The organism is Candidatus Poriferisocius sp., from assembly GCF_965208355.1.
In the GTDB taxonomy this organism is placed as follows: Bacteria; Actinomycetota; Acidimicrobiia; order Acidimicrobiales; family Bin134; genus Poriferisocius.
Genome location: NZ_CBDBOM010000003.1, coordinates 57,672 through 516,397, shown reverse-complemented (window position 1 = coordinate 516,397; position 458,726 = coordinate 57,672). Strand labels below are relative to the sequence as shown.

General features: G+C 65.0%; 428 protein-coding genes, 8 tRNA genes and 2 pseudogenes (2 of these 438 cut by a window edge). 245 read left to right on the top strand and 193 right to left on the bottom strand.

The window, feature by feature from the left end; all coding sequences use genetic code 11:
* From ACOGXH_RS03645 to ACOGXH_RS03570, 16 genes are all read right to left on the bottom strand, one after another.
* Positions 1-356, bottom strand: the 5' portion of a protein-coding gene (locus ACOGXH_RS03645; protein ID WP_419927759.1) for a cyclase family protein. It extends 685 nt beyond the left edge of the window; only the first 356 of its 1,041 coding nucleotides appear in the window; it begins with the start codon at positions 354-356; its stop codon lies off the left edge, out of view.
* A 53-nt stretch (positions 357-409) separates the two neighbouring features.
* On the bottom strand, positions 410-1,231 hold the full coding sequence (locus ACOGXH_RS03640) for a TauD/TfdA dioxygenase family protein (protein ID WP_419927758.1): 822 nt from the start codon (positions 1,229-1,231) through the stop codon (positions 410-412).
* A 10-nt stretch (positions 1,232-1,241) separates the two neighbouring features.
* Positions 1,242-1,913: a GOLPH3/VPS74 family protein gene (locus ACOGXH_RS03635; RefSeq protein ID WP_419927757.1), complete on the bottom strand. Its 672-nt coding sequence runs from the start codon at positions 1,911-1,913 to the stop codon at positions 1,242-1,244.
* A gap of 4 nt (positions 1,914-1,917) precedes the next feature.
* Positions 1,918-2,832, bottom strand: coding sequence for an LLM class F420-dependent oxidoreductase (locus ACOGXH_RS03630; protein WP_419927756.1), 915 nt, complete (start codon positions 2,830-2,832; stop codon positions 1,918-1,920).
* Between the two features lie 114 nt (positions 2,833-2,946).
* A complete protein-coding gene (locus tag ACOGXH_RS03625; RefSeq protein WP_419927755.1) occupies positions 2,947-4,134 on the bottom strand; it encodes an ABC transporter substrate-binding protein in 1,188 nt (395 codons plus the stop codon).
* Positions 4,135-4,226: 92 nt separating this feature from the next.
* Complete coding sequence (locus tag ACOGXH_RS03620; RefSeq protein ID WP_419927754.1) at positions 4,227-5,006, bottom strand: ABC transporter permease; 780 nt, start codon at positions 5,004-5,006, stop codon at positions 4,227-4,229.
* Entirely contained in the window at positions 5,003-5,770 is a 768-nt protein-coding gene (locus tag ACOGXH_RS03615) for an ABC transporter ATP-binding protein (protein WP_419927753.1), read from the bottom strand. Before ACOGXH_RS03615 ends, ACOGXH_RS03620 begins: the two co-directional genes overlap by 4 nt.
* Positions 5,767-6,798: an ABC transporter permease gene (locus ACOGXH_RS03610; RefSeq protein ID WP_419927752.1), complete on the bottom strand. Its 1,032-nt coding sequence runs from the start codon at positions 6,796-6,798 to the stop codon at positions 5,767-5,769. The genes ACOGXH_RS03615 and ACOGXH_RS03610 overlap by 4 nt, the downstream gene beginning before the upstream one ends.
* A gap of 12 nt (positions 6,799-6,810) precedes the next feature.
* Positions 6,811-7,812 (bottom strand): TIGR03842 family LLM class F420-dependent oxidoreductase, encoded by a 1,002-nt coding sequence (locus ACOGXH_RS03605; protein ID WP_419927751.1) that lies wholly within the window; start codon positions 7,810-7,812, stop codon positions 6,811-6,813.
* A 45-nt stretch (positions 7,813-7,857) separates the two neighbouring features.
* The gene (locus tag ACOGXH_RS03600; protein ID WP_419927750.1) at positions 7,858-9,345 is read right to left on the bottom strand and encodes a CoA-acylating methylmalonate-semialdehyde dehydrogenase; all 1,488 of its coding nucleotides are present in this window, start codon (positions 9,343-9,345) and stop codon (positions 7,858-7,860) included.
* Positions 9,346-9,367: 22 nt separating this feature from the next.
* Entirely contained in the window at positions 9,368-10,777 is a 1,410-nt protein-coding gene (gene hydA / locus ACOGXH_RS03595) for a dihydropyrimidinase (protein WP_419927749.1), read from the bottom strand.
* A 44-nt stretch (positions 10,778-10,821) separates the two neighbouring features.
* Positions 10,822-12,120, bottom strand: a complete 1,299-nt coding sequence (locus tag ACOGXH_RS03590; protein WP_419927748.1) for an aspartate aminotransferase family protein — start codon at positions 12,118-12,120, stop codon at positions 10,822-10,824.
* Between the two features lie 10 nt (positions 12,121-12,130).
* Positions 12,131-12,973: a nitrilase-related carbon-nitrogen hydrolase gene (locus tag ACOGXH_RS03585; RefSeq protein ID WP_419927747.1), complete on the bottom strand. Its 843-nt coding sequence runs from the start codon at positions 12,971-12,973 to the stop codon at positions 12,131-12,133.
* A 328-nt stretch (positions 12,974-13,301) separates the two neighbouring features.
* On the bottom strand, positions 13,302-14,573 hold the full coding sequence (locus ACOGXH_RS03580) for an aromatic ring-hydroxylating oxygenase subunit alpha (RefSeq protein WP_419927746.1): 1,272 nt from the start codon (positions 14,571-14,573) through the stop codon (positions 13,302-13,304).
* A gap of 13 nt (positions 14,574-14,586) precedes the next feature.
* A complete protein-coding gene (locus ACOGXH_RS03575; protein ID WP_419927745.1) occupies positions 14,587-16,332 on the bottom strand; it encodes an N-acyl-D-amino-acid deacylase family protein in 1,746 nt (581 codons plus the stop codon).
* Between the two features lie 44 nt (positions 16,333-16,376).
* Complete coding sequence (locus tag ACOGXH_RS03570) at positions 16,377-18,110, bottom strand: N-acyl-D-amino-acid deacylase family protein (RefSeq protein WP_419927744.1); 1,734 nt, start codon at positions 18,108-18,110, stop codon at positions 16,377-16,379.
* A gap of 204 nt (positions 18,111-18,314) precedes the next feature.
* On the opposite strand from ACOGXH_RS03570, the gene ACOGXH_RS03565 reads away from it, so the two are divergent.
* The 4 genes from ACOGXH_RS03565 to ACOGXH_RS03550 are packed head-to-tail and all read left to right on the top strand — an operon-like array spanning position 18,315 to position 21,574.
* Positions 18,315-18,551: an arsenate reductase family protein gene (locus ACOGXH_RS03565; RefSeq protein WP_419927743.1), complete on the top strand. Its 237-nt coding sequence runs from the start codon at positions 18,315-18,317 to the stop codon at positions 18,549-18,551.
* A 43-nt stretch (positions 18,552-18,594) separates the two neighbouring features.
* Positions 18,595-19,458 carry an RDD family protein gene (locus tag ACOGXH_RS03560; RefSeq protein WP_419927742.1) on the top strand — a complete coding sequence of 288 codons (864 nt, stop codon included), beginning with the start codon at positions 18,595-18,597 and terminating at the stop codon, positions 19,456-19,458.
* Positions 19,448-20,518 carry an ABC transporter ATP-binding protein gene (locus ACOGXH_RS03555; protein ID WP_419927741.1) on the top strand — a complete coding sequence of 357 codons (1,071 nt, stop codon included), beginning with the start codon at positions 19,448-19,450 and terminating at the stop codon, positions 20,516-20,518. Before ACOGXH_RS03560 ends, ACOGXH_RS03555 begins: the two co-directional genes overlap by 11 nt.
* Positions 20,519-20,551: 33 nt before the next feature.
* Complete coding sequence (locus tag ACOGXH_RS03550) at positions 20,552-21,574, top strand: ABC transporter ATP-binding protein (RefSeq protein WP_419927740.1); 1,023 nt, start codon at positions 20,552-20,554, stop codon at positions 21,572-21,574.
* A gap of 15 nt (positions 21,575-21,589) precedes the next feature.
* On the opposite strand, the gene ACOGXH_RS03545 is transcribed toward ACOGXH_RS03550, so the two are convergent.
* Positions 21,590-22,021: a GNAT family N-acetyltransferase gene (locus tag ACOGXH_RS03545; protein ID WP_419927739.1), complete on the bottom strand. Its 432-nt coding sequence runs from the start codon at positions 22,019-22,021 to the stop codon at positions 21,590-21,592.
* 57 nt (positions 22,022-22,078) lie between these two features.
* Between ACOGXH_RS03545 and ACOGXH_RS03540 the strand changes: the two genes are divergently transcribed.
* Positions 22,079-22,969: a PAC2 family protein gene (locus ACOGXH_RS03540; RefSeq protein WP_419927738.1), complete on the top strand. Its 891-nt coding sequence runs from the start codon at positions 22,079-22,081 to the stop codon at positions 22,967-22,969.
* 35 nt (positions 22,970-23,004) lie between these two features.
* On the opposite strand, the gene ACOGXH_RS03535 is transcribed toward ACOGXH_RS03540, so the two are convergent.
* The 6 genes from ACOGXH_RS03535 to ACOGXH_RS03510 form a co-directional block, all read right to left on the bottom strand.
* Complete coding sequence (locus tag ACOGXH_RS03535) at positions 23,005-23,700, bottom strand: NUDIX hydrolase N-terminal domain-containing protein (protein WP_419927737.1); 696 nt, start codon at positions 23,698-23,700, stop codon at positions 23,005-23,007.
* Between the two features lie 70 nt (positions 23,701-23,770).
* A complete protein-coding gene (locus ACOGXH_RS03530) occupies positions 23,771-26,107 on the bottom strand; it encodes a [protein-PII] uridylyltransferase (RefSeq protein WP_419927736.1) in 2,337 nt (778 codons plus the stop codon).
* Positions 26,108-26,186: 79 nt separating this feature from the next.
* Complete coding sequence (locus ACOGXH_RS03525) at positions 26,187-26,918, bottom strand: ABC transporter ATP-binding protein (RefSeq protein ID WP_419927735.1); 732 nt, start codon at positions 26,916-26,918, stop codon at positions 26,187-26,189.
* A 46-nt stretch (positions 26,919-26,964) separates the two neighbouring features.
* Entirely contained in the window at positions 26,965-27,837 is an 873-nt protein-coding gene (locus ACOGXH_RS03520; RefSeq protein ID WP_419927734.1) for an ABC transporter ATP-binding protein, read from the bottom strand.
* A complete protein-coding gene (locus tag ACOGXH_RS03515) occupies positions 27,827-28,834 on the bottom strand; it encodes a branched-chain amino acid ABC transporter permease (protein WP_419927733.1) in 1,008 nt (335 codons plus the stop codon). Before ACOGXH_RS03515 ends, ACOGXH_RS03520 begins: the two co-directional genes overlap by 11 nt.
* Positions 28,835-28,870: 36 nt before the next feature.
* Entirely contained in the window at positions 28,871-30,154 is a 1,284-nt protein-coding gene (locus tag ACOGXH_RS03510) for an ABC transporter permease subunit (RefSeq protein ID WP_419927732.1), read from the bottom strand.
* Positions 30,155-30,251: 97 nt separating this feature from the next.
* On the opposite strand from ACOGXH_RS03510, the gene larE reads away from it, so the two are divergent.
* The 3 genes from larE (at position 30,252) to ACOGXH_RS03495 (ending at position 32,909) form a co-directional block, all read left to right on the top strand.
* On the top strand, positions 30,252-31,064 hold the full coding sequence (gene larE, locus ACOGXH_RS03505; protein ID WP_419927731.1) for an ATP-dependent sacrificial sulfur transferase LarE: 813 nt from the start codon (positions 30,252-30,254) through the stop codon (positions 31,062-31,064).
* Between the two features lie 94 nt (positions 31,065-31,158).
* Positions 31,159-31,629, top strand: a complete 471-nt coding sequence (locus ACOGXH_RS03500) for a hypothetical protein (RefSeq protein ID WP_419927730.1) — start codon at positions 31,159-31,161, stop codon at positions 31,627-31,629.
* An 83-nt stretch (positions 31,630-31,712) separates the two neighbouring features.
* Positions 31,713-32,909, top strand: coding sequence for an ammonium transporter (locus tag ACOGXH_RS03495; RefSeq protein ID WP_419927729.1), 1,197 nt, complete (start codon positions 31,713-31,715; stop codon positions 32,907-32,909).
* Positions 32,910-32,954: 45 nt separating this feature from the next.
* Here ACOGXH_RS03495 and ACOGXH_RS03490 read toward each other — a convergent pair whose 3' ends face one another.
* The 9 genes from ACOGXH_RS03490 to ACOGXH_RS03450 form a co-directional block, all read right to left on the bottom strand.
* Positions 32,955-34,181, bottom strand: coding sequence for an ABC transporter substrate-binding protein (locus tag ACOGXH_RS03490; RefSeq protein WP_419927728.1), 1,227 nt, complete (start codon positions 34,179-34,181; stop codon positions 32,955-32,957).
* Between the two features lie 42 nt (positions 34,182-34,223).
* A complete protein-coding gene (locus tag ACOGXH_RS03485) occupies positions 34,224-34,922 on the bottom strand; it encodes a chlorite dismutase family protein (protein ID WP_419927727.1) in 699 nt (232 codons plus the stop codon).
* A gap of 15 nt (positions 34,923-34,937) precedes the next feature.
* Entirely contained in the window at positions 34,938-36,218 is a 1,281-nt protein-coding gene (locus ACOGXH_RS03480) for an ABC transporter substrate-binding protein (protein ID WP_419927726.1), read from the bottom strand.
* Positions 36,219-36,225: 7 nt separating this feature from the next.
* Positions 36,226-36,525: a DUF1330 domain-containing protein gene (locus ACOGXH_RS03475; protein ID WP_419927725.1), complete on the bottom strand. Its 300-nt coding sequence runs from the start codon at positions 36,523-36,525 to the stop codon at positions 36,226-36,228.
* Positions 36,526-36,558: 33 nt separating this feature from the next.
* Positions 36,559-38,196 (bottom strand): thiolase C-terminal domain-containing protein, encoded by a 1,638-nt coding sequence (locus ACOGXH_RS03470; RefSeq protein ID WP_419927724.1) that lies wholly within the window; start codon positions 38,194-38,196, stop codon positions 36,559-36,561.
* An 11-nt stretch (positions 38,197-38,207) separates the two neighbouring features.
* Positions 38,208-39,002: a formate dehydrogenase accessory sulfurtransferase FdhD gene (fdhD, locus tag ACOGXH_RS03465; protein WP_419927723.1), complete on the bottom strand. Its 795-nt coding sequence runs from the start codon at positions 39,000-39,002 to the stop codon at positions 38,208-38,210.
* Complete coding sequence (locus ACOGXH_RS03460) at positions 38,999-39,469, bottom strand: FABP family protein (RefSeq protein WP_419927722.1); 471 nt, start codon at positions 39,467-39,469, stop codon at positions 38,999-39,001. Before ACOGXH_RS03460 ends, fdhD begins: the two co-directional genes overlap by 4 nt.
* A 35-nt stretch (positions 39,470-39,504) precedes the next feature.
* Positions 39,505-41,130: a chaperonin GroEL gene (gene groL / locus ACOGXH_RS03455; RefSeq protein ID WP_419927721.1), complete on the bottom strand. Its 1,626-nt coding sequence runs from the start codon at positions 41,128-41,130 to the stop codon at positions 39,505-39,507.
* Between the two features lie 147 nt (positions 41,131-41,277).
* Positions 41,278-41,553, bottom strand: a complete 276-nt coding sequence (locus tag ACOGXH_RS03450; RefSeq protein ID WP_419927720.1) for a ubiquitin-like small modifier protein 1 — start codon at positions 41,551-41,553, stop codon at positions 41,278-41,280.
* A 99-nt stretch (positions 41,554-41,652) separates the two neighbouring features.
* Between ACOGXH_RS03450 and ACOGXH_RS03445 the strand changes: the two genes are divergently transcribed.
* Positions 41,653-42,549 carry a glucosyl-3-phosphoglycerate synthase gene (locus ACOGXH_RS03445; protein WP_419927719.1) on the top strand — a complete coding sequence of 299 codons (897 nt, stop codon included), beginning with the start codon at positions 41,653-41,655 and terminating at the stop codon, positions 42,547-42,549.
* A gap of 49 nt (positions 42,550-42,598) precedes the next feature.
* Here ACOGXH_RS03445 and ACOGXH_RS03440 read toward each other — a convergent pair whose 3' ends face one another.
* From ACOGXH_RS03440 to ACOGXH_RS03430, 3 genes are read right to left on the bottom strand one after another with little or no spacing between them, the layout of a single operon-like run.
* The gene (locus ACOGXH_RS03440) at positions 42,599-43,585 is read right to left on the bottom strand and encodes a glycerate kinase (protein WP_419927718.1); all 987 of its coding nucleotides are present in this window, start codon (positions 43,583-43,585) and stop codon (positions 42,599-42,601) included.
* Positions 43,586-43,614: 29 nt separating this feature from the next.
* Positions 43,615-44,265 (bottom strand): LytR C-terminal domain-containing protein, encoded by a 651-nt coding sequence (locus tag ACOGXH_RS03435; protein WP_419927717.1) that lies wholly within the window; start codon positions 44,263-44,265, stop codon positions 43,615-43,617.
* A gap of 21 nt (positions 44,266-44,286) precedes the next feature.
* Positions 44,287-44,547 carry a DUF3263 domain-containing protein gene (locus ACOGXH_RS03430; RefSeq protein ID WP_419927716.1) on the bottom strand — a complete coding sequence of 87 codons (261 nt, stop codon included), beginning with the start codon at positions 44,545-44,547 and terminating at the stop codon, positions 44,287-44,289.
* 107 nt (positions 44,548-44,654) lie between these two features.
* Here ACOGXH_RS03430 and ACOGXH_RS03425 point away from each other — a divergent pair.
* A tRNA-Thr gene (locus ACOGXH_RS03425) sits at positions 44,655-44,727 on the top strand.
* A 64-nt stretch (positions 44,728-44,791) separates the two neighbouring features.
* Positions 44,792-45,931, top strand: coding sequence for a carboxylate-amine ligase (locus ACOGXH_RS03420; RefSeq protein WP_419927715.1), 1,140 nt, complete (start codon positions 44,792-44,794; stop codon positions 45,929-45,931).
* A gap of 11 nt (positions 45,932-45,942) precedes the next feature.
* On the opposite strand, the gene rlmB is transcribed toward ACOGXH_RS03420, so the two are convergent.
* The 4 genes from rlmB to ACOGXH_RS03400 are packed head-to-tail and all read right to left on the bottom strand — an operon-like array spanning position 45,943 to position 48,576.
* Positions 45,943-46,806 carry a 23S rRNA (guanosine(2251)-2'-O)-methyltransferase RlmB gene (rlmB, locus tag ACOGXH_RS03415; RefSeq protein ID WP_419927714.1) on the bottom strand — a complete coding sequence of 288 codons (864 nt, stop codon included), beginning with the start codon at positions 46,804-46,806 and terminating at the stop codon, positions 45,943-45,945.
* Positions 46,803-47,273: a 2-C-methyl-D-erythritol 2,4-cyclodiphosphate synthase gene (gene ispF, locus ACOGXH_RS03410; protein ID WP_419930314.1), complete on the bottom strand. Its 471-nt coding sequence runs from the start codon at positions 47,271-47,273 to the stop codon at positions 46,803-46,805. Before ispF ends, rlmB begins: the two co-directional genes overlap by 4 nt.
* 8 nt (positions 47,274-47,281) lie before the next feature.
* Positions 47,282-47,920, bottom strand: a complete 639-nt coding sequence (gene ispD, locus ACOGXH_RS03405) for a 2-C-methyl-D-erythritol 4-phosphate cytidylyltransferase (protein WP_419927713.1) — start codon at positions 47,918-47,920, stop codon at positions 47,282-47,284.
* Positions 47,921-47,925: 5 nt separating this feature from the next.
* Positions 47,926-48,576 carry a dienelactone hydrolase family protein gene (locus ACOGXH_RS03400; protein ID WP_419927712.1) on the bottom strand — a complete coding sequence of 217 codons (651 nt, stop codon included), beginning with the start codon at positions 48,574-48,576 and terminating at the stop codon, positions 47,926-47,928.
* A gap of 59 nt (positions 48,577-48,635) precedes the next feature.
* On the opposite strand from ACOGXH_RS03400, the gene hemB reads away from it, so the two are divergent.
* On the top strand, positions 48,636-49,622 hold the full coding sequence (gene hemB / locus ACOGXH_RS03395; RefSeq protein ID WP_419927711.1) for a porphobilinogen synthase: 987 nt from the start codon (positions 48,636-48,638) through the stop codon (positions 49,620-49,622).
* A 16-nt stretch (positions 49,623-49,638) separates the two neighbouring features.
* On the opposite strand, the gene ACOGXH_RS03390 is transcribed toward hemB, so the two are convergent.
* The 4 genes from ACOGXH_RS03390 to ACOGXH_RS03375 all read right to left on the bottom strand — a co-directional run bounded on the left by ACOGXH_RS03390 (position 49,639) and on the right by ACOGXH_RS03375 (position 57,227).
* Positions 49,639-51,075, bottom strand: a complete 1,437-nt coding sequence (locus ACOGXH_RS03390) for an HAD family hydrolase (protein ID WP_419927710.1) — start codon at positions 51,073-51,075, stop codon at positions 49,639-49,641.
* Between the two features lie 67 nt (positions 51,076-51,142).
* Positions 51,143-53,656: an ATP-dependent Clp protease ATP-binding subunit gene (locus tag ACOGXH_RS03385; protein WP_419930313.1), complete on the bottom strand. Its 2,514-nt coding sequence runs from the start codon at positions 53,654-53,656 to the stop codon at positions 51,143-51,145.
* Positions 53,657-53,746: 90 nt separating this feature from the next.
* On the bottom strand, positions 53,747-55,960 hold the full coding sequence (locus ACOGXH_RS03380; RefSeq protein WP_419927709.1) for a S8 family peptidase: 2,214 nt from the start codon (positions 55,958-55,960) through the stop codon (positions 53,747-53,749).
* Between the two features lie 298 nt (positions 55,961-56,258).
* Positions 56,259-57,227, bottom strand: coding sequence for an AAA family ATPase (locus tag ACOGXH_RS03375; RefSeq protein ID WP_419927708.1), 969 nt, complete (start codon positions 57,225-57,227; stop codon positions 56,259-56,261).
* Positions 57,228-57,348: 121 nt separating this feature from the next.
* Here ACOGXH_RS03375 and ACOGXH_RS03370 point away from each other — a divergent pair, with 121 nt between their 5' ends.
* A complete protein-coding gene (locus ACOGXH_RS03370) occupies positions 57,349-58,344 on the top strand; it encodes a polyprenyl synthetase family protein (protein ID WP_419927707.1) in 996 nt (331 codons plus the stop codon).
* 14 nt (positions 58,345-58,358) lie between these two features.
* Here ACOGXH_RS03370 and lysS read toward each other — a convergent pair whose 3' ends face one another.
* From lysS to folE, 9 genes are all read right to left on the bottom strand, one after another.
* On the bottom strand, positions 58,359-59,855 hold the full coding sequence (lysS, locus tag ACOGXH_RS03365; protein ID WP_419930312.1) for a lysine--tRNA ligase: 1,497 nt from the start codon (positions 59,853-59,855) through the stop codon (positions 58,359-58,361).
* A complete protein-coding gene (locus tag ACOGXH_RS03360) occupies positions 59,795-60,589 on the bottom strand; it encodes a type III pantothenate kinase (RefSeq protein WP_419927706.1) in 795 nt (264 codons plus the stop codon). The genes lysS and ACOGXH_RS03360 overlap by 61 nt, the downstream gene beginning before the upstream one ends.
* A gap of 12 nt (positions 60,590-60,601) precedes the next feature.
* A complete protein-coding gene (nadC, locus tag ACOGXH_RS03355; RefSeq protein WP_419927705.1) occupies positions 60,602-61,471 on the bottom strand; it encodes a carboxylating nicotinate-nucleotide diphosphorylase in 870 nt (289 codons plus the stop codon).
* Positions 61,458-62,330 carry a pantoate--beta-alanine ligase gene (gene panC / locus ACOGXH_RS03350; RefSeq protein ID WP_419927704.1) on the bottom strand — a complete coding sequence of 291 codons (873 nt, stop codon included), beginning with the start codon at positions 62,328-62,330 and terminating at the stop codon, positions 61,458-61,460. Before panC ends, nadC begins: the two co-directional genes overlap by 14 nt.
* Positions 62,327-62,809 carry a 2-amino-4-hydroxy-6-hydroxymethyldihydropteridine diphosphokinase gene (folK, locus tag ACOGXH_RS03345; RefSeq protein WP_419927703.1) on the bottom strand — a complete coding sequence of 161 codons (483 nt, stop codon included), beginning with the start codon at positions 62,807-62,809 and terminating at the stop codon, positions 62,327-62,329. Before folK ends, panC begins: the two co-directional genes overlap by 4 nt.
* A 57-nt stretch (positions 62,810-62,866) precedes the next feature.
* On the bottom strand, positions 62,867-63,235 hold the full coding sequence (gene folB / locus ACOGXH_RS03340; RefSeq protein ID WP_419927702.1) for a dihydroneopterin aldolase: 369 nt from the start codon (positions 63,233-63,235) through the stop codon (positions 62,867-62,869).
* Positions 63,236-63,268: 33 nt separating this feature from the next.
* Positions 63,269-63,844 carry a hypothetical protein gene (locus ACOGXH_RS03335; protein ID WP_419927701.1) on the bottom strand — a complete coding sequence of 192 codons (576 nt, stop codon included), beginning with the start codon at positions 63,842-63,844 and terminating at the stop codon, positions 63,269-63,271.
* Entirely contained in the window at positions 63,841-64,638 is a 798-nt protein-coding gene (folP, locus tag ACOGXH_RS03330) for a dihydropteroate synthase (RefSeq protein WP_419927700.1), read from the bottom strand. The genes ACOGXH_RS03335 and folP overlap by 4 nt, the downstream gene beginning before the upstream one ends.
* A gap of 72 nt (positions 64,639-64,710) precedes the next feature.
* A complete protein-coding gene (gene folE / locus ACOGXH_RS03325) occupies positions 64,711-65,295 on the bottom strand; it encodes a GTP cyclohydrolase I FolE (RefSeq protein ID WP_419927699.1) in 585 nt (194 codons plus the stop codon).
* A 101-nt stretch (positions 65,296-65,396) separates the two neighbouring features.
* Between folE and ACOGXH_RS03320 the strand changes: the two genes are divergently transcribed.
* Both ACOGXH_RS03320 and ACOGXH_RS03315 read left to right on the top strand, forming a co-directional pair.
* The gene (locus ACOGXH_RS03320) at positions 65,397-67,832 is read left to right on the top strand and encodes a CaiB/BaiF CoA transferase family protein (RefSeq protein WP_419927698.1); all 2,436 of its coding nucleotides are present in this window, start codon (positions 65,397-65,399) and stop codon (positions 67,830-67,832) included.
* A 65-nt stretch (positions 67,833-67,897) separates the two neighbouring features.
* On the top strand, positions 67,898-71,395 hold the full coding sequence (locus ACOGXH_RS03315) for an indolepyruvate ferredoxin oxidoreductase family protein (RefSeq protein WP_419927697.1): 3,498 nt from the start codon (positions 67,898-67,900) through the stop codon (positions 71,393-71,395).
* Positions 71,396-71,408: 13 nt separating this feature from the next.
* Here ACOGXH_RS03315 and ACOGXH_RS03310 read toward each other — a convergent pair whose 3' ends face one another.
* The 14 genes from ACOGXH_RS03310 to ACOGXH_RS03245 all read right to left on the bottom strand — a co-directional run bounded on the left by ACOGXH_RS03310 (position 71,409) and on the right by ACOGXH_RS03245 (position 97,335).
* Positions 71,409-72,470 carry an ABC transporter permease gene (locus ACOGXH_RS03310; protein WP_419927696.1) on the bottom strand — a complete coding sequence of 354 codons (1,062 nt, stop codon included), beginning with the start codon at positions 72,468-72,470 and terminating at the stop codon, positions 71,409-71,411.
* Positions 72,463-73,581 carry an ABC transporter permease gene (locus ACOGXH_RS03305; RefSeq protein ID WP_419927695.1) on the bottom strand — a complete coding sequence of 373 codons (1,119 nt, stop codon included), beginning with the start codon at positions 73,579-73,581 and terminating at the stop codon, positions 72,463-72,465. The genes ACOGXH_RS03310 and ACOGXH_RS03305 overlap by 8 nt, the downstream gene beginning before the upstream one ends.
* 61 nt (positions 73,582-73,642) lie before the next feature.
* A complete protein-coding gene (locus tag ACOGXH_RS03300) occupies positions 73,643-75,490 on the bottom strand; it encodes an ABC transporter substrate-binding protein (protein WP_419927694.1) in 1,848 nt (615 codons plus the stop codon).
* Between the two features lie 113 nt (positions 75,491-75,603).
* Positions 75,604-76,509 carry an alpha/beta fold hydrolase gene (locus ACOGXH_RS03295; RefSeq protein WP_419927693.1) on the bottom strand — a complete coding sequence of 302 codons (906 nt, stop codon included), beginning with the start codon at positions 76,507-76,509 and terminating at the stop codon, positions 75,604-75,606.
* On the bottom strand, positions 76,506-77,216 hold the full coding sequence (locus ACOGXH_RS03290) for a 4'-phosphopantetheinyl transferase family protein (RefSeq protein WP_419927692.1): 711 nt from the start codon (positions 77,214-77,216) through the stop codon (positions 76,506-76,508). Before ACOGXH_RS03290 ends, ACOGXH_RS03295 begins: the two co-directional genes overlap by 4 nt.
* Entirely contained in the window at positions 77,213-77,455 is a 243-nt protein-coding gene (locus ACOGXH_RS03285; RefSeq protein WP_419927691.1) for a phosphopantetheine-binding protein, read from the bottom strand. The genes ACOGXH_RS03290 and ACOGXH_RS03285 overlap by 4 nt, the downstream gene beginning before the upstream one ends.
* A gap of 85 nt (positions 77,456-77,540) precedes the next feature.
* Positions 77,541-87,149, bottom strand: coding sequence for an SDR family NAD(P)-dependent oxidoreductase (locus tag ACOGXH_RS03280; RefSeq protein ID WP_419927690.1), 9,609 nt, complete (start codon positions 87,147-87,149; stop codon positions 77,541-77,543).
* Positions 87,150-87,159: 10 nt separating this feature from the next.
* On the bottom strand, positions 87,160-88,896 hold the full coding sequence (locus ACOGXH_RS03275) for a uracil-xanthine permease family protein (protein ID WP_419927689.1): 1,737 nt from the start codon (positions 88,894-88,896) through the stop codon (positions 87,160-87,162).
* Between the two features lie 7 nt (positions 88,897-88,903).
* Complete coding sequence (locus ACOGXH_RS03270) at positions 88,904-90,670, bottom strand: uracil-xanthine permease family protein (RefSeq protein WP_419927688.1); 1,767 nt, start codon at positions 90,668-90,670, stop codon at positions 88,904-88,906.
* A gap of 85 nt (positions 90,671-90,755) precedes the next feature.
* Positions 90,756-91,823 (bottom strand): ABC transporter permease, encoded by a 1,068-nt coding sequence (locus tag ACOGXH_RS03265; RefSeq protein WP_419927687.1) that lies wholly within the window; start codon positions 91,821-91,823, stop codon positions 90,756-90,758.
* Positions 91,816-92,769, bottom strand: coding sequence for an ABC transporter permease (locus tag ACOGXH_RS03260; RefSeq protein ID WP_419927686.1), 954 nt, complete (start codon positions 92,767-92,769; stop codon positions 91,816-91,818). The genes ACOGXH_RS03265 and ACOGXH_RS03260 overlap by 8 nt, the downstream gene beginning before the upstream one ends.
* 110 nt (positions 92,770-92,879) lie before the next feature.
* Positions 92,880-94,673, bottom strand: coding sequence for an ABC transporter substrate-binding protein (locus tag ACOGXH_RS03255; RefSeq protein ID WP_419927685.1), 1,794 nt, complete (start codon positions 94,671-94,673; stop codon positions 92,880-92,882).
* Between the two features lie 149 nt (positions 94,674-94,822).
* Complete coding sequence (locus tag ACOGXH_RS03250) at positions 94,823-96,697, bottom strand: ABC transporter substrate-binding protein (protein WP_419927684.1); 1,875 nt, start codon at positions 96,695-96,697, stop codon at positions 94,823-94,825.
* Positions 96,698-96,774: 77 nt separating this feature from the next.
* The gene (locus ACOGXH_RS03245; protein WP_419927683.1) at positions 96,775-97,335 is read right to left on the bottom strand and encodes a hypothetical protein; all 561 of its coding nucleotides are present in this window, start codon (positions 97,333-97,335) and stop codon (positions 96,775-96,777) included.
* A 23-nt stretch (positions 97,336-97,358) separates the two neighbouring features.
* Between ACOGXH_RS03245 and ACOGXH_RS03240 the strand changes: the two genes are divergently transcribed.
* Genes ACOGXH_RS03240 through ACOGXH_RS03225 form a run of 4 tightly spaced genes read left to right on the top strand, consistent with a single transcriptional unit; the run spans position 97,359 to position 102,451 of the window.
* The gene (locus tag ACOGXH_RS03240) at positions 97,359-98,561 is read left to right on the top strand and encodes a CaiB/BaiF CoA transferase family protein (RefSeq protein ID WP_419927682.1); all 1,203 of its coding nucleotides are present in this window, start codon (positions 97,359-97,361) and stop codon (positions 98,559-98,561) included.
* Between the two features lie 33 nt (positions 98,562-98,594).
* Positions 98,595-99,440 (top strand): SDR family NAD(P)-dependent oxidoreductase, encoded by an 846-nt coding sequence (locus ACOGXH_RS03235; RefSeq protein ID WP_419927681.1) that lies wholly within the window; start codon positions 98,595-98,597, stop codon positions 99,438-99,440.
* Positions 99,433-101,421: a molybdopterin-containing oxidoreductase family protein gene (locus ACOGXH_RS03230; protein ID WP_419927680.1), complete on the top strand. Its 1,989-nt coding sequence runs from the start codon at positions 99,433-99,435 to the stop codon at positions 101,419-101,421. The genes ACOGXH_RS03235 and ACOGXH_RS03230 overlap by 8 nt, the downstream gene beginning before the upstream one ends.
* A 7-nt stretch (positions 101,422-101,428) precedes the next feature.
* Entirely contained in the window at positions 101,429-102,451 is a 1,023-nt protein-coding gene (locus tag ACOGXH_RS03225; protein WP_419927679.1) for an acyl-CoA dehydrogenase family protein, read from the top strand.
* Here ACOGXH_RS03225 and ACOGXH_RS03220 read toward each other — a convergent pair.
* Genes ACOGXH_RS03220 through ACOGXH_RS03200 form a run of 5 tightly spaced genes read right to left on the bottom strand, consistent with a single transcriptional unit; the run spans position 102,448 to position 108,535 of the window.
* Positions 102,448-103,647 (bottom strand): MFS transporter, encoded by a 1,200-nt coding sequence (locus tag ACOGXH_RS03220; protein WP_419927678.1) that lies wholly within the window; start codon positions 103,645-103,647, stop codon positions 102,448-102,450. The genes ACOGXH_RS03225 and ACOGXH_RS03220 overlap by 4 nt on opposite strands.
* 34 nt (positions 103,648-103,681) lie before the next feature.
* Positions 103,682-104,638: an ABC transporter permease gene (locus ACOGXH_RS03215; RefSeq protein ID WP_419927677.1), complete on the bottom strand. Its 957-nt coding sequence runs from the start codon at positions 104,636-104,638 to the stop codon at positions 103,682-103,684.
* Positions 104,638-105,765 carry an ABC transporter permease gene (locus tag ACOGXH_RS03210; RefSeq protein WP_419927676.1) on the bottom strand — a complete coding sequence of 376 codons (1,128 nt, stop codon included), beginning with the start codon at positions 105,763-105,765 and terminating at the stop codon, positions 104,638-104,640. The genes ACOGXH_RS03215 and ACOGXH_RS03210 overlap by 1 nt, the downstream gene beginning before the upstream one ends.
* On the bottom strand, positions 105,762-107,282 hold the full coding sequence (locus ACOGXH_RS03205) for an ABC transporter ATP-binding protein (protein WP_419927675.1): 1,521 nt from the start codon (positions 107,280-107,282) through the stop codon (positions 105,762-105,764). Before ACOGXH_RS03205 ends, ACOGXH_RS03210 begins: the two co-directional genes overlap by 4 nt.
* Positions 107,283-107,311: 29 nt before the next feature.
* Positions 107,312-108,535: a BMP family ABC transporter substrate-binding protein gene (locus ACOGXH_RS03200; protein ID WP_419927674.1), complete on the bottom strand. Its 1,224-nt coding sequence runs from the start codon at positions 108,533-108,535 to the stop codon at positions 107,312-107,314.
* 117 nt (positions 108,536-108,652) lie between these two features.
* Here ACOGXH_RS03200 and ACOGXH_RS03195 point away from each other — a divergent pair, with 117 nt between their 5' ends.
* Genes ACOGXH_RS03195 through ACOGXH_RS03185 form a run of 3 tightly spaced genes read left to right on the top strand, consistent with a single transcriptional unit; the run spans position 108,653 to position 112,744 of the window.
* The gene (locus ACOGXH_RS03195) at positions 108,653-110,146 is read left to right on the top strand and encodes a pyridoxal-phosphate dependent enzyme (protein WP_419927673.1); all 1,494 of its coding nucleotides are present in this window, start codon (positions 108,653-108,655) and stop codon (positions 110,144-110,146) included.
* Positions 110,147-110,201: 55 nt separating this feature from the next.
* Positions 110,202-111,449 carry a PLP-dependent lyase/thiolase gene (locus ACOGXH_RS03190; protein WP_419927672.1) on the top strand — a complete coding sequence of 416 codons (1,248 nt, stop codon included), beginning with the start codon at positions 110,202-110,204 and terminating at the stop codon, positions 111,447-111,449.
* Positions 111,446-112,744: an 8-oxoguanine deaminase gene (locus ACOGXH_RS03185; RefSeq protein ID WP_419927671.1), complete on the top strand. Its 1,299-nt coding sequence runs from the start codon at positions 111,446-111,448 to the stop codon at positions 112,742-112,744. Before ACOGXH_RS03190 ends, ACOGXH_RS03185 begins: the two co-directional genes overlap by 4 nt.
* Positions 112,745-112,754: 10 nt before the next feature.
* On the opposite strand, the gene ACOGXH_RS03180 is transcribed toward ACOGXH_RS03185, so the two are convergent.
* The 6 genes from ACOGXH_RS03180 to ACOGXH_RS03155 form a co-directional block, all read right to left on the bottom strand.
* A complete protein-coding gene (locus ACOGXH_RS03180) occupies positions 112,755-114,215 on the bottom strand; it encodes an acyl-CoA carboxylase subunit beta (protein ID WP_419927670.1) in 1,461 nt (486 codons plus the stop codon).
* 70 nt (positions 114,216-114,285) lie between these two features.
* Entirely contained in the window at positions 114,286-115,287 is a 1,002-nt protein-coding gene (locus ACOGXH_RS03175) for an LLM class flavin-dependent oxidoreductase (protein ID WP_419927669.1), read from the bottom strand.
* Positions 115,284-116,336, bottom strand: coding sequence for an amidohydrolase family protein (locus ACOGXH_RS03170; protein WP_419927668.1), 1,053 nt, complete (start codon positions 116,334-116,336; stop codon positions 115,284-115,286). Before ACOGXH_RS03170 ends, ACOGXH_RS03175 begins: the two co-directional genes overlap by 4 nt.
* A gap of 42 nt (positions 116,337-116,378) precedes the next feature.
* Positions 116,379-118,934, bottom strand: a complete 2,556-nt coding sequence (locus ACOGXH_RS03165; RefSeq protein ID WP_419927667.1) for a molybdopterin cofactor-binding domain-containing protein — start codon at positions 118,932-118,934, stop codon at positions 116,379-116,381.
* Between the two features lie 2 nt (positions 118,935-118,936).
* Entirely contained in the window at positions 118,937-120,007 is a 1,071-nt protein-coding gene (locus ACOGXH_RS03160) for an N-carbamoyl-D-amino-acid hydrolase (RefSeq protein ID WP_419927666.1), read from the bottom strand.
* Positions 120,004-121,290: a Zn-dependent hydrolase gene (locus ACOGXH_RS03155; RefSeq protein ID WP_419927665.1), complete on the bottom strand. Its 1,287-nt coding sequence runs from the start codon at positions 121,288-121,290 to the stop codon at positions 120,004-120,006. Before ACOGXH_RS03155 ends, ACOGXH_RS03160 begins: the two co-directional genes overlap by 4 nt.
* A 146-nt stretch (positions 121,291-121,436) precedes the next feature.
* Here ACOGXH_RS03155 and ACOGXH_RS03150 point away from each other — a divergent pair, with 146 nt between their 5' ends.
* The 3 genes from ACOGXH_RS03150 to pucD are packed head-to-tail and all read left to right on the top strand — an operon-like array spanning position 121,437 to position 125,051.
* Complete coding sequence (locus ACOGXH_RS03150; protein WP_419927664.1) at positions 121,437-122,303, top strand: FAD binding domain-containing protein; 867 nt, start codon at positions 121,437-121,439, stop codon at positions 122,301-122,303.
* Positions 122,296-122,778, top strand: a complete 483-nt coding sequence (locus ACOGXH_RS03145) for a (2Fe-2S)-binding protein (RefSeq protein ID WP_419927663.1) — start codon at positions 122,296-122,298, stop codon at positions 122,776-122,778. Before ACOGXH_RS03150 ends, ACOGXH_RS03145 begins: the two co-directional genes overlap by 8 nt.
* The gene (gene pucD / locus ACOGXH_RS03140) at positions 122,775-125,051 is read left to right on the top strand and encodes a xanthine dehydrogenase subunit D (protein WP_419927662.1); all 2,277 of its coding nucleotides are present in this window, start codon (positions 122,775-122,777) and stop codon (positions 125,049-125,051) included. Before ACOGXH_RS03145 ends, pucD begins: the two co-directional genes overlap by 4 nt.
* A 145-nt stretch (positions 125,052-125,196) precedes the next feature.
* Here pucD and ACOGXH_RS03135 read toward each other — a convergent pair whose 3' ends face one another.
* Positions 125,197-125,964, bottom strand: coding sequence for an abortive infection family protein (locus ACOGXH_RS03135; protein ID WP_419927661.1), 768 nt, complete (start codon positions 125,962-125,964; stop codon positions 125,197-125,199).
* 466 nt (positions 125,965-126,430) lie between these two features.
* On the opposite strand from ACOGXH_RS03135, the gene ACOGXH_RS03130 reads away from it, so the two are divergent.
* The 5 genes from ACOGXH_RS03130 (at position 126,431) to ACOGXH_RS03110 (ending at position 136,099) form a co-directional block, all read left to right on the top strand.
* Positions 126,431-127,057, top strand: a complete 627-nt coding sequence (locus tag ACOGXH_RS03130) for a hypothetical protein (RefSeq protein ID WP_419927660.1) — start codon at positions 126,431-126,433, stop codon at positions 127,055-127,057.
* A 21-nt stretch (positions 127,058-127,078) separates the two neighbouring features.
* A complete protein-coding gene (locus ACOGXH_RS03125) occupies positions 127,079-128,086 on the top strand; it encodes a ComEC/Rec2 family competence protein (RefSeq protein ID WP_419927659.1) in 1,008 nt (335 codons plus the stop codon).
* 343 nt (positions 128,087-128,429) lie between these two features.
* Complete coding sequence (locus ACOGXH_RS03120) at positions 128,430-131,981, top strand: PT domain-containing protein (RefSeq protein WP_419927658.1); 3,552 nt, start codon at positions 128,430-128,432, stop codon at positions 131,979-131,981.
* Between the two features lie 37 nt (positions 131,982-132,018).
* The gene (locus ACOGXH_RS03115) at positions 132,019-132,777 is read left to right on the top strand and encodes a hypothetical protein (RefSeq protein ID WP_419927657.1); all 759 of its coding nucleotides are present in this window, start codon (positions 132,019-132,021) and stop codon (positions 132,775-132,777) included.
* Positions 132,764-136,099, top strand: a complete 3,336-nt coding sequence (locus ACOGXH_RS03110) for a helicase-related protein (RefSeq protein WP_419927656.1) — start codon at positions 132,764-132,766, stop codon at positions 136,097-136,099. Before ACOGXH_RS03115 ends, ACOGXH_RS03110 begins: the two co-directional genes overlap by 14 nt.
* On the opposite strand, the gene ACOGXH_RS03105 is transcribed toward ACOGXH_RS03110, so the two are convergent.
* The 4 genes from ACOGXH_RS03105 to ACOGXH_RS03090 all read right to left on the bottom strand — a co-directional run bounded on the left by ACOGXH_RS03105 (position 136,092) and on the right by ACOGXH_RS03090 (position 142,180).
* Positions 136,092-137,903: a GmrSD restriction endonuclease domain-containing protein gene (locus ACOGXH_RS03105; protein WP_419927655.1), complete on the bottom strand. Its 1,812-nt coding sequence runs from the start codon at positions 137,901-137,903 to the stop codon at positions 136,092-136,094. The two genes, ACOGXH_RS03110 and ACOGXH_RS03105, sit on opposite strands and share 8 nt — an antisense overlap.
* Positions 137,904-138,063: 160 nt before the next feature.
* Positions 138,064-138,561 (bottom strand): hypothetical protein, encoded by a 498-nt coding sequence (locus ACOGXH_RS03100; protein ID WP_419927654.1) that lies wholly within the window; start codon positions 138,559-138,561, stop codon positions 138,064-138,066.
* A 370-nt stretch (positions 138,562-138,931) separates the two neighbouring features.
* Positions 138,932-140,587: a DEAD/DEAH box helicase gene (locus ACOGXH_RS03095; RefSeq protein WP_419927653.1), complete on the bottom strand. Its 1,656-nt coding sequence runs from the start codon at positions 140,585-140,587 to the stop codon at positions 138,932-138,934.
* 963 nt (positions 140,588-141,550) lie between these two features.
* Positions 141,551-142,180, bottom strand: a complete 630-nt coding sequence (locus tag ACOGXH_RS03090) for a hypothetical protein (protein ID WP_419927652.1) — start codon at positions 142,178-142,180, stop codon at positions 141,551-141,553.
* Positions 142,181-142,428: 248 nt separating this feature from the next.
* On the opposite strand from ACOGXH_RS03090, the gene ACOGXH_RS03085 reads away from it, so the two are divergent.
* Positions 142,429-143,169 carry an LEM-3-like GIY-YIG domain-containing protein gene (locus ACOGXH_RS03085; RefSeq protein WP_419927651.1) on the top strand — a complete coding sequence of 247 codons (741 nt, stop codon included), beginning with the start codon at positions 142,429-142,431 and terminating at the stop codon, positions 143,167-143,169.
* An 11-nt stretch (positions 143,170-143,180) separates the two neighbouring features.
* Here ACOGXH_RS03085 and ACOGXH_RS03080 read toward each other — a convergent pair whose 3' ends face one another.
* Positions 143,181-143,471 carry a HigA family addiction module antitoxin gene (locus tag ACOGXH_RS03080; RefSeq protein WP_419927650.1) on the bottom strand — a complete coding sequence of 97 codons (291 nt, stop codon included), beginning with the start codon at positions 143,469-143,471 and terminating at the stop codon, positions 143,181-143,183.
* 275 nt (positions 143,472-143,746) lie between these two features.
* Here ACOGXH_RS03080 and ACOGXH_RS03075 point away from each other — a divergent pair, with 275 nt between their 5' ends.
* The 3 genes from ACOGXH_RS03075 to ACOGXH_RS03065 all read left to right on the top strand — a co-directional run bounded on the left by ACOGXH_RS03075 (position 143,747) and on the right by ACOGXH_RS03065 (position 145,176).
* A complete protein-coding gene (locus ACOGXH_RS03075) occupies positions 143,747-144,544 on the top strand; it encodes an LLM class flavin-dependent oxidoreductase (RefSeq protein WP_419927649.1) in 798 nt (265 codons plus the stop codon).
* Positions 144,545-144,609: 65 nt separating this feature from the next.
* Positions 144,610-144,909 carry a DUF2442 domain-containing protein gene (locus tag ACOGXH_RS03070; RefSeq protein WP_419927648.1) on the top strand — a complete coding sequence of 100 codons (300 nt, stop codon included), beginning with the start codon at positions 144,610-144,612 and terminating at the stop codon, positions 144,907-144,909.
* Between the two features lie 6 nt (positions 144,910-144,915).
* Entirely contained in the window at positions 144,916-145,176 is a 261-nt protein-coding gene (locus tag ACOGXH_RS03065; RefSeq protein WP_419927647.1) for a DUF4160 domain-containing protein, read from the top strand.
* A gap of 19 nt (positions 145,177-145,195) precedes the next feature.
* On the opposite strand, the gene ACOGXH_RS03060 is transcribed toward ACOGXH_RS03065, so the two are convergent.
* Both ACOGXH_RS03060 and ACOGXH_RS03055 read right to left on the bottom strand, forming a co-directional pair.
* The gene (locus ACOGXH_RS03060; RefSeq protein ID WP_419927646.1) at positions 145,196-145,417 is read right to left on the bottom strand and encodes a type II toxin-antitoxin system HicB family antitoxin; all 222 of its coding nucleotides are present in this window, start codon (positions 145,415-145,417) and stop codon (positions 145,196-145,198) included.
* A gap of 78 nt (positions 145,418-145,495) precedes the next feature.
* Complete coding sequence (locus ACOGXH_RS03055; RefSeq protein WP_419927645.1) at positions 145,496-146,077, bottom strand: type IV toxin-antitoxin system AbiEi family antitoxin domain-containing protein; 582 nt, start codon at positions 146,075-146,077, stop codon at positions 145,496-145,498.
* A gap of 181 nt (positions 146,078-146,258) precedes the next feature.
* Between ACOGXH_RS03055 and ACOGXH_RS03050 the strand changes: the two genes are divergently transcribed.
* The 4 genes from ACOGXH_RS03050 (at position 146,259) to ACOGXH_RS03035 (ending at position 148,828) form a co-directional block, all read left to right on the top strand.
* Positions 146,259-146,756, top strand: a complete 498-nt coding sequence (locus ACOGXH_RS03050) for a Panacea domain-containing protein (RefSeq protein ID WP_419927644.1) — start codon at positions 146,259-146,261, stop codon at positions 146,754-146,756.
* Positions 146,757-146,848: 92 nt separating this feature from the next.
* On the top strand, positions 146,849-147,481 hold the full coding sequence (locus ACOGXH_RS03045; RefSeq protein WP_419927643.1) for an alpha-ketoglutarate-dependent dioxygenase AlkB: 633 nt from the start codon (positions 146,849-146,851) through the stop codon (positions 147,479-147,481).
* A 584-nt stretch (positions 147,482-148,065) separates the two neighbouring features.
* Complete coding sequence (locus ACOGXH_RS03040) at positions 148,066-148,593, top strand: AAA family ATPase (protein ID WP_419927642.1); 528 nt, start codon at positions 148,066-148,068, stop codon at positions 148,591-148,593.
* Positions 148,586-148,828: a hypothetical protein gene (locus ACOGXH_RS03035; RefSeq protein ID WP_419927641.1), complete on the top strand. Its 243-nt coding sequence runs from the start codon at positions 148,586-148,588 to the stop codon at positions 148,826-148,828. Before ACOGXH_RS03040 ends, ACOGXH_RS03035 begins: the two co-directional genes overlap by 8 nt.
* Before the next feature lie 146 nt (positions 148,829-148,974).
* Here the strand turns inward: ACOGXH_RS03035 and ACOGXH_RS03030 are convergent, their stop codons facing one another.
* From ACOGXH_RS03030 to ACOGXH_RS03015, 4 genes are all read right to left on the bottom strand, one after another.
* Entirely contained in the window at positions 148,975-149,403 is a 429-nt protein-coding gene (locus ACOGXH_RS03030; protein ID WP_419927640.1) for a type II toxin-antitoxin system VapC family toxin, read from the bottom strand.
* Complete coding sequence (locus ACOGXH_RS03025) at positions 149,400-149,714, bottom strand: type II toxin-antitoxin system prevent-host-death family antitoxin (protein WP_419927639.1); 315 nt, start codon at positions 149,712-149,714, stop codon at positions 149,400-149,402. The genes ACOGXH_RS03030 and ACOGXH_RS03025 overlap by 4 nt, the downstream gene beginning before the upstream one ends.
* A gap of 66 nt (positions 149,715-149,780) precedes the next feature.
* On the bottom strand, positions 149,781-151,112 hold the full coding sequence (locus tag ACOGXH_RS03020; protein ID WP_419927638.1) for an MFS transporter: 1,332 nt from the start codon (positions 151,110-151,112) through the stop codon (positions 149,781-149,783).
* A gap of 63 nt (positions 151,113-151,175) precedes the next feature.
* Positions 151,176-152,114: an alpha/beta hydrolase gene (locus ACOGXH_RS03015; protein ID WP_419927637.1), complete on the bottom strand. Its 939-nt coding sequence runs from the start codon at positions 152,112-152,114 to the stop codon at positions 151,176-151,178.
* Between the two features lie 92 nt (positions 152,115-152,206).
* Here ACOGXH_RS03015 and ACOGXH_RS03010 point away from each other — a divergent pair, with 92 nt between their 5' ends.
* Entirely contained in the window at positions 152,207-153,319 is a 1,113-nt protein-coding gene (locus ACOGXH_RS03010; RefSeq protein WP_419927636.1) for an LLM class flavin-dependent oxidoreductase, read from the top strand.
* Between the two features lie 60 nt (positions 153,320-153,379).
* Positions 153,380-154,354 carry an LLM class flavin-dependent oxidoreductase gene (locus ACOGXH_RS03005; protein ID WP_419927635.1) on the top strand — a complete coding sequence of 325 codons (975 nt, stop codon included), beginning with the start codon at positions 153,380-153,382 and terminating at the stop codon, positions 154,352-154,354.
* Here ACOGXH_RS03005 and pip read toward each other — a convergent pair.
* Positions 154,351-155,295, bottom strand: coding sequence for a prolyl aminopeptidase (gene pip, locus ACOGXH_RS03000; protein WP_419927634.1), 945 nt, complete (start codon positions 155,293-155,295; stop codon positions 154,351-154,353). The genes ACOGXH_RS03005 and pip overlap by 4 nt on opposite strands.
* Positions 155,296-155,394: 99 nt before the next feature.
* Positions 155,395-155,646: a ribbon-helix-helix protein, CopG family gene (locus tag ACOGXH_RS02995; RefSeq protein ID WP_419927633.1), complete on the bottom strand. Its 252-nt coding sequence runs from the start codon at positions 155,644-155,646 to the stop codon at positions 155,395-155,397.
* A 222-nt stretch (positions 155,647-155,868) separates the two neighbouring features.
* Here ACOGXH_RS02995 and ACOGXH_RS02990 point away from each other — a divergent pair, with 222 nt between their 5' ends.
* Positions 155,869-156,216 (top strand): hypothetical protein, encoded by a 348-nt coding sequence (locus ACOGXH_RS02990; protein ID WP_419927632.1) that lies wholly within the window; start codon positions 155,869-155,871, stop codon positions 156,214-156,216.
* The gene (locus ACOGXH_RS02985; protein WP_419927631.1) at positions 156,213-156,560 is read left to right on the top strand and encodes a DUF5615 family PIN-like protein; all 348 of its coding nucleotides are present in this window, start codon (positions 156,213-156,215) and stop codon (positions 156,558-156,560) included. The genes ACOGXH_RS02990 and ACOGXH_RS02985 overlap by 4 nt, the downstream gene beginning before the upstream one ends.
* A 9-nt stretch (positions 156,561-156,569) precedes the next feature.
* Here the strand turns inward: ACOGXH_RS02985 and ACOGXH_RS02980 are convergent, their stop codons facing one another.
* Positions 156,570-157,835, bottom strand: coding sequence for a sulfotransferase family protein (locus ACOGXH_RS02980; RefSeq protein ID WP_419927630.1), 1,266 nt, complete (start codon positions 157,833-157,835; stop codon positions 156,570-156,572).
* Between the two features lie 22 nt (positions 157,836-157,857).
* On the opposite strand from ACOGXH_RS02980, the gene ACOGXH_RS02975 reads away from it, so the two are divergent.
* Positions 157,858-158,721, top strand: coding sequence for a PaaI family thioesterase (locus ACOGXH_RS02975; RefSeq protein WP_419927629.1), 864 nt, complete (start codon positions 157,858-157,860; stop codon positions 158,719-158,721).
* Between the two features lie 4 nt (positions 158,722-158,725).
* On the opposite strand, the gene ACOGXH_RS02970 is transcribed toward ACOGXH_RS02975, so the two are convergent.
* The gene (locus ACOGXH_RS02970; RefSeq protein WP_419927628.1) at positions 158,726-159,811 is read right to left on the bottom strand and encodes an acyl-CoA dehydrogenase family protein; all 1,086 of its coding nucleotides are present in this window, start codon (positions 159,809-159,811) and stop codon (positions 158,726-158,728) included.
* Positions 159,812-159,885: 74 nt separating this feature from the next.
* Here ACOGXH_RS02970 and ACOGXH_RS02965 point away from each other — a divergent pair, with 74 nt between their 5' ends.
* Positions 159,886-160,923, top strand: coding sequence for a glutaminyl-peptide cyclotransferase (locus ACOGXH_RS02965; RefSeq protein WP_419927627.1), 1,038 nt, complete (start codon positions 159,886-159,888; stop codon positions 160,921-160,923).
* Complete coding sequence (locus ACOGXH_RS02960; RefSeq protein ID WP_419927626.1) at positions 160,916-161,629, top strand: DUF429 domain-containing protein; 714 nt, start codon at positions 160,916-160,918, stop codon at positions 161,627-161,629. The genes ACOGXH_RS02965 and ACOGXH_RS02960 overlap by 8 nt, the downstream gene beginning before the upstream one ends.
* A 17-nt stretch (positions 161,630-161,646) precedes the next feature.
* On the opposite strand, the gene ACOGXH_RS02955 is transcribed toward ACOGXH_RS02960, so the two are convergent.
* Positions 161,647-162,669, bottom strand: coding sequence for a hypothetical protein (locus ACOGXH_RS02955; protein ID WP_419927625.1), 1,023 nt, complete (start codon positions 162,667-162,669; stop codon positions 161,647-161,649).
* A gap of 133 nt (positions 162,670-162,802) precedes the next feature.
* Between ACOGXH_RS02955 and ACOGXH_RS02950 the strand changes: the two genes are divergently transcribed.
* The 5 genes from ACOGXH_RS02950 to ACOGXH_RS02930 all read left to right on the top strand — a co-directional run bounded on the left by ACOGXH_RS02950 (position 162,803) and on the right by ACOGXH_RS02930 (position 166,939).
* The gene (locus tag ACOGXH_RS02950; RefSeq protein WP_419927624.1) at positions 162,803-163,282 is read left to right on the top strand and encodes a CarD family transcriptional regulator; all 480 of its coding nucleotides are present in this window, start codon (positions 162,803-162,805) and stop codon (positions 163,280-163,282) included.
* A gap of 65 nt (positions 163,283-163,347) precedes the next feature.
* A tRNA-Pro gene (locus tag ACOGXH_RS02945) sits at positions 163,348-163,422 on the top strand.
* 49 nt (positions 163,423-163,471) lie between these two features.
* A complete protein-coding gene (locus tag ACOGXH_RS02940; RefSeq protein ID WP_419927623.1) occupies positions 163,472-164,929 on the top strand; it encodes a circularly permuted type 2 ATP-grasp protein in 1,458 nt (485 codons plus the stop codon).
* 40 nt (positions 164,930-164,969) lie between these two features.
* A complete protein-coding gene (locus ACOGXH_RS02935; RefSeq protein ID WP_419927622.1) occupies positions 164,970-165,989 on the top strand; it encodes an alpha-E domain-containing protein in 1,020 nt (339 codons plus the stop codon).
* Entirely contained in the window at positions 165,986-166,939 is a 954-nt protein-coding gene (locus tag ACOGXH_RS02930; protein ID WP_419927621.1) for a transglutaminase family protein, read from the top strand. Before ACOGXH_RS02935 ends, ACOGXH_RS02930 begins: the two co-directional genes overlap by 4 nt.
* Positions 166,940-166,952: 13 nt before the next feature.
* On the opposite strand, the gene ACOGXH_RS02925 is transcribed toward ACOGXH_RS02930, so the two are convergent.
* The 5 genes from ACOGXH_RS02925 to ACOGXH_RS02905 all read right to left on the bottom strand — a co-directional run bounded on the left by ACOGXH_RS02925 (position 166,953) and on the right by ACOGXH_RS02905 (position 173,555).
* Complete coding sequence (locus tag ACOGXH_RS02925; RefSeq protein WP_419927620.1) at positions 166,953-167,828, bottom strand: ABC transporter permease; 876 nt, start codon at positions 167,826-167,828, stop codon at positions 166,953-166,955.
* Complete coding sequence (locus tag ACOGXH_RS02920) at positions 167,825-168,769, bottom strand: ABC transporter permease (RefSeq protein WP_419927619.1); 945 nt, start codon at positions 168,767-168,769, stop codon at positions 167,825-167,827. Before ACOGXH_RS02920 ends, ACOGXH_RS02925 begins: the two co-directional genes overlap by 4 nt.
* A gap of 53 nt (positions 168,770-168,822) precedes the next feature.
* The gene (locus ACOGXH_RS02915) at positions 168,823-170,637 is read right to left on the bottom strand and encodes an ABC transporter substrate-binding protein (RefSeq protein WP_419927618.1); all 1,815 of its coding nucleotides are present in this window, start codon (positions 170,635-170,637) and stop codon (positions 168,823-168,825) included.
* A gap of 71 nt (positions 170,638-170,708) precedes the next feature.
* Positions 170,709-172,538: an ABC transporter substrate-binding protein gene (locus tag ACOGXH_RS02910; RefSeq protein ID WP_419927617.1), complete on the bottom strand. Its 1,830-nt coding sequence runs from the start codon at positions 172,536-172,538 to the stop codon at positions 170,709-170,711.
* A gap of 24 nt (positions 172,539-172,562) precedes the next feature.
* Positions 172,563-173,555, bottom strand: a complete 993-nt coding sequence (locus tag ACOGXH_RS02905) for a hypothetical protein (protein ID WP_419927616.1) — start codon at positions 173,553-173,555, stop codon at positions 172,563-172,565.
* A 91-nt stretch (positions 173,556-173,646) separates the two neighbouring features.
* On the opposite strand from ACOGXH_RS02905, the gene ACOGXH_RS02900 reads away from it, so the two are divergent.
* Entirely contained in the window at positions 173,647-174,186 is a 540-nt protein-coding gene (locus ACOGXH_RS02900) for a UGSC family (seleno)protein (protein ID WP_419927615.1), read from the top strand.
* A 40-nt stretch (positions 174,187-174,226) separates the two neighbouring features.
* Complete coding sequence (locus ACOGXH_RS02895) at positions 174,227-175,273, top strand: hypothetical protein (protein WP_419927614.1); 1,047 nt, start codon at positions 174,227-174,229, stop codon at positions 175,271-175,273.
* A 34-nt stretch (positions 175,274-175,307) separates the two neighbouring features.
* Here the strand turns inward: ACOGXH_RS02895 and ACOGXH_RS02890 are convergent, their stop codons facing one another.
* Positions 175,308-175,580, bottom strand: coding sequence for a hypothetical protein (locus ACOGXH_RS02890; protein WP_419927613.1), 273 nt, complete (start codon positions 175,578-175,580; stop codon positions 175,308-175,310).
* 88 nt (positions 175,581-175,668) lie between these two features.
* Positions 175,669-176,484, bottom strand: a complete 816-nt coding sequence (locus tag ACOGXH_RS02885; protein WP_419927612.1) for an LLM class F420-dependent oxidoreductase — start codon at positions 176,482-176,484, stop codon at positions 175,669-175,671.
* Between the two features lie 27 nt (positions 176,485-176,511).
* Here ACOGXH_RS02885 and ACOGXH_RS02880 point away from each other — a divergent pair, with 27 nt between their 5' ends.
* From ACOGXH_RS02880 to ACOGXH_RS02865, 4 genes are all read left to right on the top strand, one after another.
* A complete protein-coding gene (locus ACOGXH_RS02880) occupies positions 176,512-177,288 on the top strand; it encodes a class I SAM-dependent methyltransferase (RefSeq protein WP_419927611.1) in 777 nt (258 codons plus the stop codon).
* A 38-nt stretch (positions 177,289-177,326) separates the two neighbouring features.
* A tRNA-Glu gene (locus ACOGXH_RS02875) sits at positions 177,327-177,402 on the top strand.
* A gap of 37 nt (positions 177,403-177,439) precedes the next feature.
* Positions 177,440-177,661, top strand: a complete 222-nt coding sequence (locus tag ACOGXH_RS02870) for a hypothetical protein (protein WP_419927610.1) — start codon at positions 177,440-177,442, stop codon at positions 177,659-177,661.
* Entirely contained in the window at positions 177,648-177,962 is a 315-nt protein-coding gene (locus ACOGXH_RS02865; protein WP_419927609.1) for a type II toxin-antitoxin system PemK/MazF family toxin, read from the top strand. Before ACOGXH_RS02870 ends, ACOGXH_RS02865 begins: the two co-directional genes overlap by 14 nt.
* A 10-nt stretch (positions 177,963-177,972) precedes the next feature.
* On the opposite strand, the gene ACOGXH_RS02860 is transcribed toward ACOGXH_RS02865, so the two are convergent.
* On the bottom strand, positions 177,973-179,208 hold the full coding sequence (locus tag ACOGXH_RS02860; RefSeq protein WP_419927608.1) for a multidrug effflux MFS transporter: 1,236 nt from the start codon (positions 179,206-179,208) through the stop codon (positions 177,973-177,975).
* A 116-nt stretch (positions 179,209-179,324) separates the two neighbouring features.
* Between ACOGXH_RS02860 and ACOGXH_RS02855 the strand changes: the two genes are divergently transcribed.
* Both ACOGXH_RS02855 and ACOGXH_RS02850 read left to right on the top strand, forming a co-directional pair.
* Complete coding sequence (locus ACOGXH_RS02855) at positions 179,325-180,089, top strand: SDR family NAD(P)-dependent oxidoreductase (protein WP_419927607.1); 765 nt, start codon at positions 179,325-179,327, stop codon at positions 180,087-180,089.
* 59 nt (positions 180,090-180,148) lie between these two features.
* Entirely contained in the window at positions 180,149-180,922 is a 774-nt protein-coding gene (locus tag ACOGXH_RS02850; RefSeq protein ID WP_419927606.1) for an SDR family NAD(P)-dependent oxidoreductase, read from the top strand.
* Between the two features lie 16 nt (positions 180,923-180,938).
* Here ACOGXH_RS02850 and ACOGXH_RS02845 read toward each other — a convergent pair.
* The 4 genes and pseudogenes from ACOGXH_RS02845 to ACOGXH_RS02830 all read right to left on the bottom strand — a co-directional run bounded on the left by ACOGXH_RS02845 (position 180,939) and on the right by ACOGXH_RS02830 (position 184,887).
* Positions 180,939-182,000, bottom strand: a pseudogene (locus ACOGXH_RS02845) (class I SAM-dependent methyltransferase).
* A 53-nt stretch (positions 182,001-182,053) separates the two neighbouring features.
* The gene (locus ACOGXH_RS02840) at positions 182,054-182,923 is read right to left on the bottom strand and encodes an SDR family NAD(P)-dependent oxidoreductase (protein WP_419927605.1); all 870 of its coding nucleotides are present in this window, start codon (positions 182,921-182,923) and stop codon (positions 182,054-182,056) included.
* Positions 182,920-183,645, bottom strand: coding sequence for a VIT1/CCC1 transporter family protein (locus tag ACOGXH_RS02835; RefSeq protein WP_419927604.1), 726 nt, complete (start codon positions 183,643-183,645; stop codon positions 182,920-182,922). Before ACOGXH_RS02835 ends, ACOGXH_RS02840 begins: the two co-directional genes overlap by 4 nt.
* A gap of 54 nt (positions 183,646-183,699) precedes the next feature.
* Positions 183,700-184,887 (bottom strand): CoA transferase, encoded by a 1,188-nt coding sequence (locus tag ACOGXH_RS02830; RefSeq protein ID WP_419927603.1) that lies wholly within the window; start codon positions 184,885-184,887, stop codon positions 183,700-183,702.
* 65 nt (positions 184,888-184,952) lie between these two features.
* Here ACOGXH_RS02830 and ACOGXH_RS02825 point away from each other — a divergent pair, with 65 nt between their 5' ends.
* Genes ACOGXH_RS02825 through ACOGXH_RS02815 form a run of 3 tightly spaced genes read left to right on the top strand, consistent with a single transcriptional unit; the run spans position 184,953 to position 187,836 of the window.
* The gene (locus ACOGXH_RS02825; protein WP_419927602.1) at positions 184,953-185,258 is read left to right on the top strand and encodes a hypothetical protein; all 306 of its coding nucleotides are present in this window, start codon (positions 184,953-184,955) and stop codon (positions 185,256-185,258) included.
* A gap of 45 nt (positions 185,259-185,303) precedes the next feature.
* Positions 185,304-186,815: a class I adenylate-forming enzyme family protein gene (locus ACOGXH_RS02820; RefSeq protein WP_419927601.1), complete on the top strand. Its 1,512-nt coding sequence runs from the start codon at positions 185,304-185,306 to the stop codon at positions 186,813-186,815.
* Positions 186,781-187,836 (top strand): enoyl-CoA hydratase/isomerase family protein, encoded by a 1,056-nt coding sequence (locus tag ACOGXH_RS02815; RefSeq protein WP_419927600.1) that lies wholly within the window; start codon positions 186,781-186,783, stop codon positions 187,834-187,836. The genes ACOGXH_RS02820 and ACOGXH_RS02815 overlap by 35 nt, the downstream gene beginning before the upstream one ends.
* Here the strand turns inward: ACOGXH_RS02815 and ACOGXH_RS02810 are convergent.
* From ACOGXH_RS02810 to ACOGXH_RS02795, 4 genes are all read right to left on the bottom strand, one after another.
* The gene (locus ACOGXH_RS02810; RefSeq protein ID WP_419927599.1) at positions 187,833-188,570 is read right to left on the bottom strand and encodes an SDR family NAD(P)-dependent oxidoreductase; all 738 of its coding nucleotides are present in this window, start codon (positions 188,568-188,570) and stop codon (positions 187,833-187,835) included. The genes ACOGXH_RS02815 and ACOGXH_RS02810 overlap by 4 nt on opposite strands.
* A 7-nt stretch (positions 188,571-188,577) precedes the next feature.
* Positions 188,578-189,735 carry an acetyl-CoA C-acetyltransferase gene (locus ACOGXH_RS02805; RefSeq protein ID WP_419927598.1) on the bottom strand — a complete coding sequence of 386 codons (1,158 nt, stop codon included), beginning with the start codon at positions 189,733-189,735 and terminating at the stop codon, positions 188,578-188,580.
* Between the two features lie 27 nt (positions 189,736-189,762).
* Entirely contained in the window at positions 189,763-190,953 is a 1,191-nt protein-coding gene (locus ACOGXH_RS02800) for an acyl-CoA dehydrogenase family protein (protein ID WP_419927597.1), read from the bottom strand.
* Between the two features lie 89 nt (positions 190,954-191,042).
* Positions 191,043-192,848 carry a molybdopterin-dependent oxidoreductase gene (locus tag ACOGXH_RS02795; RefSeq protein ID WP_419927596.1) on the bottom strand — a complete coding sequence of 602 codons (1,806 nt, stop codon included), beginning with the start codon at positions 192,846-192,848 and terminating at the stop codon, positions 191,043-191,045.
* 111 nt (positions 192,849-192,959) lie between these two features.
* On the opposite strand from ACOGXH_RS02795, the gene ACOGXH_RS02790 reads away from it, so the two are divergent.
* The 3 genes from ACOGXH_RS02790 to ACOGXH_RS02780 all read left to right on the top strand — a co-directional run bounded on the left by ACOGXH_RS02790 (position 192,960) and on the right by ACOGXH_RS02780 (position 195,796).
* Complete coding sequence (locus tag ACOGXH_RS02790; protein WP_419927595.1) at positions 192,960-193,889, top strand: MBL fold metallo-hydrolase; 930 nt, start codon at positions 192,960-192,962, stop codon at positions 193,887-193,889.
* A gap of 18 nt (positions 193,890-193,907) precedes the next feature.
* The gene (gene rsgA / locus ACOGXH_RS02785) at positions 193,908-194,876 is read left to right on the top strand and encodes a ribosome small subunit-dependent GTPase A (RefSeq protein WP_419927594.1); all 969 of its coding nucleotides are present in this window, start codon (positions 193,908-193,910) and stop codon (positions 194,874-194,876) included.
* Positions 194,877-194,965: 89 nt separating this feature from the next.
* Positions 194,966-195,796, top strand: a complete 831-nt coding sequence (locus ACOGXH_RS02780) for an SDR family NAD(P)-dependent oxidoreductase (RefSeq protein ID WP_419927593.1) — start codon at positions 194,966-194,968, stop codon at positions 195,794-195,796.
* A gap of 11 nt (positions 195,797-195,807) precedes the next feature.
* On the opposite strand, the gene ACOGXH_RS02775 is transcribed toward ACOGXH_RS02780, so the two are convergent.
* From ACOGXH_RS02775 to ACOGXH_RS02735, 9 genes are all read right to left on the bottom strand, one after another.
* Entirely contained in the window at positions 195,808-196,917 is a 1,110-nt protein-coding gene (locus tag ACOGXH_RS02775) for a hypothetical protein (RefSeq protein ID WP_419927592.1), read from the bottom strand.
* 2 nt (positions 196,918-196,919) lie between these two features.
* Positions 196,920-197,288: a hypothetical protein gene (locus ACOGXH_RS02770; RefSeq protein WP_419927591.1), complete on the bottom strand. Its 369-nt coding sequence runs from the start codon at positions 197,286-197,288 to the stop codon at positions 196,920-196,922.
* A complete protein-coding gene (locus ACOGXH_RS02765) occupies positions 197,285-198,289 on the bottom strand; it encodes a phosphotransferase family protein (RefSeq protein WP_419927590.1) in 1,005 nt (334 codons plus the stop codon). The genes ACOGXH_RS02770 and ACOGXH_RS02765 overlap by 4 nt, the downstream gene beginning before the upstream one ends.
* Before the next feature lie 31 nt (positions 198,290-198,320).
* A tRNA-Ala gene (locus ACOGXH_RS02760) sits at positions 198,321-198,394 on the bottom strand.
* Positions 198,395-198,471: 77 nt separating this feature from the next.
* Positions 198,472-198,855: a hypothetical protein gene (locus tag ACOGXH_RS02755; protein ID WP_419927589.1), complete on the bottom strand. Its 384-nt coding sequence runs from the start codon at positions 198,853-198,855 to the stop codon at positions 198,472-198,474.
* A gap of 351 nt (positions 198,856-199,206) precedes the next feature.
* Positions 199,207-199,710 carry a cyclic pyranopterin monophosphate synthase MoaC gene (moaC, locus tag ACOGXH_RS02750; RefSeq protein ID WP_419927588.1) on the bottom strand — a complete coding sequence of 168 codons (504 nt, stop codon included), beginning with the start codon at positions 199,708-199,710 and terminating at the stop codon, positions 199,207-199,209.
* Positions 199,711-199,745: 35 nt separating this feature from the next.
* On the bottom strand, positions 199,746-200,729 hold the full coding sequence (gene moaA, locus ACOGXH_RS02745) for a GTP 3',8-cyclase MoaA (protein WP_419927587.1): 984 nt from the start codon (positions 200,727-200,729) through the stop codon (positions 199,746-199,748).
* Between the two features lie 70 nt (positions 200,730-200,799).
* Positions 200,800-202,005: a gephyrin-like molybdotransferase Glp gene (glp, locus tag ACOGXH_RS02740; RefSeq protein ID WP_419927586.1), complete on the bottom strand. Its 1,206-nt coding sequence runs from the start codon at positions 202,003-202,005 to the stop codon at positions 200,800-200,802.
* On the bottom strand, positions 202,005-202,583 hold the full coding sequence (locus tag ACOGXH_RS02735) for a glycerol-3-phosphate acyltransferase (protein ID WP_419927585.1): 579 nt from the start codon (positions 202,581-202,583) through the stop codon (positions 202,005-202,007). Before ACOGXH_RS02735 ends, glp begins: the two co-directional genes overlap by 1 nt.
* Positions 202,584-202,658: 75 nt before the next feature.
* On the opposite strand from ACOGXH_RS02735, the gene ACOGXH_RS02730 reads away from it, so the two are divergent.
* From ACOGXH_RS02730 to ACOGXH_RS02720, 3 genes are all read left to right on the top strand, one after another.
* Positions 202,659-203,042: an FmdB family zinc ribbon protein gene (locus ACOGXH_RS02730; protein ID WP_419927584.1), complete on the top strand. Its 384-nt coding sequence runs from the start codon at positions 202,659-202,661 to the stop codon at positions 203,040-203,042.
* A gap of 5 nt (positions 203,043-203,047) precedes the next feature.
* Positions 203,048-203,848, top strand: coding sequence for an S-methyl-5'-thioadenosine phosphorylase (locus tag ACOGXH_RS02725; protein ID WP_419927583.1), 801 nt, complete (start codon positions 203,048-203,050; stop codon positions 203,846-203,848).
* A 76-nt stretch (positions 203,849-203,924) separates the two neighbouring features.
* A complete protein-coding gene (locus tag ACOGXH_RS02720) occupies positions 203,925-204,566 on the top strand; it encodes an SAF domain-containing protein (RefSeq protein ID WP_419927582.1) in 642 nt (213 codons plus the stop codon).
* A 630-nt stretch (positions 204,567-205,196) separates the two neighbouring features.
* Here ACOGXH_RS02720 and ACOGXH_RS02715 read toward each other — a convergent pair.
* From ACOGXH_RS02715 to ACOGXH_RS02690, 6 genes are all read right to left on the bottom strand, one after another.
* On the bottom strand, positions 205,197-205,649 hold the full coding sequence (locus ACOGXH_RS02715; protein WP_419927581.1) for a hypothetical protein: 453 nt from the start codon (positions 205,647-205,649) through the stop codon (positions 205,197-205,199).
* A gap of 26 nt (positions 205,650-205,675) precedes the next feature.
* Positions 205,676-208,513 carry a hypothetical protein gene (locus tag ACOGXH_RS02710; protein WP_419927580.1) on the bottom strand — a complete coding sequence of 946 codons (2,838 nt, stop codon included), beginning with the start codon at positions 208,511-208,513 and terminating at the stop codon, positions 205,676-205,678.
* Positions 208,514-208,744: 231 nt separating this feature from the next.
* Entirely contained in the window at positions 208,745-209,581 is an 837-nt protein-coding gene (locus tag ACOGXH_RS02705; protein ID WP_419927579.1) for an undecaprenyl-diphosphate phosphatase, read from the bottom strand.
* A 24-nt stretch (positions 209,582-209,605) separates the two neighbouring features.
* Positions 209,606-210,952, bottom strand: a complete 1,347-nt coding sequence (locus ACOGXH_RS02700) for a TldD/PmbA family protein (RefSeq protein ID WP_419927578.1) — start codon at positions 210,950-210,952, stop codon at positions 209,606-209,608.
* Positions 210,953-210,992: 40 nt separating this feature from the next.
* Positions 210,993-212,384 carry a TldD/PmbA family protein gene (locus ACOGXH_RS02695; protein WP_419927577.1) on the bottom strand — a complete coding sequence of 464 codons (1,392 nt, stop codon included), beginning with the start codon at positions 212,382-212,384 and terminating at the stop codon, positions 210,993-210,995.
* Between the two features lie 111 nt (positions 212,385-212,495).
* Positions 212,496-214,130, bottom strand: a complete 1,635-nt coding sequence (locus tag ACOGXH_RS02690) for an acetolactate synthase (RefSeq protein WP_419927576.1) — start codon at positions 214,128-214,130, stop codon at positions 212,496-212,498.
* Between the two features lie 122 nt (positions 214,131-214,252).
* On the opposite strand from ACOGXH_RS02690, the gene ACOGXH_RS02685 reads away from it, so the two are divergent.
* From ACOGXH_RS02685 to dxs, 3 genes are read left to right on the top strand one after another with little or no spacing between them, the layout of a single operon-like run.
* The gene (locus ACOGXH_RS02685; protein ID WP_419927575.1) at positions 214,253-215,248 is read left to right on the top strand and encodes a lysylphosphatidylglycerol synthase transmembrane domain-containing protein; all 996 of its coding nucleotides are present in this window, start codon (positions 214,253-214,255) and stop codon (positions 215,246-215,248) included.
* 21 nt (positions 215,249-215,269) lie between these two features.
* On the top strand, positions 215,270-216,052 hold the full coding sequence (locus tag ACOGXH_RS02680) for a phosphatase PAP2 family protein (protein WP_419927574.1): 783 nt from the start codon (positions 215,270-215,272) through the stop codon (positions 216,050-216,052).
* A 29-nt stretch (positions 216,053-216,081) separates the two neighbouring features.
* On the top strand, positions 216,082-217,935 hold the full coding sequence (gene dxs / locus ACOGXH_RS02675; protein ID WP_419927573.1) for a 1-deoxy-D-xylulose-5-phosphate synthase: 1,854 nt from the start codon (positions 216,082-216,084) through the stop codon (positions 217,933-217,935).
* On the opposite strand, the gene ACOGXH_RS02670 is transcribed toward dxs, so the two are convergent.
* The 4 genes from ACOGXH_RS02670 to ACOGXH_RS02655 all read right to left on the bottom strand — a co-directional run bounded on the left by ACOGXH_RS02670 (position 217,932) and on the right by ACOGXH_RS02655 (position 222,140).
* Complete coding sequence (locus ACOGXH_RS02670; protein WP_419927572.1) at positions 217,932-219,629, bottom strand: N-acyl-D-amino-acid deacylase family protein; 1,698 nt, start codon at positions 219,627-219,629, stop codon at positions 217,932-217,934. The two genes, dxs and ACOGXH_RS02670, sit on opposite strands and share 4 nt — an antisense overlap.
* 65 nt (positions 219,630-219,694) lie before the next feature.
* Entirely contained in the window at positions 219,695-220,318 is a 624-nt protein-coding gene (locus ACOGXH_RS02665) for a NifU family protein (RefSeq protein WP_419927571.1), read from the bottom strand.
* Between the two features lie 65 nt (positions 220,319-220,383).
* A complete protein-coding gene (locus ACOGXH_RS02660) occupies positions 220,384-221,202 on the bottom strand; it encodes an ABC transporter permease (RefSeq protein ID WP_419927570.1) in 819 nt (272 codons plus the stop codon).
* Positions 221,199-222,140, bottom strand: coding sequence for an ATP-binding cassette domain-containing protein (locus ACOGXH_RS02655; protein ID WP_419927569.1), 942 nt, complete (start codon positions 222,138-222,140; stop codon positions 221,199-221,201). Before ACOGXH_RS02655 ends, ACOGXH_RS02660 begins: the two co-directional genes overlap by 4 nt.
* Before the next feature lie 44 nt (positions 222,141-222,184).
* Here ACOGXH_RS02655 and ACOGXH_RS02650 point away from each other — a divergent pair, with 44 nt between their 5' ends.
* Positions 222,185-222,901 carry a crotonase/enoyl-CoA hydratase family protein gene (locus tag ACOGXH_RS02650; RefSeq protein WP_419927568.1) on the top strand — a complete coding sequence of 239 codons (717 nt, stop codon included), beginning with the start codon at positions 222,185-222,187 and terminating at the stop codon, positions 222,899-222,901.
* 34 nt (positions 222,902-222,935) lie between these two features.
* Positions 222,936-223,733: a maleylpyruvate isomerase family mycothiol-dependent enzyme gene (locus tag ACOGXH_RS02645; protein WP_419927567.1), complete on the top strand. Its 798-nt coding sequence runs from the start codon at positions 222,936-222,938 to the stop codon at positions 223,731-223,733.
* A gap of 50 nt (positions 223,734-223,783) precedes the next feature.
* On the opposite strand, the gene ACOGXH_RS02640 is transcribed toward ACOGXH_RS02645, so the two are convergent.
* The 3 genes from ACOGXH_RS02640 to ACOGXH_RS02630 are packed head-to-tail and all read right to left on the bottom strand — an operon-like array spanning position 223,784 to position 228,472.
* Entirely contained in the window at positions 223,784-225,655 is a 1,872-nt protein-coding gene (locus tag ACOGXH_RS02640) for a flippase activity-associated protein Agl23 (protein WP_419927566.1), read from the bottom strand.
* A gap of 3 nt (positions 225,656-225,658) precedes the next feature.
* Positions 225,659-227,581 (bottom strand): hypothetical protein, encoded by a 1,923-nt coding sequence (locus ACOGXH_RS02635; RefSeq protein ID WP_419927565.1) that lies wholly within the window; start codon positions 227,579-227,581, stop codon positions 225,659-225,661.
* A gap of 12 nt (positions 227,582-227,593) precedes the next feature.
* A complete protein-coding gene (locus ACOGXH_RS02630; RefSeq protein ID WP_419927564.1) occupies positions 227,594-228,472 on the bottom strand; it encodes a transglycosylase family protein in 879 nt (292 codons plus the stop codon).
* A gap of 118 nt (positions 228,473-228,590) precedes the next feature.
* On the opposite strand from ACOGXH_RS02630, the gene ACOGXH_RS02625 reads away from it, so the two are divergent.
* The gene (locus tag ACOGXH_RS02625) at positions 228,591-229,571 is read left to right on the top strand and encodes a ferrochelatase (RefSeq protein ID WP_419927563.1); all 981 of its coding nucleotides are present in this window, start codon (positions 228,591-228,593) and stop codon (positions 229,569-229,571) included.
* Between the two features lie 45 nt (positions 229,572-229,616).
* Here the strand turns inward: ACOGXH_RS02625 and ACOGXH_RS02620 are convergent, their stop codons facing one another.
* Together ACOGXH_RS02620 and ACOGXH_RS02615 are read right to left on the bottom strand one after the other, a co-directional pair.
* Positions 229,617-230,300 carry a TIGR00266 family protein gene (locus tag ACOGXH_RS02620; protein ID WP_419927562.1) on the bottom strand — a complete coding sequence of 228 codons (684 nt, stop codon included), beginning with the start codon at positions 230,298-230,300 and terminating at the stop codon, positions 229,617-229,619.
* A gap of 64 nt (positions 230,301-230,364) precedes the next feature.
* A complete protein-coding gene (locus tag ACOGXH_RS02615) occupies positions 230,365-231,933 on the bottom strand; it encodes a long-chain-fatty-acid--CoA ligase (protein WP_419927561.1) in 1,569 nt (522 codons plus the stop codon).
* Positions 231,934-231,987: 54 nt separating this feature from the next.
* Between ACOGXH_RS02615 and ACOGXH_RS02610 the strand changes: the two genes are divergently transcribed.
* From ACOGXH_RS02610 to ACOGXH_RS02585, 6 genes are all read left to right on the top strand, one after another.
* Entirely contained in the window at positions 231,988-232,476 is a 489-nt protein-coding gene (locus ACOGXH_RS02610; protein WP_419927560.1) for a nuclear transport factor 2 family protein, read from the top strand.
* Complete coding sequence (locus tag ACOGXH_RS02605) at positions 232,469-233,401, top strand: SDR family NAD(P)-dependent oxidoreductase (RefSeq protein ID WP_419927559.1); 933 nt, start codon at positions 232,469-232,471, stop codon at positions 233,399-233,401. Before ACOGXH_RS02610 ends, ACOGXH_RS02605 begins: the two co-directional genes overlap by 8 nt.
* Positions 233,398-234,150, top strand: coding sequence for a glycosyltransferase family 2 protein (locus tag ACOGXH_RS02600; RefSeq protein ID WP_419927558.1), 753 nt, complete (start codon positions 233,398-233,400; stop codon positions 234,148-234,150). The genes ACOGXH_RS02605 and ACOGXH_RS02600 overlap by 4 nt, the downstream gene beginning before the upstream one ends.
* A 134-nt stretch (positions 234,151-234,284) precedes the next feature.
* On the top strand, positions 234,285-236,672 hold the full coding sequence (locus ACOGXH_RS02595; protein ID WP_419927557.1) for a DNA gyrase/topoisomerase IV subunit A: 2,388 nt from the start codon (positions 234,285-234,287) through the stop codon (positions 236,670-236,672).
* On the top strand, positions 236,669-238,759 hold the full coding sequence (locus ACOGXH_RS02590; protein WP_419927556.1) for a DNA gyrase/topoisomerase IV subunit B: 2,091 nt from the start codon (positions 236,669-236,671) through the stop codon (positions 238,757-238,759). The genes ACOGXH_RS02595 and ACOGXH_RS02590 overlap by 4 nt, the downstream gene beginning before the upstream one ends.
* Before the next feature lie 29 nt (positions 238,760-238,788).
* Positions 238,789-239,700, top strand: coding sequence for a RecB family exonuclease (locus tag ACOGXH_RS02585; RefSeq protein ID WP_419927555.1), 912 nt, complete (start codon positions 238,789-238,791; stop codon positions 239,698-239,700).
* On the opposite strand, the gene ACOGXH_RS02580 is transcribed toward ACOGXH_RS02585, so the two are convergent.
* Positions 239,697-240,911: a phosphotransferase family protein gene (locus tag ACOGXH_RS02580; protein ID WP_419927554.1), complete on the bottom strand. Its 1,215-nt coding sequence runs from the start codon at positions 240,909-240,911 to the stop codon at positions 239,697-239,699. The genes ACOGXH_RS02585 and ACOGXH_RS02580 overlap by 4 nt on opposite strands.
* 60 nt (positions 240,912-240,971) lie before the next feature.
* On the opposite strand from ACOGXH_RS02580, the gene ACOGXH_RS02575 reads away from it, so the two are divergent.
* From ACOGXH_RS02575 to ACOGXH_RS02520, 12 genes are all read left to right on the top strand, one after another.
* Positions 240,972-241,577 carry a class I SAM-dependent methyltransferase gene (locus ACOGXH_RS02575; protein WP_419927553.1) on the top strand — a complete coding sequence of 202 codons (606 nt, stop codon included), beginning with the start codon at positions 240,972-240,974 and terminating at the stop codon, positions 241,575-241,577.
* Between the two features lie 70 nt (positions 241,578-241,647).
* Positions 241,648-244,839 (top strand): PD-(D/E)XK nuclease family protein, encoded by a 3,192-nt coding sequence (locus tag ACOGXH_RS02570; RefSeq protein ID WP_419927552.1) that lies wholly within the window; start codon positions 241,648-241,650, stop codon positions 244,837-244,839.
* Between the two features lie 2 nt (positions 244,840-244,841).
* A complete protein-coding gene (locus ACOGXH_RS02565) occupies positions 244,842-248,153 on the top strand; it encodes a UvrD-helicase domain-containing protein (RefSeq protein WP_419927551.1) in 3,312 nt (1,103 codons plus the stop codon).
* 13 nt (positions 248,154-248,166) lie between these two features.
* Positions 248,167-248,970 carry a nucleotidyltransferase family protein gene (locus ACOGXH_RS02560; RefSeq protein ID WP_419927550.1) on the top strand — a complete coding sequence of 268 codons (804 nt, stop codon included), beginning with the start codon at positions 248,167-248,169 and terminating at the stop codon, positions 248,968-248,970.
* A 3-nt stretch (positions 248,971-248,973) separates the two neighbouring features.
* Complete coding sequence (mutM, locus tag ACOGXH_RS02555; RefSeq protein ID WP_419927549.1) at positions 248,974-249,774, top strand: bifunctional DNA-formamidopyrimidine glycosylase/DNA-(apurinic or apyrimidinic site) lyase; 801 nt, start codon at positions 248,974-248,976, stop codon at positions 249,772-249,774.
* A gap of 25 nt (positions 249,775-249,799) precedes the next feature.
* On the top strand, positions 249,800-251,209 hold the full coding sequence (locus tag ACOGXH_RS02550) for an OB-fold domain-containing protein (RefSeq protein ID WP_419927548.1): 1,410 nt from the start codon (positions 249,800-249,802) through the stop codon (positions 251,207-251,209).
* Positions 251,210-251,218: 9 nt separating this feature from the next.
* Positions 251,219-252,397, top strand: coding sequence for a lipid-transfer protein (locus ACOGXH_RS02545; RefSeq protein WP_419927547.1), 1,179 nt, complete (start codon positions 251,219-251,221; stop codon positions 252,395-252,397).
* A gap of 133 nt (positions 252,398-252,530) precedes the next feature.
* Positions 252,531-252,860 (top strand): STAS domain-containing protein, encoded by a 330-nt coding sequence (locus tag ACOGXH_RS02540; protein WP_419927546.1) that lies wholly within the window; start codon positions 252,531-252,533, stop codon positions 252,858-252,860.
* Positions 252,861-252,864: 4 nt separating this feature from the next.
* Positions 252,865-254,016 (top strand): PP2C family protein-serine/threonine phosphatase, encoded by a 1,152-nt coding sequence (locus tag ACOGXH_RS02535; protein ID WP_419927545.1) that lies wholly within the window; start codon positions 252,865-252,867, stop codon positions 254,014-254,016.
* Positions 254,017-254,061: 45 nt separating this feature from the next.
* A complete protein-coding gene (locus tag ACOGXH_RS02530; RefSeq protein ID WP_419927544.1) occupies positions 254,062-254,493 on the top strand; it encodes an ATP-binding protein in 432 nt (143 codons plus the stop codon).
* Positions 254,490-255,779: an ABC transporter substrate-binding protein gene (locus ACOGXH_RS02525; protein WP_419927543.1), complete on the top strand. Its 1,290-nt coding sequence runs from the start codon at positions 254,490-254,492 to the stop codon at positions 255,777-255,779. Before ACOGXH_RS02530 ends, ACOGXH_RS02525 begins: the two co-directional genes overlap by 4 nt.
* Positions 255,776-258,058, top strand: coding sequence for a sensor histidine kinase (locus ACOGXH_RS02520; protein WP_419927542.1), 2,283 nt, complete (start codon positions 255,776-255,778; stop codon positions 258,056-258,058). Before ACOGXH_RS02525 ends, ACOGXH_RS02520 begins: the two co-directional genes overlap by 4 nt.
* Before the next feature lie 10 nt (positions 258,059-258,068).
* On the opposite strand, the gene ACOGXH_RS02515 is transcribed toward ACOGXH_RS02520, so the two are convergent.
* Both ACOGXH_RS02515 and ACOGXH_RS02510 read right to left on the bottom strand, forming a co-directional pair.
* Positions 258,069-258,632: a hypothetical protein gene (locus ACOGXH_RS02515; protein ID WP_419927541.1), complete on the bottom strand. Its 564-nt coding sequence runs from the start codon at positions 258,630-258,632 to the stop codon at positions 258,069-258,071.
* Positions 258,629-259,126, bottom strand: a complete 498-nt coding sequence (locus ACOGXH_RS02510; RefSeq protein ID WP_419927540.1) for a nuclear transport factor 2 family protein — start codon at positions 259,124-259,126, stop codon at positions 258,629-258,631. The genes ACOGXH_RS02515 and ACOGXH_RS02510 overlap by 4 nt, the downstream gene beginning before the upstream one ends.
* Positions 259,127-259,178: 52 nt before the next feature.
* Between ACOGXH_RS02510 and selD the strand changes: the two genes are divergently transcribed.
* Positions 259,179-260,240, top strand: a complete 1,062-nt coding sequence (gene selD, locus ACOGXH_RS02505; protein WP_419927539.1) for a selenide, water dikinase SelD — start codon at positions 259,179-259,181, stop codon at positions 260,238-260,240.
* 3 nt (positions 260,241-260,243) lie between these two features.
* Here selD and ACOGXH_RS02500 read toward each other — a convergent pair whose 3' ends face one another.
* Positions 260,244-260,906, bottom strand: a complete 663-nt coding sequence (locus ACOGXH_RS02500) for a histidine phosphatase family protein (protein WP_419927538.1) — start codon at positions 260,904-260,906, stop codon at positions 260,244-260,246.
* A gap of 104 nt (positions 260,907-261,010) precedes the next feature.
* Here ACOGXH_RS02500 and ACOGXH_RS02495 point away from each other — a divergent pair, with 104 nt between their 5' ends.
* Genes ACOGXH_RS02495 through ACOGXH_RS02485 form a run of 3 tightly spaced genes read left to right on the top strand, consistent with a single transcriptional unit; the run spans position 261,011 to position 263,752 of the window.
* The gene (locus tag ACOGXH_RS02495; RefSeq protein WP_419927537.1) at positions 261,011-261,637 is read left to right on the top strand and encodes a glycerol-3-phosphate acyltransferase; all 627 of its coding nucleotides are present in this window, start codon (positions 261,011-261,013) and stop codon (positions 261,635-261,637) included.
* Positions 261,638-261,674: 37 nt separating this feature from the next.
* Positions 261,675-262,934: an MFS transporter gene (locus ACOGXH_RS02490; protein ID WP_419927536.1), complete on the top strand. Its 1,260-nt coding sequence runs from the start codon at positions 261,675-261,677 to the stop codon at positions 262,932-262,934.
* On the top strand, positions 262,931-263,752 hold the full coding sequence (locus tag ACOGXH_RS02485; protein WP_419927535.1) for a DegV family protein: 822 nt from the start codon (positions 262,931-262,933) through the stop codon (positions 263,750-263,752). The genes ACOGXH_RS02490 and ACOGXH_RS02485 overlap by 4 nt, the downstream gene beginning before the upstream one ends.
* 12 nt (positions 263,753-263,764) lie before the next feature.
* Here ACOGXH_RS02485 and map read toward each other — a convergent pair whose 3' ends face one another.
* Genes map through ACOGXH_RS02470 form a run of 3 tightly spaced genes read right to left on the bottom strand, consistent with a single transcriptional unit; the run spans position 263,765 to position 266,020 of the window.
* Entirely contained in the window at positions 263,765-264,706 is a 942-nt protein-coding gene (gene map / locus ACOGXH_RS02480; RefSeq protein ID WP_419927534.1) for a type I methionyl aminopeptidase, read from the bottom strand.
* Between the two features lie 35 nt (positions 264,707-264,741).
* Positions 264,742-265,200: a MaoC family dehydratase gene (locus tag ACOGXH_RS02475; RefSeq protein WP_419927533.1), complete on the bottom strand. Its 459-nt coding sequence runs from the start codon at positions 265,198-265,200 to the stop codon at positions 264,742-264,744.
* Between the two features lie 10 nt (positions 265,201-265,210).
* Positions 265,211-266,020 carry an enoyl-CoA hydratase gene (locus ACOGXH_RS02470; RefSeq protein ID WP_419927532.1) on the bottom strand — a complete coding sequence of 270 codons (810 nt, stop codon included), beginning with the start codon at positions 266,018-266,020 and terminating at the stop codon, positions 265,211-265,213.
* A 5-nt stretch (positions 266,021-266,025) separates the two neighbouring features.
* Between ACOGXH_RS02470 and ACOGXH_RS02465 the strand changes: the two genes are divergently transcribed.
* Complete coding sequence (locus ACOGXH_RS02465) at positions 266,026-266,928, top strand: cation diffusion facilitator family transporter (RefSeq protein ID WP_419927531.1); 903 nt, start codon at positions 266,026-266,028, stop codon at positions 266,926-266,928.
* On the opposite strand, the gene ACOGXH_RS02460 is transcribed toward ACOGXH_RS02465, so the two are convergent.
* Positions 266,925-267,347: a Zn-ribbon domain-containing OB-fold protein gene (locus tag ACOGXH_RS02460; RefSeq protein WP_419927530.1), complete on the bottom strand. Its 423-nt coding sequence runs from the start codon at positions 267,345-267,347 to the stop codon at positions 266,925-266,927. The two genes, ACOGXH_RS02465 and ACOGXH_RS02460, sit on opposite strands and share 4 nt — an antisense overlap.
* On the bottom strand, positions 267,344-268,510 hold the full coding sequence (locus ACOGXH_RS02455; protein ID WP_419927529.1) for a thiolase family protein: 1,167 nt from the start codon (positions 268,508-268,510) through the stop codon (positions 267,344-267,346). Before ACOGXH_RS02455 ends, ACOGXH_RS02460 begins: the two co-directional genes overlap by 4 nt.
* 109 nt (positions 268,511-268,619) lie before the next feature.
* Here ACOGXH_RS02455 and ACOGXH_RS02450 point away from each other — a divergent pair, with 109 nt between their 5' ends.
* The 3 genes from ACOGXH_RS02450 to ACOGXH_RS02440 all read left to right on the top strand — a co-directional run bounded on the left by ACOGXH_RS02450 (position 268,620) and on the right by ACOGXH_RS02440 (position 272,418).
* Positions 268,620-269,936 carry a CaiB/BaiF CoA transferase family protein gene (locus ACOGXH_RS02450; protein ID WP_419927528.1) on the top strand — a complete coding sequence of 439 codons (1,317 nt, stop codon included), beginning with the start codon at positions 268,620-268,622 and terminating at the stop codon, positions 269,934-269,936.
* Between the two features lie 178 nt (positions 269,937-270,114).
* Positions 270,115-271,104 (top strand): MDR family oxidoreductase, encoded by a 990-nt coding sequence (locus tag ACOGXH_RS02445; protein ID WP_419927527.1) that lies wholly within the window; start codon positions 270,115-270,117, stop codon positions 271,102-271,104.
* 24 nt (positions 271,105-271,128) lie between these two features.
* Positions 271,129-272,418, top strand: coding sequence for an amidohydrolase family protein (locus tag ACOGXH_RS02440; RefSeq protein WP_419927526.1), 1,290 nt, complete (start codon positions 271,129-271,131; stop codon positions 272,416-272,418).
* 4 nt (positions 272,419-272,422) lie between these two features.
* Here ACOGXH_RS02440 and ACOGXH_RS02435 read toward each other — a convergent pair whose 3' ends face one another.
* On the bottom strand, positions 272,423-273,376 hold the full coding sequence (locus tag ACOGXH_RS02435; protein ID WP_419927525.1) for a TIGR03564 family F420-dependent LLM class oxidoreductase: 954 nt from the start codon (positions 273,374-273,376) through the stop codon (positions 272,423-272,425).
* 105 nt (positions 273,377-273,481) lie between these two features.
* Between ACOGXH_RS02435 and ACOGXH_RS02430 the strand changes: the two genes are divergently transcribed.
* The gene (locus tag ACOGXH_RS02430) at positions 273,482-274,126 is read left to right on the top strand and encodes a carboxymuconolactone decarboxylase family protein (protein WP_419927524.1); all 645 of its coding nucleotides are present in this window, start codon (positions 273,482-273,484) and stop codon (positions 274,124-274,126) included.
* Between the two features lie 93 nt (positions 274,127-274,219).
* Complete coding sequence (locus ACOGXH_RS02425; RefSeq protein ID WP_419930311.1) at positions 274,220-275,653, top strand: class I adenylate-forming enzyme family protein; 1,434 nt, start codon at positions 274,220-274,222, stop codon at positions 275,651-275,653.
* Here the strand turns inward: ACOGXH_RS02425 and ACOGXH_RS02420 are convergent.
* On the bottom strand, positions 275,650-277,233 hold the full coding sequence (locus ACOGXH_RS02420; protein WP_419927523.1) for a FadD3 family acyl-CoA ligase: 1,584 nt from the start codon (positions 277,231-277,233) through the stop codon (positions 275,650-275,652). The genes ACOGXH_RS02425 and ACOGXH_RS02420 overlap by 4 nt on opposite strands.
* An 18-nt stretch (positions 277,234-277,251) precedes the next feature.
* Positions 277,252-278,718, bottom strand: a complete 1,467-nt coding sequence (locus ACOGXH_RS02415; RefSeq protein WP_419927522.1) for an aldehyde dehydrogenase family protein — start codon at positions 278,716-278,718, stop codon at positions 277,252-277,254.
* A 109-nt stretch (positions 278,719-278,827) separates the two neighbouring features.
* Between ACOGXH_RS02415 and ACOGXH_RS02410 the strand changes: the two genes are divergently transcribed.
* Positions 278,828-280,378 (top strand): acyl-CoA synthetase, encoded by a 1,551-nt coding sequence (locus ACOGXH_RS02410; protein ID WP_419930310.1) that lies wholly within the window; start codon positions 278,828-278,830, stop codon positions 280,376-280,378.
* On the opposite strand, the gene ACOGXH_RS02405 is transcribed toward ACOGXH_RS02410, so the two are convergent.
* The gene (locus tag ACOGXH_RS02405; protein ID WP_419927521.1) at positions 280,375-281,190 is read right to left on the bottom strand and encodes a TauD/TfdA dioxygenase family protein; all 816 of its coding nucleotides are present in this window, start codon (positions 281,188-281,190) and stop codon (positions 280,375-280,377) included. The two genes, ACOGXH_RS02410 and ACOGXH_RS02405, sit on opposite strands and share 4 nt — an antisense overlap.
* Before the next feature lie 98 nt (positions 281,191-281,288).
* Here ACOGXH_RS02405 and ACOGXH_RS02400 point away from each other — a divergent pair, with 98 nt between their 5' ends.
* From ACOGXH_RS02400 to ACOGXH_RS02385, 4 genes are all read left to right on the top strand, one after another.
* Complete coding sequence (locus ACOGXH_RS02400) at positions 281,289-282,164, top strand: SDR family NAD(P)-dependent oxidoreductase (RefSeq protein WP_419927520.1); 876 nt, start codon at positions 281,289-281,291, stop codon at positions 282,162-282,164.
* A 2-nt stretch (positions 282,165-282,166) separates the two neighbouring features.
* The gene (locus ACOGXH_RS02395; protein ID WP_419927519.1) at positions 282,167-282,919 is read left to right on the top strand and encodes an SDR family oxidoreductase; all 753 of its coding nucleotides are present in this window, start codon (positions 282,167-282,169) and stop codon (positions 282,917-282,919) included.
* 8 nt (positions 282,920-282,927) lie between these two features.
* On the top strand, positions 282,928-285,231 hold the full coding sequence (locus ACOGXH_RS02390; RefSeq protein WP_419927518.1) for an arylsulfatase: 2,304 nt from the start codon (positions 282,928-282,930) through the stop codon (positions 285,229-285,231).
* Positions 285,232-285,294: 63 nt separating this feature from the next.
* Positions 285,295-286,200, top strand: coding sequence for an SDR family NAD(P)-dependent oxidoreductase (locus ACOGXH_RS02385; protein WP_419927517.1), 906 nt, complete (start codon positions 285,295-285,297; stop codon positions 286,198-286,200).
* Positions 286,201-286,207: 7 nt separating this feature from the next.
* On the opposite strand, the gene ACOGXH_RS02380 is transcribed toward ACOGXH_RS02385, so the two are convergent.
* The 5 genes from ACOGXH_RS02380 to ACOGXH_RS02360 are packed head-to-tail and all read right to left on the bottom strand — an operon-like array spanning position 286,208 to position 292,450.
* Positions 286,208-287,452: a sulfite oxidase gene (locus ACOGXH_RS02380; RefSeq protein WP_419927516.1), complete on the bottom strand. Its 1,245-nt coding sequence runs from the start codon at positions 287,450-287,452 to the stop codon at positions 286,208-286,210.
* A gap of 20 nt (positions 287,453-287,472) precedes the next feature.
* A complete protein-coding gene (locus ACOGXH_RS02375; RefSeq protein ID WP_419927515.1) occupies positions 287,473-288,957 on the bottom strand; it encodes a hypothetical protein in 1,485 nt (494 codons plus the stop codon).
* Positions 288,958-288,979: 22 nt separating this feature from the next.
* The gene (locus ACOGXH_RS02370) at positions 288,980-290,476 is read right to left on the bottom strand and encodes a hypothetical protein (protein WP_419927514.1); all 1,497 of its coding nucleotides are present in this window, start codon (positions 290,474-290,476) and stop codon (positions 288,980-288,982) included.
* 19 nt (positions 290,477-290,495) lie between these two features.
* A complete protein-coding gene (locus tag ACOGXH_RS02365) occupies positions 290,496-291,560 on the bottom strand; it encodes an amidohydrolase family protein (protein WP_419927513.1) in 1,065 nt (354 codons plus the stop codon).
* Between the two features lie 20 nt (positions 291,561-291,580).
* Positions 291,581-292,450, bottom strand: a complete 870-nt coding sequence (locus tag ACOGXH_RS02360) for a MaoC/PaaZ C-terminal domain-containing protein (protein WP_419927512.1) — start codon at positions 292,448-292,450, stop codon at positions 291,581-291,583.
* Between the two features lie 66 nt (positions 292,451-292,516).
* On the opposite strand from ACOGXH_RS02360, the gene ACOGXH_RS02355 reads away from it, so the two are divergent.
* Genes ACOGXH_RS02355 through ACOGXH_RS02340 form a run of 4 tightly spaced genes read left to right on the top strand, consistent with a single transcriptional unit; the run spans position 292,517 to position 298,038 of the window.
* Positions 292,517-293,299: an enoyl-CoA hydratase/isomerase family protein gene (locus tag ACOGXH_RS02355; protein ID WP_419927511.1), complete on the top strand. Its 783-nt coding sequence runs from the start codon at positions 292,517-292,519 to the stop codon at positions 293,297-293,299.
* 14 nt (positions 293,300-293,313) lie between these two features.
* A complete protein-coding gene (locus ACOGXH_RS02350; RefSeq protein WP_419927510.1) occupies positions 293,314-294,195 on the top strand; it encodes an SDR family oxidoreductase in 882 nt (293 codons plus the stop codon).
* A 37-nt stretch (positions 294,196-294,232) separates the two neighbouring features.
* Entirely contained in the window at positions 294,233-295,975 is a 1,743-nt protein-coding gene (locus ACOGXH_RS02345) for a hydantoinase B/oxoprolinase family protein (RefSeq protein ID WP_419927509.1), read from the top strand.
* Positions 295,972-298,038, top strand: coding sequence for a hydantoinase/oxoprolinase family protein (locus ACOGXH_RS02340; RefSeq protein WP_419927508.1), 2,067 nt, complete (start codon positions 295,972-295,974; stop codon positions 298,036-298,038). Before ACOGXH_RS02345 ends, ACOGXH_RS02340 begins: the two co-directional genes overlap by 4 nt.
* Before the next feature lie 3 nt (positions 298,039-298,041).
* Here ACOGXH_RS02340 and ACOGXH_RS02335 read toward each other — a convergent pair whose 3' ends face one another.
* Both ACOGXH_RS02335 and ACOGXH_RS02330 read right to left on the bottom strand, forming a co-directional pair.
* A complete protein-coding gene (locus tag ACOGXH_RS02335) occupies positions 298,042-299,283 on the bottom strand; it encodes a cytochrome P450 (RefSeq protein WP_419927507.1) in 1,242 nt (413 codons plus the stop codon).
* A complete protein-coding gene (locus ACOGXH_RS02330; RefSeq protein ID WP_419927506.1) occupies positions 299,280-301,559 on the bottom strand; it encodes a xanthine dehydrogenase family protein molybdopterin-binding subunit in 2,280 nt (759 codons plus the stop codon). The genes ACOGXH_RS02335 and ACOGXH_RS02330 overlap by 4 nt, the downstream gene beginning before the upstream one ends.
* A 57-nt stretch (positions 301,560-301,616) precedes the next feature.
* Between ACOGXH_RS02330 and ACOGXH_RS02325 the strand changes: the two genes are divergently transcribed.
* Positions 301,617-302,231 (top strand): cysteine hydrolase, encoded by a 615-nt coding sequence (locus ACOGXH_RS02325; protein WP_419927505.1) that lies wholly within the window; start codon positions 301,617-301,619, stop codon positions 302,229-302,231.
* A gap of 1 nt (position 302,232) precedes the next feature.
* On the opposite strand, the gene ACOGXH_RS02320 is transcribed toward ACOGXH_RS02325, so the two are convergent.
* The 3 genes from ACOGXH_RS02320 to ACOGXH_RS02310 all read right to left on the bottom strand — a co-directional run bounded on the left by ACOGXH_RS02320 (position 302,233) and on the right by ACOGXH_RS02310 (position 304,803).
* On the bottom strand, positions 302,233-302,517 hold the full coding sequence (locus ACOGXH_RS02320; RefSeq protein ID WP_419927504.1) for a c-type cytochrome: 285 nt from the start codon (positions 302,515-302,517) through the stop codon (positions 302,233-302,235).
* A gap of 101 nt (positions 302,518-302,618) precedes the next feature.
* On the bottom strand, positions 302,619-303,833 hold the full coding sequence (locus tag ACOGXH_RS02315) for a cytochrome P450 (protein ID WP_419927503.1): 1,215 nt from the start codon (positions 303,831-303,833) through the stop codon (positions 302,619-302,621).
* A gap of 28 nt (positions 303,834-303,861) precedes the next feature.
* Positions 303,862-304,803 (bottom strand): NAD-dependent epimerase/dehydratase family protein, encoded by a 942-nt coding sequence (locus tag ACOGXH_RS02310; protein WP_419927502.1) that lies wholly within the window; start codon positions 304,801-304,803, stop codon positions 303,862-303,864.
* 77 nt (positions 304,804-304,880) lie between these two features.
* Between ACOGXH_RS02310 and ACOGXH_RS02305 the strand changes: the two genes are divergently transcribed.
* The 4 genes from ACOGXH_RS02305 to ACOGXH_RS02290 are packed head-to-tail and all read left to right on the top strand — an operon-like array spanning position 304,881 to position 308,154.
* A complete protein-coding gene (locus tag ACOGXH_RS02305) occupies positions 304,881-305,768 on the top strand; it encodes a TauD/TfdA dioxygenase family protein (RefSeq protein WP_419927501.1) in 888 nt (295 codons plus the stop codon).
* A 45-nt stretch (positions 305,769-305,813) separates the two neighbouring features.
* Positions 305,814-306,911: a zinc-binding dehydrogenase gene (locus tag ACOGXH_RS02300; RefSeq protein WP_419927500.1), complete on the top strand. Its 1,098-nt coding sequence runs from the start codon at positions 305,814-305,816 to the stop codon at positions 306,909-306,911.
* A 24-nt stretch (positions 306,912-306,935) separates the two neighbouring features.
* On the top strand, positions 306,936-307,712 hold the full coding sequence (locus tag ACOGXH_RS02295) for an enoyl-CoA hydratase/isomerase family protein (RefSeq protein ID WP_419927499.1): 777 nt from the start codon (positions 306,936-306,938) through the stop codon (positions 307,710-307,712).
* Positions 307,713-307,716: 4 nt separating this feature from the next.
* A complete protein-coding gene (locus tag ACOGXH_RS02290; RefSeq protein ID WP_419927498.1) occupies positions 307,717-308,154 on the top strand; it encodes an SH3 domain-containing protein in 438 nt (145 codons plus the stop codon).
* An 8-nt stretch (positions 308,155-308,162) separates the two neighbouring features.
* Here ACOGXH_RS02290 and ACOGXH_RS02285 read toward each other — a convergent pair whose 3' ends face one another.
* Entirely contained in the window at positions 308,163-309,353 is a 1,191-nt protein-coding gene (locus ACOGXH_RS02285) for an LLM class flavin-dependent oxidoreductase (protein WP_419927497.1), read from the bottom strand.
* A gap of 67 nt (positions 309,354-309,420) precedes the next feature.
* Here ACOGXH_RS02285 and ACOGXH_RS02280 point away from each other — a divergent pair, with 67 nt between their 5' ends.
* Complete coding sequence (locus ACOGXH_RS02280) at positions 309,421-310,956, top strand: acetyl-CoA acetyltransferase (protein ID WP_419927496.1); 1,536 nt, start codon at positions 309,421-309,423, stop codon at positions 310,954-310,956.
* Between the two features lie 27 nt (positions 310,957-310,983).
* Here the strand turns inward: ACOGXH_RS02280 and msrA are convergent, their stop codons facing one another.
* Positions 310,984-311,637 carry a peptide-methionine (S)-S-oxide reductase MsrA gene (gene msrA, locus ACOGXH_RS02275; protein WP_419927495.1) on the bottom strand — a complete coding sequence of 218 codons (654 nt, stop codon included), beginning with the start codon at positions 311,635-311,637 and terminating at the stop codon, positions 310,984-310,986.
* Between the two features lie 204 nt (positions 311,638-311,841).
* On the opposite strand from msrA, the gene ACOGXH_RS02270 reads away from it, so the two are divergent.
* From ACOGXH_RS02270 to ACOGXH_RS02255, 4 genes are all read left to right on the top strand, one after another.
* Positions 311,842-314,439: a PPC domain-containing protein gene (locus ACOGXH_RS02270; RefSeq protein ID WP_419927494.1), complete on the top strand. Its 2,598-nt coding sequence runs from the start codon at positions 311,842-311,844 to the stop codon at positions 314,437-314,439.
* Complete coding sequence (locus ACOGXH_RS02265) at positions 314,436-316,772, top strand: xanthine dehydrogenase family protein molybdopterin-binding subunit (RefSeq protein ID WP_419927493.1); 2,337 nt, start codon at positions 314,436-314,438, stop codon at positions 316,770-316,772. Before ACOGXH_RS02270 ends, ACOGXH_RS02265 begins: the two co-directional genes overlap by 4 nt.
* Positions 316,773-316,871: 99 nt before the next feature.
* Positions 316,872-318,908, top strand: a complete 2,037-nt coding sequence (fusA, locus tag ACOGXH_RS02260) for an elongation factor G (RefSeq protein WP_419927492.1) — start codon at positions 316,872-316,874, stop codon at positions 318,906-318,908.
* Positions 318,909-318,925: 17 nt separating this feature from the next.
* Complete coding sequence (locus tag ACOGXH_RS02255; RefSeq protein WP_419927491.1) at positions 318,926-319,177, top strand: hypothetical protein; 252 nt, start codon at positions 318,926-318,928, stop codon at positions 319,175-319,177.
* A gap of 3 nt (positions 319,178-319,180) precedes the next feature.
* Here ACOGXH_RS02255 and ACOGXH_RS02250 read toward each other — a convergent pair whose 3' ends face one another.
* Positions 319,181-320,158 carry an NAD(P)-binding domain-containing protein gene (locus tag ACOGXH_RS02250; protein ID WP_419927490.1) on the bottom strand — a complete coding sequence of 326 codons (978 nt, stop codon included), beginning with the start codon at positions 320,156-320,158 and terminating at the stop codon, positions 319,181-319,183.
* A 77-nt stretch (positions 320,159-320,235) separates the two neighbouring features.
* On the opposite strand from ACOGXH_RS02250, the gene ACOGXH_RS02245 reads away from it, so the two are divergent.
* Entirely contained in the window at positions 320,236-321,483 is a 1,248-nt protein-coding gene (locus ACOGXH_RS02245) for a cytochrome P450 (protein WP_419927489.1), read from the top strand.
* Between the two features lie 36 nt (positions 321,484-321,519).
* Positions 321,520-322,290, top strand: coding sequence for an SDR family NAD(P)-dependent oxidoreductase (locus ACOGXH_RS02240; protein ID WP_419927488.1), 771 nt, complete (start codon positions 321,520-321,522; stop codon positions 322,288-322,290).
* 3 nt (positions 322,291-322,293) lie between these two features.
* Here the strand turns inward: ACOGXH_RS02240 and ACOGXH_RS02235 are convergent, their stop codons facing one another.
* Together ACOGXH_RS02235 and ACOGXH_RS02230 are read right to left on the bottom strand one after the other, a co-directional pair.
* Positions 322,294-323,115 (bottom strand): TauD/TfdA dioxygenase family protein, encoded by an 822-nt coding sequence (locus ACOGXH_RS02235; RefSeq protein WP_419927487.1) that lies wholly within the window; start codon positions 323,113-323,115, stop codon positions 322,294-322,296.
* A gap of 7 nt (positions 323,116-323,122) precedes the next feature.
* A complete protein-coding gene (locus ACOGXH_RS02230; RefSeq protein WP_419927486.1) occupies positions 323,123-323,617 on the bottom strand; it encodes a MarR family winged helix-turn-helix transcriptional regulator in 495 nt (164 codons plus the stop codon).
* Positions 323,618-323,710: 93 nt separating this feature from the next.
* On the opposite strand from ACOGXH_RS02230, the gene ACOGXH_RS02225 reads away from it, so the two are divergent.
* From ACOGXH_RS02225 to ACOGXH_RS02215, 3 genes are all read left to right on the top strand, one after another.
* Positions 323,711-324,010, top strand: coding sequence for a putative quinol monooxygenase (locus tag ACOGXH_RS02225; RefSeq protein ID WP_419927485.1), 300 nt, complete (start codon positions 323,711-323,713; stop codon positions 324,008-324,010).
* Positions 324,011-324,081: 71 nt separating this feature from the next.
* On the top strand, positions 324,082-324,381 hold the full coding sequence (locus ACOGXH_RS02220; protein WP_419927484.1) for a putative quinol monooxygenase: 300 nt from the start codon (positions 324,082-324,084) through the stop codon (positions 324,379-324,381).
* Positions 324,382-324,437: 56 nt separating this feature from the next.
* Positions 324,438-325,427, top strand: a complete 990-nt coding sequence (locus ACOGXH_RS02215) for a hypothetical protein (protein WP_419927483.1) — start codon at positions 324,438-324,440, stop codon at positions 325,425-325,427.
* Positions 325,428-325,433: 6 nt separating this feature from the next.
* Here ACOGXH_RS02215 and ACOGXH_RS02210 read toward each other — a convergent pair whose 3' ends face one another.
* The gene (locus ACOGXH_RS02210; protein WP_419927482.1) at positions 325,434-326,216 is read right to left on the bottom strand and encodes an enoyl-CoA hydratase/isomerase family protein; all 783 of its coding nucleotides are present in this window, start codon (positions 326,214-326,216) and stop codon (positions 325,434-325,436) included.
* An 87-nt stretch (positions 326,217-326,303) separates the two neighbouring features.
* Here ACOGXH_RS02210 and ACOGXH_RS02205 point away from each other — a divergent pair, with 87 nt between their 5' ends.
* The gene (locus ACOGXH_RS02205; RefSeq protein WP_419927481.1) at positions 326,304-327,797 is read left to right on the top strand and encodes a class I adenylate-forming enzyme family protein; all 1,494 of its coding nucleotides are present in this window, start codon (positions 326,304-326,306) and stop codon (positions 327,795-327,797) included.
* Here ACOGXH_RS02205 and ACOGXH_RS02200 read toward each other — a convergent pair.
* Positions 327,794-328,990, bottom strand: coding sequence for an acyl-CoA dehydrogenase family protein (locus tag ACOGXH_RS02200; protein WP_419927480.1), 1,197 nt, complete (start codon positions 328,988-328,990; stop codon positions 327,794-327,796). The two genes, ACOGXH_RS02205 and ACOGXH_RS02200, sit on opposite strands and share 4 nt — an antisense overlap.
* Positions 328,991-329,237: 247 nt before the next feature.
* On the opposite strand from ACOGXH_RS02200, the gene ACOGXH_RS02195 reads away from it, so the two are divergent.
* The 3 genes from ACOGXH_RS02195 (at position 329,238) to ACOGXH_RS02185 (ending at position 331,774) form a co-directional block, all read left to right on the top strand.
* Positions 329,238-329,852, top strand: a complete 615-nt coding sequence (locus ACOGXH_RS02195) for a hypothetical protein (RefSeq protein WP_419927479.1) — start codon at positions 329,238-329,240, stop codon at positions 329,850-329,852.
* 134 nt (positions 329,853-329,986) lie between these two features.
* On the top strand, positions 329,987-330,925 hold the full coding sequence (locus ACOGXH_RS02190; RefSeq protein WP_419927478.1) for a TIGR03619 family F420-dependent LLM class oxidoreductase: 939 nt from the start codon (positions 329,987-329,989) through the stop codon (positions 330,923-330,925).
* 162 nt (positions 330,926-331,087) lie between these two features.
* Positions 331,088-331,774: a hypothetical protein gene (locus ACOGXH_RS02185; RefSeq protein WP_419927477.1), complete on the top strand. Its 687-nt coding sequence runs from the start codon at positions 331,088-331,090 to the stop codon at positions 331,772-331,774.
* Between the two features lie 131 nt (positions 331,775-331,905).
* Here the strand turns inward: ACOGXH_RS02185 and ACOGXH_RS02180 are convergent, their stop codons facing one another.
* A complete protein-coding gene (locus tag ACOGXH_RS02180; RefSeq protein WP_419927476.1) occupies positions 331,906-333,096 on the bottom strand; it encodes an MFS transporter in 1,191 nt (396 codons plus the stop codon).
* 45 nt (positions 333,097-333,141) lie between these two features.
* On the opposite strand from ACOGXH_RS02180, the gene ACOGXH_RS02175 reads away from it, so the two are divergent.
* Together ACOGXH_RS02175 and ACOGXH_RS02170 are read left to right on the top strand one after the other, a co-directional pair.
* Positions 333,142-333,570 (top strand): SRPBCC family protein, encoded by a 429-nt coding sequence (locus ACOGXH_RS02175; RefSeq protein ID WP_419927475.1) that lies wholly within the window; start codon positions 333,142-333,144, stop codon positions 333,568-333,570.
* A complete protein-coding gene (locus tag ACOGXH_RS02170) occupies positions 333,567-333,929 on the top strand; it encodes a hypothetical protein (protein WP_419927474.1) in 363 nt (120 codons plus the stop codon). The genes ACOGXH_RS02175 and ACOGXH_RS02170 overlap by 4 nt, the downstream gene beginning before the upstream one ends.
* A gap of 7 nt (positions 333,930-333,936) precedes the next feature.
* Here ACOGXH_RS02170 and menC read toward each other — a convergent pair whose 3' ends face one another.
* The 5 genes from menC to ACOGXH_RS02145 are packed head-to-tail and all read right to left on the bottom strand — an operon-like array spanning position 333,937 to position 338,843.
* Entirely contained in the window at positions 333,937-334,914 is a 978-nt protein-coding gene (menC, locus tag ACOGXH_RS02165; RefSeq protein WP_419927473.1) for an o-succinylbenzoate synthase, read from the bottom strand.
* Entirely contained in the window at positions 334,899-335,651 is a 753-nt protein-coding gene (gene menH / locus ACOGXH_RS02160; protein ID WP_419927472.1) for a 2-succinyl-6-hydroxy-2,4-cyclohexadiene-1-carboxylate synthase, read from the bottom strand. The genes menC and menH overlap by 16 nt, the downstream gene beginning before the upstream one ends.
* Complete coding sequence (gene menD / locus ACOGXH_RS02155) at positions 335,648-337,309, bottom strand: 2-succinyl-5-enolpyruvyl-6-hydroxy-3-cyclohexene-1-carboxylic-acid synthase (protein ID WP_419927471.1); 1,662 nt, start codon at positions 337,307-337,309, stop codon at positions 335,648-335,650. Before menD ends, menH begins: the two co-directional genes overlap by 4 nt.
* Positions 337,306-338,430: an isochorismate synthase gene (locus tag ACOGXH_RS02150; protein ID WP_419927470.1), complete on the bottom strand. Its 1,125-nt coding sequence runs from the start codon at positions 338,428-338,430 to the stop codon at positions 337,306-337,308. The genes menD and ACOGXH_RS02150 overlap by 4 nt, the downstream gene beginning before the upstream one ends.
* Entirely contained in the window at positions 338,427-338,843 is a 417-nt protein-coding gene (locus ACOGXH_RS02145; RefSeq protein WP_419927469.1) for a hypothetical protein, read from the bottom strand. The genes ACOGXH_RS02150 and ACOGXH_RS02145 overlap by 4 nt, the downstream gene beginning before the upstream one ends.
* Positions 338,844-338,940: 97 nt before the next feature.
* Between ACOGXH_RS02145 and ACOGXH_RS02140 the strand changes: the two genes are divergently transcribed.
* Genes ACOGXH_RS02140 through ACOGXH_RS02130 form a run of 3 tightly spaced genes read left to right on the top strand, consistent with a single transcriptional unit; the run spans position 338,941 to position 340,276 of the window.
* Entirely contained in the window at positions 338,941-339,159 is a 219-nt protein-coding gene (locus ACOGXH_RS02140) for a CopG family transcriptional regulator (RefSeq protein ID WP_419927468.1), read from the top strand.
* Positions 339,156-339,551 (top strand): type II toxin-antitoxin system VapC family toxin, encoded by a 396-nt coding sequence (locus tag ACOGXH_RS02135; protein ID WP_419927467.1) that lies wholly within the window; start codon positions 339,156-339,158, stop codon positions 339,549-339,551. Before ACOGXH_RS02140 ends, ACOGXH_RS02135 begins: the two co-directional genes overlap by 4 nt.
* Before the next feature lie 35 nt (positions 339,552-339,586).
* Positions 339,587-340,276: a DUF2461 domain-containing protein gene (locus ACOGXH_RS02130; RefSeq protein ID WP_419927466.1), complete on the top strand. Its 690-nt coding sequence runs from the start codon at positions 339,587-339,589 to the stop codon at positions 340,274-340,276.
* A 21-nt stretch (positions 340,277-340,297) separates the two neighbouring features.
* Here the strand turns inward: ACOGXH_RS02130 and ACOGXH_RS02125 are convergent, their stop codons facing one another.
* Positions 340,298-341,431: an LLM class flavin-dependent oxidoreductase gene (locus ACOGXH_RS02125; protein WP_419927465.1), complete on the bottom strand. Its 1,134-nt coding sequence runs from the start codon at positions 341,429-341,431 to the stop codon at positions 340,298-340,300.
* A gap of 28 nt (positions 341,432-341,459) precedes the next feature.
* Positions 341,460-342,341 (bottom strand): formylglycine-generating enzyme family protein, encoded by an 882-nt coding sequence (locus ACOGXH_RS02120; protein ID WP_419927464.1) that lies wholly within the window; start codon positions 342,339-342,341, stop codon positions 341,460-341,462.
* A 79-nt stretch (positions 342,342-342,420) separates the two neighbouring features.
* Here ACOGXH_RS02120 and ACOGXH_RS02115 point away from each other — a divergent pair, with 79 nt between their 5' ends.
* Together ACOGXH_RS02115 and ACOGXH_RS02110 are read left to right on the top strand one after the other, a co-directional pair.
* Positions 342,421-343,152, top strand: a complete 732-nt coding sequence (locus tag ACOGXH_RS02115) for a hypothetical protein (RefSeq protein ID WP_419927463.1) — start codon at positions 342,421-342,423, stop codon at positions 343,150-343,152.
* Positions 343,128-344,138, top strand: coding sequence for a DUF445 domain-containing protein (locus tag ACOGXH_RS02110; RefSeq protein WP_419927462.1), 1,011 nt, complete (start codon positions 343,128-343,130; stop codon positions 344,136-344,138). Before ACOGXH_RS02115 ends, ACOGXH_RS02110 begins: the two co-directional genes overlap by 25 nt.
* A 3-nt stretch (positions 344,139-344,141) precedes the next feature.
* Here the strand turns inward: ACOGXH_RS02110 and ACOGXH_RS02105 are convergent, their stop codons facing one another.
* Positions 344,142-345,671 carry an AMP-binding protein gene (locus tag ACOGXH_RS02105; protein ID WP_419927461.1) on the bottom strand — a complete coding sequence of 510 codons (1,530 nt, stop codon included), beginning with the start codon at positions 345,669-345,671 and terminating at the stop codon, positions 344,142-344,144.
* A gap of 131 nt (positions 345,672-345,802) precedes the next feature.
* Between ACOGXH_RS02105 and ACOGXH_RS02100 the strand changes: the two genes are divergently transcribed.
* From ACOGXH_RS02100 to ACOGXH_RS02070, 7 genes are all read left to right on the top strand, one after another.
* The gene (locus ACOGXH_RS02100) at positions 345,803-346,945 is read left to right on the top strand and encodes a substrate-binding domain-containing protein (RefSeq protein ID WP_419927460.1); all 1,143 of its coding nucleotides are present in this window, start codon (positions 345,803-345,805) and stop codon (positions 346,943-346,945) included.
* A 47-nt stretch (positions 346,946-346,992) separates the two neighbouring features.
* Positions 346,993-348,105, top strand: coding sequence for an ABC transporter substrate-binding protein (locus ACOGXH_RS02095; RefSeq protein WP_419927459.1), 1,113 nt, complete (start codon positions 346,993-346,995; stop codon positions 348,103-348,105).
* Between the two features lie 83 nt (positions 348,106-348,188).
* Positions 348,189-348,971 carry a nucleoside phosphorylase gene (locus tag ACOGXH_RS02090; RefSeq protein WP_419927458.1) on the top strand — a complete coding sequence of 261 codons (783 nt, stop codon included), beginning with the start codon at positions 348,189-348,191 and terminating at the stop codon, positions 348,969-348,971.
* On the top strand, positions 348,968-349,777 hold the full coding sequence (locus tag ACOGXH_RS02085) for an ABC transporter ATP-binding protein (protein ID WP_419927457.1): 810 nt from the start codon (positions 348,968-348,970) through the stop codon (positions 349,775-349,777). The genes ACOGXH_RS02090 and ACOGXH_RS02085 overlap by 4 nt, the downstream gene beginning before the upstream one ends.
* Entirely contained in the window at positions 349,774-350,568 is a 795-nt protein-coding gene (locus ACOGXH_RS02080) for an ABC transporter permease (RefSeq protein ID WP_419927456.1), read from the top strand. The genes ACOGXH_RS02085 and ACOGXH_RS02080 overlap by 4 nt, the downstream gene beginning before the upstream one ends.
* Before the next feature lie 26 nt (positions 350,569-350,594).
* Entirely contained in the window at positions 350,595-351,509 is a 915-nt protein-coding gene (locus ACOGXH_RS02075) for a TIGR03619 family F420-dependent LLM class oxidoreductase (RefSeq protein ID WP_419927455.1), read from the top strand.
* 37 nt (positions 351,510-351,546) lie between these two features.
* The gene (locus tag ACOGXH_RS02070) at positions 351,547-352,572 is read left to right on the top strand and encodes a GNAT family N-acetyltransferase (protein WP_419927454.1); all 1,026 of its coding nucleotides are present in this window, start codon (positions 351,547-351,549) and stop codon (positions 352,570-352,572) included.
* A gap of 33 nt (positions 352,573-352,605) precedes the next feature.
* On the opposite strand, the gene ACOGXH_RS02065 is transcribed toward ACOGXH_RS02070, so the two are convergent.
* Positions 352,606-353,820, bottom strand: a complete 1,215-nt coding sequence (locus ACOGXH_RS02065) for a glycerophosphodiester phosphodiesterase family protein (protein WP_419927453.1) — start codon at positions 353,818-353,820, stop codon at positions 352,606-352,608.
* A gap of 89 nt (positions 353,821-353,909) precedes the next feature.
* Complete coding sequence (locus ACOGXH_RS02060; RefSeq protein ID WP_419927452.1) at positions 353,910-354,554, bottom strand: histidine phosphatase family protein; 645 nt, start codon at positions 354,552-354,554, stop codon at positions 353,910-353,912.
* Between the two features lie 22 nt (positions 354,555-354,576).
* Here ACOGXH_RS02060 and ACOGXH_RS02055 point away from each other — a divergent pair, with 22 nt between their 5' ends.
* Positions 354,577-354,942, top strand: a complete 366-nt coding sequence (locus tag ACOGXH_RS02055; RefSeq protein ID WP_419927451.1) for a carboxymuconolactone decarboxylase family protein — start codon at positions 354,577-354,579, stop codon at positions 354,940-354,942.
* A 22-nt stretch (positions 354,943-354,964) separates the two neighbouring features.
* Here the strand turns inward: ACOGXH_RS02055 and ACOGXH_RS02050 are convergent, their stop codons facing one another.
* The 3 genes from ACOGXH_RS02050 to ACOGXH_RS02040 form a co-directional block, all read right to left on the bottom strand.
* Positions 354,965-356,341 (bottom strand): N-acetylmuramoyl-L-alanine amidase family protein, encoded by a 1,377-nt coding sequence (locus ACOGXH_RS02050; RefSeq protein ID WP_419927450.1) that lies wholly within the window; start codon positions 356,339-356,341, stop codon positions 354,965-354,967.
* Between the two features lie 88 nt (positions 356,342-356,429).
* Positions 356,430-358,907, bottom strand: coding sequence for an ATP-dependent Clp protease ATP-binding subunit (locus tag ACOGXH_RS02045; protein ID WP_419927449.1), 2,478 nt, complete (start codon positions 358,905-358,907; stop codon positions 356,430-356,432).
* A gap of 73 nt (positions 358,908-358,980) precedes the next feature.
* A complete protein-coding gene (locus ACOGXH_RS02040) occupies positions 358,981-360,327 on the bottom strand; it encodes an MFS transporter (protein ID WP_419927448.1) in 1,347 nt (448 codons plus the stop codon).
* Between the two features lie 85 nt (positions 360,328-360,412).
* Here ACOGXH_RS02040 and ACOGXH_RS02035 point away from each other — a divergent pair, with 85 nt between their 5' ends.
* The 4 genes from ACOGXH_RS02035 (at position 360,413) to ACOGXH_RS02020 (ending at position 364,896) form a co-directional block, all read left to right on the top strand.
* Positions 360,413-361,330 (top strand): 3-keto-5-aminohexanoate cleavage protein, encoded by a 918-nt coding sequence (locus ACOGXH_RS02035; RefSeq protein ID WP_419927447.1) that lies wholly within the window; start codon positions 360,413-360,415, stop codon positions 361,328-361,330.
* A gap of 65 nt (positions 361,331-361,395) precedes the next feature.
* A complete protein-coding gene (locus ACOGXH_RS02030; protein WP_419927446.1) occupies positions 361,396-362,532 on the top strand; it encodes an acyl-CoA dehydrogenase family protein in 1,137 nt (378 codons plus the stop codon).
* Positions 362,533-362,547: 15 nt separating this feature from the next.
* Positions 362,548-363,717 (top strand): amidohydrolase family protein, encoded by a 1,170-nt coding sequence (locus ACOGXH_RS02025; protein WP_419927445.1) that lies wholly within the window; start codon positions 362,548-362,550, stop codon positions 363,715-363,717.
* A gap of 33 nt (positions 363,718-363,750) precedes the next feature.
* Positions 363,751-364,896 (top strand): mechanosensitive ion channel family protein, encoded by a 1,146-nt coding sequence (locus tag ACOGXH_RS02020; RefSeq protein WP_419927444.1) that lies wholly within the window; start codon positions 363,751-363,753, stop codon positions 364,894-364,896.
* Here ACOGXH_RS02020 and ACOGXH_RS02015 read toward each other — a convergent pair.
* The gene (locus tag ACOGXH_RS02015; protein WP_419927443.1) at positions 364,789-366,267 is read right to left on the bottom strand and encodes an acetyl-CoA acetyltransferase; all 1,479 of its coding nucleotides are present in this window, start codon (positions 366,265-366,267) and stop codon (positions 364,789-364,791) included. The genes ACOGXH_RS02020 and ACOGXH_RS02015 overlap by 108 nt on opposite strands.
* Positions 366,268-366,317: 50 nt before the next feature.
* Between ACOGXH_RS02015 and ACOGXH_RS02010 the strand changes: the two genes are divergently transcribed.
* Genes ACOGXH_RS02010 through ACOGXH_RS02000 form a run of 3 tightly spaced genes read left to right on the top strand, consistent with a single transcriptional unit; the run spans position 366,318 to position 367,469 of the window.
* The gene (locus tag ACOGXH_RS02010) at positions 366,318-366,779 is read left to right on the top strand and encodes a nuclear transport factor 2 family protein (protein WP_419927442.1); all 462 of its coding nucleotides are present in this window, start codon (positions 366,318-366,320) and stop codon (positions 366,777-366,779) included.
* A gap of 55 nt (positions 366,780-366,834) precedes the next feature.
* Entirely contained in the window at positions 366,835-367,068 is a 234-nt protein-coding gene (locus ACOGXH_RS02005; protein WP_419927441.1) for a type II toxin-antitoxin system VapB family antitoxin, read from the top strand.
* A complete protein-coding gene (locus ACOGXH_RS02000) occupies positions 367,065-367,469 on the top strand; it encodes a PIN domain nuclease (RefSeq protein ID WP_419927440.1) in 405 nt (134 codons plus the stop codon). The genes ACOGXH_RS02005 and ACOGXH_RS02000 overlap by 4 nt, the downstream gene beginning before the upstream one ends.
* Here ACOGXH_RS02000 and ACOGXH_RS01995 read toward each other — a convergent pair.
* Entirely contained in the window at positions 367,466-369,166 is a 1,701-nt protein-coding gene (locus tag ACOGXH_RS01995; RefSeq protein WP_419927439.1) for an N-acyl-D-amino-acid deacylase family protein, read from the bottom strand. The genes ACOGXH_RS02000 and ACOGXH_RS01995 overlap by 4 nt on opposite strands.
* Before the next feature lie 75 nt (positions 369,167-369,241).
* Between ACOGXH_RS01995 and ACOGXH_RS01990 the strand changes: the two genes are divergently transcribed.
* The 3 genes from ACOGXH_RS01990 to ACOGXH_RS01980 all read left to right on the top strand — a co-directional run bounded on the left by ACOGXH_RS01990 (position 369,242) and on the right by ACOGXH_RS01980 (position 371,545).
* The gene (locus ACOGXH_RS01990) at positions 369,242-369,763 is read left to right on the top strand and encodes a nuclear transport factor 2 family protein (RefSeq protein ID WP_419927438.1); all 522 of its coding nucleotides are present in this window, start codon (positions 369,242-369,244) and stop codon (positions 369,761-369,763) included.
* Positions 369,764-369,830: 67 nt separating this feature from the next.
* Positions 369,831-370,469 (top strand): PadR family transcriptional regulator, encoded by a 639-nt coding sequence (locus ACOGXH_RS01985; RefSeq protein WP_419927437.1) that lies wholly within the window; start codon positions 369,831-369,833, stop codon positions 370,467-370,469.
* Positions 370,466-371,545 (top strand): inositol-3-phosphate synthase, encoded by a 1,080-nt coding sequence (locus tag ACOGXH_RS01980; RefSeq protein WP_419927436.1) that lies wholly within the window; start codon positions 370,466-370,468, stop codon positions 371,543-371,545. The genes ACOGXH_RS01985 and ACOGXH_RS01980 overlap by 4 nt, the downstream gene beginning before the upstream one ends.
* Here ACOGXH_RS01980 and ACOGXH_RS01975 read toward each other — a convergent pair.
* Both ACOGXH_RS01975 and ACOGXH_RS01970 read right to left on the bottom strand, forming a co-directional pair.
* Positions 371,538-372,776, bottom strand: coding sequence for a CCA tRNA nucleotidyltransferase (locus ACOGXH_RS01975; protein ID WP_419927435.1), 1,239 nt, complete (start codon positions 372,774-372,776; stop codon positions 371,538-371,540). The genes ACOGXH_RS01980 and ACOGXH_RS01975 overlap by 8 nt on opposite strands.
* Positions 372,773-373,771 (bottom strand): histone deacetylase, encoded by a 999-nt coding sequence (locus ACOGXH_RS01970; RefSeq protein ID WP_419927434.1) that lies wholly within the window; start codon positions 373,769-373,771, stop codon positions 372,773-372,775. The genes ACOGXH_RS01975 and ACOGXH_RS01970 overlap by 4 nt, the downstream gene beginning before the upstream one ends.
* An 85-nt stretch (positions 373,772-373,856) precedes the next feature.
* On the opposite strand from ACOGXH_RS01970, the gene ACOGXH_RS01965 reads away from it, so the two are divergent.
* The 16 genes from ACOGXH_RS01965 (at position 373,857) to ACOGXH_RS01890 (ending at position 389,954) form a co-directional block, all read left to right on the top strand.
* Positions 373,857-374,594, top strand: coding sequence for a GNAT family N-acetyltransferase (locus tag ACOGXH_RS01965; RefSeq protein WP_419927433.1), 738 nt, complete (start codon positions 373,857-373,859; stop codon positions 374,592-374,594).
* Between the two features lie 58 nt (positions 374,595-374,652).
* Positions 374,653-376,644, top strand: a complete 1,992-nt coding sequence (locus ACOGXH_RS01960) for a DUF6049 family protein (protein WP_419927432.1) — start codon at positions 374,653-374,655, stop codon at positions 376,642-376,644.
* Positions 376,641-377,480, top strand: coding sequence for a DegV family protein (locus tag ACOGXH_RS01955; RefSeq protein WP_419927431.1), 840 nt, complete (start codon positions 376,641-376,643; stop codon positions 377,478-377,480). Before ACOGXH_RS01960 ends, ACOGXH_RS01955 begins: the two co-directional genes overlap by 4 nt.
* Positions 377,481-377,524: 44 nt before the next feature.
* Positions 377,525-377,890 (top strand): NADH-quinone oxidoreductase subunit A, encoded by a 366-nt coding sequence (locus tag ACOGXH_RS01950; protein ID WP_419927430.1) that lies wholly within the window; start codon positions 377,525-377,527, stop codon positions 377,888-377,890.
* Between the two features lie 8 nt (positions 377,891-377,898).
* Positions 377,899-378,399 carry an NADH-quinone oxidoreductase subunit B gene (locus ACOGXH_RS01945; RefSeq protein ID WP_419927429.1) on the top strand — a complete coding sequence of 167 codons (501 nt, stop codon included), beginning with the start codon at positions 377,899-377,901 and terminating at the stop codon, positions 378,397-378,399.
* Positions 378,386-379,036 (top strand): NADH-quinone oxidoreductase subunit C, encoded by a 651-nt coding sequence (locus tag ACOGXH_RS01940; RefSeq protein ID WP_419927428.1) that lies wholly within the window; start codon positions 378,386-378,388, stop codon positions 379,034-379,036. Before ACOGXH_RS01945 ends, ACOGXH_RS01940 begins: the two co-directional genes overlap by 14 nt.
* A 29-nt stretch (positions 379,037-379,065) precedes the next feature.
* Positions 379,066-380,211 (top strand): NADH-quinone oxidoreductase subunit D, encoded by a 1,146-nt coding sequence (locus ACOGXH_RS01935; protein ID WP_419930309.1) that lies wholly within the window; start codon positions 379,066-379,068, stop codon positions 380,209-380,211.
* Positions 380,212-380,249: 38 nt separating this feature from the next.
* Positions 380,250-381,260 (top strand): NADH-quinone oxidoreductase subunit NuoH, encoded by a 1,011-nt coding sequence (nuoH, locus tag ACOGXH_RS01930; protein WP_419930308.1) that lies wholly within the window; start codon positions 380,250-380,252, stop codon positions 381,258-381,260.
* Positions 381,261-381,269: 9 nt separating this feature from the next.
* Entirely contained in the window at positions 381,270-381,803 is a 534-nt protein-coding gene (locus ACOGXH_RS01925) for a NuoI/complex I 23 kDa subunit family protein (RefSeq protein ID WP_419927427.1), read from the top strand.
* On the top strand, positions 381,800-382,315 hold the full coding sequence (locus ACOGXH_RS01920; RefSeq protein WP_419927426.1) for an NADH-quinone oxidoreductase subunit J: 516 nt from the start codon (positions 381,800-381,802) through the stop codon (positions 382,313-382,315). The genes ACOGXH_RS01925 and ACOGXH_RS01920 overlap by 4 nt, the downstream gene beginning before the upstream one ends.
* Positions 382,315-382,614 (top strand): NADH-quinone oxidoreductase subunit NuoK, encoded by a 300-nt coding sequence (nuoK, locus tag ACOGXH_RS01915; RefSeq protein WP_419849656.1) that lies wholly within the window; start codon positions 382,315-382,317, stop codon positions 382,612-382,614. Before ACOGXH_RS01920 ends, nuoK begins: the two co-directional genes overlap by 1 nt.
* A 7-nt stretch (positions 382,615-382,621) precedes the next feature.
* Positions 382,622-384,823, top strand: coding sequence for an NADH-quinone oxidoreductase subunit L (locus ACOGXH_RS01910; protein WP_419927425.1), 2,202 nt, complete (start codon positions 382,622-382,624; stop codon positions 384,821-384,823).
* A gap of 76 nt (positions 384,824-384,899) precedes the next feature.
* The gene (locus tag ACOGXH_RS01905; protein WP_419927424.1) at positions 384,900-386,495 is read left to right on the top strand and encodes a complex I subunit 4 family protein; all 1,596 of its coding nucleotides are present in this window, start codon (positions 384,900-384,902) and stop codon (positions 386,493-386,495) included.
* A 9-nt stretch (positions 386,496-386,504) separates the two neighbouring features.
* Positions 386,505-388,019 carry an NADH-quinone oxidoreductase subunit N gene (locus ACOGXH_RS01900; protein WP_419927423.1) on the top strand — a complete coding sequence of 505 codons (1,515 nt, stop codon included), beginning with the start codon at positions 386,505-386,507 and terminating at the stop codon, positions 388,017-388,019.
* Positions 388,020-388,053: 34 nt separating this feature from the next.
* The gene (locus ACOGXH_RS01895) at positions 388,054-388,953 is read left to right on the top strand and encodes an Fpg/Nei family DNA glycosylase (RefSeq protein ID WP_419927422.1); all 900 of its coding nucleotides are present in this window, start codon (positions 388,054-388,056) and stop codon (positions 388,951-388,953) included.
* 56 nt (positions 388,954-389,009) lie between these two features.
* Positions 389,010-389,954: an SDR family NAD(P)-dependent oxidoreductase gene (locus ACOGXH_RS01890; RefSeq protein WP_419927421.1), complete on the top strand. Its 945-nt coding sequence runs from the start codon at positions 389,010-389,012 to the stop codon at positions 389,952-389,954.
* A 7-nt stretch (positions 389,955-389,961) separates the two neighbouring features.
* Here ACOGXH_RS01890 and ACOGXH_RS01885 read toward each other — a convergent pair whose 3' ends face one another.
* On the bottom strand, positions 389,962-390,726 hold the full coding sequence (locus ACOGXH_RS01885) for an acetoacetate decarboxylase family protein (RefSeq protein WP_419927420.1): 765 nt from the start codon (positions 390,724-390,726) through the stop codon (positions 389,962-389,964).
* A 152-nt stretch (positions 390,727-390,878) separates the two neighbouring features.
* On the opposite strand from ACOGXH_RS01885, the gene ACOGXH_RS01880 reads away from it, so the two are divergent.
* A complete protein-coding gene (locus ACOGXH_RS01880) occupies positions 390,879-391,811 on the top strand; it encodes an SAM-dependent methyltransferase (protein ID WP_419927419.1) in 933 nt (310 codons plus the stop codon).
* A gap of 6 nt (positions 391,812-391,817) precedes the next feature.
* Here ACOGXH_RS01880 and ACOGXH_RS01875 read toward each other — a convergent pair whose 3' ends face one another.
* Positions 391,818-392,231: a DUF6941 family protein gene (locus ACOGXH_RS01875; RefSeq protein WP_419927418.1), complete on the bottom strand. Its 414-nt coding sequence runs from the start codon at positions 392,229-392,231 to the stop codon at positions 391,818-391,820.
* A 280-nt stretch (positions 392,232-392,511) separates the two neighbouring features.
* On the opposite strand from ACOGXH_RS01875, the gene acs reads away from it, so the two are divergent.
* The 3 genes from acs (at position 392,512) to ACOGXH_RS01860 (ending at position 395,890) form a co-directional block, all read left to right on the top strand.
* Positions 392,512-394,470 carry an acetate--CoA ligase gene (gene acs, locus ACOGXH_RS01870; protein ID WP_419927417.1) on the top strand — a complete coding sequence of 653 codons (1,959 nt, stop codon included), beginning with the start codon at positions 392,512-392,514 and terminating at the stop codon, positions 394,468-394,470.
* On the top strand, positions 394,467-394,958 hold the full coding sequence (locus ACOGXH_RS01865; protein WP_419927416.1) for a hypothetical protein: 492 nt from the start codon (positions 394,467-394,469) through the stop codon (positions 394,956-394,958). The genes acs and ACOGXH_RS01865 overlap by 4 nt, the downstream gene beginning before the upstream one ends.
* A 71-nt stretch (positions 394,959-395,029) precedes the next feature.
* Positions 395,030-395,890 carry a M48 family metalloprotease gene (locus ACOGXH_RS01860; RefSeq protein WP_419927415.1) on the top strand — a complete coding sequence of 287 codons (861 nt, stop codon included), beginning with the start codon at positions 395,030-395,032 and terminating at the stop codon, positions 395,888-395,890.
* A gap of 24 nt (positions 395,891-395,914) precedes the next feature.
* Here ACOGXH_RS01860 and ACOGXH_RS01855 read toward each other — a convergent pair whose 3' ends face one another.
* Entirely contained in the window at positions 395,915-396,403 is a 489-nt protein-coding gene (locus ACOGXH_RS01855; protein ID WP_419927414.1) for a YajQ family cyclic di-GMP-binding protein, read from the bottom strand.
* 79 nt (positions 396,404-396,482) lie between these two features.
* Here ACOGXH_RS01855 and ACOGXH_RS01850 point away from each other — a divergent pair.
* The 3 genes from ACOGXH_RS01850 to ACOGXH_RS01840 all read left to right on the top strand — a co-directional run bounded on the left by ACOGXH_RS01850 (position 396,483) and on the right by ACOGXH_RS01840 (position 398,804).
* A tRNA-Tyr gene (locus ACOGXH_RS01850) sits at positions 396,483-396,565 on the top strand.
* A 166-nt stretch (positions 396,566-396,731) separates the two neighbouring features.
* Positions 396,732-397,979 carry a DUF222 domain-containing protein gene (locus ACOGXH_RS01845; protein ID WP_419927413.1) on the top strand — a complete coding sequence of 416 codons (1,248 nt, stop codon included), beginning with the start codon at positions 396,732-396,734 and terminating at the stop codon, positions 397,977-397,979.
* 276 nt (positions 397,980-398,255) lie between these two features.
* Positions 398,256-398,804: a hypothetical protein gene (locus ACOGXH_RS01840; protein ID WP_419927412.1), complete on the top strand. Its 549-nt coding sequence runs from the start codon at positions 398,256-398,258 to the stop codon at positions 398,802-398,804.
* 47 nt (positions 398,805-398,851) lie between these two features.
* On the opposite strand, the gene ACOGXH_RS01835 is transcribed toward ACOGXH_RS01840, so the two are convergent.
* Positions 398,852-399,358 (bottom strand): N-acetyltransferase family protein, encoded by a 507-nt coding sequence (locus ACOGXH_RS01835; RefSeq protein ID WP_419927411.1) that lies wholly within the window; start codon positions 399,356-399,358, stop codon positions 398,852-398,854.
* Positions 399,359-399,457: 99 nt separating this feature from the next.
* Between ACOGXH_RS01835 and ACOGXH_RS01830 the strand changes: the two genes are divergently transcribed.
* From ACOGXH_RS01830 to tpx, 21 genes are all read left to right on the top strand, one after another.
* Positions 399,458-399,530: transfer RNA gene (locus tag ACOGXH_RS01830), tRNA-Thr, on the top strand.
* Positions 399,531-399,571: 41 nt separating this feature from the next.
* Positions 399,572-399,648 (top strand) — tRNA-Met (locus ACOGXH_RS01825).
* Positions 399,649-399,765: 117 nt separating this feature from the next.
* Positions 399,766-400,350: an RNA polymerase sigma factor gene (locus ACOGXH_RS01820; protein WP_419927410.1), complete on the top strand. Its 585-nt coding sequence runs from the start codon at positions 399,766-399,768 to the stop codon at positions 400,348-400,350.
* Positions 400,347-400,532: a hypothetical protein gene (locus ACOGXH_RS01815; RefSeq protein ID WP_419927409.1), complete on the top strand. Its 186-nt coding sequence runs from the start codon at positions 400,347-400,349 to the stop codon at positions 400,530-400,532. The genes ACOGXH_RS01820 and ACOGXH_RS01815 overlap by 4 nt, the downstream gene beginning before the upstream one ends.
* Positions 400,533-400,601: 69 nt before the next feature.
* Positions 400,602-400,674: transfer RNA gene (locus tag ACOGXH_RS01810), tRNA-Trp, on the top strand.
* Positions 400,675-400,749: 75 nt separating this feature from the next.
* Positions 400,750-401,025, top strand: coding sequence for a preprotein translocase subunit SecE (gene secE / locus ACOGXH_RS01805; protein ID WP_419927408.1), 276 nt, complete (start codon positions 400,750-400,752; stop codon positions 401,023-401,025).
* A complete protein-coding gene (gene nusG, locus ACOGXH_RS01800) occupies positions 401,022-401,891 on the top strand; it encodes a transcription termination/antitermination protein NusG (RefSeq protein ID WP_419927407.1) in 870 nt (289 codons plus the stop codon). The genes secE and nusG overlap by 4 nt, the downstream gene beginning before the upstream one ends.
* A gap of 62 nt (positions 401,892-401,953) precedes the next feature.
* The gene (gene rplK / locus ACOGXH_RS01795) at positions 401,954-402,379 is read left to right on the top strand and encodes a 50S ribosomal protein L11 (RefSeq protein WP_419927406.1); all 426 of its coding nucleotides are present in this window, start codon (positions 401,954-401,956) and stop codon (positions 402,377-402,379) included.
* A gap of 109 nt (positions 402,380-402,488) precedes the next feature.
* Complete coding sequence (gene rplA / locus ACOGXH_RS01790) at positions 402,489-403,190, top strand: 50S ribosomal protein L1 (protein WP_419927405.1); 702 nt, start codon at positions 402,489-402,491, stop codon at positions 403,188-403,190.
* Positions 403,191-403,410: 220 nt separating this feature from the next.
* Positions 403,411-403,992, top strand: a complete 582-nt coding sequence (rplJ, locus tag ACOGXH_RS01785; protein WP_419927404.1) for a 50S ribosomal protein L10 — start codon at positions 403,411-403,413, stop codon at positions 403,990-403,992.
* A 57-nt stretch (positions 403,993-404,049) separates the two neighbouring features.
* Positions 404,050-404,445 (top strand): 50S ribosomal protein L7/L12, encoded by a 396-nt coding sequence (gene rplL / locus ACOGXH_RS01780; RefSeq protein ID WP_419927403.1) that lies wholly within the window; start codon positions 404,050-404,052, stop codon positions 404,443-404,445.
* Positions 404,446-404,633: 188 nt separating this feature from the next.
* A complete protein-coding gene (locus tag ACOGXH_RS01775; protein WP_419927402.1) occupies positions 404,634-408,230 on the top strand; it encodes a DNA-directed RNA polymerase subunit beta in 3,597 nt (1,198 codons plus the stop codon).
* Positions 408,231-412,148, top strand: coding sequence for a DNA-directed RNA polymerase subunit beta' (locus ACOGXH_RS01770; protein WP_419927401.1), 3,918 nt, complete (start codon positions 408,231-408,233; stop codon positions 412,146-412,148). It abuts the gene before it with no gap.
* Between the two features lie 66 nt (positions 412,149-412,214).
* Positions 412,215-412,586 carry a 30S ribosomal protein S12 gene (gene rpsL, locus ACOGXH_RS01765; protein WP_419927400.1) on the top strand — a complete coding sequence of 124 codons (372 nt, stop codon included), beginning with the start codon at positions 412,215-412,217 and terminating at the stop codon, positions 412,584-412,586.
* Positions 412,587-412,588: 2 nt separating this feature from the next.
* The gene (rpsG, locus tag ACOGXH_RS01760; RefSeq protein ID WP_419927399.1) at positions 412,589-413,059 is read left to right on the top strand and encodes a 30S ribosomal protein S7; all 471 of its coding nucleotides are present in this window, start codon (positions 412,589-412,591) and stop codon (positions 413,057-413,059) included.
* A 22-nt stretch (positions 413,060-413,081) separates the two neighbouring features.
* Positions 413,082-415,160, top strand: a complete 2,079-nt coding sequence (gene fusA, locus ACOGXH_RS01755) for an elongation factor G (RefSeq protein WP_419927398.1) — start codon at positions 413,082-413,084, stop codon at positions 415,158-415,160.
* A gap of 35 nt (positions 415,161-415,195) precedes the next feature.
* On the top strand, positions 415,196-416,386 hold the full coding sequence (gene tuf / locus ACOGXH_RS01750; protein WP_419927397.1) for an elongation factor Tu: 1,191 nt from the start codon (positions 415,196-415,198) through the stop codon (positions 416,384-416,386).
* 5 nt (positions 416,387-416,391) lie between these two features.
* Positions 416,392-416,712 (top strand): 30S ribosomal protein S10, encoded by a 321-nt coding sequence (rpsJ, locus tag ACOGXH_RS01745; protein WP_419845036.1) that lies wholly within the window; start codon positions 416,392-416,394, stop codon positions 416,710-416,712.
* 35 nt (positions 416,713-416,747) lie between these two features.
* On the top strand, positions 416,748-417,917 hold the full coding sequence (serB, locus tag ACOGXH_RS01740; protein ID WP_419927396.1) for a phosphoserine phosphatase SerB: 1,170 nt from the start codon (positions 416,748-416,750) through the stop codon (positions 417,915-417,917).
* An 11-nt stretch (positions 417,918-417,928) separates the two neighbouring features.
* The gene (locus ACOGXH_RS01735) at positions 417,929-418,798 is read left to right on the top strand and encodes an HpcH/HpaI aldolase/citrate lyase family protein (RefSeq protein WP_419927395.1); all 870 of its coding nucleotides are present in this window, start codon (positions 417,929-417,931) and stop codon (positions 418,796-418,798) included.
* A 52-nt stretch (positions 418,799-418,850) separates the two neighbouring features.
* Positions 418,851-419,351 carry a thiol peroxidase gene (tpx, locus tag ACOGXH_RS01730; RefSeq protein WP_419927394.1) on the top strand — a complete coding sequence of 167 codons (501 nt, stop codon included), beginning with the start codon at positions 418,851-418,853 and terminating at the stop codon, positions 419,349-419,351.
* Between the two features lie 14 nt (positions 419,352-419,365).
* Here tpx and ACOGXH_RS01725 read toward each other — a convergent pair whose 3' ends face one another.
* The gene (locus ACOGXH_RS01725) at positions 419,366-420,529 is read right to left on the bottom strand and encodes an AI-2E family transporter (RefSeq protein WP_419927393.1); all 1,164 of its coding nucleotides are present in this window, start codon (positions 420,527-420,529) and stop codon (positions 419,366-419,368) included.
* 247 nt (positions 420,530-420,776) lie between these two features.
* On the opposite strand from ACOGXH_RS01725, the gene rplC reads away from it, so the two are divergent.
* The 33 genes and pseudogenes from rplC (at position 420,777) to glmM (ending at position 438,628) form a co-directional block, all read left to right on the top strand.
* Entirely contained in the window at positions 420,777-421,421 is a 645-nt protein-coding gene (gene rplC / locus ACOGXH_RS01720) for a 50S ribosomal protein L3 (RefSeq protein WP_419927392.1), read from the top strand.
* Positions 421,422-421,423: 2 nt separating this feature from the next.
* On the top strand, positions 421,424-422,167 hold the full coding sequence (rplD, locus tag ACOGXH_RS01715) for a 50S ribosomal protein L4 (protein WP_419927391.1): 744 nt from the start codon (positions 421,424-421,426) through the stop codon (positions 422,165-422,167).
* Entirely contained in the window at positions 422,164-422,454 is a 291-nt protein-coding gene (rplW, locus tag ACOGXH_RS01710; protein ID WP_419927390.1) for a 50S ribosomal protein L23, read from the top strand. Before rplD ends, rplW begins: the two co-directional genes overlap by 4 nt.
* Positions 422,455-422,462: 8 nt before the next feature.
* Positions 422,463-423,299 carry a 50S ribosomal protein L2 gene (gene rplB, locus ACOGXH_RS01705; RefSeq protein ID WP_419927389.1) on the top strand — a complete coding sequence of 279 codons (837 nt, stop codon included), beginning with the start codon at positions 422,463-422,465 and terminating at the stop codon, positions 423,297-423,299.
* 11 nt (positions 423,300-423,310) lie between these two features.
* A complete protein-coding gene (gene rpsS, locus ACOGXH_RS01700) occupies positions 423,311-423,589 on the top strand; it encodes a 30S ribosomal protein S19 (RefSeq protein ID WP_419927388.1) in 279 nt (92 codons plus the stop codon).
* The gene (gene rplV / locus ACOGXH_RS01695; protein ID WP_419927387.1) at positions 423,589-424,356 is read left to right on the top strand and encodes a 50S ribosomal protein L22; all 768 of its coding nucleotides are present in this window, start codon (positions 423,589-423,591) and stop codon (positions 424,354-424,356) included. Before rpsS ends, rplV begins: the two co-directional genes overlap by 1 nt.
* Complete coding sequence (gene rpsC / locus ACOGXH_RS01690; RefSeq protein WP_419927386.1) at positions 424,356-425,258, top strand: 30S ribosomal protein S3; 903 nt, start codon at positions 424,356-424,358, stop codon at positions 425,256-425,258. Before rplV ends, rpsC begins: the two co-directional genes overlap by 1 nt.
* Positions 425,259-425,310: 52 nt before the next feature.
* On the top strand, positions 425,311-425,724 hold the full coding sequence (gene rplP, locus ACOGXH_RS01685) for a 50S ribosomal protein L16 (RefSeq protein ID WP_419927385.1): 414 nt from the start codon (positions 425,311-425,313) through the stop codon (positions 425,722-425,724).
* A gap of 2 nt (positions 425,725-425,726) precedes the next feature.
* Positions 425,727-425,966: a 50S ribosomal protein L29 gene (gene rpmC / locus ACOGXH_RS01680; protein ID WP_419927384.1), complete on the top strand. Its 240-nt coding sequence runs from the start codon at positions 425,727-425,729 to the stop codon at positions 425,964-425,966.
* A complete protein-coding gene (gene rpsQ / locus ACOGXH_RS01675; RefSeq protein WP_419927383.1) occupies positions 425,959-426,270 on the top strand; it encodes a 30S ribosomal protein S17 in 312 nt (103 codons plus the stop codon). Before rpmC ends, rpsQ begins: the two co-directional genes overlap by 8 nt.
* Entirely contained in the window at positions 426,267-426,635 is a 369-nt protein-coding gene (gene rplN, locus ACOGXH_RS01670) for a 50S ribosomal protein L14 (protein ID WP_419927382.1), read from the top strand. Before rpsQ ends, rplN begins: the two co-directional genes overlap by 4 nt.
* Positions 426,636-426,640: 5 nt before the next feature.
* Entirely contained in the window at positions 426,641-426,949 is a 309-nt protein-coding gene (rplX, locus tag ACOGXH_RS01665) for a 50S ribosomal protein L24 (RefSeq protein WP_419927381.1), read from the top strand.
* Complete coding sequence (rplE, locus tag ACOGXH_RS01660; RefSeq protein ID WP_419927380.1) at positions 426,949-427,515, top strand: 50S ribosomal protein L5; 567 nt, start codon at positions 426,949-426,951, stop codon at positions 427,513-427,515. The genes rplX and rplE overlap by 1 nt, the downstream gene beginning before the upstream one ends.
* A gap of 4 nt (positions 427,516-427,519) precedes the next feature.
* The gene (locus ACOGXH_RS01655) at positions 427,520-427,705 is read left to right on the top strand and encodes a type Z 30S ribosomal protein S14 (protein WP_419845018.1); all 186 of its coding nucleotides are present in this window, start codon (positions 427,520-427,522) and stop codon (positions 427,703-427,705) included.
* A 50-nt stretch (positions 427,706-427,755) separates the two neighbouring features.
* A complete protein-coding gene (gene rpsH / locus ACOGXH_RS01650) occupies positions 427,756-428,160 on the top strand; it encodes a 30S ribosomal protein S8 (RefSeq protein ID WP_419927379.1) in 405 nt (134 codons plus the stop codon).
* A gap of 10 nt (positions 428,161-428,170) precedes the next feature.
* Positions 428,171-428,710, top strand: a complete 540-nt coding sequence (rplF, locus tag ACOGXH_RS01645) for a 50S ribosomal protein L6 (protein WP_419927378.1) — start codon at positions 428,171-428,173, stop codon at positions 428,708-428,710.
* Positions 428,711-428,724: 14 nt separating this feature from the next.
* On the top strand, positions 428,725-429,087 hold the full coding sequence (gene rplR / locus ACOGXH_RS01640; protein ID WP_419927377.1) for a 50S ribosomal protein L18: 363 nt from the start codon (positions 428,725-428,727) through the stop codon (positions 429,085-429,087).
* Complete coding sequence (gene rpsE / locus ACOGXH_RS01635) at positions 429,087-429,671, top strand: 30S ribosomal protein S5 (RefSeq protein ID WP_419927376.1); 585 nt, start codon at positions 429,087-429,089, stop codon at positions 429,669-429,671. The genes rplR and rpsE overlap by 1 nt, the downstream gene beginning before the upstream one ends.
* 5 nt (positions 429,672-429,676) lie before the next feature.
* Positions 429,677-429,862: a 50S ribosomal protein L30 gene (gene rpmD / locus ACOGXH_RS01630; protein ID WP_419927375.1), complete on the top strand. Its 186-nt coding sequence runs from the start codon at positions 429,677-429,679 to the stop codon at positions 429,860-429,862.
* Positions 429,859-430,344: a 50S ribosomal protein L15 gene (gene rplO, locus ACOGXH_RS01625; protein ID WP_419927374.1), complete on the top strand. Its 486-nt coding sequence runs from the start codon at positions 429,859-429,861 to the stop codon at positions 430,342-430,344. Before rpmD ends, rplO begins: the two co-directional genes overlap by 4 nt.
* 36 nt (positions 430,345-430,380) lie before the next feature.
* Positions 430,381-431,730, top strand: a complete 1,350-nt coding sequence (gene secY, locus ACOGXH_RS01620; RefSeq protein ID WP_419927373.1) for a preprotein translocase subunit SecY — start codon at positions 430,381-430,383, stop codon at positions 431,728-431,730.
* Complete coding sequence (locus tag ACOGXH_RS01615; protein ID WP_419927372.1) at positions 431,730-432,287, top strand: adenylate kinase; 558 nt, start codon at positions 431,730-431,732, stop codon at positions 432,285-432,287. The genes secY and ACOGXH_RS01615 overlap by 1 nt, the downstream gene beginning before the upstream one ends.
* Before the next feature lie 82 nt (positions 432,288-432,369).
* A complete protein-coding gene (gene infA / locus ACOGXH_RS01610) occupies positions 432,370-432,594 on the top strand; it encodes a translation initiation factor IF-1 (protein ID WP_419845009.1) in 225 nt (74 codons plus the stop codon).
* 34 nt (positions 432,595-432,628) lie between these two features.
* Entirely contained in the window at positions 432,629-432,742 is a 114-nt protein-coding gene (rpmJ, locus tag ACOGXH_RS01605; protein ID WP_419845008.1) for a 50S ribosomal protein L36, read from the top strand.
* A gap of 3 nt (positions 432,743-432,745) precedes the next feature.
* The gene (rpsM, locus tag ACOGXH_RS01600; protein WP_419927371.1) at positions 432,746-433,126 is read left to right on the top strand and encodes a 30S ribosomal protein S13; all 381 of its coding nucleotides are present in this window, start codon (positions 432,746-432,748) and stop codon (positions 433,124-433,126) included.
* Positions 433,127-433,148: 22 nt separating this feature from the next.
* Positions 433,149-433,547, top strand: a complete 399-nt coding sequence (gene rpsK, locus ACOGXH_RS01595) for a 30S ribosomal protein S11 (protein WP_419849598.1) — start codon at positions 433,149-433,151, stop codon at positions 433,545-433,547.
* Between the two features lies 1 nt (position 433,548).
* Positions 433,549-434,166 (top strand): 30S ribosomal protein S4, encoded by a 618-nt coding sequence (gene rpsD, locus ACOGXH_RS01590; RefSeq protein ID WP_419927370.1) that lies wholly within the window; start codon positions 433,549-433,551, stop codon positions 434,164-434,166.
* Between the two features lie 71 nt (positions 434,167-434,237).
* Positions 434,238-435,179 (top strand): DNA-directed RNA polymerase subunit alpha, encoded by a 942-nt coding sequence (locus ACOGXH_RS01585; RefSeq protein ID WP_419927369.1) that lies wholly within the window; start codon positions 434,238-434,240, stop codon positions 435,177-435,179.
* Positions 435,180-435,192: 13 nt separating this feature from the next.
* Positions 435,193-435,543, top strand: a pseudogene (rplQ, locus tag ACOGXH_RS01580) (50S ribosomal protein L17); the annotation flags it as partial.
* A gap of 40 nt (positions 435,544-435,583) precedes the next feature.
* A complete protein-coding gene (truA, locus tag ACOGXH_RS01575) occupies positions 435,584-436,333 on the top strand; it encodes a tRNA pseudouridine(38-40) synthase TruA (protein WP_419927368.1) in 750 nt (249 codons plus the stop codon).
* Between the two features lie 93 nt (positions 436,334-436,426).
* Positions 436,427-436,885, top strand: coding sequence for a 50S ribosomal protein L13 (gene rplM, locus ACOGXH_RS01570; RefSeq protein ID WP_419927367.1), 459 nt, complete (start codon positions 436,427-436,429; stop codon positions 436,883-436,885).
* Complete coding sequence (gene rpsI, locus ACOGXH_RS01565) at positions 436,885-437,277, top strand: 30S ribosomal protein S9 (protein WP_419927366.1); 393 nt, start codon at positions 436,885-436,887, stop codon at positions 437,275-437,277. Before rplM ends, rpsI begins: the two co-directional genes overlap by 1 nt.
* A 40-nt stretch (positions 437,278-437,317) precedes the next feature.
* Positions 437,318-438,628, top strand: coding sequence for a phosphoglucosamine mutase (gene glmM / locus ACOGXH_RS01560; RefSeq protein WP_419927365.1), 1,311 nt, complete (start codon positions 437,318-437,320; stop codon positions 438,626-438,628).
* 87 nt (positions 438,629-438,715) lie between these two features.
* Here the strand turns inward: glmM and ACOGXH_RS01555 are convergent, their stop codons facing one another.
* On the bottom strand, positions 438,716-439,120 hold the full coding sequence (locus ACOGXH_RS01555) for a hypothetical protein (RefSeq protein WP_419927364.1): 405 nt from the start codon (positions 439,118-439,120) through the stop codon (positions 438,716-438,718).
* 63 nt (positions 439,121-439,183) lie between these two features.
* On the opposite strand from ACOGXH_RS01555, the gene ACOGXH_RS01550 reads away from it, so the two are divergent.
* On the top strand, positions 439,184-439,396 hold the full coding sequence (locus ACOGXH_RS01550; RefSeq protein ID WP_419927363.1) for a hypothetical protein: 213 nt from the start codon (positions 439,184-439,186) through the stop codon (positions 439,394-439,396).
* Here the strand turns inward: ACOGXH_RS01550 and ACOGXH_RS01545 are convergent.
* On the bottom strand, positions 439,393-439,743 hold the full coding sequence (locus ACOGXH_RS01545; protein ID WP_419927362.1) for a hypothetical protein: 351 nt from the start codon (positions 439,741-439,743) through the stop codon (positions 439,393-439,395). The two genes, ACOGXH_RS01550 and ACOGXH_RS01545, sit on opposite strands and share 4 nt — an antisense overlap.
* A gap of 172 nt (positions 439,744-439,915) precedes the next feature.
* Between ACOGXH_RS01545 and ACOGXH_RS01540 the strand changes: the two genes are divergently transcribed.
* From ACOGXH_RS01540 to alr, 3 genes are read left to right on the top strand one after another with little or no spacing between them, the layout of a single operon-like run.
* Positions 439,916-443,392 (top strand): SIS domain-containing protein, encoded by a 3,477-nt coding sequence (locus tag ACOGXH_RS01540; RefSeq protein WP_419927361.1) that lies wholly within the window; start codon positions 439,916-439,918, stop codon positions 443,390-443,392.
* Positions 443,389-444,801, top strand: a complete 1,413-nt coding sequence (locus tag ACOGXH_RS01535; RefSeq protein ID WP_419927360.1) for an NAD(P)H-hydrate dehydratase — start codon at positions 443,389-443,391, stop codon at positions 444,799-444,801. The genes ACOGXH_RS01540 and ACOGXH_RS01535 overlap by 4 nt, the downstream gene beginning before the upstream one ends.
* Complete coding sequence (gene alr, locus ACOGXH_RS01530; RefSeq protein ID WP_419927359.1) at positions 444,798-445,907, top strand: alanine racemase; 1,110 nt, start codon at positions 444,798-444,800, stop codon at positions 445,905-445,907. Before ACOGXH_RS01535 ends, alr begins: the two co-directional genes overlap by 4 nt.
* Here alr and ACOGXH_RS01525 read toward each other — a convergent pair whose 3' ends face one another.
* From ACOGXH_RS01525 to ACOGXH_RS01510, 4 genes are all read right to left on the bottom strand, one after another.
* Positions 445,908-446,771: an SDR family NAD(P)-dependent oxidoreductase gene (locus tag ACOGXH_RS01525; RefSeq protein WP_419927358.1), complete on the bottom strand. Its 864-nt coding sequence runs from the start codon at positions 446,769-446,771 to the stop codon at positions 445,908-445,910.
* A 71-nt stretch (positions 446,772-446,842) separates the two neighbouring features.
* Positions 446,843-447,721 carry a P1 family peptidase gene (locus tag ACOGXH_RS01520; RefSeq protein WP_419927357.1) on the bottom strand — a complete coding sequence of 293 codons (879 nt, stop codon included), beginning with the start codon at positions 447,719-447,721 and terminating at the stop codon, positions 446,843-446,845.
* A 53-nt stretch (positions 447,722-447,774) separates the two neighbouring features.
* Positions 447,775-448,857 carry an ergosterol biosynthesis protein gene (locus ACOGXH_RS01515; RefSeq protein ID WP_419927356.1) on the bottom strand — a complete coding sequence of 361 codons (1,083 nt, stop codon included), beginning with the start codon at positions 448,855-448,857 and terminating at the stop codon, positions 447,775-447,777.
* Between the two features lie 93 nt (positions 448,858-448,950).
* Positions 448,951-450,078: an ergosterol biosynthesis protein gene (locus ACOGXH_RS01510; protein ID WP_419927355.1), complete on the bottom strand. Its 1,128-nt coding sequence runs from the start codon at positions 450,076-450,078 to the stop codon at positions 448,951-448,953.
* A 153-nt stretch (positions 450,079-450,231) separates the two neighbouring features.
* On the opposite strand from ACOGXH_RS01510, the gene ACOGXH_RS01505 reads away from it, so the two are divergent.
* The 10 genes from ACOGXH_RS01505 to guaA all read left to right on the top strand — a co-directional run.
* A complete protein-coding gene (locus tag ACOGXH_RS01505) occupies positions 450,232-450,795 on the top strand; it encodes a uracil-DNA glycosylase (RefSeq protein WP_419927354.1) in 564 nt (187 codons plus the stop codon).
* 37 nt (positions 450,796-450,832) lie between these two features.
* Positions 450,833-451,336, top strand: coding sequence for a tRNA (adenosine(37)-N6)-threonylcarbamoyltransferase complex ATPase subunit type 1 TsaE (gene tsaE / locus ACOGXH_RS01500; RefSeq protein ID WP_419927353.1), 504 nt, complete (start codon positions 450,833-450,835; stop codon positions 451,334-451,336).
* Positions 451,312-452,019, top strand: coding sequence for a tRNA (adenosine(37)-N6)-threonylcarbamoyltransferase complex dimerization subunit type 1 TsaB (tsaB, locus tag ACOGXH_RS01495; protein ID WP_419927352.1), 708 nt, complete (start codon positions 451,312-451,314; stop codon positions 452,017-452,019). Before tsaE ends, tsaB begins: the two co-directional genes overlap by 25 nt.
* An 8-nt stretch (positions 452,020-452,027) precedes the next feature.
* Positions 452,028-452,552 carry a ribosomal protein S18-alanine N-acetyltransferase gene (rimI, locus tag ACOGXH_RS01490; protein ID WP_419927351.1) on the top strand — a complete coding sequence of 175 codons (525 nt, stop codon included), beginning with the start codon at positions 452,028-452,030 and terminating at the stop codon, positions 452,550-452,552.
* On the top strand, positions 452,549-453,598 hold the full coding sequence (gene tsaD, locus ACOGXH_RS01485; protein WP_419927350.1) for a tRNA (adenosine(37)-N6)-threonylcarbamoyltransferase complex transferase subunit TsaD: 1,050 nt from the start codon (positions 452,549-452,551) through the stop codon (positions 453,596-453,598). Before rimI ends, tsaD begins: the two co-directional genes overlap by 4 nt.
* 89 nt (positions 453,599-453,687) lie before the next feature.
* Entirely contained in the window at positions 453,688-453,978 is a 291-nt protein-coding gene (gene groES / locus ACOGXH_RS01480) for a co-chaperone GroES (protein ID WP_419927349.1), read from the top strand.
* A complete protein-coding gene (groL, locus tag ACOGXH_RS01475) occupies positions 453,975-455,630 on the top strand; it encodes a chaperonin GroEL (protein WP_419927348.1) in 1,656 nt (551 codons plus the stop codon). Before groES ends, groL (ACOGXH_RS01475) begins: the two co-directional genes overlap by 4 nt.
* Positions 455,631-455,712: 82 nt before the next feature.
* Positions 455,713-457,107, top strand: a complete 1,395-nt coding sequence (locus ACOGXH_RS01470; protein WP_419927347.1) for a pyridoxal-dependent decarboxylase — start codon at positions 455,713-455,715, stop codon at positions 457,105-457,107.
* A 91-nt stretch (positions 457,108-457,198) separates the two neighbouring features.
* Positions 457,199-458,362 (top strand): GuaB3 family IMP dehydrogenase-related protein, encoded by a 1,164-nt coding sequence (locus tag ACOGXH_RS01465; protein WP_419927346.1) that lies wholly within the window; start codon positions 457,199-457,201, stop codon positions 458,360-458,362.
* 25 nt (positions 458,363-458,387) lie between these two features.
* On the top strand, positions 458,388-458,726 hold the beginning of the coding sequence (guaA, locus tag ACOGXH_RS01460; RefSeq protein ID WP_419927345.1) for a glutamine-hydrolyzing GMP synthase. The gene runs 1,221 nt beyond the window's last position; 339 of the gene's 1,560 nt are visible here — the first part of the coding sequence; its start codon is at positions 458,388-458,390; its stop codon lies beyond the right edge, outside the window.

The following is a 458,726-nucleotide window of genomic DNA, read 5'->3' as shown; positions in this document are numbered from 1 at the left end:
CTCATGTTGAAGGTGTACGACACCCGTTCCTCGGAATAGCCCAGCTTGGACACGCCCAATCCCTCGGTGCCGCTAGCGATCAGTCCCTCGAACCCCTCGCCGGGGTCGTAGCCCGCCACCACCAGGGTTTGGGCAAATTCACGGTCGGCGAATGCCGGATAACCCGGCCAAATCCCGTCGCCCATCGAATAGGTGCGGATCGGCCTGGTCAGGTCCAGCATCGCCAGCGCGTCGGCCCGCTTCTGGTCGGTGACCTCGTTGTAGGTGCCCAGCACATCGTCGGGCCCGTATCGGCTGGGGGCCCATGCCCCGGCCACCACCGCGGCGACGTCGAACTTCTCGTCGTCAAACTTCACTGGCGCAGCCTAGCCACCATCGACCAGTTCGCTCAGAAGAGGTGAGGGAGCGATCAGGCGGGGGCGGAGACCGTCAGGCGGGCCATCTCCCGACGCTGGGGGAAATGGTCGGCCACTGCGAAATGCTGGGTGCAGCGCTCGTCCCACAACACCACATCGCCCTCGGCCCACTCATAGCGGATGGTGTAGTTGGGCTGGGTGGCGTGCTCATACAGCATGTTGAGCACCGCGTCGCTCTCGGCCCTATCGAATCCCACCAGATGGCTGGTGAAGTTCTTGTTGACGTTGAGATAGCGGCGACCGGTGTCGGGATGCACGGCGATCACCGGGCGCTCGGCGCCGGGGAACTGCTCTTTGGTGCGGTCGTACAAGTCAACGCCGGCTTTCGACTTGAATGCCTGGCCCTCCCCCATGTCGTGCCAGGCGGAAACCCCCTCGAGCCGGTCCCGCAGCGTCTCCGACAGTCCGTCGTAGGCGGCGTACATGCTGGCAAACAGGGTGTCTCCGCCCCGGACGGGCATTTCGATGGCCCGAAGTGTGCCCAGAATCGGGGGGTCGGGGTCCCAGGTGACGTCGGTGTGCCATTTGTCCTGGAAGGGCGGGCGCTCCTCGTCATCGACGATGCGCTCCACCTTGGCCTCCACCCCGCCCGCCACTCGGCCGATGGGGTGGATGTAGGGCTGGCCCCACGGGGCCAGCAGTTCCATCTGGTGGGAGTCTTCGATGGACTGGCCGGGAAACGCCAGCACCAGGTGCTCCAAGAGCAGCTCGTACAGATCCTTCCGCTCCCCGTCACCCAGCGGCTGGCTCAAATCGATGCCGGCCACCCGGGCGCCCAGCACTCCCCCGATCGGCTCCACCGACCACCCAGCCATGTTCAACTCCCTAGAAGAATCCGCGCCCTTGGGCGGCGGCGTTGGCCAGCCATATCTCGAAGTCCTGGATCGACTGGGTCATGGCCTGGCCGATGAGGTCTAGCTTGCGCACCTGCTCGATGCGGGCGGTGGCCTGTTCTAGCTCCCGCTTGGAAAGCAGCTCGGTGAAGATTCCGCAGGCGTGAGCCAGGCAGATAATCACCACGTCACGGGGGCTGGGAATCTCATCGCTGAACAGCACTCCCATGATCCGCAGCTTGACCTCGCGCTCAGCCTCACCGTCGACTGTCGGATAGCGGCGAGACCGGAACACCCACAAGAAGCGGTCGTCCTCGCGTTCCAGGATGCCCCGCCCCACCAACCGGTCCAGCGTCGCCTCCCGGATCTCCGGCGCCTTCTGGGCGGTCTGCTCCACCCAGTGGCGGGCATCCCTTTCCTGGCCTTCGACCCCCTGCCCGGCAGCGATCATGGCCAGAGTCGGATCCAGCAGGTCGTCGCCTACCGGGGTGGCATCGACCAGGATCAAGTGCTCCAGATCGGTGTCGATCCGGTCCTCCATGGCCAACTCCATCAACACCGCCCCAGCCACCGCCCGGTCCATGGATGACTGGGACACATTGATGAACTTCCCGTCGTCGTCACGAAGCAGCAGAAGGAGGATCTCCTCAACGAATCTCAACATGGCGCTAACGATAGGCGATTATTTCTTCGCCGTATTGTTGGAGGGCCTCGACCACCTGCGAACGGGTGTCGCCTGCGATGGGGGCCGACAATCCCGTAACCCCGATGGCGGCTTGGGCCGCGATGTTCTCCAAGTGCTTTTCGGAGTTCCAGCCCGACGTGCCCACGGCCCCGACTTCGAGGTCCATGTACTTGATGTCGATGGGCTCGGTGCGACCCACCGACGCGGCGTGATCGCGCAGGTAGGCGATCATGTCGGCCAGCTGGTCCAGGGTCTCCAGGTGGGCCGAGCGGCGGCGGGAGGCCAGTGCCGCCGGGTTGGGCATGGGCATCCACCCCTGAGCTCTCTCAGCCACCCGACGACGGGACAGCTTGGAGTTCCCCCCGATCCACACCGGAACCGGCGCCTGCACCGGGGTGGGCAGGCCGGTGCTGTTCGAAATCGAGAAGTTGAGCCCCTGGTAGTTCACTGTCTCCCCTGACCAGATCAGCCGCAGCACTTCGAGGCTTTCGTCGAACAGGGCATTGCGCTGATCGAAGTCCACGCCCACCGCGTCGAATTCCGACTCCAGATAGCCCACTCCTGCACCGAGGATGGCCCGGCCGCCGCTGAGCCGATCCAGCGTGGCCACCGTCTTGGCCAAAATCGCCGGGTTTCGGTAGGGCAGCGGGGTCAGGTTGGTGAGCAGCCGCAGCCGGGTGGTGGCCCCCGCCGCCACCGCCAGCGCCACGAACGGATCGAGGGCATCGTGGCCCCCGCTGGCCAACCAGGGGTCGCTGGGCAGGGGATGCTCGGTCAGCGAGCAGGAATCGAATCCAGCCGACTCAGCGGCCTGGGCAAACTCGGCAATGGCCTCCGCGGTTAGGAACTCGGGGTTTTGCGGATGGGCCATCAGAGGAAGGCCGAAGCTGAACTTCACGCGCTGCTCCCTTCAATCGCGCCAAGGTGCAGCACGATAACCGACGGGCTCCCCGCCGATCACACGACCGGCGGAGAGCGCCGTCAGCTCAATGAATCAATGGTGATGAGTTGGCTAGTTGCCGCCCTCTTTGACCTCGACGGTGCGGCGGGCGTAGTCGTTGCCGTACACGTCGTGGCCCGCGGCCTCCAGGTTGGCAATGGCTTCCTCCGCGATGTCCCGCCGGAATGCACCGGCATCGGGCGCCGCCTGAAGGATGCCCTGGGAAGTGGCCACGTCGATGGTCTGGTCATACAGAGCTTGGTCCATGATCCCGACCCCACCGGGCGACGGCCAGATGAGGGCGTTGATCTCGTTCATCATCCACGCTTGGTGCGCCGGGCCGCCGAAGGGCGGAGCGGCGGCTACCACGATGTCGACGCACTCTTGGAAGTTGTCGCGGCAGTGGATCCACCCACGCAGCGACGCCTCCACGAAGCGCACCGCGATGTCGCGGTACTCCGCATCGGTCTCCAGCTTGTCGGCGTCGGCCCAAATGGCGTCTTGCAGCATGGCTGTGCCCACATCGTTCCAGTCGATGACCGAAAGGTCTTCGGGCTGGAACAGTTCGCCGGTATCGGGATTGATGGTCTCAAGCACCTGGGCGTACTCGTTGTAGATCATCGCCTGAGCGGCGTCGATGTCGCCGTTGATGAGCGCGGTCATGTTGAAGTCCTGCTGCACCAGAGTGACATCGGCCTGCGGGTCGAGACCCACGCTGACCAGGCCAGCGAAGAGCTCAAATTCGTTGCCGAATCCCCAGTTCCCCACCAGCTTGCCTTCGAGGTCGGCCGGACCGGTGATGCCGGCGTCAACGAACGACACCTGCAAAGTGCCGCTGCGCTGGAATACCTGGGCAATGTTGGTGATGTTCAGGCCCTCCTCACGAGGCACCAACCCGCGCGGCACCCACGAGATGGCGAAGTCAGCGGCCCCGGAGTCCAGGACCGTGGCCGGAACGATATCGACAGCACCGTCGATGATGGTCACATCCAGGCCGACGTCCTCGTAGAACCCGAGATCGCGAGCGGCAAAGAAGCCGGCAAACTGCGACTGCGGAACCCACTGGAGCTGTAGCGACACCTCTTGGAGCTCTACGGGCTCCGGCGCAGGAGCCTCTGTTGGCTCCGGTTCGGGCGCCGCCGGCGCCTCAGTGGCCGGCGCAGGAGCAGGCTCGCTCACGTCATCGTCGTCGTTGCCGCACGACGCGGCCACCACGACAAAGGCGAGAAGCAAGGCAAGCAACCGCCAGATCCCCCTCATATGAATGGTTCCTTTATTCATGTTTCACCACTGATCTACTGATCATTCCTTTCTGGTGGGCGAATTGCCCTGAGGCAACCCGCGGTTTGCGGTCATTGATCGTCACCTTGGGCGCGTATGAGCGAGTTCCACGGCATGGCCACTCGCTCGAGCACAAGTACGGCGAAATACAACACGGCCCCGATGAGGGTGCCGGCCAACACCGCGGCCCACGCCTCGTCGTATCGGGTAAGGCCCGCCGATTGCGTGATCATCGGACCAAGGGCGTCTTGTCGGCCACCGAAGTACTCGGCGACGATGGCGGCGATAACGGCCAGCGAGGTCGACAGCTTCAGTGCGGTGAAGAAGAACGGCATGGCGTTGGGAATCCGCACCTCGCGGGTGATGCGCGATCGACTGGCGGCATACGACTCCATGAGCTCGATCTGGCTTCGATCCACCTGGGTGAGGCCCCTAGTGGTGTTGATGAAGATCGGGAAGAACACCAGCGCCACCACAATGGCTTGGTTTGATCGAGGCGAGGTGAGTCCGAACCAGTTGTTGAAGATCGGCGCCAGCGCAATGATCGGAATGGCGTTGACCGCCACGGCCAGCGGAGTAATGGTCTCGTTCGCCGTCCGGAAACGAGTCACCAACAGGGCGGCGATGATGCCCAGGATGATCCCGGCGATCAGCCCGGACACCACCACGAAGCCGGTGATGCGGGCACCCTGATACACCTCATCCCAATTGTCGATCAGCGCGCCGACGATCTCAGAGGGAGCCGGCAGCACGAATCCGTCGGGGTTGAAGAGGGAGAGGACGCCCTGCCACAACCCGAAGAGCACCACACCGGCCACGATGGGGGCGGAGAACCCCTTCAGCGCGTTCACTCCTCCACCTTCCGCAAGGCGGTCCGCACCTCGGTGACCTTCCTGAAAAAAGCGGGATCGTCTCGGGTTGCGGCGCTTCGATCTCCAAGGCCCACGCCGATGGTCGATGCGATCGTCCCGGGACGGGGCGACATCACCACTACGCGGGTGGAGAGATACACCGCTTCAGGGATCGAGTGGGTGACGAAGACCACGGTGGTCCCGGTCTCCTTCCAAATCCGCAGCAGTTCGTCCTGCATGTGCTCGCGGGTCATCTCATCGAGGGCCCCGAATGGTTCGTCCATCAACAGCAGCGACGGGCTGAAGGCCAGGGCGCGGGCGATGGCCACCCGTTGCTGCATACCGCCGGACAACTCGGACGGGTGGTGTTTGGAGAAATCGCTGAGCTTGACCAGCTCCAACATCTCTGCGGCCCGTCGACGTCGGTTGCCCTTCGACCATCCCATCAGCTCGAGCGGGAGCTCGATGTTCTTGGTCACCGTGCGCCAATCGAAGAGGCCAGCCGTTTGGAACGCCATCCCGTAGTCGCGGTCGAGGCGGGCCTGCTCCGCCGGCTTGGCGTTGACTTGCACCGTCCCGGTTGACGGGGAGATCAAAGACGCAATCAGCCGAAGCAGGGTGCTTTTACCGCACCCCGAGGGCCCGATGAGTGTGATGAACTCCCCCGGCTCAACGGCCAGGTCGATCTCGGCCAGCGCCTCCACTTGGTTGCTCTTGCCGGGGTTGAACACCTTGGTCGCCCCTCGGATGTCGATCGCGTTCATGCCGTCGCTCCCCTGTCTTGGCGACCGACTACGAGCCGCTCCACCCCGGTCACCACCAGGAACACGAAGATCCCCAACACTGCGGCCCCCAACACGCTGGCAAACAGTCGGTCGGGGCCGGTGGTGTAGTTGAACGCCTCGCGCAATATCCGCCGGCCAAGCCCGCCCTCGACTCCCGAGGAGATCTCACCCACAATGGCGCCCACGATGCTGGCTGTGGCCGCGATCTTGAGCGCGGCGAACAAGTACGGCAGCGATGCGGGAAGGCGCAGGCGCCACAGCGTCTGCACCCAATTGGCGGCATACGAGTCCATCAGCTCCTGGTTCTCCGGTCGGGGCGACTGCAACCCTCGCAGTCCGTTGACCGCCACCGGGAAAAACGTGAGATAGGTGGCGATGATGGAGACCGACATCCAGTCCTGCCACTCCCATGGGAAGACGTCGAAGTTCTTACGACCCCAGATCACGATGATGGGGGCGATAGCGATGAGAGGAATGGTCTGGCTGGCGATCACGTACGGGAGAAGGCCCTGTTCAATCCGGCGCCACTGCGCCAACGCCAGTGCGATGGCCATGCCGATCACCAAGCCCACCATGAAGCCGGCAAAGGCCTCCCGCAGGGTGAAGAGGGCCTCGTCAAACAGGATCTTTACGTATATCTGGTTTTGGCCACCGGGGGTCTCCAAGAACTGGCCGAATATTTCGCCCACCGGGGGCATGTTCAGATCATCGGTGCGAGGCAAAACCGACCCCACCACCGCCCAATCGTGCTGGCGGTCGTCGATGGCCTGGCCGAACGCCTTGTAGCCGGTGTACAACCCGGCGAGCAGACCCAGAAACACCACAAACGTCACCGTCTGGCGAACGATTCGCACCACGGCGTCGCGGCGCAGTTCTTGGGCCGCCTGCTGCTTGATCCGGTGCTCCCGAACGAGGGGATCGTCCGTCTCGGCCCCAATGTCCGTATCGGCCATCGCGTGGGTGTTCGGCATTGAGTCGGTCATGCCCATCGAGTCGGTGTTCGGCATTCTGCTGCGTCCCTAACCGTTCATCGCCGGGATGATCCGCTGGCCGTACGCGTTGAGGGTCTCGTCCTTTTGGTCGTGCATGAGGTAAATGGCGAATTGGTCCACGCCGAGGGACTCCATCTCCCGCAGCCGAGCCAGGTGGGCGTCCTCGTCGCCCAGCAGGCAGAAGCGGTCGATGATCTCGTCGGGCACGAAGTCGGTGTGCTCGTGGCCCGCCTTGCCGTGTCCGCTGTAGTCGTATCCTTCTCGACCGGCGATGTAGTCGGTGAGCGCTTGCGGTACGCCTGCGCCCTGGTCCCCGTATCGGCCCACTAGGTCGGCTACGTGGTTGCCCACCATGCCTCCGAACCATCGGCACTGCTCTCGCTGGTGCTCGATGTTGTCGCCCACATAGGCGGGCGCGGCCACGCAGATGTACAGGCTGTCGGGATCGCGTCCCGCCTCCTCCGCGGCCCGGCGCACGGCGGAGATAGTCCATTCGGCGATGGCCGGGTCGGCCAGCTGGAGGATGAATCCGTCCGACTCGCTGCCGCACAAGTGCAGCGCCTTGGGCCCGTAGGCCGCCATCAGCACCTTGAGCTCGGATTCGTTGGCCCAGGGAAAGTGCTGCTGGGTGTCGTTGTACAGGGTCTTGCGGCCCTCAGCCAGGTCTTTGATCACCCGCATGGCCTCACTCAAAGTGGACAGGCTGCGGGGCTTGTGGCCGATGACTCGCATGGCGGAGTCGCCCCGGCCGATGCCGCACACGGTGCGGTTGCCGAACATGTCGTTCAGCGTGGCGAATAGCGAGGCAGTGACCGTCCAGTCGCGGGTTCCCGGGTTGGTGACCATGGGCCCGACGATCATGCGGTTGGTGGCCGACAGCATCTGGCTGTAAATCACATAGGGCTCTTGCCACAGCACGTGGCTGTCGAAAGTCCAGCCGTAGTTGAAGCCGAGCGTCTCGGCTCGTTTGGCCAGCTCGACCACCCGCCAAGCCGGAGGATCAGTTTGCAAGACAACACCGAAATCCACGACTACCCCCTCTTCCGAATGAGCGGCTGCGTCCGCCGCTCGTTGTCACTCATTGGTCGGAAAGCCCAGGTCAACCGAGCTGGTGGCGGGATCGGGCCACCGAGCGGTCATGACCTTGGGCTTGGTGTAGAAGCGGATCCCCTCGGGGCCGTACATCGTGGTGTCGCCGAACAGGGAGTCCTTCCAGCCGCCGAAGGAGTGGTATCCCACCGGCACCGGGATGGGGACGTTGATTCCCACCATGCCGGCGTCGGCATCCTCCTGGAATTGGCGGGCCGCCCCGCCGTCCCGGGTGAAGATGGCGGCGCCGTTGCCCCACGGGTTGTCGGCGATGAGCTGCACAGCCTCGCCATAGGTGTCGCATCGCACGACGCTGAGCACCGGGCCGAATATCTCGTCCCGATAGGCGTCCATGTCGGCGGTCACGTTGTCGAGCAGCGACACGCCGAGGAAGAAGCCGTCGCTTTCGAACCGGGTGTCGCGCCCGTCGACCACCACGGTCGCCCCCTGCTCGGCGGCCGAGCCCACGTAGCCGGCCACTCGGTCGCGGTGCTCGCGGGTGATCAGCGGCCCCATGTCCGATGCCGAATCGGTGCCGTCGCCGATGACCAGCTTTTCCATGCGGACTTTGATCGCATCCACCAGTGAATCGGCCACATCGCCCACCGCGGCCACCACCGAGATGGCCATGCAGCGCTCCCCGGCCGAGCCATAAGCCGCCGATACCGCCGAGTCGGCCGCCAGCTCGACATCGGCATCAGGCAACACCACCATGTGGTTCTTGGCCCCGCCCAGCGCCTGCACCCGCTTCCCGTGCGAAGTGCCGGTGGTGTACACATAGCGGGCGATGGGCGTGGACCCCACAAAGCTGACCGCCTTCACCGCGGGGTGTTCGAGGAGCCGGTCGACCGCCACTTTGTCGCCGTTAACCAGGTTCAACACGCCGGGCGGGAAGCCCGCTTCCTGGAACAGCTCGGCGATGAACATCGGTGCCGACGGGTCGCGTTCCGACGGCTTGAGCACGAAGGTGTTCCCACAGGCGATGGCGTTGGGCGCCATCCACATAGGAACCATGGCCGGGAAGTTGAACGGCGTAATGCCGGCTACCACCCCGAGCGGGCGGCGCACGGTGTAGACGTCGATGCCGGTGGACGCCATCTCGTTGTGGCTTCCCTTGAGATGCTCAGCCAATCCGCAGGCGAATTCGATGTTGTCGATGGCCCGAGCCACCTCCCCCATGGCATCGGCGTGCACCTTCCCGTGCTCGGCAGTAAGGCGCTTGGCGATCTCTTCGGCGTTGTCCACCACCAAGTTCCGGAAGGCGAACATCAGGGAGGTTCTTCGGGCAACCGAGACATTGCCCCACTCTTCGAACGCGGCCTGGGCCGAGGCCACCGCGGTGTCCATTTCCGCGGAGGACGCCAGCGAGAGCTGGCCAGTCTGCTCTCCGGTGGCCGGATTGAAGACCGGCGACGTTCGGCCTGACCCGCCGGCAACGTGCTGGCCGTCGATTAAATGATGGATTTGCTGCATTCCCCCTCCGTTAATCCAAGTCCTAAATCAGATAGGAACTGAGGCCGCGGCGCAGGTACTGCCCATCGCCCATGGAGCCCAGGTACTGGTCGTTGTCGATGATGACCCGGCCCCTCGACAGCACGGTGTCTACGTGGCCGCTGACCTCGATCCCCTCGTAGGCCGAGTGATCGATGTTCATGTGGTGGTTCTCGACGCTAATGGTCCAGGTTGCCTGGGGGTCGTAGATCACGACATCGGCGTCAGATCCGGGCTGAATGATGCCCTTGCGGGGGTAGAGGCCCATCATGCGGGCCGGGGTGGTCGAGCACAGCTCCACCCAACGGGGCAGGGTGATCTCCCCGGTAGCCACGCCTTGATAGATCAGGTCCATCCGGTGCTCGACGGTACCGAGGCCGTTGGGTATGGCCCGAAAGTCGCCCACGCCCAACTCCTTCTGCTCCTTCATGCAGAACGGGCAGTGGTCGGTGGACACCACCGCTAGGTCGTTGGTGCGCAGACCCTTCCACAGCTCGTCTTGATGATGATCGTGCCGAGCGCGGATCGGTGTCGAGCACACGTAGGCCGCGCCGTCCCAGCCCTGGTCGAGGTGCTCCTCGAGGCTGAAGTACAGGTATTGGGGGCAGGTCTCGGCGAAAACGTTGGCGCCGTTGTTGCGGGCAATGGCCACCTGCTCCAGCGCCTGCTTGGCCGAGAGATGCACGATATAGAGGGGGGCGGCGCCCACCTTGGCCAGCTGAATGGCCCGATGGGTGGCCTCCGACTCGAATTCGGCCCGTCGCACGTACCCGTGGTTCACCGGGTCGGTCTCGCCCCGCTCAAACGCCTGTTCGGCCAGCACATCGATGGCGATCCCGTTCTCGGCGTGCATCATCATGAGTCCGCCGTTGCCGGCGCACTGCTGCATGGCCCGCAGGATCTGGCCGTCGTCGCTGTAGAAGACTCCGGGATAGGCCATGAACAACTTGAAGCTGGTCACTCCCTCGTTCACCAGCAAGTCCATCTCCTTGAGGGCGGCGTCGGTGACGTCGCCGATGATCATGTGGAAGCCGTAGTCGATTGCGCACCGACCCTCGGCCTGCTCCATGCGGGCGTCGAAGCACTCACGCACGTCGAGTCCGTAGCTCTGGGTGGCGAAGTCCACGATGGTGGTGGTGCCGCCCCAGGCGGCGGCCCGGGTGCCGGTCTCGAAGTCGTCGGACGCGATGGTGCCGCCGAAGGGCAGCTCCATGTGGGTGTGCACATCCACCCCGCCGGGCACCACCAGCTTGCCGGTGGCGTCGATCACCCGGTCTGCCCCATTCTCCGCCGACAGGGCTAGCTCGGATCCCGGTTGCAGCACGGCGACGATGGTCTCGCCGTCGATCAGGACCTCGGCCGGATCAGCCCCCGTGGAGCTCACCACCGTGCCGTTCTTGATGAGCGTTGTCATGGCATCTGCCCCCCTATCTCTCCTCGATGAAAGTTGTCATGGCGTCATACCTGCCTGTCGATTTCCTCAATTGTCTCCAAGATGGCGGTCACGCCCTCGTCGATCTCCTCCTCGGTCACGTCCAGCATCGGCGTGATCCGCAGGGCATTTCCGTACAGCCCGCCTTTGCCCACCAGGAGGCCCCGCCGCTTGCAGCCCTCCAATAGCTCGCCGGCCCGGTTGGCGTCGGGCTGAATCGATCCCGGTTCCACGATCTCGATGGCCTGCATTAGCCCCTTGCCCCGCTGCTCGATGATCCACGGCGTTTGCTCGGCCACCGGACGAAGGCCGTCGGCCAACCGCTTGCCCATGCGCAAGGCGTTGCCCTGGAGGTCGTTGTCCCGAACGTAATTCAAGGTGGCCAACCCCGCCGCGGTAGACAGCGGATTGCCGCCGAAAGTGGAGAAGCTCAGGGCTGAGATCGTGTCCATGATCTCGGCTCGGGCCACGATGCCGGCCAGCGTGATCCCGTTGCCCACGCCCTTGGCGAAGGTGAGCATGTCGGGGACGATGTCGTGGGCCTGGTAACCCCAGAAGTGCTCACCGGTGCGCCCCCAGCCGGTTTGCACCTCATCGGTCACGAACAGGATGCCCCGATTGGCCAGCACCTTGTGCATCGACCCGAAAAAGCCGTCAGGAGGCGTGGCGAACCCGCCGACCCCTTGGATGGGCTCGGCGATGAGGCAGGCCGCCTCCCCGGTGGTCATCATGTCGAGAACCTGGCGGAGATCATCGGTGCAGGCCTCGGTGAACTCGTCGTCGCCCAGATGCCGGAACGGACTGCGCAGCTGATACGCCCCGTGGACGAAGTGCACCGACAGGCCCGACAGCGCGGTCGACGACCACGACGAGTGAGAGGTGATGGCCTGCGCGGTGAACGAGCGGCCGTGGTAGCTGTTGCGCATAGCCAGCACTTCGTTCGACTTGCGGTAGCTGGTGGCCAGCAGCATGGCGGTGTCATTGGCCTCGGTCCCCGAGGTGGTGAAGAACACTCGGGCATCAGGGATGTCGCTGATGGCCGCGATCTCCTCGGCTAGTTCGATCATCGGCTCACAGAGGTACAGCGTGGAGGTGTGCAGCACCTTGGACGCCTGCTCCTGTATGGCCGCGGTGACCGCAGGGTTGTTGTGCCCCACCATCGTGGTGAGCACGCCGCCGAAGAAATCGAGGTACCGATTGCCCTCCACGTCCCACACATAGCTCCCTTGGCCGTGCTCGATGCTGATGGGCTCGGCGTAGAGCGGCTTGACGTAGGAGGGCAGAATCGCCTGATAGCGCTGATGCAGGTCGGCGTTGGTGGACACGGGACTCGGCTTATGCCTCAGTGAGGGGCCCGTACATGTCGGGACGGCGATCGCGGTAGAAGGCCCACAGGGAGCGGATCTCGTCGATCATGGCCAAATCCAAGTCGCGGATCACCAGCTCCTGTTCCTGGTCTGATGCCGGATCTTCCACGAACTGGCCCCGCGGGTTGGCGAAATACGACGTGCCGTAGAAGTCGTTGTCGCCCAGCGGCTCGATGCCCACCCGATTGATCGCCCCGACGAAGTACATGTTGGCCGCCGCCGACGCCGTCTGCTCAAGCTTCCACAGATAGGCCGACAGACCCCGGCTGGTGGCCGACGGGTTGAACACCATTTGGGCGCCGTTGAGGCCTAAGGCCCGCCATCCCTCGGGGAAGTGGCGGTCGTAGCAGATGTAGACGCCGACCCGTCCCACCGCGGTCTCGAATACCGGATAGCCGAGGTTGCCGGGCCGGAAGTAGAACTTCTCCCAGAAGCCCTTTACTTGAGGGATGTGGGTCTTGCGGTACTTGCCCAAGTAGGACCCGTCGGCATCGATGACCGCCGCGGTGTTGTAGAGGAACCCGGGCTGCTCCTCCTCGTACATGGGCAGCACCAGCACCATGCCGTGCTTGGCGGCGATCTCCTGGAACCGCTTGGTGGTGGGTCCGTCGGGGATGGCCTCGGCGTAGCTGTAGTACTCGGTCTCCTGCACTTGGCAGAAGTAGGGGCCGTAGAAGAGCTCCTGGAAGCACATAACCTGGGTGCCAGCCGCGGCGGCCTCGGCCACGTATTTCTCGTGCTGCTCGATCATGGACTCCTTGTCACCGGTCCACGCGGCTTGCACGATTGCGGCCCTGACGACACTGGACATGGGGCGCCTCCCAAGCTCATTCGTCCGGTGCAATAGGGGGTTAAATCCCAAATGCGCCGACTTAAGGAATAAACCTCCGATTATTGCCGATGCCGACCCCCTTCCGCCAGAGGCTCTTTCTCAACCTGGGGGTTTAGTGGTCCGTCTGTGAATTGGTCAGGGCGTCCTGCTAGGCATCGACGCCCCTCGCGGCGTTGCTCCTCCTTGCCGTACGCTCCGGGTATGGCTGCGTCGGTGCGCCTTGCGAGGAACGCCGCTGCCGTCGCAATCCGCTCCAGCCAATTCACAGACGGACCACTTAGCTGGGGCTCTCGCCGGGGAAGCCCGTTTAGTCCAGGGCCAGAACCCGATCGAGCTCAGTGTGCATATTGACGAGACGGCGGTCGAAGTCGCCCAGCAGCAGCTCTTGGATGCCGTTGGACGCCATCCCGGCCTGCACTCGGCCGATGCCGTCGAGGTCTTGGTTGACCACCTCGGCGATGACCGTTCCCTCGGGGAAGTGGATCATCTCAGGAGGCGGGCCTGAGCCTGCTCGGTCACCCAGACGGTGGAATAGCCAGAAGTCGAAGTGCGAGTGCCCGGCGTGGTCGCCGGGGCGGGCTCGGAAGATAGTGAACAAGTCGCTGTGAACGTTCAGCACCACGTTGGGGAACACCAGATAGTGATAGTCGTCGAGGATCTGCTCGTCGGTGTAGTGGCTGAAGTCCACGTCCTCCGCGGCGGCCCGGTCCCGCACCAGGCCCACCGCCCAATCCCGGGCGGTCTGCCCGTCCAAGTCGGCCACGGCCCCGGGCTGGAGTCCCAGCATGGAGCTGTAGTTGTCCACAAAGGCTTGGGCCACCTCGCTCTGGTCGGCATCCGGGAACCGAGGCGAGCCGATCCCCAGAGGGATCTTCATCATGGAGTGACCCCGGTCCCACAGCTCATAGGTGGTGTTGAGCGCATCCATGAACCCCCGCAGGCCGGGATGCAATCCCTCCAGGTGGTAGGCCTCGTTGAAGGCGTCCACCGTGGTCTTCCAGTTGCCGGCCAGCGGAATGGTCCAGCAGGCCGTCAACCTCCGCTCCCCCAGGTCGAAAGGGGCCAGCGTGGCCGGCATCGGGTGGAGGAACTCATCGAGTTCGGGGCCGTCGGGCGATGGGTTGATGAACACCATCTGATGCCAGGTGCCCAGCCTCGCCGGCGCCAGCGACATGTTCTCGTTGGCCACCACGCCGAAGTGCTTGCGATACACGATCTCCTTCAGCGAGCCGTCCAGGCCGTAGCACCAGTCGTGGAATCCGCAGCGCAATTCGTCGGCGTTGCCTTTGCCCTGGCACAGCTGAAATCCCCGGTGAAGACAGGCGTTGTGGAATGCCCGCAGCTCCCCGTCGTGGCCCCGCACCACCAGATAGCTCTGGTCGCCCATGCGGTACTCGAACCAGTCACCAGGTTCGGCCACATCGCTGGTCAAACAAGCCAACTGCCAGGTTGACGGCCACAGCCGTTGGCGCTCCAGCTCGGCGTACTCCTCCTCCAGGTAGCGGCCTTTGGGCAACCGGGCCGGTACGCCGTCGCCATTGCCTCGGCGAATCTGGTAGCGGTCCAGGTCGATGCCCATATCGGAACGACGGCTACCGGGTGCCGCGCACCAGCCGGCCGGGCCGGGCCCCGGTATCGGCGCCATTGCTCCGGGTCACCTCGCCGGCTACCACCGTGGCCACATAGCCGTCAGCCTGCTGGTCGAGACGACGGCCCCCGGCAGGCAGGTCGTGGACCACCCGCGGCGAGCGCAGGGTGAGCGCCTGATGGTCGATCACATTGGCGTCGGCTCGCTTGCCCACCTCAAGGGTTCCCCGGTCGCCCAGCCCGTAGAGAGCGGCGGTGTCGTTGGTCTGCTTCTTCACCACCCACTCCAAGGGAAGCTGCTCGCCCCGGGTGCGATCCCTGGTCCAGTGGGTAACCATAAAGGTGGGAATGGAGGCGTCGCAGATCATCCCGCAGTGGGCCCCGCCGTCGGACAGGCCCGACACGCCAGCGGGATGCAGCAGCTGCTCGCGGATCACGTCATGGTTCTCCTCCACGTAGTTGAACATGGGAAGCATCATCAGCGCGTGCCCGTCGTCTTCGAGGCACAGGTCGTACATCATCTCCAGCGGGTCCACCCCCCGGGCCTCGGCCATGGCCGTCACGGTCCTGTCGTTGGTGGGCTCGTAGTCGGGCGGATCGCCTATCACGTACAGCTTGTGGATCATCGACGCCACCATGCTGGGCATCTGGTCGAACAGCACGGTTGGGTCGGGGGGCATATCGTCCTCCCCCAGGATCGCCGCCCGAACCGTCGGCTTGCGCAGTTCGGCCACCAGCTCGTCGAAGGGCAGGTGGGCCAGCGATGCGAAGGTGGGCCGCTTAGCGAAGGCATGATTCGTCTGGAGGCCGATGAGCATTCCGAACGGCCGGCCCGCAATCTGGGGATACACCCGGGCCCCCTCGTCGGTGGCCCGCAGCGACTCATCCATCATCTCCCGCCACAAATCGGGGGCGGCCTCCAGTTGCAACAGGGCAAACGACACCGGCACGTCGAAGCGGGCCGACAGGCGCCGCATCCAGTCCATCTCCTTGGGTGGGGCCACCAAGTCAAGGCCCGCGGCCCCGGCGGGGGCCAGCTCGAACACCCCTGATCCGGCATCGGCCAGCGCTTGGCCCAATCCGAACAGCTCGTCCTCAGCGGCGAATGTGCCCGGCACCGGCTCGCCGTCGATGGCCTTGTGGCCCAGCGTGCGGGAGGTGGACACGCCCAGTGCACCGGCCTCGATGGCCTCGCGCACGATGGCGTACATGGCCTTGATGTCGTCGGGGTTGGCGGGCTCGTTCTTGGCCCCCCGCTCCCCCATCACGTAGCCCCGCACCGCGCCGTGGGCCACCTGGGTGGCCACATCGATGGACAGGCGGCGCTCGTCCAGAACGTCGAGGTACTCGGGGAAGCTCTCCCACCCCCAGGTGATGCCCTCGGCCAGGGCGGCGCCGGGGATGTCCTCCACCCCCTCCATGAGCTGAATGAGCCAGTCCTCTTTGCCGGGCTGCACGGGGGCGAAGCCGACGCCGCAGTTGCCCATCACCACGGTGGTCACCCCGTGGTTGGACGACGGCTGGAGCTTCTCGTCCCAAGTGACCTGGCCGTCGTAGTGGGTGTGGCAGTCCACGAAGCCCGGGGTCACCAGGAGCCCAGTGGCGTCAATGGTCTCGGCCGCCTCGGGCGCGGGCCCGCCGCTGCGGTCCACCACCGTCACCTTGCCGTCTTTGACCCCGATGTGGCCCACAAACCGGTCGGCGCCGGTCCCGTCCACCACGGTGCCGTTGGCGATCACCAGATCAAGCACTGCTCGTCCTCCCCGTCTCTTTCTTGTTACTCAGCTTTGTTTGCCTAGCTTGCCGATCCGGCTCGGAGCAGCTTGCCGGGGCGGGCCCCGGTGTCCTCGCCGTCGCGGCGGGTCACAACTCCACTGACCAGCGTGGCCACATAGCCGGTGGCCCGCTGGTCGAAGCGGCGGCCCCCGGCCGGCAGGTCGGCGACCAGCTTCGGCGGGTGCAGCGTAAGCCCCTCGTGGTCGATGATGTTGATGTCCGCCTTCATGCCCGGCTCCAGCGTGCCCCGGTCGGTAAGGCCGAACAGCCGGGCGGTGTCGCGCGACTGCTTTTGCACCACGAACTCCAAGGGGAGCTTGTCACCCCGCTTGCGGTCGCGGGCCCAGAAGGTGAGCAGCCAGGTGGGCATGGAAGCGTCGCAGATGGCCCCGCAGTGGGCCCCGCCGTCGGACAGCCCCGACACCCCAGACGGGTGCATGAACATCTCCCGCACCGCGTCGGCGTTGCCGTGGCTGTAGTTCAGGAACGGGAACAGCAACAGCGCCCGACCGTCGTCCTCCAGCAGCAGGTCGTAGAGCAGCTCCTGGGTCTCTCGGCCTTGAGATTCGGCGATAGCGGCCACCGACCGCTCCGGACCGGGCTCGTAGTCGGGGGGATCGCCCAGCACGTAGATCCGGTGCAGCTGGGTGCCCATGTACTCGGCGAACTGGTTGGTGAACGAGCTCTCCTCCGACAAGATGGCCGCCTTGCGCTCGGGCTGGCGCAGCTCGGCCACCAGCTCATCCAGGGGCAACTCGGCGATCTCGGCGAAGCTCGGCCGGCTGCTGAAGGCGTGGTTGGTCTGGAGGCCGATGAGTATCCCGTTGCACCGGGGGGCGACCTGCGGATGGAGCTGGGCTCCCTCGGCCACTGCGTCGGCCGACAGGTCCATGATCTCCCGCCACAGCTCGGGGGCGGCATCCACCTGCACCAGGGCGAATGTGACCGGGCGGCCGGTGGCGGCCGACAGGCGGCGCATCCAGTCCACCTCCTTGTGCGGGGCGGCCAAGTCCTCGCCAATCACACCGGCGGGGGCCAACTCGTACAAGCCGTGGCCCACATCAACCAGCGCTTCGCCGATGCCAAACAGCTCGTCCTCCGCGGCGTAGGTGCCGGGCACCGGCTCGCCGTCGATGGCCATGTGGGCGATGGTGCGGGATGTGGAGAAGCCGAAGGCCCCGGCCCTCAGCGCCTCGGCCACGATGTCGCGCATCTGGGCGATGTCTTCGGGGGTGGCGGGCTCGTTCTTCGCACCTCGCTCCCCCATCACGTAGGCCCGGACCGCGCCGTGGGGCACCTGGCAGCCGATGTCGAGCGACAAGGGCTTGCGGTCTAGGGCGTCGAGGTACTCCGGGAAGGTCTCCCACTCCCAGGTGATCCCTTCCGACAACGCGGCACCGGGGATGTCCTCCACCCCCTCCATGAGCTGGATGAGCCACTCCTCGGTGCCGGGACGCACCGGAGCGAAACCCACCCCGCAATTGCCCATCATCACCGTGGTCACACCGTGGTGGGCCGACGGCTCCAGAATCGGATCCCAGGTCACTTGCCCGTCGTAGTGGGTGTGGCAGTCCACGAACCCCGGGGTAACCAGCAGTCCAGTGGCGTCGAAGACCTCTTCGCCCTCCAGATCGGGATTGCCGCCCGGATACACCTCGGTAATCCGGCCCCCGTCAATGGCTACATCCCCAGTGAACGGCTCGCCACCGTTGCCGTCCACAATCAAACCGCCCTTGATCACCAGATCGTGCATAACGCCATGGTAGATGGTGGCGTACTCCCACCGCCGATCCGCAGACGCTCGGAAAAGAACAATTTGCCGTGCTGGGGTAACGTCGGGGGGATGGCTGAGATCGTCGTGTACCACAACCCTGGTTGAGGCAAGTCCCGGGGCGCGCTCGACATTCTCGAGTCGCGCGGCGTCGAGTTCGACGTCGTCCAATACCTCAAGACCCCATTGAGCCGCGACGACTTGGAGCGGTTCTTGGAGATGCTTCCCAATGAGCCTGCCGAGCTGGTGCGGGAAGACGGCCACTTCAAGGAGCTCGGGTTGGACATCGGCGACTACCAATGCGCCGACACCGTGGTCGATCTGCTGATGGAGCACCCCAAGCTGATGCAACGCCCCGTGGTGGTTAGAGGCAACCGGGCCGTGATCGCCCGCCCCTCGGAACTGGTCGAAGAGCTGCTATGAGCGTGTTGCAGTGAGTTGGGGATCCGGCGGAAGAGTTGGCGACATGGCAGAAGCCCATGCCATTCGCAATCTGAGAAGAGCCCAGGCTGAGACCAGATCATTGCGGCGTGCCAAACCCCTCAAGAGACCGAGTTCATCTGAGGAGGATGCTGAGAACCAGACCATCGTGGATGGTCCCGACGGCAAGCCGTATCCGGTGGCCGCGGTGTGGCGGCGGGCGCTGGCCCGAATCATCGACGCCGTCACCGTGTTCTTCATCCAGTGGATGCTCACCGTGATCCAACTGCTGTGGTTCATGGACGACGTTTCCAGCCGCTGGCAGCCCGAACCCTGGGGCCGGGCCACCGCAGCCATCCTGGGCTACATCTTCTTCCACTTCGTCTACACGATGGTGTTCCTGCGCTGGAACGAGGGCCAGACCCCGGCCATGGATCTGATGAAGCTGCGGGCCGTGCGCACCAAAGACGGCGGCCGCCTCGGTTTGGGCCGGTGCGGTGCCCGATGGCTGGTGGGCGGAGTGTCGTGGATTGCGCCCCCCGTGGTGCTCGGCGGGATCATCGTGAACGCGGCCACCTACCTCACGGTCCCCTTCGACCGCCGCCGCCGCACGGTGTCGGACTGGGTGGCCGGAACCACCGTCATCGCCTACAACCGCGACAAGGAAGACCCCGACGGGGTACTCGAGGAAGTGCTGGATGAGTTTGGCCAGCCGATGACGGTCCGAGAGCAGATTCGGCGCAAGTACGGCCTCTTCGGTGGGCTTACCGGAATAGGCCGACAGGTCGGAGGCCGACGCCGGAACAGGCCGGATGCGCCGAGGGATTCCCAGTCGGGCCGTGATTCGCTTAACATGTCAGCCACGTCTGGGCCAGCCCACAGAAAGCAGGGGGAACGCAGTGGAATCTGAGCGTCCGCTACTAGAGGTGGAAAACCTCCGAACTTACTTCGACACGCCGCGCGGGATCCTCAAGGCAGTCGACGGAGTGAGCTTCTCGCTGGCCAAGGGTGAGACCATTGGCATCGTGGGCGAGTCGGGCTCGGGCAAATCGGTGCTGGTGCGCTCGATCATGAACATCTTGACCAGCAACGCCATTGTTCCCGACGGCTCCAACGTGATCTTCGACGGCAAGGACACCCGCCAGCTGAGTCGCAGCGAGGCCAAGCACTTCTGGGGCACCCAGATGGCAATGATCTTCCAAGACCCCATGACTTCGCTGAACCCGGTCAAGAAGGTGGGCATCCAGATCACCGAGTCCATCCGCTACCACCTCGGGGCATCCAAACAGGAGGCCATGGAGCGGGCCCTCGAGCTGATGATCCAGGTGGGCATTCCCGAGCCCCGCAAGCGACTCAAGGAGTACCCCCACCAGCTCTCGGGCGGAATGCGCCAGCGGGTCACCATCGCCATCGCCTTGGCTTGCAACCCGAAGCTGCTGATTGCCGACGAGCCCACCACCGCGCTGGACGTGACCGTGCAGAAGCAGATCCTCGATCTGTTGGCCTCGCTCCAGGAGGAGCTGGGCATGGCCATGATCCTCATCACCCACGACTTGGGTGTGGTGGCCGGCCGGGCCCGGCGCATCGGAGTGATGTACGCCGGCAAGATGGTGGAAACCGCCGACACCTCCACCCTGTTCCACCACATGAACCATCCCTACACCGAGGCGCTGTTCAAGTCGATCCCTCGGGTGGAGCACCAGAGCCACACCCGGCTGGACGCCATAAGCGGCCGCCCACCCGACATGGTGCTGGATCTGGTGGGTTGCCGGTTCGCCCCCCGGTGCCGCTACGCCCAGGAGCAGTGCATCACCGATGAGCCGGAGCTGTTCGACACCGGCCAGGTCGGCCACAAGCAGGCCTGCTTCTATCCGGTGGGATCAACGGAGAACGCCGAGGCGCTGGCCGCCAACCAGGCGACGGGTATCACCGCCGCCGGTCTCGACCTGACCGCTGCCGCGGTCTCGTAGTCCGGCTTTCACAAATCCGAGGAGGACTCAAGAATGGCTGGAACAGGCAAAGTCCACATGAGGGGCGAAGAGGCCTTGATTTCTGTCGAGGACCTAGTGATGGAGTTCCCCGCCGGACGCCGGGCCGTGGTGCACGCCGTGTCGGGCATCAGCTTCGACATCCTTGAAGGGGAGACTCTGGGCTTGGTGGGCGAGTCAGGCTGCGGCAAGTCCACCACTGGGCGGGCCATGATGCAGCTTCCCTCGCCCACCGCGGGGTCGGTGCGCTTCGACGGTGTGGAAATGACCGAGCTGCCCAAGGAGGACCTGCGCCGCACCCGCACGCGGATGCAGATGATCTTCCAGGATCCGATCTCGTCTCTGAACCCCCGGCGCAAGGTCAAGGACATCGTGGCCGAGGGCCTGTCTATCTGGCACAACGATTCCGGGGATATGGCCAATCAGAAGGTGAACGAGGTGCTCGATGCGGTAGGGCTCGACCCCGAGGTTGTCTCCGACCGCCGCCCCCATCAGTTCTCGGGGGGTCAGTGCCAGCGCATCTGCATCGCCCGGGCTCTGGTGCTCGACCCCAAGGTGATCATCTGCGACGAGCCGGTGTCGGCGCTGGACGTATCGGTGCAGGCCCAGATCCTGAACCTCCTGGAGGAGATGAAGGACCGCTACGGGCTGACCCTGGTGTTCATCGCCCACGACCTGGCCGTGGTCAAGAACGTCTCCGACCGGGTGGTGGTGATGTATCTGGGCAAAGTGTGCGAGGTAGCCGGACCCGACGCCCTCTACGCCCACCCTGCCCACCCTTACACCGACGTGCTGCTGGCCTCGATTCCGGAGCCCGACCCCGATCACCCGGTGTCCGATCGCCAGATCGAGGGCGAGCTTCCGTCGCCCATCAACCCCCCGTCGGGCTGCCGGTTCCGAACTCGGTGCGAAAAGGTGCAGGACGTGTGCTCAACCGAGGAGCCGGTGCTGCGGGAGATCGCCGAAGACCACTACGTGGCCTGCCACTTCCCCAACGAAGTCCCCGTCAGCGTCAACGGCAACGGCGACGACAGCTAGCCAGACGGCAATTCCTCAAAGCCGGTAGCGATACACGTTGGTGTCGCGCACCTCGAAGCCGAGGCTCAGATAGAGACGGTTGGCGGCCTCCCTCGACGGTCGGGAGGTGAGGTCCACGGTCACTGCCCCGGCGGCGCGGGCCACCTCCAGCGCAGCTTCGTTGAGTGTCCGGCCCACGCCCTGGCCTCGGGACTGTTCGTCCACCACCACGTCCTCGATGATGGCCCGCAGCCCGGTGGGGATGCGCACCAACACCAGGGTGAGGCTGCCGACGATGTCGCCATCGGCATGGGCCACCAGCAGGCGGGTGGCGTCGGAGGCGGCAATGACCTCGAGGGCCTCGGCCGACGGCGGCGGGTTGGACGACGACAGCTGGGGGGTGAGCCGCTCGAACGCCTCCACCAACTCGGCGGTGGCCTCGGTGGCCTCGGTGATTTCAACCGCCATGATGCGAGACTACCGGCGCGAGATGAGGATCTTCCGCGCGGGCGATAGGTTGGGCGGGTGGCGCTGATCAGTTGGGTGGATGAATCTCCTCGCGACCGGCCGGCCCTGGTGGCCGCCTTCACCGGTTGGAATGACGCTGGCGACGCCGCCTCAGGCGCTCTGGCCTGGCTGGCCAGCCGTTGGGACACCACCGAGGTAGCCAGCCTCGATCCCGAACCGTTCTACGACTTCGCCGACACCCGTCCCCATCTTCGCTTGGAGGACGACGGCTCCCGATCGCTGATATGGCCCAGCAACGACCTGATTGCCGCCACCGTCAACGGCGCCGACGCACCCGACGGCGCGGCCACCGAAGTGGCCCTTCTGGTGGGCGCCGAGCCCCAGCTCAAGTGGCGCACCTTCGCCCAGCAGATCGTGGATATGGCCAAGCGTCTCGACAGCCCGCTAGTGATCACGCTGGGGGCGCTTCTGGCCGACGTGCCTCACACTCGGCCCACTCCGATCTATGGCAGCAGCGACGACCCGGAGATGGCGGCCCAGTTGGGCCTCACCCCCTCCAGCTACGAAGGTCCCACCGGCATTGTGGGGGTGCTTCACAACGCCTGTGCCAGCGCCGGTCTGCAAACCGCCTCGCTGTGGGCGGCGGTGCCGGGCTACGCCTCCGAGATCCCCTCTCCCAAAGCGTCTCTAGCCCTGGTGCGCCGACTCGGAACCCTGTTGGACCTCTCCCCCGACACGTCGGAGCTGGAGGAGATGGCCGAGAGCTACGAGCGCCACGTATCAGAGCTGGCCGAACAGGCCGACGAGACCTCCGAGTACATATCTGAGCTGGAGAGCGCCTACGACCAGGAAGCCGCCGAGAGCGGCGAGATGGAGGAGATGCGTTCCGCCGACCCCGGCGACTTCGTCGACCAAATCGAGCAGTTCCTCCGCGACCAGCGCAGCTGACACCCTCAGTTGGCGCTAGAAAGCAGCCTGGGAGCTCAGCCTTGGTGGTTGCCGCGCCAGGGTGGGGTGCGGGGGCGGTCGAAGAGGAACTCTATGGGCTCCCCGCGGATGGCGGCGAAGGAGTGGGCCAGCCACCAGTCGCTGCCGTGGACGCCGTCGGGGAGGTTGTCGGGGCCGAAGAATCCGACATCACTGCACTCCAGCGGATGGGGATCGAGTTGGCCGCCGACGGCCCGGCACAGGAACACCATCGAGTACATGGGCACGGTGGTGAAACCTCGGCGCAAGCCGTCGTGGATGGCGATGGGCCGGTCCACCTCGCACACGATGCCGGTCTCCTCCAACACCTCCTTCACCACCACCTCCGAGGGGGAGTAGCCCACGTCGGCCCATCCGGTGGGATACAGCCACACCCCGGAGTCGGCCCGCTGCACCAGCAGAATCTCGCCATCCTCGTTGCCCACCACGGCCCCCACCGCCACCTTGGGGGTGACGTAGCCGGGCACGCCGTCGCCCACCGACTTCATCCACTCGTTCACAAAATTGTCCGGTGTCCAACCCGAGCTCAACGTGGCGGCCATGTCGGCGGCCACATGCAGCACTTCCTCAAACCGCTCCTGCTCGTACTTGTTGTCGGTGAAGGCCAGCCCGGTGCGGGCAATCCCGGCCAGCGCTTCCGACCACCTCCGCAGGTCGTCCTCCCCCACCACCGGGCGCCCCTCGGAGGTCATGGGCGCGTCGGGGCAGGAAAGAGGACCGGCATGGTCCGGTGTTGGAGGTCGCATCCGGATGGCGGCATGGTCAGGCGTTGCAGGAGTCGATGGCGTGTTGGAGGGCCAGGTTGATCTCCTGCATGTGGTGGGCGTCGGTCACCTTCTGGCCATCGTGATCGCGCACGTAATAGGCATGGACCACGTCGCCGCCCAGGTCCTGCACCTTGGCGCTGAGGATGTCCAGCCCGAGCTGCGACATGGCGCTGGTGACCCGGCTCAGCAGCCCCATGCGGGCCTGGGCGGCCAACTCGATGATGGTGGCGGTAGACGAGGACTCATTGTCCACCGTGATCTTGGGGGCGATCACCGGCTTGGGCGCAAGATCGGGGACCACCTCATAGGTACTGATTCGCTCGGCCAGGCGGGCCTCGATGGCCAGGCGACCGGCCAGGGCCTGCTCCACATAGGCGGTGACCTGGGGCCAGTCGATCTCCAGGCCCAAGCTGCTCTCCATCTGGAATCGCTCCAGCGCCATCCCGTACTCGGAGTGAGCGGCGGCCAGGCGCACCCGGAGCCCGCTGAGCGCCAGCGCCCCGGCCACCCGCGAGAACATGCCGTGCTGATCGGGGGCGATAACCACCAGGGTGTCGCCCTCGCCCAGCACTAGGCGCTCGCCGGCCTCCATCATCCCCCGCTGCTCAGGGGTGGGAAATCGGGAGGTGATCTCGTCGATGTCGCCGCCCTCCATCACGTGGGCGCAGCGGGCCACCAGCTCGCGCACCAAGCTGGCCTTCCACTTGCTCCACGCCGAGGGGCCGGTGGCCACCGAGTCGGCCTCAGTCAGCGCTCCCAGCAGGCGCAGGGTCTGCACGGTGCGAGCCTTGCGGGACACCTCGGCAATGGTGTCGGGGTCTTCCAGGTCGCGCCGGGTGGCCACGTCGGGCAGCAGCAGGTGGTGCTCCACCATCGCCACCAGCACGTCCACATCAGTAGGCGGATAGCCCATCCGGTGGGCGATGTCAGCCACCAACTCCATGCCCACCTCGGTGTGGTCGCCGGGATAGCCCTTGCCGATGTCGTGGAGCAGAGCTCCCAGCACCAGCAGGTCGGGCCGGTCCACCCGGTCCACCAGGTCGGCGGCCAAAGCGGCGGCCTCGCACAGGTGTCGGTCAACGGTGAACTGATGGTAGGCGTTGCGCTGGGGGCGGCTGCGATTGGGGGCCCACTCGGGCAGAATGCGCACAAACAGGTCCATCTGGTCCAGCGCCTCGATCACCGGCGGTGCCTCGGTGCCGGTCATCAGGAGGTCCACAAACAGCTTGCGGGCCTCGTCGGGCCACTGGTCAGGCATGGGGGCCATCTGCGTGTTCAGCCGCCCCAGGCTGGTGCGGTCCATGCGCAGCTCATGGGCGGCGGCGGCCCGGGCCAGCCGCAGTGCAGTGCAGGGATTGGTGGCATCGGCATCGTCGGCCAGAACCGCCCGGCCCTCCTGGACCACCACCCCGGCATCCAGCTCGGTGTTGTTGCGGCTTTGGCGGCGGCGCAGTCGGCGGCGCCATTCGGGGGGCATCTCGGAGTCCCGCAGCCAAGCCCAGATCTCGTCGCTGCGCCACGCGATGGACCGAGCCGAGCTGGCGATGGCGCCCATCAACTCATCGGCGTCGCCATAGTCCAAAGCGGCAGCCACGCCGTCCTGTTCTTGGAGAAGTAGCTGGTCTCCGGGGCGGTCGGCGGTGCGGTGCAACTCGGCCCGGGCGGCCAAGATCACTTCGTAGTCGGACCACAGCCTGCGGCTGTCGGCGTCGTCCATCTCGAAGACAGCAGCCTCTACCCACCGCAGCGCATGGAGGTCTCGCAAGCCTCCTCGGCCCTGCTTGAGGTCGGGCTCCAGCTTGAACGCCACCTCGCCGCTGCGCCGGTGGCGCTCGGCCACCCGCTGGGCCAGCAGGGGAAGCCACCGCCGGGCGCTGCGACGCCACTGGTTGTCGTTGTCGGCGGTCAAGTCGGCGGTCAGCTCGGCGTCGCCGGCGATGTGGCGGGCGTCGAGCAGCGATGTGGCCGTGTCCAAGTCGGTCTTGGCCAATTCCCGGGTCTCCCGGGGCGTACGCACCGAATGGCCGAGCTTCAACCCCTCGTCCCAGATGGGGTACCACAGTCGGGGGGCGATTTCGCCGATGTCCGGTCGGTCGCGGTGCAACAAAAGCAGGTCAATGTCGCTATAGGGGCACAGCTCAGCCCGGCCGTACCCTCCCACTGCCACCATCGCGATGCCCTCGGAGTCGGCCACCTCGGTGGAGAAGATGTGGTGGAGCCACTCGTCGGTCCGCCGGGCCAGCGCTCGGCACAGCACCGTTCCCACCATGGCGCGGTCGGCCAGCAGCTCATCCCGGCGCAATGCGCTCGACCTCGCCTCGCCAATCGCCACTACTCGTTGAGGCTAGTGGGTGACGCCGCAGGCACCGCTGTCGATCACTCGACTAGAGCGGCGCTGGACGCTTGCCAAACTACGACCCCATCAAAGTGCCCAGGTAGAGGCTGATCACCTTGGGATCCTCCATAAGCTCCCGCCCGGTGCCGGTGTAGGCGTTGACCCCCTGGTCCAGCACGTAGCCCCGGTCGCAGATCTCGAGGCATCGCCGGGCGTTCTGCTCCACCAAGATCAGCGACACCCCGTGCTGGGCGATACGGGTGATCTGTTCGAACACCTCGTCTTGATACGCCGGCGACAGTCCGGCGGAGGGCTCGTCGAGCAGCACCACCTGGGGATCCATCATGAGCGCCCGTCCGATGGCCACCATCTGGCGCTGTCCGCCCGACAGACTGTCGGCCCGCTGGCTGCGGCGCTCGGCCAGCAGGGGGAACAGCTCGGCGACCACCTCGAAACGCTCCCCGAATATGCCGGGCTTCTGGAACGCGCCCATCTCCAGGTTTTCCTGAATGGTGAGCCGGGGGAACACGTTCTCGGTCTGGGGCACGAAGCCAATGCCCCGGGCCACCAACTGGTGGGGCGACAGACCCGTGATTTCTTCGTCGCCCAGATGAATGCTCCCCGACCGGATGTCCACTAGGCCGAACACCGCCTTCAAAAGGGTGGACTTGCCCGCGCCGTTGGGGCCGATGATCCCGACGATTTCACCGGGGTGCAGCTCCAAGGAGCAGCCGTTCAAGATGTCCACCTCGGGTAGGTACCCGGCCACCAGGTCGTCGGCCCGCACCAGCGCCTTATCCGCGCTCATGACCCTGCTCTTCTCACAATCCGGCCCCGCTCATGATCCTGCACTCTCATGATCCAGCCCCGGCACGGCGCCGGCCCAGATAGGCGTCGATGACCACCTCGTCGTGGATGGCCTTCCACGGCGGACCCTCGGCGATTATCTGGCCCTGGGCCAGCACCACCACCCAGTCGCTGATGCCGGTGACCACTTCCATGGCGTGCTCGATGAACACCACGGTCAGGCCCTCAAAGGCCAGCTGGGTGATGTGGCCCATCAGCGACTGGGCCAGGGCGGGGTTCACCCCGGCCATGGGCTCGTCCAGCATGATCAGCACCGGATCGGCCATCAGAGCCCGGGCCACCTCCAGCAGCTTGCGCTGGCCGCCCGACAAGGTGCCGGCCAAGTCGTCGCGCATGTGGGCCAGATTGAACCGCTCCAGCAGCTCCTCGGCCTTCGCAGTGTTGGCCTGCTCCTGGTCCTGCCAACGCGACCGGAATGGGGCCGCCGACAATCGCTCGCCAATCTGGCGGGGAGCGCCCAGCAGCACATTGTCGAGCACGGTCAGCTTGGCCAGCGACTTGGTGAGCTGGAACGTGCGGATCATGCCCTTGCGGGCCAGTTGGTCGGGCGACGGGGCGATCACCGCCTCCCCATTGAACGACCAGCGCCCGGTGTCGGCTCGGTCGAAACCGGTCAACAGGTTGAACAGGGTGGTCTTGCCCGCGCCGTTGGGTCCGATGAGGGCGGTCACCACGCCGCGCTCCACCTCCAGGTGGTCCACATCCACCGCCCGCAGCCCGCCAAAGCTCCGGCTCAGGTCGTCCACCACCAACAGGGGATTGGGTTTGGGGGCACCGGGCACCGGGGGCACGGTCAGGATCGGCTCGATCTCGGCCTCGGCGGGCGCCGAATCCGGCCGCGGCATCACGTCATCGGGCATCTAACTGCATTTCTGTGCGATTGCCGGTTATCCCCTGGGGGCGGAACAGCATGAGCAGAACCAGCGTCAAACCCACCATGGCCACACTGATTACCCCCTCGGAGCCGCTCAAGAAGTCGGCCACCGCGTCGGGCAGCCACGCCTCGGCGGTCAGCTGGCGCAGGAACGACTCAATCCACTCCCGCAAGAACCAGAAAAGAATGGCGCCGAGCACCGGCCCCAAGTAGGTGGCCGCCCCGCCCAGCAGCAGAGCGGTGTAGGCGAAAAAGGTGACTTGGGGGCGGAACCCGTTGGGGTCGGCGCCCGATGTCTTGATGGCGTCGATCACTCCGCCCATGCCGCCGATCACCCCGCCGATGATCAGGGCCTGCATCTTGTAGGAGAACACGTTCTTGCCCAGGCTTCGGGCTGCATCCTGGTCTTCTCGGATCGACTTCAGCACCCGTCCCCATGGACTGCGCACGATCAGATACACCACCAGGCTGACCAGTGCCACCAGCACCCAACCCACGGTGATCACCCACATCTGCTGGCCGGTGAACTCGAATGTGCCGACTCCATAGCGGTCGTTGGGACCGTCGGGATAGGGATTCAGGTCATAGAACGCCCCGGCGTCAAAGCTCACGCTGAGCGGTCCGCCAGTGAGTCCGATGGCATCGGTGGAGCCGATGAGGATCCGGATGATCTCGGCCGCGGCAATGGTGACGATGGCGAACATCACCGCATGCAGGCGCAGGGTCGGAAAGCCGAGCGCCACCGCCAGCGCCACCGACAGAACCAGGCCCACCACCACACCCACCCACAGCGACCAGCCGAAGGTGGCCACCGACACGCTGGTGCCATAGGCCCCCAACAGCAAGAACCCGACCTGGCCGAAGTTCAACAGCCCGGTGAATCCGAAATGGACGTTGAGGCCGATGGCGGCCAAGGCCAAGATCACCGCCTCTGGCCCGAAAGCGGCTCGGGCCGCGTTGCCAAAGATGATGTCGAAGTCCATCTAACGCGCCCGTCTCGCGGAGTATCGGAAGTCCATCTAACCCACCCGCGCCTTGATCCCGAACAGGCCTTGGGGCCGGATCAGCAGTACGAGGATGAGGGCGGCCAGCGGCACCACAAACTTCAGCTCGGGGGAGATCCACAGCGTGCTCACCTCGGTGGACATACCGATTATCAGCGAGCCGGCCAGCGCCCCGAACGCCGTGCCCAGTCCACCGAGCTCCACCCCGGCGAAGATCAACAACAAGAGCTGGAAGCCCAAGAACGGATCGATGTCGGTGTCGAGGCCCTGGAACACCCCGCCGAGTCCGGCCAGGGCCGCTCCCATGGCCCACACCATCAGCACAACCCGGTTCACGTTGATGCCCGATGCCTCGGCCAGGCTGGCGTTGTCCGACACCGCTCGGGTGGCCTTGCCGAAGCGGGTCCACTGAAGCATCACCCCCATAACCAGCAAGATGGCGATGATCACCGCCACGGTCACCAGCTCTCGAGGGGTCACCGCCCAGGGTCCGAACTCCCACCGCTCCTGCACTTGGAAGTCGGTATAGGGAAGCGGCTCGGCGCCGAAGAACAGCTGGATCACCTGGCGCCCGAGCAGCGACAGGCCGATGGTGACCACCACAAGCTGGAAGATGCCCAGCCGCCGGCGCCGCAGCGGGCGGAACAAACCCGTTTCCAGCCCCGCCCCCAGCATCCCGCACACGATCATGGTCACGACGGCGGCCGCGATCAGGTTCAGCTCGCCCCAAGAGCTGTTGAAGTACCAGGCGATCACTGCCCCGAAGGTCACCAGCTCCCCGTGGGCGAAGTTGACCAGGCCAGTGGTCCCGTAGATGAGCGACAGCCCGATGGCGCTCATGGCGATGATCAGACCGAATTTCAGGCCGTTGAACACCGTTTGCGCCGCCCGCTCCCCGAACGGCGTGCCCTTGGGGGCGTCGCCCACCGCGAACACCACCGCGCGAGACGCCCCCTCGGTCACTGCCGCCTCGATAGTGGACTCGAAGCCCTCCCTCAGCCCGATCCCGTCGGGGAGTGTGCTCTCGTCGAGGGTGACCCTGTAGGTACCAGCACCAGGCACCATTACCGACCATTGGCCTTGGGCATCGGTGACCGCCTGTCCGATCCGGGTGCCCAACTGGTCGGCCACGGTGATCTCAACTCCGGCGAAAAACTGGTCAAAGCCCAATCGAAGGGTGCCTTCTAGAACGGTGGGCTGGGAGCCACCGGTATCGCTATCTGACTGGGCAAGGGCAGGGCCCACCCAAAACAGCGTCAGGCTGAGCAAGAGTCCGGCAAGTGCGAACCATCTCCGCATCCAGAATCACGCTACTGCCCGGTACATGACACCTAGTGCAATCGGATATTCCTGCTCCCCGTTTCATGAGCGGTCAAGACGCGAGCACAATAGGGGTGTGGGCAACTGGGACCGGCTGCGGAGCAACCTGGCTGAACTGGACCGGGTAATGGTGGCCTTCAGCGGCGGGGTCGACTCCTCTTTCCTCGCCTGGGTGGCCCACGACGTTCTGGGCGACCGGGCCCAGGCGGTGACCGCGGTGTCGCCGTCGTTAGCGGAGGCCGAGCGCCGAGACTGCGCGTCGCTGGCCGCCGAGTGGGGGCTTCAGTGGCGGGAAGTACACACCACCGAGATGGAGCATGCCGCTTACGTGACCAACGACGGCGAGCGGTGCTACTGGTGCAAGGACGCCCTGATGGAGGCGGTGGCCCCGCTGGCTGTGGCCGAATCATGCACCGTGGCGCTGGGGGTGAACACCGACGACTTGGGCGACCACCGTCCGGGCCAAAGGGCCGCCGCTGAGCGGGGCGCGGTGTTCCCCCTGGTGGATGCTGGTTTTTCCAAAGTAGACGTACGTGAGTGGTCACAGCGGCTGGGGCTGCGCACCTGGGACAAGCCAGCTGCCCCGTGCTTGGCCTCCCGCATCCCCTACGGAACGCCGGTGACGCTGGGCGCGCTGGCCTCGGTGGAAGACGCCGAGGCCGCCCTGAGGCAGATGGGCTTTGCCGAGCTGCGGGTGCGCCACTACGGCGATCTGGCCCGCATCGAGGTGCCCGACGAGCGCTTGGCCGATGTGGTGGCCCAGAGGGCCGCGGTGGTGCAGGCCGTGCGCCAGGCCGGCTATCGATACGCCACGCTCGACTTGGAGGGCCTCCGCTCCGGCAACCTGAACGCCGCTTTGGGCCTCGACTCCTCGACGCCGTGCCCATAAGCGAGGCCTTGGGCCTCGACGCTATGCCCATAAGCGAGGCCTTGGGCCTTGACGCTATGCCCATGAGCGAGGCCTTGGGCCTCGACGCCGTGCCTTGAGAGATCAGGAGCTCGCCGCCGCCGAGCAGCAGTTGGCCGACAGCGCCCGAAGCCTGGCCGAAGGCATCGCGCAGGCCCTGCCCGGCTGGGTGGTGGCCGCAATTCAAAGCCGCATGCCTCACATAGACCCCGAAACCCGAGAGGCTGCCGAAGCCGCCGGCCTGGCCGCCGCGGCCGATATTGGCGGCCAAGTGGCCCGATTACTGGCCGCCGACATCGACGATCAACGGGACAATCCCCTGGCCTTGTTGCGCCAGGCGGTGCGCTATCCCACCGAGGTGCTGTTGGCGGCTGGCGCGGCCCCGACGGCGCGGGACGCCTTCGCCATCGAGCGGTTCCCCGACGACGTCTACGATCTGACTCCGGCGTCGTTCGCCGACATCCACCCCGATCTTCAAACCCCCGGGCTGGAGTGGGGAGCGGCCAAGGCATTCGTGCATCGCCGCCGCCACCGCCAGTCCGGTTAGGGACAGTTCAGAGCCACCGCCGCCAAACCTGACATACTGACGGTGCCAACAGGCGGAAGAGTCGTCAACCAAGGGGAGTAGTGATGGACGCTGATACCGCATGGGTACTCGTATCTGCTGCGCTGGTCTTGTTCATGGTGCCAGGCCTGGCCTTGTTCTACGGGGGCATGGTCGGCCAGAAGAACGTGCTCAACATGATGAACATGAACCTGTATTGCCTGGGCATCGTCCCCATACTGTGGGCGGTGGTCGGCTACGGGTTTGCCTCCGGCGACTGGGACTTCCCGCTGTTCGGAGACTTCGATGCCTTCTGGCTCAACGGGGTTGACGACATGGTGGCCAAGCGGGAATTCGTTTTCGGCATGACCTTTGCCGCCATCACCCCTGCGCTCATTTCGGGCGCGGTTGCCGGCCGGATGAAGTTCTCGGCCTGGGCCATCTTTGTGCCGCTGTGGTCGTTCATCGTGTATTCGCCGGTGGTCTACTGGATCTATGGCGGCGAAGGCTGGATCTTCAACCTCCCGGCCCACGACTTCGCAGGTGGTACCGCCATCCACATCAACGCCGGCGCGGCGGCCCTGGCCTTGGTTCTGGTCCTCGGCCCCCGCAAGGGCTGGCCCCGCGACGTGGACTTCCCCCACAACCTGCCTCTGGTGCTTTTGGGCGCCGGCATTCTGTGGTTCGGCTGGTTCGGCTTCAATGCCGGCTCCGCGCTGGCCTCAGACGCCACCGCCTCCCACGCTTTCTTGACCACGTTCTTGGCCGCAGCCGCCGGAATGTGCTCGTGGATGCTGGCCGAGACCATCAAAGACGGCAAGCCCACCGCATTGGGCATCGCCTCGGGCATCGTGGCCGCGCTGGTGGCCATCACCCCGGCGGCCGGTTTCGTGGGGGCCATGTCCTCCATCGTCATCGGCGCCGCAGCCGGGGTGCTGTGCTTCCTGGCCATCGGGCTCAAGCTGCGCTACAAGTACGACGACAGCCTCGACGTGGTGGGCATCCACATGTTCGGTGGCATCATCGGCGGCGTGCTCATCGGGTTCTTCGCCGACTCTGGGGCCATCGAAGGTGCCGATTTCATCGATGGCGTGTTCTTCGGCGGTGGCGAGCTGCTGGGCAACCAGATCATCTCCATTGTGGCGGTGATGGCCTACAGCTTCGTGGCCACCTACATCATCGCCATGGTGCTTCACCGCACCATGGGGATCCGGTCCTCCGCCGACGACGAGAGCGTCGGCCTCGACCAGTCGCTCCACGCCGAGACGGCGTACAACAACTAGATCGAGAACAGATCATTCGATGCTTGGACTGGGCTGGGATTCGGCTCAGCCCAGTTCAGCTAGGTCGACATCCTCACTGCCGGTGACGGTCAACTCACCGTCGATGAACTCGGCAATGATGTAGCGGCCAAACGTGGGGTCTCCCACCTCGTCTAGTTCCAGAGGGCCAGAGACACCCTCATAGTCGATGTCGGCACCGTCGGCGATCAGACCTGCACATTCGGCATAGTCGTAGCACTTCTGGCCGTCGCTGGTCACCGTTTGAACCTGGCCGATGATGGCTGGTCCGTCTGTGGATCCGGCGGCCAGCGAGGCCAGGGCCAATACCACCACGCAATCGTAGGCCTGGCCCCCGTAGGCCACGTCGCCACCGGTTCGCTCAATCAGGCGCTCGCTGAACTCATCGCCGCCTCCCGCCGTCAGGGCCACAAAACCATCGAGCACATTGGGATTGGTTGGGTCCACGGTGTCAGCCAGATTCCGGTCGTAAATGCCGTCGGTGCCATACATGACCTCGGGTGGGATGCCGGCTTCGAGCATTCCCCGGATGATCTGAGCACCCTCGGAAAACGTGACCAACACCACTGCATCGGCCCCCATGTCCTCGATCGCCGCCACCGTGGCGTCGTAGCTGGTGGCATCTTCGTCGTAGGCGATGATCTGGTAGGCCACTCCCAACTCGGTGAAGCTTGTGGCCAGCAGGCTCGACAGGGCGTTGCCCCAATCGTCGGCCCGGGCTGGGATGGCCACGTTGGTGGCCCCGTCGGCCGCCACAATGCCAGCCAAGATCGGCGACACCGCCTGGTCGGGCGGCACCGTCCGGAAGTAGAAGCCGGCGTTCGCCTGGGTAGAGAACGATGGCGAGGTGTTCGATGGAGAGCACTGGGGAATCTGAGCGTCGAAAAGGGTCTGGATGAACGACTGTGAAACTCCCGAAGCCGCCGCACCCACGATCACATGGGCCCCCTCACCCAGCAGCCGGTTGACTGCCTCCGGGGCGACGTCGGGGTCGGTCGCGGTATCGCCGGTCAAGAGCTGCACATTCCCGCCGGCTTCCACGATGTCTTCCATCGCCAAGCCGATGCCCTCGATCATCGGGGAGTTCAGAAAGGCCAGCGAACCGGTCTCGGGCATAACCTGCCCGATCACCAGCTCGACGTCGCCCGACGCCGGTGCGGCCGATGATCCTGCGTCGCCGCCGTCGTCGTTTCCGCATCCGGCGGCAATCAGCGCCGCGATGACAACTATCCAGATCCAGCGAGTCCTCGTCATGCCCGCGAGCCTTACACGCGGACCTAACAATTTCAGCTATTACTAGGCCAGTCGGTGGAGAACGGCCTTGATGGGAGCCACCATGCCGGCATAGAACGGGCCGAACTCGGCGTAGCGGGCCGACGCCTCGTCGTAGCGCATGGTGTACACCACCTCTTTGAGATCGTCGGGATGCTCGCAGAACAGGGTTACTCCCCACTCGTAGTCGTCGATGCCGGTGGAGCCGGTGATGAGCTGGAGTACCCGGCCAGAAAATGTGCGGCCGGTGGCCCCGTGCTCGTACATGAGCTCTCGGCGGCGCTCGAAGGGCAACTCGTACCAGTTCTGATCGGGGTTGCGGCGCTTGGACATGGGGTAGAAGCACCACGCTGGCTTGCCCTCGGGGGGGAGCTGGGGATACAGCCGAGCCTGCTTGGTCTCTTCCGGCAGCCCGGCAGCGTACTCCGACAGCTCGGTGAGCGATACGTACGAGTCCACGATGTCGAGTCCTGCTTGCCTGAGGGCTGTCTGAAAGTCCCGCAACTCCCAGAGATCAGCGTGCAAGGCCATGAACGCAATGTCGGCCTTGTGGCCGAGCACGGCCACCGTCACCACTTGGACCCCTGCGTGCTCGGCGTCTTTGACCGCCCGTTTGATGCCCCGCTCCAGTTGGGAATGGTCATCTACCGGGCCCAGCTTGCCGAACAAGTGGAGAACGCCAATTCCGACCGACGGCTGTACCGGTGCCGGAGACTCACTCATGGGCCGAGGGTTCGCTCATTGATCGATGGTGACATCTACCGTCTCGATCACTTCCAACTCGCCGTTGCGGACCTCGGCGAGCACATAGCGGCCCACGGTGGTATCGCCGACGTCGTCCATTTCCAATGGGCCAGACACGCCGTCATAGTCTATGTCGATTCCCTGGATCACCAACTCGGCGCACTCTCCGTAAGAGTGGCACTTCTGACCGCGGCGGGTGATCTCGGGCACCGCGGCGATGATCGTCGGGCCGTCTACTCCGCCCGCAGCGAGCGCGGCCAGCGCCAGGATCACCGCGCAGTCGTAGGCCTGCCCTCCGTAGATGGCGTTGCCCCCCGTCTCCTCGAACACCCGCTGGTTGAATTCCTCACTGCCTGACGGACTCTGCACCCTCAGCCCGTCGACAACCGTCGGGTCGGTGGGATTCACCCGCTCGGGCATACTGAAGTCGAACTGGCCGGCGGTGAGATGGATGGCCCAGCTGGGCACGCCCATCTCAATAAGCCGACGGGTGATGGCGATGCCCTCCTCGAATGCAATGAGACCGACGGCGTCCACCCCCATGTCCAAGATTTGGGCCACGGTGGCGTCGAAGCTAGGAGCTCCGGGGTCGAAGGTCACGGTCTGCGAGGTCACGCCCAACTCGGCAAGGTCGTCGGCCAACAGCTGGGCCAGCGAGGCGCCGTAATCGTCGGCCCGATTGGCGATAGCCACATTGGTAGCCCCACGGGACGCCATGCTGTTGGCCATCACCTGGGACTCGCCCACGGCGACGGTGACCGTGCGGAAATAGAAGTCGGCGTTGGCCTGGGTCGAGAACGACGGCGACGTGTTGGACGCGGCGCACTGCGGTACCTGGGCATCGGACAAGGTCTGGATGAACGACTGCGATACCCCCGATGCGCCGGCCCCGATTATCACATGGGCCCCCTCGCCCAGAAGGCGGTTCACCGTCTCAGGGGCGACGTCCGGGTCGGTGGCCGAGTCGCCGGCGAGCAGCTTTACGTTTCCCCCCTGGGCATTGATGTCGGCCACGGCCAGCTCCACGCCGGCAATCAGCGCGCCGCCGAGCGAAGCGGCCAATGAGCCGGTTTCAGGCAGCACTCGCCCGATCACCAGTTCCGGTGCGGCGGCCGGTGGCGGGGCCAACGGCGCAGCGGTCGGCTCGGCCGTCGAATCCGGGGCAGAGGGGGTAGCCGTGGCTCCGGGCTGGCTGTCGTCACCGCCGCCGCAAGAGGCAGCCAGCAGGATCGCGGCCATAGCGACGGTCGCGGCTCGACGCCATGGCCCAGTCATGGCGAAGTCAGTCGCCGAAGCCGTTCACCAGCACAGCGAAATGACGGCTGGTGGCGTCGTGGCGCTTGCCCACCACGGCTTGGTAGGCCTCGGATTCCCACACCTCGCGGGCCTTCTCCTTGGAGTCGAACTTGATCACCACCGTCTGATGGCCGGCGGTGTCGCCCTCGACCACCTCAGACTCAGTGTCGAACGCGACCAGCTCGGCACCGTCGCCGATGCCCAGGGCACCGGCCGCGCCCTGCATGTACTCCCCGTACAGCTCGGGGTTGTCCACCTGATAATTGACGATGATGTATGCAGCCATGACTCACTTCTAGCAGACCGGACCCGCCAATTGTCAGCCCCGGGCGAACAGGAAGGCGCCTCCCGGGTGGCCACCTCCGGTGCTAACCACCGCCACCTCGGCGCCTTCCACCTGCCGACCTCCGCCGTGGCCCCGCAGCTGGGTCACCGCCTCGTGAAGGAACCCGTAGCCGTGCAAGCGGCCAGCCGAGAGCTGGCCCCCGTGGGGGTTGAGGGGGATCTCTCCCTCCCGGGCGATACGGGTGCCGCCTTCCACGAACGCCGCCCCCTCGCCCTTGCCGCAAAAGCCCAGGCCCTCCAGCCACGACAGGGCATTGAAACTGAACCCGTCGTACAGCAGAGCCACGTCCACATCGGCGGGCTTCAAGTCGGTGCGGCTCCACAGGTGGGCCGCGGGACCGTCCACCATCGGCTCGTGCAACAGCGTCCCCTGGTCCCACGACATCCGCTCGCGCATCTGGGTGCCCACCGCCTCCACCAGTACGGGGCGGTGGGGGCCGTCGGCGGCGGCGTCCACCGCCGACACCACCAGCGCGGTAGAGCCGTCGCAGGGCACGTCGCAGTCGAACAGGCCGAACGGCGTGGTGATCATGCGGGCGTCCAGGTAGTCGTCGATGGTCATGGGCTCTTGGTAGATGGCCACCGGGTTGTGGGCCGCCCCGGCCCGCTCGGTCACCGGGATCCACCCCAGTTGCTCCCGGGTGGCGCCGTAGCGGTGGAAGTAGTGGCTGGCCATGAGGGCGATCCAGTTGCCCGCCGACATGGCCCCATAGGGCAGCCGCCACTCCATTTCCCCGGAAATGCGGGCTCCGCCGCCTACCCCGGTGTTCTGGCGGTTGCCCCAGGCGATTGACGTCGTTTCCCACACGGTGCGGAAGCACAGCACGTGGCGGCACAGTCCGGAGGCCACCGCCAGCATGGCGTTGACCACCGCCCCGCTCTGGCCGGGAGTTTCCATGGTGCCGCAGAACCAGCTGGGGGCGATGCTCAGGGCGTCGGCCACTGGATAGATGCCGCCCTCGGAGTGGCCGCCGTCTTTGGCTCCGCCCCCCGGATACGTGGACAGGCCGTCGATGTCGTCCAATGTGAGCCCAGCGTCGGCCACCGCCGCCCGGCAGGCGTCTACCGCCAGGCCCATGGGGTCGCGGCCCAGCCGCCTCCCCACCTGCGACAACCCGATCCCGGTGATGGCCACCTTCGACTCGAATTTGTCGGTCGCCGGCATGGGCCGCACCGGTGCCGGGGTTGGCTCGGGATACTCCTGCGCCTCGGCGATCGGCTCACCGGTGGGGGCGAACACCGGCAGCCACACGTCCTTGTGCTGCTCGAAGCGCACCGACACCGGCAGCCCGATGACCACGTCGTCGGGCTCGGCGTCCACGATGAGGGTGGTAAGGCGCACCAGGGGGTCTTCCTCGACGGCCACCAGCCCAATCGCGTAGGGCACCTCCATGTCGGGCAGCCATGGCTGGTAGTTGACGGTGACCCCTACCACTGTGGCCCGACCCGACACCTCCCTGATCTCGGGCGCCCCCCCGCACACCGAGCACACCACTCCGGGGGGATGGAGATAGCGGTCGCAGGCCCCGCAGTATTGGAAGCGCAGCACGCCGTCGGCCCCCGCCGTCCAGAAGAACTCGTTCTCGGGTGTGAGCTTAGGCAGGGGGCGCATGCCCAGGATTCTTATGCAGACGGGAAGTAGAAGTTGAGTTGGCCGTCGCGCACGAACCCGGCCAAGCACAAGCCGGCCGCCGCGGCCGTCTCCACCGCCAGCGCCGAGGGGGCGCTCACCGCCACCAACACCCCGAATCCCGCCGCCCATGCCTTCTGCACCATCTCGAACGACGCCCGGCCGCTTACGAAAAGCCCTTGGCCGCGGGCGGGCAGGTCGCCGTCGAGCAGCATTCGGCCCACTACCTTGTCCACCGCGTTGTGACGGCCGATGTCCTCACGCACCAGGGTGGGCTCTCCGTCGGACCCGAAGGCCGCCGCGGCATGGACCCCCCCGGTGGTGCCGAACAGGTCCTGAAAAGCCCTCACTCGCTCAGGCACCTTGGCCAGCACCTCGGCCGACGTGGGCGACTGGCTGGCGGGCAGCGGGCTCAGCCTCTCTCGCAGCGCCTCGATGCTCTCGGCCCCGCACAGCCCACACGCCGAGGTGGTCAATCCCAGGCGGGGAGTAGGCGGCGGTGCGCCGTCGGTTTCCACCGTGACCAGGTTGAACTCGGTGTCGACAGCCGGTTCGTTGGCGCAGTAGCGAATAGAGGTGACCGAGGCGTCGCCCAAGAGCCCCTCGGTGAAGCAGAAACCAGCAGCCAGCTCGAAGTCGTGTCCGGGAGTGCGCATGGTGGTGGTCACGGTCACGGCGTCGAGCTCGATGGTAAGCGGCTCCTCCACCACCAGATCGTCGGGGCGCCGGCGCTCCTCCGACCCGTCCCAATGCCGCACCAGCACCCGCTCGGAGCGCCCCCGGGTCATGACAGGCGGTACATCTCAGAGACCACGTGGTGCTGGAGGTCCAACCCCATAGCCGCCATAGCCACCGAGGAGTGCAGCACCTCGCCGTCCACCCACAGGCGCCGTTCGGTGGCGGTCACTGGCTTGGCCGAGTCGGTGCCCAGCACCGCAGTGGAAAACAGCTGGATGTCTCGTCCCGCCACGGTGCCTTCTAGCACCTCGGCAACACCCGAGGGCTGGGCCAGCACCAGTTCCACCCGCCCGTCGGGCTGGGGGCGCAGAAATCCGGCCTCAGAGTGCAGGGGCAGGCCGCTGCCCGCGTCCTTGGTCTTCTGCACATAGGCCACGAACGGCTTGCCCACGTGGGTGAAGGAGACCTCCTCGGCGTAGGAGAAGTCCTCGATTGTGGGATACACCCCCGTGCCCGCGCCCTGCCACGTTCCCAGCAGGAACGACAGCGGTGCACACGCCGGATGAAGATCGGCCATGGAACGACGTTACCGCCGTTGCCGGTGTTTTCGGGCTAGAAATCCATGTCGGGCATGCCGCCGGGCATGCCGCCACCCTCTTCTGGCTTGTCGGCCACAACGGCCTCGGTGGTCAAGAACAGCCCCGCGATGGAGCCAGCATTCTGGAGCGCCGAGCGGGTGACCTTGGCGGCATCGATGATTCCCGCAGTCAGCAGGTCTTCGTAGTCGCCGGTAGCCGCGTTCAGCCCGGAGTTGCCCTCCAGGTTGCGCACCCGCTCCACGACCACGCCGCCCTCGAGCCCCGCGTTCACCGCGATCTGGGCCAGCGGGCCTTCCAGTGCCTTGGACACGATGCGGGCGCCGGTGGCCTCGTCGTCGGCCGACAGGCCATCAGCAGCGGAGTCCACCGCCTGCTGGGCCCGCAGCAGGGTCACGCCCCCGCCAGCCACAACGCCCTCTTCGATGGCGGCCTTGGTGGTGCTCACGGCGTCTTCGATGCGGTGCTTCTTCTCCTTGAGCTCCACCTCGGTAGCGGCGCCCACCTTGAGCACAGCCACACCGCCCGACAGCTTGGCCAGGCGCTCTTGGAGCTTCTCCCGGTCATAGTCGGAATCGGTGTTGTCGATTTCGCCCTTGATCTGGGAGATGCGGCCCTCGACGTCGCTGCGGTCTCCGGCACCCTCCACGATGGTGGTCTCGTCCTTGGTGATGACGATCTTGCGGGCCCGGCCCAGCAAATCGAGCGTGGTGTTCTCCAGCTTGAGGCCCACCTCTTCGCTGATCACCTGGCCGGCGGTCAAGATGGCCATGTCCTGGAGCATGGCCTTGCGGCGGTCGCCGAAGCCCGGAGCCTTCACCGCGGTGGAGTTGAAGGTGCCCCTGATCTTGTTCACCACCAGGGTGGCCAGGGCCTCGCCCTCCACGTCCTCGGCGATGATCAGAAGCGGCTTGCCCGCCTGCATCACCTTCTCCAGCACGGGCACGATGTCGCGCACCGCAGTGATCTTCGAGCCCACGAACAGGATGTAGGGCTCGTCGAGCACGGCTTCCATCCGCTCGGCGTCGGTCACGAAGTAGGGGGAGATGTAGCCCTTGTCGAAGCGCATGCCCTCGGTGAAGTCCAACTCCAAGCCAAAGGTCTGCGATTCCTCCACGGTGACCACGCCGTCTTTGCCCACCTTGTCGATGGCCTCGGAGATCAGCTCGCCAATCTCGGGGTCGGCGGCGGAAATGGCGGCCACGTTGGCGATCTGGGCCTTGTCCGACGACACGTCCACCGACTGGGACTGAATGGCCCCTACCGCGGCCTCAACGCCCGACTCGATGCCCTTCTTGATGGACATGGGGTTGGCCCCGGCGGCCACGTTCCGCAGCCCCTCGCGCACCATCGACCAGGCCAGCACGGTGGCGGTGGTGGTACCGTCGCCCGCCACGTCGTCGGTTTTCTTGGCCACCTCTTTGACCAGCTCAGCGCCGATCTTCTCGTAGGGATCCTCCAGCTCGATCTCCTTGGCGATGGACACGCCGTCGTTGGTGATCGTGGGGGCGCCCCACTTCTTTTCCAGCACTACGTTGCGGCCCTTGGGGCCGAGCGTGACCCGCACGGCGTCGGCCAGCTGGTTCATTCCCGACTCCAGCGCGCGCCGGGCTTGCTCATCGAATGAGATGATCTTGGGCATCCTCGAATACTCCCTTTTGGACTATCGGCCCATACCCCATTGGCACGGTGCCGATTCTTGGCCTTCCGGCCTGTTAGCACTCTCAGTATGAGACTGCTAAAGGTTACCGAGGGGGGTGCGAAACGCCAAACTCTGAGTAGTGAGAAGTCAGCCGCCAGCCACGGCCGGAACGATGGCCACCGTCTGTCCGTCGGGCACCGACGTGGCCAAGCCGTCGGCGAACCGCACGTCGTCGTCGTCCACAAACACATTGACGTACCGGTGCAGGCCGCCCGACTCGTCGATCAGGCGGTCTTTGAAGCCGGGGTGGGTGGCGTCCAGCGAAACGATCACGTCGCGGACGGTGCTTCCCTCAACGGTGACCTCGCTGGCCCCGCCAGACAGAGGGCGAAGAGTGGTCGGTATCCGGACGGTCACGCTCATGGGCCATGATGCTATTCGGATGAAGCTCGGGAAACGACTCGTGAATCAAGGATTGGCCCGTACAGAGCTCGGGAAGCGAGCTGTGAATCGGAGGACAGCGTGAGCGGGCGGCGGAGATTCACCGCCGGGGAGTTCTCAGCCGACGACCTCGCGGCCCGCAAGGGCTCGAAAACGGTGTCGGTGTGTCTGCCGGCCCGCAACGAGGAGGCCACCGTGGGGACCATCGTGGAGGTGGTGCGTAACGAGCTCATGGACAAGGTGGGCTTGGTGGACGAGCTGATCGTGATGGACGACCACTCCACCGACCACACCGCCGCGGTGGCCAAAGACGCCGGGGCCAACGTGGTGGCCTGCGCCGATGTGCTCACCGATCTGGGCAATCAGCCCGGCAAGGGGGAGACGCTGTGGAAGTCGCTGTACGCCTCCACTGGCGACATCGTGGTGTGGTGCGACGCCGACGTGGCCAACTTCGGCCCCCATTTCATCTCCGGCCTTCTGGGACCGCTGTTGGTGGACGACGCCATCTCCTACTGCAAGGGCTTCTACCACCGCCCGGTGGGGGCCGACCAGCGAGGCGGGGGGCGCACCACCGAGCTGGTGGCCCGACCGCTCATCGCTCTGCTGTTCCCCGAGTTGGGCGACATCGTCCAGCCTCTGGCCGGGGAATACGCCGGGCGGCGCGAGGTGCTGGAGCGGGTGCCGTTCGTGCAGGGATACGGGGTGGAGATGGGCCTGCTCATCGACGTCTGGCGCCTGGCCGGCTACGAGGCCATCGCCCAGGTGGACCTGGGCACCCGCGTCCACCGCAATCGCCCGCTGCACGAGCTGTCGTCCCAGGCCACCGAGGTCATGCAGGTGGCCCTGCACCGGGCCGACCGCACCCTGGTGAACACCGCCATCACGCTGCGCCGCCCCGGCTTCGGCGACACCGAGATCACCATGCAGGAGCGCCCTCCCCTCGTCGAGGTCACCGGCTACTTCCGCCAAGCCCTCTGAGCCGCCTGCTGGTCCGCCCCCTGGCCGCGGCGACCAAGACAACGCCCGCCTAGGCCCCCAAGTAGTCCAGCACCACCCTGGTAACGAGTCCGGCCGTGTCGCCCATGGCCGCCTCGGTGCCGAACCGTTCGCTGAGGCTCACCAGCTCTCCAATGCCCGGCGCCGCAGTGCCGTCGGCCCGGCCCACCACCGCCAGCACCGGCACCCCGGCAGCAGCGGCCATCTCCGCCACCCCGCCCACCACCTTGCCCTCTAGCGAGGTGGCGTCGAGCGCGCCCTCTCCGGTAACCACCAGGTCGGCCTGCTCGATGCGCCCGTACAGGTCCACCTCCTCGGCCAGCAGCTCGAAGCCATTGCACAACTCGGCGCCCACGCACGCCAGACCGCCGGCCAGGCCTCCCGCCGCCCCCGAGCCCTCCAAGTCGCCCACCGCCACCCCGTAAGTCTCGGCGTACACCCCACAGAGCCGCTCCAGTCGCCGGCGCAGCAACTCCACCTGCGTCGCAGTGGCCCCCTTCTGGGGTCCGAACACCTCAGCGGCGTCCACAAACCGGGTCCGCACGTCGCAGGCCACGGCCATCTCCACCCCCCGGAGGCGCTGAGTGGGATACAGCGCCCTCAGCGCGCCCAAACCGCCGTCGGTGGTGGCCGAGCCCCCCACCCCCACCAGCACCCGCCGGGCACCCCGTTCTACCGCCGCGTCTATCAGCTCCCCGGTGCCGTAGGTGGTGGCTCCCAGCGGGTCATTGCCCTCGGCCCCGCCCACCAAGGCCAACCCCGACGCCCGGGCCATCTCGATCACTGCGGTGTGGCGGTGCAGGCGCCACGGAGCTTCCACCGGGTCGCCCAGGGGCCCGGTCACGATGCTCGACCGGTTGGCTCCACCCACCACTTCCAGCGTTCCCTCGCCGCCGTCGGCCATGGGGACAGCATCAGCGGAGGCCCCGGCCTGTGCTGCCGCTTGGGCTATGGCGTCGGCAACCTCAGCAGCCGTGGCCGTTCCCCGAAATTTGTCAGGGGCGGCAACGATATGCATGCAGCCGCAGCCTTTTGGCTGTCCGACTGTCAGCCGGGGCGCTGGGCCAGGCTGTCGGGTCCGATCAGGATGAGGATGAATGCGTTGCCCAGTGATTCGAGGGTGAGGCCTCCGGGGGGAGGATCGGGCATCGGCCACAGGGGCTTCTCAGACTCGCCCAGCAGCCGGGCAATGCACTGGGCGTCCACCTCGTACCCGGCCCGGTAGTAGAAGGCTGAGCCCGTCTGGGGACTGGCATTGTGCGGAGGCAGTGTCACGTAGTTGGCCGCATTCAACTCGCCCGAGAGCCGACCGGCTGCCCCGGACACGTCGGTCCCATTGGCCACGAGCACACCGATGGTGGACGGATCGCGGCACTCGAGCTCCTCGTCGGGAGCAGGAGCGGGAGGCTGGGTCACCACTGGGGCAGGCTCGGTGGTCTCCGATTCCCCGGTGTCATCGGGCGCCGGCGCAGGAGTGGCGGCCGGTTCGCCTTCCTCAGCCGGGATCTCCACCGGGTCGGGGATCTCCTCGGGCTCCATGGTGGCCTCAGCCGTGGGCTGGGTGGTGGTTACCGCCGTCGAATCCTTCTCGTCATCGAGGCCGCGGGCCAGCACAAAGGCCCCGGCTGCGATGAGGGCGAGAACCAGCACTACTCCTTTGAGCGCCATCTGGTTGTTGGGGGCTCGGTTTGACTCCATATTGCGTCTGGCTCCGGACTGTCAGCGCGACGGCTGCCGGCCAACCGAGGTCTGGCCGAACTTCGAACGCCTGCGGCGATCGCGCAGTCGCCGCAAACGCCGCACGACCATCGGGTCGTACTCCATGGCATCCGTCTGTTCCAATAATTCGTTCAGCAGCTGGTAATACCGGGTTGTGGAGAGCTCGAAGCGCTCGCGGATCGCCGCCTCCTTCGACCCGGTCTCCTGCCACCAAGTGCGCTCAAAATCCAAGATCGCCCGATCTCGTTTCGTGAGAGCCATTCCACAAGCGTTACCCACCACTAGGCGCTATTCAAGCACCCTCCCCAAACCGCGCCCCTTATGCTCTTTGTGGAGGGGCGGGAAACCTCTCAATAACCAAATTCAACGCCCGAGTAGCTCAGTCGGCAGAGCAGCTGTCTTGTAAACAGCAGGTCGCAGGTTCGATTCCTGTCTCGGGCTCCGTCTGAATCTCTCCAACGATGGGGACGGCTAACCTCGCAGAAGTCATCGGAGGGGAATCGCCATGTCGGACGAGCCAGCCTGGACTATCGGTATTGAGGAGGAGTATCTCCTTGTCGAGCCCGAGAGCGGGGAGCTGATCACCGAACAACCGTCCGGAATCCTGGAGAAGGTGGCCGATCTGCACCATGGACTCGTGGCCAGAGAGTTCTTCAGCTCGCAGCTCGAGATCGGCACCGGCATCTGCACTGATTTCAAGCACTTGCGGGCCGACATCGGACTCCTGCGCCTCGCCGTCACCGAGGCGGCCGCCGACTACGGCATTGCCCCCATCGCGGCCTCATCTCACCCGTTTGCCCGCTCGCATCTACAGCAGGTCACCGAAGGGGAGCGCTATCAAGCACTGGCCGACGACTTGCAAGGCGTGACCCGCGGGCTGGTCATCTCCGGCCTACACGTCCACGTCGGCATCGAGGATCCCGATCTGCGGATCGACCTGATGAACCAGATTTCCTACTTCCTGCCTCACCTGCTGGCCCTCTCCACATCTTCACCGTTCTGGGAGGGACGCGACACCGGCCTAAAGAGTTATCGGATGGCGGTGTTTCGGACGTTGCCCCGCACCGGACTGCCAGAGAAGTTCGACTCCTGGGCCGAGTACCGGCGCCACGTGGACATTTTGGTACAGGCCGGGGTCATCGAAGACTCCACCAAGGTGTGGTGGGACATCCGCCCGTCGGAGCGCTACCCCACCTTGGAGATGAGGATTACCGACCTGCCCACGAGAATGGAGGACACGGTTTGCGTTGCGGCCCTGTACGTCTGCCTGCTGCGGATGCTGTGGAGGCTCAAACTGGAGAACCGCCGGTGGCGCAGCTACGCCAACTTCCTCGTTTCGGAGAACCTTTGGAGGGCCGAGCGCTACGGGATCAGCGATCGCCTCATCGACTTCGGCAAAGGCGAGATGGTGCCGCTCCCCGACCTGGTGGAGGAAATGATCGAACTTGTCCGGCCCGACGCCGAGGCACTCGACTGCGTGGCGCAGGTTGAGCACGCCCGCACCATCTGCCAGCGCGGCACATCGGCCGACCGCCAACTGGCCGTTTACCGCGAGGCACTAGATGAAGGCGCCACCGACGATGAAGCCCTTAATGCCGTCGTTCAAGCCCTGATCGCCGACACCCTGGCCCCACCCCAGACCTAGCGATCGGCCTTTCAGTCAGATCGGCGGTGGCGGGCGACTTCGAAGCAGCCGATGGCCACTGCGGCGGCGGCGTTGAGGGAGCTGAGGTGGCCGGACAAGGGGATGGCAGCTACTACGTCGCAGCGCTGTCGGGCCAGGCGAGACAGACCCCGCCCCTCGCTGCCCACCACAAGGGCCACGGCTTCTCCGGCCACGCTCATGTCATAGACCATGGTGGGCGCGGCGACGTCCAGGCCCACCGTCCACACCCCGAGCTCTCCGAGGCGGGCCAGCGCGTTGGGGATGCCCGGCACCACCGCCATGGGCACGTGCTCAATGGCCCCCGCCGCCGCCTTGGCCGCGGCTGGGGTGATGTGGGCCGACCGGTGCCGCCCCAACACCGCGCCGGTGACCCCGGCGCATTCCGCGGTGCGCAGGGCGGCCCCCACGTTGCCCGGATCGGTAACGCCGTCAAGCACCAACAAGAACGGGGGGCGGCCATCAGGAGGGCGGGCCAAATCCTCCAGATCGTGCTCGGCCAAGGGAGCAGCCCGGGCGATCACCCCTTGGGGGGCCTCGGTGGCAGCCATGGACTCGAACTTTGAGCGGGCCACCTCTTTGACGGGCACCCGCAACTCGGTGGCCAACTCCATCACTTGGGCCAGCACCCCGGTTTGGCTCTGCCCCGTAGCGATCACCACCTCTCGGACCGGGCGAGTCCCGGCCAGCAGCAGCTCCCGCACCGCTTGGCGGCCCTCCACCCGATCGCCTCCCAAACCGGCCTTTTGTCGGCGGCTGCGCGGTTGGTCGCCAGGGGGCCGGCCCTTGCCGCCACCCCTATTGGGGCCGCCGCCCCGACCCCGCCGATTGCCGCCCTTCGGACCCTGTGCGCTCACCGGCGCTCGATGAGGGCCACCGCCCAGCAGGCCAGGCCCTCGCCCCGGCCCAGAGCGCCCAAGGCCTCGGCCCGCTTGCCCTTGACCGACACCGGAGCGCCAACCGCCGCGCTGAGTCGGGATTCCATCTCGGCGCGGCGGGGCGCGATGCGGGGTTGCTCGGTCACCACCGTGCAGTCGGCGTTCACCACCCCCCATCCAGCCTCGTCCAGCCGGGCCACGGCGTCGGCCAGCAGCCCGATGCTGTCGGCGCCGGCCCACTTCTCGTCGGTGTCGGGAAACAGCACTCCGATGTCACCCAACCCAGCGGCGCTCAACAAGGCGTCGGTCACCGCGTGGGCCACGGCATCGCCGTCGCTGTGGCCCACCAAGCCGGAAACCTCCTCGAATCTGACCCCGCCCAGTATCAAGGGCCGGTCGGAGTCGTCGCTGAACCGGTGGGTGTCGAATCCATGGCCCACCCGCATGGCCCCGGTCATGTTGCCAACCAGGCTTCGGCCGCGGCCAGGTCGTCGGGGTGGGTGATCTTGATGTTGCGGGGATGACCGTCCACCGCGACCACGGCATATCCGGCCGCCTCCACCAAGCTGGCATCGTCGGTGGCGTCAGCGGCGTCGGCGTGGGCCATCCTCAGCAGCTCGGCCTGAAACGCCTGAGGGGTCTGCACCGCTTGCAGAGTGCTGCGATCCACCACTCCCCCGTCCACGCTGCGGATGGTATCGGTTACCGGCACCACCGGCACTGCGCCAGCCGCCCCCGAATGCACTTCTTGGACCACCCTCTCGTAGATGTCTGGACTAGCCAGCGGGCGGGCGGCGTCGTGGACGCAGATGATGTCGGCGTCGTGGGGAACCGCGGCCAAACCGTTGCGCACCGAGGCGGCCCGGCTCGCCCCACCGGCCACCACCGAGTCTGCGGCCAACCGGGCCGATTCCGTTTCGACATCCCCGGCAGGAACCACCACCACTACCCCGTCGCAGACTTGGGCGGCTACCGCCACGCTGCGGTCCACTATCCGGGAGCCGGCCAGTTCCAGGTACTGCTTGGCGGCGCCGAAACGGGTGCCCGAGCCGGCGGCCACGACCACCGTCCAAACCGAGGGATCAGTCGCCATCGCCGCTATTGGCTCAGAAACTCGATGACGTGGCGCCAGGCGTCGGCGGCGTCGGCGGCGCGGTGGGTCGGGCGATCGGGGTCGTGGACGAATCCGTGGTCGGCACCCTCGTAGACCACGGTCACCGCGCCGGCGGCCTCCAGGGCGGCCACGTCGTCGGGCGGGGTGAACGGGTCTTCAGTGCCGATTATGGCCAGCAGCGGACACGGATCACCGGCGGCCAGCAGCTCCAGCGGCTCGCCTTGGCCCGGACCCCTCCAATGCTCGGGTAGACGGATCATCCCGTAGAAGGCGGCCGCCCGGTGGAATCGCCCGGTGGCCGCGGCCTTGATGGTGTACATGCCGCCCATGCAGAAACCAGTGAGCACCACCGTCTCGCAGTCGGTGGCGTCGGCCGCCGCCATCACGTCGGCCAGCACCTCTTCGTCGACAAGCTCGCATACTGCGGCCATTCGCTCGTCGGCCGCCAAGTGCTCTCGACCGGGGAATACTTGGGGAGCGCACACCGTCCATCCCTGATCGGCGGCAATCCGGGCCACGTGATCGTCGAACAGGGGCCGCAGACCCATGAGATCCGGGATCAACACCAGCCCTCGATCAGCACCTTGCACCCGTGCCAGCTCAGCCGCCGTCCCGGTCGACAACTCAATGCGCATGGCCCTTGTTTAGCCCATCAACAGTGCGCAGCGAAGACAGAGATGGGAGCATTGGGGGCATGGCTCATCCACATTTGGAGCTCACCGCCAGACCCAGGCGCAACCGGCGTACCCCGGCAATCCGGGACATGGTGCGCGAGACCGAGCTCAGCCCCGCGCATCTTGTACTGCCCCTGTTCGTGCACCGAGGACCCGATGAGCCCATCGACTCGATGCCCGGGACGAACCGCTGGAGCGTGGATGGGCTGGTCGGCGAGGTTGGAAGGGCTGCTGAGCTCGGAGTTCGGGCGGTGGTGCTGTTCGAGGCCGCCCCCGATGAGCTGAAGACCCCCACCGGCGACGAGGCGTGGAACCCCGACGGTCTCATTCCCCAGACCATCGCGGCCATAAAGTCCGCCCATCCCGTCACCGTGGTGATGACCGACGTGGCCCTCGATCCTTACAACAGCGACGGCCACGACGGCATCGTGGCCCCCGACGGGACCATCGTGAACGACGAGACCGTGGACGTGCTGTGCCGCCAGGCCCTGACCCATGCCGATGCCGGGGCCGACATCGTGGCCCCCAGTGACATGATGGACGGACGGGTGGGGGCCATCCGCGAGACCCTCGACCACCACGGCCACACCGAGGTGGGAATCTGCGCCTACACCGCCAAGTACGCCTCGGCTTTCTTCGGGCCGTTCCGGGGAGCGCTGGACTCGGCCCCCCGCTCCGGCGACAAGAAGACCTACCAGATGGACCCGGCCAACAGCCGCGAAGCCCTGCGGGAAATGGAACTGGACATCGCCGAGGGCGCCGACATGGTGATGGTCAAGCCCGCCGGTCCCTACCTGGATGTGGTGCGACGCTTCGCCGAGGCCTCGGTTGTGCCGGTGGCCGCCTATCAGGTGAGCGGGGAGTACCTCATGATCAAGGCAGCTGCGGCGTCGGGGTGGCTCGACGAGCAGGCCATCGTGACCGAGACCCTCTGCGGCATCCGCCGGGCCGGCGCGGACGTCATTTTGACGTACTTCGCGGTACAGGCTGCCCAGATACTCAGCTAGCCCTAGGGGCTCTTGCTCAGGAGCGGGGCCGGCGGCGGAAGAAGTCCGAGAAGCTGGTCACCACCGCATGGCCGGGAGTGTCTCCGTCTGCGGGGCGGGCGTCGGCCAACAGCGCGGTGGACATCCCCAGCGCCTGGGCGGCGTCTAGGTGCTCCACGCCCACGTCCACCAGCAGCGCGTGCTCGTAGGGAACCGACGTGGTGCGGCGCAGCGCCTCGTAAATGCCGGGGGCAGGCATGCACACCCCCACATCGCTGCTCACAATCCAGGTGTCCACGCCGTCTATCTCGAGACGCTCCCGGAGCGCAGTCGACCACGAGGACACGTCGTTGGTGAGACAGGCCACCGGGAGCTCCCGGCGCACCATCTCGGCCACGAAATCCCGGGCGCCCGACCGCACGGTGTACTGGGACAAGAACTCCTCGGTGAGCTCCACGGGGTCGCCGTCCAGACCGATCCCCGACCACAGCTCCGCGGGGGTGATGCGGCCCAGAATCGCCTGATTGTGGAGCTGCTGCACCTCCTCGTCGTCTGGCTCCAGGCCGCGCTCGACGGCAAAGGAAGCCAGAAGCTCGGCGGGATCGTCGGCCGGCTCGTACAGCACCCCGAGCGGATTCAACACCACCAGCCGCAGCCGCCGCTGGGGGGGCTGCACCGGGGCAGGTCCTGTGGTGCGCGCCAGTGAATCCTGGGTAAAGGTGGGGTCGATGCTGCGGTCCCGAGCCCGTCGTTCCAGCAGATAGCCGGCCACCGCAATCAGAATCGACAGGCCGACCAGCGCGAACGCGGCCCAGGCCACCCACCGCAGCGTCACCGCCGCGCCGCTCTCGTCCGGGCCCGTCAAGGTGATGCGCTGGGCTCCCTGGCCCAGTTGCAGCACTTCTTCTTTCTCGGGGCCCACCGGCAAGTCCAAAACCAGGCGCACGGTCACCGCATCGAGCGCGCCAGCCAAATTGGCGGTCCGCTCGCCGAAAGGCTCTCCGCCGAGGCGGGCGGTGAGCTCGGGGTCGGTGATCAGGTCTAGGCCGCCGGACAGGTCGACAACTCCAGTGACCCGATAGTCGACTTGGGCGAAAGAGGTGTCGCGCTCGAAGGTGAAGTCGCGGAACACGTCGTCGGAGATGAAGATCTCGGCCAACACCGACTCGAGCTGCTCGGTCGAACTGAAGGGCTTGGAGGCTGAGAAGCTGGTGCGACCCTGGTCGTCGATGCGGGGCTCGTTGTACGACCAGCCCGATGCCGGGTCCTCGATGTCCTCGGTCAACAGCCTCGAGGTGATGTCGGGAGCCAGGTCCATGGCCTGCTCGTCGAGGGCCACATCCACGGTAACCACCCCGGAGCCGTCCTCGTTGAAGCCGATGCCCACCTCGATATCCACCTGGCAGGCGCTCAGCGCCAAGGTCAGCGCCAACAGAAGCACTGCTGTGCGAAGCCGCTTGAACCTGCCGACCATTGAGGGCAGGCTAGCCCGCCGCCTTGCCGCCCCCCTGCCAACCCCTTCGGGCATGGCTGCTATACCACTAAGCGCCGGCCAGCTCTTCCACCGGAGGCGGTTCGAAGCCTTCGACCGCCTTGAAGCAGATCCGCTCCGCGTCGGGCTCGTCGGGGTCGTCCTCCGCGTCAACCAGTATCGTCTCGCCGGCCCGGAACTCCTTCCACAACAGCCGCTCCGACAGCGGATCTTCCACCAGGCGCTGAATGGCCCGGCGCAGCGGGCGGGCCCCCAGCGTGGGGTCGTAGCCCCGCAGCGCCAAGAGCACCTTGGCCGATTCGGTGAGCTCCAGCCCGATTCCCTGGGCCTCGAGCTGGTTTTGCAGCCGCTTGATCATCAGGTCGACGATCCGGGTGACTTCTTCGCGGGTCAGCTCGTGGAACACAATGACCTCGTCGATGCGGTTCAAGAACTCGGGGCGGAAGTGGTCCTTGAGCGCGTCAGTGACCTTCTCCTTCATGCGCTCATAGGTGATGGCCTCGTCGGCCCTGGTGAATCCCAGGTTGGCCTTGCGCAGGTTCTGGGTGCCCAAGTTGGAGGTCATGATGAGCACAGTGTTGCGGAAGTCCACCGACCGGCCCTGGCTGTCGGTAAGGCGGCCCTCCTCCAAGATTTGCAGGAGGGTGTTGAACACATCGGGGTGGGCTTTTTCGATCTCGTCGAACAGCACCACCGAGAACGGCTTGCGCCGCACAGCCTCGGTGAGCTGGCCGCCCTCCTCATAGCCGACATATCCCGGCGGAGAACCCACCAGCCGGCTGACGGTGTGCTTTTCCATGTACTCGGACATGTCGAGGGCGATGAGGGCCTGCTCGTCGCCGAAGAGGAACTCGGCCAGCGTCTTGGCCAGCTCGGTCTTGCCCACACCTGACGGACCCAGGAAGATGAACGAACCGCTGGGCCGCTTGGGGTCTTTGAGCCCGGCCCGGGTGCGGCGGATGGCCTGAGACACCGCTTTGATGGAGTCCTCCTGGCCGACCACCCGCTTGTGCAGCTCGTCTTCCATGCGCAGGAGCTTGGCCGTCTCCTCCTCGGTGAGCTTGTAGACGGGGATGCCGGTCCAGATGGACAGAACTTCGGCCACCGCCTCTTCGTCCACCTCGTCGAACAGGTCGACGCCCTTGGCCTTGATCTCGGCCTCCATCTGCTCCTTGCCGGCCAGCAGTTCCTTCTCCTTGTCGCGCAGCCGACCGGCCTCCTCGAAGTCCTGCTGCTCGACCGCGCTCTTCTTCTGGGACACCACCTGGGAGAGCTCGTTCTCGAAGTCCTTGTAGTCGGTGGGGGTCTCCATCCGCTTGATGCGCAGGCGGGAGCCGGCCTCGTCGATGAGGTCGATGGCCTTGTCGGGCAGGTGGCGGTCGGATATGTAGCGGTCGGCCAGGTTGGCCGACGCCACCAGGGCCTGGTCGGTGATTGTGACCCGGTGGTGGGCCTCGTAGCGGTCACGAAGACCCTTGAGAATCTCGATGGTGTGGGCGATGGTGGGCTCGTCCACCTTCACCGGCTGGAACCGGCGCTCCAGCGCGGAGTCCTTCTCCAGGTGCTTGCGGTATTCGTCGAGGGTGGTGGCCCCGATGGTCTGGAGTTCGCCCCGAGCCAGCATGGGCTTGAGGATGGAGGCGGCGTCGATGGCCCCCTCGGCGGCACCGGCGCCCACCAGGGTGTGCAGCTCGTCAATGAACAAGATGATGTCGCCCCGGGTCTTGATCTCTTTGAGCACCTTCTTGAGGCGCTCTTCGAAGTCGCCCCGGTAGCGGGACCCGGCCACCAGCGCGCCGAGGTCGAGGGTGTAGAGCTGCTTGTTGCGGATGGTCTCGGGCACGTCATCGGCCGCAATCCGCTGGGCCAAGCCCTCCACGATGGCGGTCTTGCCCACGCCGGGCTCGCCCACCAGCACCGGGTTGTTCTTGGTGCGCCGAGACAGCACCTGCATGACCCGCTCGGTTTCCCGCTGGCGGCCGATCACCGGGTCGAGCCCAGCGTCTTTGGCCAGCTTGGTCAGGTTGCGCCCGAACTGGTCGAGCACCAACGAGCCTGATCCAGTCTCGCCGCTGCCGCCGGGAGAGGTGGTGGCCTTCTCCGGCGATCCCGAGCCCTGGGGGCCGCCGTAGCCCGACAAGAGTTGGATGACTTGCTGGCGGACCCGCGATAGATCGGCCCCCAGCTTGACCAGCACCTGGGCGGCCACGCCCTCGCCCTCTCGGATCAGGCCCAACAAGATGTGCTCGGTGCCGATGTAGTTGTGGCCGAGCTGCAACGCCTCCCGCAGCGACAGCTCCAGCACCTTCTTGGCCCGGGGGGTGAACGGGATGTGGCCCGACGGGGACGACCCGCCCTGGCCGATGATCTCCTCTACCTGGTTGCGCACCGCTTCCAGGGAAATGCCCAGGGATTCCAGCGATTTGGCGGCCACGCCCTCGCCCTCGTGAATCAGGCCCAACAAGATGTGCTCGGTGCCGATGTAGTTGTGGTGGAGCAGGCGCGCCTCCTCCTGGGCCAGCACAACGACACGGCGAGCACGATCTGTGAATCTCTCGAACACGGCAATCTCCCGATAGAGGTTCAACTCTGAGTGTAACCACCCCACCCCCCCATTTCGTTCCCGAAGCCTCAACCGAGCCTTGTCGGCCGCTCAGACCTCTACGGCAACAGCCTCCACCGGCACTCCAGCCTGCACGGCAATTGGGGTATAAAGATCAATCTCCTCAGCGGGCGTCCGAAGCGACACCAGAAGGGCATAGCGGACTGGCAGGTCTTGGCGGTCCTTGCGTCCGTTGTTCTTCCACCAGCCTCCCACTGGATACACGGCGATTGCGCCAGTGGTTGCAAGTTCAGCCCCATGTCCCAGCCAGATGTCTTGATGTAGGGAGCCTGAGTTGCGCTGATTTGGCCCAACGAGCCAATTGATGGGCCTGCTAGCCACTCCCCGGCCAGATTCTTCTGCGGTTGCTAGGCGCCCCGCACGTTGTACGAAATCGGTTACTGGCTCATTGGGCCTCTGCAATTCAAATCGAAGGCCATGTGAGGCATACGCATAGCGATGCCGCCAACCTCGCCGTGATCCCGACGGCTCGATGAAATACGTAAGCGTGACCCGAAGTTCAACGTCCTCTTCTCCAATTTGCGATAGCACCTCACTTGGCCACGGTAGGGTGTGCAAGCGGAATTGGCGCATGCTGTATTCCTTGCCAGTAAACGGCACAAATTCGTCCTGAGTGACCATGGTCACGGCGTTGCGAGCCGAAGACTCCACCATCTGGGCATTGGGCACACCCCATCCGTATCGGCGCAGCATATTTCGGCGCCCAGTTTTGCTCTGTTCCTGATCTATCAGTCGACGCATGTGTGGTGTCCATTCCGCGGCGTGCGTCATCAGGCCTCGGATAGTTTCCGCCCAGAACTCCGGATAGACCGCCATTGCCCGAGCAGCCAACCTGCTTGCCTGTGCCGTAGCTGCGCTAGTTGCATTTGCTGACCCTATGGCACCATCGCTCTTGCTGGCTGTGGTGGATAGCGACACCGTCGGGTGTCTACTGTCAAAGTCACCTCGGCCATCCGCCAGCACATTTCCGCCTTCCATGCAGATATCCGGTCTGTTTGGCCACTTCGTGCCTCCAGCAATCAGCCCAGTTCTGCTATGGGGTGAGATGTCGCCAGATACGGCTACGGGTTCCCATCCCTCGTAGCTAAAGTCAGAGGGGGTATTGCAAAGCTCGGTGTGCGCCCCAACAACGAGGGCATTCCATGCTTGAGCGGGATCCTCGACGGGCGAGAGATCACACTTGGACAGGTAGTCAACCATGTAGGGACCTTCGACGTTGCCAGTCGAGACGACTACCAGGCGTCTGGCATCAGGGTCGGGGAGGCCAATGAGGTCAATGCCAGTATCGGACCGGCCCACTCCTGTTCCCATGGCAAGTGCATCGACGGCAGCCGACCACAGTGAGGGCTCTCCAGCACGTTCAGGGCGGCCAGTGACCGTCAGGCAGTAGGTCCGGCGTCTACCGGACTCGATTTCTGGGAGAACTATCGCCTCTGCGGTGACAATTCCATAAGACTCCGGTTCATGACCGTCGCCCTGGTCCGGGATGAACTTCACCGATTCCAACCGGTGGATGAGGTCCACTGGATCATTGCTAGTCAGCAATTGATCCAGTGGGCCGAATAGGGCCAACCCTGCCATCAGAGTCCCATGACCATGCTGGTCACCTAGTGGACCACCCACAACCGTGTGCATATCTGAATGCGACAGAGAATTCTCAAGCAGTACATGAGACCGCCTTGCCCCCGTGTCGAGCAGACAGACCGCAGGAGCGTGAGGCAAAGAGGCGCTGACTCGACTCGCCAGGTCATCGGCATATTCACCCTGTGCTTCTCTGTCGAGGTCTTGGATCGTGTCCACAAATTGTGGCCGCCTGATCTCAGCGATCGGTACCGCAGACGCCGGGAGTGGGACAAGATCATCCCACCGAGCTTCGATCCAAACCACGTGACGATTGTCAAGTCGAAGGCAACGGTCCGCGATGCTCAGTTGAGCAACAGCGGCAAATCGACGAGCTAGGTCAACGGCGTCTTCACTAGCCCGCAACCAGATCTCCCACCAATAGACCCCATGATCTGGGGGTTCTCCGTCCGACTGCCACAGATCACGAAGAGCTGTAGCTCGAATCCGATCAATATTGGCTATGAGCAGCCGGTTCTTGGGGCGACCGCTCAGACCATGATCCTCGCTGATGAACGCCTCAAAGAGATTGAGAAACGCTTGCCGATAATCGTCACTGACCCACACGTGGGCTTGCTCAGGCAATTCGTCTTTGGCAGGCGTCACACTCAGTAGCAACCACATGGGCCTCTTCGGTACCCGGCGATGCCTGCTCAGCCGGTCAAGCGACTCGAGCTTAAGCAAGAACCCCTGTGCGCTTTCGATGGTAAGGATGACTCCAAGAGAGCGGAGCTCGTCAATGTCGAAGGAGTCCCGAGCGTCGTCCTGAATCTCTAGGGCTGTCTGAACCTGTCCACTCAGGTGCCGACCATGTGACTCGCGTTCGACCTCTCGGGACTTGAATCCACCTCTACCTTGGGGAGTGAATCTCTGCTCCTCCACATGGCCGTGGAGGAGCAGATGGCGAAAACGTTCAATTTCCTCAGGCACCTGCTGCCCTTGCTCGTTCCTTCAAGGCAACTACCAAATCGTCGGTTGCCACACACTTGCTGTCTTCCAGTAAGGCACCCTTTGCAGCCGCCTCAGCCGCCTTCACCAATTCGGCATGGCTGAGACCATCGCAAGGTACCTGAATTGCTTTCCATTCTACACCCTTCCCCATCAGTCCAAGTCGTCCCTTTAGTACGGCGACAGCATCCTCTGTGCTGGGCATCTGGTAGGTGAGGACCAAGTCGAAACGACGGAACAGAGCGTGGTCAAGGATGGATCTGTTATTGGTGGCCGCCACGATCACGCTCTCAGACTCGGTATTTTCCAAGAAGAGCAAGAAAGAGTTCAAGATCCGTCGCGCTTCACCTACGTCGCTGCCCGCCCTGTCTCCGCCCAAGGCATCGAACTCGTCGAATAGATACACGGCTCGCTGGTCTGAGGCGGCCTCAAAGAGAAGTCGGAGCTTTGATCCGGTTTCTCCCAAATACTTGCTGAGCAGGCTGTCCAGGCGAATCGTCAGCAATGGTAGGTCTAGCTCGTGAGCGAGAACAGAAGCAGTCATCGTCTTGCCGGTACCGGGCGGTCCCTCCAGCAGTAGGCGGTGAACTGGGTGAAATCCGTGGTCCATCAAAGAATGCCGCTGGCGTTGTTCCGTGATCACATCGACCAGCGAATCTCGCAAATTCTTGGGAGCCACAAGATCGCTCAGTCGCACATCGGGGTGTGAAGCGACCACAAGATCAGCCAACTCCCCTCGTGGCTGGGCGATGTACGTGACGTTGGATGCCTTCTTGGACTGCCGAGCTGCCTCCACCAGCTCCTTTACATCGGTGGCAAAATGATGATGCCCTTGTCGGGCGGCCTTGGCTGCTACCTGCAGGGCAACGGAGTAGAAGGCCTCGTCGTCGCCGTCACCGTGGCTCTTGACCATCGCTCTTATGTGATCAGCTGACGCAGCCACGGCACTTCCCCCTTCCAAATCCTAGGTCAACTTAGCGAAGCTTCAAGCATACGGATGATGCTGACAAGTCCTACCGTGTTGAGTGGGGGAAATCGGGGAAGGTGCCACTACGCTGACGCCCGTGGCTCGCAGCCCCCTTGATCTCATTCCTACCATGGCGCGCGACCTCGACCGGCTGGAGTTGCGGTTGGAGGACTCGGTAAAGACCCAGGATCCGTTCCTCACCGAGGTGGCTAGCCACCTCATCCGGGCCGGAGGCAAGCGGGTGAGGCCGGGATTTGTGATCGCCTCGGCGGCCATATCCCAGGTCGAGCCAACGCCGGCCGAAGACGACGTGATTACCGGCGGCGTGGCGGTGGAGTTGGTGCACCTGGGATCCCTCTACCACGACGATGTGATGGACGAGGCCCAGGTACGGCGAAACGTGGCCAGCGTGAACGCCAAATGGGGCAACCTTCGGGCCATCCTGGCCGGCGACTTCCTGCTGGCCCGAGCCTCAGAGCTGGCTGCTTCCCTGGGAACGGAAGTGGCCGGTCTGCTGGCCGCCACCATCGGACGGCTGTGCGAGGGCCAAGTGCGGGAGCTTCAGGACACCGGCAACCCTGACCGCACCGAGTCCTCCTACACCGACTCCATTGAGGGCAAGACCGCCTCGCTGTTGGCCACCTCCTGTCGCATCGGCGGCCTGGTGGCCGGATTGGACCGCCCGACGATCGACACCCTCACTGAGTTCGGCCGGTTCTACGGGCTGGCCTTCCAGGTGGTGGACGACATCTTGGACATCGTGGCCACCGACGAGCACTTGGGTAAGCCGTCGGGCAACGACCTTCATGAGGGCATCTACACCCTGCCCGTGATCCGGGCGCTGCACACCGACTGCGGCCCCCAGCTGCTGGAACTGCTGGGCGGGACGGTATCGGATGCCAGCGTCCGATCGGCCTTGCAGCTGGTTCGGGCCAGCGGCGGCGTCGAGGAAGCACTGGACGTGGCCAGCGACTATGTCAAACAGGCTTCAGCCAGCCTGGAGTCGCTGCCCCCCACCACCGCGACGGCCGCCTTGCAGGTGGCCACCGACCATCTGATCGACCGAGCCCGCATCCCCCTCGGCGACGGCTAGGCCGCAGGAGCCGTCTAGCTCTCTGGCGGCGCGGGTCGCTCCGGAGGTTCGGGGCGCAGAGTGGGAAACAGGATCACATCGCGGATGCTGGGCACGTCGGCCAACAGCATGGCCAGGCGGTCCATGCCCACTCCCAGCCCGCCGGTGGGGGGCAAACCAAACTCCAGGGCCCGCAGGTAGTCCCAGTCCACCGCCATGGCCTCGGCGTCGCCTGCTTCCCGGTCGGCGGCCTGCTCTTCGAATCGGGCTCGCTGCTCGTCGGGGTCGGTCAACTCGCTGAATGCGTTGGCCAGCTCCCGGCCGGCCACGATGGCCTCAAACCGCTCCACCCAGCCGGGGTGGTCGCGGTGCTCCCGGGCCAGCGGCGACACCTCCTTGGGGTAGTCGCACACGAACACCGGACCCCACAGCTCGGCTTCGGTGGTCTTCTCGTACAGCTCCAAGAGCAGCTTGCCCGACCCCCAGCGGTCCTTCACCGGGATCTCCCGGTCGGCGCAGTGCGACCGCAACTCCTCCACTGGGGTGTCGAGGTCCACGTCCAGGCCGCTGTGAGTGGCCAGCAGGTCGATGAACCGGGAGCGGGGCCATGGCGGAGTCAGGTCCAGCTCCCTTCCGCCGTAGCTGATGACAGTGGTGCCCTTGAGCTCCAGAGCCAGATGGGCCACAAGCTGTTCGACCAGCTCCATGATGTCGCCGTAATCGGCGTAGGCCCAGTACAGCTCCAACATGGTGAATTCGGGATTGTGGCGGGTGGAGATACCCTCGTTGCGGAACACCCGGGCAATCTCGTACACCCGCTCCAAACCGCCCACCACCAGCCGCTTCAGGTACAGCTCGGGGGCGATCCTCAAGAACAACTCCATGTCCAGCGCGTTGTGGTGGGTGCTGAACGGCCGGGCCAGCGCGCCGCCGGGCACGGGGTGGAATACCGGCGTCTCCACCTCGACGAACGCCCGATCCTCCAGCCAGCGGCGAGTCAGCGACATCATCTCCGAGCGCAGTCGGAAGGTCTGTCGCGCCTCCTCGGTCACCCAGAGGTCCACGTAGCGCTGGCGGAAGCGGATATCGGGGTCCGACAGCCCGTGCCACTTGTCGGGAAAGCTCCGCCGAGCCTCGGCCAGCTGCTCCCAATGCTCCACCTTCACCGACAGCTCCCCGGTGCGGGTCTTCATCACCTCGCCGGTCGCCCCCACCCAGTCGCCCAGCGACAAAGCGCAGAACCCGTCGTGGTCGGGGGTGACCTTGGCGGGGGCAAACAGCTGGATGCGCCCGCTGGCGTCTTGCAGGGTGGCGAACGCCAGCTTGCCCTGCACTCGCCGGAGCATGATCCGGCCCGCCACCGACACCGTCTGGCCGGTCTCGGTGCCGGCCTCGATGTCGCCGTGGCGCTGGTGGCACTCCCCGGCGGTGGCGGTGGTCTCGAACCGGTAGGGAATGCTCACGCGCCGGCCTACTGGTTGCGCCCGTGGACCAGCCACAGGCCGTGGAGGGTCAGATAGGGCTCGACGTATTGGATGGTGTCCGACAACGGGGCGATGAGGTGGGCCAGTCCGCCGGTGGCGATCACGACCGCCTCGCCGGCCAGCTCCTTGGCGAAGCGGTTCACCATGCCGTCGATCTGGGCCACGAACCCGTAGATGACCCCCGATTGGATCGATTCCATGGTGGTCTTGCCGATCACGTTGCGGGGCTCGGTGAGCGCCACCGGCCCCAGGGCCGCGGCCCGGCCCACCATGGCCTCCAGGCTGACCTCGATGCCCGGTCCGATGGCCCCGCCCATGAACTCGCCGGCCTCGGAGATCACGTCGAAGTTGTTGGTGGTCCCGAAATCGACCACCACCGCGGGGCCACCGTAGAGATGGTGGGCGGCCACCGCGTTGGCGATGCGGTCGGCGCCCACCTCACGGGGGTTGTCGTACAGGATGGGAATGCCGCTGCGGGTGCCGGGCTCGATCACCACCGGTTCGAAATCGAAGTAGCGGTGCACCATCATCCGCACGCTCTCGCGGATTTGGGGCACCCCGGAGCACACTGCCACGCCGGTGAGGTCGTCCTCCATGGCGACGTCGATGCTGTCGAGCAGGCTGCGCAGCAGCACGGCCACCTCATCGGGGGTGCGCTCGTGCACGGTGGACAGCCGCCAGTGCTCGATCAAACCGTCCTCGGCCCGGCAGTCCTCGGCCCGGTCGGCCTCATACAGGCCGACCACGGTCTGGGTGTTGCCGATGTCGAGGGCCAGCAGCATAGGAACCCTTGTTTACTCCTCTTCCGGGTTGTTCGGAACATTGACGACATCGAGGGCGATGTCCAACGCCGGGGCCGAGTTGGTGAGCCGGCCCACCGAGATGAAATCCACCCCGGTGGCGGCATATTCCGACACTGTGTCCAGGGTAATTCCGCCGCTCACCTCCAGCAGGCAGCCGTGCCCCCCAGCCCGCTCGACGCACGCCCGCACCTCTTCGGGGGCCATGTTGTCCAACAGCAGGGCGTCGGCCCCCGCGGCCAGGGCCTCATCCACCTGATCAATCCGGTCGCACTCCACGTAGACGGCCCGACCGGGCCAGTGCTGGCGGGCGCTCGCCACCCCCTCGGCGATGGTGATGACGGCCAGGTGGTTGTCCTTGAGCATGACCCACTCCGACAGCCCTGCCCTGTGGTTGTCGCCGCCGCCGGCCCGCACTGCCGCCTTTTCCAGCGCCCGCAGGCCGGGGGTGGTCTTGCGGGTATCGCGGACTCGGGCGCGGCCGGTGGCCGCGGCGGCCGCCGCGTAGCGGGCAACCTCGGTGGCGATGCCCGATAAGTGGCTCAAGAAGTTCAGCGCGGTGCGCTCCGCGGTGAGAACCGAGGCTCGGGGACCGGTGACCACAGCCAGCTCTTGGCCGGAGCTCACCGAGTCGCCGTCGGCGGCCTCCCACTGCACCGTCACCGCGGGATCTACTTGGCGGAACACCTCCATCGCGCAAGCCTTGCCGGCCAGGCGCCCGGCGGCCCGGGCCACGATCGCCGCGGTCACATCGGCGGGGGGCAGAAGGGTTGAGGTGAGGTCGCCGTCGGGTCCCACGTCCTCGGCCAGCGCCCGCTCGACGGCGGCCCGCACATCGTGGGCCGGAGGGTCAAAGCCGGTCAACGTCTACTCCCAAGTTGTCGATGAGCCGGGCTCGGCCGAGGCGGGCGGCCACCAGCAGTCGCAGCTCCCCGTCCAGCGCCTCGGGACGCTCCAGCGTGGCGGCGTGTACCACCGCGGCGTAGTCGGGCGATGCCTTGGGCTCGGCGGCCAGCACCGCGGCCATCACCGCCTCCACCTCGTCGGGATCGCGGCTGCCGTTGAGCACCGCATCCCGGCCCGCTTGCAGCGAGCGCCACAGAACGATGGCCGCCGGACGCTCATCTTCGGTGAGGTACACGTTTCGACTGGACATGGCCAGGCCATCGGGCTCTCGGAACGTGGGACAGCCCACCACCTCCACCGGCAGCGACAGGTCGTCGGCCATTCGGCGGATGATGGCCAGCTGCTGGTAGTCCTTCTCTCCGAAATAGGCCCGGCCCGGCCCCAGCATGGCGAACAGCTTGGCCACCACGGTGGTGACCCCGTCGAAATGGGTGGGTCGGAACTGGCCATCGAGCACCGCGTTCAGCCCCCTGACCGTGACAGCGGTAACCGGCGTTTGCGGATACACCTCCTCGACGGGTGGCGCGAAGATCAAACCGGCTCCGGCATCGGCGCACATCTGGCGGTCGCGGTCCAAGTCACGGGGATAGGTGCTGTAATCCTCACCCTCGGCGAACTGAAGCGGGTTCACGAAGATGCTCACCACGGTCAGATCGTTCTCGGCCGCGGAGCGGGCCACCAGCGACTGATGACCCTCGTGGAGATAGCCCATGGTGGGCACCAGGCCGACTGAGCCGCCCTCGCGGCGGGCGGCATCCAATGCGGCTCGCAGCTCAGACACCCGCTCAACAGTGGGGATCTGGCTCACAGCGCTCACGAAATGTCCTCGCTCGTTCGCGGGATAGGCTCATCCCAGTCGCCCAGGCGACGACAGCCGCCGGTACCGGGATCGGTCCAACCCTCGGCCAGGTCGGGGGCCAACTCCCCCAACGGCACCATCACGAACGCCCGTTCGAACATGCGGGGATGGGGCACCACCAGATCGACCTCATCCACCGTCTCTCCGTCAACCCACAGAACATCGACATCCAGCGTACGGGGACCCCAGCGGACCTCTCGCACTCGTTCAGCCGACGCCTCCAGTCGCTGGCAAAGCTCCAGAAGGCCCCGGGCCGACTGGTCTGTGTCCAGCTCGGCCACCACGTTGAGGAATCGGTCTTGGTCGGGGCCTCCTACGGGATCGGTCTCATACACCCCGGAGACGGCGACGCAGTCGCTCATGTTGGCCACCGCGGCCTGGAGATATCCCATGCGGTCACCCAAGTTGGACCCCAGCCCCAAATACGCCCTGGTCATCGGGCTAATCCCCTGAATCCATCAGCCGGTTGACTTCCAAGCTCGGAAAAGCCCTGGTCATTGACGGTGACGAGTGATGCGGACACCGCTGGTGGACAAATGCTGAGGCACTGGCGGGCGCAGCTTGCGGACCTCCACGGTCACCTGCTGCACCCGGGGGTCTGCGGCCAAACACACCTCGACGACTCGATGGGCCATGGCCTCCATCAGGGTGTACTGCTCGCCCTCGGCCGCGGCGGCAACCGCGGCGCACACCGCTCCGTAGTCGACGGTGTCGTCCAAGTCGTCGGAGAGCCCTGCGGGGGCCAGATCTACGCCGAGGTCCACGTTCAGCTCGAACGGCTGGGCCCGGTCCCTTTCCTCGGGCAGCGCACCGCACAGCGCCATGACCCGAAGGCCACATAGCAGCAAGCGGTCCTCAGTCACCGCCGCTCCCCCACATCGGCTGATCGGTCCACCTCAGTCATCTCCGGGAGTCTCTTCGGGTTGCTCCTCTTGCTCGTCGAAGTCCTCGACCAAGGTGAGCTCCACTTCGGGCTTGGGCAGCGCGGCGGCGGCGTTCACGATGCGGCGGCCCACCGAGCCGATGGGACGCTCGGTCATCTTCTCCACCACCACCACGGCCTGCGACTCGCTGGGCACCATGCCGGTCCACACCAGATAGCCGGCTATGAAACCGCACACGTGGTCACTCAGCCCCCGGCGGTGAACCAGCAGCTTCTCCCCTTTGGCCAGCAGCATCTGCAATTCGTTGAACAGCGGCCCAAGCCGGGTAGTGAAGTCCTCGTTGTCGGCGATCGGCCAATGGCTCCAAGAGATGTTCTGCTCGCTGTAGTTGTGCAGGTTGTGGGTGGACGGGATCAACGACACCACCCGGGTGAATCCCTGCTGGCGGATCCAGTTGATCTCCTCGGTGCGCCTCACCCGGCGGTGGCTCTCCCCTCGCCCGCCGGGACGCTCGCAGATGGCCAGCCGGTCCTTCATGATCCAAAAGAAGTTGCGGGGGCAGATGCCCGCGGCCCACTTTCCTTTCATGCTGCCACCACCTTCATGGCCTTCACGGTGGCGGCCACGTCGTGGGCTCGGACCACCGCTGCTCCTTGGGCAAACGCCCACGCGGCGGCCGACAGCGACCCCTCGAGCCGGTCGTCGGTGGAGACCTCCTGGTTGGTGCAACCGTCGCTGCGGGCGTGGAGCTCGCCGATGAAGCGCTTGCGGCTAGCCCCCACCACCACCGGTGCCCCCTGAGCGGCGAGCCGTCGAAGGTTGGCCAGCAGTTCCAGATTGTGGTCGGTGGTCTTGCCGAAGCCGATCCCCGGATCGACCCACACCTCGGGAACTCCGGCGGCCCGCGCCCGCTCGGCGGCTGCGGTCAGATAGTCGCCCACCTCGGCCACCACGTCGCCGTATTGGGGGGCCACCTGCATGGTGGCGGGGGTGCCCTGGCGGTGGACGGCGACCCAGGTGACATTCAACTCGGCAGCCACCTCGTGCATCGACGCCGACACATCGTTCAGGATGTCGGCCCCCGCGGCCACCGCGGCCCGGGCCACTTCGGGCTTGGTGGTGTCGATGGACACTCGCCCATGGGCGGCCAGACCGGCCACCACATCCACCACCCGGGCCAGCTCCTCTCTCACCGGCACCGGATCGGCTCCTGGGCGGGTGGACTCGCCGCCCACATCCACCACGCCAGCGCCCTCTTCAAACAGCTGGCGGCCTCGGGCCACCGCGGCCTCGGGCGAGGAGAACCGGGCTCCGTCGGAAAACGAGTCAGGAGTCACGTTGACGATGCCCATGACCATTGGCCCCGTTTGCAGCGTCTCCACAGCCTCAGAGTACCGCTGCGTTTTGGGGCGGCCCTATGCGAATAGCGCTCTATGGGCCTATAGAAGCGGTTTTCAGCGGTCGATGAACCGCATGGCCTCGGCTCGGGTGGCGATATCGGTGCGGAAAAGGCCCCGCACCGCCGAGGTAACCGTGTTGGCCCCCGGCTTGCGGATGCCCCGCATCGACATGCACAGGTGCTCGGCCTCCACCACCACCAGAACGCCCCGGGGATTGAGTGCGTTTTCGATGGCGTCGGCGATCTGGGTGGTGAGCCGCTCTTGCACCTGGGGCATCCGGGAGTAGCCCTCAACCACCCGGGCCAGCTTGGACAGGCCGGTTATGCATCCGTCCTTGTTGGGGATGTAACCCACATGGGCCTTGCCCAGAAACGGAATGAGGTGGTGCTCGCAAAGCGAGTAGAGGGGGATGTCGCGCACCAGGATCATCTCGTCGTGGTCGGCCTCGAATTGGCGGGTCAGGTGGGAGGCGGGGTCTTCGTGGAGCCCCCCGCAGATCTGGCCGTACATGCGGGCCACCCGGCCCGGGGTGTCCAACAGGCCGTCTCGGTTGGGGTCTTCGCCAATGGCAGCCAGAATCTCCCGCACCGCGGCCTCAATCCGTGGTTGGTCTACTGAGCCGGTTTTCTTGTCGCCCATCGGCCACGACGGTAGTCCGGTAGTGGCGCATTCTCATCGTTGGGCGGCCGAGGCTTGAGGCCAGGCAATGCGCCGCACCAAGGGGGTAGTGTTCGAAACTCATGGTTAGGCGGCCCGCGCTGGATGGGGTTCAAGTAGTCGATCTGGGCTGGGGCATCGCCGGGGGCTATGCCACCAAGCTGCTGGCCGACGCCGGGGCCGACGTGGTGAAGGTGGAGCTGCCCGAGGGCGATCCGCTGCGGGGCTATTCGGCCTCCTTTGCCCCAGTGGATGACCACGGCCCACTGTTCCGGTTCTTGAACACCTCCAAGCGGAGCGTGGTGCTGGACTATCGGGTTGCTGAGGGTCGCGACCGGCTTATGGAGCTGTATGACACGGCCGACCTGGTGATCGAGCGGTCGGAGCCGGGCAAGCTAGAGGCCTTGGGGGTGGGCTGGGACGCGCTAGCTGAGCGGCGGCCCGACGCCACCATGGTGTCGGTATCCAACTTTGGCCGGGGCGGCCCGTGGAGCCAACGCCCGGCCAACGAGTTCACCCTCATGGCCATCGCCGGATCGACCGCAACCCGTGGCCAGCCAGGTCGCATCCCGTTCAACGCCGGGGGACGCATCGGAGAATGGATGGGCGGAGTGACCGCCGCGGTGGCGGCCACCGCCGCGCTGCGGCGGGCTCGGCGCACCGGGATGGGCGACCATGTGGACCTCTCCTTGCTGGAGACCATCACCCCCACCTGCACCAACGTGCAGACCCTGTGGGGCTCGTTCACCGGCGAATACGACACCCGGATTGCGTTGGAAGTTCCTTCGGTGGAGCCCACCCGCGACGGCTACGTGGGGTTCTGTGTGTTCACCGGCCAGCAATGGCAGGACTTCACCGTGCTGGTGGGTCATCCGGAGTGGGCCGACGATCCCCAACTGGCCACCATGGGCGGACGCATCGCCGCCGGTGAGACCATCGCCGGCGCCATCCGGGAGTGGACTTCGGCTCGTACTACCGAGGAAGTGGTGCGTGAGGCCATCCTGCTGCGCATTCCCGTCGCCCCCATCGGCAACGGCGCCAATCTGCCGGAGTTCGAGCAATTCGCCCAACGGGGGGTGTACGTGCCCCACCCCGGCGGTGAGTTCATCCAACCCCGGGTGCCCTATCGAAACAGTTCCCATCCGTCGGTGGACTTTCGCCCCGCCCCCCGCCTGGGCCAACACACCGACGAGGTGCTGGGCCAGTTGGGGGCGGACCCCGACGGAAGTGCCCCAGCCCTTCGAGAGGGCACCGACCCGAAGGCGTCGCCCAATTCCCTACCGCTCGAAGGAGTCCGGGTGGTGGACATGACCGCCTTTTGGGCCGGCCCCTACGGGGCCCTGGTTCTGGCCACCCTGGGGGCCGACGTCATCCACATCGAATCGGTGCAGCGGCCCGATGGGATGAGGTTCGGGTCGGCCCGCACCCCGGGCGATGACCAGTGGTGGGAGTACGGCCCCACCTTCCACCACGCCAACGTGGGCAAGCGCTCGGTGACCCTAGACCTGACCCGGACCGAGGGAATGGAGCTGCTGCATCGGCTCATTGGGGTGTCCGATGCCCTGGTGGAGAACTTCTCCCCCCGGGTGATGGATCAGTTCGGTTTGGACTGGGACACCGTCCACCAACTGAACCCCCGGCTAGTGATGGTGCGAATGCCGGCCTTCGGGCTCGACGGCCCGTGGCGCGATCGAGTGGGATTCGCCCAGACCATGGAGCAGGTCAGTGGCATGTGCTGGCTGAGCGGCTACCCCGACACCGCCCCCCAGCTGGCCCGAGGTCCGTCCGATCCACTGGCCGGACTGCACGCCGCTTATGCGGTGATCTGTGGCCTGCACGCCCGGGAGCGAACCGGCCTCGGCAGCTTCGTGGAGGCCACCATGGTGGAGACCGCGCTCACCGCCGCCGCTGAGCAGGTAGTGGAGTACTCGGCCACCGGCCATCTCATGGAGCGAGAAGTCAATCACCACCCCTATGCCTGCCCACAAGGGTTGTACGCCTGCTCCGATGGCCAACTCATTGCGCTCTCGGTAGAGACAGATCAGCATTGGGAGGGATTGTTGGAAGCCGTCCCCGAATTTGAGTTAGACCGGGTGCCAGCGTCACCGGCTCTGGCCGACCGGTTTGCCGTCCGCCACGAATTCGACGAGCGGCTCAGCCGATGGTGCGCCAACCAGCAGGCCGCCGATATCGTCGAGCGGCTCATCTCCTCTGGCGTGCCTGCCGCCGAAATGGTGATGAGCCGAGAGGGAGACCGCAACCCCCAAGTGAATGCCCGCGGCTTCTACGAGCCGATTGAGCACTCCCTGGCCGGCACCCATCGCTTCCCCGCCATGCCGGTCCGCTTCGGCCGCCAACCCGATCGCTGGTTCACCCGCCCCGCCCCCATCCTCGGCGAGCACAACGCCGAAGTGCTTGGCGGCCTGCTGGGAGTGGACGACGATGAACTGGCCCGCCTCGAGGCCGCCCAGATCATCGGCACCCGCCCCGCGTTCGCCGCCAGCGCGCCTGCTGTGTGATGTTCAACTCCCTGTTCAAATTGCGCAACCCCAATGCGAAAACTTCCCCCTAGACTGACCTCCACATGACCGCCACCGAGTCGAACCGCGACTACCGGCTCTCCGATCGATTCACAAACGATTACGGGACGGTCTTCCTCACTGGGATTCAGGCTATGGCTCGGCTCCCGCTGGAGCAGTTGCGTGCCGACCGGGCTGCGGGGCTCAACACTGCGGCGTTCGCCGCCGGATACCCAGGTTCCCCGCTGGGCGGGCTCGACTCCGCCCTGGAGCGGGCCGTGAGGGTTTCGGGGGAAACCGACGTGGTGCTGCGGCCGTCGGTGAATGAGGAATACGCGGCCACCGCAGTGATGGGCAGCCAACTCGCCGGTTCAAGGCCCGACGCCCGCTACGACGGGATTATCGGCATCTGGTACGGCAAGGCGCCCGGAGTCGACCGGGCCTCCGACGCCATCCGCCACGCCATGTTCGCCGGCACTGACCCCAAGGGCGGCGTGGTTCTGCTGGCCGGCGACGACCCCAACGCCAAGTCGTCCACCCTGCCGTCCACCTCGGCCGGGGTGCTGGCCGATCTCCACATCCCGGTGCTCTATCCCGGCGATCCAACCGACGTGTTGGAACTGGGCCGCCACGCCATCGCCATGAGCCGGGCCACCGGTCTGTGGGTGGGGATGAAGATCGTGGCCAACGTGGCCGACGGCTCGGCCAACGTGAGCCTCGATCCCGACCGGGTGCACCCCCAGATACCGCTGCACGAGGGCGCGCCCTACCAGCACCGCCCCGACCACCGGCTGCTTACCCCCTACACCCTGGACATCGAACGGGAGATCGTGGAGGTCCGCACCAACCTAGCTCTGGCATACGCCGAGATGAACCACCTCAACCGGGTGGTAGTGGACTCCCCCGACGCCTGGATCGGCATCATCTCCTCGGGCATCACCTACTGGGAGGTGCGCGAGGCGTTGGCGGTGATCGGCCTGGACAGTGACGAGGCGATCTCCAGCGCCGGCATCCGCATGCTGCGCATGGGCCTGCCCATTCCGTTCAACGCTTCCACCATCAGGGAATTCGCTGAAGGGCTGGAAGAGATCTTCGTCATCGAGGAGAAGACCCCCAACGTGGAGTCGAGGGCCAAAGACGCCCTGTACAACACCTCGCACCGGCCTCGAGTCGTGGGCGAGTACGACGAACACGACCGCCGCCTCATCAAGAGCCACGGCACCCTGCACGCCGACGACCTGGTGGGCCCGCTGCGCAGCCGACTGGCCCGCCTGGGCGACCGGTTGACCCCGGAACCCCCGGTGCGGGAGCGCATCCCCCTAGCGGTCAACCGCACCCCGTATTTCTGCTCGGGGTGTCCCCACAACCGCAGCACGGTCACCGACCCCGGCACCGCGGTGGGCGCGGGCATCGGCTGCCACACCATGATCCTGCTGGGCGGCGAGGACCGCTACGGCGACATTGCCGGACTCACCTGCATGGGCAGCGAGGGCACCCAATGGATCGGCATGGCCCCCTTCGTGGAAACCCCCCATTTGATCCAGAACATGGGCGACGGCACCTTCTTCCACTCCGGTCAGCTGGCCATGACCGCGGCCATCGCCGCCGGGGTGAACATCACCTACAAGCTGCTGTGGAACGGGGCGGTGGCCATGACCGGTGGGCAGAACCCCACCGGCGGCATCCCCCTCGACCGAGTGTGCCGGTCGCTCTTGGCCCAGGGCGTGGTCCGCATCATCGTCACCTCCGACGATCCGGGCCGCACCCGCCGACTCGGCCTTCCCTCCGAGGTAGATGTGAGAAACCGCACCGAGCTGGCCGAGGTGCAGAGGGAGCTGGCCAAGGTGGGCGGGGTGACCGTGCTCATCCACGACCAACGCTGTGCCGCCGAGCTGCGCCGCGACCGCAAGCGGGGCAAGATCAGCCCGCCCCAGACCCGGGTGGCCATCAACCACCGGGTGTGCGAGGGGTGCGGCCACTGCGCCGAGGTCTCCAACTGCCTGTCAGTCCAGCCATTCGACACCCCGTTCGGCCGCAAGACCACCATCGACCAGGACAGCTGCAATGTGGACCTGTCGTGCCTGGAAGGTGACTGCCCCGCATTCATCACCATCACCCGGCCCAAGCGCGCCCGGCGCCGACGCGCCTCCGGCCGCGACGAGCTGGTGGTCCCGCCCACGCCCATTCCCGCTCCGCCGGAGTCGGCCGGCATCGACGTGAACATCCACATCACCGGCATCGGCGGCACCGGGGTAGTCACCACCGGCCAGCTCATCGGCACCGCGGCCATGCTCGACGGTTCCAACGTGCAGGGGCTCGATCAGATCGGCCTGTCGCAGAAGGCCGGCCCGGTGGTCAGCGATCTCCGCATCACCCGAAGCGGCCGCACGGGCAGCAACCGGTTGGGCGACCGCCAAGCCGACCTGCTGCTGGCCTTCGACTTGCTGGTGGCGGCGTCGGCCACCGGCCTAGATGCGGCTGACGGGACCCGCACCGCCGTGGTGGGATCGTTAGACGTGGTGCCGCCCGGCTCCAAGACCGCCCACCCCGAGATAGACATGCCCACTGCCGAGGAACTGCTGGAGCGAGTGCGAGCCGAAACCAGGGGCGATGCCCAGTATTGGGCGGGCGCATCCGACCTGGCTCAAGCACTGGTGGGCGATGCGGTGGGGGCCAACGTGTTCGTGGTGGGCATGGCCGTGCAGACCGGTCTGCTGCCGGTGACGCCGGAGGCTCTGGAGACCGCCATCGAGCTCAACGGAGTGGCCGTGGAGCTGAACACCGCTGCGTTCCGCTGGGGCCGCTGGTGGGTGGCCGACCAGGCGATGGTCGAAACCACCACCGCAGGGCGCGGCGCTCCGGCGCCCGACGAGGCACAGACAATCGAGCACGACCATGCCGGCGTTTTAGGCCGGAAGCTAAGCGGCCGCATCGAGGAACTGGCCGACGGCGACACCGTTTTGGCCGCGGCCCTGGAGCTGTTCGCCGCCGAGTTGGTGCGGTTCCAGAATCGGGCCATGGCGGCCCGCTATCTGGACGCGGTGGCCGAGTTCGCCGTAGTGGAGCGGCAGGTGAACCCCGGCTCCGCCGCGCTGACCGCGGCGGTGGCCGCCGGTTTGTTCAAGCTCACCGCCTACAAAGACGAGTACGAGGTGGCTCGGCTCATGCTGGATCCCGACGGCCATGCGCCAGCGGTGGACGTCGCGCAGCCCGGCGACCGACTGGCCTGGCTGCTGCACCCACCCACCCTGCGGGCCATGGGTCGCAAGAGCAAGATCGCCCTGTCGACCGCACGTTGGCGTCCGCTCATGGCCCTATTGGCCAAGGGCAAGTGCCTGCGGGGAACCCCCTTCGACCCCTTCGGCCGGGCCAAGGTACGCCGCGAGGAGCGCCGCCTACCCGCCGAATACCTGGTGGCATTGCGCCAGGCCGTAGACGGCGCCGCCGGCCCTGAAGACCTGCAATCAGCCCAGGCTATAGCCGAGGCCGCCGACCTCGTCCGCGGCTACGAGGACATCAAGCTGGCCAACATCGAGCGCTTCCGAGCTGCCATCAGCCGATAGCTGACAAGCCCGCTCAGAGTTGGGCTTCGCGGGGGTCCCAGCGCTCGCGTGCCTTGTCGCCCACCCGGTTGAGGGCGAACACGGTCATGAACATCACGATGCCGGGCACAAACACCAAATGGGGGTGGTCCTGGTAACTCTCCTGGCCCGCCTCGATCATGTTGCCCCAAGTGGGTTCGGGGGGCTGGATGCCCACCCCCAGGAAGCTGAGCGAGGCCTCGGCCACAATCAGCACCGCGGTCACCAGGAAGGCATACGACACCATGGGCAGGGCCACGTTGGGCATCAGCTCCCGGAATATGACGCGCCGATCCCCCGATCCCATGGCCTTGGCCGCCAAGACGAACTCACGCTGGGCGAAGGTCAGCGTGTTGGCCCGGGCCAATCGGATGTAGGTGGGAATGCCCAGAAGCGACAGCTCCAGCGCCATGGTCCATTGATTCTGGGTGAACACCGTGGCCATGGCCACCAGCAGGATCAGCGGGGGAAACGCCAACATGGAGTCGGCCAGAATCCCCACCCCGCTGTCCAGCGGACCCCGGAAATAGCCCGCGGTGATCCCGATAACCCCGCCGATCAAAAGACCGATGGCCACCGCCCCCAGGCTGATGATCAGCGAGGTGCGGGCCCCCCACATGACCCCTCCGAGCATGTCGAGGGCCTGGATGTTCGTTCCTAGGGGATGTTCCGAGAACAAATCCGGGCGAAGCCTCGGGGTCTCCGCTAGCGCGTTCTTCACCAACTTCGACTCGGGAAGCGGCAGCCAAGCCACGGTGATGGCCGAAAGCCCGACCAGTGTCAACCAGAAACCCGACAACCACGCCGAAGTGTCGAAGCCCGAGCCCCAGCGCCTCTGGCACAGAGCATCCAAGCCAAAGTATCCGCCCACGATGCCAGCCAACACCAACGTGACCCTGATCTCGGCGGTCACATCGTTGAGCACCATGGTGCCCACGAAGATCGCCGCAATCCCGATGGGCAGCAGCGGCCAAAGCCAAATTGACCGAGGTTCGGCGCTGCGCGCTCGGACCTCTGGCTCGCCGGGGGCGACCGTTCCCAGCGCCGGGTCAGACACGGCCCCGCCTGATTCTCGGGTCGAGGTACTGATAGGAGATGTCGATGATGGCGTTCAGAAGCACATAGCCCACCGCCAACACCAGCACGCCGCCTTGCACGATGGTGTAGTTCTTGGGAATCACCCCGGTGCCCACGATCAGTTTGCCCAGCCCCTCCAAGCCGAAGATGGTCTCGATGATGACGGTGCCGCCGATGAGGCGGCCCAGCGTGATGCCGGCCACGGTGATGAGAGAGAACGACGACGGCCGCAGAGCGTCACGGAACAGGATCCGCCAGATGGGCATGCCCTTGGCCCGCGACGACAGCACGAACTGCTCTTGAAGGGTGGACAGCATGTCGGCCCGCAGAAGGCGGGTGAACACGGCGATCTCGCTCAGGGCCAGGGCCAGCGCAGGCAGGAACAGCGAGCGAATCTGCTCGCGCCAGTTGTCGTCGTAGCGATGGGAGGCCGTCCGAGGGAAGTCGGGCCATTGGACGAAGACCCAGAACAGCAATCCGGCAACCACCAACGTGGCGATGGCGTAACCCAACCACCCCGATACATCGGCTCGATCTTCAGCTAATCGCGTGATGGCCAGATAGACCAGCCGCAAGACAATGAGCCCAACCCCGATCACCCACAGCCAACGGGGAATGGACTCCCGGAACACGAAGAAGAAGATGAAAAGGAGTCCGGCCAGAAATGTCGGCACCGAGATGAAGCCGAACATGGTGCCGCTCACCAGTCGATCCACCCGAGTTCCGGCCGCCTGAGCCGACCAAACCCCCAAGAAGATGGCGATAGTGAACGACATGCCCAACGCCATGGCCGACAAGCGCAGCGTGGGTCCGACGCTGCGCTGGAGCAGGTCGGTTACCGGCTCATTGGGGGAGCGCAACGATTGGCCAAAGTCGCCGGTGACCGCACCGCCCAGCCAGTCCACGTACCGCTCAGTAGTAGGTTTGTCCAAGCCCAAGAGTTTGTTGACTGCCTCGTACTCCTCCCGGGTGGCATCGGCGCCCAGCATGTTCACCGCCGGGTCGCCGGGAATCAGGTCGATGAGAAAGAACGTGGCCAGCGAAACGAGGAAGAGCACCGGCACGAGCCTGACCAGCTTCAAGCCGATCACTCGTAGCACGGTGCTCTTCCTCCCCTAGAGCCTTATTGACTCCGAGTTGTCTTTATTCGAGTTAGTTCTCGATGTAAGCGTTGCCGAACAGGAAGATGGTGGCGCCTGCTCGCTGGACACCCTTGATGTTCGGTGCGAGCGCCAAGCCCTCTTCGGTCACCGAGTAGACCATGGCCGGCAGTTGCTCCGACCACACGCACTGCACTCCTGTCAATGCGGCCCGCTGGTCGTCCACATTCGCCGCGCCGTACAGCTCTCCCAGTGCGGCGTCCATGTCCGGGTGGGCGAATGCCATCCGGTTCGACCCGCTCGTTGAGAGAAGGTTGTCGTTGAGAGACGCAACCCATGTGGCGCCATCGGCATTGAAGCCCCATCCGGCCATCTCGTAGTCGGCCTGGATGATTACTCGGGGAATCAGGACGGTGGTCACGGGACCGAGGTCGACTTCGATGTCGAACCCAACGGCCTCCAGCATTCCCTCAACTGCCTGGGCAATCTCGGGGCCGGGGTCGGTGTCGGCATGTACCAGCAACATGGAGCCATCCCAGCCATCAGCCTTCACCTCTTCTACCAGCGCCGCGGCGGCATCAGGGTCGTAGGCCGGCGCCTGATCGGCGCATTCCTGCAACTCGGGAGACCACAACAGGGTTCCCTCAGCAGCGATGGCATTGGTGGTCTTGAGCTTGCCCTCAAAGGCCCGCTCGTTGATGATGTCCCGGTTGATGGCGTGGTGGATGGCCTGGCGGATTCTGATGTCCTTGCCAATCACCTCGGCACCGCGGACTCCCTGGTTGAACAGGAACAACCCGCCAACGTTCTGGTCCTCCGAGCTCAGCACCGCACCCGCCTCTCGGGCGTCGGCGAACACTCGCGGATCACGCAGGAAAGCGGCGTTGAAGTCGCCAGCCTGGAATGCCTCCCAGTTGGCCGTCGAGCTACCCGGGAAGGTGAACTCGATCTCCTCGATGCACACTGGGCCGCCCCAGTAGTTGTCCCGGGCTCGTAGCACCGTTCGCACGTTCGGCTCTACCTCGGCCACTTCGTAGGGGCCGAAGCTGGCGGCGTTGACCAGTTCAGGGGTGACCGCCATCCGGTTGCGGACCAGTCGGGCTGCGCTGGTCTCCTCGGTGGCGTTGGCCGCCTCTTCGTCCAGCAGCTGGGCGATAACCCGCGGGTTCACGATCATGCCGGGCTCGTCACCCAACAGCGTATGGAAGGTGCTCCACCCCCGATGGAGTCGGAATATGACGGTGCTGTCATCGGGGACTTCGGTGTTGTCGAAGTCGATCAGGGCCACCGAGCCGGCCGCCCGGTTGGTCATGCCGTCGCCACGAGAGTCGAAGAAGCGGAGCATCGAGTCGACCACGTCTTGGGCAACAAATGCATCGCCGTTGCCGTAGGTGATACCCGAGCGGATCTTCAGCGTCCACTCGGTGAAGTCATCATTGGGGGTCAACGACTCAGCGGCTTGGCCGTTGGACACACCAGACGCGGGGTCGAACGCCATCAAGACGTCCCACACGTTCACGATCTGGGTTCCGCCCACCAGGGCGCCGCTGCTGCCGGTTGGGTCCATGTTGGCGTTGGGCGAGAACACCGCGTAGTCGATCTTGGTGCCCGGCACGGTGGCTTCGCAGCCATCCATCATCTCCTCTTCTGCGGGCTCATCGTCGCCGTCGTCAGCGGGCGCCGGTGCGGGCTCATCGTCGCCGTCGTCAGCGGGCGCCGGTGCTGGCTCATCGTCGCCGTCGTCAGCGGGCGCCGGTGCTGGCTCATCGTCATCCGGCTGGGCGGGTGCTGGCTCATCTGGGCCAGTAGTCACCCCATCGTCATCATCATTGCCGCAGGCTGCGGCCACCAGGCCAAACACCATCAGCAGCGCCAAAAGCCTGAAAAGCCAGGAACGCATGTCACTTCCCCCTCGTGGATTGTGGTGCCGACACTCTAGGTAAACTCGGCTAAGGGGGCAACCGGAGACACCCGGTAGGTCAACAAGGTGTTTGAACAGCCCAATCTGCTCGCCTAGTCGAGAACCTCTTCGATGAACTCCCGCATGATGGCGGCGCATTCCTCGGGGTGCTCCAACTGGAGGAAGTGAGTGGATTCAGGCAGGAAGTCGTAGTCGACGCTGGAGATGTCGCTGAGGTTCAGCGATGGCAAATACGACGAGGGCACCGTGGGGTCGGCCCCGAGCACTTTGACCGGACAGCGGATCTTGGAGAAGTCGATGAACACTCCGTAGACGCTGGCGTAGGCAATTATCTGGGCCTCGTATTCGCGGGGGCATCGCAGCTCAAGCCCCTCGCCATCTGCGGATTCCCGGAGAGTGGTGTCGGCCAGAAGGTCGACTACGCCGGGCACTGCCGATTTGAACGTCGGAAAGACGCGATACAGATCGGTGAACGAACTCTTCGACTTGAATTGAAATGTGCGGCGGCTGGCCGATTTCGACATGCGAATGGCCGCCTCTTCGAAATCGAAGTAGTTCCTCCCTGGTTTGCATATGGGAGGGTCAAACAGAACGAGCGCCGAATACTGGCTGCCCTTGGATTCAGAAATGAGGGGTGTGAGCGTCGACACCGAGTGAAATACGCCAACCTGTGGTTTCGGGCCGAATAGCTCGTCGATCTCCTCGAGTATGCGGTCATGATCGCTGACCAGCGTCGGCACGCTGTGATTCTCCAGATCGCCGACCGTATTCCAACCATGGTTTCTCAAGTCGTGGACGATGAGATCGAAGTCTTGGGTCAGAAGCGACCAAAACGGATAGTAGAAGTCGATGGCCAGACCATTGCCATGGCTGAGAATCAGCCGAGTCCCATCGGGATTGCCATGGCGACGAAGCAAAACCGACGACTTGGAGTCCACTTGGACTTCGTGAATCGACCGCGGTTCGGGAACGCTCCAGACGGCATCTTGCTCCGTCACGATGATGGGCTTAGTTCATGAGCGACGGCGGCAGCAAAATCCTTGGTTCCGATATCTTCCAAACACCAAGACGTCCCGGGGATTTGAGCAAACTGGCCATTGCACCTGGTGGCCCCTTTGCGCATGTCTTCGGGTATCTCCAATTCTGCGACTTTCATCGAGAGACCCTTGCCGTGGGCTTTCACCAGCGCCTCTTTGATGGTCCAGAAACGGAAGAACATATACAGCTGCTCACAACCCTCAAGCGACTCCAGCTCAGCCTTTTCTCGAGGGCTGAACACGCCTTCGATGAGGTTATCGAGATTTCGGCGCGGGGTTCGCTCCTCAACGTCCACTCCAAGGCGACCCCCGGGAGCCACGGCAATCAATCCGTGGTTGCCGCTGTGGCTCACATTGAAGCTGATGGAGGCGGGCTGGCCGTCAACCAGAGCAAAGGGCTTGCCGTGTTTGGCGGCCTCGAAGGCCAATGACTCGTTGGGACAGCCGATTTCGCGGCACAAGACGGCCCGGAGCGCGGCGCGGCACAGCACGTAGCGTCGCTGAGCCACTGGGGCCTGAAATCGCTGCCAACGTGAGTGCTCCTCCCCGTCAAGCCAGGCAAGAGCTTCGGCCTCGCGCCCCTGATCGGGGACCAGGTCGACGTGAATTACGGCGATATCACCGATGCTTTTGAACGGGTACCACCAGCAGTCTGTGTCGCTGATCAACCAGCCGATTCGAGGTGATTGATGAGGTCTTGAGGGGTCAAGAGCTCGGCGAATTCCTCGGCCGAAATATCGGTGCCGAACTCCGAGTTGACCATCTGCCAAAACGCCACGATGTCAGAAGATGAGACACCCGTCTCGGCAACATTGCGAGTCAGGTCCAAAGGCTGACCGGCCTCTCGCCCCTCGATCTCAACCGTCTGGTCGACAATGGCCCTGATCCGCTCTTCGGTCGATGACATTGACTTGCTCCTTTGCAGCAAATTGATAGCGGGGAAAGTGTACCAACGGGCAAGAACATGTCAATCGTTCTCGACCCGGCGTGATCTAGTGGGACGCATCCACCCAATAGCGTTTCCGCTGGAAGGGATAGTCGGGCAGTGAGATCCGCCGACGGGCCTCGCCCCGGTACAGATCCTCGAACGGTACGGCGCGTCCTTCTGCGTATTGCGAGGCAAAGGCTTCCACCAAGCCATCGCCATCTTGCGGGGTCGCCGCCTCGCCGGACTGATCAGGATCTCGCTCATCCCCAGCCTCCACCACGGTCCGGAGCTGTTGGCGCAGCGACTCGGCATCGTGGAATACAACCGCGGCCCGACACGAGAAATGACTTCGCCCTGTGCTGGCCGTCCACGCCATGTCCGAGAGCAGCGGGTCGGTTGCCGCGCCAGCGGTAGCAAGCTCATCGCCATGCTCGTCGAGCCACGAGAGATACCGCTGGGCCAGCTCCTTCAGTGCCTCCGGCGTCTTGGCCGACAACGGCAGCAGCCTCTGGCTCGATGAGTTCGGCGGGCCTTCAGCCTCCGGACCATTTGGCGCCACCAGCTGCGATGGTCCCGCCGGCCGCCATGCCAGGCCTTGTCCGTCTGCATCATCGCCGACCGCGCCATAACCCTCGACCACGATGTGGGCATTGGTGCCGGAGATGCCATAGGCGTTCACCGCGGCCAACGACTGGCGACCCTCCTTTTGCGGCCAGTCGACCTCTTCAGTGGCAATCTTCAGCGGCGTTCTCTCCCAATCGATCTCGGGACTCGGATCTGTGTAGTGCAGGTGCCTGGGAACTGTTCCGTGCCTCATCCCCAGCACCACCTTGATCAGGCTGGCCATGGCCGACGCGCCTTCCAAGTGGCCGATATTGGTCTTCACCGAACCAATCCAAACCGGTCGGTCCTCCCGGCGACCTGGGCCATAAACGGCGGCTAGGGCGCTCGCCTCTATCGCATCGCCCACGGCCGTACCCGACCCGTGCGCCTCGACATAGTCAATCTCTTGTGGATCGACTCCGGCGCGGGCCAGCGCCTCGGCCATGACCCGCTCCTGTGCCCGCCCGCTGGGAACGGTGACCGCCAGTCCCGACCCGGTCTGATTCACCGCTGAGCCCCTGACAACGGCCCAAATCCGGTCGCCGTCGTCGGTGGCATCGCTGAGCCGCTTCAACACCACAACACCGCACCCCTCGCCGCGCACATAGCCGTCGGCCGAGGCGTCAAACGACTTGCATTGTCCCTGCGACGAGAGCATGCCCGACTCGACGAGGGCGCCGGTGACCCCGGAGGAGAGCGTTATGTTGGCGCCTCCGACCAAAGCCACGTCTATTTCTCCGCGTCGGAGGCTCTCCACCGCTTGATGAATGGCCACCAGCGACGAGGCGCAGGCCAAATCCAACGGCACCGCCGGTCCTTCAAGGCCCAGCGAGAAAGCAACACGGCCTACGGTGACGCTTCCCGCGGTGTTGAGGTGGGCCCCGACTCGACCGCTCTTCTCGATGACGCTCCGATACTCGCTGACACCGAGTCCCGCGTACACGCCACCTCGGCTCCCTTTCAGGCGTTCGGGATCGATGGCGGCATCCTCAATGGCCTGCCAACTTGTCTCCAACAGCAGCCGTTGCAAGGGGTCTATGGTCCAGGCCTCCTTGGCCGTCACCCGGAAGAATTGGGCATCAAAGGAGTCGATGCCGTCTATGAACGAACCTGTTCGGTAGGCGGCATCGTCGGCGGACGGGTCGCCGGGGACGCCCTCCCACAAGCCGCCGTCTTGGCGCCCGTCGGTGACCGTGTTCTCCCCGGTCTCCAGCAGGCGCCAATAGGCCGACAGATCCTCCGCTCCGGGGAACCGACAGGCCATGCCGACAATGGCAATCTCCTCCTCATCCGACTGGACAAGCCGAGGCAGGGAGATTTCCACTGCTTCTGCGGGTTCGGCGACTTCACCCCCCTGCCCGAATTCATTGGACAGGTGGCGGGCCAGACCAGTGATGTTCGGATAGTTGAATATTGCCGTGTTGGACACGGTGCACTCGCCGGCGAATGCCCGGTTCAGTCGGTTTCGCAGCTCAACCACCATGAGCGAGTCCATGCCCAGATCGGCGAACACCGCCGATGTTTCCGGCAGCTCCGGCAGCCGCATGACGGCCTGAAGCTCCCGCTGCAAGAACGAGACCAGGGTTTCCTCCCGTTCCGCGGCCTTCGCCCCCCGGAGCTGGTCCAGCACATCGGCCGCCGACTCCTGGGATCCGGCCGTAGCGCCGCCGCTGGCCGAGAGCAGTTCTTCCCATAATGGCGACCCAGCTTCGGGGCCCTCAGCCACCACCTGCCAGTCGACCGCCGCCACCATGGCCATGGTCACGTCCTGGCGCACCAAATGGTCGAACGCCTTCACTCCCTGTTCGGGGGAGATCCACCCCCGGCCACCGGCCTCGAGTTGGGCCCCGATCCGCTCCCGCTGCTCTTCGGCCTCGCCCAGTCCCGACCATGCTCCCCAGGCGATCGCCTGCCCGGGTAGACCCAGCGAGCGGCGGTGGGCGGCTAGTTGGTCCAAGAACGCATTGGCCGCAGCGTGATTCGCCTGCCCTGGATTGCCCCGCACACCGGCGGCACTGGAGAACAATACGAACATGTCCAGATCGAGATTTTCGGTGGCCCGATGCAGATGCCAGGCCCCCAGCATCTTCGGCCACAACACCTCTTCGAATTTGTCCCAGGTCTGGTTGGAGAGCGCCCCGTCCGAAAGCGCACCCACGCTGTGGATCACGCCCCCGAGCGGCGGCAGGTTGGCATCGATCCGGTTCAGCATCTGGTCGATGGCCTCTGAATCGGTCACATCGGCCAGCTCCACGGTCACCGCCGCTCCCTGCCGGCGAAGCTCTTCGATCGCTTCCTCCGCTTCGGGGTCGGGATCCCGGCGCCCGTTTAACACGATGGCCCCGGCCCCCCGGTCGGCCAGCCATCGGGCCACCGCAATTCCGATTCCCCCCAAACCGCCGGTCACCAGATAGGTCCGGTCGTCTCGCAGCCGTCCGGTCTCAAGCGCCGAATTGGCCAAGACCATCTTGCCGATGTGCCGGGCGGCCTGCATGTACTTCATCGCCGAATTCGCCTCGACCAGCGACCACCGAGTGTGTACCAATGGCACGAGCTGCCCGGTTGAAACCTGGTCCATCACCCGCCTCAGGGAGTCACCTGCCTGGGCTTGATCGCTCTCTTTGAGAACGTCCAACTCCAATATCCAGTAGGCAACGTCAGGGCGCGCCGCCGCCATCTCTTCGTGGCTGAGGATTTCCACCCGAGCCATCTCCACGAACCGCCCACCCTGGGCCAGACACGACAGGCTGGCATCGATGAAGCCGGGACCGGTCAGGCTGTTCAGCACCATGTGAACACCCTCGCCCCCCGTGGCTTGGAGGATTTCCTCACCGAACTTGGTCTGGCGGCTGTCGAAGACGTGCTTGACGCCCAGCGATTTCAGATAGGCCTGCTTGGGAGCGCTGGTTGTGGCGAAGACCTCGGCGCCAATAGCTTGAGCAAGCTGCACCGCCGCCATCCCCACGCCGCCGGTCCCGGCGTGGATAAGCACCCGCTCTCCCGCCTTCAGGTCGGCCATGGTGAACGAGAGCTCGGCCGACACGAATGCGGTGGGGATCGTGGCCAGCGCCGTGGCCGGAATTCCGGCGGGCACCGGAGCCACCATCTCCTCTCGGGTAACCGCGTCGGAGCCGAACGTCCCGAATGCCAGGCCCACCACCCGCTCACCAACGACGACCGATGAGACATCAGCGCCGACTTCGATCACCTGGCCGCAGAACTCCCCGCCCAACAGTCCCTCTTCGATGACCCCCAGCGAGCGGAACATGTCCCAGAAGTTGAGACCGGCCGCTTCCACTGCCACCCGCACCTCTCTGGGCTCTAATGGCGCGGCCGGATGGGACGCCGGATGGATCCCGTCGAGGTCGCCGTCGGCGTCGGGAGCCAGCAGCCATTTCGCCTCCCCTGCCGGGTCGGGCAGGCGGGGTCGTCCCGATCCCTCTCCAGCTCGGGCCAGCCGAGCTGCTTGCCGCAGTCCCGTGCGATAGGCGATGTGGTTCTCCGCATCAGGATGAAGCAGCTCGTTGGCCAATTCCGACAGCGGTGCCGGCCGGCTGGGATCCAGATCGATCATCCTCGGATTCAGGTGGGGCGCCTCGCGGCCCACCACCTTGCCGAACCCCCAGAGCAGCGCACTGGCTATGCCCTCGGCGCGTTCGTGTTCCAACACCTGCGCTCCCCGGGTGACCAGCCAGACTCCGTTTTCCGGAGTGGCATCAGCGTCTCCAATTCCCTGGAAGAGCGCCAACGCAGTCTGTCCAGCCTGGGTCGCATCTTCGGCCAGCTGCCCGGTGGTTACCTGTGATCCCTGACTGTCCAGTGAGGCCAAGTGAACGACCCCACGGAGTACCGCATCGGGGGGAAGACCCTCAAAGAGCGACTGCCACGACTCGCGTTGGATCATGGGCAGGGATGACCTGACGACTCCTGGTTTGTCCGGCAACGGTCCCACGTCAGTTGAAGCACCATCGCCGACCAGCACCACCGTCTGGTTCTTGGCGGCCAACTCCAGCCCGAGGTATTCGGCTGTGCCGAACGAGTCCGCGGCCAGAACCCATACCCCGCCCAATTCGCTGACCTTGGCCGGCCCTTGCGCCACGATCACCCCGCGGTCGGGCTCTTGAGCGGTGTCAGACCGGCCTACGCCGACTACGTCAGCTTCAATGAATCCGGCATCGCTCAGGGCCTGTTTCCACACGGCCGGGCCGGCCAGGGCATGATGCGGGCGATAGTCGTCGACAAACCGCCACCAGCCGTCAAGTTGGCCGAACGTCAAATCTAGCCAGCCTTGGCCCCGCAGGTTCTCCAACGCCACCAGTTGGCCCGACGGCGCCAGCAGCCGCCGACAATGGTCCAGCGTCTCGATCAGGTAGCGGGTGGCGTGGAGCACGTTGGACGCGATGACCAGGTCGTAGCCGTGATTGTCGAAGCCCTGCTCTATGGGGTCGACCTCGATGTCCAGCACCCGGTAGTCGATCGAGGCCTCGGCGCCGCCAAAGCGGGCCTCTGCCTCCGAGAAAAAGCCGGCAGAAATATCGGTGTAGACGTAGTCGAAGCGCCCTTCCGGCAACTCTGGCAGCACCGACGCCGTGGCCGACCCGGTGCCCGCTCCCACCTCCAGCACTCGCAGCCGCCTGCTTTCCGGCAAGTCAGCCAATAGAGCGGCCACCGCGTCGCCCAGCATCCGGTTGGCGGCCTGGGCTACCGGGGCCTTCAGATAGAGGTCGGCCGCACTCGGCTCGCCGCTGCTGAACAACAGCGTCAGCGGATCGGCGTCGCCCACCAGCACGTCGGGCAGAGCCCCGGCGCTTCGCCGGAACAGCCCGATCTCGGTTGACCCGTGGGGATACTGGCCCTCCATCTCGTCGGCCAACCCCGGGGGATCGCTGGCCAGCACTTCGGGCAAGGGGTCGTTCGAACCCATGACCACGGAGAAATCTTGGCCGGTCTCTTCCAGCACACCGGCCTTGGCCATCATCTCGAGCATTCGGCGGAACAGGCGACCGTGCTCGGAAGCAACCCCCAACTGCTCACGCAGGTCTTCGGGATTCACCGTTTCGCCGGCGGTGCGTACCCACCCCAGCCGGTCCAGTGCCAGGCGGGCGTACGACCACGCCAGCCGCTCGAGGTCGGACAACAACGCGGTCCGGCTTTCAGCCCCCACGCCCTCAGCCGCCATGTACTGGGAGAACGGCTCCGACCCGTCGGCGATGGCGGTCGGACGGGGCAGGAAATCGGCGGGCAGGATTCCGGGAGCGAGAGGTTGGTCTCGCCAGACAATCTCATAGAGAAGATCGTCCAAGCCCCCCACGGCCGACATCAGTGCGGCCCGGGTGGCCCGCTTCACCGTGTAGCCGCTCAATCCCCCGAGTACGGCACCGCGCCGGTCGCAGAACACCAGATCGCCGGTCAAGACCTCCGGGATCCCGACAACTTCCTCCTCTGCTTCCCGCAGGCGGGCATGGCAGACCAACTGGTCAGGCAATGGCCCGTTGAGCCACAAGCTCTCCCAACCAAAGGGCAAATAGGCCACCCCGTCTGCAGAAGTCGCCATGCTGCGAGCCTCGGCCATGACCTGGAAGCACCCGTCCAGCAGCAGCGGGTGTACTTCGACGCCGTCTAGATCAACGGTCTCCGGCAATGACAGTTCGCCCATCGCTTCGCCCTCAGCAGCCCACAGCGCCCGCAGAGTGCGGAAAGGAGGACCGAGCTCCACGCCGGTGCTCGCCCGCGAGCGATAGAACTCCGAGACGTCCTTGGAATCCAATCTGGACTTCAGCTCGTCCAAATCAACGCGGTCGGTCGCGTCAGGCCTCACCGCTTCGGCATTGGCGAGGCCTTCGGCGTGCTGCGTCCACCCGTCTTCACCTGGGCCACGGCTATAGATCTCAAAACGAGCGGGGGCGTTGGGATCAGCTTCGTCAATGACGAGCTGCACTTGGCGACCTTCGGACTCTGCCCCCTCGTCCGAATCCGGCTCCGCAAAGACCATGGGACTGTGCAGTTGAAGGTCCTCAACCATGAGGGTCCCTGAGCTGCGAGCCAAAGGCGTCGACGACCGTCTGTTCCCGTTGGCGACCACGGCGGCCACCGCCATGGTGCCGTACAGCGCGCCCGGGGTGATCACCTGGCCGTAGACCCGATGATCGTTCAGCCAGGCTGGATCGGATGGGTCCATCTCCGTCTCAAACTGGACTTCGCCGCGAGGAGATTCGTGGCGGACGCCGAGCAGTGGATGCCCGGCACTTGATCGACGGCGCTTCGGGGCTTCCACCCAGTGGCGCTGACGCTGGAACGGGTAGCCGGGGATCGAGATGCGGCGTCGGGTTTCGCCCCCGAATTGGCCTTCAAAGCAAATGTCGAGACCGGCCTGGTACGCGCCGATTACCGCATCAAGGAACCCGCATCCGTCTTCTGGGGCCGGAGTTCGATCGGAGGGTCGCTTCATGCTCGACACCACGTTCGGCTCGGCACTGTCGGCTTGCTCTGGCCAAGACAGAACCGTCATGGGTCCGAGCACTGCACCGGGGCCCACTTCGATGACCGCTTCCACCCCCAAATCGGCCAGCGCCTCGACACTTCGCCGATATTCGACCGGCTGGCGGATTTGGCGACCCCAATACTCCCCGTCCATTGCTTGGCCCTCTTCGAGCAATTGGCCGGTCATGCTGCTCACCAGCGTGATCGATGGCGCGGCAATCGCAATTCCGGGAACTAGCGCCTCGACATCGTCCGAAATCGGATCCATCATGGCGCTGTGGTAGCCGGCGCTCCCCTCCAACCGCCGAACCCGCACGTCGTCGGCTTCAAATCGCGATAGCAGAGCCTCGACGTCCGCAGTCGGACCGCTCACCATCAGGTGAGCCCCGTTGTCGGCGGCAATGGCCAGCCGGGGGTCGCCCGAGGCGGCGCACTGCTCCTCCACCGCAGCCGCCACTTCGGATGCCGGGGCAAAAACCGCAGCCATCGCACCGGGCTCTGACAACTCCGACATGAGCTTGCCGCGCCCCGCGACAAACCGAAGGCCGTCTTCCAGGCTGAGCACGCCCGCGGTGTGGGCCGCCGCAAACTCGCCCAGGCTGTGCCCGACCACCACGTCGGGCCGAACCCCCAAGCTCGACCACAGTGCGGTCAGCGCGCACTCCAACGAATAGATGGCGGGCTGGGTCCACGCCGGATCGTCCAAGTCTCCTTCAGCGTCGGGCCTGCCGAACATCACGGCCAGCAGCGACGTGCCGCGCTCTTGTTGGAAGACCTCCTCGCAGCGATCCAATACCGCTCTCACCACCGGCTCGCTCTGGTAGAGCGTCTCCCCCATCCCAACCCACTGGCTGCCCTGGCCGGTGTAGGCGAACGCCAACTTGGGATCAGCCCGCGACCCGGTTGCATCGTCATCGGATGCCACCAGCGCCTCAAGCTTGCTGCGCAGCGACTCGGCATCGGTGAACACCACGCCGGTTCGATGGGAGTAATGGCTGCGCCCCATACCGGCCGTCCAGGCCATGTCAGCCAGCATCTCCCCCGATGGGTGGTCAACTTCGTAGTCCAACCACTGGAGATAGCCCTGGGCCAGCTCTCTTAGGGCTTTGTCCGACTTCGCCGACAAGGGCAGCAGCCTCGCCGGGCGCTCGGCGGCCGTGTCGTCTTCTGCCATGGGCGACGGTTCGCCCGCGGTGGACACGGCGATGGGCAATAGAGGACCAACCGGCCAGCGCTCCTCGCCGGGCTGGGCTGGTTCGCGATCGCCGTTCCCGTAGGCCTCCACGATGACGTGGGCGTTGGTGCCCGACCAGCCGAATCCGCTCACCCCGGCGATGGGCGCCCGTTTGGAATGGTGGGGCCAGGGGGTGGGCTCAGACGTCACCCGCAGCGGCACCTGGTCCCAATCGATCTCCGGGGTAGGATTCTCGAAGTGCAGGTGCGGGGGAATCACCCCCTGCTTCATCGACAGCATCACCTTGACCAAGCCCGCCACACCGGCGGCCGGCTCCAGGTGGCCCACGTTGGTCTTCACCGAACCGATGAGCAGCGGCTGATCGGGGTCGCGCTCGGTGCAATAGGCCGCCGCGACCGCGCCCAATTCGATGGGATCGCCCACCGGCGTTCCCGTCCCGTGGGCCTCCACATAGTCCACCTGCGACGACTCAATCCCCGCCCGGGCCAATGCCTCCTCGATCACCCGCTCTTGGGCCTCGCCGTTGGGCACGGTCAAGCCTGTGCTGGCGCCATCCTGGTTCAGCGCCGACCCCCGGATGACGCCCCAGATCCGGTCGCCGTCAGCCTCGGCCTCGCTCAACCGCTTCAGCACCATGATTCCGCAGCCCTCGCCCCGCACATACCCGTTGGCCGCGGCATCGAAAGTCTTGCACCGCCCGTCCGGGGCCAGCATCCCGGCGTTGCCCCGCATTTCGAACAGCCGGCTGGACAAGATGGCGTGTACTCCACCGGCCAGAGCCAGATCGGCCTCCCCCCGCTGGAGCCCCGAAACCGCTTGGTGTACTGCGGTCAGCGACGAGGAGCAGGCGGTGTCCACCGAGATGGCGGGGCCTTGCAGACCCAGCGCAAAGGCCACTCGACCAATGGCGGTGTTGTAAGACGTGCCGCTCACCGAATACAAGCTCTCTGCGGCCTCGGCGGTGGCGCTGTCGGTCAATATCAGCCCGCGGTAGTCGTTGTTGCTGATCCCGGCGTAGACCCCGGTGCGGCTGCCGCGGAGTTGATCGGGGTCGATGCCCGCGTCCTCCAGGGCCTGCCAGCTCATCTCCAGCATCAACCGCTGCTGAGGATCCAAAAACTGAGCTTCGACCGGCGAAATCCGGAAGAACGAGGCGTCGAACTGGTCGATGTTGTCGATGAACCCGGCGAATCGACAGGCGTCGTTTTGCACTCCAGGGTCTTGGAACAGCTCTCCGATTCGCCCCACACCTGAGCCGGGGACGCCCTCGGTTACCGCGTTCTCGCCGGCCTCCAACAGGCGCCAAAACGCCGACAAATCGTCGGCCCCGGGAAATCGGCAGGCCATTCCCACCACTGCGATCGGCTCTCCCGATCTCGTGATCAAATCGTTCATCTTTCAGGGCCTACGTAGAGCCTTTAACATTGACTGTAACGATATCTAAGCCGTGGTACTTCTGATGATGGACAGAGGAGGCATAGTGCCGCAGGAGGCGAAGCGAAACCTCGCCCTCCTCCATGCCCTCGGCCTCCTCGCTCAGATACGCCAGCCGGTCTTCGAGGTTCTCGTCATCGAAGACCGCCAAGAACTCCAATTCCACCGCGTCCCCGGCCAGGAGAGCCAGCACAATCAACTGGGGTGGGTCGTCGGCGCCTTCGAGTTCTTCAGCCTGAAGAAGGCTCATAAGGGTCTCCTCTCCAGCCGAGCGCAACCGCTGGGCAGACTCTGCGCTCCAGTCCATCTGTGAGGCCAGGCCTCCCAGGAATCGGTCGAGTTCGGGCAGTTTGGAGAGGTCCAACTCGGTCTCAAGGCGCTCTCGCTGTAGTGGGCTGGTCAGGTCCAAGAAAACGGTCAGCAATACCGCAACCACCGCCCCGATAAGCACCCCATTGTCGAGCAGAACTCCCCAGGTGCCACCCAAGAGGTCGGCAAAGATGGTCTGGGTGTCCAATCCCACCCCCAGCGCAAACGAAATCCCCACCACCATTGTCTTTTGGGTGTCGAGGCCGTCTTGCACAACGGTTCGAATGCCTTCGACGAATAGCAGCGCCACTGCGGTCAAGATGTAGGCCCCCATCACCGGACTGGGAATGGTGGTGAGAACAGCCGTCAACTTGGGTAGAAAGGCCAAACCCACGTAGATGGCGCCGAAGGCGTACCCGACATAGCGAGAGGCAACCCCGGTGAGGCCGATTAGCTGCACCGTTCGCGAGGTATGGACCGTTGCCGGGGGCGTCCCGGCAATCCCCGACAGAAAGACGCCCAGCCCATTGGTGTTGAGCGAGCCCTGCACCAAGCGGAAGTCGGTCGCCCGCGGCTGGCGCCAACCGACTTGTTGAATGGCCACGCTGCCGCCGATGTTCTTGATTCCGCCTACCACCGTCACCACCACGAACGCGGGAAGCAGCGCCCAGAAATCGGCCCCCGGAGTCAGGTCGAATCCCTTGAAGCCGCTGCTGCCCGGGACGCCAATCCAGGCCGCATCGGCTACCGAGCCGAACTCGTAGCCCCCGAACAGCGCCACCGCAACACAACCAGCGGCGAGCCCGATGAGCGGGGTCCAAAGCCGCCAGAAGCCGACTACCCGAAGGGCCATTCCGGCCGAAACAACCACAGTGATCAGGGCGGCAACCGGACCAGTGGCGTCGGGGGCACTAGCGGGAACTTCATCGACCCGATTGAGGGCCACCGGCAAGACCGTGACCGCGATCAACATGAGCACCGTTCCGGAGACCGCGGGAGTGATCACCCGGCGCATAAACGGCAACCGCCAGGCCAGCACGAGATAGGCCAGCGAGGCGACGACGATGAGGCTGGCCAGCAATTCTGGTCCGCCCTGGTTCAGCGCCAACACCGATATGGCAATGAATGTCGGGGTCACCGCCATGATGAACAGGTGCCCGGAGCCGAACCGCCGAATCTTGCTGGCCTGCAACGCAGTAAGAATCCCGACAATAACCAGCGAGGCAAAAACCGCCCACGACAGAAAGCCCTCATCCTGGCCGCCAGCCCGGACCGTGATGGTCACGTACAACACAACCGATGTGATGGTTACGGCCACCCCTTGGAAGCCGACTGTGAGGGCTATCAGCGGTGGACAGCGGTCATCGGTTTCGTACCGGATGTCGTCAGCCGAGCTCACTGTTCCCCTAACGCGTGCCCTTCACCTGCACAGTGACGATGTCCAGGCCGTGGTACTTCTGATGATGAACAGATGAGGCGTAGTGCCGAAGCAGGCGAAGCGACAGCTGGCCCTCCTGAGCGCCCTCGGATTCCTCGGTCAAAGACGCCAAGCGGTCCTCGAGATTCTCCTCGTCGATCACCGCGAGGAACTCCATCTCCACCATCCCAGCTTCGGGGCGGGCTTGGATGATGAGGCGAGGATGACTTTCAGAAGGCTGGTCCGACTGAACCAAGCTCACGATCAGTTCCTCTCCGGTCTCATCGGTCTGCACCAAGCTCAGCAACGCCTCTTCCCCAGCCGAGCGCAGCCGCCGGGTGGAAGCCTCATTCCAGCCGTTCCGAACAGCTAGGTCTTGTAAGAACCGATCGATCGCCGGCAGGGACGACACGCTGAGCTCGACCTCCAGGCGGCTGCGCCGCTGGGTGCTGGTCAGGTCCAAGAACACGGTCATCAACACCGCCGCCAGCGCTCCGACGAGCATGCCGTTGTCGAGCAACAGGCCCCACTTGTGGCCCAGCAGGTCGTCGAAGATGGTCTGGTTGTCGATTCCTATGCCCAGCGAGAACGACAGTCCCACCACCAGGGCCTTTTGGGCATCAAGTCCGTCCTGCACCACGGTGCGGACACCGCTCACGAAGAGGAGCGCGATGGCCGTCAGGATGTAGGCGACCATGACCGGACTGGGAAGGGTGAGCAAGAACGCGGTCAGTTTGGGCAGAAAGGCCAGCGCCAACAGGGTGCCGCCGATGACATAGCCGATGCGGCGAGCGGCCACGCCGGTAAAGCCGATGAGCGACACGCTGGTTCCCGAATACACCGAATTGGGCGGCGTCCCGAAAATTCCGGCGGCCAGGATGCCGAGCCCGTTGGTGTTGAGTGAGCCCTGAACCAGCCGGAAGTCGGGAACCCGAGGCCGACGCCACGAGACCTGTTGGATGGCAACGCTGTCGCTGACGTTCTTGACCCCGCCGGCCAGCACCACCACCACGAACGCGGGCAGCAGCGACCAGAAGCTCGCTCCCGGGTTCAGGTCGAACCCGGGGAATCCGCTTCCTTCGGGAATCCCCACCCAGGCTGCGTCAGCCACCGAGCTGATCTCATAAGCACCGAATGGCGCGGCGACCACGCTGCCGATGACGATCCCGATGAGGGGCGACCACAACCGCCACACTCCTGAAGCTCGCAAGAAGAGCAAGGTGGAAACCGCCAGCGTCACCAGGGCGATCGTCGGCCCGGCGGCTTCGGGGGCGTCGGAGGGGATGTCGTTCAACCGATCCAGCGCCACCGGCAAGATGGTCGCCGCGATCAGCATTAGCACCGTGCCTGTTACCACCGGGGTGACAACGCGGCGCAAGAACGGCAGCCAGAAGGCTAGCACGAGATAGAACACCGAAGCCACCACGGTGAGGCTGGCCAGCAACTCCGGACCGCCTTCGGCCAGCGCCAGCACCGAGATGGCGATGTAGTTCGGGGTCGGGCCCATGATCAGGATGTGGCCAGCGCCGAACCGCCGGAACCAGGTGGCCTGTAACGCGGTCAACGACCCGGCGATGATCAGCGCCGCGAACAGCGCCCACGAGAAGTAGCCGGCGTCTTGGCCTCCCGCTCGGGCGGTGACGATCACAATCGACACGATGGGCGCCAGCGCCAGCACCACTCCTTGCAAGCCGGCGATGGCCGCGATGCCAGGAGGGCAATGCTCGTCAGCCTCGTATCGAATGGCGTCACTCATGGTCGATGGATTCGGGGGACCGCGTGGATTCGGTCGGCCGCGTGGATTCGCACCAGAAAAAACTAACGCGAATGGCTGATCTTATTTAGAGCTTGGCCTCGCGGGGGTCCCAGAGGGCTCGGAGGGATTCCCCAATGCGGTTCAGCGACAACACGGTGAGGAACATCATCACCCCGGGCACGAACACGATGTGAGGCGCCTTCTCCAGCAGATTCGGGTCGCGGCCCTCCTGGATCATGTTGCCCCACGTGGGCGTGCTGATGGGATCGATGCCCACCCCCAAGAAGGCCAACGAGGTTTCGGCCACGATCACCACGGCCACGACGATGAAGGCGTAGGAGGCCAACGGCAGAGCCACGTTGGGCATGATCTCCCGGAACAGAATGCGGCTGTTGGACGCTCCCATGGCCTTGGCTGCGGTAACGAACTCCCGTGCGGCGAACGTCAGGGTGTTGGCGCGCGACAGTCGTCCCATGGTGGGGATGCTCAATACCGATAGCGCGAGCGTGATAACCAGCACGCTGCCCCCAAAGATGGCCACAATAGAAAACAGCAGTATGAGGGCAGGGAAAGCCAAAACGGCGTCGGTAATGATGTTGAAGGTTCCTTCGGTAAATCCTCTGAAATAGCCGGCAGACAGACCGATAACCGACCCCACCGCCAAGCCGATACCCACGGCGCCCAGGCCCACAATCAGGGAGATTCTCGCCCCCCGGATGCTCTGGTTCATCACGCTCTTGCCCAAACGATCGGTGCCCATCGGTTCGTCGGTGGTGAACGATGGAGGCCTTTCTCGATCCTGGAAATCGGCCTCCAAGCTGTCGAACAGCCCGCCCAGTTGCAGGAAAACAAAGAGCACCAGCACGCCCAGCCAGACCATGGAAATCCATACCGTCGCGTCCACCCGAGATCCGAATGCTGCTCGGATCAGCTGCCCTACCCCGGTAAGGATGCCGTATATCCCTCCCAATGCGAGGATCACCTGAAGCCAGGCGACGCTGTCGTAGGTCACCAAAAGCTGCACCAGCAGCAGGGCCACTCCTGCAACCAACCGGAAGCTTCCCTCCCAAGCGAGGCGAACGCGGCGCACTCGTTCTGGGTCAGCCACAAGTGGTGCCTCAGGCTCGGTGACAATCCCAGCTACGTCAGCCACGTCTGATCCTTGGATCTAGCAGGGCGTAGGTGATCTCCACCAGCATGTTCAACAGGATGTAGGCCACCGCCACCACCAGTACCAGCCCTTGCAAGACCACCAAGTCATTGCCGGTGATGGAATCGACCATCTTGAGCCCCATCCCCGGAAGCTGGAACAACACCTCGATGATCACCGTGCCGCCGATGAGCCGGCCCGTGCTCACCCCGGCCAAAGTGATGAGAGAGAACGACGATGGCCGAAGGGCGTGTCGGAAGAGGATATGAGAAGGAGACATGCCCTTGGCCTTGGCGGTCAGCACAAAGTCGTTTTGGAGGGTGGCCATCATGTCGGCCCGCAGCAACCGCTGGAACACGGCAATCTCGGTCAGGGCCAAGGCGACCACCGGCATGATCAAACGGCGAGAGTGGTCCCACCAATCCCACTCAGTAAGCCTGGTCCACCCTTGGGGCGGCAACAGGTCGAGTTGGTTGAACAAAACGAAAATAAGAAGGATTCCAACCAGGAACTGGGGCAGGGAAATGGCGGCAAACGATGCCGCGTTCAATGCCCGATCGGCTCTTCGGCCCGCTCGATAGGCGGCATACACCCCCAGCGGAATGGCCAAAATCAGGGCAAGGGCTTGGGCCACCACGGTGAGCTCCAAAGTGATGGGCAGCCGCTGTCGTATGGTGTCGGACACCTTCAGGCCGTGGGTCCTAACCGACTCGCCCAGATCACCGGTAACCGCATCCCCCAGCCACTTTCCGTAGCGGACAATTACGTTTTCGTCGAGTCGAAGCTCCCGGTTGACCAACTCCCGAGCGCCAGGCTCCTGGGCTCGCTCTTGGCCCAGCAAGCGGATTGCGGGATCACCGGGCAACAGCTCCACATAGAAGGAGGAGAAGAAACTCACAAGAATGAGCACCGGAATGATCCGGATAATGGTGCGCCCGATGGTCTTCAAGTTTCTGTCACCTCCCCCTTCACCTCAGCGAGGCCCAAAGATAATGCCCGATAGAACAGGGGGTGGGCACAGACTGTGCCCACCCCCTCGTTCTCAGATGAGTTGCTCAGTTATCCCTTGGCAGTGAATTCCAAGAGGATGATGCCAGCATCGGTCTGGAACACGCCGGACACCTCATCGGACCAGTAGTAGCCGATTTCCGGCTTGTTCAAAACGATGACTGGGACCTGATGGACAAATTCACGCTGGAAGCGGCTGTAGCCCTCGTAGCGCTCCTCGAAGGTAACGCCTTCCCGGCCTACCTTGAGGGAAGCGTCGAACTCTGGGTAGCACGCCTTGGCCCAGTTGCGGGACGAGACGTTGTCGCCGCACACGCCGTCCTCGGTTGAATCGCCGAAGTACACGTCGTACATGTAGTCGGGGTCGCCTACGGGGATGGCCCACGGGTTGGCCACCGCCTCGCCGCCGAACACCGCGCCGACCATCTCGCCGACCTCCACGCAATTGGCCTCAGCAGAGATGCCCACCGCCTCCCACATGGCAATCAAGGTCTCTGCGAGGAGCACGTTCTCCGGTGAGGTTGTGCAGTAGGTCGCAAACTCCAGCGGTCCACCCAGCTCGGCCTCGCACTCGGCGAGCGCGGCAGCGGCCGCATCGGGGTCGTAGCCCGGCAGCACTGCTTCGGGATCGGTCCACGGAGAACCAGGCCTCATCAAACTGCGGACCATGTTGTTGAGCCCGTCGTAGACGACCTCGTTGACCGTCTCGTAGTCGACCGCGTGGGCCGCAGCCAACCGGCAAGCCCGGACGTTGAACGGCTCTTTCACGTTGTTGAGCATCCAGTAGCCGCCGTGGTTGTCGATTCGAGAAGTGGTGTTGACGCCGCTGGAAATGGCGTCCTGCAAGTTCTGGGGATTGCGGTCGTAGCCGATGTCGAGGTCGCCGGCGTTGAACGCGTTATAGCGCTGCGGCGGTTCGATGATGGGCTTGAAGACCACGCTGTCCAGGTACGGGCAACCCTCCCGGAAGTAGTTCGGATTGCGCACCACCACGGCCTGGTCGTCTTGGACCCACGACTCGAGGATGAACGGGCCGGCACCCGCGTTCACCGCACCGATATTGACATCTGAGTTGAGACCGGTTTCAGGATCCTGGCCCTCCTGATAGGTGGTGGGCGACATCATCCACGCCATACGAGAGGCGAAGATCTGCGGGAACACCGCGTTCCTGCTGGTGGCAGTGAGCTCGATGGTGTAGTCATCGATCTTCTCCCACGAGGCGATCAGGTCGGCCTGGGCCCGGGACTGCGAGCCGATATCCGGGTTCTGGTGGTGCTCCACATTCCAGATAAACGCATCGACATCCAGCGGTGTGCCGTCGTTGAAGGTGATCCCCTCACGCAGCGTCAGGGTGAACACCTGATTGTCCTCGGTAGAGATGTTCTCGGCCAGACCGGGAATCAACTGGCCGGTGGCGAAGTCCTCGTAAAACAGCGCGCCATAGATGGCGATCATCTGCGTGCCGCCCAGCGAGGCCCCACCCTGAATCACAGTGGGGTCCCAGCCAACGATTTCACCGAACATGCCGATGGTGAGCGTGCCACCGGTAGGCCGCCCGTCGGAGCAGTCGGTCGTGAGGATCTCACCAGAGATATAGCCGGTGTTGCCGGTGGGCACTCCCCCCTCGACTTCTTCCACCTCTTCGGCTTCATCAATGGTCACCACAGGTTCATCTTCGGGCTCCTCAGCGGGGGCCTCGGCGGGAGCCTCCTCGGCGGGAGCCTCCTCAGCGGGAGCCTCCTCAGCCGGGGCCTCCTCAGCCGGGGCTTCCTCGGCGGGAGCCGGAGTTCCAGCGGTTACACCGGGACCGTCGTCGTCATCGTTGCCGCAAGACGCAGCGAACACTGTCAGCGCCAACAGGACGGCAAGAAGCCTTAACCAACGCGATTTCATGAGCATGACCCCCTCGGGTTTGGCTATGAGCAGCCGAGCCTCAACCGACTGCAAGTTTTCAGACTTTAGAGATTTATGGAGAGATAGCGCAAAGTGTCGCCCTATCCCTTGGCGGTGAATTCCAAGAGGATGATGCCAGCATCGGTCTGGAACACGCCGGACACCTCATCGGACCAGTAGTAGCCGATCTCTGCCTTGTTCACGACGATGACTGGGACCTGATAGGCAAATTCGCGCTGGAAGCGGCTGTAGCCCTCGTAGCGCTCCTCGAAAGTGACGCCTTCTCGGCCTTGCTTGAGCGCGGCGTCGAATTCTGGGTGGCACGCCTTGGCCCAGTTGCGGGACGAGACGTTGGGACCGCACACGCCGTCCTCGGTGGAATCGCCGAAGTACACGTCATACATGTAGTCGGGGTCGCCCACCGGAATAGACCACGGGTTGGCCACCGCCTCGCCGCCGAACACCGCGCCGACCATCTCGCCGACCTCCGAGCATCTGGCGCTGGCCGAGATTCCCACCGCCTCCCACATGGAAATCAAGGTCTCTGCGAGGAGCACGTTCTCCGGTGTGGTTGTGCAGTAGGTCTCAAAGTCCAGAGGACCGTCCAGTTCGGCCTCGCACTCGGCGAGCGCGGCAGCAGCCGCATCGTGATCGTAGCCCGGCAGCACAGCTTCGGGATCGGTCCACGGAGAACCAGGCCTCATCAAGCTTCGGATCATGTTTTGGAGCCCGTCGTAGACGACCTCGTTGACAGTGTCGTAGTCGATGGCGTGGGCCACAGCCAACCGGCAAGCCCGGACGTTGAACGGCTCCTTCTGGTTGTTGAGCATCCAGTAGAAGCCATGGTTGTCGATCCGAGAAGTGGTGTTGACGCCCCTGGCGATGGCGTCCTGCAAATTCTGGGGATTGCGGTCGTAGGCGATGTCGAGATCGCCCGCGTTGAACGCGTTGTAGCGCTGCGGCGGTTCGATGATGGGCTTGAAGACCACACTGTCCAGATAGGGGCAACCCTCCCGGAAGTAGTCCGGATTGCGCACCACCACGGCCTGGTCGTCTTGGACCCATGACTCGAAGATGAACGGGCCGGCACCAACTCCAACTGGGTTGAGGTTGATATCTGAATTGAGACCGGTTTCAGGATCCTGGCCCTCCTGATAGGTGGTGGGCGACATCATCCACGCCATACGAGAGGCGAAGATCTGCGGGAACACCGCGTTCCTGCTGGTGGCAGTGAGCTCGATGGTGTAGTCGTCGATCTTCTCCCACGACGCGATCAGGTCGGCCTGGGCCCGGGACTGCGAACCGATATCCGGGTTCTGATGGTGCTCCACATTCCAGATAAACGCATCGATATCCAGGGGAGTTCCGTCAGTGAAGTTGATCCCCTCACGTAGCTTCAGGACGAACACCTCATTGTCCTCGGTAGTGATGCTCTCGGCCAGACCGGGAATCAACTGGCCGGTGGCGAAGTCCTCGTAGAACAGCGAGCCGTAGATGGCGATCATCTGGGTGCCGCCCAGCGAGGCCCCGCCCTGAATCAACGTGGGATCCCAGCCGGTGATCTCACCGAACATGCCGATGGTGAGCGTGCCACCGGAAGGCCGTCCGTCGGAGCAGTCTGTCGTGAGGATCTCACCGGAGATATACCCGGTGCTGCCGGTGGGCACTCCCCCCTCGACTTCTTCCACCTCTTCGGCTTCATCGATGGTCACCACTGGTTCTTCTTCGGGCTCATCGGCCGGAGCCTGCTCGGCCGGAGCCTCCTCGGCGGGAGCCTCCTCCGCAGGTGCTTCCTCAGCAGGGCCCTCCTCTGCTGGCTCCTCCGCCGGTGCGGGTGCAGGAGTCCCCGCGGTTACCCCGGCACCGTCGTCGTCATCGTTGCCGCAGGAGACAGCGAACACTGTCAGTGCCAACAAAACGGCAAGAAGCTTCAACCAACGCGACTTCATGAGCATGACCCCCTCGGGTTTGGCCATAAGCAGCCAGCCTCAACCGACCGCAAGTTTTGTGACCTTAGGGATTTGTTTGGAGTTCGCGCAAGATGCCGCTGCACCTAGGTCCGCAATCGAGCGGCGGCGGGGGTGAGCTCCCGTTCTAAACGGTCGGCAATGACCCGAAAGTAGGCCAAAGACTCACCAATCGGGTCGGGGATCTCGTCGGCAGCTCGGCCAATAAATCGGGCACTGGTCTGGGTGTCGCGCTGCGTGTGCAGCCGACTTACCCATGCTTGGGCATCGGCGCTGTTGCGATCGCCCACCTGGTCGGCCAGACGACTCAACTCGGCGGGCAGGAATGTCGCCGCCGCTTTGGCCTCGCTACGGGCGGCTACTGCCCAGCCGTGGTTGCGGGACATGACCACGATCAGGTCGGACTCATCCACCAGGTTCTCCGAAAGGTGGCGGCTGCGATGGGCCGACAAGTCCAGTCCCCGCTCGGCCATAGCGGCAATGGCGTACTCGTGGGCTGGCTGCGAGCTCCAGTCCATGGTCCCGGCCGATCCCACTTCCGCCTCGGGCACCATATGGGCGAACAGCGCCTCGGCCATGGGCGAGCGGCAGATGTTCCCGGTGCAGACAAACAGAACCTTGATGGCGTTGGAGTGTAAGAGCCGCACCGCTGGCTTTCTATGCTCAACCCATGGCAGGTCCGATGGATGGCGTGAAGGTGGTCGAGCTGGGGGTGTGGGTGGCCGGCCCCGCGGCGGGCGGGATCTTGAGCGACTGGGGGGCCGACGTGGTCAAGATCGAGCCTCCCGCCGGCGATCCGTCTCGCACGTTCCAGCGGATGTTGGGCGGGGACATGCCCTCCAATCCGGTGTTCGAGCTGGACAATCGGTCGAAGCGGTCGGTGGTGGTCGATCTGACCAGCGATGAGGGCCGGGTCATCGCAGCCGAGATCATCGATGAGGCCGATGTGTTCCTCACCAACCTGCGCCTGAGCGCGCTGGATCGGTTGGGGCTGGACTATGAGTCCCTGGCCGCCCGCAATCCAGCCCTGGTGTACTGCGCCATCACCGGCTACGGGCTCGAGGGGCCCGACGCCGACCGTCCGGCCTACGACATCGCCGCCTTCTGGGCCCGCTCGGGCATTGCCGCCCAGCTCACCCCGCCCGACGGCGCCCTGCCCTTCCAGCGGGGAGGGATGGGCGACCACAACGTGGGCCTGGCCGGAGCGGCGGCCATCAGCGCGGCCCTGTTCCACCGAGAGCGCACCGGCGAGGGCCAGATGGTGTCTTCGTCGCTGTTCCGGGAGGGCATGTACACCATCGGATTCGACCTCAACATCCTGCTGATGTGGGGTCTGAACATGGCGGTGGGCACCCGGGAGGCCATGGGAAACCCGGCCATCAACAACTACACCGCGGGCGACGGCCGCCGCTTCTGGGTGGTGGGCTTAGAGGGCGACCGCCACTGGCCCCCGCTGGCCCGGGCGGTGGGCCATCCGGAGTGGATCGACGACGAGCGGTTTGCCACTGCGCGTGATCGGGCGGTCAACGCGGTGGAGCTGATCGCCGCTCTGGACGAGGCCTTCGCCGAGCGAACGCTGGAGGAGTGGGCCGAGATATTCGAAACCGAGCCAGACATGTTCTGGGCGCCGGTGAACACCCTCGACGACGTGCTGGCCGATCCCCAGACCGGCCCGTCGGGGGCGCTGGTGGAGGTGCCCGATGGGGCCACAGGCACCACCATGCTGGCCACCCCGGTGGACTTCCACGGCACTCCGTGGGCTCCTCGCAGCTTGGCCCCCGAACTGGGTGAGCACACCGACGAGGTACTGACCGCGCTCGGCCGCACCCCTGAGCAGATCGCGGCTTTGCGGGCCAGCGGCACGGTGGCCTGAGCCTCCATTGGGGCAGGGCCATAGGATGTCGCCGTGAATCAGACCACAGGACCGCGTCCTTTCGAGGGTCAGGCGATAATCGTCACCGGGGCCAGCCGGGGAGTGGGCCGGGGCCTGGCCATCCGCTTGGGCGAGTTGGGCGCCGGGGTGGCTTGTGTGGCCCGGGCCACCGATGCGTCTCGATTCAAGCTGCCCGGCACGGTGGATGAAACCGCCCGGGCGGTGGAGGAAGCCGGAGGCGACGGCTTGGCCGTTCCCTGCGACTTGTCCCGCCCCGACCAGATCGAGGCCATGGTGGAAACGGTGGTGAACCACTTCGGGCATATCGACGCCCTGGTGAACAACGCCGCGGTGACCTTCGTGGGCGACCTGGACATGGAGCTCAAGCGCTACGAGCTGACCATGGCCATCAACACCACTGCCCCGCTTCTGGCCACCCGGTTGTGCCGACCGCATTTGGCTGAGAGGAACGGGCGGATCGTCAATGTCTCATCGGCGGCCGGCCTCTCCTACTACCCGTCGCTGATGGCCTACGGCATGTCCAAGACCGCACTGGAGCACCTGACCGTGAGCAGCGCGGCCATCCTGGCCGAGGACGGCATCGCGGTGAACTGTTTCCGCATCGACACCGCGGTAGCCAGCGAGGGCTACGTGATGAACACCCCCGACGACGATCACTCGACGTGGGCCGACACCTCGGTTTCCGCCGAGGGCATCGTGTGGATGCTCCAACAGCCCACCTCCTATACCGGAAGGTTGGAAAGCATGGTGGGAATTGCCCAGCGAGAGGGCATCATGGCGGAGATCGCCGACAAGACCAACTCCAACGCTCCTTCTGCAAACCCATGGAGCATCGACCAAGCCCGGGGCATTGTCTAAGGCTCAGGAGGTCTACTCCTTCTGCCGCATCTGCACCGCCATGTGCGGCATCACCGTCACCGTCGAGGGCGACCGGGTGGTCAAAGTGAGAGGCGACGACGACCACCCCATCTCCAAGGGTTACACCTGTCCGAAGGGCCGAGCGCTGCCCGAATGGCACCACCATCCGCATCGGCTGAATCGACCTCAGATCAACGGCCAGGCCGTGGAGTGGGACCGCTGCCTCGATGACCTCGGCGGCCGCCTCGCCGCCATCATCGACGTAAGCGGGCCCGACGCGGTGGCCATGTATCTGGCCAGCGGCTCGGCCTACGACGCCAACGGCCGCCGGGCGGCGGAGCGATTTCTCCGGGCCATCGGTTCCCGCCAGAAGTACACCGCCACCACCATCGATACCCCTATGCGACCGCTGGTGGCCGAGCTCATGGGAGGCTGGTCAGGGCTCACCCCCATGTGGGACCAAGAGGCTGCCGGGATGCTCCTGTTGGTGGGCACCAACCCGGTGGTGTCCCATGGCCACGGCAACGGGTTGGCCGACCCCATTCGACGGCTGCGGGCTCAACAAGAGCGGGGTCCGGTGTGGGTCATAGACCCCCGCCGCACTGAGACTGCCAACCTCGCCGACCGCCATCTGGCCCCCCGGCCCAGCACCGACTACCTGATCCTCGGCTGGCTGGTACGTGAGCTGTTGGCCGACGGGGCTGACTGGGACTACCTAAACAGCCACGCAGCCGGAGTCGACGATCTGGCTTCCGCGGTGGCGCCCTTCACTCTGGACCGTGCCGCAAGTGGCACCGGGCTAAACCCCGCTGACCTGCTCGATCTCTTAGAGGCCGTGCGAACGGCGGGCCGGCTGTCGATGCTGTCGGGCACCGGCGTCTCCATGGGCCGCCACGCCAACGTGACCGAATGGCTGCTGTGGGCGCTGGCCGTGGTCACCGGCTCCTACGACCAACCCGGCGGAATGTGGTTCAACCCCGGCTACTTGCTCCAGCTCGATACCCGAAGCTGGCAGCCCTCCGACGGCCATCCCGAACCCGGACCAGCCAGCCGCCCTGAGCTTCCCCGCCGGTTCGGGGAGTACCCGTGCGCTGCCCTGGTGGACGAGATCGAAGCGGGCAACGTGCGGGCGCTGGTGGTGGTGGGCGGCAACCCACTGATCGCCTTCCCCGATCGGGATCGCACCCATGCGGCGTTCGCCTCCCTGGAGGTGCTGGCGGTGGCCGACGTGGTGGAAACCGACACCACTGCGCTGGCCACCCACCTGCTGCCGGTCGCCGGGCAGTTGGAGCGGGCTGATCTGCCGTGGATGCTGGATGCCTATCAGCCGGCCATCGCCACCCATTACACCCCGGCGGTGGTGCCGCCCGGTGCCGACCGGCGGCTCATGTGGCAGACCTTCGCCGATCTGGGTCGACGGCTGGGAGTGGGCGTGCTGCCCTGGGGGGTCGATCCCGACACCGCCACCGACGAGGACCTGCTGGCCCTGATCGCCGAGCGGGGCCGCAGCGACACCGCCACCGTGATGGCCGCCCGGCGGGGGATAATCGGCGAATCCCAACCGGTTCACGGCTGGGTGCTCGACCGGGTACTGCCCGACCATCGCTGGCGTTTGGCCCCCGAGCCGCTGGTGGCCCAGTTGGCCGACCTCGACGAACCGGCCCCGGTGGTACTGCTACCCCGCCGCCAAATGCGGACCATGAATGGGCAACTCCGCGATTTGGGAGACGTGGGCCCCGAGGTGTTGATCCACCCCGACCACGGCATCGCCGACGGCCAGCCGGTAAGGGTGCAAAGCGCCCACGGCGATCTGGTGGGCACCGCCCGCACCAGCGACGAGATCGCTCCGGGGTCAGTGTCCATTCCCCATGGCTGGGCCGACCCCAACGTCTGCACCCTCACCACCGCCGAGGTCGACGTCGACCCGCTCACCGGCATGGTCTGGCAATCGGGCCTGCCGGTTCAGCTCAGCCCGGCATGAGGTCGGCATGAACGGCGACAACCCGAGCCTGCTGACCCTGAAGCTGCCCAAGGAGTTGGGCGGGCTCGAAGCCGACCTGCGGACTCAATTCCTGGCCACCGAGGCCGCCAGCCGCAAGGACGGATCGGCCGGCTGGAATGAGACATTCACCTCCACCTCCGGTGCCATCGCCGCCGCCCGCTTGTCCGAAGAGGGCTTGGCCGAAGTCGCGGCCAGCGCAACTGGCGGGGCTGCTTGGCCCCCATTTGCCGGCACATTTGTGATGTCGGGCCATGCCGTGCCCGCGTCCGACGGGGGCGCGGTGGTTACCGGACGATGGGGATTCGCCTCCGGCATCGTCGACGCCTCGTGGGTGGTGGCCGGCTGCACCACCGAATCAGGGCTGGTGTGGTCGGTCATCCCGGTGGAGCAGGTGACCGTACACGACACCTGGCAGGTCAGCGGACTAGAGGAGACCCAGAGCCACGACTACAGCGTGGATGAGGTGTTCGTTCCCCCGAGCCGGTTGTTCGGCCTGGCCGGGGCACCGCCCCGCGGCGGGATTCTCCACCGACTGCCCATGTATGCGCTGATCACCCCCGATCATTGCGGCGTGAGCCTGGGCATCGCTCGGCGGGCGCTAGATGAGATCGCGGTGGCCGCCAAGGGTAAGAACCGCCTCTACAGCCCGATCACCCTCGATGAGCGGCCGGCCTTTCAGCGCGATCTCGGCCAGGCCGACACCAAGCTGCGAGCGGCCCGGGCGCTGGTTCTAGAAGTGCTGGACGAGATCTGGGAGGCGGGGGTCGCAGGAGAGCCGGTGGAAGACGAAGTGGTGCAGCGAGCCCGAGCGGCGGCCACCCACGCCGCCGACACTGCTGTCGAAGTGGCCTCAATAGCCTACCGCCGGGGCGGTGGATCGGTCCTCTACTCGGACCATCCCTTGAACCAGTGCTTCCGAGACGCCCACGCCGCCACCCAGCACGTCCACGTAACCGACGAGATGTACGAGTTGGTGGGCGCCAACCTGCTCGGGAAGGACCCCGACTAGGAACTAGCCGGAGCCGGTTCCTTGGTCGAACGGCCATCTGGCCCCATGAGCTCCTCACCCAACGCGATGGCTCCGGCCAATGCCACCACCATGACGACAGACGCGCCGGTGAACAACGCCTCGGCCCCCCAGTTCTCGTAGACCGCCCCGGTGGCCACCGCGGCAATCCCCGCGATGATCAAACCCAATGCCCCAAAGAGGCCTTGAGCGGCGGCCGCTTGCTCAGTCGGGGCCGATATGGCTATCGCCAGCTGTCCGGCAGGCATGGTGAAAGCGTCGAAAATGGCATGGGCAGCCGATACCGCGATGAGCACCCACACGAATTCCACAAAGCCGTAAACCAGCATGCAGACCACCGCCCCCATAATCGAGTACGGCATCACCCGCATGGGACCCTTCTGCTGGGCCAGTTTGCCCCCATACGGGGCGAGCGGAATCATCGGCAAGGCGAACAAAGAAATGGAAAGGGCGATAATCAGTGTGCTGGCCCCGAGGTCGTCGAGTAGCACTGCCCATGAGGTTTCGAACACCCCGATGGTGGTGAAAAATGCAGCCCCGGCGAGCATTCCGGAGTTGAGGGGCCGGATGCGAAACAGCCGTCTGACCGGGATCTTGGTGGTAGCCGTAGCTCCTGCCGACAGGTCCAGCCGAAAGATCCACATATAGATCAGCAAGTAGAGCCCGGCCATGAACAAGAACGGAGCTCGCAAGTTGATGAATTCGGCCAGAAGCCCGGCCACCACCGGCCCCAATACGAACCCGCTGATGTCGAAGGCGCCCATGGTGCCCAAGTTCTTGCCCATGTTGGGAGGATCCCGGGTGATGAGAATCCGGCGAATGGCGGGGCCAGTGGCACCGGTGCCAGCGCCGAGGAAGAACCGTGCCGCGGTGAACTGCCAAACCTCATCGGTCATGGCCATGCTGAGCATGGAGACGAGGGCTATCAGCACCCCGCCATGAACCAGAATCCAGACGTAACCCCGATCGGCGAACCGGGCCAATCCAACCTGGGCAATGAATCCGGCCAAGAACCCAACGGCAATGATGAAGCCCAACTCGGTTTCGCTGAAGCCCAGCTTGTCGCGGAACTCGGCCAGCAGGGTGAACAGCGAGCCATAGCCCATGGACAGTGAGCCGGTGACAACGAAGTAAGGCCAGAACGAGCGCGCCGTACTCGGCGTTGTGTTCACAGCCATCGGGGAACCCTACTCCCCACCTGAAGCGATTGACTCAGCGCTCTTCTCGGCGATAGGGCAGGCCCAGGGCAGCCGGTGCCGGAGAGGGGCGAGCGCGGTAGCGCCAGCTGATGATCACCAGCACCAACACGGTGAGCACGAAGGGGAGGATGCCCAGCAGCGCCGGGGAAATGCTATTGACCTCCACCCCCAAGATCTCGATGTCGAAGGATTGCAACCGGGGTTGCAGGGCCAGCGTGAAGCCGAACAGCAATGCGCCCAAGGCCAGGCGCCCCGGTCGCCACGCCCCGAAGATCACCAGCGCCACTGCAATCCACCCTCGGCCCGCCACCATGCCTTCGACCCAGCCCGGTGCCATATACAGCGACAGGAACGATCCCGCGGCCCCAGCACATGCCCCGCCAACCATGACCGCCCCCGACCGGATGGCCATCACCGAATGGCCGGCAGTGTCGGTGGTGGGCGCCGACTCGCCAGCGGCCCGTATGGCCAGGCCCAGCCGGGTGCGAGCCAGCACAAACCAGGCCGCAATCCCGAGCAATACCGTCAGATACACCACCGGCGGCTGGTCGAAAAAGATCTCGCCGATCCAGGGGATGTCGGCCAGCCCGACGATTCCCAGATCGGTGAACAGCGTCTCGGGGCGCTCCCCCACCACGTTTCGGCCCACATAGGCGGCCAAACCCAAACCGCCGATGGTGAGGGCCAAACCCGACACCACTTGATCTGCGCCCAGCACCACGCTCACCAGGGCGTGGAATCCGCCCACCAGAGCACCGACCGCCGCGGCGGCAACGAACGCCGCCCACGGACTCCCCGTTTCCAGACCGACCATGAACCCGCTCACCGCGCCCATGGCCATCATTCCTTCGACGCCGAGATTGAGCACGCCGGCCCGCTCGGCAAAGAGCTCCCCCAGCGCGGCGAGGAACACCAGGGTGCCGAATTGCACCGTGGCCACGAACAATCCGATAAGGGCTTCTTCAGACATCAGGCCGCGCTCCCAGTGGGATTGGGCTCAGGGGGATCGGGTTCTGCGGACCCGGCGGTGGACGCCTCTCCCCCCGGCCCGGCCCAGCGGATTCGGTAATTGAAGAACACCACGGCCACCAGGGCGCCGAACAGGATCATGGCCTGCAAAATGTCGGCAATGGCCGAGCTCACTCCCAGGGTCTGGATGCTCTGCCCGCCTACCTGAACCGCCCCGAACACAAAGGCCACCACCGCCACCCCCGAGGGTCGCATCAGGGCCAGGGCGGCCACGATGATGCCGGCAAAGCCGTAGCCGTTGGACAGTCCTGATTCCAGGCGAGCGGCCGACCCGGTGAGCTGCACCGCCCCGGCCAAACCGGCGATCCCACCCGACAACAGCAGCGCGGTGAGCACCTTGCGCCGCAGCGAGACGCCGGCATAACGGGCCGTGTCGGGCGATGAGCCGGCCAGGCGCAGCTCATAGCCCCACGCGGTGCGGGACACCGCCAGCCAGAACACCAGCAGCAGCCCTAAGGCAATCAGCATTCCGATGTTGGCCCGGCCGAACAGCCCCGGCAGCGCGGCCTGCTCGGGCACCGGCTCGATCACCGCGAAGCCGAAGGACTCGGGATCCTTCCACGGGCCGGTCTCCAACCACTCCACCACCCGGATGGACACGTACACCAGCATGAGGGTGGTGATGATCTCGCTCACCCTCAGATGAGACCGGGCCAGCGCGGGGCCGAGCATCAGCACCATGCCGCCTGCTACGCCCGCCGCCATCATCAGGGCGATCAGCAGCGGACCGGAGAGCCCGTCGGCCATCATGGCCACACCGGTGGCGACGATGGCACCGGCCATCATCTGGCCCTCGGCCCCGATATTCCACAGTCCCATAGACCCGGCCACCGCCACCGACAGGCCGGTCAGCGCCAAAGGTGTGGCCCTCTCCAGCGTGCGTGACAGCGAATCGGTGCCCATGAATGCAGAATCGAACATCCGCTCGTACACCTCGGCCGGGTTGTGGCCCGAGGTCCAAAGCAGAATTAGCCCCAGCACCAGTGCTGCCGCGATACCGACCAGGAAGCCGAACCCCTGAGTTCCGGGAACCACCTTCTCCCGCCGGGCCAGTACCGGTCGCATCATGATGTCCGCACCTGTCCGGCCATGGCCTCGCCGATCACGCTTCGCGGGGTGACATCGGGGCCGTATTCGGCCACCACCCGGCCCTCGTACATCACCAGGAGGCGATCGGACAGAGCCAGCAGCTCGTCCAGATCCTCGGAGATCAAAAGGATGCCCACCCCATCAGACCGTTGGTCGGCCAGATGGCCCTGGATGGCGGCCACCCCCTGCACGTCAAGGCCGCGTGTGGGCTGGGCCGCCACCAGCACCGCGGGCTGCTCAGCCAGCTCCCGTCCCAGAAGCAGCCGCTGGAGATTGCCGCCCGACAAGCCGGCCACCGGGTCGTGCAGCCGCCCGGCCCGCACCCCGAAGCGCTCCACCAAGTCCTGGCAGAACTTGACGCACTTGTCCATCACCAACATGAGCCCCCGACGCTGCGACCGATACGACCGCACCACCGCGTTGTCCACCACCGACATCTTGGGGGCCAGGCCCACCCCAATCCGGTCCTCGGGAACATAGGCCAGTCCCAGGCGGTAGCGGTCTCCGGGTGCGGCATCGGTCACGTCCTGCCCCTTGACCGACACCTGGCCCTGAGTGGGCCGACGCAACCCGTTGATGACTTCGGCCAACTCCTTCTGCCCATTGCCCGACACCCCGACGATGCCAACGATCTCATTGGCATGAACGGTCATGTCGATGTCGGTCAGCGCGGGCAAACCTCGATCATTGAGGGCGCTGACCCCTTGCAGAGTCAGCACTTCGGGACCGGGCTCCAATTCTGGCGGGCGCTGCACATACCCGCCCCCGGTCGACCCCACCATCATCTCGGCCAGGGATGTCAGGTCGACATCCTGCAAGTCGTCGACTGTGGCCACGGTCTTGCCCTGGCGCAACACGGTGGCCTCGTCGCAGAAGGCCACCACCTGGTCGAGCTTGTGGCTGATGTAGATGACCGAGCGGCCCTCTTCGGCCATGGCCCGCAGCGTGACGCCCAACTCTGCCGCCTCACTGGGGGTGAGCACCGCGGTGGGCTCGTCCATCACCAGCACCGAGGCGTTGCGCCACAGGGCCTTGAGGATCTCCACCCGCTGGCGCTCTCCCATGGAGAGCTGCCACACCGGGCGGTTGGGGTCGGCAGCCATGCCGTATGCCGCCGACAGCTCGGCCACCCGCTCTTCGATCTCCGCGTTGCGGAGCAAACGGGGAGCGGCCCCCAGCACGACGTTCTCGGCCACCGTCAGGGTGGGCACCAGCCGGAACTCCTGGTACACCATGCCCACCCCGGCGGCAATGGCATCGGCCGGTGACTGGAAGAAGCGCCGCTGGCCGTTCACCCACACCTCGCCGCCATCGGGCCGATATACCCCGGCCAGCACGTTGACCATGGTGGTCTTGCCCGCGCCGTTCTCACCGAGCAAAGCGTGAATAGTGCCGGGGCGGACCAGCAGGTCGGCCCCGACACAGGCGATCACTCCGGGGAATTGCTTCTCAATTCCCCGGAGCCAGACCGCATGTCTGGCATCGGCGGACGCCACTGCGGAAACCCTAAGGCTTCCGGTTTAGGTTACGGCGAGGCGTTGCCGACGACACCCTCAACGAAGTAGCTCATGCCCAGCATGGAGCCATCGTCCAGCGTCTCGCCCGCGGCCACCACCACGTTGCCGTCTTGATCCCGGATCTCGCCGGTGAACACGTCCCATGAGCCGTCCACCATCGAGGCGGCCACCGCGTCGATATCAGCGGCCACATCGGCGGGCACATCGAGGGCCAGCGGAGCGAGGGCGACGATTTCGTCGTCCATACCGCCCCAGTAGGACCCGGGTGAGTAAGTGCCCCCAGCCACGGCGTTGATGATCCGCTCGTAGTACGGACCCCAGTTCCACACCGGTGCCGTGATGAACGCATCAGGCGCGAAGGCACTCATGTCGGAGTTGTACGACACCCAGCGGGCCCCGGCCTCTTGAGCGGCCAGACCCGGTGCAGTGGAGTCTTGGTGCATAGCGATCACGTCGGCACCGGCCTCGATCAGAGCCGCGGCGCTGTCGCCCTCAACGGCGGGGTCGAACCAGGTGAAGGTCCAGGTGACGTGGACTTCCACATCGGGGTTCACCCGCTGCGCCCCCAGCGTGAAGGCGTTGATGCCTCGCAGCACCTCGGGGATCGGGAAGGCGGCCACATAGCCAATCTGGTTGGCCTCGGTCAAGGCACCTGCGGCCATCCCCGACAGGTAGCGGGGCTGGTACATCCGGCCGAAGTAGTTGCCGAAGTTGGTTTCGTTCATCTTGAACCCGCTGGCGTGCTCGAACACCACGTCCGGGTACTCGCCGGCCAGTTCCTCCATCGGATCCATGTATCCGAAGGAGGTGGCGAAAATGACGTCGGCCCCCTCGTTCTCGATGAAGTCCACGACCACGGCGCGGAAGTCCTCGGCGACCTCCGGGACGCTCTCCACGAACAGCGTGGTCGCTCCGGTTGCATTCTCGGCATACCGGCGACCCTGGTCATGGGCCCACGTCCAGCCCGCGTCGCCCACTGGCCCCACGAAGACGAAGGCCGCAATCACCTCGTCATCCATGGGCTCTTCCTCCATGGGTTCCTCTTCCATGGGCTCCTCCTCCATGGACTCTTCCTCCATGGGCTCATCGTCCATAGGCTCTTCTGCCGGCGCAGGCGCCTGCGTGGGAGCTGGCTCTGGTGCCGCATCATCGTCGTCGTTGCCGCACCCCACGGCAACCAACGTGATCGTCGCCACCACCACCAGCAGCTTCAGCAAAAACTTCTTGGCCATCTTTCCCTCCTCGGAACGGCTCGAATGCCAGCCCCAAGAGAGTAGCCTTTATCACTCAGGTAGGAACGAGAATCTTGACTACCGCTTTGTGACGACTTCGAATCAGCAGGTTGGCCCGTGACCACATTCGACAGCATCCCTGAGGGCTTCGGCCTCGAAACCGAGGTGATCGACACCACCGCACGCGACCGAGCGGTGGAGCGATGCCGCCAGGTGGGCATCCGGCTTCCGACATTCGCCGAGCTGGCCGACCCTCCCGCGGCCGATGCTGACTTGGCTGGGGTCGACCCAGATGCCGCCGACGCCGCCAACTTATGGCGGGTGAACTGGTACAACGACGCCTCCCGGGCTGGCCGGGCCGCGGTGCCCGAACACGTGGTGATCCCGCCCGCGCTGTCGGGGGTGGAGTCGCCCATCATCCTGCTGTTGGGCAACCGGTTCCCCATGATCGGCGCCCACAAGGTGCTGGCCGCCTATAGCTGCCTGGCCCCCCGCCTGGTGACCGGCCAGTTCGACCCCACCGAGAACCGGGCGGTGTGGCCGTCCACCGGCAACTACGCCCGGGGCGGCATCGCCATCTCCAAGATCATGGGCTGCCGAGGGGTGGCCGTACTGCCCGAGGGCATGTCGGCTGAGCGGTTCGAATGGCTCGACCGCTGGACTTCTGATCCCTCCGATGTGATCCGCACCCCCGGCTCGGAGAGCAACGTGAAGGAGATCTACGACGCCTGCGCCGCCCTGGCCCAAGACGAGGCCAACGTGATCCTCAACCAGTTCTGCGAGTACGGCAATCATCTCGGCCACGTGACCGCCACCGCCGCCGCGGTGGAGCGGGTGTTCGAGCACTACAAGGCGGGGCACTCGTCGGCCCGGCTGGCCGGCTTCGTGGCCGCCTCGGGCTCGGCCGGAACGCTGGGAGCGGGCGACCCCCTCAAGGAGCGCCACGGGTCGGCCACCGCGGTGGTAGAGGCGCTGGAGTGCCCCACGCTGCTGTACAACGGCTACGGCGAGCACAACATCCAGGGCATCGGCGACAAGCACGTCCCCCTGATCCACAACGTGACCAACACCGACGTGGTGGTGGCGGTGTCGGATCAAGCCACCGACGAGCTGGGGGTGCTGTTCTCCTCCTCGGAGGGTCGGGCGCTTTTGGCCCAGCGGGGGGTGGGCGACGATGTGATCGCCAACCTGGACAACCTGGGGCTTTCGTCCATCTGCAACATGCTGGCCTCGGCCAAGATGGCCGCCGCGCTGGACTGCGGCCCCGACGACGTGATCGTGACCGTGGCCACCGATGGGGCCGCTCTCTATGGCTCGGAGCGGGCCAAGACGATTGAGACTTCTTTTGGCGGCGACTTTGGGGCAGCTGAGGCCGATTTGGTGGCTGGTCGGTGGCTCAACGGCGTGGACACCGACCACTTGCTGAAGCTCAGCGACCGGGACCGTGACCGGGTGTTCAACCTGGGGTATTTCACCTGGGTGGAGCAGCAGGGGGTGGATCTGGCCCACTTCGACGCCCGCCGCGATCAGTCGTTCTGGGTGGCGTTGCGGGACTTGGTGCCGGTGTGGGACGAGCTGATCGCCGACTTCAACGCCCGTACCGGGGTTTGATGATCAGGCCCTGTTCCAGTCGGGCCACGGCAGGGCCCGGGCTGCGGGGGCTCCGATGACCCCACCGCCACTGGTCTGTTCCTGTGGCGCCGTTTCAGCAGGCGACTCCTGGGCTTGTCGGTATAGAGACGCCGACGGCGGCGACCACGTACTGGCGTTGCCGGTGCCGGAGTGGTCGGTGGACCCCTCGAGCCAGCAGCCGTTCGTGCGGTACCGGCGGATGCTGCGGTCGTGGGCTGAGGCCGAGGACGACGAGTGGTTTGTGGACCGGGTGGGCCAGCTTGATGCCGCGGTGGCTGAGGTGGACGGCCACGGGTTCGAGGTCACTCCGTGCGCGCCATTCACGATTGATACCTTGCCGAATCGCGCTGACACGCCAGTTCCGTCCGCCGTGAGGCGGCGAATCACCGTCAAAGACGAGACCGACAACGTGTCCGGGTCGCACAAGGCGCGGCACACGTTCGGGCTGATGCTGCACCTGCTGGTACGGGAGCGTCGGGCCGGTGCTGCTTCCGAGCGGCCTCAGCTGGCTATTGCCTCTTGCGGCAATGCTGCGCTGGCCGCCGCGGTGGTGGCTGCTGCCGAGCGGTGGCCGCTCACGGTGTATGTGCCCACCTTTGCGGAAGAAGCCGTGGTCGACCATCTGCGGGAATTGGGCGCGACAGTGGAGGTCTGTCCCCGAGTCGATGGAGAAGACGGCGATCCCTCCTACCACCGCTTCCGGGAGGCAGTGAGCGCTGGGGCGGTTCCCTTCGGCTGCCAGGGGCCCGACAACGGCTACACCATCGACGGGGGCCGCACCCTGGGGTATGAGCTGGCCGAGCAGGCTCCGGACATCGACCGGGTATATGTCCAGGTAGGCGGGGGCGCACTGGCCGCATCGGTGGCTCAGGGATTGGCCATCGGCCGATCCCAAGCCGCGCTGGTTGCAGTGCAGACCGAGGGATGCGCACCGCTGGCCCGGGCGTGGGAGCGCACCGCCGAGTTGGGTGGGCTGGATGAGGCTCGTCGCCAGCGCGCCGCCGTCATGTGGCCATGGACGCCGACCCCGGCCTCTGCCGCCACCGGCATCCTCGACGACGAGACCTACGACTGGGCTGCGGTCACCGAGGCCATGGTGTCCACCGGCGGCCATCCGGTGGTGGTGCCCGAGCCGGTGGTGGCCGAGGCCTGCGAAGTGGGCCGGTCGGCCACCGGCATCAACGTCAGCCCCACCGGCTCAGCCGGTTTGGCCGGTCTGCTGTGCGACGACCCGCCGACCGAGGCCAAACCCGCGGTGCTGTTCACAGGGGCGCAACGATGAGCGCCCGCACGGTGCTACGGGGGGCCCGCTGGCCCGGGGACATTGCCATCGCCGATGGCATCATCACCGCAACGGGCACCGTCGAGGCCCAGCCTGGTGATGTGGTGGTCAACGTGGACGGCGACATCATCACCGCCGGGCTGGCCAACACCCACCATCACCTTTACCAGTGGATGACTCGGGGTCGGGCGGTGGGCTGCGACCTGTTCGGGTGGCTGGTGGAGTTGTACCCGGTGTGGGGGCGGCTGTCGGTGGACGACGTGGCCGCCGCCGCGCTGGTCGGCTTGGGCGAACTGGCCGCCACTGGCTGCACCTCCGCATCCGACCACCACTATCTGGTGCCCCACGGCGACGACGCGGTGTTCGACGCCATCGTGGACGCCGCCGCCGCGGTGGGCATCCGCCTGCACCTCAGTCGGGGGTCGATGGACCTGGGCGAGTCTCAGGGCGGGTTGCCTCCCGACCATGTGGTGGAAGACCTCGACTCCATCATGGCTTCCACCGAAAGGGTCATCGCCCAGCACCACGACGGTGACATGGTCCATGTGGTGGTGGCCCCGTGCAGCCCGTTCTCGGTCAGCTCTGAACTGATGGAGGCATCGGCCGCCTTGGCCCGACAGCACGGCCTGCGGCTCCACACCCACCTGTGCGAGACCATCGATGAGCAGGAGCATTGCCTGGAGCGGTTCGGCCGCCGACCGGTGGAGCAACTCGACGACTGGGGCTGGGTGGGCGATGACGTCTGGCTGGCCCACGGCATCTGGATCAACGACGAGGAAATTGTGAGGCTGGGCTCAGCGGGGGTGGGCGTGGCCCACTGCCCGTCGTCCAACGCCCGGCTGGCGGCCGGCACCTGCCGGGTGACCGATCTGGAAGCCGCTGGGGTGCCGGTAGGCCTCGGCGTGGACGGGGTGGCCTCCAATGAGGTGGGTGGCCTGTTCCCCGAGTTGCGCCAATCGCTCTATGCCGCTCGGCTGCGGGCCATGGACCCCAGCGCCTTCATGCCCGCCGATGCCCTGCGGCTGGGCACCACCGGCGGGGCCAAGTGTCTCGGCGTGGCCGACCGGTTGGGAAGCCTCGAAGTGGGCATGACAGCCGACCTGGCGGTATGGCCCGGCGATGACATCGCCGACGTGGTCGATCCGCTGGCCGGACTGGTGCTCGGCCCCGACCGCCGAGTCCGCCACCTCTATGTCGGCGGCAACCCTGTCGTCCAAGACGGCGAGCTACTGGGCTGCGACCTCTCCGCCGCCCACGCCGAACTCGCCAGCCGAGCCCGCCGCCTCTGGAACTAGCGCTCCTGAACTAGCGATTCTCAGCCAACATCAGAGCCCCGAGGATGGCGTTGCGCATGTCCCGGGGGTCGATCACGTCGTCGCTGCCCAGGCGGTTGGCCAGGCGGTAGGGGCCGGAGCGCTGGTCGCGATCCACCTGGGCCTGGGTCTCGGGGTCGAGCTTGGCTGAGCGCCCCCCGGCGTCGGCGGGCATGGCGGCCAAGTTCACGCTGGGCAGAGAGAACGACTGGGTCTGGTTGTCGAACGGGTTCTGGGCCATCACCACCGAGCCGAAGCCGAAGGCCTTGCGCATGGTGATCTCGATCTTGGGGTTGGTGAGGCGGCGCTCGGCCTTGTACATCTTGCCGCCCCACTTCAAGATGCCCTCCCGCTCGGCCTTGGTGCCGGCCATCACCCCGGGGTTGTCGGCCAAAAACACCACCGGGTGGTCGTAGTTGCCGATCACCTCCAAGAAGTCGGTGGCCTTGATGGCCGCCGATGCGTCCACCGACCCGGCCAGATACGCCGGGTTGTTGGCCACGATGGCGCTGGGCCGTCCCCCGAAGCGGGCCAGGCCGACGATGATGGCCGGGCCGTAGGCGGGCTGGACCTCGAAGAAGCTGCCGTCATCCACGATCAGATCGATCACCTGGTGCATGTTGTAGGGCCGGCGGTCGTTGGGGGGGATCACATCCAGCAGTTCCTCCACCGCTCGGGGCTCGGTGTCAGGGCCGATGCTGAGGGGCGAGGGCTGGCCGGCGTGCGACGGGAAATACGACAGGTAGAGCCGGGCCATGTCGATGGCCGCCTCGTCGTCGGGGGCCTCGTTGTGGGCCGACCCCGCGATGCGGGTGCAGACATCGGCGCCGCCCAGCTCCTCTTTGGTCACGTCCTCGCCGGTGGCCGCCTTCACCAGCGGCGGCCCCCCGGTGAACATGGAGGCGTACGACGTCATGATCACGAAGTCGCTGAGGGGGGCGGCCAGTGCGCCGTGGCCGGCCGAGGCCCCCATCACCAAGCACACCATTGGCACCTGCCCGTTCAGATCGGCGTAGGCCTGGAGGTCGCCGGGCGCCCGGCTGCCCCCGGTGTCGGTGAGCCGGTGGCCGGCCCCCTCCAGCATGGTGACCAGCGGAAGGCCCTCTTGGGCGGCCAGCTCGGCCACCCGGTAGCGCTTGGCGGTGTTGCCCGCGCCGATCGACCCGCCCAGCACGGTGAAGTCCTCGGCGCCGGCCAGCACCGTGCGGCCGTCGATCCGGCCATATCCGGCCACGAACCCGTCGGAGGGGATGTCCTCCATTGTGCCCACCAGCGAGCCGATCTCCCGGAAGGTGCCGGGGTCGAACAGCCGGTCGATGCGCTGGCGCACGTCCAGCTTGCCCCGCGAGTGCATGTACTTCTCCACCCGGTCGGGGCCGCCCATGGCGGCGCCCTCAGTGCGCCGACGGTCCAGCTCCTCCAACCACGGCTTCCACTCCTCGCGGTTACTCACGCACCAACTCTTTCACCCGAGGTAGCTGGCACTGCGATCGTGCTCGAAGTGGACGCTCATGCCTAGAAACTCAGGCCGGCCCGAAGACGTCGATCATGGCCCGCACGTCGGGGCCCAGGGGGTAGAGGATGGGGCAGGTGGCCCCGTTGGCCACGTACTCGTCCACCTTGGCCCGGCACTCCTCGGCGGTGCCGGCCGCGCACAGCATCTGCACTATGTCGTCGGGCACCAGCTTGGAGGCCGCCTCCACCTGCTCCATGGTGGCGGGCCAGGTGAGCACGGCGTTGACCTGATCCAGCAGCGAGTCGGGCACGCCCGAGGCGGCCATGATGTGGGGCTGCTGGCCCAGGTACTGGGTCACCAGCAGGCGGGCGGCGTCCAGCGCCTCGGCCCGGTCGTCGGCCAGCGAGCACACGACGAGTTGCGGGCGGTCGAGGTCGTCCACCGTGCGCCCCGCTCGGGCCGCACCCTCGGCCAGGGCGTCCATGGCACGGCGGTTGTAGTCGGGCGACACCAGGTAGTTGAGCACCACGCCATCGGCGATCTCGCCGGTGAGCGCCATCATCTTCATGCCGGTGGCCCCGATGTAGATGGGCACGTCCTTGGGGCGACGGGGCTGGTGCACGTAGTCGAGCTCCACGTCTTCGAGATGCACGTAGTCGCCGTCGAAGGTCACGTTCTCGTCGGCCAGCAGCGCCCGCACCACGTTGACCACCTCTCGCATGGCCCCCAGCGGGCGGCGGCGGTCCACCCCCACCTTGCTGGCCAGCGGATCCCACCACGCCCCCAAACCGCACAGGATGCGGCCCGGGGCCAAGTCATCCAACGTGGAGAACGTGGCCGCCAGCCGGGCCGGGTTGCGGGTCCACATGTCGAGCACTCCGCTGCCCACCTTGATGGTGTCGGTGGTGGCCGCGAAGGCGGCCATGGGTACGGTGGCCTCCCGCACCAGCCGGGAGTCGGCCTGCCACACGGCCTCGAACCCCTTCAGTTCGGCGTATTGCACGTACTCGATGGCCTCGGCCACCGAGTGGGCGTCTTGCAGGTACAGGGCCACCGGGTATGAGCTCATGGGTCGATCTCCTCCAATTGGGCGAACAGTCGGTTGGCGGCTTCGGCGGCTTTGGCCCGGATCTCGTCGGGGTCCACCCGGGTGGCCACCCCGTCGGCCAGCAGCGTCTCCCCGTCGACCATCACGTCGACGGCCCGCACGCCGGGGGTGAAGGCCAGCCGCCACGGGTCGATCGGGTCATACGACCAGCGGACGATATCGGAACGGGCCTCGGGGAACAGTTCCCAGCCCTGGGCCAGCCACTCCCACGCCGAGTCGGGGGTGGCGGTCACATCGTCCTCTCGGTGGCGGACGTAGGCCACCCGGAACTCCTCGAGCATGTCGGCCCCGATGCCGTCGGTGCCCAGCGCCACCGGGTTGGCGAACCGGATCGGGCGGGCGTAGCCCACCGCGTTGTTCATGTTGGACCGGGGATTGTGGACCAGAGTGCCGGCCAGCTGGTGGTCGTCGGGCAGGTGTACCCCGTGGATCAACAGCCACTCGTCGGTGCTCCACCGCTCCAGCCGCTGGGCGGCGGGGGCGTCCACCGGGCCCTCGGCCACGTGGATGTGGACTCCGGTACCCAGGTCGGCGGCCAAGCCGGCGGCTGCTTCCAGCGTGTCGTCGGAGCAGGTGAAAGCGGCGTGGACCCCGACCATGCCCCGGCCCCCGGCCCGCAGGAACCGCTCGTTCTCGGCCAGGCCCCGTTGGGCGCCATCGGCGCCGTGGCGGTCGGTCACCCCGTAGGCGCAGCTCACCCGTACCCCCACCTCGGCGCAGGCATCGGCGATCACCTGAAGCGAGCCCTCGATGGCGTTGGGCGACTCGTGGTGGTCGACGATGGCGGTGCAGCCCGCCTCCAAGGCCTCAAGCGCCCCCAGCTTGGCCGACCACTCGATGGTGTCGAGGTCGAGCGCCCGGTCGAGGCGCCACCAGACCAGCTTGAGGATGTCGGTGAACCCGGTGGGAACTCCGGGCGGGGCGGGCATGCCCCGGGCCAGGGCGGAATACAGGTGATGGTGGGCGCAGACCAATCCGGGCGTGGTGCTGGTGTGGTGGCCAGTGTCCATATTAAGAGTGAAGAATAAGCCGCTCGGCCCCGACGGGCTCGCTCACTCCCCCATGGGAAGGCTGCTGTGCCACGTTCCGTCGTGGGCCCGCAGCGCAGCGGCCACCGCCCCGGCGGTGGGCACCAGGCCGATCTCGCCCACCCCTTTGATGCCGTAGGGGGCACCGGGCTGGGGCGACTCCACCAGGATCACGTCCACCGGGGGCATGTCCTTGGGCCGCAGGATCCCCAGCGACTTGAGGGTCATGTTGGTGGGCCAGCCGTTCTCATCGGCGGGGAAGTCCTCGGTGAGGGCGTAGCCCAGCCCCATGTGGACCGCCCCCTCGATCTGGCCCTCGCACAGCAGCGGATTCACGGCCTTGCCCACGTCGTGGGCGGCCACCACCTTCTCCACCGCGCCCTCGTCGTCGAGCACCACCATCTGGGCGGCGTAGCCGAAGGTGGAGTGGATGATGGGGTTCTCCACGCCGTCGGAGAGCTTGTTGGTCCAGTCCACCCGGTACTCGCCGAAGTAGTCCACGCCGGGCTGGCACCCGTCGGCCAGGGCGGCCTGGCAGGCATCGGCCACCGACCCGGCGCCCATCAGCGTGCCCCGGCTGCCGGTGGTCTGGCCCGCGCCCAGCTCGTAGGTGGTGTCCACCACCACCCGCACCCGATCGGCGCTCACTCCCAGCTCGGTCACCGCCACCTGCTGGGCCACGGTGTGGATCCCCTGGCCCATCTCGGTCCAGCAGTGGCGCACCTCCACGCCGCCGCCCTCGTGGTAGTCGTCGTCGAAGCGCACCACAGCCTTGGCGATCTCCTTGAAGCCATTGCCCAAACCGGAGTTCTTGAGGCCGAGCCCCAAGCCCACCGACTTGCCGGCCGCCTTGGCCTCGTCCCAGGCCGGTTTGACCGCCTCCAGGCAGGCCCGGGCCCCCAGAGAGCCGTCGTCCATGATCTGTCCCGGTCCCCAGATGGCGCCGGGGGCCACCGCGTTGCGCGACCGCATCTCCCAGCCGTCGATGCCCACCGCCTCGGCCAGGCGGTCCATGACCCCCTCCATGGCGAACTGGGCCTGGTTGGCCCCAAAGCCCCTAAAGGCGCCGCACACCGGGTTGTTGGTGCGGGCGGCCACCGCCTCCACGTCGATGTTGGGCAGCGTATAGGGGCCGCTGGCGTGGCCCGCAGCCCGCTCCAGCACCTTCATGCCCACCGAGGCATAGGGGCCGGAGTCGCCCACCATCCGGGCCCGCAGCGCGGTGAGGTGGCCCTCGGCGTCGCAGCCGGCCCACATCTCGATGCGGATGGGATGGCGCTTGGGATGCATCCGCAGCGACTCCTCGCGGGAAACCGTGCACAGCACCGGGCGGCCCAGCAGCCAGGCGGCCAGCGCGGTCTGGGCCTGGTTGGCCATGTCCTCTTTGCCGCCGAACGCCCCGCCGTTGCTCACCAGCTCCACGGTGATCTGCTGGGGATCGATGTCCAGCACCGAGGCCATCTGGTCGCGGTCGTCCCACACCCCCTGGCCCCCGGAATACACGTGCATGGTGCCGTCGCCGTGGGGCACCGCCAGGGTGGACTCCGGCTCCAAGAAGGCGTGCTCGATGCGCTGGGTTTGGAACACCTCGTGGATGGTGTGGGCGCTGGCCGCCAGCGCGGCGTCCACGTCGCCTCGGGCGTACACCGAGCGGGACAAAACGTTGCCGTCGAGCTCCCACACCGCGTCCTCACAGCCGTTGGTCACCGCGGCCACCGGGTCGGTGATCGGGGTGTGCACCTCATAGGTCACCGCCACGGCCTCGGCGGCCTGTCGGGCAATGGCCCGGGTTTCGGCCACCACGATGGCCAGCACGTCGCCCACATAGGAGGTGCGGCCCCCTTCGGGGATGAACACCGGCCAGTCGGTGTGGATGATCCCCACCCGCAGCTCGCCGGGCACATCCGCCGCGGTGAACACCGCCTCCACGCCGTCCATGGCCTCAGCCGCCGAGGTGTCGATCGAAACGATGTCGGCCCGGGCGTGCTCGGACAGGTGCAGCGCCGCGTGCAAAAGCCCCTCGGGGCGCAAGTCGTCGATGTAGTCGCGGTCGCCCAGGGCCAGCTCCCGGGCCTCGTACTTGATGCCCCGGCTGCCCACGCCTTCGGGAACCTCGGCCTCGGGCGTCTCGCCCTGGGCCAGCGCCTCCACTGCGTCCAAAATCTTGGTGTAGCCGGTGCAGCGGCACAGGTGGCCGCCCAGATGCCGGGAGGCCTCCTCGCGGGTCAGCTCCGAGCCCTTGCGGTCGACCAGCGACTTGGTGCGGATCAAGATGCCGGGGGTGCAGAACCCGCACTGAAGCGCGCCGCACGCCGCAAACACATCAGCCATGCGGTTGCGCTCCTCGTCCGACACCCCTTCCAGGGTCAGCACCTCGCAGCCGGCCGAGCGCTCCAGCGAGGTTTGGCACGCCACCCGGGCGCGCCCGTCCACCAGCACCGCGCAGCAGCCGCACTGGCCGCTGGGCGAGCACCCGTCCTTGGGCGACATGATGCCCAGCTCGTCGCGCAGAGCGGCCAGCAGGTGCTCGTGATCGCCCTGAATGGTTACTTCTTGACCGTTGATTGTCAGCGTCGTCATGGCTATCCCCCCGGATTTCCCTGGGATGAGGGCGCTTCCCCAATGATAGGCGCCCCCTCTACGTACGGCTTCTCAAAGATGAGCGGCATCTCCTCGGCGATCGACTTGTACATCTCCGGGCGGCGATAGCGGCTGAAGTCGTACAGCGTGTTCTTGTAGGCCGCGCACCAGTTGAGGTTGCAGGTGGCCACCACCAGCTCGTCGCCGTCGGTGGCCGCCTGAGCCAGCACCTCGCCGGAGGGGCCGATGATGCAGCTCTCGGCCAGGCTCTCCACCCCCTCCTCCTCGCCCCCTTTGGCCACACCAACCACAAACGTGCCGTTCTGGTAGGCCCCGGCCTGCATGACCAGGCGGCTGTGGAATCCGGCCAAGAAGTCCTGGGATGGATCGGGGTAGTAGTGGATTGGCGTGTTGTAGCCGATCAGGATCATCTCCACGTCGGCCAGTCCCATCACCCGGTAGGTCTCTGGCCAGCGCCGGTCGTTGCACAGGGCCAGGCCGATCTCGCCCCGAAAGGCGGTCCAGGTGCGGAACGTCTCCTCGGCGGGCTCGAAGTAGGCCCGCTCCAGGTGCTGGAACGGGCGCTGGGGCTCGTAGGTCTCGTGGCCGGGGATGTGGACCTTGCGGAACTTGGCCACCTCGTTGCCCTCGCCGTCCACCAGCAGATAGGTGTTGTAGCGGTGGCCGTCGGGGGTCAGCTCGGCGTAGCCCAGACAGAACCCGATCCCCAGGCGGGCCGCCTCGTCGAACAGCGGCTTGACCTCCGGCGAGGGCATCTCGGTCTCATAGAAGCTGTTGAGCTCGTCGACGTCGTCGATCCACCACCGGGGAAAGAACGTGGTCAGGGCCATCTCGGGGTACACCACCAGCTCGCAGCCCCGCTTGTGGCCCTCGTGGAGCAGCGCCAGCAGCCGCTCCACCACCTCGGCCCGGGTTTCCTCGCGGGCGATGGGGCCGAGCTGGGCGGCCCCCACGGTGATCTCCCGCAGATTGCTGGAGAGGCGCGACACCCGCTCATCGGCCACTTCGCTCTCCAGGTGGGTGGTGAGCGTTTTGTCGTTGTCGGCGCTCATGCCGTGGCCCCCGCCGTCTCGGTCACCTCGGAGGTCTCGGCGATCTCGGCCAGCTCCAGCATCACCCGCAGCATCACGTTGGCCCCCGCCTCCAGGTGCTCGGGCTCGGTGTGCTCGAACGGGTTGTGGCTGATGCCCTGCCAGGAGGGCACGAACACCATCGATGTGGGGCACACCGGGGCGAACATCTGGGCGTCGTGGCCGGCGCCCGAGCACAGCCGCCGGTGGCTGAAGCCCAGCTCGGCAGCGGCTTTCTCCACCCGGTTGATCATGTCGGGGTCGAACTCCACCGGGGCGAACCGGGCCAGGCGCCGCGACGTGATCCCCGTGCCCGACTCGGCGGCCAGCTCCTCCAAGAAGGCGGCCAGGCGGTCCTCGGCCTCGGTGAGAAGGTCGTCGTCGGTGTTGCGCATGTCCACGGTGAGCACCGCATCGGATGCCACCACGTTGACCAGGTTGGGATGCAGCTCCACCCGTCCCACGGTGCACACCTGCGGCGGGCCGAACTCCTCGGCCAGCTCGTGGACGAACACCGCGATGCGGGTGGCGGCCCATCCGGCGTCGTGGCGCATGTCCATCGGGGTGGTGCCGGCGTGGTTCGACTGGCCGGCCACGGTGATCTCGGTCCAGCTGATGCCCTGCACGCCGGTGACCGCGCCGATCACGATGCCTTCGGTGTCGAGGATCGGGCCCTGCTCGATGTGCAGCTCGATGAAGGCGTGGGGCGGGGGCGACGGGCACGGGGCCGGGCCCCGATAGCCGATCCGGTCGAGCTCCTCGCCCACCACCGCGCCGTCGGTGCCCACGATGTCGAGTGCCTCCTCCAGGGGGAGCTCGCCGGTGTAGACGAGGCTGCCCAGCATGTCGGGCGGGAACCGGGAGCCCTCCTCATCAGTGAAGAACCCCACGGCGAGGGGCCGCCGGGTGGTGATGCCGGCCCGCTGCACCGCCTCAATCACCTGCAAGCCGGCCAGCACGCCGAGGTTGCCGTCGTAGCGCCCGCCGGTGCGCACGGTGTCGATGTGGCTGCCGCACATCACCGGCGGCCCCGGCTCGGCCCCGGCCAGCGTGCCGGTCACGTTGCCGATGCCGTCGATGCTGATCTCCAGGCCCAGATCCCGCATCCACGTCACCACCAGGTCGCGGCCGTCGCGATCCTCGTCGGTCAACGCCAAACGACAGGCACCGTCGGTGCCCTCGATTTCCCCGATCAATGCCAGAGCAGCCAAACGGTCGCTTAGGCCCTGACCATCAACGCTGATCTCAGTAGCCACAGAAGACATAGTTTGCCAAAAATCTCGCCTATCCGTTTCGCAGAATCGCCAACTCTCCCAACGAGAACGGCCTTCAGCGAATAGATTTTATCTGCTGTGAGTTTCAACCGAATGCGTAGCCTGCGCTGTTTCTGCGCCGCCTCTGAGGCACCGCGATGAGCGATGTGGTGGTGGCCCGGAGCCTCGACGACGCCCTGGGTGCGCTGGCCGAGCGTCCCGACGCCACGGTGCTGGCCGGGGGCACCGATCTCATGGTGGAGATCAACCGGGGTCTGCGCCGTCCCCGCCAGGTGGTGGCCGTGGCCCAGGTGCCCGAATTGCGCCAGTGGAGCATCGCGGAGAACCGGGTGATCGTGGGCGGCGGGGTCACCTACACCGAGATGATGACCACGGCATTGGCCGATGCCGCCCCCGCCCTGGCCCAGGCCGCTCGCACGGTGGGCTCCCCGCCCATTCGCAACGCCGGGACCCTGGGGGGCAACTTGGGCACCGCCTCACCGGCGGGAGACACCCTGCCGGTACTGGCCGCGCTCAACGCCCAAATCGTGCTGGCCGGCCCCGACGGGGAGCGCCGGATGGGCTTGGACGACTTCGTGGTGGGGGTGAAGCAGACATCGCTGCAACCGGGCGAGCTGATCGTGCGGGCCGAGATGGACCGGCCCCGGGGCCGCCAGGAGTTCTTGAAGATCGGTCCCCGCAACGCCATGGTGATCTCCATGGCCGGCCTCGCCCTAGTAGTGGATCGCGATGCCCGCGGCGTTCGCTGCGCCCTGGGCGCGGTGGCCGCCGGCATTCCCCGGGCCACCGAAGCCGAGGCCTGGGTGGCCGAGCGCATCCACTGGGACAACGGCGCGGGAGTGGACGATGCCGTGGCCGACGAGTTCGGACAGCGGGTGGCCGCGGCCTCCTCCCCTATCGACGACCATCGCTCCACCGCCGCCTACCGGCGCCACGCGGTGGCGGTGCTGGCCACCCGAGCCCTGAAGCGGGCGTTCGCAGAAGGGAGCTCCGGCGATGCCTGATCCCTACACCCTGCGGGTGAACGGCACCGACTGCGAGGTGGCCGACGCCGACCTCACCGAGAGCCTGCTGTTCGTGCTGCGGGAGCGCCTCGGGCTCACCGGCACCAAGAACGCCTGCACCGAGGGCGAGTGCAGTTCGTGCGCGGTGCTGGTGGACGGGGTGCTCACCTGCTCGTGTCTGGTGCTGGCCGCAGCCGCCGCGGGCCAGGAGATCACCACCGTGGAGGGCCTGGGCGACGGCCGCGACGGCCTGTCGGTGGTGCAAGAGGCGTTCGTGGACGAGGGCGCGGTGCAGTGCGGCTTCTGCACGCCGGGGCTGATCGTGGCCGTTCACGATCTGCTGGAGGCCGACCCCGACCCCAGCGACGGCGACGTGCGCGAAGCCCTGTCGGGCAACCTGTGCCGCTGCACCGGCTATGGGCGGATACTGGCCGCCGTCCACTCAGCGGCGGCCACCAAGCGGAGCCAGCCATGACTGCTGAGGCCACCAACACCATCGTCGACGCCGGCACCCGGGGGGTGGGCGCCGATGTGGGGCGCCCCGACGGCGTACCCAAGGTGCAGGGCCGGTTCGCCTTCTCCTCCGACCTGTGGGCCGACGACTTCTTGTGGGGCCACACCCTGCGCTCGCCCCACGCCTCGGCCAATATCCGCAGCATCGACATCGGCCCGGCGCTGGCCACCGCCGGGGTCCACGCCGTGCTGTTGGCCGACGACGTGCCCGGTCGCCGCTCCTACGGGCTCGAGCACCCCGACCAGCCAGTGCTGGCCGACGGGCAGGTCCGCTATGTGGGCGAGCCGGTGGCGGTGGTGGCCGCCGACCACCCCGACATCGCCCGGCGGGCGGCGGAGGCCATCGTGGTGGACTACGAGGTCACCGAACCGCTGACCGATGCCGAGGCCGCGCCCCCCGCGGCCCCCATCCACCCCAGCGGCAACGTCTTTCGGGAGATCAACATCCGCCACGGCGACCAAGACGCAACCGGCGATGTGGTGGTGGAGGGCACCTACGAGGTGGGCATGCAGGATCAGGCCTTCATGGGCCCCGAGTCGGGCCTGGCCTTGCCCGACGACGACGGCGGCGTGGAGCTGTTCATATCCACCCAATGGCTGCACGTCGACCGAGAGCAGATTGCGGCGTGCCTGGGGATCGACGAGGAGCAGGTGCGCCTCACCCTGGCCGGGGTGGGCGGGGCGTTCGGCGCCCGCGAGGACCTGTCGTTGCAGATCCACTTGTGCCTTTTGGCCCTGCACACCGGCAAGCCGGTGAAGATGGTCTACAGCCGCGACGAGTCGTTCTTCGGCCATGTGCACCGCCACCCGGCCAAGATGTGGTACCGCCACCACGCCGATCGCGACGGGCGGCTGGTGAGGGTGGAGGCCCGGATCGTGCTCGACGGCGGGGCCTATGCCTCCACCTCATCGGCTGTCATCGCCAACGCCTCCTGCTTCGCGGCGGGCCCCTACAAGGTGCCCTCTGCCCACATCGTCGGTCTGGCGGCCCGCACCAACAACCCGCCGTGCGGGGCCATGCGGGGCTTCGGCGCGGTGCAGACCTGCTTCGGCCACGAATCGCAGATGGACAAGCTGGCCGCCGCGCTGAACATGGACCCGATTGAGCTGCGGCTGATCAACGCCCTGGACTCCGGCGACCGCCTCATCACCGGGCAGGTCATCACCGGCACCTTCCCGGTGGCCGAGGTGATCCGCCAGTGCGCCGAGGCCCCCGAACCCCACATCGCACCCAGCGACGACCGGCGGGACCTGCCGGGAGGCTCGGGCCGCACCACCGACGCCACCGACACCGTGCGGGGAACGGGTTTCGCCGTGGGGTTCAAGAACCTCATGTTCTCCGAGGGCTACGACGACTACTCATCGGCCGCTTGCCGGGTAGCCGACGGGGTGGCCACCGTCACCTGCGCCTGCGCCGAGGTGGGCCAGGGGTTCGTGACCCTGGCCCAGCAGATCGCCCGCACCGAGCTGGGGGTGGACGAGGTGATCTTGGCCCCGGCCCAGACCGCCACCGTCGGCTCGGCGGGGTCGTCGTCGGCCAGCCGCCAGACCTGGATGTCGGGCGGGGCGGTGCAGGCCGCCTGCCGGGCGGTGCGCGATCAGATCTTGGCCGACGTGGCCGCCGACTGGGACATGGCCCCCGACGGGCTGGTGCTGCGCGATGGCCTGGTGGTGTCGCTCGACGGCCAGCAGGAGGCACTGCTGGCCCAGGTGACCGCCGGGGCCGGCTACGAGGCCGACGTGGAGTACCACCACGCCCCCACCGAGGCGCTGGACGAGAACGGCCAGGGCAACGCCCACGTGTCGTTCGCCTGCGCCGCCCACCGGGTGATCGCCGATGTGGACCCCGACCTGGGCCTGGTTCGAGTGCGCGACATCACCACCGCCCAAGACGTAGGCCGCATCCTCAACCCCACCCAGGCCGTGGGCCAGATCGAAGGCGGCACCGCCCAGGGAGTAGGCCTAGCCCTGATGGAAGAAATCGTCCTGGACAACGGCCTGGTAAGAAACGCCTCCTTCACCGACTACGTGATCCCCACCACCCTGGACATGCCCGACGTGACCATCGCCGCCTGGGTGGAAGAACCCGAACCCGGTGCCCCCTACGGCGCCAAAGGCATCGGCGAACCCCCCACCATCTCCTCATCCGCCGCCGTCGCCGCCGCCGTCCGCAACGCCACCGGCCTCCCCCTCCCCCGCATCCCCATCCGCCCCGCCGACATCGCCCTGAGCTGAGCTGAATCCCACAATCTGCGGTTGAGAACACCCATCGCTCACCAGATCTTCCACTAACGAAGGACCCCTGCAGTCAACAACCTTCCAATTCTCTGGACCCCCGGGCACCTGTGCCAGCGGACTGTGTCCAGCTTCTAATGGCTATTCATTCGCTGAGTCGAGCGTCCAGATAAGTGAGGATGGTTCGGCCAGCGTTGATTACCAGCTGCGCTTCAGTTGAGTCGAGGAGTCCTTCGTTGGGGTGAGCCATGCTTGCTTGGTTCCTTAGCGGGTTGAGAGCATCGAGTGCTTGCCCGAACGACTGGAGAATCTGCTGAGTGCGTGCTGTGTTGCTTGCTGGTGCAGCAGCCAGCTTCGGATGATGCGCTCGCATTTCTTTGAGCAGCTTTGAAATTGGGGCACCATCGTCATGATTGATACCAGCGGTCTCGCACTCTCCGATGAGATAAGCGTGCAGGGTCGTATGCACACGGTCGACAGACACCGGGGCCCCACTTCGGGACTTCAATAGAGTCTCCGTGTCCTCGATGGCCAGCAGAACATCGGATCGAGATGTTCGAGGGATCTTGCCATCTACGACCACGCCGTGAAGTCGGTCAGCCCATCTGAGCAATTTGTTTTGGAGTTCCTCAGTGCGAGTTTCAGGCGATTCAGGACCGCCAACAGGAAAGCGCTCCGTAACTCCCCGAACGATCCGGGCCTGAGCCTGAGGCTCCAGATCGGAGACGATGGCAATGAACCGCTCTCGCGTCGTTCCCTCCAAGGAATCGGGGTCAATGTCAAGATCGCAGTACTCCGGATAGAACTCGGCATGGGTGCGGTAGGTGAAGTCTCCGAGGAAGCCCTGGGTGACACCGATGTACCGATTGACAATCTGCATGATTTCCGAGCGCGAAAGGCCAGCTGAACTCACAACACGAGTGTATTGACCGTCCATGAGAGTTTCGGGGGTTGGCTCCATGTCCGGCTCTATTTGGCGAACCACCCCTAGCTTCGCCTGGGTTTCAGCAGCATTTGACCCTGATCTTCGGCACCCTCAGCAGTCGTCACTACTCATTCCCAGAGTCGGACGCCCTTCAGGAGCGAAACATTGAAATGCATGACGTATCCTGAGAGATATCAATATGAAGCAAGCAGCAGGAACTGCTGGCGTTGTTGGTGGAAGCTTGGAACGGTGACGAAACAATGTGTACCCTACGCGTTCGGCTTGGACCCATCGGGACAAGCACAATGCCAACACTTCGCGAGGCCTATGAATGACAAATCATATGGGTCAACTGGATCCAGGGAAGCTGCTAGATCGATATGAGATCAAAGCCCGTCTTCTGCCAGCTCTTCTGTCATGGTTTGCGTTGTTGCCAGGCATGGCCGCGCTCGGCATGAACGATTCGACCTGGATTCGCGACCTATTGATTGGCGGGAGCCTCACAGTGGTGGCATGGGTCGGGCTTGCATATTTTGCATCGGCAGCAGGCCGCAGGTATGAACGGAAACTCTGGCCCAACTGGCCACACGATGCCCCAACTAACCTACGGCTCCAGCCGAACGACACGAATTGCTCTAGGGAACAGAGAGATCTCTACTACGAGGCGATAAGCGCACTGGTCGGCTTAGACATTGCCCGGACCGCTGAGGAAGGAGACGAGCATCGACTAAAGCAAATCACCAACGATGCTGTCACCGGGTTACGTCACCTGTTCCGAACAATCGATACAAAGGGACTCCTTTCCATTCACAACGAGGACTATGGCTTCACTCGTAACCTCTCTGGACTTGCTCCATTCTGGTTCCCAGCTAGTATGGCCTCAGCTGCCGCAGCATGGGCTGTTTTTGCAATTGCCAATTCTGGATTGTTGTTGGCAATATTAGCCTCTATAACTCTGATAATCGCTTTAGTCCTGGTGACCTCTCGCAGATCTATAGTAAGTCACCGCGCGGAGCGATATGCCGACAGTTTCTTCGGCACCCTTGTTGAAGCACACCGCAACCATGTCCAGAAGAGTTGACCTGAAAGAACGGAGAAAACAATGCCTACAATCCATTTCCTAAACGTCAAAGAAGGTGATTGTTCAGTCATAAGGCACCTTTCGGGGCGAATTTCAGTAATTGATGTCTGCAACGCCGAGACCGTCGAATCGACTACCTCGGGCGCAAAGTCGCTGGAAACAGCAATGATGGCCGAAGCTGTGCGCGGAACCTTGGGCAATTTCAACCAAAAAAGTTACCCCGTCAATCCCATCCAATATCTTGATGAGCATGGAATCACGTCCATATTCAGATACATTCAGTCTCACCCTGACATGGACCATATGGATGGAATCAAGAGTCTCTTTGAAGCATTCGAGCCACAGAACTTTTGGGACACGGATAACAAGAAGGAACTGGACTCCTCATCGTGGAATAGTTCCCCCTATAACGCGGAAGACTGGAAATTCTACAAGCATTTGCGCGACTCTGATCCAGAGCAAGATCCGAAGCGGCTGACTCTCCTCTCCGGTGCAAATGGTAAATTTTGGAATCAAAATGAAAATGGTTCAGGAGGTGGGGACGGCATTAAGGTCTTGGCACCCACACAAACACTGGTGAATAGTGCGAATAAGTCCAACGACAATTACAACGATTGCTCTTATGTTCTTCTCTATCGCACTCATGGACATAGAATTGTCTTTGGTGGCGATTCCCACGATGCAACTTGGGAACATATATTGGCAACTTGGGAAAAGGACGTGACGGACATTGATTTGCTTATTGCACCTCATCATGGCCGTGACTCTGGCCGTTCCTATGGATTTCTAGACGTCCTAAAACCCACACTTACTTTCTTTGGAAATGCCCGATCCGAACACTTAGCATACAGTGAGTGGTCGCGCCGTGATTTAGCTATTATTACGAATAATCAAGCCAATTGTATGGTAGTAGATATCGGAGCTGACTCGATGCACCTCTATGTCACACACGAAACCTTTGCCAAGAAAGTAAACCCTTCCACGTACTATGATGAGGATCTCAAGGCGTGGTTTGCATATGTGATCTAATAGCGATGACCAGCAGTCTAGCCGCCACCCTAAATTGCCACGCCTTTCCTCCTCCAACCCGCCCATGACTGAATTGCGCGACACGAGCCCCGTGGCAGGCGTGCTCGACATGACAAGACAGCGAAACGGGAATTCCCTCTGGCGAGAAATCAGACCCAAGGGCCGCAAGGGCCGATGAGGCTTCAGGCGAATTTCGGGAGTCGCCGCTAGCCACCTTCAACCTGAATGGCCAGCACACAATCGGCAGGTGGGTAATGTCCTTCTCCAACTGAAGAGCCTGATCACTGAAGTGTGGACGGTCACTGAGGTGTGGAGGCCACGATCTGAGTAGTGTGTCCGATTCGTGGATGGCTTCCTCATGGAATGGGACCCCACTACTTGGGTGGCACCGAAAGGGTTCCCCCCATCGCTTCAGCCGGCTGGCGTGTTCAGCCAAGAGGCCTCCAGCGGGTTGGAAGTGACGCTGGTTCGAGCATCGGGCAAGCCAAAAAACTCTGATCTGCGCGATGGGTGGTCGAGACGGAGGGCCGGTCGGGCTAGCCCAGTTTTGCTGGTGGCGTTCTATTCCACTGCTGATGGCCAGCGGGTATCACTGTGCGGGCCGGTGGGTGACCCACCGTTGGTGCACCACGACATTGAAGTGTCGCAGGCTGAGCGGCTGGCTCAGGTTGCGTTGAGCGAGCCCAGCCATCACGCGGCTACTCGCTTCTTGTTGGCTTCGATTCCCGAATTGGATTCCCCGTTTCCGGGGCTTCGAAATGTCGGCTTACTGGCCACCCAGGAACTCAGGGTAGGTGTCCCCGATCGGTCGGACTGGGCTTCAGCAAACCGCAAAGCTACAGCCTTGCTGGGCCAGCGAGGCCGTCAGTTGGTCGAGGGCTTGGGGTTCCAAATCGAGATGCTGGCCACCAATGCCTCAATGCTCACAATCAATGGTCGCAAGCATGCCGTGGCCGTGTTCTGCGACGAAGACGAGCCTTTTGAGGCGCCGTCTGGCCGGTTTGACAACACCTCGCCGGTGTCTCGCGCACTGGCTCTCGCTGATCAGGAGAGGGTCGATTGGGTAGTTCTCACTCGGTCTTCAGAAATCCGGCTCTATGCCGCTCGCCCAGATACTGGCGTGGGTCGAAAAGGCCGAGCCGAGACCTTTGTGGAGCTGAATCTGTCGCTTGTGCCCAACGATCTCGCCGGCTATCTCCATCTGTTGTTTTCAGCCGAGGCCCTTGACGACAACGGAACCCTGGACCAAATTCTCGACCGGTCATCCGACTTCGTTGCCGACTTGGCTTTGCGGCTTCGGGAGCGCGTCTACCACGAGACAGTTCCGGCACTGGCAAACGCGGTGGCCGCTCGGCTTTCCCGCGATCGGCACGGCGATGTTCTGAGCGAAAGCGATCTAGCTGATGCCTATGAGCAAGTGATGGTGATCTTGTTTCGACTGCTCTTTGTGGCCTATGGGGAAGACAAGAACCTGTTGCCCTATCGCACCAACGATCGCTACGACGACCACTCCTTGTCGCGAAAAGCTCAACAACTCTCCGAAGACCGACGCCTTGGCCGAAACAATTACGACGAAGAGGCCACGGATCTATGGGACGACATCAACCAGCTCTGGGATGCGGTCAATCGCGGCAACAGTGACTGGGGCGTGCCCGCATACAACGGTGGATTGTTCTCCATCGACCAAGAGGTGAGTCCGTCGGGCGCGGCTATCGCTGATATCAAGCTCACCAACGCCGAGTTCGGCCCCGCCCTGTCGGCGGTGTTGGTGGATGAGGGGCCGGAGGGCTTTGGGCCTGTGGACTTCCGATCGCTGTCGGTGCGGGAGTTCGGCACCATCTACGAAGGGTTGTTGGAGTCGAAGCTGTCGGTGGCCCAAGACGACCTAGCTGTCAAATCCATCAAGGGCAAGAGCCAATATGTGCCCGCCTCCGATGACGACGACGTGGAGGTGCAGGTAGGTGCGGTGTATTTCCACAACCGCTCTGGAGTCCGCAAGGCCACCGGCTCCTACTTCACCAAGCCTTTCGCCGTCGAGCACCTGCTCGACAACGCCCTAGAACCTGCGCTCGACGACCACATCGTCCGGCTCGACCAGTTGCGGCAGACCGGTGATGAAGCCGCGCTGGCCGATGCCTTCTTCGACTTCCGCTGCGCTGATATCGCGATGGGCTCGGCGCATTTCCTGGTAGCCGCGGTCGACCGCATCGAGGCCCGCCTGTCGGCTTGGCTTACTCTCCATCCCGTCGCTGCCGTGACAGCGGAGTTGAACCGATTGCGAAACGCCGCTCTTGAGGCGCTGGGGGAGCTGGCCGACGGCGTTGAGATCGAATCGGGTTCGCTCCTTCGGCGCCAAGTGGCCCGCCACTGCGTCTACGGCACTGACAAGAATCGTGTGGCCGTGGAGCTAGCGCGGCTCGCCATCTGGGTCCACACCTTTGTTCCTGGCCTGCCGCTGTCATTCCTCGACCACAACCTCATCCAGGGCGACAGTCTCACCGGTGTCGGAACACTCCACGAAGTGGTGGCCGCGTTCGAACCGGACGCCGACCCTCACGCCCCGAGCTTGTTCCGCAGCCAAATCGAGGACCTTCTATCGGTAGCTGAGAACGCACTTCGTCGTCTTGCTCGTACCTCTGATGCCACCAAGAGGGAAATAGACGAGGCCAGGGCGGCTCACCTGGAAGCCCAAGACGCGATAGTTGAGTTGCGAGCCGTACTTGATGTGATCACTGCGCACCGAGCGGAGATCTGTTCGCTCCCAGAGAAACTTGAAGTGGACACCTTCGATCGCATTGCCAAGCGTCCTGCGGTAGCCAACCAAGTCGCAAGGTTGCAGCCTGCCCACTTCCCCGTCGCATTTCCCGAGGTCTTCCTTCGTGAAAATCCTGGATTCGACTGTCTCATCGGCAATCCTCCCTGGGAGCAGGTGGTTGTTCAGGACAAAGTGTGGTGGGGTACCTACTTGCCCGGCATCCGAAGCTTGCCCATTAAGCAGATGAACGACGAGATCGCCCGGTTTCGACGGACTAGGCCGGACCTTGAAGCTGCGTTTGAGGAGGAGCTGGAAGATGCTGAAGAGATGAGGACGGTTTTGCGCAACACCTTTCCTGACCTCGGATCGGGGCGGACCGACTTGTACAAGGCATTCGCCTGGAGGAACTGGAATCTCATTCGTCAGGGCACCGGTCGAATCGGCGTTGTACTACCCCGCACCGCGTTACAGACCAAGGGTTCGGAGCATTGGCGCAAGACGGTGCTTGAGGAGGGAGCATTCAGCAATGTGACTGTGCTTCTAAATTCCGGTGGTTGGGTATTTGACGACGTGCATGGTCAATGGACAGTGGTGCTCTGTTCTTTGCGTAAGGGGAAGGAACTGTTGGACGTCGTAAATCTCTGCGGGCCCTTTTCCGGATGGACAGCGTTTTTGGCTAACAAGAGATCCGGATTGGAGGTCATTCCAACTGACGAGTTCGTCTCGTGGTCGGACGATGCAAGCTTCCCACAGCTTCCACCCCATCCTGGAGCTCTCGCATTGTTCCGCAAGCTCAGGGCTCACCCCACAATTGGTGATCAAGGCAGCCTTGTCGCCATGAGAGATGATGAGATGGCCTTAGGTCCGTCCGTCCGTCCGTCCGTCCGTCCGTCCGTCCGACCGACCGACCGACCGACCGACCGACCGACCGACCGACCGACCGACCGACCGACCGACCGACCGACCTGGCGAGTACGTCCACTCCAGGGCGACCTCAACGCTACGACCGACAAGCACCGGTTCATCCTCGACGGTGGCAAGTCCGCCCGTTCGCAGAACTCCACGCCACAGCCGACAAGCACCGGTTCATCCTCGACGGTGGCAAGTCCGCCCACACCGAGAGTACGACGCGACCAGTGACAAGCACCGGTTCATCCTCGACGGTGGCAAGGCAGCAATGACTGAGAGCGCCCAACTATGGCTTGTCTATAAGGGAGCGTCGTTCGATCTTTGGAATCCCGATACTGGCGATCACTATGCATCAGTAGATGCAGAGGAGATCACCGCTCACCTTCAAGAGAAGCGTCTCAGGCAAAACAGGACGCCAAAGTCCCCGTTTGCCGAGTTCGCCCAAGAGCACGTCGAAGACCGAAAGACATTGCCCTGTCTCAGGCCGCGAATTGCGTTCAGAAACGTTACAAACCCCACCAACACTCGAACGGTCGTAACTGCACTGGTACCCGGAAAAGTTGTGATCACAAATGCAGCTCCATACCTATTGTGGCCAAGGGGCACCTTGCGCGACGAGGCCTACCTGCTCGGGGTGCTGTCTTCGATGATCTTGGATTGGTACGCCCGCCGAGTCGTTGAACTGAACTTCAACTTCCACATATTCAACAACCTTCCGATCCCCTTGGCCGACCTGGAAGAGGACCCAATCGCAGCCCGTGTCGTCGAGATCGCTGGTCGGTTGGCCGCAGTGGACGAACGATTTGCAGAGTGGGCGGAGGAGGTTGGAGTGGCTGTTGGGTCGGCGAACGATGAAACCGTCAAGCAGGACCTCATCTGCGAACTCGACGCCTGCGTTGCCTACCTCTATGGCTTGGATGAAGACGATCTAGCAGTGGTCTTCGAGACTTTCAGCGAATCGGTGGACTATTCCGACCGACACGCCGCTGTTTTGAACCACTTCAGGAATCTGCATGAGCGGGGTTGAGAAGCCTGAGTTGGCCGTCAATCGGGGTGGGCAGACTGTTGCTGAGGCGCTCTCCGGATTTGTTTCGCATGCGGCCACTGGGTTTGTGGGTGGGGCCTGTCTGGATGTTGCCACCGCCTATTTCAATGTCGGTGGCTATTCGCTTTTGGCCGATTCGCTGGATCATGCCACTGGTGTGCGGCTGCTGTTGGGGGCGGAGCCGTCTCCGCCAGAGAACCGCCGGCGAGCTTTGCGGGCTGAATCAGCGAATCCGCAGCGGGCGGCGCATACCAGGTTACGTCAAGCTCTGGACAGTCATGAGCAGAACCTCGTCGTCGAGCGGGATCATCTCGGCTTCACACTTGAGGTCGATACCGCGACTCGGCGCTTGGTGGAGTGGTTGCGGTCGGGCAGAGTCCAGGTGCGCCGTCTCGAGGGCCAGTTTCTTCACGGCAAGGCATTCTTGGTAAGCGACCGTTCCCATGGGGTGGTGGCCGGTTCGTCCAACTTCACCTATGCGGGGTTGGCCACCAATCTGGAGCTGAATCTGGGCAACTATTCCCCTCATGTTGTGGGTCAGGTACAGGAGTGGTTCGAAGAGCTGTGGGCCGAAGCGGTCGATTACGACTTGGCCTCACTGTTCGAGGCCCGTTTTCAGCCTCATTCTCCTCAGCTGGTGTACTTGCGGATGCTGTGGGAGTTCTACGGCGAGGAGTTGGAAGCCGAGGTTGCCGCGGAGGGTGCCCCACAGATCCACCTGACCGCGTTCCAATCCGACGGCCTGTGGAGAGCTCGGCGCATATTGGATGAACGCAACGGAGTGCTGATCGCCGATGAGGTCGGTTTGGGCAAGACATTCTTGGCCGGGGAGTTGATCCGGGAGGCGGCCCTTGATCGCCGACAGCGGGTCCTGGTTATCACCCCGGCCACACTGCGCGACGGGCCGTGGCGGGCATTCAAGTCTGAGCACCTGTTGCCGATGGAGTTGGTGTCGTACGAGGACATGATGGGCGACGCCCGCCTGAACCCCGAGCACACCACGGCCGTCAAGTTGGAGGCCGACATCAACGATTACGCCATGGTGGTGATCGACGAGGCCCATAATCTGCGCAATCCCGGCACGCAGCGAGCCCAGGCGCTGCGACGCCTGTTGGCTGGGTCGCCGCCCAAGAAGCTGGTGATGCTCACAGCCACCCCCGTGAACAACAGCTTGTGGGATCTCTACCACCTGCTGGGCTACTTCTTGCGCAACGACGCGGTTTTCGCCGACGCCGGCATCCGATCACTTCGCGATCACTTCGCCAACGCGATGGCTCTCAATCCCGACGACCTCACTCCCGAGCACCTGTTCGACGTGCTCGACGCAGTGGCAGTGCGCCGCACCCGGTCGTTCGTCAAGCGTTTCTACCCCAACGACACCATCAAGGTTGGTGGGCGGGACCAGCTCATTGTTTTTCCGACTCCACGGGTGCACAAGGTGGATTACAGGCTCGACGATGTGATGCCCGGTTTCTTCGACTGGTTTGCTCGTGCTCTTGACCCCGAAGCCAATGCCGATGATCCCAACGTGCTCAGCCTGGCCCGGTATTCGCCTTCTCAATATCGACTCGACCGTGAGGTCGATGCCTATGAGATGCAGCTCGCCGGACTGCTGCGGTCGGGGTTGCTAAAACGATTCGAGTCGTCGCCCTACGCCTTTGCCGAGACATGCGAGCGGATGGCTTCGAGCCACGACGCCTTCCTGTCGCTGGTTGACAACGGCCGGGTAGCCACCGGAGATGCTTTGGCCGATTGGATTGCCACCGACTCCGATGAGATGGACGAGGAGCAGCTCGACGTCTACCTAGACGGCATCGTCAGCGTGACGGACGACGCCGCCCGGTATGACGTCGACCGCCTTCGGGAGCACGTCCACCGCGACCGGGACTTGCTCAAGTCGTTCGCCGCCGAGGCCCGCGCCGTCACCCGGTCTGACGATCCCAACTTGGCTGCTCTTGTCGACGAGCTGGCCGACATCGCTGCCGAAGCTGCTTCCGAGGGCATCGGTCCTGAAGACATACGAGACCGGCGCAAGGTGCTCATATTCAGCTACTACGCCGACACAGTCGACTGGGTCTTCGAACATCTGGCGACTGCCACCGAGGACGACGGGCGGCTGGCCCCCTACCGAGGCCGCATCGCTTCCCTATCTGGCACGACCGGCACTGGGAGCAAAGAGTCAGTGTTATGGGGATTCGCCCCCCAAACCACCGACGCGCCAGAGGGGTTCGACGACGACCGCTTCGACATCGTGGTCACCACCGACGTGTTGGCCGAAGGAGTCAACCTCCAGCAAGCCCGCCACATCATCAACTACGACCTCCCGTGGAACCCCATGCGATTGGTGCAGCGCCACGGGCGCATTGACCGCATCGGCTCCAGCCACAAAGAGGTGTTTCTGCGCTGCGTATTCCCCGACGACCGCCTCGACGATCTGCTCGGCCTCGAAGAGCGGCTGCACATCAAGATCGCCCAGGCCGCTGCCAGCATCGGCGTCGGCGAAGTGCTGCCCAATCAAGCCGCCCCGGTCGAGATCATCTTCACCGAAACGCGGGAGGAAATCGAGCGTATACGCAACGAAGACGCAGCAATCTTCGAACGGGGCGGTACAAGTCGAGGAGCGCTGTCAGGCGAGGAGTTCCGCCAAGAGCTGCGCCAAGCGTTGGAAGACTCAGATCTGGCCAACCAGATCACGTCCCTGCCGTGGGGTTCTGGCTCAGGCATGGCCTCAACTGCCCCTGACGGCCGGCCCGGATACGTGTTCTGTGCCCGAATCGGCGACCATTCCCGCCCTCTATTCCGCTTTATCGATGCCGGGAGCGATGCCGACGACGCCGTGGTCGACGAAACTCTGGCCTGCCTCGACAAAGCCAAACCCATAGCCGGATTCAACACCGAACGATTCCTAGATGATGCCGCCATTCAAGGCGCTTTCGGCGCCTGGGAGACCGCCCGAGCGCACATTGTGAACCGGTGGAACTTCATGTCCGACAAAGCCAATCTCGAACCCACAATCCCACCACGGCTTCGACGAGCCGCCGACATCCTTCGAGAGCACCCACCACCCGAGATCACCCAGGACGAGATCGACCGCGCCATCGACACCATCAACGCCCCCTACTCCGAGCGCACCATCCGAACATTCCAAGCCGCCATCAACAGCACCGACGACCCCGCTGAACAAGCAGAAAAGATACTGGGCGTCATCCGCACCCTCGGTCTAGAGCCCTACATCCCACCCGACCCCCTACCCGAAATCACCCTTGACGACGTTCACCTCGTCACCTGGTTGGCGCTCAGCTAGGGTCTTGACTAATCCAGCCATGATGAGCCAACTGCTCGATTCTGTCGCATAGTGTTCGCTCTCGTTCTTCGATGAACCCCTCAAAATCTTCTGGCAAAAACGGATCCTTAGTTAGTAATTTGAAGGCCTTGTCTGAGATGAAATGAGATTGCAGAATCCTACGTACATTTTCTTCGCCGTTGGTCTCAATAAGTTCAGGCAGATATTCGTTAGGAAGTCGATCCCTGATGATGTCACGATTGGTTTCGGCGGTTAGAGGCGTCCGATTCAGGATTGTGTCTATTGAAGTCTGCAATCCGTAGTCACCGCCGAGGCTCTTTGGCACAATGTGATGATCGTCCAGATCGCCATGCTGAGGAGCGGTACCTGATATCCAATCACGGGCGCCGTTGAGCACCAATAGATTGAAAATTCCATTGTACACGGAAGTGCCTCGTCTGGCCTCACGTTTGAGATCAAGATCGCTAACGCTTCTCTGGAATTCAGATATCACCCCGGGTTCGGCGTTGTGATCCGCAAACCATGCCTTTACGTCTGTATGGTCACGAGCGCTCGTAGATTCGACCGCACGCGAATAGCGATTTGTGAAAACACTAGCCCAGTACCAGAGTTCGATCTTGCGCCCAGCATCAAGTCTTTGGTCGGCGGGAAGCCGCCTAGCTTCAGCCTGTAGTGCCGCGAACGGCGGAAGAATCGCTGTGTACGGCAAATACTGAGAAGAAATCGCTCCAAATTCCTGAGGATGGCGAAGCGAGTTGATTGCCTGTTCCAATGCTTCGACGGCACTCCACCAAAGATTCTCAAATTCAATTGGATCATCAACTAGCACCTCAGACCGGAGTTCGCCGTCTGGGCCGCGCACCTGTCTCGGATTCCCCGGAATGAGGTTGTACAAGTATTTCGGAGAACAATATGACTGACGGAGGATGGACATAACCTGTAGCACATACACATTCATCCGTTCGGTGGCCGGAAATTCCAGACGAGGTGATGCTTCTCGCCAGAGGTGTTGTCTGAGCCGTATATCTTTCGGTCTCAACAACGCGTTCAACAAATCAAAAATATCCAATTGAACGCCTCGGCTATTTATCTTAGTAAAGATCTCGCAGACCTTGTCGAGTTCAAGATCTCGATCTAATTCGATATAGGAGATCTGATATTGCTCAGTGATCTCCTTCAAGTGCGTCCCGAACTTCTTCGCATTCGATGCGTAGCGCAAAGCACTCTCGGTCTCCGTCTCGTTAACCGACTCCGCAACCTCACTCCAATGCTGTTCATAGTCCTGCACCCAGTTGGCCAATTCCCAGCCACCTGCTCCGACTATCGCGAGCGGGAACATGTGATTTTCGAACTGACTCGTTCGATCATTCAGGAGATTGGATCCTTGTCTAGTCCAGTAATATACAAAGGCATCTTCGTAGTCTTCATTCATAAAGTGGTCAATGTTGATGAAGTAGATGAACCGATTGCGACGCTTAGATGCTGGTACGTCCGGAGCCATGAACGCGTAGTACATGGCCGTGAGACGTTGCTGACCATCTAGGACTATGTCAGTTCGACCCTCGTCTCCCTCGAATCCATAAATGTTCTCACATGACAATGCATCGAAGTTCTCTACTTTTCCTTTCCACAGAAGCAGACTTCCGATAAAATAGTCGCGAAAGATAGAACGCATAAGTTCGTTGATATCCCATGGCTCCCATTCAAAATCCCGCTGGAAATCAGGGATCACGTACCGGCCCTCACGTAAGCGACCGACGATGTTGCCTAGACTCACGTGATCGGGCTTTTGTGATTCCTTCATATCGACTTACCTCCCGCATTGGGACTGAGGTTGCCTTTTGCAATCTGCTGACTCTATAAGTGCTTGCGGGCAACACCCTTGTTGGAGCCCGACGGACGTACGAGGCTCCCCGCGCAATGCAGCGTCTTCATGGCCCCCAACGAAGAGTGCTCGATTGAACTCAAGAGTCGTCGTCTTCTCCGCTCCCTTCTGGCACCCTGGCATGGTCGGACCGGTAGAAATCAGCCATTCGGAAGCCGGAGATGACCAGAGACCCAAGCACCAACCCCAGCAGACCGAATGCCATGACCACAAGTGACGTCTTGGCATACCCCTGAGCCTCCAAGGAAAGGGCTGCAATGCTGACACCGAAATAGCTCACTGCGGCGACCAAATGCGTCATCGTCATAATCGCCACTGCAGCGTGGGCACCCCCTTCGTCCGGACGGACATTGCGGCCAGACAGGACAGCACTGTGGAAGATCATCACCGCTGCAGCTGCCAACACCGCTACTGGCGTGATGGAAACTTTTAGAACCTCATCTGCCCCAGCGGCCCACTCGTCCCCAGCAATAGTCGCTCCGGTGCTGCCAGCGGCTCCCAGGATCACTCCTGGCCAGCCGAAAGTAGCAACAATCAGCCTCTTGACCGGCAGGTTCATGTAGTCCTCTGGGGTCATGTCCGCACCCTATAGCCCGCGGTTCCAGCCACTCGGTAAGGCCAAATCCTGTCGGATGACACAGGAGACGAATACATACAGCGCTTGGAGCCGCGCAGCCTCGTCATTCTCTACGGCGATGCCCGCTCCAAGTGGCAACATGGGTTCGCGAAACGGAAATCCGACACATGGGGCGGTCAAAGGATCGAGCGCAAGCGACGCGTCTCGATCACGTTTCGCACCATTGCAGAAGCCGGGCCAACGCAAGCCTGACTCATCCGCCTCCCCGGATTTCAAGCAAGCCTTGGCGTGCCTCGGATACCGCGCAATCGAAGCAGTTGAGTCGAGGTCCCGCTGTCCGCTGAGCTCTGGAGAGTTTGTTTGGTGTGGCCTAGGCGGCAAGCCCGAGTCGGCGCCGCTCGCTTTCGATGATCTGTTCCTCCTGGGTTGATTGGGAGGAGGTTGCCGCAGAGGTGTCGACAGCAGCAGCGGTGGCGTCTTTCATGGCGCTGGGCCGGATGTATCTGGCGAAGAGGGCCGACTTGCGGGCGAGGATGGCGAGCATGTGCTCGTCGACACTGTTCTCGGTGAGCAGTCGGTGTACTTCTACGGGTCGAATCTGCCCCATGCGGTGGCTTCTGGCGATGGCCTGTTCTTCGGTGGAGGGTTTCCACTGGGGCTCGGCGATGATGACGACTGAAGCGGCCTGGATGTTGAGTCCGATGCCGCCGGCTTCGATTTGGCTGACGAGGACTGCCGGCTCGCGTCGAGTGGAGAACTCATCCACCAGTTCTTGTCGGCGTGGTCCTGACACGCTGCCGGTCAGGGGACCCATGGCGAGCGGACCGAGAGCTTCGTGCACACGGTTGAGCACGTCGCGGAAGTACGAGTACACAATCACCTTGCGATCGTTGTCTGTGGCTTCTTCGACGATCTCGCGCAAGCGGGTCAGCTTGGGCGAGTCGGCAGGGTTGTCGGTAAGAAACACTGCTCGGCGCATTTCCATGAAGTTCCCCGAGGCAACCGCTCTTCGATACCTGTCTGCGGCCGCTCCTTCGAGCGGCAGCCAGTCTGCTGTCTCGATCTTCTCGGGGAGTTCGTCGAGAACATCGGTCTGATTGCGCCTCAGGTAAACGGGCGCGGCGGCCCTTTGGAAGGCGTCTGCGCTGGTGGGTCCGTCGACGGTGAGGAGACGCGTGGCGATGGCGGGCTGGACGTGGTTGACAAGAGTCCGGAACTCCTCCAGGCGGTTCTCCAGCGGTGTGCCGCTCATCAACAGCGCATGCTCTGACCGTTCTAGGCAGGCAAGGACTGCGCCGGTGCGGCGCGCTCCGGGGTTCTTGACGTAGTGGGCCTCGTCGACGACGACGGCGGCAATATCGGTAGTGGGCATGTGCAGCAGGCGGAGGGTGTCGAAGGTGGTTATTGCCACACCGCCTTCTCGTGTCCATTTTCGGAGGAGGCGTTCCCGGAGATGGCCGTGGAGCCGCAACGGGGTAGGCAGCTGCGAGTGGCGCTGAATCTCATTCTCCCAGTTCGCCAGCACGCTGGCGGGGCAAACAACGAGGAAGTGGGTCGCGCCGCGGGACCGAAGATGGCATAGCACCGCAAGCGCCTCAATGGTCTTGCCGAGACCCATCTCGTCGCCAAGGATGATCCTCTTTTGGACCAAAGCGAACTTCGCTCCGAAGTCTTGGTAGCCGCGCAGGGACGCGCCGAGCAGTGTCACGTCGAGGTCGAACGACGTGATTCGTTCTGCAATGTCCGCCGGCAGAAGTTGCCGGTCGCCAAGGCGGTCCGGCCTAGTCGGACCGACGTTGCGTGCTTCGATCTTTAGTTGGCGGCCTCTTTGATGGCCTGCTTGCCGGTCGGGGCCGAGCTCAAGCTCTTCAATCTCGGCAAGCAACCCGTTGTAGGTCGCGGCTTGCGCTGCGTATTCCTCCCAGATCCCTGTCCGGCCACTGCGGGGTTTCTCCAGGCGACTCCTGATGTCGGCGATCTCAGTCTCAAGCGCTGCCGTTTCTGGCTCGTTCAGGAACTCGACCATTCGTTCGAATGCTTCTCTTGAGCGTTCCTTCCGTCGCGGCCTTGCGAACACTCTCCGAAACCTGCTGGCCGCGACGCGGGCGTCGGCGAAGTCGGCGTCGATACGGCGCTTGGCCGCTTCGAGCCTGGGAGTTATGGGCCTGACGCTTCGGCGCGCTTCGTCGAGCGCGCGAAGAGCATTCAGCAGATTGGTCTGCTCTCTGGGCTGGCTTCCGATGTCGAATCGGACCTTCAACCCCCTGCGAGCTTCGTTCTCGAGCCGCTTGGCGGCAGTGCGGATTCGCGAGGAACTCGTTGACCCGACACCTCTGATCGATTCAAGTCGAGACGCGCTCGTCGCCATGGCTGCACCCACGGTTCGAATTCCGGCGGCTTCGATGGCGCCGTAACTGATCCGACCCCCAGAGAACCGCCTGAGTTCCCGAAGAGGTGTCACCGCAAGTTGGGCGCGGACTGCGCGTTCGCGGTCGGCCCGATAGGCAGCCCGGGCGGCATTGAGACAGGAGCGAGGAAGGCCGAGCACCGCCGCGATGCCAGACCGCAGCTTTTTGAGGCGCCCTATTACTTTCGAAGGAGGCTCAGGAGACTGGCTCCCTGTCGAGGGCGTGCCGCTTGGAGGTAGTTCGGAGCTCACAGGAGGCTCCATGAGCTGTAGCCGCACCAGGAGCAGCTGCAAGCCCGACGGCTCATCAACACCCCAACCCACTCACCTGTGCAACCGTCCCCAGACACCAAGACCGCTAAGGATAATTCCAGGATGGGCTGGCACCGCACCTTGAAGACCCAGCCCGTTTTCGCCAAGCACCACCCACTTAGTCCCTCCAGACTCACGTCACTGGCCATAGGAGACCGGTGTTGTCTGTGGAACGGTCACGGGGTTGGAAAAGTCTTGGCGAAACGGCGCGCTGTGGTTTCATCTCCCATAGCGCCCAGGGCAGCGCATCCGCGAGGGTGGGCACGGGAACTAGCAGGAAGGCTTGTTGTTGGTGTCCCAGTGGGTTGGGGTGTCGTGGATGCCTGGGGATTGGACTAGGTCTTCGAGCCATTCGACGATGGAATTTTCTAAGGTTGCGGGGAAATTCCGCCGGTGACCGCGGATCCCTATGAAGCGGTCTGGTTTGTCGTGGAACAAGATGTGGTTCGGGATGTCGATGGCACCCTTGCCGTAGTACACAAATCGCCTGGAAATCAGTGCCCGCGGCGGATTTGTGTCGCGTTTGACGTGATCACGATCTGCGCAGCCGTTCCCCATGCTGTGATAACTGTGGGCCTGAATCCACTCTCCAGATTGGGGATCGCTGCGATAGATGTTGTCGCCGCATTGAGACTCTTGACTGCTGGTCTGCTTCGGCTTCTTTTTCTGAAACCGGGGATCGTTCCAGTAATCGTCGAAGGACATTGCCTCTTCGACGTTCATGGCATAGATGAGCTTGCCAGCTTGACCATTTTGTGTGGACCCGAGACCCACCACCCAGTCTCCAATTTCTGCACCCTGTCGAATACGTGGTTTGCATGTGGCGAGGGTGCAGTAGCCGTGGAAGGGATTGGGGGCGAAACCTTCGTCGTGGGTAACGACGTAGACGAATAGATCCATGGTGGATTATCTCCAAGGAAGCGGTTGGGCCGCATGAATTGCCACGGTGACTGCCTGATACAGGCAGGCTGATCTTATGGATGACCTCATACCACGGGCAAGCACGCGTGGACCGATGCCGGAAGGACTGGTGCATGAAGTGTCGACAAATCGATGCGCCAAAAAATGGTGTCTGCGACTTCGGCCACCAGTAGACCTAGTGCCGTGAGAGACAGAGGTCACAGGTGTTGCGGGCGGGGGCACGGTCTGTGAGCGCATTCACGCCCTACGTGAGCGAACAGCTCAAGGCGTACGTCTATCTGTTGATTGATCCGCGCGACGGCGAGGTCTTCTATGTGGGCAAGGGAAACGGGAGCCGGGTGTTCGCCCACGCCCAAGATGCCCTTGGCGACGAGGAGGCGGCGAGCGACAAGTTGGATCGGATCAGGGAGATCCATGGCGCAGGCCAACAAGTCGAACACCAGCTGCTGCGGTTCGGGCTCACCGACCGAACGGCATTCGAGGTCGAAGCAGCGGCAATTCAGCTGCTGGGCATGGACGAGCTCACCAACAAGGTCGAGGGACATCACGTTTGGCGGCGGGGCCGAATGACCACTGATGTCGCAATATCGCTCTTTGATGCTCCCCAAGCGCCTGAGATCAAAGAGCGGGTGATCCTGTTTCGGATTCCCCGGCTCTGGTCACCGGAGATGTCCGCCGAGGAACTGTACGAGACAACGCAAGGCTGGTGGACGCTTGGGCCCCGCCGCAATGGCGCCGACTACGCCTTTGCCGTCAACCGGGGAGTCATCCGCGAGGTGTATCGGATTGACAGCTGGCGACAGCGACAGCGAGGCGACAGGGACTGGGAACACGACATCGGCAAATCCCGCAAGCGGTGGGGCTTCAGCGGCGAGGTTGCCGATGAGCTCGCGCACTACCGCAACACCAGCGTGCGCCACCTCTTCAAACAGGGTGAGTCCTCACCCTTCAAGTACGTGAACTGCTGAGATTGCGCCCGCTAGGTGATCTGGCGAACCGTGGGCAGTGCCTCCACTGCTTCGCCGTGTTTCTGGACCGCCATCGCCAAGTCGTGCTGGGTTTGCAGGTTCATCCAGAACTGAGGCTCAACGCCGAACCAGTGGCCGAGCCGAAGCGCCGTATCGCCGGTGATCGACCGCTTGCCGGCAATGATTTGAGACACCCGATTGGGCGGCACAGCGATCTGGCGGGCGAGCTCGGTCGGCGTGATTCCAAACTCCTCTAACTCGCCCTTGAGCACCTCCCCTGGATGAACAGTTCTTTGCAACATTCCCAATCCCCCTTCCTTCTAGTGATAGTCCACCTATCGATATTGACGCTGTACGTCAATCGTACATACGGCAATGTCTTGTAGGACGCTCATGGCTGCCACTCCCCTATCCCTTGAAGTCGATGATTCTTGTGCCAGACATGGCTCCGAAAAAATAAACCCCCGCCTGCCCTGCAACGCAGGCCAAGCGGGGAGGAATAAGAACAGACTAGCTGACCACGACGGAAGTCAAAGCGGAAATTTCTTCGCCCATCTCCAAACTAGGGTCGGGGGTCGTGCGACATGGGTTGACGATGCCGCTGTTCGGGGAGCTGGCGGACTTGGTGGCGTTTGGGGATATCGCTGAGGCTGCCGATGAGGCCGGTGTAGACGGGGTGTTCGTTTGGGACCATGTCCTCAGCCCTGTTGAGGGCCAGTGGGCGATTGCTGATCCATTGGTTGCCCTGGCCTCCGCGGCAACCCGCAGCCGGCGGATCAAGATCGGACCGATGGTCACCCCGCTGCCTCGTCGCCGGCTGATCAACGTCTCACAGGCGACGCTGTCGCTCGACCAGCTCAGCGGGGGACGGGTGATCCTCGGGCTCGGCCTGGGCAGCGACCGGGCCCGGGAGCTCTCGGCCTTCGGCGAGCCCGATAACCAGGCCGAGCGAGCGGCGAAGCTGACCGAGGGGGCCGAGCTGCTGTGTCGCCTGTGGTCCGAAGAGCGGGTGCAGCACCGCAGCGATGCCTGGGTGGTCGATGACGTGCAGGTCCATCGCCTGGACGGCCAGCGCCCCCGCATCCCCATCTGGTTTGGCTGCGCCCATGGGTATTTGGCGCCGGCCCGGCGAGCAGCCCAATACGACGGCATCTACCCGATCGACACCGACGTCGAGGGCTTCAAGCGCATCGTCGACGCCGTGTTCGAACAGCGAGGCACGCTCGACGGGTTCGACTTCGCCTGCTCGGCCCACCCCAGCATCGACACCGCGCCATTCATCGAAGCCGGGGCAACCTGGCTGCTCCACGCCTTCTGGCCCGGCAACACCCCAGACCAGGTGTTGCGGTTCATCTCCCGTTTCGCTGAACGGTAGGTCGACTTCCTTCTGTTGAATGGAGGCGTTCGCGGTTGGCGGGAATTGCCGGTATCGTTTGTCTCATGCTGTCGCCCCATGTGGTCGAACTCGAGGTTCAAGAGCCGTACAAGCTCTGGCTGCGGTTCGATGACGGCATCACCGGCATTGTTGATTTGTCGGATAGCGCGGCGCTTGGCGGCGTTTTCGCTGCCTGGACCGATCATGACTTCTGGCGCTCTGCCCATATCGTGGCCGATTCCGGCGCGGTGGCGTGGGGTGATGGCACTGAAGTCGACGTCTGTCCGCTAAGCCTCTATCTCGACGTCACTGGCCAATCCTTCGACGAACTGTCCTCCGAAGACCTCTCAGCCATCGCTGACTAGCCGGCAGTGCCGGAGCTCAGCCGCTTTTTCGGCATCGTGATCACGATGTATGCCCGTGATCACGGCCCTCCTCATTTCCACGCCCGCTTCGGCGAGCATGAGGCGATGTTTGACATCGAGTCATCGCAAGTGCTGCGAGGGCGACTCCCGAAGCGTGCCCATGATCTGGTCGACCAGTGGAGCGACCTGCATCGCTCGGAACTTCGTGCAGCCTGGGATGCGCTCGCCCAGGGCACGAACCCCGACAAAATTGCCCCACTCAGCTGACAGAAAATGGGCGTGTCAGCTAACCAACGTCGACCTCAATTTGGGTCACATAGGTCTCCTCGCGTTGCCGCAGCTCGATCTCATCGACAGATGCACTCTCAAGGAACAGCGTGAGGGCTTCGGCAAGGTTCTCTCGTGCCCCGGTGATCGTCTCGCCCTGACTTGCAACATCGACCTCCGGGCAGAATGCGATATAACCACCGCCCTCGGATTCGATGATCGCCGTAAAGCGCCTGCTCACCTCAGACCTCCCGTTGCAAATTTACCGGCTAGTGGTGCATCGGAGACAGATGAACCTGCACGAGAGCGGGTCTGGCGGTCACAGGAGCGTTTCGAGGGTCAATCGGATTGCCGGAGCGGACTTGGGGAAGCGACTGGCCATGTCCAGGAGCGCAGCCGGCTGGTTTCCTCCGATTCGCAGCCAGCGTTTGAGGGCTTCCAGAGCTTGGTCGGTTCCGTAGAGGTGTCGCAGGCGGTACGCATCGACGATGGTCCGGGTCGGGCTGTAGATGCCTATGGCCAGTCGGTCGGTAACTGGAGTCGTCGTGCGGCCGACGTCGAAGGTGTCGGAGTCGAATCGGTGCCAGGTGACCGGCGCCTCTGTTTTGGGCGGCCGTTGCGACCGGGGCAGTGCGACGTTGATGGCCGGCGGGATGTCGTCGGTCAGGTCGTGGTATGCCAGCGCCGATGTCAAGCAAAGCGTTGCCTTCGGCGAGCGGATGGCGATCTCAACCAGATCAGGGTCAGCCTCAAATCCTGGATGGGCGTAGATGCCTCGGGCAATGCGGTCAATATCGCCGCGATCTCGCATCTGATACAGGTCGCGATCAGAGATCCCCGCGTGGCGCGCGTCGGCATGAGTGAAGACGTCCGGCAAACCGGTGATCGCTTTCGCAGACATGTATGAAAGTGTAGCCAGATAGATACCATCTGGCTACATATTCATACGGAGGGTCGGCACCGTCATGAGTCTCGTCCTACCCCCTTTCCTCAGAAGTCAGAACCGACCCCACCTGTCGAGGCAGGGATGCTGTCACACCCGCCGGGTATCCTCCTGGACCCATGAAGCCTGGGAGCCCCAAATGAGCAGCAGCACGAATGCGGGATCAAGCGCCTTTGCCATTGCAAAAGAGCTGTACAACCGCATCCCGCGGCTCTCAAAACTGAACCTTCACAAGCTTCTTTTCTTCATCCAGGCAGAGCATCTTGCCTGGTACGGCAATCCGGCGTTTACTGAGAGCATTGAGGCATGGGAGAACGGGCCTGTGGTTGCAGAGGTCTGGCACGACAGGCCCAGCAGGGGTGCGAGGTCTCGCAGCATTCCCCAAGACCTAGACAATGTGATGAGGTCCGTGGTCGCCAGATTCCGTGGGACAAGGAGCAACGACCTAGTTGCGCTCGTTCACGAAGAGGGGCCCTGGGTGGAGGCAACAGCGGGCGGAACCGTGATCGCCAATCAGATCATCACCTATGAGGCAATGCGGGAATATGCCCAGCAGTTGCCGAAGGAGCTGGAGCCACTTCGTGAAGCACTCAAGGACCATCCACGGGACCGCCCATTTGTTGCCGATCCCCGCTGAGCGGAAAAGCTGTAGCGCTCAGCACGAACCACCACCATGACCAACGACAATCTCTGGGAGACAAATGCCCTATCGCGCTGGATCTTGAGCCGATGAGCCTGCAACTACCGCTGATAGACACGGAGACAGGCGCTGCGCCGATAGGGCTTGAGTACCACCCCGATTTCTTGGCCGCCTCCGATGAGGAACGCCTGCTCGCTCATGTCGAAAACTCCGAGTGGCTCACCGACCTCTCGCGGCGTGTGCTGCACTTCGGCTACAAGTACGACTACACCAGTCGCAGCCTCGACGAGACGGCTCGCATTGGGCCTTTGCCAGAGTGGCTGGCACAGCTGTCGCACAAGGTGCGTGAAGCTGCATCTGAGGAAGCGAAGCGGTTGCTCGACGCTCACCAGCCGTTCGAACAGGCGATCATCAACGAATACGAGCCTAAGCAGGGGATCGCGCCCCACATCGACAGGGACTGTTTCGGTCCTGTTGTTGCGACTGTGAGCTTGGGATCGGCGGTCGACATGGACTTCTGCAGCGATTTCACTGGCGACGAATTCACACAGCGCTTGGAGCCGCGCAGCCTCGTCCTTCTCTACGGCGATGCCCGCTCCAAGTGGCAACATGGGATCGCGAAACGGAAATTCGACACATGCAACGGCCAAAAGATCGAGCGCAAGCGACGCGTTTCGATCACGTTTCGCACCATTGCAGAAGCCGGGCTACCGCAAGCCTGATTGATGCACCTCCCCGGATTTCACTTAAGCCTTGGGCGGTGTTTGCGAAGTGTTGACGAACCCCGGGGCTGCGGTTGCTTATCGCTGGCGGTGTTGGCAGTCTTCTGTCCAATGGCCTGTTTGTCCGCATCGGAAGCATTTGTCGCCGCGGGCGATCCGTTCGCATTGCCGGGCTAGGTGGCCGGGCTGGCCGCATCGGAAGCACGTTGCCGGATTTGGTGGTTTGGTCATTGTCCACTGGTCCCTTCTTGGCGTTCGATCAAGCTCTGGTCTCCACTGCAGGTTGGACGAGGAGCGCCAAATTCTCCACTGGCCTTCAATCGGCCTGGCTCCAGCGGCCCTCTTAGGCTAACCGCGAGGCTCTTGAATTCTGTTGAGGCATAAACTGAGAGCGCATTAAACATCGGCGCTTAGGCCCAAAACCCAACGCCACACACTACGGTCGCCAAAGGCGACCGTAGTTCCATTTCTACCGTGCACTCCTGCTACATCGACGAGTCCGGAGGATTCGAAGCATCAAATTGGGGCCAACGGGCGACACCACTTGATGAGACACCCCATCGAGCCGCCTATCGTGTTCCTGCATGGCCGACAAGCAGATCTACGTGATTGCTGGCCCTAACGGTGCGGGAAAGACCACGTTTGCGATGAGTCATTTGGCAGCCGAGGTGCCTGGTCTGCACTTCGTCAACGCCGATCTCATTGCTGCTGGGTTGTCACCGCTAGATCGCGGTACAGGCGTGGAAGCGGCGGCCGGCCGGCTGATGCTGGCCGAGATCAACCGTCTGGCTGCTCAGGGGCGCAGCTTTGCTTTCGAGACCACGCTGGCGGGCCGCAACTACCTGAGGCGCATCGATCGATGGCGACGCGACGGCTATTGGGTTGTCCTGGTGTATCTGAGCCTTGGCAGCCCTGAGGATGCGTTGCGGCGGGTGGCAGAGCGGGTGAGACAGGGAGGGCATTCGGTGCCTGAAGATGTGGTTCGCAGGCGCTTCGATGCTGGCCTGCAGAATCTGCATGAGCTCTACATTGGTAGGGTTGACGAGTGGAGAGTGTTGGACAACTCTGGACCAGTGCCGCTGCTTGTCGAACAAGGCGTGAACCATGACTGAGCTGAGCGATAGCGACCAGAAGGGCTCTGGCGACCATCCCCCTATCCTGCGCGGCGAGGAGTTGACCGAATCCATCCTGCGGTCGTTGAAGCTGGCCGCCAAGCAAGCCCATCTCGTGGCATATCAAACCGGCACGGGGGTGGTGACGCGGCGCAACGGCAAAATGGCAGTTGTTCCTCCCGATCCGGCCATGTACGAAGACCTCATTCCGCCTCCCTTCCAACCCAGCGAGTAGGGGCATCCTCCGCACCGGCATCGTCTTGGGCTGAGCAGGCACTCAGGGACCCAGAGTCGTGACAGGGATGACATCTAAGTGCGGTTTTATTGACGTTTCAAGTGCTGAAATACAGACGCAGTGGGGGCCGATCTTCGCCGGGGTGTTCAGTCGGTGTGAATGTCGAATAGTTCCAAGCGGCCGGTGTGGTTGGCCCAGGAGATGATTTGGGCGTCGGCGGTCGCCAGCTGGAACCCGCCTTGGAGTGCGGTGGCGACGATCATGCGGTCCATCGGGTCCAAGTGGAAGCCCTCGTCTTCTAGCTGCACGGCGCGCACCATGAGGTCTCCTGAGGGAGCGATCTCCCGGAGGCCGTCAGACAGCAGGCGCAGCCGCAGATTGGCCGTGGGCGGCAGTCGCAGCGAGCTGTTGGCGGGCCTGCGTCGCAGCAGCTCCAACTCCCAGAACGTCGCCGCCGACACCGCGGCCTGGCCTTCGATGATCGCGGCGTCGATCTGATCCATGCGCCCGCCGGTCATCTTGGTGGTGTCGCCGGTGGCACACCAGACCAGGACGTGGGTGTCCAGCAGTATCACGAAGCGGGTTCATCGGGCAGGGCCGACTCCGACCACCACTGCTGGTTGTCTTCCCACTCAGCCATGATCTCGTCCCACTCCTGCTCGGAATAGGCCCCTTCGCTGGGATCGTCGATCCCGGGCATCATTCCCCGATACCGCCCTTGAATCCCTCGGGGCTCAAACCCAGCCGGCACCAACCGGGAGACCGGGCGGCCATGCTTGGTGATCACGATCTGCTCCCCGGACTCGTTGACCTCGTCCATCAGCTTCAAGCACTTGGCCTTGAACTCCCCGGCGGAGATGGTGCGATACGGCACATCCAGCGACATCCCTCAACGATAACAGCCTCCGATATTTATGACCATATAAATAGTCACATTTGTTGGTCCTCTTGTCTAGTGGGTGCGGACAGTCCTTGATCCGGGGGAGATGGCGAGAGAGAGGGCTACGGCGACTATGGCGGCGCCGGCGCCGAGGAGGTAGGAGCTGGCCAGGGAGTTGCCGGTGATGTCGGTGCCGATCATGATGACCATGGTCTGCATGCCGGTGGTGACGCCGACTTGGGTGAGGGTGCCCCGCATGCCCGAGGCCACGCCGTAGTCCTCGGGCTCCACGGCGTCGGAGGCGGTGGTGGTGAGCGACGGGAGCTGGATGCCGTGGCCGATGGCCACAACGAACAGCCCCGCCACCGTCCAGCCCAGCGACGCCTGCCAGGCCGACAGGGCGAAGAACACCATGCCCACCGCCAACAGCGACGACCCGACCACCGGGGTCATGCGGGCCCCCAAGCGGGGGTGGATGTAGCCCCCGGCAAAGGCGCACGTGCTGAACGTGATCGGCCGCACCGCCAACAGCAGGGTTGCGGCCCCAAGGCCCCAGCCCAACCGCTCAGTGAACAAGAACGGGGTCACCACCAGCCCGCCCATGAACGAGAAGTTGGCCAGGGTGACCACCCATATGGGGATGGAGAAGTTGCGCTTTCGCAGGTAGGCCATGCTGATGATCGGCTCGGGCACGCGCTGCTCTATGCGGGCGAACGCCCCCAGAAACACAACCCCGCCGGCCATGAGGATGACGCTCACCGAAGTGCCCACGCCGTCGTTGCCCAGCAGCGTGAGCCCCACCAGCACCAGCGCCACTCCGGCGGTGAGGGTGAGGCCGCCCCAGTAGTCGACCGACACGTCGAGGCCGCCGCCCATCGGGCGGACCACCGTCGCGCTGGTCACCAGGCCGATCACCGCAATCACCCCGAAGAAGGCGAACACCCACCGCCAGCCGAACTGCTCGACGATCTGCCCGCCCACGATCAGCCCGATGGCGGGCGCCCCCGACAGCGCCGACTGGTACCAGCCGATGGCCCGGGAGCGGGTGGCGATGGGAAAGGCCAGCAGCACCATGGCGGTGCCCGCCGCGGTGGCCACCCCGTTGGCAACCCCGGCCGCCACCCGGAACCCGATCAGGCTCTCGATGTTCCAGGCCAGCCCGCTGAGAGGGGTGACCACCACCAGCATCACCGCCGAGGCCAAAAATGCCCGGCGGTGGCCGTAGATGTCGCCCAGCTTGCCGCCCAGCGACGTGGACACCGCAGAAGCCAAGATGGCCCCGGTCACCGTCCAGCTGGCGGCATCGGTTCCGGTGTCGAGGTCGCGGGCGATGTCGCCGACGGCCACGGCGATCACCGTCAGACTCATGCTCACCCCGAACTGCACGGGGACGATGGCCGCCATCAGGCGGAACCGGTAGCGGTCGTCGTAGCCGACCGCGGCTGTGCTCAGGGCTTCACGCCGGGACTACCCCGACAGGGCAGTTTGCACCGCGGCGGCGGCAGTCTCCTGGGCTTCGACGGCGCCGGGGATGGCCAGGGTCATGCCGAAGAAGCCGTGGAACATGCCGTCGTAGCGGTGGACCTCACAGGCCACCCCAGCCTCTTGGAGGGCGGCCCCGTAGGCCTCGCCCTCGTCGCGCAGCGGGTCGAACTCGGCGGTGATCACACAGGCCGGGGGCAGTCCGCTGAGGTCGGCCGCCTTGATGGGCGAGGCGTAAGGGTTGTTGCGGTCGGCGACGTCGGCGTACTGGTCGTAGAACCAGTCCATCGACTCCTTGGTGAGGAAATAGTCGAAGCCGTTCTCCGTCTGCGACGGCCAGGCATTGGAGTCCATGTCGCAGCAGGGATAGATCAGCAGCTGATGGGCGATGGCCGGACCGCCCCGGTCTCGGGCCATCTGGGCCACAACTGCGGCCAGGTTGCCCCCAGCGCTGTCGCCGGCCACTCCCAGCCGGGAGGCGTCGGCCCCGATGCCCGCCGCGTTGGCGGCCACCCACTGGGTGGCGGCGTAGCAGTCCTCGGCCGCGGCCGGGAACTTGGCCTCCGGCGCCAGCCGGTAGTCCACCGACACGTACACCATGCCGGTGCGGTTCACCATCTCGCGCACCTGGCCGTCGTGGCTGTCGATGCCGCCGATCACCCATCCCCCGCCGTGGAAGAACACCACCACCGGGCGAGGCTCGTCGGTGGCCTCGGCCCAGTAGATCCTGATGGGCAGATCGTTGCCGTCGGCGCCGGAGATCACCCGGTCCTCGGTGCGGGCCACGTCCTCCACCGGCATGGCGTCGCCCAGCTGCATGCGGTTGCGCAACTCCTCGGCGGTCAGCGAGGCGATGCCCGCAAAGCTCACCCCGTTTTCTTCCATCATGTCCATAACGACCTTGGCGGCCGGATCAAGTGCCATGGGCCGCACCCTAACCGAGCCCAATGCGCCTGCTGTGGGTCGCGGCGTTTACCATCTGCCCGGAGACAGCGCCGACACCCAAGGGGGATGGCATGGAGTTCGCGATGTTCTACGAGATTCCGGTGGCCCGGCCCTGGACTCGTGAGAGCGAGTACAACGCCTACCAGAACACCATCGAACAGGCCGTTCTGGGCGACAAGATGGGCTTCCACTCGTTTTGGACGGTGGAGCACCACTTCTTGGAGGAGTACTCCCACTGCTCCAACCCCGAGGTGCTGTATGGCCACATCGCGGCGCTCACCGAGAACATGCGGATCGGCTACGGCGTGCGGCTTCTGCCCAAGCCCTACAACCACCCGGTGCGCACCGCGGAGTCGGTGGCGGTGCTCGATCTGATCAGCAACGGGCGGGTGGAGTTCGGCACCGGACGCTCGTCCACCCGGGCCGAGCTGGAGGGGTTCAACATCCACCCCAACGAGACCCGGGCCCAGTGGGACGAGGCCCTGCGCCACATCGTGGGCTGCTGGACCAACGACGAGTACGAGTTCGAGGGCGAGTACTGGTCGATGCCCAAGCGCCGGGTGCTGCCCAAGCCCCGCCAGGATCCCCACCCGCCCATCTGGGGGGCCACCAGCTCGGTGCCGGGCCACTATGAGATCGGCAAGCGGGGCATCGGGCTGTGCTCGTTCACCGTGGGCCAGCCGCCCGAGGACTTGGCCGAGCGGCTCGAGGCCTTCCGCAAGGGCCACGCCGACTGCGATGAGCCGGTGGGTGCGTTCCGCAACGAACGGGCCGCCACCTTCACCATGGTGCACTGCAATGAGACCAACGAGAAGGCCCGGGCCGCCGCCGAGGAGTCGTTCGTGTGGTATCCGGGCTACGGGGGCGGGCTCATCGCCTCGGTGGCCGACTACCTGGCCGACCTGGAGGTGGCCGAGCTGGGCACCTACGAGTACACCGGCGATGCGGCCAAAAGCCGCGACGAGGGCCTGCTGGGCCAGATCACCATGGACTACATCTGGGAGTCGGGCGCCGGGGTGATCGGCGACCCCGACCGGTGCGTGGAGATCGCCAAGCGTTACGAGGCAGTGGGTTGCGACCTGCTGTTCTGCCTGTTCAACCCGTACAAGATGGCCCACGAGGATGTGATGACCTCCATCGAGCTCATGGGCAAGTACGTGATCCCGGAGTTCAAGAAGAGCTAAGGGGCGCCTAGACCGCCAACCACCCGTTCAAAAAGAGCTAACCGCAGACTGGAGGCGGCCATGGCCCTGCTCAACATCCGCTACGACTTCCGGTGCCCCGACATCTGCCCGGTGCCGGTGGAGGAGCTGTACCACGCCGCCATCGAACAGGCGGTGTGGGCAGAGGACCTGGGCTTCGTTTCGGTCACCCTGTCGGAGCACCACGGCTCCGACGACGGCTATTTGCCCTCGCTGGTGGCGCTGGCCTCGGCCATCGCCGCTCGCACCGAGAACATCCACATCATGCTGGCGGCGCTGATCGCCCCCATGCACGACCCGCTGCGGATCGCCGAAGACCTGGCCGTGCTCGACCGCATCAGCAAGGGTCGCATCAGCGTGACGGTGGCCGGGGGCTATGTGCCGTCGGAGTTCGAGATGTTCGGGTATACGACGGGCGACCGGGTGCGCCTCACCGAGGAGATGGTGGAGACCCTCAAGGCGGCGTGGACCGGCGAGCCGTTCGAGTTCCGGGGCCGCACCGTGCGGGTCACCCCCACCCCGTACCAGAATCCTCGGCCGGCCATCTGGCTGGGGGGAAGCGGCGAGAAGGCGGCCCGGCGGGCGGCCCGCATCGCGGATGGGTTCCTGCCCACCATGCCCGAGTTCTGGGACTTCTACCGCGACGAGGTCATCCAGTTGGGGCGTGATGATCCTGGCCCGGCCACTTCCGGCGGCGTCGGCTACCTGCACATCACCCACGACCCCGACGCCACCTGGGCCAAGGTGGCCCCCCACGCCCTGCATGAGATGAACGCCTACGGCCAGTGGGCCGCAGAGTCGGGCGCAGCCACCGGCTTCGAGCCGGTCGAGGACGCCGATGCCCTGCGGGCCATGGGCATGCACCAGTTGATCTCGCCAGCCGAGGCCATCGACATGATCAAGGCCATGGGCGACTTCGACGCCCTCATGTTCCACCCCCTAATGGGCGGCCTCGACCCCGCCCTAGCCTGGGAAAACCTCCGCCTCTTCGAAACCGAGGTACTACCGCACCTCTAGCGAGCGAAGCGGTTGGAGGCGTTGACGGCCGCCTTCGCCATCGCTGGGTCGTCGGCGAGATGACCAGCCTCGACGACAACGAGCTCGCTGTCCGACCAAACATCGGCTAGCTCCCTTGCGGTGGTGAGTGGAGCGGTTTGGTCGAACTGGCCGTGGATCAACACCGCGGGAACGCCGTGCAGGCGGTGGGCATTGCGGACGATCTGACGGGGTTCCAGCCAGGCGCCATTGTCGAAATAGTGGGTGACGATGCGGGCGAACCCCATGCGGAAGCGAGGATCCTCGTAGCGGGGGTTCGGCTCGCTGCCTGAAACCAGTGCGTCCTCCCACCGGCACCACTCGGCAGCAGCTTGCTCGCGGACTACCGGATCGGGGCTGTTGAGCAAGCGGCAGTAGGCGGCAACGAGATCGTCTTCTTGGCCGCTGACCCCCGCCCCGGCGTGAAATCGCTCCCATGCTTCCGGGTACAAGCGGCCGGCGCCGTGATACAGCCAGCGGATCTCCTCGCGATCAGTAGTGGTCACCGCCAGCAAAACGAACTCCGAGACCCGCTCCGGATGCCGTTGGCCATAGACCAGCCCGAGCGTCGAACCCCAGCTGTTGCCAAAAACAAGCCACCGGTCGATTGCTAAATGGGACCGAAGCGCCTCCACGTCCTGCACCAAGTGGTCGGTGGTGTTGTGCTCCAGGCTGGATTCGAAATCGCCCGCGTGTGGGGTGCTCCGGCCTGAGCCTCGCTGGTCGAACAGCACAATCCTGTAGAGCGCCGGGTCGAAGAACCGGCGATGCATCGGCGTACAGCCGCTCCCCGGCCCGCCATGCACCACCACCGCTGGCTTCCCTTCCGGATTGCCACAGGTCTCCCAATAGACACTGTTGCCGTCGCCAACGTCCAAATGGCCAGCGTCATACGGCTCAATCTCCGGAAACAACCCCGCCATCAATGCCTCACTTCCGCGGGAACATGGCGACAAGCAACAGGATCGCCGCCAAGAAAGAGCGCAGGACTATTGACACCAAGGGCGTTGGCAATCCAGATCTCACCCCGCTGCGTCGGCCCACTCCGACCAGTCTTCGGCAGGCGCCCTGTGCTCTACAGGAGTAAAGGCGAGTTCTCCGGGTGTGAGTGGGCTCTTCTCATACACAAGTGCATCATGCTGCGCAGCGACCATGTTGAGGTGCCGACGCAGCGCCTCGCGGATCAATTCGGATTTCGGAATCCCCAGAGAAACCGACATCTCTCTCACTTTCTCTGCCACTTCAGGCTCCACCCGAAAACTCAGCGTCGTCATGCAAAGAACCTATCTTGAGTGGCCATCAAGGCCCGGACAACACGCGGCCCAACCAGGCTCGGAGAATTTCCTCTGCGGAAATGTGTATTGTGATGTAGTTCAATGTAGTGCTAACTTCAATACATGAGAGAACAGGTGAGGTGAGCTGTGCCCCGTCCTACTTCTTTTCGCCTTGAAGATGAGCTATTGGAACGCCTCGAAGCCGAGGGCCGGGCTGCATCCATGTCAACAACGTCTCTGGTTAGCTCGCTGCTTGACGAGGGGCTGAAGACCCGAGAGTTCCCTGGCGTTGTTTACCGCCCCGGTCCTACAGGACGACGGGCGGGGTTGGTTGGCGGACCAGACGTGTGGGAAGTCATCCGCGACCTGCGGGGTTGGTCGGGCCGAGGCATGGAGCGCATCGAGGGCATTGCCGAGGAACTCGACTTGTCGGTGAGCATGGTCGGTTTGGCAGCAGATTTCTATAGCGCCTTCCCCGAGGAGATCGACACTCGCATCGAAGCGAATGAACAGGCCGCTGAGCAGATCCGGAGCCGGATAGAGCAACGCGAGAATTTGCTGTCGTCTTGAGGTGGCTGATCGACGAAATGCTGCCGCCATCGACTGCGGAGGAGCTGAACGCACTGGGTCATGACGCCATCAGCGTCGCTACTGCCGGGCTCGCCGGAACAGATGATGAGTCGGTCTATGCCGAAGCCCTCAAACAAAGCCGAGTAGTGGTGACCGAGAACTTCTCAGACTTCGCAGCGATTGCCGCCCAACGACTCGCCAACGACGACCCCTGTGTTCCCGTGGTATTGGTCCGCAAATCTGACCACCCACGCAGTGGCGCACTCCCCCACCACCTCGCGAGACACCTACACCAGTGGGCCAGCGAAAACCCCAACCCCTACCCCGGGCCCCACTGGCCCTAAAGACTCCTTCTACCCCTCTGACGGGACCTGGTAGCGCTCGACGTAGTGGGCGAACTGCTCGCGGACTTCGTCAACTTCCAGGCCGAATTGGTCGAGGGTGTAGCGGTGTCGGCCGAAGCGGTCTTGGGGGTTTTCGTCCATCCAGGCGGACATTCTGCGTCGGCCCAAGTCATCTAGCTCCATGTTGAAGTGGCGGTAGATGCGCTCCACTGAGCCCACCGGGTCGTCCATGAGCTCGGCGTACTGGAGGTCGAACACGGTGTCGTTCGGCCCCTGCCGGTCTCGGAACTCGGTGCCTACCTTGACGCCGTGGAGGCACTTGTCCCGCCAGGTTCGCCCTACCCGGGCGAAGTCCACCTGATCGGTGTTGGTGGCGTGGAGGGTGCTGTTGAGGCTGGCCACCGACCCCACCACTTTGAGCGGGTCGCGGTGGGTCCACACCACCCGGGCATCGGGGTACACGGCATACACCGCGGCCATGTGCCACATGTGGCCCGGCGTCTTCAGCGCCCACCGCTGGGTTGGGATGGCGGATTGCAGCACCTGCAAGCACAGACGGTGGAACTCATAGGCCGGCACCATGTCGCAGGTCTCGAAGAATGTGCCGTAGGAGTCGAACGTGCCCTGGGTCTCAAAGTGGATCGACTTGAACTCCCCGCCCAGCAGCGTCACGCACTCGGTGGGCAGCGTGGCCGCCATGGGGTGCATGGCCTGCACGCTGGGCGCCAGCTTGGACAGTTGGCCCGAGTCCTTCACCGATTCGGCGATGCGGGGGTCCTCTTTGTGGCTCGAAAGCGTGGGCGGCGGGGCCACCGCGGCCGATTCCCATCCCAGCAGCGATCGGTTCTGAGGGTCGAGATCCAGCAGGTTGCTGAGCAGGGTGGTGCCGGTGCGGGGCAGACCGCTCACGATGATCGGCGCGGTGACCTGCTCGCGGGCCACATCGGGATGGCTATTGGCCCAATCCACTACCCGCAGCCGCATCTGGAGCGTGGTGTCGAGCAATCCCCCCATGATCATCCGCCCCAGCTGGCTCAAATTCCCCTCGTCGTTGACCGAGTCCACCAGGATCTCGAACCCCTCCTGCCATCCGTCAGGGCCGAAGTCGTCCAGCTTGGCCGACTCCTGGGCCTTGTTCACCAACGCATCGGCATTCAACCGCCCATGTGAGGGCCGAATCCGGCGAATGGTGCGGCCATAGCCGTTCAACGCCCGCACCACCAGCGGTAGCGACCGCCTGTCGGTAGCCCTGACGTCCCGCTTGGCTTCGCTCATGGTGGCGTAGGTTAACCCCCCAATGCCGGAAAACCCTCCGCCATCGAGCGACTATCCCCCCGAGCACCACATTCTGCGCGACCTCAAGATGGTGAACGAGCGGCCCGAGCGGGGTTGGGCGATCAGCCGGGTCCCGCTCTGCCCGGCCGTGCTGACCCCATCGGGCATCGCCCGCCTCGGCGTCATCGGCGTCACGGCCGACGCGGCAGGAGCGCTGACCGCCCTGATCGAGGCGCTGCCCGATCGAATCGCCACCCAGGACTTGTCGTACACCGCATCTGGCTTTGCCCGCCAAGGTCCTCTCATCGCCTCATGTCGACTGGTGCGGGCCGGGCAGCGCCTGATCACTGTGGCCGCCACCGTGGCCGACGGCTGCGGCAGCGACGATCCCGATCAGGCCCAGCCCGTCGGCCAGGCGATTCTCTCCTTCTCGCTGATCCCCAACCGGCCGGGGTACGACGACCTGACTCCACTGCAGGACCCGGCCATGGAGCGGCGCGAATTGGGGCTAGCCGCGTCGGGATTCGGGGACGCGTCGCTGTGGGATGCCATCGGGCTCGACGTGGTGGACGCCGCCGCGGGGGTTGTGCAGGTTCCCAAGACCGACTATGTGCGCAACAGCTTCGGCACCATCACCGGGGGCGTGATGATCTTGGCCGCGGAAGCCGCCGGCGAGCTTGCCGCCCAGGAGGCGCTGGGCGCCCCGGTGGCCGCCATGAGCCTCAACTACCGCTTCTTGGACCAGACCCGGATCGGCCCGGCTCAGACCCAGACCACGCTGATACGCAACGATGATCAAAGGGCGGTGGCCATCGTGAGGCTGGTCGACACCCAGCGCGACCGCCACCTGGCCGGCTACGCGGTGATCCAGTTCGCAGTGCTGTAGCAGCTCAGGCGGTGCCGGCGGCGAGGGCGTCGCCGATGCGCAGGAGCTGGGCAGTAGCCCCGCCCAGCGACAGCTCCAGGTGTTTGGCCCACACGTAGTAGCGCCACAGCGGGTAGTCGCGGTCCACGCCCATCCCGCCGTGGAGGTGCTGGGCGGCGTTGGCCACCCGCTGGCCGCCATCGGCGGCCCAGTATTTGGCCACCGCCACCTCGGTCGATGCCTCCAACCCCTGGTCCAGTCGCCAGCACGCTTGCAGGGCGGTGAGCCGGATGGCCTCGGTGTCGATGTAGGCGTCGCCCACCCGCTGGCCGACGGCCTGGAAGGTGGCGATGGGCCGACCGAACTGCTCCCGCTCGCTGGTGTAGGCAGCGGTGATCGCCAGCGCCTCGCTCACCACCCCCACGGCCACTGCGCTCAGCGCCGCGGTACACCGCTGCACCAGCCATTCCACCGCTTCAACCCCGGTACCCAGCCGATCAGCCGGAGCATCAACCAGCACCACCTTCCCCTCGACCAGCCCCGAGGTGGTCTCCTGGGGCACAACCTCAACCGAAGGGGCGGCATTGCGCACTAAGAAGAGCCCGACGCCGTGGTCCGTCGATGCGGGAACCAGAAAGCAGTCGGCCTGATCGGCGAACGGGACCATCTCCTTGGTGCCGCTCACCGTCCAGCCATCGCCCGCTGCGGACGCCGTCGCCGAGGGTTCGCCGGGATCGCGGCCCGGCTCCACCAGCGCGGGCGACACCAGCGCCGATCCTTCGGCCATCTCATCCAACAGGTCTTCGTCGGGATCGAACTCGGCCACCGCCATGGCCGCTACTGGGGCCAGAAAGGGGACCCGGGCCGTGGTCCGGCCGACCTCCTCCAACATCAGGCAGGTGGCCAGGAAACCTAAGCCTCCCCCGCCGCACTCCTCCGGCAGGGAGACACCCACCAGCCCGGCATCACTCAGCTCCCCCCATACATCTTCATCGTGGGTTGTGCCGTCGGCCTCCAGGTGCTTGTGCCGCTCCGGGGTCGACAAGTCGCCCAATATCTGGCGGCTCAGATCGGCAACCGCTTGCTCCTGCTCGGACAAGGAGAAATCCACCGGCTCAGTGTGGCACCCCTCTGACCGGGGGGCGTATTTGAGCAACAATGGCTGCTCTGCTTCGTAAACCCATGATGAGGATCGCGATCTGGCTGCTAGCCGCTGTCGCCTTGTTCGCGGCCTGCGGCTCCGACGCGCCTCCTCCCGCGGCAACCTCGGTGGCCACCGCGCCGGCGGAAGCACCGGCCTCCCCCTCTCCTACCGCCATCCTCGCCACCGCCGTACCGACCACCGTCCCTCCAACCTCGGTGCCCGCAACCCCCGCCCCCACATCCCCGCGACCCACGGCTGTTGCCACACCCGCCCCAACTCCGGTACCCACAGCGCCTCCCACCGCTCCCCCCAGCCCTCGACCAACCCCAAACCCGTCAACCCCGACACCGACGGCCGCCCCAGAACCCCCGTCGCCCGCCTGGTCGGGATCGCTGAGCTACCAGGTGGTGGCCACCCACCCCCATGACACCTCGTCGTTCACCCAGGGATTCCTGTGGTTCGACGGCCAGCTCTACGAAAGCACCGGACTTCGAGGGCAATCCGTATTGCGAATCATCGACCTGCCCTCCGGCCGCGTGCTCCAAGAAATATCGGCCGACCCCCAGCACTTCGGGGAAGGCCTGGCCCTGGTCGACGACCAGCTCATTTGGCTCACCTGGCAAGCGGGCACCGCCGGGGTGTACCAGCGGGACACCCTGGAGCAAGCCGGCAGCTTCTCCTACTCCGGCGAGGGCTGGGGGCTGTGCCACGACGGCACCCGGCTGGTGATGAGCGACGGGTCGAACACGCTCACCTTCCGCCACCCCTCCACATTCGAGGCGATGGGCTCAGTTGCGGTCACCCTTGCCGACGGCAGTCCGGTGAACCAGCTCAACGAACTGGAGTGCATCGGCGACGACGTGTGGGCCAACGTCTGGCTCACCGACCGTATCGTGGTCATCGATCCGGACACCGGCACGATTGTCGCCGAGGCCGATATGGCCGGGATCATCAGCCCCCACCCAGCGCTCTCCGACGGCAACAACGTTCTCAACGGCATCGCCTACCGGCCCGACACCGGAACTTTCCTCATCACCGGCAAGCGCTGGCCCACCATATTCGAGGTCCGTTTTGAGTGATGTCCCGCTGGTCGCCGGAGTGGACGGGGCCAAGGGCGGCTGGGTCATGGCAGCAACCGGCGCCGACCCGGGCTCACCAGTGGAGTTCTCGTTGCGGCCGTCGTTCGCCGACGTGTGGGCTGAGGCCCGGAGTCAAGGAATGCTGGCCATTGCAGTGGACATGCCCATCGGGCTTCCCGGTCAGGACAAGCGCCGCTCCGACATCGAGGCCCGGGAAATCCTCGGCCCCCGCCGCTCCTCGCTGTTCTGGACCCCGCCGCTGGGCGTGCTCGACGCCGCCGACCACGCCGAGGCCAATCGGCTGTCGAGAGAGGACACCGGCCGGGGCCTGTCGATCCAGGCGTTTCACCTGCTCCCCAAAGTGCGGGAGGTGCGGGCCGTGCTGACTCCCGACGACCTCTCCCCGCAGTCCCGGCCCCAAGCCGCCGAAGTCCACCCCGAGACCAGCTTCGCGGTGCTGGCCGGCCAGCCCATGTCGGCATCCAAGCGCCAGCCGGCAGGCCAGGCTGAACGCCAAACTGCCCTGGCCCCGGAATTCGACAATCTCGACACGGCACCACCACCCCTGTCGGGAGCCACCCTCGATGACCTGCTCGACGCCACCGCCGCGGCCTGGACCGCTCGGCGCATGGCCACCGGCACCGCAATCACATTGGGCCAGGGCGAAGTCGACGAAACCGGCTACCCGATGGCCATCTGGGCCTGACTTCCGATCAAGGCCAGCTACGACAGCTCCGTATAGCCGGGGGTGTCCAGGTGGGGGGTCTTGAGATACACCTTGGCTTCGGGCGACCCCTGGAAGCGGCCGTGGCTCCAGCGCACCTCCACATGGCCGTCCACGTGCACCGGGGTGTCGGTGGCCTTGACAATCAGGTCGCCCCGCCAGCGCACCACCGGCTGCACCCGGGCCTCGGGCCACACGTCGAACGACTTGAACGCGAACCGCTGGCGAAAATCCCACGGGGTGTCCACCCGATAGCGCACCGGACGGCGGCGGTGGTCGGTGCCCAACACGAAATAGGGCGCGGGCTGAAGCCGCAGCAGGCGCCACAGCGCCTCCTCCCGACGGGTGGCCCGATGGCCCAGCGCCTTGAGCCACCGCTCGGCGGAAGCCTGCGACACCGCCACCGAGAACCAATGGGCCGCCTCGGTCAGCGATTCGGGCCAGCGGCGGGCGAAGGGCTGCTTGAGCCGCTTGTGCTGGTCGGCGTCCAGGTCGGTGACCGACGGCGGCAGGTCGTCGAACCCCTCCTCGTGGTTGGCCAGGTACTGGCGGGCGGCCTGGTAGAGAGCCTGGTACTCGGCCAGGGCCACCTCGGCATACCAGTCCCCCGCCCCGGTTCGCCTCACCGCCAGCAGCCGCTCGAACAGGTGCCCGGGCGCCACGTTGTGCAGCAGGCTCGACCCGTACTTGCAGCTCACCAGATACACGTGGTCGATGCGCAGATCAGCCGGGGTCTGCTCATAGGAGGGGGCCTGATGGGGACCCTTCCACTCCACCCGCTTCGGCTGCCGCCCCCGCAGGCCGTCTTCGGCGTCGGCGAAGGCCACACCGTTGGCCCAAGCCTCCTCAAACTGCAACTCGTATTTGCCGTCGGCCCGAGCGGCGATCAGCTTGTCGTAGTGCCGGTCCTCCACCCCCACCACCGCATCGGGGCGAGTGGCCAGCGCCTCGTCCACCGACGACAATCCCAGCATCCCCAGCCCGGTGACGATCTCGGTTATCTCGGTGCGAAGCGAAGCCATCCCCGCCCATCTTGGTCGCTGGGCTGTTGCTGTGCATGGAGCTTGGCGGGAAAGAAGGAGATTGCACCCAAGATGCGAAACCGCGCCCGATGATGGCATCCTAAGGGGGTTCCCCTGAGCCCCTCGGAGCACAATGACGTTCAAAAAAGGTGACAAGGTCGTCTACCCCCACCACGGAGCAGCCACCGTGGTCAAGCGGGAGATGAAAGAGGCATTCGGAGAAAAGACCGAATACCTGGTGCTTCGCATGGCCCACGGCGAGATGGTGCTGTCGGTTCCAGTGGCCAAGGCCGAGGAGGTGGGCATGCGGTGGCCCATCTCCACCGAGGACGTGGAAGACCTGTTCGAGGTGCTCCGCAAGCGCGACGTGCGCGAGCCGGCCAACTGGAGCCGCCGGTTCAAGAACCACCAGGAGAAGCTCAAGTCGGGCGACGTCTACCAGGTGGCCGAGGTGGTGCGGAACCTGGCCCTGCGGGACCAGAACAAAGGCCTGTCCGCTGGTGAGAAGAGCCTGTTCACCAAGGCCCGCAACGTGCTGGTTTCGGAACTGAGCTTCTCGCTGAACGTGTCTGAGGACGAGGCCCTCGACCGGGTGGAGCAAGCCCTGTCCTGATCCCGCTGGGCGGGAAAACCAGTTGCTCTCCGGCACCAGGGCGACGAGTACGCTTACCCCCAACACGGGCTGTGGCGCAGTTTGGTCAGCGCACCTGCTTTGGGAGCAGGGGGTCGCCGGTTCAAATCCGGCCAGCCCGACCCCTCCGACACGAAAGCCGGAGAAACCCGACCACTTAGAATGGCGGCCATGTCCGGCGCTCCTGGGTTCTTCGACGAGGCTGTCGACGAGCACGGGCGCACCCGGGACCACTATCGGCCGGTGCAGGAATGGTTCGACCGGCTGACGCCGGAACAGGTGAAGGCCCTCGAAAACCAGCGCAACGAGTCTTTCCGCCGCCAGGGGATCACCTTCACGGTGTACGGCGGCGATGAGGGCACCGAGCGCACCTGGCCCATGGACCTGTTCCCCCGGGTGATCGACGCCGAGGAGTGGGCCATGCTGGAGCGGGGCCTGATCCAGCGGGTCACCGCCCTCAACCGCTTCCTCGACGACATCTACGCCGGCGAGCAGGCCATCATCAACGACGGAATCGTCCCCCGCCGGCTGATCACCTCATGCACCGGCTTTGAGCGGGAGGCAATGAACGTGTCGGTCCCGCTGGGGGCGCGCTGCCTGGTGGCCGGAATCGACTTGGTGCGCGACGCCGACGGCGCCTACCGGGTGCTGGAAGACAACCTGCGCAACCCCAGCGGCATCTCTTATGTGATCGAGAACCGGGCCGCCATGACCAAGCTGTTGCCCGCCGCCTTCTCCGATCTGGCGGTTCGCTCGGTCGACCACTACGGGCGGTCGCTGCTGCGGGCCCTGCGGTCCATCGCCCCGCCGGCCTGTGGCGACGACCCCACCGTGGCGGTGCTCACCCCGGGCATCTTCAACTCGGCCTACTTCGAGCACGCCTTTTTGGCCCGCAGCATGGGCGTGGAGCTGGTGGAGGGGCGCGATCTGGTGGTGGACGACCACGTTGTGGCCATGCGCACCACTCGGGGCCTTGAGCGGGTGGACGTGATCTACCGCCGCATCGACGACGATTTCTTAGACCCGGTGGTGTTCAACCCCAGCTCCACCCTGGGGGTGCCCGGCCTGATGGCCGCCGCCCGAGCCGGCACGGTGTCGGTTGCCAACTCGGTGGGCAACGGAGTGGGCGACGACAAGGCGGTTTATGCCTACGTGCCCGACATGATCCGCTACTACCTGGGCGAGGAGGCGATCATCCCCAACGCCGACACCTACCTGCTGTGGGAGGAGGACCAGCGAAACGAGGTGCTCAAGCGCCTCGACCAACTGGTGGTCAAGCCAGTGGCTGAGTCGGGCGGCTACGGCATCGTGATCGGCCCCCGGGCCAGCGATGCCGAGCTGGCCGAGGCCCGAGACAAGATCCTGGCCGATCCCCGCAACTGGATCGCCCAAGAGGTGGTGAACCTGTCCCGACTGCCGGCATGGAGCGGCGACGGATTCGCCCCCCGCCACATCGACCTGCGCCCGTTTGTCCTGAGCGGCGAGCAGGTGGAGGTGATACCCGGCGGGCTCACCCGGGTGGCCCTGCGGGAGGGATCGCTGATCGTGAACAGCTCCCAAGGTGGCGGATCCAAAGACACCTGGGTGCTGGGCCAATCCGACCAGCTCGATCAAGCAGCCCAAAGCTGATGCTGGCCCGACACGCAAGCGAACCAGGACACCCAAGCTGATGCTGGCCCGTCACGCCGAGGACATGTTCTGGGCCGGCCGCTACCTGGAGCGGGCCGAGGACACCGCCCGGATGGTGCGGGCCACCCTGCTCAGCACCGTGGCCGAGAGCCCAGCTCAGGCCATCGATCGGATGCAGAACCTGATCCGCACGCTGCGGCTGGAAGTGCCCGCCCCCACCCAAGACGTGGAGACCATGGCCGAGAGCATGACGCCGTCGCCGCCCATGCTGCGCAGCGAGGCCGGGCTGGGCATCGACGTGCAAGCGGCGGCCACCCGCCTGGTGGCCTCACCGGCGTTGGCCGGGTCGGTGGCGTTTTGCATCGGCCGAACCAGGGAGAACTTCCGATCTCTGCGAGACCAGATCCCCTCAGAGCTGTGGGAGCAGATCAACGAGTTCCACCTGCGGCTCCGCCAAGGCGACTTCCCGGCGGCCATGGAACAAGACCCGTTCCAAACCCTCGACTTCATCCGGGTGAGCTGCCAGTCGCTCACTGGCGTCATCAGCTCGTCGATGGCCCAGGGCGAGGGCTACCGGTTCTTGGTGTTGGGCCAGATGCTGGAGCGGGCGCTGATGACCTGCCGATTGGTCAGCGTCCGCTACCCCGAGCTCGACGGATCGTCCTACGACGAGATGGCCCTCACCCTCCGGTCGGTGTCGGCCCTGGAGGCCTACCAGCGGGCCAGCCAGTCGTCTCCTGTGGGTTCTGACGTGGCCCGGTTCCTCATGGTCAACGACTCATTCCCCCGGTCGGTGCTCCATTGCCTGCGGGCCAGCGAGGCCCATGTGGAAGCGCTGGCCGCCAACGGCCGGCCCCCGCCTCTTCAGCGTTTGGCCCAGCTCCGCTCCGAACTGGAGTACGCCGACTTCGACACCATGGTGGGCGACCTGCCCCGTCATCTGTCTGCTCTGGAAGACGGAGTGCGGGATGCGGCCAAACTGGTGGGCAACCACTTCTTCCGCAACGCAGAATCCTTCGATCTCCACAGCCAGGCCATCATGCCGGGGGTGTCGTCGTGAGGCTGGACATCTGCTATCGCACCAGGTTCGCGTTCGACGCTCCGGTGCGGGAGTCCCAGAACGAGATGCGAGCCTGTCCGGTCTCCGATGAGCGCCAGCAGTTGCTGAACTATCGGGTGATCGTCGAGCCGTCGGCCAGGATGCTGTCGTTCACCGACTATTGGGGCACTCGGGTGGACCATTTCGGCGTCACCGACACCCATACCGTCCTCGAGGTCACCGCCGAGGCTTCGGTGGAGACCCAAGACCCGCCGCCGGTCACCACCGGCCCGCCGTTGGAGACGCTGAAGGTGCCGGGGTTCCGCGATCGACACGAGGAGTTCCTCAAGCGCAGCCACCACACAAGCTGGAACGAGGACATAGCCCAAGCAGCCCGCAGTCTTGCCGAGGCCAACGGGTCGAATGTGGCCAGCGCAGTGATGGAGGTGAGTCGGTACGTCGGCGACAAGCTCACCTATGAACCCGGCGCCACCGATATCGGCGAGCCCATTGCCGACATCGCGGCCAAGGGCGTCGGCGTCTGCCAGGACTACGCCCACTTGGCCGTGGCCCTGTGCCGAAGCATCGGCATCCCAGCCCGCTATGTGTCGGGCTACCTCTTCTCCAGCGACGACCGCACCGGCAGCATCGACGGCGACCTCGTCCGAGTGCAGACCCATGCCTGGTTCGAGGCGGCCGTTCCCGGTTTGGGCTGGCTGCCGCTCGATCCCACCAACCAGCTGGCGGTGGGCCGCCAGCACGTGAAGATCGGCCACGGCCGCGACTACGACGATGTGCCCCCGCTGCGGGGCGTCTACTCCGGTCCGGGCTCTCCCACCGTGGAGGCGTCAGTGGAGATCCGCCGGATGGATCCGGCCCGCCCGCCGGCGGCGCCAATGCAGCCCTCGCTCCAGCGGCAAGTGCAAGCACCTCGCACCCGCCAGCAACAGCAGCAGCAACAACAGCAGTGAGAACCGGGTTGGGCTAGATGCGGGCCTCGCGTACGTCGAGGCGCCGGAGCATCTCGTCGCCCACGAAGTTCAGCGCCATAAGCGTGACGAACATCACCCCGCCGGTGATCAACGCGATGTGGGGGGCATCCTCCAGCCTGCCCTTGCCGGCCGACAAGATGTTGCCCCAGGTGATGCTGGGCGAGCCCACGCTCACCCCGATGAACGAAAGGCTGCCCTCGGCGATGATCACGATCCCCATAGCCAGAAAGGCGATGGAGGCCAAAGCCGGCACCACGTTGGGCAGCACTTCCCGGAACAGCAACCGGGGCCAGCGGGCCCCCATCATGTCGGCCACGGTCACGAACTCCCGGGCGGCAAACCGCAGCGCTTGGGCCCGGGCGATGCGGGCGATGGCCGGAATGGTCAAGATGGTCACGGCGATGGTGACGTTGAAGTAGCTCTGGCCCAGCATGGTCACGATGAACAGGGCGAACACCAGCGCGGGCAGGGCCAGCGCCACGTTGACCACGCTGCTGATTCCGAGGTCGATCCACTTGCCGAAGTATCCGGCCACCACTCCCAGCACTCCGCCCACCACGATCCCGATGCCCACCGCCGGGCCTGCGATGGACAGCGACAACCGACCGCCCCACACCGAGCGGGCGAACATGTCCCGGCCGAGCTGATCGGTGCCGAACCAATTCGACCACGATGGACCCTCTTCTGGCGGCCCGGACAATGGCTTGTGGGGGTCGTCCAGAAATCCCAGCCACGGGGCCAGCACGGCACTGGCAATCACCAGTACCAACCACCCCACCGACACCCACAGGGCAACGTTGTGCCGGCGGCGGCGAGGAGCCACGTCGGGCTGGGAACCCGTGATGGCGGTGGTGTGGGCGTCGGTCATTTTCGCCGTATCCGAGGATCGAGCACCGAGTAGAGAAGGTCGACCATCGTGGTCACGGTCACAAAGACCGCCGCGATCAACGCCACCAGGGTCTGCACTAGCAGGAACTCCCGGGCCGCCACCCAGCTCACCAGCAGCGAACCGACCCCGTCGAGGTCGAACAGGAACTCCACCACGATGGCCCCGTTAACCGCTTGGGCGGCCTGGATACCAAAGATGGTCAACAGCGTGAAGCTCGACGGGCGCAGCACGTGGCGGATGAGCACATGGCGCACCGGCAGGCCCTTGGCCCGAGCCGTCCCCACGAAATCCTCTTGCAGCGTGCCGATGACGTCAGTTCGCAGCAGTCTCAGATAGATGGGCAACAGCCCGGCGGCCAGCGTTATCGAGGGAAGGAACATCACCCTGAAATGGGCACCCAACCCCTCTGAGATCGGCTGGTAGCCGCTCAAGTCGAACCAGTCCAGCCTCACCGCGAATACAAGGATCAGCACCAGTCCGAGCACGAACACCGGAGTGGACAACAGCGCGAACGCCCCTCCACTGGCCACCTTGTCGCCCACGCTGTTCTGCTTGTATCCGGTCCACAAGCCAAGGGGTATGGCCGCGCCCAACGCCAGAACCTGGGAATAGGCCAACAAGAGCAGGGTGCGGGGGAGTGCGGTGTTGAGGGCCTCGCCGAAAGAGCGCCCGGTGAGGTACGACTTGCCGAAGTCGCCGGTGAGCACGTCGCCGCCCCACTTGGCCCATTGCACGATGACCGGCTCGTCCAGGTTGCGGTCCTGCTCGCACTCGGCAATCTGCTCCTCGGTAGCCGCCCCGCCGAAGGCAGCAATACACGGGTTGCCGGGAAGCAGGTTCAGCATCCAGTAGAACAGCAGCGTTACCGCCAGCACTACCAGGGCAAGCTGGGCCAGGCGCATCCCGAAGAACCGGAGCACTGGCCTCTCCCAATCCTTGGCCGGTTAGCGCCCTTCGAGGCCGAGGCCGGTCGCTACTGCTCGATCCAGGTCTCGGTCAAGAAGACCCTGCCGCTAAAGATTCTCTCGTGGCGAGCTCCGTCGGCAAGGGTGAGATTGTCGACCCCGTGTACGTGGTCGTAGGTGGCGAATAGCCAGTTGGAGTTGTAGAACCAGATGTAGTGGGCGCTCTCGCCGAAGGCCCGGTTGATGTCCTCGGCCAGCTCCCTTAGTCGATCGGGGTCTGTGGTGGTCAGAACCTCATCCAGTGCGGCGTCAATCGCCGGGTTGTTGATGCGGCCGAAGTTCAGTGCGATCCCCAGACCGAATTTGCTGTGCCACCATGTCCGCTCCGGAGCCACGCCAAAGCCCTCGTGTTGGCGCCACAGGAATGCCGAGAAGTTGCCGATCACCGCGTTGGTGATCAGCTCGGCCTGGTCCACCTGGGTGATGTTCACGTCGAGCCCGCAGTCACCCCACATCGAGGCAATCAACTCGGTGCTGAGGAGGTTGGCCGGGTCGTTGGTGGTGCCCAAGTCCACATTGGTTATGCCCAGGCTGGCAATGGCGGCACTGCCGGCGCCGGGGTCGTAGCCCGGGAACCCGGTGTCCTCCAGATAGCCGGGCGTGCCGGGCGAGAACGGGCCGTTGTCCGGAACCTGCCCATCCCAGCGAAGGGTGCTGTAGGTCTGGCGGTCGGTGCATTGGGCAATCGCCCGACGGAACTCCACGTTGTCAAACGGGGCTCGGGAGTTGTTCAACAGCAGGTAAGTGGTCTCGGCGTATCGATCCTCCTGCCAGTAGGTCTTGAACTCCTCGTTGTAGTCGTCGACTCTGAGCCCTTCATTCACACTGCTGGCATCGAGGTCGCCGGACCGAAGCGCGGCATACCGGGCATCGGTATCGGGAATGGGCCGAAACTCTAGAGCATCCAGGTAGGGAAGCTGGCGGCCCTCGGCGTCGGTGCGCCAGTAGTTGGGGTTCCGCACCATGCGGGTGGCATCGTTGGGAATCCACTCGTCCAGCATGAACGGACCGGTGCCGATGGGGTTGCGGGCCGCCTCCTCTTGGCCCAAGTCATGCATCGACGGCGCTCCGAAGTAGCCGAGATGGCTGGTCAGGAAGCTGGGGAGGGCGGCATACGGCCGTCCGAACACCATCCTTATGGACACATCGTCCAAGACCTCGATGTTCTGGATCTCCCAGTCGCCGACGATTATGCCGGTGAGGGTGCCCTTGGCCTGCTCCTCAAAATGCCGTTTGAGCGCGGCTGCGTCGGCCGGCGACCCGTCGTGGAACATAAGTCCTGGACGCAGGGTCAGCGTCCACTCGGTGAAGTCGTCGTTGGAGGTGAAGCTCTCCAGCAGGTTGGGGACTATCTGGCCGTCGTCACCCTCAATCGTCAGGGTGTCATACAGCGCACGGAACAGGATGTGGCCCGACACCGCGGCCTGGGCATTCACCGGGTTCAGGCCGTTGGTGGTTTCGGCCTCCAACCCCACAATCAGCGTGCCGCCGTACTGGGGCTCCATTGCAGCCTCGGGGGCTTCGGTGTCATCGGCTTCGGGGGCGGGTGCGGTGTCTTCCGTAGTGCCCGCGTCTTCCTCGCCGCCGTCGTCGGTGCTGGGCGCGGGGGCTTCGTCGCCATCGTCTCCGCTGGGAGCGGGAGCCTCGTCGCCGTCATCCCCTGAGGGCGCCTCGGGAGCCACGGTGGCCTCCGCGGCCACACCGCCCCCGGCGTCATCGTCGTCGTTCCCGCCTCCGCAAGCTGTGGCCACCAGCGTCAGTGCGCAAAACAGAGCCAGCCACCGCCACCGCGCTTGCTTCGAAACCCGCCAAAGTTCAGCCATGACACGATCCCCCCATGTCGAAAGGTCTCACCAAGCTATCGCAGCAGGCGGAGGCGCGCTCCCAAACCTCCCTACCCTTCGTCTAGCCACGTTTCGGCCAAAAAGACCCGTCCTAGGAAGATTTTGGGGTGCTCTCCCCCGCCGGGGATCGTGAGGTTGTCGACACCGTTCACATGGTCGTGAGCGGCAATCAGCCACCGCGAGTGGTAGAGCCAGATGTTGTAGACACCGTCGGCAAAGGCCCGGTTTACCTCCTCGGCCAGCTCCCGCTGCCGCTCCTCGTCGTCGGTGGTGATGACCTCGTCCAGCGCCGCATCGATGCGGGAGTCGACGACCCGCCCGAAGTTGATGGCCGGCACCGGGGGTGGCGGGCTGTAGCCGCTGTGCCACCAGAACCGCTCCATGGCCAGGCTGTAACCGCTGTGGTTGACCGCGATGAACACGTCAAAGTTCCCGAACACCGCGGTGGTAACCGCCTCGGTTTGGAGCACCTGGTTGATGCCCACATCCAACCCGCACTCACCCCACATCTGGACGAGCAATTCGGCTTGCAAAAGGTCCAATGTGGTGACCGTGGTGAGGATGTCAAAGCTGGGCGCGCCCAACCGCTGGAACGTGGCCCGACCGGCATCAGGGTCGTACTCAGGAAATCCGGAGTCCTCCAGGTGGCCGGGCGTACCCGGCGAGAACGGGCCGGTGGCCGGAGGCTGCCCGTCCCAGAGAACGGTGTTGAGAGTCTGACGGTCGGTGCACTGGGCCAGCGCCCGGCGCATCTCCACATTGTCGAACGGCGGTCTTGCCGTGTTCATCAACACCCCAGTGGTGGCCGAGTACCGCTCGCCCTGCCAAAAGGCCTTGAAGTCCTCGTTGTACTCCTCGACTCTCCGACCCCCGTTGTCGAGGCTGGCATCCACATCGTCGGCCCGCAGGGCATTGAACCGGGTCTCATCGTCTTCGAAGGGGCGGAACTCGATGGCGTCGAGATAGGGAAGCTGCCGTCCCTCAGCATCGGTGCGCCAGTAGTTCGGATTGCGCGCCAGCCGGGTCACCTCGTGCTCAACCCACTCATCCAGCATGAACGGACCGGTCCCGATCGGGTTGCGGGCGCTGTCGGTGCCGAGGTCGTACATGGCGGGGGCCCCCAGAAAGCCGCCCGCGCTAGTGAAGCCGAGGGGGAAGTCGACGAACGTCTTTCCCAGGCTGACCTTCACGGTCAAGTCGTCGATGGCCTCGAAGCCCTGGATCTCGGCTTCTTCAATGGCCAGCCGCGACAGGGTGGCGTTGCCCAGCTCTTCCAAATGGCGGACCAGGGCCGCCGAGTTCACCGGCGAGCCGTCATGGAACGTGATCCCCGGGCGCAGGGTGAACGTCCACTCGGTGTAGTCGTCGTTGGGCGAGAAGCTCTCCAGCAGGAACGGAATTGCCTCGCCATCGGCCCCCTCGATGACCAGCGGATCGTAGAGCTGCCGAAGTACGATGTGGCCCGACGTGGCGGCCGACGTCGTGATCGGATTCCATCCCGACGTGGTCTCCGACTCCAAGGCGAACAACAGCGTGCCGCCGTAGACCGGTTCGGGTTCGACGGTCGGTGCCTCCTCGTCCGGTGTGGTCGGGGCGGCGGTGGGCCCAGGTGATTCTTCATCGGCGCCGGCCTGTTGGTCGTCAGCCCGCTCGTCACCGTTGCTGTCATCGCCACCGCTGTCGCCAACGCCGCTGTCTCCTTCATCACCGCGGTCTCCGCCATCATCAGTCGCTGACGGCGACGTGGTCCCCTCAACCGCCACACCGCCGGTATCGCCGTCGCCTCCCCCGCCACAGGCGGATGCCAGCAGTGCGATCAGGCAAAGAGCGGCCAGCCACCGCCAACCCGCGGCTCTCGAGTCTCGAGTTCGATCGAACACCAAGAAACCTCCCGTCACAAACGGTCAGAAGCGTAGTTCAGGCGAGAGGTACGTGTTTCTTATTCTCTCCCCGAATTCAGGCCGACTCAGCGCGTCGGGCCCGTCGGGCACGGCTACCCCCCGCTGGGCACAGTCCTCGGCCATCGTGGCGATCAGCGTGGACTCATCCAGATCGTCCAGATGCCGGTCGTAGACCTCGGCTTCGTTGGCGTCGTCGAACACAAACGCCTTCCACGACAACGACACCCGCACCTCATCGAAGCGGTGGCGCACTGGCTCATGGCCGGGCTCCTTGATGATCCACTGGCGATCGGGTGTCAGCGTGATGGTGGCGTCGAATCCGTACTTGGAGTAGTCGGCCTCAGCGCCGATGGACTCCACCCGATGGGGCATGTAGTCGTTGTCGCCCATCACGCCGTAGTTGTAGGGCGGCTTCACCGTCACCATGTCGCCGTCCCATCCCTCGGGCCAGTAGGTGAATTCCCCTCCCGTGCCCATGTAGTACCAGCACACCGCGGTGGCGATCCGCACCCGCCACCGGTCGAAACACCCCGAGTGCATCATGCAATTGAGCAGCCAGGTGGGGTATTCGTCCCGGCCAATCCCCCGAAAGGAGGGAATGTCGGTGTGGCGGGCGTACTGGCCGCTGGGGGCGTTGATGTTCACATAGGTGAAATAGGGCCGCACCACCTCGGCGCTATAGAGCTGGCGGGCAGCTTCGATGAAGCGGGGGTTGTTGACGATGGTGTCGGCACCCTCCACGGCCTGTTCCTCGGCTCCCCAGGTGGTGCGGAAAACTGGAGGCACCCGGGGCTCGCCGTCCACCACGTCGACAAACGACGGGACGTCGCCGGTGCGGGCCCCGGCTCGCAGCGCGGCCCGGCTTTCGACGAACTCTGCGCCAGCCAGCGTCAGCGGATGGGGCGACTGGCGCTGCAATATGCCCAGCAGCACATCGGGGTCTTCCAGGGCCTGATCCATGATGACGGGCGGCCGGGGCAGCGTCGTGGTGCGCATCGCGACACAATACGGCACGGGGTAGGGTGGACCGGAAGGTCTCGGTCTGGTCGCCCGACGAGTCGGCCGGTGGATCACCGGGAGGAATTCAATGGAAACCACCACCATCTTGTTGCCTACCGGCGAGATGAACGAGCCCGCTCAGCCGCTGGCCATCCGCAAGGACTCGCTGGCGGGAGCGACAGTGGGCATCATCGACAACGACATGTGGCGGTCGATGGCGATCGTGGCCGACGAGCTGTCCCGCCAACTGGTGGACCGGGCCGGGGCAGCCGGGGTGGTGGTTCGAGCCAGCGGTCCCATGCACGGCGCCGATCCCGAGCAGTATCAGCAGGAGATGGAGGCCTTCCACGCCGAAGTCGACGCGGTGATCAGCGGTTTGGGCAATTGAGGTTCGTGTACGGCGTGGTGTATCCACGCCAGCAGCACGCTGGAGGCCATGGGAACTCCGGCGGTGGGCCTGGTTACCGAGCAGTTCCGGGGGTTGGCCGAGGCCACCGCTCGGGGCCTGCGGGTAGACAACCAGCCCTTGATCGTGTTGCCGTCGGGCTATGACGAGTGGTCTGAGGATGACATCAGGGCCGACATCGCCTCCCGTCTCGACGACATCGTGGACGCTCTAGTGGCATGACCCCGCGGGTGGCCACTGTGGGCAGCCAAACAGGGGTGAGATGACTCAACGGGTTGACGTCGACGGCGGCGTCGACGAGGTAGAGGCCTTTCTGCGAGAGCGGGGCATGACCGACGGTTTGCCGATCGTTCCCCCCACTCCCGAGCGAGTAGCCGCCGCGGTAGCCGCCTCCGGGCTGTCGGCCGACCATGTGGTGAGCGACATCCCGCCGCTGAATGCGCCGGCCACGGTGGAGAAGATCGCGGTCAACGCGGTGATGGCCGGGTGCAGCCCTGAGGCGATGCCGGTGCTCATCGCCGCCATCGACGCCTTCTGCGACCCCCAGATGAACGCCCACGGCGTGCAGACCACCACCAACCCGGTGGGGCCGATGCTGGTGGTGAACGGCCCGATCCGCAACCGGCTGGGGTTCAACTACGGGGCGGGCTGCTTCGGGCCGGGTTCGCACACCAACGCCACTGTGGGACGGGCTCTTCGACTGGCCATGGTGAACATCGGCGGGGCCATTCCCGGAGACGTGGACAAGGCGCCGCTGGGCTGGCCCGGCAAGGCCACCTCGCTGTGTGTGGCCGAGAACGAGGAGGCCTCCCCGTGGCCGCCCTATCACGTCGAGATGGGGTTCGACTCCGACGACGATGTGGTCACGGTGCTGGCCGTGAACGGAATGTGGCCCATCACCGACATGCACCACGAGGCCGACCAAGTGCTGCACCACGTGACTCGGGGGCTGGCCATCAGCGGGCCGTGCGGGGGCCACGACGCCCCCAACCCCTTCCCCACCGTGCTGGTGATGAGCCCGGTGATCGCCGAGATGGTGGCCAGCGTGCTGCCCACCAGACAAGAACTGCAAGAGCATTTGTTCGCTGAAGCCCGGGTGCCGTTGGACTTCTACCCCCCGTATAGGCGCCAACCCACCCGTGATGTGCTCGAAGGGCTTGGCGTGGCCATCGAGAACGACCGGGTGCCGATTGTGCCGTCGCCGGACTACTTCGTGATCCTGGTGGCCGGGGGCGCAGGCGGGCTTCAGTCGGCGGGGCTGTCGTGCATGCTGGGCATGCCCACGAGTCGGCTAATCGCTGCTGGCTAAGCCTCTTTGGGTTCGGCGGGGTGAGCTTGTCGGCTCAGTGGACCTCAAGGCCGAGTTGCTCGAAGATCTCGGCCCGGCGCTGCTCGTAGGTCTCCTCGTCCATTCCCCCGGACTGGTACTTCTCGCTCAGCAGGCGGAAATCCTCGTAGAGCTCGGCTTCTGACTTTCCGTTGGAGGAAGGAGCCTCTACCTCTTCCTCGAAGGGAACTTCAAGCTTGCCGTGACGGCGGGCCTGCTTGGCCGCAGCCCGCTCTCGCTTGTTCTTTTCCCGCTGTCGCTTCTGAAAGCTCTCTGATCCTCGACCCATGGCAATTCCTAGTCAAATGTTTGTGTGCGCAGAAATGCCATTGTACGCCCTCCCCAGGGCGTTTTGGCACATTTCCAACCGGCGTCAGTCAGGCAATAAACCGGTCTGCAAACCGCCGCAGCGAATCAACTGCCTTGCTGGTGCTCTCCCATGGGGTGACCACCAGACGGTGGGCGCCAGCGTCCTCCCACCGGCGCAGGTCATCGAGCGATTCGCAGCGGCCATGGGCAGTGATCTCAATGTCGGGAGCACCCAGCTCGGCCAGCCGGTCAACGCCTCGGCGCACCGACTCGAAGGTGTCGCCCATGCCCATCCAACCCTGGAAGCGGCCGGCCCGGCGCAGCGCGGCATCCGACAAACCGCCCACCAGCACCGGAGGGTGGGGCTGTTGCACCGGCTTGGGCTCGAACGCCACCGGTTCGAAGTCGTAGAACTCACCGTGGTGCTCCACCTCGGGCTCGGTCCAGAGCCGCACGCACACATCTAGGGCCTCGTCTAGGCGGCGCCCTCGGGTGCGGGGATCCATACCGGCGGCCGTCCACTCGTTGCGCAACCAGCCCGCTCCCACGCCGACCAATGCCCGCCCGTTGCTCACCTGGTCCAAGGTGGCGAAGCCCCGGGCGGTGGTGAACGGATGGCGCAATCCGGCCAAGTAGACGCAAACCCCGAGGTTGATGCGGGTGGTCTGGCCGGCCAGAAACGACAGGAAGGCCGGGGGGTCGTAAACCGGCAAGGTCGGTGGCAGGGGGGGATGGTCAACGTCTCCTAGCGTGCCCTCAGTTTTCACCGGGAACACCAGATGGTCTCCCATCCAGCATGACTCGAACCCGGCCTCATCGGCGGCCCGGGCCACCTCCGCCCATGCTCCCGGATGCAGCGATATGAAGGGGAACCCGAACTTCACCCTCAGCACCCTAGTAGTCCCCATACGATGGCTAACGACGACCGAGACTGGAGAAAGATCCTGGACCGCGACTTCGCTGCCGCCACCCTGAGAAGCCTGGGCCTCGACGCCGATACCCGGCTGCTGGCCGTGTGCGCCGGCACCGAGGATTGGGAGTTGCTGTCGTCGCTGGGGTTCACCGATGTGGTGGTGTCCAACCTCGACGAGGCGTTCGCCCCGCAGGTTCCCGATGGGGCTTGGTCGTACCAGGACGCCCAGTCGCTGACCTTTGAAGACCGCTCGTTCGACTGGGTATTCGTCTCCGAGGGGCTGCACCACTGCCGCTCCCCCCACCGGGCGCTGGGGGAGATGTACCGCGTGTGCCGCGAGGGGATCGTGGCCATCGAGGCCCGAGACAGCGCGCTGATGCGGCTGGCCGTGAAGTTGGGCATGGCCGACGCCTACGAGCTGGCCGCGGTCACCGACCAGGGATTCCTCACCGGCGGTTTGGACAACACCAGCGTGCCCAACCACGTCTACCGCTGGACCGAGTCCGAGGTAGTCAAAACCCTGCGGTCATACGACCCCACCGGCGAGCCCCGCATCGAGTTCCGCCACGGCCTGCGCCTCCCCACCGCCGAGGCCACCGGCCGTCGCCGGCGCCTGGCCGGACAGCTGGCCAAACCCCTGCTACGGGTGCTGTGCACCCTCTTCAAACGCCAGTCCAACCAGCTTGGCGTGATTGCCCGCCGCCCCACAGAGCTCTACCCCTGGCTCCACCGAGTCGAGGGCCAAATCCAGTTCAACCCCGACTATTCGAGGTAGCCGCGGATACTGAGGAACCGGTAAGCTGCGGCGTTCCTGCCCCGTTCGTCTAGAGGCCTAGGACGCCAGATTCTCAATCTGGTAACACGGGTTCGAATCCCGTACGGGGTGCCACTACTGCGGACGAGCTTGCATAGGTATACTCCACGGTATGCCTGATTCGACTACCATCAAGGTCTCATTGCGGACTCGGGATGCTTTGCGTCAGCTCGCTGATCGAGAAGGGCTCACATTCGACGCGCAGCTCGAGAAGATGATCCGACGGGAGCGCCGTCGCATCATCGGGGCACAGCTAGCGGGTGCCCCACTCGATGCTGATGATGAGGCTGTGCTCGATGCGTCGGCAAGCGATGTTGCTGATGCAAGCGGGTGACATCGTTCGTTGCGACTTCGGGACACCGGCGAGGGGCGAGCCGGGGTTTATCCGCCCGGCGATCATCATCACCTCCGATGATGTGCTGGAGTTCCGGCAACACGCGATCGTGGTCGTACCCTGCACGACAACGAAGCGGGGATGGTTGAGCGAGGTGGCTATAGAGGGATTCGGTGTCGCCCAGGCCCACCTGCCGACGACCATTAGTGTCGACCGCGTCGTCGAGTCGACAGGAACGAACGTCGGGTTTGTCGCGCTTCAACAGATCCGAGAGCTCATCGCCGACCTTCTCGGACTCTGACTAGCCCGTATCAGGCAGCCGGGGTTCTTCGGTGCTGGTGGCGCACCGCGAATAGTTGGCAGGCCATGCCGGCGGTGCCGTAAGCGAGGTAGCCGATGCCGACGGGGGTGACGGTGCCGCTGATGGCCTGGTCGATGAGGGCTGCGAGACTGGCTCCGATCAGCATCATGGTGAAGCCGAGGACCGCGGCGGCGGTGCCAGCCATCTCCCCCATGGGTTCGAGCGCCAGGCTCTGACCCAGCGGGAAGAACGCCACCATGCAGGCATTGGCCAGGCTGAAGATGGTGATCCACAGAACGAAAGGCGGCCTCCCACCGTTGGCCAAAGCCAGGGCCAGCATGGTGCTAGCCGCACAAATCTGTAAGCCGCCGGCGCAGAGCGCCACCGAGCGGGCCCGGAATCTGTGCAACGCCCGGTTGTTGAGCAGCGTCACTATGCCCATGCCCGCAGCCATGATCGAGAAGTAGGGGACGAACCAGCGCTCCTGGTCGAAGACGTCGTCGAAGATCAACTCGGAGCTGGCCAGGAACGAGAAAAAGGCGCCGGCGCAGAACATGCTGGCCAGGGTGTATCCCAGCGTCACTGGGTGGGTGGTTACCGACCGGAACCCGGCCATCGTTGATCGGAAGGTCAACGGTCGCCGATGCTCGGGCTTCAGCGTCTCCCCCAGCCGCAGCGACCACGCAATGATCACCACAGCGGTGAACACGCTGAAGGCCATCACATACCGCCACGAACCCAGCTCCACCAGACCCTGCCCCAGCGGCGGACCGGCCACCGGGGCCCAGAAGAACACCGCCATGACCAGGGTCATCACCCGGGCCATGGCGTCGCCGGAGTAGTAGTCCCGCACAATTGCCTGAGCGGCGGTTCGGGGTCCGGCTGCCGCAAAACCCCAAATGAAGCGGCTCACGTAGAGCATGCCCAACGTCACCGACAGGGTGGCCATCAGCGACGCCAGGCCGTACAACACCATGCTTCCGACGAGGATCCTCTTTCGACCCAGAGCGTCGGCCATTGGGCCGTAGACCAGGTTGCCGATGCCCGACCCAACGAAGAACAGCGTGATGGTCAGCGACAGGCCGGTGGAGTCCTCCGGCAGGTTGAACGCATCACGCATGGCTGAGAACGCCGGGAGCAGGGTGTCGATGGCCAGAGCCGACACGGCGCTAATCATGGCGATGAAGAGGATGAACTCCCGTTCGCCCAATCGGCGGCCGGTGTAAGTGGATGCGGGAGTGCTCACACCGGCCGACTTCTCATAACGGCGTAGCCTGTCCTCCATATGGAGATGAAGTCAAAGGAGTATCGCAAGCCAAATCTGGCGATCAGAGAAGTCCGTCCCACGAAGTGGCCAAGGAAATGACAGCGTTGGAAGGGAAGGTGGCGCTCGTCACCGGCGCAGCTCGTGGGCTCGGTGCCGAAATCGTGCGCCGCATGGTGGCGGCCGGTGCCTTGGTGACCGCAGCCGACAAGCGGGCGGACGACGGGGCCGCAGCTGCTGCCGAAGCCGGGGCCGGGTTCTTCGATTTGGACGTGACCGACGTCGAGCAGTGGGCCGCGGCGGTGGATGCGGCCGCCGCCGCTGGAGGTAACCGCCTCGACATTTTGGTCAACAATGCGGCAATCACGCGGGTGGTCCCGATCCTCGACTGCGACCCGGCCGAGTTCCGCAAGGTGATCGATACCAATCTGGTGGGCACCTTCCTGGGCATCCAGGCCGCCGCGCCGGCCATGGCGTCGAGCGGGGGAGGGTCCATCGTGAACTTGAGTTCGCCCAGCGCCTTCGAGGGCACGGTGGGGATGCCGGCCTACTCCACCTCAAAGTGGGGTATCCGGGGGCTGACTCGCACCGCGGCCCTGGAGCTGGCCGATCTTGGAATTCGAGTCAACACCGTGGTGCCTGGCCCCCTAAGGACCGCGATGACCCGTCGACCGGGATGGGAAGACCAGGACTACGAGCGCCACTACGGGGCCACTGTTCCGCTGCGGCGCATGGCCGATCTCGGAGAGGTGGCCGACCTGGTGGTTTGGTTGGCCTCCGACCAGGCTTCCTACTGCACCGGCGGCGACTACGCCGCCGACGGCGGCCTTGGAGCGGGCACGCCTGCGCCTGCTTCGGAATAGCGCGCGAGACTTACGCCGACCCCGAGACGACACAGGAAACGGAGCAATCGATGGGCCGTATGGACGGAAAAGTCGCGCTGGTGACCGGAGCGAGCGGCGGGATCGGCATGGCCACGCTGCGCCGGCTGGCCGGAGAGGGCGCCGCGGTGGTGGGTGTCGACCTCGTCGATGAGAAGGGCGAGAAGTTGGTGGCCGAGCTGACCGAGGGCGGGGCCCAGGCGGTGTACCAGCACTGCGATGTCTGCTCGCTGGAAGAGGTGACCGCTGCGGTGGAGCGAGCGGTGTCGGAATTCGGCCGCATCGACGTGCTGTTCAACAACGCGGCCACCAGCACCGGGGGCTACATCCCCGATCTCGATGCGGAGGGCTGGGACTCCAGCCTGAGGGTGATGCTCACCGCGGCCATGTACGGCATGAAGGCGGCCATCCCCCACATGGCTGCCCAAGGAGGCGGCTCCATTGTCAGCACCTCGTCGATCTACGGGGTAGTGGCCTCTCCGGGCAACGCCCCCTACTGCACGGCCAAGGCCGGGCTCATCAACCTGACCCGCACCGCGGCGGTGGAATGGGGGCGCAAGAACATCCGGGTCAACGCCATCTGCCCCGGTGTGGTGGAAACGCCCATGTACGACGCGGTGCTCGACATAGGCCTCAAGACCCATGAGGAAATCTCCGCCATGCACGCCCTAGGGCGCATCATCCGGCCGGAGGAGATTGCCGACCTTGTGCTGTTCTTGGCATCGGACGAGTCCTCGGCCATCACCGGCCAAGCCATCGTCATCGACGGCGGCCTGCTGTCTGATTGCAACTTGACCGGGGTGCCGCCGGCCTAGGGGCCCCGCCCCAAATTCACGGGCGGGCTTGGTAGATGATGTTGGCGTTGGTCTCGGTGACCCGCTCGAAGCTGGAGTAGCCAGCGGCGGTGAATACTTCCCGCATGGCGGCTTCGCCGGCTTGAGCGCCCATCCCCAACCCGACGGGTTGGGCCAGCGAGCATGGAATTCAAAACACCGCGGAGGCACCGTACGACGTGGCTGCCATCGGGTTCTCAGTCAGGTTGCGGACGTGGCCGTCCAGTGCGAACGGCTCCACCATAAGTACCGAACCGCCCTCGGCCAGCTGGCTGCGGGCGTGGGCGGCAATCCCCACCGGGTCCCCCATGTCGTGGAGGCAGTCCAAGAAGAAGATCACGTCGTAGGGCCCCTGGTATCCCTTGGAATCGGCCACCTCGAAGGAGGCGTTGGCCACGCCAGCCTCGGCGGCCACCTCCCTGGCCTGGTCGATGGACGGGCCGTGGAAGTCGAACCCCGTGAAGTGCGATTCGGGGTAGGCCGAGGCCAGGATCTGCACCGAGTCGCCGCAACCGCAGCCCACATCGGCCGCGGTGGCCCCGGCCCGGAGCTTTTCGTCGATCCCATCGGCGGCCGGAATCCACTCGTTGGCCAGATACATCTCGTACTGGGGGCGGAAGAAGCGGGCGGTTGAGGTGAACAGAGAGGGGTGGTGATCGCCCCAGGCCAATCCGCCGTCGCCTCGGAAGGCGTCGAGGATGTCGTCCATGTCGGCGAACATCGCCCGGAACATGCCGATGCCTCCGGCCAAGAATGCAGGACTCACTTCCCAGGCCAGCACCGCAGCAGCCTCATCGGTCAGCTCGAACGTGACTTCCTGGTCACCATGGCCGTCGATCTCCACCAGCTCAACGGCAGCCTGTTGGCGCAGCCACTCGGTGACCAGGCGGGGATGGCAACCAACGGCGTCGGCCAAGGCATCGGCAGTCATCGGCCCCGCCCCGGCCATGGCCTGATACAGGCCCAGCTCGTCGCCGATGTAGACCATGGCCATGGTGGTGGCACCGGCCATGTGGGTGGCCACCTCGCCGGCCAGCTCGGTTACCCGATCAACGTCGATGTCCATGTCAGTTCCTTCGCGGTGATGTACCGGCTGGAACCCTAGTGGTGCGTCTAGGTGGAGTAGCGGCCAGTGGTGCGGCGCTTCCATCCGGCGGCGGCAATATTGCCGCCGTCCACGTGGATGGTGGAGCCGGTCACAAACCGGGACATGTCCCCAGCCAAATACACGATCGCGGCGGCGCAGTCGTGCACCGATCCCCCCTCCAGCCACGGTTGGGGGGCCAGCTGGGATCTTTCGTCGGTGCTCTCGTCGCCGAGCATCCTCTCACCCTCGGTGGGGATCACGTCGGGGGCGATGCAGTTGACCCGGATACCGGCAGGAGCCAGCTCCAGCGACAGGCTCATGGCCAGATTGGCCTGGGCCGCCTTCATCGCCGAATAGATCGTGAAGCCGGGACCGGCCCGATGGGCCTCGATGGAGGTGACGTTGATGATCGACCCCCCATCGCTCATCAGCGGAATGCATCCCCGGATGAAACCGGTGACCTGGGTGAAGTTCTCGGCAATGAGCGCGGCCTCGCCCTTGAGGTTGATGTCGGCAAACGGGGAATTGAACGTGCCGCCGGCGTTGTTCACCAGCACGTCCACTCGCCCGAAGGCCTCGCCCACCTCGGCCAACCAGGCGTCTCGGGGCTCAGGGTGGCGGACGTCGAACAGCCCGGTCACACAGCGGCCGCCCAGTGCCTCCACCGCGGCGGCGGTGCGGGCCATGTCTTCGGCTTCCCGGTCGCAGATGGCCAGATCAGCGCCGAACCTAGCTAGGGCCACCGCGGTGGCCGCCCCGATCCCCCGAGCGGCGCCGGTGACGATGGCCACCTTGTCGGTGAGCAGCACGCTGGACGGGTCGAGGATGTTGTCATCGCTCCAAATGGGGCTCTTGTCGCTCTCAAGGCCGCCCAACGTCCACTCCCAATCGGTCATACGCCTACACCTACCGCCGAGCCGATTCCAAACGTGATGGCGGCTGCGGCCGCCGCGATCACAAGCTGGCGAAGCGAGCCCCGAACGATCGATCGATTGGTGGCCAGCGCCAGCGCACTTCCCACCAGCACCGCGCCCACCGCCCCGAGGAGAATCGACGCCACGATGGCACCGTTCCCACCGCCGAAGAACCAGGGCAAAAGCGGCAGCACTGCGCCAAGTGCGAAGGAGAAGAACGACGTCGTTGCCGCGAATACCGGGTTGCCCAACTCGTTGGGATCGATGCCCATCTCCTCCCGAGCATGCACTTCGAGAGCCTTCTCAGGGTCGTCCATGATGTTGGTGGCCATCTCCCGAGCCGTGTCCGCGTCAATGCCCCTCGACTCGTAGATCTCGGCCAGTTCCTCCACCTCGTGCTCCGGGTTGCGGACGTGCTCCCGCCGCTCCATCTCGAGTTCCCGCTCCAGCAGTTCCCGCTGGGCCTGCATAGAGATGTACTCGCCGGCGGCCATCGACACCGCGCCAGCAATGAGCCCGGCCAACCCGGCGATCCGCACCAGCTCCTGGCTGGAACTGGCCCCGGCCACACCCAAGATCAGGGCCACGTTGGACACCAAGCCGTCGCTCACCCCGAACACCGCCGCCCGGTACCCGCCCCGGGTCACATTGCGGTGGTGCCCCTCGCCGAGATGTCCCGAGCCAGCAGGCTTTCGTGCGAACACCGTCTCAACCTACCGCCCTTTTATGACGCTGCGGCGGAAGAACCTGCCAGCGCCTCAACCCCCGGCGCGGGGAGGCAGCACCACCTGTTCCTCATCGTCGGCTCTCACTACCCAATGGTCGCCTCGGCGGAAGACTTCGGCGCCGGGTGCGCTCAGGTAGTCGCCATCTCGAACCCAGCTCACCGCCTGGCTCATGGCCACCTCAACCAGCCCGGCACGACCGGCGGCTGTGGCCTCCGCCGCAGCACGACACGCCACCAAGCCGGCCACCGGGTCGGCGGCCGCGTCGCCAACGAACCACGGCAGACCGCCGTCCGGGTCTGACAGCCAAAGGCCCCCGCTCACCGCGGCGTCGTCGCCAAAACCGGCCCTACCGTCGCCGTGGCCGGTGATCGAAACCCACACCAACCCGGCGTTCTCAGCCACCTCCAGCCGGTCGATGCCCCAGTTGGACCACACCCGGGGTCGCAGGCCATCCACGACAACTGCCGATTCCCCACATAGATCCATAAATCGACGGCGACCTTCCTCGGATCCCAGATCGATGACCATGTCCTGCTTGCCCCGGTTCAACCGCTCATAGAAGGCGGCTGAGCCGTACCGGGCCCCGTCGGGACGGCCGGGTGCCTCTATCTTCAGCACCTCGAATCCGAATTCCCCCAACAGCGACGCGCACAGCGGCCCGGCCCATAGTGAGCTCACGTCCAGCACTTGATTGCGGCCTGACCCCGCCGGTCCGGCGTCGGTGACCGAACAGGGCTCGGGTGGCGGGGGCGGACGGACGGCCTGGCCCACTGCCAAGCCCAGCCATTCGGCCCGTTCGAGCAGTTCGGCCACCGGTTTGTCCCGCACCCCTGCGGCCAATTCGGCCCACACGTCTCCCCCGGCCAGATCACCGATCTCCAGCCAAGCGGGAACCGCCTCGGTGTCGGTGCTGCGGGCTAACGACACCGCCAACACGCCGTCGGCCGCCGCCACCATGCGACACGCACCCCCCACCGACACCGAGCCTCCTCGACCTCGACCCACCAGTGCGGCCCGCTCCCCCAAGAAACCGGCGGCGTCGGTCCTGAGCGCCTGGCCGCACAACTCGGAGATGTCGTTCACAACACCGTCGAGCCGCTCCACCCAACGCCCGGAGGCCAGCGCCGGAGGCCCGTCCTCCGGGCCGCTCAAGCCCATCAACCCCGACTCGGCCCAAACCAACGCCGAATGTCGGCTGCTGACGGAAGTTTGCGTCACAGGTGCAGTTTGTACCTGTTGGGGCTGAAGGGAAAAGATTGGGAGATATCTCCCAGGAGGTAGGAATGGACTTGAAACCGGGTAGCCGCCTCAAGAGCTCGGTGTGCGACACCGAGCTGATCGTGGTGAAAGCACCGAGCGGCGACGTGGACATCACCTGCGGCGGCTCGCCGATGGCCGATCCGGCCGACGCCGAGCGCAACGGCGAGGTTGCCGCCAGTGCTGCCGATGGCACCGCATTGGGCAAGCGCTACGTGAACGAAGACGAATCTCTCGAGGTTCTGTGCACCAAGCCCGGCGACGGCTCGCTGGCGCTCGGGGGCACCCCACTCGGCCTGAAAGAGGCCAAACCCCTCCCGGCCTCCGATTAGCCAGGGCAAACGCCCGCCGGGAGACGCACCGCAGAGAATGAGCCTATGAACCTGATGATGCTGCTGGAGATGGCCTCCAGCGGTTTCGGCGACCGCACCGCGGTTGGATCCCAGGGGCAGGGGCTTACCTACGAGCAGCTGTTCCAGCGGTCCGGCGTCGCCGCAACCCACTTCAGGGAGGCAGGCATCGACCGGGTGAGCCTGGTGGACGTCAGCAGCGAGGCCCTGCCCATAGCGCTCTTCGGCTCGGCCTGGGCCGGGGTGCCGTTCGTCCCCCTCAACTACCGGCTGACTGCGCCCGAGCTGCGCCATCTGGCCGCCGAGGTGGCTCCCTCGGTCACAGTGTGCAACGACGACGCCCTGTCGGCCATCGGCGACCTCGATGGCGTGCGAGCTGTTGTGCGACCCGATTTCCTGTCCCAATGGGCTGAAGGCAGCGCTCCCGACAGCGACTGGAACGTCGATCCGGATGAAATAGCCATCCTCCTGTACACCAGCGGCACCACCGGGGCGCCCAAGGCCGCGGTGCTTCGCCACAAGCACTTGGTGTCGTACATCATCGGCTCGGTGGAGTTCATGGGGGCGGCCGAGGACGAGGCCACCCTGGTATCGGTGCCCCCCTATCACGTGGCCGGCATGACCGCGATCTTGAGCTCGGTGTACGCCGGGCGCCGCATCGTGCAGCTGCCCAACTTCGACGCCGCCGACTGGGTGAACCTGGTCCGCGCCGAAGGTGTCACCCATGCCATGGTCGTGCCCACCATGCTGGCCCGCATCACCGAACATCTGGACGACGTCGGGGGCGGTCTCCCCTCGTTGCGGGCCCTCTCCTACGGTGGCGGCAAAATGCCCGCTCCGGTCATCGCCCGAGCGCTGGAGCTGCTGCCCGAGACCAACTTCGTGAACGCCTACGGCCTCACCGAGACCAGCTCCACCGTGGCCGTGCTCGGACCCGATGAGCACCGGGAGGCGCACCGCTCCGACGATCCGTCTGTGCGGGCCCGACTGGGCTCGGCAGGCCGACCGCTGCCCGCCATCGAGGTGGACATCCGCGACGAGGAGGGCGAGCCGGTTCCCACCGGCACCTCTGGCGAGATCTGGGTGAGGGGCGAGCAGGTTTCGGGCGAATATCTGGGGCGGAACTCCCGGGTTACCCCCGACGGCTGGTTCCCCACCAACGACGGCGGCTCGCTCGACTCCGACGGCTACCTGTTCGTGGAAGGCCGCATCGACGACATCATCGTGCGGGGCGGGGAGAACATCTCCCCCGGCGAGATCGAAGACGTGCTGTTGAGCCACCAGTCGGTGGCTGATGCCGCCGCCGTCGGAGTGCCCGACGAGCAGTGGGGCGAGGCGGTGGCCGCGGTGGTAGTGCCCGCCAAGGGGCAGACGGTGGACATCGCCGAACTCCAGGAGTTCGTGAAGACTCAGATGCGGTCTTCTCGCACCCCAGACCGCATCGAGGTGCGCGACGAGCTGCCCTACAACGAGACCGGCAAACTTCTACGTCGGATCCTGAGAGATGAGCTCGCCAGTTCTGGCGACAGGTCTGGCTGAGGCCAAGACACTGCTGTCGCTCCCCTACGCCGGGGAGGATTTTGGACTGGCCGACTGCCCGGTGATCCTTGTCGAGCTGACCGCGGCCGACATGTCGCAATGGCCGTCGCCCGAGTCGGCCGACCTGGTGAAGAGCACCCCCGCCGTGATGGTTGTCACCGTGCCCGACGACCGCGACCCCGCCGATGCCCCAAAGCTGGCCGAGATCTGCGACCCCTTCGACATCGTGCTCGCCTCTGGCGACCTCGAAGTACCGCTGGCCGTACCCGCCGCCGAGATCGACCAAATCGCCGCCGCGGCAACAGCATCGCCAGCCGCGGCAGTGGCCCTGGTTCAGCTCCTGCGCCTGAGCCAAGACCGATCCACCGCCGACGGGCTGGTGGCCGAGTCGCTGGCCTACTCCACCCTTCAGTCCGGGCCCCAGTTCCAAGGGTGGCTGGCCTCCCAGTCCAGCCGCCTGGTCCCCGACAACCCCGAACCCGCCGTGCTGGCCGAGCGCGCCGGATCAACCCTGCGGCTCACCCTCAACCGGCCCGAACGCCACAACGCCTTCAGCGCCGAGATGCGCGACGGGCTGGTCGAACAGCTGCGGGCCGCGTGGGCCGACCCCAGCCTCGACGGCATCGTGCTCGACGGCGCCGGTCCCACCTTCTGCTCCGGCGGCGACCTGGCCGAGTTCGGCACCACTCCCGACCCGGGCACCGCCCATCGGGTCCGCTCGGTGCGCAGCGCCGCATTCTGGATCGACCGGCTGGCCGCCAAAACCCGGGCAATGGTCCACGGCACCTGTGTCGGGGCCGGTGTGGAGCTGCCCGCCTACGCCCACGACGTGGCCGCCCACCCCGACACCACCTTCCGCCTGCCCGAGGTGGCTATGGGCTTAGTTCCCGGCGCGGGCGGCACCGTCAGCATTGCCCGCCGCATCGGCCGCCAGCGCCTGTGCTACTTCGCCCTCACCAACACCGAGATCGACGCCGCCACCGCCCTCGCCTGGGGCCTCATCGACCGCATCGAGGACTAGAACAGGCTGGGGACTCCCAACTCGGTTCCGCCGGTGACGGGGAGGGTGGCGCCGGTGATGTAAGCGGCTTTGGGGGAGGCCAGAAAGACGATGGCGTTGGCCACGTCTTCGGGCTCGCCCATGCGGCCCAGCGGGTAGCGGCGGCCGAAGTCGGCCTTCTCCTCGGGCGTCATCGAGGCGGTGAGGTGCATGGTGTCGATGGGGCCGGGGGCCACCGCGTTGACCCTCACATCGGGGCCATATTCGGCGGCCAAATCCCTGGTCATGGCGATAACCCCGGCCTTGGCCGAGGCGTAGGCCACATGCGGGGTGGTGAACCGCATCGCGGCAATGGAGGCCACATTCACAACGTTGCCGCCGGCATCAGCCAGCGCGGGATAGGCCCGGCGAGTGAGCAAGAAGAACGAGCGCAGGTTGGTGGAGAGTTGGTCGTCCCACTCCTCAGGGGTGATCTCAGCGGTGGGCTTGAGCACCCATACCCCGGCGTTGTTCACCAGCACGTCGAGGCGTCCGAAGGCAGCCAGCGTGTCGTCGATGATGGCGTGGGCGTCGTCGGTGTCCCCCACATCTCCGCCCAGCCGCAGCGACAGTTCGTCCACTTCGTCGAGGGCCACGGCATCTAGGTCAGCCCCCACAACCGTCGCCCCGGCGGCGGCAAACTCGACCGCCGTAGCCCGGCCGATCCCCCGGGCCGCGCCGGTGACGATCACCACCTTGTCGGCGAACTCCGACATTCGCCGACTACAAGCGCTCGATGATGGTGACGTTGGCCTGGCCGCCGCCTTCGCACATGGTTTGCAGCCCGTAGCGTCCGCCGGTGCGCTCCAGCTCGTTCAGCAGTGTGGTCATCAGCCGGGCCCCGGTGGCCCCCAGGGGATGGCCCAGAGCGATGGCCCCGCCGTTCACGTTGACCTTCTCGTGGGGCACGTCGTGCTCGCCCATCCAGGCCAGCACCACCGGGGCGAAAGCCTCGTTGCACTCGAACAGGTCGATGTCGTCGATGGTCATGCCGGTCCGGGCCAGCGCGTATTCGGTGGCCGGAATGGGGCCGGTGAGCATGAAGATGGGATCGGCGCCCCGCACCGACATGTGGTGGAAGCGGGCCCGGGGCTTTAATCCGTGGTCGGCCACCGCCTGCTCCCCGGCGATCAACATGGCGCAGCCCGCGTCGGAGATCTGACTGGACACCGCCGCGGTCAGCCGCCCGCCCTCGGCCAATGGCGCCAAGGAGGCCATCTTCTCCAGGGTGGTGCCCCGGCGGATGCCCTCGTCGAACTCCAGGCCGGCCAGCGGCAGGATCTCGTTGTCGAAGCGGCCCTCGTCGGTGGCGGTGGCGGCCCGCTCGTGGCTGGCCAGCGCGAACTCCTCCATCTGCTCCCGGCTGATGTCCCAGTGCTCGGCGATCAGCTCAGCGCCCCGGAACTGCGACACCTCCTGGGTGCCGTAGCGATCGACCCAGCCGTCGGAGCCGGTGAAGGGGTCGGGGTCTTCCACCCCCACGTGCTGGGCCACCTCCATGGCCGAGCCGATGGGGATCATGCTCATGTTCTGCACGCCGCCGGCCACCACCATGTCGTTCACGCCGGCCATCACCGCCTGAGCGGCGAAGTGGACGGCCTGCTGGGCCGATCCGCACTGGCGGTCGATGGTGGTTCCGGGAACGTGTTCGGGCAGCCCGGCGGCCAGCCAGGCAGTGCGGGCGATATCGCCGGCCTGGGGACCGAGGGCGTCAACGCAGCCGTACATCACGTCGTCGACCGCAGCCGGGTCGACACCGGTCCGCTCGAGCAATCCGGTGATGGGGTGGGCCCCCAGATCAGCCGGGTGGACCTGCGAGAGGCTGCCGCCCCGTCGTCCCACCGGCGTGCGGACTGCGTCGATGATGTATGCCTCAGCCATGGCTGCTCCTCGTTCTTGTACCTGTAATCATCGCGGCTCCCGGGGCAGGCCGAGAACTCTCTCGCCGATGATGTTCCGCTGAATCTCGTTCGACCCGGCATAGATGGTGTGGGCCCTGCTGTACAAGAAGGTGCGCTGCCAGGAGTCCAGCGAATACGCCTCGCCCTCGTCGGCCGACACTGCCATGGCGTCCGCCCCCCGCACTCCCACCATCAGCTCGCCCAGCGAGCGGTGCCAGTTGGACCAAAGCAGCTTGCCGATGGACATCTCCGGCCCCGGCACACCGCCAGCGTCCACCACCGTGAGCATCCGCAGGTTGTTGTACCGCATGATCTCCAATGTGGCGTAGGCCTGGGACAGCTCCTGGCGGACCACTAGATCGTGCGCTGTGCCGTTGGCCTGCGCCTGGGCCAACAGTGCGTCCAGTTCCTGGCGGAAGTAGGTCTGCTGGCCCAGCGTTGAGGCCCCCCGCTCGAAGGCCAGCGTGCCCATGGCCACCTCCCAGCCCCGGCCGGGCTGGCCCACCACCAGGTCGGCATCGGTCACCGCGTCGTCGAAGAAGACCTCGTTGAACTCAATTCCGCCGGTGATCTGCACGATGGGGCGGATCTCGATGCCGGGCTGGTCCATGGGCACCAGCAGGTAGGAGAGCCCGGCATGGCGGGCCGAGTCCGGGTCGGTGCGGCAGACCACGAAGCACCAGTCGGAGTACTGGGCCAGCGAAGTCCAGATCTTCTGGCCGTTGACCACCCAGCGATCGCCGTCGAGCACCGCTTTGGTGCCCACATTGGCCAGATCCGAGCCGGCGTTGGGCTCGGAGTAGCCCTGGCACCAGAACTCCTCGCCCGACAGGATCGGGGGCACAAACCGCTGCTGCTGCTCAGGGGAGCCGTAGGCAACCAGGGTCGGACCCAGCAGCGTGACCCCCATATTGGGCAGTCTCCCCGGTGCCCGGGCCTCCACGTAGGTCTGGTGGAACAGAACCTGCTCCGACAGGCTGCACTCCCGGCCGCCCAAATGAGCGGGAAAGTCAATGCCCAGCCAGCCGCCGCCGGCCAGTTCCCTTTCCCAGGCGATCTGCTGTTCGGCGGGGATGTCCTCTTGGCCCATACCTCCCCGGCCCCGCAACCCGGCGAACTCCCCCACCAGGTGCTCCTCCAGCCAGGTGCGCACCTCGTCGCGGAAGTCCCGCTCAGCGGGAGTGAGGTCGAAATCCATCTGCCGGAAATCTACTGGCGGCTGGGATCACTCCCCCAAGGCACAGGGGGAATGCGGCGGGGATCACTCCCCCAAGGCACAAAGGGGAATCAGGCCTCGTCGGCTCTCACCTGGATGGTGTGCCAGCCGGTGGCCCCGTCGGGCGCCGGATTGCTGATCTCGGAGGTCTGGGTGGTGCCGGTGCCGTCGGTGGCCCGCACTCGCACTTGGTGTTCGCCAGGGGTGGCGTTCCAGGTCACCATCCACTGTCGCCAGGAGTTGATGGTGGTCTCCCGGCTGAGCTCGGCCTCCACCCAATCCTCGTCGTCCACCTGCACCTCCACCTTTTCGATGGCCCGGCTGGGAGCCCAGGCCACCCCGGCGATCGCGGTGGGGCCGGGGTCGATTGTGGAGTCCCGGCGGGGCACGTCGATGCGGGACTGGGTCTTTATCGGCCCCTCCTTGGCCCAGCCGCGGGGGATCCAATAGCCGTTGAACGCCTCCCAAGTGGTGAGTTCGATGTCCGACAGCCACTTGGTGGCCGACACATAGCCGTACAAACCGGCCACCACCAGCCGGGCCGGGAAGCCGTGGGAGATGGGCAGCGGCTCGCCGTTCATCTGCACCGCCACCATGGCGATCCTTCCGTCGAGCGCCACCGCGGTGGGAAAGCCGGCGGTCCACCGGTCAACCGAGCGCCCCACAATCTGGGTGGCCCGGGGCTGCACTCCGGCCTGGTCCAACACGGTGGCCAGCGGGACTCCCACCCACTCGGCGTTGCCCACCAAGCGGCCGCCCACGCGGTTGGACACGCACGACAAGGTCACCTGCTCTCGAACCAGTCCCAGATCCAGCAGCTCGTCGAAGCTGATCTCCACCTCTCGATCCACCATGCCGTGGATCCGCAGCGACCAGTCGGCCGGGTCGATCTGGGGATACGAGAGGGCGGTGTCGATCAGGTAGAAGTCTTCGTTGGGGGTGATGAGGGGGGCAATCCCGGCGATGTAGTCGAAGTTGGGCTCTCTCACCGGCTCGGCGGTCACCGAGGGAGTGGGCTCCGCGGTGGCCTCCGAGGTGGCCTCGGCGGTGGCCTCGGGCGTCGCCTCTGCTGTGGGGTCGTTGCCAGCGCCCTCGGCTGTGGCCGTGGGAGTGCCGTCGACCGAAGCCGCTGGTTCGGAGGCCGACTCCGTGGGCCTTGGTGTGGCCCGGGCGGTGGGAGTGGCGATTGTGCGGCCCTGGAGGGCTTCGGCAACTCCTTCCCGGGCCCCTTCGACGGTGTCGCGCCGCCGCAGCCATCGTCCGAGCAGGCCACCGGCCAGCGATGCCCCGGCCATGAGCCCCACTGCCCCGACGAATCGACGTCGGTCGTTGAACCGGCCCCTCCCAACCATGGGGACCGATCGGGCTTCTGCGTCCGAAGGCTCTTCTTCGGCGGGAAGCTGGGAAAAGAGGGCCAGCGCATACAGGCTCATGAACACCGCGATGCCGAAAGCCCCGGACAAGAGACCCGACATCCATCCCAAACCATCGCTGGACAGGGGATTGCGGGCCGCGGCCCACCCGCCGACCACGGCAAACACCACCAGCCCGGCAGGCATCACCCACCAGCGTTTGCGAGACGGCCAGCCCAACACCGCGCCGAGCAGAATCGACACGATGACGATGCCCCACACCAGCGCGGGCTTCTGCGCGGTGCCGAGGGTGTCTATGGACCAGCGGGCGATGAAGCCCGGGGTGATGTCCACGATCTCCTCGGCCACCGAGACCACCAGCGATGGGATCTTGCGGCTCAGCCCCGACAGGATCTCGCTCAAGCCGAGCGCAGCGCCAGCGGCCACGATGCCCGCGGAGATCGCTTGAAACGGGGAGATAGCCGCTCGCCGCTCGGCCGACGCGGCCGCTTCGGATTCGCTCATGTTTGCATTCCGATCAGCTAGGCCGGGTGTTCTTCATCCGGCTTTGTGGAAGTAAGGCTATTGTGAATTTCCACTGTTTGGGCCAATAGACCCGCTACTTGGAGCCGGAATATGGAACTTGTGCCAATCGGCACTCATTTGTATGCCTGTTTGCAGCCCGACCGGGGGTTGGGCTGGAGCAATTCGGGCTTCGTTGCCGCGGGGGGCGGCTTGGTGGTCGACACCCTCTATGACCAGAGGCTCACCGCCCAAATGGCCGATCTCTATGCCGAAGTTCACCCTGAGACGCCGGCACGAGTGGTCAATACCCACCACAACGGCGATCACTGCTGGGGGAACAAGATCTTCGAGAATGCCGAGATCATCGCCCACACCGGCTGCGCCGAACGGTTCGACGAGTTCACTCCCGCACAGGCGGCATCAATGGCCGCCATGGAGAACCCCCCTCCCCATTGGGCCGATGTTGCCGAATCGTTCCGGGACTTCCACTTTGACGAAGTGGAGCTGGTGCCCCCCAACCGGGTGATCGACGGCGACCTGCACCTCGATCTTGGCGGGCTGGAGGTGGAGATCCGCTTCGTCGGCCCGGCCCACACCGCGGGCGATCTGATCGTCAGCGTTCCCGACCAGGGGGTGGTATTCGCCGGCGATGTCGTCTTCCACCTCTGCACCCCCATTGGGTGGGAAGGGACCCAACAGGCCTGGGTGAACGCGCTGGAGGACATCGAGGCGATGGCTCCAGAGACGGTGGTGGCGGGCCACGGTCCGTTGTGCGATGCCGCTGGTGTGCGGGCCATGCGGGAATACCTGGAGTATGTGTGGGAGGAGGCGTCGGCCCATCACGCCGCAGGACGGACCGCCTCGCAGGCCTGCCAGTCCATCGACCCCGGCCAGTACGCATCGTGGAACGAGCCCTGGCGGCTGGCCTACAACGTGCACCGGGCCTACAAGGAACTCGACGGCGGCGCATGGGACGACCTTTACGACACGGGGGCCGCCATGGCCGACGCCGCCCTTCTCCGGGAGCAATGGGCATCGTGATCCCATGATCATGATCCGATGACGCCGCTGGAGGCACTGGGCATCGACCAACAGTGGCGGGAGTTGGCCCAGCACCAGGAGGGACAACTGGGCCGGGTGGTGCAGGTGGACCGGGGCGAGTGCGAGGTGATGACCGACGAGGACCAGATCAGGGTCTCGTCCGACTCCCAACGGGCCCAAGGCGAGGTGGCCCCGGTGACCGGAGACTGGGTCACCGTTGTGCCCGGCCCCGATGACATCCTCAAGGTGGAGCAGGTGCTGGAGCGTCGCACCCTGGTGGTGCGGCGAGATCCGGCCGAGCACGCTCGGGCCCAGACGCTGGTGGCCAACGCCGATGTGGTGGGTGTGGTACACGGCCTCGACCGGCGCATCAACCCGGCGCAGATGGAGCGTTTCTGCGTAGTGGCCTGGCAGTCGGGGGCGTCGGTGGCGATCATCCTGGCCAAGGCCGATCTTCGCCGCCGCCCCGAGCGGGACGCCGAGAAGGCCGCCGCTTTGGCGCCGGGGGCGACGGTGGTGGTCACCGCGGCACTGCGGGGCGAGGGTCTCGACGATCTGGCTGCCCTGCTGGAGGGCAACCGCACGCTGGCGCTGCTGGGACCCTCAGGCGTGGGCAAGTCCACGCTGATCAACGCCCTGGTGGGGACCGAAGTCCAAGCCACCCAAGAAGTGCGGGCGGGTGACGCCCGAGGCCGCCACACCACCATCGCCCGACGCCTCATCGCGCTGCCCAACGGGGGATCGATAGTGGACACGCCTGGCATCCGGGCCGTAGGTCCGTGGGATGCGTGGGAAGGTTTGGCCGCGGCCTACGCCGAAATCGACGCCCTCGACCAAGAGTGCCGGTTCGCGGAGGACTGCTGGCACCAGGGCCAGCCTGGCTGTGCGGTGGCCGGCAACGTGGACTCGGGCCGACTGCGGCGCTATCTGGAACTGGCCAATGAGCTGGCCGACCAAGACCTAGACCTCGCCCGCCGTCGGCATTAGCAGCGAGTAGGCCCGACCGCAGGGACCGGGCCACACCGGCCGGCCTGACCAATTCACAGACCGACCACTGCATGCGCTAGAAAACTCGGATGCCGAGCGCAACGCCTTTAGCCAACAAAATCGCGGCCGTCACCGGTGGAGGCGGGGGTATCGGGGGCGGCATCTCCCGGTTGTTCGCCGAGGCGGGGGCCGCGGTGGTGGTCAACGACATCGACGCCGACCTGGCCAACACCGCAGTGGGTGACATCACCGACGCCGGGGGGCGGGCCATCGCGGTGGTGGGCGACATCACCGACGCCGGGGTGGTGGCCGAGTTCCATCAAGCAGCCGTGGATTTTGGCGAGGGCCGAGTGGACGTGCTGGTCAACAACGTGGGCGACTACCGGCCAGGGGCCGGCAAATTCATCAGAACCACCGAGGCCGACTGGGACGCCCAGATCGACATCACCTTCCGCCACGTATTGCGCTGCACCCATGCCTTTTTGCCCACCATGGTGGAAGGGGGTGGCGGCACCATTGTGAACGTGTCCACGGTGGAGGCCTTGCGGGCCATGCCCCGGATCGCGGTGTATTCGGCGTCCAACGCCGCCATCATCGCCTTCACCCGATCCGTGGCCTTGGAGATGGCCGACCAGAACATCCGGGTCAACTGCATCGCCCCCGACATGGCCGTCACCTTGCAAACCCCCCTCGACCAGATGTTGCGGGATCGCCCCCTCGAGCAGGTAACCCGGAATATCCCCCTGTGCCGGTTCGGAAACCCCGACGACTTCGCCGAGGTGGCGCTGTTCTTGGCCTCTGACCAGTCCCGCTTCATGACCGGCCAGACCATTCCCGTAGACGGCGGCACCATGACCGCCCAGGGGTGGTACCGCCGCGCCGACGGCCGGGGCTTCACCAACCTCCCCGACGCTCCTTAGTCCGGAGCCCGTCAGTCCAGGCCGTATTGGGGAAGTCGGCCGTTGGCGATCATCGTGAGGCTGCCGGTGCCGGTCTCATCGGGATCGTCGGTGGAAACAGTAACCGGGGCGATGCGGTGCATAGGAGTGAACACCTCGCCGGAGGCGGGCACCACGTCGGCGGGATGGCTCACATCCCAGATCTCGTGCTCGATGCACGACTCACCCCGATAAACGCCGAGGCCGAGCTCGTCGTTCCACCCGCCGCTGTAGCCCAATCCGGCCATGGCCACTGCCGATCCCAGCGGCGTCGAGCCGAGCCGCAGCGACCGCCCGTCGTCCAGGCTCACCGCCATGTCGGCTGACGAGAATCGCCGGGTGTCGGCGAAGAAGTCCAATGACAGATCGGCTTCGGTGACGTGGCGGTCGACATCGGGAGCGTCCCGATCCCGGATCAGCCCGGTGAGGTACACCCTCTCCGATCCCCGTTCCATGATCTGCACATGGCCGGCCCGCCGATTGGTGGAGAAGAACAGGAAGTAGAACAGCGTGCCGACCTCGCTGTGTTGCCGGGGCGGCCCGGTCACCGGCTCGGGGATGCCCATGGAGGGGCGCACTCCCCAAGAGTGGTCCCGACCACCCCACCAGCCGTCCACCTCTAAGCCCTCGTCGCCGATAGTGATCCAGCCGTCCACCACCCCCACCTGGTTGAACCGCTGGTAGTCCTGGGTCACCCGACCCCGCTCCCGCTCCACGTGGGGCTTCTCGATCTCAGGGGCCAGCTCGGCCCGCCACACCAGATCGCAGGCGATGGAGTGATCGCCGGGGGCCAGGAGAACCCGCAGCTCTTCCAGCGGGACCGTCGGCTCCACCCGCATCGGCCCCACCTCGGGCTCGAAGCGGGGGCGCAGGGCCCGGGACGCCCGCAGATTGTGCTGGGTGCCGCCCCGCACCATCACCACCCCGCCATCGATCACGTTCATGTTGTTGTAGGAACCCATGGTGAACTGCGCTGCGGCCTGTCCGGCCGGGTCGTAGACCGCGAACCAGTAGCGGTCGAAGAACCGGGGATCCGACGTGCCGACGTGCTCGAACGGCTCGGCAATCTGGTGCCACAGGGTGTCGTCAAGGGGTCCAAGCATGGCTATTTCAGCCTTTCTGTGGAATCGGCCAGGTAGGCCCGCACCGCGGGCGACGGCTCCGACCCGCTCATGATCTCGTCGGTGAGCTGGGCCCGCAGGCTCCGGTGGTATCCGTCGGCTGCCTCGTAGTCAACAACGCCGGGCACGGCTTCCTCCAGCACCGCCGGTTCAATGCCCAAGACCTTTTCCAGCGCCCGGATATCGGTCACCAGATCGGGCAACACCTCAGACCATCGTGCTGCGGCGTGCTCTAGGGCCGCGGCCGCGAAGGCGATCTGCTCCTGCGTATAGGAGTCAGACACCTCGGGCGCGGCCAACTCCACCAGCACCCGGCGGGCCCCGATGATCTGCTCGCTCAATGTCGGTCTCATCCCAACTCCTCCGCGGTCTGGGCCAAGAGCAATTTGGTTAGTTGTCCAGCTCCCAACCACACCCGAAGAGTGCGGTCGTCACAGAAGCTGCGCACCCCGGTGATGACAATGGCCGCCAGCTTGTAGTTGGCCAGCACCTGCCAGAATCGCAGCGCATCCCGATCGACGGTCCGGCCGGTACGAGCCTCATAGGCTGTTACCAGGTCTTCCGCTTCCCACCGTCCGGGAATCTGGTGCTCGACCCGGCGGAGCGGGTTGGTCACCCATCCCACATCCTCGTCGGGATTTCCAAGGTGGACGGTCTCCCAGTCCAGCAGCACCTGCACCTGATCGCCCTCGAACAGCACATTGCCCGGCTTGATGTCGCCGTGGACCACGGTGATCTCGCCGGGCTCGGGCCGGTTGCGGCGCATCCACTGCTCGACATAAGCCAGCACCGGCTGAGGCTCCAGCGCCTGGCGCTCGATCACCGCGGCCCATTCGTCGATGGCCGCCTCCGCCGGATCACTCGGCACGGCCAGCACCTCGTCCAGTCCGGCAATCTTCCAGTCCAGGGCGTGGATCTCGATCATCAAGTCCACCATCTGCGAGGCGATCCCCACTCGGGAGTCTTCGTCGGGCCGACCGTTGCCTCCTTGCAGAATGAAGTGGTCGTTGTGGCCGTCATAGCGGGTCATCACCATCGCCGGGCGGCCCAGTTCCGACCCGTCGGCGTCCAGCCACACCACCTCGGGAGCCCGCACTGGCTGGTCGTGCAACCGCCGCAGCACCTCAAACTCCACCCTGCGGTCGGTTTCCAGCACGCTGCCCACCGGATCCCGCCGCAAGAACAACTGTCGATGGTGCGACTGCCCGCCATCTTGCCAATGCAGATCGAATGGCCAGTTCTCCCGTGACTGCCCTCCGGTTGCCCGGGCCTCGCCTTCCACGCGAAGCCCGTCAACCTCGCCCAAGCGCGCTCGGATGAATCCCTCTAGGGCGGCGTCAAAGTCACTGGCCATTGCCGCCACACGCTACTCAGTGACCGAGAAGTGGAGCTGAGCGGACTCGAACCGCCGGCCTCCTCGTTGCGAACGAGGCGCTCTAGCCAACTGAGCTACAGCCCCAAAAGACGAATCAAGCCTAATGGGGAAGGCGCGCCGAACCGCGATTGGAATGAGCAGGAGTCAGCGGGAAAAAGAGATCAGCGCTGGCCGCCGGAGGCGACGTCCCAGGAGCGGGGCTGCGAGTCGTCGGTACCGACCGGATTGAGCCGATCCTCGCGGGTTCTCTGGTGCTGGACCAACAGCATGGCGTAGCCCAACAGCAGGGCGTCAATCAGCAGGTGTACCACCAAGGCGAACCCGCCCAGATAGACGGCGAAAACGAAGGAGGCCAGCGCACCCACGATGAGTGTCACCAGGATGCGGCGCCGACGGCGGCGGGCGTCGATCGAATTCCGGGGTATGCCTCGATTCGAATTCGAAGCCATCTGATTAGCGTACACCCGAGGCGGCAGGGCGATATTGGGGCGAAGGGCCACCACTGGTGCGGCCATGGCTCCCCGCTCAGCGAGACGGGGATTCACTGAGCGAAGCGGAGCTCGGAAACCCAACTGCGGGGTGCGCCGCCTGAACCCGAATTGACCGTTACGCGCCCGGCGGATCAGGGGCGGTAGTAAAAAGGCAGCCCAAGCAGCTGCCAAGATCATGAGCAACACTGATGTCACCAATCTCGGGGGTCCCTTGCACAATAAATGGTAAGCCCTATTAGCGTGCTCACTGGTGGATGGTCGCGCCTGTGTCCATCGCGACGGCTTTCTGAACGCGCTACCGCAACAGGCCGATGGACATTACAGGGACTTGACACTTGTTACGGTTCTACTACAGAAAGTCCACCCGCGCCACCCAGTCTTCAGCAGGCACTTCAGGGGGTACGGTCAGTCGTCGTAGGCCGCGTCGGCGTCTCCAGATCGCCGGTAAGTACCGGAGCGCCCACCCGTCTTCTCCCATAGGGCGACCTCGCTGATCACCATCTCTTTGTCCCGTGATTTGCACATGTCGTACACGGTCAGCGCAGCCACCGAGCAGGCCGTGAGAGCTTCCATCTCCACCCCGGTCCGGTCGACCGTTTCCACCTCGGCCTCGATCTCGATATAGGTGTCCTCGATCCTGAAGTTGACCAACACCGCCCCCACCAGCAACGGGTGGCACAGCGGGATGAGCTCGGGCGTGCGCTTAGCCGCCTGGATCCCCGCTACCCGGGCCACCGCCAGCACATCCCCCTTCCCGATGGCCCCCCGGGCCACCGCGGAGGCGGTGTCGGCGCTCATGAACACCTTGGCCCGAGCAATGGCCCGACGGTGCGAGGGATCCTTGGGCGTAACGTCAACCATTCGGGCCCGGCCGAGAGGGTCGAGGTGGGTGAATCCGGCGTCGGTCACATCAACTTCTTCGTCACGCCAAGCCCCATGTCACATCACCCCCCGATCTGTGACATCGAACGGCCCGGTCGGATGAAGTGCACCTGGTTGATGGCGTGTCCGGCCCACTTGTCCTTCACCACATCGGAGATGACATCGGCGATCTCGTCGTCGCTCGCTCCTGAGCGCAGCAACTCCCGGAGATCGTGCTCGTCTACCGCGAACAGGCAATTTCGGAACATGCCCTCGGCGGTGAGCCGCACCCGGTCGCAGCTTCCGCAGAATGCGTCGGTCACGCTGGCGATCACCCCGAACGAGCCCTTCCCGTCGGCGTAATGCCAAACCGCGGCCGGCGAGTTGGACCGCTCAACGGGGGCCAGGGGGAACTCCTCACCCACCGTGGTCACGATCTCATCGAGGGTGACCACCTTGTCGTTGCTCCACGAAAGGTCGGCGTCCAGGGGCATGAACTCGATGAACCGGACCTCCACGCCCTTGTCCCGGCCGAACCGGGCGAAGTCCACGATCTCGTCGTCGTTGATGCCCCGCATCATCACCGCATTGACCTTCACCGGATTCAGCCCCGCGGCCAAGGCGGCGTCGATCCCATCGAGCACCCGGTCCAAATCGGCCCGGCGAGTGAGCTCCTCGAACCGCTCGGGTCGCAAGGAGTCGAGAGAGATGTTGATCCGCCGCAGCCCGGCGGCGACCAGCTTGTCGGCCAGCAGACCCAGGGTGGCACCGTTGGTGGTCAGAGCCAGATCGACGTCCAAGGCCGCAAGCTTCTGCACCAATACCGGCAGGTTGGCCCGCACAGTGGGCTCCCCGCCGGTGAGACGGATGCTGTCGATGCCGAAGTGGTCGACCATCAATCTGGCGATGCGCTCGATCTCCTCGAAGGTGAGCAGGTCTTCGCGGGGCAGCCAGTCGAGCCCGTCGGCGGGCATGCAGTACGTGCAACGGAAATTGCACCGGTCGGTCACCGAGATGCGGAGATCCCGGTGTACCCGTCCAAAGCCGTCGATCAGCGGCACGCTCACTCCCCCATTCTGGCCGAATAAAGCGCCGAACACACTGTGGAAAGCCAATCCGGCACCGGTTGGTTGGCGGTCAGCGCAGAATCAGCAGCGACACCGGCTCGCCCTCATCGAGCCCTTCGCCGTCGGGCACCACCGCTAGAGCATCGGCTGCGGCCATAGCCGACAGCTGGTGCGATCCCTGGCCGCCGGCCGATTGGGCCAAGAACTCACCATCGGCGTACTCGACTCGAACGCGGGCGAAGTGGGTCTTTCCGTCGGGTCGGCGGCGCAAGGGCTCGGCTACGCGGCCCATCACCGGCTGGCGGTGCCAGGTGCCCGGAGGGTGGCCCATCATCTTGCGCAGACCGGGCCGGGCGAACAGCTCAAACGACACCATGGACGACACCGGGTTACCGGGCAGACCGAACACCGGGATGCCCTGCACCACACCGAAGGCCAGGGGCTTGGCCGGCTTGATGGCCACTTGCATCCAAGACATGTCGCCGATCTCGTCGAGCACCTTCTTCACGTAGTCGTAGTCGCCCATGCTCACCCCGCCCGAGGTCAACAGCGCATCGCACTTCTCCACTCCCGCCCGGATGGCGGCGGCAATGTCTTCCTCGTCATCGGCAATGCTCCCCAAATCCACCGGGTCGCATCCGGCCTCAGCCAGCAAGGCCAGCAGCGTGTGCCGGTTGGAATCGCGGATTTGGCCCATCTCCAGCGGCTGCGGCCCCTCGACCAGCTCGTCGCCGGTGGACATGACCCCTACCCGGGCCTTCGGCCGCACCTTTACCTGGTACATGCCCAAGCTGGTGAGCACTCCCAGGTGCCCGGGGGTGAGCACTTGTCCCGGCCCAAACACCGTTTGACCCACCTTCAGGTCTTCGCCAGCCCGTCGAATGTGGTTGCCGGCGGGCACCGATTGGGCCACGGTTACCTCGGAGCCGTCGGGACTGGTCTCGGTCAGTTCCACCATGACCACTGCGTCGGCGCCGGGGGGTATGACTGCCCCGGTCATGATGCGGGCAGCCTGTTGGGCGCCCACGGTGATGTCGGGCGGAACCCCTGCGGCAATGGTGCCTGCGATGGCCAGGGTCACCGGCGCATCGGCCACGTCGGCCGACCGCACCGCGAAACCGTCCATCGCCGTGTTGTCGAAGGGGGGAACCAGCTCGGGCGCCACCACGGTCTCAGTGGTGACCAGCCCCTGGGCCTGCCCGACACCCACGACCGCCTCATCGAGCACGTCGCAACCCGCTAGCACCCGTTCTTGGGCTTCAGGCAGTGGAATCATCACCAAAGCGCCGGTTCTTCTCTGCGCCACATGCGGCGAATGTTCTCATGGTGGCGGGAAAGAACCACCACCGCCACCCCAATCGCCACGCCGACGTCGGGCGCCGGCCACCCCTGGATGGCCACTGCCGCCGGCGCGGCCGCCACCGCCAACAGCGAGGCCGCTCCGGCCCGCTTGGTGAGGGCCAAAGCCACCGCCCACACGCCGATGAGAATCACCCCCACCACCGGGGTAAGGGCCAACAGCATCCCCCCGAAGGTGGCCACTCCCTTGCCCCCTTCGCGGTAGCGGCCCAGCGGCACGATGTGGCCCACCACCGCCGCGGCCCCGCACGCCGCCCCGATCAACTGGTTGCCGAAGATCAGACCCATCCCAGCAGCGATGAACCCCTTTCCCACATCGCTGAGAAGCACCCACGCGGCCGGCCACCGCCCCGCCACCCGGTACACATTGCTGGCCCCCGGGTTCTTGGAACCTTCCCGCGTCGGATCGTGCCCCGTATACCTCCCCACCAAAAGCGCGCCGGGAAACGTCCCCCACGCATAGCCAGCCAGCACGAGCCACCATGCCCAGTCCACGCGCCAACAATACTGAAACGCGCCCAACCCCCTCAGATAGCCAACAAACACAGCCCACCCCTATCCTTTAACTCCGTGCCCGCCTACGACTACAACTGCCAAACCTGCGGCACCCTCTTCGAAGTCATCCAGTCGTTCTCCGAGGATTCTTTGACCGTTTGCCCCAAGGCCGATTCGATGGCCAGCCCCGCCGCCTGCACCCAGCCCGGCAAGGGCAAAGTCACCAAGGTATTCAGCGTCCCCAGCATCACCTTCAAGGGCGACGGCTTCTACCGCAACGACAGCCGCTCAGGGGCCAAGTCGTCAACCATGGCCGGCTCGTCGACCAATGGCGACAGCTCCAACGGCAAAGACAAGTCAGACGGGGCGAAGTCCGACGGGGCCAAGTCCGACAGCAGCTCATCGGAGTCCTCCAGCCGCGAACCGGCCAAAGCCGCTTCAAGCTCCTCCGACGACTAGCCGCCATGCCCGAGATCGGCGTCATCGGCGGCTCCGGTCTCTACTCCCTGCTGGACGATGCCGTAGAAGTTCCCGGCGACGACGCCTTCGGTCCACCATCAGGGCCGCTCACCATCGGCCTAGTGGACGACATCGAGGTGGCCTTTCTGGCCCGCCACGGCCCTGGCCACCGATTCCCGGCCCACAAAGTGAACTACCGGGCCAACCTGTGGGCTCTGCGACAAGCCGGGGTTCGGGCCATCTTCGGACCCAGCGCCTGCGGCTCGCTTCGCCCCGAGCTGGCCCCCGGACACGTGGTGGTGTGCGATCAATTGGTCGACCGCACGTCGGGCCGGGCCGACACCTACTTCGACACCGTCACCAACCACGTCTCGCTGGCCGACCCCTACTGCGAGGAGCTCCGCCAGGCACTGCTCCAAGCCGCCGAAGCCGAGGGTATGACCGCCCACGACGGGGGCACCATGACGGTGATATCCGGCCCCCGCTTCTCCACCCGGGCGGAGTCGCGCTGGTTCCGCGACAACGGCTGGGACGTGGTGGGCATGACGCAGTACCCCGAGGCCGCCCTGGCCGCCGAGCTGGGCATCTGCTACGCCACCGCCGCGCTGGTCACCGACTACGACGTGGGCCTGGACGACGACCCCAACATCGAACCGGTCACCCAAGACGAGGTGTTCGCCTTCTTCGCCCAGAACCTCGACAAAATGCGAGCGGTGCTGTTCGGCGCCATTCGAGCCATTGCCCCCAATCTGCCCGACTGCTCCGATCGCACCAACGGCTTCGACCCTCCCCTGCCGCCATCCTGACCCTTTCCAACGGCTCCCGCCGCCGCTAGCCTGAGCAGCGCTTCCCCCGCTTCAAATGTGGCGGAGGAGCGCGCCCGTGGTCGCATCTTCTGAATCCGACGACCAAGCCCTCACCTGGCGGGGATCTCTATTGGCCCGGCTACCAGGCGGACGGCGCAGCTACTGGGTGGTGGTGGCGGTGGCCGCGGCGATCACCGGACTGGTGGTGGCCGCCATCGCCGGGCTAGCCGGCGACGACTCATCATTAGGCGAGCTCAACCCGGTGATGGTGGCCATTCGTCCTATTGAGGCCGGAGAACCGCTCAGTGCAGAGAACACCGAGGCCCGACGGTACCCGGCCCTCATTTTGCCGGCTGGAGCGGTGGCGACCCTGGTCGGCGACGAGATGGCTTCGGCTGCCCTCCATCCCGGCGAGATCGTGACCGAGGCTCGTCTGGGCGGCTTGCCCATCGGGGATCGAACTGAAGTGGCCATCCCCGCCCACACCGCTTTGCCCCCGCTGGCCCCCGGCGACCTCGTGGACGTGCTGGTGACGCTGCCCATCCCCGGTGACGGCGGCACCCAAGCCCAGGCCACCCTCACCGTGGCTACCGCCGCGGTAGTCACCGACACGGCCGAGCATGCCGTAACCATTGCCGTCACCGAACAGGAACTGCTCCCCGTGGCCTCCGCGGTAATCCAAGGCTCGATCACTCTGGCCCTTGTGCAGCCGGGGTAACCGGCGCATCCGCGGAGGCTGGTCACCCCCCCCCCCCCCCGAAGCTTTAGCCGCAGAGAATGGGCCCGTTGGGCCTCCTGACATGCCTCGCAGGGCATCTCGCCCCGATAGCGATGCGCCCGATACCCCCGGAACTCGCCGCACCGCTCATCGGGCGTCGGCGGCAGCCGCCCCCACCTATCGCCGTGCTCAGCCCGCAACCTCGCCACCCGCGCCAAATGCCGGCGAGTCACGTCCTCGCTATGGGCCGCCAGACAATCTCCACACGCTCCCTCACCCCGCCGAATGTGGGCCTTGTAACCCGCCTCCGTCCCGCACAAAGCCTCCTGCCGCGGCGACACTCCGGAAGCCCGAAGCCTTGCTCGCCCCTTTGCTGCCCACGCCGCCAAACACAACTCGCACGCAGGCTCCCCCCGATACCGATGCCGCTGATACCCCGCCGGCGTCCCACACGGCTGAACCTCACGAACCATCAGCGTCCCTGTCCCTGATCCAACGGCTTGCCGGCCACGACTAACTCCAGCGCAACGCAAATTCTGTGGAAGACAGCAAGTCAACAAACTGGACCGAAAGCGACCTCGATCCAGAAGATCGGCCTAGACCCACTCCAATCGCGTTTTCATCGGCTTCTCAGACATCCAATTCCCGCGCAGAAATAGGCCGATAATGTTTACGCCTCTCGGTTGCTTTCTCTTCTATGCGTCGTTTGTATCCCTCAACGACCAGTACATCGCCTCCAGCTCTCAACACTGCTATCTTGCTAAAATACGCGAGAGTAAGCCATGTTAAAAAAAGTATACTCGTTGGAAAATACCTGCTCCACCAGGGAACCCCAGACATTTCCAGTACAGAAATTACAAAACCCAAAAACACAATTGCACAAAAAATTGCAATGCATCTTATGGACACGATAACTACTTTCTCAAACACAGAGGCATCTTTAGAACCCAAATTCTGAAACCAGATAAGCAATCGCTGAATTCTTCCTGCTTCATCTGGAGGGCTTACTGCATTGATTCCCCTACAAGTAAGAGACATCCGGATCAATTGCCAGTCGCTGAGACTCCCGGCTTCAAGAGCCATGAGGCGCTCAGAAGTGCGTTGACGCATCAATTGCTCCCTGTATTCTCGCAATAGTGGATGATGTGGTTGTACTCCGTAGCGTAGCCGCCGGAGGTGATCTCCGCTTTTATTGCCGGCGTTCTTTTCTGCCATCCAGCGGTAGGGGCGCAGCCTCGCGCTGGCTCCATCGGCAACTCGACTTTACCGTCCTGGGTTAGCTGATAGATAGCCTCATTGCCTGCCGCTCCACCAACGATTGTAAGTATCCCTTCGATGATTGTGGTCACAGCGTACTGGCCGAGCCTGTCGGCCCAGGTTCTGCCGTCGTCGAAGTCAACATGGTCGCCGTGGGGAGTGCCTATGGGGCAGCCGGTGAGGCCAGGCGGCGGATTGGGGCCGTTAATGATGGTCTGGACAAGTTCGGGGGTGCAGTGGTGGTGGGCATTGTCGTGGCCGTAGTCGCCAGTGTCGTCGTCGTGGCGGTGCACATGAGAGGTCTCGTAGATGTGCGGTTGGTCCGCCGGGTGCCAGGCCAAGTCCGCTCGAACTGTTACGCGCTCAGCCCAGTAGATGGTGCAGGTGCGAATCCAGCCGTCGTCATCATCGTTGCGCCTCGTCGCCGAGCAGTTGTGGCGGCCCAATCTCGGGTTCTTCGTGCTGTCGGGCACAAACCTGTTCAGCGGCAGGTTCGTCCAATGGCGGACTCGTTGGATTGTCTGTCCCGGGTTGTCGGGATCTGGCTCGGTCACGACCAGCCCGGCTCCGTTCGGGCTGCGCCATTGCGGCCACACCGGCGACGCGGGGTTGAGGGGGTCGCATTTGACTTCTTTGGCGGCTGTCCAGCCGGACCATTCTTGGCCGGCTATGGCGCGAGCTCTGACTCGGAATTTGTAGGTCTCGCCTTCCCAGCGCTGGGCGTACACCTCGGTGGCCGAGCCCTCGTAACGGATGGAGTCGGTGTTGGGGTCCGGGTTTGTCAGGGTATCGTCAGCTTCGTAGTTGACGTCGTAGCGGTCGGCACCGTTGACCGGGTCCCAGTCTAGGTGGACCACGCCGTGGCTGGTGCACGTCCCCGAGAAGCCCCTCGCAGAGGGCTTGAACACCGCGCACTTGTTCGCGGTCACCGGCAAGGTCCACGCCGAATCGCGCTCCTCACCCGATTCGACGCCCGCTGGGGAGGGGGCGACGCGCACCTGCACCCGGTGAGCCCTATTCGAGAGGGCTCCGTTCCACGAATAGGAATAAGACTCCACTGAGCTCGGCACCGACTTATAGCCGACATCGCCGACAATCGTGCCGTCCACCTCCACGTCGAACTGGAGGCCCAGCGGCACCAGCGGCCCTCGATGCCTCCACGACACCGATAGCACCCCGCCGGCTGAGCACGCTGCGGCCAGGTTGGTCGGCGCGCCGACGCCGGGGTTCGGGCAGTCCACGTGGGCCCAACTTGTCCAGCCCGACGGCGCGACGCCCGTCCCGGTCGACCTGACCCGCCACCGATAGGACTCCCCAGGCGTCGCAGCCGTGGAGAACATGACCTCGTCACGGTCGTTGCTGGACCATTTGGCCAAATCGCCGCCTAGCTCCTCGGCCTCATGGCCTTCAGCATTGCGGCCGGCAGTCCAGCCCAAAGTAAGCGTCACGCCACCCTCGTCATTTACAACGCATGACAGCCACGGCCAAGACGGCGCGCCAGGCGGCACAGGCTTTGGCGTCGGGTCAGGCTCGGGCTCCGACGACGGCTCGGGCTCAGGCTCGGGCTCCGACGACGGCTCGGGCTCAGGCTCGGGCTCCGACGACGGCTCGGGCTCAGGCTCGGGCTCCGACGACGGCTCGGGCTCGGGCGGGGTGACGGGGACGCAGTCGCTGTGGCCCTGCAACTCGGTCCCCGGCCCGCACTCCCCCGCGTGGGACTTGGCGGGATCGTGGCACGCAGACCCGTTATGAGTGTGGTCGTCACCACAGCTCGCCGGATCAGGCCAACACGCCCCCGTCGACTGATCAAAACGCTCCGCAGGACACGGCGTCGGCTCAGGAGACTTGGGCGGGGTGACGGGGACGCAGTCGCTGTGGCCCTGCAACTCGGTCCCCGGCCCGCACTCCCCCGCGTGGGACCTGGCCGGATCATGGCACGCAGACCCGTCATGCGTGTGGTCGTCACCACAACTCGCCGGATCAGGCCAACACGCCCCCGTCGACTGATCAAAACGCTCCGCAGGACACGGCGTCGGCTCAGGTGTGTGGGTATGGGCCACAGGTTGGTCCTGCCACTCGTAGTTGAAGACCGGCACCTCTTCTAGATACGGAGGCACCCGCACCTGAACATCCCGGGTGAACGGCGCCACCCGCACCCGATACTCCTCCAAATACGGAGGCACCCGCACCTGAACATCCCGGGTGAACGGCGCCACCCGCACCCGCTCGGAGAACGGTGCCACCCGCACCCGATACTCCTCCAAATACGGAGGCACCCGCACCTGCACCTCCCGAGTGAACGGCGCCACCCGCACCCGGTAGCACCCCAAATAGATGCACACCGTCTCGTAGTTGAAGACGTCCTCAGTCAGCGTCACATAGTTGAACACCGACCGAGACCTCGTCTCGTAGTTGAACACCGGACGGTCCTCGTAGTTGAAGACGTCCTCAGTCAGCGTCACATAGTTGAACACCGACCGCGACCTCGTCTCGTAGTTGAAGACGTCCTCAGTCAGCGTCTCGTAGTTGAACACCGACCGCATCTCTGTGAACGGCGCCACCCGCACCCGCACCCGCTCAGTCTGGTCATGGGCCGACACCGACGGCCCCACACCCGAAGAAACAACCAGCGAAAGCCCCACAGCAAACACCGCAAGGCTGACTGCTACCACAACAACTCGACGCGTCACGGACGACACAATTAGCTAGAGCAGCTACCGCCCCGACAACCCTCACCATTCCGCCCAATATGCGAAACAGATGCAGCCACATCCACAAAACACAAGAAACCAGCCTGTATTTTGGTGGAATAATGTGTTATATATTTTCGTGGACTAGAAAGAATTGGAGCAAGAAATACATATTTTTTGCTCATAAACTCCTTAGCTCAGCCACACAAGTGTCACGTATTTTGGTCGCCGCTAGCGAACCGACGAAGCAATCAGGCTGAGCACCAGAAGGGCCACCAGTACCCGATACACCGCGAACGGGCCGAAGCTGCGGGTGCGCACCAGCGCCAGCAGCCCCTTGGCGGCGGCGAACCCAGTGACTGCCGACGCGGCCATGCCCCATGCGAACGCGCCTCGAGCGTTGGTGGGGATGCCTCCCCACCCGCCGATGTCGATGAACTGATAGACGCCGGCCCCGGCGATCACCGGCACGCTCATCAGCATGGCCAGGCGGGCGGCGGTCTCGCGATCGAAGCTGAGCAGCCGCCCGGCGGTGATGATCACCCCCGAGCGTGAGACGCCCGGCTGGAGCGAGCAGGCCTGGGCCAAACCCAACAGCACGGCGTCGCGCACTCCGACGTTTTCGGTGGACCGCTGGCCCTGACGTCGATCGGCCCACCACAACAGAACGCCGAACACCGCAAGCATCACCGCGGTGAGCCACACCTCGTCGTCGGCCTCGTCGATCACCGACCGCAGCCCCACCCCCACCGCCGCCGCGGGCACGGTGGCCAACACCAATAGCCAGCCCAGCCGTCCCTCGGCGGTCATCGCGGCTTGTCGCCGGGCCACCGCGGCAATCCCGTCTCGCACCAGCGCCCACACCTCGCGGCGCAAACAGGCCACCAACCCCACCAATGTGCCCAGGTGGAGAGCCACGTCGAAGGCCTTCTTGAGGTCGTCGTTGCCCTCGAAGTCGTTCCAATCGGCCAGCCAGGGGATGATCTGGAGGTGTCCGCTGGACGACACCGGCAGGAACTCGGTCAGCCCTTGGGCGATGCCCAGCAGAATGGCGTGTAGAACCGACACGGCCTCGTGGCCTGGGGCTATCCCTTAGGCACCGGACATGGTGACTTCGGCCACCACCAGCGACACTCCCGCCGAGCTCATCGGCAGCCAGGTGAGGTCGGACCCCACCGCGGTCACGTCCAGCAGCATCCTCTGGAGGGTGGAGGCGATGGTGATCTCCCTAACCGGCTCGGCCAACTCGCCGTTGCGGATGCGCAGCCCCTCGGCGCCAGTGGAGAAGTCGCCGCTCACCGGGTTCACCCCGGAGTGCAGCCCCGACACCCCCTGCACCAACACACCATTGTCTATGCCGGCAATGAGCTCGCTTGGCGGCCTATCGCCGGGCACCAGCGACAGCGCCTGGCAGCCCACTCCGGGGGTGCTGGCGTAACCCCGAACGGCCGAGCCGGTGGAGGCCGACCCCGAGCGCCGCCCGGTGTAGCTGTTGTGAAGGAACCGCTCGAGCTGGCCGCCGCCGATCAGCTGGTTGCGACGGGTGGCCAGGCCTTCGCCGTCGGCATCGGATGCGGTGAACGCCTCCGGGTTGGTGGGGTCGTCCACCAGGGTGACATTGGCCGCGGCCACCTGGTCGCCCAGTCGGTCGGCGAACAGCGACCGGCCCTTGAGCACCGCCTCACCCGACAGTGTGCTGCCGATGATGCCCAGGAACTGGGCGGTCACGAACGGGTCGAGCACCACGGTGACCCTCTCGGAGGGCGGTTGGGCGGCGCCCAGCATCCGAGTGGCGCGCTCCACTGCGTCGTTGGCCGCCACCGCCACATCCAGGGTGCCGGGCTCTCGACCCACCGAGAACCCGAATCCGGTCTGGGTCTCCTCCCCCTCAGAGGCCAGCGAATAGGCGGTGACGTAGCACGAGGTGTCCCTGCCCGTGCTGCGGATGCCGGTGGTGGTGGCAATGGCGTCGGCGCTCAGGGCGTCGCCGTAGTCGGCCGACTCCACTCCCACGATGCGGGGATCGCCGGCCAGCACGGCCCGTTCCAGCTCCAGGGCCAGGTCGATCTTGGCCTCGGTGCCGAATCCCAGCAGGGCCTCGTTGTAGAGGTCGAGCACCGGTGGGTCCACCCCGTCGGGCTCGGCCAGGCCGAAGAACTCGTCGGGGGAGCCGAACACGGCGTTGTCGCGGGCCTCGGCCAAGGTCTCCTCCAGCACGTCGGTATCGAGCGTGCCAGCGTGGGCGAACCCCTGGCGGTTGTCGGCGATGACCCGGATGCCCACCCCTTGCGACTCGGCCACCGACAGCGACTCGATCTCGCCCTCATAAACCCGCACGTCGGTCTCCTGGCTGTGGCCGACCACTGCCTCGATCTGCTCGCCGTCGCGGCCCCAGCCCACGATGCGCTCGGCGATCTCCAACAGCTCCTCAGGGTTCACGCTGCGATCCTGTCGATGTTTGGCCCCCGTCGCCGACCGATCACGCCGCGGTTCCGCCGATGGTCATCGACGCCACCCGCAGCGTGGGAGTGCCGTCGCCCACCGGGACGCCCTGGCCATCCTTGCCGCAGGTGCCCGGCGATCCCATGGCGAAGTCGTTGCCCAGGGCCTCGATGCCGGCCAGCACCTCGGGACCGTTGCCGATGAGGTTGCCCTCCCTAATGGGAGGGCCGATCTCGCCGTTCTCAATCAGATAGGCCTCGCTCATGCCGAACACGAAGTCGCCGGTGGCGGTGTTCACCTGGCCCCCGCCCAAGTGGGCCACGTACACGCCCCGTTCGGTGGCCGCGATGATGTCGGCGGGATCCTCGGACCCGTTGGCCAGGTAGGTGTTGGTCATCCGCACCATGGGCAGGTGCTGGTAGCTCTGGCGGCGGCCGTTGCCCGAGCTCTCCCGGCCCTCCTTGCGGGCCCGCAGCAGGTCCCACATGTAGTCGGTGAGCACGCCGTTCTCGATGAGCACGTTGCGCTGGGCCGGTCGGCCCTCGTCGTCGATGGCGTAGGCGCCCCACTCCCGGGCCATGGTCCCGTCGTCGATGAGGGTGACCTCGGGGTGGGCCACCTGCTCGCCCACCCGGTTGCGGAATACCGATGCCTGCTTGGCCACCAAGTCGGCTTCCAGCCCGTGGCCGCAGGCTTCGTGGAACAGCACCCCGCCGCCGCCGGGGCCGATCACCACCGGCATCGAGCCGCTGGGGGCGGGCTGGGCGGCCAGCTTGGTGAGCGCCCGATTGGCCGCAGTGCGGGCCAGGGCGTCCACCTCGTACTCGTCGAACAGCTCGAAGCCGATGGGGCGGCCCACGCTCTCGAACCCGGTCTGCATGCCGGTGTCGCCCACCGCCACGCACGACACCGCGAAGCGGGTGCGCACCTGGTCGTCGCCGGCCAGCAGCCCGTCGCTGTTGGCCACCAGAATGCGGCGGCGCCCGTCGGCATAGCGGGCCGACACCTGGGTGATGGCCGAGCCGGCCGCACGGGCAGCCTCGTCGGCCCGGCCCAAGAGCTCCACCTTCGTCCCTTTGGCCACGGTTTCGGGCAGCACCTGAACATCATTGGGCGCCGGGGCATCCACCCGGTCTAGGGCCACCACCTGGTGGCCCCCGCCTCCACCCCGAGCGGCCGAGGCCGCAGCCCGAGCCGCCTTGGCCAAACCGGCCTCGGTCAAGTCGGAGGTGTGGGCGAATCCGGTGGTATCGCCCACCACGACGCGGATTCCCGCGCCTCGGGTGCGCCCCGAGCTCAGCTCCTCCACCTTGCCGTCGTCGAGCAGGGCCGACGACGAGCGCCGGTCCTCCACAAAGACCTCGGCGAACTCGCCCCCGGTTTTCAACGCCTCCGACAGCGTGCCGGCAACAACAGACTCGTCGATCACAGTTCTGCTCCCCGTCTCTCACCTTGCGCGTCGATCACAGCCTCTCCCTTTGTCTTGCCGCCGTAGCCTACCGACCCCCCATCCCATCCGGTAACAGGGGCCGCCGCCGACTCAGCCCAGGTTGGAACGGCGAGGGTAGGCGTGCTCGGTATCGCAGATCACATTAACCACGTAGGGCACACCGGCGTCGAGGGCTCGCTTGAGGGCAGGGGCGATGTCGTCGGGGCGCTCCACCGTCTCCCCGGCGCCGCCGAGGGCGGCCACCACTTCGTCGTAACGGCACCCCACCTGGAGGTCAGCGACCACGTCGTAGCCGTACATCTGGCGCATGGGGTGCTTCTCCAAACCCCAACAGCCGTTGTTGCCCACCACGATGGCCACCGGCAGGTTGTGGCGCACCAGCGAGTCGGCGTCCATCAGCGAGAACCCGGCCGCTCCGTCGCCCAGCATCAGCACCACTTGGCGGTCGGGGTGGGCCACCCGGGCGGCCATGGCATAGCCCAGACCGGTGCCCAGACAGCCGTAGGGACCGGGGTCCAGCCAGTGGCCCGGCAAGTACGAGTCCACAAACCGCCCGGCGTAGGACACGAAGTCGCCGCCGTCGCCGATCACCACCGCATCGCGGTCCAGCACCTGGCGCAGCTCCCCGTACACCCGGGCGGGCAGGATCGGATCGGCCGCGGTGGTCAGCAGATCTTCCTCCTCGGCCCGGGCCGCATCCTCCGCGTCGCGCAGCTTGGCCACCCACTGGTCGCGCTCAGAGGGGTAGGCCGGCGCGGGACCTTCAGCCAGCGCGGCCAGCATCTGGACCAGATCACCCGACACCGTCGCCGCGGGCTGGGCGTGGGTCGACACCGACTCGGCGCTGTCGGTCAGGTGTACCACCTGGGCATCGCCGAACCGGCCGAACGAGAGCCGGAAATCGAGCGGGGTGCCAGCCACGATCACCAGGTCGGCATCGGAGCGCAGCATTCGCCGGGTGCGGCTGAAGAACAACTCATGGTCAGCCGGCAGGCACCCCCGGCCCAAGCCATTGGCGAACGCCGGCATCCGCTGGGCCTCTACCCAGGCCCGCAGCTCGTCCCACGCGCCGTCCCAGTACACGTCAGTGCCCACCAGCAAGGCCGGGCAGCGGGCGGCAGCCACCATGTCGACCACCGCGGCAACTCCGTCGGGATCAGGAGCCTTGCCCATCGGCATAGGCTCGTCGGGCACGGTCCCGGTACCCTCGGAGAAGAGCACGTCCATGGGGTAGTCCACGAACACCGGGCCCCGATGGGGGGTCATGGCGGCCTGCACGGCCCGGTAGGTGGCGGCGGCCAGATCGTCGCCGCCGCCGGCGGTCAGTGATCGCTTGGTGACCGGCGCCATGATGGGAACGTGGTCCAGCTCTTGGAGCGAGCCCGAACCCCAGCGGGCCTCCGGGGCCCGTCCCCCTAGCACCACCAGCGGCGCGCCGTTCAGCCATGCCGTGGTCACCGCGCTCACCGAGTTGGTCACCCCGGGACCGGCGGTGACCGCGGCCACCCCCGGGCGACGGGTCAGCTTGGCCAGCGCTTCGGCCGCAAAGACCGCAGTCTGCTCATGGCGCACGTCGTAGAGCACCACATCGCCCTGCTTCACCGCCGCGTCATACAGCGGGAAGATATGGCCCCCCGACAGGGTGAATAGCTCCTCCACCCCAAAGGGAGCCAGAGCGGCCAACACCTGATCGCCACCGTGACCGGTCACCTGATTTCCCGACATTCGCCTCACCGTAATATCCATCGGAGTTCGCCGGGACAATAGCCTTGGCTGAATGACCCCGATGGCCGCCTCCACCGTTGGTGCGTGCCCGGAGTCAACCCCTCACGTCAGCGAGTCCAGGCTTGACTGAGAAGCACACCGGCCGACGGGTGCTCAGCATCTTGCTCAGGGTGGGCATCAGTGTGGCCCTGTTCTTCTTGTTGATCTGGTGGCTGCCGTCGTTCGACGCCGACAAGCTGTGGCCCGACTTCAATTCGGCCACCCCCTTCTGGCTGGTCGGCGCGCTGGTGCTCACCGTGATCGGCAATATGGCCGCCACCGCCCGGTGGTACGAGGTGGCCGTCGCCCTTGGGCTTCAAGTGAAGCCCCGACGGATGTTCTCGCACTACATGGCGGGCATGTTCATCTCCAACTTCGTGCCCACCACCGTGGGTGGTGACGTGCTGCGGATGTCCCGTCTTACCAACGACACCGGAGACGGCCCTCACAGCTTTGCCTCGGTGCTGTTGGAGCGGCTCAGCGGTTGGATCGTGCTGCCGGTGTTCACTCTCTTGGGCTTGGCACTGGACGAGGAGCTGCGGGGATTGGGCGCACCCACCCGGGTGGCGGCCAGCACCGCCGGTCTCACCCTGCTGGCTCTCGGCCTGATCCTGCTGCTGGTGGGCAATCAGCGGTTCGGCCGCCTGGTCAGCAGGCGCAACGGCTGGGTCCGCTTCGTCAACGGCCTGCACATGGGCATCGACGAACTGCGGGCCAAGCCCCGCGACACCGGCCGAGTGCTCATCACCGCCTTCGCCTATCAGGCGATCATGCTGGCCGCCGCGGGATGCGCAGCCAAGGCGGTGGGAATCAACGGCCTGGGGCCCATCGAGCTGATGGCGTTCATCCCCGCGGTGCTCATTATCCAAGTGCTGCCCATTGCACTGGGAGGGCTAGGCCTGCGGGAGGGTGCGTTGGTTCTCTTCCTCCACGACCTGGGCGTGATCGACGAGCAGGCCATCGCCATGGGGCTGTTGCTGTATTTCCTGACCGTGGCCGGCAGCCTGGTGGGGCTGCCGACGCTGGTGTTCGGCGGTCAATATTGGCAGCGGGCCTCGCGCTCTCGCCATGGTCGCTGACCGCGGCCGACTCCTGTAGCGATGGCACTGTCGGCCCTCAAGCCGGGCGCCGCATCCAAGAGCCGCACCCGGCCCCGCTGGTATCTGGAGCTGGCGGTAATCGGCGCCTTCTACGGCATCTACTCCTGGGTTCGCAATCAATTCGGCTCCGCGGCGGTGGAGCCGGCCGAGGCGCAGGCCAACGCGTTGTTGGTGATCGACTGGGAGCGCAGCATCGGCCTGTACTTCGAGCGCGATCTCCAAGACCTGTTCATCGGGTGGGTGTCGTTCATCCAGTTCTGGAACCTGTTCTACGGCCTCTTCCATTTCGCAGTGACCGCCTTCACCCTCATCTGGCTCTACTGGCGCTTCCCCCGCCACTATCCGTTCTGGCGCACCACCGGGCTGTTGACCACCGGTTCGGCCCTTTTGGGGTTCGCGCTGTTCCCGCTGATGCCGCCCCGCTTGCTATCGGTGGGCGGCCGTTACGGCGGTGACCTCCCCGAAACCGGCTATATCGACACCGTGCACGAGATGGGCGGGCTGTGGTCGTTCACCGAAGGGGCAGCCGAAACCCTCTCCAACCAGTACGCCGCCATGCCCAGCCTGCATTTCGCCTGGGCCATGTGGTGTTTTCTGGCCCTGCGCAAGCACTTGGTGCACCCGACGGCAAAGTGGGCCATCGCCGCCTATCCCTGGCTGACCCTGTTCGCCATTGTGGTGACCGCCAACCATTACTGGATCGATGCGGTGGGCGGGCTGGGGGCGCTGGGCCTGGGCTGGGTGGGGGCAAGGGGCTTCCATAAATGGCGAGAACGCGAGTAACCTGAAACTCCCAATTCAACGGGAGGGACGTGGACACCAACCATCTTCAGAAAATCACGTGTCCGGCTGATCTGCGCCGTCTGGGCGACGAAGAATTGACCGAGCTGGCTGAGGAGATCCGCGAGTTCATCGTCGAAACGGTCAACGCGAATGGGGGCCATCTGGGCTCCAACCTAGGTGTGGTGGAGCTGACGCTGGCCCTCCACCTGGTGTTCGACTCGCCCCGCGACATCATCCTGTGGGACACCGGCCACCAGGCCTACGTACACAAGATGCTGACCGGGCGGACCGACCAGTTCGAGTCGCTGCGCAAGCCCGGCGGCCTGTCGGGATATCCGAGCCGGGAGGAGTCCCCCCACGACTGGATCGAGAACAGCCACGCGTCCACGGTATTGAGCTATGCCCACGGCCTGGCCACGGCCCAGGAGGCCGCCGGCGGCGAGCAGCGCCGGGTGATCGCGGTGGTGGGAGACGGCTCGCTCACAGGGGGCGTGGCCTTCGAGGGACTCAACAACATCGGACACTCCGGTTGCAACGTGACCATGGTGCTCAACGACAACGGGCGCTCCTATGCCCCCACCATCTCCCGGCTGTCGGAGAGCCTGCTGCGGGTGCGGATGGACCCCCGCTACGTGCGCACCGACAATCAGATCCGCAAAGTGCTCAAGGACATCCCCTGGGTGGGCGATCTGGCCGGCCGAGCCCTGGGGGCCACCAAGGCCGCGGTGCGGGAAATGGTCGAGCCCCGCACGTTCTTCGATGAGCTGGGCATCAACTACTTCGGCCCGTTCGACGGCCACGACCTGGGCAAGCTGGAGCGGGTGTTCAGCCGGGTGTCCCATCTGGAGGGCCCCTGTTTGGTGCATGTGCTCACCCAGAAGGGCCGGGGGTATGCGCCGGCCGAGAACGATCCGGTCAAGAACATGCACGACATGTCGAAGGCCAAGCCGGGGAGCTACACCGAGGCGTTCACCGAGGCGATGATCAAAGAGGCCGAGGCTCGACCCGAGATGGTGGCCATCACCGCAGCCATGCCCGACTCCACTGGGCTGTTGCCGTTCGCCGAGCGGTTCCCCGAGCGGTGCTTCGACGTCGGCATTGCCGAGCAGCACGCGGTGACCGCAGCCGCGGGCATGGCCATGGGCGGGCTCCGCCCGGTGGTGGCCATCTACTCAACGTTTTTGACCCGGGCCATCGACCAGGTGAACCTCGATGTGGGGTTGCACGGCCAGCCCGTGGTGTTCTGCCTCGACCGGGCGGGCATCACCGGCGACGACGGGCCGTCGCACCACGGCGTGCTCGACATGGTGCTGCTAACCAAGATTCCCGGCATGACCGTGCTGGCGCCGTCGTCGTATCAGGAGATCCAGCAGATGCTCCACGACGCCTTGGAGATCACCACCGGCCCGGTGGCAATGCGGTGGTCCAAGACGGCTGCTCCTTCGGTACCTGAGGACGAAGTGGGCCACGGACTCAAGGGCCGCAAGGTGAAAGAGGGCTCCGACGTATGCCTACTGGCGGTGGGCAAGATGCTGGCCAATGCTCAAGAGGCCGCCGAGCTCCTGGAGGCCGATGGCATTTCGACCACTGTGTGGGACGTCCGCTGCGTCAAGCCCCTTGACGAGGACATGCTGGACCACGCGGCCGGACATCGGGTGGTTGTGACCATGGAGGACGGCTGGCGAGAGGGAGGCGCAGGCAGCGGCGTGGCCGAGCGCCTGCTCCTTGCCGAGCGCGGCGGCCCGGTGCCGACCATCCGGGTGCTGGGTGTGCCCAACGAGTACATCCCCCAGGGCGTTCCTGACCAGATACTCGCCGACTGCGGCCTCGACCCCGCCGGCATAGCGGATACCGCCCGCGACGCGCTGGCGGTACAGGTCTAGCGGCGGAGGAGGGTGCCGGGGCGGGCGCCGGTGGGCTGGCCGTTTCGGAAGGTGACCACTCCAGCGCAGATGGTGGCGTCGTAGCCGTCGGCTGATTGCAACAGCCGGCAGGCGCCGGTGGGCAGGTCGCCAACCACCTCGGGCAGATGCAGGCTCATGCCGTCGAGGTCGATCACGTTGATATCGGCCCGCTTGCCGGTGGCCAACACGCCCCGGTCGGCGAAGCCGTATAGCTCGGCCGGCTCGGAGGTGAGCATCTTCACCGCCTCGGCCATCGACAGCTTGGGGCCTCGCTCCCGGTCGCGCACAAAATGCTGGAGCATATAGGTGGGCAGACTTGCGTCGGAGATCACCCTGCAATGGGCCCCGCCATCGGCCAGACCGACCACGGTCATGGGATGCACCATCATCTCCCGCAGGTCCTCGAGGTCGCCGTGTCCATACCCGGTGAAGAACACCTGGATCATGCCCCGCTCGCACATCAGGTCGTACACCAGCCCATACACATCGGCACCGGTCTTCTCGGCCATGGCGGCCACCGACTCCGACGGGTCGGGCTCGAACACTGGTCCGCCGTCGAAGGGAAACGAGGCATGGAGGGAATGGCGCAGGATGCCCATGGCCGGATCGCCCGGGATGTCATCGGCCAGGATGGCGGCCCGCACCTCGGGCCTGCGCAGTTCAACCAGCCGCTCCTCGAGCGGGAGATGGTCGAGCGGCTGATAGGTGGGCCGCTTCTTGAACGGGTTGAACTGATCCCATCCGGCCAACAGCCCGCCGGGGCGGCCCTGCACCTGGGGAACCAGCTTGGCCCCCTCGGCGTTGGCCCTCTCCACGATGTCCAATTGCTGGCGCCACTGGCCGGGGTTGACGTGGACTTGGACCATGGTAAAGGTGATGGCCCGGCCGGTCTCCAGGCTGAGGCGCCGGTAGAGCTCCACCTCTCGGATGGGTGCGTCGGGATCCTCGCCCATCGATCCCGCGGGCACCACCTCAACCAGCGAGTGGCCGTCGAGCGCGCCCATGATGGCGGCCAGCTCCTCATGGTCGGCGAAAGTCCCCGGTACCGGCACTCCCGTCAGCGACGTGTGCATGGGCAGGCGGTTGGTGGAGAACGCCACCGCACCGGCCTGGGTTCCCTCGCCCACGATGCGGGCCATCTCAGCCAGCTCGGCCGCAGTGGCCGACTCGGTGGTGGCCCCCCGATCGCCCATCACATAGGCCCGCACCGACCCGTGGGGCACTTGGGCGGCCACATCGATGGTACGGCGCAGCCGTTCCAACTCGTCGAGGTACTCGGGGAAGGTCTCCCACCGCCAGGTGATCCCCTCCGACAGGGCCGCGCCGGGGATGTCCTCCACCCCCTCCATCAGCTCGATCAGCCAGTCGTGGCGGCTGGGATCGGCGGGGGCGAACCCCACCCCGCAGTTGCCCATCACCACGGTGGTCACCCCGTGCCAGGCCGACGGCGCCATGATCGGATCCCAGGTGGCCTGGCCGTCGTAGTGGGTGTGGATGTCGACAAACCCGGGGGTCACATAGCGGCCCGCAGCGTCGATCGCTTCAGCGGCATCGGCGTCGATGCGGTTCTTGACCGCGGCCACCCGTCCATCGGCCACCGCCACATCGGCCACGGTGGGCGCAGCCCCAGTCCCATCGACAACGGTGCCCCCGCGGATCAGCAGATCAAACATGGGGCCATTCTTTCAGGCGGCGAGGACAACACCCATTCCGCAGACGCCGCGGCATGTACGGAAGCTCAGGTACGGGCGAAATAAGGGTTGTCGCCCGCCTCGTGGTCGGTGGCGTCCACCACGTCGGTGATCTCGGGGATGGCCTCGGTGATCATCACGGTGATGCCCTCTCGCAAGGTGGCCGCGCTCATAGCGCAGCCCTGGCAGCCGCCGCCCATGGTGATGTAGGCAGTGGACCCGTCCACCCCCAGCAGGTTGGCGAACCCGCCGTGGGAGGCCAGTGAGGGGTTGATGTGCTGGTCGAGCAGCTGCTGAAGCTGCTCGGGGATGGTGCCGGAAAGCTCCAAGTCGGCACCGGCCAACAGATCGGGCTTGTTGGGATTGCGGATGACCAGCCCGCCCTGCATGGGGTTGTTGGGCAGGTCCAGGGTGGCGCCGGTCAGATTCTCCACCGACTCGTCGGGAATCATCACGGCCAGGCCCTCGGTGATGATGTGGCGGTGACCCTCGACGCAGTTGGCCACCTCTTCGAAGGCGAGGTCGTAGGTGTAATCGGCGCCGCTGACGCCGGTTATCTCGATGCGCAGGCCGAGGGCTTCGGGATCATCCTCGTTGGACCGGATGTCGAGCACCTTGGCAATGGCCGCCTCGGTGACCTCGAACAGTTGGGCTTCCACGGTTTCGCTCACGGCCACCATCCTACCCGAGCCCGACCCCCGCCACCATGGCCCAGATACCCGATTTGGGGGAAGTATCAGCCTCGGCGGATACGGCCTCGCAGCGCCCGGAAGGCCAGTGATTGGGCCAAAAGCCCCACCACGGCGATGGACAGCAGCGCCCGACCCAGCGCCCAGCCGTCCCAGCCCGAAAACAGCGAGCGCATGCCCTCCAAGGCATAGGTCATGGGGTTGAACCAGGTGATGGCGGCCAGCCAGTCGGTCATGACGTCCCGGCTCACCCAGGCAGTGGTCAGGAACATGAACGGGAAGAACAGCAGGAAGCTGGAGTTGACCGCGCCCGGGTTCCCGGTGCGCAGCGCTATGGCGTAGGGGAAGCCGGTGAAGGCCAGCCCCCAAAGCGCGCCGAACAGCACGAACACCAACACGCCCAGCACCCCGGTGGGGCCGAAGCTCACGCCGATGGCGAATCCCAACGCAATCACCGGAATGGCCATCACCACAAACAGGGTGAAGTCGGCCACCATCAGCCCCAGCAGCAGGGCATAGCGGTTCACGGGGGTCATCAGCAGCCGGTCGAAGTAGCCCTCGGAGATGTCGATCACCAGGGCATTGGCCCGGGACATGCCGGTAACCGCGGTCATGATGGCCACCGGCAGTTGGAAGGCCTTGTAGTCGATGTCGGAGACCACATCGCCGGCCAGGTTCTGAATGGCCCCGATGGTGACCATCAAGAAGAACAGGGGGATCAACATGGCGGGGATGATCGCCTCCAGGTCACGGGGCAGAAGCCGCAGCGCCCGGCTGGCCACCGATGTCATGTCGCCGAAGAATCCCGATGGCTGGGCTCTCACCACGTCGGTGGCGGGCGGGGCGGTGTGGACAGCCCCGCTCATTCCTCCACCTCGATTCGGGCCCCGGTGAGCTCCAGGAACACATCGTCGAGGGTGGTGGGGTGAATCGACAGATCGCTCACCTCCACCCCGGCGGCCGACAAAGCAACTGCCACCGGGCTGACCACCGATGCCCCATCACCGGTGGCCGCGCTCACTTCGTTGGCGTACACCTCGATATGGCTGATCCCCGGCACTTGGGCGATGGCCGCAGCGGCTGCCTCGGGGTCACCCGCCACCCGGGCCACCACTACGTCGGAACCCACCGTGCGCTTGAGCTCATCGGGCGTCCCCTCGGCCACGAGCAGGCCCTCGTTCAAGATGCCCACTCGGTGGGTGAGGGCGTCGGCCTCCTCCAGATATTGGGTGGTGAGGAAGATGGTCATGCCCAGATCTCGGTTTAAGCGCCGAATCTGCTCCCACACCACCGCCCGGCTGATGGGGTCGAGCCCGGTGGTGGGCTCGTCCAGGAACAGCACCTCGGGGTTGTGCATCAGCGCGGCGGCCAGATCCAGGCGGCGCTTCATGCCCCCCGAATAGGTGGACACCCGCCGGTCGATGGCGTCCATTTCCAGCAGGGGGGCCAGTTCGTCGATGCGGACTCCGATGGCCTCCCGCTCCAGGCCGTAGTAGCGGCCTTGCAGGGTCAGGGTCTCCCGGCCGGTGAGCTTGCCGTCGAGGGCGGCGTCCTGGAGGGCCACACCGATACTCAAGCGCACCAAATCGCCCTGAGTGCCCACGTCGTAGCCAGCTACTGAGGCCTCGCCTGCGGTCATCGATGCCAGCGTGCAAAGCATCCGCACCACGGTGGACTTGCCCGCGCCGTTGGGGCCCAGAAATCCGTAGATCTCCCCGGCGGCCACTTCGAGGTCGAGCGAGTCGACCGCCACCACCTCACCGTAGGTTCGGCGCAGCCCCTGGGCAGAAATGGCCGCTGGCACAGTCGATGATGCTACCGACCACCTTCGCGATATTCTCATCGCCCATGCCGGAGACATCCAGCCCCTTCGTCAGCTACGAGCTGAACGGCGACGTCGCCGTCGTCCGCCTCGACGATGGAAAGGTCAATGTGCTGTCACATGAGGTGATCGACACCTTGCACGAATCACTCGATCGGGCGGAGAGCGAGGCCAAAGCAGTGGTGATGATCGGTCGCCCGGGCAAGTTCACCGCAGGCTTCGACCTGAAGGTGTTGCAATCGGGACCTGAGGCGGCCCGGGACCTGTTCCGTGCCGGCATGGACTTGTTTGTGCGGTTGTACGAGTTCCCCCTCCCCGTGGTAGCGGCCTGCACCGGCCACGCCTTCGCCGCGGGGGCCATCTGGCTTATGTGCTGCGACGTGCGCATCGGCGCTGATTTGGACGTCAAGATCGGCCTCAACGAGACCGCTATCGGGATGGTGCTTCCCACATCGGTGGTCACAATTGCCCGTGATCGCCTCTCCCCCCGCCATGTTCTGTCCTCGGTGCTTCTGGCCCGGCTCTACTCGCCCCAGGACGCCACCGACGTGGGCTATTTGGACCGGGTTGTTGCCGAAGATGAATTGGAGCAAGCGGCCATAGCCGAAGCGGCCGGTCTGGCCGAGGGACTCTCGCGGAGGGCCTTCACCGGCACCCGACGCGTGATCCGGGGGCCGGTGGTCCAGTCGATTCGGGAGATGCTCGACGATGACACCCGGTCGTTCACCGTCGGGCTGTCGTGATTGACGAGAATTCAAAAACAGGAGGACAGCAACCATGAGCGATCCAGTCGTCGAATTGCTCGAAGCGGTCTGGGACTCCATCGCCCACCTCGGTGCCGACTTGAGCGAGGAGCAGTGGGACACCCCCACCGAGTGCCCCGGCTGGTCGGTGCGCGACCAGGTGAGCCACATCGTGGGCCTCGAGCGAATGCTGGCCGGAGAAAGCCCTGAGCCTCCCGCCACTGAGGGCGGCTTTGAGGGCATCGCCGCCTTCAACGAGGGCCAGATCGCGCCCCGCCGGTCCCGACCCGGCTCCGAGGTGCTGGCCGAGATGAACGACATCTGCGCCCGCCGCCTGGAGATGCTGCGCACCATGCCCGAAGAGAAATGGGACGAGGTGGGCTTCACCCCCATCGGCGACGCCCCATACCGCACGTTCATGCACATCCGGGTGTTCGACTGCTGGGCCCACGAGCAGGACATGCGCCGGGCGCTGGGCATCCCCGGCCACCTGAGCGGCCCAGTGGTCCAGCACTGCTTGGACTGGCACGCCCGCAACATGGGCTACGTGGTGGGCAAGAAGGCCGGAGCGCCCGAGGGCAGCACGGTGGTGTTCGCCATAGACGGCGACGCCGACGGTCCCCGAGGCGTGGCCGTGGCCGATGGCCGGGCCAAGCCTGCGCCCCCGGCCGATAATCCCACCGTTGCCGTGCACACCGATGTGGACACCTACAACGCCCTGTGCTGCGGCCGCACCGACCCGGCCGCCGCGCTGGCCGACGGCTTGGTGACGCTGGCGGGCGACGAAGAACTGGGCGAGCGGGTGGTTCTGGCCCTGGCCTACGTTTCGTGAGCGCCTGAGGAGCCCACTGGAGGCATCGGGATCTCGAGGCGAGCGCCTGACTACTCGACCGCGTCCATCCGGGCCTCGAGGTCGAGGGCCCGGGGGCTCACCGACAAGTCGAAATCTGTGCTGCCCAGCGTGGCCTCGTTCCACACCTCCCGGTCCACCAGCCAGTTGCCCCAGCCCGTGAACCATCCGTCGTGGTACGACTCGAACTGGGGCGCCCACCAATCCCGCAGTGGCAAGCGGGTGGTCTGGTGGTCGGCCAGATCAGGGGCGATCCCGGCGATGTTGCTCCCGGCCAAAGCGAGCACGAAGTCGGCGGAGGCGTTCTGCGCCGAGGCGCTGTCGGTCCATCGGAGCCCCTCGTAGCCCCGGAAATACCACAGGTTGGGCACCGAGATGGCGTTGTCCACCGCCACTGTCACCGGGCCTTCACCGATCGACTTGGAGTACTCGTTGAGCGCCTCGATGCGCTCGACGGTGTCGAGGTAGTCGTCGGTGGTGTGGACCTGGGTCAACAGCTCCCGGGGGTCGCGCTGGTTCACATAGTTGGTCCTCCACGCGAAGAACAGGGTGGTGGCCACTAGGCCGGCCAGCACCACCCACACCGCTGGCATCCACATCTTCTTCCCGGCCCGCCACAGCACCTGCACGCCGTAACCGGCCAGAAAGGCCATCGGCACCACGATGTGCAGCGCCAACCACGGGAATCGCTCGCTGGCCCAGGAGTACGAGAACCAGCTGGCCACCGCGGTCCACACCATGAACTTGCCGACGAAGGTGGGGTTGCGGAACACGTGGACCGTGCCGATCACCGCCAATATGCACACCAGGTACTCATACAGCGGGATGGTGTACAGGTAGTAGTGCCACGGCTCGCTGCCCCGGTTGGTGTCCTGCTCGCCCCGCCAATAGGTGATCCCCTCGGTGAATCCGTCCATGAAGCCCTCTGAGTTGGTGAAGAACACCGTGAACCACATGGCGAAGAAGAACAGGAAGACCGCGGCGGCCAGCACCCATCCCCACCCGGGTACGCCCCGGGCGGCCCGCACCACCGGCAGATCCCAAATCTCCCGTGGGCTGGCCAGCATGAGCACGACCATCACCATGAGCACCCCATAGACGCCCAGGGTCACGAAAACCTCGGCGTTGTAGTAGGCGCTGACCCCGAATGCGATGCCCATGGGCACTAGCCCGATGGGCAGCATCCAAGACCACCCGGCGGCCCCGCCGGGCTCGGCCCGGCCGGGCTCGGCCTCAGAATCGGCCGGGAAAGCCTGCCGGACCGCCTGCTCCCCCAATAGAGCCAACAGAAAGCCCCCGAATATGAACACGACGATGAACGTGGTCTCTTTGACCGCGAAGCCGGCGGCCAACAAGAACGCGAACAGCGCGGGCAAAAGCAGCCGGGGGCGGTCCAGGAAGCGGACCACCACCACCATCATGGCCAGGGTGATGAACGCGGTCAGCGCGTCTTCCCGGCCCAGCCGGGTCATGTACAGGGCGATCGGGCTGAACGCCAGCACCGCTGAGGCGCACAGGGTTGCCACCGGGCCCAATGACCGGCGCAGGAACCACGGCAGAACGATCATCCCGACCCCGGCCAACACCGCCACCATGCGGGCAGTGGTGTGGGATTCCCCGAACACCCAGAAGAACGCCGCCGTCAGGTAGAAGCGCAGCGGCCCGTGGTACACCGGGTCGTAGCCCTCGTAGGTGTCTTCCAGGAACCGCCACGAGTACCAGGCGTCGATGCTCTCGTCGTGGTGGAAGGGCCGCTCGGCCAGCTCCACCAGTCGCAGCACCAACCCAGCCACCGCCATCGCCCCCACGGCGATGGCCAGCGCAGTCTCCGGACGGCGGCGCCAGAACTCCAGCGGGCTCCAGCCCTCCAGGGGAACGTCTCGCTCTCGGGTCGTGGCTCGCATGGCTCAGTTCACTTCGTAGACGGTGTACTCGCCCTGGGCAAACGCCGGAGTGCCCCGGGCCGCCCAGAACTGCTCATTTACCCCCGCCCGGCGCTCTATCGGCCCGACCACCACATAGTCCACCCCGTAGGCGTCCAACAGATCCTCGGTGCCCTCTAGGCCGCCCAGCATGGTGCGGGCCTGCTGCTGGCGGCTGTGCCAGTCGGTGACCCCAAGGTCGTTGATCCACCCGGCAAAGCCCACCACCGTCTGGCGCCCGCTGAGCGCCGGCACCGGGTGGGTGTGCTCGAAACCGATCAGAAACACGCTGTCGGGCGGCGTGTTATCCCGGGCCCATTCCCCAGCGGCCACACCGTCGCCCGAGGCGATCGCCACGGGCCACACGTTCACCTCGGGGTCGGCCGCCTTCCAGATGTCCAGCGCCCCCGCGAAGGTGAGGGTGAAGAACAGCGCGGCCGCTCCCACCACACCAAGCCATCCGATCGAGGCCAGCCTTACCAGCACGGCGGCCACCAACAGCGACCCCAGGAGAATCACCGGAACGAACCAGTGGGTGTTGTTCCAGGGATGCGACGGGGCCACTCGCACGAAGTTGGGCACGATGAACCACAGCCACACCGGGATCGACCCCCACAGCAGCACCGGGGGCAGGGTGCCCCTCCAGAGCTGGGCCGCCAGCATCAGCAGCAGGAACACCCCGGCGTTGCGCCACCAGAACGTGAGCAGGCCGTCTTGTTCGGGCGAATACCCGGGGGGTTGCATCCAAGGGCCATCAACCCAGGTCTCCCAGACGATCTCGGTATTGAGCGGCTCGATCCACAGCGCGGCGGGCAACGCGAACGCCAGCGCGGGCAGAGCGAACAGTAGCCATTGCCAGCGGAAGTCGAGCAGCGCCCAGATCAGGCCCAAGCCCAGCGCCACCCCAAAGGAGTACACGTGGAATATGGGCATCAGCCCGACGATCACCCCCGCAGCGGCGAAGAGCCGGCGTGATCCCGACTTGTGGGCTTCGCGCATGAGCACCACGGCGATCAGCAGAAGGGAGAACCCGGCGAGGGTCGGTCGCTGGGGGAAGAGGTTCCCGGTGACCGCGTTCTCCATCAATATGTTGCCGGCGTGGTGGCGGGTGTAGTCGGTGGGCAGATCCCAGATGATGCTCCAGCCGCCCTCGGCCCGGTCGTGGAAGAAGCGGAGCCACCCCAGCCCGCCGAACAGAGTGAACACCAGCACTGAGACCACTCCTACGGCCCGGCTGGAGAACAGCCTCACCGCGGCCAGATACAGAACGGGCACGAAGGCAAACGCCAGATAGCCCGATGACACCTCCAGCCCGCCGAGGGCGCTCAGGCCGGCCCGATCGAGCATGGCGGCGAAGAAGTCGATGCCGAAGTGATACGGCAGCCGGTCGACGCCGAAGGCGGTGGGCAGCTCGGGGGGAAAGTTCTCCCCATGGGCGAAAGAGGAGGCGTAGGTGAGGTGGGCCTGCCAGTCGGTCCACGACGACAGGTGTCCGGCCAGCACGCCGCCCGACCCGTCGGGCAGATAGGCCCGGTTCAAGATCCACACGGTGAGCGCCCAGGCCGGGGCGGTGAGAATCAGCAGGGGTGCCGGGCTGTCGGGGCGGGAGATGGGCCGCATGAGGCGGCGCCGAAAGTCCCGGCACTCGGCGCCGATCTGGCTGATGCCCGTCCGCCAGCCCGCCGCCGAGATCGCCGTGGCCACCAAGGCCGCCCCGATCACCACCGGCCCGGTCAATGCTCCGACTGCCCACCCCGCGGCGTAGCCCACCAGGGTGACGGCCATGAACCCGACCACCGCGCCGTAGGCCACCCGCTCCTCGATGCGGAGCTTCAGCCCGGTGAGATAGGTGAACCCGATGCCCACGAGCACGCAGTCGGCTAAGAGCAGCGCCACCCACAGCTTCATTGGCTCGCGAACCTAGTTGGCAGGCAACCACCGACCGCAGTAGGCCCGGGGCCAGGGTTGGTCCCCCCTGCGGGCGTAGAGCAGGCGGGCGCGGGCATCCTGCTCTTCGGGCCGGGCGTGGGCCGGGTTCCCGGTGCCGCCCACTGTTCGCCACGTCCGGGGCTCGAACTGGTAGGCCCCGTAGAACAGGCCGTTTGAACTCTCGGCGGTGTAGTTGTTGGTGGACTCGCAGAATCGCAAGTTGTACCAGTGCTGCTCAGTGGGCTCGATGAACCCGTTCTGCACTCGCTCGCGCTCGGCCATGTCGTTGATCTCCGCGATGTAAACCACCCACTCAGCCGCCTCAATCGACTGGGCGGTTTCCCTGAGGCGGCTGCTCAGATACGGAATGGCATCGTCGAGCCGCCTGATGCGGGCCTCGGTGCGCTCCCGCTCCCCCGGCACGTTCTCCCTTGCTGCCAGGGCCTCCTCGAACACCTCCGACACCTCCGACAGCAGGGCATTTCGCCAAATGGCGTCGGTGGCCTCTGATACGCCCAGAACGAAGACCAAGTCTTCGAGATAGCCGCCCGCCATGTACTCCTGCACGATGAGACGCTCAGCCTCGTCATTCAGCAGCTTCTTACCCGTGTCGGTGCTGTTGAGCTGGTCCAACCGGGCCAGTTCGCGGTGCAGCTCATCGACCGTGCGGTCGAGCGCCCTTTGCAGGCCGTCACGGGCGGTGATGGCCACCGCCAAGTCGTGTTGGGCCCGCTCCAGATCGCGCCACGGCGGCGCGGCCGACTCAACGGCCACCGGCTGGACCGCCTCGCCTTCCTCGTCGGCCTGTCCGAAGGCGACGCCACCAGCGGCCGCCACGGTGACGACCACCGCAACGAAAAGAACCGTCAAGCGACTGCGTTCTTCAGCCCGCAAACTCTCTCCCCAGTTCGGCTACCCTCGAAACGGGTTTACCGCAACGCCGTTCGGGGCAGCAAAACCCCAACCGGCTGTTACAAATCTACCGACTATGCCCACCATCCCTTCAACCGACCCTGCCCGACTCCCGGCGGAACAAGAGCCAGAGGCGATCCTGATCGTGTCGTTCGGCGGGCCGGAGGGCCCCGACGACGTGATGCCGTTCTTGCGCACCGTGACCCGGGGTCGGGACATCGGAGACGAGCGCCTAACCGCCGTCGCCGAGCACTATCACCTGTTCGGGGGAGTCAGCCCCATCAACCAGTGCAATCGAGACTTGGTGGCCGCCCTGGCCGCCGAGCTGGGTGCTCGGGGGGTGGATCTGCCGGTGTACTGGGGCAACCGGAACTGGACGCCGATGTTGGCCGACACCATGGCGCAGATGCGCGACGACGGGGTCTCCTCGGCAGTCGGGTTCGCCACCTCGGCCTTCGGCTCGTACTCGGGCTGCCGCCAGTACGCCGAGGACATCGAGCAGGCTCGGGCGTCGGTCGGCCCTGACGCGCCGCTGGTTTACAAGGTGCCCCCGTTCTGGGATCAGGACGGCTTCCTGTCGGCCATGGCCGACAACTTGGCCGCGGCCCGCCGAGCCGAGCCGAGCGCCCCGGTGGTGTTCACCGCCCACAGCATTCCTGAGTCAATGGCGGCCACCGCGCCCTATGAGGCTCAGCTCAACGAGGCCAGTCGCCGGGTGGCGGAGCGCGCTGGAGCAAGCGAGTGGTCGCTGGCCTACCAGAGCCGCAGCGGCTCGCCCCAGATTCCGTGGCTGGAGCCCGACATCGGCGACGAGTTGGACAGGCTGGCCGATGCCGGGGCCGACGCAGTGGTCGTGGTGCCCATCGGCTTCGTGGCCGACCACATGGAGGTGGTCTACGACCTTGACACCGAGGCCCGCCAGCGGGCCGACAAGTTGGGGTTGCGATTGACCCGCGTGCCCACCGTCGGCACCCATCCGGCCTTCGTCAAGATGATCGCCGATGTGGTGTTGGCTCCCCAGCAGGCGCCCTGTCCGGTGGACTGTTGTTTGCGGTAGCCGGGTTCGTTGGCGGGATCCGATGTCCCGCCGGGCGGGACCCTGCTATTCGCGGGCGCCGATCTCGGTGTTGATCCAGGCGATCAGCTGGGCCTGGTTGCGGGTCTGGGTCAAGATGTCGCCTGGGCCGCTGAAGTGGAACACGAAGCCCTCGCCCGACTTCATCGACTGGATTGAGCGGCCCTCCACGGCCCGGCGCAGCTCGTAGCTGACCGTGTCGGGAAACGCCAGCATGTGGCTGGTGTCCACCACTACGGTCTCGCCCGCAGCCAGCGAGATCACGTCGATGGCCCCATAGGAGGCCACCACCACCTTGCCGGTGCCCTCGGCGTGGGCCATGAATCCGCCTTCGCCGCCGACCAGCGACTTGAACCCGCCCCACTTGGTGTCCATCACCACTGAGGCATCCGAGGCCAGCCAGTTGCCCCGCTCGATGATCCACGCCTGCGAGCCGTCTAGCTCCAACGTCCGGAGATCGCCAGGAAGCTTGGCGGCCACGTCCACCCAGCCGCCCTCAGCCGGAGCGGTGTAGGTGGACACGAACAGCGATTCGCCGCCCAAAACGCTGCGCTTGAGCCCCTTGAGCACGCCGCCTTCCACCTTGGCCTCCAGCGACATCCCGGAGGAGTGGGCCGACATGGCTCCGGCCTCGACTTTGACCTGCTCACCCCCGCCGAGGGTGCACCGGGCGACCGCAAAGCTGGGGGCATGACGTATATCTACCTGCATGCCGGGGAGCCTACCCACCGCCTCCGGCGAATTGGGGGCGGCCGGGCCAAGAATTGGGGGCTGTTTACCCGATGCTCTTGTCCTGGCCTTCCCAGTAGGGCGCTCGCAGCTCCCGCTTGAGCACCTTCATGGCTCCCGACAGGGGCAGCGGCTCGGCCCGGAACTCCACCGACTTGGGCACCTTGTAGCCGGCGATGGTCTGGCGGGCGTGCTCGCAGATCTCCTCTTCGGTCACCTCCTGGCCTGGCGTGGGAACCACCACGGCGTGGACCGCTTCGCCCCAAACCGGGTCGGGAATGCCGATCACCGCCACCTGGGCCACCCCCGGATGGGTGGATATGGCGCTCTCCACTTCGGAGGAGTACACGTTCTCGCCGCCCGACACGATCATGTCCTTCACCCGGTCGACCAAGAACAGGTAGCCCTCCTCGTCGAGGTATCCGGCGTCGCCGGTGTGGTACCAACCGTCCCGGAACACCTCGGCGGTGGCCTCGGGCTTGTTCCAATACTCCTTCATGTAGTTGCCGCCTCGAGCGCACACCTCGCCGATCTCCCCGTCGGGCAAGACGTTGCCGTTCTCGTCTTGGATGCAGAGGTTCACGCCGAACACCGTGCGGCCCACCGACCGCAGTTGGGGGCCGCCCGCCACGTGGTCTTCGGCCGACAAAAACGTGAGTACCGACGAGCACTCGGTCATGCCATAGCCCTGGAGCAGGTTCACTTCGGGCAGGTGCTCAAGCAGATGGCTCAAGATGGCCTCGGGCATCGGCGAGGCGCCGTAGACCAGCTCCCGCAGCGACGCCAGCCGCTCGGGCCGGTACTCGGGGTGCTGGATGCACATGCCGATCATGGTGGGCACCATCACCGTTTGGGTGATGCCCTCGGCCTCGATGAGGTTCATCACCCCGGCGGGGTCGAAGGCGGGGATGGTCACCATCTTGGAGCCGGAGGCCGGAATCACCAGCAAGCTGGCCATAGAAGCGGCGTGGAACAGCGGCGTCTGGCACAAAAACACATCGTCGTCTCTGGTGCCGCCCAGCCCGATGGCCACGTGATAAACGTTCAGCATCTCGGCCCGCTGCTGGAGCAGCACACCCTTGGGGAGGCCGGTGGTGCCGCCGGTGTACATGAGCACCACCGGGTCGTCCTCTTCGGGCTCAGAGGGCGCAGCGGTGTCGCCCGCGGCCACCAAGTCCTCGTAGGCCACGTCGTGGGGCACGTCGCCGGGGCCGATGAGCACCACGGTGCGGATGGGGCTGTCGCCGGCGGCCTCCATGGCCTTGACGAAAGCCTCGGCAAAGAAGCCGTCTACAAAGGCCACCTCGGTGCCCGAGTCCTTCACGATGTACTCCAGCTCGGGGCCGGCCAGTCGCAGGTTCAGCGGGTTCACCACCCCGGCGCCCAGATAACAGGCGTGGTAAAGCTCCAGGTAGGACGCGCTGTTGAGGGCCATGATGGCTACCCGGTCGCCCTTCTTCACGCCCAGCTCGCTGCCCATGGCATTGGCCAGCCGGGTGACCCGCTCGCCGTGGGAGGCGAAGCTGGCCCGGTAGGCGCCGTCGACGATCGCCTCTTCGTTGGCGTACCGCTCCACTGCCGGGTAGAACTGCCGGTGATAGATCAGCTCTTTCATGACGGCAACCGTAGCGCGAGACCGAGTGTGCCGGAGCGGGTCGAAGGAGGCGAGATGGACGTCGAAACCACAGTGCAATGGCTGAAGGATCGGGAGCTGATCAAGGAGGTTCCCCAGCGGTACGCCCGGGGAATCGACCGGATCGACTTCGACATGGTGCGCTCCGCCTTCCACCCCGATTGCCAGATCAGCGGAACGGTCATCTCCGGGGATCTTGACCCCTACCTGGACTGGACCGAGAAGGAACTCCACAAGTTCGATGCCACCTTGCACTTCATGGGCAACCAGTACATCGATCTGGAGGAGGGCGCCGAGGAGGGTCACATCGAGACCTGGGCGGTGGCCTACCACATGCGCCCAGAGGACTCCGACGTCGGCGACCTCATCTTGGGCCTGCATTATTGCGACGATGTGGCCCGCTTTGACGAGGGCTGGCTCATCACCGCCCGCACCGCCCGGCCCCAGTGGGCCCGCGGCGCCTTCCCCACACCACCCGACGAGCTGAAGAGCGACTGGCACGACGTGGACATCCGCCATGTCTGATCGACCAGTGGCGTTTGTGACCGGGGCGAGCCGGGGGATTGGCAAGGCGTGCTCGGTGCATCTGGCCCGGGCGGGGTTCGATGTGGCGGTGTCGGCCCGGACGGTGCAGGACGGCGAGCAGCGAGAGCACTCTTCGACGGTGCAGCGGTCGGACACCTCGCCGCTACCGGGCAGCCTGTCGGCCACCGCGGCGATGGTGACCGAGGCGGGGGGCGATGCGCTGATCGTGGCCGCCGACCTGCTCGACTTCGACTCTTTAGAGGCGGCAGCCGCTACGACATTGGAGCATTGGGGCCGGGTGGACGTGCTGGTGAACAACGGGCGCTACATCGGCCCTGGCCACATGGACCGCCTGCTGGACACCCCCATCGAGCTGCTCGACTACCACCTGAAGGCCAACTGCCTGGCCCCTCTGGTGCTGACCAAGGCGTTTCTGCCCCAGATGATCGAGCGGGGCGGCGGCACCGTCGTGAACATCACCTCGGCCTCGGGCTTCGCCGACCCCACCGAGGCCGCCGGCGACGGAGGCTGGGGCATGGGCTACGGCATCAGCAAGGGCGCCTTTCACCGGGTGGCCGGATTCCTGGCCGTGGAGCACGGCAAGGAAGGCATCAACACATTCAACGTGCAGCCCGGCTACATCTCCACTGAGCGCATCGCCCAGGACATGGCCCAATTCGGCTTCAAGGACACCGGCCAACCCGCCGATGTGATCGGCGCGGTGGTGGCCTGGCTGGCCACCGATCCCGAGGCCTCGGAGTTGAACGGCACCAATGTGGAGGCCCAGTTCTTCTGCCACGAGCGGGGCCTGCTGCCCGGCTGGAAAGGCCCCGAGCCCAACACCGCGGCCATCCGCTACGACCTGAGCGGCGCCATCTTGGCCGAGAAGGAAGCCCAGCTTTTGGCCCAGGCTTCTCAAGAGTGACCGACAACGCCGCAGTCGGCGGCGGAGCTGTCGACCGGCTCGAGTTGTGCGCGGTCATGCCGGTGTACAACGAGGAGGAGATCGTCGGCCAGGTGGCCGAATCTTGGCTCGAGGTGCTCGACGGCTTAGGCATCAACTACGAGCTGGTGGCCATCGTTGATGGGGCCACCGACGACAGCGAGCAGGTGCTGCGGGCGGTGGCTGAGCGCCATCGGCGCCTCGTGGTGGATGTGAAGCCCAATAGCGGCCACGGACCGACCATCTTGCGGGGCTACCGGCGAGGGGCGGACATCGCTGACTGGGTATTCCAAACCGACTCCGACGATGAGATGCCCGCGGCTTCCTTTGGTGAGCTGTGGAACCTCCGCCACCAGGCGGACGCGGTGATCGGCATCCGAAGCAGCCGGAACCAATCGCCCGGCCGACGGGCCATCACCCGGGCCGCCCGGTTCACGGCCCGAGCCGCCTTCGGCTGCCGCCTGGCCGACGTTAACTGCCCCTACCGGCTTATGCGCTCAACGGCGTTGGCCCCGCTGCTGGCCCCCATTCCCGACGACACCTTCGCCCCCAACGTGGTGCTTTCGGGGTTGCTGGCCCGATCCGGCGCCCGCTTGGCCGAGGTGCCCGTCCCCCACCACGACCGCACCACCGGAGTGGTGTCGATCCTGGGTTGGCGGGCGCTTCGGGCCGCCCTCCGGTCCTTCGGCCAGACCGTGCGCCTCAGCCGCGCCCGCATTCCGAAAATCTGACCGTAAGCTGCCGATTTCCGCCCAACTGTCACCCAGGACAGGTACCGTCTAATCAGGGGTAAAACCCGCACTCCCCCCTACGAAAATCCGCTAAGGGAATCATGCCCCCACAATCACAGTTACCGCTCGGCACCGTGTCAAACGATCGCGACACGGATGTCGATTTTGCCCGTGAGATCGTGCCTGTCCCGGTGGCCGAAGAGATGTCGGAGTCCTTTTTGGCCTACTCCTTGTCGGTCATCACCTCCCGGGCCATCCCCGACATTCGTGATGGCCTGAAACCGGTGCAGCGCCGCATCCTCTACTCCATGCTCAACATGGGGATCCGCCCCGACGGTCCCCACCGCAAAAGCGCCCGAGTGGTGGGCGACACCATGGGCAAGTACCACCCCCACGGCGACGCCGCCATCTACGACGCCCTCGTGCGGCTGGCCCAGGATTTCTCCCGTCCCATCACCCTGGTGGATCCCCACGGCAACTTCGGCACCCTGGACGACCCCCCGGCCGCCCCCCGCTACACCGAGTGCCGCCTGGCCGACGCTGCAATGGAGATGCTGGCCGAAATCGACGAGGACACGGTGGACCACCGGTCGACCTACGACGGCGAGAGCGCCGAGCCCGAGTGCCTGCCGGGGCGGCTGCCCAACCTGCTGGTGAACGGCACCACCGGCATCGCGGTGGGCATGGCCACCAACATGGCCCCCCACAATCTGCGAGAGGTGGCCGAGGCAATCCGGCTGGTGATGACCAAGCGCCGGCCCAAGCCCACTGTCGACCAGCTGCTCAAGGCCCTGCCCGGCCCCGACTTCCCTTCCGGGGGCTTGGCCATCGACTCCGAGGAGGGGGGACTGCGCCAGATCTACGAGAGCGGACGGGGCTCGATCCGGATCCAAGCCAAGATGACCCCGGTCAAGCTGACCCGCAGCCGCAAAGGGATCGAGGTCACCGAGCTGCCCTACATGGTCGGGCCCGAGAAGGTGGTCAAGCGCATCAACGACCTGATCGTCGACGGAAAGCTGCCCGGTATCCACGACGCCCGCAACCTGTCTGACCGCCACCACGGGCTGCGCATCCTGATCGAGTGCGAGCCCCATGTGGAGCCCGAGAAGCTGTACTACGACCTGTTCCGCCTCACCCCGCTGGAGGAGACCTTCGCAGTCAACAACGTGGTGCTGGTGAACGGCGTTCCCACCACCGTGGGGCTCTACGACCTGTGCCGCCACTACATTGACCACCGCCTCGACGTGGTGGTGCGGCGCACCCGGCATCGCCTGGGCCGGGCCCGCGACCGCCACCACATCCTGGAGGGGCTGATCACCGCCCTGGACAACATCGACGAGGTGGTGGCCATCATCCGGGGCTCCGATGACGCCGCCGAGGCCCGACAGCGATTGCAGGACGCCCTGGACCTGACCGAGGTCCAGGCGGCCCACATCCTCGACATGCAGCTTCGGCGCCTCACTGCGCTAGAGAGGCAGAAGATCATCGACGAGCGCGACGAGCTGGTCGCATTGATCGACCAGTTGGAGAAGCTGCTGGGCTCAGAGCAGCGCCAGCGCACCGTGGTGCTGAAGGAGCTGGACGAGCTGGTGGAGCGGTTCGGTCAGGATCGCCGAACCGAGATCGTGTCGCACCAAAACGCCCCGGTGTATGAGGCCACCCCGGTGGAGGAGCTGACCCCCACAGCCGAAGGGCCCTGCGTGGTCACGCTGTCTACCACCGGCATCGTGGGCCGGGCATCGGCTGGAGGGCGCCGGCGATCCCAGTTCGGGCGCCACGATGTGTTGACCGCATCGCTGGAAGCCAATCTCAGCGACAAGGTACTGGCGGTCACCTCTGGCGGCCGCATCATTGCCTCGACGATTTCGGCCCTGCCCGAGGTTTCGGGCCGCAGTCGAGGGGCCGGCGCTTCGGAGGTGTTCGGGACCATTCGCAGCGAGGCAGTCCTGACCCTGGTCATGGCGGGCGGCGAGCCCTTGACCCTGGTCACCTCAACGGGCGCGGTGAAACGGGTAGACCTGTCGGAGGCTGACAAGGGACGGGCGGCCAAGCAGGTCATCAAGCTGAAGCCCGGGGACCGGGTGGTGGCCGCTTTCTGCGCTCCGGAGACCGCCGAGATGGTGCTGGTCAGCGCACAAGGACGGGTTTTGCGGGCCCCGGTCGACTCGGTCCCGGTCCAGGGCCGGGGCGCATCCGGGGTAAAGGGCATGAAGCTGCGGAACGGCGACCGGATCATTGCGGCCCAGGGCGTGAGCGGAGAAGAGGCGGTCATCTCGGTGGACGCCGATGGCTCGGTGGACATCACACCGGTGTCCGAGATAACCGCCACGGCAAGGGGTGGGTTGGGCACACAGCTGACCAAAGAAACCCAGCTGGCCATGGCGGTGATCGCTCCAGCGGCAGACCTGTTGGCCGAAGTGGACGACAACGGCAAGCCGGCCAAGGCCCCGGTGCCCTTCCCACTGGAAAACGGCAACGCCGACCACGCAGTGGTCCTTAGCGTGGGGATGCCCCGATGGTGACCCAGACCAGTTCCGCCTCGCGCTCTCGGGGCAAGAACTCCGACTTGTTCACCCCTCCCAACGGGGGCAACGGCAACGGCAGCTACGAAGCGGCCGACATCGTCACCCTCGAGGGGTTGGAGGCCGTCCGCAAGCGCCCTGGCATGTATATCGGGGGCACCGGCAGCGACGGCCTCATGCATTTGGTGTGGGAGCTGATCGACAACGGCGTGGACGAGGCGGGTGCCGGATTCGCCACCCGCATCGACGTGATCCTGCATGCCGACGGTTCGATAGAAGTGAGCGACAACGGCCGGGGCATTCCGATCGACCCCCATCCCACCAAGAAGGTCTCGGCGCTGGAAGTGGTGCTCACCGAATTGCACTCCGGTGGCAAATTCGGCGGCGGAGTCTACGGCGCCTCAGGCGGATTGCACGGGGTGGGCGCATCGGTGGTCAACGCCCTGTCCACTCGGCTGCGGGCCGAAGTGGACCGAGACGGCGCCACCAGGCAGCTGTGGTTCGTCAAACAGAAGGCCGGGCAGTTCGACGGCGACGAGTTCGTCAAGGGCCACAAGCTCCGCCGAGTCCGCTCCACCCGCAAGACCGGCACCAGGATCCGCTTCTGGCCCGACCGGGACATGTTCGACCCCGACGCGGCAGTGGAGTTCGAAGCCATCCGCCAGCGGGCCCAACAGGCGTGCTTCTTGGTGCCCGGATTGAGGATCAGGCTGGAAGACAAGCGCCGTGGCCACGACAACGAGCCGGTGGACCTGATCTCCCATGGGGGCCTGGCCGATCTGGTGACCCACCTGTCGGAGTCTGAGGCCGTCACCGAGGTCATCTCCATTCCCGGAGCCGAGGAGTTCGAGGAGAAGGTCCCCGTGGACGGCGCTATGGAAGTGGTCACCCGCCACTGCCAGGTAGACATCGCCATGCGCTGGGTCAAGGACTACGACACCAAGGTGGCCACGTTCGTCAACACCATCCCAACCCCGCACGGGGGCACCCACCTGGCCGGATTCGAGCGGGCGCTGACCCGGGCGGTCAACGACAGCCTGCTGGCCGATTCCAAGAAGCTGGCCCGCCTGGCCAAGCAGGGCAATGACCGGGCCCAGCGCGAGGACGTGCAGGAGGGCTTGGTGGCCGCGGTCAAAGTCACCCTGCCCGAGCCGCAGTTCCGGGGCCAGACCAAGCAGGAACTGGGCACCCCGCCGGTGCAGTCCATCGTCTACAACGTTCTCAAGGACGGCTTGGAGAGCTGGTTCCAAACCGGCCCCAAGAGCCATGTCAGCGCTCTTCAGTCCAAGATCGCCGACGCGGTGGTGAGCCGGGTGTCGGCTCGTCAGACCCTGGAGAACAAGCGCCGGGCCGCATCGCTGGGCTCTACCGGCATGCCCGACAAGCTGGCCGACTGCCGGGTTCACGGCCCGGAGTCCGAGCTGATCCTGGTGGAGGGCGACTCGGCCGCCGGCCCAGCCAAGGCGGGGCGCAATGCAGAGAACATGGCCATCCTGCCGTTGAGGGGCAAGGTGGTGAATGCGGCCAAGTCTTCGGTGAAGCAGGTGCTGGACAACGCCGAGGCCCAGGCCCTGTTCACCGCAATGGGGGCCGGCTCCGGCGACGACTTCGACATGGCCAAGGCCCGGTACGGGCGCATCGTGATCTTGTGCGATGCCGATGTGGACGGCAGCCACATACGCTGCCTGCTGCTCACCCTCATCCACCGCTTCATGCACCCGATGCTGGAGGCGGGCCGGGTGTACGCCGCCCAGCCCCCGCTGTACACCGCCAAGGTGGGCGACCAGACCTACCGGGCGTGGTCGGATGCCGAACGGGACGAGACCACCGCGGAGCTGGCCAAGGGCAACCGCAAGGCCGAGAACATCCGGTGGTCCCGGTTCAAGGGACTGGGCGAGATGGACACCGACGAGTTGGCCGAATGCGCCCTCGACCCCGAAACCCGCACGCTTCGGCAGCTCACCCTCGACGATGCGAAGAAGGCCGAGGAGATGTTCGAAACCCTGATGGGCTCCGATGTAGGCCGCCGCAAGGACTTCCTCATCGCCCACAGCGAGCTAGTCGACCGCGACGCCCTCGACTACTGACGGCCAAGGGAGAAATCGGGTAGACAGACATGACAGTGACCGAACCCGTAGAACAGGCCGCCGAACCGGCAAGCGACAAGCTCATGGAGATACCTGAGCGCTACGTCCCCAAGTACCTGTCCCCGTCCAGCGCGTCCTCGTATCGAGAGTGCGCCCGGCGCTGGAAGTTCCGCTACGTCGACCGCCTGCCCGATCCCCCCGGAGAGCCGGCAGTTACCGGCACCTTCGCCCACATGGTGCTGGAGAAGCTGATGCAGGAGCCGGTGGAGAACCGGACCGTGGACCGTGCCAAGAAGCTGGCCCGCGAGCTGTGGCCCAAGATGGAGAACCATCCCGACTACCAGGGCCTGGAGTTGGACGACCGCGGCGGCCTGGACTTCCGCATCAACGGCTGGCGGGCCATCGAGGGTCTGTGGGATCTGGAAGACCCCAGCGAGGTGAGGGTCGCCTCCACCGAGCAAGACGTGAGAGTGGAGATCAACGGGGTTCCGTTCCGAGGCATCATCGACCGGGTAGATGAGACCGACGACGGATTGGTGGTCACCGACTACAAGTCGGGCAAGGCACCGTCGCAGCGGTACTCCTCCAACTACTCCACCCAGATGCTGCTGTACGCGGCGGCGCTCACTGAGTTGGAGGGCCAAAAGCCGGCCAAGGCGCAGCTGCTGTACTTAGGCCAGAAAGTGGTGGAGGTAGAGATCACCGACGAGAGCCTTACCGAGGCTATCGACGAGCTGCGGACCACCTGGCTGGCCATCATGGAGAGCTGCATCTCTTTGGAGTTCGACGCCTCTACCGGCCCGCTGTGCGGCTGGTGCCCGTTTGTGGCCCAATGCCCCGAGGGGACTGAGGAAGTACTCCACCGCGACAAGATCGGCAAGCTGCGGTCCGATGCACCGGCCCTCGAGCGAATCGCCCAAGCCGAAAAGGCTGGCGGCTAGACCCGGGGCAGGCGCGTTCCGCCCAGACGGCCCATGGCCGGCCCCATGAGCGCCTCTTCGCGCTGGGTGGCTCGGGCCCAGTAGTGGGCGGCCTGGCGGTCGTCGCCCATGTCGAAGCGGTCCCGGTCGGCTCGGTCTTGGTCGGCGAGAACCGGTCCGATGCGGTCCACCATGTCCAGGTATCTCACCAGCCGGGCCACCGATTTGGCCCGGGCCGTGGCGTACCCCTCCAAGGCGGGGGTAATCACCGTGCGCAGATCATCGAGCACGGCCTCGTAGGCCGCGCTGGCCTCAGTATCGGAGGGCTCGGGTACGTCGATTGGCTCGGCGTCCACCCCTAGGATTTCGCAGAGCAGCTCGGCGGTCACCCGCCGGTGGAGGGTGGAAAACAGCATCCTCATACCCAAGTCGCCACCAGCGGCCCCGGCCACCCCCAAGCCGATGAGGTTGCGGACCTGGCAGGCCAGCTGCCAATAGCGCACCCGCTCGGCGTCCACCGGGCCGTCATACCACCCGAACGCGGTGCCGACGTCTACAAACGGGGTGAGCATGGCCCGCACCGTTATCCAAGCCAGATCTTCCATGGGATCGCCCACATGGGCCAGCTCCCAATCACACAGCCCGGTCACCCGGTGGCCGTCGTGCAACACGTTGCCCGGTCCCAGATCACCGTGAACCAGCACTGCTCGCTCCGGGGGTTTGGGCGCCATCTCGGCCAGTTGGCGCAAGCCAAGGTCGACCAGAGGGTCTGACTCGGGGCAGTGCTCCCGATAGAGCCGGGTCCACAATTTCATTTCGCCTTGGGCCAGGTCGTCATGGGCCAGGTCGGCCGGCGGCTCCAGAGCATGGAGGGCGTTGACCTGCTCCATGAAGTCTTTGGCTAGAGCAGGATCGTCCAGAGGACCCGGCGTTCCTTCAACAAAGTTCAGCAGTAGCGCCCGCCCATCGGGGCTGACGCCTCTGAATCCTGCCGCCCGCACCGGCTTGTCGGTCAACCAGCGATACACCCGAGCCTCTCGGGCCAAGTTGTAGCCCACTTCGGACAGCGCCGAAGTTCCCGCGTCCATCCGCAAGAACTGCTGCCCCCCGTCTTCCAGAGTCACCACCCACGCCTGGCGGGAGGCACCCCCCGGAATACGATTGGCATCCGCGACCCCTTGGCCACAGCACTCTTCCACCCACATCAGCAGCTCGAGTTCCAGCCCGCTCACCCGAACAGGCTAAGCCTCTTCGTCGCGCACCTCTCATTCGGCGTCTACGCTCAAAACTTCGTGTTCCCTCCGGGCTTCTTTGATCGGGCTGATCCCAGCCCCGACCACTTCTTCTACGCACCACCTCGTCTCGTCACCCACATTGACGACCAGGCCATCGCCGCAGTCGGCGCCATCTACCAGGAGTTGGGCCTGACTGGAGAAGTTCTCGATCTGATGTCGTCGTGGATCTCGCACTTCATTACCCCGCCTAAGCGGCTCGTGGCCCTCGGAATGAACCAGGTTGAGTTGGCCGCTAACCCCCAGGCTCACGAGTGGCTGATACACGACCTCAACCACACTCCCCAGCTGCCCTTTGTCGACAACTCCTTTGACGCCGTCACTTGCTGCGTCTCGGTGGACTATCTGACCCAACCAATCGAAGTGTTCACCGACGTGGCCCGGGTGCTGCGCCCCGGCGGCCTGTTCGTGATCACATTCTCCAACCGGTGCTTCCCCACCAAAGCAATCCGGGGCTGGCTGTACGCCGACGACGCCGGCCACCTTGAGATCGTCCGCCGCTACTTCGAGGCCTCCGAAGGTTGGGACGAGCCAGTTACCAAGCAGTGCATCCCGCCGGGCACCCCCGGCGACCCCCTCTACGCCGTCTACGCCACCGCCCTCTAACAGATCACAAATGCAATCCACCACTCGCGGCCACCGACAAGTGTCACTGCCGATCTCTACCATCTGACCCGTGAGCATCGAGGTGATCTGCACCCCGTATGGGCCGCCCGCCACCGAGCGGCTGGGTGAGCAAATCGCCGCGTTCAAGCAGGGCGATCCCCTGGCGCCGGTGACTGTGGTAGTGCCCACCAACATCGCCGGCCTCGCCACCCGCCGAGCCCTGGGCGCACGAGACCAAGGCATCGCCGCGGTGAACTTCCTCAAGCTCTTTGACCTAGCCGAACGCCTAGCAGGACGGCAGATGGCGATGGAGTTTGAGCGTAGGCCGCTTTCTGGCCCGGTGCTCAGCGCCACCGTGCGGAGCGTGTTGAACACCGACCCCGGCCTGTTCCAGGCCTCGGCTCGGCACCCGGCCACCGAGCAGGCCTTGGTGCGGTCGTACCGGGACTTGCGGGAGCTGTCCGAGGAGCAACTCGACACCCTGGAGTCACAGAGCCGCCGAGCCGCCGATGTTGTCCGCATCTGCCGTCAAGTGGGAGAGCTGCTGAAGCCGGAGTGGTACGACGGCCACGATCTGAGCGAGCTGGCCATCGCCGCACTTGAGTCGGGGAGGCTCAGTGAAATCCTCCACGGGTTCGGCTCGGTGATCATCCACCTGCTGCAGCGGGTCACCCGATCACAGGGCCGCATGGTCGCCGTCTTGTCGGAGGCAACGCCGGTGGCGGTGATCGCCGGGCTGACCGGCAGAGAGAGGGCCGATGGCGCGGTGATGGAGTCAATCAGCCGCATGGGTGCGGTTGTCGACCCGATGCCGGAGATCAGCCCACCCCACGGCCAGCGCATCATCACAACCGCCAGCGCCAAAGAGGAAGTCCGAGTGGCGGTCCGGGAAGTGGTCGACGCCGCCCGAGAAGGCATCCCCTTTAGCCGGATCGCCGTGCTGTGCGGGGGCGGCGAGCCGGCGATCCGGTCGCTTCACGATCAGCTCGACGCCGCGGGGATCGCCTTCAACGGTCCCAGCGGGCGCACCCTGGCCGACTCACTGGTGGGCCGGGGACTGGTGGCAATGCTGAACCTGGAGGGCCGCGACTTCCGCCGAGACGAGGTGTTCGCCCTGCTGTCGGTGGCTTCGGCCACCGTGCCCCGGGGGGAAGCGCCCAGCAACCAGCCCACGCTGGCCGCCGATCTGGTGATGGCGTGGGAGCGGGTGTCGCGCCGGGCCGGGGTGGCCCGGGGTTCCGACCAGTGGGGGACGCGGCTCAACCGGTACGCCGACGAGCAGCGGAAGGCCGCCCATCAAGAACGGCGCGATCCCGACCGAGTGGAGGGACGGGTTGAGCGGCGCGGGCGAGAGGCAGACCATGCGGAGTCGCTGGCCCGGTTCATGGACCAGCTCATCGACGACCTGTCCCCTGAGCCGGAGCCGTCCACTTGGAACGATTGGTGTGGGTGGATCAGGGGGCTGATCCACACCTATCTCGGCGACGAGGATGCTCGGCAGCACTGGCCTGAGCCCGAGCAGGAAGCGGCCAACCAGATTGAAGGGATCCTCGACCGCTTGGCCAACCTGGACAAAATCGAGCACCGTCCCCGTTCAAACACCTTCCGACACACCCTGGTCTCGGAGTTGGGGGCACGCACCGGCCGGGTCGGCCGGGTCGGGCACGGGGTGCTCACCGAGGAAATCGGCGCCTCGCTGGGAATAGAACTGGATCGGACAATTCTGACTGGCATGGCCGAGGGAGAGTTCCCCCACAGCCCCTCCGATGATCCGCTTCTGCCCGACCGGGAGCGCCTCGCGGCCGGCAACGATCTCGCCCTCCTCTCTGACCGTATGAACGATCAGCACCGCCACCTACTGGCCGCGCTGGCATCAGCCGAAGTCGGCATCATGGTGTATGCCCGAGGCGACGCCCGCCAGGCCTGCGAGCAGCACCCCTCCCGCTGGCTGCTGGACTCCGCCAGCGCACTGGTGGGACACACCGTGGACAGCACCAATCTGGAGGACCTAGCCACCGGCGAAACCGCGGATTGGTTCGAACATGTCCCCTCGTTTGCCGGAAGGGTGCTCGACGCCGAGTTCCCGGCCACCGCCCAAGAGTTCCGGCTCAAGGCCCTGGCCCCGGCCAGCCGATCTGATGATCTGCCATTCGACGACGACCCGGTGCTGACCCGAGGGGCCGAGCTTGTAGCAGCCCGGGCCTCCAACCAGTTCACCCGATTCGACGGCAACCTGTCCGGCTTCAGGGTCGCCGACCTGGCCGAAGACGTGGTGTCGCCCACCAGCCTGGAGACGTGGGCCGACTGCCCCATGCGCTACTTCTTTCAATACGTCTTGCGGGTGCAGACGTTCGAGCAGCCCGAGGATCTGCTCCAGATCTCGGCGTTGGAGAAGGGCTCGCTGGTCCACGAAGCCCTGGACAGGTTTGTGAGCGAGCAGCTCGAAAACAACCAGGTGCCGCATCCTGTCCTGCGGTGGAGCGATGAGCAACGCCGCCGCCTGCTCGAGATCGGAGTGGAGTTGTGCCAGCAAGCCGAGGCCCAAGGGCTGACCGGCACCCCGGTGTTCTGGCACCACGACCGACGTCGGATCTTGACCGACTTGGAGCGCTTTTTGTGGGAAGACGATGACCAGCGCCGCCGCCTCGACGTCACCGCCGCCGCCAGTGAGTTGGCCTTCGGGATGCTCGGCGACGAGTTGAAGGCAGTCGCCGTCTCGCTGCCCAGCGGCCGGTCAGTGAGATTCCGTGGCCGCGCCGATCGGGTGGACCAGGGCAGCAACACTCTGCTGGTCACCGACTACAAGACCGGCAATTCCGACCCCTACAAAGACCTGGACGAAAGAAGCCGGAACTGGGACCCCGTCCTTCGGGGCACCCGCCTCCAGCTCCCGGTATACGGGCTGGCCGCCCGCGACCACATCGACGACTCCGCTGACCCGATCAGAACCCAGTATTGGTTCGTCACCAGCGACCAGCAGTTCAAGGCCTACGGCTACCGGCTGAACGACCGGGTGATGGATCGCTTCCGCGCGGTGGTGGACATCATCGCCGACGGCATCGAGGACGGGGTGTTCTGCGACCGGCCTCAACCCGACCGCACCGAGGGACCGTTCAGCCAGTACTGCGACTACTGCAACGCCGACCGGCTGGGCACCCAGGAGCGCCGTCGGGCGTGGGAAAACATGAAGGGCCGAGAGGAACTGGCCAACTATGGGCATCTGGCTGAGTCGCCCCACGGATTCGACCCCGGGGCGGATTGACCATGGCACCGATCAACAATGACCAAGCCGACCGGGACGCCATCGAAGCCGAACTCGACTCGACCCTGTTCGTGGAGGCTGGGGCCGGATCGGGCAAGACCACCGCGCTGGTGGCCCGAGTTCTCTCCCTTCTCGACACCGGCATGGCCATGGAGAACATCGCCGCCATCACGTTCACCGAGAAGGCCGCCGCAGAGCTGAAGAACCGCCTGCGCCAAGAGCTCTCTAAGTCTGGGCGACACGCTGAAGCCCTCGACCAGCTAGACGGCGCGGCCATCACCACCCTTCACGGCTTCGCCCTGCGCATCCTCTCCCAGCACGCTATCGAGGCCGGGCTGCCCGCCCGCCTCGAGGTGAGCCCTACCGAAGCATTCGAAGACCGCTGGGTGGAGTTCCAGAGCCGGCTGCTGAGCAGCTCCGACCAGGAGCACGCCCTAGCTCTGGCCCGGATCTTGGGCCTGAACATGGGTCACCTTCGGGAGCTGGCTCAGCACCTCGACAGCAACTGGGACTTGGTCGCCCGGGAAATGGCCCAGCCACACCCCACTGGCCCGATCGAGATTCCCGATGTCAGCGGATTCCCCGGCTGGTTCGACGAGGTGGCCGCGCTTTCGATGTACTGCACCGACCCAACCGACAAAATGCTGCCCAAGCTCGAGGCCATCGCCGAGCGGGCCAATCTGCTGCGGGGGGCGGCGGGTGACGAGGACCAGATATTGCGGCTGCTGTTTATCCCCGGGCTGAGCTTCACCAGAGCGGGCCGAAAGGGAAGTTGGCCCGACGAAGACAGCGATGACCCGTCATTGGATGATGTGGTCGCCCAGTTGCGAGAGCTGGGTGACGCCATCAAAGTCCTCCGAGCCCATGTGGCTGATGTCCTAATCGAGCGGCTGACTCTGGAATTTGCGGCCTTCACCCTCGAAGCCGCCGAGGACCGTCGTCGCCTGGGGGTGTTGGAGTATCACGACCTGTTGGTTTTGGCCCGAAACCTGCTGCGCCACCCTCAGCACGGCGAAGACATCAGAGAGGCGCTGGCCGGGCGCTATCAGCGCCTGCTGCTCGACGAGTTCCAAGACACCGACCCCATCCAGATCGAATTGGCCAAGCTGATCGCCGCGTCCCCCGACGACCACCGACACTGGGCGGAGTTGCAGGACGAGGCGGGGCGGCTGTTCTTCGTGGGCGACCCCAAACAGTCGATCTACCGATTCCGACGAGCCGACATCGCCCTGTACACCCAAGCAGGACATGCCCAAACCGTGAATCGAAAGACGCTCACCCGCAATTTCCGGTCGGTCGAGCTCATCCTGGATTGGACAAATGCCCTGTTCAAGGAGTTCATGGCCCCGCCCAGCCCCTCGAAGCAGCACGTCCAGCCCGACTATCAAGCGCTCGATGCGGTTCGGGGATCGCCGCCGGAGGGACCACCGGTGGCGGTGCTCGGCCGGGAGCACCCCAAGGGGTCCCGGGCCAGCGGGTTGCGAATGATCGAAGCCCAAGAGGTGGCCCAGGCCATCTTGACCGCGGTCGGCCAAGGTTGGTCGGTGGGCGGCGGCCGGGACGAGAACGGCCACGAACTGTGGCGACCGGCTCGGCTGGAGGACATTTGCATCCTGCTGCCCACCCGCACTTCGCTGCCTCAGCTTGAGCAGGCGTTGGAAGCACAGAGCATCCCCTACCGGATTGAGGCGGGCTCGCTGATCTGGTCCAGCCAGATCATTCGGGAGGTGATGGCGGTGGTGAGGGCGCTGGCCGACCCCACCGACGAGGTGGCCCTGGTCAACGCCCTGCGCTCCCCCGCCTTTGGCTGCGGCGACGACGATCTATTCACATACAAGGTGGCCTATCGGGGCCAGTGGAACTACACCGCACCCCGGCCCAACCAACTCCCCGAGAATCACCCGGTGGGCGAAGCCATGGCATGGCTGGCCGACTTACAAGCAAAGGCGCGCTGGCTGAATCCCAGCCAGATTCTCGAGAGCATCGTGCGGGAGAGGCGACTTATGGAGTCGAGTTGCTTCGGCCAGCACCGGGCTCGGGATGCGTGGCGCAGCCTCGACTTGGTTGTCGACCAGGCTCGCCAGTTCGAGGAATCCGGAGGGCGGGGATTGCGGGAGTTCGTCGCCTGGGTGGAGCGAAAGATCGGAGAGCGGACCAGAGAGACCGACGTCATCTTGTCGGAGACCGATGACGACGCGGTGCGCATCACCACCATCCACGCCGCCAAGGGCCGGGAGTTTCCCATCGTTATTCTGTCGGGGACCTACGCCCGGAGCCGTCCCATGTCGGCCCGGGTGGTTTGGCCGTCCAAAGGCGGTTTCGGCGTGCGCTTCAGCAACCTCTTGCGAACCAAGTCGTTCGCCGAGCATCAAGATGAAGAAGAGGAGATGGAGCACGCCGAGCGGGTGCGTTTGCTCTATGTGGGCCTCACTCGGGCTATGGACCATCTGGTCGTTTCGACACATCGCATAAAGCGAAGTGAGAACAGCACTGCCAAGCCATCGATGGCCGAGATGGTGGTGGAAAACGCCGCCTGGCTACCAGAGGCCGAGTGGGTGCCGGAGCCCTTGCCATCTGAAGAACCCGACACTCCCCTCGAAGCATCCTTTTCGACATGGCAGAGCGAGCGAGTGCAGATCATGGCCGCAGCGAGCAAGCCATCAATCATGAGCGCCTCGAAAATCGCCTGGCACGAGACCGAAGATGAAGACATTGCCGGCCTAGCCAAGGACGGACCCACAGACGGCGATGACAATCGGTCGCCGCTGCGTAAGGGTCGTGGCGGAACCCAGATTGGCAGCGCGGTTCACGGCGTATTGCAAACCGTGGAATTGGACGCCGATCCCGACAGCCTCGGTCCGGTAGCGGTGGCTCAAGCCGAGGCCGAGGGCGTCTCCCAAGCCCAGAGCACGGTTTTGGCCCTGGCTCTGTCCGCGCTGGAGTCCAACACTGTGCGGGAAGCGGCTGGCTCGGAACACTGGAAGGAGCTGTTCGTGGCCGCCCCGGTGGATGACACTGTTGTGGAGGGCTACATCGATCTGCTCTACCGCGGCCCCGAGGGTTTGGTGGTGGTGGACTACAAAACCGACGACATCCACGACGACGAGATTCTCCAGGCCAAGGTCGACCGCTACCAGCTCCAGGTGGCTGCGTATGCCTTGGCAGTGGAGCAGGCAGTAGGCGAGGAAGTGGCCCGCTGCGTGCTGGTTTTTGCCCGCCAAGGTCAAGACGCAAGAGAAGTTGTCATCGCCAGCGACGATCTGGTGTCAGCCCAACAAGAAGTCCGTCGACGGCTGTCAGTGGCTGCGGCCTGATAGGAAAAGAGCGATGTTCACACTGGTGGTGATGGCTGCGGGGCTGGGGTCGCGCTTCGGCGGCACCAAACAGCTGGCCCAGGTAGGGCCGAACGGCGAGGCGTTCTTGGACTTCGCCATCGCCGATGCCCGAGCCGCCGGAGCCAACCGAGTGGTGCTCATTGTGCGTAGCGACATCGAGGCCGATGTCCAACGGCACTTCGAGACCAGCGGCGGCCTGCCCACCGATCTCGACGTGGCCTATGTGCGCCAAGACGAGCACGGCCCATCGCGGCCCAAACCATGGGGCACGGCCCACGCCGTGCTATCGGCCTCTGAGGCCGTGACCGGCCCATTCGTGGTGTGCAACGCCGACGACTACTACGGCCCCACCGCCTACGCCGCCCTCACCCAAGCCATGCAGACCATGGCCGACAACGAGGGCTGGCTGTGCGGCTATCACCTCGACCGCACCTTGCCAGCGGAGGGCACCGTGACCCGCGGCGTGTGCCAGGTTGAGGGCGACCGCCTTGTCGGCATCGTCGAACAAGAAGGCATCTCCCGAGCCGACAACGCATTCTCGGAAAACACCATCGTGTCCATGAACCTGTGGGCCTTCTCCCCTGCGTTCCTAGACGCCCTTCGAGACGGATTCACCCGCTTCCTCGACGAACACGGCGACAGCCCCTCGGCCGAATACCTCCTCCCTACTGCGGTGGCCTCAGAAATGGAGAAGGGCGCCCTCACCGTCCGAGTAGTCACCACCGACGAGACCTGGATCGGCGTCACCAACCCCGACGACCTCGAAATCGCCCGCACCGCCCTCAGGTCCCGCTAAGCCGTGCCTGAGCTGCCCGAAGTCGAGACCATCCGCCGCCAACTGGCACCCCGACTCAAGGGCCGCCATATCCAAGATGCCCACTCCCACGAATCAGAGAAGTTCACCCCGGCCATAGAGGCCATCGGCACCACGATTCAAGGACTGAACCGCAAAGGCAAATACCTCATTACAAGCCTTAACGACGGTCGAGAACTCATCATCCACCTGGGCATGACCGGCTCCCTAACCATCACCCCCGCCATCCCCGACGACTCCTACATCCGGGCCTGGTGGCAACTCGACGACAGCGAATACCTGGCCTATCGGGACGTCCGGCGCTTCGGCCGAATCCGCTGTGTGCCCGCCGGCCAATACGACGCGATTCCCACGCTGGTCATCCAAGGCCCCGACGCCCTCGGTCCCGAGTTCACCCCGGAGGGCTTCTATTGGGCACTTCGCAACAGCCGCCGCCGAATCCCCACTCAACTCCTCAGCCAGAAGCCGGTGGCCGGTGTCGGCAACATCTACGGAACCGAGGCGCTTTGGATGGCTGGCATCCACCCGGCCAAGCGTCGAATCAGCCGGCTAGCAGCTGAAAAACTCCACGCCGCGCTCGTAGAGGTGCTCAAGGCCGGGCTTGCCGATGGCGGCACCACGCTGAGGGACTACCGCAACGCCGACGGCGGCGAGGGGAGCCACCAGAATGTGCTGGCCTGCTACGGCCGCTCGGGCCAACCTTGTCTGCGCTGCGCCACTCCACTCCAACACCGCACTTACGACGCCCGCACCCTTACTTTCTGCCCCCAATGCCAGCCGCGCTAGCGTCCCACGAGCAAAGGGGACGACTATGAGCGATGAGATGACCGACGAGCAGAAGGAAGCGTTCGTCGCCAAGCTCCGAAAGGAGGTCGGGAATACCGGCACTCCGACAATCGCTCGGGATCCGGTGAATCAGCCCATGATCCGCCACTGGTGCGATGCCATGGAGGACGCCAACCCCCTCTACACCGACCCAGACGCGGCCAGTCAAGGGCCCCACGACGAGATCGTCGCCCCTCCGGCGATGCTCAATGCCTGGACCATGATCGGCCTGATCCCTCGAGTCAACGATCCCAAAGACCCGGCTTCCGGGGTGTACGCCATGTTGGACGAAGCCGGGTATGTCGGGGTGGTGGCCACCAACTGCGAACACGTCTATCACCGCTATCTCAAGCTGGGCGACCAACTCACCGGCGTCGTCAAGCTGGTTGAGGTGTCGGAAGAGAAGCAGACCGCGTTAGGCATCGGCCATTTCGTCACCACCGAGACCGAGTACCACGATCCGCATGGCGACCACGTGGGATCAATGTTCTTCCGCATCCTCAAGTTCCGCCCCGGCACCGGGCGAACCGCCAGCACCGGGGGCGACGGAGACTCCGACACACAGCGTCCCCCTCGTCCCCGTCCCAGCCGCAACCAGGACACCGACTTCTTCTGGCAGGGCAGCCGGGTCGGAGAGCTGCGCATCCAGCAGTGCCTCAAATGCGGGAGCCTCCAGCACCCGCCCGGTATCCGCTGCCCGGCCTGCGGGGCCACCGACATGGGCTACATCACAGCCTCTGGGAAGGGCACGCTTTATTCATACGTAGTGGCCCACCATCCCCGAGTTCCCTCATTCGACTACCCGCTGAACATCGGACTGGTGGAGTTGGAAGAGGGCGTCCGCCTCGTCACCAACATCACCGACTGCGACCCCGACCAGCTCAAGGTGGGCATGCCGCTCCAGGCCTGGCACATGCAGACTCACGAAGATGTGAGCCTTCCGGTGTTCCGACCCGCCCGAGTGCCCCGTAATGCAACCACGCTGACATTCGACGAGGTGAGCGTTGGCCACGAGCTGCCCCTGTGCCCGATCCCGCTCACCCCCACCCTGATCGTGTCCACCGCTATCGCGTCACGTGACTACCAGGATGTGCACCACGACCGGGATATGGCCATCAAGAAGGGCTCCGAGGACATCTTCATGAACATCCTCACCTCCAGCGGCCTATCGGCCCGCTACATCAGCGACTGGGCCGGGCCCGACGCCGTGTTCAAGAACCTGAAGATCCGCCTGGGCGCGCCCAACTACCCCTATGACTGCATGACGATGTCGGGATCGGTCACCGCCAAACGGGAAGCCGACGGCGATGCCATCGCCGAAATCTCATTCCGGGGGCAGAACAGTCGGGGGCCTCACGTGACCGGTACCGTCGACCTGGCCTTGCCCCGAGCGTAGGAGGATGCAATGAGCCTGAAATACGCCTACGAATGCGCCATCGCCGGCATCGGTGCCACACCGTTCACCAAAGACTCGGGCCGCACGCCGATGGACCAGGCTGTGGAAGCCTGCCTGGCCGCCTGCGAAGACGCCGGGCTTCCGCCTGAAAAGGTCAACGGCTTCGTGACCTACTCAGCCGAGCAGAACCCCGAGATCGAGGTGGCCCGAAACCTGGGCATACCGGAGCTGACCCACTTCTCCATGGTCCACCACGGCGGCGGAGCGGCCTGCGGGGTGATCGCGGTGGCCTGCCAGGCCATTTACTCCGGCGCAGCCGACTACGTGCTGTGTTACCGGGCCTTCAACGAGCGCTCCTGGCACCGCTTCGGGGCCGGGGTGCAGGACCGGCCGGCCGGTGCCGAAGCATCAGAAGTCAGCTTCTCGTGGAGCTCCCCCTTCGGTCTGGTTACCCCGGCCTCCTGGGTGGCCATGTTCGCCTCCCGCTACATGCACGAGTACGGGGCCACCACCGAAGACTTCGGCCGGGTGTCGGTGGTCGACCGGGCCTTCGCGGCCACCAACCCCTATGCCCACTTCTTCCAGCGGCCCATTTCCCTCGAAGACCACCAGAACAGTCGATGGATCGTGGAGCCGCTGCGCCTCCTGGACTGCTGCCAGGAAACCGACGGTGCCCAAGCCCTGCTGGTGACCACCGCCGAGCGGGCCAAAGACCTCCAGCAGAAGCCAGCGGTTATCGCCTCGGCCGCCCAGGGCGTCGCCGAGGACCAGCACATGATGAAGAGCTACTACCGGGACAGCATCACTGGCATCCCCGAGATGGAGTTGTGCGCCCGCCAGCTCTACCAGTCGAGCGGCCTGTCGGCCGACGACATCCAAACCGCCATCATCTACGACCACTTCACCCCGCTGGTGCTGCCCCAACTCGAAGAGTTCGGGTTCTGTGATCGAGGCGAGGCCAAGGATTTCATCCGCGACGGCCATCTCGAACGGGATGGCCGCCTCCCCATCAACACCAACGGCGGCCAGCTCGGAGAGGCCTACATCCACGGCCTCAACGGCATCGCTGAAGGCGTGCGACAGATTCGGGGCACCTCGGTCAATCAGATAGACAACGTGGAAAACGTGCTGGCTACCGCGGGAACTGCGGTTCCCACCAGTGCGCTCATACTGTCCCAGCCTCTCTGACTCTTGGACCCGCCAGGCATTCGGCATCTCCTGCATTCCAATTGGCATCTCCCGACCCCTCAGCCCATTGGAATGTGTATGATCCCGGCTGACAGAATGATCCAAGACAGGACCTAACGAAAGAGGCCCAACTATGGAATTCAGCCACGACCGCTCAGGCGACACTCTGGTCGTCAACGCTTCAGGCCGGGTAGACGGATCCAATGCGTCGGATTTCCTGGAGTCGCTGCAAGGAATGTTCGATCCCGGCGACCAGAAGATCATCCTGGACCTTGGCGGCCTTGAATACATCAGCAGCGCGGGGCTTCGTGTGCTTCTGATGGCGGCTCAGAACCTCGACAAGCAGAATAAGTCCTTCAGTATCTGCTCACTGACTGAGGCAGTGGGCGACGTCTTCCGCATCAGTGGCTTCGATCAGATCATCAACGTTTTTCCATCGGTAGACGACGCCAAACAGGGGTAAACCCTTGACCGACACCTACAAGATCCTGGTCGTCGACGACGAGCCGGATCTTGAACCTCTGGTCCTTCAGCGGATGCGGCGGCAAATCCGCGCCAACGAGTACGAGTTCGTATTCGCTTGCGACGGAGTGGATGCACTGGAGAAGCTCAACGCCGATCCGACCATTGACATGGTCCTGTCCGACATCAACATGCCCAAGATGGACGGCCTCACCCTGCTCCAACAGCTTCCCGACGTCGACCCCAATCTCCGGGCAGTGATCGTCTCGGCCTACGGCGACATGGACAACATTCGCACCGCCATGAACCGGGGTGCATTCGACTTCGTCACCAAGCCCATCGACTTCGACGACCTGAAGATCACCATCGCCCGCACCCTGGATCATTTGGCCGAATGGCGGGAAGCGCTGGCATCGCGCGACCAGCTCGTGGCCCTTCAAAATGAGCTGAGCATCGCCAGCCAGCTCCAGCAGTCCATTCTGCCCGCCATTCCCCCCGAGACAGATGGGTGCGAGGTGTCGGCCAACATGGAGCCGGCTCGCAACGTGGGCGGCGATTTCTACGACTACTTCAAGCTCGACAACGAGGTCGGACTCGTTGTGGCCGACGTGTCCGACAAGGGCATCCCCGCATCGATGTTCATGATGTCAAGCCGGACCGCGCTCAAGGGTGCGGCCATCGGTGTGCGTGAGCCGCAAATGGTGCTGACCGAGGTAAACAACCAGCTCCAGCAAGACAACCCCACCTTCATGTTCGTCACCCTGATCTACGCTCTGTTCAACCCGGAAACCGGATTGCTCACCTACTCCATTGCCGGCCACGACCCACCGATGTTGATAAGGGCCGACGGCTCGGTTACCGAGTTGCCGCTCACCAAGGGAATAGCCCTGGGCATCGCCGCCGATGTCGTCTATACCCAGGAGTCGGTCACACTGGAACAGGGCGACACCGTGGTGCTGTTCACCGACGGCGTGACCGAGGCCATGAATGCCGACAACCAGCAATTCGGCTTGGGACGGTTGACGGAGGTGTTTGAAGGCAAACCGCCCGAAAACGCCACCGAGGCCAACGAGGCGGTGTTCGAATACGTGCGGAACTTCGCTGGCGATGCCCCTCAATCCGATGACATCACCTGCCTCACACTGCGACGCCCTTGATGTTAAATCCTGTCCGCTCGCAGTCCGCCGCAAGGGGCCGCTGAAATGCAGCGATCTCTGCACCTGTCTCACCCTCCGGAACAGGGCCACCCCTCGGATGTGTTGCCTCTGATCGAAGACTTGCTAAACGAGATGGCCGAGGCCGACGAATGGCCGATAACTCTGACCATGCACGCCAATTTGATTCTGGAAGAGTTGGTGCTGAACACCTTGACCCACGGTGACACCAGCGGTCTCACAGAGATCGACCTTGAGTTGGAGTCCAAGGACCACGCTCTGACGATCCGCCTCACCGATGACGGGTCGGCCTTCAACCCGCTTACCGACGCTCCCGAACCCGATGTCACCCTTCCCCTGAATGAGCGCCCGATCGGAGGCTTGGGGGTCTATCTTGTGCGGACCATGGGCGAAGAGTTGGAATATCGCCGGGAGAACGACCGCAACCACCTAAAGCTCGTCGTACGCCCCGAGTCGTGAGGGATTCGGCGCTGAGAATCCTGCGCAAATTGCGGTTCGCCGGCCTGGCAATCGCTGTATCCGCCGCAGTTCTGGGGGCGTGCGGATCCGACTCGACTGACCCCGCTGCCCCTGGTGCGACCCCCACGGTCGATGCAGGGAGCACGCCTGTCGCGCCTGCCAGCACCGACACCCCCGGTGTGTTCGACGACCGAGTGGTGTTCGGGCAATCAGCGGCATTCAGCGGCCCTGCCCAAGAGTTGGGCATCAACATGAACCTGGGCATAATGGCGGCGTTCGAAGAGGCCAACCGAAGTGGCGGCGTGCACGGGCGCAGGTTGGAACTCGTCACTCGAGACGACGCTTACGAGCCCGAGGCGGCCATTACCAACACCCAGGCCCTCATCAACGACGAACAGGTGTTCGCCCTCATCGGCGCGGTGGGCACGCCTACGTCGCGCTCGGCCACTCCAGTAGCAGCCGAAGCGGGCATCCCCTATGTGGCCCCGTTCACTGGGGCCGGCTTTCTTCGCGACGACAACTGGAACAACATCATCAATCTCCGGTCTTCCTACGCCCAAGAGACTGAGGAGATGGTCGAGCGGCTGACTACCGATCTGGGGGTCACCCGTATCGCGGTGATGTTCCAAGACGACTCCTTCGGCCGAGCCGGCTACAACGGTGCGCTGGCTGCACTCGAGCGCCGGGACATGGAACTCGTGGCCACCGGGGTATACCCCCGCAACACCACCGCGGTGAAGTCGGGACTGCTCGACCTGAGGCTCGGCAATCCCGAGGCAGTGATCATCATCGGCGCTTACCAGCCGGTCGCCGCCCTCATCACCTGGTCCCGCCACATCGGCTTCGATCCCATCTTCATGACGGTTTCCTTTGTGGGCAGCAACGCGTTGGCCGATGAACTGGGAGCGGGCGGCGAGGGTGTGTACGTCACCCAGGTCATCCCGTTCCCCACCGACCTGTCGATTCCGGTGGTGGCCTCCTATACCGCGGCCTTGGAGGCATACGATCCGGCGGCTGAACCGGGGTTCGTTTCCCTGGAGGGCTACATGGCCGGCCGAATGGCCATTGCTGGGCTGGAGGCGTGCGGTGCTGGTCTCACCCGCGACTGCTTTTTGGAAAATATTTTGGGTGCCGGACAATTCGACATCGACGGATTCGCCCTTGACTTCGGTGACGAAGCCGACCGAGCGGCAGACAACCAGGGTTCGGACGCCGTTTTCTTGACCGTGATCGACACCAATGGCAGCTACCGGCCAGAGGCATCGATGGGAGAAGTCAACCCGTGACCGAGACGAAGAATCCTCCAGATTCGGCCCCGGGAGATTCCAGCGCCCAAGCGCAACGGCCCGCGATCCACCGCCGTATATCCAGCCAGCTCTACGCGGGGATCTTCGGCGCGGTGGTTCTGACCATTGTGGCCAGCGTCGTGAGCTGGATCTCCTTCAACAACGTAGATAGCAGCCAAAAGCGTGTGAGCGAAGAGAGCGTTCCCGAGTTGGCCGGCGCGTTCAGCCTGGCCGAGTTTTCCAACGCGCTGGTGGCCGCCGCACCCCGGCTCACCACCGCGGCCCCCGACCAGTTCCCGGCTATCTCCGCCGAGGTGACCGCCGCCTACCAGGAATTCCAAGAGCGCTTCGAACCGCTGCTGCGCGATAACCCCGACGACGAGAACGTCCAAGGAATCGCCGAGGCCGCCGATGCACTGTCGAGGAACATCGCCACGATTACCGCGGACATGCCCCACTTCTACAGCTTGAGCAGGCGCATTGAAGGACTCCAAGTGCAGATTCCCTTCCTGCACGACCAGACCCAGGGCATCATCATCCCCGCCATTGACGATCAGCTCTTCTTCCAGGTCACGGGCTACCGAGATCTCGACACCGAGCCGACCGATGCCATGAGCCGAACTTCGGGAGACGAGCTCCTCCTCTACCGCCACCTCAACGCCTTGCAGGCCGATGTGGCTCAAGTAACCGAGCTGATGGGCAGCGCCCTCATCGCCTCCGAAGCTGACTTTGTGGAGCCGCTCATTGAGAGCTTCGAGTCGACTACCGACCGGATCCAGATCAGCTTGACGGCCATCGCTGCCACCGAGACCGCTCCGGGGCTGGATTCGGCGGTTAACAGCCTCCTGCGACTAGGCATGGGCAACAGCAGCGCCTTTCAAGCGTCCGTCGACCGCTTGGAGATCATCGAACGCCAAGACAGCCTGCTTGCCCAGAACCAGGCCATTGCGGTGGATCTTCTCTCCGAGGTCAACGCCATCGTTCAAACCGCCCAGGCCGGGGCCGACCAAGCCACCGAGGACTCTGCGCAATCCATCAGCACGGCTCGAATCCTGTTGGTGCTCATCAGCGTCATCGGGGTGATCGGCGCTGGGCTTATCAGCTGGCTCTTCGTGGGCCGCGTTCTTTTGCGCCGCATCGGGAGGCTTTCCGGTCGCATGCGGACTCTGGCCAAGGGCGAGCTGGAAGAAGAAATCGAGGTCGTAGGCCGCGACGAGATCGCCGAAATGGCATCCGCGCTAGAGGTCTTCCGTCGCCACGCGTTGGAAATCCAGCGGCTGAACTTGGTGGAGCAGTTGGCCCAGGAGTTGAGCGAGCGCAATGACGAGCTGCAAGAGGTGTTGGAAGAACTGAGCCAGGCCCAAGATCAGATCGTGGCCCGGGAGAAGTTGGCCGCGCTGGGCGAGGTCACCGCCGGCGTTGCCCACGAGATCCGCAACCCGCTCAACTTCATCAACAACTTCTCCGCGGCTTCGGCCGAGTTGCTGGAAGAGATGGCCGAGGTCTACGAGGACATAATCGACAATCTCTCCGATGAGGACAAAGACCTCATCGAAGAAATCAACCAAGATCTCAACGACAATCTTGAGCGCATCCAATCCCACGGAAAGCGGGCCAATCGGATCGTTCAAGACATGCTGTTGATGGGCCGGGGCGGGGGCGAGACGCAGATGACCGACATCAACGACCTCATCCACGAGCATTCGCTGCTGGCCTATCACAGCGCCCGAGCCCAAGATCCCGAGTTCCAAGTCTTGTTGGAGGAAGAATTCGACCCGGACATGGGGCAGTTGGAGGTTGTCCCTCAAGATCTCGGAAGGGTGTTCTTGAACTTTGTGGCCAACGCCGGCTACGCCACCAACAAGAAGCAAAAGGAATTGATCGACGCCGGAACGGTGGGCGACTACACCCCCACCGTCGTGTTGAAGAGCCGACGCACCGACGAAAACGCCATCCTCAGCGTCCGGGATAACGGCAGCGGAATCCCTCCGGACGTGGCCGCCAAGATCTTCGATCCGTTCTTCACCACCAAGCCCACCAACGAGGGCACCGGGCTGGGCTTGGCGCTGTCCAACGACATCATCCGTGAGCACGGTGGCACCATCACCGTTAACTCCGAGCCGGGTGAATTCACCGAGATGGTGGTGGAACTGCCGCTGACCCGGGCCAAGACCACCCCCCTAGTCGGAGACGGCGACGGAGACGGCACTGGCGACGGTGCGGGCGACGGCGCTGGCGAGGGCGACGGCGCTGGCGAGGGCGACTCAGACGACGCTTAGCTAAGAATCTTCATCGGGCAGGTCTGAGCAGCGCACCGCCAATGGCAGCCGATGCGCCTCCGGCATAGGCCACAAAGAGGCCCGCACCAACTCTGCCGCCCTCAGCGTCCAAGTCGTCATCAATGGCCAGACCCTCGGCGAGGCAGAAGCCCATAACGGCCAATCCCACCACCAAGGCCGGCAGCCACATCATCTGGGTGTTGCCGGCCAGCACCCCAACCAGCAAGGTCCACAGCATCGCCGCCGCCAACAGAACCAGCAACCAGGTGTCGGCCACACTGCCAAGGCCCAGCAACCACGGAATGTCGCCGTCTAGCACACCCCGCGTCTGCGATTCGGCATCAGACCACGGCAACAGCAGCCCCGCTATCAGCATGGCCATCGCCGCGCCCATAAAGGCAAGCCCCGCTCTCAGCTGACCCGGAGAGTTCCGCCTGCCGTTTCCCCCACCCAGGATCCCAACCGGTACTCCTGGTGGATCAGACCACGATTCCCCATCCCAGAACCGATAGCCGCGCTGTCCCTGTTCGGCATACCAGCCCGGCGGCGCCCGGCGAATCGGCGGATCGCTCATCCCGATTCCATGTAGTCGGTATAGCGCACATCGCCTTTGGACAGATCGAAGGTCAAATGCTCTCGCATATCCCCGATCTGGTCGACGATCACCATTCGACGGGCAAACCGCCACTGCCCGTCGACCAGTGCGAAGTTGTCTTCATAGCGGCCGGCCACGATGGGCTGGAGCGCCAGAGCATCCGTTCCCTGGTGAACGGCGAAGTATGAGCGGGCAGAGGCCGACTGCCCGTGGTCGGCCACCTCGACGACCACATTGCTAGCCACGTGCCGGGTGCGCAGCGTGCCGTCATCGTGGACTTTGTTGGTGGCCCGGTAGAACGCCGCCACATCATCACCCGACATGGCGTCGTCGGGGTCGACCGCACTGGTGGAGGTGAGAACCCCGTGAGAGAAGAGCTCGCCAAGCTCGTCAAAGCGAGCCAAGTCCACGCATTCGGCGTAGGTGTACATAAGCGCCTTGATCGAACGCACTGCCTGCTCGCCCGTAGTCACGGAAGCAAAGCTAACCCACGCCAACTGGCTGCGGCCCGGTAGCGTCAGGTCCGTGAACCCGAAGACGGGCAGGCTTACGGCCTACAGCCACGGAGCGGGTTGAGCCGGCAAGCTCGGACCGACCGAGCTGGCGCAGGTCATGCGCTCGCTGCCAACCCCAACCCACGAGAACCTGATCGTGGGCACAGAGACCGGTGACGACGCCGCAGTGTGGCGCCTGGAAGAAGGCCGCGCCCTGATCTCAACCGCTGACTTCTTTGCGCCGGTGGTTGACGACCCCCACACATGGGGGCGCATCGCGGCTACCAACGCGGCCTCTGATGTCTATGCCATGGGCGGGGCTCCCCGATTCGCCCTCAACCTCGTGGCCTGGCCCCATGGTGAACTGCCTCTGGAGATCCTCACCGAGGTGCTGACTGGCGGGGCGGACGCCGCCGCAGAGGGGGGCTGGACCGTGGTGGGCGGCCACACGGTGGACGGACCTGAGCCGATGTACGGCCAAGCCGTCACCGGAGAAGCAGATGAGGGAAACCTGCTGACCAACTCCGGAGCCCAACCGGGGCAATCGCTGGTACTGACCAAGCCGCTGGGAACCGGGCTGCTGGCAACCGCGGTCAAGCGCTCCGATCCCGAGGCGATTCAACCCGGTGGCTGGCTGGCCGATGCCTACACCGCGGGTGTGACCGAGATGACTCGCCTGAACGACATTGCCGCATCGGCTGCCTTGGAGGCCAAGGCCACCGCGGCAACCGACATAACCGGATTCGGACTGCTGGGCCACCTCCAGAAGCTGGCGGCCGCAAGCGGCATCGGGGCGGTGGTCCGGGCCGACTCGGTGCCGGTGCTCCCCGGAGCTTGGGAATTGCTCGACAAGGGCTTCGCCCCGGGGGGGACGGCTCGCAACCTCGATCATGTGAGGCCCTGGGTGAGGGGGCCCGACGACGAGCGGATTTTGACCATGCTGGCCGATGCCCAGACCTCCGGCGGTCTGCTGTTCAGCTGCCCGCCAGCCGCGGCAGAAGACTCCATCGCTCGACTCGCTTCGTCAGGCCATGGCGCAGCAGTGATCGGAGACATCACCGCAGCCGACCCAGGAACGGTAACGGTTATCTGATCGTTATTCGGCCGGCTCGGTGCGGGGTGGCAGCCCGTCCAAGTGGGCGGCGTCGTTGTACCGCACCAGCCGCCACACGCCGGGCTCATCGGTGGTCACGAACTCCGTAATGGACGTGTTCAGGGTCCAGAGCACGAACTGGATGTTCATCCCCAAGCTCAGAAAAAGCCGCATGGCGATGTCGATCACCCCGCCATGGCAAACCACCATCATGGTGGTGCCGGGACTCCCCTCGACCAGATCGTAGAGCGCCTGACCAGTGCGGTAGGAGAAGGCGGCCAGGCTCTCCCCGCCAGGCGCCAGCGGCAAGTGGGGGTGGAAATCCCCGGTCCACTCGAACAGATTCCCGAACTCCTTGTAGCCCACCCCGTCGGCCTCTCCCGGCCGGCGTTCTACGAGGTCGGGATGGGTGTGCACCTTCAATCCGCCCAACGAGGGAGACAGCAGCTCGGCGGTTTCGATCGCCCGGGGCAGGGTGCTGGACCACAGCGCATCCACCTTGGGCTCATGGCCCTGCATATAGCGCTCGCCGAGCGCTTCAGCCTGACTACGGCCCAGCGGCGACAAGCCCGTACAAGCCAGATCTCCGCCGATGATCTGTTTGACCGTCACCTCCGATTCACCGTGGCGGATCAACAGCAAGCGGGTTCGTTCGCCGGAACTCATTGCGGCCCCATCTTGCCATGCCGAAGTCTCATGGCGGACCTTCAGCAATCCAACTTCGTCAACCTGTGGCAAAGCTGCCCCAAATTGGGGCAGAATCTCTATCGATGATGTGGGGGACGATGGTACTCATCGTGGCCTTTGCGGCTGGCGCGGTTCCTTTCTCCTACATGATTGCCCAGTCGCTGGCCCGAACCGACCTACGCCAAGTGGGCACCGGAACAGTCTCGGGAACCGGCCTGTATCGGGTTGCCGGCTTCATCCCCTTGGTCGTGGGAGGCCTCTGCGATGTGGGCAAGGGGGCACTGGGACCGTTCTTGGCCGGTGACCGCTGGCTGCTGATGGCGTTTGCTGGGGCCGTGTCGGTGATTGGCCATAACTGGTCGATGTTTATCAACGGCGCCGGCGGCCGGGGTCTGTCTCCGGCGTTGGGCGCATTCGCGGTGATCGCCTGGCCTGCGGCGCTCTTCCTGTTGGGGGGATTGGCCCTTGGCCGCATTCTTCGCCACACCGGTCTGGTGGTGTTCATAACCATGCCAGCGCTGCCTCCGTTCTTGCTGCTGGTGGCCGACGGCCAGGCCGCTATCGCCAGTACCGTGATCATCGTCCCCATATTGATCAAGCGCGTTCTGGGCAATGAGCCGCTGCCTACCCCCAACCGAATGAAGGCCGCCGCCCATCGACTGGTTTTCGACAACGACAGCTGGGTCTCAGCCACCCCGTCCAACCCTTGAGACTCGAAGCACAGGCCGGCCCTCCCGTTAGAGAACCTTGAGCCTTCGCACCAAGGTCGACTTCCGTCGACTTCTCATCGGGCAGGGGGCGTCCGCGCTCGGCGATTGGATGGGCACCTTCGCCCTCATGGCGCTGGTCGATCACCTGAGCGACTCGGCCACTGCCGTGGGCGGCATCCTCTTCTTCCGGCTCATTCCTGCGGCGTTAGGCGGAACGCTGGCCGCCAAGCTCGTGAATCGCTGGGACCGCCGCCGGACCATGATCACCATGGACCTTCTGCGGGCCGGGATGATCGCGGTTGTCCCCTTCGTGCAGGAGCTCTGGTGGGTGTACTTGTGGGCTCTAGCCCTGGAAGCCCCCAGCGTGGTGTTCCTGGCCTCCCGGGATTCGGCCATCCCCGATCTGGTGGACGAACCCGATCTGCCGCTGGCCAACGCCGCCATGATGGGATCGTCGTACGGAAACATCCCGATCGGAGCGGGTCTGTTCGCCGCGTTTGCGGCTCTGCCGCTGGATGACGGATGGCTGGGTTCGCACCCCTACGCCCTGGTCTTTTGGGTCGACGCACTCACGTTCTTTGTTTCCGCCTACTTCATCGCCCGAGCCCTCGGCCTCAAGGGCCGGGGAACGCCGGTTGGGGAGACCTCCGATAGTCCCGCCTTCTCGGAGGGTGACATCTCCGTTTCCCCGAGCCGATTCCGCGACGCGTGGTCGGTGCCGCTGGTGCGCAGAATCCTGCCGGCCACGGCGGCCGCGGCAGTGGGCCTGGGTGCGCTGTTCTCGCTGGGAATCAAGCTGGTGCAAGAAGAACTGGAGGCTTCCGACATCGAATTCGGCGTGCTTATCGCTTTATTCGGCTGCGGTGCCGGCATTGGCCTGGCGCTCGCCCACAAGTCTCAGCATGTTGACCTGTTGGTTCTCACCCGACGAGGCGCGCTGGTCATGGGGGCATTGGTAGCGCTGATGAGCCAGAGCCCAACGGTGTGGCTGACCTTCCTTGGCGCTGTCGGGTTCGGGGCCGGGGCCACCGTGGCTCTCACATCGGGGATGAGCGCCCTCCAAGCCCGGATACCCCAGGAAGAAGAGCGGGTCTTGGCCTTCTCGGCGTTCCACGTGGTGATCCGAATCGGGCTGGGTGCCGCTGCGCTAGGGGCGGGTGCCATCGGCGACGGGCTAAACGGCGCGGGACTGCCCGGCACCCGGTCGGTTTTGCTGGCGTCGGGCCTGTTGGTGTTGGCCTCAGCGGCCACAGTCCGCCCGATTCTCGACGTCGACGTCGAAAAGGCCCGCGAGTGACGGTCGGCATCGTCACCGACAGCACCGCGGCACTGCCCGAGGATGTGCGGGCTGCCTGGAACATCGCGGTGGTTCCTCTCATGATCACCATGGACGGCCGAACGGTGGCCGACGGGGAGCTCGACACCGCGGAGATCCTGGACGCCAAGACCCACTCGTCCTCGGGCCCTTCACCGGGTGCATTCATTCAAGCCATTGCCGATCAAGACCAAGGTGATGGTGTCGTGATCGTGACGGTGACCTCAACCCTGAGCATCACCAACCAGTCGGCAGTTTTGGCCGCCAAGGCCGTGGAATGTCCGGTGGCGGTGGTGGACAGCCGAACCGCAGCCGGTGGCCAAGGACTGGTAACGGTGGCTGCGGCCCGATCTGCCCGGGCCGGTGCGACTCTGGACGAGGTTGTGGCCAAGGCTGAGACGGTGGCTAGGCAGGTAAAGCTTGTGGGGGCACTGGCCAACCTCGACCAGCTGATCCGCAGCGGCCGCGTGCCCGGCCTGGCCGGGCGAGCCGGGAACCTGATCGGGCTGCGCCCCATGTTCGACATCCACGACGCAGTGATCCGCCGGCTTCGGCCCGCGCTCAGCGATGAAGCCGCTCACCAGCGCCTTTTGAATCTCTGGCGGCGAACCCGACCGGCGGACGACGCCTTGCTTCACTTGGTTTGCCTCCATGCCGAGGCTCCCGACCGGGCCGCCGACCTTCTCGAGGCGGTAACCGCCGAAGTTCAGCCCGCCGACGCCTTCATCAGCCAATTCGGCCAAGCGATGATGATCAACTCCGGGACAGGAGTACGCGGCTTGGCCTGGTACTGGGATTAGCGGCCGGTTGGTTCAGTCTCGGGCGTAGACCTCGGCGGCGCCCTCCCCGGTGGGAGTGCGGGTCAGAATCTCAGCGCCGCTGTCAGTACACAGCAGGGTGTGCTCGAACTGGGCGCTGCGCCGCTGATCAGCGGTCACCGCAGTCCACTGGTCGTCCCACAAATACAGACTGGGAGAACCCAAGGTGAGCATGGGCTCGATGGTGAAGGTCATTCCGGTCTCCAGCGGGGTGGAATGGGAGCGGTCGTAGTAGTGCGGGACTTGCAGCCCAGCGTGGAAATCCGTACCCACACCGTGGCCGATGAACTCCCGCACCACCCCTAGCCGGTGGAGTCGGGCATGGGACTCGATCGCTTTCCCAATGGCGCTGACCGGCGCACCGTCTTTGACCGCTTCGATTCCCAAATACATGGCAGCCCGGGTTTCCCGCACCAACAGGCGGGAGTGATCGTCCACGTCGCCTACCTCAAACGTGACCGATGTGTCGCCGTGCACCCCGTCGAGAAACACGGTGATGTCGATGTTGACGATGTCGCCGTCAGCCAGCGCCCGGCTATCGGGGATGCCGTGGCAGATGACCTCGTTGATCGACGTACACACCGACTTGGGATAGCCCCGGTAGTTGAGCGGGCTGGGATAGGCCCCCCGACGCACGATCTCCTCGTGGACTTCGGCATCGATGCTGTCGGTGGTCACCCCAGGGGCCACCAATTCTCCGGCAAAGAGCAGCACTTCCGCGGCCATTTGTCCGGCCTTGCGCATCGCCTCGATCTCGGCAGCGCTGCGCACCGCAGAGGACTTCGGGTGACCGGGCTCCCCCGAGCGGGCGTACGGGGGCCGCTCGATGTGGCTGGGCACCCGACGGCGAGGACCGATGAGCCCCGGTCTCACTGGCGGGTCAGAAACCGGCACCCGCTCCAACGTCGCCACTCGCGACCGCTTGCGCTTTGCCATCGCCGACTAACTCTACCGGCCCAATCCAGAATCGCTCAGCGCATGTAGCGGGTGAGGCTCTCCACCACGCACGCTGGTTTCGGGCTGCCTTCCACTTCCACGGTGATGGTGATGACGGCCTGCACACCGCCGTTGATCTCGTCCACCGAGCTGAGCTCGGCACCCACCCGGACGCGCGACCCCACCGGGACGGGCGCGGGGAACCGCACCTTGTTGACGCCGTAGTTGATGCCCATGGAGATCTGCTCCACGGTGATCAAGCTGGGCAAGAACATGTTGGTGAGCGACAGTGTGAGGTAGCCGTGAGCGATGGTGGCCCCATAGGGGCTCTCGGCCGCGGCCCGCTCGGGGTCGATGTGGATCCACTGGTGGTCGCCGGTGGCGTCGGCGAACTGGTTCACCCGCTCTTGGGTGATCTCCATCCAGTCGCTCCACCCCAAGTGCTGGCCAACGGCGGCCGGTAGATCATCGACAGTGGCAAAGACGGTTCCCATAGGCGGGAAGTTAGCGGCCCTGACGGCCCGACCACGATGGGGAGCGCTTGGTCAAGAAGGCGTCGATGCCCTCCTGGGCGTCGTCGGTGGCGGCGTTGGCCGCCATCACCTCACGGGTCAACTCATAGGCTTCGGGCTCGCCGCAGTCGAGTTGGCGGTAAAAGGCCTGTTTGCCGATGGCGATGGTGTGGTCGCTGAACCTGGTGATCTGGGCGGCCAACTCGTTTGTGGCCGCTCGCAACTGGTCGGGGGGAACAACCCGGTTGACCAGCCCCCATTCCGCCGCGGTGGCCGCGTCGATGGGCTCGCCGGTGAGCAGCATCTCCATGGCCCGCTTGCGCCCAACTGCCCGGGAAATGGGCACCATCGGGGTGGAGCAGAACAGCCCGATGCGCACTCCGGGCGTGGCGAAAGTCGAGCCAGTGGAGGCCACCGCCAGATCGCAGGCCGCCACCAGCTGGCAGCCCGCGGCGGTGGCCACTCCGTCTACTTCGGCGATCACCGGCTGGGGTGCGGCGTGGACCGCGTCCATCAGGTGCGTGCATGCCTCGAACAGTTCGTCGTAGAACTGGCCGTCCCGATCGACCATCTCCGACAGGTCGTGGCCAGCAGAGAATGCCGGCCCCTCGGCAGCGATCACGATCGCCCCGACGTCGGTCTTTTCTCCCAACTCGTGCAGCGCATGGGTAAGGCGCTGCATTAGCTCCAGGCTGAGCGCATTGCGCCGCTGCGGGTTGGCCAGAGTGACCCGGGCCACCGGCCCCTCAATTTCGATGCTGAACACGCAACTGAGATTACCCGCCTGCGGTGTGCTACCCATTGGGCATGGCCGCTGGAGGAGGCACCAAAGCCGTATTGGCGGCGCTCTTCGCCAATTTGGCCATCGCCATTGCCAAATTCGTAGGGTTCGCCGTCACCCGCTCGGCGTCCATGCTGGCCGAAGGGGTCCACTCCTGCGCCGATACCGGCAACCAGGCCCTACTGCTGATGGGCGGTCGCCTGGCCAAGCGGGATCCCACTCCGCGCCACCCGTTCGGCTACGGCCGGGAGCGCTACTTCTGGTCGTTTGTGGTGTCCATCATCCTGTTCACCCTGGGCGCGCTATTCGCCATCAACGAGGGAATCGAGAAGGTGCGCCACCCCCACGAGCTGGAATCGCTGTGGGTGGCCATCGGCATTCTCATCTTCGGCATCGTGGTGGAGTCGCTGTCGTTCCGCACCGCCATCGTGGAGTCCAACAAGGTGCGGGGCAAGCTCTCGTGGGGCACATTCATCCGCCGCTCCCGCACTCCCGAATTGCCGGTGGTGCTGCTGGAAGATCTCGGGGCCATGTTCGGCTTGGTGTTCGCGCTGATCGCCGTGGTGCTGGCCGAGGTCACCGGAGAGCCCCGCTGGGACGGGGTGGGCACCCTGGTGATCGGCGTGCTGTTGGGGATCATCGCCATCGTGTTGGCCATCGAGATGAAGAGCCTGCTGATCGGCGAGAGCGCCACCGAAGAGGATCGGGCCCGTCTGCGGGCTGCGTTGGACGAATCGCCCGAAATCGACCGGGTGGTCGACATGCGCACCCAGCACCTCGGCCCCGAGGAGCTGCTGGTAGCTGCCGAAGTGGACTTCGCCGACCACCTATCGGGCGATCAGATGCCTGCGGCCATTGCCGCGGTGGAGGCCCGCCTGCGCGCCGCCGTCCCTACCGCCACCAACGTCTACCTCGAGCCCTCCCGTTAATCAGCCGGCTCGAAGTAGGGCAAGGTGATTTCTTCGCTCAGCTCCACAAAGGTGGTCTTGACTCGCATGCCGACATGGACAGCGTCGACCGGACAGTTGATCAGGTTGGCCAGCAGCCAGAACCCTTCGTCCAGCGTCACGATCACCGCTACGTAGGGCACGGTGAACGCCGGGGTTTGGGGGCGCCAAACGGTGGTCCAGGAGTACACCTCGCCCTGGCCGGTGCTGACCTCCCAGTCGAGGTTGGTCGAGAAGCAGGCCGAGCAGGCCGGAGCCGGATCCATGGTGATGGCGCCGCAGTCCCGGCATCGCTGGTAGCGCAGCTCACCGACCTTGCAGCCGTCCCAGTAGGGCTGGGAATACAGCGTGGGCACCGGCAGGGGGATTCCCGGCGACTGGGGTTGCAGTAGCTCGCTCATGGGGTTTCCGTTCCCAGCAGCATGACATCGGTGAACAGGGCACCGGCGCCGCCGTTGGAGCACATGGCCACCTGGGCGTCGGGCACTTGGGACGTCACACAGGTGCCCCGGAGCTGTTCCACCCCCCGAATAACTCGCTGGAGCTGTTGCACCGCCGCCCCGCCGTGGCTGAACGACATAGTGCCCCCGTCGGTGGTCACCGGGTACTGGCCGCCGGGGCCGATGCGGCCGTCCATGATGAAGTCGCCGCCTTCGCCCTCTTCGCAGAACCCGTAGGCCTCGAACTGGCGAATGATCTCGAACGAGAACGGATCGTAGAACTCGCACACGTCCACGTCGGTGGGACCGAGCTCGGCCATGGCGAAGGACTTCTGGGCCGCCCACCGGCCGGTGTAGCCGTTGTTCCTGCCGGATGGACCAGCAAGGTCCCACGCCGGGGGGTGCTGGTAGGAGGGGCCGAAGCTGTCGCAGGCCCCGCCCAAGATGTACACCGGCTTGGTGGGCAGGTCTTGGGCCCGCTCCCGGGTGGTGAGGATCAGCGCGCACGCCCCCTCGGAAGTCATCGCGCAGTCGAGCAGGTGGAAGGGGTCGGCCACCATGCGCGACGCCAGTATGTCGTCGGGGGTGAATGGCCCCCGGCCGTGGTACACCGCATCGGGATGGACGTGGCCGTTGTTGCGGATGGTGGCGGCCACTGTGGCCAGCTGCTCAGGAGTGGTGCCGTGCATGTGCATGTGGCGTTGGGCAATGAGGGCGAACTCGGCGGCGGTGAACATGCCGTAGGCCACCACGAACTCGTGGGCCGGCCGGGTCCACGGAGCGGTGGAAGCCCGCTCGGTGTAGACGCCGGCTGATCCGTGGGCCACCAACACGGTGTGGCACTGGCCGGTGGCGATGGCAGAAGCGGCGTCCAGGATGGTGGGGATGGACGGGGCCATGTAGTGGCGCCACGAGGGGCCGTTGCGCATGTAGTAGGTGAGCGGGCCGCTGAAAGGGCCGGCGGCGACGCCGTCGATGTCTGATGGGCTCAGGCCGGTGTCGGCCAGCACCCGGTGGACGGCTTGGAAGGTGATGGTGGTGGAGTCGTGGCCTTCGAGGATGCGGGCTTGTTCGGAGTTGGCGATGCCGACGATGGCGACGTCGTGAAATGGATGTTTGGCCACGGGCTAAATGTCTAGTCGGCGGGCGGGTTGGATGCTTGTGTTGTAGCAAGTCCAGTCGATACCACCCACCGGCGGGTTTGCGGGTCCTGTCGCCTGACGGCGGCCTGGCGTGCTTCGCGTGCGCCAGGTCCGCCTCCGGCGCCACCCCCAAACCCGCCTACTCTTGGGACGCCACTCAGAGAGAGGAAAGAGGGGAGGTGAATCGCTCGTGAAACCGTTGGAAGGCGTTCGGGTGATTGATCTGACTCGGGTGGTTTCGGGGCCGGTCTGTACTTGGTTCTTGGCTTCGTTGGGGGCGGAGGTAATTCGGGTGGACCCGCCGGGCGGGGACGTGACTTGGCGCATTCCGCCGTGGGTCGGACCGGAGGGCGAACAATCAGAGGTCATGGGGCCCGACGACATCGGGATCAGTTATCTGCGCAAGGGGCGGGGTAAGCGCAGCGTGGTTCTCGACCTAGGTCGGCCCGAGGGGGCGGACGCGTTTCGACGGCTGGCGGCCAATGTTGACGTGTTGGTGGACAACTTTCGGCCAGGGGTCATGGCCTCGCTGGGGCTGGACTACGAGACGCTGGCCGAGCTGAACCCTCAGCTGATCCACGCTTCCATCACCGGCTTTGGACCCGATGGGCCGGATGCCGATCTGGCCTCCATGGACCTCATAATCCAGGGCCGGTCGGGGCTGATGGCCAAGTCGGGTTTCCCCGACGGCCCACCCACCAAGGCCGGCGCCACCGTCGGAGACCAATTCCCGGCCGCCCTTTGCGCCCTCGGGGTGGTGGCAGCGCTGCGCCAGCGAGACATCGACGGAAAGGGTCAGTACATCGACGTTGCCATGCTCGACAGCCTGGTCACCATGATCTGGGACGAGCCTCTGGACCTCTACCGGGAACGGGGCATGCCCGACCGCATCGGCAACGGCGATCCGAGGGGCATCCTGGACACCTTTGAATCTCAGGACGGCTGGATCACTCTGGTCATCACCTCCGACGCCCAATTCAAACGTCTCACTGAGGAGATGGGCCGCCCCGACCTATGGGAGCTGGGTCCCGACATACCCGTACGGGCAGCCAACCGGGCTGAGATATGCCAGGAAGTGGCACGGTGGATGGCGCAGCAGACCACTGAGGAGTTGGTAGCCCGACTGCACAAAATCCGAGTACCCGCCGGCGCGGTGGGCTCCGCCTACGCCGCCGCCGAAGACCCCCAAATCCAACACCGCCAAGCCTTGGTCTCCCTGCAACATCCCCACGCCGACGAGCCCTCCCGCTGGCTAGCCCCCGCGTTCCCGGTGAAGTTCTCCCGGGCCAACACCGATCAAACCCCCGCCGAAACCCTCGGCACCAGCACCAAAGACGTACTCAATGAAATCGCCGGTCTCTCGGAGGAAGAAATAGACCGCCTCCAGACAGACGGAATCCTCGGATAGGCGGGGCGGCAGCCCACAAAATGGTTCGTGGTGGGTGGTGGCGCCGGAGGCGGACCTGGCGCACGCGAAGCACGCCAGGCCGCCGTCAGGTGACAGGACCCGTCACCACGAACCCTTCAACGCGGCCTGCCGCCCCGCCGGATAGAGGTATCAACGGTTCGTCTGACAGAGTGGCGGGATGTTCAGAGCCCTCCTGCTCAGCCAAGACGACGACGGCACCCTTTCCCACTCCATTACCGAGTTGGACGACGCTGACCTGCCTGACCGCCCGGTCATGGTCGACGTGGACTACTCCACTCTCAACTACAAAGACGGCCTGGCCATCGTGAACGGCGCCCCCATCGTGCGCACCTGGCCCATGGTTCCCGGCATCGACCTGGCCGGCACGGTGGCCAGCAGCGACGACCCGGCCTGGTCGACCGGCGACGGGGTGATCGTGAACGGCTGGGACGTTGGCGAGTCGTACTGGGGAGGCATGGCCACCAAGGCGGCCATGGACGGCGGCTGGCTCACTCCCCTGCCCGACGCCTACACCTCCCATCAGGCCATGGCGTTGGGCACCGCGGGCTACACCGCCATGCTGTGCGTGCTGGCCCTAGAGGAGCACGACATCGCCCCCGATTCCGGCCCGGTTGTGGTGACCGGGGCCGCCGGTGGGGTGGGCAGCGTGGCCGTCGCAGTTCTGGCCAAGCTGGGCTATGAGGTGATCGCCTCCAGTGGCCGCATCGAAACTGAGGGCGACTACCTGCGTGAACTGGGAGCGTCCGAGCTCATCCACCGCGACGAGCTCTCCGGCCCGGCTCGGCCCCTGGGCAAGACACGCTTCGCCGGAGGCATCGACACCGTGGGCAGCCACACACTGGCCAACATCGTCTCCCAGACCCAGCCCCACGGGTGCGTGGCCGCCTGCGGCTTGGCCCAAGGCATGGACTTTCCCAGCTCGGTGGCCCCGTTCATCCTCCGGGCCGTCACCCTGGCCGGGGTCAACTGCGTCTATGAGCCCGCTGAGCGCCGGGCCCAAGCCTGGAACCGCCTGGCCCAAGACCTCGACACCGCCAAGCTCGACGCCATGACCGACACCATCGGCCTGTCCGACGTCCCCGCCGCCGCCGCCCAGATCCTTGCCGGCGAAATCCGCGGCCGAGTCGTCATCGACGTCAACCGCTAGATTTCAAGAGAACGGGGGAAGCCGATGGAACATCACATTGTCATCAGTGCTGACACGCATTGCGGGGCCGACCTGAGGGGCTACCGGCCGTATCTGGAGTCGCGCTACCACGACGAGTTCGACGAGTGGGCCGACTTCATGGACGAACACAACGAGCGCCGCAAAGCCATGTTCGCCGACATGGAGCGCTCGCCCATGGAGGTGGGGGTGGACGGCGATCCCGAGGTGTGGGGCCACCGCAACTGGTCGTCGTCTGATCGACTGGCCGAGCAGGAGGCCGACGGCTTCATCGCCGAGGTGCTGTTCCCCAACACCCAGCCCCCGTTCGCACCGCCCGCGGCCACCGCATTCGAGGCCCCGCCCTACTCTGACAACTTCGAGCACCGCTGGGCCGGACTGCGAGCCCACAACCGGTGGGTGGCCGAGTTCGTGAGCCAGGCCCCCGAGCGCCGGGCCGGAATCGCCCAGGTGTTCTTGGGCGATGTAGAAGGCTCCGTCAAAGAGATCGAGTGGGCGGCAGAGAATGGGTTGAAGGGCGGCGTGCTCATCCCCGGCGCACCGCCCGACTCTCCGTTCGAGCCGCTGTACTCCAAGTCCTACGAGCCCATCTGGGCCGCCACCGCGGCAGCCGGTCTTCCGCTGAACCACCACGCCGGCGGTGGATCGCCCAACTACGGCAACCACTTTCCCTCGTCGCTGGCCATGTTCGTCCTAGAGGCCACCTGGTGGACCCAGCGGGCTCTGTGGCACCTCATGTTCTCGGGCGTGTTCGAGCGCTATCCCAACCTCAAGTACGTGACTACCGAGACCGGTACTGCCTGGGTGCCCGACACTCTGGAGAAGCTGGAGAGCTTCTTCCACCGGATGCGGTACTCCAAGTACGGCTCCGAGACCGTCTTCGGCAGCCAGGCGGTGGCCGATATGTCGCTCACTCCCAGCGAGTACTTCGCCCGCCAGTGCTACATCGGAGCGTCGTTCCTGCGGCCCTCAGAAGCTCTGCTTACCCGGACGGTGGGCATCGACCGGGTCATGTGGGGCTCCGACTACCCCCATATCGAGGGGTCGCATCCCCATACCCGAGAGCACCTGAGGCTCACCTTCGCCAACCTCACCGAGGAGGAGACCACTCAAATCCTCACCACCAACGCCGCTGAGGTGTACGGGTTCGACTTGGTGGCGCTGGCCCCCCTGGCCGAGCAGTTCTGCCCCACCAAGGCCGAGGTGGCCACTCCCATCGACTACGCCGACATACCCGAGCGGGCCAAGGGCTGCCCGGGCATGAACCCCCTCAACCAGGTCCAGCCGGCGGCCTGAGCCGCTAGATCTCTGGGGCCAACGAGGCCAGAAACTCCCGGGTTCGCTGGCTGGAGGCGATGAGCTCGTCGCGGCCATCGCCCACTGGCAGAACCCGCACCGAGAGATCAGTGACCCCGGCGTCGGCGAAAGTGCGCAGCCGGGCCAAGACCGCGGCTTCGTCGCCGACGGCCATGATGTCCGACACCCCCTCGGCGTCGCCCCGGTCCAACAGCCGCTGATAGTTGGGGGACATCTCGGCCTCGGCCAGCAGCCGCTCGGCCCGATCCTTGGCCGCGTCCACCTCCCCAGATCCGCACAAGCACACCGGCACTCCAGCCACAATCCGAGGGGGAGGGCGACCGGCCTCGGCGGCGGCCTGGGTGATCCGAGGAGCGATGAATTCGCCGATGGCCCGCTCGTCGGCCAGCCAAAGGGTGGTGCCGTCGGTGCGGGTGCCGGCCAGTCGCAGCATGACCGGTCCCAGTGCGGCCAGCAACACCGGAGTGGCGGGCTGGTCGGTGATGTCGAGCGGGTTGTCGATCTGGAAGTGCTCGTTTTCGACCGCAACAGGTCCAGGGCCAGCCAGCGCTTGGTCCAACACATCGAGATACGACCGGATCTGCGCCGCAGGCCGGTCATATGACAACCCCAGCATGTCCTCCACGATCCAGTGGTGCGACGGGCCCAATCCCAAAGCGAATCGGCCCTCACAGGCCAGCTGCACCGAGAGCACCTGCTGACACAGCGCGATGGGATGGCGGGTCTGGGCCACCACCACCGCGGTTCCCACCTCCACGGTGGAGGTGGCCGACCCGATCAGTGCGGCTGCCGTCATGGCGTCGAACTCGTCGGGAATCTGGGGAATCCATACCGACGCGAAGCCAGCCGCTTCCGCCTCTTGGGCCGCCTCGATCATTCGGGCCTTCTTGGTGGCATATCGGCGCCGCTCGGGCCCGACCATCAGTCCTATACGCACAGCAACTCCTCAGCCTCGTTCATATCAGACGCCAGCGGCCATTGGCACTGATCCCGGCCTTCGGTGTGTCGGTTACCATCCGAGCGGAAAGCCAAGGAGGAACGGGTGAGCAACTCGGCCGACAACATCGACAACCCGGCCAGCCGGCCGCGAATCACCCCACTGGAGCTGTCAGAGTGGACCCCTGAGGCATTTGCCGCCATGGAACCGATGCGTCCTCCGGCAGGCTCTGCCTATAACAAGCGCAAGGCCGACCGCAAACAACAGGTGAGGCGCCCCAACAACGCCTTGTCGGTGATGGCCCGCTATCCCGAACTGGCCCAGGCATTCCTGGCATTCAACCGCCACCTGCTCTACTTCAACACCCTGCCCGGGAGGGCCATCGAGTTGGCCGTGCTGCGGGTGGCGTGGCTGCGCCGAAGCGAATACGAGTGGGTTCAGCACGCGGCCGCTGCCCCTGAAGTGGGACTTACCGCCGAGGAAATCGACCGCACCACCGCCGATTCTGTTGACGGCTGGAACCCTGACGACGCCTTGTTGCTGCGGGCGGTAGACGAGCTACAACACAATCACGGTTGGTCGGACGGAACATGGAACGAGTTGGCCGAGGCGTTCGACACCCGCCAGATCATGGACTTGCTCTTCACCGTGGGGGCCTACGACACCCTGGCGGTGGCATTCAACTGCTTCGACCTGCCCCTTGATCCCGAGCTCGAGGGCAAGAGCTTCCCCTCCGGGGCCGGGGGCTAGTCGGTGTCGGAGCTGTTCCCGCCGCTGGACTATCCCCAGGGAACCAGCGTCCACAGCCTGCTGGAGTCGGCCGCCAACCAGTTCGGCGACCGGGTGGCCGTTCGGTTCGAAGACCGATTCCTGACCTACGAGGAATTCAACCAACAGGCCGACGGGTTCGCCCGTGTGTTGGCCGAACGGGGCGTGTCGGCCCATCAGCGGGTGGCGGTGATGGCCTCGAATCGGCCTGAGTTCTTCACCGCCGTGTTCGGCATCTTCAAGCTCGGGGCCTCCGCAGTAATGATCAGCTCGGCGTGGAAACAAGCCGAGGTCGCCCACGCCGCCGGCCTGACCGAACCGGTGCTGGCCATCACCGACGGTGACACCCATCTGCGCCTCCCTCCCCTGCTGGCCGACCAAGTGATCCACCTCGACGACGACCCCGCCGTGGCCGCCCTGGCCAACCACTCAGCCGAGCCGATGGCCGTGGAACTGGATTGGGAACAGACCGAGGCCGTGCTGGTGTTCAGCTCCGGCACTACCGGCATGCCCAAAGCGGTGCGCCACACCCATGCCAGCATCGGCGCGGCCATCGTCATTTGGGGATCGGTGCTCGGCCTTACCACCGATGACCGGTTTCAGATTGCCACCCCTCCGTTCCACATCCTCGGGCTGCTCAACCTGCTGGCCTCGGTGTGGGCGGGGTCGTCGGTAAGGCTCCACCCCCGTTTCGACCTGGACGCAGTCCTGGCCGCCGTCGAGACCGACCGCATCACCCTGGAGATGGCGGTGGCGCCGATAGCCCTGGCCATGGCCAACCACCCCCGTCTGGAGGAGTACGACCTGTCGTCGCTGCGCTACATCATGTGGGGGGCCACCCCGGTTACCGAGAGCGTGGCCCGGCGGGTCACCGAGCGAACCGGCGTAGGTTTCCTGCCCGCTTACGGGGCCAGCGAATTGCCGGTCATCGCCACCAACCCGGTGCACCGACCCGATCTGTGGCGGCTGGATTCCGCCGGCCTACCCGTTCACGATGTCCGGGTTCGCATTGCCGACTTGGAGACCGGAGCGGTGCTGTCCGCCGGGGAGGTCGGTGAAATTCAGGCGCAGAGCCCGGCGAGGATGGCCGGGTATCTGCCCGCCGAGGCCGACGCCGACGCGTTCACCGACGGCTGGTATCGCACCGGCGATGTGGGTTGGATGGAGCCCGACGGATGGCTGCACATCACTGACCGGGTGAAGGAGATGATCAAGGTCAAGGGATTTCAGGTGGCCCCCGCCGAGGTTGAGGCAGTGCTGCTGGGCCATCCCGGTGTGGTTGACTGCGCGGTGTTCGGGATTCCCGACCCCGATTCCGGCGAAGCGGTGGCCGCCGCCGTGCAGCTCGCGGAAAACGCCGACCCCTCAGTCGACGACCTCAAGGCCCTGGTGGCCGATACCTTGGCCTCCTACAAGAGCCTCCACACCGTGCTGGTGGTGGAGTCCATTCCCCGACTGCCGTCGGGCAAGACGCTCCGGCGGGAGCTGAAGCGCCGGTTCGAGCCTTAGGAACTCTTCAGCAGCTCGTCTTTCATCACCTTGCCAGTGGCGTTCAGCGGGAACGACTCTCGCAATACCACCGATCGGGGCACCTTGTAGTTGGCCATGCGCTCCCGGCACCAGGCGATCACCTCGTCGGGATCGACCGCCGTTTCCGGCCGGGGCACGATGAAGGCTCGGCCCACCTCTCCCAGCCGCTCGTCGGGCACTCCCACCACCGCGGCCTGAGCCACCCCGGGATGGCCCAGCAGCGTGTTCTCGATCTCGGCGGGGTAGGCGTTGAACCCTCCCACGATGAACATGTCTTTGATGCGACCGGCGATCTTCAGATAGCCCCGGTCGTCCATGATCCCCAGGTCGCCGGTGTGGAGCCATCCGTCGGCGTCGATGGCCGAGGCGGTGGCCTCAGGGTCGTCGAAATAGCCGGTCATCACGCTGAAGCCTCGCACCAGCACCTCGCCGGTTTCCCCGGTAGCGGCCTCCCGGTCTCCGTCAGCCACCTGGACTTCCAGGTCGGGCATGGCTCGCCCCGCGGTGGTGGCAATGGTCTCGGGATCGTCGCCGGGCTGGGTTCCGGTGCAGGTGCCGGCCTCGGTGAGTCCGTAACCGGTGCAGATGCGCTCGAACGGCAATTCTTCGTGCATCCGGCGGATCAGCTCCACCGGGATGTCGGCCGCACCGGTGATGGCCACCCGCAGGCTGGACAGGTCCCGGCCCGAGCGAGATGGGTGGTCGAGGATGGTCTGGTACACGGTCGGTGGACCGGGAAGCACCGCGATCCGCTCGGACTCAACCAGCTCCAGCACCTGTTCCACGTCGAATACCGGCATCGGGTACACCGTCGCCCCCCGCATCAGACAGGCCAGCCAACCGGCCTTGTAGCCGAACATGTGGAAGAAGGGATTGACGATCAAATACCGGTCGCCATGGCGCAGATCAGCGAAATCGCACCAGTCGGAGAACTGCCGCAGGGTCTGCCCGTGGGTCATCATCACGCCTTTGGGCGCACCGGTGGTGCCCGACGTGAAGAGTATGTCGCTGATCTGGTCGGGACCCACCGCCTGTCGTCGGGCCTCCACCGCGTCGGGGGATAGTGACTCCCCCGCCCCCAGGAAATCAGCCCACGACACCGCGTTGGGCACATTCCCGGCCTCGCCGGGGGGCAGCATCACCACCCGCTCCAGCGCCGACAGGTCGGCGTCATCCTGGTGGAACAGCCCGGCGGGGTCGATGCCGGCGAACCCGGCCTCGACCACCAAGAGGCGGGAGCGGCTGCGGGCCAGAATGTAGGCGGCTTCAGCCGGCTTGAAGCGGGTGTTTACCGGTACCAACGCAGCCCCTGCGGCATGGAGGCCCAGCGCGGCGACGATCCACTCCAAGCGATTGGAGGCCCAGACCGCCACCCGGTCGCCAGCCTGCACTCCGGCGGCCTGCATGGCCGCGGCGGCCTGGTCGGTCAGGCGCCCCAGCTCCGCGTAGGACAGCACGCTGTCGCCCTCCACGACCGCGGGAGCATCGCCGAAGCGGGCCGCCGCCCCCTGGGCCATCAGCGGAATGCTGGTGCTGGCCCAATCCTCGGATGCGCTCATGCCGACCCCGCTCCTCGGCTAGGCAGCCGGTTCAGCCAATGTCTTGATCTCGAGGAACTCCTCAAATCCGGCCACGCCCATCTCCCGTCCGATGCCCGATTGCTTGTATCCCCCGAAGGGCGCATCGGGGGCGTAGTACAGGCCGCCGTTCACGCTGATCGTGCCCGACCGGATCTGCCGAGCCACGGCCCGAGCCCGCTTCGGGTCGGCGCTGTTCACCGCGCCCGACAAGCCATAAATGGAGTTGTTGGCGATCCGAACGGCCTCGTCGTCGCCCCCCTCGTAGGGGATGATGACTAGCACCGGTCCGAAGACCTCTTCTTGGGCCACCAGGTCGTTCTCCCCCACTCCCGCCAGCAAGGTGGGCTCGTAGTAGTAGCCCACCGGCAGGTGATCGGGCCGCTTGCCGCCGGTCACCAACCTCGCTCCCTGGTCTATGGCGTCTGTCACCAGCTTGTGAACCTTGTCGCGCTGGCGGGCGTTGATCAGCGGTCCCATCATTATGGAGGGATCGGTCGGATCGCCGTAGGGGATGTTGGCCAGCGTGGCCGCCACCACTTCGGCGGCGGTGTCGGCCATGGCCGCAGGAACCAGCATTCGAGTGGTGATGGCGCACCCCTGTCCGGCGTGGGTGCAGATCATGAACGAGTTCATGGCGGCTGCCGCCTCCACGTCGGCGTCGTCCAGCACCACATAGGCGCTCTTGCCCCCCAGCTCCAAGAAGGTCTTCTTCACCGTGGCGCTGGCCGCAGCCATGATCTTCCGCCCGGTGGCGGTAGAGCCGGTGAAGGTCACCATATCCACATCTGGGTGGGTGGTGAGAACCTCGCCCACCGAGTTCTCCGCTGAGCTCAAGATGTTGACCACTCCGGGAGGGATGTCGGTCTCATTGGCAACCAGATTGCCCAGCGCCAGCGCCGACCACGGTGTGTCGGGCGCCCCCTTCAACACCATCGTGTTGCCGGCAGCCAGTGCGGGGGCCAGCTTGGCCAGGTTGAGCTGGACAGGGAAGTTGTAAGCCGTGATGGCGGCCACCACCCCTACGGGCTCGCGCTCGATCCACCGTCGATGGCTGCCCCCATAGGCCTCCACCAAGCCGAGGTCTTCGGACCACTGATATCCGTCCATCATGTCGGCCACCCACTTGACCGATGCCACCGGGGCTTCGAGCTGCGGACCGCCGTAGGTGAGCATCACCGGAGAACCCACCTCGGCCACCGTCAGCTCCCGCATCTCTTCGAGATGGCGCTCCAGCGCGGCATGGATTTGGCGCAGGCACCGAGCCCGAAATTCGTGGTCAACGGCCCAGTCGGTGGTTTCGAAAGCCCGGCGAGCGGCGGCCACAGCGGCCACCGCATCGGCGTCGGTGGCGTTGGCGGCCGCCCCGAGCACCTCCTCGGTTGCGGGGTTCACCGTCTCGAACACGCCACCCCCCTCGGAGGCCCTCAGCTCCCCGTCGATCAACAGATCTTCTTCATGCCACATGGTTGATTTCTCCCGGATCGCTCATGGCAGGCCTCACCCTATAGCCGAGACTCAGCGGAAAACTCGTCCGACCGCTGAAGCAACTATCGTCCCGCCGATGGACTCGGAGATGCTCCATCCCCGCCGTTTCGCAGCCCAATCACCCGACCAACCGGCGGTGATCATGGGGCGGACCGGCGAGATGATCGCCTACCAAGAGTTGGACGAGGAGGCCAACCGGCTGGCCCATTTGCTTCGGGCACGGGGCCTCAATGCCGGTGACCATCTGGCCATTGTGTCGGAGACCACCTCGCAGTCGATGGCGGTGGTCTGGGCCGCCCAGCTGGCCGGACTGATCTATACGCCAATCAACTACCACCTCACCACCGGCGAGATCCAGGCCGTGCTCGACGACTGCGGTGCCGCGGCGGTGATGACGTCGGGTCGAACTGCCCCGGTGGTGGCTGAGTTGGACTTAGCCCGGGTACCGGTGCGCCTCACTACCGGCACCGACGCCCCAGACGGGTTCGAGCCGGTGGCCCGAGCCGCCGCCGACCTGCCCACCGCGCCATTGGCCGACGAGGGCGAAGGCCGGGAGATGGTGTACTCCGGGGGCACTACCGGTCGGCCCAAAGGCATCCGCAAGCCGACCGCCCAGACCCGCATCGGCGATCCGGCCAACCCTGCGGTGCAGACCGCGCTGGCCATTGGGAACTACGGCGTAGACCACACCAGCGTGTATCTGTCGCCCGCCCCCCTCTATCACGCGGCCCCTCTGGTGTGGTGCATGTGCGTACACCGGGTGGGGGGCACCGTGGTGCTCATGGAGCGATTCGACCCGGCCGAATGCCTGCGCCTCATCGCCGAGTACCGAGTAACCCATGCCCAGTTCGTCCCCACCATGTTCTCCCGCATGCTGAAGTTGCCCGCCGATGTGAGAGAAGCGGCCGACTTGTCCAGCCTGCAAGTGGCCGTCCACGCCGCCGCCCCCTGCCCAGTGGAGGTCAAGCGGCAGATGATCGAGTGGTGGGGGCCGATCTTGTTCGAGTACTACGCCGGCACCGAGGACATCGGACACAGCTCCATTACCTCCGAGGAGTGGCTGGCCCACCCCGGGTCGGTGGGGCGGCCGCTTCAGCCGGTTCACATCGTCGGACCCGACGGCAACGAAGTGCCCACCGGCGAGGTCGGGGTGGTGTACTTCGACGGCGGGCGGGACTTCCAGTACCACAACGATCCCGAGCGGACCGCGGCCGTGGCCCACCCCATCGGCTGGCGGACGCTGGGCGACATGGGGCGCCTCGATGAGGAGGGCTATCTGTACCTCACCGACCGGGTGGCCCACACCATCATCAGCGGCGGGGTCAACATCTACCCCCAGGAGATCGAGGATGCGCTGATCATGCACCCCGACGTGGCCGATGTGGCGGTGATCGGCGTCCCCAACGACGACCTGGGCGAGGAGGTGCGGGCTGTGGTCCAACTGGTATACCCGGACCGCGCGGGAAACGACACGGAGAGCGCTCTGTTGGGCTGGTGCGAGGAACGGCTGGCCACCTTCAAGTGCCCTCGGGGGGTGGACTTCGATGAGTCGCTGCCCCGCGATCCCAACGGCAAGCTGATGAAGCGCTATCTGCGGGACCGCTACTGGCCCACCGACTCCGAATCCCGGATCGTCTAGCGGGGCTCGTCGCCCTCGAAGGTGATGCGGTGCATGACCCGGAGCTGTCCGTGGTAGTCGTTGATGGGATTGTGCATGGCGCAGCGGTTGTCCCACAGTGCCAATGAGCCCACCTCCCAGCGGAATCGGCAGGTGAACTCGGCCTTCGACTGGTGGGCGAAGAGAAACCGCAGCAGGGGCTGGCTCTCTTCCTCGGTCATGCCCTCGAATCGGGCGGTGTGGGCCACGTTGACGTAGAGGGCCAACCGACCGGTCTCGGGGTGGGTGCGGACCGCCGGATGGACTGCCTCATAGCTCTCCGCTGAGGAGTGACCGGCCTCGTTGGCGTCGGCAATGCGGTCCTCCCGGGTCTTGGACACGTCGGCCATCGCCGAGCTGTTCACCGCCCGCAGGCCCCGCAGGAACTCCTTCAGGCCGCCGGACAGGGCGTCGTAAGCGGCGTACATGTTGGCGAACTCGGTGTCGCCGCCCGCGGCGGGCACCTCCCGGGCCAAGAGCATCGACGCCATGGGCGGCTGCTCCAGGTAGGCGGTGTCGGTGTGCCAGATGCCGCCGAAATTGACGGTCTCGTGGGGCAGCTTCTTGACCTCGATGATCTCGGGATGATCAGACAGCCCGGGCACGAACGGATAGCGGCCGGGGGTGCCGATGCGGCGAGCGAACGCCGAGTACTGGTCAAGGGTCAGGTGCTGGTCCCGAAAGAACACCACTAAGTGGTCCAGCCATGCCTGGCGAATCTCGGCCACCGCCTCGTCGGCCAGGTCGTCGCTCAGGTCGATTCCGGCAATCTCCGCGCCGATGCATCCGCTCACCGGTGCCACACTCAGATGTCGATACTCGCCCACTCACGCTCCACTCAGGCCGGAAAGAGGTCTTTGGTTAGGGTAGCGACGCATGCCATGGAACGCTGATGTCTGAACCTTTCGATCTCGCCGGCAAGGTGGTACTGGTCACGGGGGCCAGCCGGGGGGTCGGCGCGGCCATCGCACTGGCGGCCTCGGCCAAGGGAGCCAAAGTGGCATGCGCGGCCCGGTCAACCAAGGCGTCGCCCAAGCCGCTCCCCGGCACCATCGACGAGACCGTCGAGGCGGTAATCGACGCTGGGGGCGAGGCATTGGCCGTTCCCACCGATCTGACCTCGGCCGATGACATCGAGGCCATGGTGGCCGCACCGGTAGAGACCTGGGGCCGACTCGACGTAATTGTGAACAACGCCGCGGTCACCTTCGTCGGCGAAGTGGACATCCCTCTCAAGCGCTACGACCTCATCATGGACATCAATTTGCGGGCCCCGCTGCTCACCGTGCGGGCTGCGCTGCCCCACCTGCGGGCCGCGGGGAGGGGACGCATCCTCAGCTTGTCGTCACAAGCTGCGCTGCGCCCGGTGCCGGGGCTCATGTCGTATGGCATGTCGAAGCTGGCCCTGGAGCGGATGACCACCGATCTGGCCCGCCAGCTCCACCCCGACCGCATCGCGGTCAACTGCTTCCGCATCGACATCCCGGTGGCCTCAGAGGGCACACTGGCCAACATGGGCCATGTCGATCTCACCGATTGGGAGCCCACTTCGGTGCCTGCCGACGGCATCATCTGGATGCTGGAGCAGCCCGACGAATACTCCGGGCGGTGCGAGAGCATGTGGGATCTGCGCCACCGGGAGAACATCATGCCCAGCCGGGCGGAAGAGGAATACACCACCAAACCCCCGCTCCAGTTCATCAACGGCCTGTACGACTTGAATACCGAAGACGCCTTCGCCCGAGGCGCCAATGAGTCAGCGAGCTGACCGTGGACCTGTCGGGAAAGACCGCCATGGTGACCGGAGCAGCCTCGGGAATCGGCGCGGCCTGTGCTCGCCGTTACGCAGAGGCCGGAGCCCACGTGATCTGCGCCGACGTAGCCGACGACGCCGGCCAACAGGTGGCCGATGAGATTGGCGGACGGTATCGCCACCTCGATGTGGCTGATTCCTCGGCTTGGACTGCGCTGGCCGCGGAGATAGCGGACGATCCCGGCCACCTGCACATGGCCCACCTCAACGCGGGGATTGTTATGGGATTGTCCGACATTGCCGAGATGAGCGACGAGGATTATCTCCGAATCATCGGAATCAACCAGCACGGTGTGGTTTATGGCCTGCGGGCTGCCACTCCGCTGCTGGAAGCAGCCGGGGGCGGCCATGTGCTGGTTACCGGCTCGATGGCCTCATTCAGCCCGCTGCCGGTGGACTTGGGCTATTCCATTTCGAAACACGCCATTGCCGCGTTGGTCCGCAGCGCCGCTCCCACTCTGGTCGAGCGGGGCATCAGCCTCAACGCCGTTTGCCCGGCCATGGTGGGAACCGGGTTCCTGGGCGGCAACCGAGAACAGTTAGAAGCCGCGGGCATGATCATCATGGACGCTGAGCAGGTCGCCGAAGCGGCCATGGCCATTCTCGATTCGGGCCTCACCGGCGAGTGCTTTGCCTTGTTCAAAGATCGACAGCCCGAGCCCTTCCCCTTCGCCACCATTCCCGGGGCTGACTACCGGTCGCGCCGCTAGCAACCGCCATGGCCGAAGCGTCAACCACAACGTCAGGGACCGCAGCCGACATCGGGCTCACCGTGGCCGAGTCGTCCCCACGTCCTCCAGAGCTGGCCCGTGCTCCTCAGGGAGCGCCCAACGTGGTGGTCATCCTCCTGGACGACACCGGGTTCGCCCAACTCGGCTGTTTCGGGGCCGACTTCGCCACCCCCAACATTGACCGGCTGGCCGCCGGTGGCCTGTCGTACAACCGCTTCCACGTGACCGCCCTGTGCTCGCCCACCCGGGCCGCTCTGTTGACCGGTCGAAACCACCACGCGGTGGGCATGGGCTTTCTGTCCGACATGACCATGGGGTTCCCCGGCTACACCGCCCGCATCCCCCCGTCGGCGGCCATGCTGCCCCGCATTCTGCGCGACGCTGGTTGGGGCACCATGGCCATCGGCAAGTGGCACCTCGCCCCCCGGGGCGAGCGCAGCGCCGCCGGGCCGTTCACCCTGTGGCCCACAGGTGTGGGCTTCGAGCGCTACTACGGAGTGCTCCACGGGGGAGCCAACTGCTGGGCCCCCAACCTGGTGCGCGACCAGCACTACATCAAAGCACCGGCCCACTACGACGACGGCTACCACCTCAGCGCCGATCTGGCCGACCAGGCGATCGCCCACATCACCGACCAAAAGCACGCCGCCCCCGACAAGCCGTTCTTCTGCTACTACGCCGAGGTGGCCACCCACGCCCCCCACCACGTGACCCCCGAGTGGGTGGAGCCCTACCGGGGGATGTTCGACGACGGGTGGGACCGGTGGCGGGATCGGGCCTTCGAGCGCCAGCTGGCCTCCGGAATCGCACCGGAGGGCACCACCCTCACCGAGCGGCCCTCGTGGGTACAGCCCTGGGATGAACTCGACCCCGACGCCCGGCGGTTGTTCGCCCGCATGCACGAGGTGTATGCCGGGTTCGTCAGCCACACCGACGCCCAGATCGGCCGGGTGATCGACCACTTGGAGGCCATCGGCGAGCTCGACAACACCGTGGTGATCTTGTGCTCCGACAACGGGGCCAGCGCCGAGGGCGGCCATGTGGGCTCGGTCAACGAGCACCGGTTCACCAAGGGCCTCCCCGAGTCGGTGGCCGCCAACCTGGAATGGCTCGACCAGTTGGGCGGCCCCCGCACCTACAACCACTACGCCTGGGGCTGGGCCTGGGCCGGCAATACCCCATTCCGGCTATGGAAGCGCTACGCATGGCTAGGTGGCACCCGCACCCCACTGGTGGTGCACTGGCCCGCCGGCATCGCCGCTCAGGGGGAGGTGCGCACCCAGTTCTGTCACGCCATAGATTTGGCCCCCACCGTGCTGGAGCTGTGCGGGGTGGACGCTCCCGAGTCGGTAGACGGGGTGGCCCAGACGCCCCTGCACGGGGCCAGCCTGTCCGCCACCTTCGACGACGCCAATGCCCCGTCGCCCCGAGCCGAGCAGTACTTCGAAGTCCAGGGGTCGCGAGCCATGTACTTGGACGGCTGGAAGGCCACCACCGACCATGTGGCCCAGGCCCACGGCGATGAAGTGGCAATGATGGAGGGCAGCCGCTCATTCGACGACGACACCTGGGCGCTTTTCCGCCTAGACGATGACTTCTCCGAGGCCCACGACCTTGCTGATGAGCACCCCGAGAAGCTGGCCGAGCTTGAAGCCGCGTGGTGGGCGGCGGCCGAGCGTTACGGCGTGCTGCCCCTCGACGACGGCTACGCCGGGCGGATGCCGGCCATCTATCCGCCGGCCTATCCGCCCCCGGCCCAGGCCCGGTACCGACCGGGCGCAGGCCGAGTGGCCGACGAGGTAATGCCGGTGCTGGTGCGGGGGTTCACCATCGACGCTGCCGTGACGGTGGGCCCCGGCGGAGCCGAGGGCATCCTGTGGGCAATGGGCGATTGGACCAGTGGCTTGGCCCTGTACGGGTTGGACGGCACCCTGGTGCTGGGCCTTTGCCTGTCGGGCGACCAGTTCCGCCTGGCCACCCCACCGGTTCCCTCCGACGCCGCCACCCTGGGGTGCCGGTACCAGCCGTTGTCTCCAGACTCAAGCATCGTCGAGCTGCTGGTGGACGGCGAGACCACCGCCCGGATGGAGCTCGACCGGACGTTCCCCAATTCCTGGCAGAACGGCGGCACCGGGCTGGTCATCGGCCACGACACCGGCTTCCCGGTCAATGACGACTACCAGCCCCCCTTCCCCTGGACCGGCGTCATCTCCCATGTCGACATCTCCACGCCCGGCGCTGCGCCTCCCGATCCCGCCCAAATCGCCCGGGAATCCCTCAACGCCGACTGAGCGTTAGGCGGGTCGCGAAAAAACTGCTAGACCACTTCGGGTCGGCCAACCACAGGAGGCACTATGAGCAGCGACACCCCATCTGAGCGTCTCGACGTCAACGGCATGGTGGCGGTGGTCACCGGAGGGGCTGGCGGCATCGGCAAGGGCATCGTGACCGCTCTGTTGCAGCGAGGCGCCACCGTGGTCATCGCCGATGTCGAGGCCGACACCACAGAGGCCACTGTGGCCGAGCTGTCCGATCTGGGCCCGGTGTCAGGCTGGCCCACCGACGTGGCCGATGAGGCCTCGGTGGCCGCTTTGGCCGATCACGTCTACGAGGCCCACGGGCGATGCAATCTGCTCTTCAACAACGCCGGGGTCACCTCCGGTGGGGGCGGCAAACCCTGGGAGCAAGAACCCAACGACTGGCGGTGGTGCTTCAGCGTGAACGTATTCGGCGTGGCCATCTGCACCACAGAGTTCGTGCCCCGGATGCTGGCCGGCGGAGAGCCCGGCCAGATCATCAACACCTCTTCGGGCGACGGTGGGTTCGCCCCCGTGCCCACCGCCTCGGTATACGCCGCCTCCAAGGCTGCGGTGAGCTGCTTCACCGAGACGGTGCACGTCAACCTGATCCGGGAGGGCAGCGACCTGCGGGCCTCGGTGCTCTACCCGTCAGGGGGCATGCTGGACACCGGCCTGTTCACGGCCCAGCGCAACCGGCCGGATCACTTCGCCCGGGTAGGCGACTCCACCGGACGGCGCAGCATGACCTTCCAAGAACTCAAGGACATCTTGACCGAGATCAGGGGTGAGGAACCCCAGGTGGCCGATCTGGTGGAACACGGCAACTTCGTGGTCGACTGCGTGGAGCAGCGCCGGTTCATCATCGGCCGCAACATCGAGGACACCGTCGCTCTCCTCCAGCGCCGAGCCGAGGCCATCGGACGCTACGAAGTCCCCGACTACCACGACATGGGGTTGTAGATCTTCGTTACGCGCTCACCCGAATGGGATGGGGCAGGGGCTGGTTGAACAGGTAGCCCTTTTGGTTGAAGGGAACCCGATCGGGCTGGGTGTTGCCTGCGATGTCGATGGCTCGGGTCATTAAGGCGTGCTCGCCGGCGGTGGCTGACCAGTCGAACTCGAATTGGGCCCACGAATGCTGGGGTTGCGGGGTGAGCACCCGTGAGTCACGCCAATTGGCCCCGCCGTCATCGCTGTATTGCACTCGGTAAATCTGCCCGTGGGGTGAGTGGGCGTAGCCCCTCAAGGTGTGCTCGCCGGCATCCAGCCGAGCCGGCCACGGCAGCGCCAATGCGCTCTTGATGTTCTGCTCGGTCACCACTTGGCCCAGCGCCTCTCCCTCAGGCGTGTAGTCGTCGCCGATCATCACGTAGGAGGTGGTGTTGTTGCGGGTCCACTGCGGATCGGCCGACACCACAATGCGGCCCAGCCATTTGATCTGCGAGCTGCCCACCCAACCGGGGACGATGGCCCGAAGCGGGAAGCCGTGGTCTCGGGGCAGCGGCTCGCCGTTCATCTCATAGGCCAGGATCGTGTCGGGATCCAGGGCCTTTTCCAGCGGCAGAACCCGCTGGAAGCCCCCCTCGGGCGAATCCTCGTCCAGCCCCACCAACAGCACGCTGACGGCGTCATCGGCCAACCCGGCCAAAGTCAGCACATCGGCCAATGAGACGCCGATCCAAATGCCGTTGCCAATGGCGCCCCGTCCCCATTGCGTTCCTTCGGCCGCTCGGCCTTGCAACCGGTCGAACATCACCCGATGGTTGCCCGCGCATTCCAGATAGGCGGTCACCGAGCGGCTGGGTAGGCGATGGATGTCGTCGTAGCTGAGGTCGAGGCGCTGCTCCACGGCGTCGCCCTCGACGACTAGCGACCAATCGTCGACCGACAAATCGACGCTGGTGGAGTTGTTGCGGACGAAGAACAGGTCGTTGGGCGTGATCAGCCCTGGCATCAACTCCAGGCGGGACTCAAGCGATGCACCCCGCTGGATGAACGGCGTCGGATCTTTGAACAGCGCGGCCGGATAAACGGTCGAGACAGGGCCGCCGGTAATGGACACCGAAGACGAACCGCGGCCACCGCAGGCCGCCAGTACCGCCGCGGCCCCACCGGCAACCAGTAGCGCCAGAAACTGGCGTCGCGGCATCCCCTCCCCGCTGGCCAACTCCCACAGACGCTCGCTCTGCTCACTCCAAGTGCCAAGCTCCATCGCCCCGTCTCCGAATCTGGCTAGCCCACGTCGAGGGGGCCAGCCAGCTCGACAAACGTCTTGGAGTCGTAGTCGTACTCCATCAGGTACTGCTGGTCGTTGGCGTCGATCTTGCCGGGCCGAATAGAGACGAAGCCATAGCCGGGCACCGACAGGTCGGGCACCCGGCCCAGCGCCTCCACCCACGATTCGTTGGTCAGATTGGGACCGGCAGCCTCGGCGATTTGCACGAAAATAGCCAGGTCGCGACAGGCGTTGAACATCCCCGGCCAGTAGTCGGGATCGCCTTCAGCCTGCTGGTCGGGGGGCACAACCTGCACACCGGTGGCAGCCTCGACCACCTCGATGCACTGCTGGATGCGGGGATCGTCCACCGGGTAGTCCAGGAAGGTTCGGGCGGTCAGCACCACGGTGTCAGGACTAAGGCCTTCGGGCTGCTCTTGTTCCCAGGTTCCGATGCGGTCGCCATTGGGCACCAAATAGACCATGTCAGGCGCGTTGGCGAACAGCTGGGCGTCTCGGGTCGGGGATTCTCCGATGAGCATTATCGCCTCTACTCCCTCGACCCGGCCCCGCTCAACGAACACGTCCATCTCTTCCTGGGTGGCGATGGTGTCTCCGGTGTAGGCGGCCTTCGCCACCACCGGGACCTCGGCGCCAGCGGCTTCCAATAGCTCCACCACCGAGTCGACTAGCCCGGGCGGCGCGCCGGTGATGGCAATCACCATGATCGGGCCCAGTTCGTCGATTCGACCGGTCTGCTCCAACACCGACACAAAGGCGGCATTGCGCCGATCCAGGCTGGTGGGGGCGATGACCCACCGCCCGCCAGCGGCCTCGGCCTCCGACCGTGAGGGCAACCCGCCGACCAGGATGGTCTCGTGCAGTTCGGTGATGCAGGTGTTAACTCCGGCCGAGCCCGATCCGGTGAAGCCGCCCAGCACGGCAAATACCTCCACGTCTTCGGTGAGCTTGAGGCAGAGCTCTTCGGCGCCCGCTGAGCCCACCGGCCAGTAGGCCTCGGAAATCGCTTCGAGGCGCCGTCCGAGCACGCCGCCTTGTTCGTTGTACCAGTCCACAAGGGCCAGAAATGGGGGGCCGAAGCTTCCGTAAGGCAAGTCGAGCCCGAAGTCGGTCCGCAGCCGTTCGAAGTCGACGTGGACGTGGCCGATGAGAATCGCCTCCGAGGTCACCCCCCGGAACGAGTCGGTCAAGACAATGGGCTCGGGAGTGGGCTCCGTTGTGGCCTCAGGGGCTTCAACTGCGGCCGGCCCCTCGGTGGGCGCCGGTTCTTCGGCGGTGGCCTGTGCCGGTTCGTCAGGCTCGGGCTCGGCCGGAGCGGGCTCGGGCTCAGCCTCGGCCGTCGGTGCTGTCGTCTCGGCCTGGGGCGTGGCCGCGTCGCCTCCCCCATTGTCGTCATTGCCACCGCACGCCGCGGCCACCAATGCCACAAGCACGACCACAACCAGCCAGCGAGTCGATGCGCCTACACCGCGTTGTTTCATGATTCCCCCTCATCGGGTGGAGCTACCCCACGTCGATGGGGCCTTCCAGCTCGATAAACGCCCGGGTGTCGAAGTCGTATTCAACCAGGTACAGCTCGTCGGCGGCGTCCACCTTGCTTGAGCTGATCGAGGCGAACGCCATTCCGGGAACCGAGATGTCGGGAATGTTGTCCAACGCCGCCACCCAGGATTCGTTGGTGAGATCAGGACCGGCCGCTTCGGCAATTTGCATAAACATGGACAGATCGCGGCAGGCGTTGATCATTCCGGCCCAGTGCTGTATGTCCCCTTCTTCTAATTCTTCTGGAGGCAGTATCTCGATCTCCAGAGCGGCCTCAATCACGCCGATACAGTGCAGGATGCGGGGATCTTCCATCGGTGATGGGCCGGCTCGGGCAGTGAACACCTTGGTTCCGGATTGGAGGCCATCGGGCGGCTCACGGAGCCAATCGGTAAGGCGATCGCCGTGGCCCATGATGTAGATGATTTCTGGCGCGGTGGTAAATAAGTGAATGTTGCGGAATTCCGCCTCACCGATCAGTATCGCCGACCTAACACCATCGCTGCGGGCCCGCTCGACGTACACGTCCACTTCGGCCTGTGTGGCGGCCTGGTCCCCGGAGTTGTTCACCACCACGACCACTGGCACTTCGGCCCCGGCCGCCCTCAAGGCATCGGCAACGCCGTCCGCCAGTGCCTGCTGTTCGGGATGGCCGCCGAAGACCATGAACGGACTCAGGTCGTCGATGCGCCCGGTCTGCTCCAAGATGGACACCATCGCCTGATTGCGCCGTCCCAAACTCATCTCGGAGGTGACCCATAGACCACCCGCCGCCTCGGCCTGCTCGGGGGTGGGAAGGCCGCCGACCAAGATGGTGTCGTACAGCTCGGTAATGCATGTGTTCACATGCTCTGTGCCAGGGCCGGCAAACCCAGTGAGAACCGCGAATACTTGCTGGTCCTCCGTCATTTTGAGGCACACCGCCTCTGCGGTGGTGGACCCTACCGGCATGTACAGCTCGGACACCACCTCGATGCGCCGCCCCAGCACGCCGCCCTGCTCGTTGTACCAGTCCACCAAGGCCAAAAGCGGCGGCCCGAAATTCTGGTAGGGCAGGTCAAGCCCGAAATCGGCATTCAACTTCTCAAAATCGATGGTTGGGTGGCCGATGAGGATGGTCTCTGAGGTCACCCCTCGGAACGAATCGGTCAAAACGATGGGCTCAGGTGTGGCCTCGGGCGCTTCCTCTGGAGCGGGTGCCTCAGCTTCCTCTGGCTCCTCCTGCGTAGGGGCGGGTGCCGGTTCGTCGGATTCGCTCTCTGTTGGAGCGGGTTCGGCTTGGCCGTCGGCATCGGCTGGTTCGGGAGCCGTCGCGGCCACCGTCGGCTCCGGGGCTTCAGTCCCCGCGTCGCCGTCGTCGTCGTTATTGCCTCCGCAGGCTCCAGCCACCAGGGCCAAGGCCAACAGCACCAACGTCCAACGCGGCAAAGCCGACACCCTACGCTTGCTGTCCTTCACGGCTTCTTCCTCCTCTTGGTCACAGGCCGAAACACCGCTTGGCGTTCAGCCCCAAGATCTTGTCTTTGCGGGAGTCGCTCAGGTCGTCCCGGTCGGCCAGTGCTTTCACCACGCCGGGAAATACACCGTCGGGGTGAGGGTAGTCGGTGGCGAAAACCACGCAATCGTCGCCCAAAATGTCCAACACCCCGGGAACTGTCCGCTCCTCGGGGTCGCAGGAGATGAAGCACTGCCGTAGGAAGTACTCGGTGGCGCTCAGCTCCAGCGGGGCCGAGGCGTGGCCCCAGGAGTCCAGATGCTCGTCGATGCGCTCCAGCCAGTGGGGCGCCCATCCGCAGCCTGACTCGAGGAACACCACCCGCAACTCAGAGTGGCGTTCCAGCACCCCGCCGGCGATCAGCTCCAAACAGCCCATCTGCTGTTCATGGGGATGGGAGCACACATGGCGGAACATGAAGTTGTCGTAGCGATCCAGCCCCGATTGGGGGACGTTCTGGGTGGTCCCCTCGTGCAGAGCGGCGGGGACCCCCCGGTCGGCCAGCAGCGTCCACAAGCCGTCATAGGCCGGATGGTCCAGGGTCCGATCGGCAATCACGTTGGGCCGCAGCATCACGGCAACGAATCCCAGATCATCGATGGCCCGGCGAGCTTCGGCCACCATCAGCGCCGGATCCACTTGCGGCACCACCGCCACCCCCAGCAGCCGAGATGAATTCGTGTCGCAGTAGGTGCGGAGCCAGTCGTTGTACGCCCGGCACAAGGCGTTGTTCACCGCGGCGTCGGCAATGCCTCCGAACATGAGCCCCGTGGTGGGGAAGATCACCGAGATGTCCATGCCCTCGCTGTCCATATCGGCCAACCGGGCGTGGGGATCGACCCCGCCTTTTGGGCGCTCTTTGTCATAGGCCTCGGAGTCGAACGGGATGTAGGGCGCCATCTCGCCCCCCACGAAGGTGCGAGGCCGCCCTTGGCTGTCCAGCACCCGCCGGGGCGCAAAGGCCAGGAATTCTGGATCGCAGAACTCCTCCCACAGCTCCGCCGGCTCGCTTATGTGGCCGTCGGCGTCGATCACCAACCTGCTCATGGCATTGCCCTTCCTGCTGATTACCGAAGCGTGGCCCGGCCCTTGTCGAAGACCGTGGTGCCCCGGTTGGAGACCACCCGGAACAGCACTTCGTTCTCCTCGTGGCGGTTGTGCCAGATCTGGGTGGTGAGCACATCGCCGTTGTAGCCGGGGGAAGCGAAACGACCGGCCATCGATCCCAGGGCCAGAGGATCGCCACCACATACCGTCTCCACCAGCGCTCGGCAGGCAAATCCGTAGGTGTTGAGCCCCATGAGGATGGGACCGTCGAACCCGGCGGCCGCGGCCACTGAGGGGTCGTAGTGGATCAGGTTGGGGTCGTTGCCCCCGTGCCGGTAGAGCAGCGACTGCACGGGCAAGGTCAGCCAGTCCACGGTGGCATCGGGTGGTGCATCCTCGGTATCCCACGCCGGTGTCTTTGGCCCGGGGTCGCCGCCAAAGCCGCCCTCGCCCATCACGAACAGCTTGGAGCCGGTGGTGAACATCGGCTCGCCGGTGGCGGCGTCCACCGACTCGCTCTCACTGTGGACCACCGCCCCGGAGCCCTTGTCGTAGATGCCGACCACGGTCGACGTGCTGATCACCGACCCCGTCGGCCCAATCTCGCCGTGGACGGTGAGCTCCTGCTCGCCGTGTACCAGCTGATGCACTTGGTAGTCGCCGAACCGGAACATGGGATTGTCGCCGCTGCTGGGCTTGTCCGACCGGCCCCCCGAGCACACAAAGCTGGGGTACACCTGCTGAGGGTGGCCCGACGCCATCTCCCCCACGAAGGCCAGGTTGTCGAAGCCTGCCCCCACGCTCAGCCCGTACAGGGTGCAGTCCCGGGGCAGCCATCCCCGTTGATGGGGCTCTCCGCGGTGTCCCACCATGTCTAGATTCATCGCCATAGGGGCCATTGTGTCCCATATCGGCCCCATTCTTCCCGCCGACCCAGCGACAGATACGGTGAGGCCATGGCCGATGATCGAATACAGCTAACGGTGGACGGACACATCGCCGTGATCACTAACAACAATCCCGCCAAGCACAACGCTTTCGACGACGACATGGATCTGGCGCTTTTCGACATCTTGGGCGAGATCAAGGCCGACAAGTCCATCCGAGCCGTGGTGTGGCGGGGCGAGGGCAAGTCGTGGTCGTCGGGCCGAGACGTGTCGGCAATAGGCGGCGGCCAGGTGGAAATGGCCCACCACGCCCTAATGGACCGAGGCCAGAAGGGCATTCAGCAAATTTGGGACATCGACGCCCCCATCCTCGTGGCCATCCAGGGATGGGCCATGGGCGGCTCCTTCCAGCGAGCCCTGTTGTGCGACATCCGGGTGGCGGCCGAAGGCGCCCGATTCAGACTCCCCGAAGTGACCCACGGGGTGATCCCCGACACTGGCGGGGTGGGACGGCTGTTCGAGATCTGCGGGTCGGGCCTGGTCAGCGACATGGTGCTCACCGGTCGAATACTGAGCGCTGAGGAGGCTCTGACCCACGGCATCGTGTCCCGCATCGTGCCCCCCGAGGAGCTGGACGACACCGTGATGGAGATGGCAACCCAGATCGCCGCCGCCTCGCCTTACACGGTTCAGCTTGCCCGCCGGGTAATCCGCAACCTGGCCATCGAAGGGCTGCGCAGTTCCATGAACGACGAGTACGCCTATCAGACGCTCATCAACCGGTCGGACGATTTTGCCGAGTTCCGGGCGGCCCGAGCCGAAGAGCGCGACCCCGAGTACAAGCGGTCCTAGGGAGGTTTGGACCAATGGCTGAGATCATCGGATTGCCCGAACCCGCTCCCGAGGGCGCCACCGCGCTGGTGCCCGGCACCTACGGCGGCCAGACCGTGTTCGTCACCGGCGGCGGCACCGGGCTGGGCAAGGCCATCGCCACTGAGTTCGCCCGGCTGGGAGCCAACCTGGTCATCGCCAGCCGCAAGCCTGAGCACTTGGAGGCGGGCCAGGCCGCCATCGAGGCCACCGGCGCCGAGGTGCTGGTGGTGGGCTGCGACATCCGCCAGGCCGAGCAAATCGCCGAGGCCTTCGACGCCGCCACCGAGCGGTTCGCCCTGCCCGACGTGCTCATTAACAACGCGGCCGCCAACTTCCCGGTGCCGGCCGAGGACATGTCGGCCAATGCCTGGCGCACGGTGGTGGACATCACCCTCAACGGCACCTTCTTCTGCGCCCGGGAGTTCGCCCGCCGCCATCTAGCGACCGGCACCACGGGTTCGATCATCAACATCGGGGCGTCCTACGCCTGGACCGGCGGGCCCGGCTTCGCCCACTCGGCCGCGGCCAAGGCAGGGGTCAAGTCCATGACCGAGAGCCTGGCCGTGGAATGGGGTCCATACGGCATCCAGGTGAATGGCCTAGTGCCGGGGCTGTTTCCCCACGAGGACATGACCGCCGACATCCGCTCCAGCCTCGACCGCACCCACGAGAAGGACCCGTGCCAGCCGGCCATGCGGGTGGGGCGGCTGCGGGAACTGGGCTGGGCGGCCACTTTCTTGGCCTCCCCATTCGCCCGGTTCATCAGCGGCCATACCATGGTGGTGGACGGGGCCAACTGGCAGCGCCGTTCCATGACCAACCCCGCCGTCACCACCATCCGCGACCAAATGGGCAAAGGGCCGTTCGAACTTTGAGCAAAAGGCTCTGATTGCCATGGACCAGCCCTAAGAGATGACCACCGAAGCCCGGCCCTCGGATCCCATTGCGCTGGAGGTGGTCAAGAACGCCCTGGGAGCTATCGCCGAGGAGATGGGGCTGACCACCGTGCGATCGGCCTACTCCTCAGTGGTGAAAGAGGGCGGTGACTCCACCGCCGCCATCTTCGATTACCAGGGCCAGTTCATCGCCCAATCGATGGGCGCCCCGCTGATGCACCTTTCCAGCCTTCGTCCGTCGCTGCGCTCGCTGCTGGACGACTTTCCGGCCTCGGAAATGGCCGACGGCGATGTTTACGCCTCTAACGATCCCTACCGGGGCGGCATCCACTCCAACGATGTGATGGTGTTCCGCCCGGTGTTCATCGACGGCACGCTGGCATTCTTCACCTGCGCCCTGCTGCACGTGGCCGACCTGGGGGGCATGGCCGCCGGCGGACTGCCGGCCAACGCCACCGAGATGTTCCAGGAGGGCTTGGTACTGCCCCCCGTGCCGCTGTCGATCGCCGGGGAGGCCAACCAGCCGATGCTGGATGTGATCGCGGCTAACAGCCGCACCCCGGAGAAAGTGCTGGGCGACATCCGGGCCATGATGGCGGCCACCAATCTGGGCGCCGACCGGCTGGACGATCTGGCCAACCGGTATGGCCTGGATCGGCTGCACCAGATCACCGACGAGCTGTTGGACTACACCGAGCGCCGTACCCGGGCGGGCATCGTGGCGTTGGCCGACGGCACCTACACCGGCTCGTTCATCATCGACGACGACGGCGTCAACCCCGACGCCGACCACGAGGTGCATGTGGCCCTCACCGTGAGCGGCTCCACCATCACCGCCGATTTCGAGGGGACCTCAGCCCAAGCGCCGGGCCCGATCAACGCCGCGGTATCGCAGACCACCTCTGGAGTGCTGTTCGCTGTCCGCTGCCTGCTGGCCCCCGACATCCCGGTGAACGACGGCGCTTTCCGGCCCTTGGAGCTGCGTCTGCCCCAGGGCACGCTGGTGAATCCCAATCCGCCCGCCGCGCTCAACGCCCGCATGGCCACGGTCATGGCGGTGGTGGAGGCCATGCTCGGGGCGTTCTCCCAGCTCGACCCAGCCCGGGCGGTGGCCGCCTCCTGCAACGTTCACGTCTACATCATGAACGGCATCGGGGCCGACGGCCGGCCGTGGGCATTCATGGATCCCCAATTCGGCGGTTCCGGCGCCCGCTCCGATCGTGACGGAGTGGACGTGACCGGCCCGCTGGTGTTGGGCGCCGGGGGGGCATTCCACACTGTGGAGGCCTATGAGCAGGAGCACCCGGTGCGCTTTGAGCGATTCGAGCTGTGGACTGACTCAGGGGGGCCGGGCCAGTGGCGGGGCGGCACCGGATCGCGCCGCGACATCCGCATCCTCACCGACGGCCAGTTCACCGGCCGGGCCACCGATCGCTGCCGTCGCCCCCCTCCCGGCATCTTTGGCGGCTCGCCCGGCGCGGGCGGGGGCTGGGTGCTCAACCAAGGCACCCCCGACGAAGAAGCGCTGCCGTCCAAGGTCACTGCCTACCCTCTGCGAGCCGGGGACATGATCACCATGCTCACCTCGGCCGGCGGTGGCTTCGGAGACCCGTATAAACGCGACCCCGAGCAGGTGGCCGCCGATGTGCGAGACGGTCGTGTGTCGCCGGAGGCGGCCCGTCGTGATTACGGCGTGGTCATAGACATCGAGACCGGGGAGGTGGACCCGGCGGCCACCGCGGCGCTGAGAAGCAAATGACCGTCGCCCTGGGCATCGACATCGGGGGAACGTTCACCGATGTGGTGATGATCGACCGCTCCGACGGCAGCATCTGCACCGCAAAGGTGCTCACCACCCCCGACGACCCGGCAGCCGGAGTGCTAGACGGGATTGCCGAACTCTTAGCCGAGGCTGGCTATGACCCTCCCGAAGTGTCCCAAGCGGTCCACGCCACCACCCTGGCCACCAACCTCATATTGGAGCGTAAAGGCGGCCCGGTGGCCTACGTCACCACCGCAGGTTTCGGCGACATTTTGATCATCGGCAACGAGCGCAAGGGCGATGCCGAGAAGTACGACCTCTTCTACACCAAACAGGCGCCCATCGTCCCCCGGCGGCGCACTGTTGACGTGGCGGAGCGGACAGGGGCTGACGGCTCGGTGGTGGTGCCGCTCGATGTCGAGCAGGCCCGCACGGCGCTGGCCGACTTATTGGCCCGCGAGCCGGTGGAAGCTGTCGCGATCTGCTTCCTCCACTCCTACGCCAACGGGGACCACGAGCGCCAGGTGGCCGACATCATCGCCGAGCTGAACCCCGACCTCTACGTGGCGGTTTCCAGCGAGGTGTGGCCCGAGTATCGAGAACTGCCTCGAGCCTGCACCACCGTTATGTCGGCCTACGTGGGCCCCACCGTCACCCGCTACATCGCCCGGCTGGACGAGGAACTGGCCCACCAGGGCATCGGGGCCCGGATGCAGATCATGGGCTCGTCGGGCGGCATCATCTCAGCCGCCACTGTGGCCCGACGGCCGGTGCAACTGGTGGAGTCGGGGCCGGCCGCTGGGGTGATGGCCGCCGCCCACATCGGCCGGCTCAGCGGCATCGACAACCTGATCTCCTTCGACATGGGCGGCACCACCGCCAAAGCGGGGCTGGTGCGAGACGGACAAGCCGCCATCGCCCACGAGTTCTTCGTGGGGGGCACCGCTTCTTCGGGCGTGAAGCAGATCAACACCGGCTATCCCATCAAGATCCCGGTGATCGATTTGGCCGAGGTGGGCGCGGGTGGCGGGTCGATCGCCTATCTGGACAGCGGCGGGGCATTGCGAGTGGGGCCTGATTCTGCCGGGGCCGAGCCGGGACCGGTCTGCTACGACCGGGGCGGCGCCCGGCCCACGGTGACCGACGCCGATCTGGTGCTGGGCTACCTGAACCCGGACTTCTTCCTCGGGGGCCGCATGACCATCCGGGCCGATCTGGCCCACGCCGCCCTAGCGGAGTTGGCTGAGCCCATGGGATTGACCCCGGAGGAGGCCGCCGCTGGGGTGTATGAGGTGGTCAACGCCACCATGGCCGCCGCGGTGCGGGTGGTGACCCTGGAGCGGGGCATAGACCCCCGCGACTTCACCCTGCTGGCTTCGGGCGGCGCGGCCGGAGTGCACGTGGCCCGCTTGGCCGAGGAATTCGGTATTACCAAGGTTGTTGTCCCGGCCAACCCCGGCGTGGGCTCGGCAGTGGGCCTGTTGGCCTCCGACGTGGTGACCGATCATGTCCGCACTCAGGTAATCGACTCGATTGGAGCCGATGCCCGCGTTGTCGAGGCCATCTACACCGAGCTGGAGACGGTGGCCGTAGCCGAAATCGGGGCGGAGGGGTTCACCGCCGATGAGGTCGTGCTCGAACGCGAGATCGACGTCCGCTACCGCCATCAGGCCCACGAGCTGACCGTCCCCCTGCACGGTTGCAACCTCGACGCAGCGGCTGACGCGTTCAACCAGCTCTACGAAGAGCTGTACGGCATTCGCCAAGCCGACCCGGTGGAGTTCGTCAACTACCGAGTGAGGGTCATTGGCCCAGTCCCGAAACCCGACTGGTCAACCGAGGAAGTAGCCGTCCGACCGCCGGTCCCCCTCTCATACCGCCCTGCCTGGTTCAACGGCGAAATGGCCGACACCCCCGTCTACCGCCGCCACACTTTCCTGCCCGGCCCCACCATCGCCGGCCCCGCCATCATCGAAGAGACCTCCTCCACCGTGGTCGTCCCCGACGGCTGGACCGCCTCAACCGACCGCTGGCTCAGCCTGGTGCTGCGCCCGGCCTAGGAGCTAAATCCAGCGGACGTGAAGGTGCTCGTGGCCGTGAAGCACCAGGGTGGGGCGATACACAGGGGCGGGCTTGTCGGCATCCAATTCCAGGGTGGGGAATCGCTGGACCAATGCGTCGAGCGCAGCGATGGCCTCGGCTCGGGCCAGCGATGAACCCAGGCAGTAGTAGGCCCCCAAACCAAAGCCGTTGTGCTGGCTGGCGTCGCGGGTGAGGTCCAGCCGGTCGGGCTGGGGGAACGCCTCGGGGTCGCGGTTGCACGCTCCCAGCATCACCACGCACAGGTCGCCCTCAGGAAAGGTCTGGCCGGCCACCTCCACGTCGGCGGCCAGCACCCGGTGGTTGATCTGCACTGAGCTGTCGTAGCGCAGCAGTTCCTCGAAGCCGTCGTCGATCAGCTCTGGGGCAGCCTGCAACCGCTCCAGTTCGCTGGGGTTCTCCAACAGCGCCTTGGTGGCGTTGCCGATGATGTCGGCGGTGGTTTCATGGCCGGCTTGGAGCAGGATTATGCAGGTCGGGACGATCTCATGGTCGGTAAGCGGCCCCCGCTCGTCCTCCACCGTGACCAGCTTGGTCATCAGGTCGTCGCCGGGGTTGGCCCGGCGCTCGGCGGCCAACTGGGTGAAGTACTCGGTGAAGCCCCGCACCGCCTTCTCCCCGTTGACGATCATCTCGTCGCTGAGGGCGGCGATGTCGCCCCGGCGGGCGAAGCCCCACATCCACTGCTCGATGTCGGAAATGTCGCTGCGGGGGATGCCCAGCATCTCGCAGATCACATGCACCGGCAGCGGGTAGGCGAACTGGCTCACCACGTCCATCTGGCCGTCGTCGGCCACCGCGTCCAAAAGGCCGGTGACCACGTCGTTGATGGCCGGCTTGATCTTCTCCACCGCCCGGGGGGTGAATACCCGGGCCACCATCGAGCGGATGCGCTGATGGTCGGGCGGATCCAGCCACAGCAGCATCCGCTTCATCATGTCGTAGTACTCGGTGCCCCCCGCCCCCACGTTGTACATCTCGGTGGTGCGTCGGTCGCTGATGGCCTTGGGGTTGCGCAGCAGCTGATCGGCATCGGCGTGGCGGGTGAACACCCACGCCTCGTGCAGGATCGGGTTGTGCGTCTTGTGGATGGGGGCAGCCTCTCGCAAGGCGTGATAGTGCGGGTACAGGTTGCCCCGGGTTTCTGGATCGATGATGTCGGCGATGATCTGCTCAGGGTCAGAATTTGAGGTGGCAGCGCTCATAGTGAAGGCCAAGTTATATCCGGAGCGGGTTCGCCCGCCGACTGGATGGCCTGCCATACCCGCTCGGGGGTGAGGGGCAGGTCGATGTGGCGGATACCGAGGTCGCACAGGGCGTCGATCACCGCGTTCTGCACCGCGGGGGTGGACCCAATTGTGGCCGCCTCGCCGATGCCCTTCACGCCCAGAGGGTTGAGGTGGGTAGGGGTGATGGTGCTGTCCACGGTGAAGTCGCAGAACTCGGCCGCCGAGGGCATGGCGTAGTCGGCCAGTCCGGTGGTGAGCGGGTTGCCGTCGTCGTCATACACCACGTGCTCGTACAGCGCTTGGCCGATGCCCGAGGCCACTCCGCCGTGCTGCTGACCGGCCACAATCAGCGGATTCAGCAGGTTGCCGGCGTCGTCCACCGCCACAAAGCGCCGCAGGGTGACCAGGCCGGTGTCTGTGTCCACTTCCACCACGCAGATGTGGGTGCCGAACGGAAAGGTGGCGCCATCGGTGGTGTGGTCGAGTTCGACTCGCAGCGGCTCGTCGGCTGCCGCGACGACCTGCTCCCAACTCACCGCCGCACCGGGAACGCCGGCCACTCCCAAGCGGCCCTCGTCGGTGACCACGATGTCGTCGGCGCTGGCCTCCAACAGCTCCGCGGCCCGCCGCCGGGCAATGTCCAGCACCTCCATGGAAGCAGCATGTATGGCGCTGCCTCCGAGCTGGGCGCTTCGCGATCCGCCGGTGCCGCTGCCCCGGGCCACCAACGCGGTGTCGGCCTGCACGAAGGCGATGCGGTCCAGGTCGATGCCCAGCCGGTCGGCCACGATCATGGTGAACGCCGTCTCGTGGCCCTGGCCGTGGGAGGAGGTGCCCACCGACACCGTGGCCGAGCCGTCCGGGTGGACCTCCACCACCGCGTGTTCCTCCTGTCCGGTAGGCGCGGTCACCTCCACATAGCTCGACAGCCCGACGCCCAGCCTTCGGGGGTCACCGGCTGCTCGACGGGCGGCTTGCTCGGCCCGCAGGTCGTCGTAGCCCACCAACTCGCAGGCCCGGTCCAGCGCCTTCTCGTACTCCCCGGTGTCGTAGGCCCCGCCGGTGGGAGTCACCAGCGGGAAATCCTCGGGCGCCAAGAAGTTGCGGCGGCGGAACTCCACCGGGTCGATGCCCAACTCGGCCGCGGCCAGGTCGGCCATGCGCTCGATGGTGAGAGTGGCCTGGGGCCGGCCCGCCCCCCGGAACGCCCCCAGCGGGGCCCGGTTGGTGGCGGCCAACCCAAAATCGAACTGCACCTGCTTGATGGCGTAGACCCCCGTGGCCATTACCCGGGTGATGGTGGGGAGGACGCCGCCTAAGGCGGGATAAGCCCCGGCATCCACTAGCACCACCACCTCCAGCGACACCATGCGGCCGTCGTCGGTCACTCCCTGCCGGACGTAATGCACCTGATCTCGGGCCTGCATGGAGATGAGGTTCTCGGCCCGGGTCTCGGTCCACACCACGGGGCGGCCCAGCTGCCGGGCGGCGGCGGCCACCGCCACGTGCTCGACCCGCCATCCGCCCTTGGCTCCGAAGCCGCCACCCACCCAAGGGGCGATCACCCGCACCTGGTCATGGTCCAAACCCAGGGAGTCAGCGATGCCCCCTCGGGTGGGATGGGCTCCCTGGGTGGAGACCCACAAGGTGAGCTGCTCGCCGGTGGGATCGGCGAGCGCGGCGTCGGTTTCCATCGGCACCACCGCCATCCGGTTGTGGACGATGCGGGCAGTGATGATCCGGTCTGCCCTTTCGTGCAGGCCATCCACCGGATCGAAGGCCCGGAACATCGCGTCCGAACCCCGTTCGGGATAGAGCACCGCTGCACCATTGGCCACCGCGGCCTCGGCGTCCATCGACACCGGGAGCGGCTCGTAGTCGACCATGATCTCGTCGGCGGCATCTTGGGCTGCGGCCAGGCTCTCGGCGACCACCATGGCCACCGGCTCGCCCACAAAGCGGACCCGATCGCTGGCCAACGGCCCGCGTACGAAGTGGGGATCGAGCGGGAACCGGGGCTTCACCTGCTCCACCCCAATGGTCTCGGCGGTGTATACCGCGGCGACACCACGGTGCTCGGTGGCGGCTCCCAAATCGATCCCTTCGATGAGGGCATGAGCCACCGGCGAGCGCACGAAGTGAGCTTGGAGCAGCCTTTCGGGCCGCAAATCCCCGGTGAACCGACCCTCCCCGGTCAGGAGGGTCCCGTCCTCCCGCCGCACAACTTCGGTCCCCAATATCGAACCAGCCATAGGGTGGTCATTATGGATGGCGCTTTGTCGGAACCCGGAATGGGAGGGTGAATTGGCATGGAGCTGCGTGAGGCAATCGATCCGGCCACCACTGCTTTGGTGCTTCAGGAGTGCCAGAACGGGGTGATCGGGGAGCTGTCGGCCCTGCCTGCGCTGGCTGAGGCCGCCAAGGAGGGGTTAATCCCCAACGTGGCGGCGTTGGCGACCGCGGCCCGCACGGCAGGCGCGCGGGTGATTCACTGCACGGCCCAGCATCGCGCCGACGGTTGGGGCGGCAACCGCAACGCGCGCCTGTTCCGGGCCATGCCCAAGATGCCGGTGCAGTTGCACATGGGCACTCCGGCGGTGGAAGTGGTACCCGAGATCGGGGTGGCCGACGCCGATATCGTGCTGCCCCGTCACCACGGCCTGTCGCCGTTCGAGGGCACCGAGCTCGACTCGCTGCTGCGCAACGAGGACATCCGCACCATTGTGGCCGTGGGTGTCTCAGTGAACGTGGCCATCATCAATCTGACCTTCGACGCGGTCAACGCCGGCTACGTGGTGGTGATCCCCCGCGACGCGGTAGCCGGCACCCCGCCCGACTACGTCGACGCCGTGTTCGAACACACCCTCAGCATCGTGGCCACCGTCACCACCACTAACGACGTTGTCGACGCCTGGGCGGTCTAAGTCAACCCAATCCGCCTCTCACGTAGGCGACCACGGCGACTATTTCCTCATCCCGGAGCTTGGAGCCGAACTCGGGCATCTCACCGATGCCGTCGCGCACCAGCGCTTCCATCGCCTCGGCCGACGCATACTTCTCCAAGACCTTGCCGGGACGGATGTCAGGCCCGACGATCCCGACGCCATCGACGCCGTGGCACCCGACACAGCGCGTCAGATACACCATCTTGCCCATGACAAACTCCTCCTCAGACACCTCTTCGGGGGCCAAAGGAGCGGTTGGCTCCACAGAATCTGTCTTGTCACTACAGCCCGCAGCGGCCGCCAGCGCTATGCAGACGCCTAGCGACAGGATTTCCCTCCACCTCCACCACCGGGAGCCGGGGAGTTTCAAGCTCCCACCGGGGCACTAGGGGTGAACGTCACCGGCATTTCCTCGGGTCCGACGATGAAGTTGGACGCACGCCACGGCAGCGGTTCGTCGTTGGCCAGCTGGATGTCGGGCATCCGCTCGGCCAGCCGCTGGAACATGATCTTGAGCTCCAAGCGGGCCAAAGACGCTCCCAGGCAGAAGTGCGTTCCCCACCCGAAGGCCAGGTGTTGATTGGGCTCACGCTCCAAATCGAATGTGAACGGGTCGTCGAACACCCGGTCGTCCCGGTTGGCCGACGGATAGAACAAGATGATCTGGTCCCCCTCGCCGATGGTCTCGCCGTGCATCTCCACATCCCGGGTGGCGCTGCGGGACATGTTCTTGATGGGAGTCACCCAGCGCAGCAGCTCCTCTACCGCCCGCTCCATCCAGGTATTGTCGGCTGCTCGCTGGTTGAACAGTGCCTTCTGGTCGGGATTCTCCATAAGCGCCAACATCCCCCCGCTGATCACGTGGCGGGAAGTTTCGTCACCACCGATGAGGATCAGCAGCCCCTCCTGATACAGCGACTCGTCGTCGAGGCTGTCGCCGTCTACCTCGGCATGGCACAACACGCTGACCAGGTCAGACTGAGGCGGGCGAGCCCGGCGGTCGGCGATCACTCCCATCAGAAACTCCCGAAAGGCCACCCCGGCCATGATCCCTTTCTCCAGCGCCTCCTGGTCGGTCTCGGTGGTGGCCCGCATCATGTCGTCGGACCACTCCAGCAAGTCGTCATAGCTCTCCCGGGGGAAACCCAGCATGTCGCCGATCAGGAGCAACGGCAAAGGAGCAGCAATATCCCAGATGAAGTCGCACTCGCCCCGCTCGCACACCTTGTCGAGGATCTCGTCGCAGATGGCGATTACCTCAGGGGTGCGATCCCGCACCCGCTTGGGCGTGAAACCCCGGTTCACCAGCTTACGGCGCTGCTTGTGCTCGGGGTCGTCCATGGAAATCATCATCGGAAGCGAATTCCCATGGGGACGGGGGCTGCGGTAAGAGGAGAACGTCTTGGGGTCCTTCTCGATGGCCAAGATGTCGTGGTAGCGGGAAATGCCCCACACGTCGCTGTTGGCGTCGTAGTACACCGGGGCGTTCTCCCGCATCCAGGTCCACGCCTCATGGGGCTCGTGCTGGAACCAGAACCCGTCCATGAAGTTGACCCCGTCGAGGGTGGGGTGATTGGGCATTGCTCCCCCTCGTGCTCGTGCTAGCGGACTAACCCTCGCCCATGAGCCGGGCGATCATCCTGGCGCCCTGCTCAGGGTCCCAGGCCGCCACCATGTCGTCAATCCCGTCCTGCCACGACATCGTGCACTCCTCGGTCATGGCGATGCGCTTTGCGCTGTCGTAGGCCCGGCTGTGGGTGCCCACCGGGAAGTACTGGAAATCGGGCTCCACTCCGACCTGAGCTCCCATCCGGCGGCACATGTCCTCGATGCTGACATTCTCATCGCCGCCCCAGTTGACGATGGTGGCCGGCACTGTGGCCCCCTCCAAGAAGGCCTCGGCGTGGGCGCACATGTCGATCTCGTGAACCGGGGAGAACATGTTGGGCTCCGAGTCCTTTAGGGGTACCGGCATGCCGTTGGTCATCATGGCCAACAAGATGGCGGGCAGTCCCCCGTTTTGGCCGTAGGCCACGTTGATGCGCCCGATCACGGTGGGCAGGTCATATAGGCGGCACATGGTCCGGGCCACCGCCTCGGCGGCCATCTTCGTCACCCCGTAGGTCTCCGAATAGGGCTGTTCGCTGTCGCCTAGCGGATCGCCCTCGGCGTAGACGTAGGTGTGGTCGGTGTTGTTCTTGTAGGCGGCGGCGGTGGACGCATGCAGAAAGCCCTTGGCGTTGCGGCAGTGGGCCATCAGCAATCCGGTGGCCTCGGCGTTCTGGGTAAGGGCGAAATCGTAGTCAGGAGTAGCCGCCATGAACGCGGCCATGTGGATCACATAGTCGAAGTCGTCGGGCAAACCGTTAAGCTCGCCGGAGGCCAGATCGGCCTTGTGGGGAATGGCCCCGGCCTCCTCCACCTGCTCCTTCGACCCCGGCTGGCTGAAGCGGGCCAGGCCCCACACCTCGTTGTTCAGGGCGAAGTGTCGGGTCATGGGTAGAGCGATCTGCCCGGCAGTCCCGGTTATCAGAATCTTTTGGCCTTCCACGGTGGTTCCTCCTCGACCGTTCCTCACCTTGTACTAGCACGGCGAGTCCGCAGGGTTGACATGATAGGGATAGAGACATGATTCGCACCGAGCCCATCGATGCCCCCCTAGGTGCGCTGGCATCAGGCTGGGACCCGGGCGCGCCGCTGAGCGACGACGACCTGGCGACGCTGCGCCAGGCCTTGGCCGATCGGCTGGTGGTGGTGCTGCGGGGCCAGCGGGAGTGCGACGCCGACGAACTGGCCGCCTTGGCCCGGCAACTGGGCGAGCCCTTCCCCGCCGACGAGCTGTACAACATCCCCACTGAGGTCCCCGAGGTGCTGGCCGTGTCCAATGAGCTGGATGACAACGGCCACGAAATCGGTACCGCGGGCAGCGGACCCCTGCCGTGGCACACCGACTACGCCTTCTTGGACACAATTGCCCGGGAGTCGCTGCTCAACGCCCAGCGCGTCCCGGCCGACGGGGGTGCTGATACCTCGTACTGCGACATGTACACCGCCTATGAGACTTTGCCCAACGATCTGGCCGTGAAGCTGGCCGGGCGAATCGGGCGCTACACCATCACGTCGGAGAACAACACCCGCCTCCGCCAGAACCACCACGACGAGGACCCGTCGGAAGCCGCTGCCCGCCGCCTGAAGGCCAACCCCGACATCGTCTACCCCGGCTCGGGCGAAGTAGTCGAGCACCCGGTGGAAATGCCCCACCCCGACACTGGAAGGGTGGCGCTGTACGTCTCGTCGTTCTCCTGCGGTTTCGTGGACATCGACGACCCCGACGACGCCTTCGCCCTTACCCAGGCGGCCATGGACCACGCCATCGTCCCCCAGCACACCTACACCCACCGTTGGCAACAAGGCGACGTGGTGATCTTCGACACCGTCGGCACCGTCCACCGCCGGGAAATGCCCCACAGCCCCGGCCCCCGCTCTCTGCGCCAGCTGTCCATCAAGTACCCCTGACGCTGCTGAATGCCCGGTAGGCGGCAGCCCCCCTAGTCTGGCGCCATGCCAACCCCAGCTCGTGTCGCCGTCGTCCCCCAGGAAATGGGCCAACCCCTGCGCATCGAAGAAGTAGAACTGCCCGACCCCGAGGCCACCGATGTAGTGGTGCGCCAATTCGCCAGCGGGGTGTGCCACAGCCAGCTCCACGAGATCCACACCCCTCGAGCAAGCGATGTGGTTCTCGGCCATGAGGCCACCGGCGAGGTGGTGGCGGTGGGCTCCGAGGTGAACCACGTGAACCCCGGCGACCGGGTGTTCGTGACCTGGCTACCCCGTAGCACCCAGCCCCCTGATCGCCGACCCGCTCCCGCCCAGGTGGTCCAGGGCGACGGATCGTCGGCGGTCAGCCTGGGGGTGTTCACCTGGGCCGACCACACCATCGCCGATGAGATGTACATCGTGCCCATGCCCGACGATGTGCCTGTCGATGTGACCTCCATCGTCGGCTGTGCGGTAATGACCGGTGCCGGTGCGGTAATGAACACCGCGGGGGTCACCGCGGGGTCGTCGGTGGCAGTGTTCGGCGTGGGCGGCGTGGGCTGCTCGGCCCTTTCGGCCGCTAAGGCGCTGGGCGCCGACCCCATCATCGCGGTAGATCTCACCGAGGAGAAGCTTGAGTTTGCCCGCAGCCACGGGGCCACCCTTGGAGTGAACGCCTCGGAGTGCGACCCGGTGGCCCGGATCCGCGAGCTGACCCCCCGTGAAGGCTTGGACTTGATGGGAGCGCCCTGTGCCGGGGTGGACTTCGCCTTCGATTGCATCGGCGCGGAGGCAACCATCGGGCAGGTGGCGCCGTCATTGCGGTCAAAGCGCTGGGGGTCCGACGAACGGGCGGTGGCGGTGCTCGTCGGGATTCCAGTCTCTGTTCCCGCCATCGACGTGGGTGACCTGCTGATGCACGAGAAACACCTCACCGGAAGCATCGGCGGAACCAGTCACCCCGAGCGAGACTTCCCCATCTTCATGGACTGGTACCGGAGGGGCGACCTGGACCTGGACAGCATGGTCACCCAGCGCTTCGCCCTCGATGAGATCAACGAGGCGGTTGATGCTCTGCAAAGCGGACAGATCAGCGGCCGGGCCATCCTGGTGTTTGATTGAGCGCCGAGAAGAAGGGAGCCAGCCATGCCCGACACCGTGCTCTATGACCTTTCCGGCCATGTGGCAACCATTACCCTCAACCGCCCTGACGCCCTCAACGCCATCAATGGCGAACTGCGCCAAGACTTGAACGCGGCCTGGAACCGGTTTCGGGGAGACGACGAGGCCTGGGTGGCCATCATCACCGGAGCGGGGCGGGCATTTTGCGCCGGGGCCGACATGCGCGCCGGCGAAGGATCGGTAGGCGTGTTTGAGGGCACGTTCTGGGAGAAGCCCACCATCAACTCCTTCGAGTCGGGCTTGGAGCTGTACAAGCCGACCATCGCCGCGGTAAACGGCCATTGCCTGGGCTACGGGCTCACCGGAGCGCTGGCCTGCGATTTCCTCATTGCCAGCGACCAGGCCACCTTCGGCTATCCCGAGGTGCGCCTCGGCGTGCCCACCATCGTGGGGGCCATCCGGTTGCCCCGGCGGGTGGAGTGGGCCGACGCCATGGAATTGCTGTTGACCGGCGAGCGAGTAGATGCCGAACGGGCCCGGGAGATGGGACTGGTTTGGCGAGTGGTGCCCCACGACAACTTGATGGAAGAGGCACAGACCTTGGCCGACCGGCTCGTCGCCTCGGCACCGCTGGCGGTCCGGGCCACCAAGGAGGTGGCTGCCCGCACTCGCACCATGTCGTGGGTGGAGGCCGTGCGCTTCGGCGAGACCATGCGGATTGTGGCCGGAGCGACCGAGGACGCCACCGAGGGAGTGAACGCATGGGCTGAGGGCCGCCCCCCCGACTGGCAGGCCCGCTAGCCAGATGGGCGTACGGGCAATTGTCTTTTGTGTGGCGGTGGCCGGTTTGGCCTTCGTGGCCCTATCACTAGCCGGCATCGTGTCTACTTGGGGACTCGACTGGGTGACCATCGAGTCGGAGGAGACCGAGCCGGAATCCACCCCCGAGCCCACCCCCACCGAAGCGCCACTGCCCGAGCCCGTCGAGGTGGTGGTCGAATTGGAGATCGACCCCCGCTATCCCCCCGAAACGCGGTGGACAGTGTTCGACGTTCCCTCCGCCCTCAACGTGAGAGCCGGCCCCAGCACCGCCCATCAGGTCTTGGGCACTGCCAACCTGGGGTCCACCGTCACCCTCACCGGCCAAGTGGTGGAGTCCCCCACCAGCGGCACCTGGGTCCAGGTCAGAGCCAACACCGTCACCGGCTGGGTCTTCGCCGCCTATTTGACACCTGAGGTCTAAGACCGAGCTCAGGAAGTGCCCAGTGACTCCACCACGGGGATATCGTCGTCGGCCACCGGCGCCATAGGAGTGCGGCGAGCGAGGGCGGCCTCGATGTGGGGGGCGAGGCGTTCGACTTTGGCCGCCTCCCGCTCGTCCTCCCCTTCTTTGAGGGCGGGCATGACCTCTTTGGCAAACATCTCCAGTGAATGGCAGATGTGGTCGTGGCGGTTGCGGCCCGACTGCTGGATGAACATCACCTGGTCCACCCCGACATCGGCATAGCCCTTCAGCTGGCGGGTGACCTGATCGGGCGTTCCGATGCCCAGCGTCTCTCCCAGCCCCTCAAACGACTCCCGGGATTCTTGAAAGTTGTCCCACACGTTGGTTCGGCCCGGCTGGTGCCGGCCGATCACGTAATAGTGCAAGAGGCCGTGGCCGAAGAACTGGAATCCCTCTAGGCCCCGGCGCTCAGCCTCTTCCTGGTCGGCGTGCATCGACAAGCCCACCACCATGGCGATATTTGCGTTCACGGTGTGGCCGATGGGCACGCACTCCTCGCGAAGTATCCGGTAGTAGTCATCCACCCAGTGGGCGGCCTCGTCGGGATCCACGAAGGCGAAGGTGAGCGCTCCCATGCCCAGTCGGGCGGCCAATTTGATGGTTTCCCGATTTGAGCACGCAACCCACAGCGGCGGGTGGGGCTTCTGCGCCGGCTTGGGCACCACGTTGCGACACGGCATGGAGAAATACTCGCCCTCATACCCTGGGTAGGGCTCCATGACCATCATGTTGCAGCACTGCTCGGTGGCCTCGGCCCACGCTGGGCGTTTGTCGGCGTGCTCAATGTTGAATCCGCCCAACTCAACTGCGGCCGACGACTCGCCGGTGCCGAAATCCACCCGGCCGTTGGAGATGAGGTCCAGGGTGGCGATGCGCTCGGCCACCCGGGCCGGGTGGTTGTATTTGGGCGGCATCTGCACGATGCCATGCCCCAGCCTGATCCGCTCGGTGCGCTGGCTGGCCGCGGCTAAGAACACCTCGGGGGCCGACGAGTGGGAATATTCCTCCAAGAAGTGATGCTCCACCTCCCAGGCGTAGTCGAACCCCAACTGGTCGGCCAGCTCCACTTGCTCAAGGGCCTCGTGCAGCAGACGCTGCTCATCCCCTTCATGCCACGGCCGCGGCAACTGATGTTCATAGAAGACGCCGAATTTCACCCTCCAGAGCCTACGCAGCTTTGCTCCGATCAGCGGATCGCGAGGGAATCTGTTTAGCATCGCCGCGATGAGTAGCGACCGGGCGCCCGTGCTGGTGGGCGTGGCCCAGTACGTGGGGCGGGAGATCGATCCGACGGCCGCACCCGACCCGGTGACCATGCTCGCCGATGTAGCCACCCGGGCCGCCTACGACTCGGGTGTCGGCCAAACCCTGTTCGCCCACGTGGACACCTACTTGCAGATCCCTTTGGCCTATTGGACTCCGGTGAACGGCGCTGCTCTGGTCGCCGAACGAGTCGGCATCAACGGCCGGGCCCGAGTGCAGCACACGGGAGGCGGCGGGGAGATGGGTGTACTGGCCGCCAACCACCTGGCCGACGAGATCTTGGCCGGTCGCACCGAAGCTGCGCTGATGACCGGCGGGCAGATCTGGAAGACGTATGAGCGGGCCAAAGCTGCTGGGGTGGAGTTGGACTGGCCCTCGGGGGGAGATCCCACTGGTGCCGACGAGCGGTTCGCCCCCATCGCCAAGCCCATGGTGTCGGAGATCGAGGAGCGTCACCAGCTCACCCGCCCCATCCAGGCCTATCCCCTGTTCGAGAACGCTCTGCGGACAGCCCAGGGAATGACCCTGGCGGAACACGCCCAGCGACTGGGCGAGATGATGACCGAGTTCACCGCGGTGGCCGCAGCCAACCCCTATGCCTGGTTCCCCACCGAGCGCAGCGCCGAGGAGCTGATCACGCCCACGCCCCAGAACCGCATGATCGGCTTTCCCTACACCAAGTACTTGAACGCGGTGCTGAACACCGATCAAGCCGGGGCGTATGTGATGACTTCGGTGGCCAAGGCCCAGGAGTTGGGTATCCCCGAGGATCGCTGGGTGTACTGGTGGGGCGGCCACAACGCCGCTGAAGAGGCCTGGTTCGCCAGCACTCGTCCCAACTTTGCTGAGTGCCCGTCGATGAAAGACTCATCGATTGGTGCGCTCGACCAGGCTGGCGTGGGCGTCGACGACATTGCCCTATTCGACTTCTACTCCTGCTTTCCCATAGCGGTGCGAATGGCCTGCACCATGCTGAGCATCGACGAATTGGATCCCCGCCCGTTCACCGTCACCGGCGGACTGCCCTACGCCGGAGGACCGGGCTCGGCCTACAACATGAATTCAATACCGGCCATGGTCGAGCAGCTGCGCGAAGACGATCGTTCGATCGGCATGGTCACCGGCAATGGCTTCTTCATGACCAAGCACGCCGCCGCGGTGCTATCGGCCCGGCCCAAAGAAGGCGGTTGGGAACGGACCGACGGGCCGCCACCCTCCGCGTCGATGGAAACCGCCCCGGCCAACCCTGACGATTCGGCCAGCGGGCCGGGCCGCATCGAGGCCTACACCGTCATGCACGACCGCGACGGCCAGCCGTCTTTGGGCTATGTCTGCGGTCGCCTCGACGGAAATGGCTCAGAGAGCCGCCGCTTCTTGGCTAACACTCCCGAAGACCCCGATCTGCTTCACGACCTTCTTGCCTCCGAAGGGGTAGGCCGCACCGGCCACGTTCGCAACGACAACGACACCGGCTGCTGCATCTTCACCCCGGCCTAGGCGGCCTGGAGCGAATCAAGCCGAATATCAGTCGGTGGTGATGCCGACGGGGCAGGTGACGCCGGTGCCGCCGAGGCCGCAGTAGCCGCCGGGGACCTTGGCCAGATACTGCTGGTGGTAGTCCTCGGCGTAGTAGAAGGGCGGGGCGGCGATGATCTCGGTGGTGATCTCGCCGTAGCCCGCATCGGCCAGGCGAGCACCGAACATGTCTCGTGATGCCTCGGCGGCCACCTTCTGGTCGTCGTCGAAGTAGTAGATGCCCGATCGATACTGCGTGCCTACGTCGTTGCCCTGGCGCATTCCCTGGGTGGGATCATGGTTCTCCCAGAACAAGGCCAACATCTGCTCGTAGCCGGTGACCTCGGGGTCGAACACGGCCAGCACCACCTCGTTGTGGCCGGTAAGGCCGCTGCACACTTCCTGGTAGGAGGGATTGGGGGCAAACCCGGCGGAGTAGCCCACCGCGGTGGTGAACACGCCGGGTGCTTGCCAGAACACCCGCTCCGCGCCCCAGAAGCAGCCCATCCCCACCATGATCTGCTGCATCTGGTCGGGGAACGGCGGTTTCAGCGGGTTCCCGTTCACGAAGTGCAACTCCGGAACCGGCATCTCGATATCCCGCCCCGGTAGCGCATCGGCCGGATCCACCATCATCGTCTTCTTCATCCCGAACAAGGCCATGCCTCGAAGTGTAGAGGCTGTTGCGGGTATTCCCTTCCGGGCGCCGAATTGGTTGGCACGAAAATCAATAGCGAATCAACATGCTGTTGAGGTCGTTTGGCTGCCTTGATGCTGCATAGTCTTGCCATCGCGTTTCAAACCAAGAGCGTCTTCGATGGCGATCGGCCGACAGGGAGAACCACGGTGAAGCAAGGAAAGCGGAGAATGCGAGTGATAGCAGCGACGGGAATGGTTGCCGCCCTTTTGGCCGGGATGCTGGCCTTTGCCGGGGCTGGAGCGGCTTCAGCCCAAGAGCCTGTGCTTATAAGCGAAGAGGTGACCACCCAAGAAGAGGCCCCCGAAGAGGAGTCGAACTGTGAAACCGTCGATCTGGGCTTGCTGGACAGCACGCCGGGCAGCCAGTTGACGGCGAACGGCCGTTGGACCACCGAGGACTGCGATTCGCGCTTCCGCAGCAACAGCGATGCCCACACCTATCAGTTCGAGATCGACGCAACCGGGCGCATCAGGGTCGACTTGAACTCGTCCGATGCCGATTCCTATCTCTATCTTCTCGACGCGGAAGGCACCAGAATCTCTGAAAACGATGATGGTGGTGTCGGAGCGCTCGATGCCCGCGTCGAGAGAGAACTCGAGGCCGGCGTTTACCTGATCGAAGCAACCACCACCGCAGGCCGCGTCCGGGGGCCGGCTGACTTCGAGGTCGTGGTCACCTTGGTCGACACCTGCGAACCGGAAGCTCTCGGCATACTGACACCCGAGCAAGACATCGAGGTGACGGGCTTTTGGGACCCCGAATCCTGCCAGTCGATCTTCTTGACCGGCCATCCCTCCCGATACTTCGTGTTCACCCTGCCCGAGGGCGCCCGGGTTCGGGTCGATCTGACCTCGGAGATTGGCGATCCCGTGCTTATCGTCGCGCCGATCGTCGCTCTGCGGTCGGTGGTTCCCGGCCAGGTCGCCCATAACGACGACGCCGCTGGCACCCGCAACTCCCGGATTGAGCAGTACTTCCCGGCCGATGTCTACGGAATCGAGGCCACCACCTTCAGGACCAGAGACCTCCAAGGACCTCTGGTCGATTTCACCCTCACTCTCACCATCGTGGAAGAGGAGGTGCAACAGAACAACCCCTCATTGAAGATCGAGGAGATTGACATCCCCACCGAGGTGGTGGCCGGTGACCCCTTCCCGATCAACTACCGCGTCGGCAATCTGGGCGGCGACGCTTTCCCCGACGAGGAAAGCAATGCCGTTTTGTATGCCGTTGGTCCCCGGTTGTTCGACCGCACCGGGCCCTTGTTCTCTCATCTTTGGCCAGCTGGCGTCGCCTATCACACCAATGAGGAGACGGCCAGCACCACCAGCACCACGACGCCGCTGGTGGCCCCCTTCTCGGTGACCTTTTACAGAACTGGACCCGCGTGGCTGTTTACTGCGGTCCTCGTGGAGGACGGCAATGAAGATGAGATCAGTTTCCACGGACTGTGGCACGACCTCATGGTGCTCAGCGGCCCGACCTACGACCCAGTGCTGGTGGAAGTCGACGGCGTGGTCTATTCGGTGTCAGCCGCACTTGACGAGGACGTGGAAGATGAGGATGACGAAGGGACAGTGGTCACCACAGTTGTTGCCGTCGACGACCCCGAAGCCGAAATTGATGCGGAGACGCAGGTAAGGGCCCGATACGCCGCCGGGGTGAGGACTCAATTGTTGGACGGCATCTTCGACCGGCCGGAGATTGCCGCTCTCCCCCAAGCCGCGGAGCCGAATCCGGTCACTGTGCCAAGCCCCCAGTCAGACGCACTCCTCAAGACCGCGGCAGGACGGTTTGCAGTGGTCGTCAATGGGTCGGGACTTCTGGAAGTTCTGGCCAACGGCGAGGCGATCAGCCCAGTCGCCGTGGAGGACTTGATTCTCAGCACGGCCGATCGTGTTTCAGAAACCTATGCATCGCTGGCTGCTTCTTGGCAATCGCTTTTGGATCAGATTGAGAGCGGCGGGGCGCTTTCCTTCGCCGACGCATTTGCCGTCCATTCCGAACTGGCCTATGCCGAGAGCATCCTGTCACCGGCGTTGGTGCCCAGCAGCATTGTCTCCGCGGCCCGCGCTGCCGAGCAGGGCTGGAACGACCCCGAGGTTCGGGCGATGTTGGCTGGGCTGCGTCTCTGCAACGCCAGCCCCACAGCATTGCGCGACGCCTATGAAGCTGCCGGCGTGGAGAATATCGACGAGCTGATCGCACTCGACACGGAAATGCGGGCAGCCTCTCCGGTGTATGGGCTGCTCATCGACGGCGCATTGTGCGCGTCTGCCGCAGCCGACGCAACCAACTTCCGCTTCTTGGAACGGCTAGAGCTCGACGACAGCGAAGAGCTTCGCAAGCTGTTCGAGTCGGAGCCGCAGCCTGAGCCAGAAGAAGAGCCCGAACCTGATCCGCCAATCGGCCTGCGGGTCATGGCCCGACTGGGCGAGGACGGACGCATTGAGCATGGCGTCGAGCTGTCCAGCGGTTTCCAGATTCTGCCCGAGCGGCGCTACTTGCCCTCTGAGACGCGGGTCGGGATGTGGTACTCCACCCTGGACGTGGAGCTAGGCGGCAGCTCGATCGGACAAATCCGCGCGCGCCGCTTGGCCGACGGACGGATCGAACTGGGCTTCCGCGATTTCGAGGGCGACAACTTGATCCCCGATATCGCCTACCTGCCCGCCGATCTAGACGAAGGCGTCTGGTACCGCAGCAGCGTTATCGAGGTCCAAAGGCCCCCAGAACCCGAAGAGGACGAAGAAGAAGCCGAGTGATCGCCCGCCTGACCGGCCAAAGCGTCGACCGCGTTGAGGGTCCTCGCCTGCTGCGGGGCGAGGGCCGCTTCGTGGGCAACATCCGCCATCCCGACCTGCTGCACATCGCCTTCGTCCGCAGCCAACTGGGCCATGCCGACATCCTGGGAGTCGACACCGAAGCAGCCAAGAACACTCCTGGCGTGGTGGAGGTGCTCACCGCCGAACATCTAGACGAAGTGGTGGCTCCCATCGCTATAGCCGGTCCCCCTGAGCTGGCCGTCACACCTTTCACCGCCTTGGCCCGCGACCGGGTCCGCACCGTGGGCGAGCCGCTCGCCGTCGTTGTCGGTCGCACACGCCAGGCCGCGGCCGACGGTGCCGCTGCGGTGGCGGTGGACTACCGCCCTCTGCCTGCGGTGGTAGACATGCACGACGCCATCTCGCCCGACGCCCCCCTGCTGTTTGAGGACTTGGGCACCAACGTCGTTTACGAGACCCTGCAGTCGTGGGGTGCCGACATCGATGAGACGTTTGGCCGCGCTGATCATGTGATCGCCCGCACCTTCACCCAACACCGATTCGGGCACGCGCCCCTCGAAGGCCGGGTGTTGGTGGCGACGTACACCCCTTCTGACGGCCAACTCGACATCCAAATCGCCACCAAGCGCCCCCACGCCGTGAAGCTGAATTTGGCCAATCTGCTGGGGCTGCCCTTCGGCAATGTCCGGGTGCGCACCGGCGATATCGGCGGAGCGTTCGGCTCTAAGGGGCAGGTGGGCCGAGAGACGATCTGCACTGCCGCGGCCGCCATGCTGCTAGGCGCCTCCGTCCAGTGGACCGAGGACCGCACCGAGAACCTCCAGATGGCCGGACATGGCCGAGAGGAGGACTTGGTGGTGGAGGTGGCCGTCCAAGACGACGGCACCCTCCTGGGTATTCGGGCCGACATGACCATGGACCAGGGGGCCTATCCCATGCCGCCCTACCCGTCGTCGCTGTTCTGCAATTTGGTGAAGATGCTGATTCCCAACGCCTACCGGCTGGAGGCGTACGCGTTTCGGGGCCGGGTGGTGGCCACCAACAAGTGCAGTTACATCGCCTATCGGGGCCCCTGGGCGGTAGAGACCTGGGTGCGGGAGCGAATGCTGGACGAGATCGCCGCTGAACTCGGCCTCGACCGCGTGGAAATCCGCCGGCGCAACCTCATCGACCAGGACCAGCCCACCCGCATGATCACCGGACCGACCGTTTCGGGTATTACCGCCCGTCAAACCCTGGACCGGGCCGTGGGCATGATGGACCTGGACGGTTTCGCCGCTCAGCAGACCGCCGCCCGCTCCGAGGGGCGGTTGCTCGGCCTGGGCTTCGCCACCTTCATAGAAATCGCCCCGGGTCCGCCCGACTTCGCCCAATCGGCTGGTTTCGATCTAAGGGGCGAGCAGGCTTGGGCCCGGTTGGAGCCGTCCGGCGACTTGACCATTTCCACCAGTCAATCCCCCCACGGACAGGGTCACGAGACCACCATCGCCCAAGTAGCGGCCGACGAACTGGGAGTGGGACTCGACCGGGTGCGGATTGTCTTCGGTGACACCGACTCCACCCCGTTCTCCGTGCTGGGCACCGGTGGCAGCCGGTCTTCGATGATGGGCGCCGGCTCGGCCCGAGCAGCCACCGCCGAGGTCAAGGCCAAGGTGCTGGCCATCGCAGCCGAAAGGCTGGAGGCCAACCCGGCCGATCTGGAGATCGTCGACGGGAACATTTCGGTGAAAGGCACACCGGGCCATTCGGTCCCATTGGCGGGCATCGCCCAGCAGGCTTGGTTCGCACCTTCGTCATTGCCCGAGGGCATGGACCAGGGCATCGAGGCCTCGGTTGAATACCGCACACCGCCGGGGGGTTGGGCATCGGCCACCCACTGCTGCTGGGTGGAGATCGACCCCGACACCGGCGAGATCGCCATACCGCGCTACGTGGTGGTGGAGGACTGCGGAGAGATGATCCACCCCGCCATCGTGGACGGACAGATCCAGGGCGGGGTGGCCCAAGGGATCGCCGCCGTGCTGTTCGAACGCCACCACTACGACCAAGACGGCAACCTGCTCACCGCCTCGCTGGCCGACTATCTGGTTCCCTCGGCTGCCGAGATGCCGGTCATCGAGGTTGAGCACCTTGAGGTTGAGCCCCTGCACGACGCCGACTGGAGGGGGGTGGGCGAGGGCGGCCTCATAGGCGCCCCCGCGGCGGTGACTAACGCCGTGGCCAACGCAGTGCGCCACCTGGGCATCGACATCTGCGAGCAACACCTCCCACCCCAGCGGATGCGCCAGCTTCTGGCCGCTGCCGAAGGCTGACTTACGACAACCGAATCTCTCCATGGGACTTGGCAGCGGGTCGGGAAGTAGGCTCAGCGGCTACCGCGGAATGAACCCAGAACCCAGAGGGGGAAGTTGATGGCTGTCGCACCGGAGAAGATTCGCAACGTCGCGCTGGTGGGCTCGCAAGGATCGGGAAAGACCACGCTGGCTGAGGCGCTGCTGTATCGGGCGGGCGTCATCGACCGCACGGGTCGGGTGGAGGACGGATCCACCGTGTGCGACTTCAGCCCCGAGGAGAAGAACGCCACCCACAGCCAGTCGCTGGCCTTGGCCAGCTTTGAGTGGCACGGACACAAGATCAACCTGCTCGACACCCCCGGGGCACCCGACTATGCCGGCGAACTCCACGCATCCCTCCAGGTGGCCGACCTCTTGGTGTTCGTGATCGATGCGTCCAGCGGGGTGGACCACCGCGCCACCTCCATCTGGCACCAAGCGGCCGACGCTGGCCTCCCCCGCATCGTGTTCGTGAACAAGCTCGACCGGGAGCATGCCAGCTTCGAAAGCGTCCTCACCGAGTTGCAAGACGCGTTCGGCGCCGGCGTCGCCCCTCTGGAGCTGCCCATCGGCACCGGCCCGGAATTCCACGGGATCGCCGATCTCCTCACCGACAAGGCCTACATCTACGACAGCGGTTCCGCAGAAGAATCCCAGATCCCCGCCGAGATGGAAGATCAGGAGGCCGAGGTCCGCGAGCAACTGGTCGAGGGAATTGTGGTGGCCGACGACGACATGCTGGAGCAATACTTGGACGGCAATGTCCCCAGCCCGTCTGAGCTTGAAGTAGTGCTCGGGCGGGGTGTGGCCGACGGTTCGGTCTTCCCCGTGGTGTGCGGTTCGGCCACCGGACCCATCGCCGTCGACCGCCTGGCCAACTTCCTGGTGGAGATCGGTCCTCCCCCCAACTCTCGGGCCATGACCGTCACCATGAGCGACATCGACTCCGAGCCGGCCTGCGATCCTGAGGGCGACCAGCTCGCCTGCGTGTTCAAGACCATCAGCGACGACTATGTGGGCCAGATCTCGCTGTTCCGAGTGCTCTCGGGCACCATTCGTCGAGACGACAATCTCACCAACTCCACCACCGGCAACGGTGAAAGGCTCCGGGGGCTGGTCAACCTGGTGGGCGGGACGCAAGAAGACATCGACGTCATCTCCGCAGGCGACATCGGAGGAGTGACCAAGCTTCAGCAGACCCGTACCGGCGACACCTTAACCAACGCCGGACGGGCGGTAGTGCAGCTCGAACCGTGGCCCGAGCCGGTGCTGGCCTACGGGATATTGCCCAAGACGCGGGCCGCAGAGGACAAGCTGGGCACCGGCTTGAGGCGGCTTACCGACGAAGACCCGTCTCTGCAACTGGAGCGCAGCGAGGAAACCCGCCAGACCCTGCTTTGGGGCTTGGGCGAAGCCCACCTACGTCTGGCCATAGCCCGCCTGGATCGCATGGGCATCGAAGTGGAGACCGAAGACTTGCGGGTCCCCTATCGCCAGACCGTCACCGGCAACGGGGACGCCGAGGGCAAGCACAAGAAGCAGTCCGGTGGCCACGGCCAGTTCGGGGTGGCCTACGTGCGCATCGAGCCGCTTCCCCGAGGCAGCGGCTTCGAGTTCGTAGATGCCATCAGCGGAGGCGCGATTCCCCGGTCGTACATTCCTGCGGTAGAGGCGGGCATCCGCGACGCCATGGCCGACGGCGGGGAGTTGGGCTTCCCCATAGTGGACGTCAAGGCCACGGTTTACGACGGCAAGCACCACTCGGTGGACTCATCGGAGTTCAGCTTCAACATGGCTGGAAAGCTGGCATTCAGCGCCGCATTCGCCCAGGCCAACCCGGTGGTGCTGGAGCCCATGGCTCGAGTGGAGATCACCGTGGCCCCCGAATACCAGGGCGATGTGATGGGCGATTTGTCGTCCCGCCGGGGTCAGGTGCAGGGCACCGACGCCGGGCCATGGGGAGAGCAGGTCATCCACGCCATCGTCCCTGAGGCGGAACTCGTGCGCTATGCCATCGAACTCCGGTCGCTCACCGGCGGCCGGGCCCGATTCAAGTCAGAGCGGGTGGCCTATGAGATTCTCAGCGGCGCCCTCCCTGAGGCGGCCACCGCCTAGAGCGGTAAACTGGACAGATGCCAGAGCCGGAGGAGACCGAGGATCTGGAGTTCCAGTGGTCTGATCCCCGGGACTACCAGCCGCCAGATGGGGTGATCCGCAAAGTCACCGGCTCCGCGGGCGGCTCCGCTTTGGGGGCGGCCATGGTTGCGCTGGGCGAGATCTTGGAGCCGGAGAAAACTCGGGTGGAGATCCAGCAGGAAGACGACGAGCCCGAGCCGGACATGCCCTTCACCATCGACTTCGGCGACCTGCCCCCGCTGACTTAGCTACTAGGTCGCTGGGCTGGCGCTCGGCCCCAACTTGGCCCGCAGGTCGGCCTCCACAGCCTTGATCAGCTCTCCGGCGTGCTGGTCGCGCAGCTCGGCCAACGTGGGCGCACCGGTAGCCGCCTCGGCGTCCCACTCGTCGGCGAAGCGGCCCGAGGTGATGTCCTCGATCAGCTCCCGCATGGTGGTGGCCACGTCCACGTGATCGAATCGGCCCCGCCGGGACAGCTGGCCATACTGGCTGGCCGGGGAGTGGTGGTCGAGCTGGGCCACAAAGCCGATCTCCCGCAGCAGGCGATAGTTGCGCTCCACCTCTCCGGAATAAAACAGCTCGGTGGTGATGGCCTCCAGAGGAATGCCCAACTCCAGCAGCACCATCACGAAGTTGACATTCACGTGGGTGAGAACCGGAGACAGCAGCTGCTCCACCGCCAAGTCGAGCACCGCCTCTTGATAGGGGGTCATGGCTATGGCCCCCTGGCGCAGGCCGCCAATGGCCCGGGCCACGGCCAGCATCCGATCCTGGGCGGTGCCGGTGGCATCGCAGTGCACCCCCACCGCAGTGATGAAGCCAACCCCCTCCTCGTAGCAGCGCCGCACTTCGGGTCCCAGCATCCGGGGAGCGACCATAGCGATATCACCATCAGGGTTGAAACGGTCGAAGGCCAGGGTGTAGCCGCTGGCCACGATGGTGAGTGCTTCCGGTCTCGGAGACAGTCCCAGACTGGGAATGGAGTCGTCGGGAATCAGCACGCAGATGACGTCGGCCGACGAGGCATCGGCGATGTCCCCGGCATCGAATCCATCGTCGATGGCCTGCTCCCGGGTCTCATCGGCCCGCACATGCACCGACACCGACAATCCCGAATCCCGCATGTTGAGCGCCCACGGCCTGCCCTGGTTGCCATAGCCAACCACCGCCACCTGCTGGCCGGCCAGAGCGCTGAGATCAGCGTCCTGCTCATAGAAGAAATCGGTCATGGACTTACTCTCCCAAATTGGCAGGCAATCAGCCGAGGCGAACTGATGCCCCCTCCGCTCTTGTGCCAGTATTTGCCATGACCACTGCGGCGGCATCCACTGTTCCGTTGGAAGCTCAGACGGTCATCAATCCTGAAGTCTGGGCCAATCCCTACCCGTTCTTCGAGCGGCTTCGCCAGGAACATCCGGTGTGGCTGGTACCGGGACTCGACATGGCCTTCGTGGCCACCCATGACCTCATCGTGGACGCCCTGCGCCGGATCGAAGACTTCTCCAACCACCTCGACGTGTTGGTGGCCACCGGCGAAGACGGCAGCCCTTTTCTGTTCCGCACCGACGAGTTCGGGGAGGGCACCACCACCCTGGCCACCGCCGACCCGCCCGAGCACACCATGCATCGCAGCGTGGTGTTCCCCGAGCTGGTGGCTCGCCGCATGGAGGCCATGCGACCCGAGATTGAGGCCTTCATCGACGAGCAGTTCGCGGCCGCCCGTTCGCAGGGCAACCGAGTGGAGTGGGCCAACACCGTGGCTCATCCCGTTCCCGCCCGGGTCATCGGGCGGTTGATCGGGCTGCCGGACGAAGACTGGCCCGATGTGATGAAGTGGGCTCTCCACGGCGGGCAGCTGTTGGCCGGCTTCCACACTCGGGAGAAAATGAACGCCATCTCCCAGGAAAACTCCGGTGCGAGCCGCTTCTTGTACACCAAGCTCGCCGAGGCCTGTGAAGACCCGGGCGACGACCTGATGGGGGTGTGCGCCAAGGCGATGGCCAACGACGACATAAGCAGGGGAGAAGCCATCGGCACCCTCACGGTGCTTCTCGGTGCCGGCGGCGAGTCCACGGCTTCGCTCATCGGAAACGCGGTGCGGATGCTGGCCGATGATCCCGGCCTCCAAGAACAGATCCGGGCCGACCACGGACTCATCGACAACTTCATCGAGGAGGCTGTGCGGCTGGAGTCGCCGTTCCGGGGCCACTACCGCCAGGTCAAGCGCGATTGCGAGCTGGGAGGCGTGAGCCTGAAGGCCGGCACCACCGCTTTCTTGCTGTGGTCGTCGGCCAACCGCGACCCTGCCGAGCACGACCGGCCCGACGAGGTGGTGCTGGACCGCCGCCTCCCCCGCAGCCACCTGGCCTTCGGCCGGGGCATCCACCACTGCGTGGGTGCACCGCTGGCCCGACTGGAGACCTACTGCTCGCTCCAGCGGCTCCTGGAGGACACCAGCTGGTTCGGTTTGGCCGCTGACGACCCGCCCCAGTGGGAGAAGAGCATGTTTATCCGTCGCCACGAGCACCTGCCATTGGACGTGACCTGGAACTAGCCCACCACACGACACTCAGACATAGGGTTGCGGGCTATGAGTGATTTCTCTGGCCGGACTGGCGGGGCGCTGGTCACGGGGGGCAGCGGCGGAATCGGCGCGGCCATCTCCGTGATGTTGGCCCAGCGGGGCAGTCCGGTGGCATTCACCTACCGGTCCAATGCAGAGGCCGCCGAGGAGGTGGCCGACGAGGTGCGATCCGCGGGCGTGGACGCCCACATAGGAAATCCCGCGTTGGAGGATGCCGACGCAATGAGGGAGTTCGCCGACGAGGCTGCCGAGCGGCTGGGTGGATTGCACACCGTGGTAAGCGCAGCCGGGCCCCACGTGCCCCAGATGTACATATCGCAGACCGACCCCGACCTGTTCGCCTATCAGATTGAGGCTGATGTGATCGGCGCTTTCAACCTGACCGTGGCTGCGCTCCCCCATCTGCGACCCTCGGGAGGCAGCATCGTGTATGTAACCACCGCGGCCACCACCGTCTTCCCCAAACGAGACGCCCTGTCGTCGATACCCAAGGGGGCGGTGGAGTCGCTTATGCGGGCGGTGGCCGTCGAAGAGGGCCGCTTCGGAATCAGGGCCAACTGCGTAGGGCCGGGCATGCTCGAAGACGGCATGGCCGCCCGGCTCATAGCCGACGGCGATTTGGACGATCGGGCTCTGGAGGTGGCCCGCACCAACATCCCCCTCGGCCGCTTCGGCAAGGCGGTGGACATCGCCGAGGCCGCGTGTTTTCTGGCCTCCGACGCCGCCAACTACATCAGCGGCCAAAAGCTCGACATCGACGGCGCCTTCACCGTCTGACCGCTAGTCCCACTCCTCCACCGTGACCCGATGCATCAGGCGGCGCTCGGTGTAGTCGGGAACGGCGAAGTGCTGCACGGCCCGGTTGTCCCAGAAGGCAATGGAATCCGCGGCCCAGCGGAAGCGGCACTGGAATTCGGGGGAGCGCACGTGGTTCAACAAGAACGCCAGCAGCACATCGCTCTCGGCCTCGGTCACCCCGACGAGGCGGGTGGTGAAGTTGCTGTTCACGAACAGGGCCCGCCGCCCAGTCTCGGGATGGACCCGCACCACCGGGCGTATCAATTCCGGGTACTCGGCTTGCATCATGTCCAAGTGCTCCTTGGCCAGACCCTCGTCGATGGCCCGAGAGAGGGTGTAGGTCAGGTCGTGGGCCGCCTCCAGCCCGTCGACCAACTCCCGCATCGGCTCTGACAGGTGCTCGTAGGCCTTGTACATGTTGGCGAAGCAGGTGTCGCCGCCAATGTCGGGCATCTCCACCGCCCGGAGGACGGAGCCCAGCGGCGGGTTGGGCATGTAGGTGTTGTCGCTGTGCCAGCGGGCGGCCAATCCTCCCACTGGGGCGACCTGATCGAGCACCGTGATGGCCGGATGGGTATCCAGCTTTGGTCCGAACGGCGCCACGTTTATGGGTCCGAACCGCTCGGCAAAGGCCAAGTGCTGATCTGGGGTGACGGGCTGGTCCCGAAAGAACACCACCAGATGGTCGAGCAGGGCCTGACGGATGGCGGCCACCGTGTCGTCGTCGAGCTCTTCACGGAGATCCACCCCGTGGATCTCGGCCCCGATGTCGGAGGTCAGCGGGCGTATGTCCCATGCGGCCATAACGGTGCTATTCGGCGAAGTCTCCGGCGTCTCGACGCAGGGTGCGAATGGCGTCGTCCAGTGCTCCCAGGGTCTCGGCCGACAATCCAGCCAGGCCGAACTCGATGTCAGCCAGAGCATCGGCCGCTTTGGCCACCACTCGGCGCCCCTCATCGGTGATCTCGGCCAGAACGGTGCGGCGGTCTTCGGAGTGGGGCACCCGACGAACCAGCCCGTCTCGCTCCAAGCGGTCGATGGCGTTGGTGACGCTGGTGGGGTGGACCATCAGCCGGTTGCCCATCTTGCCCAGGGGCAGCGAGCCGCGCCGGGAGAAGTGGAGCAGCGCCAGCGCCTCAAACCGGGAGAATGTCAGGTCGAACGGGGCTAGGGCCTCGTTTATGCGTCCGATCACCAGCTGGTGGGCGCGGGTAATCGAAGTGGCCGCCGACATGGCGTCGATGGCCTGCCACTCGTTGGCCTCCCAGTTACGCCGGGCTTCGCCGATGGGGTCAAATGGAAGCATCCAATCGTCACTCTAGGTGACGATTGTCTGACCGCACGATCCAGCCTCCTCATGGCTACGCTGAGGCCGCCCATCGCACTGTGAGGATTTTTCATGATCGTCGTCGCCGGATCTGTTTCCGTTCCCGCCGAGAACAGCGAGGCCTTCATGGCCGCCGCCGCAGATATCTCAGCCGCATCTCGGACTCTGGAAGGCAACATCGACTATTGCATCTCGATACAAGCGCCCGGAGAGTTCCGATTCCTGGAGATCTGGGAGACCGAGGAAGCCATGATGGCCCAATTCGCCGCACCCCATTTCGGCGCATTCCAAGCCGCAGTCGGCGAGCTGGGCATGGCTGGTATGGATGGCAAGAAGTACGAGATCTCCTCGGTCAGCCCTCTGTTCGGATAGCAACCCGATCACAAACCCCTCTGTCCCCCTGGCTACGCTGTGACCGCTCATTGTCACTCTGAGGAGATCCCATGATCGTCATCGCCGGCACCGGCTCCCTTCCCCCCGAAAACACCGAGGCGTTCATGGCGGCCGCCAATGAGATGGCCGCCGCGTCCCGGGCTGAGGACGGCAACATCGAATACTGCTTCTCGGTGGAAGCGCCCGGAAAGGTTCGCTTCTTCGAGATTTGGGAGAGCGAAGAGGCACTCGGCGCCCATTTCACCGCCCCCCACATCGCCGCCTTCGGAGCAGCCATCAACGAATTGGGCATCACCGGTATGGACGGCAAGAAGTATGAGGTTGCCTCTGTCAGCCCGCTGTTCGGATAGGGCGCTAAGCCACCCCCGCCGTTAGGCGGGATTCAGAATCAGGCAGACTGAACACGGTGGAGGACTACTTCCAACAGCTTGTGCGCTCTTGGCGCAGTGTCACCTCCCGAACGGTGCGCGAGGCGGTAGCCGTGTTGCTGCTGTTGATCGTGGTGTTCGGCTCCGGGTTCTCCGCGCTCACGACCTACGCCGAAGTGGTGATCTACGACGAAGACCGCTTTGCCGAAGAGCTCGCTGGGATCTTCGACGACGAGGACGTCCACAAGGTGGTGGCGGCGTCGTTCATCGCCACCACCGTGGAAATGGCCGATCTGCCGGTGACCCCGGCTGGCTCGGCCGGTGCCGAGCAGACCATCCAGCAGGAGATCCCCCCAGTGGTGGGAGAGCTGCTGGCCAACGAGGCCAACGACCGGCTCTTGGAGCGGGCCGTGCGAGCAGCCCACAATGACGTATTGGCCGTGGAGGGCGGCACGTTGGTGGCCAATCCGCCCGTCCGATCTGTACAAGTTGATCTGGGGCCGATCTTCAATCAGATGCTGGACCAGATCTCGTCCAACGAGGAGCTGTCCTTTCTGAGCAACGTGCCGCCGCCTTTCGACGCTGGAGTGGTGACCGTGCTCCAGCGCGCCGAGCCGGGAGACCGGTTCTGGGAGTTCCTCGGCCAGCTACAAGACCGCCGGTCCTCCACCATCACCCTGATCTTGCTGTGCGGCATTGGGGCGCTGCTGATTTCGCCGTCCCGCACTCGGGTGATCTGGAGCATTGGCACTGGCATTGTGGCCATGGCCGGCATCTTGGGGGTGGGGATCTACGGCTCCCGGGCGCTGTTGGCGGTGTTGATCGACAACTCCGACACCGTGAGGGCTGCCCAGTCGATCCACGAGGCCCTGCTGGACGATTTGAGCGGCCGGCTGATGGACATGGCCCTTATCGGCATCTTGATGATTGTGGTTGGCGCCACTCTGGGCTGGCTCTGGCGCCGCTTCGGCCCCACACCCCCTGAAGAAAAGGCCCTGGCCGTTCCCGACTCCAACTCAGTGGTGTAGCGACTTCTACGAGCCGGTGAATTCGGCTTTGCCCGGGCCGTTTTCGAGGAAGCTGGCCACGCCGGTGTGGGCGTCTTGGGTGTCGAAGCAGGCGGCGAAGGCATCCACCTCCACTTCGAGGGCTTCATCGAGCGACAGGAAGTAGCCGTCGAGGATGGCTTGCTTGGCCAGGGCTGTCGCCGCGGGACCTGAGGCGTAGCGGGTGGCCAGCTTCACCGCCTCGTCGTACACCTCGTCGTCGGGATAGACGGCCGACGCCAATCCGATGGCCACCGCCTCATCGGCCTTTACATTGCGGCCGCTGTAGATCAGCTCCTTGGCCTTGGTGATGCCCACCAGGCGACTCAGCCGCTGGGTACCGCCCCCTCCGGGGATGAGCCCCAGCAGAATCTCCGGCTGACCCAGCACCGCGCTCTCACCCACCAGACGGAACTCGGCCGCCATGGCCAACTCGCACCCTCCGCCGAGGGCATAGCCGTTGATGGCGCAGATGGTGATTTGGGGAAGTGACTCAAGAGCTCGGAACGCAGCATTGATCCTCTGGCCTAGGTCGCGGGCCCCATCGGCGTCCATCCCGGAGAATTCGTTGATGTCAGCACCAGCGGCGAACACTTTCGGCCCACCCCAGATCACCACGGCCCGGATGTCGGTGCGCCCAGCCAGCTCGTCGGCGGCCTGATGAAGTTCGGCCAGGACCTGGGCGTTCAAAGCGTTGACTTTGGGACGGTCCAGCCGCAGGGTGGCCACCCCTTCTGCCGCACCGGCTTCAATTCGCACAAACTCGCCCATGGACACGCTCCTTGCTCTTCGGACCCGCCAACCGTATTCCCCCTGCAACGTGGGTACTCAGTCATCCCGAAATGGCACACTCAGGAGATGTGGGCCGAGACCATCAGGGCGTCGGGAACGCGGTTTTCCGACCGTGCGGCCCTGATGGCGGAGGAGGGTTGGCCGGTCAGCTTTGCCCATTTCGATCGTTTGACCGACGAGGTGGCGGTGGGCCTAGCCCGGCGGGGCGTGAGTCACGGTGAAGTGGTCGCCCTGTTGGTGCCGTCGTCGGTGGACTACATCGTGCTGTATGGGGCGCTGGCCAAGCTGGGGGCCATCACCGCTGGAGTGAGCAGCCGCCTACCCGCCTCCGAGCGCACCGTCCTGGTGAACGAGGTGGCCGGGGCCGACCGGGCCATTGCCACTGCTGCCATGGCCGAGGGCATGGGGATTGACATAGACGTCATCGAGGTAGCGCTGGGCGACGGTCCCGGCTCGGTGTGCGCCGACCTCCGAGAGCGCGGCGAGACCCCGCCTCCGCTACCTACCGACGGCGATCGCCCAGTGGCGGTGGTGTTCACCTCGGGAACCACCGGCGTGCCCAAAGGGGCCATGTTCACCAACCAGATCCTGGCCGACATCGCAGTGGTGGACACCGGGAACGGCTGGGGAGAAGGCGGCCCCATCACTTTGAACACCCAAATGTCTCACATAGGGGTGATGGGAAAGATCCCCGCTCAGTTCGCGGCGGGGACCACCCTCCATGTGATCGATCAGTGGAGCGCCACTGCGGTGCTAGAAGCCGTGTCCCGCTACCGGATGCCCGCAGTGGGCGGGGTGGCGCCTCAGATCGCCCTCATGCTTCGCCACCCCGATTTCGACCAGTACGACTTCTCCTCGGTGAAACTCGTGGTGACTGGCGGAGCGCCGTCTCCTCCCGATGTAATCGAGGAGGCCCGCCAGCGGTTCGGGGCCGACTGGACCCAGCGGTACGCCTGCACCGAGGGCGGCGGCATTGGAACGTTCACCTGGATCGACGCCCCGATGGAGGAGATGCTCTACACCGTGGGGCGGCCCCGGTCCGGCATCAGGGTTGAAGTACGGGACCCCGACAGCGATCAGGCAGTGCCGGACGGAACTGTCGGGGAAGTGTGCTTTCAGTCCCCCACCGTGATGGCCGGGTACTGGCGCGATCCGGTTGCCACCGCCGAGGCACTGCGGGGCGGCTGGCTCCACACCGGCGACCAGGGCTGGATCGACGACACCGGCTGCCTGCGACTGGTGGGCCGCCGGGGCGAGGGCTTCCACCGAGGCGGCTACGTGGTGTTTCCGGTCGAGGCCGAGAAGGTACTGGCCTGGCACCCCAAGGTGGCCGGCGTGTGCGTGGTGCCCCGTCCCGACGAGGTGCTGGGCGCCGTCGGGGTGGCCGTGGTCATCCCCTCCGACCCCGCCGACCCTCCTACCCTGGAAGAGCTGAGGACCTTCGGCCAGCAGCACATCGCCGACTACAAGCTCCCCGAGCACCTCCGCCTCACCGACGCCTTCCCCATGACCCCTATGTCCAAGATTGATAGAGGAGCCTTGGAGGCGGCTGAAACCTAACGTGGCTCTCTCGGCAACCCGAGCACACCTTCTCCGACACCGTTTTTCATTACCTCATCGGTGCCGCCGCCGATGCGAATAGCGCACGCTCCCAGCAGCAATTGCTTCCAGGCGTAGGTGCCCCACTCGCCGGTGTCGGCACAGATTCGGGGGCCGAGCAGGCGGGCGATCATCGACGAAGCCCAGTTCATGTGTCGGGCAGCGGCGTACTTGGTTGCGGCCGGCGCCAGCGGGGGCTGCCGGTTGGCGTTCCACTCCACCAGTCGGTACCCGGTGTAGAGGCGGGCCAGGTCTTGGCGCACCACCGGGTCGTCGGCCAGCCCGAAGTGCTGAGCCAGTTGCACGACCTTCTCGGGGGCGGCCAGCCCCATCAGGCCGCTGCCCCCGTAGCCCGCTCCCCTCGATCCGATCGAGGCCCGTTCCGATTGCAATGAGGTTCGGAACACCGACCAGCCGGTGTTGACGTCGCCCACCCGGTAGCGGTCGCCGATGCGGGCATCATCGAAGAAGACCTCGTTGAACTCCGCCCCGCCGGTCATCTGCCGCAGAGGGCGAACGTCAGTACCCGGCGTGTCCATCGGATAGATGAAGGCGGTGATGCCTTGATGTTTGGGGACATCGGGATCGGTGCGGGCCAACAGCAGGCCGATGTCGGAGAAATGGGCCCGAGAGCTCCAAACCTTCTGGCCGTTGACCACCCAATCGTCGCCGTCAGCGGTCGCTCGGGTGCTGAGAGAGGCCAAATCTGACCCCGCCCCTGGCTCGCTCAGCAGTTGGCAGGCAAGGATCTCCCCCCGGTGCAGTCGGACCAGATACTGCTCCTTCAGCCAATCGGTTCCGTGGGCCAAGATCGTGGGGGCCACCACTCCTAAAGAGCTGCCGAACATGGTCTGCGACGGCACACGGTAGCCGGCTTCCAAGTCGAGATAAACCCGCTCGTACACCGAATCGAGGCCTCGACCCCCATACTCGGGCGGACCGGTGATCCAGCCGAGGCCCGCCTCCCACATCTTGGCCCGCCACTGTTGGGCAGCCTTGACCGCGGCCTCTTCTTCAGCCTCACTCTTTTCGGCGTAAACGGTGATCTCATCGGAACCAATCCCCCAGGTGAACTCGTCGCGCACCGCCCGCTCAGCGTTGAAGTCCAAGAACGCTCGAGCCTCGGTAGCGAACTCGTCAAGCGTTGGCCTCACACTATGAGTTTGGCCGCTGGAAATGTCCTAGTAGAAGACCAGCGTTTAGCGAAGATTTCCACAACCAACATCCTTGCTCTCTCAATGAATGAGATGTAGTTTCAGAGTAGGCAATATGAGCGGGTTCCGGCCCTCAGGGCCGGGCAGGAGAGACCGGGGGTATGACATGTTGTCGTCTTTGAGTGCGCTACAACGCGGAGGCGTGTACATCTTCTTCGGAGGGGTGGTATCCGCTGTTGGCAGGGGGATGAAGCCAGGGATTCTCATCGACAAAGCCGACTGGAACGACGTGGATGGCCTGGTGCAGGCGATGGCCGACAACGAGGTTCTCACCCATACCTCAGCAGTCTTGTATGCATTCGGTCTGATGTTCGTCATCACCGGTCTCAACAGCATTAGGCATTTTGTGACCGACAAAGGCCTGGTTGGAGACATGGTCCGCGGCGGGACGCTTTTGGGAATGCTCTCCATCTTCGCCCTTGGCCTGCTCGAGGGGCTTGACCATATGGCGGTCAGAGTGCTGAACGACGGCATCGGCGGCGATAGCACGGAGATAGCAGTGGCCCTGCAATCGGTCAAGCTCGGAACCGTCTTGATCCTCTGGCCGGTGCTCTACGCAGCAATCGGGGTTGCCGGCATAGGCGGTACTCGCCTGCTGCCCGGAGGCTTTCACCGAGCCGTACAGGGCGTCGCCTCACTGGTGATGTTGGCGACCGCAGTGCTGCTCCTCATGGCCGCGTCACTGGAGTCCAACGACTTCTGGATGGCGGTCAGCGCCATCACTGCCATCGTCTTGGCGATCTGGACCCTTACGTTGGCCCATGCATCCTACAGAGGCATGGTTTCTGCTTCGACTTCATAGGCGCTTAGCCGAGGCCTGATGGGCCTGAGCGTTTGAACAGCCTCGATGGCGCAGTGGCCGGAGGGGGGTGGCCGTATCCACCCACTTGACGGTCGCTGCGCCATTTGGGTCGCTGATCGGCTAAGCAAGGCGCCATGACTGCGCTGCTCTCGATCCAACTCCGCAACTTCGCCGCTGCCGACCCCGGTCCAGGGGGCTGGCAGCCCGCTTTGGATTTGGCCAAAGCGGCCGACGACGCCGGGGTGGACAAGATCGTGGTCAGCGACCACGTGGTGTTCGGTGAGAACCTAGAGGCCTACGGTCGAGCTGAGCTGGGCGGCATGGCCGGTGGCCGCCAGCCCACCGGTCCCGACGGGCACTGGCTGGAGCCCACCACTCTCCTAACTGTGGTTGGGGCCATCACAAGCAACCTCCGACTGGCCAACAACATCCTGCTGGCCGCGCTGCGCCGTCCGGTGATCCTGGCCAAGCAACTGGCCACCCTCGACGTGCTCACCGGCGGCCGGGTGGATTTGGGCGTGGGCGTGGGCTGGCAAGCCGAGGAGTACGAGGCCGCTGGTTTGGACTTCGCCGATAGGGGCCGCCAGCTCGACCACACCCTGGCGGTGTGCCAAGCCCTGTGGACTTCCTGCCCGGCTGATTTCAGCGACGATCGACTCGAGTTCTCCCGCATCTACATGCAGCCCCAGCCGGTTCAGCCCGGCGGAGTGCCGGTGTGGGTGAGCGGCACGCTCAATGCCCGGTCGATGCGCCGACTGGCCCGATTCGGGGCCGGCTGGATCCCCTGGGGCGACGACATGGGCGGCGACATGGCCGCCAACATCGCCCAGATGCGCGACATGGTGGCCGGCTACGACCGCGACCCGTCCGGCATCGGCGTGGTGGGCACCCTGCCTCTGGTGCGCACCGACGACGGCATCGACCTGGCCGCCACCATGGACAGCGTCCCCGCCCTAGCCGAGGCCGGCGTCACCGACTTTCGGGCCCACCTCGCCATCCCCTCCGACCCCGCCGCCGCCCACGACTACCTGGCTGAAGTAGTAACCGCCTTCCGCCCCGCCGTCGGGCGCTAGCCGCGCCAAAACACATTCAGACCCGGTAACCTCCAATTGGCTGCCTGGCGGTGGCCATTGCGACTTCCCGGTCGCCCTCACTTCCCCCCACCAAGACGTAACCCCGGCCGTTTGCCGAAGCAGGGACGGTTCCGGGGCTTTCAGAAGTGAGGTTAGCGGCCGATGCCAGCCTCTTCAACGTTCAATTGCGAAGTCATCCTGCATCGCCTGGGTCCAGATCGCCTGGCTTCCTATCTCGACGACAGCGACAACGACTTGGAACGAGCACTCGATCTCTACGCCTGGAATGCCCAGATCGCTGCTGCATTCCTTGAAGACTTGGGACGGCTTGAAGTCGTGCTTCGCAATCGCTTCGACGAGGCTCTGACCGCCCTGATCGCATCGCGTGGCTCGCTTCAACCTTGGTACGACCACCACTCGCTCTTCCCCGGCAAGCACTCACGCAACGCTCTCCGGGACATACGGAAGGCAAAACAGAGAGCCACTGACCACGGGAAGCGGGCGATCATCCATAGCGAAGTGATTTCCGAACTCAACTTCGGATTCTGGAGGTTCCTCTGCTCGCCGCGCTACCACACCACGATGTGGGTTCCTGTTCTTGCGGCCCAGTTCCCAAATAGCCCCTCACCTGGCCACGCAGCTCAACTAAGGGAAGATGTTCAATACCGGATGAAGACACTCCATTTCCTCAGGAACCGGGTAGCCCACCACAAGCCCATCCACCGCCGTGCGTTGGCAGATGACGCCGCAATGATCTTCGAACTAGCTCAATGGATGTGCCTTGACACCCACGCCTGGATGACTGGTCTTTCCCGCATCCCAGTTCTACTCGCCTCTAGACCAGCCTGATTATCGGCTCAGACGCAAAAAAATGGTTGTGTCCGACTTCAGCGCCTCATAAAATTGCTGGCCTAGACCCCGGAACCGTCCCTGCTTCGGCAAACGGCCGGGGTTACGCCTTTCTGGAGCAAACAGTCGACTCAGCCTGGCGCTGACCTGAAGGCGGGGTCGCGGTCGATGTAGGTGCGGACGAGGGTGACGAAGACGAGCATGGCGGCGGAGAGGGCGGCGGCACCCCACAGGACAAGACGGGTGTTGCCGACGGCAAGCAAGCCGGCCACGACGGCGGGGCCGCTGACCTGGCCGATGCGGATGGCGGTACCCCAGGCGGCCACCATCACGGCTCGATGCTCTTCAGGGGCCAGCGAGGCCGCCCGGCTTTGTAGGGGGACTACCACCAGCTGATCGGCGGCCCCCAACACCAGTACGGGGGCGATGATCACCGCCAGCGAGGGTGACAGCGCCATACCGGTCAAGCAGATCACGAAACCGATGTAGCCAGCCCGCACCATCGTCGAGATGGAATGACGGCTGGCGATGCGTCCCATGCTGAGCGCGATCAATCCGGCTGTCACCGCGGGCAGCGACAGGATCAAGCCACGGATCCCAGCCGAGGCTCCGAATTCGTTCTCCAGATGGATGGGCATTGTGGTGATCCCCACAGCGAAGAAAACCAAGAACGTGAATGGCGCCACTAGCAGCAGCACTCCAACTTCACGCTGCATGAGGTGGGGGCGAGCTTGGCGGAGTTGATGTCGCAGCGGTTCGGGGGTCCGTCGCTCATCGGGAGGCAGCAGGGTGGCCGCGAACAAGGCAAGCAAGATGGTGAAAGCGTGCAGAGCGAAGGGTCCCCGCCAGCCGAACAACTCGGTGAGCAGGCCTCCGGCGGCGGGCAGCAAGGCCACACTCAAGTTCATGGACAAGGCGTTCTGGCCGATGATCCGGGTGCGCTCCACCCCCTCGTAGTTGTCCCCGATGATCACCAGAGCCAGGCTCAAGAACCCCGATGAGCCCAGCCCCTGGATGAACCGGAAGGTCAACAGCATGGCCAGGTTGGTAGAGGCCATGATGACCAACCCGCCCAGGCCGAATACCAGCAAGCAGGGGACGATGATCCGGCGGCGTCCGTAGCGATCGGCGGCCACCCCGATCACCGAGGCCATGAACAATCCGGGGGCATGAGCGGTCATCAAAATGAACACCGAGGTCTGATCGGAGATGCCGAAGGCGTCGGCGATGTCGGGGATGGCTGGGGCGATGGTGGCGTTGGGGAGAATCACCGCCGCACCGATCAACCACACCACCACGAGCTGCGACCGCCGGAGTCCCACATCCCGACGGTATTGCCCCACCCCGCCGGATGGCATGATCTGATCGTGGAGAAGCACCGGGAGCATTACCGGATCGACCGAGAGGTTGACGCTTCTGTGGAGTCAGTGTTCGCTGCCTTGCTGGGGTTGATAGGCGGCCCAGAAGATGCTCCCACGTACGCCCGACTCGGCAATCCGCCCCCGCACGGACCGGGAGCGCTAGTTGTGTTCGAGCTCCAGGGCTATGAGCTACACGAGGTCTGCGTGGAACTGGAGGTCCCTCGCAAGCGGCGCTACCGGATGGTGTCGGGCGCTCCAGTAGATCATTACGAGGCGCTTACCGAAGTGGCTCCCAGAGGCGATGGGACGCTGCTCACGTGGCAGGGATGGACCGAAGACGCCGATTCCGAAGTATCCAGGGCCTGGAACAAACTTGCCCGGGAATCCATTGGCCGAGCAGTGGAAATAGTGGCCGCCCGAGCCGAGCAAGCGTGAGCATTCCCCGGATCGCCTTGGTCTTGGCTTTGGTGCTTCTGGCCGCGGGCTGCACCACCAAGACCAAAGAGCTCCCCCAGGGGCCGCCCCGGGAGATCCGCATCATCAACAACGTGGAGGTGGCCGACGACGACCGCACCCTGACCGTTCGCTACTGGGGCACGGAGTGTGAGGAGTTCAGCGACTCCGAGGTCGACTACGGCATCACCCAAATCAAGATCACCATCTACGCCCTGGTCAACACCGAGGAGTGCCAGCGTTCCGGTCATCAGCAAAATGCTGACATCACCCTCAACCAACCCCTGGGCAACCGCATCATCATCGACGCCAACTCCGACACCGTGGTCTGGGAGCCCTAGAGGTCCGTCACACCAGCGGAGTTGGACTACTGGTAGGTAGGGGGCAGCGGCCATCGGCAATTGGCGGCAGGTCGGCAAGATCATGGGTGAACAGGGCAGGAGTGATGGCACCGTGGACTTGTGGGGGGCTGGGGAGGGCGGCGGCCACACTCAGGGCGGCGTGCTGACCGATGGCCGAGTCGAAGAAGTTGGTGACGACCACCTTGCGGCCCTGACCGATCCAGCGGTGGGCAGCGGTGTAGGCAGTGCGGGGGCCGCCTAGGGCCATGGGCTTGACCACCACTACAGCAATTGATTCGGGGATCTGGGTCTCGGCTGAGCCCAAACTCTCGTCCACTGCCACCGGTATTGGCGATTGGGACGCCACTTGGGCCAGGGCATCCATGCCAGCCACCGGTTCTTCGACGTACTCGATGGCGTATTGCTCCAACTGAGCCAGCGCTTCAACCGCTTCCTCTGCGGTCCAGGCTCCGTTGGCGTCGAGGCGCAATCGGGTGTCGTCACCGATGGCGCCGCGCACCGCGGCTACCGAAGCCACATCCTCTTCCAAATCAGACGCTCCCACCTTCAGCTTCACCGTGCGGAAGCCGGCGGCCACCGCGGCCACCGCGGTATGGGCGTCACTCACCAAGGCGTTCAATTCCACCTGGTCGGCCACCGGCCGGACGTCAGCCAGCGCCTCGGCCTGGGTCTTTCCCGTGCGCCGGGCCTCTAAATCGAGAAGAGCCAACTCCACAGCACCGTGGGCGAACCGCTCATCGGGCAAGTCATCGGGGTCGGGATCAGCTGCCCATTGCTCCAGCGCACGTCGAGTTGCCGACAAGTCGGCGCCGGGCCATCCGGGCATGGGCAACGCCTCGCCCCAGCCAGTGACACCACCGTCGGATACCTGCACCAACATGCCATCTCTTTGGGTGATGGCTCCCCGGCTGGTTATCACCGGATGGCGCAGCTTTAGGACGATTTCTCTTAGCTTGACACGCATTGGATCACCGCAGCGGCGGTCGGGTCGGGAGCTTCCAGGTGAGTGGCGTGGCCGGCGTCGGGAATCAAGCAGACAACGGCTTGGGGAATTTCCGCGGCCATTTTTTGGGCAATGTCGACGAACTTGGCGTCGTCGGCTCCGACGATAAGCGCACAGGGTATGGACAACTCACCCAGGCGGCATCCGATGGGCTCCACCGCTCCGGCCCCCAAACCCCGCAAGCTGTGAGCCAGACCCCGGGGATCGCAGGCCAGCCGCTGGGCTCTTATCTCAGCTTGCTGTTCAGGCAACAGGCGAGATCGCTGGGTGGCAAACAGCGGTTGGTCGGCCCAGAAGTCGGCGAACCACTCGATGCCCTCTGACTCGATCCGGTCGGCCAGCGCCTCGTCGGCGGCGATGCGCTCGGCCCGCTCGTCAGGATCATCAACCCCGGCTCGAACACCGATGAGAGCCAACGAACCCACCCGGTCGGGATGGGCCAGCGCGAAGTGCAGCGCCACCCGACCGCCCAACGAGTAGCCCACCAGGGCGAACCGCCCCAGATGAGAGGTTGCCGAAATCACACCGGCTACCGCCGCGGCCATGGTGTAGTCGTTGGGACTGTCGGAGACCGGCCCCAATCCGTGGCCGGGAAGGTCGAGAGCCAACACCGGGTCGGGCAGTCGGCTAGTGAGCGGGGTCATGGCCGCGGCCGATCCGGTGAATCCGTGCAGGACCACGGTGGCCGTTGTGCTCATTCGGTGAGATCAGAGAGCTGCTGGCGCTGCTTCAAAGCTGCCCCGTGGTCGATGGGGACTTCGATCACCGTCACTCCCGAAGCCTTGGCGATGGCAACGGCCAGCTCATCGGCCTGTTCGATCTGGTGATAGTGAATGCCCAGTCCATTGGCCAGATCGCCCAGTGAAACGCCGTGAGGGGTGTGGAACAGCTCCTCGAAGTGAACGTCGGGTCCGCCGTCGGCCAGCGGGAGCAGCGAGAAGATGCCGCCGCCGTCGTTGTTGGGCACCACCACGGTGAGTTCGGCCCCCGACAGGGATGAGGCCAGCAGCCCCCCGATGTCATGCAGCAGGGCCACATCGCCCACCAATGCGGCCACGGGCTGGCCCATGGCCAAGGCTGCGCCCAAAGCCGATGAGATCACCCCGTCAATGCCGTTGGCCCCCCGGTTGACCAGCACTCGCCGCGGCTGGGCATCGGATGGCCAAAACGAGGTCACGTCCCGCACCGGCATGCTGCTGGATGCATACAGCGCCACCTCTGGGGGCAGGGCCCGCAGCAAGGTGGCAGCCAGCCGCGGCTCCAGCAATTCGTCGTGTCCCAGAGCCGCCTCTACCCGATCCCACGCGTCGGCAGCCGCTTCGATCCAACTCACCGCCCAGGCATTATCGGCCGAGGCCATCTGCCCAGCAGCCGCACCCAGCAGAGCCATTGGATCGGACGCCAGCGCAGCCGTCCATCCGAACGACGGATCCTCCCAGCGGCGGCGGGGATCCACCAATAGCCGATCGGTCGCCCCGCACGACGCCACGAAATCGATAATCGCCCGATTGCTGGGGGGACCGCCGATGCGCACCAGCACGTCGGGAGCCAGATCGGTACGTCCCAGCACCCACTCCGCACCGTCCAGAACCATTGGCCCCCGGCCCCGGAGCTGCGATCCGGCGTCGGCCACCACCGGCCACCCCGCCGCTTCGGCAAAGGCGACTATGGCTGCGGCACCGGCGTCGTCCACATCCAATGCGCCCGACACGATCAAGCCCCGACGACCGGCCAATTGCCGCACCGCGTCCACATCGGCTTCCACAAGTGTCCGGACCGGGGCAATTGGCTGGCCCACGGATGCATCGAATCGGGGAATCGGACCTTGGGGTTCCAGCGGCTTGCGAAACGGCCAATTGAGATGCACCGGCCCCAGATTGGGTCCGGCACCAGCGGCGGTGGCCGCCCGAACGGCCAGTCGGGCGAAATAGTCGGAATCGTCGAGGTCGCAGGGAGTCTCGGCGTACCAGCGGACATGGTCCCCGTAGAGCTTCACCTGATCGATGGTCTGGCCGGCGCCGGCGTCTCGCAGCTCCGGCGGTCGGTCGGCGGTGCAAACCACCAGCGGCACCCCGCTGTGATGAGCCTCCACCACTGCCGGGAAGAGATTGGCCGCCGCAGTCCCCGACGTGCACACCACCGCAACTGGGCGACCCGACGCTTTTGCCATCCCCAAGGCGCAGAATCCAGCCACCCGCTCGTCGAGCTGCACGGTGACCCGCAAATCTTCCTGATTGCGGACGGTCACCGCGAGGGGGGTCGACCGGGACCCGGGCGACACCACCACGTCGACAATCCCGCAGGCCGCCAGCTCAGCCCAGAACCTGCCGGTGGCCCGGTAGGCCAGGTCGGTCATGACACCACATCCAGCACAGCAGCGAACTTGACGTCGGTCTCTATCAGCTCCTGTTCGGGGTCGGACCCGGCCACGATGCCCGCCCCGGCACATAAGCGCATCCCATTGGGGCCGATCAACGCCGAGCGCAGCGCCACATAGAACGAGCCGCAGCCCCGGTGGTCAATCCATCCCACTGGCCCGGCGTACCACCCGCGGTCAAGCCCCTCATGTTCGGCGATCCACTGCTGGGCGAACGTGGTCGGAGTGCCCCCCACCGCTGGAGTGGGGTGCAGGGCACCCGCCAGGCGCAGGGCCATGCCGGGCTCAGGGGTGATCCGGCCAGTAACCGTGGTGGCCAGGTGGTGAATTCCGGGCAGGGTCCGAACCTCGGTATCGCCGGTGGGATCCAAGTCCACTCCAGCCAGGGCCAAGCGGGTGCGCAGGTATTCCACGACATAGTGGTGCTCGGCCTGCTCTTTGGGATCGGTGGCCAACCGCTCGGCGATGGCCGCGTCGTCGGCCGGTGTGGCCCCTCTAGGAGCGGTGCCGGCCACTGCGTAGGTGGTGACCACATCGCCGTTGAGCTCTGCCAAGACTTCAGGGCTCGCACCCACAAAGCACGACCTGCCTCGGCCAAAGCCGAATATCGCACACGACTCGAAGCGATCCGACAGCCGAGACAGCACCACCGCAGGGTCGATGCTGCCAACCGCCTCCACCTCTCGGGCCACCACCACCTTGGCCAGCTCCCCGGCATCGATGGCATCGGCGGCCTGCTTCACCGCGTCCCGATAGGTGGCCCGGGTTCCGTCTTCTACCCGCAAGGGGTTGCCGTCATCGGTGTGGTCTGTTCCTTGTGCCGGACCCCGAACAATCCGTTCCGGCATCACCAAACGCCCGCTCGGATATCCGTCCCACGCCCCTGTTCCCGACTGATCGGCGAAGCCGAAGCCGGCAAAGGCGACCTCACCCTCGTCCAGCAGCTCAGCGGCGGCCGCGGCGGCCGCCTCAAAGCGCCAACGACCATCGACCTCAACAGCCCGCGCCGCTCCCAATCCGGCCATGGCGTCGGCGCCCGGGGCCCGCCAAAAAATCCGGTCGTCGCCGGACCACGAGGCGAATTCCTCCAGAGGCTTCATTTCACCCGCTCTGCCAACCGGACTGCCGCCCTGCTCAGCAGGGTCCGGCGAAAGTGCTCGCCTACCAGCGCCACCACTTGAGGCACGAGCGCCTCAACCAGCGGAGTCAGATTCTCCAAGTCATTGCTGGTCAGCTCTTCGGTGCCCATGGCATCCAAGAACAGATCCACGGCCTCATCCACCACCGCCTCCACGTTGCGGGCGTGGCGAACAGCCAGCGCGGCCAAATCGGGCACACTCACCCCGACCGCCACGAGGGCGGAACCGGCTTGCAGCATGGTTACCGCGTCCTCTTTGAATCGACCGGAGTCGTCGGGGATCACCAACCCTGCATCGATGGCCAGATCCACCTGCTCAGCAGCCAGGCCCGATGCCTCGATCAACTCAGCCCGGCTGAGACCCTCCTGTGCCATCCCTCAAGCGTAAACCCCGCCTCTCCGCGAGCACCCGTGGAGGGCCGAATTCCCGATACCCAGCCTGACTCCAAGAAATGTGGTGTATATTCACCTTATGCGGCGTATACAGCTATACATGGATGACGATTTGGACCACGCCCTTACTGCGGAGGCGGCACGGTCCGGTCGGTCCCGGTCCGAAGTAGTCAGGATGGCCGTGCGCCAGTCCTTAGAGCATGCGCTAACCGAGAGCAGCGACCCCGTCGACGCCCTGATCGGATCTGTAGACATCGATCCCATCGACGACATCGACGCCGCCATCTATCTCCAGTGAGGTTCGCAGACACTTCATTTTGGGTCGGCCTGCTGCTTCCCCGCGACCGGCGACACCCCGATGCCACCGTTTTGTGGACCAGGGACAACGAGCCTGTCCGCACTTCCAATCTGGTGCTCGGCGAGACGTGGACTCTGCTCAGGTACCGAGCCGACCATGGCGCGGCTGTTCGATTTCTGGACACTATCGACCAGTCAGGCCGTGTTTCCCGAGCCCCGATAGATGCCCAAATCGACGAGCGAGCCTGGGAATGGCTGCGCCGACACGATGAGCGGGCCTACTCCTATGTGGATGCGGTCAGCTTCGAGATCATGCGACGAGAGCGGATAACGGAGGCCCTGGCATTCGACGGCGACTTCACCGCCGCAGGATTCGTCGAAGTCCGCCCCTGAAAACATGCACGACGAACCTTGCTAGGACTAGAGGCATGAAAATGCAATCCCACTTCGACAACGAATTGTTCGAGTTCCTCGTCGAGCTGCAGGCAAACAACAACCGCGAGTGGTTCGCAGAGCACAAGGAACGGTACGAGCGGCATGTAAAGCAGCCCCTGCTGGACTTCATCGAGGACTTCGAGCCGTACCTGCACTCGATCAGCAAGCACTTCGTCGCCGACGCCCGAGCCAACGGCGGATCCATGTTCCGGATCTATCGCGATGTCCGCTTTTCCAAGGACAAGTCCCCCTACAAGACCCAAGCTGCGGTCCACTTCCGCCACGAAGCCGGCAAGTCGGCCCATGCGCCGGGCTTCTACTTACACCTGGCCCCCGACGAGGTGTTTGCCGGAGTTGGCCTCTGGCGACCGGACTCAGCTGCGTTGGCAGGAATCCGTCAGCAGATTGTCGACGATCCCCAAGGCTGGGACCACGCCGTTCAGGCCACCGGATTCGCCGAAGAATTCGAGCTGACCGGAGACTCGCTAAAGCGCCCCCCAAAGGGATTCGACCCCGACCACCCGAACATCGAAGACCTCAAGCGCAAGGATCACGTGGCCACGGTTCCGTTCTCCGAGGATGAGGTCACGACCGCAGGCTTCATCGAGTCGTTTGCCGACGCCTGCCGCATAGCTTCGCCGTATACGGAATTCCTAACGACAGCCGTCGGCCTCCCGTACTGACCGGACGCGGTCGCGCCGAACTCAGGATTCCTTAAGCGTGGGGGTGTAGTTCTCGAGTTCGGGGAGGATCTCTTTGCCTATGAGTTCGATGGTGCGCATGATCGACTCGTGGGAGTGGTAGCCGAACTGCACGTAGCAGATGAGCTGATCCACGCCGAGGTCGGCGTAGTGCTTCATCTTCTCGTAGCAGGTGTCCACATCGCCCACCACGATCATGTCGGCCTCGTCGAAGTGATGGATCAGATCGTCGATCCCCTCTTCCATGAGCGGCTTGAGCAGCGGGAAAGTTGCGTCCCGCTCTTCCTGTGATAGCTCGGGCAGCTCCCAGTCCAACGTGAACTGGGCCAGGTTGGTGTACCACCACTCAACTGAGCGCCACACGTCGTTGTCCAGCACCTGCTGGGGGGTGTCGGCGCAGTGCACCAGGGTGTAGGCCGCGGTGGCGTTGGTGGTAACGTCGGTGATGGGCTCGGGGTTCTCGGCCGCGGCCCGGTAATTGCGGATGTGGCGGGCCATGGCCTCCAACGGCTGCATGATGGAAAACGACAGCATGCCCATGCCTGCTTTGCCGGCCACCGCGGCGGAGTTCTCCGAGGCGCACGCCATCCACGCTGGCGGGTGGGGATACTGCATCGGCTTGGGGGTGACCATGCGCTTGGGGAACTTGAAGCGGGGCGAGTCGTACTCGAAGTACTCCTCCCGCCACATACCGCACACAATCTCGATGGCCTCTTGCCAGTCGTCTCGGGAGCGTTCCCGGTCGACCCCGAAGGCGATCTGCTCCATCGGAGTGGACCGGCCGGTGCCCCACACCGCCCGACCGTTGGACAAGATGTCGACGGTGGCCACCTTCTCGGCGATGCGCTGCGGCGGAATGAACCCGAACGGGGTCAGGGTCACACCGAAGCCCATCTTGATGTTCTCGGTCACCATCGACAGGGCCCCGAGCAGCACCTCAGAGGCCGGGCAGTGCGAGCGCCCCTCGCGGAAGTGGTGCTCCACCGCCCAGATGGTGTTGAACCCGAAGGTGTCGGCCAGCTTGATCTGCTCAACAGCGTCCTTGTAGGCCTTCTGCTCCCGCTCCCGCTGGCCCCAGGGATGGGGCTTTCCCCACGGCTTGGGTGCATCCACTTCGTACAGCAAGTCCAACTTCATGGCGGCGACGATACCGACCGGCCCTAGATCAGCGCATCTTGGAGCCGGCTCCCGGGCCGACCTCGGCCCCCGCATCGGCCGCCAAACGAAAACCCATGTGCCCGGTGGTGGACGACGGCTCGTTGGCGTGGCGGGCGGCCACTCGGTAGCGATTGCAGTAGGAGTCGTGGCAAAGATACGAGCCGCCCCGGATGGACCTCGCCCGGCCCTGGGGCGGCCCCATCGGATCGACCAGGGGCCGCTCAGGGGGGAACCTGTTGTCGAACCAGTCGGCGCACCACTCCCACACGTTGCCCGAGCAGTTGTAGAGCCCGTACCCGTTGGGCTCGTACTGGTTCACCGGGGCGGTGCCCACAAAGCCGTCCTCGGCGGTGTTGTGGCTGGGAAATTCCCCCTCCCAAATGTTCAGTCGGGGCTCCCCGTCAGGGCTCATCTCGTCGCCCCACGGCAATCGGGCCTGAATCAGGCCACCCCGGGCCCCGTGCTCCCACTCGGCCTCGGTGGGCAACCGCGCCCCGTACCAGGCCGCACAGGCCGCGGCATCGAACCACGACACATGCACCACCGGGTGGTTGCCCCGTTCCTCCACCGACGACTGCGGGCCCTCGGGCCGAGACCAACACGCCCCCTCCACTTGGCGCCACCACTCGGCCCCCACCACCCCTCGGGTGGGCTGAAAGTCGTCGGGCAACAGCCCGCCGAACACAAACGACCACCCCTCCCGCTCAGCAACGGTTACATACCCGGTGGCCTCGACAAAGGACGCGAATTCGTCGTTGGTCACCGCGGTAGCGGCGATCTGGTAAGGGCTCAGCACCACCTCCCGCACCGGCCCCTCGCCGTCGCCCTCAAACCACACCTCCTCGGTGCCCATAAGAAACGACCCGCCCTCCAGCGACACGAAATTCATCAAGCAGCCCAATCAGCTTCCGACGATGGCGGAATCGGCCAACAAAAGGAAATCCACCCCAGCGTCATAGCATGAATCCATGAAGACAACCGGAATCATCTTTGCCGGTCTCGACTGCGACGCCGACGCCATCGAGGACTGGAACCGCTGGTATGACTTGGAGCACCTGCCCCCCAATATCGCCCTGACCGATGTGATGCACGGCCGCCGATACGTGGCCCCGCCCAGCCACCAGGGGTTGCGGCCCGACGGCTGCGATGAGGCGTTCTCCGACGGGCGCAGCGCCTTTCTCACCATCTATTGGCTGTGCGGCGACGTTGACGGGGTGATGGCCACCATGACCGACTACCGGGAGGTGCTGGTGGAAGCCGACCGGATGTTCCCCGACGAGAAGAAGATCGTGCGGCTGGGCGACGCCCTCGCCCTCGACTGGGCAGTGGCCGACCCCGCACTGAAGGCCGATCCCGGCGACATCCCCCACATCTCCCACACCGATATTCATGTGGTGCTGCGCCGGGGCCTTGGCGATCAACATTGGCACCGGGCCATCTATGCCCCCGCGGCGGTGTCCGTCGAGGGGGTGCACGCGGTGGTGTCGTTCACTTCCCGCTTCGCCCCCGATACCGCCATCGACTTGCACATGATCGAAGGCGACCCCGCCGAGGTGGTGGCTGCGCTGCGGGCCGCCACCCCCTCTCGGCCGGCCACCACCGATGTCGGGATGGACGGGCCGTTCCAGCTCATCGAGCCGCTGCGCTACCCGTGGGCCGAGCAGATCCGCGGGTCATGGATGCCTCAAACGGTCGCCTGAGCGACCCGGCCTCGCTTCGGCGAGCCAAGTGGCGGGCCACTGGCCTGCTGCTGGCCGCCGCCGTGTTGTTTGTGGTGATGCGGCTGCTCACCGACGGCGACGGCTGGTCCGGCTACGTGGAGGCCGCGGCCGAAGCGGCCATGATCGGCGGTTTGGCCGACTGGTTCGCGGTGACTGCCCTGTTCAAACACCCGCTGGGCATTCCCATTCCCCACACCGCCATCATCCCCCGGCGCAAAGACGCCATCGGCGCCAGCTTGGGCGAGTTCGTGCAGGACAACTTTTTCGAGCCCGACGACTTGGCCCGCTGGGTGGCCGATCGGGCCCCCGCTGAGGCTCTGGGCCGATGGCTAGCCGCAGAGGGGGATGCCGGGCTGGTGTCGGGTCCCGCTCTGGGTCGGCTACTGGAGTCGATGGTCGATGGCGGCCACCACCGCTCAATGGTCGACGCCGCTGTGCAGCGGGCTGACCGCTTCCTGGTGGACAACTACGAGGTGCTGCGAGACCGCATTGTGGAGGAAGCACCCATCTATACCCCCAAGGTGCTCGATCACCACATCTTCACTCGCCTCCACCGAGGAGTGCGGGGGGTGCTGGCCGACATGGCCGACGACCCCAACCACGAACTGCGCCTTCGCATCGACGCCGGACTGCGGAGCTATGCCCAGCGCCTCCAAACCAACCAGCGACTGGCCACCCGGGTGGAGGCGGTTCTGGCTAGGGCCGGTGAGTCGTTGCAAGGCGACTCCACCCTCCAGAACCGGGTGGACAGATGGCTGGTTTCCGCAGTGGGCCTGTTGGCCCGCCACGCCCAAGCCGAGGTAGCCAACGTGATCGGCAGCACCGTGGCCCGCTGGGACGCCGACGACACCAGCTCCCGCATCGAGCGCCGAGTCGGCCGCGACCTCCAGTTCATCCGCATCAACGGCACCCTCATCGGTGCCCTTGCCGGCTTAGCCATCCACGGAATCAAACAGGTGCTTTAGTGGTCAGTCTGTGAATCGAGACCGCAGCTCGTGCTTCAACACCTTGCCGGTGGCGTTTCGAGGCAGCGATTCCACGATTTCTATCTGTTCCGGAATCTTTTGCGGCATGATCCCCGCCGCCCGGAAATAGTCCCCTACCTCGGGCAAGTTAAGCCCCTCGGCACCAGAGGCCAGCTCAACGACTGCGCAAACCCGCTCGCCCCGCTCCTCGTCGGGGAGCCCGATCACCCCGGCGTCGAGCACCTTCGGGTGGGCGAACAGCAGATCCTCGATTTCCGTAGCCGAGATGTTCTCCCCCTTGCGGATGATGATGTCCTTCACCCGCCCGGTGAGAGTCACATATCCCCCGGCATCCAGGTAGCCGACGTCGCCAGTGTGGAACCAGTCTCCGTCGAACGCAGACGCAGTCAAGGCGTCGTCCATGTAGCCCCGGCAGACCATGGGCCCCCGGATCCACAGCTCCCCTTCCACTCCGACATCAGCCGGTTCGCCGTCGAAGCCCACCACCTTGATTTCCGCCCCGGCCAGCGGCCGGCCCTCGGTCTCAGCCAGCTTCTCATCGGGGTCGTCGGGAGTGTTCTGGGCGATGATCGGCGCCTCGGTCATCCCCCAGGCGTGGCCGCATCCCCGCCCGCCGATCTCGGCCTGTACCTCGTAGTGCTGGGATGCGGGCATGGGCGCCCCGCCGCCGGAGAAGAGCCGGAGCCGGGGAAGGATGGGCTGGCCAGGCTGCTTGCGCTGCTCGGCCACAAAGGCCATGAAGAAGGCCGGGCCTCCGCCCACCAGAGTGACATCGTGACGGGCGAACAGCGCCGTGGTGTCAGTGGGATCGAACGCCTCGGCAATCACCAGGGTGCAGCCCGAGCTCAACGACACCGACAGGTTGGACACCCCGCCTATGTGGGCGAACGGAAAGGCCAGACCGAACTTGTCGTCGGCGGTCACGTGCTGGCGGTCCACCATGGCGATGCCCGACGCCATCACCGAGGAGTCGCAGTGGCGGGCGCCTTTGGGATCAGACGTGGTGCCCGACGTGTAGTACACCCACCGGATCTCCTCGGGGTCCTCAGGAGCAGGAATGTCGTCCAGCATTGATGGATCGCCCTCCGGCAAGTCCCCGTCACCCACCACCACATTCAGGCCGTCAACTTCAGCGGCGATCCCCTCCGCCATGGCCTGAAAGTCGAACCCCCGCCACACCGACGGCACCAAGAACAGCTGAGCCCCAGTCTGGCGAACGCAGAAACCCACCTCCCGCTCCCTATACACCGGGATGATCGGATTCTGCACCGCGCCCAACCGAGCCAGCGCCGCCTGCAACACCAAAGTGGACGGCCATGTCGGCAGCTGCCACGAAACCGATACCCCCGGCCCCGCCCCCAACTCAACCAGCCCCGCCGCCGCCCGCAGCGCCACATCCCGATACTCGGCAAACGTGAGCACCTGATCCCGGTCGTCGATGATCATCAGAGCATCCGGCGTCAACTCCGCCCGCCGCTCCACCATCCCCCAAAACGTCCCGCCACTCAACACGCCAAGACCATAGACCCGGTGGATCAACAGCGGGCGTAACGACAGACCAGATTCCCTAGATGTTGATTCTGCTGTTAGCAGCTAAGTTCTCTAGTTGACTAGAGAACTATAGAAATATAGATTTTGGTCTCATGACTAGGTCTGAAGCCAATGCCCTTCTTGCCCTGCGGCTTGGAATTGATCGTGCGGGACGCACACCGATAGCGACACAGATCGCTGAACAATTGACATCAAGGATTGCTTCAGGAGTTCTGTTGGCAGGCAACCGGCTTCCAGCAACGAGCGACGTAGCCGACCACCTTGAAGTGAACGTGCATACGGTGCGTGCGGCCTACGCCCAACTCGCAGCCGACGGGGTCATTGCCATGCAGAGGGGCAGCCGAGCCCTGGTATTGGGCTTTGACGCAAATGCGGCGCGCACGAGCCGAACGGGCATTCCCACATTCACCATCGGCGTCATGGTTCCTCACTTCTCGGACTACTACGCCGAATTCCTCCAAGCAGTGGCACAGTCGGCCGAAGTCGAGGGCTGGCTACCGATCATTTGCCAAACGCGGCAGTACGAGGCGGGAACAGTGGCGCGCTACGTCGACCAGATGGCGAGCCGCGGCGTGGATGGACTGATCGCACTGCACTTTGAGACTCCAGATGACGCCGAAACGACGGCAGCGCTGGCGATGGCCGCCGACCACCTGCCATTGGTGTTCGTGGACAGCGCCCCACTCGAATTTGGCCATCAGATCATGGTGGATCGGGTGGCCGGCGCCTTGGAGGCCACAAAACACCTCCTTGACCACGGCCATCGGCGCGTGGCCTTCATCTCAACCCCGATCGGGTGGAGCTCACGCAGCCAGCTGCGTCAGGGATACCTGCAAGCGCTCGAAGAGGCCGGCTTGGAGCCCGACGTAGAGCTTGAGATTGCCGCGGGGGACATGTCGCTGGACGCCGGCGCCAAAGCAGCGTCGAGCCTCATGCTGCTCGACAACCCCCCCGAAGCGATCTTTTGCGCTGGCGACATTCTCGCCTTAGGCGCTCTTCAGCACTTGCAAGACATGCGGGTAAGCGTTCCAGAAGACGTGAGCGTCATGGGCTACGGCGAATTGCCCTTCTCATCTTTGGCGGGTCCCCCCTTGTCGTCATCGCGCCTTCCGGCGCGTGAGCTGGGAGAACTTGCGGTTGCCAACCTCCGTGATGCCATCGACGGCCGGAGCCGAATCCACATCGCTCCGATTCAAACCTCGCTAGTTGCCCGGCGGTCTTGCGGCTGCCGATAACCCTTCCAAATGAAGTGCACAGCATTGCTGGGCCGAAAGGAAACCCAATGAACCCCAGACGACTACTCATCACCTGGCTGGCGATCCTGACTGCGTTGGCCATAACCGTTTCTGCCTGCGGTAATGATGACGATGCCCCGGCATCGAGCGAGCCTGAACCCACTGTCGCAACCAGTGAGCCCGAGCCAACCGCCGAGCCTCAACCTGAGCCAGAGCCAGAGCCCGAGCCAACCGCCGAACCAGAGCCCGAGCCCACGCCTCAAGAATTGCGAAACGTCTCACTGCGGCTGCCCTGGTTCCCGAGCGTTCAGTTCGCAGGCTCCTACGTCGCCGCAGCCAAGGGCTTCTTTGAGGAAGAGGGTCTGAACGTCACCATCAATCCTGGGGGGTTCGATGTCAACAGCATCACGCTTGTAGCCGCAGGCTCCGACGACTTCGGCCTGCACGACACCAACTCGCTCATCTTCGCGTCCGTCGAGGAAATTCCCCTTGTCACGGTGGCGACCTATCTTCACGCGCACCCGGGGGCCATCATGTCGCTTGAGTCTTCAGGCTTCGAGTCCTTGGACGATCTGGTGGGCGCCACCATCGGCTTCCAAGAGGGCGGCCCGTGGCAGCTCACCCAGGCCATGCTCACTCAAAACGGCATCGATCCAGACTCCCTCAACCAGGTGGCGGTCGGCTTCGATCTCACCCCGCTTTTCGAGGGCGACATTGATCTGCTGACGGTGTTCTCCACCAACGAACCGGTTTTGGCCGAACTGCAAGGCTTCCCAGTGGATGTCTTCATTCCCTACGACTATGGAGTACAGGCTGCGGCCAACGCTCTGTTCACCACCACCAGCTTCAGGCAAGACAACCCTGAGGTGGTATGCGGGATGGCTCGCGCCATTGCCAGGGGCTGGCAATACGCATTCGAGAATCCAGAAGAAGCGGTCGAAATTGTCGTTGCCGTCGACCCTGACAACCTCACGGTCGAAAAGGAGTCGGCTTCACTTGAGGCAGTTCGACCGAGTGTCCTTTCCGAATCCGCTCTCGCTGACGGAATCGGGACGATGACGGCCGAACGGTGGCAAACCGTCGATGACGTCCTCCGCCAGTACGGCGGCCTTGAGGCGAACGTCGACCTAGCGGGCGTCTACGACGACTACTGCTTCTGAGAAATCCCCTCCGGGAATTGCGTGGCCGGTGCAATCGGTGGCGCTGGCCACGCAATTTCTAGGTCCAAGCGAGAGGAGCCTTCGTGGCGATTCTGGACAAGAACGCAAGAACGCTCCACACACGCCAATACCACCTCCATGTGAGTCCAGGCGATGTCGGGAAATACGTGCTGTTGCCCGGCGACCCAGCTCGGGTACTCATGATCGCCCAACATCTGGACAACCCAGGCGAGATCGCCTTCCATCGCGAATACCGAACGGTGACCGGGTTCTACAGAGGAATCAAAGTCAGTGGCACATCGACGGGAATCGGGTGTCCATCCGCGGCAATTGCGGTTGAAGAACTGGCCAACGTCGGGGCAACGCACTTCATTCGAGTCGGCAGCAGTGCCGCCTACCGTCCCGAAATCGCTCGGGGCGACCTGATTGTCAATACGGCGACGATGCGACTAGACGGCACCAGCGCCGCCTACGTCGATCCGAGATTCCCGGCGGTGGCTGATCACTTCCTCGTTCGACATCTGATCGACGCCGCTCAAGACATTGCCGCCGAACGCGGGTTCAAAGTGCACGTGGGCGTCAACGCATCAAGCGATGCCTTCTACGCCGAGACACCAGAGCTCGTCGAGCAACTCCAAGAGCACCGCATCTCGAATGTAGAGATGGAGAGTTCAGCCATATTCACCATCGCCCATTTGAGGGGTTTGTTCGCGGCGATGGTCTGCGCAGTGTCGTACAACTACACGCGTCCAGGCGAGGTCGACTTCGAGGGCGAAAACCACGCCCTAATTGCCGGTTGGGAGAATGCGATTGCCGTGGCGCTCGAAGCGATTGCCCGCTACGAGGCGGACGAAGACATGCCATGACCGGCGGCGGGGGGATCGCAATACACGGCGTCGGCATGACGTTCGGCGGCAGCCGGAGCGTGACTGCACTCGATGGCATCGACCTTCACATCACGAGTGGAGAGTTTGTCGCCATTGTCGGGCCCTCGGGATGCGGAAAGTCGACGCTGCTCCGCATCGTGGGCGGGCTCTTGGATCCGACTTCGGGACACGTGGACATAGATGGCAAGACACCCAACCAAGCGAGGCGCGACGTTGAGTTCGGGTTCGTGTTCCAGCAGCCCACACTGTTCCCATGGCTTCGAGTGCTCGGAAATGTCCTGTTGCCGGACCGGGTCTTGGGTCGCCGAAACCCGAACAGCGGGCCAGGCAGCAAGGACATCGCCCGGGAACTACTACGCGACGTAGGGCTAGAGGGATTCGAAAACCACTACCCGGGCCAGATCTCCGGAGGCATGCAGCAACGCGTGGCTCTGGCCCGAGCGCTTAGCTACGGACCCAACACCCTGCTTATGGACGAGCCCTTCGGGGCACTCGACGAGTTCACTCGAGACAGGCTTAACCTGCAACTTCTTGAAGTGTGCAACAAGACCGTCTCTACCGTGCTCTTCGTCACCCACAGCATTCAAGAGGCCATCTTCCTTGCCGATCGGGTCGTGATGCTCAGCCCTAGACCAGGACGCATTACCCGCATCGCCGAGGTGCCGTTCCGCAAGCCTCGACCACTCGAGATTCGCTACGAACCCGAATTTGCCGCCCTGGCCGGAGAGCTTCGAGGTCTCCTCGAGGGCGTTGACGATGATGAGATGGCACTGGACCGGCCATGAGCGGCACCAGAAAGCGCAGCCGTACCGCCGATGTACTGCTTCGGGCCCTGCCCTCGCTGGCGATTTTCGCTTTGTGCCTCGTCGCTTGGGAACTGTGGGTGAACATCCGAGACGTTCCCGCCTATCTCTACCCGAGCCCAACCGAAATCGGAAAGGAGCTGCGAGACGAAGGGGTGTCGCTTGCGGCGGACGATCTCCGCTGGACCATGATCGAAGCGGTTCTAGGGTTCCTGCTGGGAAGCGCAGTCGCCCTCTTCACCGCGATCGTGTTCGTCCATGCCAAGTTCTTGGAGCGGGTGTTCTTTCCTTGGGCGATCGTCTTGCAGACCGTGCCTATTGTCGCAGTGGCACCACTGTTGACGATCTGGTTCGGATTCACGCTCACTCCTAAGGTGCTGATCGCCGCCATGATCTGCTTCTTCCCCGTGCTCGTCAACGCGACTAAGGGCCTGCGGTCGATCAGCAGCCAAGCTGTGGAGCTTATGAGCATCTTGTCGGCCAGCAAGTGGTCGCTCTTTTGGCGGGTTCGCGTTCCCAGCTCCCTGCCCTACATTTTCGCCGGACTGAAAGTAGCTTCAACGCTGTCCGTGATCGGAGCAATAGTCGCCGAGTTCACTGGGGCCGACAGGGGGATCGGCTTCGTCATCATCCAAGCCAGCTATCGCCTCGACACCCGGCTGATGTTCGCGGGAATCGCTCTCTCGTCTGCGGCCGGAGTTGTCTTCTTCAACGTGATCGACGCTCTCGAGCGTCTGGCTCTGCGATGGCCCGACGCCCGACTCGACCGTTAATCCAACCGCCCCGCCAAACTGGAGCTATGACAACCCTGTCAGTCACGCTGCCGTCGTTCGGCCCCATCTACCGGGACAACAACTTTCACCAAATTGCCGACCTGGCCCAGATGGCCGAGCAGGCCGGAGTAGACCGCATCATGCTCACCGACCACGTCGTCATGGGTCAGCACACCGAAAATTATCCCTACGGCCCCTTCCCCTTTCCGCCCGAGACCGCCTGGCTGGAGCCGCTGGCATCCATCGCCCACATGGCCGCCGTCACCGAGCGAGTCCGATTCAGCACCAAGATCCTGATCGCCCCCCTGCGCCCCGCCGCAGTACTGGCCAAGACCCTGGCCACCATGGACGTGTTGTCCCAAGGCCGCCTTGAGGTCGGCGTCGGAACCGGCTGGCAGCGCGAAGAGTACGAAGCCGCCGGCGTCCCCTGGAACCAGCGAGGTCAGCGTCTCACCGACTCCATTGCCGCCTGCAAGGCCCTGTGGGGGGATTCCCCGGCCTCGTTCCACTCGACCACGGTCAACTTCGACGACATCTGGTGCGAGCCCAAGCCAGCCCAGCCTGGCGGCATCCCCATTTGGGTGGCCGGCGCGCTCCACCCCAACAACCTGGCCCGCCTCGTCGAACACGCCGACGGCTGGATCCCACCCCCTTACGGCACTGTCGAAGAAGTGGCCGATGGGGTGGGACGGCTACGAGAAGCTCTCGGCGCCGCCGGCCGTAGCACTAACGGCTTCGGCGTACAGGGCGACATCGACGCCGTTGCCGGCAACGACGACCGCCCGTCCATTCAGGCCAGCATGGGCGCCGCTGCCGATTGGATCGACGCGGGCGCTACCACCATCAATGTGGTGATGTCGTTGTTCTGCTGGCGCATGGACCGAGCCCAAGGGTGGTTCGACGACTTGGCCCAGAGTTGGGAATCGCTCGGACTCCGCTGACCTCGGAGGCAATCTCCATTCGCACCCGTAGGCTCCGATGATGCAGTTCCTCAATGCTCGGGAACTCGATCAGACCCAATTCGATGCCGCTTTGAAGCTTCAGCAGCGGCTGGACTGCGCCCGCGACCCGGGGCTTCCGTTGACCCCGGCCGGCGAGTTGCGAGCGACGTTTGACGACAACGCCAGCGATAACGCCTACCACGAACGGCTTGTGGCGTTCGACGACGGAGAGGCCGTCGCCTTTGGTCACTTGGAACTGACCCGCGATCCTGCCAACGAGACGCTGGCAATACTGGAAATAACTCCAGTCCACAACGACGCATCAAAGGCAGTGCTGAGCGAATTGCTGAGAATTGCCCGGGCCGACGGCCGAACCTCGGTCATCGCCTTCGGCGACTACACGCCCGAAGCCGATGCGTTCTGGGCCGGTTTGGGTGCCGAATTGCGCTTCACCGAGCAGGAGTCGGATTTGGACATGGCCTCGGTGGACGCCGAGCTGATGACACGATGGATCGACGCCGCTCCTGACGACATCGACCTAGTGCACTGGGCAGGTCGCTGCCCCGATGAGCACATCGACGCGCTCGTTGCCACCGCCACCGCCATGAACGACGCTCCTACCGACGACCTCGAAATCGAAGACACGATTTTCGACGCCACCACCCTGCGAGCCGACTTCGAAGCCCGCGACGCCTGCGGCATCGACTATGTGGGCATCCTGGCCATCTGCGTTGACGGGTCGGCGGCGGGTGCCACCGAGGTGTTCGTCAACCGCTTCCGGCCTGCCTTCGCATGGCAGTGGAACACGGTCGTGCTACCCGCCTACCGGGGCCGGGGCATCGGACGCTGGATGAAGGCGGCGATGTGGCAGCGGCTGCGCACCGAGGCCCCCGAGGCAACCACACTGCGCACTGGCAACGCTGAGAGCAACGCCGCCATGCTGGCCATCAACACCGAGATGGGCTTCCGACCGTCGCATTTGATGGGATGCTGGCAAGCCGATCTAGCAATCCTCGAATCCGGGATCAGCCGCGGCGGAAGCGAAGAAAGGACTCACGCTTGAGATGGCGGTCAGGCCTGCCGCTCACAAGTTGAATCAGGGGATATCGCCGTCGGCTCGGAAGCGCTCAACTGCTTCGGCGGGCCGACCCGCGATCACCCCGTCCACCGGTAGGTCGATGAGCTCGGCGTAGTAGTCGGGATCCTCCTGCCAGTCCTCGTTGGGCCACACCCACACCGCCAATCCTTCGTCGGCCGCTTTGCCCAGCAGGTCGGGAGTGAGCACGTCGAGGCCGCTGAAGGTGGGCGGCACTTGCAAGATGAGGTCGTTGGGGTGCAGCGGGACCGACGCGAATGCCCACGCCGGCAGGGAGTCCTGACCAGGGCTGGTAACAACCTCGGGTGCCAATTCCCGGAATCCGACCAGCGCCTCGTCCCGGAATGAGACCACCACGACCGAGTCGGTGCGGCCCAGCTCCTCAATCTCCGCAGCCAGCACTGCCGCCATCTCAAGGATGAAGTCGATGTCGTCCTCGCCGTCGTCGCCCGCGGGAGTTTTGATCTCCACGTCCAGCACATGCTCTGGAAACGCCAGCGCCACCGCCCGGAATGTCTCCACCCGGAAGTCGTCGGGACCGTACCCCTCGGGAGGAGCGACATCACCAGTGCGAATGCCCCGATAGGAGTAGGCGTCAGGGGCGAGGTCGTGGCTAGGCCACTCCTCGGACCACCAGTAGGCGTTGTCGAGCGCCTGAAGCTCTTCGTAGGTCATGTCCCGAACTCGCCCGGTGGCATTGGTGGTGCGGTCGACGGTGTCGTCGTGGTGCACCACCAGCACTCGGTCGGCAGTCATCTGCAAATCCATCTCCAACACGTCAACCCCGGCGTAGGCCGCCTGGGAGAAGGCGTACATGGTGGAGTGGGGCCACGAGCGATCGCCGCCCGCGTGGCCGATAACCAACGGCCGACCCAGCGCCAACAGCTCGCGCACCGTGCTGGCCGCCGGAGTCGGAACCGGAGGAAGCGCGGCCACGGTTGGCATCGGTGTGCTTGTTGGCGGCGGCACGGTAGGGGTGACGACAGGTGTTTGCTCGACTGGTTCTGGCTCCGCCCCATTTTCCTCAGCGGCCACCGGGGTCGCGGCTTGCGTCGGGGTGGGAGCTTCGGTGGGAGGGGCGGTTGTAGCGGCGGCAGTTGCGGCGGCAGTTACCGACGACGCAGTGTCTTGCTCGACGCTCGGAGCACTGTCATCTGCACCATCGCACCCCACTAGCAGCGCACCCAGCAGAACAAGTGCCAACGGGACGGACATAACCATCAAAGGAACCAACCTGCGCGGCGAGCGGCGCATACCAAAGACTCTAGGCCCAAAAGTTTGGGTGCTTCGCCGGCAATTCCTCGCTAATACTGAGGGGCGACCACGATCCCGTCCCGCATGTGTCCGGTGACCTCGGTACGGGTGGCGCAGCAGTGGCCGGTCTCATTCATGCTCATCAGCATTCGGCGATCGTCATCCACCCACACCCGGCAGATGCCGGAATATGACACCTGGAGGTGGATCCGCTCTGACGCCATCACCAGCTCCGATACCACACGATTGACCACCCCACCGTGGCAGGCCACCGCAATGTGCTGCCCAGGTCGGGCCTCGCACAACCGCTCGAAGGCGGCTATCACCCGCTTGTGGAATTCCTCGGGAGTGTCCCAGCCGATGGCGGCGTAGTCCTGAGCCCGAATGGCCTCGTAGTACTCACCGCCCTCAGACGCCAAGAGCTCGGTGGGGAGGTACACCTTGGAGTTGCGGTCGATCTCGGTGAAGTCCTCTTCCAGCTCGATCTCCAGCCCTAGCCGGGCGGCCAGCGGCTCGATGGTCTCGATGGCTCGCCGCTTGGTGCTAGAGATGATGTGGTCGAAGGGCTCATGCTCCAGCCAGTCGGCCAGCCGCTCCGCTTGCCACTTGCCCAACTCGCTCAAGCCGGGGTCGGCCACCTTGTCGGTGTTCCACTCCCGTTCGGGTTGGCCGTGGCGGATAAGGGCGATTTGCACGTCAATACCCTACGCTGCCCAGATGGACAAAAAAGAAGCAGATCGTGTCGCTTGGAACAACATCATGCTGGTCGATCCCCCCGACAGCGATGACCTCTACCTACGATTCACCAAACGGGTGTTCAGCGACGTGTGGAGCCGCCCTGCGCTAGCGAGGCGGGAACGGCGCCTCGTCACACTGACCGCCATCGCCGCCACCGGCAACGGCCCCATCCTGCCCCACCACATGAAGCCGGCCTTGGAGTCGGGCGACCTCACCACCAAAGAACTGGCCGAGTGGGTGGTCCACATCGCCCACTACGCCGGCTGGCCGGCCAGTGCTCAGGCCTATACGGCCCTGCGGATGGCCGCGGCCGAACTCGGCATAGAGTTCGAAGACGACGACTGACGGGACTCGTCGCCAGCCAGCCCTATTCCAACGACACCTCGTTGCAGGAAGAGGGGGCCCGCGCCGGATTAAACACACGCGGCCGCTGGTTCGACTCGGTGCCCGAGCGGTCGGTGTTCAGATAGGCCTCAATGGCGTTGGCGGTGGCTTTGGCGGCTACGCGGATGTACTCGTCGGTAGCGAACAAGGCGGCCTCGGAACGGTTGGTTAGGTAGCCGTATTCGACGAGGACCGCGGGAACATTGGGCAGGCTGATCATCCCATAGGCGTCGCTTCCGCGAGTAGACAGAACGCGCAACACTCCGGCATCCAGCACCCGACTCCACCGTACGTTTTCGAATCCTGCCAGTGCGTTGGTGATCTCCTGATGGAGCAGCCCACCGAGACGAGCGGAATCCGAGCGAGCCAGTTGGGCCGACACCGACTGCACGTATACCTCAGTGCCCGGTCGGTTGCCGATGCTGAAGGTTGGTCCATTGTGGTGGATTGAGACCAAGGCTTCAGCTCCCAGGGCGTCGGCGAATGCGGATCGAACCGACAGCGGGGACCCGTATTGGCCATTCCGAGTGGAGGCAGCAGGAATGCCCCGACTAGACAGCTCGTTCAATATCGCATAGCTGAGGGTCAGGTTCAGGTCGTGCTCGGCCAACCCGTTGGGTCCGACCGCACCGATGTCATAGGAGCCACCATGGCCTGGATCCACGACCACACGCACCCCCTGAAGAGGCAGTCCGGCACTGACTGTGGAAATCGAGCCACACGGCGTCATGACGACAAATCTCCCCTCGTTCACCTCCGGTGCGGGAGCCGACACACCCTTGTCGCCGTCCGGTCGCACAGGAAAAGACTCCCCGTCCACCCCCAAAACGGCTACCGACACACCGCTCGGCGTGATCAGCCCCGGCGGAGGACCTCCCTCAAGATCTCCGGGCCGCACCAGAGCGTCAAGGGCGAGAGACAGAGTTTGCTTCGAATTGGCTTGCCCAGGACAGCCTCCAGGGGTGATGGCGGTGTCGATTTCGAAGTCGAACCGGCAGCGGTAGGTGTTCAGCAGCGCCTCTTGGACTGCGATCAAGCGGTCCCGAACGGCAATGTCTTCAGAGGTGGGTATCCCCTCAAACTTCGCCGGTTGAGAAAACCCCTGGGTTGGATAGCCATTGGTGCAACCGCTGGCTACCGCACCGATGTCGAGTCCGAATTGGCATCGATAGACATTGAGCAGCGTTTCCTGGGCGGAAATGAGGTTGTCGCGCAACGCGATGTCCTCGCTGGTAAACCCGCCCCTTGAGGCACTCTGCGCACTCGCTCCAGAGACTCCCAAGGCCAGCGCCAACAAGCTCACCGCTACTGCCCATAAGGCGCGATTTGAACCGACGGTGAATCGTCCGGAATCGGACACCACGAAAACGTATAAATCCACCCTGTGCAACCGCCAATCCCTGTTGAACCCGGATATTCATGTCCAACCCGGTTGCGGCTCGTTGATGTCAGCCGACTTTGATCTCCCCAGAAGGATCAACAGCAGCCGTCGCGGTACCTCCCTCGGCAATTGCACCGCTGAGGACGGCCTCGGCAAGTTGATCGGCCAGCTCACGCTGGATAACCCGCTTGAGTGGGCGGGCGCCGTAGGCCGGGTCGTAGCCGTCGGCGGCCAGCTTGGCCCGAACCTCGTCGGGCACCACCAGGTGAATACGGCGGTCGGATAAGCGGTCAGCCAGTCGGTCGATCTGGAGGTCGACGATTTTGGCCAGGTGCTCGGGTTTCAGCTCGCCGAACGTCACGATGTCATCGATGCGGTTCACGAACTCGGGGCGGAAGTACTCCTTGGGATCCACGGCCAGGTTGGACGTCATGATCAGCACCGCGTTGGTGAAGTCCACCGTGCGCCCCTGGCCGTCGGTAAGCCGGCCGTCGTCCATGAGCTGCAAGAGCACGTTGAACACCTCCGGGTGGGCCTTCTCGATCTCATCCAGCAGCACCACTGCGTAGGGGCGTCGCCGCACGGCCTCGGTCAGCTGGCCACCCTCGTCGAATCCGACATAGCCGGGTGGCGCGCCAATGAGGCGCGACACGCTGTGCTTTTCCATGTACTCCGACATGTCGATGCGGACCATGGCCCGCTCGTCGTCGAACAAGAAGTCGGCCAGCGTGCGGGCCAGTTCCGTCTTGCCCACGCCAGTGGGGCCGATGAACAGGAACGATCCGATGGGCCGGTTGGGATCAGACAGCCCCGCTCGACTGCGGCGGATGGCCGAGGCCACCAGATGCACTGGTTCGCTTTGGCCGATCACTCGCTGGCTCAGCACCGATTCCAAGCGCAGCAGCTTGTCGGTTTCGCCTTCCATCAGGCGGGTGACCGGCACCCCGGTCCAGCGGGACACCACTGCGGCCACATCGTCTGGGTCCACTTCCTCCTTCAACATCTGCCGGTCGGCTTGGAGCTCGGCCAGCCGTCGATCGGCTTCGGCGATCTGGCGCTCCAGCTCGGGCAGCTTGCCGTAGCGGATCTCCGCGGCTCGCTCTAGATCAACTTCCCGGTCCAGGGCGGTGCTCAGAGCGTCGTGCTCTTCCTTCAGCGTTCTGATTTGGCCGATGGCCTCCTTCTCCGATTGCCAGTGGGCCTGCATACCGGCCAGCTCTTCCCGGAGATTGGCCAGCTCCTCTTCCAGAGCCTCCAGCCTTTCGACCGACGCGGCATCGGACTCCTTGGCCAGCGCCACCTGTTCGATCTCGAGTTGGCGGATACGGCGATCCACCACGTCGATTTCCGTGGGCATGGAGTCGATTTCGATGCGAAGCATGGACGCAGCCTCGTCCACCAGGTCGATGGCCTTGTCGGGCAGGAACCGCCCGGTCACGTATCGGTCAGACAGCACGGCGGCCGATACCAAGGCGGCGTCCTGGATGCGGACGCCGTGGTGGACCTCATAGCGCTCCTTGAGCCCCCGCAGGATGGCGATGGCGTCCTCCACCGACGGCTCTCCCACGTACACCTGCTGGAAACGGCGCTCTAGGGCGGCGTCCTTTTCGATGTGGGTGCGGAACTCGTCCAGCGTGGTGGCGCCGATCATGCGGAGTTCGCCCCGGGCCAGCATGGGTTTGATCATGTTGCCGGCGTCCATGGCCCCTTCGGCCGCCCCCGCCCCCACGATGGTGTGGAGCTCATCCATGAACGTGATCACCTCGCCGTCGGCGTCGGTGATCTCTTTCAGAACCGCCTTGAGCCTCTCCTCGAACTCCCCCCGGTACTTGGCTCCGGCCACCATGGCCGACATGTCGAGGGCCACCAGCCTCTTGTTCTTCAATCCCTCGGGCACGTCGCCGTCGGCGATGCGCAGGGCCAGTCCCTCCACAATCGCGGTCTTGCCCACACCGGGCTCGCCGATCAGCACCGGATTGTTCTTGGTGCGGCGGCTCAGTACCTGGATGGTCCGGCGGATCTCCTCGTCCCGGCCAATCACCGGATCGAGCTTGCCGTCTCGGGCTAGCACGGTGAGATCCCGGCCGTACTTCTCCAGCGCCTGGTATGAGTCTTCCGGCGTGGTGGAGGTCACCCGATGTGACCCCCGAACCTCGGCCAGCGCTTCCAGCAGCCGGTTGCGGCCCACCCCCACCCGATCGGCCATGGCGAGCAATAGGTGTTCGGTGGACAGGTATTCGTCGCCCAACTCGGTGCGGGCGACATCGGCGGTTTCCACGGTCTTGACCAGATCGCGCGATGTGCGGACCTCGGTGCCATAGGCCGACGGCAGCTGGCCGAGCGCGGCCTCCAACTGGGCCCGCAACTCGGGCAGCGCCACCCCCGTGCGTTGCAGCACCGGCAGCACCACCCCTTCGACCTGGCCGATCATGGCCAGCAACAAGTGGTCGGGGGTCACCTCGGGGTGGCTCTTCGACTGAGCCATGGCGGTGCTGTCGTTGAAGGCCTCCCTGGTCTTCAGCGTCCACCGGTTGGGGTCAAGCATCAGCATGCACCTCGTATTGCCTTGATTGTCTGCTTCCTCTATGGATAACCGCCAGAAGTTGAGGGTATTCCACTCAATTTTCCTTCTTGTGGGTGACCATGCCTAAAGCGGCCAACCCGGCGACCCCGCAAACGATGGCCAAGACGGTGAAAAACAGGTCGTAGTCGTCCAGATCGCCCCCCAACATGGCCACTCCGACGGCCACTCCGACGGCCCCGCCGATGCGAATGACGGTCTGCACGGTGCCTGCGGCCAACCCCAGCTGGCCGGGGGGCACGCCAAAAGCAATGGCGCTGTTGACTCCGGGAAACGTGGTGCCCACGCCGAAACCCATCAACAGCGCGGCCGGGAACCACACTGCCGCCCACTCCCTCTCCGGACCGGCAAAGACCGCCACCCACACGCAGCCCAAGGCGATGCAGCCGGCCGCGGGCACCATGACCACCCGGTGGCCGAATCGCTCCATGATCCGCCCGGTGGCATAGCCCACCGTGCTGGATGCCGCAGTCAGCGGGGTGAGCAGCAGTCCTGCGGCCAGCGTGGAGTACCCCCACGGCCCCCGGAGGAATTGCACCAGCGCCAGAAAGACGCCGAAGAAAGCCACCCCAACCAGCACCGCCACCACCGCGGTGGACGCGAATACCCGGTGGCGGAACAGATCCAGGTCGATAACCGGTGAGGGGTGCCGACCGCAGCGAACCAGGAACGCCGCCATGCCCACCACGGCCGCCGCGAACGCGCCAATGACTCGGGGGTCGTCCGATCCCCATTCATTGAATTGGACGATGCCCAGCACCAGCGCGGCCGTGCTGAGCCCGGCCAGCACCACCCCGACCATGTCGGGCAGCTCGGCATCCTCGTCCGCCGTCGACTCAGTGATGAGGCTCCGGCGGGCCAGCACTGCCACACCCACCGGCGCAACCAAGAAGAACCCAGCCCGCCACGAGGCGAACTCGATGGCCAGCGCCCCCAGCGTGGGGGCGAGAGAGGCCACCACGCCGGCCACGGTGGACCACACCCCTACCGCGATGGCCCGCCGCTGGGGGCCGAGGGTGGACATCACCAGGGCCAGACCGGAGGTGATGAGGCTGGACCCGCCGAAGGCCTGATAGCACCGGGCCGCGATCATGGCCGGAACGTTGGGGGCCAACCCCACTGCCGCTGAGCCGGTGACGAAGATGGCGATGGCCCATAGGAACACCCGCCGGTGGCCGATCCGGTCGGCCAGGCGGCCCGCCGGAATGAGCAGGGCCGCCACCATGATGTTGTAGCCGCTGATCACCCACGACACCTGGGTGGCCGGGGTGTCGCTGAAGGTGTCGATGATCTCGGGATAGGCCACGAACATCAGCGTCACGTCCAGGGAACTTGCGGCCGAGGCCAGCGACACCAACCACAACGCCTTCCACTCCCGACTCACGGATCTGTGTCCCTCACCCGATGACCGCGCCGCTTCCGGCGGCGCTGCTGGACTCCCCCACGACTCCCGACGGTACTCTCAGGCCATGGACACCACGCCGGTCATCATCGAAGTCGCCCTCAACGGCACCACCACCCGGGAGCGCAATCCCCATGTGCCCATCAGCCGAGAGGAGCTCATCGAAGAGGGCTTGGCCTGCATCGAGGAGGGAGCAACAATCGTTCACTGCCATATCGCCAACATGAGGGTGCTCGCCGAAGAGGCCGCTGCCGAGTATCGGGCCACCTTCGAGCCGTGGGTGGCCGCTGACCCCGACGTGCTGGTACTGCCCACCTTGGGCTGGGGCCAAAACATGGCCGAGAAGCTCGGCCACTTAGAGTTTCTGGCCGAAGGTGGTTTGCAGCGGCTGGGGTTCATCGACCCCGGCACCATGATCTTGGGCAAAGCCGGGGCCAATGGCCTGCCCGATCCCAACAGCCACGTCTACATCAACACCTACGCCGACATGGAGGTGGCCATCGAGCAATGCAACCGGCTGGGCCTGGGCATGCACTTCGCCATCTTCGAGCCTGGTTTTCTCCGCAACGTGCTTTCCTACTGGCGCTACGGCCAGCTCACCCCCGGCTCGTTCGTGAAGTTCTACCTCGGCGGTCCGGGCGGCTACTTCGCTATCGGCGACAGCGTGAGCTTTGGCCTGCCCCCCACAGAGAAAGCGCTGGACGCCTATCTGGAGATGCTGGAGCTAGCCGGTTGCGACCTGCCGTGGTTCGCCGCAGTGGTAGGCGGCGACCTCATCGAGTCCCCGATCCCACAGCTTGCCCTGGAGCGAGGCGGCCACCTCCGCGTGGGCCACGAGGACTACGCTGGCGACCGTCCCCGGCCCAACCATGAGCTCGTAGCCGAAGTCGCGGCGCTGGCCGCCAACATGGGCCGCCCTGTGGCCACCGCCGCCCAAGCCGTCGAGATCCTCGGTCTCCCCGCCCGCCAACCCGCGGGGGTCTAGCGCTATCCCCAATCAGGAAGCCCACCGGGTTCCCCTCTGCGAGTGCTGGCTTCTAGGGTTTGGGCATGGGTAGCGAGTATCTGGACCGGGCTCGGGAGCTGCGTTCGCTGATCGACGAGAACGCGGCCAAGACCGACGGGCTGCCCATCCCCCAGGAGACGGTGAATGCCTTAGTGGACGCCGAGCTGCACAAGGTGATGGTCCCGGAGGCGGTGGGCGGGATCGAGATCCCCATCAATGACTGCATCGACGTATGGGCCGAGATTTCCCGGGCTGACGGCTCGGTGGGCTGGTGCCTGATGGCCAGCGGTGCGGCTACGGCTTACTTCGCTGCCTGGTGCCCCGACGAGCACATCGAGCGGATGTTCGCCGACGGTGTGCCCCTCTCTGCCGGACAGTTCGCCCCCAACGGCACCGCCATCCCCGACGGCGACGGCTTCCGAGTAAGCGGCCGCTATTCGTTCGGCAGTGGCATCAACCACGCCCAGTGGGCTGGGGCGGGGGTGTTCACCGAAGAACCCGAGGGGGTGGACCCCCGCTTCTTATTTGCCATCTACCCGGTAGAGAAGGCCCAGATCACCGGCAACTGGGACGTGATGGGCCTCCAGGCCACCGCCAGCTACGACTACACCCTCGATGACGTGTACGTGCCCGGTACCGCCACCTTCGACATGTTCGACCTCACCGTGTACCGGGGTGGCCCTCTCTACAAGCTGGGGGTGATGCCCCTCACCGCCGCCGGACACGCCGGATTCGCCATCGGGGTGGTCCAGCGGGGTCTCGACGAGCTGCTCGCGGTGGCCCGTTCCAAGCACCGCATGGGCGACGCCGCTCCGATGGCCCAAAGCGACCGCTTTATCCACGAGATCGGGGAGCTGGAGTCCCGCTTCCGGGCGGCCTGCTGCTGGCTCCACGACACGTTCACCACCGCCGAGCGCACCGTGATCGAAACCGGAGCGACCGACCCGATGGACGCACTCCTCACCCGCCAAGCCACCGCGTTCATCACCCAGGAAGGCGCCGACATCCTGCGCCGGGCCTATCTCCTGGCCGGAACCGACGCCCTCCGCTCCGGCGGCCTCCAGCGGGCCTTTCGGGACATCCACGCCGGCACCCAGCACTACTTCGCCGGAGCCGGCCCCACCCTCGAACTCGGCCAAGCCCTCCTCGCCGCCGCCCCCGACAACCCCCTGGACGCCTAGAAAGGCTGCACTCCCATGAGTATTGATCTGTTTGAGCGGTTCAAGGTGATCGACGTGGACACGCATCTCACCGAGCCGCCGGATGTGTGGACGGCGCGGATGCCGGCCAGTTTGCACGACAAGGTGCCCCACATTGAGCGGGTCGACGGGCGGGACACCTGGATGGTGAACGGGGAGAGCCTGGGCACTCCCGGCTACTACTCCATGGCCGGGTTCGACGGGCTCATGCCGCTGAAGATCCCCGAGACCTACGACGAGATCGCCCCTTCGATGTATGACGCCGGTGCCCGACTGGAGTTCATGGACGCCCAGGGCATCTGGGCCCAGATCCTGTATCCCAACGTTGGCGGGTTCGGCAACGGCTACTTCCTGCGCCTCGGTGATCGGGAGGTGGTGGCCCAATGCGTGGCCGCCTACAACGACTTCCTCTGTGACTGGACCGCCGCGGATTCCGACCGGCTCATCCCCATCACCGCAGTGCCGTTCTGGGACATCGACCTGTCCTTGGCCGAGATCGAGCGGTGCGCCGGGCTCGGCCACAGGGCCATCAACTTCTGCAACCAGCCCCAGGACTACGGACAGCCCCCGTTGGGCCACCAGCACTGGGATCCCATCTGGGCGCTGGCCCAGGAGGCCGGCCTGGCCGTCAGCTTCCACGTGGGGGGCGGCAACATGGGCACCCTCATGGCCGACGAGGCCGAGATGGGATGGATGACCAACTTCGCCAAGATCTCGTCGCTCATCTTCTTGGACAACATGCGCTGCATCGCCGACCTCATCTTCGGCGGGGTGTGCCACCGGTTCCCCGACCTGCAACTGGTTTCAGTAGAGAGCGGAGCGGGCTGGATTCCCCCCGCCCTCGAGGCCTTTGACTGGCAGTGGCGCAACGGCGGAGTCCATCTGGAGCATCCCGAATACGACCTCTTACCCAGCGAATACTTCGAACGACAGATCTATGGCTGCTTCTGGTTCGAGCAGGCCGGCGCCGTGGCCGCCATCGAGCGTTTCCCCAACAACATCCTGTATGAGACTGACTACCCCCACCCCACCTGCCAGCATCCCGGCCCGGCCACCCCCGCCCAGTACCCTCGGGACTACGCCCAGGGCGCGCTCGGCGGTCTAAGCGACGAGCTCTTGGCCAAGGTCCTCCACGACAACGCCGCCCGGGTCTACCGCCTGGACTGACTCATCTGATGGGCGCGCCGGTACGCTGAGCCGATGGCTCTCGGGGTACCAGCGCAAACCGTCACCGACGCCTGCGGTCCCGATCCGGGATTCTTCTGCGAACTGGTCTTCGACAACACCGAGAACGAGCGGCTGGCCGAGATCATCGGCTGGGTGGTGGAGCGGCCCTTGCGGATCATCCTCATCCTGCTGGTGGCCTGGATCATCAAGAAGATCGTTCACAAGGTGATCGAACGGGCAGTGGCCCGACTGGTGCGCCAGAGCGAGACCGAGACCGAGGAGCAGTTGGAGAGCGCCGGCAAACTGGACTTCGGCGCACGGGCAGCCAAGGCCATCAACCGAATCCAAGAGCGCCAGGCGCGCAGCTCCCAGCGAATCGAGACCATCGCCGCGGTAATGAAGAGCCTGGCCACTGCGCTCATCCTGGCGGTGGCCGCTCTGTTGTGTTTGAGCGAGCTCAACATCGACCTGGCCCCATTGATCGCCGGGGCCGGTATTGCCGGCCTGGCGGTGGGCTTCGGGGCACAGTCGCTGGTGCGCGACTTTCTAGCCGGCATGTTCATCCTCATCGAGGACCAGTTCGGAGTGGGCGACGTCGTAGACGTGGGCGACACCTCGGGCACCATCGAGAAGGTAAGCCTGCGCACCACCACCCTGCGAGACGTGAGCGGCGTGGTATGGACCGTGCCCAACGGGGAGATCCGCCGAACGGCCAACCACTCACAGCTGTGGTCGCGGGCCATCTTGGACATCGGGGTCAGCTACGACACCGACATCGACCAGGCCAGCGACATCATGAAGGGGGTGGCCGACGGGCTTTGGCGCGAGAACGATCCAGACCTCACCATCCTGGAGGAGCCCTCGGTGTGGGGAGTTCAGGAGCTGGGCAACGATGCGGTGGTGATCCGCCTCGTGGTCAAGACCGATCCCAGCGAACAATGGGCGGTAGGGCGTGTTCTGCGAGCTCGCATAAAGAAGGCCTTCGACGAGGCTGGCATCGAGATCCCCTTCCCCCAGCGCACCGTGTGGATCCGCAACGAGAACGACGCCGACGGCGACCCGCAGCCGGGCTCAGTCGACAGGCGTGAACGAGCCGTCGGTAGCGGCGATGACGTGGCGCCCGCAGAACTCCCCGGCGACAGCGGAGGCCATGACGGCGGGAACGGCGGAGACGAGTAGAGTCCGGGCCCCGTCAGCGAATTCGCCGATAACCACCGCCCGCTCTGGACCATCCCGGCCCCAAATCACGGTGTAGGACACAACTTCTGCTGTCTCGTTGTCACCCGTCCGGTAGGGCTTGGGCTGAAGCACAGCGGCCACTGCCTCGGTCACGTCGATGTTGGCGAACGTCTGCGCCGGGGGTTGGGCCGACCAGACGCTGGCCCCCTGCTTGGTGATCATCCCGCTGATGGAGGTCAGCAGCCCGGTCGACACGGGATCGGCCCGCAACACCCGGGCCAACTTCACCGCCGCCTGGATCACGTAGTTGTTGAGCGGTCCTCCGGCCCAGGTCATGCCCCCGGTAACGGTCAGGTCCCGGTCCAAGTCGATGCCCAACTCCAGCGCCTGAGTGCGCACCGCGATAGGAAAGCAGGAGTACAGGTCCACGTGGCTAGCCTCTCTGGGGGCCATGCCCACATGGTCGGCTACTGCCCGGCCGGCGTAGGCGAACCCCGGACTGCGATGGAGTTCGGGCCGCTCGGTCACCGGCACCATGTGGTTGGACTCGGCCGCAGCCCAGGGGAACACCCAGCGATCCGAAGAGATGCCCAGCGCCCGGGCGGTCCCGGCTGAGCAGAAGATCAGCGCAGCGGCCTGATCCACGTTCCACTGGGAGTTGTGCCACTTGGTATAGGGCCACGCCAGCATCCGGTTGCCATTTTCCGGAGTAGCGATGGCCGCGGCGTCCAAGCCGTCGCGGAACCAGGCGTCGGGGTTGGCTGCGGCCACCTGAGCGAAGCGGGCCCACAGTCCAGCCACCTCGTCGCGGTGCTCGTCGATGGAATGGCCGTCGGCGAACCGGCGGGCGTTCTCGATCATGGCGTAGTGGTGGGTGGCCATCACCAGACCGGTGTCGATCTCCGCTCGACTGATGATCATCCCGTGGGGGGTGACGAAGTCATCGGGCTCGGCACCGGTTTGGTCTGTATCGGGAGCCTCGATGCCGGTGATTGACGCCCGTAGTCCCCGATACTTGGCCTCCCCGCCCACCACCGCGATCACATCGGCCGACCCCGACGCGATGGCCGCGGCCGCATCGCCCATCACCGCGGTCTGCAAGATGCCCACGTCAGCCAGATAACTCCGGGCCTGAGTCGCCCCTACGGCATCGGCCACCCACCGGGCCGGATCGGCATAACCCCAGGTGCCCTGGGTCACCCTTACCTGATCCAAGCGGCCAATCAGGCCGCGGGACCCGGCGTCATCAGCCGCTGCCGCCAGCGCATCGGCCATCAGCCCAACTGCCTCCTTTGCCTCGGTGGGATCGTCCAGCCGCTGAGCAGCCGTCCCCACCCCCACCAACACCGGCGTTCTGTCGTCAATCGTCACGCCCGCACCCTAACGGCCCCCATAGCGCTGAGACGATGTACCGTCGGGACATGGAGCAGTGGGAATTGATCGCTCGAGAATCAATCCGGGACTTGGTGGCCCGGTACAACGCCAACGGCGACTCGGGCCGTTTCGACCAGGTCATGGACCTGTTCGCCCCCGACGCCATCATGCGAACGCCGACTCAGCCCGACAAGTACGGCATCGACGAGATCCGCACCATTTTCACCGGGGCCCAGGACACGTTGTCCGACATTGGCGGTGGCACTCCCAAGTACATCCGCCATCACACCGCCACCCACCAGATCGACCTTCTCTCGCCCACCGAGGCCAATGGCCGCTGCTACTACCACGTGATCATGGAGCACGGCCTCGACCACTGGGGCCGCTACATCGACCGCTACGGCGTGGTGGACGGCCAGTGGCTCTTCACGGAGCGGTCGGTGACCATGGACGGCTACATCCCCGGTGGTTGGGGCGACCACAACGCTAGCCGACGCAAGGATTACTAGGCTTTCTACACCTTTTATACACGCTATACATTTTCAATGTGTATAACATGGCCATATGGAGCAGCCCAGTACCCGTACTCGCACCAATATCGAGATTGACGATCAACTCCTCAACGTGGTGATGCGCCGGTATAACCTGCGCACCAAGACTGAAGCCGTAGACATCGCCTTGAGCCGACTAGCAGGACTTCCTCTGACCACTCAAGAAATATTGGGAATGCAGGGATCGCAACTCATCGGCGATATCCCGCCCGACACCGGCCTCCACCCCATCGGGTCCCAGACGTGATACTGGCTGACACCTCGGCGTGGATGGAGTACGACCGGGGCACCGATTCCCCTGCCCACCGAAAGCTGGTCGAGCTCATCGCCGAAGGCGGCCAAAACGTGGCCGTCACCGAACCGGTTCTCATGGAGGTGCTGGGAGGGGCCAATGACGACCAAAGCCACCAACGGCTCTACAACCTGTTGACGTCGTTGTCGTGGCTGGCCATGAACCCGGCCGCCGACTTCGAGGGCGCGGCCCGCATAAACCGGGTCTGCCGGGCCAACGGCGTCACCCCTCCGGGCTACATCGTTTGCATGATCGCCAACATCGCCATGCGAACCGGATCAGAGATACTGACCGCCGACCAGGATTTTCTCCGTGTGGCCGAGCTATTCCCCCTCAAGATAGCTGCGGTGCCCTAGCAGGGCACCGGGGTGTTGGCGTCTAGCACCGTTCCGGGGTTGGAGCCGGTAAGGGTTCCCTCCACCTGGGTGAGCACCCCGTTGACCGCTGTGGCTCGGTAGCCCCCGGCCGGACGGCGCAAACGGGGAGCGCCTGAGGGCAGATCGGACACAAACCTGTCGGTGTCCCACGACAGCTCTTCCAAGTCGAACACGGTCACATCGCCGGCGTAGCCGGGCAGCAGGCATCCCCGGTCGTTGAATCCCAAGATCTCGGCCTGCCGACCGGTGATCTCGTATACCGCCTCCTCCAACTCCAGGTCGCCCCGGTCTCGCACATGGCGGGTCAGCAGCAGTGTGGTGTCGCCCGCCGCACACATCATCTGCACGTGCGCACCGGCGTCAGAAGCGCTGATGAGACAGCGCTCGTCGGCGATCATCTGGGCCACGCCGTCGGTGTTGCTGTTGCTCACGCCCATGGCCACCACCCCGGGCTCCAAGTCGTTCTCCAGAATCCAGTCGGCAAACACGTCGGAGGGATGGCCGCCCCGAGCCTCGGTTAGATCGGCTAGCGAACGGCCCAGCCAAGCCTCGTTGTCGGGACGGGTCACCGAGGTGAACCGGGCGAAGTCGGGCCGGTTGATGGGGAACAGCGACTTCTCGGTGGCGTCCCACTCGTTGCGGGCGATCTCCCGCCAGCCGGGGTCGGCGAGCATATCCCGCCGGGCCTCGCCGCTCACCCCCATGACCTGGTTCCATCCCTTGGGAAGCATCATGAACACCATGGTCTGCTCCCAGCTCACGTTGAGGTCCACGGTGCGGGGCGAGGAAATAGGCCACATGTCACAGCCCTCATCCCGGATCGACTGGGTGAACGCCATGTACTCCTCCGGGCGGTGCGGGGCCATGTCACTGTGGGAAACCCCGTTCCATATGGAGGTCACACCTCGAGGGCCGAGCACCCGGGCCATCCGGCGGATATCAGCTTCGGGATCTTCGCCGGTGAGGTTGGGAATGAACTCAACCAAGCCGTGGCCCGCAGCCGACAGCACGTCGGCCAACGCGCTCAGCTCCCCATCGCAGGCCAGCCGACTCGGCACCGGGCGGCTGCGCCGGTCCAAGTCAAAGAATGACGTGCTGAAGCCATAGCAACCTGCCTCCATGGCATCGGTCATCTCGGCGGCCATGGCGGCAATCTCGTCCTCGTTGGCCTCTCGGGTCCAGGCATCGTCACCCATGACGTAGATCCGCAGCATGGAATGGCCGATCAGCGAGGCCATGTTCAGCGCGATTCCCCCTTGGTTCATGGCGTCGCGGTATTGGCGCCAAGAACCCCAGGTCCAGGGAACTCCCGACTCAAAGTCGGCCACCGGCATGTCCTCGATGTAGCAGAACACGTCAATGAGCTCGTCAAGATGCTCGGGTTTGGCGGGGGCCAGCGACAGCGAACAATTGCCGATCAACGCAGTGGTCACCCCGTGCTGGGGCATTGGGTCGCAACTCCGATCCCAGAACATCGATGGATCCAGATGAGTGTGAGAGTCGATGAACCCAGGAGTCACGTAACAGCCCCCGGCATCCAGTTTGGCTTCACCGTCGGGGGCCAGATTGGGACCAACTTCGGTGACAACCCCACCGCTAATGCGCACGTCGGCGGTCCGGGCCGGGGCCCCGGTACCGTCGATCAGATTGCCGCCGCGAATGATCAGGTCAGACATAGGTCAAACGATAAACAACAAATCTGCCTCTCATCTCATCAGCACAAAGGCTTCGATGCGATAGAAAATGGAGTTATGACCGACTCTCCAAACGAAGACGCTCTTCAAACAATGCTGGCCAAGCAAGCCATCACCGAGGTGATCTACGGCTACTGCCGGGCGCTCGACCGCATGGACAAGGATGCGGCCTACGCGGTCTGGCACTCCGACGGGACCTCCGACTACGGCGAGGGCATCTACCAGGGAACCGGTTGGGGGTTCGTGGACTGGGTGTGGACAGCCCACGCCGCCATGTCCACCCACAGCCATCAAATCTCAAATGTGTTGATCCAGGTGGACGGTGACCGAGCCGTCAGCGAGGCCTATGTGACCGTTGCACTGCGCACCCTTCCATTCGGCGATAGTGCCGATGTCGCCGACATCTACAGTCGAGGCCGCTACGTCGACCAGTGGTCCTTCCGCGACGGACGGTGGGCCATCGACCACCGCAACTACATCACCGACCACTCCGTGACCCTGCCCAACTCCAATCCTGAACCCCACGATCCCCGATCAATCCGCGGCCCCGAGGACATCTCCGTCGCCCTGTTCGACTGACTGTCAACACGTCTATCGCGCACCGACGAGTTGATCTGATATAGCGAATCGATATAATCGCGGTCCCATGCTGGATCTCGCGGTGCTCGGGCTGCTCAAGGAGGGCGACCTCCATGGTTACGAGCTGAACAAGCGCCTCAAGTCCCTGGTCGGCGGATATGCCAACTCCTATGGTGCGCTTTACCCCGCCTTGGCCCGATTGGAGCGGCGCGGCTGGGTGAGCTCCACCGCAGTGGCCCCAGAGCTCATCGCCCATGAGGAGACTTCTGAAGGACACGCTCGTCGCAATCGAAAGCGCAGCACGCGGTCCAAATCAGGCCGAACCCGCAAGGTGTACCAGATAACCGAAGCCGGCGAAGACCACCTGCTGGAGCTGTTGCAAGAAGACGCCAACAACGAGCGCCGTTTTCGGTTGCAGCTGGCCTTTTGCCGTTTCCTGCCTCCCGACCGCCGGCTGGCGCTTTTTGAGCTTCGTCGAGCCCACTTGGTCAGCCTGCAAGCCATGGCCCGTCGCGACCCCGTGCAATCCACCGATCCCTATGTGCGCTCCCTGTTCCAGAGGGATCAGGAGCGCCGGGAACACGACTTGGTTTGGCTTGACCGGCTGATCGCCGACGAGCGCACCAACCGGCCGAGTTCCGAATCAACCGACCCCATGATCGACGCTGATCGATCCGAATTCCCCCAGGGAGGGCAGCCATCATGAGCAATCCCATTCGCATCGCCATCGCCGGTGTCGGCAACTGCGCCAGTTCTTTGGTGCAGGGCCTGTACTACTACGCCGACGCCGAACCCGACGACCACGTCCCCGGCCTGATGCACGTGGTGCTCGGGGGCTACCACATCAACGATGTGGAGCCCGTGGCGGCCTTCGATGTGGACGCCTCCAAGGTCGGCCTGGATCTGGGCAAGGCCATCAGCGCGGCACCCAACAACACCGTGCAGTTCTGCGACGTGCCCGAGCTGGGCGTGAGGGTGCAGCGGGCCCCCACATTGGACGGGTTTGGTGAGTATTACCGGACCCAGTGCGAGGAGTCTCCAGCTGAGCCGATCGACGTGGCCGAAGCCCTGCGGGAATCCGGCGCCGACGTGCTCATCTCCTACCTCCCAGTGGGCTCCGAGGAGGCCCAGCGCTACTACGCCGAGTGCTGCCTTGAAGCCGGTGTGGCCTTCGTCAACGCCATCCCGGTGTTCATCGCCTCGGATCCGGAGTGGGCCCAGCGCTTCACCGACGCCGGTGTGCCGGTGGTGGGCGACGACATCAAGAGCCAGGTGGGCGCCACCATCCTGCACCGCACCCTGGCTCGGCTCTACGAGGACCGCGGGGTGGAACTCGACCGCACCTACCAGCTCAACTTCGGCGGGAACATGGACTTCATGAACATGTTGGAGCGGTCCCGGCTGGTGTCCAAGAAGATCTCCAAGACCCAGTCGGTCACCAGCCAGCTCGACAATGGCATCGCCGCCGATGACGTACACATCGGCCCCAGCGACCATGTCCCGTGGCTGAACGACCGGAAGTGGGCCCACATCCGCCTCGAAGGCCGGGGATTCGGCGACGTGCCCCTCAACATTGACCTCAAGCTCGAGGTGGTGGACTCGCCCAACTCTGCCGGCGTCATCATCGACGCCCTGCGCTGCGCCAAGCTTGGCTTGGACCACGGCGTCGGCGGCCCCTTGCTCGGCCCGTCGGCCTACTTCATGAAGAGCCCGCCCATCCAGTACCGCGACGAGGCGGCCCGCGAGATGGTCGAGGGTTACGCCCGAGGTGAGGTCATTTAGCAGCCTGGGAATCGCGCCACGCCAAGAGGTGGGCGCGGGCCTCTTCGGCAGACAGGGGACCAGAATCGAGACGGTGACGGTGTAACTCTTCGACGGCTGCGCCCACGGCGGGACCTGGTTCCAGCTCGAGCAGTGCCATTATCTGCTCGCCGTCAAGAACCGGGGGACCGCAAAGGTCGGGCTCAGCTTCCATGAGGGCGGCTATGTCGGCGGCCAATGGGCCCACCCCGCCCAGAGCCGACGCCACCGCCACCGATTCATTGACGTGGGGAACAGCGTTGACCACCCAACAGCGCAACTCGGCCTGGTCATTGGGAGGCTGGTCGACAGCTTGATGAGCCGAATTCAGAATTGCGGCCACCGCCCGACTGACTGCGGTGGTTGCCCGCCGCTCGGCCAAAGCCCTCTGAACGTCAGCGGGCGCACCGGCATCAGCAAGAAGCGCAGCCAGACGGGTCGTGGGATCATCGTCCACCCGGCCAAGGCGATCCACGGCGGCGACACCGTCTCCCACCGGGCCCAGAACCCGCTCGGCCAAGCCGGTTTCGAACAGCAACTCGAAGCCGGGACCGGGGTCGGCAATCGAGAGGAGCCGGTCCAATTCGCCGCGAATCCGCTCGTCGGCCACGATGCTGAGGCGCTCGGCCATGGCGGACATGGCGGCAATCAGCGCTGGTTCCGCGGCCAGTTCGAATTGGGCTAGGAACCGGGCCGCCCGCAGCATGCGCAGGGGGTCGTCGCTGAACGTTGCCTCAGGGTCGAGAGGCGTGCGGAGACGGCGGTCAGCCAGGTCAGAGTCCCCGCCAAAGGGGTCCACCAAACCGCCATCGGGCAATTCCACCGCCATGGCGTTGATGGTGAAGTCGCGGCGGGAGAGATCGACCTCGATGGCATCGGCGAATGCCACCTCAGGCTTGCGGGATCCTGGCTGGTACCGCTCGGTGCGGTGCGTGGTGATCTCAACTCTCCGATCGCCCCGGCGAGCACCGATGGTCCCAAAGCGCTCCCCTTGAGTCCACAGGGCGTCAGCCCAATTCTCCAAGATCGACTTCACCGTTGGCGGCTGGGCATCGGTGGTGAGATCCAGATCGAAGTCCGTGTCCAGAGGCAAATCCAGCAAGGCGTCGCGCACTACCCCGCCCACCAGAAATACGCGGAAGCCGAGAGCGGCGAAGTGCTCGGCCAACTCGCGGGCTTCCTCGCGGACAGGGGTCAGGCGATCCAGGCTCACGACAACAGCGCGGCCGCCGCGGCGGCCACCTCCGCACCAGGTCCACCGCCCGTGGCCGGTTCCGGACGCCATTCGGTGCCGGACAACGAGGCCACCGCCGCGGCGGCCGAGTCGGCCAGAGCGTCCAGGTCATAGCCCCCTTCCAGAAAGGCGATCCGCCGGCCAGGAGAAACCACCCGAACGATCGCATCGGTGAGGTCGGCGAAGTCTCCCGCGGCCAAACCCAGGCTGGTCAGCGGATCGGACCGATGGGCGTCAAATCCGGCTGACAGCACCAGCCAATCGGGATCGAACGCCTCCACCGCTGGCAGCACGGCTTCGTCCCAGCCTCGGCGGTACGCGTCGCCGGTCGCGCCCATCGGCATGGGCAGGTTGATGGTGGTGCCCGCACCGGCCCCCTCGCCCCGTTCCAGCAGACCGCCGGTGCCCGGATAGAACGGGTACTGGTGCCACGACACGTACATCACCCGGTCGTCTTCCCAGAACACATCCTGGGTGCCGTTGCCGTGGTGGGCGTCGTAGTCCACCACCAGCACCTTCTCGCCCCGTTCGGCCAACGCCCGAGCACAGATGGCTGCGCTGTTGAACATGCAGAAGCCCATCGAGCGCACCGGGGTGGCGTGGTGGCCCGGAGGTCGCACCGCGCAGAACGCGGCATCAGCAACGCCGCTGTCCAAGGCCTCGATAGCCGCCAGCCCCGCCCCTGCGGCCAGCCGGGCCACCGCTTCCGACTCGGCCGACAGCACCGTGTCGGGGTCCAGTCGACCGCCACCGGCTTGGGCTACCCGCTGCACCGAGTCGAGCACCGAGGGATGGTGGACCGACAAAAGCTCCTCGTTGGTGGCCATCCGAGGCTCGGTTGGAATCAGAGCGTCGCCCAGATCGGCTTGCCGCACCCCGTCGATCACGGCCCGCAGGCGGGCAGGCCGCTCCGGATGGGCCCGACCGGTGTCGTGGTCTAGGAAGCGATCATCGGTGATCCAAAGAACCGCCACATCCCCACGGTACCCCCGCGGTCTCAGCCGACCCCTCCAATATCCCCGTGCAGCCATCTCGTATGCAGGCCACTAGCCTCATCCCATGATGCGGCGGCAACGGGAGCCTGCTGCCGAGACTCTCCGACTCGGACAAGACCGTCTGCGGCTCAGGCCTTGGGCCGGCGATGCTGGGACCGGTCTCCTCATCCTGTTGACACCGGGAGCCGCGGTATCCGAATCCATGGCGTCGGCGGCCATTGAAGCGGCAACTGGCCGCGGCTACAACAGACTGCGGACGTCGGCCCTGTCGGGGATCGAATCAGAGCCGTTCATTCGGGCCGGTTTCCAGCCCTGCCAAGTGCTCGCCCTGCTATCTCGGCCCATTGCCAACGGCCTTCCCAGTACGAATAGCAGCGTCGCCATCCGAAGGGCCCGCCGCCGCGACCACTCCTCGGTGCTGGCAGTGGACCACGCCGCCTTCGAGCTCTTTTGGCATCTCGACCAGGCCGGACTTCACGACGCCCTCCGGGCCACCCCGTTCCGGCACTTTCGAGTTGCCCACCATGAAGCCGATACCGGGGTCGCCGGATATGCCATCTCGGGGCGGAGCGGCCCGGCTGGCTATCTCCAGCGGTTGGCCATCTCTCCCCACCAACAGGGCCAAGGCGTTGGCGCCGCCCTCGTGGTCGACGGGCTGAGATGGATGGCCCGCAGGGGAGCTACCCAAGCCTGGGTCAATACCCCTCAGCACAACACCGGGGCGCTGAGACTCTATGAACGGTTGGGCTTCGAACAGGTTCCTCCCGGCCTGCAAGTTCTGGAGTTGGACCTTGGCCAGTGAATCCCACCTGAGAGCCACGAGAAGCCGATGGCCAGTCGCCAAGGCATTGGGCCTGGTCATGGCTCTAGTTGTCTTGACCTCCCCCGCCCTCTGGCTCGCCAAAGCGACTGCTCAGGTAGACAACCAGCCTCAAGAGGAACTCACACCCGCTTTCGAGCTGGCCAGCCAGAGCATATGGATCGCCAATGAAGACGTATTTCGCGTCTCCCTCCGACTAATCGACGCTCCCGACGATTCCACCGTGGACATCAACATCGGCCTCCCCATCCGATCTCGCTCCGCTTTCTTGGATCGACTGGCCGAACCCTCCGCCGGATTGGGCCCTCAGCAGATAGTCCGATTGCCCATCTCTGCGCCCGATGCCGACGGAATCACCTCTCTGCAAATCGCCACCACCAGCAACCAAGTACCAGCCGCCGAAACGCTGGGCCAACCACAGCTAGAGCTCTCTGCCGAAGGGGTGTACCCGGTGAGCCTCGTTCTCCGGGATTCCGACGGTTCCAGGTTGGACACAATCCACACTTTCCTGATCCGCACACCCCCTGCCGATTCCAGCCTCTCGCCCCTGCTGGTGAGCACAGTGCTATCGGTAAGCGGCCCCCTGGCCGTAAGCCCCGAGGGAAGCGTTGATCTGGGACCTTCCCAACGGAGCCTGCAAGTGGTGGCCGAGGTTTTCGACCCCCGAATTCGCCCCCAACCCCTGGCCGCAGTTTCAGTTGACCCTCATCTCGTTGATGCTCTGGCCGTCAGCGAGCAGTCTGAACACACCAGCCTGTTGGCCCGACTCCAACAAGCCACCATCAACCGCCAGATCACGAGCAACACCTACGTCCCCCTAGACAGCGATGCGTGGATCGATCAAGACCTCAGTCTCCAGATCGGCTGGCAGATCGAGGCGGGGGCCGCGGTGCTGGACGGATCTCTTGGCTCTCAGACCGACCGCACCACAATGGTGTTGACCACATCAGCCTCCCCGGAACTGCTCCAACGGCTCCAGCGGGAGCGAGTGGGGTTGGTGTTGGTTCCCGATTCCCTGCTCGATCCGGCCAACGAGTTGGCCAGCACATCGGCCAAGACTTCTTTTTTGCTTCCCGCATTCGACGAACCGATGAAGGCGGTGGCCATCGACAGCACGGTAACGGCTCACTTCACCCGGGGCGACAGCATTGACACCGCCCCCTACTTGGTGCTGGCCGACTTGGCTGTCCGCTGGTTTGAAGACCCCCAACAACTCCGGGGGATCGTGATGGCACCACCACTGGATTCTCTGCCCGACTCGATTGGTCTCGGGGTGCTGCTGGACGAGATCAACGCCAGCCCGATCCTGTCTTCAGTGAACCCCTCCACCCTTGTTGAGAGCCTTGAACCCGAAGTCCTCCGACGAGTGCGCCCCGCTGACGAGAACGGTTTCGGGGAGGACTACAAGGCCGCTTTGAGCGATGGCCAGCGCATCGCCCGGTCTTACCAGAACATGGTTGACCCAATCGCCACGGTGGGCACGCCCGAGCGCCAGTTGATCGAAACCCTGGACAGGGCACTGTTGCTGTCAGGTGCTTACGGCCTTACCGAAACCGAGCGCGACGCCTATTTGGCGGTAGTGGCCCAAACCGTGCGCGACACCGTGGCCGCCATCCAACCGCCGAGCCGTCAAAGGATCACCCTGACCAGCCGATCGGAGAGCATCCCCATGCTCATCCGCAACAACCTTGACCACGACGTGATCGTGCGCCTCGACCTAAACAGCGACAAGCTCGACTTCCCCGACGGTGATTCCTTGCTCTGGCGGCTCTCCCCCGGCGTCAACCAGGTCCAGGTGCCGGTTCAGGCCAAGACATCGGGCGACGCGGTGCTGGAAATCAAGGTCAACTCACCCACCGGACTCTTAGCCCTGGGCGAATCCCAGCTGACAGTGAGGGCCACCTCCCTCTCGGGGACCGGAGTTGTGATTGCCGCGGCCGCCCTGGCCATCTTGTTGATTTGGTGGGCTCGGAATTGGTGGTCCCGACATCGCTCCAAGTCTGTGCCGCAAAAAAGTAGTGTCGCGCTATGACCGTTCGAATAGTGACCGACAGTTCCTGCGACCTCAGTGCCGCCGACATCGAGCGCCACCAGATCACCGTGGTTCCGCTCACCATCCGGTTCGGCGACGAGGAGTTCACCGACGGTGTGGGTCTGTCCGCTGAGAACTTCTACGAGAAGATGGCAGCAAGTGGTGATTTGCCATCCACCGCCGCTCCTGCTCCCGGAGCGTTCGAAACAGTTTTTCGAGGATTGGCCGCGGGTGGGGCCGAGGCAGTGGTATGCGTGAACCTGTCGTTTGCGCTTTCGGCCACTGGAGAGTCGGCCCAGGCTGCGGCCCGAGCTACCGAGGGCGAAGTGGACGTGAGGGTGGTGGACTCTGGCAAGGTCTCAGTAGGCCTGGGTCTGATGGTGAAGGCGGCTGCCGCCGCCGCCAAGGACGGACGCAACGCCGATGAGATCGAAACCCTGCTCGCCCAGCTCAAGGAACGGGTCTTCATCTATGCCGTCCTGGACACCCTGGAGAACCTCAAAAAGGGCGGGCGCATCGGCACTGCGCAGGCCCTTTTGGGCAGTGCTTTATCCATCAAGCCCTGCCTGGACCTGACTTCCGGCGTCGTAGAGGAGGCGGGCAAACAGCGAACCAGGGGCAAGGCCCGAAATTGGCTGGCATCGCGGGTGGCCGATGCTGGCGAGTTGGAGCACTTGGCCATCGCCCACGGCGCGGCCGACGACATCGACGCATTCGTGGCCAGCTTGGGCGAATCCCCTGCTCAGAACCCCCTTTCGGTGGCCCTCATCGGGCCGGTCGTGGGCACTCACGCCGGCCCCGGAGTCATCGCCGCGGCCATGGTGCCCGCCCCCTAAGTACGTCTTGGCCCGTAGAAAACACCGTCGGTAACCTTCGAGCCGTGTCGGAGTTCCTCCGCGACTACCTCCTAGTCGTCTTATTCCTCGTGCTGGCAGGCGCGTTGGTCTTCGGGATGCTGGGGGTGGGGAGCCTGCTGCGACCCTCCCGGTCGCAGCCCCAGAAGTACATCACCTACGAGAGTGGCGTCGACCCAGTGGGACTGGGTTGGTCGCAGAGCAACATCCGCTACTACGTATTTGCCCTCCTATTCGTGATGTTCGACGTGGAGGCGGTGTTCATCTTCCCCTGGGCCACCCGACTGGAGGCCTACGGGACTTTCGGTTTGGTCGAGATGGCCATCTTTATCTTCATCCTTGCGCTGGGCCTGGTGTACGCCTGGCGAAAGGGTGTCCTTCGGTGGATCTGAGGTAGGCAGTGGGACTGGTTGCCAGCGGCAAAGCTCCAAAACCCCTGACCAAGCTGCTCAACCTCGGCCGGAAATACTCCATTTGGATGTACCAATGGGGCCTGGCCTGCTGCGCCATCGAGATGGGCGCGGTGATCGGCTCGCCCCGCTACGACGTTATGCGCCTGGGGGTGATCCCGTTTCCCGCCAGCCCCCGCCAGGCCGACTTGGTGGTGATCTCGGGGACAGTCACCGACAAGATGGTGCCCTCGATTCTCCGGCTCTACCAGCAGATGCCCGACCCGAAGTACGTGATTTCCATGGGCTCATGCGCCAACTGCGGAGGCCCGTACTGGGACTCCTACTCAGTGACCAAAGGCGTTGACCAGATCATTCCAGTGGATGTCTATGTGCCCGGCTGTCCGCCCCGGCCCGAGGCTTTGCTGGAAGGCATCGTGCTGCTTCAAGAGCGCATCATGAACGAAGACCCGGCCGTGCGGTGGCGAGGTGACCCAATTGTCGTCGACTGACACCGATACCAGCGCCGAGGCCGACCCGCAGCCCGACGAACGCCGGGAGGCCTGGGCGACCCGGCTGGCCGAAGCACTCGGCGATGGTTACGCCGAACATCACATCATCGGTGGCAGCGACCTGTGGGTTCGGGTGGCCCGCGACTCTTGGGCCGAAGCGGCCACGGCGGCGCGCGACCGCTTGGGCTGCCAGTTCTTCGATTGGCTCTCGGCCATCGACTGGCTGCCTTCCCCCTATGGGCGGGACATGGACGCCCAGGAGGACAACCCCGAGCCCAAGGAAGCCGACCCCATGGAGCAGGGCCATGCCGGCGGCGAGACCCGGTTCCAGATGGTGATGCGCCTCTATTCCATCACCGAGCACATGGGCATCACCATCAAGGCCGACCTTCCCGAGGGTGATCTGAGCATCGACACGCTGATTGGGATTTACCCCGGGGCTGATTGGCACGAGCGCGAGGCCTGGGAGATGTTCGGGATCCATTTCAACAACCATCCCGACCTCCGCAACATCTATCTGCCTGGTGAATTCGAGGGAAACCCCCTCCGCAAGGATTTTCCGTTGCTGGCCCGGCGGGTGAAGCCGTGGCCCGGCATCGTGGACGTGGAATTGTTCCCCGGTGAGGAAGGCCCATGACCGCGGTAGGCGCCGACCAGCGCCAGCAGATGGCCTACGTCGCCACCCAGGCGGCCGATGCCCGGCTGAACGTGGAGATCGAGACCGAGGGCATGACCCTCAACATCGGGCCCCAGCACCCGGCCACCCACGGAACGCTAAGACTGGTGGCCCGTCTCGACGGTGAGCAGGTGGTGGAAGCCGAGCCGATCATGGGCTACATGCACCGGGGCTACGAGAAGCTGGCCGAGGTGCGCACCTATCCCCAGGTCACCACCCTCATCAACCGCATCGACTGGCTGGGGAGCTTCGCCAACGAGGTGCCGTTCATCCTGGCGGCCGAGAAGCTCATGGAGGTCGAGGCGCCGCCCCGGGCCCAGTGGATCCGCACTGCGCTGTTCGAGCTGAGCCGGATCGCCAACATCACCCTGTTCTTGGGCGACATGGCCGTGCAGCTTGGTGCCCTCACTCCGGTGTTCATGGCTTTCCGCGATCGGGAGTTCGTGCTCAACCAGATTGAGGCGGTCACCGGCGGGCGCTTCCATCCCAACTTCGACCGCATCGGAGGCATCAAAGACGACCTGCCCCAGGGCTGGATCGACGACACCAAGCAGGCCATGGAGAAGATCCGCGATTTCTGCGACGAGTTCGAGGAACTGGTGTTGGGCAACGAGATCTTCCAGGCCCGCAGCCGGGGAATCGGCATCGTGCCTCCCGCAGTCGGACTCTCCTACGGGCTCTCAGGCGCCAACATCCGGGCCAGCGGAGTTGACTGGGATCTGCGCCGAGACGGCCATGAGGCTCTGGCCTACGACCAGGTCGACTGGAAGGTGTGGACCCATCCCGACGGCGACTCATTCGCCCGCTACTGGGTGAGGCTCCAGGAGACCCGAGAGGCCACCCACATCGTGGATCAGCTTCTGGACGGGCTCCCCTCGGGGCCGATCATGGCCAAGGTGCCCCGCATCATCAAGGTGCCCGCGGGCGAGGCCTACGCCGCCACCGAGAATCCGCTAGGCGAGATGGGCTACTACATCGTGAGCAAGGGCGACCTAGTGCCGTTCCGGGTCAAGATCCGCTCAGCCAGCTTCTCCAACATCTCCATCACGCCTTGGTTGCTAAAGGGCGTGTACGTGCCCGACATAATCACGATTCTGGCCAGCTTGTACTTCATCTTGGGAGACATCGACCGGTGAGTTCGGCCACCGTGATTTCGGGCCTGCTGGCCGTGGAGGTGCCCTACTGGGCGTCGGCCATCATCAAGTTGGGCGTCGTCGCCCTAGTCGTCCCCACCGCCGCGCTGGTGCTGGGCTATGTGTTCTTGCTGAAGATGATGAGCTTCATGCAGAGCCGGCTCGGCCCCATGGAAGCCGGCCCCTACGGCACCCTGCAACTGCTGGCCGACGGGTTGAAGTTCATCCAGAAAGAGGACATCTTCCCGGCCAAAGCCGACCGGACGGTGTTCGCCCTGGCCCCTCTAGTGGTGCTGGTCTCCACCTTCTTGATCTACGTGGTGATCCCCACCGGCCCCGACGCGGTGGTGGCCCAGTTGGACGTGGGCATCTTCTACGCCCTGGCGGTGTCGTCGCTGTCGGTGGTGGGCATCTTGATGGCCGGCTGGGCCTCGGCCAACAAGTACGCCCTCATGGGGGGATTGCGGGCCGCCGGACAGCTCATCGCCTACGAACTGCCGCTGGTGCTGGCGGTGATGGGAGTGGTGATCCAGGCTGGCACCCTCGACCTGCAAAAGATCGTCGCCGCCCAGGCCCACGGGGAGATCTTCGGATGGGGCGGTATCGGCAACCCGTTCATCCTCACCCAGTTTGTGGGCTTCTTCATCTTCTTGGTGGCGGTTCAGGCCGAGACTACACAGCCCCCCTTCGATATGCCGGTGGCCGAGTCGGAGATCGTGGGCGGCTACCAGGTGGAGTACACCGGCTTCCGGTTCTTGTTCTTCTTCATGGGCGAGTTCGGTACCGCCTTCGCCTTCGCCGCGCTGGCTGTGGTCTTGTTCCTCGGCGGCTGGGCCCTTCCCTGGGGCGACATCACCCACTGGGGGTTCAATATCGCAGGACCGGTCATCATGCTGGTGAAGGTCCTCGCCGTGTCGGCGCTGATCTTCTGGTTCCGCTTCACCTATCCCCGCCTGAGAGAGGACCAGCTTCAGCGCCTCGCGTGGAAATTCCTGATTCCGCTGTCGCTGGTCAACATCGTTGTCACCGGTATTTTCAAGGTTGTTTTGTAGGAGTTTGCCATGGCACTGGTACCAGGATTGATCACCGGACTCAAGGTCACCGCCCGCACCATGTTCCGCACCCTGTTCGGCGACGGCCTCCCGGTGGCCCCTGCCCCCTCCAAGCACTCCCACACCGTGCAATACCCCCATGTCAAGGAAATGCCCACCGACCGGGCCCGAGGGGTGATCGCCCTACACGAGGAGAATTGCACCGCCTGCATGCTCTGCGCTCGTGAGTGCCCCGACTGGTGCATCTACATCGAGGGCCACAAGTACCTGGCCCCGCCCCGCCGGGAGGGCGGCAAGCCCCGCCAGAAGAACGCGCTCGACCGCTTCGACATCGATTACGCCCTGTGCATGTACTGCGGCATCTGCGTGGAGGTGTGCCCGTTCGAGGCCCTGTTCTGGACCCCCGAATACGAGTACTCCGAGCCCCGTATCGCCGACTTGCTCCACGACAAGGAGCGTCTCAGCGAGTGGATGGATACCGTTCCCGACTTCGAGCCCTACGAGGCCGGATCCGAGCAGAAGGTGCTTAAGGTTCCCCGGTGATCGCCGAGCACGTTGCCTTCGGGATCATCGCCGCGGTGATGGTGGCCTCCGCCCTGCGGGTGGTGACCACCCGCGACATCGTCCACGCCGCCCTCTACTTGGTGATCGTGCTGGCCGGTGTCGCCGCCCTGTTCCTGTTGGTAGGCGCCGAGTTCACCGGAATCACCCAGGTGCTCATCTACATCGGCGCGGTGATCGTGCTGTTTTTGTTCGGCATCATGCTCACCCGGTCAGACTTCGACCAGGACGAGGAAACCGACCACAAGCGCAAGTTCCCCGCCATATTGACCGCGCTTTTGCTGGTGGCTGTGATGATCGGCGCGCTGGTGGACCGCTTCGAAGATGTGAAGCTGGATGCCAAGCTGCCCGACGGCCTATCCCCGCAGACCACCGCGCAGGTCTCCGACGAGCTGTTCTCCCAGTACATCGTGCCCTTCGAAGCGGTATCGGTGCTGCTTTTGGCCGCCCTCATCGGCGCCATCGTGATCGCCCGCCGAGAGGAGGGCGGCTGATGCTTCTCAACGAGATGCTCCTTCTGGGCGCGGTGTTGTTCTGCATCGGGGTCTACGGAGTGTTGGCCCGCCGCAATGGCGTGTTGGTGCTCATGTCCATCGAGCTCATCCTCAACGCGGTGAACATCAACCTGATCGCCTTCGGGGCGTTCCACGACACGGTCATGGGTCAAATATTCGCCCTGTTCGTGATCACCGTGGCCGCCGCCGAGGTGGGAATCGGCTTGGCCATCGTGTTGCTCTTGTACCGGAACCGGCGATCCATCGACTTGGACCAAGTCGATCTGATGAAGGGGTGATGGGCCGGTGCTGAGCGCGAACATCGCCGCCGCCGAGACTGCGGGCAAGGCCGTCGCCGCTTCGGGCTGGTTCCTGGAGAACGCCTGGCTGATCTGGCTGTTCCCCGCGGTGTCGTTCCTGCTGATCCTGCTGTTCGGCAAGCGCTTCCCCCGAGGGGGCTCTGAGATCGGCATCGCCGCCGTTGGGGCCTCCTTCGTCTTCGGTCTGCTCACCGCCATCCAATGGATCAGCAAGGTGGAGGGGGCCGACGGCGGGAGCGCCGAGGGCGAATACGCCCTGGGAGCGGGCGGGCTGGCCGCGGCCGAAGGTGAAGCCTCTGGCGGGGTGAGCGCGCTCACCCGATCAATCACCTGGCTCACCAACGGGGCCGAGGCCATCGGCGCAGGCATCATGATCGACGGCTTGGCCGTGATGATGATCTTCGTAGTCACCGTGGTGTCGCTGCTGGTGCACATCTACTCCACCGACTACGTGGCCGGCGACCGCCGCTACACCCACTTCTTCGCATTCCTGAGCCTGTTCACCGCGTCGATGCTCTTCTTCGTCACCGCCTCCACCACCATCCAGATGCTGGTGGGCTGGGAGCTGGTCGGCGTCTGCTCCTTCGTGCTCATTGGCCACTGGTGGGAAGAGAAGGACAACTCCGACGCCGCCCTCAAGGCCTTCTTCACCAACCGGGTGGGCGACATGGGCATCATCATCGGGGTGTCCATCCTGTTCTTTGGCGCGGGCACGTTCGACGTGATCGGGGTGAACGAGGCCGCCATCAACGGCAGCATGAGCCACACGGTCACTCTGGCCGCCGCCCTGTGTTTGACCGCTGCGGTCATGTCCAAGTCGGGGCAGTTCTTCCTCCACACCTGGCTGCCCGACGCCATGGCCGGGCCCACCCCCGTTTCGGCCCTCATTCACGCCGCCACCATGGTGGTGGCCGGCATCTTCATGGTGGCCCGGCTCTACGGCGTGTTCTTCGAGGGCTTCGCCATCGGCGGCTCCAGCATCAACACGCTGGCCCTGATAGGCGGGCTGACCACGCTGGTGGGGGCCACCCTGGCCTTCGTCCAGAACGACATCAAGCGGGTGCTGGCCTACTCCACCGTCTCCCAGCTGGGCTACATGGTGATGGCGCTGGGCGTGGGCGCGTGGACGGCAGCCCTGTTCCACCTGTTCACCCACGCCTTCTTCAAGGCCTGCCTGTTCCTGGGCTCGGGCTCGGTCAGCCACGCCGTCCACTCCTTCGACATGAAGAAAGACATGGGCGGGCTGCGCAAGGCCATGCCCCACACCTACCGAACGTTCATGATCGGCACGGTGGCGCTGGCCGGTTTGCCCATCCTGTCGGGCTTTTGGTCCAAGGACGAGATCCTGGTGGGCACCGGCGGCTGGGGCCTGTTCGGCGGCACCGGGGGCAACGGCGCCTACACCGTGATGCTGGCCATGGGCATGATTACCGCCGCCCTCACCGGGGCCTACATGACCCGGGTGGTGTACCTCACGTTCTTCGGCGAGTTCCGGGGCCACGGCACCCCCCACGAGTCCGGCCCCCGGATCACCGTGCCGCTGTGGATCCTGGGCGGTTTGGCCGTGGTGGCCGGGTTCATCAATCTCCCGGCCGGCTTCCAGCTCGTTCCAGCGTCATGGGAGGAGAAGTTCCTCCAGTGGGTGGAGCCCGTGGGGGTGAGCTACTTCCCGTCCATCGCCCACGCCACCCCGTCGTGGACGCTGGCCATCGCGTCGGTGATCGTGGCCCTCGTCGGCATCGGCGCCGCTTACTACTACTACTTCGTCAAGGTTCGGGCGGTGAGCCCCGTGGCCACCGAGTTGCCCGACGGCCCCACTTCGAGATCGGCGGTGGCCCGACTCGGCCACCGGATCCTGGTCAACAAGTACTACCTCGACTGGCTGTACACCACCGTGATCGTCGGCTTCGTCAAAGGGCCGCTGGCCCGCGCCGCTTACTGGACCAACCAGAACGTCATCGACCGGGTGGTCAACGAGGCCGGCATCCGTTCGGTGCAGGCCGGGAACATCGTCTACCACAAGGTGGACCAGTTGGTGGTGGACGGCATCGTCAACGCCACCGGCAAAATCTCCGACAGCTCGGGGGAGGAGCTGCGTCGCATCCAAACCGGCAAGGTGCAGCAGTACGCCGCCATCATGTTCGCCGCCGCCACCATCCTGGCCGGGATCTTCATCATCGTCATCTAGGGAGCACACGTACACATGGGTGAAATATCGATTCCACCGACGCCAAAGCGGTGGCTGAGAGGGAGCACACGTAGACATGGGTGAGTTTCTCAACGACTGGGGGCTCAGTATCCCGACGTTCCTGCCGATCATCGGCGCGGCCGTCATGCTGCTCATTCCCAAGGACCGAGAGCATCTGCACAAGCTGATCGCCTTGGCCACCACCGTGGCGGTGGCCGTCTTCGGCTTGTTGCTGTTGATCCAGTTCATCGACAACGACAACTACGGAGCCCTCAACTTTGTGGTGGACAAGGGCTGGATCGACGTCATCGACTCCCGCTACATCATGGGGGTAGACGGCATCTCACTGCCGCTGATGCTGCTCACCATGCTGATCGTGCCCCTGTGCGTGATCTATTCCTGGAACCACTTCCCGGAGCCGCACAACCCCAAGGCCTTTTTGATGCTGCTCCTCATCCTGGAGACCGGGATGATCGGAACCTTCGCCGCCCAAGACCTGATCCTGTTCTTCGTGTTCTTCGAAGTCGTGCTGCTGCCCATGTACTTCATGATCGGGGTGTGGGGCGGTGAAAACCGGCGCTACGCCGCCATCAAGTTCTTCTTGTTCACCCTGTTCGGCTCGGCGCTGATGCTGGTGAGCTTCCTGGCCCTGTACTTCTTGGCCGACCCGGTAATGGTGGCCGGCGAGCTGACCCGCACCTTCGATATGCAGAAGCTGCCCGAAGCGGCCGCTGGCATTGCCAAGTCGTCGCAGGTCTGGGTGTTCGGCGGCATGTTCCTGGGATTCGGCATCAAGGTGCCCATGTTCCCGTTCCACACCTGGCTGCCCGACGCCCACACCGAGGCCCCCACGGTGGGCTCGGTGATCCTGGCCGCGGTGCTTTTGAAGCTGGGTACCTACGGATTTGTCCGCATCGCCATCCCCATCCTGCCTGAAGGAGCCACCGAGTGGGCCCCGTTCATCGGGCTGCTGGCGGTGATCGGCATCATCTACGGCGCTTTGGGTTGTCTGGCCCAGCGCGACCTGAAACGGCTGGTGGCGTTCTCCTCGGTGGCCCATATGGGTTTCGTGATGCTGGGCATCGCCACCCTCACCGAATTCGGCATCAACGCCGCGGTGTTCGGCATGGTGGCCCACGGGCTCATCACCGGGATGCTGTTCTTCCTGGCCGGCTCAGTGAAAGAGCGCTATCACACCCTGGACATGTCCCGGCTGGGCGGGCTGCTGGTGCAGGCTCCCCGCATGGGCTGGATCCTCGGGTTCTGTGCCATGGCCTCATTGGGGCTGCCCGGTCTGGCCGGATTCTGGGGCGAGTTCCCCGCCATCTTGGCCTCCTACAACCCCGCCGAGGTGCTGGCCGAGGAGACCTTCCGGTCGTACATGATCATCGCGGCGCTAGGCACGGTGCTGGCCGCCGGCTACCTGCTTTGGATGCTTCAGAAGACGGCGTTCGGAACACCCCGAGAGGAGTTCGCCAACGACCCCCATGTGCATGACGCCACGGTCTCCGAGTATCTGGCCTGGGCCCCCTTGCTCATCCTCATCTTGGTGCTGGGCGTATATCCCCACCTGCTATTCGGAGCCACCGACCCCGCGGTGATCGAGTCAATTAGAAACTGTCCTGGCCTCAGTGAAGGCCAGACCTGCTTCGACGCCGCGGCCGGGAAGTAGCTAGCACCGATGCTCTCGTCCCTGCCTTCGATCGTCGGTTTCGTCCGACCTGACATCGACTGGCACGCCGTCGCGCCCGAACTCACCCTGCTGGGAGTGGGCGCTGTGGTCACCCTGCTCGACATCGTGCTGTTGGAGCGGGGTCGGGCCTACACCTCGGCGCTAGCGGGCATAGGGCTGCTGGTTGCGTTGATTCCCATCGTGACCTTGGCCGCGGCCGGCGACACCCGGGAGATGTTCGGCGGCGCCTTTGTGGTGGACGATTTCGCCCTCATATTGAAGGCCATGTTCATCGTGGTCGCCTACATCGTGGTGCTGTTGTCCACCAACTACATCGCCGAGGGCGACTACTGGGAAAACGAGTACTACGGCCTGCTCCTAGCGTCGGTGATGGGCATGGTGCTGATGGCCTCGGCCCGGGATCTGGTCACCATCTTCGTGGCCCTGGAACTGCTGTCCATCCCTGCCTACCTGATGGCCGCATGGCGAAAGGCCGACCCCAGGAGCAACGAGGCTGGGCTCAAGTACTACCTGATGGGGGTGTTCGCCTCGGCCATCATGCTGTACGGCATGTCGCTGCTTTTCGGGCTAGCCGGCGACACCCGCTTGGCCGCGATCTCAACCGCGGTGGCCGAAGAGGGATCCAACCCGGTTGTGATCCTGGGCATCATCTTCGTGATCGTCGGGTTCGCCTTCAAGGTGTCGGGTTTCCCGTTCCACACCTGGGCCCCCGACACCTACGAGGGAGCGCCCACCCCGGTGACCGCCTTCTTGGCCGTGGCCTCCAAAGCAGCCGGGTTCGTGGCCCTCATGCAGTTGGTACACGTCGGATTCCCCGATGCTCAAGACATCTATCAGCCGCTGTTGTGGATTCTGGCTGTGGGCTCGATGACCGCTGGAAATCTCATCGCCCTGCGCCAGGAGAACATTGTGCGCCTCATGGCCTACTCCGGGGTGTCGCAGGCCGGCTTCATGCTGGCTCCCCTGGCCGTGGCCGGTGACATCACCACTGAAGATGCCCAGCCCGCGGTGGCTGCGGTGATCACCTATGTCCTGATCTACGCCGCCATGAACCTGGGGGCCTTCGCGGTGATCATCGCCGTGGCCCGCCGTACCGCTTCCGGTGACATCCGCTCTTACGCCGGGCTGTTCAAATACGCCCCTGGCATGACCATACTCATGACGGTCTTCCTGTTCTCCTTGGCCGGCATTCCCCCACTGGGCGGCTGGTTCGCCAAGTTCGCCGTGTTCCGGGCCGTGGTGGAGGCTGACACCGGCTGGGGCTACTCCCTGGCCGCCATCGCCGCAGTGAACTCGGTGATCGCGCTCTTCTACTACGCCAAGGTGGCCCGCATGATGTGGTTCGAGGACACCCCCGAAGAAGCCAACACCACGTCTCTGCGGGTACCCCCCTCGCTGGTGGCCGCTCTCGGCCTCACTGCCGCCGCCACCCTTCTGTTCGGCATCTACCCCGCCGTCATCACCCACTTCACCGACGGCACCCTCATCGCCCTGCCCTACTGACGCGGCAATTTCTCTCTGCCACTAGTTTGCTGAGGTGCCTGAGCTGCCTGACGTGGTGGTCTACTTAGAGGCGTTGGACCGGTTTGTGTTGGGTCGGGAACTGCGCAAGATCCGAGTGGTCGGCATCAGCTTGCTCAAGTCGTTCGACCCGCCAATCAACGCGGCCGAGGGTCGGGTCGTCGTGGGTACCCGTCGGCTGGGCAAGCGCCTGGTGCTGGAATTGGACGGGCCCAACGATCTGTTCATGGTGATCCACCTCATGGTGGCAGGACGGCTGCGGTGGCGGGACCAGACTGGAGCCAAACCACCGGGGAAGATCGGCCTGGCTGCATTCGACTTCGATCACGGCACCCTGGTGCTCACCGAAGCAAGCAAGCGCAAGCGGGCATCGCTGTGGCTAGTCCAGGGTGCTGACGCCCTGGCTGAGCAGCACGACCGGGGCGGGGTGGAACCACTTGAGGTGGACGAGGGCGGTTTCCGCGATGCCCTGACTTCTCGCAACCGCACGCTCAAGCGGGCTCTGTGCGACCCCACTGCCTTCAGCGGCATCGGAAACGCCTATAGCGACGAGATCCTGTTCCACGCCGGGCTGTCCCCGGTACAGCGCACCGGCAACCTCGATGACGACGACATTGCCCGCCTCTTCAAGGCGACCCGAACCACGCTGGTCGACTGGACCGACCACCAACGTCAAGCGGTGGGCGACGGCTTCCCCGACAAGGTCACTGCCTTCCACGACGAAATGGCCGTCCACGGCAAGTACAACCAGCCCTGCCCGGCGTGCGAGGTTCCCGTTCAGCGGATCGTCTACGCCGACAACGAAGTCAACTACTGCCCCCAGTGCCAGACCGACGGCCGGGTGCTGGCCGACCGCTCCCTGTCCCGCCTCCTCAAGGACGACTGGCCCCGCAGCATCGAAGACCTCGAGGACTGATCGGCAGCCTTCCTCTCGGCGAACTATCTTCCCGATGTCGACGAGGAGGCCGCAGCATGAGTTCGTTCAGTCGAGAGTCCACCGCCGAAGAGGTCGTTGACGGGCTCGACCTGTCGGGGCAGGTCTTCATGATCACCGGCACCACCAGCGGGCTGGGAGAAGAGTCAGCCCGGGTGCTGGCTGCTCGCGGGGCCCGAATAGCGATGCTGGCCCGAAACGCCCAAGCCAATCTCGAGGCCGCCGAGCGCATTCGCTCAACAGTGCCCGACGCTGACCTGTCGATGCACCAACTCGATCTCTCTGACTTGGCCAGCGTGGAGGGCTTCGCCGCCGAAGCCGCCGACCAGTTCGACCGCATCGACGTACTGATCAACAACGCCGGGGTGATGTGCTGTCCGTTCGGCCGAACCACCGACGGCTTTGAGATGCAATTCGGCACCAACCACTTGGGCCACTTCGCCTTGACCGCCCGACTGATGCCGCTCTTGCGCCAAGCCGAGAATGCCCGGGTGGTCACCCTCTCCTCCGGCGGCCACCGCATCTCCGACGTGGACCTCGACGACCCCCACTTCGAGCACACCCCCTATGACCCCTGGGTGGCCTACGGCCGGTCCAAGACCGCCAACATCCACTTCGCCGCCGAGTTGGCTCGACGCTTCGGCGATGAATTGCTCTCGCTCTCGGTTCACCCTGGCGCGATACCCACCAAGCTCGGCCGGCACATGACCAAAGAGATGATCGAAGGCATGAGGCAACGAGCCAAAGCGAGTTCATCCTCAGGCCAGGGGCTTCAATACAAGACGCTGGAGTCCGGCGCCGCCACCCAGGTTTGGGCGGCAACTACACCGGAACTCGTTGACCAGAACGGCAAATATCTAGCCGACTGCAACGTGGCCGAACCGGGGACAGGCGAAATCGGGTACGCCCCCCACATATACAACCCGCCCACCGAGGCCGCTCTGTGGGACCTCAGCGAGCGGCTCGTCGGCTTGTCGTTCTAGCCAGTCGCTAGGGCTTGCGAGGGCCGCCCCGGGTGCCGGGCCAGCGGGAGCCGCTGATCACGTCGGCGCTCGGCCAAAACGCATCGGGGTCCAGGGGACCGGCATTGGTGATCTGCCGGTCGATCATCCGGTTGGTCACCAGCTGCGCCGAGAGCTGCTCGACGATGGGGAAATAACGGGCCACGGGATCCCAGGGGCTGTCCAGCAACCGCAGCTCACCGTCGATGTCCTCAACGTGAACCTGTTCGAAGGTGGTGGCCACATCCACAACGTGGGGCGGGAAGTCATACTCCTTCTCCGCGCCGCCGATGGCCCGGGAGTACTTGGTCCACCACTCGTGCTCGGTGTACTCGCCGGCTCTTGGTTCCATCGCTCCGGTTACGTCGCCCTCGAATTCGATGAACGTGTAGCCCTGGTGAATCGTCCGTGCCTCCACCCGGTTGCCCAGACGATAGAAGCGGATGTCGCATGGATACTTGGGCTGGCCGTTGGTCTCGCCGCTGATGAAGATTGCGGCCTCCTGATCAATGCCCAGACCCAGGCTGTATTGGCCGCTCACGCCCTGCCAACTAGCTGGAACCTTGACACTCACGCCGTACTCCGGCTCGCCCAGAACTGGTACGCAGTACACGCCCACGGTGACGATCGGATCGCCCGCAGTGAGCCCCGGCGGGAGTATTTGCTCAATGCCCGCCGGATCAGTCCGGTACTCGACGGTCAGCTTCGGCCAACCGGCAACCTCGCCGGGCCGGCTCATCGGGGTCTCAGTCATGGTGCCTCCAGTACCGGATACCGCTAAATCTCGCGGTTCCTCTCGTTCGGTGGCCACAGTGTATTGAGAACACAAATGCGGCGCACTGCTGAGGTTCCCAGCCGACTGCATCGCCATACTGGAACCGTGGGGTTTGCCGTGAGCCATGACAAATGTCGCCAAGTGACATGACCGGTTTCGCCGAGTTCATGGAACGGGCGCTGTATGACCCTGAGCATGGGTTCTACGAGTCGGGGCAGGCTGGGCGCCGAGGCGGCCACTTCATCACCAGCCCTGAAGTCGGACCGCTGTTTGGTGCGGTGGTAGGCCGGATGCTGGACCGGCGCTGGGAGGAGTTGGGCCAACCCGATCCCTTCACCGTGATCGACGCTGGCGCCGGACCGGGCACCTTGGCCCGCACCGTGGCCAAGGCAGAGCCTGGCTGCACACCGGCTCTGCGATGGATCAACGTAGAGCGCAGCGCGGCAGGACGGACTGCCCACACCATCGGAATCTCCTGTCCCGAGATGCCCGAAGGCCCCCTCGTCGGGGTGATCGTGGCCAACGAACTGCTGGACAACCTGCCACTGCGGCTTTTCGCCCCCAACGATGAGGAGGTGGCCGACCGCCCCCCCAGCCCTGAGACCCGGTTGACACCCCGTCAAGACCAGGCCTGTGCTTGGCTGGCCCAAGCCTTATCCGTCTTGGAGCGGGGCACCGTGGTGGTCATCGACTATATGAGCAACACGGAGGAGATGGCTGCTCGGCCCTGGCCCGAGTGGCTGCGGACCTATCGGGGCCATGAGCGGGGCGATGACCCGTGGTCTGCCCCCGGCACCCAGGACATCACCTGCGAAGTGGCACTCGACCAGCTCTCTGTCGTTCGCCCTCCCGATCGGGTTGTCAATCAAGCTGCTTGGCTCAAGGCCCACGGCATCGATGAACTGGTGGCCGAGGGCAATGCCGCCTGGCGTTCCGGGGCCGCCAAGGGCGACCTCGCTGCGCTGGCTGGGCGCAGCCGGGCCATCGAAGCCGATGCCCTGCTCGACCCGGCCGGACTGGGCGGTTTTACCGTGGCCGAATGGGATATACCCGCCCCGGAGTGAGATGAATCAAGTCTTGTTGCGGACCGCAGCCCGGAACCCCAGAGCCACAGGGTTGGCCCCGTCCACCTCCGGGTGAATGGCCACCTGGTACCGGCCCGGTGAGGGGAGTTTCATAGCCCGAAAATCGGCCACGAAGGGCACGTTGACCAGTTCGCCCGGATCATGGCCCGATCCCAGCTTCACCTGGACCTCGCCCACCATCTCGGCCAGCTTCTTCCCGTCTGCGTCCTCAACCCGCACCTTGATCTTGTTGGCGTTGGCCGCTTCCACCGGCGACATCTCCAGCACCAGCGCCAGCATTACCCCAATAGGCGCGGGAAACGACTCCCGGTATACCCGGGTAATGCCCGCCGAGCTCACAAACAGCAGCCCCTCCCGCACCTGGGCGAAATCACACAATGTGGCGACTCTGATGTCCATGACCGCCGATCAACTCCCAGCCCATTGGAACGCCACTAGATGACCATATCCTCTAGTGGTCCGTCTGCGAATTGGCTGGCGCGGATTGCGACGGCAGCGGCGTTCCTCGCAAGGCGCACCGACGCAGCCATACCCGGAGCGTACGGCAAGGAGGAGCAACGCCGCGAGGGGCGTCGATGCCTAGCAGGACGCCCTGACCAATTCGCAGACGGACCACTCGGAAACGACAGAATGTAGGCTCGCCGCGCTGTCCCGCGAGAACACCGGAAAGGACCGACCCATGGCTGAAGCCACCATCGAGGACTATTACGTCGAGGACCGCACTTTCGCCCCGGCCGCCGATTTCGCCGCTGCTGCCCTGGCCAGCGACCGCTCGCTCTACGACGAGGCCGACGCCGACTATGAGTCATTCTGGGCTCGGCAAGCCCGGGATCTGCTGAGCTGGGACACCGATTTCCACACCCCCCTGGAGTGGGACCTCCCCTTTGCCCGCTGGTTCATTGGCGGCGCCCTCAACGTGTCGTATAACTGCCTCGACCGCCACGTCGAGGCGGGCAAGGGCGACAAGATTGCCTTCCACTGGGAGGGCGAGCCGGGCGACACCCTCACCATCACCTACACCGAACTGCTCACCGAGGTGTCCAAGTTCGCCAACGTGCTCAAGGGCCTGGGCCTAGGCGCGGGCGACAGGGTGGCCATCTACATGCCGATGATCCCCGAGCTGCCGGTGGCCATGCTGGCCTGCACCCGCATCGGGGTGGCCCACTCGGTGATCTTCGGCGGCTTCTTCCCCGACGCCATCGTCGACCGCTGCGAAGACGCCGAGGCCCGGCTCATCATCACCGCCGACGCCGGCTACCGCCGCGGGGCTCCCTCCCTCTTGAAGCCCAACGTGGACACCGCCCTCAGCCAAGGGGCGGCCTCGGTGGAGCACGTGGTGGTGGTCAATCGCTGCGACACCGACGTCGATATGGCCGAGGGTCGAGACCTGTGGTGGCACGACCTCATGGCCGATGCTTCGGTCGATTGCCCGCCTGAGCCAATGGACTCTGAAGCCCTCCTCTACCTTCTCTACACGTCGGGCACCACCGCCAAGCCCAAAGGCATCATGCACACCACCGGCGGGTACCTCACCCAGGTGGCCTTCACCCACAAGTACGTTTTCGACCTGAAACCCGACACCGACATCTATTGGTGCGCGGCCGACATCGGCTGGGTCACCGGCCACAGCTACATCGTGTACGGCCCGCTGGCCAACGGGGCCACCTCGGTGATCTACGAGGGCACCCCCGACACCCCCGGCCGAGACCGGCTGTGGGACATCGTGGAGCGCTACGGCGTCACCCAGCTCTACACCGCCCCCACCGCCATACGAACCTTCATGAAGTGGGGCGCCCAGGAGCCGGCCAAGCACGACCTGTCCAGCCTGCGGGTGTTGGGCACGGTGGGCGAGCCCATCAACCCCGAAGCGTGGATGTGGTACCACACCCACATCGGCGGCAGCAGCTGCCCCATCGTGGACACCTGGTGGCAGACCGAGACCGGCGGCCACATGATCTCCCCGCTGCCCGGGATCACCACCACCAAACCGGGATCGGCCACCCACCCCATTCCCGGAGTGTTCGCCGAGCTGGTGGACGACGACGGCCGCCCGGTAGAGCGGGGCGGCGGCTACCTCACCATCACCCGCCCGTGGCCGTCGATGCTGCGGGGCATCTGGGGTGACCCCGAGCGCTACCGGGAGACCTACTGGAGTCGATTCGAGGGCCGGTACTTCGCGGGCGACGGGGCCAAGGTCGACGACGACGGCTACCTGTGGCTGCTAGGCCGGGTGGACGATGTAATGAACATCTCTGGCCACCGCATCTCGACCACCGAGGTGGAGTCGGCGCTGGTGGACCACGCCGCGGTGGCCGAGGCCGCCGTGGTGGGAGCGGCCGACGACACCACCGGCCAGGCCATTATCGGCTACGTCATATTGCGGGGCAGCCACGACGCCACCGACGAGCTGGGCGAGGAGGTCCGCCAGCACGTGGCCACCAAGCTGGGCCCCATCGCCCGGCCCAAGACCGTGGTGCTGGTTCCCGACCTGCCCAAGACCCGCTCAGGCAAGATCATGCGCCGCCTGCTGCGAGATGTGGCCGAGGGCCGCAGCCTGGGCGACACCACCACCCTGGCCGACCAGTCGGTGGTTGACGAGATCCGGACCCGGGCCGCCGAGTCCCCCCAAGAAGATTGAGCCAGCGAGCCGGCCCATCCCACTGGACATGGCGGGAAGCCCCCCTCGACGGGGGTCCTGCGGTGATCGTGGATGTGGATGGCGTCATCTCCGACGGCAGCAATCGCCAGCACCTGGCCCAGGCCCGGCGCTGGGATGAGTTCTTCGCCGGCTGCCCTGACGACCCCCCGCTGGAGGCGGCGGTGGCCTTGGTCAACTCATTGGCCTCCGACGTCACGGTCGTGCTGCTTACTGCCCGCCCCTGGTTGCTGCTGGACGATACGGTGGCCTGGCTCAAGACCCACCAAGTCCGCTGGGACCTGCTGATCCTACGGCCCCCCAACAGCGGCGAACGGTCCCGGGCCTACAAGGCCGCCGAAGTGGCCAACCTCCGTCAGCACGGCTTCGACTTGCTGTGCGCCCTCGAAGACGACCCCGGCAACGTGGAGATGTACAACGACGTCGGCGTCCCCTGCGTCTACGTCTACTCCGGCTACTACGACCGCTGACGAGCGAAAATCACCGTCGGCCGATAGCCTGACCTCCAGTATCTGATCTTCAAATTGGGGTGACGCTGAGCATGAACACGATCAAAACAATCCTGCTGCTGGTGCTGATGGCGGCCTTGTTTGTGGCTGTCGGCGGGCTGTTGGGCGGCAGCGGTGGACTGGCCATCGGGATTGTCATCGCGGTGATCGTGGTGGGTGGTTCCTACTGGTTCAGCGACAAGCTGGCCATCGCCTCGGCCCGAGCTGTGCCAGTCACCTCCGCGCAACTCCCCCAGTACCACGCCATCATGGAGGAGCTCACCGCCAAGGCCCAGATCCCCATGCCCAAGCTGTACGTGAGTCCCAATCCCCAGCCCAACGCCTTCGCCACCGGTCGCAACCCCAAACACGCCGCCGTGGCCGTCACCGAGGGACTCATCAACCACTTGACCTGGGACGAAATCCGGGGTGTGCTGGCCCACGAACTGGCCCACATCCGCAATCGGGACATCCTTATCGGATCGGTGGCTGCGGCCATCGCCATGGCCATCACCTTCGCGTCGCGCATCGCGGTGTGGGGAATGATCTTCTTCGGCGGCCGGGGCCGCGACCGGGGCATGGGCGATCTTGCCGGCGTGCTGATCGCCGCAATCTTGGCCCCCATTGCCGCCAGCCTGATCCAGATGGCCATCAGCCGCACCCGGGAATACCAGGCCGACGCCTCCGCGGCCCGGCTCATCGGCGACGGCGAGCCGCTGGCCCGGGCGTTGGAGAAGTTGAACGCCGCCTCCCAGCGCATCCCGGTCAACGTACCGGTGGAGCAGGCGTCGCACTACATCGTCAACCCCCTCACCGGTCGGGCCAACTTCCGGAGCCTGTTCAGCACCCATCCCCCGGCTGAAGAGCGCATCCGCCGCCTCCGGGCCGGTGAGTGGGTCCCCCAGGCGTACTAAGCCGCCAACCTCGCCCGGGGTCGGTCAGTCCCGGAAGTTCCCGAACTGCAAGGGGATGGCGAAGTCGGCCTCTTTGAGAGCAGCGATCACCTCTTGGAGCATGTCCCGCTTCTTGCCGCTCACCCGAAGCTGACCGCCCTGGGTCTGCGAGGAGACCCCCTTCATGCCCAGATTCTTTATGAACTTGTTCAGCTCCCGGGCCTTGTCCGCCGAGATGCCCGCAGCCAGCGCCGCCTCTTGGCGAACCGTCCCCCCGGCGGCGTCGGCCACTGGCCCGTAGGTCACGCCCTTGAGCGAGACCTTGCGCCGCACCAGCTTCTCCTCCAGCACCTGGCGGGCGGCAGCCAAACGGTCCTCGTTGGACGATCGCAGGGTGATGACCCCTTCACCCAGCGCCACTTCGCTACCGGTGTTCTTAAAGTCGTAGCGGCTGTGGATCTCCCGAGCCGCCTGGTCCACCGCATTGCGGACTTCCTGCATGTCCAGCTCAGAAGAAACATCGAACGTCGGCATGGCCCGAACCTACCGCACCCCAGTGCCCTGAATTCGAGTGGGGGAGCCATCGCGTGGGCCGGTAGGGTTGTCCCTCGTTGGGTCGGTGCCCGAGCGGCCAAAGGGAACGGGCTGTAAACCCGTCGGCATTCGCCTTCGGAGGTTCAAATCCTCCCCGGCCCACGCAACAATTGCGGAACACTAAATTGCGCTTCACCTCTGGTCGTGCAGACGCGTGATCTTCGTCCAGCGTGGCGATCTGGGATGTCGATGAACTGATTGAACTTATTCGGTCCTTTAGGCATATTTCAGGCGGGAATGTGTCACTGAAGTCAGTATAATTTCATTTATGGAATTTACGTTGAATCCCAGTACAAGCGGCGCTAACGGTGCTGCTGCGGGCTTTGCGTTTCCGGATTATTCCGAGGCTGGCGCGTCCGAGCTGTTGGGCTTGATGGGCGAGGCTGATCTGTTGCGCCGCCGGGCAGAGGGCTACCTGGTCGGGCTGGTAGCCCGCTACGGCGAGCTTGAGGGGCCGGGCGCAGCGGCGACGGTGTGCCACCAATTCGGCATCAGCGCCTACCAGGCCCGCCGGCTAGCCAAGACTGCCGAGAGCCTCACAGCCATGCCGCAGATTCTCGGCGCAGTCCAAGACGGACACATTTCCGCCGACCAAGGCGCGGTGGTCGCCGAATCTCACAAGCGGGCACCTATGAGCGCACAAGACCAGCAGGAGTTGCTGGACTTGGGTGGCTGGCAGGGCCACGATGAGTTCAAGAAGTCAGTCGTCGCCCGCGAGGACCAGCGTCGCGCCGATAACGGGATGGGTCGCGCCGAGCGCCAAAGGGCCCGGCGCAGCGCCAAGGTGTTCGACGGGTCCGGCGGCATGGTCGTGTTGCACGCCGAGTTGGACCAGGAATCCGGCGAGCGAGTCAAGATCGCCCTAGGTTCTATGAGCACAAAGATGCTCGGCGACGACATCGCCTACGACCCGATCCGCACGTTTGAGCAACGCAATGCTGATGCGCTGGTCGCGCTCATCACCCAACAGCCCACAAACGCCGACGAGGATTCTGCCGGTGCGCCGGATTGCGGTATCAGGCCGCAAAAAACTGTGCTGGTGGTGGCCGCCGACTACGACGCCATCGAGGGCCGGCTCAAGAACGCCGGGTTGATCGACGGGACGCCCATCGAGCTCGACGAACTCCGCCGCCTAGCTTGCGAAGCACAGATTGTGCCGATGATATTCGGATCTGACGGGCAGGCCCTCTACATGGGCAGAGCCCAAAGAGCAGTCACTAAGGCCCAGAAGCTTGCCCTGTATCGCCGAGACCGCGGCTGTGTGGGCTGCGGGATCAGGCCTCAGGCTTGCGACGCCCACCACATCCAACCATGGGACCACAACGGGCCCACCGATATGGACAACCTGGTACTGCTCTGCCCCCGCTGCCACACCAAGGCCCACAAACACGGCCACATCCTCGAACGCGACGCCGAAACCGGCCGACACCGCCTGCTGCCCCCACCCCGGCCCAGCCCCACAATCCACCCGCCTCCTCTACAGATTCCACCCCGCCAACACCAGACTGCCGCCTGAAACCACGCCCCCAACCACCGCACCCCATCGCCATGATTTGATGGAGCCTGTGCAGATATCGATGCCAAGGCTCGCCGGGTTGGTGGCTGGTTTGCTGCTTTTGGCCATCAGCTGCCAATCAGACTCATCGATCCTGGAACAAGCCCTCGACCCCGGCACCGAGGATCCTTCAGATGTGGATCTTGGCCGGCTCCACGAGAGTCTCGCCGTTGAGCGGCGAGCACACCGGTGGGGCGCGATAACCAGATGACGACGTCCTCTAGTCTCGGTGGAGCGATGACCGACCAGTCGACAGAAGCTCGCCGTTCCAAGTGGTTGCGGCGTCCGCCGGTTTGGGTTGTGGTGCTGATGGTGTTTCTGCTGCTGGTTGTGCTTTTGATTGGTCTCTACGTCGGCGGGCACTATCTGAACGAAAAGAAGATGGACAGGCAGCGCGAAGCCATCGTAACTTTCGTTGTGCCAACCGGCTGGGAGGATGTACCTCATCCCGGGGGAAATGTTGACGGCGGCCCGTTTACTAGCAGCCCCTGGCCGTGCCTGTATCCGGCGGTGTTCTGCGATTGGCATCACAAATTGACATGGGAAACCGACGGGTTGCAGTCCGCTTCAGCGTTGAGAGCCGCGGCCGAGGCATCCGGCTGGACGGAGATCGACTTCTCCGCTGAGCCTGCCACCTCCCGCTACTCCGACGCTTGCCAGACCGACGGGGAGGGGTTCTACTGGTGCTCGTTGCGTGCCGTCTCCGATGGGGTCTCACTAGAACTCACGGTGTGGGACAGCAGTTCAGGAGGTCGCCGTTGGCTCGCCAGCCTTGAGACGCGCTGAACCAGGGTGTCGGTTTCTACCTCGGGAAACTAACCCTCCCACTCCAATCACTCCCAATCTCGCAGCATGAGCTGCATCACGGTGACGTCCAGCCAGCGGCCGAATTTGCGGCCTACTTCGCGTTCAACCCCTACAACTTCGAAGCCTGCGGAACGGTGGGCAGCCACCGACGCCTCGTTCTTCCCTGAAATGCGAGCGATCACGGTGTGAAACCCATGGCTCTGAGCCAGTCCGATTATCTCGGCCAACAGGGCACCCCCGACGCCCTCGCCCCGGTGGTCGACGTGGACATACACCGAGTTCTCAACGGTGGTGTTGTAGGCCGGTCGGGTGTGGAAGGGCGACAGGGAGGCATATCCGATCACGGTGTCGTCGTCTCCGTCAGGCGTGGCCACCAGCACGGCGTGAACGCCGCTGCGATCTTGCAACCAGGCCTGCTGCGCAGCCAATGACCGAGGTTCGATGTCGAAAGTGCTGGTGCCGTTCAACACCTCGTAGTTGTAGATCTCACGGATGCCTTCGGCATCAGCCAGCCGGGCTGCTCGAATGGCCACGGGCTGCACCGTACCGTCCGTCACCTCCCAATTCTGGCTTTCCCGCCGCAGGCACAGAGTGGCAATATTGGCGTCTCATAGGGATAGAGTTCCCAGCCCGCCTCCTTAGCTCAGTCGGCAGAGCGTTTCCATGGTAAGGAAAAGGTCGAGAGTTCGATTCTCTCAGGAGGCTCAGGGTCTTCTACGCGGCATCCAGCCGCTGGGAAGCTCCGGGGCGGCGTAGCTCAGTCGGTAAGAGCGCTCGACTCATAATCGAGAGGTCGCCAGTTCGAGTCTGGCCGCCGCTACCACCCTCCCCCTCGCCCAGCGGGCGACCGTGTGATCTGCGCCCCATTGGGGGCCAGAGATAATCTGGCCCCATCGAACCCGCAACGTCTCGTGAGTCGGTCCCCGAAGATGCCGCTCTGGTGGAGGCCGCCCGCCGCGGTGACCGCGACGCGTTCAACGAGCTGGTCCGGTCCACGTATCGGGACATCTACGCGCTGGCCTACCGGCTCACAGGCAATCCCGACGACGCCGGTGACGTGGTTCAAGACGCCTATGTTCGGGCCTACCGGGCGATACGCCGCTTTCGGGGCGACTCCAGCTTCTCCACCTGGATGTACCGCATCACCAGCAACTGCGCATCAACTCATCTGAGCCGACGGTTCCGCCAGCGCACCGAGGAGCTGAGCGACGAAGTGCCCATCGTCGATTCGCGGCCCGAGCAGGACCCGAGCCTGCGAGCCGAGGCGGCCGTTCTTCGCAATCACATCGACCGGGCGATCCGCACGCTGCCCGATCGGCTTCGCCAAGTGGTGGTGCTGCGGGATCTGCACGACCTCTCTCACAGCGAGATCGCCGCCGAGTTGGGCATAACCACCTCGGCGGCCAAGGTCCGGCTCCACCGAGCCCGCCAGCGGCTGCGCACCGTGCTTCAGCGCACTTCAGAGCTGGACGCAGATCAAACAGAGCCAACCGCCCAAGAAGCACCAGACGAGGGGGCCTCATGACCAACGACGCCTCCCGGTCTTTCGACCACCGCTCCCCAACCGAGGCACCCCCTACTCTGGTGTGGAAGGTAATGGCCCGCCTCGACCAATACGACCGCCGCCGCCAGCTCATTCGGCGCTTCTTGGCCGCGACCACTCTGGCGGTGATTACCGTCTTCTTCCGCCGCCGAGCCCGCCGGTAACCGGCCCCGGTTTTGTATTGCGGACGCCTACCTTCGGCACGGTAGCCTTGTCTTGCCCCTAACGAACGAAGGGCAGTGGCTCAATTGGTAGAGCACCGGTCTCCAAAACCGGCGGTTGGGGGTTCGAGTCCCTCCTGCCCTGCGCAAGCGATCCCGTCTCCGTAGTGCCGGGCGCACTGGAGTCAACATGACCGACCTGAACAGACAACAGAAGAGGATGGCCAAGCGGCAAGGCTTCGTCGATGAAGAAGGCACCCCGGTCCGCGACCGCCGCCAGGCCAGGAATCAGCCTCGGCCCGGGGAAGAGCGGGTGGGTCCGGCGCAGTTCCTGCGCGAGGTTCGCGGCGAGCTCCGCAAGGTGTCGTGGCCGCGGCGCGAGGAGGTAGTCAACTACTCCATCGTGGTGCTGGTGGTTCTGGTGCTGCTCACTACCGCCATCGGCCTGCTCGACTGGGGATTCAGCGAAGCCATCCTGAAATTGTTCGATCGATGAACCCTGAGGTAGACGAAACCGCGATGACCGATCTCTTTCCCACCACCGACACAGCCGAACCGGAATCCGAAGCGACTGACCCCATCAAGGCTGGCGACGCCGAAGCCGACGCCCCACCGGTTGATGCCGCCGAGGCCGCCGCGGCATTGTTGCCCACCGGGCCGGTCGCCGAGCCCGATGTTGAGATCGCCGACATTGAAGGAGCCGCCCTTCTGGAAGACAAGGCGATGGCAGAGCACCCGGTCGAGGTGATCGATGCCGAAGAGCTGGTCTACGAGAAGGACGAAGATCAGACCGAGTCCATCAGCCCCTTTGACATGCCCGGCAAGTGGTATGTGGTCCACACCCAGTCGGGCTATGAGAACAAGGTCCAGCAGAACATCGAAGCCCGCCGCAAGACCATGGACATGGAGAGCCATATCCACGAGACCGTGATTCCCATGGAAGACGTGGTGGAGTTCAAGGGTGGCAAGAAAGTCACCACAAAGAAGAAGATGTTCCCCGGCTATCTGCTGGTTCGAGCCGAGATGAACGATGTCTCCTGGGATGTAATCCGCAACACCCCCGGTGTGACCGGCTTTGTGGGACATGGTCGACGGGGCAGCAAGCCGTCGGCCCTGAAGCGCAAAGACGTGGAGAACTTCCTACAGGTCAAGACCGACGGCGAACAGACAGTCCGCCGCACCAAGCCCCGCCTGCTCTACGAAGTGGGCGAGACCATTCGAGTCAAAGAGGGTCCGTTCGCCGATTTCTCCGGCGAGGTGGCCGAGATCAACGAAGACCAACTCAAGATGAAGGTCCTCGTCAACATCTTCGGCCGAGAGACGCCAGTCGAACTTGAGTTCTCCCAAGTGGCGAAATTGTAGGAAGATTCGAATTCCCCCAAGTCGCCAAGCGGCATGAAGACCAAGCCAGAAGGGGCAGAGTCATGGCTCAAAAAAAGGTAGCCACCACCATCAAGATCCAAATACCCGCCGGACAGGCCACACCGGCGCCCCCCGTGGGCACCGCGCTGGGTCCCCATGGCGTGGCCATCATGGACTTCTGCCGGGACTACAACGCCAGAACCGAGGACAAGCGGGGACAGATCATCCCGGTGGAGATCACCATCTACGAAGACCGGACGTTCTCGTTCATCACCAAGACCCCTCCCACCTCCTTCCTCATCCGCGAAGCGGCCGGACTGGAGAAGGGATCAATGGAGCCAGGCCGAGAAGTCGTAGGCGCCATCACCGATGCCCAGTGCGCAGAGATCGCCAAGGTCAAGATGCCCGATCTCAACACCGACGACCTCGAGCAGGCCAAGCTTCAGGTTGCCGGTACCGCCCGCAGCATGGGGATAACGGTCGAGTAGCCCAGCAAACCAACAGTCATATCCAACCGCCCGACGAGACGACCTCGCTCGGCGGGCCCACAAGACATATCCAACTGGCCTACGGGCCCACAACACTGAGGGAGCCGACATGGCGAACAAAGGCAAGCGTTACAGCGATTCCGCCCAGCGCTACGACAAGCAGCACCCGCACACTGCCCAGGAGGGCGTCGAACTGGTGAAGAGCCTGTCGGCCGCGAAATTCGACGAGACTCTGGAGCTTGCGGCCCGACTGGGAGTCGATCCTCGCAAAGCCGAACAGATGATCCGGGGAACGGTTTCTTTGCCCTCGGGCACTGGCACCGACGTCCGGGTGGCCGTGTTCGCCCAGGGCGAGGCAGCCACCCTGGCGAGCGAAGCCGGAGCCGACGTGGTGGGCGCCGACGACCTCGCTGAGCAAGTGCAGGGGGGCAAGATGGACTTCGACGTGGCCATCGCCACCCCCGACATGATGCCGGTGGTGGGAAAGCTCGGAAAGATCCTCGGTCCCCGAGGGCTGATGCCCAACCCGAAGACCGGCACGGTTACCGAAGACGTGGCCCGAGCAGTGGGCGAGTTCAAGAGCGGCAAGGTGGAATTTCGCACCGACCGCCAGGGGAACGTCCACGTGCCCGTGGGCAAGGTCAGCTTTGATGCCGACGCCCTCGTGGCCAACATCCGGGCGGTCATGGATGAGCTGACCCGGGCCAAGCCCGCCGCTCTCAAGGGCCGTTATATCCGCAAGGTCACCATCTCTTCCACCATGGGTCCCGGAATTCGGCTGGATCCCGCCGACTTGGGAGCCAGTAACTGATCTGGTAGCTTTTGGCGCTCACAATTTATCGATTTGCCGCAGACATCAGGCGCAGTGCCTAGCACCGCTTAAACGGCCGGCACTCTGTCCGCAACAGACCGAGGCGTCGACTGGCCTGACGAGGTGAACCCTCCCGAAACACGTGGGGCGTTCGCACTTAGCGGCGCCCCCTTTTTGTTTTGAAGGAGAGTCTCGTTCTCATGGAGGGATCGGCAATCTGATGGAAAATCCCCGCCCCGAGAAAGTGGCCGTCGTTGACGAGGTGCGCGAGCGCATCTCCTCCACCGAGGCCGTGGTCTTCACCGACTACCGCGGCCTCGACGTGCCGTCCCTGGCCGATTTGCGCCGCCAGCTACGCGAAGCCGGCGGCGACTACAAGGTCTACAAAAACACCCTGACCCGCTTCGCGGCCCGCGAGCTCAACCTGGACTTGGACGAAGTCCTCGTCGGCCCAACCGCGCTAGCTTTCGTGGGCTCCCGTGACGACGGCTCTCCCGGCGATGCCGTATCGCTGGCCAACGCGCTGTGCAAATACGCCGAAGACTCCAGTTTCTTGTCGATCAAGGGCGGCGTGCTCGATGGCCAGGTGATATCGGCCGACGAAGTGAGCGCCCTGTCCAAGCTCGGGACCAGGACCGAAATCCTGGCTGAGATCCTCGGTCTGCTGGAAGCCCCCTTGACTGAGATGGCCGGATTGCTGGAAGCCCCTCTGGTGGAGATGGCCGGGCTCCTCGATGCTCCCCTGGTCGAAACGGCCGGATTGCTGGAGTCCCTCAGTGCAAAGGGCGACACCGGGGCTTGACCGGCTCCAACTGGAAGAACTGACAACAATCAATCAACAAAGGAATGAGGAACAGAAATGTCCAAGGTAGATGAGATTCTGGACTCCATCGGGTCCATGACGGTGCTTGAGCTGTCCGAGCTCAAAGAGGCGTTCAAGGATCGCTTCAACGTAGAGGCCGCAGCCCCGGCCGCAGCCATGCCCATGATGATGGCGGCTCCCGGCGATGGCGGCGGTGACGGCGGCGGTGCCGCTGAAGAGCAGAGCGAGTTCGACGTGGTATTGACCAGCGCGGGCGAGAAGAAGATCCAGGTCATCAAAGAGGTACGCACCCTCACCAACCTGGGCCTGAAGGACGCCAAAGAACTGGTGGACAACGCTCCCAAGCCGATCTTGGAGAAGGCCTCTAAGGAGGATGCCGAGAAGGCCAAGGAGCTCATTGAGGCCGCCGGCGGGGCTGTGGAGCTCAAGTAACGCACAACCAGCGAATTCCTGGCGGGCATGGCTTGTAAACCATGTCCGCACCGCGTATCATTCCCGGATACCCGCTCGCTTGTCTCCCCGGCCACGCCTTCTCTTTTGACGCGGCCGCGTTTAGGGATTCCCCCTCCCATTGACGTTCAGGGATTCGAGCAGCCAACCGGCGTTGCCCGTCTATACACATGGAGCTCACCTTGTCCGCACGTTCGGCGACCCGCGACCGCTACTCCTTCGGAAACCTGGAGGAGGTGCTGCCCCTGCCCGACCTTATTGCGGTGCAGAAGGACTCCTTCCAATGGTTCATCCGGCAAGGACTGGCTGATGCCTTCCGCGACATCAGCCCCATCAAGGACTTCTCGGAGACCCTGCAACTCGAGCTTGAGTTCGACCCCGACGATGAAGACCTGAACCCCGGCCCCCGCTGGGGCACCTCGGTGGAAGAGTGCAAAGAGAAGGATATGACCTACTCGGCACCCATCCTGGTGCAGGCTAGGTTCTCCAACCGCAACACCGGCGAGATCATCGAGCAGATCGTCTTCTTGGGCGATTTCCCGGTCATGACCGACAAGGGCACGTTCATTGTGAACGGCACCGAGCGCGTGGTGGTGTCCCAACTCGTTCGCTCCCCCGGCGTGATCTTCCAGCCCGGCGAGCGATTCCGTCTCCGCAACCTGAGCAAGCATCAGCTAGTCACCGGAACCATCCACCCCTATCGGGGGGAGTGGATCGAGTTCGACGTCGAGCACAAACCGGGCCGCAACCCCACCGCAGGGGCCCGAGTGGCCCGCAAGCGCCGCATGAGCCTGTTCACCCTGCTGCGGGCGCTGGGCTATGACGAGGAGAAGGCCCCCGGCTTCTTGGACCGCTTCGTGGCTCACTTCGACTTCTTGGCCGACCAGTGGGAGAACGACAGGCATCAGCACGCCACCCAGGACGAAGCCCTGCTGGAGATCTACAAGCGAGCCCGTCCCGGCGAACCCCAGTCGGTGGAAGCAGCCCGCAACTACTTCCGCAACGCATTCTTCGAGAGCCGCCGCTACGACTTGTCCCGAGTGGGCCGCTACAAGCTCGACCGCAAGTTGGGCCCCGAACTGGATCGCATCGAAGAGCTGTTCGGTCTGACGCTGGAGCGTCCTGAACCCGATCAGCCGGTGCTCTCCCCTGCTGAGGTGCTAGCCACCTGCACCTACCTACTGCACCTGGTGAAGTTCGAGCCGGGCTACCGCCTCGACGATCAGGACCACTTCGCCAACCGCCGTATCCGCTCAGTGGGTGAGCTGATCCAGAACCAGGTGCGCATCGGCCTTTCCCGGATGGAGCGGGTGGTGCGCGAGCGCATGACCACCCAAGACGTGGAGGCCATCACCCCTACCTCGCTCATCAACAACCGGCCGGTGGCCGCCGCCATCAAGGAGTTCTTCGGCACCAGCCAGCTCTCGCAGTTCATGGACCAGGTGAATCCCCTGTCGGGCCTCACCCACCGTCGCCGGCTGTCGGCGTTGGGACCGGGCGGCCTGTCAAGGGAACGAGCCGGGTTCGAAGTGCGCGACGTCCACTTCTCCCACTACGGCCGGATGTGCCCCATAGAGACCCCCGAGGGCCCCAACATCGGTCTGATCGGTGCTTTGGCCTCTTATGGCCGGGTGAACGAGTTCGGATTCATTGAATCCCCCTACCGCAGGGTCGTCGATGGCCAGGTCACCGACGAGATCATCTGGCTGGCCGCCGACGACGAGGAGGAGTACGTGGTCGCCCAGGCCAACGCCCCTCTCGACGACCAGAACCGGTTCGTCAACGACCGTGTGCTAGTGCGGCGCTCCCCCCAGGCCGCGACCATGAAGGGGTTGCAGGCCCAGCTCGAGCAGGAAGTGTTCTTCGGAGCCACCACTGAGATCTCCTCAGTGCCCCCCGACGAGGTCCAGCTCATGGACGTCTCCCCCAAGCAGATCGTCTCGGTTGCCACCGCGCTGATCCCCTTCCTCGAGCACGACGACGCCAACCGGGCCCTCATGGGGGCCAACATGCAGCGCCAAGCGGTGCCATTGGTCCGACCCGAGGCCCCGTATGTGGGAACCGGCATCGAGGGCAAGGCGGCCCGGGACGCCGCCGACATGATCATCGCCCAAGAAGACGGCACCGTCACCGACGTGGCCGGCGACAGCATCACGGTGGACTACAAGAACGCCGGCTCCACCAGCTACAAGCTGATGAAGTTCGAGCGGTCCAACCAGGACACTTGCATCAACCAGAAGCCGCTGCTGAACGTGGGGGAGAAATTCCGCAAGGGCCGCATCCTGGCCGACGGTCCGTCGACCGACAACGGCGAGATGGCCTTGGGCAAGAACCTGCTGGTGGCCTTCATGGCCTGGGAGGGCTACAACTTCGAGGACGCCATCATCCTGAGCGACCGGCTCGTGCGCGACGACGTGCTCACCTCCATCCACATCCACGAGCACGAGATCGACGCTCGAGACACCAAGCTCGGCCCCGAGGAGATCACCCGGGACATCCCCAATCTGTCCGAGGAGATCCTGGCCGATCTTGACGAGGAGGGGATCATCCGACCCGGCGCCGAAGTCGGCCCCGGCGACGTGCTGGTGGGCAAGGTAACCCCCAAGGGCGAGACCGAGCTGACCCCCGAGGAGCGCCTGCTGCGGGCCATCTTCGGGGAGAAGGCCCGAGAGGTCCGCGACACCAGCCTCAAGGTTCCCCACGGCGAAAACGGCAAGGTCATCGACGTCAAGAAGTTCAACCGCTTCGCGGGCGATGAGCTGCCCCCCGGCGTGAATCAGCTGGTCCGGGTATATGTAGCCCAGAAGCGGAAGATCTCAGTAGGCGACAAGCTGGCCGGACGGCACGGCAACAAGGGCGTGATCTCCAAGATCCTCCCGATGGAGGACATGCCCCATCTGGCCGACGGGACGCCGGTGGACATCATCTTGAACCCTCTGGGGGTTCCCTCCCGCATGAATGTGGGCCAGGTGCTGGAAGCCCATTTGGGCTACGCCGCCCGCTGGGGCTGGGATTCGAACGGCATGGTCGGCCAGGAGCCTGAACGGGGCGACGGGCGCAAGACCAGGCCCACCACCCAGGCTTCCACCCTGGTGTCGACCCCGGTGTTCGACGGCGCCCATTGGGATGAGGCCGGGCACTCTGGCCAGCACCCCACCATCCAACATCTCCTGGCAAACATCAAGCCGGAGACCATCGATGGCGAGCGCCTGATCGGAGAAGACGGCAAGGCCGAGCTCTACAACGGCCGCACCGGTGAGCCCTACGACAACCGGATCATGGTCGGCTACATGTACATGCTGAAGCTGGCCCACCTGGTGGACGACAAGATCCACGCCCGCTCCACGGGCCCCTATTCGATGATCACCCAGCAGCCGCTGGGTGGCAAGGCTCAGTTCGGCGGCCAGCGGTTCGGCGAGATGGAAGTCTGGGCGCTGGAGGCCTACGGCGCGGCCTACTGCCTCCAAGAGCTGCTCACCATCAAGTCCGACGACGTGCTGGGCCGCGTGCGGGTGTACGAGGCCATCGTCAAGGGCGACAACATCCCCGAGCCGGGCATTCCAGAGAGCTTCAAAGTGCTCATAAAGGAGATGCAGGCCCTTTGCCTGAACGTGGAGGTGAGGGACACCGCCGGCCAGCAGGTGGAGATCACCGAGTTGGACGACGATGCCTTCCGCACATCTGAGGAGCTGGGCATCGATATTTCCCGGCCTGAGCGGGGCTCAGACGATGAAGACGACCGCCGTGTCATGGGGAGGAGCTTCTAGATGTTGGACGTCAATGCATTCGACCAGCTCTCCATCGGGCTGGCTACAGCCGATGCCATTCGGACCTGGTCCAACGGTGAGGTGAAGAAGCCGGAGACCATCAACTACCGCACGCTTCGCCCTGAAAAGGACGGCTTGTTCTGCGAGAAGATCTTCGGTCCCACCAAGGATTGGGAGTGTTACTGCGGCAAGTACAAGCGCATCCGCTTCAAGGGAATCATCTGCGAACGATGCGGCGTGGAGGTCACCCGCTCCAAGGTGCGCCGAGATCGGATGGGCCACATCGAGCTTGCCGCCCCCGCAGTCCACATCTGGTATCTGAGGGGCACAAGGTCGTGGCTGGCCTACCTGCTGATGGGCACCGAGCCCAAGGAGGAGTTGAAAGCCAAGCAGCTGGAGAAGGTCATCTACTTCGCAGCCAACCTGGTGACCGAGGTTGATGAGGAGGAGCGCCATCGGCGGCTTCCCGAACTCGAGCGGGAGAAGATCGAGGAGATCGAGGCCATCCGCGAAGAGCTTCAGGAGCGCAAGAACGAGCGCTTGGCCGAACTGGAAGAAGAACTCGAGACCGTCGACGCCAAGGACATCGACAAGCGCCAGAAGGCGGCGGAGAAGGACATCTTGGCCCTCGAAGAGGAGTACGACGAGGAAATCGAGATGGTTGAGCGGGCCTTCGAGGAATTCTCCAGCCTGTTCCCCCGCAAGATCGTCGAGGACGAGGAACTGTGGCGGGAGATGGAGGAGCGCTACGGCGACCTGTTCACCGGGGGCATGGGCGCGGCGGTCATCGCCACGCTCATCGACAGCGTCGACCTCGATGAGGAGGAGCGCAAACTCCGGGAGCAGCTTGATCCCCCCGAGGGTCAGAAAAAGCTCTCCCAACAGCGGGAGCAGAAGGCCATCAAGCGGCTGAAGATCGTGTCGGCGTTCAACCGGCGCGACCAGCACGGCCGGCGCATCAACGATCCCCGGGCCATGATCCTGGACGCCGTCCCGGTCATTCCCCCGGAATTGCGCCCCATGGTGCAACTAGACGGCGGCCGATTCGCCACCTCCGATCTGAACGACCTCTATCGCCGAGTCATCAACCGCAACAACCGCCTCAAGCGGCTGCTCGACCTCGGCGCGCCCGAGATCATCGTCAACAACGAGAAGCGCATGCTGCAAGAGGCAGTCGACGCCCTTTTCGACAACGGCCGTCGGGGCCGCCCGGTGACCGGTCCGGGCAACCGGCCCCTCAAGTCGCTGTCCGACATGCTCAAGGGCAAGCAGGGGCGCTTCCGCCAGAACCTGCTGGGCAAGCGAGTCGACTACTCCGGCCGCTCGGTCATCGTGGTCGGCCCCACACTCAAGCTTCACCAGTGCGGCCTGCCCAAGCTCATGGCCCTGGAACTGTTCAAGCCCTTCGTCATGAAGAAGCTGGTGGAAGAGGACTTGGCCCAAAACATCAAGTCGGCAAAGCGTATGGTCGAGCGGCGCCGCCCCCAGGTATGGGACGTGCTCGACGAGGTCATTCAAGAGCACCCTGTACTGTTGAACCGGGCCCCGACCCTGCACCGTCTGGGCATCCAGGCGTTCGAGCCCGTGCTCGTGGAGGGCAAGGCCATCCAGATCCACCCGCTGGTGTGTACCGCCTTCAATGCCGACTTCGACGGCGACCAGATGGCGGTCCACCTGCCCTTATCGGCCCAGGCACAGGCCGAGGCCCGGGTGCTAATGCTGTCGGCTAACAACGTGCTCAGCCCGGCCCACGGTCGTCCTCTGGTCACTCCCGGCCAGGACATGATCATCGGGGCCTACTACCTCACCGAGGAAGTGGATGGCGCGGTCGGCGAGGGACGGGTTTTCCGCCACCAGCACCAGATCGAGCGGGCCTACGAAGCCGGCGAGGTCGATCTTCACGCCCGCATCGAGTACCGCATTCCCCAGTTGGTGGAGACGCCGGCCAACGGCGACGCCGCCACCTACACCCCCACCACGGTGGGACGAGTGCTGTTCAACAGCACCCTGCCCGACGACTTCCCCTATGTGAACCGGGTGGCCACCAAGCGGGACATCACTACCATCGTGGACAAGCTGGCCCAGCAGTACACCAAGGAGATCGTGGCCCGCAGCCTCGACGCCCTGAAGAATCTGAGCTTCCAGTTCGCCAGCCAATCCGGACTCACCGTCTCGGTGGACGACATCAAGGTGCCCCACGACAAGAAGAACATCTTGGACGGCTACGAGAAAGAGGCCGAAAAGGTCGAAACCCAGTTCCGGAAGGGCATCATCACCGACGGTGAGCGCCGCCAGAAAGAGGTTGAGATCTGGACCGAGGCCACCGAAATGGTGCGCCAGAGCATGGAGTCGGTGCTCCAGTCAGAGAAGTTCAACCCCATCGACATGATGGTGGGCTCCGGTGCCCGGGGGAACATGATGCAGGTCCGCCAGATTGCGGGCATGCGCGGCCTGGTGGCCAACCCCCGCGGCGACATGATCCCCCGGCCCATCAAGAGCAACTTCCGCGAAGGCCTGGCGATGCTCGAGTACTTCATCGCCACCCCCGGTGCCCGCAAGGGCTTGGTGGACACCGCCCTTCGCACCGCGGACTCCGGCTATCTCACTCGCCGCCTGGTCGACGTGGCCCAAGAGGTCATCATCAATGACCGGGACCCGTTCGAATCGGGAGGGCCGGTTCGGGGCATCTGGATCAACGACGTCAAGCCCGATGAGCCGGGCAAGCGGACCTACCTGGAGACGCGACTGTTCAGCCGCACCCTGGCTGACGACGTGACTCTGGGCGACGGCACCGTGTTGGAGCAGGGCTCCATCATCGGCGACGAGGAGATGGCTCTGTTGCGCGACGATCCCACGGTGACCCGGGTCCGGGTGCTGTCCCCCCTCACCGACGACTCCGAGGTGGGTATCAGCCGAGCCTCCTACGGGCTCTCCCTTGCCACCGGCCAGCCCATCGAGGTGGGCGAAGCCGTGGGCGTTATCGCCGCCCAGTCCATCGGCGAGCCGGGCACGCAGCTCACCATGCGGACCTTCCACACCGGCGGGGTGGCCGGCAAGGACATCGCCGGCGGTCTGCCCCGCGTCGTGGAATTGTTCGAGGCCCGCACTCCCAAGGGCAAAGCTGAGCTCACCCGGATCTCCGGGGTGGTCCGCCTCGAAGAGGACGACGGCAAGGCCAGCCGGCTGACCGTGGTGGGCGACGACGGTGCCGAGTGGTCCCTCGTCATCGACCCGGCATGGAAGCTGGCGGTGGTCGAAAACCAAGAGGTGTCCGCCGGTGATTCGGTGGCCCAGGCCGACGGACCCCGCGATCCCAAGGAGCTGCTGGAAATACGCGGCGTGCGGGAAACCCAGCAGTACCTGGTAGACGAGGTGCAGCGGGTGTACCGAGACCAGGGCGTATCCATCCACGACAAGCACATCGAGTTGATCGTCCGCCAGATGACCCGTCGGGTGGCCATTCAGGAACCGGGTGACTCCGAATTCTTGCCCGGCGAGCGGGTGGACTCCCAGAAATTCACCAACGTGAACCGCGCCCTAGCCCAAGAGGGCAAGCGCCCCGCCGAGGGGCGTCCCGAGCTCATGGGAATCACCAAGGCCTCCCTGGCCACCGATTCCTGGCTGTCGGCCGCGTCGTTCCAGGAGACCACCCGGGTACTCACCGAGGCAGCCATCGAGTCTCGCCAAGACGAACTCGTCGGCCTCAAGGAGAACATCATCATCGGAAAGCTGATCCCAGCGGGAACAGGCATGGAGATATACCGGGAAATCGCCACCCACGCTCCCGACTTCACCCCGATGGAGTACTACACCTCCGCCGATGACGACGTTGACCTGGCAGATCAGTTTGCCCAGTGGGCCTCCGCCGACGATGCCACCGACGCCGACGTGTTGCCGATGGGGAACCTAGGGGCGTAAACTTAGAATTGGAGCGCGGCCTTCGCTGCGCCCTCAATCTTTTTTCAATCAGCCGTAGGAAGTGCTGTGCCCACGATTCAGCAACTGGTGCGCAAGGGTCGCCAGTCCAAATTCCGCAAGGAGAAGACGCCGGCTCTCAAAGGCGCGCCCCAGCGGCGAGGGGTATGCACTCGGGTCTACACCACCACTCCGAAGAAGCCGAATTCCGCGCTCCGCCGAGTGGCCCGCGTGCGGCTGACCAGCGGAATGGAAGTCACCGCCTACATCCCCGGAGAGGGGCACAACCTCCAAGAGCACTCCATCGTGCTGGTGCGCGGCGGTCGAGTGCGAGATCTGCCAGGCGTGCGCTACAAGATCATCCGGGGCACCCTCGACACCGCCGGGGTAACCGACCGCCGACAGGCCCGAAGCCGCTACGGCGCCAAGAAGGAAGGCTAGCCATGCCTCGCAAGGGCCCGGCGGGACGACGCGATCTCCCCAACGACCCGGTGTTCGACTCATTGCTCGTCACCCAGTTCGTGAACAAGATCCTGCAACGGGGCAAGCGCTCCACCGCTGAGCGCATCATGTACGGCGCGCTCGACATTGTGGAGCAGAAGACCAGTGCCGAGCCGCTGGGCACCCTGAAGCGAGCCGTGGACAATGTGCGCCCCCAACTCGAAGTCCGCAGTCGGCGGGTCGGCGGGGCCACTTATCAGGTCCCCGTAGACGTGCGCCCTCGACGGGCGAACACCCTGGCTATCCGCTGGATCGTCAATCACGCCCGAGAGCGGCGTGAGCGTACGATGACCGATCGGCTGGCCAACGAAATCCTGGACGCCTCCAATGGCCTGGGTGCGTCGGTGAAACGGCGCGACGACTTGCACAAGATGGCTGAGTCGAACCGGGCCTTCGCCCACTACCGCTGGTAAGCGGTCCTACCTCCTGAGCGTCATGTCTCGTCACCCGTTGGAGAAGACCCGCAACATTGGCATCATGGCCCACATTGACGCGGGCAAAACCACCTGCACTGAGCGCATTCTCTACTACACCGGCAAGGCCTACAAGCTCGGAGAGGTCCACGACGGCGCCGCCACCATGGACTGGATGGAGCAAGAGCAGGAGCGGGGCATCACCATCACGTCGGCCGCCACCACCGCCGAATGGGCTGGCCACCGCATCAACATCATCGACACGCCTGGCCACGTGGACTTCACCATGGAGGTGGAGCGCTCTCTGAGGGTGCTCGACGGCGCGGTGGCCCTGTTTGACGGCGTCGCCGGCGTGGAACCCCAGTCTGAGACTGTCTGGCGCCAAGCCAACAAGTACGGCGTGCCCCGGATTTGCTTCATCAACAAGCTCGATCGAACTGGGGCCAACTTCGAGCGGGCCGTGCTCACCATTTCCGAGCGCCTGCGGGCCACCACCGCCGTGGTGCAACTGCCCATCGGGATCGAGGCCGACTTGCTGGGCGTGGTCGACTTGGTGGAAATGCAGGGCCTGGTATGGCGGGGCGACGATTTGGGCGCCACCTGGGACGTCACCGAGATCCCCGATGACCTCAAAGACAAAGCAGAGGAAGCCCGATTCGAGCTCATCGACCTGCTCACCCAGTTCGACGAGAATCTGCTGGAGAAGTACATCGAAGACGAGGACTCCATCACCCCGGCTGATCTGCGGGCCTCGCTGCGAGCCTGCACCCTGTCACTGGACGTCGTGCCCGTGCTGTGCGGGTCGGCCTTCAAGAACAAGGGCGTGCAGCCGCTGCTGGACGCCATCATCGAGTACCTGCCCTCCCCACTGGACATCCCCCCGGTCAGCGGCATCTACAAGGGCGAAGAGTGCGAGCGACCCGCCGACGACGAGGCCCCGTTCAGCGCGTTGGCATTCAAGATCATGAGCGACCCCCATGTAGGCAAGCTCACCTATTTCCGGGTGTACAGCGGCCAGTTGGACAAGGGCAGTCAGGTGGTGAATACCCGAACCGGGCGCAAGGAGCGAATCGGCCGCATCCTGGAGATGCACGCCAACGACCGCGAGGATCTCGACGTCGTCCGGGCCGGCGACATCGTGGCCGGAATCGGCCTCAAAGACGTGCGCACTGGCGACACCTTGGCCCATCCCAACCACCCCATCGAACTGGAGCAGATGGACTTCCCCGACCCGGTGATCCAAGTGGCGGTGGAACCCCGGACCAAGGCCGACCAGGACAAGCTGGGCAAGGCTATGTCAGCTTTGGCCGAAGAGGACCCCACGTTCCAGGTCCGCACCGACGAGGAGACCGCGCAGACTCTCATTGCCGGCATGGGCGAGCTCCACCTGGAGGTGCTGGTGGAGCGGATGCTGCGGGAGTTCAATGTGGACGCCTCGGTCGGAAAGCCGCAGGTGGCCTACCGGGAGACCGTCTCCACGCCGGTGGGCAAGTTCACCTACACCCACAAGAAGCAGACGGGAGGCTCGGGCCAATACGCCGAGATCACCTTCGACCTTGAGCCGAACTACCCCGGCAAGGGCTATGAGTTCGCCAGCCAGGTCAGCGGGGGGCGCATCCCCAAGGAGTACATCCCCGCGGTAGACAGCGGAATGCAAGATGCCATGACCACCGGGCCGCTGGCCGGATTCCCGGTAGTCGACATCAAGGTGACCCTCACCGACGGCAAGCACCACGAGGTGGACTCATCCGACATGGCCTTCAAGATCGCGGCCACCGCCGCCTTCCGCGACGCCGCCCGACGGGCCAAGCCCGTTTTGTTGGAGCCGATCATGGCCGTCGACGTAGTGACTCCCGAGGAGTACATGGGCGACGTGATCGGCGATTTGAACGGTCGCCGGGGCAAGATCGACAGCATGGAACAGCGGGGCCGCGAACAAATTGTCAAGGCCCATGTGCCACTCTCGGAAATGTTCGGGTACGCTACCGAACTCCGGTCGCGGACACAGGGGCGTGCTACGCACACCATGCAGTTCGACACCTACCGGCAGGCGCCTGCCAAGGTGCAAGAGGAGATAGTCGCCCGCATTCGGGGCGAATAATCAGGGACAAAGAGCCCGTTTTCGGAGGATAGAAAATGGCTAAGGAAACATTTGAGCGCACCAAGCCGCACTTGAACGTGGGCACGATGGGCCACATCGACCACGGCAAGACCACCCTGACTGCGGCAATCACCAAGGTGCTGTCGGAGGCCGATCCCACCACCACGCAATTCACCGAGTTCGACAACATCGACAAGGCCCCCGAGGAGCGGGAGCGGGGAATCACCATCAACGTGGCCCACGTGGAGTACGAAACAGGGAACCGCCACTACGCCCACGTCGACATGCCCGGCCACGCCGACTACATCAAGAACATGATCACCGGCGCCGCCCAGGTAGATGGCGCCATTCTGGTGGTCTCGGCCGCCGACGGCCCCATGCCCCAGACCCGAGAGCACGTTCTCTTGGCCCGCCAGGTGGGCGTGCCCGCCATCGTGGTCGCCTTGAACAAGGTCGACATGGTGGACGATGAGGAGCTGTTGGAGCTGGTGGAACTCGAGGTTAGGGAGCTGCTCAGCGAGTACGACTTCCCCGGCGACGACATCCCGGTGATCCCGGTTTCGGCTCTCAAGGCTCTCGACGGCGACGGCGATGCCGCCCAGCAGGTGATCGACCTGATGGAGCAGGTGGACTCCTACATCGAGGAGCCCGAGCGCGACGTGGACAAGCCGTTCCTGATGCCCATTGAAGACGTGTTCTCCATCACCGGACGGGGAACCGTGGTCACCGGTCGGGTGGAGCAGGGCATCGTCAACACCGGCGACAAGGTGGAGATCGTCGGCATTAAAGACACGGCCGAGACGGTGTGCACCGGGGTTGAGATGTTCCGCAAGCTGCTCGACGAAGGTCGCGCCGGCGACAACATCGGCGCCCTGCTGCGGGGCACCGACAAGGACGAGGTCCAGCGCGGCCAGGTGTTGGCCAAGCCCGGCTCCATCACCCCCCATACAAACTTCGAAGCCCAGGTCTACGTGCTGACCAAGGAAGAAGGCGGGCGTCACAAGCCGTTCTTCAGCAATTACCGGCCCCAGTTCTACTTCCGCACCACCGACGTCACCGGCACCATCGCCCTGCCCGAGGGCACCGAGATGTGCATGCCCGGCGACAACACGGAGATGGTCGTGGAGCTGATCGCGCCCATCGCCATGGACGAGGGTCTGCGCTTTGCTATCCGCGAGGGCGGCCGCACCGTAGGCGCGGGCACCGTTACCAAGATCGTCAAGTAGCTCTCATGGCAGCAGGACAGAAAATCCGCATTCGGCTTAAGGCCTACGATCACGAGATCATCGACCAGTCCACGAAAAAGATCGTGGAGACGGTTAAGCGCACCCAGGCCGATTTGAGGGGTCCTGTCCCACTTCCCACCGAAAAGCACCGATTCACCGTGATCCGGTCACCCCACAAGGACAAGGACAGCCGCGAGCACTTCGAGATTCGCATTCACAAGCGTTTGCTCGACATCGTGGATCCCGGGCCTAAGACCGTGGATTCCCTTCAGCGACTGGACCTGCCTGCGGGCGTCGACATCGAGATCAAGCTTCAGCACGGCTGAGGTTCGGCCGGGGCGGCTGACCAACTCTTAGTGGTGTGGCCTTCCAGGTAATTCTGCTCCGGGTCTCCGGACCCGATCGCCCCGGGTTATTCGCGGCCCTGCTCAACGTGCTCACCGCCGGCGGGGCCCAGATTCAAGACGTGGAGCAGGTGGTGATCCGCCGCCAGCTCACCTTGGGCATCGTCATGGAGGTTCCTCCCGGGCAAGACCTGCTCAAAGACCTGTTGCTGTTCGGCTGGGAGCAGAAGGTGACCGTGGAATTCGACGTGGTCGATCCCACGCCCTCGGTACATTCCGGCGCCTACGCCGTCACCGTTCTAGGCCGGGAGCTATCCCCGGCGATGCTGGCCACCACCGCCACTGCCATCGCCGAAGGAGGCGGGAACATCAACCGCATCGTGCGCCTGTCCCGCTATCCAATCTACAGCTACGAACTCCTCGTGGAAGGAGGCGATGCCGACGCCATTCGGCGCAACCTGCTGTCGGTAGCAGGGGCCAACCCCGAATTCGATGTGGCCATCCAACGGGAGGGCCTGGCCCGGAGGGCCAAGCGCGTGGCCTTGCTGGATGTGGACTCCACCCTCATTCAGGACGAGATGATCGATCTGCTGGCCGCTGAAGCGGGGTGTGTGGAGGTATGCCAGAAGCTGACCGAACAGGCGATGCGAGGAGAAATCGGCTTCGAGACCGCCCTGCGAGACCGGGTTCGCCTCCTGGCCGGGTTGGACGAGGCTGCGCTGGAGCGGGCATGGGACCAAGTCAGCCTCACCCCAGGGGCCCGGACGTTTCTGACCACCCTTCAGCGACTGGGTTTCGCCATCGCCATCGTGAGCGGCGGCTTCACCCGGTTCTGCAACCGGCTCAAGCAGGACTTCGACCTCGACTACGCGTACGCCAACACCTTGGAGATGGTCGACGGCAAGCTGACCGGCAATTTGGAGGGCCCGATCGTGGATCGAGCCCGCAAGGCAGAGATTCTTCGAGAGATCGCCGCCGCCGAAGGCGTGTCGCCCGAGCAGGTGGTAGCAGTGGGAGACGGCGCCAACGACATCGACATGCTCACCGCGGCTGGGCTGGGTATCGCCTTCAACGCCAAGCCCAAGGTTCGCCAAGCGGTCGAGACCGCCGTCAGCGTGCCCTACCTCGACGCCGTGCTATTTGTGTTGGGCGTCAGTCGCGAAGAAGTCGAGGCCGAGGGAATCTGATTGCCGCCGACATGAAGATCGACCCACCGCCGATTCGCAGCCTGTTGTTTGTCCCCGCCAACCGGCCGGATCGCATGCAAAAGGCACTGGAGTCAGCAGCCGACGGGGTGGTGTTCGACCTGGAGAGCGCCATCCCGCGCGGAGCAGCGGCTGAAGCCCGAGACTGCGTCCGCCAAGCGCTGGTAGCCCACACACCGGATCAATCGGCAGTATTCGTCCGGGTCTCGGCGGTTGGCACTGCCGACTTCGCTCCCGATCTGGAGGCCTGCCTCCATCCATCGCTGACCGCGGTCATGCTGCCCCAGGTCGTCGGTCCCGAAGAAGTAACCGCCGTCGATGTCGCTCTGGAGGGCACCGAGGCTCTGATTATGCCGCTGGTGGAGACCTCATCGGCCGTACGTCAGGCCTATGAATTGGCAACTGCCTCCGAGCGGGTGGCTTACATGGGAGGAGCCACTGGTCGCCATGGCGATTTGGGCCGCTCAGTGGGCTTCCAGTGGACCCCCGAAGGCACAGAGACCCTCTACCTGCGCCAAAAGGTGCTCATAGACGTGCGGTCGGCCGGGGTGCCCAACCCATTGTCCGGATTGTGGGGAACCGTCGACGACCTCGACGGTCTCACCCGGTTCGCCCGCCAAACCCGCCAATTCGGCTACGAGGGGATGATGATCATCCACCCCACCCACATTCCCATAGTCAACCAGATCTTCTCACCCACCCCCGAGGAGATCGACGGCTGGCGCGGCCTCATTGCCGCTATCGAAGAAGCCGAAGCCCAGGGCATAGGCGCCTTCCGCCACGAAGGCCGCCTCATCGACCACGCCCATCTCCTAACCGCCCAGCAAAACCTCGCCCGCGCTTCCAAACTCAAGCTCGTCTGACAATTCACTCCCCGGCACCGAATCAAACCCGCCGGGCTGCTACAACACTGCTATGGCACAGACCACATTCGGAGACACAACCATCAACACCGGCGGCGACCTCCCCGCGGTGGGATCAGCAGCACCGGCATTCACGCTCACCGGCGGCGACCTGTCCCCCGTCACACTGGAAGGCCTGTCCGGCCGCAACGTTGTACTCAACATCTTCCCCAGCATCGACACCGGGGTGTGCGCCGACAGCGTTAGGGCCTTCAACGAACGAGCCGCCGGTCTCGACAACACCACCGTGATCTGCGCTTCGATGGACCTGCCCTTCGCCGGTTCCCGCTTCTGCGGTGCCGAGGACATCGAGAACGTGACCATCGGCTCCATCTTCCGCAACCGGGAGTTCTTGGACGACTACGGCGTAGAGATGGTCGACGGCCCCCTGTCCGGCCTCACTGCCCGGGCAGTAGTGGTCATCGGCCCCGACGGCACCGTGGCCCACAGCGAACTGGTGGCCGCCATCGCCTCCGAACCCGACTACGACGCCGCCCTCTCCGCCTGCTCCTGACCGGGGCTAACCCGTCATTTGGGAGTGAACACCCGGTCCAATAGTTGGCGGAGGCGGTCTCCTAAGGGTTCGCGTTCGGGATGCTGGGCCGCTTCGGCGTCTTCGAGTTCTTGCACCACCTCATGGCGTTCGAGGTAGCTGGCTAGAAAGGCCTGGATGGTGGCGGCCGCGGGGAGGGCCAGCACTGCTCCCACCGCCCCTAGTAGCAAGCTTCCGACTATCACCGATCCGAAAGCCACGGTCACGTGTATCTCCATGGTGTGGGCGGTCACCTTGGGCTGGAGCAGGTAATTCTCCACCTGCTGGTACACCACTATGGCGATCAGCATGGCCAGCCCGGTCGAGGGCTGGTCCAACAGCCCGATGATCACCGGCAGGGCCCCTGCTATGTAGGTGCCGATGACCGGGACGAATTGCGAAATCAAGCCCACCCACATGGCCATCGGCACTGGGAACGGCGCCCCGACCAGCCAGAACACCAGCCAGTGGACCAAGAAGGAGATGACCGCCAGTATCAGCCGGCTGTAGATGTACCCCCCGGTCTTGTCGATGGCCAGATCCCAGATACTCAGCACCTGACGCTGTCGTTCAGCGGGCAGCAGCGAGCAGATGTTGCGACGGAGCTTGGGCCCTTCGGCAACCAGATAGAACGTGAACAACGCGATGGTCAGGATCTGGAACAGCACTTGCAGCACGGTGGCGCCGAGGTTGATCAGATTGTCGGCCAACCGGGTGGCCAAATTGGCGACCGCCCCACCCTCTTGAAACTCATCAAGCAGCCCTTGGGCGTCGACCTCGATGTCGAAAGTGTCTTCCAGCCAGTCCTCTATGTCGTTGATGTACCCGGGGGCGTCGTCGGCGAAATCGCCGATTTGGTCGGCCAGAACCGTGCCAATGGCCCATAGAAACAACCCCACTGCCGCCAATAACGCCAAGAACATGATCCCGGTGCCCACACCCCGGCGAATGCCCATCCTCTCCATGCGGTTCACCGCGGGCTCCAGTGCGAATGACAGGAAGAATGACACCAACACGATCACGATGAGCATCTTTAGCTCCGCGATCAGCCACCCCAGCACATACAGCCCGCCGAGTGCGGCCGCGCCGGTCAGAATGGCCCGAAACAGCCAGGGCGGCACCTTCTGGGACGGCGTCTCTTCAGGCGAAACCTCGTCCACGGTTTCACGTTAACCCTCGACATTTGCCCAGTCGGGGATTTGGCCATTCCACCAGCAGCCGCTATCCTAAATGCTTCGTGCCGGCTCCGGTCGGCACTGTTCGTGTCAAACGACGTCTGTCCAGGCCCATAAGGGGCAATCACCCTGCTCCGGGAACCGGACAGCACAACCGAAACCCGCTCCGCCGGAAAGACCCGCCAACTGGGTCTGCACCCGTGCGGAGCGTTCGCGTGAAGGCAGGGTCGCGATGGTTGCCAAGGCGATTGTCGGCGAAAAACTAGGAATGACCCAGGTATGGGATGAGGACGACCGCGTCGTGCCCGTCACCGTGCTGCGGGTGGAGCCCTGCCGCATCGTGCAGGTCAAACGACCAGAGACCGACGGCTATTCAGCTCTCCAGGTGACCTACGGGACCCAGAGTCCCGATCGGATTTCCCAGCCAGAGCGGGGGCATTTGGACAAAGCAGGCGTCGCTCCCGGTCGCAAGCTGGTTGAATTGCGCCTCGACGACGTGGGCCCCTACGAAGCTGGCCAGGTGATCAGCGTCGACGTGTTCGACGGGGGCGAGCGGGTAGACGTCACCGGCGTCAGCAAGGGCAAGGGCTTCACCGGGGTCATGAAGCGGCACAACTTCAGCGGGCAAAAGGCCAGCCACGGAGCCCACAAGGTGCACCGCAAGCCCGGCGCCGTGGGCCAGTGCGCCACGCCCTCAAGGATTTTCCGGGGCAAGAAGATGCCGGGACGAGCCGGGGCAGAGAAGGTCACCACGTTGAATCTCCAGGTGGTGAGGGTGGACACCGATAACGATCTGATTCTGCTCAAGGGCTCGGTTCCCGGCCGCCGGGGTTCCACTGTGCTGATTCGCAGCGCGGTCAAGAACGGGGCGAAGTGACCATGGCGACCGCCCCAGTAGACGAGGCTCCGGTTCTCCAAGTGCACACCGTCACCGTTCGCAACCCGTCATCCGGCAGAAAAACCGGATCAGTGGACTTGGACCCCGAGCTGTTCGGCATCGAGCCCAACGTGGCCGTCCTGCACCAGGTGGTCACCGCCCAGCTCGCCGCCCGACGCCGGGGAACCCAGAGCACCAAAACCAGGGCCGAGGTCAGAGGCGGTGGCGGCAAGCCCTGGCGCCAGAAGGGCACCGGCCGGGCTCGCCACGGTTCAACCCGCAATCCCCAGTGGCGGGGCGGCGGCGTGGCCCTCGGTCCCAAACCCCGGAGCTATCGCCAGCGCACGCCCAAGAAGATGATTCGCCTGGCCCTGCGCTCCGCGTTGTCCGACCGGGCCCGCGATGAGAAAATCATCGTGGTCGACCGCTGGAGGTTCGAGGCCCCCCGCACCAAAGAGGCCATCGCTGCCCTTAGCGCCCTAAAGCTGGACGGCCGTGTGCTGGTTGTGGCCGACCGCGACCAGTCTGAGGTGTGGAAGAGCTTCCGCAACCTCCCCCACGTCCACCTGATCAGCCCCGGAGAACTGAACGCCTACGACGTGCTGGTGTCCGACTCGGTGGTGTTCACCCTCGACACCCTGCCCACGTCGGCCTCGGCCGAGACCGAGGATGAGACCGCCGATGATGGGCCCGGCGAATCTGCCGAGGCGCCCGTCGAAGCCACCGTCGAGGAGGGAGTCTCATGAAGGATCCCCGCGACGTGGTATTGGCGCCAATCGTCTCAGAGAAGTCATACGAGCTGCTGGAGGCCAACGTCTACACCTTCCGGGTCCACCCCACTGCGTCCAAGCCCGAGATCAAAGACGCCATCGAAACCCTGTTCAACGTCACCGTTCTCAAGGTCAACACCATGAACCGCAAGGGCAAACGGCGCCGCAACCGCCGCAGCCTCTCCTACGGTCGCAAGCCCGACACCAAGCGGGCCCTGGTCACGCTGGCCGAGGGTGACGAGATCGAGTTGTTCGACGTCTAGGAAACGCCATGGCAGTACGCAGACGAAATCCCACCAGTCCCGGCCGGCGCTTTCAGACGGTATCGGACTTCTCCGGAATCACCGCCACAAAGCCGGAGCGGTCGCTGGTCGCCAAGAAAACCAGCACCGGCGGACGCAACAACCACGGGCGCAAGACCTCCCGCCACCGGGGCGGAGGCCACAAGCAGCGCTACCGGGTCATCGACTTCAAGCGGGCCAAGGACGGCGTTCCCGCCACAGTGGCGTCGGTGGAGTATGACCCCAACCGCAACTGCCGCATCCTGCTGTTGCACTTCCACGACGGTGAGAAGCGCTACATCTTGGCCCCCGAGGGCGTGGGCGTGGGCGACATCCTGCAAAACGGCCCCGGGTCCGAGATCAGGCCAGGCAACGCCCTGCCGCTGCGCTATATCCCCGTGGGCACCACCATCCATGCCGTGGAGTTGAAGCCCGGCGCCGGTGCCCGCATGGCCCGCTCAGCCGGAGCCAGCGCCCAGCTCGTGGCCAAAGAGGGGAGCTTCGCCACCATTCGCCTACCCAGCACCGAGATGCGTCGGGTGCCCATCGACTGCCGGGCCACAGTGGGATCGGTGGGCAACGCCGAGGCCGAGCTCATCAAGTTGGGCAAAGCCGGGCGAGCCCGCTGGCAGGGAGTTCGGCCCCAGACCCGCGGTGTGGCTATGAACCCGGTGGACCATCCCTTGGGCGGCGGCGAGGGCAAGTCTTCCGGCGGACGCCACCCCGTTTCGCCCTGGGGCAAGCCCGAGGGTCGCACCCGCAACAAGAAGAAGAAGTCACAGCAGATGATCGTGCGACGGCGCCGTACCCGCGGCGGGCGTCGCTAGGGGGTCCGCAAATGCCCAGAAGTTTGAAGAAGGGCCCGTTCGTCGACGGCCACCTGTTGCGCAAGGTGGACGAGCTCAACGACCAAAACACCAAGCAGGTCATCCGGACGTGGTCCCGTCGCTCCACCATCATCCCCGACATGGTGGGCCACACAATTGCGGTCCACGACGGGCGCAAACACGTGCCGGTGTACATCACCGAGTCGATGGTTGGCCACAAACTGGGCGAATTCGCCCCCACACGCACATTCCGGGCCCACGCCGGCCAAGAGCGGGGAGCTCAGCGCTAATGGCTGTGGTCACCGTGGGCAACGAGACCCGCCCGGGCAGCCGGGCCGTGGCCAAGTACGTGCGCTCCTCGGCCTTCAAGGCCCGGGAGGTGCTCGACTTGGTGCGGGGCAAGTCGTACTCCGAGGCCCGGGAGATTCTGACCTTCTCCGAGCGGCGTATCTCTGACATGATCGCCAAGTGCCTCGACTCCGCGGTGGCCAACGCCGAGCACAACGACGAACTCGACGGCGAGGAACTCTTCGTCGCCGCCTGCTACGCCGACGAGGGCCCCACGTTGAAGCGCTGGCGGCCCCGGGCCCGAGGCCGAGCCACCCGTATTCGGAAGCGGACTTGCCACATCACCGTGGTGGTGGCTCGCTACACCGACGAAGAGCTGGCCGCCATCGATGCCCGCATGGCCCTCAAGGGCACCGGCCGTCGCAGTTCGGCCGCCGAGGCTCGCCGTCGCAGAGTGGCGGCCAGCCGAGAACGCGACGCGGAACGAGCGGCTGAGCAGGATCGCGACCAAGACGAGGACGATCTGGACGCTCTAGAGGGAGACCTCGCCGATGAAGTCCTAGAGGCAGACTTCGAAGACGCCGCCGACGAAGACGATGACGAGCCAGAGGCCGAAGACGCCGCCGACGAAGACGATGACGAGCCAGAGGCCGAAGACGCCGCCGACGAAGACGAAGACGAGCCAGTGGCCGAAGACGCCGCCGACGAAGACGATGACGAGCCAGTGGCCGAAGACGCCGCCGACGAAGACGAAGAGAAGGAATCCTGATGGGCCAGAAGATCAACCCCTATGGGTTCCGCCTGGGAGTCACCACCGACTGGAAGTCGCGCTGGTTCGCCAACCGCCGTGAATACGGCGACTTCATCATCGAAGACTGGAAGGTGCGCGACTACCTGATGTCAGAGCTGCCTCACGCAGCCATCAGCCGCATCGAGATCGAGCGCACCCGCGACCGGCTCCGAGTAGACGTCCACACCGCCCGGCCGGGAATCGTCATCGGGCGCCGTGGTAGCGAGGCCGACCGGCTTCGCAACGGCCTGGCCAAGATCACCGGCAACAACCGTGTGCAGCTCAACATCCAAGAAATCAAGCAGCCCGAACTGGATGCCGCGCTCATCTCCCAGGGTGTGGCCGACCAATTGGCCAACCGGGTGGCCTTCCGCCGAGCCATGAAGCGGGCGGTACAAAACGCCCAGAAGGCCGGGGCCCTTGGCATTCGAGTGCAGTGCTCGGGTCGTTTGGGCGGTTCCGAGATGGCTCGCACCGAGTGGTACCGAGAGGGCCGGGTTCCCTTGCACACCCTCCGGGCCGACATCGACTACGGCTTCCGGGAGGCCCACACCACCTACGGCCGCATCGGCGTGAAGGTGTGGATCTACAAGGGCGACATCCTCCCCTACAAGACCCAGGCCGAGGACAAGATCAGCCGCGAGGCGGCCATGGCAGTGGGCGAGGCTTCCGGCACCCAAAAGCCGAGGGCCGTGGTTTCGTCAGCCGCGGCACCGCGCCAGGGCGAACATGAGCGCGTCGATGAGACCGAAGAGCCCGCACCCCTCATCAAAGAAGCCGACCCAGAATTCGAGAAGCTGCTCGAGGAGGAGGAGGACATCCTCCGCTCAACCCGCGAGCACAGCGAGACTCCGCACTTCCGGCCGGGCGACGCCGACTGATTGCCATGCTGATCTCCTCGACCCCCGAACCCCGCAAAGGCCAAGACCAGCCATGTTGATGCCCAAGAAGGTCAAGCACCGCAAGCACCATCGAGGCCGGACCAAGGGCATCGCCAAGGGCGGCACCACCTTGAGCTTCGGCGAGTACGGCATCAAGGCCCTGGAGCCGGGTTGGATCACCGCCCGCCAGATCGAAGCCACCCGTATCGCCATCACCCGGCACATTCGCCGGGGCGGCAAGGTGTGGATCAACATCTTTCCCGACAAGCCAGTCACCGAGAAGCCAGCGGAAACCCGCATGGGTTCGGGCAAGGGCAATCCGGAGCGCTGGGTGGCCGTGGTCAAGCCCGGCCGCATCCTGTTCGAGCTCTCCTACCACGACCGCGAGGTGGCCCGGACGGCCATCGAGCGGGGCATCCAAAAGCTCCCGATCAAGGCTCGATTCGTCGAGCGCCAGGAAGGGTGATCATGGCCCGCAAAACTAACTGGCAAAACCTGAGCGACGCCGATCTCATCGAACAGCTAGACGAGGCCAAAGAAGAGGTGTTCAAACTCCGCTTCCAGATCGTCACCGGCCGCTTGGACAACACTGCCCGTCTGAAGCAGGCAAAGCAGGAGGTGGCCCGGGCCATGACCGAACTGCGGATGCGGGAGATTCAGGCCGCCGAGGCACTGGAAGCCGAATTGCAGGAGGCCGGCAATGGCTGATCCCACAACTGATCCAACGATCGATCCCACCACTGAGACGACGTCGGCCGCCCGGCCCAACCGCCGAAAGGTGCGGGAGGGCATGGTGACGTCGGTGTCCATGGACAAGACCGCGATAGTGGTGTCCACCGACCGCGTCCGGCATCGCCGCTACAACAAGACCGTGCAGCGCAACACGCGCCTGTACGTCCACGATGAGTCCAACCAACTCGCGGTGGGCGACCGTGTGCGGGTACAGGAAACCCGTCCATTGTCCAAGACCAAGCGGTGGCGACTGGTTGAGATCGTGGAGCGTGCCCGATGATCCAGCAAGAGACCCGCGTCAAGGTGGCCGACAACTCCGGCGCCAAAGAGGTGCTGTGCATCCGGGTGCTGGGGTCGTCCCGCAAGCGCTACGCCACGATCGGCGACGTTTTCGTAGCCACCGTGAAAGACGCCATGCCCGGTGCCGCCGTCCGCAAGGGCGAAGTGGTGCGCTGCGTTCTGGTCCGGGCCAAGAAGGAGAAGCGCCGCAAAGACGGTTCTTACATCCGCTTCGACGAGAACGCTGCCGTGCTCATCAACGACCAGCAGCAGCCTCGCGGCACCCGCATCTTCGGACCGGTGGGCCGGGAACTGCGGGACAAGCGCTTCATGCGCATCGTGTCGCTCGCACCGGAGGTGTTGTAGCCGCCATGAAAGTCCGCAAGGGAGATCGGGTCCGCGTGCTCAACGGAAAGGACCGGGGCAAAGAGGGCGAAGTTGTCTTCGCCTATCCGGCCAAGGGAACGGTGATCGTCGAAGGCGTGAACATCGCCACCAAGCACCAGGGGCCTCGCCAGGGGATCATGCAGACCGGCATCATCGACAAGGAGATGCCCATCAGGGTGTCCAACGTGGCCGTGATCAGCCCAGCCGACGGCCAACCCACCCGGGTGGGCTACCGGTTCGACACCGACGGCCGGAAGATCCGAGTCTGCCGCCGAACCGGAGTTGATTTGTAATGGCCGCCACCGCAACCGCACCTCGGCTGCAAGCCCTGTATCGGGAAGAGATCCGAGACCAGCTCAAAGAGCATCTGGGGCTGGACAACGTCATGCAGGTACCCCGATTCGAGAAGATCGTGGTGAACATGGGTGTCGGCGAAGCCGTAGCCCAAGCCAAACTGCTCGACGGCGCAGTGGCCGACCTGACCACCATCGCCGGCCAGCGCCCGGTCATCACCCGGGCCAAGAAGTCCATCGCCAATTTCAAGATCCGGGAGGGCAATCCCATCGGAGCCAAGGTCACCTTGAGGGGAGCACGCATGTGGGAGTTCCTGGACAGGCTCATCAACCTGGCTATTCCCCGCATTCGGGACTTTCGGGGTCTCTCGCCCCGCTCCTTCGACGGGAACGGCAACTACTCCTTCGGAGTCACCGAACAGTTGATCTTTCCCGAAGTCGACTACGACTCCATCGACACCATCAGAGGCATGGACATCACAATCGTTACCACCGCAACCACTGACGAGGAGGGCCGAGCTCTGCTTGAGGCCTTCTCGTTCCCATTCCAAGCCGAGGGACAGTAACTCAATGGCAAAAAAGGCGCTTGTCCAAAAGCAACAGCGAACTCCGAAATTCAAGGTGCGGGCCTACACCCGCTGCCGCCGCTGCGGCCGGCCTCGGGCCGTGTACCGCAAGTTCGGCCTGTGTCGAGTGTGTCTGAGGGAGCTGGCCCATGCCGGGGAGATTCCCGGCCTGACAAAGGCGAGCTGGTGAGGTGTCCGAGATGATGATCTACACCAATGAGCTGGTGAGGTGATGCTGCTGTGACCATGACCGATCCCATCGCCGACATGTTGACTCGCATCCGCAATGCCAACACCGCCATGCGCGACGAGGTGAAGATGCCGTCCTCCAAGATGAAGGTGGCGCTGGCCGACGTCCTCATGCAGGAGGGCTACATCAGCAACTTCGCCGTGGCCGAGGACAAATCCGGCCCGGGGAAGACCCTCACCATCGACATGAAGTACTCCGACCAGCGAGAGCGGGTCATCTCCGGCATCACCCGAGTGTCCAAGCCCGGCCTGAGAGTGTATTCCAAATCGGAGCACATCCCCCGGGTGCTGGGCGGGTTGGGCGTGGCCATCGTGTCCACCAGCAAGGGCCTGATGAGCGACCGCGAGGCGCGCCGCCGCCGCATGGGCGGCGAGGTCGTCTGCGTGGTCTGGTAGGAGGCTGACGGTGTCACGAGTCGGAATGAACCCCATCCCAGTGCCAGACGGCGTGGACGTAGCCATCGACGGTGCCCACGTCACCGTTTCCGGCAGCCGCGGCACCCTGGAGCACGATCTCCCTGACACCATCTCGGCCCGGATGGAGGACGGATTCGTCCTGGTCGAACGGGCCGACGAGCAGCGCGATACCAAGGCGCTGCATGGATTGAGCCGCTCGCTCGTGGCCAACATGGTCACTGGTGTCAGCCAGGGCTACCGCAAAGAACTGGAAATCGTGGGGGTTGGTTACCGGGCCATCGCCCAGGGCAATAGCAAGATCGAACTTCAGCTGGGCTTCAGTCATCCGGTGCACGTCGAGGCCCCCGATGGAGTGACGTTCGAGGTGCCCAACCAAACGAGCATCCATGTGCTGGGGATCGACAAGCAAGCGGTCGGTCAAGTGGCCGCCGACATTCGAGCCATCCGCAAGCCCGAGCCCTACCGGGGCAAGGGCATCCGCTACGCCGGCGAGCGGATCATTCGAAAAGCTGGCAAGGCCGCGAAGTAGAGCTGGGAATCGCCATGAGCAGCGTCAAGCACAAGCACCAGAGCCGGGTCCGGCGCCATCGTCGGGTTCGCAAGAAGATCAGGGGCACCGCCGAGCGCCCTCGCCTGGCCGTGTATCGGTCCAATCGCCACATCATCGCCCAAGTCATCGATGATGCCGCGGGCCACACCATCGCCTCGGCCTCTACCACCGAGGCCGATTTGCGCTCCGGTCCGACCGGGAATGTGGCTGGCGCGGCGGCAGTGGGCAAGCTCATCGCCGAGCGAGCCAAGGAGCAGAACATCACTGCGGTCGTCTTCGACCGGGGCGGGTTCCGCTACCACGGGCGAGTGGCGGCCCTGGCCGATTCGGCCCGAGAAGCAGGACTGGAGTTCTAATGACCGATACCTCAACCCCGACGCCGACTCCAGAAGGGCAGCTGCGCGACTCCCGGGTGATCAACATCAACCGGGTGGCCAAGGTGGTCAAGGGTGGCCGCCGTTTCTCCTTCACTGCTCTGGTGGTGATCGGCGACGGCGCGGGCCGGGTCGGTTTGGGCTATGGCAAGGCTAAAGAAGTGCCACTGGCCATTCAGAAGGGCACTGAGGAAGCCCGACGCAACCTGTTTCGGGTTCCGCTGGCTTCGTCAACCATCACCCATCCAGTTATCGGCGAAATGGGCGCCGGACGGGTTCTGTTGAAGCCGGCCGCGCCCGGTACCGGCGTGATCGCCGGTGGCGCAGCCCGAGCCATTCTGGAAGAGGCCGGCATCGGCGATGTGCTGTGCAAGTCACTGGGCTCTCCCAACCACATCAACGTGGCTCGGGCCACCATTGCCGGACTTAAAGCCCTCAAGCGCCCCGACGAGGTGGCCCGCCACCGGGGCATCCCCGCCGATGAATTTGTGCCCGCCGGGCTGCTGGCGGCCTACCGGGAGTCGGAGCGCCTGTCGGCTGCTGCGCCGGACGAGGACGAGGAGTAGCCGCCATGGCCATCAAGGTCACCCAGATCCGGTCTCAGATCGGTACGCGGCCCAAACAGCGGGGCACGCTGCGGGCCTTGGGCCTGCGCGGGATAGGCCAGACCAACACCCTGCCGGATGCCCCTGAGATCAGGGGGATGATCGACAAGGTGTCCCACCTGATTTCTTGGGAGGAGACCGACGAATTATGAAGGTTCACGATCTGAAGCCAGCCCCGGGATCTCGCAAGCGCCCCCAGCGCAAGGCCCGCGGCATCGCCGGCAAGGGCGGCAAAACTGCAGGCCGAGGCACGAAGGGACAGCGGGCCCGGAGCAAGATCCCCGTCGGATTCGAGGGCGGCCAGATGCCCCTGGCCCGCCGGGTGCCCAAGCTGCGGGGATTCAAGAACCCGTTCCGGATGGAGTACCAGGCCATCAACCTCGATGTCATCGACGCCACGGGGCTGGACGAGATAACCCCGGAAGTGCTTCATCAGCGGGGACTCCTGCACAAGGGCGCCATGGCCAAAGTTCTTGCCCGCGGCGAGCTGACCCGAGCCGTCACCGTCAAGGCTCACGGATTCTCTGAATCGGCGAAGGCGGCCATCCTTGCCGCAGGCGGTAGCGTAGAGGTGCTGCCCAAGCCCTTCTCCGGGCGGCCGCCAGCTAAGGGCAACGCCCTCACCAACCGATAGCCCGAGTTCGACAGGGTCGAAGGAGTAGCAGTCGCCGTGCTCACCAGGATTACAAATATGTTCCGGGTCGCCGACCTGCGGAACAAGATCCTGTTCACCCTGTCGATGTTGGTGATCTTTCGCCTGGGCGTGGCCATCCCCTCTCCTGGCGTTGACCTCGACGCTGTGGACCAGCTTCGCAACCAGGCCGACGCCGGCGGAGTCACCGGACTGCTGAACTTCTTCTCCGGCGGCGCCTTGTCGCAGTTCGCCATCTTCGCCCTGGGGATCTTCCCCTACATCACCGCCTCCATCATCATGCAGGTGCTGGGGGTGGTGATACCCCGCATCGAGCAGTGGCAGAACCAGGGTGCGGTGGGTCAGCGCAAGATCACCCAGTGGACCCGGTACCTCACCATTGCCATCGCCATCATTCAGGCCACCTCGTTCTCTTTCCTGTTCCACAATGGCGGCGGCGGATTCAGCCTCACGGGCGGCAATGCCAACCAAGCCATCGACTTGCTGCCCAACTTCACCGCCCCCCGGGTATTCCTGGTGGTGCTCACCCTCACCGCCGGCACTGCGCTGTTGATGTGGATGGGGGAGCTCATTACCCAAAAGGGCATCGGCAACGGCATGTCGCTCATCATCTTCGCCTCGGTGGTATCCACCATCCCCAACCAGTTCTCGTTGGTGAAGGCTTCTGAGGGGTGGGGCGCGGTATTCGTCATCGCCTTCATGTACTTGGCTCTGCTGGTGGCCATTGTGTTCGTCGAAAGCGGCCAGCGCCAGATCCCGGTGCAATTCGCCAAGCGGGTGGTGGGCCGCCGCATGGCCGGCGGGCAGAGCACCTACATCCCGTTGAAGGTGAACCAGTCCGGCGTGATCCCCATCATCTTCGCCAGCTCGGTGCTGTATCTGCCCATCCTGCTCTCTGCGGTGCTGCCGTCGGACTCCAACCCCGACCAAAACACCTGGGGGGAGAGCGTCCAGAACTGGGTCAATACCCACTTGGGCGATCCAGCCGACACCGTGTACCTGATCGTCTTCGCCCTCATGATCGTGGGATTCGCCTACTTCTACACCGCCATAACCTTCGACCCGGTCAAGCAGGCCGACCAGATCCGCAAGCAGGGCGGATTCATCCCCGGAATCCGACCCGGCCGCCAAACCGAGCGCTACTTGGGCCGCATCCTGTCTCGCATAACCCTGCCGGGAGCGCTGTTCATCGCCGCGGTGGCCGTCATCCCCGCCATCGCCTTGTCCCAGTACATCGACAGCCGGAGCGCTGCGGCCTATAGCTTCAGCGGCATCTCTGTGCTCATAGCCGTGGGTGTGGCCCTGGAAACCATGAAGCAGATCGACAGCCAGCTCATGATGAGAAACTACGAGGGCTTCTTGAAGTAATGCCCTTGGTGCTGGTCATACTGGGTCGCCAAGGCTCAGGCAAGGGAACCCAGGCTGCCTTGTTGGCCGAGCGCTATGGGGTGGTCCACATCTCCACCGGTGACATGCTGCGGGCCGCAGTGGCCGCGGGCACCGAGCTGGGACTTCGGGCCAAGGCCGTGATGGACGCCGGCAACCTGGTCGGCGACGAAATCATGATCGGGATCGTGGGCGAACGCCTGGCCGGCGACGACATTCGAGCCCACGGCGTACTGCTGGACGGATTTCCCCGCACAACTGCCCAAGCCGACGCTCTCGCTGAGATACTGGAGGGGACCGGCCCCGACTTGGCCATCAACTTGGACGTTCCCATAGCCGAGGTCACTGAGCGGATGCTGGCCCGGGGGCGAGACGACGACACCGAAGAGGCCATTTCCCGCCGACTCGAGCTCTACGAAGCCGAGACCGCCCCGCTGCTGGCCTGGTTCGAAGACCGGGGACGCCTAACCGTCGTGAACGGGCTGGGAACCGAAGACGAAGTGTTCGCCCGTTTGTCCCAGGTCGTCGATGCCAGATAGCATGGTGATTCGGCTCACATAGTGGGCCGCTATTCGCGCGGTTCGCCGCACAGACTTGCCAAGACGTCAGGAGAGGTCGCCCTTGGCGAAAAACAAGGAAGACGCCATCATCATGGAAGGGACAGTTACCGAGTCTCTTCCCAACGCCATGTTCCGAGTCGAGCTTGAGAACGGGCACAAGGTGCTGACCCACATCTCCGGCAAGATGCGGATGCACTACATCAGGATTCTCCCCGGCGACCGGGTCCAAGTGGAATTGACCCCCTACGACCTTCAACGGGGTCGAATCACTTACCGGTACAAATAGCCACAAGACACAACGGATCATCGAAAGGCATACTGTGAAAGTCCGTCCCAGTGTGAAGAAAATCTGCGACAAGTGCAGGGTCATTCGCCGGCACGGGCGCGTGCGGGTGATCTGCTCCAACCCCCGACACAAGCAGAGGCAGGGCTGAACTGTGGCACGTATCGCCGGCGTCGACATACCCCGTGAGAAGCGCACCGTCATCTCCCTGACCTACATCTACGGCATTGGTCCGACTTTGGCCCGCCAAATATGCGCTGAGGCCGGAGTCGACGAGAGCACCCGGTTGCGCGATCTCACCGATGAAGAGGTCGCCCGATTGCGCAACTTCATTGAGAGCAATCTCCGGGTGGAGGGTGATCTCCGCCGGGAGACCAGCCAGGACGTCAAGCGCAAGATGGAGATCGGCTGCTACCAGGGCCTGCGCCACCGCCGGGGCCTTCCCGTACGGGGCCAGCGCACCCACACCAACGCTCGCACCCGCAAGGGGCCGAAGAAGACCGTGGCCGGAAAGAAAAAGGTGATGAAGAAGTGAAGCAGGAAAGGACTAGCCGCTAATGGCCAAGCCATCAGCCGGAGGGCGTCGGCCCCGCCGTCGGGAGCGCAAAAACATCTCCTACGGGGTGGCCCACATCAAGAGCTCCTTCAACAACACCATCGTGACCATCGCCGACCAGCAGGGGAACGTGATCTCCTGGGCTTCGGCCGGCAATGTCGGATTCAAGGGTTCTCGCAAGTCCACTCCGTTCGCGGCCCAGATGGCTGCCGAACAGGCCGGACGCAAGGCCATGGAGCACGGCATCCGCAAAGTGGACGTGCACGTCCGCGGACCGGGCTCGGGACGCGAAACCGCCATCCGCTCGCTCCAGGGCGTGGGCATCGAGATCACCGGCATCAAGGACGTCACCCCCATCCCCCATAACGGGTGTCGCCCAGCAAAGCGACGGAGGGTCTGACATGTCTCGATACACCGGTCCGCGATCGCGGGTATCCCGGCGCCTGGGCGTGAACGTGTGGGGCACCAAGGGCGAGACCATTGCCCTGGAGCGCCGCCCCTATCCCCCGGGCGAGCACGGCCGAACCCGGCGCCGGGGCAACGTCTCGGAATACCTGCTCCAGCTTCAGGAGAAGCAGAAAGCCCGCTACACCTATGGGCTCAATGAGCGGCAGTTCCGCAACGTCTTCAAGGAGGCGGCCCGCCACAAGGGAGTCACCGGCGAGAACATGCTGCGGTTCTTGGAACTGCGCCTCGACAACGTGGTCTACCGCCTCGGTTGGGGTGCCACCCGTCCCCAAGCCCGCCAGCTCGTCTCCCACGGCCACATCAACGTGAATGGCAGCCGGGTGAACATTCCCAGCTACCGCATTCGCAAGGGCGACGTTGTGGCCCTGCGGGACAAGGCCCGGGAGATGATCGTGGTGGGGTGGAACCTGGACGTACTCGATCGCACGCCACCAGCCTGGTTGACCCGGTCTGACGACGGCTTCGAGGCCACCGTTCGAGACGCCCCATTGAGAGAACAGATCGATGTGCCAGTTAGAGAACAGCTCATCGTCGAGCTCTACAGCAAGTAGGCCACGCGGCCACCTGCAACCCATCCGACCAAGTTGACCACCACCATTCCAAGAACTGAGGGAGCCGGATCATGCTGGTAATGCAACGACCCACTGTCGAGACTGTTACCGAGCTCGAAGACAACCGCCAGAAGTTCGCCATCGGCCCGCTGGAGCCTGGCTTCGGCCATACGCTCGGCAATTCCCTGCGCCGAGCCTTGCTGTCGTCGATTCCCGGCGCCGCGGTTATCCGGGTCCGCTTCGATGACGCTCTACACGAGTTCGACACGATCACCGGCGTGGCCGAGGACGTGACCGACATCATTTTGAACTTGAAGGATCTCGTCCTGCGGTGCCACAGCGAGGATCCCGTCGAGCTTCGCCTCGACCAGCGGGGACCAGGCGAGGTGACCGGCGCAAGCTTGGCCGTCAACCCCGACGTCGAGGTGCTCAACCCCGATTTGGTCATCACCCGTCTGAACGACAAGGCCCGCCTGGCTATGGACATCACCGTCTCCCAGGGCCGGGGCTATGTCTCGGCCGAGACCAACAAGGTCGATTCCACCATCGGCGTGATCCCTATCGACTCAATCTTCTCTCCCGTGCGCCGGGTGGCCTACAACGTCGAGCCCACCCGAGTGGAGCAGTCCACCGAATTCGACCGCCTCGTGCTGGATATCGAGACCGACAGCTCCATCACCCCCCAAGAAGCCCTGGCCTCAGCCGGTGCCACACTGCGGACCCTCGTCCAACTTGTCGAGGAGATGAGCGACGAGCCGCAGGGCCTGAGCATGGCAGAGGCGGGGAGTGCCCCCGCTGGGGCCCCCGACCTCGACCTGCCCATCGAAGACCTCGATCTGTCCGAGCGGCCTCGCAATTGCCTCAAGCGAGCTCAGATCAACATGATCGGCGAGCTGCTGGCCCGTACCGAGGACGAGCTGCTGGCCATTACCAACTTCGGGCAGAAGTCCCTGGACGAGGTCAACGAGAAACTGGACGAGCGCGGCCTCGCCCTGGCTGGTCCCCGGTCATAGAAGAGGGAACGCTATGCCGGGACGACCACGCAAGGGACGCCGCTTCGGCGGCAGTTCGCAGCACCAAAAGCTGATGATGGCCAATCTGGTCGCTTCGCTGATCGCCGCTGAGGGCATCACCACCACCGAGGCCAAGGCTAAGGCCATGCGCCCGGTAGCCGAGAAGCTCATCACCAAGGCCAAGAAAGGCGGGCGGCACAACCACCGCCAGATCCTGGCCCAACTAGGCGACCCCGAGATCACCGACAAGCTCATGGTGGACATCGGACCCCGCTACGCCAACCGGCCCGGCGGCTATACCCGGATCCTGAAGCTCGGGCCCCGTTACGGCGACAACGCCCCCATGGCCCGCATAGAGCTGGTCTAGACCAGCCCGGCGACAGATACCGCCTCCCGAGGCAGCCGTGCGAGTCAAAGCGACGGTGGCCTACGACGGAGGGGCATTCCACGGATTCGCCCCCAACGAAGGAGTCCGCACGGTGGGAGGCGACCTCGCCGACGCTCTATCCCGCTGCCTGCGCCAATCGGTAGATCTGACCTGTGCCGGCCGCACCGACACCGGCGTTCATGCCCGGGGACAGGTAGTGAGCTTTGCCGCCCCCGACGACGTCGATCTGCCGGCCGTCCGCACCGCCGTAAACCGCATGCTGGCCCCGGTCATTGCGGTGCGCGACATGGAGGCCGCGCCGGAGGGATTTGACGCTCGTTTCGACGCCAAAAGCCGCACCTACCACTACACCGTCTTGAACCGAGAGGTGCCCGACCCGTTCTTGGCCGCCACCACTTGGCACTATCCCCGTCGCCTCGACATGGATGCAATGAACGACGCGGCCACCGCTCTGGTAGGCGAGCACGACTTCTCGTCGTTCTGTCGCAAACAGCACGCCGCCGACGGTTCGGAGAAATCCCGGGTGCGCGTAGTCTTGCGGGTCGGGTGGCGACGAGCCGATCAAGACATTTTGCGCTTGGAGATCGAGGCCTCCTCATTCTGCCATCAGATGGTTCGGTCCATTACCGGTGCTCTGGTGGACATCGGGGCGGCCCGGCACCCTCCCGGAGCCATGGCCGAGATCATGGCCGCCCAAGACCGCTCCGGGGTCGCCAATCTGGCACCCCCCCACGGTCTCTGCCTTTGGTGCGTCTCTTACTCGTGACACGGTTGCCGGGACACTGGCTGGGGCAGTTGTCACTCCCCCGATTCGGGCCGTATCATTGCCCTTCCCGGTATCGCGTGTGAAGGAAAGCCGATGCCCACTTACTCCCCGAAAATCAAAGACATCGAACGCGTGTGGCACATCGTCGACGCCGAGGGCCTCATCCTCGGCCGCATGGCCACCGAGGTGGCCCGCGTGCTGCGCGGCAAGCACAAGCCCAGCTTCACTCCCCATCTCGACACCGGCGACCACGTAATCATCGTCAACGCCGACAAGGTGGTCCTTACCGGCAACAAGGCCACTGGCAAGCAGGTCTACCGCCACTCCGGTTATCCCGGGGGACTGCGCCAGGCCAGCTACGGTCGCCTCTTGGAGACCCAACCCGCCGAAACCGTGCGCCGGACCGTCAAGGGCATGCTCCCCAAGAATCGGTTGGGCCGACAGATGCTCCGCAAGCTCAAGGTCTACGCCGGGCCGGTTCACCCCCATGAAGCCCAGCAACCCCAGCCCCTGGAAATCGCCGGGGCCCGATCCCGCACAGAGGACTCATAATGCCCGCCCCCCTCACCCAAGCCACCGGTCGGCGCAAGCGCGCCGTTGCCCGTGTCCGGTTCCGCCCCGGCACCGGCCAGGTGACCGTCAACGGCCGCGTTGCCGAGGACTACTTCCCCTCCCGGAGCCATCGCATGGCGTTCATGGAGCCGCTCCGCCTGACAAACACCGCCGAGGTTTACGACATCGACGTAAACATGCACGGCGGCGGGGCCAACGGCCAGGCTGGCGCCCTGCGTCTGGGCATAGCCCGTGGACTGGTGGCGCTGGATCCCGATCTGAGAGAGATCCTCAAGCAGGCGGGTTTCCTCTCTCGCGACGACCGCAAGAAGGAATCCAAGAAGTACGGCCTGAAGAAGGCTCGCAAGGCGCCTCAGTACTCCAAGCGGTAATCCGGATTGCCCAGGGCCTGCTACCCGAATCCTTAGTCCGGTGCTGCGCTTCGGAACCGACGGGGTTCGGGGTCGAGCCTACGACGACCTCTTTCCCGACGACGTCATCCGACTAGCCCAAGCGGCCGCTGAAGTCCTCGCTCCAATCGGCTCGGTGGTCATCGGGCGAGATACTCGGAACTCAAGTCCAGACTTTGCCGCAGCATTGGCTGCTGGTTTCAGCGCGGTCGGAGTCTCCACCATCGACTTGGGGGTGGCCCCCACACCGGCGGTGGCCTGGGCTGCAGAGCGAACCCGCAATCCAGGGGCGATGGTCTCGGCTTCGCACAATCCTTGGTATGACAACGGGATCAAGCTTTTTTGCCCGGAGGGTCGAAAGCTCGATGACCAGGTCCAGGCCGCCTTGGAGTCCACTCTGGCCGATCCCAACCGTCAGACGGTGCCCACCCTTGGCGCCCCCCCGCGAACCTCCGATGGGTCTGAGCTCTTGCAGGAATACCAGGATGCAGTGGCCAGCACCGCCGCCTTCCACGGAGGCGAACTAAGCGTTGTGGTGGACGCCGCGCACGGTTCGGCCACCTCGGTCCTCCCCGATCCGCTCCGCGCCCATGGTACGGCGGTCACGGTCATCAATGCTGAGCCCGACGGCCGGAACATCAACCATCGGTGCGGTTCTACCTACCCCGAAGCCGTCGCCAACGCGGTAATCGGAAGAGGCGCCGACCTGGGACTCACCTTCGACGGCGACGCCGACCGAGTGCTGGCCGTTGACCACACCGGCGAACTAGTCGACGGCGATCAGGTCATCGCCATCTGCGCAGTCGACCGCCATCAACGGGGACTGCTGCCGGGCGACACTGTGGTTGTCACGGTGATGACCAACCTGGGCTTCCACCGGGCCATGGCTCAGCGGCACATCAACGTGGTCACCACCCCGGTGGGCGACCGCCACGTGTGGTCAGCGCTCCAAGACGGCGATTGGGCGCTGGGCGGCGAACAGTCGGGCCATGTGATCTTCCCTGCCCTGGCCACCACCGGTGACGGCCTGATCACCGCCTTACAGCTCCTTGAGGTGGTCGCCCGCCGGGGACGGCCGCTGAGGGATTTGGCCGCTGAGGCCATGACCAAGATGCCCCAGGTGCTTCACAACGTGACCACCGGTCCCGACTCGTTTGACGAAGACATCCTGTCGGCCGCGGTGGTCGCGGCCGAGCAAGCCCTAGGCGAAAGCGGTCGAATCCTGGTCCGCCCGTCTGGCACCGAACCCGTCCTCCGGATCATGGTCGAGGCCGAAACTCTCGAAGCCGCCGAATCCGCCGCAGCCGACGTCGCCGCGGCGCTCATCCGATAGCGGCGCGATGGGCTTCGAGGTCGCGGCGGCTGACCCATTCGAGGGTGCGGGCGTGGGTGGCTGGCCCTTTCACAGGGCCGCATTTCCTCAACAACTGTCGAGGACTGGTTGGATGGCGGCAGCTGAACCGTTCAATTCGAATGTCGCCGAGATCGTCCACCCACCGACGGGAATGAACACAGACGCGGTCACCACTTCTCCGTCAGAGTCGATCATCGACTGGGCGAATCGGTTTGACTCCTCTGTGTCCAACATGAAGGAGGCTTCGTTGACGGTGCTGTTGATCGCCTGAAAGGAGCTGCTCCCTCCATCGGCGTTCTCCACCGCCAAGTTGTAGATGCCGATCCGAGAGGATATGAAGCTGTTCCAGGTGACATAGGCCCTCAGCGCGTCTTCCCGTTGGCCGTCGTAAATCAGGCACGCCACCACCAACTCGGCGTTCAAACCTTGGGGAACCCTTGTTGACGCAATCGACTCGGTGAGGACCCCCACCTGACGAGGTCGAGTCAGACCGGGGTGGTTGCGCCTCGTCTCATCGAATGAGACCCACCCACCTTGAGACTCCGAGCCGTCGGGTTCGTCGGGTTGGCCGGGTTGGCCGGGTTGGCCGGGTTCGTCGGGTTGGCCGGGTTCGTCGGGTTGGCCGGGTTGGCCGGGTTGGCCGGGTTCGTCGGGTTGGCCGGGTTGGCCGGGTTGGTCGGGTTGGCCGGGTTCGTCGGGTTGGCCGGGCTCCCCACCATTGACACAGCCTCCAATAACTGCCTCTAGTTCGACTCCGAATCGCAGCGATAGGCGTTGAGCAGCAAGAGTTGACGCTCCACAACCCGAATGCGTCTAACGATGTCCTCAGCGGTGGGAGTGCCCTCAAATGGAGGGGGACTCTCAAGCGACTGGATGGCCATCCCATTCCTGCACCCTCCAGACACGAGTTGGACGTCAATATCGAATCGGCAGCGATAGGCGTGCAGCAATCCCTCTTGCTCATGAATCAGTTTGTCTAGCTCATTGATGTCCAAAAAATGCCCAGGCGAGGCGGTAGCTGCTTGAGGCGCAACCACCGAAGAGGCGACAAGCACTAGAGCGAGGACGAGTGCCGTCCACCACGCTTTAGCCATCTTGTTCAGCCTATATGCATTGACGTAACAAGTTAGTGCATCTAAAAATGTTCGCAAGCAAGGACCGAAGTTAGCCATGCGGCACCTACCGCCTACAAGTCAGGTTGCGGTATGTGACTCCATCAGCACCCGGCAGGCCATTTCCAATGTGGCCCACTAACCTATGGGGGAGATGTGCGGCATTGTCGCGGTGGTACGGCGCTATTCACCGCGTGTTCCTCCGACCTCAGCCGAGGTTCTCGACCTCTTGAGTCCGGTGGTCGTGTCCTTGCGCGAAGTGGGCGGCCGCGATGATTTGGCCGCTCGCATCGGTGAGTCAGCCCAGAAGCTGATCCAGGCCGACCGGCTGCTCCAGGGCACCGCCGGGCTCCAGGCGTTGCTGGAGGAAAGGCCGCTGCGGGCCACTATCCGGGCAACCCTGAGCGAAATCGACCGATTGATCGGCGCACTAGAAGCCGATCTCGATCAGTCGACCGGCGACTGGGCATCCGAGGCAGTCAACGCCGCCCTGATCCAAATCAAGGACGCGGTGTGGGCCATCGGCAATGATCGCTTGAACACCGCCGACGCGGTAGCCGAGCTGGCCGGTCCATCCCCCGCCCAGTCCGCCCTGGGCGTGTTCTCTTCGGTACAGATCGCCTTGTCGGCGCTGGACCGCCTGGAGGTCCGAGGCCGAGACTCGGCCGGCCTCCATTTGCTGGTCAGCGACCATGGACTCGATCCCTCCACCCCGGCGGTGGCCGCCGCTCTGGCCGAGCGAGCAGCCGATCCGCTGTTCCGCTCAGGATCGGTGCGATGGTCCGACGGCTGCCTGAGCTTCGTCTACAAGGCGGCGGCGGAGATCGGGGAGCTTGGCGACAACACCGCAGCACTGCGAGCCGCAATTGCCGCGGACGAGCTTTTGGCTGCCGCGGTGGAAGATGAGGGGGCTAATGCGGCAGTCCTCGGCCACACCCGATGGGCCAGCGTGGGCATGATCAACGAAGCCAACGCCCATCCGCTCAACTCCGAGTTGACCGCAGGCCCCGCTCTGCCCTACGCCGTCGGCGCACTGAACGGTGACGTCGACAATCACACCGATCTGGTGGCGGATCACGGCCTGAGCCTGGACCCGGGTATCACCACCGACGCCAAGGTCATCCCTGCCCTGTGGTCCTCTCGTTTGGACCCCTCGGCCAGCGCCGACGCTGCCATAGACGCCTTCCGGCGCACGGTGGCCGACCTCTACGGCTCGGTTGCCATAGCTGGGCAATCCACTGCCAATTCCGGCCAACTCCTTCTGGCCCTGCGGGGCAGCGGCCAAGCCATGTACATCGGCGCCGCCGAAGACACCTACGTGGTGGCCAGCGAACCCTACGGGCTGGTGGAGCAGGCCACCCGATACTTGCGCATGGACGGTGAGACCCCCTCCGACCCGGAAAACGCCACCGCCAGCCGGGGTCAAGTGGTGGTTCTCGACCGCGATCACGCCGGAGACCTGGCCGCGGTCCAGCGGTTCTCCTACGACGGCACGCCGCTGCCGGTGGCCGATACCGACATTGCCGCGGCCGAGATAACCACTCGCGACGTCGACCGCCGGGGTTTCCGCCACTATTTGCTCAAAGAGATAACTGAGTCACCCGAGTCGTTCCGCAAGACCCTGCGCGGCCGGATCGTCAACACCGATGGTGATTCGAGCCTGGCGGTAAAATTGGGACCCGAGACCCTGCCCGACCATCTTCGCCAACGCCTGGCCAGCGGCCATATCGCCAACATCATGGTGATTGGCCAGGGAACTGCCGCAGTGGCTGGCCACAGTCTGGCCCACTTCCTCCGCAATGAGTTGCCTGACCGACAGATCAGCTCCGTTTTGGCCACCGAGCTATCGGGGTTTGGGATGCAGGCCGACATGAGCGACACCCTGGTTATAGCCATCAGCCAGTCGGGCACCACTACCGACACCAATCGCACCGTCGACCTTGTGCGTCGGCGGGGGGCAAGCGTCGTCGCCATCGTCAACCGGCGCAACAGCGATCTGTGCGACAAGGCAGACGGGGTGCTCTACACCTCCGACGGCCGGGATGTGGAGATGAGCGTGGCCTCCACCAAGGCCTTCTATGCCCAGGTAGCCGCCGGTGTGCTGCTGGCCGTGGCCCTGGCCGACGCAGTCAGGGGGCACCAGCCAGCCGATCCCCGCCAGCACGAGCGCCGCCAGCAATTGCTGGCTTCTCTGCGCGATCTGCCAACGGCTATGGCCAGCGTGCTCAGCCTCCACGATCGCATCACTGACATCGTCCGCCGCCACGCTTTGGGCCGCACCTACTGGGCTGTTGTGGGCAACGGGCTCAACAGGGTGGCCGCCGAGGAAGTACGCATCAAGCTTTCGGAGCTGTGTTACAAGTCCATCGCCTGCGATACCACCGAGGACAAAAAGCACATCGATCTGTCGTCGGAACCGTTGATCCTGGTATGCGCCGCGGGCCTGTTTGACTCCACGGCCGACGACGTGGCCAAAGAGGTGGCCATCTTCCGGGCCCACAAGGCAGCGCCCATTGTGATTACCAGCGGCACCGAAGCCCGCTTCGACGCGGCATCCGAGGTCATCGCCACTCCCAACGCCGGTTCGCCCGAACTGGCCTTTGTGCTGGCCACCATGGTGGGCCACCTGTTCGGCTATGAATCGGCGCTGGCCATCGACGAATTGGGCCAACCCCTGCGGGAGACCCGGGCCGCCATCGAGGCCGAGGTAGCCGCCAGCGACGCCGTCGGCGACGCCGATATCGATAGCCAGGAGATGTTGGCCAGGCTTCGCTCGCAATTCGCTCCCGCCGCCCAGCGGTTCTTTCAAGATCTGCGCCAAGGTCGCTACAACGGCTGCCTGGAGGCCGGCACCGCCGCCGAGATGGCCTCCATGTACCGCTACGCCCTAGGCATCGCCCCGCTCGACGCCTACCAACTAGAGCGGGGACGGGTCGGCACCCCCGCAGTGGTGCTGGAAGACCTCACCTCCATGCTCACCGTGGCCGTGGGCGAGCTGACCCGGCCGGTGGACGCCATACGCCACCAGGCCAAGACCGTTACTGTCGGAATTTCCCGGGCCGAGGAATCGCTGATGGAGCTGCCTTTGGTCCGGGCCGCGCTCGACGCCGGTGCCCCCCGCCACCAGCTCAGCTACCAGACGCTGCGCACCCTGACCGCGCTCGACCCCGCCGTCGCCGAGGTAACGGGCTACATCAGGTACGCCATCAACGGCGATCCAGAAGAGTCCAACACCACCATCCACGTGGTCGACCGGGGCGGCATCACCGTGGGGCTGGCCTCCCGCACCGAACGAGACCCAACCCTGCGAGGGAGCAAGCACTTGGTGGCGATTGAGCGCGAGGTTCTGGCCGCTCGGGGTCGCTCAGACGGCCGGACCATCGTGCTGATCCCGGAGGTCAAAGACCGCCAGACCACCGGGCTGACTCTGCTGCACGTGCGATTCCAGCCCAGCCTCAGCCCAGAGACGGCTCAGCAGGTGTTAGACGGCTACCGAAACCGGTTCGCCGCCTTGCGCGACGAGGTCACCGAGACCGAACCCGACTTCCGCCTCGACCGACTGGGCGACATCACCACCGAAGACCTCCTCCTGGAACCGGTAACCGAGCTGGCCGACCGCTGGCGTCCATGATCCCCATCGTCACCCCAGATGAGATGGCCGCCATCGACGCGGCCGCTCCTGAGCCGGTCGAGGAACTGATCGATCGGGCCGGCACCGCCCTGGCCCGAGCCGCTCTGGGCATGCTGGGGGGTGGCTACGGACGACGGGTGACCGTGCTGGCCGGCAAGGGGAACAACGGCGCCGATGGACGAGCCGCCGCCCAGTGGCTGCGACGACGTGGCGTGCGCGTGGCAGTAATCGACGCCGCCAACGCGTCCGGGTCGCTGCCCCCCGCCCACCTGGCCATCGACGCCGCCTACGGCACCGGCTTGCGCCGTCCGTATTCACCTCCGACTCCAGCGTCCTTGCTCGACCACCCCGACCGGGTGGCTCCGATCCTGGCCGCCGACATTCCCTCCGGAGTCAACGGATTGACCGGGGAAATCGTGGGCGAACCTTGGACCGCAGATCAAACAGTCACCTTCGGCGCTCTCAAGCCCGGCCTTGTCCTCCATCCCGGAGTTCAGTTCTGCGGCCAGATCACGGTGGCCCCCATCGGCCTCAACGTCTCCTCCGCCCGGACCCATTTGGTAACTGGCCGCGATGTCAGCGATTGGCTTCCCGTACGACCCGCCGAGGCCCACAAGTGGCAGACCGCCTGCTGGGTCATCGCCGGCTCGCCGGGCATGACCGGCGCCGCCCAACTAGCCGCCACCGCAGCCATGCGCAGCGGTTCGGGCTATGTCCGATTGAGCACGCCCGGTCTCGACGCTGCCGGCGTTCTGGCTGGGGGTACCGTCCCCACCGAGGCTGTCGGCCATCCCCTCCCCGCCGACAACTGGGCCGCTGCTATCGAGGCCGACGACCAATCCCGATTCCAGGCCATGGCGGTGGGACCCGGACTGGGACGCCAGCCGAACACCGTCCAAGCAGTCCGTGAGCTGACCGGAAACACGCCGCTTCCTTTGGTCATAGACGGCGATGGCCTATTCGCTCTCGGCACCGACGCCGCTGATGTGCTTGCTGGCCGCACCGCCCCCACCGTCCTCACCCCGCACGACGGCGAGTTCCGAGTCCTTGCCGGAGAGCCACCCGGTCCCGACCGATTCGCCGCCGCCCGTTCGCTGGCCGCAGCCACCGGCGTCCACGTCCTGCTCAAGGGCCCGACCACCGTGGTGGCCGAGCCCGGCGGAGCCGCGCTGGCTATTTCCAACGGCGATGCCCGGTTGGCCACTGCGGGAACTGGTGATGTGCTGGCCGGGCTTATCTGCGGCCTGCTCAGCGCCGGTGTCGAGCCGATGAAGGCCGCGGCCAGTGCGGCCTGGCTTCACGGGCAAGCAGCCACCATCCGTCCCTCCGGAGGAATGGCGGCTTCCGACCTGCTCCTGGCCCTGCCCCAAGCTTGGGAGGCTGCGACCCAGCAGAAAGCCGCGCCATGAGACCGACCTGGGCCGACATCAGTCTGGAGGCCATCGCCCACAACACCGGGCTGTTGGCCGAGCTGGTCCATCCCGCCGAACTCTGCGCCGTGGTCAAAGCCGACGCCTACGGCCACGGCATGATTCCGGTGGCCCGAACCGCGGTGGACGCCGGTGCCGCCACGCTGGCGGTGGCCCTGGTAGATGAAGGCCGGCGGCTGCGTGAAGACGGCATAGAGGTCCCCATCCTCTTGCTGTCCGAGCCCCGCCCCTACGAGTTTGCCGAAGTAGTCGAGCACCGGCTCATTCCTACCGTGTATCAAGGCGAGGGCTTGGCCGCCGCAGCCGCAGCCGCAGCCGCCTCCAACCAGCGCCTGCCCGTCCATCTCAAGGTCGACACCGGCATGGCCCGGGTCGGCGCCCCGCCCGCTGAGGTGCTGATGCTGGCTGACGCCATCTCCGAGCGCGACACCCTGGAGTTGGCTGGGGTATGGACGCACTGCGCGGTGGCCGATGAGCCCGACAACCCATTTACCGCCTATCAGGTCGAACAGTTCAACCATTTGCTCTCCCGGCTAAGGCTCGCCGGCCACCAGGAATTCTGCCGTCATTTGGCCAACTCGGCGGTGGCCATGGCCCACCCGACCGGCCGATTCGACATGGTGCGCTGTGGGATCGCTCTCTACGGGATCCCCCCGTCGCCGGAATTGGCCGACTGCCTTCCGCTTCAACCGGCCATGACGGTGCGCACTGAGGTGTCCATGGTCAAAACCATCGCCGCCGGCACACCGGTGTCCTACGGCCACCACTACTACGCCCCTACCGACACCCAGCTGGCCACCATCCCCATCGGCTATGCCGACGGCTGGTCCCGGCGACTGGGAACTTCTGGCGGCGAGGTGCTGATCGGCGGACACCGGCGGCCCATCGCCGGAGTGGTGACAATGGACCAGACCATGGTGGATTGCGGCCTCGACCATCCCGTGACACCCGGTGACGAGGTGATCCTGCTGGGGCAGCAGGGCAACGAAGAGATCACCGCCACCGAGATTGCCCAGCGGCTCGAAACCATCGCCTACGAGATCGTCTGCCAATTTGGCCGCCGCGTCCCCCTTCGTTTTTCCTAGCTAGCGAGACGGCGGAATCGCGTCGGGCAAGCCCACTGTGTACTCAGGGTTGGTTTCGCTCATGATCGACTCGGTGCGGGCTGCGATCCTCTCCTTGAAGTCAGGGTGGGGGAAGATCCAGAACTTGTCGTTGCGCACCGCGTCGAACACCAGCTCCGGGATCACCGCCGGATCGGTGCCCTCGTCGATGGCGCTGATCAGAGCTCGGTGGAAGGCCGCAGCCTCGGCATCGGCCGACATGGGACCGCAGGTGTCGTCATAAGTGTCGGGTCGGTTGCGCTCGGCCCGGAAAATGCCGGTGGCCACCGGGCCGGGGCACAAACATGACACTCCGATTGGCGCTTCGATGATGTCCAGTTCTCTATGGAGCGACTCAGCTATGGCCACCGCCCCGTACTTCGAGGTGGTGTAAGGCCCGAGCAGCCCTCCGGAGGTGAGGCCCCCTACCGAGGCAGTGATCACCACGTGGCCGGCTTCGCCCTTCTCCAGCATCCGGGGAATGAAGCTGCGCACGCCGTGGATCACTCCCCACAGGTTCACGTCCAGCACCCAACGCCAGTCGTCCACCGTGTTCTCCCAGGTGAACCCGCCGGTGAGCACGCCGGCGTTAAGGTGTACCAAGTGGATCCCGCCGAACCGCTCCAGGGCAGCGTTGGCCAGAGCCTCGTTGGCGTCGGGACTGGTCACGTCGGTCAGCATGAGCTGGGCATTCTCCAAGCCGCCCACCGTTTCGGCCAGCCCGGCCTCGTCGATATCACCGGCCAGAACGTGCATCCCCTCGGAGGCCGCCTTGCGCACCATGGCCCGTCCCATGCCGCTGGCCGCCCCGGTGATCACTGCCACCTTCCCAGCCAAATCCTTCATGTCAATCCCCTAATTGATCGCGATCAGTCGCCGCCATCATGGCCTACCGAGCGGATTATTTCCCGGTCGTGTCAACCCACTGAACGAATAGCTGTCTCCACCGCGGCGGCGGCCATCAGGCGAACCAGTCCAACATCAGCTTCTACTTGGCTGGTGGCCCCCACCACTAACGCGTCCCCATCGCCGTCGGTGTGGGCCGGCAGCAGCGCCCGGGCCATCCCGCTGTGGCCGCTGCGAGCCACCCGGAAACAATCCGCCTTGTCGAGCATCGCATTGGTAGCGACTACCCCGATGGTGGTGTTGGTGTGCGTCTCGTCGCCGTTGCTGTCAGCAAATGGATCGGCAGACTGGTGTTCGTAGCTTCCTTCGATCAGCGCACGTTGCACGGCTCCGTCGTTGACTTCCCCCGCAGCGTTCACCGCCACCAGGGCCCCCACCACCACATCGCCAACTTGGAGCAGGGCGCCGCCCAGCCCGCCGTCCACGCGGTTCTCCGCTCCCCGCCACTTGTTCATGGTGGCCCCAGTGGCCGCACCTACCCGCCCCAACGCGGGAAACTCATCGCTGGCCGCGAGGGCGGCGGCATAACCGGCATCGGGCCCGGGGCGCACCGATCTGTCGCCTTCAGTCAGGTCGTAGAGCGACATGCCCACCACGATGGGCACCCGGCCACCCCGGGTTTCAAACCCTCGGCCTTGATCCTCGCACCACCGCATCACCCCGTCGGCTGCCGCCAAACCAAACGCCGAGCCCCCCGAGAGCACCACCGCGTCCACTTGGCTCACCGTCCGCTCCGGAGCCAGCAACGCAAAATCCCTGGTCGCCGGCGCGCCGCCCCGAATTTCTCCCGACGCTGTGGTCCCTTCGGGAAACACCACCACCGTGCACCCCGTGCGGGCCGTCTCGTCGGTCCAGTGCCCCACCAGCACGCCCCCGCCAGCTCCCAACATCCCAACGACGGTACCGCACCCTCACTGAACCGCGCATCGGCTCGCGAGCCGGATCAGTAGATGCCGGGAACGATTCGGTAGGGAACTCGCTGCCGGTATTCGGCCCACTTCTCGGGGCCGTACTTGACGGCGCAGTGCCGGTCGTCCTGGTTCTGGCGAAGGAGGAACAACGCGATGACGTAGACGAAGTAGATCCATGCCCAGAGGTTGCCAAAGTGACCCCAGACCAGGGCGATGGCGAGGCCGAAGCACCATTCGCCCATGTAGTTGAAATGCCGGGCGGCGCCCCAGAAGCCGCTGCACAGGATCTTGCGGTCGCCAGCCTCGATGACCTGTGGCGCGAACACCCCGAGAAACGTGCGGTCGGGCCAGCGCTTGAACGTGTATTTCTGCAAGCTTGCGCCGCGGGTGATAACCCATCCAAGGGCGTACAGCGCAGGGGCACCGATCAGCCACACCACGCGCCAGCCGCCTGAGAGCCCCGGGTCGGGATGGGCCGCCAGCCCCCACATCGGAATGATGAACACCCAGCCGTAGACGAAGAGCCCGCCCCAGAACAGCTTGAAGCCAAGCCGCTCGTGAATGATGTCGTACGTGTAGAGCATCGTCCGTTCGAAGATGAAGTAATCCAAGACGTAGAAAGTGACGAATGCTGCGAACGCGAAAACGCCCGGATTGAGGTCTGCAATGTTGTCGTGGTGCCACACTGCGCCGGACCACGCGTTGAGCGACAGCATGGTTCCGCCGACCACGTAGAAGTACATCTTGAGGTCGAGGCGGCCGTTGAAGAACTGCATCTCGGGGGCCCGCCCGAACCACAAGGCAAGGAAAGGGTTCTTGACCTCGCCTTCGGGCTGGGTGAACACCGCTATCGCGGTCAGGACGAAGGCGAGCACCGTTCCGCCGGCCACGGCGTACAGCGATGACCGATAGAACCAGTCGCGCGGCATGCCGGTGAGCTCGAACCACCACAGGAGCTGGGCTGCCGCAAACACCAGCAGGCCGTTGAGGCGATAGCTGCGGGGCTGACCCGTGGCCGCGTCGACCACGTAGCCGGTTACGTGCTTGCCGGGCAGGATCATCTGGAGCACGACGAAGGCGGCCATCACGAATAGCGGTGTGAGGAATCCCAGCACAGCCTCGCCCGCAGTCAACTCAGTCAGGTGCCCGACCCCGAGCCACTCGAACATCGTTGGCCTCCTCTCCGGTACCGCTTCAGCCGGTCGGCGCTAGAAGATGCCGGGGATGATCCGGTACGGAACTCGAGCCTGGTATTCGGCCCATTTCTCTTCGCCGTACTTCTCGGCGCAGACCTTGTCATCCTCGAACTGACGAGGAACGAAGAACGCAACGATGAACACCACGTACGTCCAAGCCCACAGATTGGAGAAGAGCCCAAAGGTCAGCGCCACGGCAATCCCGTACAGGCCTTCGCCGAGATAGCCGAAGTGCCGTGCTTTCCCCCAGAACCCGCTGCACAGAATCTTGCGGTCGCCGGCCTGGATGTACTCCGGCTCGATGATGCCGAGGAACTTGCGTTCGGGCCAGCGCTTGAACGTGTACTTCTGCATGTTGGAGCCGCGGGAGATCGTCCAGCCCGCCAAGAACAGTGCTGCACTGCCGATCAGCCAGAAATACATCCAACCGCCTGAGATGCCTGGGTCGGCGAGTGGCGCCAAGCCCCACAGCGGCAGCACGAACATCCAGCCCCACACGAACGGCCCGCCCCAGACGAGCTTGAATCCGACGTTCTCGTGGATGAGGTCGTAGGTGTAGAGCTGCACCCGTTCCCAGACGAAGTAGTCGAAGATGTAGAAGCAGTTGATGGCTGCGTAGAGGAACAAGCCGGGGTTGGCATCGGCAACGTTGTCGTTGTGCCATGCGGCTGCGGACCATGCATTGAGCGACAGCATCGTGCCGCCCACGATGTAGAAGTACATCTTCAGGTCGAAGCGGTTGTTAAAGAATTGCATCTCTTGCGCACGTCCGAACCACCAGGCCAGCAAGCGGTTCTTCTGTGCGCCTTCGGGCTGGGAGAACACCACGATGGTGTTCGCGATGATTGCAATCACCACGCCGCCCGCTATCGCATACATGGTCGACCGGTAGAACCAGTCGCGTGGCAGCGCGAATGCCCACACGATGTGCGCAAGCACGAACACCGCCAATCCGTTGAGTCGGTATTTGCGGGGCTCGCCGGTCTCGCGGTCGGTGGCGTAGCCGGGCACGCGCCGCGCGGGCAGGATCATGTGCGCCACGAAGACCGCGGCGCAGACGAACAGCGGTGTGAGGAATCCCAGCACCACCTCGCCGCCGGACAACTTGAACAGATGGTCGATGCCAAGCCAGTCGATCATGACCTGCGCCCTTCCTCGCTCTTGCCTGCGCAGAATACCAGTATTGCCGTCAGCGGCTTGGGACCGAGGCGCTCCGGCGGCGCAGCGCCCGCCCAAGTCCATAACTTGCAACTCCCCTATCGAATCTGCTGGTGGGGGGCGTATTCTTGGCCTGTGACGTTGACGTTGGCCGAGGTTGCCGCCGAAGCGGGTGACTGCACCAAGTGCGAGCTGGCCCAGGGCCGGACGCAGGTGGTGTTCGGTATGGGTAACCCCAGCGCCGACCTCATGTTCGTGGGCGAAGGACCCGGCGCCGAGGAAGACAAGCAGGGCCTTCCCTTTGTGGGCCGCTCGGGCAAGCTGCTCGACCGACTGATGGCTGAGGAAATCGGGCTGAACCGCGACAGTTGCTACATCGCCAACGTCGTCAAGTGCCGTCCTCCCGGCAATCGAGATCCCAAACCTGACGAGATTGCCGCCTGTCGCCCGTGGCTGGAGCAGCAAGTCGAACTCATCGCTCCAAAGGTGGTGGTCACCCTGGGTAATTTCTCTTCCAAGCTGCTGCTGGACACCAAAACCGGGATCACCAAGCTGCGAGGCCAGAGCTACCCGATGCCCAACGCCGACGCAGTGATTATCCCCACCTACCACCCAGCGGCGGTGTTGCGGGGCGGAGGTCTCCAAGAGGCCCAGATGCGCTCTGATTTGGTCCGAGCCCGCATGGCGATGTCGGGATGAACTCCGCCCGCTGGTCAAAACCCGCTCGGACGGCACCATGATCCGAGCCCGCACCCGTTCTCCGGAAGACACGAAAGGTCTGGCTGCTGCTATGGCCGGGCTGGGCCAGCCCGGCGATCTGCTGCTGCTGGTAGGCGATTTGGGCGCGGGCAAGACCACCTTCACCCAGGGGTACGCCGCCGCTTTGGGCATCAGCGAGCCGGTCACCAGCCCCACCTTCACCTTGGCCCGGGAATACCACGGAAGGTTGCTCCTCCATCACCTCGACGTCTTCCGCCTCGACCAGATCGCCGAAGTGCTCGACTTGGGCCTGCCCGAACTGCTGGACAGCGACGGGGTCGTCCTCATCGAGTGGGGTGACGCCATCCGCCAGGCCCTGCCCAATGACTATCTCGAGGTCGCGCTGACTTTCATCGAGGGCCAGCCCAGCCCGCCCGACGAGCGGATCGTGGTCTTGACCCCGGTCGGATCCCGATGGCAGTCCCGTGCCGACCACTTGGCCGCAGTCGCCGAGCCATGGCGGGAGGAACCGCCGTGTTGATCTTGGGCATCGAATCGGCCACCCAGCAGGTGGGATGCGCCCTTGGCGGGCACGAAGGAGTGCTGGCCTCGGCCCATAGCGCTCGGGGCCGCCGCCACGCCGAGACCATCGCACCTCAAGTCCAGTTCGTTACCCGCCAAGCTCGGGTCGAATTGCGAGATGTGGGCTGCGTGGCCGTGGACCTCGGTCCGGGCCTTTACACCGGCCTGCGAGTGGGCATCTCCAGCGCCATGGCCATGGCCTATGCCCTGGGGGTGCCGATGATCGGCGTGTCCAGCCTCGATCTGCTGGCCTTCGCCGTGCGCCACACCAATCGGGTGATCGTGGCCGCCATCGACGCTCGGCGCAGCGAGCTGTTCTACGCCTTCTACCGCCAAGTGCCCGGTGGTGTTCAGCGGGTGTCGGATGCCCAAGTGGGCACTCCCGACGATCTGGCCTCCCAGCTGTTGGCTACTAGTGAAGAGGTGCTGTTGGTGGGCGACGGCGCCCGCCGCTACTCCGAAGTATTCGACCAGCTTCAGAAGACCGAGATCGCCGAGCAGGATTTGGCCCACCCCTCGGCCGCTTCGCTGGTTCAGCTGGCCCACGCCCGGGCACTGCGAGAGGATTTTGTCAAACCGTGGGAGCTGAAGCCGATATACCTTCGGGTTCCCGACGCTGACATCAACTGGAGCACCCGATGATCGAGCCCATGAAACGAGCTCACCTCAGCGAGGTCATGGCCATCGACGCCCAGTGCTATCCGATCCCCTGGTCTCGGGAAGTCTACGAATCAGAACTAGCCCGCACTGACGACCGGCTCTACGTCATTGCTCGTCCCGATCGAGTGGCCGGCGAAGCCAATTCCAAGAGCCTCGGCCCCAGACGAGTGGCCGGCCACGCCGGCGTGGCCTTCGAGGAAAACGAAGCCCACATCACCACTGTGACGGTGGCCCCCGATTGCCGAGGCCAGGGCATCGGCGCCCGGCTGTTCTTGGCCCTTGCCTTGGCCGCCCGCCACCGCAACACCAGCCTCGCCCTGGAGGTGGCTGCCGACAACCCCTCCGCCCAATCCCTCTATCGACGCTTCGGCTTGGCCCCGGTGGGCATTCAACGGGGGTACTACAAGAACATGGGGCTGTCACCCGACGCGGTGGTGATGAGGGCCGACAACATCCACCAGCCCGACTATGCCGATCGTCTGGTCAAGATCGCGGTAGAACTGGACTACGCATGACCGCTGTGGATTCCCCTCCAGTCAACCCCGCCATTGTGCTGGGCATCGAAACCTCCTGTGACGAGACCGCCGCCGCCGTGGTCTCCGGACCCTCCGACGTTTTGTCGTCGGTGATCAGCAGCCAGGTCGACCTGCACGCCCGCTACGGCGGAGTGGTTCCCGAGATCGCCAGCCGGGCCCATGTGGAATTGCTCACTCCAGTGGTTGCCCAAGCGGTGATCGAAGCCGGTCTCGGCGACCACGAGATACAGGCTGTCGCCGCCACCGCCGGTCCCGGCCTCATCGGATCGCTGCTGGTGGGGGTCAGCGCGGCAAAGTCCTTGGCCTTGGTCTGGGACGTCCCCTTCGTGGCGGTGAACCACCTGGAAGCCCATCTGTACTCCTCGTTCCTGGAGGAGCCCGATTTAGATCTGCCCGTCGTGGTGCTGCTGGTGTCGGGGGGCCACACCTTGCTGGTGCTGATGGAGGCATTCGGCCGCTACCGGCTCATCGGCCAGACCCTGGACGACGCCGCCGGTGAGGCGTTCGACAAGGTGGCCCGTTTCATGGATCTGGGCTATCCCGGTGGACCGGTTATCGACCGACTGGCCATGGAAGGTGACCCCGAGGCGGTGGCCTTTCCCCGTCCCATGTACGACGACGGCTACGACTTCTCCTTCAGCGGCCTCAAGACCGCGGTGGTCAACTATGCGAGAAACCACCCCGATCTGGTGGTGGCCGACATAGCCGCTTCGTTCCAGGAAGCGGTGGTGGACGTGCTGGTCCACAAGGCCCGAAAGGCCGCCGAGGAGTACGGGGCCAAGGGCCTGTGCCTGGCCGGCGGGGTGGCGGCCAACTCCTCGCTGCGGGAGCGCCTGCTCGATGCCTGCGTGGCCGCCGGCATCAGCGGGTTCTTGCCCAGCCGATCGATGTGTACCGACAATGCCGCTATGGTGGCCGCCGCCGGGTGGCAGCGACTTCAACTCGACGGCCCCTCCCCGCTGGACACCGGCGCCAACCCCAATCTCCCCCTCCCTTTCTTGTTGTCGGGCGAACCGGCAGCCTGAGTTGGCCTCGGGGCCACCCAAGCCCTACCATTAGCACTCGCCTATTGAGAGTGCTAAAGCTCTAATCAACCAACCTTTTGGAGGCCAAGATGGCGCTACAGCCCCTTGATGACCGAATCGTTGTCCGCCCCGGTGAGTCTGAAGAGATGACTGCCAGCGGCCTGGTCATCCCCGACACCGCCAAAGAGAAGCCCCAGCAGGGCGAGGTCATCGCCGTGGGACCGGGCAAGCGGTCCGACAACACCGGCGAGCTGATCCAGATGGACGTCTCTGTCGGCGACACCGTGGTGTACAGCAAGTTCGGCGGCACCGAGATAACCGTGGACGGCGAGGATCTGCTGATCCTGTCGGCCCGCGACGTACTCGCCACCGTCAAATGACCAAGATCCTCAAGTTCCGAGAAGAGGCCCGCCAAGGCCTCGAGTCCGGCGTCAACCAGCTGGCCGACGCAGTCAAGGTGACCCTGGGGCCCAAGGGCCGCAACGTGGTCCTCGACAAGAAGTTCGGTGCCCCCACCATCACCAACGACGGCGTGTCCATCGCCCGCGAGGTGGAGCTGGACGACAAGTTCGAGAACATGGGTGCCCAGCTCATGAAAGAGGTGGCCACCAAGACCAACGACATCGCCGGCGACGGCACCACCACCGCCACCGTGCTGGCCCAGGCCATGGTCCGCAACGGACTGCGCAATGTGGCCGCTGGGGCCAACCCGATGAGCCTCAAGCGGGGCATCGAACAGGCGGTGGCCGCCGCGGTGGAGTCCTTGGCCGACCAAGCCCAGGACATCTCCCAGAAAGAGGAGATCTCCCAGGTGGCCTCCATCTCGGCCGCCGACACCGCCATTGGCGATGTCATTGCCGAAGCCATCGACAAGGTGGGCAAAGACGGCGTGGTGACCGTGGAGGAGTCCAACACCTTCGGCATGGAGCTCGACTTCGTGGAGGGCATGCAGTTCGACAAGGGCTTCTTGTCCCCCTACTTCGTGACCGACGCCGAGCGCCAAGAGGCCGTGCTGGACGAGCCCTACATACTGTTCAACCAGGGCAAGATCAGCTCAGTGCAGGATCTGCTGCCCGTGCTGGAGAAGGTCATGCAGACCGGCAAGCCGCTGTTGATCATCGCCGAGGACGTGGAGGGCGAGGCCCTGGCCACCCTGGTGGTGAACAAGATCAGGGGCACGTTCAACTCGACGGGCGTCAAGGCTCCCGGATTCGGTGAGCGCCGCAAGGCCATGCTCCAAGACATGGCCATCCTCACCGGCGGCCAAGTTGTCGCCGAAGAGGTCGGCCTCAACTTGGAGGGCGTCACCCTCGATCTTTTGGGCACCGCCCGCAAGGTGATAGTCACCAAAGACGACACCACCATCGTGGAGGGTGCGGGGTCCAAAGCCGACGTTGACGGCCGGGTGGCCCAGATCCGCCAGGAGATCGACAACACCGACTCCGACTGGGATCGGGAAAAGCTCCAAGAGCGCTTGGCCAAGCTGGCCGGCGGCGTGGCCGTCGTGCAGGTGGGAGCCGCCACCGAGGTGGAGCTCAAGGAGAAGAAGCACCGGATCGAGGATGCGCTGTCGGCTACTCGGGCTGCCATCGAGGAGGGAGTGGTCGCCGGGGGCGGCACTGCCCTGCTGCGGGCCCGTCCGTCGGTGGCCAAGGTGGTCGAGAACCTGAGCGGCGACGAAGCCACTGGCGCCAAGATCGTGCTCGACGCGCTGTCCGTGCCGTGCTCCCTCATCGCCTCCAACGCCGGCTTTGAGGGCTCCATCGTGGTGCGCGACATCGAAGGCGCCGAGGGCACCATCGGGTTCAACGCGGCCACCGGTGCCACCGAGGACTTGGTGACCGCCGGCGTTATCGACCCCGCCAAGGTGACCCGGGCTGGATTGCAGAACGCGGCCTCCATCGCCGCCATGCTGCTCACCACCGAGGCTCTGGTAGCCGACAAGCCCGAGCCCCCTGCCCCCCCAATGCCCCCCGGTGGCGACCCCATGGGCGGCATGGGAGGAATGGGAGGCATGGGCGGCATGATGTAGCCATCCGGCTGCACCAACAACCCAAACATCACTTCCGGCTCCGCCAGCGGGTTGCCGCGGCCTGTCGGTCACAATGACATCTATGGCTGAGCGCCCGAACCACATGAGCTCCGAGGAGTTCCGCCAGGCGGGCTACCAGGCGGTTGACTGGGTGGCCGACTACATGGTGCGACTCGGCGAATTCCCGGTCAAGTCTCCGGTGGAGCCGGGCGACATCCGGGCCATGCTGCCTGCTGATGCGCCTGCGCACGGCGAGGACTTCGCCGACGTGCTGGCCGACCTCGACCGAGTCATATTGCCCGGCATCACCCATTGGCAGGCTCCTGGCTTCTTGGCCTATTTCCCGGCCAGCGCCAGCGGGCCATCGGCATTGGCCGATCTGGTGTCCTCGGGCCTCGGTGCCCAGGGCATGTTGTGGGACACCGGCCCTGCGGTGACCGAACTGGAGCAACACGTCCTCGACTGGCTGGCCGTCGAGATGGACCTACCCGAAAAGTTCCAGGGCAACGGCGTCATCCAGGACAGCGCATCTAGCAGCACGCTGTGCGCCATCCTCGCCGCCCGGCACCGGGCCGGCGGCATCGACGCCCTCCCCAATCTGGTGGCCTACACCTCGGAGCAGGCCCATTCGTCAATAGCGAAGGGATTGCGAGTGGCCGGCATCCCCGACGAGCGGGTGCGCTTAATCGCCACCACCCCGGACTTCGCGATGCGAGCTGACCACTTGGCCTACGAGATCGTCAACGACCAGAAGAACGGTTTGACCCCATTCTTCGTAGCGGCCACCGTGGGCACCACCTCCACCACTGCCATCGACCCGGTGACCGAGGTGGGCTGGGTGGCAGAAAACTTCAACGCCTGGCTGCATGTGGACGCCGCCTTCGCCGGCGCTGCAGTGCTCTGCCCTGAGATGCGGTTCCTCAACGCGGGGCTGGAAACGGCCGACAGCTACGTGTTCAACCCCCACAAGTGGCTGCTCACCAACTTCGACTGCTCAGCATTCTATGTGGCCGATCGCGCCAGCCTCAACGAGGCGCTGTCCATCACCCCGGAGTATCTGCGCAATCCGGCCAGCGAGTCGGGAGCAGTGGTGGACTACCGCGACTGGCAGGTGCCCCTTGGCCGCCGGTTCCGAGCTCTCAAGCTGTGGTTCGTGCTTCGCCACTACGGCCTGGAAGGACTGCGGGCCCACATCCGCCGCCATATTGCTTGGGCCGCCGAGCTCACCGAGTGGGTGGACGCCGACGACCGGTTTGAGCTGGCCGCCCCCACCGTGATCAGCCTGGTGTGCTTCCGACACAAAGGTGGCAATGGCGCCACCCAACAGGTTCTGGACGCGGTCAACCAATCCGGACGGGCCTACATCACCCCAACCACCATCGACGGCCAGCTCATACTCCGGGTGGCCATCGGCAGCCCTCAAACCGAGCGACACCACGTGGAAGAACTCTGGAATCTCGTCCAATCGGCTGCTTGATTTCGCCTACCTCCTGGTGACGAAGTAAATCCCCCTATAGCAAGCCTGAAGGCTTTAGAATTCTTGGTTTCCAATACAAAGGGGCGTCGCGATGGCCGAGGTTGAGATCGGGCTGGGCAAGACCGGACGGCGGGCGTACGGGTTCGACGACATCGCCATCGTCCCCACTCGCCGTACCCGCGATCCCGAGGATGTGAGCATCGCCTGGGAGATCGACGCCTACCGCTTTGATTTGCCCCTCATGGCCGCGGCCATGGACGGGGTGGTCAGCCCCGACACCGCCATCGCCATCGGTCAGCTCGGCGGCGTGGGAGTGCTCAACCTCGAGGGACTATGGACCCGCTATGAAGATCCTGAGCCGGTTCTGGACGAGATCGCGTCCCAGCCTCCGGAGAAGGCCACCTTGCGCATGCAGGAGCTCTATGCCGAGCCCATCAAGCCCGAGTTGATCGGCGAGCGCATCCGCCAAATCAAAGACGCCGGGGTGATCTCCTGCGCCTCGGTCACCCCTCAGCGCACCGACCAGCTCGCCCCCCACATGCTGGCCGCCGAGCTCGACCTCATGGTCATCCAGGGAACGGTGGTCACCGCCGAGCACAAGTCCAAGAATCACGAGCCGCTGAACCTCAAGCAGTTCGTTCGCCGCCTGGAGATCCCAGTGATCGTGGGCGGCTGCGCCAGCTACGACGCCGCGCTTCACCTCATGCGCACCGGTGCGGCCGGCATCCTGGTAGGCGTCGGTCCGGGCCAGGCCTGCACCACCCGGGGAGTGCTGGGAATCGGCGTCCCCCAGGCCACCGCCATCGCTGACGCCCGGGCCGCTCGGATGCGCCACCTCGACGAGACCGGGGTGTATGTCCACATCATCGCCGACGGCGGGATGGCCACCGGCGGCGACATCGCCAAGGCCATTGTGTGCGGGGCCGACGCGGTGATGATCGGTTCCCCGCTGGCCGCCGCCCACGAGGCCCCCGGCCGGGGCCACCACTGGGGCATGGCCACCTTCCATCCCACCCTGCCCCGGGGCGCCCGGGTGCAGACCACCCCCCGGGGCACGCTGGAAGAGATATTGGTCGGCCCGGCGAAGGAGAACGACGGGCGCCTCAACCTGTTCGGCGGTTTGCGCACCTCCATGGCCACTTGTGGCTACGAATCGCTCAAGGAGTTCCAGAAGGCCGACATCATGATCGCCCCCTCCCTGCAAACCGAGGGCAAATCCCTCCAGCGGTCCCAGGGCATCGGGATGGGTCGTTGACCATGCCGATGGATTATCGGCGGCCATGAGCATCGCCCCGGACGGAGCCAGCCGAGACCACCCGGTCTTGGTGGTGGATTTCGGAGCCCAGTACGCCCAACTCATCGCCCGCCGAGTGCGCGAAGCCCACATCTACAGCGAGATCGTCCCCCACTCCATCAGCGCCGACGAGATCGCCGACCGCCAGCCCGGCGCGGTGATCTTCTCCGGCGGCCCCAAGTCGGTCCACGTCGAGGGGTCACCCCGCATCGATCCTGATGTCTATCGCCTGGGCATTCCCATTCTGGGCATCTGCTACGGCGCCCAGCTCATCGCCGCCCAACTCGGCGGGGAGGTGTCCCGCACCGGCGTCGGCGAGTACGGC

What these genes read in the sequence shown, in the direction of transcription:
- ACOGXH_RS01960 (WP_419927432.1), top strand. Translation starts at nt 374,653, where the DNA reads ATGGCTCTAGTTGTCTTGACCTCCCCCGCCCTCTGGCTCGCCAAAGCG.
- ACOGXH_RS02055 (WP_419927451.1), top strand. Translation starts at nt 354,577, where the DNA reads ATGGACAAAAAAGAAGCAGATCGTGTCGCTTGGAACAACATCATGCTG.
- ACOGXH_RS02025 (WP_419927445.1), top strand. Translation starts at nt 362,548, where the DNA reads ATGAGTATTGATCTGTTTGAGCGGTTCAAGGTGATCGACGTGGACACG.
- tsaB (WP_419927352.1), top strand. Translation starts at nt 451,312, where the DNA reads ATGGCGGGAGGAACCGCCGTGTTGATCTTGGGCATCGAATCGGCCACC.
- ACOGXH_RS01815 (WP_419927409.1), top strand. Translation starts at nt 400,347, where the DNA reads ATGACCAACGACGCCTCCCGGTCTTTCGACCACCGCTCCCCAACCGAG.
- ACOGXH_RS03055 (WP_419927645.1), bottom strand. Translation starts at nt 146,077, where the DNA reads ATGTCTGCGAAAGCGATCACCGGTTTGCCGGACGTCTTCACTCATGCC.
- ACOGXH_RS02715 (WP_419927581.1), bottom strand. Translation starts at nt 205,649, where the DNA reads ATGGCTCTTGAAGCCGGGAGTCTCAGCGACTGGCAATTGATCCGGATG.
- pucD (WP_419927662.1), top strand. Translation starts at nt 122,775, where the DNA reads ATGACTGCTGAGGCCACCAACACCATCGTCGACGCCGGCACCCGGGGG.
- rplX (WP_419927381.1), top strand. Translation starts at nt 426,641, where the DNA reads ATGAAAGTCCGCAAGGGAGATCGGGTCCGCGTGCTCAACGGAAAGGAC.
- ACOGXH_RS02925 (WP_419927620.1), bottom strand. Translation starts at nt 167,828, where the DNA reads ATGACCGACGCCCACACCACCGCCATCACGGGTTCCCAGCCCGACGTG.
- ACOGXH_RS01540 (WP_419927361.1), top strand. Translation starts at nt 439,916, where the DNA reads ATGTGCGGCATTGTCGCGGTGGTACGGCGCTATTCACCGCGTGTTCCT.
- hydA (WP_419927749.1), bottom strand. Translation starts at nt 10,777, where the DNA reads ATGACAACGCTCATCAAGAACGGCACGGTGGTGAGCTCCACGGGGGCT.
- ACOGXH_RS01985 (WP_419927437.1), top strand. Translation starts at nt 369,831, where the DNA reads ATGCTGGATCTCGCGGTGCTCGGGCTGCTCAAGGAGGGCGACCTCCAT.
- ACOGXH_RS02315 (WP_419927503.1), bottom strand. Translation starts at nt 303,833, where the DNA reads ATGCCCAATCACCCCACCCTCGACGGGGTCAACTTCATGGACGGGTTC.
- rplA (WP_419927405.1), top strand. Translation starts at nt 402,489, where the DNA reads ATGGCGAACAAAGGCAAGCGTTACAGCGATTCCGCCCAGCGCTACGAC.
- ACOGXH_RS03470 (WP_419927724.1), bottom strand. Translation starts at nt 38,196, where the DNA reads ATGCGCCCCCTGCCTAAGCTCACACCCGAGAACGAGTTCTTCTGGACG.
- ACOGXH_RS02140 (WP_419927468.1), top strand. Translation starts at nt 338,941, where the DNA reads ATGCGGCGTATACAGCTATACATGGATGACGATTTGGACCACGCCCTT.
- msrA (WP_419927495.1), bottom strand. Translation starts at nt 311,637, where the DNA reads ATGGCCTTGTTCGGGATGAAGAAGACGATGATGGTGGATCCGGCCGAT.
- ACOGXH_RS02615 (WP_419927561.1), bottom strand. Translation starts at nt 231,933, where the DNA reads ATGAAAGAGCTGATCTATCACCGGCAGTTCTACCCGGCAGTGGAGCGG.
- ACOGXH_RS03080 (WP_419927650.1), bottom strand. Translation starts at nt 143,471, where the DNA reads ATGTTGCAAAGAACTGTTCATCCAGGGGAGGTGCTCAAGGGCGAGTTA.
- ACOGXH_RS01890 (WP_419927421.1), top strand. Translation starts at nt 389,010, where the DNA reads ATGAGTTCGTTCAGTCGAGAGTCCACCGCCGAAGAGGTCGTTGACGGG.
- ACOGXH_RS02530 (WP_419927544.1), top strand. Translation starts at nt 254,062, where the DNA reads ATGCAGCGATCTCTGCACCTGTCTCACCCTCCGGAACAGGGCCACCCC.
- ACOGXH_RS01655 (WP_419845018.1), top strand. Translation starts at nt 427,520, where the DNA reads ATGGCAAAAAAGGCGCTTGTCCAAAAGCAACAGCGAACTCCGAAATTC.
- ACOGXH_RS03460 (WP_419927722.1), bottom strand. Translation starts at nt 39,469, where the DNA reads ATGGCCGATCTTCATCCGGCGTGTGCACCGCTGTCGTTCCTGCTGGGA.
- ACOGXH_RS02515 (WP_419927541.1), bottom strand. Translation starts at nt 258,632, where the DNA reads ATGAGCGATCCGCCGATTCGCCGGGCGCCGCCGGGCTGGTATGCCGAA.
- ACOGXH_RS02780 (WP_419927593.1), top strand. Translation starts at nt 194,966, where the DNA reads ATGCCGAGCGCAACGCCTTTAGCCAACAAAATCGCGGCCGTCACCGGT.
- ACOGXH_RS03490 (WP_419927728.1), bottom strand. Translation starts at nt 34,181, where the DNA reads ATGACGAGGACTCGCTGGATCTGGATAGTTGTCATCGCGGCGCTGATT.
- ACOGXH_RS02625 (WP_419927563.1), top strand. Translation starts at nt 228,591, where the DNA reads ATGCCCACCATCCCTTCAACCGACCCTGCCCGACTCCCGGCGGAACAA.
- ACOGXH_RS02190 (WP_419927478.1), top strand. Translation starts at nt 329,987, where the DNA reads ATGACTGCGCTGCTCTCGATCCAACTCCGCAACTTCGCCGCTGCCGAC.
- ACOGXH_RS02270 (WP_419927494.1), top strand. Translation starts at nt 311,842, where the DNA reads ATGCGAGTGATAGCAGCGACGGGAATGGTTGCCGCCCTTTTGGCCGGG.
- groL (WP_419927348.1), top strand. Translation starts at nt 453,975, where the DNA reads ATGACCAAGATCCTCAAGTTCCGAGAAGAGGCCCGCCAAGGCCTCGAG.
- ACOGXH_RS02005 (WP_419927441.1), top strand. Translation starts at nt 366,835, where the DNA reads ATGGAGCAGCCCAGTACCCGTACTCGCACCAATATCGAGATTGACGAT.
- ACOGXH_RS01465 (WP_419927346.1), top strand. Translation starts at nt 457,199, where the DNA reads ATGGCCGAGGTTGAGATCGGGCTGGGCAAGACCGGACGGCGGGCGTAC.
- ACOGXH_RS02410 (WP_419930310.1), top strand. Translation starts at nt 278,828, where the DNA reads ATGCTCCATCCCCGCCGTTTCGCAGCCCAATCACCCGACCAACCGGCG.
- rplW (WP_419927390.1), top strand. Translation starts at nt 422,164, where the DNA reads ATGAAGGATCCCCGCGACGTGGTATTGGCGCCAATCGTCTCAGAGAAG.
- ACOGXH_RS02220 (WP_419927484.1), top strand. Translation starts at nt 324,082, where the DNA reads ATGATCGTCATCGCCGGCACCGGCTCCCTTCCCCCCGAAAACACCGAG.
- ACOGXH_RS03020 (WP_419927638.1), bottom strand. Translation starts at nt 151,112, where the DNA reads ATGGCGGCCATCGTCCCCGTGCAGTTCGGGGTGAGCATGAGTCTGACG.
- ACOGXH_RS02100 (WP_419927460.1), top strand. Translation starts at nt 345,803, where the DNA reads ATGACTAGGTCTGAAGCCAATGCCCTTCTTGCCCTGCGGCTTGGAATT.
- ACOGXH_RS02195 (WP_419927479.1), top strand. Translation starts at nt 329,238, where the DNA reads ATGAAGCCAGGGATTCTCATCGACAAAGCCGACTGGAACGACGTGGAT.
- rplE (WP_419927380.1), top strand. Translation starts at nt 426,949, where the DNA reads ATGGCCGCCACCGCAACCGCACCTCGGCTGCAAGCCCTGTATCGGGAA.
- rimI (WP_419927351.1), top strand. Translation starts at nt 452,028, where the DNA reads ATGAAACGAGCTCACCTCAGCGAGGTCATGGCCATCGACGCCCAGTGC.
- ACOGXH_RS03570 (WP_419927744.1), bottom strand. Translation starts at nt 18,110, where the DNA reads ATGCACGATCTGGTGATCAAGGGCGGTTTGATTGTGGACGGCAACGGT.
- ACOGXH_RS03545 (WP_419927739.1), bottom strand. Translation starts at nt 22,021, where the DNA reads ATGGCGGTTGAAATCACCGAGGCCACCGAGGCCACCGCCGAGTTGGTG.
- ACOGXH_RS02085 (WP_419927457.1), top strand. Translation starts at nt 348,968, where the DNA reads ATGACCGGCGGCGGGGGGATCGCAATACACGGCGTCGGCATGACGTTC.
- ACOGXH_RS02940 (WP_419927623.1), top strand. Translation starts at nt 163,472, where the DNA reads ATGTCCGGCGCTCCTGGGTTCTTCGACGAGGCTGTCGACGAGCACGGG.
- ACOGXH_RS01900 (WP_419927423.1), top strand. Translation starts at nt 386,505, where the DNA reads ATGCTCTCGTCCCTGCCTTCGATCGTCGGTTTCGTCCGACCTGACATC.
- ACOGXH_RS02295 (WP_419927499.1), top strand. Translation starts at nt 306,936, where the DNA reads ATGCCCGACACCGTGCTCTATGACCTTTCCGGCCATGTGGCAACCATT.
- ACOGXH_RS03535 (WP_419927737.1), bottom strand. Translation starts at nt 23,700, where the DNA reads ATGACCTCCGAGGGGCGCCCGGTGGTGGGGGAGGACGACCTGCGGAGG.
- menD (WP_419927471.1), bottom strand. Translation starts at nt 337,309, where the DNA reads ATGACCGACCTGGCCTACCGGGCCACCGGCAGGTTCTGGGCTGAGCTG.
- ACOGXH_RS02340 (WP_419927508.1), top strand. Translation starts at nt 295,972, where the DNA reads ATGACCGTCGCCCTGGGCATCGACATCGGGGGAACGTTCACCGATGTG.
- ACOGXH_RS03315 (WP_419927697.1), top strand. Translation starts at nt 67,898, where the DNA reads ATGACCGCCACCGAGTCGAACCGCGACTACCGGCTCTCCGATCGATTC.
- ACOGXH_RS03635 (WP_419927757.1), bottom strand. Translation starts at nt 1,913, where the DNA reads ATGTTGAGATTCGTTGAGGAGATCCTCCTTCTGCTGCTTCGTGACGAC.
- ACOGXH_RS02205 (WP_419927481.1), top strand. Translation starts at nt 326,304, where the DNA reads ATGTGGGCCGAGACCATCAGGGCGTCGGGAACGCGGTTTTCCGACCGT.
- ACOGXH_RS02690 (WP_419927576.1), bottom strand. Translation starts at nt 214,130, where the DNA reads ATGTCGGGAAATCAGGTGACCGGTCACGGTGGCGATCAGGTGTTGGCC.
- ACOGXH_RS01925 (WP_419927427.1), top strand. Translation starts at nt 381,270, where the DNA reads ATGGCACTGGTACCAGGATTGATCACCGGACTCAAGGTCACCGCCCGC.
- ACOGXH_RS03125 (WP_419927659.1), top strand. Translation starts at nt 127,079, where the DNA reads ATGCCTACAATCCATTTCCTAAACGTCAAAGAAGGTGATTGTTCAGTC.
- ACOGXH_RS03175 (WP_419927669.1), bottom strand. Translation starts at nt 115,287, where the DNA reads ATGAGCTCATACCCGGTGGCCCTGTACCTGCAAGACGCCCACTCGGTG.
- ACOGXH_RS01935 (WP_419930309.1), top strand. Translation starts at nt 379,066, where the DNA reads ATGGCCTACGTCGCCACCCAGGCGGCCGATGCCCGGCTGAACGTGGAG.
- ACOGXH_RS03285 (WP_419927691.1), bottom strand. Translation starts at nt 77,455, where the DNA reads ATGTCATCGACCGAAGAGCGGATCAGGGCCATTGTCGACCAGACGGTT.
- ACOGXH_RS02825 (WP_419927602.1), top strand. Translation starts at nt 184,953, where the DNA reads ATGGACTTGAAACCGGGTAGCCGCCTCAAGAGCTCGGTGTGCGACACC.
- rsgA (WP_419927594.1), top strand. Translation starts at nt 193,908, where the DNA reads ATGACGCCGCTGGAGGCACTGGGCATCGACCAACAGTGGCGGGAGTTG.
- ACOGXH_RS03400 (WP_419927712.1), bottom strand. Translation starts at nt 48,576, where the DNA reads ATGCGCATTGAGTTGTCGACCGGGACGGCGGCTGAGCTGGCACGGGTG.
- ACOGXH_RS03090 (WP_419927652.1), bottom strand. Translation starts at nt 142,180, where the DNA reads ATGGATCTATTCGTCTACGTCGTTACCCACGACGAAGGTTTCGCCCCC.
- ACOGXH_RS02645 (WP_419927567.1), top strand. Translation starts at nt 222,936, where the DNA reads ATGAGCGATCCAGTCGTCGAATTGCTCGAAGCGGTCTGGGACTCCATC.
- rpsI (WP_419927366.1), top strand. Translation starts at nt 436,885, where the DNA reads ATGCCCGCCCCCCTCACCCAAGCCACCGGTCGGCGCAAGCGCGCCGTT.
- rplL (WP_419927403.1), top strand. Translation starts at nt 404,050, where the DNA reads ATGTCCAAGGTAGATGAGATTCTGGACTCCATCGGGTCCATGACGGTG.
- ACOGXH_RS01585 (WP_419927369.1), top strand. Translation starts at nt 434,238, where the DNA reads ATGCTGGTAATGCAACGACCCACTGTCGAGACTGTTACCGAGCTCGAA.
- ACOGXH_RS03170 (WP_419927668.1), bottom strand. Translation starts at nt 116,336, where the DNA reads ATGGACACTGGCCACCACACCAGCACCACGCCCGGATTGGTCTGCGCC.
- ACOGXH_RS02255 (WP_419927491.1), top strand. Translation starts at nt 318,926, where the DNA reads ATGCCAGAGCCGGAGGAGACCGAGGATCTGGAGTTCCAGTGGTCTGAT.
- ACOGXH_RS02495 (WP_419927537.1), top strand. Translation starts at nt 261,011, where the DNA reads ATGATGTGGGGGACGATGGTACTCATCGTGGCCTTTGCGGCTGGCGCG.
- ACOGXH_RS03390 (WP_419927710.1), bottom strand. Translation starts at nt 51,075, where the DNA reads ATGGTCGGCAGGTTCAAGCGGCTTCGCACAGCAGTGCTTCTGTTGGCG.
- ACOGXH_RS02210 (WP_419927482.1), bottom strand. Translation starts at nt 326,216, where the DNA reads ATGGGCGAGTTTGTGCGAATTGAAGCCGGTGCGGCAGAAGGGGTGGCC.
- ACOGXH_RS02850 (WP_419927606.1), top strand. Translation starts at nt 180,149, where the DNA reads ATGGACGGAAAAGTCGCGCTGGTGACCGGAGCGAGCGGCGGGATCGGC.
- ACOGXH_RS03115 (WP_419927657.1), top strand. Translation starts at nt 132,019, where the DNA reads ATGACTGAGAGCGCCCAACTATGGCTTGTCTATAAGGGAGCGTCGTTC.
- ACOGXH_RS03005 (WP_419927635.1), top strand. Translation starts at nt 153,380, where the DNA reads ATGGCCCTGCTCAACATCCGCTACGACTTCCGGTGCCCCGACATCTGC.
- ACOGXH_RS03145 (WP_419927663.1), top strand. Translation starts at nt 122,296, where the DNA reads ATGCCTGATCCCTACACCCTGCGGGTGAACGGCACCGACTGCGAGGTG.
- ACOGXH_RS03520 (WP_419927734.1), bottom strand. Translation starts at nt 27,837, where the DNA reads ATGCCCGATGACGTGATGCCGCGGCCGGATTCGGCGCCCGCCGAGGCC.
- rplP (WP_419927385.1), top strand. Translation starts at nt 425,311, where the DNA reads ATGTTGATGCCCAAGAAGGTCAAGCACCGCAAGCACCATCGAGGCCGG.
- ACOGXH_RS01520 (WP_419927357.1), bottom strand. Translation starts at nt 447,721, where the DNA reads ATGTTGGGAGCTGGCGGGGGCGTGCTGGTGGGGCACTGGACCGACGAG.
- rplD (WP_419927391.1), top strand. Translation starts at nt 421,424, where the DNA reads ATGGCGACCGCCCCAGTAGACGAGGCTCCGGTTCTCCAAGTGCACACC.
- ACOGXH_RS02010 (WP_419927442.1), top strand. Translation starts at nt 366,318, where the DNA reads ATGGAGCAGTGGGAATTGATCGCTCGAGAATCAATCCGGGACTTGGTG.
- rpsG (WP_419927399.1), top strand. Translation starts at nt 412,589, where the DNA reads ATGCCTCGCAAGGGCCCGGCGGGACGACGCGATCTCCCCAACGACCCG.
- ACOGXH_RS02355 (WP_419927511.1), top strand. Translation starts at nt 292,517, where the DNA reads ATGGCCGATGATCGAATACAGCTAACGGTGGACGGACACATCGCCGTG.
- ACOGXH_RS03215 (WP_419927677.1), bottom strand. Translation starts at nt 104,638, where the DNA reads ATGTCTGAAGAAGCCCTTATCGGATTGTTCGTGGCCACGGTGCAATTC.
- ACOGXH_RS02360 (WP_419927512.1), bottom strand. Translation starts at nt 292,450, where the DNA reads ATGGCGATGAATCTAGACATGGTGGGACACCGCGGAGAGCCCCATCAA.
- ACOGXH_RS02150 (WP_419927470.1), bottom strand. Translation starts at nt 338,430, where the DNA reads ATGAAGCCTCTGGAGGAATTCGCCTCGTGGTCCGGCGACGACCGGATT.
- ACOGXH_RS01525 (WP_419927358.1), bottom strand. Translation starts at nt 446,771, where the DNA reads ATGAAGGATTTGGCTGGGAAGGTGGCAGTGATCACCGGGGCGGCCAGC.
- ACOGXH_RS01955 (WP_419927431.1), top strand. Translation starts at nt 376,641, where the DNA reads ATGACCGTTCGAATAGTGACCGACAGTTCCTGCGACCTCAGTGCCGCC.
- ACOGXH_RS03185 (WP_419927671.1), top strand. Translation starts at nt 111,446, where the DNA reads ATGAGCGCCCGCACGGTGCTACGGGGGGCCCGCTGGCCCGGGGACATT.
- ACOGXH_RS03585 (WP_419927747.1), bottom strand. Translation starts at nt 12,973, where the DNA reads ATGTCCAGTGTCGTCAGGGCCGCAATCGTGCAAGCCGCGTGGACCGGT.
- ACOGXH_RS01995 (WP_419927439.1), bottom strand. Translation starts at nt 369,166, where the DNA reads ATGTCTGACCTGATCATTCGCGGCGGCAATCTGATCGACGGTACCGGG.
- ACOGXH_RS03300 (WP_419927694.1), bottom strand. Translation starts at nt 75,490, where the DNA reads ATGCGTTCCTGGCTTTTCAGGCTTTTGGCGCTGCTGATGGTGTTTGGC.
- ACOGXH_RS02975 (WP_419927629.1), top strand. Translation starts at nt 157,858, where the DNA reads ATGCCGGAAAACCCTCCGCCATCGAGCGACTATCCCCCCGAGCACCAC.
- ACOGXH_RS02235 (WP_419927487.1), bottom strand. Translation starts at nt 323,115, where the DNA reads ATGGCCGCATGGGACATACGCCCGCTGACCTCCGACATCGGGGCCGAG.
- ACOGXH_RS02855 (WP_419927607.1), top strand. Translation starts at nt 179,325, where the DNA reads ATGACAGCGTTGGAAGGGAAGGTGGCGCTCGTCACCGGCGCAGCTCGT.
- rpsJ (WP_419845036.1), top strand. Translation starts at nt 416,392, where the DNA reads ATGGCAGCAGGACAGAAAATCCGCATTCGGCTTAAGGCCTACGATCAC.
- fdhD (WP_419927723.1), bottom strand. Translation starts at nt 39,002, where the DNA reads ATGACCCGGGGGCGCTCCGAGCGGGTGCTGGTGCGGCATTGGGACGGG.
- ACOGXH_RS02120 (WP_419927464.1), bottom strand. Translation starts at nt 342,341, where the DNA reads ATGAATTTCGTGTCGCTGGAGGGCGGGTCGTTTCTTATGGGCACCGAG.
- ACOGXH_RS02245 (WP_419927489.1), top strand. Translation starts at nt 320,236, where the DNA reads ATGACCACTGCGGCGGCATCCACTGTTCCGTTGGAAGCTCAGACGGTC.
- ACOGXH_RS02865 (WP_419927609.1), top strand. Translation starts at nt 177,648, where the DNA reads ATGCAAGCGGGTGACATCGTTCGTTGCGACTTCGGGACACCGGCGAGG.
- ispD (WP_419927713.1), bottom strand. Translation starts at nt 47,920, where the DNA reads ATGGCGACTGATCCCTCGGTTTGGACGGTGGTCGTGGCCGCCGGCTCG.
- ACOGXH_RS02095 (WP_419927459.1), top strand. Translation starts at nt 346,993, where the DNA reads ATGAACCCCAGACGACTACTCATCACCTGGCTGGCGATCCTGACTGCG.
- ACOGXH_RS02045 (WP_419927449.1), bottom strand. Translation starts at nt 358,907, where the DNA reads ATGCTTGACCCCAACCGGTGGACGCTGAAGACCAGGGAGGCCTTCAAC.
- ACOGXH_RS01775 (WP_419927402.1), top strand. Translation starts at nt 404,634, where the DNA reads ATGGAGCTCACCTTGTCCGCACGTTCGGCGACCCGCGACCGCTACTCC.
- groES (WP_419927349.1), top strand. Translation starts at nt 453,688, where the DNA reads ATGGCGCTACAGCCCCTTGATGACCGAATCGTTGTCCGCCCCGGTGAG.
- ACOGXH_RS01875 (WP_419927418.1), bottom strand. Translation starts at nt 392,231, where the DNA reads ATGGACATCAGAGTCGCCACATTGTGTGATTTCGCCCAGGTGCGGGAG.
- ACOGXH_RS03130 (WP_419927660.1), top strand. Translation starts at nt 126,431, where the DNA reads ATGAACGATTCGACCTGGATTCGCGACCTATTGATTGGCGGGAGCCTC.
- tpx (WP_419927394.1), top strand. Translation starts at nt 418,851, where the DNA reads ATGGCACAGACCACATTCGGAGACACAACCATCAACACCGGCGGCGAC.
- ACOGXH_RS03610 (WP_419927752.1), bottom strand. Translation starts at nt 6,798, where the DNA reads ATGCCGAACACCGACTCGATGGGCATGACCGACTCAATGCCGAACACC.
- ACOGXH_RS02325 (WP_419927505.1), top strand. Translation starts at nt 301,617, where the DNA reads ATGGAGCTGCGTGAGGCAATCGATCCGGCCACCACTGCTTTGGTGCTT.
- ACOGXH_RS03010 (WP_419927636.1), top strand. Translation starts at nt 152,207, where the DNA reads ATGGAGTTCGCGATGTTCTACGAGATTCCGGTGGCCCGGCCCTGGACT.
- ACOGXH_RS02380 (WP_419927516.1), bottom strand. Translation starts at nt 287,452, where the DNA reads ATGGAGCTTGGCACTTGGAGTGAGCAGAGCGAGCGTCTGTGGGAGTTG.
- ACOGXH_RS01545 (WP_419927362.1), bottom strand. Translation starts at nt 439,743, where the DNA reads ATGGCTAAAGCGTGGTGGACGGCACTCGTCCTCGCTCTAGTGCTTGTC.
- ACOGXH_RS03550 (WP_419927740.1), top strand. Translation starts at nt 20,552, where the DNA reads ATGGCTGGAACAGGCAAAGTCCACATGAGGGGCGAAGAGGCCTTGATT.
- ACOGXH_RS02125 (WP_419927465.1), bottom strand. Translation starts at nt 341,431, where the DNA reads ATGAAGTTGGACTTGCTGTACGAAGTGGATGCACCCAAGCCGTGGGGA.
- ACOGXH_RS03435 (WP_419927717.1), bottom strand. Translation starts at nt 44,265, where the DNA reads ATGGAGTCAAACCGAGCCCCCAACAACCAGATGGCGCTCAAAGGAGTA.
- rplK (WP_419927406.1), top strand. Translation starts at nt 401,954, where the DNA reads ATGGCTCAAAAAAAGGTAGCCACCACCATCAAGATCCAAATACCCGCC.
- rplR (WP_419927377.1), top strand. Translation starts at nt 428,725, where the DNA reads ATGAGCAGCGTCAAGCACAAGCACCAGAGCCGGGTCCGGCGCCATCGT.
- ACOGXH_RS02980 (WP_419927630.1), bottom strand. Translation starts at nt 157,835, where the DNA reads ATGAGCGAAGCCAAGCGGGACGTCAGGGCTACCGACAGGCGGTCGCTA.
- ACOGXH_RS03440 (WP_419927718.1), bottom strand. Translation starts at nt 43,585, where the DNA reads ATGCATATCGTTGCCGCCCCTGACAAATTTCGGGGAACGGCCACGGCT.
- ACOGXH_RS03480 (WP_419927726.1), bottom strand. Translation starts at nt 36,218, where the DNA reads ATGACTGGGCCATGGCGTCGAGCCGCGACCGTCGCTATGGCCGCGATC.
- ACOGXH_RS02385 (WP_419927517.1), top strand. Translation starts at nt 285,295, where the DNA reads ATGAGCAGCGACACCCCATCTGAGCGTCTCGACGTCAACGGCATGGTG.
- ACOGXH_RS02565 (WP_419927551.1), top strand. Translation starts at nt 244,842, where the DNA reads ATGGCACCGATCAACAATGACCAAGCCGACCGGGACGCCATCGAAGCC.
- ACOGXH_RS03045 (WP_419927643.1), top strand. Translation starts at nt 146,849, where the DNA reads ATGAGCCTGCAACTACCGCTGATAGACACGGAGACAGGCGCTGCGCCG.
- ACOGXH_RS03165 (WP_419927667.1), bottom strand. Translation starts at nt 118,934, where the DNA reads ATGACGACGCTGACAATCAACGGTCAAGAAGTAACCATTCAGGGCGAT.
- ACOGXH_RS02080 (WP_419927456.1), top strand. Translation starts at nt 349,774, where the DNA reads ATGAGCGGCACCAGAAAGCGCAGCCGTACCGCCGATGTACTGCTTCGG.
- ACOGXH_RS02545 (WP_419927547.1), top strand. Translation starts at nt 251,219, where the DNA reads ATGAGCCTGAAATACGCCTACGAATGCGCCATCGCCGGCATCGGTGCC.
- ACOGXH_RS03320 (WP_419927698.1), top strand. Translation starts at nt 65,397, where the DNA reads ATGGTTAGGCGGCCCGCGCTGGATGGGGTTCAAGTAGTCGATCTGGGC.
- ACOGXH_RS02815 (WP_419927600.1), top strand. Translation starts at nt 186,781, where the DNA reads ATGAGCTCGCCAGTTCTGGCGACAGGTCTGGCTGAGGCCAAGACACTG.
- rplN (WP_419927382.1), top strand. Translation starts at nt 426,267, where the DNA reads ATGATCCAGCAAGAGACCCGCGTCAAGGTGGCCGACAACTCCGGCGCC.
- ACOGXH_RS01845 (WP_419927413.1), top strand. Translation starts at nt 396,732, where the DNA reads ATGGAATTTACGTTGAATCCCAGTACAAGCGGCGCTAACGGTGCTGCT.
- ACOGXH_RS02765 (WP_419927590.1), bottom strand. Translation starts at nt 198,289, where the DNA reads ATGGCCAGTGACTTTGACGCCGCCCTAGAGGGATTCATCCGAGCGCGC.
- ACOGXH_RS02185 (WP_419927477.1), top strand. Translation starts at nt 331,088, where the DNA reads ATGCCAGCCTCTTCAACGTTCAATTGCGAAGTCATCCTGCATCGCCTG.
- ACOGXH_RS01535 (WP_419927360.1), top strand. Translation starts at nt 443,389, where the DNA reads ATGATCCCCATCGTCACCCCAGATGAGATGGCCGCCATCGACGCGGCC.
- ACOGXH_RS01990 (WP_419927438.1), top strand. Translation starts at nt 369,242, where the DNA reads ATGACCGACTCTCCAAACGAAGACGCTCTTCAAACAATGCTGGCCAAG.
- tsaD (WP_419927350.1), top strand. Translation starts at nt 452,549, where the DNA reads ATGACCGCTGTGGATTCCCCTCCAGTCAACCCCGCCATTGTGCTGGGC.
- ACOGXH_RS01735 (WP_419927395.1), top strand. Translation starts at nt 417,929, where the DNA reads ATGAAGATCGACCCACCGCCGATTCGCAGCCTGTTGTTTGTCCCCGCC.
- ACOGXH_RS02065 (WP_419927453.1), bottom strand. Translation starts at nt 353,820, where the DNA reads ATGTCCGTCCCGTTGGCACTTGTTCTGCTGGGTGCGCTGCTAGTGGGG.
- ACOGXH_RS03150 (WP_419927664.1), top strand. Translation starts at nt 121,437, where the DNA reads ATGAGCGATGTGGTGGTGGCCCGGAGCCTCGACGACGCCCTGGGTGCG.
- ACOGXH_RS02955 (WP_419927625.1), bottom strand. Translation starts at nt 162,669, where the DNA reads ATGGCTTCGCTTCGCACCGAGATAACCGAGATCGTCACCGGGCTGGGG.
- ACOGXH_RS03040 (WP_419927642.1), top strand. Translation starts at nt 148,066, where the DNA reads ATGGCCGACAAGCAGATCTACGTGATTGCTGGCCCTAACGGTGCGGGA.
- ACOGXH_RS02585 (WP_419927555.1), top strand. Translation starts at nt 238,789, where the DNA reads ATGACAGTGACCGAACCCGTAGAACAGGCCGCCGAACCGGCAAGCGAC.
- ACOGXH_RS02540 (WP_419927546.1), top strand. Translation starts at nt 252,531, where the DNA reads ATGGAATTCAGCCACGACCGCTCAGGCGACACTCTGGTCGTCAACGCT.
- ACOGXH_RS02915 (WP_419927618.1), bottom strand. Translation starts at nt 170,637, where the DNA reads ATGGCTGAACTTTGGCGGGTTTCGAAGCAAGCGCGGTGGCGGTGGCTG.
- ACOGXH_RS01510 (WP_419927355.1), bottom strand. Translation starts at nt 450,078, where the DNA reads ATGATCGACTGGCTTGGCATCGACCATCTGTTCAAGTTGTCCGGCGGC.
- groL (WP_419927721.1), bottom strand. Translation starts at nt 41,130, where the DNA reads ATGCCCAAGATCATCTCATTCGATGAGCAAGCCCGGCGCGCGCTGGAG.
- ACOGXH_RS02995 (WP_419927633.1), bottom strand. Translation starts at nt 155,646, where the DNA reads ATGACGACGCTGAGTTTTCGGGTGGAGCCTGAAGTGGCAGAGAAAGTG.
- ACOGXH_RS03640 (WP_419927758.1), bottom strand. Translation starts at nt 1,231, where the DNA reads ATGGCTGGGTGGTCGGTGGAGCCGATCGGGGGAGTGCTGGGCGCCCGG.
- menH (WP_419927472.1), bottom strand. Translation starts at nt 335,651, where the DNA reads ATGAGCACAACGGCCACCGTGGTCCTGCACGGATTCACCGGATCGGCC.
- ACOGXH_RS02620 (WP_419927562.1), bottom strand. Translation starts at nt 230,300, where the DNA reads ATGCAGGTAGATATACGTCATGCCCCCAGCTTTGCGGTCGCCCGGTGC.
- ACOGXH_RS02810 (WP_419927599.1), bottom strand. Translation starts at nt 188,570, where the DNA reads ATGTCGGAGTTCGCCGACAAGGTGGTGATCGTCACCGGCGCGGCCCGG.
- ACOGXH_RS01965 (WP_419927433.1), top strand. Translation starts at nt 373,857, where the DNA reads ATGATGCGGCGGCAACGGGAGCCTGCTGCCGAGACTCTCCGACTCGGA.
- ACOGXH_RS02440 (WP_419927526.1), top strand. Translation starts at nt 271,129, where the DNA reads ATGGAACATCACATTGTCATCAGTGCTGACACGCATTGCGGGGCCGAC.
- ACOGXH_RS02640 (WP_419927566.1), bottom strand. Translation starts at nt 225,655, where the DNA reads ATGCGAGCCACGACCCGAGAGCGAGACGTTCCCCTGGAGGGCTGGAGC.
- ACOGXH_RS02770 (WP_419927591.1), bottom strand. Translation starts at nt 197,288, where the DNA reads ATGAGACCGACATTGAGCGAGCAGATCATCGGGGCCCGCCGGGTGCTG.
- rplB (WP_419927389.1), top strand. Translation starts at nt 422,463, where the DNA reads ATGGCAGTACGCAGACGAAATCCCACCAGTCCCGGCCGGCGCTTTCAG.
- ACOGXH_RS02870 (WP_419927610.1), top strand. Translation starts at nt 177,440, where the DNA reads ATGCCTGATTCGACTACCATCAAGGTCTCATTGCGGACTCGGGATGCT.
- ACOGXH_RS02420 (WP_419927523.1), bottom strand. Translation starts at nt 277,233, where the DNA reads ATGAGCGCATCCGAGGATTGGGCCAGCACCAGCATTCCGCTGATGGCC.
- hemB (WP_419927711.1), top strand. Translation starts at nt 48,636, where the DNA reads ATGGCTCATCCACATTTGGAGCTCACCGCCAGACCCAGGCGCAACCGG.
- ACOGXH_RS03625 (WP_419927755.1), bottom strand. Translation starts at nt 4,134, where the DNA reads ATGAGGGGGATCTGGCGGTTGCTTGCCTTGCTTCTCGCCTTTGTCGTG.
- ACOGXH_RS02335 (WP_419927507.1), bottom strand. Translation starts at nt 299,283, where the DNA reads ATGAGCGCTGCCACCTCAAATTCTGACCCTGAGCAGATCATCGCCGAC.
- ACOGXH_RS02130 (WP_419927466.1), top strand. Translation starts at nt 339,587, where the DNA reads ATGAAAATGCAATCCCACTTCGACAACGAATTGTTCGAGTTCCTCGTC.
- ACOGXH_RS03070 (WP_419927648.1), top strand. Translation starts at nt 144,610, where the DNA reads ATGCTGTCGCCCCATGTGGTCGAACTCGAGGTTCAAGAGCCGTACAAG.
- nuoK (WP_419849656.1), top strand. Translation starts at nt 382,315, where the DNA reads ATGCTTCTCAACGAGATGCTCCTTCTGGGCGCGGTGTTGTTCTGCATC.
- ACOGXH_RS02305 (WP_419927501.1), top strand. Translation starts at nt 304,881, where the DNA reads ATGATTCGCACCGAGCCCATCGATGCCCCCCTAGGTGCGCTGGCATCA.
- ACOGXH_RS02020 (WP_419927444.1), top strand. Translation starts at nt 363,751, where the DNA reads ATGGCTCTCGGGGTACCAGCGCAAACCGTCACCGACGCCTGCGGTCCC.
- ACOGXH_RS02030 (WP_419927446.1), top strand. Translation starts at nt 361,396, where the DNA reads ATGGGTAGCGAGTATCTGGACCGGGCTCGGGAGCTGCGTTCGCTGATC.
- ACOGXH_RS01860 (WP_419927415.1), top strand. Translation starts at nt 395,030, where the DNA reads ATGAACACGATCAAAACAATCCTGCTGCTGGTGCTGATGGCGGCCTTG.
- ACOGXH_RS03270 (WP_419927688.1), bottom strand. Translation starts at nt 90,670, where the DNA reads ATGAGTGACGCCATTCGATACGAGGCTGACGAGCATTGCCCTCCTGGC.
- ACOGXH_RS02905 (WP_419927616.1), bottom strand. Translation starts at nt 173,555, where the DNA reads ATGCGCACCACGACGCTGCCCCGGCCGCCCGTCATCATGGATCAGGCC.
- ACOGXH_RS03105 (WP_419927655.1), bottom strand. Translation starts at nt 137,903, where the DNA reads ATGAAGGAATCACAAAAGCCCGATCACGTGAGTCTAGGCAACATCGTC.
- rpsD (WP_419927370.1), top strand. Translation starts at nt 433,549, where the DNA reads ATGTCTCGATACACCGGTCCGCGATCGCGGGTATCCCGGCGCCTGGGC.
- fusA (WP_419927492.1), top strand. Translation starts at nt 316,872, where the DNA reads ATGGCTGTCGCACCGGAGAAGATTCGCAACGTCGCGCTGGTGGGCTCG.
- rpmD (WP_419927375.1), top strand. Translation starts at nt 429,677, where the DNA reads ATGGCCATCAAGGTCACCCAGATCCGGTCTCAGATCGGTACGCGGCCC.
- ACOGXH_RS03095 (WP_419927653.1), bottom strand. Translation starts at nt 140,587, where the DNA reads ATGGTCGAGTTCCTGAACGAGCCAGAAACGGCAGCGCTTGAGACTGAG.
- ACOGXH_RS02075 (WP_419927455.1), top strand. Translation starts at nt 350,595, where the DNA reads ATGACAACCCTGTCAGTCACGCTGCCGTCGTTCGGCCCCATCTACCGG.
- ACOGXH_RS02895 (WP_419927614.1), top strand. Translation starts at nt 174,227, where the DNA reads ATGACTCAACGGGTTGACGTCGACGGCGGCGTCGACGAGGTAGAGGCC.
- rpsQ (WP_419927383.1), top strand. Translation starts at nt 425,959, where the DNA reads ATGGCTGATCCCACAACTGATCCAACGATCGATCCCACCACTGAGACG.
- ACOGXH_RS02725 (WP_419927583.1), top strand. Translation starts at nt 203,048, where the DNA reads ATGCCCGAGATCGGCGTCATCGGCGGCTCCGGTCTCTACTCCCTGCTG.
- rplM (WP_419927367.1), top strand. Translation starts at nt 436,427, where the DNA reads ATGCCCACTTACTCCCCGAAAATCAAAGACATCGAACGCGTGTGGCAC.
- ACOGXH_RS02610 (WP_419927560.1), top strand. Translation starts at nt 231,988, where the DNA reads ATGGACGTCGAAACCACAGTGCAATGGCTGAAGGATCGGGAGCTGATC.
- ACOGXH_RS03220 (WP_419927678.1), bottom strand. Translation starts at nt 103,647, where the DNA reads ATGGCTGTGAACACAACGCCGAGTACGGCGCGCTCGTTCTGGCCTTAC.
- ACOGXH_RS03190 (WP_419927672.1), top strand. Translation starts at nt 110,202, where the DNA reads ATGACCCCACCGCCACTGGTCTGTTCCTGTGGCGCCGTTTCAGCAGGC.
- ACOGXH_RS02445 (WP_419927527.1), top strand. Translation starts at nt 270,115, where the DNA reads ATGTTCAGAGCCCTCCTGCTCAGCCAAGACGACGACGGCACCCTTTCC.
- ACOGXH_RS02070 (WP_419927454.1), top strand. Translation starts at nt 351,547, where the DNA reads ATGATGCAGTTCCTCAATGCTCGGGAACTCGATCAGACCCAATTCGAT.
- rplO (WP_419927374.1), top strand. Translation starts at nt 429,859, where the DNA reads ATGAAGGTTCACGATCTGAAGCCAGCCCCGGGATCTCGCAAGCGCCCC.
- ACOGXH_RS02300 (WP_419927500.1), top strand. Translation starts at nt 305,814, where the DNA reads ATGCCAACCCCAGCTCGTGTCGCCGTCGTCCCCCAGGAAATGGGCCAA.
- ACOGXH_RS03475 (WP_419927725.1), bottom strand. Translation starts at nt 36,525, where the DNA reads ATGGCTGCATACATCATCGTCAATTATCAGGTGGACAACCCCGAGCTG.
- map (WP_419927534.1), bottom strand. Translation starts at nt 264,706, where the DNA reads ATGGCAAAGCGCAAGCGGTCGCGAGTGGCGACGTTGGAGCGGGTGCCG.
- ACOGXH_RS03155 (WP_419927665.1), bottom strand. Translation starts at nt 121,290, where the DNA reads ATGTCTTCTGTGGCTACTGAGATCAGCGTTGATGGTCAGGGCCTAAGC.
- ACOGXH_RS02935 (WP_419927622.1), top strand. Translation starts at nt 164,970, where the DNA reads ATGCTGGCCCGTCACGCCGAGGACATGTTCTGGGCCGGCCGCTACCTG.
- ACOGXH_RS02840 (WP_419927605.1), bottom strand. Translation starts at nt 182,923, where the DNA reads ATGACCGATTGGGAGTGGACGTTGGGCGGCCTTGAGAGCGACAAGAGC.
- ACOGXH_RS02670 (WP_419927572.1), bottom strand. Translation starts at nt 219,629, where the DNA reads ATGTTTGATCTGCTGATCCGCGGGGGCACCGTTGTCGATGGGACTGGG.
- ACOGXH_RS02880 (WP_419927611.1), top strand. Translation starts at nt 176,512, where the DNA reads ATGGCTAACGACGACCGAGACTGGAGAAAGATCCTGGACCGCGACTTC.
- ACOGXH_RS03240 (WP_419927682.1), top strand. Translation starts at nt 97,359, where the DNA reads ATGGCAGGTCCGATGGATGGCGTGAAGGTGGTCGAGCTGGGGGTGTGG.
- ACOGXH_RS03485 (WP_419927727.1), bottom strand. Translation starts at nt 34,922, where the DNA reads ATGAGTGAGTCTCCGGCACCGGTACAGCCGTCGGTCGGAATTGGCGTT.
- rpsS (WP_419927388.1), top strand. Translation starts at nt 423,311, where the DNA reads ATGCCCAGAAGTTTGAAGAAGGGCCCGTTCGTCGACGGCCACCTGTTG.
- ACOGXH_RS02650 (WP_419927568.1), top strand. Translation starts at nt 222,185, where the DNA reads ATGCCGGAGACATCCAGCCCCTTCGTCAGCTACGAGCTGAACGGCGAC.
- tuf (WP_419927397.1), top strand. Translation starts at nt 415,196, where the DNA reads ATGGCTAAGGAAACATTTGAGCGCACCAAGCCGCACTTGAACGTGGGC.
- ACOGXH_RS03360 (WP_419927706.1), bottom strand. Translation starts at nt 60,589, where the DNA reads ATGCTGCTGGCCCTCGACATCGGCAACACCCAGACCGTGGTCGGCCTG.
- ACOGXH_RS02230 (WP_419927486.1), bottom strand. Translation starts at nt 323,617, where the DNA reads ATGCTTCCATTTGACCCCATCGGCGAAGCCCGGCGTAACTGGGAGGCC.
- ACOGXH_RS03420 (WP_419927715.1), top strand. Translation starts at nt 44,792, where the DNA reads ATGTCGGACGAGCCAGCCTGGACTATCGGTATTGAGGAGGAGTATCTC.
- ACOGXH_RS03225 (WP_419927679.1), top strand. Translation starts at nt 101,429, where the DNA reads ATGAACGGCGACAACCCGAGCCTGCTGACCCTGAAGCTGCCCAAGGAG.
- ACOGXH_RS03025 (WP_419927639.1), bottom strand. Translation starts at nt 149,714, where the DNA reads ATGTCGCTGGATGTGCCGTATCGCACCATCTCCGCCGGGGAGTTCAAG.
- acs (WP_419927417.1), top strand. Translation starts at nt 392,512, where the DNA reads ATGGCTGAAGCCACCATCGAGGACTATTACGTCGAGGACCGCACTTTC.
- ACOGXH_RS01905 (WP_419927424.1), top strand. Translation starts at nt 384,900, where the DNA reads ATGGGTGAGTTTCTCAACGACTGGGGGCTCAGTATCCCGACGTTCCTG.
- ACOGXH_RS03200 (WP_419927674.1), bottom strand. Translation starts at nt 108,535, where the DNA reads ATGGCCAAGAAGTTTTTGCTGAAGCTGCTGGTGGTGGTGGCGACGATC.
- glp (WP_419927586.1), bottom strand. Translation starts at nt 202,005, where the DNA reads ATGATTCCACTGCCTGAAGCCCAAGAACGGGTGCTAGCGGGTTGCGAC.
- folE (WP_419927699.1), bottom strand. Translation starts at nt 65,295, where the DNA reads ATGGGCGACAAGAAAACCGGCTCAGTAGACCAACCACGGATTGAGGCC.
- ACOGXH_RS02280 (WP_419927496.1), top strand. Translation starts at nt 309,421, where the DNA reads ATGAGTAGCGACCGGGCGCCCGTGCTGGTGGGCGTGGCCCAGTACGTG.
- ACOGXH_RS02375 (WP_419927515.1), bottom strand. Translation starts at nt 288,957, where the DNA reads ATGAAACAACGCGGTGTAGGCGCATCGACTCGCTGGCTGGTTGTGGTC.
- ACOGXH_RS03515 (WP_419927733.1), bottom strand. Translation starts at nt 28,834, where the DNA reads ATGGACTTCGACATCATCTTTGGCAACGCGGCCCGAGCCGCTTTCGGG.
- ispF (WP_419930314.1), bottom strand. Translation starts at nt 47,273, where the DNA reads ATGCGGGTGGGCCATGGATTCGACACCCACCGGTTCAGCGACGACTCC.
- rpsE (WP_419927376.1), top strand. Translation starts at nt 429,087, where the DNA reads ATGACCGATACCTCAACCCCGACGCCGACTCCAGAAGGGCAGCTGCGC.
- ACOGXH_RS02330 (WP_419927506.1), bottom strand. Translation starts at nt 301,559, where the DNA reads ATGGCTGGTTCGATATTGGGGACCGAAGTTGTGCGGCGGGAGGACGGG.
- ACOGXH_RS03450 (WP_419927720.1), bottom strand. Translation starts at nt 41,553, where the DNA reads ATGAGCGTGACCGTCCGGATACCGACCACTCTTCGCCCTCTGTCTGGC.
- rpsC (WP_419927386.1), top strand. Translation starts at nt 424,356, where the DNA reads ATGGGCCAGAAGATCAACCCCTATGGGTTCCGCCTGGGAGTCACCACC.
- ACOGXH_RS03050 (WP_419927644.1), top strand. Translation starts at nt 146,259, where the DNA reads ATGAGCAGCAGCACGAATGCGGGATCAAGCGCCTTTGCCATTGCAAAA.
- ACOGXH_RS02775 (WP_419927592.1), bottom strand. Translation starts at nt 196,917, where the DNA reads ATGCTTGGACCCCTTGACGACACCCTGTGGCACCAGATTGCCGAGCCG.
- ACOGXH_RS03280 (WP_419927690.1), bottom strand. Translation starts at nt 87,149, where the DNA reads ATGAACGATTTGATCACGAGATCGGGAGAGCCGATCGCAGTGGTGGGA.
- ACOGXH_RS02605 (WP_419927559.1), top strand. Translation starts at nt 232,469, where the DNA reads ATGTCTGATCGACCAGTGGCGTTTGTGACCGGGGCGAGCCGGGGGATT.
- ACOGXH_RS02290 (WP_419927498.1), top strand. Translation starts at nt 307,717, where the DNA reads ATGGGCGTACGGGCAATTGTCTTTTGTGTGGCGGTGGCCGGTTTGGCC.
- ACOGXH_RS01470 (WP_419927347.1), top strand. Translation starts at nt 455,713, where the DNA reads ATGGCTGAGCGCCCGAACCACATGAGCTCCGAGGAGTTCCGCCAGGCG.
- ACOGXH_RS02475 (WP_419927533.1), bottom strand. Translation starts at nt 265,200, where the DNA reads ATGGGAACCGTCTTTGCCACTGTCGATGATCTACCGGCCGCCGTTGGC.
- ACOGXH_RS03210 (WP_419927676.1), bottom strand. Translation starts at nt 105,765, where the DNA reads ATGATGCGACCGGTACTGGCCCGGCGGGAGAAGGTGGTTCCCGGAACT.
- fusA (WP_419927398.1), top strand. Translation starts at nt 413,082, where the DNA reads ATGTCTCGTCACCCGTTGGAGAAGACCCGCAACATTGGCATCATGGCC.
- ACOGXH_RS02950 (WP_419927624.1), top strand. Translation starts at nt 162,803, where the DNA reads ATGACGTTCAAAAAAGGTGACAAGGTCGTCTACCCCCACCACGGAGCA.
- nusG (WP_419927407.1), top strand. Translation starts at nt 401,022, where the DNA reads ATGAACCCTGAGGTAGACGAAACCGCGATGACCGATCTCTTTCCCACC.
- ACOGXH_RS02680 (WP_419927574.1), top strand. Translation starts at nt 215,270, where the DNA reads ATGGCACTGTCGGCCCTCAAGCCGGGCGCCGCATCCAAGAGCCGCACC.
- rpmC (WP_419927384.1), top strand. Translation starts at nt 425,727, where the DNA reads ATGGCCCGCAAAACTAACTGGCAAAACCTGAGCGACGCCGATCTCATC.
- ACOGXH_RS02800 (WP_419927597.1), bottom strand. Translation starts at nt 190,953, where the DNA reads ATGGATTTCGACCTCACTCCCGCTGAGCGGGACTTCCGCGACGAGGTG.
- ACOGXH_RS03100 (WP_419927654.1), bottom strand. Translation starts at nt 138,561, where the DNA reads ATGACCCCAGAGGACTACATGAACCTGCCGGTCAAGAGGCTGATTGTT.
- ACOGXH_RS02890 (WP_419927613.1), bottom strand. Translation starts at nt 175,580, where the DNA reads ATGGGTCGAGGATCAGAGAGCTTTCAGAAGCGACAGCGGGAAAAGAAC.
- ACOGXH_RS02990 (WP_419927632.1), top strand. Translation starts at nt 155,869, where the DNA reads ATGTCAACAACGTCTCTGGTTAGCTCGCTGCTTGACGAGGGGCTGAAG.
- ACOGXH_RS03335 (WP_419927701.1), bottom strand. Translation starts at nt 63,844, where the DNA reads ATGAAAGGAAAGTGGGCCGCGGGCATCTGCCCCCGCAACTTCTTTTGG.
- ACOGXH_RS02550 (WP_419927548.1), top strand. Translation starts at nt 249,800, where the DNA reads ATGAGCGATGAGATGACCGACGAGCAGAAGGAAGCGTTCGTCGCCAAG.
- ACOGXH_RS02350 (WP_419927510.1), top strand. Translation starts at nt 293,314, where the DNA reads ATGGCTGAGATCATCGGATTGCCCGAACCCGCTCCCGAGGGCGCCACC.
- ACOGXH_RS01855 (WP_419927414.1), bottom strand. Translation starts at nt 396,403, where the DNA reads ATGCCGACGTTCGATGTTTCTTCTGAGCTGGACATGCAGGAAGTCCGC.
- rplC (WP_419927392.1), top strand. Translation starts at nt 420,777, where the DNA reads ATGGTTGCCAAGGCGATTGTCGGCGAAAAACTAGGAATGACCCAGGTA.
- ACOGXH_RS03615 (WP_419927753.1), bottom strand. Translation starts at nt 5,770, where the DNA reads ATGAACGCGATCGACATCCGAGGGGCGACCAAGGTGTTCAACCCCGGC.
- ACOGXH_RS02145 (WP_419927469.1), bottom strand. Translation starts at nt 338,843, where the DNA reads ATGGCACAGGAGGGTCTCAGCCGGGCTGAGTTGATCGAGGCATCGGGC.
- ACOGXH_RS02820 (WP_419927601.1), top strand. Translation starts at nt 185,304, where the DNA reads ATGAACCTGATGATGCTGCTGGAGATGGCCTCCAGCGGTTTCGGCGAC.
- secE (WP_419927408.1), top strand. Translation starts at nt 400,750, where the DNA reads ATGGCCAAGCGGCAAGGCTTCGTCGATGAAGAAGGCACCCCGGTCCGC.
- ACOGXH_RS03510 (WP_419927732.1), bottom strand. Translation starts at nt 30,154, where the DNA reads ATGCGGAGATGGTTCGCACTTGCCGGACTCTTGCTCAGCCTGACGCTG.
- ACOGXH_RS01615 (WP_419927372.1), top strand. Translation starts at nt 431,730, where the DNA reads ATGCCCTTGGTGCTGGTCATACTGGGTCGCCAAGGCTCAGGCAAGGGA.
- ACOGXH_RS02250 (WP_419927490.1), bottom strand. Translation starts at nt 320,158, where the DNA reads ATGACCGATTTCTTCTATGAGCAGGACGCTGATCTCAGCGCTCTGGCC.
- pip (WP_419927634.1), bottom strand. Translation starts at nt 155,295, where the DNA reads ATGGCGGGGTTGTTTCCGGAGATTGAGCCGTATGACGCTGGCCATTTG.
- ACOGXH_RS02790 (WP_419927595.1), top strand. Translation starts at nt 192,960, where the DNA reads ATGGAACTTGTGCCAATCGGCACTCATTTGTATGCCTGTTTGCAGCCC.
- ACOGXH_RS01770 (WP_419927401.1), top strand. Translation starts at nt 408,231, where the DNA reads ATGTTGGACGTCAATGCATTCGACCAGCTCTCCATCGGGCTGGCTACA.
- folK (WP_419927703.1), bottom strand. Translation starts at nt 62,809, where the DNA reads ATGACCAGGGCGTATTTGGGGCTGGGGTCCAACTTGGGTGACCGCATG.
- ACOGXH_RS02470 (WP_419927532.1), bottom strand. Translation starts at nt 266,020, where the DNA reads ATGGGTAGCACACCGCAGGCGGGTAATCTCAGTTGCGTGTTCAGCATC.
- ACOGXH_RS03600 (WP_419927750.1), bottom strand. Translation starts at nt 9,345, where the DNA reads ATGCAGCAAATCCATCATTTAATCGACGGCCAGCACGTTGCCGGCGGG.
- ACOGXH_RS02560 (WP_419927550.1), top strand. Translation starts at nt 248,167, where the DNA reads ATGTTCACACTGGTGGTGATGGCTGCGGGGCTGGGGTCGCGCTTCGGC.
- ACOGXH_RS02635 (WP_419927565.1), bottom strand. Translation starts at nt 227,581, where the DNA reads ATGAAGCTGTGGGTGGCGCTGCTCTTAGCCGACTGCGTGCTCGTGGGC.
- rplV (WP_419927387.1), top strand. Translation starts at nt 423,589, where the DNA reads ATGGCTGTGGTCACCGTGGGCAACGAGACCCGCCCGGGCAGCCGGGCC.
- ACOGXH_RS03495 (WP_419927729.1), top strand. Translation starts at nt 31,713, where the DNA reads ATGGACGCTGATACCGCATGGGTACTCGTATCTGCTGCGCTGGTCTTG.
- ACOGXH_RS02225 (WP_419927485.1), top strand. Translation starts at nt 323,711, where the DNA reads ATGATCGTCGTCGCCGGATCTGTTTCCGTTCCCGCCGAGAACAGCGAG.
- ACOGXH_RS02390 (WP_419927518.1), top strand. Translation starts at nt 282,928, where the DNA reads ATGGCCGAAGCGTCAACCACAACGTCAGGGACCGCAGCCGACATCGGG.
- ACOGXH_RS02965 (WP_419927627.1), top strand. Translation starts at nt 159,886, where the DNA reads ATGAGGATCGCGATCTGGCTGCTAGCCGCTGTCGCCTTGTTCGCGGCC.
- rpsK (WP_419849598.1), top strand. Translation starts at nt 433,149, where the DNA reads ATGGCCAAGCCATCAGCCGGAGGGCGTCGGCCCCGCCGTCGGGAGCGC.
- alr (WP_419927359.1), top strand. Translation starts at nt 444,798, where the DNA reads ATGAGACCGACCTGGGCCGACATCAGTCTGGAGGCCATCGCCCACAAC.
- ACOGXH_RS03160 (WP_419927666.1), bottom strand. Translation starts at nt 120,007, where the DNA reads ATGAGCGCCGACAACGACAAAACGCTCACCACCCACCTGGAGAGCGAA.
- ACOGXH_RS01880 (WP_419927419.1), top strand. Translation starts at nt 390,879, where the DNA reads ATGTCGCCAAGTGACATGACCGGTTTCGCCGAGTTCATGGAACGGGCG.
- ACOGXH_RS03015 (WP_419927637.1), bottom strand. Translation starts at nt 152,114, where the DNA reads ATGGCACTTGATCCGGCCGCCAAGGTCGTTATGGACATGATGGAAGAA.
- ACOGXH_RS03525 (WP_419927735.1), bottom strand. Translation starts at nt 26,918, where the DNA reads ATGAGCGCGGATAAGGCGCTGGTGCGGGCCGACGACCTGGTGGCCGGG.
- ACOGXH_RS02795 (WP_419927596.1), bottom strand. Translation starts at nt 192,848, where the DNA reads ATGAGCGAATCCGAAGCGGCCGCGTCGGCCGAGCGGCGAGCGGCTATC.
- ACOGXH_RS03430 (WP_419927716.1), bottom strand. Translation starts at nt 44,547, where the DNA reads ATGGCTCTCACGAAACGAGATCGGGCGATCTTGGATTTTGAGCGCACT.
- rplJ (WP_419927404.1), top strand. Translation starts at nt 403,411, where the DNA reads ATGGAAAATCCCCGCCCCGAGAAAGTGGCCGTCGTTGACGAGGTGCGC.
- ACOGXH_RS02415 (WP_419927522.1), bottom strand. Translation starts at nt 278,718, where the DNA reads ATGTGGCATGAAGAAGATCTGTTGATCGACGGGGAGCTGAGGGCCTCC.
- ACOGXH_RS03250 (WP_419927684.1), bottom strand. Translation starts at nt 96,697, where the DNA reads ATGGCCAAACCCGAGGGGGTCATGCTCATGAAGTCGCGTTGGTTGAAG.
- ACOGXH_RS01980 (WP_419927436.1), top strand. Translation starts at nt 370,466, where the DNA reads ATGAGCAATCCCATTCGCATCGCCATCGCCGGTGTCGGCAACTGCGCC.
- ACOGXH_RS02400 (WP_419927520.1), top strand. Translation starts at nt 281,289, where the DNA reads ATGTCTGAACCTTTCGATCTCGCCGGCAAGGTGGTACTGGTCACGGGG.
- ACOGXH_RS02465 (WP_419927531.1), top strand. Translation starts at nt 266,026, where the DNA reads ATGGCCGCTGGAGGAGGCACCAAAGCCGTATTGGCGGCGCTCTTCGCC.
- ACOGXH_RS02240 (WP_419927488.1), top strand. Translation starts at nt 321,520, where the DNA reads ATGAGTGATTTCTCTGGCCGGACTGGCGGGGCGCTGGTCACGGGGGGC.
- ACOGXH_RS02345 (WP_419927509.1), top strand. Translation starts at nt 294,233, where the DNA reads ATGACCACCGAAGCCCGGCCCTCGGATCCCATTGCGCTGGAGGTGGTC.
- ACOGXH_RS03035 (WP_419927641.1), top strand. Translation starts at nt 148,586, where the DNA reads ATGACTGAGCTGAGCGATAGCGACCAGAAGGGCTCTGGCGACCATCCC.
- ACOGXH_RS03380 (WP_419927709.1), bottom strand. Translation starts at nt 55,960, where the DNA reads ATGTGGTTGCTACTGAGTGTGACGCCTGCCAAAGACGAATTGCCTGAG.
- ACOGXH_RS02660 (WP_419927570.1), bottom strand. Translation starts at nt 221,202, where the DNA reads ATGAGCGGGGCTGTCCACACCGCCCCGCCCGCCACCGACGTGGTGAGA.
- ACOGXH_RS02365 (WP_419927513.1), bottom strand. Translation starts at nt 291,560, where the DNA reads ATGAGCAGGTTGGTGATCGACGCCGACGGCCACATAAGCGAGCCGGCG.
- ACOGXH_RS02500 (WP_419927538.1), bottom strand. Translation starts at nt 260,906, where the DNA reads ATGAGTTCCGGCGAACGAACCCGCTTGCTGTTGATCCGCCACGGTGAA.
- tsaE (WP_419927353.1), top strand. Translation starts at nt 450,833, where the DNA reads ATGATCCGAGCCCGCACCCGTTCTCCGGAAGACACGAAAGGTCTGGCT.
- ACOGXH_RS03110 (WP_419927656.1), top strand. Translation starts at nt 132,764, where the DNA reads ATGAGCGGGGTTGAGAAGCCTGAGTTGGCCGTCAATCGGGGTGGGCAG.
- ACOGXH_RS01885 (WP_419927420.1), bottom strand. Translation starts at nt 390,726, where the DNA reads ATGACTGAGACCCCGATGAGCCGGCCCGGCGAGGTTGCCGGTTGGCCG.
- menC (WP_419927473.1), bottom strand. Translation starts at nt 334,914, where the DNA reads ATGCGTGTCAAGCTAAGAGAAATCGTCCTAAAGCTGCGCCATCCGGTG.
- ACOGXH_RS02460 (WP_419927530.1), bottom strand. Translation starts at nt 267,347, where the DNA reads ATGAGCGAGCTACTGCAACCCCAGTCGCCGGGAATCCCCCTGCCGGTG.
- ACOGXH_RS01840 (WP_419927412.1), top strand. Translation starts at nt 398,256, where the DNA reads ATGACCGACCAGTCGACAGAAGCTCGCCGTTCCAAGTGGTTGCGGCGT.
- ACOGXH_RS03580 (WP_419927746.1), bottom strand. Translation starts at nt 14,573, where the DNA reads ATGGGCATCGACCTGGACCGCTACCAGATTCGCCGAGGCAATGGCGAC.
- ACOGXH_RS02035 (WP_419927447.1), top strand. Translation starts at nt 360,413, where the DNA reads ATGGACACCACGCCGGTCATCATCGAAGTCGCCCTCAACGGCACCACC.
- ACOGXH_RS02805 (WP_419927598.1), bottom strand. Translation starts at nt 189,735, where the DNA reads ATGGCTGAGGCATACATCATCGACGCAGTCCGCACGCCGGTGGGACGA.
- ACOGXH_RS02115 (WP_419927463.1), top strand. Translation starts at nt 342,421, where the DNA reads ATGAAGACAACCGGAATCATCTTTGCCGGTCTCGACTGCGACGCCGAC.
- ACOGXH_RS02110 (WP_419927462.1), top strand. Translation starts at nt 343,128, where the DNA reads ATGGATGCCTCAAACGGTCGCCTGAGCGACCCGGCCTCGCTTCGGCGA.
- ACOGXH_RS03560 (WP_419927742.1), top strand. Translation starts at nt 18,595, where the DNA reads ATGGCAGAAGCCCATGCCATTCGCAATCTGAGAAGAGCCCAGGCTGAG.